This window comes from Pseudomonas sp. MBLB4123, assembly GCF_051904775.1.
In the GTDB taxonomy this organism is placed as follows: Bacteria; Pseudomonadota; Gammaproteobacteria; order Pseudomonadales; family Pseudomonadaceae; genus Aquipseudomonas; species Aquipseudomonas benzenivorans_B.
In genome coordinates, this window is record NZ_CP196711.1 from 1813924 (window position 1) to 2272773 (window position 458850).

The 458850-nt window shown below is 67.0% G+C and carries 399 protein-coding genes, 6 tRNA genes and 5 pseudogenes (2 of these 410 cut by a window edge); 183 read left to right on the forward strand and 227 right to left on the reverse strand.

Annotation, left to right across the window (positions count from 1 at the left end; genetic code table 11):
* Together cheR and ACSX1C_RS08400 are read right to left on the reverse strand one after the other, a co-directional pair.
* Positions 1 to 194 carry the beginning of a protein-glutamate O-methyltransferase CheR gene (gene cheR, locus ACSX1C_RS08395; protein WP_439889042.1) on the reverse strand. 634 nt of this gene lie to the left of the window's left edge, so 194 of the gene's 828 nt are visible here — the first part of the coding sequence; the start codon lies at positions 192 to 194; its stop codon lies beyond the left edge, outside the window.
* 43 nt (positions 195 to 237) lie between these two features.
* Complete coding sequence (locus ACSX1C_RS08400) at positions 238 to 1170, reverse strand: chemotaxis protein CheV (protein WP_439889043.1); 933 nt, start codon at positions 1168 to 1170, stop codon at positions 238 to 240.
* 77 nt (positions 1171 to 1247) lie between these two features.
* Between ACSX1C_RS08400 and flgA the strand changes: the two genes are divergently transcribed.
* From flgA to ACSX1C_RS08420, 4 genes are all read left to right on the forward strand, one after another.
* Complete coding sequence (flgA, locus tag ACSX1C_RS08405; RefSeq protein WP_439889044.1) at positions 1248 to 2003, forward strand: flagellar basal body P-ring formation chaperone FlgA; 756 nt, start codon at positions 1248 to 1250, stop codon at positions 2001 to 2003.
* 152 nt (positions 2004 to 2155) lie between these two features.
* Positions 2156 to 2485, forward strand: coding sequence for a flagellar biosynthesis anti-sigma factor FlgM (gene flgM / locus ACSX1C_RS08410; RefSeq protein ID WP_439889045.1), 330 nt, complete (start codon positions 2156 to 2158; stop codon positions 2483 to 2485).
* A 53-nt stretch (positions 2486 to 2538) separates the two neighbouring features.
* Positions 2539 to 3006, forward strand: coding sequence for a flagella synthesis protein FlgN (locus ACSX1C_RS08415; RefSeq protein WP_439889046.1), 468 nt, complete (start codon positions 2539 to 2541; stop codon positions 3004 to 3006).
* Positions 3007 to 3138: 132 nt separating this feature from the next.
* Positions 3139 to 3828 (forward strand): flagellar brake protein, encoded by a 690-nt coding sequence (locus ACSX1C_RS08420; RefSeq protein ID WP_439889390.1) that lies wholly within the window; start codon positions 3139 to 3141, stop codon positions 3826 to 3828.
* Between the two features lie 4 nt (positions 3829 to 3832).
* Here ACSX1C_RS08420 and ACSX1C_RS08425 read toward each other — a convergent pair whose 3' ends face one another.
* From ACSX1C_RS08425 to ACSX1C_RS08440, 4 genes are all read right to left on the reverse strand, one after another.
* Positions 3833 to 4444, reverse strand: coding sequence for a TIGR04282 family arsenosugar biosynthesis glycosyltransferase (locus ACSX1C_RS08425; RefSeq protein ID WP_439889047.1), 612 nt, complete (start codon positions 4442 to 4444; stop codon positions 3833 to 3835).
* Positions 4441 to 5124: a TIGR04283 family arsenosugar biosynthesis glycosyltransferase gene (locus ACSX1C_RS08430; protein ID WP_439889048.1), complete on the reverse strand. Its 684-nt coding sequence runs from the start codon at positions 5122 to 5124 to the stop codon at positions 4441 to 4443. The genes ACSX1C_RS08425 and ACSX1C_RS08430 overlap by 4 nt, the downstream gene beginning before the upstream one ends.
* A 5-nt stretch (positions 5125 to 5129) precedes the next feature.
* A complete protein-coding gene (locus ACSX1C_RS08435; protein WP_439889049.1) occupies positions 5130 to 6461 on the reverse strand; it encodes an MFS transporter in 1332 nt (443 codons plus the stop codon).
* A gap of 195 nt (positions 6462 to 6656) precedes the next feature.
* Positions 6657 to 7898 (reverse strand): glutamine synthetase family protein, encoded by a 1242-nt coding sequence (locus tag ACSX1C_RS08440; protein ID WP_439889391.1) that lies wholly within the window; start codon positions 7896 to 7898, stop codon positions 6657 to 6659.
* Between the two features lie 458 nt (positions 7899 to 8356).
* Between ACSX1C_RS08440 and ACSX1C_RS08445 the strand changes: the two genes are divergently transcribed.
* The gene (locus ACSX1C_RS08445; RefSeq protein ID WP_439889050.1) at positions 8357 to 8929 is read left to right on the forward strand and encodes a phage infection protein; all 573 of its coding nucleotides are present in this window, start codon (positions 8357 to 8359) and stop codon (positions 8927 to 8929) included.
* 87 nt (positions 8930 to 9016) lie between these two features.
* On the opposite strand, the gene ACSX1C_RS08450 is transcribed toward ACSX1C_RS08445, so the two are convergent.
* On the reverse strand, positions 9017 to 9664 hold the full coding sequence (locus ACSX1C_RS08450) for a YceH family protein (protein WP_439889051.1): 648 nt from the start codon (positions 9662 to 9664) through the stop codon (positions 9017 to 9019).
* Positions 9665 to 9951: 287 nt separating this feature from the next.
* Between ACSX1C_RS08450 and sstT the strand changes: the two genes are divergently transcribed.
* Positions 9952 to 11196 carry a serine/threonine transporter SstT gene (gene sstT / locus ACSX1C_RS08455; RefSeq protein WP_439889052.1) on the forward strand — a complete coding sequence of 415 codons (1245 nt, stop codon included), beginning with the start codon at positions 9952 to 9954 and terminating at the stop codon, positions 11194 to 11196.
* 99 nt (positions 11197 to 11295) lie between these two features.
* Here sstT and ACSX1C_RS08460 read toward each other — a convergent pair whose 3' ends face one another.
* From ACSX1C_RS08460 to pqqA, 8 genes are all read right to left on the reverse strand, one after another.
* Positions 11296 to 13041: a NahK/ErcS family hybrid sensor histidine kinase/response regulator gene (locus tag ACSX1C_RS08460; protein ID WP_439889053.1), complete on the reverse strand. Its 1746-nt coding sequence runs from the start codon at positions 13039 to 13041 to the stop codon at positions 11296 to 11298.
* On the reverse strand, positions 13025 to 14188 hold the full coding sequence (gene ercA / locus ACSX1C_RS08465) for an alcohol dehydrogenase-like regulatory protein ErcA (protein ID WP_439889054.1): 1164 nt from the start codon (positions 14186 to 14188) through the stop codon (positions 13025 to 13027). Before ercA ends, ACSX1C_RS08460 begins: the two co-directional genes overlap by 17 nt.
* Positions 14189 to 14290: 102 nt before the next feature.
* The gene (locus ACSX1C_RS08470; RefSeq protein WP_439889055.1) at positions 14291 to 16162 is read right to left on the reverse strand and encodes a prolyl oligopeptidase family serine peptidase; all 1872 of its coding nucleotides are present in this window, start codon (positions 16160 to 16162) and stop codon (positions 14291 to 14293) included.
* On the reverse strand, positions 16159 to 17379 hold the full coding sequence (gene pqqE, locus ACSX1C_RS08475; protein ID WP_439889056.1) for a pyrroloquinoline quinone biosynthesis protein PqqE: 1221 nt from the start codon (positions 17377 to 17379) through the stop codon (positions 16159 to 16161). The genes ACSX1C_RS08470 and pqqE overlap by 4 nt, the downstream gene beginning before the upstream one ends.
* A gap of 46 nt (positions 17380 to 17425) precedes the next feature.
* On the reverse strand, positions 17426 to 17704 hold the full coding sequence (pqqD, locus tag ACSX1C_RS08480) for a pyrroloquinoline quinone biosynthesis peptide chaperone PqqD (protein WP_439889057.1): 279 nt from the start codon (positions 17702 to 17704) through the stop codon (positions 17426 to 17428).
* Positions 17701 to 18453, reverse strand: a complete 753-nt coding sequence (pqqC, locus tag ACSX1C_RS08485; RefSeq protein WP_439889058.1) for a pyrroloquinoline-quinone synthase PqqC — start codon at positions 18451 to 18453, stop codon at positions 17701 to 17703. The genes pqqD and pqqC overlap by 4 nt, the downstream gene beginning before the upstream one ends.
* Before the next feature lie 11 nt (positions 18454 to 18464).
* On the reverse strand, positions 18465 to 19379 hold the full coding sequence (pqqB, locus tag ACSX1C_RS08490; protein ID WP_439889059.1) for a pyrroloquinoline quinone biosynthesis protein PqqB: 915 nt from the start codon (positions 19377 to 19379) through the stop codon (positions 18465 to 18467).
* A gap of 55 nt (positions 19380 to 19434) precedes the next feature.
* Positions 19435 to 19506, reverse strand: a complete 72-nt coding sequence (pqqA, locus tag ACSX1C_RS08495; protein WP_003253598.1) for a pyrroloquinoline quinone precursor peptide PqqA — start codon at positions 19504 to 19506, stop codon at positions 19435 to 19437.
* 212 nt (positions 19507 to 19718) lie between these two features.
* Between pqqA and ACSX1C_RS08500 the strand changes: the two genes are divergently transcribed.
* Positions 19719 to 20681, forward strand: a complete 963-nt coding sequence (locus tag ACSX1C_RS08500; protein WP_439889060.1) for an IS1595 family transposase — start codon at positions 19719 to 19721, stop codon at positions 20679 to 20681.
* A 34-nt stretch (positions 20682 to 20715) separates the two neighbouring features.
* Here the strand turns inward: ACSX1C_RS08500 and ACSX1C_RS08505 are convergent.
* Positions 20716 to 21174: pseudogene (locus tag ACSX1C_RS08505) on the reverse strand (glutamine synthetase family protein); the annotation flags it as partial.
* On the opposite strand from ACSX1C_RS08505, the pseudogene ACSX1C_RS08510 reads away from it, so the two are divergent.
* From ACSX1C_RS08510 to ACSX1C_RS08525, 4 genes and pseudogenes are all read left to right on the forward strand, one after another.
* A pseudogene (locus tag ACSX1C_RS08510) lies at positions 21167 to 21529 on the forward strand (cation:dicarboxylate symporter family transporter); the annotation flags it as partial. The pseudogenes ACSX1C_RS08505 and ACSX1C_RS08510 overlap by 8 nt on opposite strands.
* A 396-nt stretch (positions 21530 to 21925) precedes the next feature.
* Positions 21926 to 23854: an IucA/IucC family protein gene (locus ACSX1C_RS08515; RefSeq protein ID WP_439889061.1), complete on the forward strand. Its 1929-nt coding sequence runs from the start codon at positions 21926 to 21928 to the stop codon at positions 23852 to 23854.
* Positions 23844 to 25058: an MFS transporter gene (locus tag ACSX1C_RS08520; protein WP_439889062.1), complete on the forward strand. Its 1215-nt coding sequence runs from the start codon at positions 23844 to 23846 to the stop codon at positions 25056 to 25058. The genes ACSX1C_RS08515 and ACSX1C_RS08520 overlap by 11 nt, the downstream gene beginning before the upstream one ends.
* 65 nt (positions 25059 to 25123) lie before the next feature.
* The gene (locus tag ACSX1C_RS08525; RefSeq protein ID WP_439889392.1) at positions 25124 to 27181 is read left to right on the forward strand and encodes a TonB-dependent receptor; all 2058 of its coding nucleotides are present in this window, start codon (positions 25124 to 25126) and stop codon (positions 27179 to 27181) included.
* A 70-nt stretch (positions 27182 to 27251) separates the two neighbouring features.
* Here the strand turns inward: ACSX1C_RS08525 and exaC are convergent, their stop codons facing one another.
* Together exaC and ACSX1C_RS08535 are read right to left on the reverse strand one after the other, a co-directional pair.
* Positions 27252 to 28772 carry an acetaldehyde dehydrogenase ExaC gene (gene exaC, locus ACSX1C_RS08530; protein WP_439889063.1) on the reverse strand — a complete coding sequence of 507 codons (1521 nt, stop codon included), beginning with the start codon at positions 28770 to 28772 and terminating at the stop codon, positions 27252 to 27254.
* Between the two features lie 237 nt (positions 28773 to 29009).
* Positions 29010 to 30785 carry a PQQ-dependent methanol/ethanol family dehydrogenase gene (locus ACSX1C_RS08535; protein ID WP_439889064.1) on the reverse strand — a complete coding sequence of 592 codons (1776 nt, stop codon included), beginning with the start codon at positions 30783 to 30785 and terminating at the stop codon, positions 29010 to 29012.
* A 211-nt stretch (positions 30786 to 30996) separates the two neighbouring features.
* Here ACSX1C_RS08535 and ACSX1C_RS08540 point away from each other — a divergent pair, with 211 nt between their 5' ends.
* The gene (locus ACSX1C_RS08540) at positions 30997 to 31962 is read left to right on the forward strand and encodes a class I SAM-dependent methyltransferase (protein WP_439889065.1); all 966 of its coding nucleotides are present in this window, start codon (positions 30997 to 30999) and stop codon (positions 31960 to 31962) included.
* Positions 31963 to 31989: 27 nt separating this feature from the next.
* Here the strand turns inward: ACSX1C_RS08540 and ACSX1C_RS08545 are convergent, their stop codons facing one another.
* The 9 genes from ACSX1C_RS08545 to ACSX1C_RS08585 all read right to left on the reverse strand — a co-directional run bounded on the left by ACSX1C_RS08545 (position 31990) and on the right by ACSX1C_RS08585 (position 38480).
* Complete coding sequence (locus tag ACSX1C_RS08545; protein ID WP_439889066.1) at positions 31990 to 32934, reverse strand: quinoprotein relay system zinc metallohydrolase 1; 945 nt, start codon at positions 32932 to 32934, stop codon at positions 31990 to 31992.
* Between the two features lie 27 nt (positions 32935 to 32961).
* On the reverse strand, positions 32962 to 33288 hold the full coding sequence (locus ACSX1C_RS08550) for an EthD family reductase (protein WP_439889067.1): 327 nt from the start codon (positions 33286 to 33288) through the stop codon (positions 32962 to 32964).
* 77 nt (positions 33289 to 33365) lie between these two features.
* Positions 33366 to 34115 (reverse strand): quinoprotein dehydrogenase-associated SoxYZ-like carrier, encoded by a 750-nt coding sequence (locus tag ACSX1C_RS08555; protein WP_439889393.1) that lies wholly within the window; start codon positions 34113 to 34115, stop codon positions 33366 to 33368.
* Positions 34116 to 34158: 43 nt separating this feature from the next.
* Positions 34159 to 35058, reverse strand: a complete 900-nt coding sequence (locus ACSX1C_RS08560) for a substrate-binding periplasmic protein (RefSeq protein WP_439889068.1) — start codon at positions 35056 to 35058, stop codon at positions 34159 to 34161.
* 5 nt (positions 35059 to 35063) lie between these two features.
* Positions 35064 to 35483 carry a cytochrome c-550 PedF gene (gene pedF / locus ACSX1C_RS08565; RefSeq protein WP_439889069.1) on the reverse strand — a complete coding sequence of 140 codons (420 nt, stop codon included), beginning with the start codon at positions 35481 to 35483 and terminating at the stop codon, positions 35064 to 35066.
* 492 nt (positions 35484 to 35975) lie between these two features.
* Positions 35976 to 36779, reverse strand: coding sequence for a helix-turn-helix transcriptional regulator (locus ACSX1C_RS08570; RefSeq protein ID WP_439889070.1), 804 nt, complete (start codon positions 36777 to 36779; stop codon positions 35976 to 35978).
* Between the two features lie 111 nt (positions 36780 to 36890).
* A complete protein-coding gene (locus tag ACSX1C_RS08575) occupies positions 36891 to 37415 on the reverse strand; it encodes a YbhB/YbcL family Raf kinase inhibitor-like protein (protein WP_439889394.1) in 525 nt (174 codons plus the stop codon).
* Positions 37416 to 37532: 117 nt separating this feature from the next.
* Positions 37533 to 37835: a hypothetical protein gene (locus ACSX1C_RS08580; protein WP_439889071.1), complete on the reverse strand. Its 303-nt coding sequence runs from the start codon at positions 37833 to 37835 to the stop codon at positions 37533 to 37535.
* Between the two features lie 207 nt (positions 37836 to 38042).
* Positions 38043 to 38480, reverse strand: a complete 438-nt coding sequence (locus ACSX1C_RS08585) for a copper-binding protein (RefSeq protein ID WP_439889072.1) — start codon at positions 38478 to 38480, stop codon at positions 38043 to 38045.
* A 159-nt stretch (positions 38481 to 38639) separates the two neighbouring features.
* Between ACSX1C_RS08585 and ACSX1C_RS08590 the strand changes: the two genes are divergently transcribed.
* From ACSX1C_RS08590 to ACSX1C_RS08615, 6 genes are all read left to right on the forward strand, one after another.
* Entirely contained in the window at positions 38640 to 39848 is a 1209-nt protein-coding gene (locus ACSX1C_RS08590) for an ABC transporter substrate-binding protein (protein WP_439889073.1), read from the forward strand.
* Between the two features lie 36 nt (positions 39849 to 39884).
* Positions 39885 to 40850: a YVTN family beta-propeller repeat protein gene (locus ACSX1C_RS08595; protein WP_439889074.1), complete on the forward strand. Its 966-nt coding sequence runs from the start codon at positions 39885 to 39887 to the stop codon at positions 40848 to 40850.
* A complete protein-coding gene (locus ACSX1C_RS08600) occupies positions 40847 to 41575 on the forward strand; it encodes an ABC transporter ATP-binding protein (protein WP_439889075.1) in 729 nt (242 codons plus the stop codon). The genes ACSX1C_RS08595 and ACSX1C_RS08600 overlap by 4 nt, the downstream gene beginning before the upstream one ends.
* Positions 41572 to 42363, forward strand: a complete 792-nt coding sequence (locus tag ACSX1C_RS08605) for an ABC transporter permease (RefSeq protein WP_439889076.1) — start codon at positions 41572 to 41574, stop codon at positions 42361 to 42363. Before ACSX1C_RS08600 ends, ACSX1C_RS08605 begins: the two co-directional genes overlap by 4 nt.
* Before the next feature lie 119 nt (positions 42364 to 42482).
* On the forward strand, positions 42483 to 43043 hold the full coding sequence (locus ACSX1C_RS08610; protein ID WP_439889077.1) for a PQQ-dependent catabolism-associated CXXCW motif protein: 561 nt from the start codon (positions 42483 to 42485) through the stop codon (positions 43041 to 43043).
* 61 nt (positions 43044 to 43104) lie between these two features.
* Entirely contained in the window at positions 43105 to 43770 is a 666-nt protein-coding gene (locus ACSX1C_RS08615; protein WP_439889078.1) for a response regulator, read from the forward strand.
* 1216 nt (positions 43771 to 44986) lie between these two features.
* On the opposite strand, the gene nahK is transcribed toward ACSX1C_RS08615, so the two are convergent.
* The 8 genes from nahK to ACSX1C_RS08655 all read right to left on the reverse strand — a co-directional run bounded on the left by nahK (position 44987) and on the right by ACSX1C_RS08655 (position 59563).
* On the reverse strand, positions 44987 to 47632 hold the full coding sequence (gene nahK, locus ACSX1C_RS08620; protein WP_439889079.1) for a hybrid sensor histidine kinase/response regulator NahK/ErcS': 2646 nt from the start codon (positions 47630 to 47632) through the stop codon (positions 44987 to 44989).
* On the reverse strand, positions 47571 to 48725 hold the full coding sequence (gene nosP, locus ACSX1C_RS08625) for a nitric oxide-sensing protein NosP (RefSeq protein WP_439889395.1): 1155 nt from the start codon (positions 48723 to 48725) through the stop codon (positions 47571 to 47573). The genes nahK and nosP overlap by 62 nt, the downstream gene beginning before the upstream one ends.
* Before the next feature lie 261 nt (positions 48726 to 48986).
* On the reverse strand, positions 48987 to 50171 hold the full coding sequence (locus ACSX1C_RS08630; protein WP_439889080.1) for a porin: 1185 nt from the start codon (positions 50169 to 50171) through the stop codon (positions 48987 to 48989).
* Between the two features lie 378 nt (positions 50172 to 50549).
* Entirely contained in the window at positions 50550 to 53051 is a 2502-nt protein-coding gene (pqqF, locus tag ACSX1C_RS08635; RefSeq protein WP_439889081.1) for a pyrroloquinoline quinone biosynthesis protein PqqF, read from the reverse strand.
* A 207-nt stretch (positions 53052 to 53258) separates the two neighbouring features.
* Positions 53259 to 53333, reverse strand: a tRNA-Arg gene (locus tag ACSX1C_RS08640).
* A gap of 82 nt (positions 53334 to 53415) precedes the next feature.
* On the reverse strand, positions 53416 to 54813 hold the full coding sequence (locus tag ACSX1C_RS08645; protein WP_439889082.1) for a sodium-dependent transporter: 1398 nt from the start codon (positions 54811 to 54813) through the stop codon (positions 53416 to 53418).
* A gap of 139 nt (positions 54814 to 54952) precedes the next feature.
* A complete protein-coding gene (locus tag ACSX1C_RS08650) occupies positions 54953 to 56014 on the reverse strand; it encodes a Leu/Phe/Val dehydrogenase (protein ID WP_439889083.1) in 1062 nt (353 codons plus the stop codon).
* 81 nt (positions 56015 to 56095) lie between these two features.
* Positions 56096 to 59563 carry an indolepyruvate ferredoxin oxidoreductase family protein gene (locus ACSX1C_RS08655; protein WP_439889084.1) on the reverse strand — a complete coding sequence of 1156 codons (3468 nt, stop codon included), beginning with the start codon at positions 59561 to 59563 and terminating at the stop codon, positions 56096 to 56098.
* 200 nt (positions 59564 to 59763) lie between these two features.
* On the opposite strand from ACSX1C_RS08655, the gene ACSX1C_RS08660 reads away from it, so the two are divergent.
* Positions 59764 to 60231: an Lrp/AsnC family transcriptional regulator gene (locus tag ACSX1C_RS08660; protein ID WP_318645710.1), complete on the forward strand. Its 468-nt coding sequence runs from the start codon at positions 59764 to 59766 to the stop codon at positions 60229 to 60231.
* A 38-nt stretch (positions 60232 to 60269) separates the two neighbouring features.
* Here the strand turns inward: ACSX1C_RS08660 and phnN are convergent, their stop codons facing one another.
* Complete coding sequence (phnN, locus tag ACSX1C_RS08665; RefSeq protein WP_439889396.1) at positions 60270 to 60833, reverse strand: phosphonate metabolism protein/1,5-bisphosphokinase (PRPP-forming) PhnN; 564 nt, start codon at positions 60831 to 60833, stop codon at positions 60270 to 60272.
* A 374-nt stretch (positions 60834 to 61207) separates the two neighbouring features.
* Between phnN and ACSX1C_RS08670 the strand changes: the two genes are divergently transcribed.
* Positions 61208 to 61534 (forward strand): Arc family DNA-binding protein, encoded by a 327-nt coding sequence (locus tag ACSX1C_RS08670; RefSeq protein WP_439889085.1) that lies wholly within the window; start codon positions 61208 to 61210, stop codon positions 61532 to 61534.
* Between the two features lie 86 nt (positions 61535 to 61620).
* Here the strand turns inward: ACSX1C_RS08670 and ACSX1C_RS08675 are convergent, their stop codons facing one another.
* From ACSX1C_RS08675 to mgtE, 4 genes are all read right to left on the reverse strand, one after another.
* Positions 61621 to 62757 (reverse strand): sodium ion-translocating decarboxylase subunit beta, encoded by a 1137-nt coding sequence (locus tag ACSX1C_RS08675; RefSeq protein ID WP_318645707.1) that lies wholly within the window; start codon positions 62755 to 62757, stop codon positions 61621 to 61623.
* Positions 62758 to 62767: 10 nt separating this feature from the next.
* Positions 62768 to 64552 (reverse strand): sodium-extruding oxaloacetate decarboxylase subunit alpha, encoded by a 1785-nt coding sequence (oadA, locus tag ACSX1C_RS08680; RefSeq protein ID WP_439889086.1) that lies wholly within the window; start codon positions 64550 to 64552, stop codon positions 62768 to 62770.
* Between the two features lie 25 nt (positions 64553 to 64577).
* Positions 64578 to 64832: an OadG family protein gene (locus ACSX1C_RS08685; protein ID WP_439889087.1), complete on the reverse strand. Its 255-nt coding sequence runs from the start codon at positions 64830 to 64832 to the stop codon at positions 64578 to 64580.
* A gap of 190 nt (positions 64833 to 65022) precedes the next feature.
* Complete coding sequence (mgtE, locus tag ACSX1C_RS08690) at positions 65023 to 66465, reverse strand: magnesium transporter (protein WP_318645704.1); 1443 nt, start codon at positions 66463 to 66465, stop codon at positions 65023 to 65025.
* Positions 66466 to 66788: 323 nt separating this feature from the next.
* On the opposite strand from mgtE, the gene ACSX1C_RS08695 reads away from it, so the two are divergent.
* The gene (locus ACSX1C_RS08695; protein WP_439889088.1) at positions 66789 to 67280 is read left to right on the forward strand and encodes a DUF4124 domain-containing protein; all 492 of its coding nucleotides are present in this window, start codon (positions 66789 to 66791) and stop codon (positions 67278 to 67280) included.
* Positions 67281 to 67337: 57 nt separating this feature from the next.
* Here the strand turns inward: ACSX1C_RS08695 and ACSX1C_RS08700 are convergent.
* From ACSX1C_RS08700 to ACSX1C_RS08775, 16 genes are all read right to left on the reverse strand, one after another.
* A tRNA-Arg gene (locus ACSX1C_RS08700) sits at positions 67338 to 67414 on the reverse strand.
* A gap of 73 nt (positions 67415 to 67487) precedes the next feature.
* Positions 67488 to 67564 (reverse strand) — tRNA-Arg (locus ACSX1C_RS08705).
* A gap of 108 nt (positions 67565 to 67672) precedes the next feature.
* Positions 67673 to 67763, reverse strand: a tRNA-Ser gene (locus tag ACSX1C_RS08710).
* 62 nt (positions 67764 to 67825) lie between these two features.
* Positions 67826 to 68011, reverse strand: a complete 186-nt coding sequence (csrA, locus tag ACSX1C_RS08715) for a carbon storage regulator CsrA (protein ID WP_069517029.1) — start codon at positions 68009 to 68011, stop codon at positions 67826 to 67828.
* A gap of 184 nt (positions 68012 to 68195) precedes the next feature.
* Positions 68196 to 69434 carry an aspartate kinase gene (locus tag ACSX1C_RS08720; RefSeq protein ID WP_439889089.1) on the reverse strand — a complete coding sequence of 413 codons (1239 nt, stop codon included), beginning with the start codon at positions 69432 to 69434 and terminating at the stop codon, positions 68196 to 68198.
* 112 nt (positions 69435 to 69546) lie between these two features.
* A complete protein-coding gene (gene alaS / locus ACSX1C_RS08725) occupies positions 69547 to 72171 on the reverse strand; it encodes an alanine--tRNA ligase (RefSeq protein ID WP_439889090.1) in 2625 nt (874 codons plus the stop codon).
* 122 nt (positions 72172 to 72293) lie between these two features.
* On the reverse strand, positions 72294 to 73298 hold the full coding sequence (gene ltaE / locus ACSX1C_RS08730; RefSeq protein WP_439889091.1) for a low-specificity L-threonine aldolase: 1005 nt from the start codon (positions 73296 to 73298) through the stop codon (positions 72294 to 72296).
* A 163-nt stretch (positions 73299 to 73461) separates the two neighbouring features.
* Complete coding sequence (gene astE / locus ACSX1C_RS08735; protein ID WP_439889092.1) at positions 73462 to 74472, reverse strand: succinylglutamate desuccinylase; 1011 nt, start codon at positions 74470 to 74472, stop codon at positions 73462 to 73464.
* Between the two features lie 10 nt (positions 74473 to 74482).
* Positions 74483 to 74767: a topoisomerase II gene (locus tag ACSX1C_RS08740; protein WP_213640553.1), complete on the reverse strand. Its 285-nt coding sequence runs from the start codon at positions 74765 to 74767 to the stop codon at positions 74483 to 74485.
* Positions 74768 to 74865: 98 nt separating this feature from the next.
* Positions 74866 to 76215, reverse strand: a complete 1350-nt coding sequence (gene astB, locus ACSX1C_RS08745; protein WP_439889093.1) for an N-succinylarginine dihydrolase — start codon at positions 76213 to 76215, stop codon at positions 74866 to 74868.
* Entirely contained in the window at positions 76212 to 77675 is a 1464-nt protein-coding gene (gene astD, locus ACSX1C_RS08750) for a succinylglutamate-semialdehyde dehydrogenase (RefSeq protein ID WP_439889094.1), read from the reverse strand. Before astD ends, astB begins: the two co-directional genes overlap by 4 nt.
* Before the next feature lie 95 nt (positions 77676 to 77770).
* Positions 77771 to 78787, reverse strand: coding sequence for an arginine N-succinyltransferase (astA, locus tag ACSX1C_RS08755; RefSeq protein ID WP_439889095.1), 1017 nt, complete (start codon positions 78785 to 78787; stop codon positions 77771 to 77773).
* A 9-nt stretch (positions 78788 to 78796) separates the two neighbouring features.
* Positions 78797 to 79813 (reverse strand): arginine/ornithine succinyltransferase subunit alpha, encoded by a 1017-nt coding sequence (gene aruF / locus ACSX1C_RS08760; RefSeq protein ID WP_439889096.1) that lies wholly within the window; start codon positions 79811 to 79813, stop codon positions 78797 to 78799.
* Positions 79814 to 79987: 174 nt separating this feature from the next.
* Positions 79988 to 81208 (reverse strand): aspartate aminotransferase family protein, encoded by a 1221-nt coding sequence (locus tag ACSX1C_RS08765; protein ID WP_439889097.1) that lies wholly within the window; start codon positions 81206 to 81208, stop codon positions 79988 to 79990.
* Positions 81209 to 81499: 291 nt separating this feature from the next.
* Entirely contained in the window at positions 81500 to 82702 is a 1203-nt protein-coding gene (locus ACSX1C_RS08770) for a patatin-like phospholipase family protein (protein ID WP_439889098.1), read from the reverse strand.
* Positions 82703 to 82758: 56 nt separating this feature from the next.
* Positions 82759 to 83688, reverse strand: a complete 930-nt coding sequence (locus tag ACSX1C_RS08775) for a lipid A biosynthesis lauroyl acyltransferase (RefSeq protein WP_439889099.1) — start codon at positions 83686 to 83688, stop codon at positions 82759 to 82761.
* A gap of 151 nt (positions 83689 to 83839) precedes the next feature.
* On the opposite strand from ACSX1C_RS08775, the gene minC reads away from it, so the two are divergent.
* The 10 genes from minC (at position 83840) to fhuB (ending at position 91812) form a co-directional block, all read left to right on the forward strand.
* A complete protein-coding gene (gene minC / locus ACSX1C_RS08780; RefSeq protein WP_439889100.1) occupies positions 83840 to 84565 on the forward strand; it encodes a septum site-determining protein MinC in 726 nt (241 codons plus the stop codon).
* Positions 84566 to 84665: 100 nt separating this feature from the next.
* Positions 84666 to 85478, forward strand: a complete 813-nt coding sequence (minD, locus tag ACSX1C_RS08785; RefSeq protein WP_318645690.1) for a septum site-determining protein MinD — start codon at positions 84666 to 84668, stop codon at positions 85476 to 85478.
* A complete protein-coding gene (gene minE, locus ACSX1C_RS08790) occupies positions 85478 to 85732 on the forward strand; it encodes a cell division topological specificity factor MinE (protein WP_318645689.1) in 255 nt (84 codons plus the stop codon). The genes minD and minE overlap by 1 nt, the downstream gene beginning before the upstream one ends.
* Positions 85733 to 85801: 69 nt before the next feature.
* Positions 85802 to 86437, forward strand: coding sequence for an RluA family pseudouridine synthase (locus tag ACSX1C_RS08795; RefSeq protein WP_318645688.1), 636 nt, complete (start codon positions 85802 to 85804; stop codon positions 86435 to 86437).
* A 204-nt stretch (positions 86438 to 86641) separates the two neighbouring features.
* Positions 86642 to 87094, forward strand: coding sequence for an Hsp20/alpha crystallin family protein (locus ACSX1C_RS08800; RefSeq protein WP_318645687.1), 453 nt, complete (start codon positions 86642 to 86644; stop codon positions 87092 to 87094).
* A gap of 29 nt (positions 87095 to 87123) precedes the next feature.
* Positions 87124 to 87501 carry an Hsp20/alpha crystallin family protein gene (locus tag ACSX1C_RS08805; protein ID WP_318645686.1) on the forward strand — a complete coding sequence of 126 codons (378 nt, stop codon included), beginning with the start codon at positions 87124 to 87126 and terminating at the stop codon, positions 87499 to 87501.
* Between the two features lie 48 nt (positions 87502 to 87549).
* The gene (locus tag ACSX1C_RS08810; protein ID WP_439889101.1) at positions 87550 to 88068 is read left to right on the forward strand and encodes an Hsp20/alpha crystallin family protein; all 519 of its coding nucleotides are present in this window, start codon (positions 87550 to 87552) and stop codon (positions 88066 to 88068) included.
* Positions 88069 to 88220: 152 nt separating this feature from the next.
* On the forward strand, positions 88221 to 88988 hold the full coding sequence (locus ACSX1C_RS08815) for an ATP-binding cassette domain-containing protein (RefSeq protein WP_318645684.1): 768 nt from the start codon (positions 88221 to 88223) through the stop codon (positions 88986 to 88988).
* Between the two features lie 2 nt (positions 88989 to 88990).
* Complete coding sequence (locus ACSX1C_RS08820; protein WP_439889102.1) at positions 88991 to 89848, forward strand: ABC transporter substrate-binding protein; 858 nt, start codon at positions 88991 to 88993, stop codon at positions 89846 to 89848.
* Positions 89845 to 91812, forward strand: a complete 1968-nt coding sequence (gene fhuB, locus ACSX1C_RS08825; RefSeq protein WP_318645682.1) for a Fe(3+)-hydroxamate ABC transporter permease FhuB — start codon at positions 89845 to 89847, stop codon at positions 91810 to 91812. The genes ACSX1C_RS08820 and fhuB overlap by 4 nt, the downstream gene beginning before the upstream one ends.
* 157 nt (positions 91813 to 91969) lie before the next feature.
* On the opposite strand, the gene fhuF is transcribed toward fhuB, so the two are convergent.
* The 12 genes from fhuF to ACSX1C_RS08885 form a co-directional block, all read right to left on the reverse strand.
* Positions 91970 to 92749 carry a siderophore-iron reductase FhuF gene (fhuF, locus tag ACSX1C_RS08830; protein WP_369959639.1) on the reverse strand — a complete coding sequence of 260 codons (780 nt, stop codon included), beginning with the start codon at positions 92747 to 92749 and terminating at the stop codon, positions 91970 to 91972.
* 22 nt (positions 92750 to 92771) lie between these two features.
* Entirely contained in the window at positions 92772 to 94076 is a 1305-nt protein-coding gene (locus tag ACSX1C_RS08835; protein WP_439889103.1) for a lysine N(6)-hydroxylase/L-ornithine N(5)-oxygenase family protein, read from the reverse strand.
* A gap of 129 nt (positions 94077 to 94205) precedes the next feature.
* Positions 94206 to 95207 carry a GNAT family N-acetyltransferase gene (locus tag ACSX1C_RS08840; protein ID WP_439889104.1) on the reverse strand — a complete coding sequence of 334 codons (1002 nt, stop codon included), beginning with the start codon at positions 95205 to 95207 and terminating at the stop codon, positions 94206 to 94208.
* Positions 95197 to 97428, reverse strand: coding sequence for a TonB-dependent siderophore receptor (locus tag ACSX1C_RS08845; protein WP_369959642.1), 2232 nt, complete (start codon positions 97426 to 97428; stop codon positions 95197 to 95199). Before ACSX1C_RS08845 ends, ACSX1C_RS08840 begins: the two co-directional genes overlap by 11 nt.
* Positions 97429 to 97576: 148 nt before the next feature.
* Positions 97577 to 103057, reverse strand: a complete 5481-nt coding sequence (locus ACSX1C_RS08850) for an amino acid adenylation domain-containing protein (protein WP_439889105.1) — start codon at positions 103055 to 103057, stop codon at positions 97577 to 97579.
* Positions 103054 to 114009 carry an amino acid adenylation domain-containing protein gene (locus tag ACSX1C_RS08855; protein WP_439889106.1) on the reverse strand — a complete coding sequence of 3652 codons (10956 nt, stop codon included), beginning with the start codon at positions 114007 to 114009 and terminating at the stop codon, positions 103054 to 103056. Before ACSX1C_RS08855 ends, ACSX1C_RS08850 begins: the two co-directional genes overlap by 4 nt.
* 24 nt (positions 114010 to 114033) lie before the next feature.
* Positions 114034 to 114759, reverse strand: coding sequence for a thioesterase II family protein (locus ACSX1C_RS08860; RefSeq protein ID WP_439889107.1), 726 nt, complete (start codon positions 114757 to 114759; stop codon positions 114034 to 114036).
* Positions 114759 to 114962: an MbtH family protein gene (locus tag ACSX1C_RS08865; protein WP_318645674.1), complete on the reverse strand. Its 204-nt coding sequence runs from the start codon at positions 114960 to 114962 to the stop codon at positions 114759 to 114761. Before ACSX1C_RS08865 ends, ACSX1C_RS08860 begins: the two co-directional genes overlap by 1 nt.
* 128 nt (positions 114963 to 115090) lie before the next feature.
* Complete coding sequence (locus ACSX1C_RS08870) at positions 115091 to 116758, reverse strand: multidrug ABC transporter permease/ATP-binding protein (RefSeq protein WP_439889108.1); 1668 nt, start codon at positions 116756 to 116758, stop codon at positions 115091 to 115093.
* Positions 116759 to 116804: 46 nt separating this feature from the next.
* Positions 116805 to 117350, reverse strand: coding sequence for a sigma-70 family RNA polymerase sigma factor (locus ACSX1C_RS08875; protein ID WP_439889109.1), 546 nt, complete (start codon positions 117348 to 117350; stop codon positions 116805 to 116807).
* Between the two features lie 94 nt (positions 117351 to 117444).
* Positions 117445 to 119061: an ATP-binding protein gene (locus ACSX1C_RS08880; RefSeq protein WP_439889110.1), complete on the reverse strand. Its 1617-nt coding sequence runs from the start codon at positions 119059 to 119061 to the stop codon at positions 117445 to 117447.
* Positions 119058 to 119780, reverse strand: coding sequence for a winged helix-turn-helix domain-containing protein (locus ACSX1C_RS08885; protein WP_439889111.1), 723 nt, complete (start codon positions 119778 to 119780; stop codon positions 119058 to 119060). Before ACSX1C_RS08885 ends, ACSX1C_RS08880 begins: the two co-directional genes overlap by 4 nt.
* Before the next feature lie 803 nt (positions 119781 to 120583).
* On the opposite strand from ACSX1C_RS08885, the gene ACSX1C_RS08890 reads away from it, so the two are divergent.
* From ACSX1C_RS08890 to ACSX1C_RS08905, 4 genes are all read left to right on the forward strand, one after another.
* A complete protein-coding gene (locus tag ACSX1C_RS08890) occupies positions 120584 to 123487 on the forward strand; it encodes a ribonucleoside-diphosphate reductase subunit alpha (RefSeq protein ID WP_439889112.1) in 2904 nt (967 codons plus the stop codon).
* A gap of 290 nt (positions 123488 to 123777) precedes the next feature.
* Positions 123778 to 125031, forward strand: coding sequence for a ribonucleotide-diphosphate reductase subunit beta (locus ACSX1C_RS08895; RefSeq protein WP_369959650.1), 1254 nt, complete (start codon positions 123778 to 123780; stop codon positions 125029 to 125031).
* A complete protein-coding gene (locus ACSX1C_RS08900; RefSeq protein WP_439889113.1) occupies positions 125028 to 125516 on the forward strand; it encodes a hypothetical protein in 489 nt (162 codons plus the stop codon). The genes ACSX1C_RS08895 and ACSX1C_RS08900 overlap by 4 nt, the downstream gene beginning before the upstream one ends.
* A complete protein-coding gene (locus ACSX1C_RS08905) occupies positions 125513 to 128014 on the forward strand; it encodes an AAA family ATPase (protein WP_439889114.1) in 2502 nt (833 codons plus the stop codon). Before ACSX1C_RS08900 ends, ACSX1C_RS08905 begins: the two co-directional genes overlap by 4 nt.
* Positions 128015 to 128574: 560 nt before the next feature.
* Here ACSX1C_RS08905 and ACSX1C_RS08910 read toward each other — a convergent pair.
* On the reverse strand, positions 128575 to 128904 hold the full coding sequence (locus ACSX1C_RS08910; RefSeq protein WP_439889115.1) for a hypothetical protein: 330 nt from the start codon (positions 128902 to 128904) through the stop codon (positions 128575 to 128577).
* 258 nt (positions 128905 to 129162) lie between these two features.
* Here ACSX1C_RS08910 and ACSX1C_RS08915 point away from each other — a divergent pair, with 258 nt between their 5' ends.
* On the forward strand, positions 129163 to 129591 hold the full coding sequence (locus tag ACSX1C_RS08915) for an NUDIX hydrolase (RefSeq protein WP_439889116.1): 429 nt from the start codon (positions 129163 to 129165) through the stop codon (positions 129589 to 129591).
* Positions 129592 to 129674: 83 nt separating this feature from the next.
* Here ACSX1C_RS08915 and ACSX1C_RS08920 read toward each other — a convergent pair whose 3' ends face one another.
* The 3 genes from ACSX1C_RS08920 to ACSX1C_RS08930 form a co-directional block, all read right to left on the reverse strand.
* Entirely contained in the window at positions 129675 to 131873 is a 2199-nt protein-coding gene (locus ACSX1C_RS08920; RefSeq protein ID WP_439889117.1) for an OsmC domain/YcaO domain-containing protein, read from the reverse strand.
* Between the two features lie 173 nt (positions 131874 to 132046).
* Positions 132047 to 132790, reverse strand: coding sequence for a class I SAM-dependent DNA methyltransferase (locus tag ACSX1C_RS08925; RefSeq protein ID WP_318645658.1), 744 nt, complete (start codon positions 132788 to 132790; stop codon positions 132047 to 132049).
* Between the two features lie 164 nt (positions 132791 to 132954).
* On the reverse strand, positions 132955 to 133620 hold the full coding sequence (locus ACSX1C_RS08930) for a twin-arginine translocation pathway signal protein (RefSeq protein ID WP_439889118.1): 666 nt from the start codon (positions 133618 to 133620) through the stop codon (positions 132955 to 132957).
* 281 nt (positions 133621 to 133901) lie between these two features.
* Here ACSX1C_RS08930 and ACSX1C_RS08935 point away from each other — a divergent pair, with 281 nt between their 5' ends.
* Positions 133902 to 134207 carry a hypothetical protein gene (locus tag ACSX1C_RS08935; protein ID WP_318645656.1) on the forward strand — a complete coding sequence of 102 codons (306 nt, stop codon included), beginning with the start codon at positions 133902 to 133904 and terminating at the stop codon, positions 134205 to 134207.
* A 241-nt stretch (positions 134208 to 134448) separates the two neighbouring features.
* Here ACSX1C_RS08935 and ACSX1C_RS08940 read toward each other — a convergent pair whose 3' ends face one another.
* Positions 134449 to 135687 (reverse strand): nucleoside deaminase, encoded by a 1239-nt coding sequence (locus ACSX1C_RS08940; RefSeq protein WP_439889119.1) that lies wholly within the window; start codon positions 135685 to 135687, stop codon positions 134449 to 134451.
* A 317-nt stretch (positions 135688 to 136004) separates the two neighbouring features.
* The gene (locus ACSX1C_RS08945) at positions 136005 to 136856 is read right to left on the reverse strand and encodes a CAP domain-containing protein (protein WP_318645654.1); all 852 of its coding nucleotides are present in this window, start codon (positions 136854 to 136856) and stop codon (positions 136005 to 136007) included.
* 261 nt (positions 136857 to 137117) lie between these two features.
* Here ACSX1C_RS08945 and ACSX1C_RS08950 point away from each other — a divergent pair, with 261 nt between their 5' ends.
* The 3 genes from ACSX1C_RS08950 to ACSX1C_RS08960 all read left to right on the forward strand — a co-directional run bounded on the left by ACSX1C_RS08950 (position 137118) and on the right by ACSX1C_RS08960 (position 138570).
* Positions 137118 to 137417, forward strand: a complete 300-nt coding sequence (locus ACSX1C_RS08950) for a hypothetical protein (protein ID WP_318645653.1) — start codon at positions 137118 to 137120, stop codon at positions 137415 to 137417.
* A 158-nt stretch (positions 137418 to 137575) separates the two neighbouring features.
* Complete coding sequence (locus ACSX1C_RS08955; RefSeq protein ID WP_318645652.1) at positions 137576 to 138070, forward strand: PaaI family thioesterase; 495 nt, start codon at positions 137576 to 137578, stop codon at positions 138068 to 138070.
* A gap of 134 nt (positions 138071 to 138204) precedes the next feature.
* On the forward strand, positions 138205 to 138570 hold the full coding sequence (locus tag ACSX1C_RS08960; protein ID WP_439889120.1) for an STAS/SEC14 domain-containing protein: 366 nt from the start codon (positions 138205 to 138207) through the stop codon (positions 138568 to 138570).
* A 74-nt stretch (positions 138571 to 138644) separates the two neighbouring features.
* On the opposite strand, the gene ACSX1C_RS08965 is transcribed toward ACSX1C_RS08960, so the two are convergent.
* Positions 138645 to 138986, reverse strand: coding sequence for a hypothetical protein (locus tag ACSX1C_RS08965; RefSeq protein ID WP_318645650.1), 342 nt, complete (start codon positions 138984 to 138986; stop codon positions 138645 to 138647).
* Between the two features lie 367 nt (positions 138987 to 139353).
* On the opposite strand from ACSX1C_RS08965, the gene ACSX1C_RS08970 reads away from it, so the two are divergent.
* The 6 genes from ACSX1C_RS08970 (at position 139354) to ACSX1C_RS08995 (ending at position 145943) form a co-directional block, all read left to right on the forward strand.
* Positions 139354 to 141633: a sigma 54-interacting transcriptional regulator gene (locus tag ACSX1C_RS08970; protein WP_439889121.1), complete on the forward strand. Its 2280-nt coding sequence runs from the start codon at positions 139354 to 139356 to the stop codon at positions 141631 to 141633.
* A gap of 34 nt (positions 141634 to 141667) precedes the next feature.
* A complete protein-coding gene (locus tag ACSX1C_RS08975) occupies positions 141668 to 142894 on the forward strand; it encodes an S-methyl thiohydantoin desulfurase domain-containing protein (RefSeq protein ID WP_439889122.1) in 1227 nt (408 codons plus the stop codon).
* A complete protein-coding gene (locus ACSX1C_RS08980; RefSeq protein ID WP_439889123.1) occupies positions 142881 to 143606 on the forward strand; it encodes an aspartate/glutamate racemase family protein in 726 nt (241 codons plus the stop codon). The genes ACSX1C_RS08975 and ACSX1C_RS08980 overlap by 14 nt, the downstream gene beginning before the upstream one ends.
* Before the next feature lie 571 nt (positions 143607 to 144177).
* Positions 144178 to 144864 carry a hypothetical protein gene (locus tag ACSX1C_RS08985; protein WP_439889124.1) on the forward strand — a complete coding sequence of 229 codons (687 nt, stop codon included), beginning with the start codon at positions 144178 to 144180 and terminating at the stop codon, positions 144862 to 144864.
* Positions 144865 to 144961: 97 nt separating this feature from the next.
* Entirely contained in the window at positions 144962 to 145390 is a 429-nt protein-coding gene (locus tag ACSX1C_RS08990; protein WP_439889125.1) for a hypothetical protein, read from the forward strand.
* Between the two features lie 271 nt (positions 145391 to 145661).
* The gene (locus ACSX1C_RS08995; protein WP_213640584.1) at positions 145662 to 145943 is read left to right on the forward strand and encodes a peptidylprolyl isomerase; all 282 of its coding nucleotides are present in this window, start codon (positions 145662 to 145664) and stop codon (positions 145941 to 145943) included.
* 119 nt (positions 145944 to 146062) lie between these two features.
* On the opposite strand, the gene ACSX1C_RS09000 is transcribed toward ACSX1C_RS08995, so the two are convergent.
* The 3 genes from ACSX1C_RS09000 to ACSX1C_RS09010 form a co-directional block, all read right to left on the reverse strand.
* Entirely contained in the window at positions 146063 to 146986 is a 924-nt protein-coding gene (locus ACSX1C_RS09000; RefSeq protein WP_439889126.1) for an EamA family transporter, read from the reverse strand.
* Between the two features lie 124 nt (positions 146987 to 147110).
* The gene (locus ACSX1C_RS09005; protein WP_439889127.1) at positions 147111 to 147542 is read right to left on the reverse strand and encodes a universal stress protein; all 432 of its coding nucleotides are present in this window, start codon (positions 147540 to 147542) and stop codon (positions 147111 to 147113) included.
* Positions 147543 to 147750: 208 nt separating this feature from the next.
* Complete coding sequence (locus ACSX1C_RS09010; RefSeq protein WP_439889128.1) at positions 147751 to 148182, reverse strand: universal stress protein; 432 nt, start codon at positions 148180 to 148182, stop codon at positions 147751 to 147753.
* A gap of 113 nt (positions 148183 to 148295) precedes the next feature.
* Here ACSX1C_RS09010 and ACSX1C_RS09015 point away from each other — a divergent pair, with 113 nt between their 5' ends.
* On the forward strand, positions 148296 to 149600 hold the full coding sequence (locus ACSX1C_RS09015; protein ID WP_439889129.1) for an MFS transporter: 1305 nt from the start codon (positions 148296 to 148298) through the stop codon (positions 149598 to 149600).
* 167 nt (positions 149601 to 149767) lie between these two features.
* Entirely contained in the window at positions 149768 to 150469 is a 702-nt protein-coding gene (locus tag ACSX1C_RS09020) for a YebC/PmpR family DNA-binding transcriptional regulator (protein ID WP_318645643.1), read from the forward strand.
* Between the two features lie 20 nt (positions 150470 to 150489).
* Here ACSX1C_RS09020 and ACSX1C_RS09025 read toward each other — a convergent pair whose 3' ends face one another.
* A complete protein-coding gene (locus ACSX1C_RS09025; protein ID WP_318645642.1) occupies positions 150490 to 150822 on the reverse strand; it encodes a carboxymuconolactone decarboxylase family protein in 333 nt (110 codons plus the stop codon).
* A gap of 213 nt (positions 150823 to 151035) precedes the next feature.
* On the opposite strand from ACSX1C_RS09025, the gene ACSX1C_RS09030 reads away from it, so the two are divergent.
* Both ACSX1C_RS09030 and ACSX1C_RS09035 read left to right on the forward strand, forming a co-directional pair.
* Complete coding sequence (locus tag ACSX1C_RS09030) at positions 151036 to 151614, forward strand: hypothetical protein (RefSeq protein ID WP_439889130.1); 579 nt, start codon at positions 151036 to 151038, stop codon at positions 151612 to 151614.
* A gap of 97 nt (positions 151615 to 151711) precedes the next feature.
* Complete coding sequence (locus ACSX1C_RS09035; RefSeq protein ID WP_439889131.1) at positions 151712 to 151954, forward strand: lipoprotein; 243 nt, start codon at positions 151712 to 151714, stop codon at positions 151952 to 151954.
* Positions 151955 to 151956: 2 nt separating this feature from the next.
* Here the strand turns inward: ACSX1C_RS09035 and ACSX1C_RS09040 are convergent, their stop codons facing one another.
* The 7 genes from ACSX1C_RS09040 to ACSX1C_RS09070 all read right to left on the reverse strand — a co-directional run bounded on the left by ACSX1C_RS09040 (position 151957) and on the right by ACSX1C_RS09070 (position 159618).
* Positions 151957 to 153153 (reverse strand): ABC transporter permease, encoded by a 1197-nt coding sequence (locus ACSX1C_RS09040; RefSeq protein WP_439889132.1) that lies wholly within the window; start codon positions 153151 to 153153, stop codon positions 151957 to 151959.
* Positions 153153 to 154367 carry an ABC transporter permease gene (locus ACSX1C_RS09045; protein WP_439889133.1) on the reverse strand — a complete coding sequence of 405 codons (1215 nt, stop codon included), beginning with the start codon at positions 154365 to 154367 and terminating at the stop codon, positions 153153 to 153155. Before ACSX1C_RS09045 ends, ACSX1C_RS09040 begins: the two co-directional genes overlap by 1 nt.
* On the reverse strand, positions 154367 to 155050 hold the full coding sequence (locus tag ACSX1C_RS09050; protein WP_439889134.1) for an ABC transporter ATP-binding protein: 684 nt from the start codon (positions 155048 to 155050) through the stop codon (positions 154367 to 154369). The genes ACSX1C_RS09045 and ACSX1C_RS09050 overlap by 1 nt, the downstream gene beginning before the upstream one ends.
* Entirely contained in the window at positions 155047 to 156198 is a 1152-nt protein-coding gene (locus tag ACSX1C_RS09055) for an efflux RND transporter periplasmic adaptor subunit (protein WP_439889135.1), read from the reverse strand. Before ACSX1C_RS09055 ends, ACSX1C_RS09050 begins: the two co-directional genes overlap by 4 nt.
* Before the next feature lie 156 nt (positions 156199 to 156354).
* Positions 156355 to 157218, reverse strand: a complete 864-nt coding sequence (locus ACSX1C_RS09060) for an FHA domain-containing protein (RefSeq protein WP_439889136.1) — start codon at positions 157216 to 157218, stop codon at positions 156355 to 156357.
* A gap of 76 nt (positions 157219 to 157294) precedes the next feature.
* On the reverse strand, positions 157295 to 158809 hold the full coding sequence (locus ACSX1C_RS09065) for a protein kinase domain-containing protein (RefSeq protein WP_439889137.1): 1515 nt from the start codon (positions 158807 to 158809) through the stop codon (positions 157295 to 157297).
* Positions 158810 to 158817: 8 nt separating this feature from the next.
* Positions 158818 to 159618: a PP2C family protein-serine/threonine phosphatase gene (locus ACSX1C_RS09070; protein WP_439889138.1), complete on the reverse strand. Its 801-nt coding sequence runs from the start codon at positions 159616 to 159618 to the stop codon at positions 158818 to 158820.
* A 318-nt stretch (positions 159619 to 159936) separates the two neighbouring features.
* Here ACSX1C_RS09070 and ACSX1C_RS09075 point away from each other — a divergent pair, with 318 nt between their 5' ends.
* From ACSX1C_RS09075 to msrA, 6 genes are all read left to right on the forward strand, one after another.
* Complete coding sequence (locus ACSX1C_RS09075) at positions 159937 to 160068, forward strand: hypothetical protein (RefSeq protein WP_439889139.1); 132 nt, start codon at positions 159937 to 159939, stop codon at positions 160066 to 160068.
* 64 nt (positions 160069 to 160132) lie between these two features.
* The gene (locus ACSX1C_RS09080; protein WP_439889140.1) at positions 160133 to 160276 is read left to right on the forward strand and encodes a hypothetical protein; all 144 of its coding nucleotides are present in this window, start codon (positions 160133 to 160135) and stop codon (positions 160274 to 160276) included.
* Positions 160240 to 160452, forward strand: coding sequence for a hypothetical protein (locus ACSX1C_RS09085; protein WP_439889141.1), 213 nt, complete (start codon positions 160240 to 160242; stop codon positions 160450 to 160452). The genes ACSX1C_RS09080 and ACSX1C_RS09085 overlap by 37 nt, the downstream gene beginning before the upstream one ends.
* Positions 160453 to 160589: 137 nt before the next feature.
* The gene (locus tag ACSX1C_RS09090) at positions 160590 to 161621 is read left to right on the forward strand and encodes a GGDEF domain-containing protein (protein WP_439889142.1); all 1032 of its coding nucleotides are present in this window, start codon (positions 160590 to 160592) and stop codon (positions 161619 to 161621) included.
* 123 nt (positions 161622 to 161744) lie between these two features.
* On the forward strand, positions 161745 to 162269 hold the full coding sequence (gene msrB / locus ACSX1C_RS09095; protein WP_439889143.1) for a peptide-methionine (R)-S-oxide reductase MsrB: 525 nt from the start codon (positions 161745 to 161747) through the stop codon (positions 162267 to 162269).
* A 2-nt stretch (positions 162270 to 162271) separates the two neighbouring features.
* The gene (msrA, locus tag ACSX1C_RS09100; protein WP_439889144.1) at positions 162272 to 162943 is read left to right on the forward strand and encodes a peptide-methionine (S)-S-oxide reductase MsrA; all 672 of its coding nucleotides are present in this window, start codon (positions 162272 to 162274) and stop codon (positions 162941 to 162943) included.
* Positions 162944 to 162949: 6 nt separating this feature from the next.
* Here the strand turns inward: msrA and lhgO are convergent, their stop codons facing one another.
* Entirely contained in the window at positions 162950 to 164197 is a 1248-nt protein-coding gene (gene lhgO, locus ACSX1C_RS09105; protein ID WP_439889145.1) for an L-2-hydroxyglutarate oxidase, read from the reverse strand.
* A gap of 62 nt (positions 164198 to 164259) precedes the next feature.
* Positions 164260 to 165237 (reverse strand): glutarate dioxygenase GlaH, encoded by a 978-nt coding sequence (glaH, locus tag ACSX1C_RS09110; protein ID WP_439889146.1) that lies wholly within the window; start codon positions 165235 to 165237, stop codon positions 164260 to 164262.
* 188 nt (positions 165238 to 165425) lie between these two features.
* Here glaH and csiR point away from each other — a divergent pair, with 188 nt between their 5' ends.
* Positions 165426 to 166145: a DNA-binding transcriptional regulator CsiR gene (csiR, locus tag ACSX1C_RS09115; RefSeq protein WP_439889147.1), complete on the forward strand. Its 720-nt coding sequence runs from the start codon at positions 165426 to 165428 to the stop codon at positions 166143 to 166145.
* Positions 166146 to 166199: 54 nt separating this feature from the next.
* Here csiR and ACSX1C_RS09120 read toward each other — a convergent pair whose 3' ends face one another.
* Positions 166200 to 167585, reverse strand: a complete 1386-nt coding sequence (locus ACSX1C_RS09120; protein ID WP_439889148.1) for a heavy metal sensor histidine kinase — start codon at positions 167583 to 167585, stop codon at positions 166200 to 166202.
* Positions 167582 to 168265, reverse strand: coding sequence for a heavy metal response regulator transcription factor (locus ACSX1C_RS09125; protein ID WP_439889149.1), 684 nt, complete (start codon positions 168263 to 168265; stop codon positions 167582 to 167584). Before ACSX1C_RS09125 ends, ACSX1C_RS09120 begins: the two co-directional genes overlap by 4 nt.
* Positions 168266 to 168693: 428 nt before the next feature.
* Between ACSX1C_RS09125 and ACSX1C_RS09130 the strand changes: the two genes are divergently transcribed.
* The 5 genes from ACSX1C_RS09130 to ACSX1C_RS09150 all read left to right on the forward strand — a co-directional run bounded on the left by ACSX1C_RS09130 (position 168694) and on the right by ACSX1C_RS09150 (position 172719).
* On the forward strand, positions 168694 to 168885 hold the full coding sequence (locus tag ACSX1C_RS09130) for a DUF2933 domain-containing protein (RefSeq protein WP_439889150.1): 192 nt from the start codon (positions 168694 to 168696) through the stop codon (positions 168883 to 168885).
* A gap of 3 nt (positions 168886 to 168888) precedes the next feature.
* Entirely contained in the window at positions 168889 to 171204 is a 2316-nt protein-coding gene (locus ACSX1C_RS09135; protein ID WP_439889151.1) for a heavy metal translocating P-type ATPase, read from the forward strand.
* Between the two features lie 61 nt (positions 171205 to 171265).
* Positions 171266 to 171481 carry a hypothetical protein gene (locus tag ACSX1C_RS09140; protein WP_439889152.1) on the forward strand — a complete coding sequence of 72 codons (216 nt, stop codon included), beginning with the start codon at positions 171266 to 171268 and terminating at the stop codon, positions 171479 to 171481.
* A gap of 132 nt (positions 171482 to 171613) precedes the next feature.
* Positions 171614 to 172429, forward strand: coding sequence for a TlpA family protein disulfide reductase (locus ACSX1C_RS09145; protein ID WP_439889153.1), 816 nt, complete (start codon positions 171614 to 171616; stop codon positions 172427 to 172429).
* An 89-nt stretch (positions 172430 to 172518) separates the two neighbouring features.
* On the forward strand, positions 172519 to 172719 hold the full coding sequence (locus tag ACSX1C_RS09150; RefSeq protein WP_439889154.1) for a heavy-metal-associated domain-containing protein: 201 nt from the start codon (positions 172519 to 172521) through the stop codon (positions 172717 to 172719).
* A gap of 78 nt (positions 172720 to 172797) precedes the next feature.
* Here ACSX1C_RS09150 and bufA2 read toward each other — a convergent pair whose 3' ends face one another.
* Positions 172798 to 173058 (reverse strand): BufA2 family periplasmic bufferin-type metallophore, encoded by a 261-nt coding sequence (gene bufA2 / locus ACSX1C_RS09155; protein WP_439889155.1) that lies wholly within the window; start codon positions 173056 to 173058, stop codon positions 172798 to 172800.
* 289 nt (positions 173059 to 173347) lie between these two features.
* On the opposite strand from bufA2, the gene ACSX1C_RS09160 reads away from it, so the two are divergent.
* The 15 genes from ACSX1C_RS09160 to ACSX1C_RS09230 all read left to right on the forward strand — a co-directional run bounded on the left by ACSX1C_RS09160 (position 173348) and on the right by ACSX1C_RS09230 (position 182975).
* Complete coding sequence (locus ACSX1C_RS09160) at positions 173348 to 173545, forward strand: co-regulatory protein PtrA N-terminal domain-containing protein (RefSeq protein ID WP_439889156.1); 198 nt, start codon at positions 173348 to 173350, stop codon at positions 173543 to 173545.
* A 211-nt stretch (positions 173546 to 173756) separates the two neighbouring features.
* Entirely contained in the window at positions 173757 to 175520 is a 1764-nt protein-coding gene (locus ACSX1C_RS09165) for a copper resistance system multicopper oxidase (protein ID WP_439889157.1), read from the forward strand.
* 12 nt (positions 175521 to 175532) lie between these two features.
* Positions 175533 to 176546 (forward strand): copper resistance protein B, encoded by a 1014-nt coding sequence (locus tag ACSX1C_RS09170; protein ID WP_439889158.1) that lies wholly within the window; start codon positions 175533 to 175535, stop codon positions 176544 to 176546.
* A gap of 9 nt (positions 176547 to 176555) precedes the next feature.
* Positions 176556 to 177341, forward strand: coding sequence for a c-type cytochrome (locus ACSX1C_RS09175; protein WP_439889159.1), 786 nt, complete (start codon positions 176556 to 176558; stop codon positions 177339 to 177341).
* The gene (locus tag ACSX1C_RS09180) at positions 177331 to 177783 is read left to right on the forward strand and encodes a DUF411 domain-containing protein (RefSeq protein WP_439889160.1); all 453 of its coding nucleotides are present in this window, start codon (positions 177331 to 177333) and stop codon (positions 177781 to 177783) included. Before ACSX1C_RS09175 ends, ACSX1C_RS09180 begins: the two co-directional genes overlap by 11 nt.
* 254 nt (positions 177784 to 178037) lie before the next feature.
* Positions 178038 to 178652, forward strand: a complete 615-nt coding sequence (locus tag ACSX1C_RS09185) for a TlpA family protein disulfide reductase (protein ID WP_439889161.1) — start codon at positions 178038 to 178040, stop codon at positions 178650 to 178652.
* 3 nt (positions 178653 to 178655) lie between these two features.
* Positions 178656 to 179396: a cytochrome c biogenesis CcdA family protein gene (locus ACSX1C_RS09190; RefSeq protein WP_439889162.1), complete on the forward strand. Its 741-nt coding sequence runs from the start codon at positions 178656 to 178658 to the stop codon at positions 179394 to 179396.
* 65 nt (positions 179397 to 179461) lie between these two features.
* Positions 179462 to 179677: a GDCCVxC domain-containing (seleno)protein gene (locus ACSX1C_RS09195; RefSeq protein ID WP_439889163.1), complete on the forward strand. Its 216-nt coding sequence runs from the start codon at positions 179462 to 179464 to the stop codon at positions 179675 to 179677.
* 163 nt (positions 179678 to 179840) lie between these two features.
* A complete protein-coding gene (locus ACSX1C_RS09200) occupies positions 179841 to 180113 on the forward strand; it encodes a thioredoxin family protein (protein ID WP_439889164.1) in 273 nt (90 codons plus the stop codon).
* 10 nt (positions 180114 to 180123) lie between these two features.
* Entirely contained in the window at positions 180124 to 180552 is a 429-nt protein-coding gene (locus ACSX1C_RS09205) for a heavy metal-responsive transcriptional regulator (protein ID WP_439889165.1), read from the forward strand.
* Entirely contained in the window at positions 180549 to 180821 is a 273-nt protein-coding gene (locus tag ACSX1C_RS09210; RefSeq protein WP_439889166.1) for a thioredoxin family protein, read from the forward strand. Before ACSX1C_RS09205 ends, ACSX1C_RS09210 begins: the two co-directional genes overlap by 4 nt.
* Positions 180811 to 181506: a cytochrome c biogenesis CcdA family protein gene (locus ACSX1C_RS09215; protein ID WP_439889167.1), complete on the forward strand. Its 696-nt coding sequence runs from the start codon at positions 180811 to 180813 to the stop codon at positions 181504 to 181506. Before ACSX1C_RS09210 ends, ACSX1C_RS09215 begins: the two co-directional genes overlap by 11 nt.
* Before the next feature lie 12 nt (positions 181507 to 181518).
* Entirely contained in the window at positions 181519 to 181938 is a 420-nt protein-coding gene (locus ACSX1C_RS09220; RefSeq protein ID WP_439889168.1) for a hypothetical protein, read from the forward strand.
* A gap of 30 nt (positions 181939 to 181968) precedes the next feature.
* On the forward strand, positions 181969 to 182286 hold the full coding sequence (locus ACSX1C_RS09225) for a heavy-metal-associated domain-containing protein (protein ID WP_439889169.1): 318 nt from the start codon (positions 181969 to 181971) through the stop codon (positions 182284 to 182286).
* A complete protein-coding gene (locus ACSX1C_RS09230; RefSeq protein ID WP_439889170.1) occupies positions 182283 to 182975 on the forward strand; it encodes a hypothetical protein in 693 nt (230 codons plus the stop codon). Before ACSX1C_RS09225 ends, ACSX1C_RS09230 begins: the two co-directional genes overlap by 4 nt.
* Positions 182976 to 183035: 60 nt before the next feature.
* Here the strand turns inward: ACSX1C_RS09230 and ACSX1C_RS09235 are convergent.
* Both ACSX1C_RS09235 and ACSX1C_RS09240 read right to left on the reverse strand, forming a co-directional pair.
* Positions 183036 to 183111: transfer RNA gene (locus tag ACSX1C_RS09235), tRNA-Thr, on the reverse strand.
* 109 nt (positions 183112 to 183220) lie between these two features.
* A complete protein-coding gene (locus tag ACSX1C_RS09240) occupies positions 183221 to 184063 on the reverse strand; it encodes a CvfB family protein (protein ID WP_439889171.1) in 843 nt (280 codons plus the stop codon).
* 320 nt (positions 184064 to 184383) lie between these two features.
* Between ACSX1C_RS09240 and ACSX1C_RS09245 the strand changes: the two genes are divergently transcribed.
* The gene (locus ACSX1C_RS09245) at positions 184384 to 184572 is read left to right on the forward strand and encodes a hypothetical protein (protein ID WP_318645610.1); all 189 of its coding nucleotides are present in this window, start codon (positions 184384 to 184386) and stop codon (positions 184570 to 184572) included.
* A gap of 153 nt (positions 184573 to 184725) precedes the next feature.
* Here the strand turns inward: ACSX1C_RS09245 and ACSX1C_RS09250 are convergent, their stop codons facing one another.
* Complete coding sequence (locus ACSX1C_RS09250) at positions 184726 to 185871, reverse strand: PQQ-dependent sugar dehydrogenase (protein ID WP_439889172.1); 1146 nt, start codon at positions 185869 to 185871, stop codon at positions 184726 to 184728.
* Between the two features lie 209 nt (positions 185872 to 186080).
* On the opposite strand from ACSX1C_RS09250, the gene ACSX1C_RS09255 reads away from it, so the two are divergent.
* Positions 186081 to 187061 (forward strand): zinc-dependent alcohol dehydrogenase family protein, encoded by a 981-nt coding sequence (locus ACSX1C_RS09255; RefSeq protein ID WP_439889173.1) that lies wholly within the window; start codon positions 186081 to 186083, stop codon positions 187059 to 187061.
* A 44-nt stretch (positions 187062 to 187105) separates the two neighbouring features.
* Here ACSX1C_RS09255 and ACSX1C_RS09260 read toward each other — a convergent pair.
* Positions 187106 to 187387, reverse strand: a pseudogene (locus tag ACSX1C_RS09260) (DUF1294 domain-containing protein); the annotation flags it as partial.
* Positions 187388 to 187480: 93 nt separating this feature from the next.
* Entirely contained in the window at positions 187481 to 188833 is a 1353-nt protein-coding gene (locus tag ACSX1C_RS09265) for a DEAD/DEAH box helicase (protein ID WP_439889174.1), read from the reverse strand.
* 176 nt (positions 188834 to 189009) lie between these two features.
* Between ACSX1C_RS09265 and ACSX1C_RS09270 the strand changes: the two genes are divergently transcribed.
* Entirely contained in the window at positions 189010 to 189414 is a 405-nt protein-coding gene (locus tag ACSX1C_RS09270) for an anti-virulence regulator CigR family protein (protein WP_439889175.1), read from the forward strand.
* On the opposite strand, the gene ACSX1C_RS09275 is transcribed toward ACSX1C_RS09270, so the two are convergent.
* The 5 genes from ACSX1C_RS09275 to ACSX1C_RS09295 form a co-directional block, all read right to left on the reverse strand.
* Complete coding sequence (locus ACSX1C_RS09275; protein ID WP_439889176.1) at positions 189384 to 190082, reverse strand: cupin domain-containing protein; 699 nt, start codon at positions 190080 to 190082, stop codon at positions 189384 to 189386. The genes ACSX1C_RS09270 and ACSX1C_RS09275 overlap by 31 nt on opposite strands.
* A 50-nt stretch (positions 190083 to 190132) precedes the next feature.
* Positions 190133 to 191023 (reverse strand): EamA family transporter RarD, encoded by an 891-nt coding sequence (gene rarD / locus ACSX1C_RS09280; RefSeq protein ID WP_439889177.1) that lies wholly within the window; start codon positions 191021 to 191023, stop codon positions 190133 to 190135.
* Positions 191020 to 191889, reverse strand: coding sequence for a carboxylate/amino acid/amine transporter (locus ACSX1C_RS09285; protein ID WP_439889397.1), 870 nt, complete (start codon positions 191887 to 191889; stop codon positions 191020 to 191022). Before ACSX1C_RS09285 ends, rarD begins: the two co-directional genes overlap by 4 nt.
* A gap of 187 nt (positions 191890 to 192076) precedes the next feature.
* The gene (locus ACSX1C_RS09290) at positions 192077 to 192676 is read right to left on the reverse strand and encodes an FMN-dependent NADH-azoreductase (protein WP_318645603.1); all 600 of its coding nucleotides are present in this window, start codon (positions 192674 to 192676) and stop codon (positions 192077 to 192079) included.
* Between the two features lie 172 nt (positions 192677 to 192848).
* Positions 192849 to 193163, reverse strand: a complete 315-nt coding sequence (locus tag ACSX1C_RS09295; protein ID WP_439889178.1) for a 3-phosphoglycerate kinase — start codon at positions 193161 to 193163, stop codon at positions 192849 to 192851.
* A gap of 85 nt (positions 193164 to 193248) precedes the next feature.
* Here ACSX1C_RS09295 and ACSX1C_RS09300 point away from each other — a divergent pair, with 85 nt between their 5' ends.
* The 5 genes from ACSX1C_RS09300 (at position 193249) to ACSX1C_RS09320 (ending at position 198272) form a co-directional block, all read left to right on the forward strand.
* Positions 193249 to 194184, forward strand: a complete 936-nt coding sequence (locus ACSX1C_RS09300) for a LysR family transcriptional regulator (RefSeq protein WP_318645601.1) — start codon at positions 193249 to 193251, stop codon at positions 194182 to 194184.
* A gap of 3 nt (positions 194185 to 194187) precedes the next feature.
* Positions 194188 to 195003, forward strand: coding sequence for an alpha/beta fold hydrolase (locus ACSX1C_RS09305; RefSeq protein WP_439889179.1), 816 nt, complete (start codon positions 194188 to 194190; stop codon positions 195001 to 195003).
* A 2-nt stretch (positions 195004 to 195005) separates the two neighbouring features.
* On the forward strand, positions 195006 to 195560 hold the full coding sequence (locus ACSX1C_RS09310) for a peptidylprolyl isomerase (protein WP_439889180.1): 555 nt from the start codon (positions 195006 to 195008) through the stop codon (positions 195558 to 195560).
* A gap of 163 nt (positions 195561 to 195723) precedes the next feature.
* Positions 195724 to 196278 (forward strand): hypothetical protein, encoded by a 555-nt coding sequence (locus ACSX1C_RS09315; RefSeq protein WP_439889181.1) that lies wholly within the window; start codon positions 195724 to 195726, stop codon positions 196276 to 196278.
* Positions 196279 to 196439: 161 nt separating this feature from the next.
* Positions 196440 to 198272: an ABC transporter ATP-binding protein gene (locus ACSX1C_RS09320; RefSeq protein WP_439889182.1), complete on the forward strand. Its 1833-nt coding sequence runs from the start codon at positions 196440 to 196442 to the stop codon at positions 198270 to 198272.
* Between the two features lie 14 nt (positions 198273 to 198286).
* Here the strand turns inward: ACSX1C_RS09320 and ACSX1C_RS09325 are convergent, their stop codons facing one another.
* The 6 genes from ACSX1C_RS09325 to ACSX1C_RS09350 form a co-directional block, all read right to left on the reverse strand.
* On the reverse strand, positions 198287 to 199411 hold the full coding sequence (locus ACSX1C_RS09325; protein ID WP_439889183.1) for a GNAT family N-acetyltransferase: 1125 nt from the start codon (positions 199409 to 199411) through the stop codon (positions 198287 to 198289).
* A 96-nt stretch (positions 199412 to 199507) separates the two neighbouring features.
* Positions 199508 to 200821: an OprO/OprP family phosphate-selective porin gene (locus ACSX1C_RS09330; RefSeq protein ID WP_439889184.1), complete on the reverse strand. Its 1314-nt coding sequence runs from the start codon at positions 200819 to 200821 to the stop codon at positions 199508 to 199510.
* A 285-nt stretch (positions 200822 to 201106) separates the two neighbouring features.
* A complete protein-coding gene (locus ACSX1C_RS09335) occupies positions 201107 to 201556 on the reverse strand; it encodes a hypothetical protein (RefSeq protein ID WP_439889185.1) in 450 nt (149 codons plus the stop codon).
* A 115-nt stretch (positions 201557 to 201671) separates the two neighbouring features.
* Positions 201672 to 201905 carry an anti-sigma factor family protein gene (locus ACSX1C_RS09340; protein WP_318645592.1) on the reverse strand — a complete coding sequence of 78 codons (234 nt, stop codon included), beginning with the start codon at positions 201903 to 201905 and terminating at the stop codon, positions 201672 to 201674.
* A complete protein-coding gene (locus ACSX1C_RS09345; protein ID WP_318645591.1) occupies positions 201899 to 202510 on the reverse strand; it encodes an RNA polymerase sigma factor in 612 nt (203 codons plus the stop codon). Before ACSX1C_RS09345 ends, ACSX1C_RS09340 begins: the two co-directional genes overlap by 7 nt.
* Positions 202510 to 203631: a beta-ketoacyl-ACP synthase III gene (locus ACSX1C_RS09350; RefSeq protein ID WP_439889186.1), complete on the reverse strand. Its 1122-nt coding sequence runs from the start codon at positions 203629 to 203631 to the stop codon at positions 202510 to 202512. Before ACSX1C_RS09350 ends, ACSX1C_RS09345 begins: the two co-directional genes overlap by 1 nt.
* Before the next feature lie 409 nt (positions 203632 to 204040).
* Between ACSX1C_RS09350 and ACSX1C_RS09355 the strand changes: the two genes are divergently transcribed.
* The 3 genes from ACSX1C_RS09355 (at position 204041) to ACSX1C_RS09365 (ending at position 209608) form a co-directional block, all read left to right on the forward strand.
* Positions 204041 to 206680, forward strand: coding sequence for a CHASE domain-containing protein (locus ACSX1C_RS09355; RefSeq protein ID WP_439889187.1), 2640 nt, complete (start codon positions 204041 to 204043; stop codon positions 206678 to 206680).
* A 92-nt stretch (positions 206681 to 206772) separates the two neighbouring features.
* On the forward strand, positions 206773 to 207846 hold the full coding sequence (locus tag ACSX1C_RS09360) for a hypothetical protein (protein ID WP_439889188.1): 1074 nt from the start codon (positions 206773 to 206775) through the stop codon (positions 207844 to 207846).
* A 151-nt stretch (positions 207847 to 207997) separates the two neighbouring features.
* Complete coding sequence (locus ACSX1C_RS09365) at positions 207998 to 209608, forward strand: FMN-binding glutamate synthase family protein (protein ID WP_439889189.1); 1611 nt, start codon at positions 207998 to 208000, stop codon at positions 209606 to 209608.
* A 12-nt stretch (positions 209609 to 209620) separates the two neighbouring features.
* On the opposite strand, the gene ACSX1C_RS09370 is transcribed toward ACSX1C_RS09365, so the two are convergent.
* Positions 209621 to 211270, reverse strand: coding sequence for a phytoene desaturase family protein (locus ACSX1C_RS09370; protein WP_439889190.1), 1650 nt, complete (start codon positions 211268 to 211270; stop codon positions 209621 to 209623).
* Positions 211271 to 211389: 119 nt separating this feature from the next.
* On the opposite strand from ACSX1C_RS09370, the gene ACSX1C_RS09375 reads away from it, so the two are divergent.
* The 4 genes from ACSX1C_RS09375 (at position 211390) to ACSX1C_RS09390 (ending at position 215292) form a co-directional block, all read left to right on the forward strand.
* The gene (locus ACSX1C_RS09375) at positions 211390 to 211941 is read left to right on the forward strand and encodes a PadR family transcriptional regulator (protein ID WP_439889191.1); all 552 of its coding nucleotides are present in this window, start codon (positions 211390 to 211392) and stop codon (positions 211939 to 211941) included.
* A gap of 268 nt (positions 211942 to 212209) precedes the next feature.
* Positions 212210 to 213541 carry an OprD family porin gene (locus ACSX1C_RS09380; protein ID WP_439889192.1) on the forward strand — a complete coding sequence of 444 codons (1332 nt, stop codon included), beginning with the start codon at positions 212210 to 212212 and terminating at the stop codon, positions 213539 to 213541.
* Positions 213542 to 213759: 218 nt separating this feature from the next.
* The gene (locus tag ACSX1C_RS09385; protein ID WP_439889193.1) at positions 213760 to 214371 is read left to right on the forward strand and encodes a LysE family translocator; all 612 of its coding nucleotides are present in this window, start codon (positions 213760 to 213762) and stop codon (positions 214369 to 214371) included.
* Between the two features lie 132 nt (positions 214372 to 214503).
* Complete coding sequence (locus ACSX1C_RS09390; protein WP_439889194.1) at positions 214504 to 215292, forward strand: hypothetical protein; 789 nt, start codon at positions 214504 to 214506, stop codon at positions 215290 to 215292.
* On the opposite strand, the gene ACSX1C_RS09395 is transcribed toward ACSX1C_RS09390, so the two are convergent.
* On the reverse strand, positions 215293 to 215685 hold the full coding sequence (locus ACSX1C_RS09395; protein WP_439889195.1) for a DUF488 domain-containing protein: 393 nt from the start codon (positions 215683 to 215685) through the stop codon (positions 215293 to 215295).
* A 66-nt stretch (positions 215686 to 215751) separates the two neighbouring features.
* Between ACSX1C_RS09395 and ACSX1C_RS09400 the strand changes: the two genes are divergently transcribed.
* From ACSX1C_RS09400 to ACSX1C_RS09410, 3 genes are all read left to right on the forward strand, one after another.
* Positions 215752 to 216426 (forward strand): COG3650 family protein, encoded by a 675-nt coding sequence (locus ACSX1C_RS09400; protein WP_439889196.1) that lies wholly within the window; start codon positions 215752 to 215754, stop codon positions 216424 to 216426.
* A 59-nt stretch (positions 216427 to 216485) separates the two neighbouring features.
* Positions 216486 to 217484 carry a type I glyceraldehyde-3-phosphate dehydrogenase gene (gene gap, locus ACSX1C_RS09405; RefSeq protein ID WP_439889197.1) on the forward strand — a complete coding sequence of 333 codons (999 nt, stop codon included), beginning with the start codon at positions 216486 to 216488 and terminating at the stop codon, positions 217482 to 217484.
* Between the two features lie 105 nt (positions 217485 to 217589).
* Positions 217590 to 219197: an NAD(P)/FAD-dependent oxidoreductase gene (locus ACSX1C_RS09410; RefSeq protein WP_439889198.1), complete on the forward strand. Its 1608-nt coding sequence runs from the start codon at positions 217590 to 217592 to the stop codon at positions 219195 to 219197.
* A gap of 123 nt (positions 219198 to 219320) precedes the next feature.
* On the opposite strand, the gene ACSX1C_RS09415 is transcribed toward ACSX1C_RS09410, so the two are convergent.
* The 14 genes from ACSX1C_RS09415 to dinG form a co-directional block, all read right to left on the reverse strand.
* Positions 219321 to 219854, reverse strand: coding sequence for a GNAT family N-acetyltransferase (locus ACSX1C_RS09415; protein WP_439889199.1), 534 nt, complete (start codon positions 219852 to 219854; stop codon positions 219321 to 219323).
* A 2-nt stretch (positions 219855 to 219856) separates the two neighbouring features.
* The gene (locus ACSX1C_RS09420; protein WP_439889200.1) at positions 219857 to 220960 is read right to left on the reverse strand and encodes a PLP-dependent cysteine synthase family protein; all 1104 of its coding nucleotides are present in this window, start codon (positions 220958 to 220960) and stop codon (positions 219857 to 219859) included.
* A gap of 13 nt (positions 220961 to 220973) precedes the next feature.
* A complete protein-coding gene (locus tag ACSX1C_RS09425; RefSeq protein WP_439889201.1) occupies positions 220974 to 221879 on the reverse strand; it encodes a DMT family transporter in 906 nt (301 codons plus the stop codon).
* Positions 221880 to 221961: 82 nt separating this feature from the next.
* On the reverse strand, positions 221962 to 222294 hold the full coding sequence (locus ACSX1C_RS09430; RefSeq protein ID WP_318645575.1) for a Na+/H+ antiporter subunit G: 333 nt from the start codon (positions 222292 to 222294) through the stop codon (positions 221962 to 221964).
* A gap of 9 nt (positions 222295 to 222303) precedes the next feature.
* Positions 222304 to 222573, reverse strand: a complete 270-nt coding sequence (locus ACSX1C_RS09435) for a K+/H+ antiporter subunit F (protein ID WP_369959683.1) — start codon at positions 222571 to 222573, stop codon at positions 222304 to 222306.
* The gene (locus ACSX1C_RS09440) at positions 222558 to 223061 is read right to left on the reverse strand and encodes a Na+/H+ antiporter subunit E (protein ID WP_439889202.1); all 504 of its coding nucleotides are present in this window, start codon (positions 223059 to 223061) and stop codon (positions 222558 to 222560) included. The genes ACSX1C_RS09435 and ACSX1C_RS09440 overlap by 16 nt, the downstream gene beginning before the upstream one ends.
* Positions 223058 to 224563 (reverse strand): monovalent cation/H+ antiporter subunit D, encoded by a 1506-nt coding sequence (locus ACSX1C_RS09445; RefSeq protein ID WP_439889203.1) that lies wholly within the window; start codon positions 224561 to 224563, stop codon positions 223058 to 223060. The genes ACSX1C_RS09440 and ACSX1C_RS09445 overlap by 4 nt, the downstream gene beginning before the upstream one ends.
* A complete protein-coding gene (locus ACSX1C_RS09450; protein WP_213638747.1) occupies positions 224560 to 224889 on the reverse strand; it encodes a Na+/H+ antiporter subunit C in 330 nt (109 codons plus the stop codon). Before ACSX1C_RS09450 ends, ACSX1C_RS09445 begins: the two co-directional genes overlap by 4 nt.
* 1 nt (position 224890) lies before the next feature.
* A complete protein-coding gene (locus tag ACSX1C_RS09455) occupies positions 224891 to 227683 on the reverse strand; it encodes a monovalent cation/H+ antiporter subunit A (protein ID WP_439889204.1) in 2793 nt (930 codons plus the stop codon).
* A 304-nt stretch (positions 227684 to 227987) separates the two neighbouring features.
* Entirely contained in the window at positions 227988 to 228452 is a 465-nt protein-coding gene (locus ACSX1C_RS09460) for a hypothetical protein (protein WP_439889205.1), read from the reverse strand.
* A 187-nt stretch (positions 228453 to 228639) separates the two neighbouring features.
* Positions 228640 to 229287 carry a pyridoxamine 5'-phosphate oxidase gene (gene pdxH / locus ACSX1C_RS09465; RefSeq protein WP_439889206.1) on the reverse strand — a complete coding sequence of 216 codons (648 nt, stop codon included), beginning with the start codon at positions 229285 to 229287 and terminating at the stop codon, positions 228640 to 228642.
* Between the two features lie 47 nt (positions 229288 to 229334).
* Complete coding sequence (locus tag ACSX1C_RS09470) at positions 229335 to 230039, reverse strand: OmpA family protein (RefSeq protein ID WP_439889207.1); 705 nt, start codon at positions 230037 to 230039, stop codon at positions 229335 to 229337.
* A 93-nt stretch (positions 230040 to 230132) separates the two neighbouring features.
* On the reverse strand, positions 230133 to 231278 hold the full coding sequence (locus ACSX1C_RS09475; protein ID WP_439889208.1) for a serine hydrolase domain-containing protein: 1146 nt from the start codon (positions 231276 to 231278) through the stop codon (positions 230133 to 230135).
* Between the two features lie 95 nt (positions 231279 to 231373).
* Positions 231374 to 233518, reverse strand: a complete 2145-nt coding sequence (dinG, locus tag ACSX1C_RS09480; RefSeq protein WP_439889209.1) for an ATP-dependent DNA helicase DinG — start codon at positions 233516 to 233518, stop codon at positions 231374 to 231376.
* 111 nt (positions 233519 to 233629) lie between these two features.
* Here dinG and ACSX1C_RS09485 point away from each other — a divergent pair, with 111 nt between their 5' ends.
* Positions 233630 to 234094: a CopD family protein gene (locus tag ACSX1C_RS09485; protein WP_439889210.1), complete on the forward strand. Its 465-nt coding sequence runs from the start codon at positions 233630 to 233632 to the stop codon at positions 234092 to 234094.
* Positions 234095 to 234138: 44 nt separating this feature from the next.
* Here ACSX1C_RS09485 and ACSX1C_RS09490 read toward each other — a convergent pair whose 3' ends face one another.
* From ACSX1C_RS09490 to ACSX1C_RS09500, 3 genes and pseudogenes are all read right to left on the reverse strand, one after another.
* The gene (locus ACSX1C_RS09490) at positions 234139 to 234432 is read right to left on the reverse strand and encodes a DUF1145 domain-containing protein (protein ID WP_318645563.1); all 294 of its coding nucleotides are present in this window, start codon (positions 234430 to 234432) and stop codon (positions 234139 to 234141) included.
* 132 nt (positions 234433 to 234564) lie between these two features.
* The gene (locus ACSX1C_RS09495; protein WP_439889211.1) at positions 234565 to 235296 is read right to left on the reverse strand and encodes an OmpA family protein; all 732 of its coding nucleotides are present in this window, start codon (positions 235294 to 235296) and stop codon (positions 234565 to 234567) included.
* Positions 235297 to 235431: 135 nt separating this feature from the next.
* Positions 235432 to 235794, reverse strand: a pseudogene (locus ACSX1C_RS09500) (OmpA family protein); the annotation flags it as partial.
* A gap of 429 nt (positions 235795 to 236223) precedes the next feature.
* Here ACSX1C_RS09500 and ACSX1C_RS09505 point away from each other — a divergent pair.
* From ACSX1C_RS09505 to ACSX1C_RS09515, 3 genes are all read left to right on the forward strand, one after another.
* A complete protein-coding gene (locus tag ACSX1C_RS09505) occupies positions 236224 to 236721 on the forward strand; it encodes a DUF6231 family protein (protein ID WP_439889212.1) in 498 nt (165 codons plus the stop codon).
* 3 nt (positions 236722 to 236724) lie between these two features.
* Positions 236725 to 237225, forward strand: coding sequence for a YchJ family protein (locus ACSX1C_RS09510; RefSeq protein ID WP_439889213.1), 501 nt, complete (start codon positions 236725 to 236727; stop codon positions 237223 to 237225).
* Between the two features lie 73 nt (positions 237226 to 237298).
* Positions 237299 to 238426, forward strand: a complete 1128-nt coding sequence (locus tag ACSX1C_RS09515) for a hypothetical protein (RefSeq protein ID WP_439889214.1) — start codon at positions 237299 to 237301, stop codon at positions 238424 to 238426.
* 82 nt (positions 238427 to 238508) lie between these two features.
* Here ACSX1C_RS09515 and ACSX1C_RS09520 read toward each other — a convergent pair whose 3' ends face one another.
* Positions 238509 to 239066, reverse strand: a complete 558-nt coding sequence (locus tag ACSX1C_RS09520) for a hypothetical protein (RefSeq protein WP_439889215.1) — start codon at positions 239064 to 239066, stop codon at positions 238509 to 238511.
* Between the two features lie 112 nt (positions 239067 to 239178).
* Here ACSX1C_RS09520 and ACSX1C_RS09525 point away from each other — a divergent pair, with 112 nt between their 5' ends.
* From ACSX1C_RS09525 to ACSX1C_RS09540, 4 genes are all read left to right on the forward strand, one after another.
* Positions 239179 to 239676 carry an LEA type 2 family protein gene (locus ACSX1C_RS09525; protein ID WP_439889216.1) on the forward strand — a complete coding sequence of 166 codons (498 nt, stop codon included), beginning with the start codon at positions 239179 to 239181 and terminating at the stop codon, positions 239674 to 239676.
* 6 nt (positions 239677 to 239682) lie between these two features.
* A complete protein-coding gene (locus ACSX1C_RS09530) occupies positions 239683 to 239883 on the forward strand; it encodes an SEC-C metal-binding domain-containing protein (protein WP_439889217.1) in 201 nt (66 codons plus the stop codon).
* 7 nt (positions 239884 to 239890) lie between these two features.
* Positions 239891 to 240355, forward strand: a complete 465-nt coding sequence (locus tag ACSX1C_RS09535) for a DUF2489 domain-containing protein (RefSeq protein ID WP_439889218.1) — start codon at positions 239891 to 239893, stop codon at positions 240353 to 240355.
* A gap of 167 nt (positions 240356 to 240522) precedes the next feature.
* Positions 240523 to 243057 carry a penicillin acylase family protein gene (locus ACSX1C_RS09540; RefSeq protein WP_439889219.1) on the forward strand — a complete coding sequence of 845 codons (2535 nt, stop codon included), beginning with the start codon at positions 240523 to 240525 and terminating at the stop codon, positions 243055 to 243057.
* 153 nt (positions 243058 to 243210) lie between these two features.
* On the opposite strand, the gene ACSX1C_RS09545 is transcribed toward ACSX1C_RS09540, so the two are convergent.
* Both ACSX1C_RS09545 and dcd read right to left on the reverse strand, forming a co-directional pair.
* Entirely contained in the window at positions 243211 to 243438 is a 228-nt protein-coding gene (locus ACSX1C_RS09545) for a hypothetical protein (protein ID WP_318645553.1), read from the reverse strand.
* A gap of 187 nt (positions 243439 to 243625) precedes the next feature.
* Positions 243626 to 244192, reverse strand: a complete 567-nt coding sequence (dcd, locus tag ACSX1C_RS09550) for a dCTP deaminase (protein WP_213638766.1) — start codon at positions 244190 to 244192, stop codon at positions 243626 to 243628.
* A 323-nt stretch (positions 244193 to 244515) separates the two neighbouring features.
* On the opposite strand from dcd, the gene ACSX1C_RS09555 reads away from it, so the two are divergent.
* A complete protein-coding gene (locus tag ACSX1C_RS09555) occupies positions 244516 to 244725 on the forward strand; it encodes a cold-shock protein (RefSeq protein WP_013714598.1) in 210 nt (69 codons plus the stop codon).
* A 59-nt stretch (positions 244726 to 244784) separates the two neighbouring features.
* Here ACSX1C_RS09555 and apbC read toward each other — a convergent pair whose 3' ends face one another.
* Entirely contained in the window at positions 244785 to 245873 is a 1089-nt protein-coding gene (apbC, locus tag ACSX1C_RS09560) for an iron-sulfur cluster carrier protein ApbC (RefSeq protein ID WP_439889220.1), read from the reverse strand.
* Positions 245874 to 246089: 216 nt separating this feature from the next.
* Between apbC and metG the strand changes: the two genes are divergently transcribed.
* The 9 genes from metG (at position 246090) to ACSX1C_RS09605 (ending at position 255457) form a co-directional block, all read left to right on the forward strand.
* Entirely contained in the window at positions 246090 to 248126 is a 2037-nt protein-coding gene (gene metG, locus ACSX1C_RS09565) for a methionine--tRNA ligase (RefSeq protein WP_439889221.1), read from the forward strand.
* A 135-nt stretch (positions 248127 to 248261) separates the two neighbouring features.
* Complete coding sequence (rsxA, locus tag ACSX1C_RS09570) at positions 248262 to 248846, forward strand: electron transport complex subunit RsxA (RefSeq protein WP_318645550.1); 585 nt, start codon at positions 248262 to 248264, stop codon at positions 248844 to 248846.
* On the forward strand, positions 248843 to 249418 hold the full coding sequence (rsxB, locus tag ACSX1C_RS09575) for an electron transport complex subunit RsxB (RefSeq protein WP_439889222.1): 576 nt from the start codon (positions 248843 to 248845) through the stop codon (positions 249416 to 249418). Before rsxA ends, rsxB begins: the two co-directional genes overlap by 4 nt.
* On the forward strand, positions 249415 to 252099 hold the full coding sequence (gene rsxC, locus ACSX1C_RS09580) for an electron transport complex subunit RsxC (RefSeq protein ID WP_439889223.1): 2685 nt from the start codon (positions 249415 to 249417) through the stop codon (positions 252097 to 252099). The genes rsxB and rsxC overlap by 4 nt, the downstream gene beginning before the upstream one ends.
* A gap of 53 nt (positions 252100 to 252152) precedes the next feature.
* On the forward strand, positions 252153 to 253184 hold the full coding sequence (locus tag ACSX1C_RS09585) for an RnfABCDGE type electron transport complex subunit D (protein WP_439889224.1): 1032 nt from the start codon (positions 252153 to 252155) through the stop codon (positions 253182 to 253184).
* Positions 253185 to 253187: 3 nt separating this feature from the next.
* Positions 253188 to 253829, forward strand: a complete 642-nt coding sequence (rsxG, locus tag ACSX1C_RS09590; protein ID WP_439889225.1) for an electron transport complex subunit RsxG — start codon at positions 253188 to 253190, stop codon at positions 253827 to 253829.
* Positions 253822 to 254529 (forward strand): electron transport complex subunit E, encoded by a 708-nt coding sequence (locus ACSX1C_RS09595; protein ID WP_439889226.1) that lies wholly within the window; start codon positions 253822 to 253824, stop codon positions 254527 to 254529. Before rsxG ends, ACSX1C_RS09595 begins: the two co-directional genes overlap by 8 nt.
* Complete coding sequence (gene nth / locus ACSX1C_RS09600) at positions 254526 to 255164, forward strand: endonuclease III (protein ID WP_439889227.1); 639 nt, start codon at positions 254526 to 254528, stop codon at positions 255162 to 255164. Before ACSX1C_RS09595 ends, nth begins: the two co-directional genes overlap by 4 nt.
* Before the next feature lie 113 nt (positions 255165 to 255277).
* Positions 255278 to 255457: a PA3496 family putative envelope integrity protein gene (locus tag ACSX1C_RS09605; protein ID WP_318645543.1), complete on the forward strand. Its 180-nt coding sequence runs from the start codon at positions 255278 to 255280 to the stop codon at positions 255455 to 255457.
* 71 nt (positions 255458 to 255528) lie between these two features.
* On the opposite strand, the gene gloA is transcribed toward ACSX1C_RS09605, so the two are convergent.
* The 3 genes from gloA to ACSX1C_RS09620 all read right to left on the reverse strand — a co-directional run bounded on the left by gloA (position 255529) and on the right by ACSX1C_RS09620 (position 258283).
* Entirely contained in the window at positions 255529 to 255921 is a 393-nt protein-coding gene (gloA, locus tag ACSX1C_RS09610; RefSeq protein ID WP_318645542.1) for a lactoylglutathione lyase, read from the reverse strand.
* Between the two features lie 107 nt (positions 255922 to 256028).
* Positions 256029 to 257246, reverse strand: coding sequence for an argininosuccinate synthase (locus ACSX1C_RS09615; protein ID WP_318645541.1), 1218 nt, complete (start codon positions 257244 to 257246; stop codon positions 256029 to 256031).
* A 122-nt stretch (positions 257247 to 257368) separates the two neighbouring features.
* Complete coding sequence (locus ACSX1C_RS09620) at positions 257369 to 258283, reverse strand: flagellar protein MotY (RefSeq protein ID WP_439889228.1); 915 nt, start codon at positions 258281 to 258283, stop codon at positions 257369 to 257371.
* Positions 258284 to 258449: 166 nt separating this feature from the next.
* Between ACSX1C_RS09620 and pyrC the strand changes: the two genes are divergently transcribed.
* Both pyrC and rnt read left to right on the forward strand, forming a co-directional pair.
* Positions 258450 to 259496, forward strand: coding sequence for a dihydroorotase (pyrC, locus tag ACSX1C_RS09625; protein WP_439889229.1), 1047 nt, complete (start codon positions 258450 to 258452; stop codon positions 259494 to 259496).
* Positions 259493 to 260167, forward strand: a complete 675-nt coding sequence (gene rnt, locus ACSX1C_RS09630; protein WP_439889230.1) for a ribonuclease T — start codon at positions 259493 to 259495, stop codon at positions 260165 to 260167. Before pyrC ends, rnt begins: the two co-directional genes overlap by 4 nt.
* 68 nt (positions 260168 to 260235) lie before the next feature.
* Here the strand turns inward: rnt and ACSX1C_RS09635 are convergent, their stop codons facing one another.
* On the reverse strand, positions 260236 to 260838 hold the full coding sequence (locus tag ACSX1C_RS09635) for a peroxiredoxin (RefSeq protein ID WP_318645537.1): 603 nt from the start codon (positions 260836 to 260838) through the stop codon (positions 260236 to 260238).
* A gap of 292 nt (positions 260839 to 261130) precedes the next feature.
* Here ACSX1C_RS09635 and ACSX1C_RS09640 point away from each other — a divergent pair, with 292 nt between their 5' ends.
* The gene (locus ACSX1C_RS09640) at positions 261131 to 261349 is read left to right on the forward strand and encodes a bacterioferritin-associated ferredoxin (RefSeq protein ID WP_439889231.1); all 219 of its coding nucleotides are present in this window, start codon (positions 261131 to 261133) and stop codon (positions 261347 to 261349) included.
* A 197-nt stretch (positions 261350 to 261546) separates the two neighbouring features.
* Complete coding sequence (gene bfr, locus ACSX1C_RS09645; RefSeq protein ID WP_439889232.1) at positions 261547 to 262017, forward strand: bacterioferritin; 471 nt, start codon at positions 261547 to 261549, stop codon at positions 262015 to 262017.
* A gap of 66 nt (positions 262018 to 262083) precedes the next feature.
* Here the strand turns inward: bfr and grxD are convergent, their stop codons facing one another.
* The 3 genes from grxD to ACSX1C_RS09660 all read right to left on the reverse strand — a co-directional run bounded on the left by grxD (position 262084) and on the right by ACSX1C_RS09660 (position 265229).
* Positions 262084 to 262410 (reverse strand): Grx4 family monothiol glutaredoxin, encoded by a 327-nt coding sequence (gene grxD / locus ACSX1C_RS09650; protein ID WP_213638783.1) that lies wholly within the window; start codon positions 262408 to 262410, stop codon positions 262084 to 262086.
* A gap of 132 nt (positions 262411 to 262542) precedes the next feature.
* On the reverse strand, positions 262543 to 264651 hold the full coding sequence (locus ACSX1C_RS09655; RefSeq protein ID WP_439889233.1) for a molybdopterin-dependent oxidoreductase: 2109 nt from the start codon (positions 264649 to 264651) through the stop codon (positions 262543 to 262545).
* A gap of 146 nt (positions 264652 to 264797) precedes the next feature.
* The gene (locus ACSX1C_RS09660) at positions 264798 to 265229 is read right to left on the reverse strand and encodes a hypothetical protein (protein ID WP_439889234.1); all 432 of its coding nucleotides are present in this window, start codon (positions 265227 to 265229) and stop codon (positions 264798 to 264800) included.
* 327 nt (positions 265230 to 265556) lie between these two features.
* Between ACSX1C_RS09660 and argF the strand changes: the two genes are divergently transcribed.
* The gene (gene argF / locus ACSX1C_RS09665) at positions 265557 to 266477 is read left to right on the forward strand and encodes an ornithine carbamoyltransferase (protein WP_439889235.1); all 921 of its coding nucleotides are present in this window, start codon (positions 265557 to 265559) and stop codon (positions 266475 to 266477) included.
* Complete coding sequence (locus tag ACSX1C_RS09670; protein ID WP_439889236.1) at positions 266474 to 267583, forward strand: ABC transporter ATP-binding protein; 1110 nt, start codon at positions 266474 to 266476, stop codon at positions 267581 to 267583. Before argF ends, ACSX1C_RS09670 begins: the two co-directional genes overlap by 4 nt.
* Before the next feature lie 25 nt (positions 267584 to 267608).
* Here ACSX1C_RS09670 and ACSX1C_RS09675 read toward each other — a convergent pair whose 3' ends face one another.
* From ACSX1C_RS09675 to ybaK, 4 genes are all read right to left on the reverse strand, one after another.
* Positions 267609 to 268397, reverse strand: coding sequence for a PhzF family phenazine biosynthesis protein (locus ACSX1C_RS09675; RefSeq protein WP_439889237.1), 789 nt, complete (start codon positions 268395 to 268397; stop codon positions 267609 to 267611).
* Between the two features lie 111 nt (positions 268398 to 268508).
* Positions 268509 to 269267 (reverse strand): substrate-binding periplasmic protein, encoded by a 759-nt coding sequence (locus tag ACSX1C_RS09680; protein WP_369959696.1) that lies wholly within the window; start codon positions 269265 to 269267, stop codon positions 268509 to 268511.
* Between the two features lie 80 nt (positions 269268 to 269347).
* Entirely contained in the window at positions 269348 to 270835 is a 1488-nt protein-coding gene (gene glpK / locus ACSX1C_RS09685; protein ID WP_439889238.1) for a glycerol kinase GlpK, read from the reverse strand.
* 88 nt (positions 270836 to 270923) lie between these two features.
* Positions 270924 to 271394 carry a Cys-tRNA(Pro) deacylase gene (gene ybaK, locus ACSX1C_RS09690; protein WP_318645527.1) on the reverse strand — a complete coding sequence of 157 codons (471 nt, stop codon included), beginning with the start codon at positions 271392 to 271394 and terminating at the stop codon, positions 270924 to 270926.
* A 97-nt stretch (positions 271395 to 271491) separates the two neighbouring features.
* On the opposite strand from ybaK, the gene ACSX1C_RS09695 reads away from it, so the two are divergent.
* The 4 genes from ACSX1C_RS09695 to ACSX1C_RS09710 all read left to right on the forward strand — a co-directional run bounded on the left by ACSX1C_RS09695 (position 271492) and on the right by ACSX1C_RS09710 (position 277596).
* Entirely contained in the window at positions 271492 to 272250 is a 759-nt protein-coding gene (locus ACSX1C_RS09695; protein WP_439889239.1) for a DeoR/GlpR family DNA-binding transcription regulator, read from the forward strand.
* Positions 272251 to 272394: 144 nt separating this feature from the next.
* On the forward strand, positions 272395 to 273978 hold the full coding sequence (glpD, locus tag ACSX1C_RS09700) for a glycerol-3-phosphate dehydrogenase (protein ID WP_439889240.1): 1584 nt from the start codon (positions 272395 to 272397) through the stop codon (positions 273976 to 273978).
* Between the two features lie 85 nt (positions 273979 to 274063).
* Positions 274064 to 276715 (forward strand): autotransporter outer membrane beta-barrel domain-containing protein, encoded by a 2652-nt coding sequence (locus tag ACSX1C_RS09705; RefSeq protein WP_439889241.1) that lies wholly within the window; start codon positions 274064 to 274066, stop codon positions 276713 to 276715.
* Positions 276716 to 276822: 107 nt separating this feature from the next.
* Positions 276823 to 277596, forward strand: a complete 774-nt coding sequence (locus tag ACSX1C_RS09710; protein ID WP_439889242.1) for an alpha/beta hydrolase — start codon at positions 276823 to 276825, stop codon at positions 277594 to 277596.
* On the opposite strand, the gene ACSX1C_RS09715 is transcribed toward ACSX1C_RS09710, so the two are convergent.
* The 8 genes from ACSX1C_RS09715 to ACSX1C_RS09750 all read right to left on the reverse strand — a co-directional run bounded on the left by ACSX1C_RS09715 (position 277538) and on the right by ACSX1C_RS09750 (position 287947).
* The gene (locus tag ACSX1C_RS09715) at positions 277538 to 278560 is read right to left on the reverse strand and encodes an alpha/beta fold hydrolase (RefSeq protein ID WP_439889243.1); all 1023 of its coding nucleotides are present in this window, start codon (positions 278558 to 278560) and stop codon (positions 277538 to 277540) included. The two genes, ACSX1C_RS09710 and ACSX1C_RS09715, sit on opposite strands and share 59 nt — an antisense overlap.
* Positions 278561 to 278746: 186 nt before the next feature.
* On the reverse strand, positions 278747 to 280012 hold the full coding sequence (locus ACSX1C_RS09720; RefSeq protein ID WP_439889244.1) for an MFS transporter: 1266 nt from the start codon (positions 280010 to 280012) through the stop codon (positions 278747 to 278749).
* A gap of 25 nt (positions 280013 to 280037) precedes the next feature.
* Complete coding sequence (locus ACSX1C_RS09725) at positions 280038 to 281111, reverse strand: sugar phosphate isomerase/epimerase family protein (RefSeq protein ID WP_439889245.1); 1074 nt, start codon at positions 281109 to 281111, stop codon at positions 280038 to 280040.
* Positions 281112 to 281264: 153 nt separating this feature from the next.
* Entirely contained in the window at positions 281265 to 282761 is a 1497-nt protein-coding gene (locus ACSX1C_RS09730) for a PLP-dependent aminotransferase family protein (RefSeq protein WP_439889246.1), read from the reverse strand.
* A 247-nt stretch (positions 282762 to 283008) separates the two neighbouring features.
* Entirely contained in the window at positions 283009 to 284694 is a 1686-nt protein-coding gene (gene betA, locus ACSX1C_RS09735) for a choline dehydrogenase (protein ID WP_439889247.1), read from the reverse strand.
* Positions 284687 to 286168: a purine-cytosine permease family protein gene (locus ACSX1C_RS09740; RefSeq protein ID WP_439889248.1), complete on the reverse strand. Its 1482-nt coding sequence runs from the start codon at positions 286166 to 286168 to the stop codon at positions 284687 to 284689. The genes betA and ACSX1C_RS09740 overlap by 8 nt, the downstream gene beginning before the upstream one ends.
* 3 nt (positions 286169 to 286171) lie before the next feature.
* The gene (locus ACSX1C_RS09745) at positions 286172 to 286345 is read right to left on the reverse strand and encodes a hypothetical protein (RefSeq protein WP_439889249.1); all 174 of its coding nucleotides are present in this window, start codon (positions 286343 to 286345) and stop codon (positions 286172 to 286174) included.
* Positions 286346 to 286438: 93 nt separating this feature from the next.
* A complete protein-coding gene (locus ACSX1C_RS09750) occupies positions 286439 to 287947 on the reverse strand; it encodes an aldehyde dehydrogenase family protein (RefSeq protein WP_439889250.1) in 1509 nt (502 codons plus the stop codon).
* 360 nt (positions 287948 to 288307) lie between these two features.
* Between ACSX1C_RS09750 and ACSX1C_RS09755 the strand changes: the two genes are divergently transcribed.
* Positions 288308 to 289222: a LysR family transcriptional regulator gene (locus tag ACSX1C_RS09755; RefSeq protein WP_439889251.1), complete on the forward strand. Its 915-nt coding sequence runs from the start codon at positions 288308 to 288310 to the stop codon at positions 289220 to 289222.
* A 51-nt stretch (positions 289223 to 289273) separates the two neighbouring features.
* Here ACSX1C_RS09755 and metE read toward each other — a convergent pair whose 3' ends face one another.
* From metE to ACSX1C_RS09775, 4 genes are all read right to left on the reverse strand, one after another.
* Positions 289274 to 291577, reverse strand: a complete 2304-nt coding sequence (gene metE / locus ACSX1C_RS09760) for a 5-methyltetrahydropteroyltriglutamate--homocysteine S-methyltransferase (RefSeq protein WP_439889252.1) — start codon at positions 291575 to 291577, stop codon at positions 289274 to 289276.
* 135 nt (positions 291578 to 291712) lie between these two features.
* Positions 291713 to 292798: an extracellular solute-binding protein gene (locus ACSX1C_RS09765; RefSeq protein ID WP_439889253.1), complete on the reverse strand. Its 1086-nt coding sequence runs from the start codon at positions 292796 to 292798 to the stop codon at positions 291713 to 291715.
* Positions 292799 to 292808: 10 nt separating this feature from the next.
* Positions 292809 to 293918 (reverse strand): agmatine deiminase, encoded by a 1110-nt coding sequence (gene aguA / locus ACSX1C_RS09770; protein WP_439889254.1) that lies wholly within the window; start codon positions 293916 to 293918, stop codon positions 292809 to 292811.
* A gap of 95 nt (positions 293919 to 294013) precedes the next feature.
* The gene (locus ACSX1C_RS09775; protein ID WP_439889255.1) at positions 294014 to 294901 is read right to left on the reverse strand and encodes a LysR substrate-binding domain-containing protein; all 888 of its coding nucleotides are present in this window, start codon (positions 294899 to 294901) and stop codon (positions 294014 to 294016) included.
* A gap of 139 nt (positions 294902 to 295040) precedes the next feature.
* On the opposite strand from ACSX1C_RS09775, the gene metR reads away from it, so the two are divergent.
* From metR to ACSX1C_RS09815, 8 genes are all read left to right on the forward strand, one after another.
* Positions 295041 to 295961 (forward strand): transcriptional regulator MetR, encoded by a 921-nt coding sequence (metR, locus tag ACSX1C_RS09780; protein ID WP_439889256.1) that lies wholly within the window; start codon positions 295041 to 295043, stop codon positions 295959 to 295961.
* Positions 295962 to 296020: 59 nt separating this feature from the next.
* Positions 296021 to 296416 carry a VOC family protein gene (locus ACSX1C_RS09785; protein WP_439889257.1) on the forward strand — a complete coding sequence of 132 codons (396 nt, stop codon included), beginning with the start codon at positions 296021 to 296023 and terminating at the stop codon, positions 296414 to 296416.
* Positions 296417 to 296558: 142 nt separating this feature from the next.
* Positions 296559 to 297215, forward strand: a complete 657-nt coding sequence (locus ACSX1C_RS09790) for a TetR/AcrR family transcriptional regulator (protein WP_439889258.1) — start codon at positions 296559 to 296561, stop codon at positions 297213 to 297215.
* A 6-nt stretch (positions 297216 to 297221) separates the two neighbouring features.
* Positions 297222 to 298304 carry an efflux RND transporter periplasmic adaptor subunit gene (locus tag ACSX1C_RS09795; RefSeq protein ID WP_439889259.1) on the forward strand — a complete coding sequence of 361 codons (1083 nt, stop codon included), beginning with the start codon at positions 297222 to 297224 and terminating at the stop codon, positions 298302 to 298304.
* A gap of 1 nt (position 298305) precedes the next feature.
* A complete protein-coding gene (locus ACSX1C_RS09800; RefSeq protein WP_439889260.1) occupies positions 298306 to 301458 on the forward strand; it encodes an efflux RND transporter permease subunit in 3153 nt (1050 codons plus the stop codon).
* Positions 301459 to 301594: 136 nt separating this feature from the next.
* On the forward strand, positions 301595 to 302479 hold the full coding sequence (locus tag ACSX1C_RS09805) for a GNAT family N-acetyltransferase (RefSeq protein WP_439889261.1): 885 nt from the start codon (positions 301595 to 301597) through the stop codon (positions 302477 to 302479).
* A 23-nt stretch (positions 302480 to 302502) separates the two neighbouring features.
* Complete coding sequence (locus tag ACSX1C_RS09810; protein ID WP_439889262.1) at positions 302503 to 302910, forward strand: GFA family protein; 408 nt, start codon at positions 302503 to 302505, stop codon at positions 302908 to 302910.
* Positions 302911 to 303096: 186 nt separating this feature from the next.
* Positions 303097 to 303468 carry a hypothetical protein gene (locus tag ACSX1C_RS09815; RefSeq protein ID WP_318645505.1) on the forward strand — a complete coding sequence of 124 codons (372 nt, stop codon included), beginning with the start codon at positions 303097 to 303099 and terminating at the stop codon, positions 303466 to 303468.
* Between the two features lie 10 nt (positions 303469 to 303478).
* Here the strand turns inward: ACSX1C_RS09815 and ACSX1C_RS09820 are convergent, their stop codons facing one another.
* From ACSX1C_RS09820 to ACSX1C_RS09845, 6 genes are all read right to left on the reverse strand, one after another.
* Complete coding sequence (locus ACSX1C_RS09820; protein WP_439889263.1) at positions 303479 to 304831, reverse strand: GAF domain-containing protein; 1353 nt, start codon at positions 304829 to 304831, stop codon at positions 303479 to 303481.
* A complete protein-coding gene (locus ACSX1C_RS09825; RefSeq protein WP_439889264.1) occupies positions 304828 to 305316 on the reverse strand; it encodes a hypothetical protein in 489 nt (162 codons plus the stop codon). The genes ACSX1C_RS09820 and ACSX1C_RS09825 overlap by 4 nt, the downstream gene beginning before the upstream one ends.
* A 67-nt stretch (positions 305317 to 305383) precedes the next feature.
* Positions 305384 to 306013, reverse strand: a complete 630-nt coding sequence (locus ACSX1C_RS09830; RefSeq protein WP_439889265.1) for a hypothetical protein — start codon at positions 306011 to 306013, stop codon at positions 305384 to 305386.
* 47 nt (positions 306014 to 306060) lie between these two features.
* Entirely contained in the window at positions 306061 to 306891 is an 831-nt protein-coding gene (locus ACSX1C_RS09835; RefSeq protein ID WP_439889266.1) for an aldo/keto reductase, read from the reverse strand.
* A gap of 31 nt (positions 306892 to 306922) precedes the next feature.
* Entirely contained in the window at positions 306923 to 307465 is a 543-nt protein-coding gene (locus ACSX1C_RS09840) for a cysteine hydrolase family protein (RefSeq protein WP_439889267.1), read from the reverse strand.
* A gap of 120 nt (positions 307466 to 307585) precedes the next feature.
* A complete protein-coding gene (locus ACSX1C_RS09845) occupies positions 307586 to 308269 on the reverse strand; it encodes a class I SAM-dependent methyltransferase (RefSeq protein WP_369959705.1) in 684 nt (227 codons plus the stop codon).
* A 148-nt stretch (positions 308270 to 308417) separates the two neighbouring features.
* Between ACSX1C_RS09845 and ACSX1C_RS09850 the strand changes: the two genes are divergently transcribed.
* The gene (locus ACSX1C_RS09850; protein ID WP_439889268.1) at positions 308418 to 311525 is read left to right on the forward strand and encodes a transglycosylase domain-containing protein; all 3108 of its coding nucleotides are present in this window, start codon (positions 308418 to 308420) and stop codon (positions 311523 to 311525) included.
* A gap of 30 nt (positions 311526 to 311555) precedes the next feature.
* On the opposite strand, the gene ACSX1C_RS09855 is transcribed toward ACSX1C_RS09850, so the two are convergent.
* Complete coding sequence (locus ACSX1C_RS09855; protein WP_318645498.1) at positions 311556 to 311774, reverse strand: VF530 family protein; 219 nt, start codon at positions 311772 to 311774, stop codon at positions 311556 to 311558.
* Positions 311775 to 312028: 254 nt separating this feature from the next.
* Between ACSX1C_RS09855 and ACSX1C_RS09860 the strand changes: the two genes are divergently transcribed.
* A complete protein-coding gene (locus ACSX1C_RS09860) occupies positions 312029 to 312682 on the forward strand; it encodes a peroxiredoxin (RefSeq protein ID WP_318645497.1) in 654 nt (217 codons plus the stop codon).
* 60 nt (positions 312683 to 312742) lie between these two features.
* Here ACSX1C_RS09860 and ACSX1C_RS09865 read toward each other — a convergent pair whose 3' ends face one another.
* Positions 312743 to 313381, reverse strand: a complete 639-nt coding sequence (locus ACSX1C_RS09865; protein ID WP_439889269.1) for an FMN-dependent NADH-azoreductase — start codon at positions 313379 to 313381, stop codon at positions 312743 to 312745.
* 134 nt (positions 313382 to 313515) lie between these two features.
* Between ACSX1C_RS09865 and ACSX1C_RS09870 the strand changes: the two genes are divergently transcribed.
* Positions 313516 to 314397 carry a LysR substrate-binding domain-containing protein gene (locus ACSX1C_RS09870; RefSeq protein ID WP_439889270.1) on the forward strand — a complete coding sequence of 294 codons (882 nt, stop codon included), beginning with the start codon at positions 313516 to 313518 and terminating at the stop codon, positions 314395 to 314397.
* 80 nt (positions 314398 to 314477) lie between these two features.
* Here ACSX1C_RS09870 and ACSX1C_RS09875 read toward each other — a convergent pair whose 3' ends face one another.
* The 16 genes and pseudogenes from ACSX1C_RS09875 to ACSX1C_RS09950 form a co-directional block, all read right to left on the reverse strand.
* The gene (locus ACSX1C_RS09875; protein WP_439889271.1) at positions 314478 to 316112 is read right to left on the reverse strand and encodes a BCCT family transporter; all 1635 of its coding nucleotides are present in this window, start codon (positions 316110 to 316112) and stop codon (positions 314478 to 314480) included.
* Between the two features lie 591 nt (positions 316113 to 316703).
* Complete coding sequence (locus ACSX1C_RS09880; RefSeq protein ID WP_439889272.1) at positions 316704 to 317267, reverse strand: hypothetical protein; 564 nt, start codon at positions 317265 to 317267, stop codon at positions 316704 to 316706.
* A 57-nt stretch (positions 317268 to 317324) separates the two neighbouring features.
* Positions 317325 to 318878, reverse strand: coding sequence for a BCCT family transporter (locus ACSX1C_RS09885; RefSeq protein ID WP_439889273.1), 1554 nt, complete (start codon positions 318876 to 318878; stop codon positions 317325 to 317327).
* A 356-nt stretch (positions 318879 to 319234) separates the two neighbouring features.
* Positions 319235 to 320482, reverse strand: a complete 1248-nt coding sequence (locus tag ACSX1C_RS09890; RefSeq protein ID WP_439889274.1) for a M24 family metallopeptidase — start codon at positions 320480 to 320482, stop codon at positions 319235 to 319237.
* A gap of 49 nt (positions 320483 to 320531) precedes the next feature.
* Entirely contained in the window at positions 320532 to 321821 is a 1290-nt protein-coding gene (locus ACSX1C_RS09895) for an MFS transporter (RefSeq protein ID WP_439889275.1), read from the reverse strand.
* A gap of 84 nt (positions 321822 to 321905) precedes the next feature.
* The gene (locus ACSX1C_RS09900; RefSeq protein ID WP_439889276.1) at positions 321906 to 322277 is read right to left on the reverse strand and encodes an ethanolamine utilization protein EutQ; all 372 of its coding nucleotides are present in this window, start codon (positions 322275 to 322277) and stop codon (positions 321906 to 321908) included.
* Complete coding sequence (locus tag ACSX1C_RS09905) at positions 322274 to 323602, reverse strand: NAD(P)/FAD-dependent oxidoreductase (protein ID WP_439889277.1); 1329 nt, start codon at positions 323600 to 323602, stop codon at positions 322274 to 322276. The genes ACSX1C_RS09900 and ACSX1C_RS09905 overlap by 4 nt, the downstream gene beginning before the upstream one ends.
* 10 nt (positions 323603 to 323612) lie before the next feature.
* Positions 323613 to 324860: an FAD-dependent oxidoreductase gene (locus tag ACSX1C_RS09910; protein WP_439889398.1), complete on the reverse strand. Its 1248-nt coding sequence runs from the start codon at positions 324858 to 324860 to the stop codon at positions 323613 to 323615.
* Positions 324849 to 325013: pseudogene (locus tag ACSX1C_RS09915) on the reverse strand (rubredoxin); the annotation flags it as partial. The gene ACSX1C_RS09910 and the pseudogene ACSX1C_RS09915, both read right to left, overlap by 12 nt.
* Before the next feature lie 5 nt (positions 325014 to 325018).
* Positions 325019 to 326464 carry an aldehyde dehydrogenase family protein gene (locus ACSX1C_RS09920; RefSeq protein WP_439889278.1) on the reverse strand — a complete coding sequence of 482 codons (1446 nt, stop codon included), beginning with the start codon at positions 326462 to 326464 and terminating at the stop codon, positions 325019 to 325021.
* Between the two features lie 10 nt (positions 326465 to 326474).
* On the reverse strand, positions 326475 to 327665 hold the full coding sequence (locus ACSX1C_RS09925) for an aromatic ring-hydroxylating oxygenase subunit alpha (protein WP_439889279.1): 1191 nt from the start codon (positions 327663 to 327665) through the stop codon (positions 326475 to 326477).
* Between the two features lie 571 nt (positions 327666 to 328236).
* Positions 328237 to 329172: a LysR substrate-binding domain-containing protein gene (locus ACSX1C_RS09930; protein ID WP_439889280.1), complete on the reverse strand. Its 936-nt coding sequence runs from the start codon at positions 329170 to 329172 to the stop codon at positions 328237 to 328239.
* 84 nt (positions 329173 to 329256) lie between these two features.
* Entirely contained in the window at positions 329257 to 330381 is a 1125-nt protein-coding gene (locus ACSX1C_RS09935) for a 2OG-Fe(II) oxygenase (RefSeq protein ID WP_439889281.1), read from the reverse strand.
* A 265-nt stretch (positions 330382 to 330646) separates the two neighbouring features.
* Positions 330647 to 332131, reverse strand: a complete 1485-nt coding sequence (gene putP, locus ACSX1C_RS09940; RefSeq protein WP_439889282.1) for a sodium/proline symporter PutP — start codon at positions 332129 to 332131, stop codon at positions 330647 to 330649.
* A 155-nt stretch (positions 332132 to 332286) separates the two neighbouring features.
* Entirely contained in the window at positions 332287 to 335466 is a 3180-nt protein-coding gene (gene putA, locus ACSX1C_RS09945; protein WP_439889283.1) for a bifunctional proline dehydrogenase/L-glutamate gamma-semialdehyde dehydrogenase PutA, read from the reverse strand.
* 276 nt (positions 335467 to 335742) lie between these two features.
* Positions 335743 to 336531, reverse strand: a complete 789-nt coding sequence (locus ACSX1C_RS09950) for a helix-turn-helix domain-containing protein (RefSeq protein ID WP_439889284.1) — start codon at positions 336529 to 336531, stop codon at positions 335743 to 335745.
* Between the two features lie 127 nt (positions 336532 to 336658).
* Here ACSX1C_RS09950 and ACSX1C_RS09955 point away from each other — a divergent pair, with 127 nt between their 5' ends.
* From ACSX1C_RS09955 to ACSX1C_RS09965, 3 genes are all read left to right on the forward strand, one after another.
* Positions 336659 to 337615, forward strand: a complete 957-nt coding sequence (locus ACSX1C_RS09955) for an ornithine cyclodeaminase family protein (RefSeq protein WP_439889285.1) — start codon at positions 336659 to 336661, stop codon at positions 337613 to 337615.
* A gap of 106 nt (positions 337616 to 337721) precedes the next feature.
* Entirely contained in the window at positions 337722 to 339197 is a 1476-nt protein-coding gene (nhaC, locus tag ACSX1C_RS09960; RefSeq protein ID WP_439889286.1) for a Na+/H+ antiporter NhaC, read from the forward strand.
* Positions 339197 to 340471: an NAD(P)/FAD-dependent oxidoreductase gene (locus tag ACSX1C_RS09965; RefSeq protein WP_439889287.1), complete on the forward strand. Its 1275-nt coding sequence runs from the start codon at positions 339197 to 339199 to the stop codon at positions 340469 to 340471. The genes nhaC and ACSX1C_RS09965 overlap by 1 nt, the downstream gene beginning before the upstream one ends.
* 57 nt (positions 340472 to 340528) lie before the next feature.
* Here the strand turns inward: ACSX1C_RS09965 and ACSX1C_RS09970 are convergent, their stop codons facing one another.
* The 10 genes from ACSX1C_RS09970 to ACSX1C_RS10015 all read right to left on the reverse strand — a co-directional run bounded on the left by ACSX1C_RS09970 (position 340529) and on the right by ACSX1C_RS10015 (position 348271).
* The gene (locus ACSX1C_RS09970) at positions 340529 to 340735 is read right to left on the reverse strand and encodes a DUF2905 family protein (protein ID WP_439889288.1); all 207 of its coding nucleotides are present in this window, start codon (positions 340733 to 340735) and stop codon (positions 340529 to 340531) included.
* An 8-nt stretch (positions 340736 to 340743) separates the two neighbouring features.
* Positions 340744 to 341031 (reverse strand): hypothetical protein, encoded by a 288-nt coding sequence (locus ACSX1C_RS09975; RefSeq protein WP_439889289.1) that lies wholly within the window; start codon positions 341029 to 341031, stop codon positions 340744 to 340746.
* A 78-nt stretch (positions 341032 to 341109) separates the two neighbouring features.
* The gene (locus ACSX1C_RS09980; protein ID WP_439889290.1) at positions 341110 to 341361 is read right to left on the reverse strand and encodes a hypothetical protein; all 252 of its coding nucleotides are present in this window, start codon (positions 341359 to 341361) and stop codon (positions 341110 to 341112) included.
* A 196-nt stretch (positions 341362 to 341557) separates the two neighbouring features.
* Positions 341558 to 342730, reverse strand: coding sequence for a cell division protein ZapE (gene zapE, locus ACSX1C_RS09985; protein WP_439889291.1), 1173 nt, complete (start codon positions 342728 to 342730; stop codon positions 341558 to 341560).
* A 4-nt stretch (positions 342731 to 342734) separates the two neighbouring features.
* A complete protein-coding gene (locus tag ACSX1C_RS09990; RefSeq protein ID WP_439889292.1) occupies positions 342735 to 342938 on the reverse strand; it encodes a tautomerase family protein in 204 nt (67 codons plus the stop codon).
* Between the two features lie 105 nt (positions 342939 to 343043).
* Positions 343044 to 343463 (reverse strand): group I truncated hemoglobin, encoded by a 420-nt coding sequence (locus ACSX1C_RS09995; RefSeq protein WP_439889293.1) that lies wholly within the window; start codon positions 343461 to 343463, stop codon positions 343044 to 343046.
* A gap of 2 nt (positions 343464 to 343465) precedes the next feature.
* On the reverse strand, positions 343466 to 344323 hold the full coding sequence (locus ACSX1C_RS10000) for a DUF3034 family protein (RefSeq protein WP_439889294.1): 858 nt from the start codon (positions 344321 to 344323) through the stop codon (positions 343466 to 343468).
* A 7-nt stretch (positions 344324 to 344330) separates the two neighbouring features.
* Positions 344331 to 346673: a putative bifunctional diguanylate cyclase/phosphodiesterase gene (locus tag ACSX1C_RS10005; protein ID WP_439889295.1), complete on the reverse strand. Its 2343-nt coding sequence runs from the start codon at positions 346671 to 346673 to the stop codon at positions 344331 to 344333.
* Positions 346657 to 347292, reverse strand: coding sequence for a methylamine utilization protein (locus tag ACSX1C_RS10010; protein WP_439889296.1), 636 nt, complete (start codon positions 347290 to 347292; stop codon positions 346657 to 346659). The genes ACSX1C_RS10005 and ACSX1C_RS10010 overlap by 17 nt, the downstream gene beginning before the upstream one ends.
* Before the next feature lie 226 nt (positions 347293 to 347518).
* Complete coding sequence (locus ACSX1C_RS10015; protein ID WP_439889297.1) at positions 347519 to 348271, reverse strand: AraC family transcriptional regulator; 753 nt, start codon at positions 348269 to 348271, stop codon at positions 347519 to 347521.
* 268 nt (positions 348272 to 348539) lie between these two features.
* On the opposite strand from ACSX1C_RS10015, the gene ACSX1C_RS10020 reads away from it, so the two are divergent.
* The 4 genes from ACSX1C_RS10020 to ACSX1C_RS10035 all read left to right on the forward strand — a co-directional run bounded on the left by ACSX1C_RS10020 (position 348540) and on the right by ACSX1C_RS10035 (position 353057).
* Positions 348540 to 349232: a hypothetical protein gene (locus ACSX1C_RS10020; RefSeq protein WP_439889298.1), complete on the forward strand. Its 693-nt coding sequence runs from the start codon at positions 348540 to 348542 to the stop codon at positions 349230 to 349232.
* Between the two features lie 118 nt (positions 349233 to 349350).
* Entirely contained in the window at positions 349351 to 351750 is a 2400-nt protein-coding gene (gene lon / locus ACSX1C_RS10025) for an endopeptidase La (protein ID WP_439889299.1), read from the forward strand.
* A gap of 89 nt (positions 351751 to 351839) precedes the next feature.
* The gene (locus ACSX1C_RS10030) at positions 351840 to 352232 is read left to right on the forward strand and encodes a protease inhibitor I42 family protein (RefSeq protein ID WP_439889300.1); all 393 of its coding nucleotides are present in this window, start codon (positions 351840 to 351842) and stop codon (positions 352230 to 352232) included.
* 252 nt (positions 352233 to 352484) lie between these two features.
* The gene (locus tag ACSX1C_RS10035) at positions 352485 to 353057 is read left to right on the forward strand and encodes a hypothetical protein (RefSeq protein WP_439889301.1); all 573 of its coding nucleotides are present in this window, start codon (positions 352485 to 352487) and stop codon (positions 353055 to 353057) included.
* A gap of 60 nt (positions 353058 to 353117) precedes the next feature.
* Here ACSX1C_RS10035 and ACSX1C_RS10040 read toward each other — a convergent pair whose 3' ends face one another.
* Positions 353118 to 354380, reverse strand: coding sequence for an FAD-dependent oxidoreductase (locus ACSX1C_RS10040; RefSeq protein WP_439889302.1), 1263 nt, complete (start codon positions 354378 to 354380; stop codon positions 353118 to 353120).
* Positions 354381 to 354408: 28 nt separating this feature from the next.
* Positions 354409 to 354753, reverse strand: a complete 345-nt coding sequence (locus ACSX1C_RS10045) for a c-type cytochrome (protein ID WP_439889303.1) — start codon at positions 354751 to 354753, stop codon at positions 354409 to 354411.
* 326 nt (positions 354754 to 355079) lie between these two features.
* Between ACSX1C_RS10045 and cmoA the strand changes: the two genes are divergently transcribed.
* Both cmoA and cmoB read left to right on the forward strand, forming a co-directional pair.
* The gene (gene cmoA, locus ACSX1C_RS10050; RefSeq protein WP_439889304.1) at positions 355080 to 355823 is read left to right on the forward strand and encodes a carboxy-S-adenosyl-L-methionine synthase CmoA; all 744 of its coding nucleotides are present in this window, start codon (positions 355080 to 355082) and stop codon (positions 355821 to 355823) included.
* Positions 355820 to 356788, forward strand: coding sequence for a tRNA 5-methoxyuridine(34)/uridine 5-oxyacetic acid(34) synthase CmoB (cmoB, locus tag ACSX1C_RS10055; protein ID WP_439889305.1), 969 nt, complete (start codon positions 355820 to 355822; stop codon positions 356786 to 356788). Before cmoA ends, cmoB begins: the two co-directional genes overlap by 4 nt.
* A gap of 79 nt (positions 356789 to 356867) precedes the next feature.
* On the opposite strand, the gene pdxJ is transcribed toward cmoB, so the two are convergent.
* From pdxJ to rpoE, 12 genes are all read right to left on the reverse strand, one after another.
* On the reverse strand, positions 356868 to 357614 hold the full coding sequence (gene pdxJ / locus ACSX1C_RS10060) for a pyridoxine 5'-phosphate synthase (RefSeq protein WP_439889306.1): 747 nt from the start codon (positions 357612 to 357614) through the stop codon (positions 356868 to 356870).
* On the reverse strand, positions 357607 to 358305 hold the full coding sequence (gene recO, locus ACSX1C_RS10065; protein ID WP_439889307.1) for a DNA repair protein RecO: 699 nt from the start codon (positions 358303 to 358305) through the stop codon (positions 357607 to 357609). The genes pdxJ and recO overlap by 8 nt, the downstream gene beginning before the upstream one ends.
* 45 nt (positions 358306 to 358350) lie before the next feature.
* Positions 358351 to 359253 (reverse strand): GTPase Era, encoded by a 903-nt coding sequence (gene era / locus ACSX1C_RS10070; RefSeq protein WP_439889308.1) that lies wholly within the window; start codon positions 359251 to 359253, stop codon positions 358351 to 358353.
* Positions 359246 to 359935, reverse strand: a complete 690-nt coding sequence (rnc, locus tag ACSX1C_RS10075; protein ID WP_318645465.1) for a ribonuclease III — start codon at positions 359933 to 359935, stop codon at positions 359246 to 359248. The genes era and rnc overlap by 8 nt, the downstream gene beginning before the upstream one ends.
* On the reverse strand, positions 359932 to 360309 hold the full coding sequence (locus tag ACSX1C_RS10080; protein WP_439889309.1) for a DUF4845 domain-containing protein: 378 nt from the start codon (positions 360307 to 360309) through the stop codon (positions 359932 to 359934). The genes rnc and ACSX1C_RS10080 overlap by 4 nt, the downstream gene beginning before the upstream one ends.
* A gap of 103 nt (positions 360310 to 360412) precedes the next feature.
* A complete protein-coding gene (gene lepB / locus ACSX1C_RS10085) occupies positions 360413 to 361267 on the reverse strand; it encodes a signal peptidase I (RefSeq protein ID WP_439889310.1) in 855 nt (284 codons plus the stop codon).
* Positions 361268 to 361273: 6 nt separating this feature from the next.
* Positions 361274 to 363073, reverse strand: a complete 1800-nt coding sequence (gene lepA / locus ACSX1C_RS10090) for a translation elongation factor 4 (RefSeq protein WP_318645462.1) — start codon at positions 363071 to 363073, stop codon at positions 361274 to 361276.
* Positions 363074 to 363226: 153 nt separating this feature from the next.
* Positions 363227 to 364657 carry a DegQ family serine endoprotease gene (locus ACSX1C_RS10095; protein WP_439889311.1) on the reverse strand — a complete coding sequence of 477 codons (1431 nt, stop codon included), beginning with the start codon at positions 364655 to 364657 and terminating at the stop codon, positions 363227 to 363229.
* A 40-nt stretch (positions 364658 to 364697) separates the two neighbouring features.
* Positions 364698 to 365147 (reverse strand): SoxR reducing system RseC family protein, encoded by a 450-nt coding sequence (locus ACSX1C_RS10100; RefSeq protein ID WP_439889312.1) that lies wholly within the window; start codon positions 365145 to 365147, stop codon positions 364698 to 364700.
* A complete protein-coding gene (locus ACSX1C_RS10105; protein WP_439889313.1) occupies positions 365144 to 366097 on the reverse strand; it encodes a MucB/RseB C-terminal domain-containing protein in 954 nt (317 codons plus the stop codon). Before ACSX1C_RS10105 ends, ACSX1C_RS10100 begins: the two co-directional genes overlap by 4 nt.
* 8 nt (positions 366098 to 366105) lie before the next feature.
* Entirely contained in the window at positions 366106 to 366696 is a 591-nt protein-coding gene (locus tag ACSX1C_RS10110) for an RseA family anti-sigma factor (protein WP_439889314.1), read from the reverse strand.
* Positions 366697 to 366727: 31 nt separating this feature from the next.
* Positions 366728 to 367309, reverse strand: a complete 582-nt coding sequence (gene rpoE / locus ACSX1C_RS10115; RefSeq protein ID WP_439889315.1) for an RNA polymerase sigma factor RpoE — start codon at positions 367307 to 367309, stop codon at positions 366728 to 366730.
* A gap of 379 nt (positions 367310 to 367688) precedes the next feature.
* Between rpoE and nadB the strand changes: the two genes are divergently transcribed.
* Positions 367689 to 369305, forward strand: a complete 1617-nt coding sequence (nadB, locus tag ACSX1C_RS10120) for an L-aspartate oxidase (RefSeq protein WP_439889316.1) — start codon at positions 367689 to 367691, stop codon at positions 369303 to 369305.
* Here nadB and ACSX1C_RS10125 read toward each other — a convergent pair.
* Complete coding sequence (locus tag ACSX1C_RS10125) at positions 369274 to 369726, reverse strand: protein YgfX (RefSeq protein ID WP_439889317.1); 453 nt, start codon at positions 369724 to 369726, stop codon at positions 369274 to 369276. The genes nadB and ACSX1C_RS10125 overlap by 32 nt on opposite strands.
* Complete coding sequence (locus ACSX1C_RS10130) at positions 369710 to 369964, reverse strand: succinate dehydrogenase assembly factor 2 (protein ID WP_318645454.1); 255 nt, start codon at positions 369962 to 369964, stop codon at positions 369710 to 369712. Before ACSX1C_RS10130 ends, ACSX1C_RS10125 begins: the two co-directional genes overlap by 17 nt.
* 188 nt (positions 369965 to 370152) lie before the next feature.
* Here ACSX1C_RS10130 and ygfZ point away from each other — a divergent pair, with 188 nt between their 5' ends.
* From ygfZ to ACSX1C_RS10145, 3 genes are all read left to right on the forward strand, one after another.
* Positions 370153 to 371094 carry a CAF17-like 4Fe-4S cluster assembly/insertion protein YgfZ gene (gene ygfZ / locus ACSX1C_RS10135; RefSeq protein ID WP_439889318.1) on the forward strand — a complete coding sequence of 314 codons (942 nt, stop codon included), beginning with the start codon at positions 370153 to 370155 and terminating at the stop codon, positions 371092 to 371094.
* Positions 371095 to 371132: 38 nt separating this feature from the next.
* Entirely contained in the window at positions 371133 to 371969 is an 837-nt protein-coding gene (locus ACSX1C_RS10140) for an HDOD domain-containing protein (RefSeq protein WP_439889319.1), read from the forward strand.
* A 66-nt stretch (positions 371970 to 372035) separates the two neighbouring features.
* Entirely contained in the window at positions 372036 to 372863 is an 828-nt protein-coding gene (locus ACSX1C_RS10145; protein WP_439889320.1) for a substrate-binding periplasmic protein, read from the forward strand.
* Here the strand turns inward: ACSX1C_RS10145 and ACSX1C_RS10150 are convergent.
* Both ACSX1C_RS10150 and ACSX1C_RS10155 read right to left on the reverse strand, forming a co-directional pair.
* Positions 372796 to 374187, reverse strand: coding sequence for a sensor histidine kinase (locus ACSX1C_RS10150; protein WP_439889321.1), 1392 nt, complete (start codon positions 374185 to 374187; stop codon positions 372796 to 372798). The two genes, ACSX1C_RS10145 and ACSX1C_RS10150, sit on opposite strands and share 68 nt — an antisense overlap.
* A 16-nt stretch (positions 374188 to 374203) precedes the next feature.
* The gene (locus tag ACSX1C_RS10155) at positions 374204 to 374875 is read right to left on the reverse strand and encodes a response regulator (protein WP_439889322.1); all 672 of its coding nucleotides are present in this window, start codon (positions 374873 to 374875) and stop codon (positions 374204 to 374206) included.
* A 228-nt stretch (positions 374876 to 375103) separates the two neighbouring features.
* Between ACSX1C_RS10155 and ACSX1C_RS10160 the strand changes: the two genes are divergently transcribed.
* From ACSX1C_RS10160 to ACSX1C_RS10180, 5 genes are all read left to right on the forward strand, one after another.
* On the forward strand, positions 375104 to 376363 hold the full coding sequence (locus tag ACSX1C_RS10160) for an OprD family porin (protein WP_439889323.1): 1260 nt from the start codon (positions 375104 to 375106) through the stop codon (positions 376361 to 376363).
* Between the two features lie 29 nt (positions 376364 to 376392).
* Positions 376393 to 377370: a Bug family tripartite tricarboxylate transporter substrate binding protein gene (locus ACSX1C_RS10165; protein ID WP_439889324.1), complete on the forward strand. Its 978-nt coding sequence runs from the start codon at positions 376393 to 376395 to the stop codon at positions 377368 to 377370.
* 171 nt (positions 377371 to 377541) lie between these two features.
* Positions 377542 to 377985: a tripartite tricarboxylate transporter TctB family protein gene (locus ACSX1C_RS10170; protein ID WP_439889325.1), complete on the forward strand. Its 444-nt coding sequence runs from the start codon at positions 377542 to 377544 to the stop codon at positions 377983 to 377985.
* 1 nt (position 377986) lies between these two features.
* The gene (locus ACSX1C_RS10175) at positions 377987 to 379495 is read left to right on the forward strand and encodes a tripartite tricarboxylate transporter permease (protein WP_439889326.1); all 1509 of its coding nucleotides are present in this window, start codon (positions 377987 to 377989) and stop codon (positions 379493 to 379495) included.
* Positions 379488 to 380522, forward strand: a complete 1035-nt coding sequence (locus ACSX1C_RS10180) for an AbrB family transcriptional regulator (RefSeq protein WP_439889327.1) — start codon at positions 379488 to 379490, stop codon at positions 380520 to 380522. Before ACSX1C_RS10175 ends, ACSX1C_RS10180 begins: the two co-directional genes overlap by 8 nt.
* A gap of 74 nt (positions 380523 to 380596) precedes the next feature.
* On the opposite strand, the gene ung is transcribed toward ACSX1C_RS10180, so the two are convergent.
* Both ung and ACSX1C_RS10190 read right to left on the reverse strand, forming a co-directional pair.
* The gene (gene ung / locus ACSX1C_RS10185) at positions 380597 to 381289 is read right to left on the reverse strand and encodes a uracil-DNA glycosylase (protein WP_439889328.1); all 693 of its coding nucleotides are present in this window, start codon (positions 381287 to 381289) and stop codon (positions 380597 to 380599) included.
* A 74-nt stretch (positions 381290 to 381363) separates the two neighbouring features.
* Complete coding sequence (locus ACSX1C_RS10190) at positions 381364 to 382266, reverse strand: AraC family transcriptional regulator (protein WP_439889329.1); 903 nt, start codon at positions 382264 to 382266, stop codon at positions 381364 to 381366.
* Positions 382267 to 382455: 189 nt separating this feature from the next.
* Between ACSX1C_RS10190 and ACSX1C_RS10195 the strand changes: the two genes are divergently transcribed.
* The 5 genes from ACSX1C_RS10195 to mmsB all read left to right on the forward strand — a co-directional run bounded on the left by ACSX1C_RS10195 (position 382456) and on the right by mmsB (position 388103).
* A complete protein-coding gene (locus tag ACSX1C_RS10195) occupies positions 382456 to 383949 on the forward strand; it encodes a CoA-acylating methylmalonate-semialdehyde dehydrogenase (RefSeq protein WP_439889330.1) in 1494 nt (497 codons plus the stop codon).
* Positions 383950 to 384019: 70 nt separating this feature from the next.
* Entirely contained in the window at positions 384020 to 385183 is a 1164-nt protein-coding gene (locus ACSX1C_RS10200) for an acyl-CoA dehydrogenase family protein (protein WP_439889331.1), read from the forward strand.
* Positions 385184 to 385207: 24 nt separating this feature from the next.
* A complete protein-coding gene (locus tag ACSX1C_RS10205) occupies positions 385208 to 386026 on the forward strand; it encodes an enoyl-CoA hydratase (protein WP_439889332.1) in 819 nt (272 codons plus the stop codon).
* 41 nt (positions 386027 to 386067) lie between these two features.
* Positions 386068 to 387171, forward strand: coding sequence for an enoyl-CoA hydratase/isomerase family protein (locus tag ACSX1C_RS10210; RefSeq protein ID WP_439889333.1), 1104 nt, complete (start codon positions 386068 to 386070; stop codon positions 387169 to 387171).
* Positions 387172 to 387218: 47 nt separating this feature from the next.
* The gene (gene mmsB / locus ACSX1C_RS10215) at positions 387219 to 388103 is read left to right on the forward strand and encodes a 3-hydroxyisobutyrate dehydrogenase (RefSeq protein WP_439889334.1); all 885 of its coding nucleotides are present in this window, start codon (positions 387219 to 387221) and stop codon (positions 388101 to 388103) included.
* A gap of 58 nt (positions 388104 to 388161) precedes the next feature.
* On the opposite strand, the gene ACSX1C_RS10220 is transcribed toward mmsB, so the two are convergent.
* Genes ACSX1C_RS10220 through ACSX1C_RS10230 form a run of 3 tightly spaced genes read right to left on the reverse strand, consistent with a single transcriptional unit; the run spans position 388162 to position 393064 of the window.
* Entirely contained in the window at positions 388162 to 389496 is a 1335-nt protein-coding gene (locus ACSX1C_RS10220) for an HlyD family type I secretion periplasmic adaptor subunit (protein WP_439889399.1), read from the reverse strand.
* 28 nt (positions 389497 to 389524) lie between these two features.
* On the reverse strand, positions 389525 to 391681 hold the full coding sequence (locus ACSX1C_RS10225) for a type I secretion system permease/ATPase (protein ID WP_439889335.1): 2157 nt from the start codon (positions 391679 to 391681) through the stop codon (positions 389525 to 389527).
* 30 nt (positions 391682 to 391711) lie between these two features.
* Positions 391712 to 393064 (reverse strand): TolC family outer membrane protein, encoded by a 1353-nt coding sequence (locus ACSX1C_RS10230; RefSeq protein ID WP_439889336.1) that lies wholly within the window; start codon positions 393062 to 393064, stop codon positions 391712 to 391714.
* A 323-nt stretch (positions 393065 to 393387) separates the two neighbouring features.
* On the opposite strand from ACSX1C_RS10230, the gene ACSX1C_RS10235 reads away from it, so the two are divergent.
* Both ACSX1C_RS10235 and ACSX1C_RS10240 read left to right on the forward strand, forming a co-directional pair.
* Complete coding sequence (locus ACSX1C_RS10235; protein WP_439889337.1) at positions 393388 to 415062, forward strand: VCBS domain-containing protein; 21675 nt, start codon at positions 393388 to 393390, stop codon at positions 415060 to 415062.
* A 77-nt stretch (positions 415063 to 415139) separates the two neighbouring features.
* Positions 415140 to 415478, forward strand: a complete 339-nt coding sequence (locus tag ACSX1C_RS10240; protein WP_439889338.1) for a tryptophan synthase subunit beta — start codon at positions 415140 to 415142, stop codon at positions 415476 to 415478.
* A gap of 15 nt (positions 415479 to 415493) precedes the next feature.
* Here ACSX1C_RS10240 and lapD read toward each other — a convergent pair whose 3' ends face one another.
* From lapD to ACSX1C_RS10255, 3 genes are all read right to left on the reverse strand, one after another.
* Complete coding sequence (gene lapD, locus ACSX1C_RS10245; RefSeq protein WP_439889339.1) at positions 415494 to 417428, reverse strand: cyclic di-GMP receptor LapD; 1935 nt, start codon at positions 417426 to 417428, stop codon at positions 415494 to 415496.
* A 22-nt stretch (positions 417429 to 417450) separates the two neighbouring features.
* Positions 417451 to 418086: a cysteine protease LapG gene (gene lapG / locus ACSX1C_RS10250; RefSeq protein WP_369960348.1), complete on the reverse strand. Its 636-nt coding sequence runs from the start codon at positions 418084 to 418086 to the stop codon at positions 417451 to 417453.
* Between the two features lie 312 nt (positions 418087 to 418398).
* On the reverse strand, positions 418399 to 418839 hold the full coding sequence (locus ACSX1C_RS10255) for a hypothetical protein (RefSeq protein WP_439889340.1): 441 nt from the start codon (positions 418837 to 418839) through the stop codon (positions 418399 to 418401).
* 339 nt (positions 418840 to 419178) lie between these two features.
* Between ACSX1C_RS10255 and ACSX1C_RS10260 the strand changes: the two genes are divergently transcribed.
* The 6 genes from ACSX1C_RS10260 to ACSX1C_RS10285 all read left to right on the forward strand — a co-directional run bounded on the left by ACSX1C_RS10260 (position 419179) and on the right by ACSX1C_RS10285 (position 425252).
* A complete protein-coding gene (locus ACSX1C_RS10260; RefSeq protein ID WP_439889341.1) occupies positions 419179 to 420645 on the forward strand; it encodes a sensor domain-containing diguanylate cyclase in 1467 nt (488 codons plus the stop codon).
* On the forward strand, positions 420642 to 420869 hold the full coding sequence (locus ACSX1C_RS10265; protein WP_439889342.1) for a cysteine-rich CWC family protein: 228 nt from the start codon (positions 420642 to 420644) through the stop codon (positions 420867 to 420869). Before ACSX1C_RS10260 ends, ACSX1C_RS10265 begins: the two co-directional genes overlap by 4 nt.
* Before the next feature lie 2 nt (positions 420870 to 420871).
* Positions 420872 to 421576 carry a pseudouridine synthase gene (locus tag ACSX1C_RS10270; protein WP_439889343.1) on the forward strand — a complete coding sequence of 235 codons (705 nt, stop codon included), beginning with the start codon at positions 420872 to 420874 and terminating at the stop codon, positions 421574 to 421576.
* Between the two features lie 395 nt (positions 421577 to 421971).
* Entirely contained in the window at positions 421972 to 422856 is an 885-nt protein-coding gene (locus tag ACSX1C_RS10275; protein WP_439889344.1) for an alpha/beta fold hydrolase, read from the forward strand.
* Between the two features lie 99 nt (positions 422857 to 422955).
* Positions 422956 to 423029 (forward strand) — tRNA-Gly (locus ACSX1C_RS10280).
* Between the two features lie 510 nt (positions 423030 to 423539).
* Positions 423540 to 425252, forward strand: coding sequence for an amidase (locus ACSX1C_RS10285; protein WP_439889345.1), 1713 nt, complete (start codon positions 423540 to 423542; stop codon positions 425250 to 425252).
* 71 nt (positions 425253 to 425323) lie between these two features.
* On the opposite strand, the gene ACSX1C_RS10290 is transcribed toward ACSX1C_RS10285, so the two are convergent.
* Positions 425324 to 425479 carry a hypothetical protein gene (locus ACSX1C_RS10290; RefSeq protein ID WP_439889346.1) on the reverse strand — a complete coding sequence of 52 codons (156 nt, stop codon included), beginning with the start codon at positions 425477 to 425479 and terminating at the stop codon, positions 425324 to 425326.
* Positions 425480 to 425552: 73 nt separating this feature from the next.
* Between ACSX1C_RS10290 and ACSX1C_RS10295 the strand changes: the two genes are divergently transcribed.
* Positions 425553 to 426560, forward strand: a complete 1008-nt coding sequence (locus tag ACSX1C_RS10295) for a mechanosensitive ion channel family protein (protein WP_439889347.1) — start codon at positions 425553 to 425555, stop codon at positions 426558 to 426560.
* An 81-nt stretch (positions 426561 to 426641) separates the two neighbouring features.
* Here the strand turns inward: ACSX1C_RS10295 and ACSX1C_RS10300 are convergent, their stop codons facing one another.
* The 6 genes from ACSX1C_RS10300 to ACSX1C_RS10325 all read right to left on the reverse strand — a co-directional run bounded on the left by ACSX1C_RS10300 (position 426642) and on the right by ACSX1C_RS10325 (position 431502).
* The gene (locus ACSX1C_RS10300; protein ID WP_439889348.1) at positions 426642 to 426893 is read right to left on the reverse strand and encodes a hypothetical protein; all 252 of its coding nucleotides are present in this window, start codon (positions 426891 to 426893) and stop codon (positions 426642 to 426644) included.
* 63 nt (positions 426894 to 426956) lie between these two features.
* The gene (locus ACSX1C_RS10305; protein ID WP_439889349.1) at positions 426957 to 427262 is read right to left on the reverse strand and encodes a hypothetical protein; all 306 of its coding nucleotides are present in this window, start codon (positions 427260 to 427262) and stop codon (positions 426957 to 426959) included.
* Between the two features lie 149 nt (positions 427263 to 427411).
* Complete coding sequence (locus ACSX1C_RS10310; RefSeq protein ID WP_439889350.1) at positions 427412 to 428641, reverse strand: RNA polymerase sigma factor; 1230 nt, start codon at positions 428639 to 428641, stop codon at positions 427412 to 427414.
* Between the two features lie 105 nt (positions 428642 to 428746).
* Positions 428747 to 429508 (reverse strand): ABC transporter permease, encoded by a 762-nt coding sequence (locus ACSX1C_RS10315; protein ID WP_439889351.1) that lies wholly within the window; start codon positions 429506 to 429508, stop codon positions 428747 to 428749.
* Complete coding sequence (locus ACSX1C_RS10320) at positions 429505 to 430437, reverse strand: ABC transporter ATP-binding protein (protein WP_439889352.1); 933 nt, start codon at positions 430435 to 430437, stop codon at positions 429505 to 429507. Before ACSX1C_RS10320 ends, ACSX1C_RS10315 begins: the two co-directional genes overlap by 4 nt.
* 171 nt (positions 430438 to 430608) lie before the next feature.
* The gene (locus tag ACSX1C_RS10325; protein ID WP_318645315.1) at positions 430609 to 431502 is read right to left on the reverse strand and encodes a LysR family transcriptional regulator; all 894 of its coding nucleotides are present in this window, start codon (positions 431500 to 431502) and stop codon (positions 430609 to 430611) included.
* A gap of 98 nt (positions 431503 to 431600) precedes the next feature.
* Between ACSX1C_RS10325 and ACSX1C_RS10330 the strand changes: the two genes are divergently transcribed.
* The 6 genes from ACSX1C_RS10330 to trhA all read left to right on the forward strand — a co-directional run bounded on the left by ACSX1C_RS10330 (position 431601) and on the right by trhA (position 441304).
* Positions 431601 to 432467, forward strand: coding sequence for a pirin family protein (locus ACSX1C_RS10330; protein ID WP_439889353.1), 867 nt, complete (start codon positions 431601 to 431603; stop codon positions 432465 to 432467).
* A gap of 124 nt (positions 432468 to 432591) precedes the next feature.
* Complete coding sequence (locus ACSX1C_RS10335; protein WP_439889354.1) at positions 432592 to 433278, forward strand: hydrolase; 687 nt, start codon at positions 432592 to 432594, stop codon at positions 433276 to 433278.
* Positions 433279 to 433350: 72 nt separating this feature from the next.
* Positions 433351 to 433977: an isochorismate family cysteine hydrolase YcaC gene (ycaC, locus tag ACSX1C_RS10340; RefSeq protein ID WP_439889355.1), complete on the forward strand. Its 627-nt coding sequence runs from the start codon at positions 433351 to 433353 to the stop codon at positions 433975 to 433977.
* A 215-nt stretch (positions 433978 to 434192) separates the two neighbouring features.
* A complete protein-coding gene (locus ACSX1C_RS10345) occupies positions 434193 to 435995 on the forward strand; it encodes a monovalent cation:proton antiporter-2 (CPA2) family protein (protein ID WP_439889356.1) in 1803 nt (600 codons plus the stop codon).
* Positions 435996 to 436114: 119 nt separating this feature from the next.
* Positions 436115 to 440653 carry a DEAD/DEAH box helicase gene (locus ACSX1C_RS10350; RefSeq protein WP_439886060.1) on the forward strand — a complete coding sequence of 1513 codons (4539 nt, stop codon included), beginning with the start codon at positions 436115 to 436117 and terminating at the stop codon, positions 440651 to 440653.
* Positions 440654 to 440686: 33 nt separating this feature from the next.
* Complete coding sequence (gene trhA / locus ACSX1C_RS10355; RefSeq protein WP_439886061.1) at positions 440687 to 441304, forward strand: PAQR family membrane homeostasis protein TrhA; 618 nt, start codon at positions 440687 to 440689, stop codon at positions 441302 to 441304.
* Between the two features lie 51 nt (positions 441305 to 441355).
* On the opposite strand, the gene ACSX1C_RS10360 is transcribed toward trhA, so the two are convergent.
* Entirely contained in the window at positions 441356 to 442255 is a 900-nt protein-coding gene (locus ACSX1C_RS10360) for a LysR substrate-binding domain-containing protein (RefSeq protein ID WP_439886062.1), read from the reverse strand.
* Between the two features lie 116 nt (positions 442256 to 442371).
* On the opposite strand from ACSX1C_RS10360, the gene ACSX1C_RS10365 reads away from it, so the two are divergent.
* Both ACSX1C_RS10365 and ACSX1C_RS10370 read left to right on the forward strand, forming a co-directional pair.
* Positions 442372 to 443076 (forward strand): SDR family oxidoreductase, encoded by a 705-nt coding sequence (locus ACSX1C_RS10365; RefSeq protein ID WP_439886063.1) that lies wholly within the window; start codon positions 442372 to 442374, stop codon positions 443074 to 443076.
* 140 nt (positions 443077 to 443216) lie between these two features.
* A complete protein-coding gene (locus ACSX1C_RS10370; protein ID WP_439886064.1) occupies positions 443217 to 443618 on the forward strand; it encodes a hypothetical protein in 402 nt (133 codons plus the stop codon).
* 117 nt (positions 443619 to 443735) lie between these two features.
* Here the strand turns inward: ACSX1C_RS10370 and ACSX1C_RS10375 are convergent, their stop codons facing one another.
* The 3 genes from ACSX1C_RS10375 to ACSX1C_RS10385 are packed head-to-tail and all read right to left on the reverse strand — an operon-like array spanning position 443736 to position 446269.
* Positions 443736 to 444323 carry an isochorismatase family protein gene (locus tag ACSX1C_RS10375; protein WP_439886065.1) on the reverse strand — a complete coding sequence of 196 codons (588 nt, stop codon included), beginning with the start codon at positions 444321 to 444323 and terminating at the stop codon, positions 443736 to 443738.
* 12 nt (positions 444324 to 444335) lie between these two features.
* The gene (locus tag ACSX1C_RS10380; protein ID WP_439886066.1) at positions 444336 to 445076 is read right to left on the reverse strand and encodes a pirin family protein; all 741 of its coding nucleotides are present in this window, start codon (positions 445074 to 445076) and stop codon (positions 444336 to 444338) included.
* Between the two features lie 11 nt (positions 445077 to 445087).
* A complete protein-coding gene (locus ACSX1C_RS10385) occupies positions 445088 to 446269 on the reverse strand; it encodes an alkene reductase (RefSeq protein ID WP_439886067.1) in 1182 nt (393 codons plus the stop codon).
* A gap of 5 nt (positions 446270 to 446274) precedes the next feature.
* Here ACSX1C_RS10385 and ACSX1C_RS10390 point away from each other — a divergent pair, with 5 nt between their 5' ends.
* Both ACSX1C_RS10390 and ACSX1C_RS10395 read left to right on the forward strand, forming a co-directional pair.
* On the forward strand, positions 446275 to 447153 hold the full coding sequence (locus tag ACSX1C_RS10390; protein WP_439886068.1) for a LysR substrate-binding domain-containing protein: 879 nt from the start codon (positions 446275 to 446277) through the stop codon (positions 447151 to 447153).
* 371 nt (positions 447154 to 447524) lie between these two features.
* Positions 447525 to 448562 (forward strand): sterol desaturase family protein, encoded by a 1038-nt coding sequence (locus ACSX1C_RS10395; protein ID WP_439886069.1) that lies wholly within the window; start codon positions 447525 to 447527, stop codon positions 448560 to 448562.
* An 18-nt stretch (positions 448563 to 448580) separates the two neighbouring features.
* Here ACSX1C_RS10395 and ACSX1C_RS10400 read toward each other — a convergent pair whose 3' ends face one another.
* Together ACSX1C_RS10400 and ACSX1C_RS10405 are read right to left on the reverse strand one after the other, a co-directional pair.
* On the reverse strand, positions 448581 to 450587 hold the full coding sequence (locus ACSX1C_RS10400; RefSeq protein WP_439886070.1) for a peptidase U32 family protein: 2007 nt from the start codon (positions 450585 to 450587) through the stop codon (positions 448581 to 448583).
* 101 nt (positions 450588 to 450688) lie between these two features.
* Complete coding sequence (locus ACSX1C_RS10405) at positions 450689 to 453064, reverse strand: DNA polymerase II (RefSeq protein ID WP_439886071.1); 2376 nt, start codon at positions 453062 to 453064, stop codon at positions 450689 to 450691.
* Positions 453065 to 453263: 199 nt separating this feature from the next.
* Here ACSX1C_RS10405 and ACSX1C_RS10410 point away from each other — a divergent pair, with 199 nt between their 5' ends.
* Both ACSX1C_RS10410 and ACSX1C_RS10415 read left to right on the forward strand, forming a co-directional pair.
* Positions 453264 to 453902 (forward strand): eCIS core domain-containing protein, encoded by a 639-nt coding sequence (locus ACSX1C_RS10410; RefSeq protein ID WP_439886072.1) that lies wholly within the window; start codon positions 453264 to 453266, stop codon positions 453900 to 453902.
* A 51-nt stretch (positions 453903 to 453953) separates the two neighbouring features.
* Entirely contained in the window at positions 453954 to 454886 is a 933-nt protein-coding gene (locus tag ACSX1C_RS10415) for an SdiA-regulated domain-containing protein (RefSeq protein ID WP_439886073.1), read from the forward strand.
* Between the two features lie 51 nt (positions 454887 to 454937).
* Here the strand turns inward: ACSX1C_RS10415 and ACSX1C_RS10420 are convergent, their stop codons facing one another.
* Entirely contained in the window at positions 454938 to 455597 is a 660-nt protein-coding gene (locus ACSX1C_RS10420; RefSeq protein WP_439886074.1) for a hypothetical protein, read from the reverse strand.
* Positions 455598 to 455784: 187 nt separating this feature from the next.
* On the opposite strand from ACSX1C_RS10420, the gene arsN2 reads away from it, so the two are divergent.
* The 4 genes from arsN2 to ACSX1C_RS10440 form a co-directional block, all read left to right on the forward strand.
* The gene (gene arsN2, locus ACSX1C_RS10425) at positions 455785 to 456234 is read left to right on the forward strand and encodes an arsenic resistance N-acetyltransferase ArsN2 (RefSeq protein WP_439886075.1); all 450 of its coding nucleotides are present in this window, start codon (positions 455785 to 455787) and stop codon (positions 456232 to 456234) included.
* A gap of 79 nt (positions 456235 to 456313) precedes the next feature.
* Complete coding sequence (locus ACSX1C_RS10430) at positions 456314 to 457222, forward strand: EamA family transporter (protein ID WP_439886076.1); 909 nt, start codon at positions 456314 to 456316, stop codon at positions 457220 to 457222.
* 64 nt (positions 457223 to 457286) lie between these two features.
* Positions 457287 to 457598: an I78 family peptidase inhibitor gene (locus ACSX1C_RS10435; RefSeq protein ID WP_439886077.1), complete on the forward strand. Its 312-nt coding sequence runs from the start codon at positions 457287 to 457289 to the stop codon at positions 457596 to 457598.
* A 74-nt stretch (positions 457599 to 457672) separates the two neighbouring features.
* On the forward strand, positions 457673 to 458850 hold the 5' portion of the coding sequence (locus ACSX1C_RS10440; RefSeq protein ID WP_439886078.1) for a sigma-54-dependent transcriptional regulator. Its footprint extends 361 nt past the window's final position; 1178 of the gene's 1539 nt are visible here — the first part of the coding sequence; the start codon lies at positions 457673 to 457675; its stop codon lies beyond the right edge, outside the window.

Below are 458850 nucleotides of genomic sequence, written 5' to 3' on the forward strand. Positions count from 1 at the left end.
TGCTCGCGCAAACCGCTGCGCGGCTGGCTTTGCATGCGCTGCACCAACTCCCCCAGGCTCTTGATGGCATGCTGCTCCATCAGTTTGTTCAGCCGACTGGAAACCAGATACTGCTTGTTGCTGCCCAGCAGAATGCCGCAGGCTTTTTCCAGGAAGCCCCGGAACTGCTCGAAATCCAAATTACCTGAAGACACTCGCGAGGCCTCGCCGATCATAATGTTGTGCCGAAGACACGCCTCAGCCCTGATCTACCATATTGATGCGCTCAACCACCCGTGACGCCAGATCATCCGGCCGGAACTTGGCCAGGAAGTCATCGGCCCCCACCTTTTTCACCATGGCCTGGTTGAACACGCCAGAGAGCGAAGTATGCAGGATGATGTGCAGTTTCTGCATGCGCGGATCCGCACGAATCTCCGCCGTCAGGGTGTAGCCGTCCATTTCCGGCATCTCGATGTCGGATATCAACATCAAAAACTCCTCGGCCGGATTCCTGCCCTCCTCCACCATGGCCTTGAGGTGCTCCAGGGCCTGGCGCCCATCGTTCAGCGCCACCACCTCGACACCGACAGTCTGCAGGCAGCGAGTCACCTGCTTGCGCGCCACCGAGGAGTCATCGCAGGTCAGCACCCGCTTGGTCACTGCCTTGGCCTGAACCTGCTGATCCAGCACGCCCTCGGATATGACCTCGGACGTCGGTGCCACCTCGGCGAGGATTTTCTCCACGTCGATGATCTCCACCAACTGCTGATCCAGATGGGTCACCGCGGTGAGGTAATGATCGCGCCCCGTCCCCTTGGGTGGCGGATGGATGCCTTCCCAGTTCATGTTGACGATGCGCTCCACCGAATGCACCAGAAAGCCCTGAACCTTGGTGTTGTACTCGGTGATGATGACGAAGCTGTTGTCCAGGTTCTTCAGCGGCGCCTTGCCGGTCGCCATGGACAGGTCGAGAATCGGGATGGTGCCGCCGCGAATACTCGCCACCCCACGGACCACAGGGCTGGACTTCGGCATGATGGTGAGCTTGGGGCACTGCAGCACCTCCTTCACCTTGAACACGTTGATCCCGTACAACTGGCTGCCGTTCAGACGAAACAACAGCAGTTCCAAACGATTCTGCCCTACCAGCTGAGTTCGCTGATTTACCGAATCCAATACACCGGCCATGCCCCAACCTCTTCAGTTTGACTAGCGCGCAATGTGCTCAGCGTAGCAGGCGGCACGGGCCTTGCTTTTTACTCAGCATGAACGCAGAAACGACGACTTTTCGGCACGCACTGGTAAAGGGCTGCCACCTACTGGCAGTTTTACCTGCATTGCTCCTACTCGGCTATAGCCCCCAGGCAGCCGCGGCAACCTTGCCTGAGCAGCTTATCGGCACCGCCCAGGGCTTTCTTGAGCAGGCAGTAGAGCAGTATTTACAGCGCAGCGATATCCAGGGACGGCATGAGGTCCAGGTCAATCGGCTGGATCCGCGCCTGCGCCTGCCCGCGTGCGACAAAGAACTGGCTGCCACCCTGGAAAGCCCGGACGAGCCCATAGGCCGGGTAACCGTGCGAGTGCGCTGTTCAGGCAGTACCCCCTGGACCGTCTTCGTGCCGGGCCAGGTGCGCCTGTACCGCGAGGTCGTGATCGCCAGTCGCCCTCTCAAACGCAACGCCGTTCTGACGGAAATGGACATTGCCCTGGCCGAACGCGATCTCGGCTCACTCAGCCAGGGCTACCTGACCACCCCCAGGCAGGCAGTCGGCAAGAAATTGACGCGCCCCCTGCTGCCGGACCAAGTGGTGATGCCCATACACGTCGAGGCCGCCGAGGTCGTCCATCGGGGCGATCAGGTGGTCATCAGCGCACGCAGCGGCACGGTGAGCGTGCGCATGCCCGGCGAGGCCTTGTCCGACGGGGCTGCCGGCAAACAGATCCGGGTACGCAACCAGCGCTCGCAGCGCGTGATCAGGGCCCGGGTAGTGGGTCCTGGCCAGGTTGAAGTGGCCATGTAGGCATGATTCTTGTGTGATGTTCGGCTGACGACTGACGCACCGTGTTTTAGACTGTTGCCTGACGCAGAATTATTGCTCGGCAGCCCTAAAGTTTTCAGGTTTTGGGCCGACAAGCTAGGCAAGCGTCCAAATACTGCCCGAGGTTTTGCATCATGGTCATCGATTTCAACCGGCCCAATAGTGCCAGCACCCCTGCCAATACAGGGCGTACAGGCAACACCCAGTCTACTGGCCGCAACGACGCCATTGGCGCCAAGCCGAGCGACGCGCCTGCGCCAGCCGACAGCAATCCGAGTGGCGAATCGGTGCAACTCAGTCACGAAGCGCAGCAACTGCAGAAGATCGGCGAAAGCCTGCGCGACCTGCCTAGCGTCGACAAAGAGCGCGTTGCCCGGATCAAACAGGCGATTGCCGACGGCAGCTACCAGGTCGACAGCCAACGCATCGCCGGCAAACTGCTCAATTTCGAATCCCAGCGCTAGTCCCAAGGCTGCGCGCTGGGGGTATTGGACGCCTCCGCCCCCAAGAGCCCGCCATGCACGACACGACCCTGCTGAACCTGATCAACGACGATATCGGCACAGCCAAGCGACTGCTTGAGTTAATCGATGACGAGTTCCAAGCCCTTGGCGAACGCGATCTGCCCCGCCTGCAGAGCATACTCGCGGACAAGCAGCCACTGCTTGCCCTGCTCGATCGGCACGGCAAGAGCCGCAGCCAGCTCCTCCTCAGCCTGCAGCTGAGTGCCGACCGCGCCGGCCTACAGGCGCTGGCCGAGCACTCCGAGCTGGGCGCCGAACTGCTCGCCCGCGGCGACGAGCTCAATACCCTGCTCGAACGCTGCCAGACCGCCAACCTGCGCAACGGCCGTCTTATCCGCTCCAGTCAGGCCTCGACCAATAGCATGCTCGGCATTCTGCGCGGCGGCGAAACGCCGAACGTCTATGACAGCCGCGGCAGTACCGCTAGAATCGGCCAACAGCGCCCGCTCAGCCAGGCCTGACCACCTATAACAAGGCACCAGGACATACCCAGTATGCGAGTGCCCGAGTAATTGCCAGGAGAGTTCTGGACCGTGTCCAATCCCTTTACCGAGGACGATGGCCCGCAACCACCCAAAGTGCTCAAAGCGCCAATGGAGATCGTTGCCACCCTCCGCCTACTGCAACAGGCCCACGACCCCCTGATCATCACCTTTCACGAGCGCAGCCAGCGCTTTCAGAGCTACCTGGTCGAAGTGGACCGCGACAGCTCCCGGCTGACTCTCGATGAAATCATCCCCAACGACGGCGAGCGCTACCTGCTAAACGGCGAAAGCTTTCGCATCGAAGCCTTCCATGAGGGCGTTCGAGTGGCCTGGGAGTGTCCGCAGACGGTGCAGATCACCGAGCATCAGGGGGCACGCTGCTACCTGAGCCCGATGCCGGAAGAAGTGCACTACCATCAGCGGCGCAACGCCTTCAGGGCGCAGCTCAAGCTGACGGAACAGCTGAAGGTCGAGCTGGCCGGAAGTCGACTGAAGAGCCCCCTCAAGGGGCAGATGCTGGATATTTCCGCGACCGGCTGCAGGCTGCGCATGCCCGGTGACGTCACCCAGCGCCTGCAGACCGGCCAGGTCTACGAGCGCTTCACCACCGAACTGCCCTTCGGCGCCATGACCACCTCGGTGGAACTGCGCCATATGCAGTACGAGGAAAAGGTCGACGCGACCTTTATGGGCCTGCGCTTCCACCGCCTAAGCGGCCTGGAGCAACGCCAAGTCGAGCGTTTCGTCTACCAGGTGCAGCGTGAAGCCCGCCGCGTCGAGGGTGACGGCCTGTTCTAACGATCTAGACCTGGATACCCAATGCCGCCAGACGCGGCAGATCCTCGGGACGGTCCACATCCCACAGCACGGGCAGCAATTGATGCCCCCAATCCAGCTGCTGCAGGCGTTCGCGGGTCAGGCCTAACACCCGATCGGTCCCCCAGGGCATGGCTTCGAACAGCAAGGGATCGATACGCCGCAGGCCGAGCAGGACATACCCCCCATCCTCGGCCGGCCCGAGCACCACCGGCTGCGCATGCAATGCGATACAGGCACCGCTCAGGTACTCGCCATCCAGCGCCGGGCAGTCATTGCCGATCAACACCACCGCATCGCTTTCCGCCAACCCCAGCGCGGCGATACGGCGCATGCGCTCGCCCAGATCACCCGCGGGCTGCTCGACCAGCGTCCAGCCCAACCGATCGGCCAGCGCCTGCAGCTCCGCATCGGGACCGTCGTCCAACCAGAGGAAGCGTTCACTGAAACCGTCGGACGGTAGCTGCAGAGCCCGAGCGAGCAAGGCACGCTGCAGGTCGCACGCGCCCTCTTCGCCCAATGCGGGGATCAATCGGGTTTTCACCCGCCCCGGAACCGGCAGGCGAGCCAGCAGGTGCAAGGAAATCGACAGACTCATGGCCGTGGCCCTCTGTGGTAAGCGCGCGCCAACTGCTCGGGACTGGCGCCACAATAATAGGCCAGTCGCAAGCGCCACATGAGCAATACAGTACGCCAAATGCCGTGACGCTCCCAGCGCCTGCTGGAAGTGAGCAGTGCGGGGCGCAGGCAACGCGGCCGGGACAGGCGCTTCAATCGGCGACAGAGTTCGAGGTCTTCCATCAACGGGATGTCGGCATAGCCGCCCAATCGCTCGAACACCGCCCGAGCGACGAAGATGCCCTGATCACCACTGGCCACGCCGGTCAGCCGCGACCGCAGACTGATCATCGTGCCGATCAAGCGCAGCGCCAGTCCCCGCCCCGACAGGCGCACGTCGAAACGCCCCCACAGCGGGCGCCGGGCCAACGCGTCCAACAGGCTGCGAACGGCGGCGGCGTCGATCCGCGTATCGGCATGCACGAACCACAGGTAGTCGCCATGAGCCGAAGCGGCACCGGCATTCATCTGCCGCGCCCGACCGGCAACGCTCCTTATCAGCTGATCGACATGCCCCCGCGCCAGCGCGCAGGTCGCATCCCGGCTGCCGCCATCGACCAGAATCAGCTCCGCCCCGGCGGCACGCAGAGGCGCCAGATCAGCCAGCAGTTGCGGCAAGACCAGCGCCTCATCGCGCACCGGCACTATGACGCTGAGCATTGGCGTCACGGCCGCGGGGCCTGCTCCGCCGGAGTCTCGCCGCCCTCGCTGCCCTCGCCAGCCTGTGGTTGGGCGACCGCATCATGCATCTGCTCATGCACCACCTGCTCGTCGACGCGCGGATCGAGGGCCGCCACCAAGGGCGAGCTGGCCGTGCTGTCGGGCATCGGAATGTGATGCAGCGGTGCATCGTCGACCTGGTGCATGTGGGTGACCTTCTTCGGGCTCACCCGCAAGACCAGGATCAGCGCACAGGCACAGAAGAAGGCATAGAGCATGTTGGCGCCCCAGAGGCGCATGAGCACCCCGGCCAGCAGCGGCCCGACGCTGGCGCCGACGCCATAGGTGACCAGCAACATAGCGGTCAACGACACCCGTCGCTCGGCCTCGACGTGGTCATTGGCCAGGGCCACCGCCAAAGGATAGAGGCTGAACTGCAACAGACTCACGACAAAGCCGACCCCGAACAACAGCAACAGCGGTGCCTCGGCCAGCAGCGCCAGGGGCAGTGCGGCCAGTGCCATCAGCCCCGCGCAACCGCGAATCAACATGACCCGGTCGCGACGGTCCGACAGCCAGCCAAGCGGCCATTGCACCAGCAGACCGGCGAGAATGCAGAAACCCATGAACAGACCCACCTGCTCGGTGGGCATCCCCAAGCGCGTCGCATAGAGGGGCGCCAGACCATAGAACGCACCGATCACCAGGCCGGCCACCGCGATGGTGGTCAGCGACAGGGGCACGCGCTTGATGAAGAAACGCATCTCCAGCGGGGCCGGATGCAGGGGCGCGGGGTGCAGCTTGCGAGTCAGGGCAACCGGCACCAGACACAGGGCGAAGGACAGCGCCACCAACATCAACAGCTCGAGCCCCAGAGTCGGGTGCACCACCAGGACCAGCTGGCCGAGAATCAGGCCGAAATAGGACGCCGCCATATAGCCGGCGAATACCAGGCCACGCTGGCTGGTATCGGCCTGCTCGTTGAGCCAGCTCTCGATCACCATGTACTGGCACATCATGCCCAGGCCGACCACGAAGCGCAGCAGCAGCCACACCGGCAACCAGTCGGTCAGGCCGTGGACCAGCACCGCCGCGGTAATCACGCCGGCGCAGGCCACGTAGGCGCGAATGTGGCCGACCCGGGCGATCAGCCGGTGCCCCTTCTTGCCCCCCAACACCAGGCCCAGGTAATTGGCCGCCATCAAGGCGCCGACCCACAGCCCGTCGGCAGTCTCCGCCAGGCGCAAGCCCAGGTAGGTGCTGAGCAGGCCCGACCCCAGCAACATCAACAGAGTGGCGAAATACAGCGAACGAAACGACTTCCAGATCAGGCGCATGGGGCTTGGGGTACTTCCTTGACTGATGGCCGGCTGCTCGGTGCAAGCCTCCGACCGGAATGGATAATGGGGTCTGTAAACGGCTAGTGGCGGTACAAGACGCTATAAAGCACGACGGAGTTACAAGCAACAGCGTTTTGCCTTAAAGCCTAGCCAACTTGCCCAAGGGACAGGTCCCCAATGTCCCACCGGGCACTAGGCTTGAGCCGCGAGTACCCGGCGCTCCCAAGGCGTGATTTCATCGAAGAAGCTATCGAGCTCCAGGGTCTTGCTGGCGATGTAGCCTGCGATGAACTCCTGGCCGAACAGCTCCACCGCCAGCTGACTGCGCCGCAGACGCTCGAGCGCCGCGTGCAGGGTGCAGGGCAGCATCAGCTCGTCCGGCACCTCGAATTCGCCCTGCAGCGGCGCGCTCGCCTGCAACTGCTGCTCGATGCCATACAACCCCGCCGCCAGGCTGGCCGCCAGGGCCAGATAGGGGTTGGCATCGGCCCCCGGCAAACGGTTCTCCACCCGCCGCGCGGCCGGCGAGCTGGCTGGAATGCGCAGCCCCGCGGCGCGGTTGTCGGTCGACCAACAGGCATTGTTCGGCGACGCGTAGGGGTGACACAGCCGCTGGTAGGAGTTCACATGGGGGGCGAACAGCAGGGTGAAGTCGGCCAACGCCGCCTGCTGACCGCCGATGAACTGATAGAAGGCCGGCGTCGCCCGCCCCTGCTCATCGCTGAAGATAGTGCGCCCATTGCCCTGCTCGACCACGCTCTGGTGGATATGCATGGAGCTGCCCGGCGTCTGTGCCAGGGGCTTGGCCATGCATACCGCGATCAGTCCGTGCTTGAGCGCCACCTCCTTGAGCAGGTGCTTGAACAGGAAGGTCTGGTCGGCGAGCAGCAGGGGGTCGCCATGCAGCAGGTTGATCTCGAACTGGCTGAGGCCCATCTCATGCATGAAGGTGTCGCGCGGCAGGCCGAGGGCGGCCATGCACTGGTAGACCTCGTCGAAGAATGCACGCAAGCCGTTGTGGGAGCCGACGCCGAATGCGGAGCCACCGCTCTCGCGCCGACCATCGAGGCCCAGCGGCGGCTGGAACGGCTGCTGTGGGTCGGGGTTCGGCGCAAAGACGAAGAACTCCAGCTCGGTCGCCACCACCGGCTGCAGGCCATGGCTGGCGTAGCGCGCCAGCACCTGCTTGAGCAAGGTGCGCGTGGAGAGCCCCGAGCCGCGGCCGTCCAGCTCATCCGCATCACAGATCGCCAGGGCGCGTGGCGTACTGCTCCACGGCAACCGATGGATCTGCGTGGGCTCGGCATTCAGCACCAGGTCGCCGTCGTCGCTGCCGTAGAAACGCGCGGGCGGATAGCCCCCCATGATGCACTGCAGCAGCACGCCCCGGGCCAGTTGCAGTCGCCGTCCCTCGAGAAAGCCTTCGGCAGTCATCACCTTGCCCCGCGGCACGCCGTTCAGATCCGGAGTCACGCATTCGACTTCGGTAACGCCGTGAAGCAAATCGTTCAGAGCACTGCGACCTGGGGTATTCATTCGTTCTTCCTTAAATTGCGCGATAACCGTGGCGGGTTCGGAGCGGCGCCATCGGCCGTACAAAATACGCATCACACGTTCGACATTTCAAGCGCGCGAAGCCGCTCCCGCACGGCCTTTGCGAGACCCTAGACCACACAAACATCGAAAAATTAGATAAAGCAGACCTCAGCATCTCCCCCGCCATGGCTCTTCTGACATACCGCATAGAGGCGATGCAGCCCAGTTACCGCAAGGGCTGCGACTCACTATCAACGACGTCGATTATTACCATGCCGCGACTGCCCTTTTTCATCGAATTATCCTGAGTAACATGGGCCCCGTACTCACTTACCGCCCCCACGAGGAGCCCACAGATGAAAAAGCAACTTCTCGCCAGCCTGATCCTGGCCAGCCTGTCCGCGACTGCCTTCGCCTTGCCGCACCATGCAAAGCAGGCCCCGCAAGATGAGTTCAAAGCCACTCTGGCTGCCGATGGCAGCGAGCGTAGCGCTAGCAAACGTGTAGCCGAGGGGGGGGCCGAACGCCTGCAGGAGCGCATCCGAGTCGCCGAAGACGGCAGCGCGCGCACCGGCGTCAATCGCCTCGCCGAAGGCGGCGCAGAACGCCTGCAGAAGCGCTTCCGCGTCGCCGAGGACGGCAGTGCGCGCACCGGCGTCAACCGCCTCGTCGAAGGTGGTGCCGAACGCCTGCAAGAGCGCTTCCGCGTCGCCGAGGACGGCAGTGCGCGCACCGGCGTCAACCGCCTCGTCGAAGGTGGTGCCGAACGCCTGCAAGAGCGCTTCCGCGTCGCCGAGGACGGCAGCGCGCGCACCGGCGTCAATCGCCTCGCCGAAGGCGGCGCCGAAGGCGGCGCCGAACGCCTGCAACAGCGCATCCGCGTCGCCGAGGACGGCAGCGAGCGCACCGGCGTCAACCGCATCGGCTAAGGATGCGACCACGACAGCACAGGAAAAAGGCGCCGTAACTGGCGCCTTTAATCGTTTCGGGCCCGGAAAAGAAGCCCTGATGCCCGCTCACTCCAGACGTGACAGGCGTTCCTCCAGCTCGGCGAGTCGCGCCTCCAGCGCCTCCAGCCGCGCCTCATACTGCGATCCGCCGGACGGACGCTCGGGCTCGGAGACACGCGCAGCCAGCAGCGCCTGCATGTCCTCCGGCTCCCCCATCAGATGCATATAGCGGTCTTCACGCTGCCCGGGTTGACGCGTCAGCTGGATGGCCAGACCCCGGGTGATCAACCGGTCCAGGTGATGGCGCAACTGCTCCAGATCCTCGAACTCATGCAGGCGGCTACTGCGGGTGAACAGCTCGCTGAGGGTCTGCGGGCCGCGCAACAGCAACAGACCGACCAGCACGACCTGCTCCGCGACCAGCTCCAGGGCCTTGTCGGCACGGTGCTCCCAGCGGTCGGCACGGCTGCCCATCACCAGGCGCGCCAGGCCCCGGCCCTCCAGGCTGCGCAGGCCCTGGCCGACCTGGCCGGGATTGAGGTTCATCAGCGGCTCGCGGCTGGTCTTCTGGTTACAGGCCAGCACCAGGGCATTCAGGGTCAGCGGGTAGGCTTCGGGGGTGGTCGCCTGCTTCTCGATCAGGCAACCGAGGATACGTACTTCGACCGCGCTCAACGCCGCCTCGTCGGACTCGGTTAGGGGCTCGTCGTTCATCTCAGCTCTCTCTGGCTCGAACCAGCCGCTAGCCTAGCCTGACTGGCGGCAACTTGACACGTCCCCCGGCGTACGGACGGCGATCGGCTGCAGCCCATGGACCGGGCGGCTGTGCTAGAGTCGCGCGCTTGTTTTCCTGCCCGAGTGCCCAGGCCTCGTCGCACATCCGACCATTCGCTCGTCACCGCCCCTTCCCCCGCAAGACGCCGCCGGAGCCAGGCTCCAGGACAGGCTATATGGCTTGCACAGACCGGCCGGCGAGCCGCAACCCCTTTAGAGAAGTACCCATGACCGCTTCCCGACACCCGCTCATCCACCTGCTCGACCGCACCAGCCTGGTGGTACAGATTCTCATCGGCCTGATCGCCGGCGTGCTGCTCGCCCAGTTCCTGCCCCAGGCCGCCCTGTCCGTCAGCTTCCTCGGCGGCGTGTTCGTCTCGGCGCTGAAGGCCGTGGCGCCGGTGCTGGTGTTCGTCCTGGTGACGGCCTCGATCGCCAACCACCAGCGCGATCAGCAGACCCAGATGCGGCCGATCCTCGTGCTGTACCTGCTCGGTACCTTCAGCGCCGCCCTGATCGCGGTGATCGCCAGCTTCGCCTTCCCCTCGAGCCTGGCCCTGGTCAGCAACGGCGCCGAACTGTCGCCCCCGGGCGGCATCGGCGAGGTGCTCAAGACCCTGCTGCTGAACGTGGTCGACAACCCGATCAACGCCCTGCTGCGGGGCAACTTCATCGGCATCCTGGCCTGGGCCATCGGCCTGGGCCTGGCCCTGCGCCACGCCTCGCCCGCCAGCAAGCAGCTGCTCGCCGACCTGTCCGCCGGGGTGACCGCGATCGTCAAGCTGGTGATCCGTCTGGCGCCGCTGGGTATCTTCGGCCTGGTCGCCGCGACCCTGGCCGAGTCGGGCATGGGCGCCCTGCTCGACTACCTGCACCTGCTGCTGGTGCTGGTCGGCTGCATGCTGTTCGTCGCCCTGGTGGTCAACCCGCTGATCGTCTTCGGCAAGATTCGCCGCAACCCCTACCCCCTGGTGCTGACCTGCCTGCGCGAGAGCGGCCTGACCGCCTTCTTCACCCGCAGCTCGGCGGCCAACATCCCGGTCAACCTGCAGCTGTGCCAGCGCCTGGGGCTGCAGCAGGAGACCTATTCGGTGTCCATCCCCCTGGGCGCCACCATCAACATGGCCGGCGCGGCGATCACCATCAGCGTGCTGACCCTGGCCGCGGTGCACACCCTGGGCATCGCCGTCGACCTGCCCACCGCCCTGCTGCTCAGCCTGCTGGCATCGATCAGCGCCTGCGGCGCGTCCGGCGTGGCCGGCGGCTCGCTGCTGCTGATTCCGCTGGCCTGCAGCCTGTTCGGCATTCCCAACGAAGTGGCCATGCAGGTGGTCGCGGTGGGCTTCATCATCGGCATCGTCCAGGACTCGGCGGAAACCGCGCTGAACTCCTCCACCGACGTGCTGTTCACCGCCGCGGCCTGCCTGGCGCGGGACGAGGCCGCTGCCACGGTAGCCGTGCCCCAGCCCTGAGACCAAGGCACCCCGTGAAACGATAAAGGCTTGCGCGGCGCGCAAGCCTTTTTCTATGGAGCAAACCCTCGGCAACGCAGCGGCGGATAGCCGCCTGGCCTATGCTGCCGCCGACGCCCCCAGCAGCTGACTGAGCACCGCGCGCAGCTTGCCCGGCTTGACCGGCTTGTTCAGCAACGGCATGCCCAGGCCCTGCAGCTCGCGGCGACACTGATCGCTGCGGTCCGCGGTGATGATCACCGCGGGGATCGGCGCGGCGAAACGCTCGCGCAGCTGCCGCACCACCTGGCAGCCGGTCACCCCATGATCGAGGTGGAAGTCCGCCAGGATCAGGTCTGGAGCCTGCTCGCCGAGTACCTGCTGGGCCTCCTCCTGGTCGAGTGCGGTAAGCACCTCGCAGCCCCACTGCTGGAGCAGGGCCGACATGCTGTCGAGAATGCTCAGTTCGTTGTCCAGCACCAGCAGACGCCGCCCCGGCAGTGGATCACCGACCTGGGTGGGCAGCGCCGTCCGCGATGGCGCACTGGCAACCGGCTGCCGGGCGAGCGGCACCTGGATGGCGAACAGCGAGCCGCGGCCCAACTGCGAGCGCACCCGCACCCGATAGCCGAGCATCTGCGCGATACGGTCGACGATTGCCAGGCCCAGGCCGACGCCCTTGCGCTCGGCGGCGCGGCCGACCTGCAGTTGGTTGAACTCGAGGAAGATGCTGTCGAGCTGGTCCTCGGCAATGCCGCGGCCGCTGTCCCACACCTGCAGTTCGAGGAACTCGCCGCGCCTGCGCGCCCCCAGTAGCACCCCGCCTCGCTCGGTGTAGCGGCAGGCATTGCTGAGGAAGTTGCGCAGGATGCGCGTGAGCAGGCGGAAATCGCTGCTGATGCTGCAGTCGGTGATATGCACCCTGAGCGTCAGGCCCGCCGCCGCGGCCACCGGCTGGAACTCCGAGGCCAACGGCGCCAGCAGTTCCTCCAGCGGGTAGACCTCGATGTCCGGCTTGATCGCCGCCTGGTCCAGCTTGGAGATCTCCAGCAGGTCGGTGAGCAGGTCCTCGGCACCCTCCAGGGCCTGGTGGCTGCGCTCGACCAGGCTGTGCTCGGCGGCCGGCAGGCTGCGCTCGCGCAGGGTGGAGATCAGCAGGCGCGCCGCATTCAAGGGCTGCAGCAGGTCGTGGCTGGCCGCCGCCAGGTACTTGTCCTTGCTCTGGTTGGCCGCCTCGGCGGCGTCGCGGGCCTCGCGCAGGGCCTGCTCGACGCGCTTGCGCTCGACTATCTGCTGCAGCAGGTTGTGGTTGGCCTCCTGCAGCTCGGCGGTGCGCGCGTTGACCCGCTGCTCCAGCTCGTCGTTGAGCTGCTGCAGGCGCAACTGGGCCTGCTTGCGCTCGCTGATATCGGCGACGAAGCCCTCGAACAGGCCCTCCTCGTCCGGCTTGAGCAGCAGGTTCATCAACACGTCGATGACCCGGCCGTCACGCCGGCGCAACTGGGTCTCGTAGCCGAACAGACCGCCCTGGCGCTGCAGCGCGTCGCGGATATGCTGCAGCTCCTCGGCGCCGCCGACGAACAGGTATTCGGCCAGGTCGGTCAGCGACCACAGCACCTGCTGCGGGTCCTCGTAGCCGAGCATCCGCGCCAGGGCCGGGTTGGCCGCGCGCAGGCCCTCCTGCAGGCTGGCCTGGAAGATGCCGTGCACCGCGTGCTCGAACAGCCACTTGTAGCGGTTGCGCTCGGTCTCCAGTTCCTCCAGACGCGCCAGCAGTTCCGGGTAGTGGCTCTTGCGCACCGAGTGGCTGCCCAGCCCGAGCAGTTCGGTGAGGGCCTGGCGCTGCTGGTCAGAGGGCCTCGGCATAGACGACCTCGACATCCCGCTGGCTCGACTCGCGCGGATTGGTGAGGATGCACGGGTCTTCCATCGCATGCTGCGACAGGAAGGGGATATCGGCCGTGCTGACGCCGTGCAGGCCCAGGGTCTCGTGGAAGCCGACCGCCCGCTTGAAGCGGATCAGGTGTTCGATCAGGCGCTGGCGCACCTGCGGGTGGGTGAGGCCGCGGGTGTCGATGCCCAGGGTCTCGGCGACCATCCGGAAGCGCTCCGGCGCGGCGTTGTAGTTGAAGGCCACCACATGTTCGACCAGCACCGCGTTGCACAGCCCATGGGGCAGGTCGAGGAAACCGCCGAGGCTGTGGCTCATGGCGTGCACCGCGCCGAGGATGGCGTTGGAGAAGGCCAGGCCGGCCTGCATGCTGCCGAGCATGATCTTCTCGCGCAGGGCGATGTCGTTGGGGTTGGCGATCATCGCCACCAGGTGGCCGTTGATCAGCCGCATCGCCTCCAGGGCGTGGGAATCGGTCAGCGGCCCCGAGCCGGTGGAGACGAAGGCCTCGATGGCATGCACCAGGGCGTCGATGCCGGTGCAGGCGGAGAGGAAGGGGTCCATGCTCAGGGTGGTTTCCGGGTCGATCAGCGACACGTCGGGCACCGCGCCCTTGCTGACGATGGAGAACTTCATCCGTTCCTGCTGGTTGGAGATGATCACGAACTGCGACACGTCGGCCGAGGTGCCGGCGGTGGTGGGGATCAGGATCAGCGGCGGGCTGGGCACGCGCAGGGTGTCCACGCCCTCGAACTCGAGGATGTCGCGGCCATGGGCCACGGCGATGCCGATGCCCTTGGCGCAATCCATCGGGCTGCCGCCACCGACCGCCACTATCACGTTGCAGGACTCGCTGCGGTACAGCTCGGCGCCGAGCATCACCTCCTCGGCGCGCGGGTTGGGCGAGACCTGGGTGTAGAGACAATGCTCGATGCCCTGGCGCTGCAGGCTGGCCTGCACGTCGGCGACCCAGCCGGCGGCCACTACCCCGGGGTCCGACACCAGCAGCACCTTGCGCGCACCGTAGTTGCTGGCGTAGTTGCCCACGCTGTGACGGCAGCCGGCGCCGAAGATGATTTCCGGCGAGACGAACTTGCGGTGAAGACTGATATCGGGGCTCACACTGCGGCCTACCTGTTGTTGTTCTAACCCGCCCAGCCTACTGCATTGGCCTGCCAATGCAATGCGACCAGCGTCGAGCAGGCGGCCGCGCATGCACCGCCTTCAACCGAGCAGGCGCTGGTAGAAGCGCCACTCCTGCTCCAGGGCATGGGCCTGGTTGCACGCCTGGCGAAAGCCGTGGCCCTCCTCGGGGTAGAAGTGGTAGTCCACCGCCAGGCCGCGCCCACGCAACGCCTCGACCATGGCCTCGGTCTGGCTCGGCAGCACCACGGCATCCTGGCCGCCCTGGAAGAAGATCACGGGCGCCTCGATCTTGTCGGCATGCAACAAGGGGGTGCGCGCGGCATAGCGCTGCGCATCGCGCTGCGGGTCGCCGATCAGCCAGTCCAGGTAGTCGGCCTCAAACTTGTGCGTGACCCGGCGCAGGGCCAGGGGATCGCTGACCCCGTACAGGCTGGCGCCACCGCGAAACGTCAGGCCGCCGGCCAGGGCGCACAACGCGGTGTAGCCGCCGGCACTGGCGCCGCGGATAAAGGCCCGGGCCGGATCGATCAGGTCCAATCCAGCCAGGTGTTCGAGCAGCGCGCCGGCATCGACCACCTCGATCTCGCCCCAGCGCTCGTGCAGGGCCATGCGATAGGCGCGGCCATAGCCGCTGCTGCCGCGGTAGTTGAGGTCGGCGACGGCGAAGCCGCGCTGGGTCCAGAACTGGATGCGCGGGTCGAACGCCGGGTAGCAGGCCGAGGTCGGCCCGCCATGCAGGAACACCAGCAACGGCGGCTTCTCCCCGTCCGGTCCACGGCAGGCGCCATTGTGCGGTGGGTAGAAGAAGGCATGGCAGGCCTCACCACCACTGGTGAAGGACAGCGGCCGGGGACGGGAGACCTCGGTCTCCGCCAGGGGCACCGCACCGCCGGCCAGCACCCGGCACTGGCCGCTGGCCCGCTCGATCGCCAGCACAGCGCCGCCCCGCGTCGGCGCGGCGGCGATCAGGTAGAAGTGCGTGGTGTCGGCCGCCAGTTGGCGGAAGCGGCTGTAGTCCGGCGCCAGCCGGCGCTCGCCCCGGCCGTCGGCGCTACGCTCGGCCAGGCGGGCGCAGCCGTCCTCGAACCAGCTCAGCAGCAGGCCTTCGCCGGCCAGCGCCAGGTAATTGCAGGCGCCCAGCTGCCAGGGCGCGGCGGCGTGATCGGCGGCGGCGCAGGGCAGCGGCGCCAGGCGGCCCTCGGCCGTTTCGCGCCAGGGCTGCCAGTAGCCGTGGCGGTCGCCGAGCACCAGCAGCCGGCCCCGGTCGTCGAACGCCGGCTGCTGCAGGGACTCGTCGTCGCCCTGCCCGGCAACGACCCGGGCCGGCCGCCAGGTACCGTCCGCGGCCCGCTCGGCCAGGCACAGGCGAGTCGCCAGCCAGGGCTGCCGCGGCCGGTCCCACTCGATCCAGGCCAGGCGCCGACCATCGGCGCTGAGAGTCGGCGCGGCATAGAAGTCGCGGCCCTCGGCCAGCACCCGCCGCGCGCCGTCGGCCAGGGCGATGGCGACCAGCCGGTGCAGCACCTGCCCGGCTTCGCGCGCCTCCTCCACCGCCAGCAGGGCGCTGCCCCGGGCGTCGAAGCGCAGATCGCCGAAGCGGCAATGGGGACGATTGCTCAGCCGCTCGGGCGCGGCATTCAGCGGCTGGTGATAGAGCTGCTGATCGGCCTCGCCGACGAAGGCGACGCCCTGTTCGGTGAGGCAGAAGGCGCCGCCGCCATACTCGTAGACCCGGCTGCGCACCGACAGGTCGGCCGGGGTCAGGCAGCGCAGGGCTGCGGGCGTCCAGTACCAGAGGGTCGAACGGCCGTCGGCCGGGTCGTATTGCAGCCACACCAGGCCGCCCAGCCCCGCGCGCAGCTCGGCGAAGTCGCGGCCGGCCGCGGCCGCCTGGTCGCTGGACCAGGCGCTGTCCCAGAAGCCGAAGGGCGCGATGCGTTGACCACTCATGTCTTGCAGATTAGCCGGGACGCCTGCTCGTTGCGCGACTGCAGGTCCTGCAGCGCCCCGGGCGCCCGCTCGGCCTCCTCCCGCGCGGCGAGGATAATGCCGTGGTGCGCCGACTTGCTGCACACCGGGTCGGCGTTGCTGGCATCGCCCGTGAGCATGAAGGCCTGGCAGCGGCAGCCGCCGAAGTCCTTGGCCTTCTCGTCGCAGCTGCGGCAGGGCTCGGGCATCCAGGCGTCGCCGCGGAAGCGGTTGAAGCCGAACGAGTCGCGCCAGATGTGCTCGATGCGGTGCTCGCGCACGTTGGGGAACTGCACCGGCAACTGCCGCGCGCTGTGGCACGGCAGCGCGGTGCCGTCCGGGGTGATGTCGAGGAACAGGTTGCCCCAGCCGTTCATGCAGGCCTTGGGTCGTTCCTCGTAGTAGTCCGGGGTGACGAAGATCAGCTTGCAGGGGTGGTTTTCGGCCGCCAGTTTCGCTCGCCACTGGTTGGTGATGCCCTCGGCACGCTCCAGCTGGGCGCGGGTCGGCAGCAGCCCGGCACGATTGAGTTCGGCCCAGCCGTAGAACTGGCAGGTGGCCAGCTCGACGAAGTCCGCCTCCAGCTCCAGGCACAGCTCGATGATGCGCTCGATGTTGTCGATGTTGTGCCGGTGGGTGACGAAGTTCAGCACCATGGGATAACCGGCCGCCTTGACCGCCCGGGCCATGGCCAGCTTCTGGGCGAAGGCCTTTTTGGAGCCGGCCAGCAGGTTGTTGACCTCCTCGTCGGCGGCCTGGAAGCTGATCTGGATATGGTCCAGTCCGGCCTCGCTGAAACTGGCGATGCGCGCCTCGGTCAAGCCGATGCCCGAGGTAATCAGGTTGGTGTAGTAGCCCATCTCCCGCGCCGCCCGGATCAGCTCGGCCAGGTCCTGGCGCACCAAGGGTTCGCCACCGGAGAAACCCAGCTGCGCCGCACCCAGTTCGCGGGCCTGGCGGAACACCTCGATCCACTCGGCGGTGGAGAGCTCCGCGCCCTGCCGGCTGAAGTCCAGGGGGTTGGAGCAGTACGGGCACTGCAGCGGGCAGCGGTAGGTCAGCTCGGCCAGCAGCCAGAGCGGCGGGCCGACCGCGTCGGATCGCTGCAAGGCTACCTGCGTTGCCGATGCGTCGTTAAAAGCAGGCTCAGAATGCTCATGTACGCTGCGCTTCTTCGCCTGTTTTTGCGGGGCCGCCATCGGTATAGCCTCGGCTACCTCGCCTACGCCTTGCAGCGATCCGTTATCAGTGCAGCTCGATCCAGAACTGGGCATGGGCCACCTCCATAAAGGCGAGGATGTCTTCGTCGATCCCCGGCACGTCGGGGAAGCGCCCGCGCAGGTCGGCGATGATCTCGGCGACGCTGTGGCTGCCGTCGACCTGGCCGAGGATCGCCCCGGCGCTGTCGTTGAGCTTGATCATGCCCTCCGGGTAGAGCAGCACGTGGCAGCCCTGGGCGGGTTCGAACTGCAGGCGGAAGCCGCGGCGCAGGCGCGGCACCCGTTCGATGGTCAGCGGTTTCATGGGGCGACTCCTCGGTGCCAGACCCGTGCGGCGGTCACCGTGTGGTAGGGCGGGCGCTGCAGCTCGTAGGCCATGCTCATGGCATCGAGCATGCTCCACAGCACGTCCAGCTTGAACTGCAGGATCTCCAGCATGCGCTGCTGGGCCTCCAGGGTGCGGTAGTGGGCCAGGGTGATGCGCAGGCCGTGCTCGACGTCGCGGCGCGCCTGGCCCAGGCGCCGGCGGAAGTAGTCGTAGCCGGCCGCGTCGATCCAGGGGTAGTGCTGCGGCCAGGCGTCCAGGCGCGACTGGTGGATCTGCGGGGCGAACAGCTCGGTCAGCGAGCTGCTGGCCGCCTCCTGCCAGCAGGCGCGGCGGGCGAAGTTGACATAGGCGTCGACGGCGAAGCGCACCCCCGGCAGCACCAGTTCCTGGGACAGCACCTGCTCGCGCGCCAGGCCCACCGCCTCGGCCAGGCGCAGCCAGGCCTCGATGCCGCCCTCCTCGCCCGTGGCGCCGTCGTGGTCCTGGATGCGCTGCAACCACTCGCGGCGGGTGTCGCGGTCCGCGCAGTTGGCCAGGACGGCGGCGTCCTTGAGCGGGATGCACAGCTGGTAGTAGAAGCGGTTGGCCACCCAGCCCTGGATCTGCTCGCGGCTGGCGCGGCCCTCGTACATCGCCCGGTGGAAGGGGTGATGGATATGGTAGTAGGCGCCCTTGGCGCGCAGTGCCTGCTCGAACTCGGCAGGACTCATGGCGGACGGATTCATGGCCGGACTCCCTACAGCTGGATGCTCATGCCGTCCCAGGCCACCTCGATGCCGTGGGCGCGCAGCTCGGCGCGCTGCGGCGAATCGAGGTCGAGGATCGGGTTGGTGTTGTTGATGTGGATGAGGATCTTCTGCCTGGCCGGCAGGCCGTCGAGCACCTCGATCATGCCGCCGGGGCCGCTCTGACACAGATGGCCCATCTCGCTGCCGAGCTTGTCGCCGACCTCGCACTGGCGCATCTCGTCGTCGCGCCACAGCGTGCCGTCGACCAGCAGGCAGTCGGCGCGGCGCATCCAGGCCAGCAGCGCCTCGTCCACCTGGCCCAGGCCCGGGGCGTAGAACAGCGTGCCGCCGGTGCGGCGGTCCTCGACGAACAGGCCGATGTTGTCGCCGGGATGGGGGTTGCCGCGGTGCGGCGAGTAAGGCGGCGCGCTGCTGCGCAGGGGGATGGCGCTGATGGCCAGGTCCGGGCAGGCCGGGATGCCGAACGGCGCGCCGTCCAGCGCGATCGGCTGGTGCTGCAGGCCGCCGTTCCAATGCGCCAGCATGTTGAACAGGGGAAAGCCGCTGCTCAGGTCCTGGTGGACCATCTCGGTGCACCAGACCTGGTGCGGGCAGCCCTCGCGCAGGCTCAACAGGCCGGTGCAGTGGTCGATCTGGCTGTCGAGCAGGATGATCGCGCCGATGGCCGTGTCGCGCAGGGCGCGGGCCGGCTGCAGGGCCGGGAAGGCTTCGAGCTGGGCGCGGATGTCCGGCGAGGCGTTGCACAGTATCCAGTCCTGGCCGTTGTCGCTCAGGGCGATCGAGGACTGGCTGCGCGGCTGCGCGCGCAGGCTGCCGCTGCGCACCCCGCGGCAGTTGCGGCAGTTGCAGTTCCACTGGGGGAAGCCGCCGCCGGCGGCGGAACCGAGAACCTGGATATGCATGGCGGGTACCGGTGGGAATTCGGGGGATGCCCCGACAGCGCCGGGGCCGGGCGAATCAGCGATTGGCGAAGTACATCGTCACTTCGAAGCCAATGCGCAGGTCGGTGAAGGCGGGTTTGGTCCACATGGCGCGATCCTCTCTTGTTATCCAGCCGGGACATTCCGGCCCTGTCAGTTATGCCCCCGCTAGCGCCACGACAGAATGGTACTTTGGGAGGAGAACGGGCTGGCTTTGGTAGCGGGGCCGCGGGCGCCGGGCAATAAAAAAGGCTATGTCCCAATGATGTGTTGCAAGAACTAATCTGAAAGGCAGGCATCCGCTCGGGAGGTCTGCCCATCATGGACACTCAAGCCTTTCACCACTGGCTGGCTCAACTAGGCCAGCTCAGCCCCCAGCAGAAATCCACGCTTCATCAAGCCCTGCAGAGCCCGCCCACAACAGCGGTGCTTGATGACCTGCCGGCGCTGCAGAGTTGCCCGCATTGCCAGGCCGCCGCGAGATACCTCGCGCCCTGGGGATGGTCGCGTGGTCTGCGTCGCTATCGCTGCCGTAGCTGCCGACGGACGTGTACCGCGTTGTCGGCAACCGGCCTTGCCCGCCTGCGCTACCCCGAGCGCTGGAAAGACTATGCCCAGGCACTGATTAATGGGCTGAGCGTGCGCAAGGCTGCCAAGGTGTGCGGCATCAGTAAGAACACCGCGTTTCTCTGGAGGCACCGTTTCCTGGCGGCAGCCGCCGAGCATCACGCCACCCATGAGACCGGGATTGTCGAAGTGGATGAAACGTTCTTTCTGGAGTCATTCAAAGGTCAGCGACGCTTACCGCGGCCGCCGCGTAAACGGGGCGGGGTCAGCGTGACCCGCGGCACGGGGAAAGACCAAATCCCGGTGATGGTGGTGCGCGACCGGGAGGGGCATACCGCTGACTTCACACTGGCCAAGCTCGATGCTGTGCATGTACGCAAAGCGCTGGCGCCGCTGATCGATCAGGAGTCCGTGCTGTGCACTGACGGAGCGGCGGTCTATGCCAGTTTCGCCCGGGTGCAGGGCATCACCCATCAGGTCGTGCATGCCCGCCCCGGCCAGCGCGTGCGCCAGGGCGCCTTCCATATCCAGAACGTCAATGCCTACCACAGTCGACTGAAGAACTGGATGACCCGCTTTCATGGCGTGGCCACCCGCTACCTCCCGAACTATCTGGGCTGGCGCCGTATGCTGGAGCGCTATCAGCACGGCATTCGGCCGGTTCACTGCATCCAGGAGGCGGTAGGACGAACCATGCAACACGCTATTGGGACATAGCCATAAAAAACGCGGCCGAAGCCGCGTTGCGCTAGCGATTTGCCGGGGCCGCCCGCCCCTGTTCATCGCTGAAGATATTTCGCCCATTGTCCTGCTCGACCACGCTCTGGTGGATATGCATGGAGCTGCCCGGCGTCTGTGCCAGGGGCTTGGCCATGCATACCGCGATCAGTCCGTGCTTGAGCGCCACCTCCTTGAGCAGGTGCTTGAACAGGAAGGTCTGGTCGGCGAGCAGCAGGGGGTCGCCATGCAGCAGGTTGATCTCGAACTGGCTGAGGCCCATCTCATGCATGAAGGTGTCGCGCGGCAGGCCGAGGGCGGCCATGCACTGGTAGACCTCGTCGAAGAATGCACGCAAGCCGTTGTGGGAACCGACGCCGAATGCGGAGCCACCGCTCTCGCGCCGACCATCGAGGCCCAGCGGCGGCTGGAACGGCTGCTGTGGGTCGGGGTTCGGCGCAAAGACGAAGAACTCCAGCTCGGTCGCCACCATCAACATGGCCGGCGCGGCGATCACCATCAGCGTGCTGACCCTGGCCGCGGTGCACACCCCGGGCATCGCCGTCGACCTGCCCACCGCCCTGCTGCTCAGCCTGCTGGCATCGATCAGCGCCTGCGGCGCGTCCGGCGTGGCCGGCGGCTCGCTGCGGCTGATTCCCCTGGCCTGCAGCCTGTTCGGCATTCCCAACGAGGTGGCCATGCAGGTGGTCGCGGTGGGCTTCATCATCGGCATCGTCCGGGACTCGGCGGAGACCGCGCTGAACTCCTCCACCGACGTGCTGTTCACGGCGGCGGCCTGCCAGGCCCAAGAGCGGAGCGTCGGCCTGGAGCAAACGCAGCCGAGCTGACCGCCTGGCACCTCCCCCCCGAAAAGGCTTACGCGAAGCGTAAGCCTTTCTTGTCTGCCCCTAATCGCCGGCAGCGCTCGCCTCACAGCCGGCAGCGCCCCTGACGCCAGCCCCCACGCGCGGCTCCCAGCGCCCTTCCCGCAAGACCTGCACGCCCCCGCCCATCGCTCCCAGCCGACCGACGAGACACCCGACGCTCCGCCCCGCGTCAGGCGCCTGCCTGAGCCTGACCCGGTATCACCGCCCCCAAGCCTCGGAGAGAGTCAGGCAGGCCTGCAACGTCTCAATGTTATTGATAACGATTTGTATTTATACCTGCATATCTATATCCTGCCGCCGCGCGCAACTCCAATCATTACGACGGACATCGTAGGAACACTGCACAAGGCCCCTGATATGACAGTTGCCCTCCCTGAAACCATGCAACAATTGCTGTCGCGCTGGAGCGAGGCACTCACGACCCCTGCGTTCCGTGCACGCCAAGTGACCATCGACCACCTGATTCAGGCGCTGCCCGCCGCCCGCGAACGCAGCTTCCAGCGGTTGCTTCAGGCACTGCTCCGCGAGGACCTGCTGAATCCCCGGGACCTCCAGTCCGATACCCAGCAACGCTGCTCACTCCCCCTCGACGAGTCCGGCACACGGCTGCAGTTCGGCCATCTGATGCCCGGTCGCATGGGGAGTTGGGATCTGCGTGGCAGCGTGGTCCTGCACCGCGGCCAGGCCCTGCCCTACGAACTGCAGTACCCCTCCGAGCTGCTGTACCTGCTCAGCGCCAAACTCGACTGCGCGGCCTCGGCGCCGACCCTGGCGCGACTGGCGACTGAGCTGGATGACAGTCTCTACAATGACACCCTCTGCCTGGCCTACCACCAGTGCTGGAACCGCCAGCTACAGCACGGCCGCCCCCATGACACCACCGATAGCCTGCTGGCCAGGCTGCTGGCCGGCGCCGATCAGGGCAATCCGACCCTGCTGCTGGAACAATGGGGGACCCTGGGTCACCCCTGGCACCCGAACTACAAGACCAAGCTGGGTCTGGGCACCGAACGGGTGATCGCCCTGTCTCCGGAGTTCGAGGCGCGGGTTCCGGTGACCCTGTGCGCCGTACATCGCCGGTGCGTCCATGTCGAGGCCCTGCCGGACACCGGGGAGGCCATGCAGTGGTGGCGGCAGCGTTTCCCGGAAGCGGCACGCGACCTCGGCGCCGCGCTGCGCGAACAGGGGCTCGACCCGGAGGACTACCTGCCCCTGCCGGCCCACCCCTGGCAGGCGCAAGAGGTGCTGCCGGAACTCTTCGCCCGGGAAATCGCCGAACGCCAGCTGATCCTGACCGATATCCACGCCTTCCAGGGCCATCCGAGCATGTCCTTCCGCACACTGTTGCCGGAAGGGAGCCGCCTGGCGCCCATGGTCAAGCTGCCGGTCTCCCTGCGCCTGACCAGCGTGCAGCGCACCGTTTCTCCACGCTCGGCACGCATGGGCCCGCGGGTCAGCCAGCTTCTGCTACGGATCCTGCGCGACGAGCCGGAGATGGCCGAAGTGCTGAGCGTGGTTCCCGAGCGCCTGGGCATGCACTACAGCCCTCAGCCGGCGGACGACGAGCGCGCCCGCCACCTCTCGGTGCTCTACCGCGACAATCCCATGGACCTGGTCGGTTCCGGCGAAATGGCCGTTCCGGTGGGCAGCCTGTTCGCCGGCGATCTGGCCGACCAGCCGCTGCTGCGCCAGTGGGTGGCGCTGTCTCAGGGCAGCGAAGCGGGGGACGCCGCGCTGGCCTTCTTCCGCGACTACATCGCGGTCGTCCTGCCGGGGCTGCTGGGCATGTACCTGGTCTACGGCGTCGCCTTCGAGGCCCACCAACAGAACAGCTTCATGTTGATGGGCCGCGACGGGCGGCCGCGGCGCCTGCTGGTGCGGGACTTCGGCGACATCCGCATCCACCGCCCGAGCCTGCATGCCCACGGCCTCGACCTCGAACTGCACGACCCGAAGATGACCCTGCTCGACGATGCCGGCTTCGTCCGCGACAAGCTGCTGCACACCACCTTCATGTGCCACCTCGGCGAGCTGGCCCTGCTCTGCGCGCGCCATTGGCGGATGCCCGAGCAGCTGTTCTGGGCGGCGCTGGCCGAGCAGGTCGAGCAGTGCTTCCAGGCGCTGCGCCAGCGCGTGGAGCAGCGCCGCTGGGCGAGCGAATACCAGGCCCTGCTGGTGCAGGACTGGCCGGCCAAGGCCTTCATGCGCATGCGCCTGGAGGACAGCCATGCCGACATAGTCGGGCGCCTGCGCAACCCCTTGAGCCGGGCCGACCATGTGGCGTGATCGTGCGTCCCTGCCTTTGCTGATCGCCATCCAGTGCATCTCCATGGGCGCCATGGAGATGAGCGGGCCGTTCTGGCCGCTGCGCATCCAGGCGCTGCTCGGCCCGCAGCAGGCGCAGTACCTCGCCGCGCTGTCGGCCCTGGTGTATGCCGGGCCCATGCTCGCGGCCATGCTGCTGACGCCCTTGTGGGGCCGCCTGGGCGATCGTACCGGGCACAAACCCATGGTGCTGCGCGCCCTGCTGGCGCTGGCCCTGTGCCAGCTCCTGGCGGCGCTGGTGCTCGACCCCTGGCTGCTGGTGCTGATCAGGGTGCTGCAGGGTGCGCTCGCCGGCTTCATCGCCGCGGCGCAGGCCTACGCCATTGCCTGCTGCGCCACCGGCCAGCGCGGCCAGGTGCTGGCCCGCCTGCAGGCGGCGACGGCGGTCGGCTCGCTGGCCGGGCCGGTACTCGGCGGCTGGCTGATGGATGTCGCCGGGTTCGCCACGCTCTGCACCGCCGCCGCCGTCATCTGCCTGCTGTGCACCCTGACGGCATGCTGCCTGCCGGCGGACCGTCCGCATCCCAGGACCAGCCGCGCCCAGCCGCAGGCCCGGCTCCCCAGCGGCTGGCTCGGCGGGGTGCTGACGATCATCGTGCTGGTGCAGGCGGCGAAGATGATGCCGCAGCCCTTCTTCGCCCTGTACGTCGCCGAGATTCTCCAGGCCCCCGGCTGGCTGATCGGCGCCAGCTATGCCGCCAGCGCGGCCACCCTGGCCCTCTCCGCACCGCTGTGGGGCAAGCTGTTCGACCGCTGGGAGCCAGCCCGCACCCTGCGCGTCGTCGAAGGCGTCACCTGGCTCTGCGCCCTGACCCTGGCCCTGACCGCCCTGGCCGATGACTGGTTCGGCTTCATCGCCAGCCGCCTGCTCTGGGGCGTCTGGCAGGGGGCCCTGCTGCCGGTGGCCTATGCGCTGATCGTCAACACCGTGCCCGGCAGCCGCCAGGGCTTCGCCCTCGGCCTGGGCAACAGCGCGGCCAAGGGCGGCGCGCTGCTCGGGGCCCTGCTCGGGGCCGCCGGCATGGGCCTGGCCGGCCTGGCTTCCGGCTTCTGGCTGGTGGCCCTCACCTATGCCCTGGCGGCGCTGGGCATCCGCCTGATTCGCAACAGCTCGCAACTGCCGGACTCCCCGGCGCTCTATGCCAATACCAAGAAGATGATCTGATGAACAGAACCCCGCTTTCCTTTTTGATCCCCCTGATCGGCTCGCTGGGCGGCGTCGCCGCGCCCATGGCCCTGGCCGCCGAGGCCGCTGTGCCGGCTGCCGATACGGTAAAACTTGCCAGCACCGTGGTCACGGCGACCCGTAGCCAGGCCAACATCGCCTCGATTCCCGCCTCGGTGCAGGTGATCGACGAATCCCAGATTCGCCAGCAGAGCGGCGCAGGCCGCAAGGTCGCCGACATTCTCGGCACCCTGGTGCCCGGCCTCGCCCCGGCCACCGGCGGCATGAGCAACTTCAGCCAGACCCTGCGTGGGCGCAACATGCTGGTGCTGATCGACGGGGTCTCGCAGAACGCCAGCCGGGACAACTTCCGCCAGCTCAACAGCATTGCGCCGGCCAGCATCGAGCGCATCGAGGTGATTTCCGGCGCCAGCAGCATCTACGGCGCCGGCGCCTCGGGCGGCATCGTCAACATCATTACCAAGCGCAACCAGGGCGAGGACCTGGCCATGAGCAGCCGCCTGGGCATGAGCAGCGGCAACAACCTCAACCCCAAGGGCTTCGCCTACGAGGCCTTCCAGAGCGTCAGCGGCCGGCAGGGCCCCCTCGACTGGTACCTGTCGGCGGACTGGACCCAGCGCAACGACCAGTTCGACGGCAACGGCAAGCGCATCCCCCAGGACACCTCCCAGGGCAGCGCCATGGACACCGAGACCTATGACCTGCACGGACGCTTCGGCTATGCCCTGGACGCCGACAAGCGCCTGAGTCTGGCCCTGCAGGACTACAAGGACGAACAGGACACCGGCTTCGCCCCGCGCACCATCGATGGCGAATCCGTGGCGGTGAAGGGGCTCGACCTCGACGAGCAACCCTTCACCCACAACCAGGCGGTCAACCTCAACTACAGCGACAGCGACCTGCTCGGCCAACAGCTGTTGCTGGAGAGCTACTGGCGCCGCGCCGATGCGCTGTTCTTCCCCGACCGGCCGCGGGGCTTCGCCGGGGTCTCCGACAACAACAGCCAGCAGGAAGTCTACGGCCTGCGCGCCGCGGTGGAGAGCGACCTGCCGAGCATCGGCGCGGCCCGGGGCAGCCTGGTCTGGGGCGCCGACTACGAGAACGAAAGCACCCGCCAGCGGGGCGACCGCTACCAGGTCAACGGCCTGGTCTACCGCAAGAGCGGCGAAACCTTCGAGCTGGGGCCGGACGTCGACACCGCCACCAAGGCGCTGTTCGCCCAGATGTCCTGGGATATCGCCGACTGGACCCTGCGGGGTGGCATACGCCGCCAGTGGGTCGAGAGTGAGGTGCAGGACAGCATCGCCTACGGCGAGATCTGGCAGACCGGCAACCGTGCCACCCTGCCCGGCGGCACCCTGAAGTACGACGCCACGCTCTACAACCTGGGCGCCGTCTACCACCTCAGCGACAATCAGGACCTGTTCGTCAACTTCAGCCAGGGGTTCTCCCTGCCGGATATCCAGCGCTTCCTGCGCGACGTCGACAGCCGCTTCGACATCCAGACCCTCAACGCCCAGGCGATCGAGGTCGACAGCTACGAGCTCGGCTGGCGCGGCAACTGGAGCCGCTGGAAGGCCGATGTCACCCTCTACGAAAACCGCTCGGACGTCACCCAGTTCTACGACGCCAGCGCGCGGGTGCTGCGCCTGATCGACCAGAAGGAACGGGTTCGCGGCGTGGAAAGCAGCCTCAGCTACGACCTCAGCGAACGTTGGTCGGTCGGCGGCACCTATGCCTGGACCAAGGGCGAGACCCAGCAGAACGGCAAGTGGATCGACCTGCCGGCGACCCGTGTCTCGCCGGCCAAGACCACCCTGTTCCTCGGCTACAGCCAAGATCGCTACAACCTGCGCCTGCAGGCCCTGCAGCTGGCCGACTACGACGCCGCCGCCAAGGACGGCAACGGCCGGGAGATCGACGGCTACACCCTGGTCGACCTGCTCGGCGCGGTCGAGCTGCCCACCGGGCGCCTGGAGGGTGGCATCTTCAACCTGACCAACCGCACCTACCAGAACCTCTTCACCCAGGCCAATGCCCGCAAGCCCTTCCCGAACGCCGAGGGCCGCACCTTCAGCCTGGCCTACTCGGTCGACTGGTAGCCCGGTGATGGCGCGGATCGGCGGTCTCCACCTGGGAGGCCGTCGATCCGCCGCCGGGGGCATGCTGTGCTCAGAAGAAGCCCAGCGGGTTGATGTCGTAGCTGATCAACAGGTTCTTGGTCTGCTGGTAGTGGTCGAGCATCATCTTGTGGGTCTCGCGGCCGACCCCGGACTTCTTGTAGCCACCGAAGGCGGCGTGGGCCGGGTACAGGTGGTAGCAGTTGGTCCACACCCGGCCGGCCTTGATGCCGCGGCCCATGCGGTAGGCGCGGTTGATGTCGCGGGTCCACACGCCGGCGCCGAGGCCGAACTCGGTGTCGTTGGCGATCGCCAGGGCCTCGGCCTCGTCCTTGAAGGTGGTGACGCCGACCACCGGGCCGAAGATCTCCTCCTGGAACACGCGCATCTGGTTGCTGCCCTTGAGCAGGGTCGGCTGGATGTAGTAGCCGCTGGCCAGGTCGCCATCCAGGGCCTCGGCGGCGCCGCCGGTGAGCAGCTCGGCGCCCTCCTGCTGGGCGATCTCCAGGTAGCTGAGGATCTTGTCGTACTGCTGCTCGGAGGCCTGGGCGCCGACCATGGTCTCGGTGTCCAGCGGGTTGCCGCGCTTGATCTGCTTGATCTTCTTCATCACCTCGGCCATGAACGCCGGGTAGATGGATTCCTGCACCAGGGCGCGGGACGGGCAGGTGCACACCTCGCCCTGGTTGAAGAAGGCCAGCACCAGGCCCTCGGCGGCCTTCTCGATGAAGGCCGGCTCGGCCTGCATGATGTCCTCGAAGAAGATGTTCGGGCTCTTGCCGCCCAGCTCGACGGTGGACGGAATGATGTTCTCCGCGGCGCACTTGAGGATGTGCGAGCCCACCGGGGTGGAGCCGGTGAAGGCGATCTTGGCGATGCGCTTGCTGGTGGCCAGGGCCTCGCCGGCCTCGCGGCCGAAGCCCTGCACCACGTTGAGCACGCCCGGCGGCAGCAGGTCGCCGATCAGCTCCATCAGCACGGTGATCGACAGCGGGGTCTGCTCGGCCGGCTTGAGCACGATGGCGTTGCCGGCGGCCAGGGCCGGGGCCAGCTTCCAGGCGGCCATCAGCAGCGGGAAGTTCCACGGGATGACCTGGCCGACCACGCCCAGGGGCTCGTGGAAGTGATAGGCGGCGGTGTGCTCGTCGATCTCGGCGGCGCTGCCTTCCTGGGCGCGGATGCAGCCGGCGTAGTAGCGGAAGTGGTCGGCGGCCAACGGCACGTCGGCGTTGAGCGTCTCGCGCACGGCCTTGCCGTTGTCCCAGGTCTCGGCCACGGCCAGCAGCTCCAGGTTGGCCTCGATGCGGTCGGCGATCTTCAGCAGGATGTTCGCGCGGTTGGCCACCGAGGTCCTGCCCCAGGCTTCGGCGGCGGCGTGGGCGGCATCCAGGGCCAGCTCGATGTCGGCGGCGTCGGAGCGGGGGAATTCGCCGATCGGCGAACCGTCGACCGGGCTGGTGTTGCTGAAGTACTGGCCCTTGACCGGGGCGACGAACTCGCCGCCGATGTAGTTGCCGTAGCGCGACTTGAGGGAGACGACTGAGCCTGGGGTACCGGGTTTGGCGTAGATCATGATGCGGTCCTCTTGTTGTCGGAGCCTGCCCCCTGAGCGTGGAACAGGTCATGTTTCGATCTTAGGAAGCCCCCGCGCCGGCCGGTATGCATCCATGGCACAGGTCGCCTCCTCATTTGGTAGTAATGGCGCCGGCCGGGCGATTGCCGCGCCGGGCCGACGACCTGATCCAGCGTAGTCGCTACCGGAAACGACGAAGGCCGGTCAGAGACCGGCCTTCGTTTCATGCGCTGGCGATCAACGCCCCGCCACCAGTTCCTTGGGCAGCTTGAAGGTCCAGAGCATGCCGCCCTGGTTGAAGTGCTTGACCCGCTTGGCCACCTCGCCGCCCCACAGCGGCACCGCGCCGCCCCAGCCGGACAGCACCGAGACGTACTGCTCGCCGTCCATCTCCCAGGTCACCGGCGAGCCGAGCACGCCGGAGCCGGTCTGGAACTCCCAGACCTTCTCGCCGGTCTTGGCGTCGAACGCCTGCAGGAAGCCCTCGGGGTTGCCGGTGAACACCAGGTTGCCCTTGGTGGTCAGCACCCCGCCCCACAGCGGCGCGAAGTTCTTCTGCCGCCAGACTTCCTTGCCGGTCTTCGGGTCGATGGCGCGCAGCACGCCGATGTAGTCCTCGTTCAGCGGCTTGATGGTGAAGCCGGCGCCGAGGTAGGCCGCGCCCTTCTTGTAGGCGATGTCCTCGTTCCAGATGTCCATGCCCCACTCGTTGGACGGCACGTAGAACAGCCCGGTGTCCTGGCTGTAGGCCATGGGCATCCAGTTCTTCGCGCCGAGGAAGGCCGGCGCGGCGAACACGCTCTTGCCCTTCTCCGCGGCGGCCGGCGAGCCCGGACGGTTGTCGTCGACGTAGATCGGCCGGCCGTTCTGGTCCAGGCCCTTGGCCCAGGTGATGGTGTCGACGAAGGGGAAGCCGCGGATGAACTTGCCGTTGGTGCGGTCGAGCACGTAGAAGAAGCCGTTGCGGTCGGCGGTGGCCGCGGCCTTGATGGTCTTGCCGCCCTCCTGGTAGTTGAACGACACCAGCTCGTTGACGCCGTCGAAGTCCCAGCCGTCGTGCGGGGTGGTCTGGAAGTGCCACTGGATGCTGCCGTCGTCCGGGTTCAGGGCCAGGCGCGAGGAGGAGTAGAGGTTGTCGCCGGGACGCAGGTGCGAGTTCCACGGCGCCGGGTTGCCGGTGCCGAACAGCAGCAGGTTGGTCTCCGGGTCGTAGTAGCCGCCCAGCCAGGGCGCCGCGCCGCCGGTCTTCCACAGGTCGCCCGGCCAGCTCTTGCCGGCCTCGCCGCCGCTGATGCCGTTCTCGATCTTCTTGCCGTCCTTGTAGACGTAGCCCATGTGGCCTTCCACGGTCGGTCGGGTCCACAGCAGCTCGCCGTTCTTCGGGTCGTAGGCCTCGATCTTGCCGACCACGCCGAACTCGCCGCCGGACACCCCGGTGATCAGCTTGCCGTTGACCACCAGCGGCGCCGCGGTGATCGAGTAGCCGGCGCGGTGGTCGGCGACGCTCTTGCGCCACACCACCTTGCCGGTGTCCTTGTTCAGCGCCACCAGCTTGGCGTCCAGGGTGCCGAAGATCACCAGGTCGCCGTACAGCGCCACGCCGCGGTTGATCACGTCGCAGCACGGACGGATGTCGTCGGGCAGGCGCGCATCGTACTGCCAGAGTTCCTTGCCGGTGCGCGCATCCACCGCGAACACCCGCGAGTAGGAGGCGGTGACGTACATCACGCCGTCCTTGATCAGCGGCTGGGCCTGCTGGCCGCGCTGCTTCTCGCCGCCGAAGGACAGGGTCCAGACCGGGCGCAGGTCCTTGACGTTGTCGCTGTTGAGGATGCTCAGCGGGCTGTAGCGCTGGCCCTGCAGGCCCAGGCCGTTGGTGACGATCTGGTCGGTGGTTTTCACGTCGTCCAGGATCTCCTGGTCGGTGACCGCCCAGGCCGCGGCGCTGGGCATGAGCATGGCGGCACAGAGTGCACTGAGCAGGAAGGGCTGACGAAGACCGGTGTGTTTCATTGCGGCTACCTCTGCGGGTTAATTGTTATCACCGGGAACTTTTCCCGATCTAAGGCAGATTCTTCGGTGCCCCGCGCCCCGCAACAATTCGACCCAGTACCGAATTCCCTACTCCCTTGGTAGCAATACCCCGCGCCCCGGGCCGCAAGTCGCGGCAACGAGACCGCCCTCTGGCTTAGAATGGCCGGCCACGCCCCGCTGACTCCGCCCCATGAACGCCCACGCCATCGACACCCTGCACCAGCACCTGCTCGCCGCCCTGAGCGCCGCCCCGGACGAGGCCCGGCGCCTGTTCCATGGCCGCGGCCGGCTCTGGCCGGGACTCGAACAGGTCACCGTCGACTGGCTGCAAGGGATAGTGCTGGTGTGCCTGTTCCGCGACCCGGGCGAGGCCGAGCTGGGCGCCCTGAAACAGATGCTGCTGGGCCTGCCCCGGTCTCCGATCTGGCGGCAGTGCGAGGCCCAGGGCCTGCTGCTGCAGCACCGCTACCGCCCGGACTGCGCCGCCGAGTGGCTGCACGGCGCGGCCGTGGAGCAGTGCCTGGTCAGCGAGCACGGCCTGCGCTTCAAGCTGGATCTGGGCAGCAAGCAGAACTGCGGCCTGTTCCTAGACATGCGCTACGGACGCCGCTGGATACGCGAGCAGGCCCACGGCAAGCGGGTGCTGAACCTGTTCGCCTACACCTGCGGCTTCTCCGTGGCCGCCCTCGCCGGCGGAGCCGAGCAGGTGGTCAACCTGGACATGGCCAAGGCCGCCCTCAACCGCGGGCGGGACAACCACCGCCTCAACGGCCACGACCTGAACCGGGTGATCTTCCTCGGCCACGAGCTGTTCAAGTCCTGGGGCAAGGTGAGGAAGCTCGGCCCCTACGACCTGGTGATCATCGACCCGCCGTCCTTCCAGAAGGGCAGCTTCGTGCTGACCCAGGACTACCGCAAGATCCTCCGCCGCCTGCCCGAGCTGCTCGCTCCCGGCGGCAGCGTGCTGGCCTGCCTCAACGACCCGGCCATGGGCCCCGAGTTCCTGCTCCGGAGCATGGCCGAGGAGGCGCCGGGCCTGCGCTTCGAGCAGCGCCTGGACAACCCGCCGGAATTCGCCGACATCGACGCCGACAGCGGCCTCAAGGCCCTGGTGTTTCGCCAGTCGGACGACCGCGACGACGCGCCGCAGCCCTGAGCCCGGGCAAATGCGAGCAGCGGCGCCTCACTCGGCCGCGGCGCCGCTGTCCACCCGCGGCAGCCGCGCCCCCTCGTAGCGCGGGTAGAGGTGACTGACGCTGCGGATCAGCTCGTAGCGGGTCAGGCTGACCCCGGCGAAGCGCGCAGGGATCGCTGTGCGCATCAGCTCGTTCATCTCCGCGCCGCGCTCGGCGCCGCCCTGCATCACCCCGTGCAGCCAGCCGAGGTAGTCGCGCATCTGCACGAAGGGCGCGGCGTCGCTGGCCAGCGGGCCGTGGCCGGGCACCAGCAACTTCCAGGGCAAGGCTTGCAGCCGGTCCAGGTCGTCCAGCCAGACCTCCAGCCCCGGCGTGCCGGGGGTGGTCAGGGCGCGCTGGTAGAACAGCAGATCGCCGGCGAACAGCACGCCGCTGGTCTCGTCGAATACCGCCAGGTCGGCGCCGGTGTGGCCGCTCAGGGCCAGCAAGCGCAGGCGCCGCTCGCCCCAGTGCAGCACGCCGGCCTGCAGCGTCTCGTTGGACAGCACCAGCTCGGTGCCGCGCATCCAGTCGCCGACCAGGCGGTACATATTCTCCGCCATGGCCTCGCCCTGCTCGGCCAGCAGGGCGCGGGTGCCGGGCAGCGCGGCGATCGGCACGTCGGCGAAGGCCTGGTTGCCCAGGACATGGTCGGGGTGGTGGTGGGTCAGCAGCAGCCTGTCCACCGGCTTGTCGGTGACCGCCGCGATGGCCCGGCGCAGGGCCTCGCCGTAGCGCTTCGAGGGCCCGCTGTCGATCACCAGCACGCCGGCCTCGCCGACGATGAAGCCGCTGTTGTGGATATGGCCGCCGTTGTCCCGGTCGAAGTTGGCGGTGCTGCCCTCCACCAGCCAGACGCCCTCGGCGATTTGCCGGGGGTGCAGGGCGTAAGCAAGCTCGGCGCGCGCGCCCAGCGAACAGAGCAGCGCCACCCCTAACAGCATCCAGCGCATAGGCACCTCCTGGTCCGGTCGAAAGGTCTACAGCCCCTGGGGCGCCAGCTCGACTTCGCTGATCTGCACCAGCGGCTGGCTGTCGGTGAAGTTCGACAGGTCGGCCATGATCCGCTCGGCGTGGGGCGCGAAGCTCTGTTGAAAACGCTCCAGGCTGTCGAAGTACAGGTGTCCCATGGCGACGAAGGGCGCCCGGTTGTTGGCCTCGACGCTGGCCACGCCGCGGTCCACGGCGATGGCCTTGCAGGCCTCGCCCAGGCACTTGCGCACCAGGTCCATGTGCTGGGAGCAGTAGTAGGCGAAGTCGAACCGCACGCCGGGCGGGTTGGGATAGAGCACGCTGACCTTGATCATGGGGTTGTCCTCGTGATGGTTTCGGGTCTGGCGGAGAGGCCGCCACTGGAGCATGGCGCAGATGGCCGGCACGCGCCCTAGAGCGCCGCCTCGAACTCGTTGCCGTTGTTGTCGCGCAGCCACAGCCGGGCCTCCTCCTGGCCCTCCAGCTCCAGGCTGAGGGTCGGGTTCTCGCTGACTGCCGGGAACAGCTCGAGCCGGGCCAGCACCCGGCCGGCGGCGTCGCGCAGCTCGGCCTGGTCGAGGAAGAACTCGGGGATGCCGTCGACCAGGCCGTTGTCCATCGGGTGGGCCACCTGCAGGCGCAGACGGCTGGCATCGCCCAGGGCGAAGCGCCGGCCGTGCACCTGACCCAGGCGCTCCTGCCAGCCGGGCTGGGCGCGCACCACGCTGGGCGCAGTGCAACCGCCGCCGGCGGCGTCGACCTGGGCCGAGCCGACGTGCCAGAGGCCGGCGCGGGTCAGCACCGCGACGCGGATCGGCGTGGCCTGCTCGATGCGGATGCGGATGGCCAGGCGCGGCAGCACCCCCTCGCCCGGCTGGAAATCGAAGATGCGCGGGATGGGGTTGAGTTCGGCCCAGGCCAGCATCCGCACCACCTCGGCGTCGAGGGCGCTGGCATCGACCTGGATCGGCACCTGCCGGGCATCCTCGGCGAAGGGCGGTGCCAGCAGTTTGACCCGCTCATCGAAGACGAAGGGCGCGCCGTCGAGCAGACGCTGGTGGTGGTAGTCCCACATCACCGAGGTGACCGGATCGCCCTCGGCACCGCGGGCCTCCCAGGCCAGGGCGAACAGCCCCAGCCACAGCAACGCACGCCAATCCAGTCCCATGTGTCACCTCCTGTGCTGCCCGCCCTCGGGCACCGCGCTATTCGATGTCCTGGTACAGCCCCGGCAGCTCGTACTGCAGGCCGTAGCGCGCGTAGAGCGCTTTCATCCGGCCGTCCAGGATCAGCCCTTCGAGCTGCTCCTCCAGGGCATAGGCCAGCTGGCGATTGCTCTGGTGCACCGCCATGCCGATGTCCCACACCTGCTTGCCCATCTTCGGATAGGCGTTCTGCGCCAGGGCCAGGCGCGGGTCGGCCGCCTGCTGCAGCTGCCAGTCGATCTCGCCGCGCAGGGCCATCACCGCGTCCACCTCGCCCTGCTTCATCCCGGCGAAGGCCGCCCGGACATTGGGGTAGTGGTGCAGTTGGCGACTGAGCAGGCCGTCGAACACCGAGGACAGATAGAAGGACGGCACGCTGTCGACCTCGACGCCTATGGGGTGCTGCTGGAACACCGCCACGCTGGGCACCTCCTGCAGGCGGCGGCGATCATGGGCCAGCTGCCAGCGCTCGCGCTGGTAGGGGCCGAACATAACCACCAGGTCGTTGGCCAGCTCGCCGAACTCGTTGCTCATGTAGGCGAAGTCGCGGTCGTAGGGTACCCGCAGCATCACGTCGGCCAGCTCGTGGGGGCGCAAGTAGTGGCCGCGCCAGACGTAGTCGCGCAGGTCGTCGTCGAGCTTCTCGCCGGGCGGCGCCCAGATCAGCGCCAGCTCCAGGCCCAGACCCTCGGCCAGGGCCCGGGCCAGTTCGACGTCGACGCCGCGCCCCTGGCCGTCCTGCTGGAAGCTGTAGGGGGCGAAATCCTGATACACCGCCACCCGCAGCACGCCGGAGGCGACGATGCCGTCGTAGTCGCGCACCGGCGCCTGGGCATGGGCCGGCAGGGCCGCCAACCACAGCAGTGCCGTCAGCAGACGCGGCAGCAGACCGAGGCGCATGGCCGTCACTCCTCGATGGCCACGCTTTCCAGGTAGCTGCGCACCGCCCAGAGCGCCTCCTGGCTGAGGTAGTCGGCCATCTTCGGCATGTACACCCGGCCATCGCGCACCGCGCCGTTGATCACCCGCTCCTTGAACCACTCGTCGCCCATGGCGCCGACCTCCAGCAGGCGCAGGTCGGGGGCGATGCCGCCGGACTTGGCCTCCAGGCCGTGGCAGGCCGCGCAATTCTGGTTGTAGGCCGAGGCGCCGATCTCGATGGCCCGCGGGTTTTCGCGGTAGGGGTTCTCCTCCAGCCACTCCTCGCCCAGGGACTCCAGGCCCTGGGTATTGACCGCCTGGGGCACCACATCGCCATGGGCCCAGAGGGTGCCGGAGGCGGCGAGCAGGAGCAGGGCGAAAGCGGTTTTCTTTGTAGTTTTCATGTTCCAGACCTCATCAAAAGCACGCAGAACAAGCTGATAGGGAGCTTGGTTACGGTCATCTTAAGAAGCCTGCAGCAAGCACCGAATGCTGCTTTGGTGGCTCGCAACTAGTTCATTGGTAGTAGGGCTTGTGGTGGTGGCGCTGGGCTGCTTTGGCAACTTGCCCAAGTCATGCCCGGTTTGGGCGTTTTTCCGTAAGCGCTCCATAAACCCCACCTCCCGCTGGTGGGGGTTTACGTTTTACAGTGGCGTCGCTGGTTGGCAGTTCCACGGCAGCAGCGCTTCAATCTGAGAAAGCCACGCTGCGCGGCGCCAACCTCAGCAGTGCCCGCACCCGCTTCGGCAACTTTCAGGACGTCAATCGGCCCGGTTGCGTGGAGTGTCAGAAGGGTTGCGATTGAATCTTGGCAATGTTTCCCGGCCGCAACGGAGCGCCCCCGGCCGCGCCAGCAAGCGTGGCGCCGCGCAGAGGCGACCACCAGCAGAATCCTCTTAATCGGGTTCTCGTGTTTTTCTGAGTTCGCTGGGTGTGATGCCGAACTGTTGCTTGAATCTATCGGTAAATCGCGATTGCGAGTGGTAGCCACAACGCTCTGCGATGCGCCCGATCGGCTCCATGGTCGTCTGCAGCAGAAACAGACCCTGGCCCAATCTGGCTCTGTTCACAGCCGACTTAATGCTGGCACCTTCGGCTTTTAGTCGGCGGCGCAACGTCGACTCGCTGACCGCCAGCCTTTCAGCCAGCCGCCCGACACTCCAATCAGATGAAATATTGTCACTGACGATATCGTGCAGCCGATGACTGAGACTCGGGTGCCCGACGATGTTACTCACCTCGGTGTAGCCGGAAAGATAGATCAGCTGCAGAAGCTCCTCTCTGCGAAAATGCCACAACTCCTGAGGCGCATAGAGCGACCACTCGATATATTGTTTCAGCGTTTTCGCCATAGCCTCGTCAATGCCGCCCTGGACATATCGTTTATCAGCACTGCGTTTGTTCTTGAAACGATCGAAATCGCTGAACTCGAACTCGATCAGAACGGCAAAATACTCATCCCCTGGAATATTTCTCATATCGATATCCGAGGCATTGGACAGAAAGAGAAAACTGCCGGTCGGACAGACGATTTCATCCCGCCGGCCCAGCTGCTTGACGCCGGCCAGCACGAATATCAGCAGCGGTTTGGTGATAGGCGCATTCAGAATGCGCTGCTCCTTGTAGGAGGAATACACCGAAAATGGCAGCCCGCTATCGCCACGCTGCGCTGCTCTCGCCAGCTTTATGAGTTCCTGCATAGGTTCACCAGCAGCATTGAAAGTCCCCCAGTACGCCACTGATCGTGTTGGCTCGATAGAAACGACGAGCCCGTCCTTTCACAAGGACGGGCTAAGTGCAGGTTAAAAAATTCACTTCCGCTCGTACAGCGCCTCGATAGTGCTCGAGGCTATCGAGTTGGCGCGCACCATATAACCGGTCAGCGCGCCCGAAGCGTCCTCGGGCAATTCCAGCTTTTTCGACAGCGCGAACACGGTGAATTGATAGCGGTGCACACCGTGACCTTCAGGCGGGCAAGCGCCACCGAATCCGGAAACCCCGTAGTCGTTCTTGATGCTGGTGCTGCCAGCCGGCACCGTCGCTTCGCCCGTAGCCCCGGCACCAGCAGCCAGGGAGGTTACATCCTTGGGGATATTCACCAGTTGCCAATGCCACCAACCGCTTCCGGTCGGCGCATCCGGATCATAGGCGAACACCGCGAATGCCTCCGTGCCTTCCGGGACGCCGCTCCAGGAAAGTTGCGGCGACAGGTTCCCACCATTGCAGCCGAACCCTTGGAACTCCTGGGCATTGCTCATGGCTTTGCCCTGGGCAATATCAGTGCTGGTCAGTTTGAAAGCGTCTGCCTGGACGGCAGTGCAGAAGAGAACGGACATTGGCAGCGCCAATTTGCAGAATAGGTTGCGCACGGGAATGATCTCACTCTAATAAAACAAGGCGCGACGATCTTAGGGATTCCCGAGCGCCCCGGTTAGTCGGAAAACAATCAACTTTTAGCCCGAAACCTCCGCCTGCTCGGCGGTGGCGGCAGGCCGCGGGCGATCACGACGAATATCTCGAACTCGCGCTGGGTTAGTTCCAGCAGGCGCGGGCCGAGGCCGTTTTCGCGCACCATCAGGCGCACGCCGTTGCAGGCGAATGCGCACTTCACTGGCGTCGGCATGGCGGGCGACATGGGTCAGCGGGCAGACGGCGGCCACTAGCAGGGCCGGGTTCAGCAGCTGCCGGGCGACCCGCTGCAGCAGGCCACCGCCCTCCTGCGCGCCGATCTGCTCGTCGGGGCGCAGCCAGTCCACACGGATATGCCGCAGGTTGTCGGTCAGCTCTGGGCGCAGGCTGGTCGGATTGTTGCGCGTTACCTTACCCAGTTAGTCGACCACCACCTAGGTCGCCAGCAGATCTCAGCACACGTCGTGGCTGACCTGGCGCAGCAGCAGCGCGGCCAGGGTCACCAGCACGAACAGCAGGCTGGTGCCGAGGTTGATGCGGTCGAGCGCGGTCCTCTACTTGACCACGAAGTAGCCCTGCATGCCCTTGTGCTCCAGCCCCTTGGCGTAGAAGCGGAACTTGCCCGGCTTGATCGGCACGAAGAAGATCTCCGCCTCGCCGGCGTCCTCGAATTCCAGCTCGGTGAGGGTCACCGCCTTGATCTCCACGCCGCCGGCCTCGACCTTGCGCAGGTAGATGGCGGTGGCGAATTCCGGCGCCTGCACGGCGTACTCCTTCTGCCCGCTGGCGATGATCTTGAGCTGGTAGGCCTTGCCGGTCTCCAGCTGGTATTCGTGCTGCGACATGGCGTAGTCGCTGTCCGCGTCGCCCAGGCGCAGGTCGGGCAAGGCGGTGGTGCGGCGGGTCAGGTCGCCCTCGGCGCGGCTGCTGTCGACGCCGATCAGGCTGACGATCAACAGCAGCGGCAGCAGCAGGATCTTGGCGATATGCATGGGGTTCACCTCTTCTTGTCGTGGGTCCTGGGCTCCATGCTAGAACGCGACGCGGCGCGCCGATTTACTACCTTGGTACCGCCCGGCCGGTACTTTCTGCATATTTCCCCGTCCTACCGCAGTTCCTATGCTGGCAGCACCTGACCAGGAGTTGCCCCCATGCATCCGTTCAGACTGCCCCTGCTGTTGTGCCTGCTCGCCCTGTGCGGCGCCACCCCGCCCGCCCTGGCCGCCGGCCCGGCGGCCGAGCTGCAGGTGCGCATCGGCTACCTGGCCTACGTCCCGGAGCGCGGCCCGCTGCTGTCCAACGTCATTCCCGAACCGGTCGACGCCGGCCTGCGCGGCGCCGAGCTGGCGATCGCCGACAGCAACAGCACCGGGCGCTTCCTCAAGCACGGCTACGCCCTGGAGGTGGCCGAGCGCGACGACGGCGCCGCGCTGGTCGAGGCCGCCGCGGCGCTGCACGCCGAGGGCGTGCGCCTGTTCGTGGTCAACGCGCCGGCCGACACCCTCGCGCAGCTCGCCGCGCGCCTGGATGACAGCCTGCTGTTCAACGCCGGCAGCGCCGCCGACGAGCTGCGCCGCGAACAGTGCCTGGGCAACGTGCTGCACAGCCTGCCGAGCCGGGCCATGCTCGCCGACGCCCTGGCGCAGTTCCTCGCCGTGCGCAAGTGGAACCGCTGGCTGCTGGTCACCGGCACCACCGCGGACGATGCCGCCTACGCCGCGGCCCTCAGGCGTGCGGCCAAGCGCTTCGGCCTGCAAATAGTCGTCGAGAAGCCCTGGAGCTTCGACAACGACCAGCGCCGCAGCGCCCAGGCGGAGATGCCGCTGTTCACCCAGACCAGCGAGTACGACGTGGTGCTGGTGGCCGACGAGCGCGGCGACTTCGGCGAATACCTGCCCTACCAGACCTGGTACCCGCGCCCGGTGGCCGGCACCCAGGGCCTGACCCCGAGCGCCTGGCACAAGACGGTGGAGACCTTCGGCGCCGCCCAGCTGCAGAAGCGCTTCGAGGCCCTGGCCGGGCGCTGGATGAACGACCGCGACTACGCCGCCTGGATCGCCGTGCGCAGCATCGCCAGCGCGGTGACCAAGCTGCGCCGGGCCGACGCCGCGGCGATCCGCGACCTGGCCCTGAGCGAGCAGCTGCCGCTGGACGGCTTCAAGGGCCGCAAGCTGAGCTACCGCCCGTGGAACGGCCAGCTGCGCCAGCCCATTCCCCTGGTGCAGCCGCGCGCCCTGGTCAGCACCTCGCCCCAGGAAGGCTTCCTGCATCCACACAACGAAATGGACAGCCTCGGCTACGACCGCCCGGAAGTGAGCTGCGACCTGGCGGCCGGCGCCCTACAGCCCCAAGGTGGCTAGGCCGGCGGCCTGGCCCGACAACAAGAGGATCGCCCCATGCGCATCGCCCCGTTCGCCCTCGGCCTGAGCCTGGCCCTGGCCGGCACCGCCGGCCAGGCCGCCACCGCCTACGTATCCAACGAGAAGGACGACAGCATCAGCGTGATCGACCTGGACAGCCTGGAGGTCACCGACACCCTGGCCGTCGGCATGCGCCCGCGCGGCCTGCTGCTGTCGGCCGACCACAGGCTGCTGTACATCTGCGCCAGCGACTCGGACCGGGTGCAGGTGATGGACCTGGCCACGCGCCAGATCGTCAAGGAACTGCCCTCCGGCGCCGACCCCGAGCAGTTCGCCCTGCACCCCAACGACCGCTGGCTGTACATCTCCAACGAGGACGACGCCCTGGCCACGGTGGTCGATACCCAGACCGACGAGGTGCTGGCGCAGATCGACGTCGGCGTCGAGCCCGAGGGCATGGCGGTCAGCCCGAACGGCAAGTGGGCGGTCAATACCAGCGAGACCACCAACATGCTGCACTGGATCGACACCGCCACCCAGCAGCTGGTGGACAACACCCTGGTCGACCAGCGCCCGCGGCACGTCGAGTTCGACGACGACGGCACGCGCCTGTGGGCCTCGGCGGAGATCGGCGGCACGGTCACGGTGCTCGACGTGGCCACGCGCCAGGTGCTCAAGACCCTGAGCTTCCAGATCAAGGGCGTGCACCCGGACAAGGTGCAGCCGGTCGGGGTCAAGCTCAGCGCCGACGGCCGCTACGCCTTCGTCGCCCTGGGTCCGGCCAACCACGTGGCGGTGGTGGATGCCCAGAGCTATGCGATCCTCGACTACCTGCTGGTCGGCCGCCGCGTCTGGCACCTGGCCTTCACCCCGGACCAGAAGCGCCTGCTGACCACCAACGGGGTCAGCGGCGACGTCTCGGTGATCGACGTCGACAGCCTCAAGGTCACGAAATCGATCAAGGTCGGCCGCTACCCCTGGGGCGTGGTGGTGACCCCGTGAACGCCCTCGAGGTGGCCGCTTTGGGCTTCGCCTACGGCGCGCGCCAGGCCCTGCAGGGGGTGGATTTCAGCGTCGCACCCGGCCGCTTCGCCGCCCTGCTCGGCCCCAACGGCGCCGGCAAGTCGACCCTGATCGCCCTGCTCACCCGCCTCTTCGAGCTGCAGCAGGGCGAGATCCGCGTGCTCGGCAGCGACCTCGCCCGGCAGCCGCGCCAGGCCCTGCGCCAGCTCGGTGTGGTGTTCCAGCAGAGCACCCTGGACCTGGACCTGAGTGTCGAGCAGAACCTGCGCTACCACGCCGCCCTGCACGGCCTGGGCCGGCGCGAGGCGCAGACGCGGATCGACGCGGAACTGGCCCGTCAGCAACTGGCCGAACGTCGCCATGACAAGGTCCGCGCCCTCAACGGCGGCCACCGCCGCCGGGTGGAGATCGCCCGCGCCCTGCTGCATAGCCCGCGCCTGCTGCTGCTCGACGAGGCCAGCGCCGGCCTCGACCCGGCCAGCCGCCTGGCGCTCAACCGCCACGTGCGCCAGCTGTGCCGCGACCAGGGCCTGGCGGTGTTGTGGACCACCCACCTGCTCGACGAAGTGACGGACGACGACGAGCTGCTGATCCTCAATCGCGGCCGCCTGGTGGCCCAGGACCAGGCCCGCCGGCTCGCGGCGGGCGATTCCGACCTGGGCGCCGCCTTCGCCCGCCTCACCGCTGGCGAGGTGCCCGCATGAGCCCCTACTGGCATTGCCTGGCCGGCATAGTGCAGCGCGAGTGGCTGCGCTTCGTGCTGCAACGCAGCCGTTTCTTCAGCGCCCTGGTGCGCCCGCTGCTGTGGCTGCTGGTGTTCGCCGCCGGCTTCCGCGCAGCCTTAGGGATCGCCATCATCGCCCCCTACGACACCTACATCACCTACGAGACCTACATAGTGCCGGGGCTGGCCTGCATGATCCTGCTGTTCAACGGCATGCAGGGCTCGCTGTCGATGGTCTACGACCGCGAGATGGGCAGCATGCGCGTGCTGCTCACCAGCCCGCTGCCGCGGGCCTTCCTGCTGGCCGGCAAGCTGCTCGCCACGGCGCTGATCTCGCTGCTGCAGGTCTACGCCTTCCTCGCCATCGCCTGGCTCTATGGCGTGCAGCCGCCGGCCTGGGGCCTGCTCGCCGCCCTGCCGGCGCTGCTGCTGGTGGCGCTGCTGCTCAGCGCCCTGGGCCTGCTGCTGTCCAACGGCATCCGCCAGCTGGAGAACTTCGCCGGGGTGATGAACTTCGTGATCTTCCCGCTGTTCTTCCTGTCCTCGGCGCTCTACCCGCTGTGGAAGATGCGCGAGGCCAGCGAATGGCTGTACTGGCTGTGCGCGCTCAACCCCTTCAGCCATGCGGTGGAGCTGGTGCGCTTCGCCCTCTACCAGCGCCTGAACCCCGACGCCCTGCTGATCTGCCTGGGCCTGACCGGACTGTTCGCCGTGCTCGCAGTCTTCACCTTCAACCCCCAGCACGCCGCCCTGCGCCGCGCCGGCTGACCGGCGTCGCGCCCCACCCTTCTACTACTTTGGTACTGCTTTTGCTCTCCATCGTAGAATTTCCAAAGCAGGATCGATGCCTTGTAATGGGTCCATAAAAAGAACCGAGACCTAAGGCGATGAACACTTGCGTGCCCACGGGGCGACCTGCCCGACTCATCAGCGGACTGCTCGGCCTGCTGCTCATCCCCCTCGCCCAGGCCGAGCCGGCGCTGTTCTCCGCCGAGGGCTATCGCCTCGGCCAGTACCGCAGCCCGACCCCGGCCACTGCCGAACACGCCCGCACCCTGGATACCGTGGCGCTGCAGCGGCTGCTGGCCGAGCAACCGCACACCGCGCTGATCGACACCTACCGCCGCCAGTGGCTCAACGGCCAGTTCATCGAGGACGAGGTACACGCCAACCTGCCCGGCAGCCTGTGGCTGGCCAACACCGGCGACGGCCAACTCGATGACCGCTGGCAGGCCTACTTCAGCCACCACCTGCGCGAGGCCAGCCACGGCGACAAGGGCTGGCCCCTGGTGTTCTACTGCCGCTCGGACTGCTGGCTGAGCTGGAACGCGGTCAAGCGCGCCCATCGCCTGGGCTATGGCAACCTCTACTGGTACCGCGACGGCATCGACGCCTGGGAACAGGCCGGCCTGCCCCTGCTGCCGGCGCAACCGGCGGCGCTGCCCTGAGCCGCCGAACTTTCCCCATCTCCGTCGCCGCACCATAATCAAAACAATGAGGTGAAAGGCCATGTACAAGATCCTGATTGCCGACGACCACCCGCTGTTTCGCGAAGCCATCCACAACGTCGTCAGCGATGGCTTCCCCGGTAGCAGCATCCTGGAAACCGCCGACCTGGACAGCGCCCTGGCGCTGACCCTGGAAAACGACGACCTCGACCTGATCCTGCTCGACCTGAACATGCCCGGCATGCACGGTCTCAATGGCCTGATGCAATTGCGCAACGAGGCGCCGACCATCCCGGTGGTGATAGTCTCGGCCGAGCAGGACAAGCAGGTGGTGCTGCAGGCCATCACCTACGGCGCGGTGGGCTTCATCACCAAGTCCTCGCCGCGGGCGCAGATGACCGAGGCCATCGCGCAGATCCTCGACGGCAACGTCTACCTGCCGCCGGACATCATCCGCAGCCAGGGCAACAGCTCGCGGCGCAGCCACCCGGAGAACCCGAGCATCTCCGCCGAGCTGCTCAACGCCCTGACCCGCAAGCAGCTGCTGGTGCTCGAGCGCATGACCAAGGGCGAATCCAACAAGCAGATCGCCTACAGCCTGGATATCGCCGAGACCACAGTCAAAGCCCACGTCTCGGCCATCCTGCGCAAGCTCAATGTGCACAACCGGGTGCAGGCGATTCTCTCGGCCGGGGATATCGATTTCGCGGCCTATCTGCGCCGTTGAGAGCGCTACACGGCCCTTGCGGCCGCCGGTTCTCGCCCTACCCGTATGCCCCTTCCGCCCCGCCGGGCAAGCCTCACCGATCGCCGACGATTGAGCCGGCATCAAGGCGTGCCGCTCTTGATGGCGGACGGGCCCTTCGCCGTGTCGCTTGCCGGTTGCTTGGCCGGCCCCAATTGTCGCGTGTACCTGACGAGTGGGTTTCGCCCCCTCGGGCGAGTTACTTTCTCTTTGCTTGCGGACCACCGCCCGGTGCAAAGAGAAAGTAACCAAAGAGAAAGCACACCCGGCATCCGGGTCTCGCTGCGCTCGACTTCCCTCGTTCCGGTGCCGCTCCGGGGGCCGTGCCGAAGGGCCTTCCCTGGCCTCGGCGGCCCCGCCCATCGGCACTCTCGCCGCATCCATGCGGCTCGTCCCCCTGCGCAGCACCTCCACTCGGCCTACTGACGGGGCCCGATCGCGAGCTTGTACCTTCTCCTCAAAGCATTGCTTCGCAGAGTCTGTACCCTGCCTGACTGCGCAGGCCCAAGCGCCGCCCAAGTCCCCTCCAGGAGGCCGAGTGGAATCGTCGTGGAGTGGGTCGAGCGGCAGGGATGCCGCGAGAGCTGCGATGGGCCAGGGAGGGCCCTTCGCAGCGTGCCCACGGAGAGATGATGGAGCGAGGGTACCCCGGCGCAGCCGGGGCCGAATGATGGGGTGGCCTTCTTTTTGGTTACTTTTTCTTGGCCAGGCAAGAAAAAGTAACTCGCCCGTGAGGGGCGAAACCAAAACTCGAACGCAGCCCGGTAATGAGTCGAACACAGGCCGGCAATGCGACAGCCAGACCGATGCCATGGTGGGTTACGCCGCTACGCCGCTAACCCACCCTACGGGCTGTACCCTGCTTGACTACGCAGGCCCAGGCGCCGCCCAAGTCCCCTCCAGGAGGCCGAGTGGAATCGTCGTGGAGTGGGTTGAGCGGCATGGATGCCGCGAGAGCTGCGATGGGCCAGGAATGGCCCTTCGCAACGTGCCCACCGAACGATGATGGAACGAGGGAACCCCAGCGCAGCCGGGGCCGGATGATGGGGTGGCCTTCTTTTTGGTTACTTTTTCTTGGCCAGGCAAGAAAAAGTGACTCGCCCGTAAGGGGCGAAACCAGAATCTGGACTCAACCCGGTAATGAGCCGAGCGGCGAAACCTATGGAGTCGCGCTGCCACTTTGCAGCCAGGCTAGCTCTTATGCCCCCTGCCCGCCCCGCTCCAGCAGATGGCTGATCGCCGTCTTCAGCTTCATCGGCCGCACCGGCTTGTGCATCAACGTATGCCCCAGCTCGCGCATCTGCTGCTTGAGCTCGTTGCTGTAGTTGGCGGTGATCATCAACGCCGGCAGCGGCGTGCTGCGCCGCGCGTTGATCAGGGCGACGGCGTCGACGCCGTTGCGCTCGTCGTCCAGGTGATAGTCGGCGATCAGCAGATCGGCGTCGGCGTGGTAGTTGTCGACCTGACGCGCCAGGTCCTCCTCGCTCAGGGCGGTGACCACCTGGCAGCCCCAGGTCTCCAGCAGGGTGCGCATGCCGGCGCAGATGGCCGCGTCGTTGTCCAGCACCCAGATGCGCGAGCCGCGCAGGCGCTCGAGCAGCAGGTCCGGGGTGTCGTGGATCACCCGCGCCCGCGGCGCGCGGGTGGTCAGCGGCACCTCGATGGCGAACATCGAGCCCTTGCCCAGGCGCGAGGCCACGCGGATGCGATGACCTAGCATGCCGGCGATCTTCTCCACTATGGCCAGACCCAGGCCCAGGCCGCGGTCCTGCTTGCGCTGGCCGGCGTCACCGCGCTTGAACTCCTGGAAGATCTCGCCGAGCTTGTCCGCGGCGATGCCGATGCCGGTGTCCCACACCTCGATCGACAGGCTCTGCCGCCGGCGCCGGCAGCCGAGCAGGATGCGCCCGTGGCGGGTGTAGCGGATGGCGTTGCTCAGCAGGTTGCGCAGGATCCGCGCCAGCAGCAGGATGTCGCTGCGCACCAGCGCCGAGCTGGGCAGGTAGTCCAGGCGCAGGCCCTCGCTGCCGGCGATCTGGTGGTATTCGGCGGCGAGGTTCTCCAGCAGCTCGCTGACGGCGAAGGGGGCGATGTCCGCCTTGATCACCCCGGCGTCCAGCTTGGAGATGTCGACCAGGGTGCCGAGCAGGCTCTCAACGTCCTCCAGGGAGTTGCTGACGTTGCGCACCAGCGCCAGGCTGTCGTCCGCCTGCGGCTTCTCCAGCAGCGCGCCGGTGAACAGCCGCGCGGCGTTGAGCGGCTGCAGCAGGTCGTGGCTGACCGCGGCGAGGAACTTGGTCTTCGACAGGTTGGCCCGCTCGGCCTCGCCCTTGGCCTCACGCAGGCGCCCCTCCATCTGGGTGCGCTCGTCGATTTCGCGGCGCAGCTGGCCGTTCAGCCCGGTCAGCTCGGCGGTGCGCTCGCGCACCCGCTGCTCCAGGTGCTGGTAGGCCTGGTGCAGGGCCTCGGCGGTGCGCCGGCGCTCGGTGATGTCGCGGATCAGCACGAAGATCCCGGTGACCTCGCCGCTGGCCTGGCGATTGGGCACATAGGAGCGCAGCATGTAGCGCTCCTGGCCCAGGTGGTTGGTCTCGGCCACCTCGAAGGTCACGCTCTCGCCGGACAGCGCCCGCTCGATATAGGGCTCCAGGCGCCGGCAGTGCTCCTCGCTGTGCACCTGGCGCAGGCTCTGGCCGAGCATGGCGCCGCGGGGCCAGCAGTACCATTCCTCGTAGACCTTGTTGGTGAAGTCGTAGACCAGGTCGGCGTTGAGGTAGGCGATCAGCGCCGGCACGTGGTCGGTGATCAGGCGAATCCAGCGCTCGCTCTCGCTCAGCGCCTCGGCGTGGCGGTAGCGCTCGGTGATGTCGGTGAAGGTGTTGACGAAGCCGCCGGTGGGCAGCGCGTGGGTGCGCACCTCGAGCATGCGCCCGTCGAACAGGCGCAGCTCCAGTTCCTCGATCGGCTGGCCGGCGGCGTCGCGGCTGGCGGGGGTGAGCAGGGCCAGCTCGCTGTCGGCCATCACCTCGGCGAACGGCCGGTGCGCGCTGATCGGCGCCAGGCCGCAGAGGTCGAGGAAGCGGTGGTTCCACAGCTCAAGCGCGCCCTCGGCATTGACCATGGCCATGCCCTGGGACAGGTTGTCCACCGCGCGCTGCAGCAGGCGCGACTTCTGCGCCAGGGCCTGCTCGCGGCGCTGGGTCTCGCTCTGCTTGACCTCGGTGATGTCGGTGTAGAGGATCACCAACCCGCCCTCGCGGGTCGGCCGCTCGCTGACCTGCACCCAGCGGCCGTTGCGCAGGCGATAGAGCAGGTGCTCGTCGCGCTGGCCGCGCTGCTCCTCGACCACCAGGCCGGTGCTGCGGCTCAGGCGCTTGATCTCGGCCAGGCGCAGACCGCTGCCGATGCGCACCCGGCTGCCGGCCCAGAGCGCCTTGAAACGGCTGTTGAACAGCACGATGCGCTGCTCGCGGTCGAACAGCACGAAGGCGTCGGAGATGCTCTCGATGGCGTCGATCAGGTGCTGGTGGGCGGTCTCCGCCCGCAGCCGGGCGTCGCTGAGCAGCTGGTTGCTCGACTTGAGCTCGGCCATGGCCTGGTTCAGCGCGTCGGTGCGCTCGCGCACCTGCTCGGCCAGCACCACCGAGTGCTGGAAGGCGGCGTAGGCGTCGTCGCCGCGGGAATTGATCGACTCCACCCGCTCGATCAGCGCCTCGTTGATGCGCCTGAGCTTGCGGTTGTCCTCCTCCAGGGCGCGGCAGCGCTCGAGCAGCGCGGCGCCATCAGTCCCGGCCGGGGCGGCCGATGGCGACTCCGGTGAAGGTCTGGTTGATGTGCATGCCATTGAACTGCTCTCCGTAGGTGTTGAAGCCTATGACCCGCTGGCGCCGCAGCAAGGCGGCGACCGCCGGGGCACCGTCCTCGGCCTCGATCTCCAGGCGGCGCAGGAAGCAGTCGCAGCCGATGGTCAGCAGCAGCGGGCCGAGGCGCCGGCGCAGGCCGTCGAACAGCCCCTCGAGGTTGGCCAGCAGGGGCCCGGGACGCATGGCGGTGAGGACGATGCCGTTCTCCACCGCGCAGTAGAAGCTCAGGCTGAGGTCCTCGTTGACCCGCTGGATCGAGCGCACGTAGTACTGGCCGCCGATGCGCACGGCCAGCGGGTGGGCGGCGAACAGGCGCATGTCCAGGTCGGCCACCGCCACGCCGATCAGCCGCGCGTATTCCAGGGCGGCCGGCGCGGCGTTGAGCTCATGCACCCGGCGGCGGGCGCTGTCGGCCCGAGTGACCACCAGCTTGTCGGCGCGCGGCTCGATGTGGTGGGTGCTGAACACCTCGAAGTCCAGCCAGGTGTTGAACAGCACCACCACCGCCGCGCCGGTGTGGAACTGGCCGCCGTAGTAGACGTGGGTATGGGTCAGGTGGTTGTCGTCGCCGGCCGAGCCGCCGAAGTGCGGGATGCTGCCGAAGGCGGCGCTGAGCGCGCCGAGCACCACCTCCTCGCGGCTGGACAGGCCGTCGAGCAGGGTCAGGGCGAAGCTGTGGCCCTTGATCGGCGCCAGCTCGTTGTGCCGGCAGTCGCCGACCAGGCGCTCGACCAGCTGCTGGGCGTCGATCAGGCTGAAGCGTTCCATCTCGTCGATCAGCGCGCTGGCGACCGAGAAGCTGCGGTGGTCGAAGCCCACCGCGCTGACGCAACCGCGGCCGTAGCCCTGGAGGGTGATCTCGCCGGCGCTGGTGCAGCCGACCAGGCCGATGCCGCCGAAGTGCTGTTCCAGCGCCTCGCCGAGGCCCTGCAGGTCGTATTCGGCGGAGCAGAAGAACAGCACGAAACCCAGGTGCGGATGGATCAGCTGGCGCGCCAGCTCCTGGGCCACCTGCTCCACGTCCCTGGCCGCCGACATCGCGGTGACCACGCCTTCCGTCAGCTCCTGCCGCATAGCCATGCCCCATGAAAGAACCTACTCGTCATGGGGATTCTACGAAGCCCGGCCCGCGCCCCCCATGCTACTTGAGTGCCGCCGGACCTCCTCCCTAAGTAGCAGGGTCAGGAAAACCAGCGCATCAGGCACAACGGCAGGGCGCCGAACAGGGCGCTCATCGGCAGCAGGATCAGCCCGGCGAAACTCCAGAACTCCCACATGACCACCTCCCATGAAAAAGCCGGACGGGGCGGCCCCGTCCGGCTCCTGAGGCCTGGTTTACCAGCTCAGCACGGCACCCACGGCGAAGGTGTCGGTGTCTTCGCCCAGGCCGCTGCCGGCGGCGGCATCGATCTGGTACTGGTTGTACTCGGCGACCAGCTTGAGGTTGTCGTTGATGGTGCGGAAGTAGGCGATGCCGCGGGTCTCGTAGTCGGCGGCGCTGCCCAGGCCGTTGCCGTCGTCCTCGGTCTTGCCGTAGGACAGGGCCACGCGGTTCTTGCCGAAGGTGTAGGAGCCCTGCAGCAGGTAGCCGTCGCTGTCGATCTCGCGCAGGGTCGGCTCGCCGGCATTGTTGGTGAAGAAGGGGTTGATGCCCTCGGCCTGGAAGCCCGAGGCGGTCAGCGAGACGCCGCCCATCTTGGCCTGCACGCCGTAGCCGACGCCCTGGGAGGTCACCGAGTCGACGCTGCTGTCGGTGTTGTCCGAGGTCTGGTAGGCGCCGTTGAGCCAGGAGTAGAGGGTTGCCCCGCCCAGATCGAACTGGTAGCTGATCTCCGACTCGAAGCGCGGCTCTTCCTGGTAGGCGCGGCCGACGGCGCTGTCGTCGTTGGTGTCCACCGGGTCCATGATGCCGACCGCGAAACGCAGGCCCTCGGCCAGATTGTTGTTGCGATAGGTGATCTGCGAGGTCGGGAAGGGATAGGGGTAGCCGGTGCCGATGTTGCCGAAGGACACGCCGGTGCCGTCGACCAGGCCCAGGGTGTCGCTGACGTTGCCGTAGCCGGCGAGCATCTCGTCGAGGAAGATGTTGGAACGGGAGAACAGGCCGAAGTCCTTGCCCACCAGCACCTCGCCCCACTCCGGGCTGGCCACCGTGCCGTAGAACTGGCGCACGTCGATGGCGGTGGCGGTGCCGTTGGTCTCACTGTCGTTGATGGTCACCCAGAACGAGGAGCGGCCGCCGAGCTTGAGGCCGTCGATCTGCTTGCCGAAGTTGAAGCCGATCCAGTTGGGCAGAAAGCCCATCTTCACCCGCGCCTGGCGGCGGTCGTTGAGCTCGCCTTCGCGGTCGACGTCGCTGTTGACGTAGAAGGCGTTGACATAGCCGTCGGTGGAGAAGGTGGTGTCGTCCTGGTCGTACAGGACGATCTCGGCGGCGGCCTGCTGGGCGCCGGCCAGGGCGACGGCGGCGGTCAGGGCCAGGGGCAGGAACCGGGGGGTGGCGATCTTGTTGTTGTGCATAACGCTCTCCGCTAGGTGGGACGACCGCAGGACGGCCGGGTCGGAGGCGATTATCGAAAGCCGCAGGCGGTGGCCCCAGGCTGCCTTGGCAGCGGTTGGCCGCTGCTTTGGTCGGGCCCGCCGGCGCAGGCGCAAGGGCTTAGTCCGCCCGCTCCCACCGACCCTGGGCGAACGGCGGTCGGTCCAAGGTCGTAGGCGAAGCAAGGCGAAAGCAGCACGCAACCGCAGCGGCACCGGGCAGGCTGCGAGTAGCGTGGATGAATGGGGGTTGTCGGCCGTGGCAAGGTCACCGCCCCTGGAGGCAGCCCGGCAACGTCGGGAATGCCCCGGGCTCAAGGGTCGTGCGGCCCGCGGCAGCATGCGCCCAGGCCTGGGCGCTCAGGCCGGCGGCGCGCCGCCGGCCAGCACCCGCCAGCCGCCCCGGGCCTGGCACAGGGCGCGATGGCAGCGCTGCAGCTCGTCCGACTCGAAGCCGTTCAGCGCCTGCCGCACGGCCTCGCCATGGGCCTGCGGCAATCCGGCCAGATGCTGTTGCCAGCACAGCTCGGCCCGCCCCGGCACGCTCGCCGCCTGCTCGCCCAACTGGCGCGCCAGCTCGCCGCAGGCGACACGCAGTTCCTGCGCCGCCAGCCGCGCCAGGCGTTCGCCTTGCGCCGCCAGGAAGGCCTCGATATGCCCGAGCAGCTGCGTCGTCGAGGCCTTGGGCGACTGCACCGCGAACAGGACGCCGCGGCGCCCCTCGACCTGACGGAAGCCGCAGAACAGGGCGTAGCCCAGCTGCAGCTCGCCGCGCAGGCGGGCGAAGAAGGGTCCCTGGTAGAGCTGCGCCAGCAGGCGCCAGCCCGCTTCGCTGGCGGCATCGGCCGCAGGCTGCGGGCAGAACAGCAGCAGCGCCGCCTCCGGCGCGTCGATGGCCGCGTCGCGCCAGTAGCGTCCCGGCGCGGGCCGGGCCGGGGGCGCGACCGGCGGCAGACTGGCAGTCCGGGCGAACAGGCGGGCGATCGCCTGCCGCTCGCCCGCGGCCAGGCCCACTCCCAGGCCTTCGAGATGGGCCCGGCGGAACAGGCCCGGCCAGTCTGTGCAACCCGCACGCGTCGGCTCGGGGCCCGGCGCGGCGAAGAGTTCGGGCAGGCGCCCGAGCAGCTGGCGCAGCGGCATCTGCGTCGCATCGACCGCCCCAGGGGCAGGCCAGGCCGCCGCTGGGGCCGTGCCCAGGCGGGCCAGCACCTGCGCCAGCAGCCTGGGCAGCAGATCCGCCGCCCCCTCCAGGGACAGCTGCAGGCCGTCGCCCTCGCCCGCCAGGCGCAGCATGGCTCCGACCTCTTGCGCATCGACCTGCACCGTACGCAGCCTCGCCTGGCCGTAGGCCAGCAGCTGGGTCAGGGGTGGCGGCTCGGCGAAGCGCAACAGGCCATGGAAGGCGGCCCGGCCCGCGCCGCGGGGAGCGGCGAACCAGTCCAGGGCGACCGTCATCCCCAGCACAACCGGCGCCGCCGCCACTGGGCCGAGCAAGGGATTGGCGGCCGGCAGTCGCCAGTTCCAGGCGCGGGGCGGCACGGCGGCCACTGGCGCCGTCCGGCTCATATGCAGGGGGAACCCCGCGCCGGGCCAGGCCGGCGCCTCGGCCGGGCCGACGCACAGGCTGATCGCCCGCTCCGGGTTGCGCATCTGCAGCAGTAGCGTCCGGACCGCCTGAAGGCCCTCGGCACTAGCGCTTGCCCCGGGTTCCCGCCCCACGCTCAGGCATTCCTGCCAGTGGCGCGCCAACGCCAAGGGGCCGAGGGCCTGCAACTGGCGCGCCTCGAGCGCCCCTCGACTCGCGGCCAGCGCCCCCCAGTCGGCCGCCGACGCCAGAAACGCCAGCCAGTCCTGCAGGGCCGCGGCGATGCTCGCCTGGGCCGGGCCACCCGGATCGACGTCGGCAAAGTTCAGCAGCAGTAGGGCCTGGCCGAGATGGCGGTAGACCAGGCGCACCTCCAGGCCACGACACAACGCCGCCTCCTCCAGCTCGGCACCCAGCCCCCCCGCCGAGCGGGTCGACAGGCAGCTCTGCAGCAGCGCCAAGGCTTCGTTGAACGCCGCGATCGGGACCCGCGGCGGCAGCTCCAGGGCAAAAGCCAACTGCAGGCTCGGGTGGCTGCCGCGCAGGCTCATGCGCAGGTGTTGCTCGCGCAGGGGCAGCAGCGTGGGCGGCGTCGCCTGCACCTGGCGTGCCGCCGCCGGCAGGCCGTCGGCATGACGCTGGACCAGGGCGAGGAGTTCGGCGCAGGACTGCGGCCCGACCAGCATCAGGGACAGCTGTCCGGCCTGGTAGAAACGCCGATGGAAGGCCCGCAACGCCTGCTGGAAGGCGTCGCTGTCGAGCGTCAGGGTCGCGCGGTTGCCGGCGAGGAAGGCCGCGGCCCGATGCCCAGCCGGCAGCGCCTGGCCCAGCGCGGCGTCCAGCAGGGTCTCGGCATCCTGGCTCCGGGCCAGGAACTCCGCGTGCAGCACCTCGCGCTCGCGCCGTTGCGCGGCCGGCTCGAGCAGCGGCCTGGCCAGCATGTCGAGCATGCGTGCCAGGGCGCCGTCGAGCCGGTCGGCCGGGACCTCGCAGAAGTAGTCGGTGTGGCGTGCCTGGGTCGAGGCGTTGACCTGACCGCCACAGGCCTGCACATAGGCCATCAGCCCCTGCTCGGGGGCGAACCCCACGCTGCCGAGGAACACCAGGTGTTCGAGAAAGTGCGCCAAGCCGGGATAGACGGCGGGCTCGTCGTGGCTGCCGGCGGCGACCCGCAGGCTGATCGCCGCCCGGGGCGCATCCGCCCGGCTCAGCAGCAGCACTTCCAGGCCATTGGCCAGGCGCCGGCGCACGGGCCGTGGCGCAGGCATCTCAGGCATGGGGGAGCGGGCGGACATAAGCGTAACGGGCTCGGGCGCAGTTCGGCCCAGCCAGGGTCGCCCCCGCACCGCGGCGGCGCAATAGTACTTTGGCCGCAGCGGCCCGGGCCTAAAGTCGCAGGTGCGCGACGCCGGCCGGCATAGACAGAAAACCCCGCACGGGGCGGGGTTTCTGGAGGTCGGGCAACGGTTCGCTGCCCTGGTAGATGGCGTCCCCTACTGGAGTCGAACCAGTATCTAGCCCTTAGGAGGGGCTTATTCTATCCATTGAACTAAGGGGACGCGGTGGCGCGACATAGCATCGCAACGACCGGGGCGCATCTTAACGGCCGAATGCGCATTTGTCATGCCGCCAGCCACCTCCTCAGCCGAACAGGCCGAGGGTGTGCAGGAACACCACCAGAATGCCCAGCGGGGTGACCCAGCGCAGCACCTGCCACCACAGCTTGAACAGCTGCGGGTTGTCCAGCCCCAAGGCCTCCTGGACGCTCTCGCGGCTCAACACCCAGCCGGTGAACAGCACGGTGCCCAGGCCGCCGAGCGGCATCAGCAGGTTGGTGGTCAGGTAGTCCAGGCAGTCGAAGAAGGTCTTGCCGAACAGGGTGAACTCGCTCCAGGCGTTGAACGAGAACACCGTGCCCAGGCTCAGCAGCCACAGGGCCAGGCCGCTGAGCAGCACCGCCTTGAGACGGCCGATGCCGAACTTCTCGCTGAGCCAGGAGATGGTCGGCTCGCTCAGGGAGATCGCCGAGGTCAGCGCGGCGATCGCCAGCATGACGAAGAACAGCCCGCCGACCAGCTGGCCCAGCGGCATCTGGCCGAAGGCGATCGGCAGGGTGACGAAGATCAGCCCCGGCCCCGCGCCCGGCTCCAGGCCGTTGGCGAACACCAGCGGGAAGATCGCCAGGCCCGCCAGCAGCGCCACCCCGGTATCGGCCAGGGCGACCATGAGCGCGGTCCGGGCGATCGAGGTGCCGGCCGGCAGGTAGGAGCCGTACGCCATCATCGCGCCACTGGCCAGACTGAGGGTGAAGAAGGCATGCCCCAGGGCCACCAGCACGCTCTGGGCGCTGAGCTTGCTGAAATCGGCATCGAACAGGAAACTTACCGCCGCCATGAAATGCCCGGTGGTGGCGGCATAACCCACCAACACCAGCAGCAACAGGAACAACCCCGGCATCATGAAACGCAGCGAGCGCTCCAGACCCTCGCGCACGCCCAAGGCCACTATACCCAGGGTCACCAGCAGCACCAGGGTGCCGAAGCCAGCCAGTTTCCAGGGATCGCCGAGCATCGCGCCGAACAGCGCGCCGCTGCGCTCGCCGTCCAGCCCGGCGAACTCGCCCAGGGCGGCGGCCGGTGCATAGGCCACCGCCCAGCCGGCGACCACCGCATAGAAGCTGAGAATCAGGAAGCCGGTCAGCACCGCCACGCTGCCGAGGATGCGCCAATGGCGGCTGGCCCCGGCCTGCTTGGCCAGGGCGGCCATGGCGCCCTCCGGGTTGGCCCGACCGCGGCGGCCGATCATCACCTCGGCCATCAGCAGCGGAATGCCGATCACCAGGATGCAGGCCAGGTAGACCAGGACGAAGGCACCGCCGCCGTTCTCGCCGGTGATGTAGGGGAACTTCCAGATATTGCCCAGGCCCACGGCCGAGCCGGTGGCGGCCAGGAAGAAGGCCCAGCGCGACGACCACAGGCCACGGCCGGCGCTGCTGGAGGCGCCGGCGTAGCTGCCGGCGACGATGCTGTCTTGACTCATTGGGACTTGCCCTCTTGTTGTTGTGAAAAAAGTCAGTCGGAAAACTTGTGCAGGGTGGGTTAGCCGAAGGCGTAACCCGCCAATCGGCCAGCGGGCCGGCGATCCTCAGCCCTATCCATGCAGCGGCCGGCACATGGCGTTAGCGCCCGCCGCGCAGGCGTTCCTCGGCCAGGCGATCGGCGATGGCGGTGGTGGTGGCACCCTCGCGCTCGGCGCGCTGGAAGATCTCCGCCAGGGTCGGACCGATGCCCTCGATATGCGCCTTCAGTTCGGCCGCGCTGCCGCCGGTGCGCTCATAGCAGACGTCGATGATGCCGCCGGCGTTGATCGCGTAGTCCGGGGCGTACAGGCAGCCCTTGCGCTGCAGCTCCTCGGCCAGTTCGGCGCTGGCCAGCTGGTTGTTGGCCGCCCCGGCGATCACCGGCGCGCGCAGCGCCTCCAGGGTGTGCGGGTTGATGATCGCGCCCATGGCGCAGGGGGCGAACACGTCCACGTCCAGGCCGTAGATGTCGTTCTGGCCCACCGCGGTGGCGCCCAGCTGTTCCACCGCGCGGCGCACGTTGGCCTCGACTATGTCGGTCACCCAGAGCTCGGCGCCGGCTTCCTTGAGCTGGCGGGCCAGGCCGAAGCCGACCTGGCCGACGCCCTGGATGGCCACCTTCAGGCCCTTGAGGTCGTCGCGGCCGAGGCGGTGCTTGACCGCCGCCTGCAGGCCGATAAACACGCCATAGGCGGTGGACGGCGACGGATCGCCGTTACGCAGGCCGCCGCCGACCAGGGCCTCGCGCTGGCCGGCGCCGGCGACGTGGCGGGTGCGCTCGGCCATGATCTGCATCTCCGCCACACCGGTGCCGGAGTCGGCGGCGGTGATGTAGCGCCCGCCCAGGCTGTCGACGAAATCGCCCATGGCCTGGAACAGCGCCTCGCTCTTGCCGGTGTGCGGGTTGCCGATGATCACCGCCTTGCCGCCGCCCAGGGGCAGCTTGGCCAGGGCCGACTTGTAGCTCATGCCGCGGGACAGCCGCAGCACGTCGCGCAGGGCCTCGTCGTCGCTGGCGTAGGCCCACATGCGGCAACCGCCCAGGGCCGGACCGAGGGTGGTGTCGTGGATCGCGATGATGGCCTTGAGGCCCGACGCCTGGTCGTGGCCGTAGACCACCTGCTCGTGATGATCGAAATCGACGTGGGAAAACACGGACATGGAAAAACCTCGGGTTTCTTGTTGTAGGGGGTCGCCCCTCTCCCGGCCTGGGAGAGGGTTCTTGGTAGGGTTAGATGGTGATCAGGCGGCCGGTTCGAACAGCTGCACGGCCTGGATTTCGCTGGCCAGCAGGCGGGCCTTGAGCTGCCGGCCCTGCTCACGGACTCTGGCCACCGCCTGCTCCTTGACGTGGCCGTAGCCGCGGATCTGCTCCGGCAGTTCGGCCAGGGCCACCGCGGTGCGGTAGTTGCCGGGCTTGAGCTCGGCCAGCAGGTACTCGACGCTGCGCTCGTATTCCTCGATCAGCTCGCGCTCCAGCTGGCGCTCGGCGCCATAGCCGAAGGGGTCCAAAGCCGTGCCGCGCAGGAACTTGAACTTGGCCAGCAGGGCGAAGGCCTTGAGCATCCAGAGACCGAACTGGCGCTTGCGCGGCGCGCCGGTGACCGGATCGGCCTTGCTCAGCCAGGACGGTGCCAGGTGGAACTGCAGGCGATAGTCGCCGGCGAACTGTGCCTGCAGCTGCTGCAGGAAGCTGCCGTCGCTGTACAGCCGCGCCACCTCGTACTCGTCCTTGTAGGCCAACAGCTTGAAGTAGTAGCGCGCCACGGCCTTGCTCAGGGCCTGGTCGGCACCGCTGTCGGCGCGGGCCACGCGCTGCACCAGCTCGCGGTAGCGCTCGGCGTAGGCGGCGTTCTGGTAGGCGGTGAGGCGCGCCACACGGTCGTTGAGGAGTTCCTCCAGGGTCTGGCAGCGCGGCGCCTCGACCACCTTGGGGGCAGCCAGCTTCTCCACCGCCGCCAGGTCATGGGCGGCGCGCCGGCCCCAGAGGAAGGCCTGCTGATTCAGCGCCACGGCCACGCCGTTGAGTTCGATGGCCTTGGCGATGGCCTCGGCCGATACCGGAACCAGGCCCTTCTGATAGGCGAAGCCGAGCATGAACAGGTTGCTGGCGATGCTGTCGCCGAGCAGGCGGGTGGCCAGGCGGGTGGCGTCGACGAAGTGGGTCTTGCTGCTGCCCACCGCCTCGATCAGCGCCTCGCGCATGGCCGCGCCGGGCACCTGGGCGTCCGGGTTGCGGGTGAACTCGGCGGTGGCCGCCTCATGGCTGTTGATCACCGCATGGGCGATCTTGTCGTTGAGCTTGGCCAGGGCCTCCTCGCTGGCGGCCACCACCAGGTCGCAACCGAGCAGCAGGTCGGTCTCGCCGGCGGCGATGCGCACCGCATAGATGTCGTCCTGCTGGGCGGCGACGCGGATATGGGTCACCACCGGACCGAACTTCTGCGCCAATCCCGCCTGGTCCAGCACGCTGCAGCCCTTGCCTTCCAGGTGCGCGGCCATGCCCAGCAACGCGCCGACCGTGGTCACGCCGCTGCCGCCGACCCCCGGCAGGAGGATGTTCCAGGGCCGCTCGAGGCCTGGCTGCCTGGGCTCGGGCAGCGCCTCGAACAGCGCGTTCTGCCCCACCGCCTCGGGCTTGCGCAGGCTGCCGCCGTGCACGGTGACGAAGCTCGGGCAGAAGCCCTCGACGCAGGAGAAGTCCTTGTTGCAGGCGTTCTGGTCGATCTCGCGCTTGCGCCCCAGCTCGGTCTCCAGCGGCAGCACCGACAGGCAGTTGGACTTGACGCTGCAGTCGCCGCAGCCCTCGCACACCGCCGGGTTGATGAAGGCGCGCTTCTGCGGGTCGACCAGCTTGCCGCGCTTGCGCCGGCGGCGCTTCTCGGTGGCGCAGGTCTGGTCGTAGATGATCACCGAGACGCCCTTGAACTCGCGCAGCTCGCGCTGCACCGCGTCCAGCTCGCTGCGGTGGTGGAAGGTCACGATGGGCGCGAAGCTGTCGCGGCTCGGGTATTTTTCCGGCTCGTCGCTGACCAGGGCGATGCGCTTGACGCCCTCGGCGAACACCTGCTGGCTGAGCTGGTCGACGCGCAGCTCGCCGTCGATCGGCTGGCCGCCGGTCATGGCCACCGCGTCGTTGTAGAGGATCTTGTAGGTGATGTTGACCCCGGCGGCCACGGCCGCGCGCAGGGCCAGCTGGCCGGAGTGGAAATAGGTGCCGTCGCCCAGGTTCTGGAAGATGTGCGGGGTGTCGGTGAACGGCGCCTGGCCGATCCAGGTGGCGCCCTCGCCGCCCATCTGGGTGAAGGTGTCGGTGTTGCGGTCCATCCACTGGGTCATGTAGTGGCAGCCGATGCCGCCCTGGGCGCGGCTGCCTTCGGGCAGCTTGGTCGAGGTGTTGTGCGGGCAACCGGAACAGAAGTGCGGGGTGCGCAGCGTGCTGTGCTTGGGCGCAGCCAGGGAGGCCTCCTTGGCGGCGAGGAAGGCCAGGCGCTCCTCGATGCTGGCGCTGCTGTAGATAGGCGCCAGGCGCTTGGCGATGGCCCGGGCGATCATCGCCGGGGTCAGCTCGGAGAGGTTCGGCAGCAGGGAATTGCCGTCCTCGTCGAACTCGCCGACCACCCGTGGACGCTTGCCCACCGGCCAGTTGTACAGCTGGCCGGTCAGCTGGTCCTCGATGATGCTGCGCTTCTCCTCCACCACCAGGATCTCGTCCAGGCCCTCGGCGAACTCGTGCACCGAGACCGGCTCCAGCGGCCAGCTCATGCCGACCTTGAGCACGCGCAGGCCGACCTGGGCGCACAGCGCCTCGTCCAGACCGAGGTCCTCCAGGGCCTGGCGCACGTCCAGGTAGGACTTGCCGGTGGTGATGATGCCCAGGCGCGGATTCGGCGAATCGAGCATCACCCGGTTGAGGTTGTTGGCCCGGGCGAAGGCGCGGGCCGCGTAGATCTTGTAGGTGTTGAGGCGCTTCTCCTGGGCCAGGGGCGGGTCCGGCCAGCGGATGTAGACGCCGTCTTCGGGCAGCTCGAAGTCCTCGGGAATGCGGACCTCGACCCGCAGCGGGTCGACGTCCACCACCGCCGAGGAGTCGACGTTCTCGGCAATGGTCTTGAGCGCCACCCAGCAGCCGCTGTAGCGCGACAGTTCCCAGCCGATGATGCCGTAGTCGAGAATCTCCTGGACATTGGCCGGATTGAGCACCGGAATGGAGGCGGCGATAAAGGCGTGCTCGCTCTGGTTGGCGATGCTCGAGGACTTGCAGCCGTGGTCGTCGCCGGCCAGCAGCAGCACGCCGCCGTGCTCGGAGACGCCGGCCGAGTTGCCATGCTTGAACACGTCGCCGCAGCGGTCGACGCCCGGCCCCTTGCCGTACCACATGGAAAACACGCCGTCGTAACGGGCACCGGGGAACAGGCTGGTCTGCTGGCTGCCCCACACCGCGGTGGCGGCCAACTCCTCGTTGACCCCCGGCTGGAAGTGGATGTGGTTCTCCTGGAGGAAGGACTTGGCCTCCCACAGGCTCTTGTCCAGGTTGCCCAGGGGCGAGCCGCGGTAGCCGGAGATGAAGCAGGCGGTATTCAGGCCATGGGCCGTGTCGCGCTGCTTCTGCAGCATCGGCAGGCGGGTCAGCGCCTGGGTGCCGGTGAGGTACAGGTGACCAGTGGCAAGGCGGTACTTGTCATCCAGGCGGATCTCGGCCAGAGACATGCGGACGCTCCTTTTATTGTTATGGCGAGCTGCGCGGCAACAGTTAATGCCTGCGCGGTTCTGTCGCACGCAGGATCACCGCGGGCAACGACTACCCAAGAATATGACTGAGCGGTATCGCTTTTATCTTTCTTTTTCGGGCATCAGCCAGCAATATTTCGCATGATTAATCCAATAAAAACAAAATATGGGAATCATTCATGCAAAACCCGCTGAGCCCTATCGATCGCAAGATTCTTCGCCTGCTGCAACACAACGCCGAACTGTCGGCGGCGGAGGTGGCGGAGAAGGTGGAGCTGTCGCAATCGCCCTGTTGGCGGCGGATTCACCGCATGCAGGAAGAGGGCCTGATCGAACGCAAGGTCGCCCTGCTCAACCACAAGCTGCTCGGCTTCGGCATCACGGTATTCGTCGACATCAAACTGTCGGCCCACGGCCGCAGCAACCTGGAGGAGTTCGAGCAGGCGGTGGTCGGCTATCCCGAGGTGCTGGAGTGCTACACCATGGCTGGCGGCTCGGACTACCTGCTCAAGGTGGTGGCCAAGGACATCGCCGGCTACGAGCGTTTCCTGCGCGATCACCTGCTGCAGCGTCCCCACGTGCAGGAGGCGCACTCCAACATCGCCATGAGCGAGGTCAAGCGCACCACCGAGTTGCCGCTGGATTGAGCGGCCGGTCGCGCTCCGGCAAGCCTCTCGCAGCGGGCTCAGACGCCAGGTCGACTGGCCTCGATCAGGCTGAGCAACTGCTCCACCGTGCCGGCCAGCTCGCCGGAGTTGTCCAGCAACTGCAGCCGCTCGCCCTGCGCCGCACCGCCGGCGAACTGGGCGTTGCGCGCCAGACGGGCCTCGATTTCCAGCGGTGTCTCGCGCCCGCGGGCCAGCAGGCGCCGGCGCAGCACCGCCGGATCGACCGCGAGCAACACGGCGAGCAGATCCGGATAGCGTCGGCGCGCCTCGTCTAGGTAGGCCCGCGAGCCGTTGACCAGGACATCCGCACCGCCAGCCAACCATTCGTCGACCTGCCGGGGAATGCCGTAGGCCAGGCCATTGGCGCGCCAGCTTATGGCGAAGGCGCCGGCCCGCTCCTGCGTCTCGAACTGTTCCGGCGACAGCGACAACGCCTCTTCGCCGAGCGCCTCGGCGGAACGGGTGATCACCCGCCGGGCGATCCGACAGCCCCGCGCGGCCAGCGGCCCGCGCGCAGCCTGCAGCAAGCTGTCCTTGCCCGAGCCCGAAGGCCCCATCAGATAGATCAAACGCCCGCCCATCACTCCCCCTTTCGCCTGCCGCCAGGCCTGCCGAACCACGCTCATGGCCGCTGGCACATCATAATCGTTGTCATGCGTGACCAGGCGCGGACCACGCTCCGCGGGCTGGCCGGACAGACTCTCCGAAACCGCCGTACTAAATGACGGCGTTCTGTCTAATGGCACTCACTTCTGACGACCGGTGCTGGCAAAGAGCCTTTATCCAGACCAAAATACGACACGTAATTGGCGCCAAATATTTGTAAGAATGACTCGACAGTCATCTCGATACGAGCGGCTATGCTGGTGGAACAACGAGCGCAAAAATGGGTCTTAACCCTAACCATTTGTAGCCCTGTGCCAGCATCGCTTTCCTGAACGAACCGGTTTACTGTATGCCCCCTATGAAACAGGCCATCTATTCCAGTCGTACCGCTGACAAATTCGTTGTTCGCTTGCCCGACGGTATGCGCGAGCGCATCGCCGATGTGGCGCGCAACCATCACCGCAGCATGAACTCGGAGATCATCGCCCGCCTCGAGCAGAGCATGCTGCAGGAAGGCGCGCTGGACGATGATTCGGATCTGCGCATCGACAGCCCCGAACTGTCCCAGCACGAACGCGAGCTGCTGCAACGCTTCCGTCAGCTGTCGCGCCGCCAACAGAACGCCCTGATCGCCCTGATCGCCCACGACAGCGAACTCGCCTCAGCAGATTCGTAAGAATCACGCATACAAAAAAACCGGCCCCTGGCCGGTTTTTTTGTATCGAAGAGGCACCGGCACGGCGCCCCTTCGCTCGCCAAGCATCAGCCGGCGAAGTTGAGCAACACCCCCGCCGCCACTGCCGAGCCGATCACCCCGGCCACGTTCGGCCCCATGGCATGCATCAACAGGAAGTTCTGCGGATTGGCCTCCAGACCGACCCTGTTCGAGACCCGCGCCGCCATCGGTACGGCCGACACCCCGGCCGAGCCGATCAAGGGGTTGATCTTGTTCTTGCTGAGCAGGTTCATGCCCTTGGCCATCAACACCCCGGCGGCGGTGCCGCCGCAGAAGGCCACCATGCCCAGCACCAGAATCCCCAGGGTCTTGAGCTGCAGGAAGGCTTCGGCCGACAGCTTGGAGCCCACGGTCAGGCCCAGACAGATGGTGACTATGTTGATCAACGCATTACGCGAGGTGTCGGCCAGACGCTCGACCACCCCGGACTCGCGCAACAGGTTGCCGAAGGCGAACATGCCCACCAGCGGCGCGGCATCCGGCAGCAGCATGCCGACCAGCAGACACAGCACCAGTGGAAAGACGATCTTCTCGACCTGGCTGACATGCCGCAGCTGCTGCATGACGATGGCGCGCTCTTCCTTGGTGGTCAGCGCGCGCATGATCGGCGGCTGGATCAACGGCACCAGGGCCATATAGGAATAGGCCGCCACGGCGATCGGACCGAGCAGGTCCGGCGCCAGCTTGGAGGTGACGAAGATCGAGGTCGGACCGTCGGCCCCGCCGATGATGGCGATGGACGCCGCCTCCTTGAGACTGAACTCCATCCCCGGAATGCCCAGGGCGGTCAGCGCCAGGGCGCCGATCAGGGTGGCGAAGATGCCGAACTGCGCCGCCGCGCCGAGCAACAGCGTCTTGGGGTTGGCCAGCATCGGACCGAAGTCGGTCATGGCCCCCACCCCCATGAAGATCAGCAGCGGGAACACGCTGGTGGGCAGGCCGACCTCATAGATCATGTGCAGGAAACCTGCACCCTCGGCCATATTCGCCACCGGAATGTTGGCCAGCACGCCGCCGAAGCCGATGGGGATCAGCAGCAGCGGCTCGAAGCCCTTCCTGATCGCCAGGTAGATCAGCCCCATACAGACCAGGATCATCAGCGCCTGCCCCGGCTCCAGGTGATACAGGCCGGTGCTCTGCCACAGCTTGACGAGCTTCTCCATGGACCGCCCCTCAGGCGATGGCCAGCAGGCTGTCGCCCACCGCCACCGCATCGCCGACCTTGACGTTGACCGCACCGACGGTACCGGCCTTGAACGCGCGGATCTCGGTTTCCATCTTCATGGCCTCGAGAATAATCACCAGCTGCCCCTCCTCGACCGCCTGGCCCGGCTGCACCAGCACCTTGAAGATGTTGCCGGCCAACGGCGCGGCCTGCGGCTCGCCGCCGCCGACGGCAGTCGGAGCCGCCGCCGCAGCGGCCGGCGTAGAAGCGGCGCCCCCCAGGGGCTTGATGCCCTCGATATCGCCGCCCTCGCCCACCTGCACCACATAGGACTTGCCGCTCACCTCGACGGTGTAGACCTCGGGCTTGCCGGCCTCGCGCGCCGGCCGCTCGTCACCGCTCGGCACCGGCTCGAAGGCCGCCGGGTTGCCGCGGTTCTCCAGGAACTTCAGGCCGATCTGCGGGAACAGCGCATAGGTCAGCACGTCGTCGATTTCGTCCTTGGCCAGCTGGATGCCCTTGTCCCGGGCGATGCCCTTGAGTTCGGCGGTCAGCTTGTCCATTTCCGCCTCGAGCAGGTCGGCCGGGCGGCAGCTGATGGCTTCGCCGCCATCCAGCACCCGTGCCTGCAGCTCCTTATTGAAAGGCGCCGGCGCGGCGCCGTACTCGCCCTTGAGCACCCCGGCGGTTTCCTTGGTGATCGACTTGTAGCGCTCGCCGGTCAAGACGTTGATCACTGCCTGGGTCCCGACTATCTGCGAGGTCGGGGTCACCAGCGGGATGAAGCCCAGGTCCTCGCGCACCCGCGGGATTTCCGCCAGTACCTGGTCGAACTTGTCCTGGGCGCCCTGCTCCTTGAGCTGGCTCTCCATGTTGGTGAGCATGCCGCCCGGCACCTGGGCGACCAGGATGCGCGAGTCGACGCCCTTGAGGTTGCCCTCGAACTTGGCGTACTTCTTGCGAACCTCGCGGAAGTAGGCGGCGATCTCCTCCAGCAGCTCCAGGTTCAGACCGGTATCGCGCTCGGTACCCTGGAACATGGCCACCACCGACTCGGTCGGCGAATGGCCGTAGGTCATCGACAGCGAGGAGATGGCGGTGTCGACGTTGTCGATACCGGCTTCCACCGCCTTGAGGATGGCCACGGAAGACAACCCCGCCGTGGCGTGGCACTGCATGTGGATCGGGATCGACAGGCTGGCCTTGAGCTGCGACACCAGCTCGAAGGCGATATAGGGGGTGAGGATGCCGGCCATGTCCTTGATGGCGATGGAGTCGGCGCCCATGTCTTCGATCTGCTTGGCCAGGTCGACCCACATCTGCAGGCTGTGCACCGGGCTGGTGGTGTAGGAAATGGTGCCCTGGGCATGCTTGCCCTGGCGCTTGACCGCCTGCAGGGCGGTCTGCAGGTTGCGCGGATCGTTCATCGCATCGAACACGCGGAACACGTCGACGCCGTTGACCGCCGCCCGCTCGACGAACTTCTCCACCACGTCGTCGGCATAGTGCCGGTAGCCGAGCAGGTTCTGCCCGCGCAGCAGCATCTGCTGGCGAGTATTGGGCATGGCCTGCTTCAGGGCGCGGATGCGCTCCCAGGGATCTTCGCCCAGGTAGCGGATGCAGGCGTCGAAGGTCGCGCCGCCCCAGGATTCCACCGACCAGAAGCCGACCTGGTCGAGCTTGGCGGCGATCGGCAGCATGTCCTCCAGACGCACACGGGTGGCCAGGATGGATTGGTGGGCGTCGCGCAGCACCACGTCGGTGATACCGAGGGCCTTTTTCACAGCGGTCATACGAAAGCTCCCTGTCGAACCTGGATCAGCCGCGGCGCGCGCGGTGTTGATGAATGGCGGCCTGGATGGCGGCGAGCACCTCGGGCGCGGGGTCTTGCGCCGATGGCCTGGTCGGTGCTGGCGCAGCGACGGCGCGCTGCGGGACGGGCGCGGCGAAGCGCTCGAGCAGGCGCGCCATCAGGCGAATGGAGAGAATGAGCAGAGCCAGGAAGACGAACACGAAGCCCATGCCGAACAGCATGAGCTCGACGCCCTCGAGCAGGAGTTGGCTGGGGGTCATGATGACTCCTTTAAACTGCGGCTCCGGGCCGCATTGTCGTTATTAGCGGAGGCGCCCGGAAATGCGCCGGGCAAAGCTGGCGCACCTTAGCTTGAAACAAGCGTTTGAAGCAAACCCGAGGCCGTTAAAGTGACATTTTCGGACGTTATCGCGACAACCCGCGCAGCTCGCCCCACGGAAGAGCCCGGGGTCACAGCAAAAAGACCGAGGCCAAGCCGAGAAAGATAAAGAAACCGCCACTGTCGGTCACCGCGGTGATCATCACGCTGGCGCCCATCGCCGGGTCGCGCCCCATGCGTACCAGGGTCATGGGAATCAACACCCCCATCAGGGCGGCGAGCAGCAGGTTCAGGGTCATCGCGGCGGTCATCACCACCCCCAGCGACCAGCTGTCGTACAGCAGGAAGGCTACCGCCCCTATCACCCCGCCCCAGACCAGGCCGTTGATCAGCGATACCCCTAGCTCCTTGCGGATCAGTCGCGAGGTATTGCCGGTACTGACCTGATCCAGCGCCATGGCCCGAACGATCATGGTGATGGTCTGGTTGCCCGAGTTACCGCCGATACCGGCGACTATGGGCATCAGTGCCGCCAGGGCCACCAGCTTCTCGATCGAGCCCTCGAACAGGCCGATCACCCGCGAGGCGAGGAAAGCGGTGATCAGGTTGATCGCCAGCCAGGCCCAGCGGTTGCGCAAGGATTTCCATACCGAGGCGAAGATGTCCTCCTCCTCGCGCAGACCGGCCATATTGAGGACTTCGCTTTCGCTCTCCTCGCGGATCAGGTCGACCATCTCGTCGATGGTCAGACGCCCGATCAGCTTGCCGTTCTTGTCCACCACGGGTGCGGAGATCAGGTCGTAGCGCTCGAACGCCTGGGCTGCATCGTAGGCGTCCTCGTCCGGGTGAAAGCTCACCGGGTCGGTCGCCATCACCTCGCTGACCAGTCGCTCGGGGTCGTTGACCAGTAGCCGTTTGATCGGCAGCACACCCTTGAGCACGCCGTCGTAGTCGACCACGAACAGCTTGTCGGTATGCCCCGGCAGCTCCTTCAGGCGCCGCAAATAGCGCAACACCACCTCGAGGCCGACGTCTTCGCGGATGGTGACCATCTCGAAGTCCATCAGCGCGCCGACCTGCTCCTCCTCGTAGGACAGCGCCGAACGCACGCGCTCGCGCTGCTGCGCATCGAGGCTCTCCATCAGCTCGTGGACCACGTCGCGCGGCAGCTCGGACGCCAGATCGGCCAGCTCGTCGGCATCCATCTCCTTGGCCGCCGCGAGTATCTCGTGGTCATCCATGTCGGCGAGCAACGACTCGCGTACCGCGTCGGAGACTTCCAGGAGGATATCGCCGTCGCGCTCGGCCTTGACCAGCTGCCAGACCGTCAGGCGGTCGTCGAGGGGCAGGGCTTCGAGGATATGGGCGACGTCGGCGGGGTGCAGGTCGTCGAGCTTGCGCTGCAGCTCGGCCAGATTCTGCCGGTGCACCAGGTTTTCCACCAGGTCCTGGTGCTGGCCTTCCTGACGGTGGGTCAGGTCTTCGACCACCTTGTGGCGGTGCAACAGCTCGACCACCTGAGCCAGGCGGTCCTGCAGGCTTTCTTGCGGCTTCTTGGCGTCTACTTCAGTCATGGCGCGCTCCTCCCCCAGCGGCGGCGCACGCCAAAGAGGGTCAATCAATCAATACGCGATTGCACAATCGGGATGCAAAGTAACTACTGGGTAAGTCCATGGTGGTGTCCCACAGGCCCCGGCGGGGCCGACGGCGCAGATGATAACACCGCCCAAGGTCATTGCACGTGACAAAAGCCAGTCAAGAACAAGCGCTTGCACCACAAACCTGAGTGATTTTTCCGAATGCGCCACTGCGACGCCCGCACCAGGCCGCAAGGCACCCTGACAGCGACAAGGCCTTCGACTAGGCTGCTTCGGTGATCGTCAAGGAGGACGTCTCGATGCCTAAACTGCGCCGCGCAGCGCTCTGCGCCATCCTGCTGTGCCCTACCCCTCTGCTGGCCGCGACCGTGTTCCGCTGCGAAGACCCCAGCGGCCACATCACCTTCACCCTGCAAGGCTGCAGCGAATCGCAAGACCTGCAGCTGCACCGCGCCGACAACCCGACACCCGGCAGCGGCAAGCCGGTACCACTGGCGAAGACCGGAAAAGCCACGCGCACCAAACGACAGGCAAAACCCAGCACAACACTGGTGGTTGGTGAGCGAGGCGACGGCTGCGGCAACCGCGTCACCGGCAGCGCCCGGCGCACGGCCATGATCCAGCAACAGGTGCTCGCCGGCATGACCCGCAGCGATGTGGAAAGCGCCCTCGGCAAGCCGGACAAGGTCAGCCGCCAGAACGGCCGGACCCGCTATCTCTATCGCGACCGCGAAGGCAGCAGCCGCCAGGTCAGCTTCGACGAAGCCGGCTGCGTCAGAGGAAAACCCTAGCGAGCAGAAAGTCCGGACAAAGAAAAAGGGCCTGCATCGCTGCAGGCCCTTTCGGTATGGCGCACTCAGGAGGATTCGAACCTCCGACCGCCCGGTTCGTAGCCGGGTACTCTATCCAGCTGAGCTATGAGTGCGTATGGCGCTTTTAGACCAGATCACCGCTGGTTAAAACAAAATGGCTTACATCACTGCAAGCCATTTGCTGTATGGCGCACTCAGGAGGATTCGAACCTCCGACCGCCCGGTTCGTAGCCGGGTACTCTATCCAGCTGAGCTATGAGTGCACTGAGCGTGCGCATTATAGGGATAAAACTTCGTTAATCAAGCATTAATTCGATTAATTTCAACAACTTATCGATCTAACGCTGAAACACACCCTACACTGCAAAATATGGCGGAGAAGGGGGGATTCGAACCCCCGACACCCTTTTGAGGTGTACTCCCTTAGCAGGGGAGCGCCTTCGGCCACTCGGCCACCTCTCCGCAACACGGGGCGCATGATAACCATGTTTTCCCCGTTTGCAAAGCCAAAATTTCGAGAAAAATTAGTGGCTTGGTTCGTCGCCTTTCTCTTTCTGAATACGTTGGTAAATCTCCTCACGGTGCACGGCTACCTCCTTCGGCGCGTTGACGCCGATGCGCACCTGATTACCTTTCACGCCCAACACGGTGACAGTCACTTCATCACCGACCATCAGGGTCTCTCCGACCCGGCGAGTCAGAATCAGCATTCCTTTCTCCTCACGGCTTACATTTCAGGACAACAGTCTGCAAAAAAGAAAAATGGTGGCAGTCCCGAGCAGCTCAAGCGGAACCTTCACCCAAGTATTGACCAGAGTGGACAGAAAGAAAGTCCTGCCCCCACCAACCAAAAAGACGAAAGGCGCGGAACCTGCCGCGCCTTTCGGAAATGCCTCAGTCGCCCTGGCGGGCCGGAGCGTCCAGTTCGAACGCGGTATGCAGGGCGCGCACCGCGAGTTCCAGGTACTTCTCCTCGATCACCACCGACACCTTGATCTCCGAGGTGGAGATCATCTGGATGTTGATGTTTTCCTTGGCCAGGGCCTCGAACATGCGGCTGGCGACGCCGGCGTGGGAACGCATGCCGACGCCGACGATGGACACCTTGGCGATCTTGATGTCGCCGACCACTTCGCGGGCACCCAGCTCGCGGGAGGTGTTTTCCAGCACCTGCTGCGCACTCTGGTAGTCGTTGCGGTGCACGGTGAAGGTGAAGTCGGTGGTGTTATCGTGCGAGACGTTCTGCACGATCATGTCCACCTCGATGTTGGCGGCGCTGATCGGACCGAGGATCTTGAAGGCCACGCCCGGGATGTCGGGCACGCCACGGATAGTCAGCTTGGCTTCGTCGCGATTGAAGGCGATGCCGGAGATGATCGGCTGTTCCATGGTTTCCTCTTCATCAAGGGTAATGAGGGTGCCCGGGCCCTCTTGGAAGCTGTGCAGCACGCGCAGCGGGACGTTGTATTTGCCGGCGAACTCCACCGAACGAATCTGCAGCACCTTGGAGCCGAGGCTGGCCATTTCCAGCATTTCCTCGAAGGTGATCTTCTCCAGGCGCTGGGCCTGGGGCACCACGCGCGGATCGGTGGTGTAGACCCCATCGACGTCGGTGTAGATCTGGCACTCGTCGGCCTTCAGCGCCGCGGCCAGGGCCACCCCGGTGGTGTCGGAACCACCGCGGCCGAGGGTGGTGATGTTGCCGTGCTCGTCCACGCCCTGGAAGCCGGCGACCACCACCACGCGCCCGGCCTTGAGGTCGTTGCGCAGCTTCTGGTCGTCGATCTGCAAGATGCGCGCCTTGTTGTGTGCGCTGTCGGTGAGGATGCGCACCTGGTTGCCGGTGTAGGACACCGCCGGCACGCCGCGCTTGATCAGCGCCATGGCCAGCAGGGCGATGGTCACCTGCTCGCCGGTCGATACCATCACATCCAGTTCGCGCGGCACCGGCTGATCGTCGCTGACCTGCCTGGCCAGGTCGATCAGGCGGTTGGTCTCGCCACTCATGGCCGACACCACGACTACGATGTCGTCGCCGTTCTCGCGGAATTTCTTGACCTTCTCGGCCACCTGCTGAATACGCTCAACGGTGCCGACGGAGGTGCCCCCGAATTTCTGTACGATCAAAGCCATTTCAAAGCCGCCTCAGCCCGTGAAGGGCGCCCATTAGACATTCAACTCAGCGCAGTGCCAAGGCCCGCCGGGCGGGGCCTGACCTTGGCGGCGCCGGCGCACCGGCCGGCGCTTACAACCCTTGCTCGGCGAACCCCACGGCCAGCGCCAGGGCGCCGTCCAGCGCCGCAGCATCGCTGCCGCCGCCCTGGGCCATGTCCGGGCGACCGCCGCCCTTGCCGCCCACGGCCGCCGCCGCCTGCTTCATCAGCTCGCCAGCCTTGAGCCTGCCGGTCAGGTCCTGGGTCACCCCGGCCACCAGCACCACCTTGTCGTCCTGCACGCCGCCGAGCAGGATCACCGCGCTGCCCAGCTTGTTCTTCAGCTGGTCGACCATCGCCAGCAGCGCCTTGCCGTCCAGGCCGTCGAGACGCGCGGCCAGCACCTTGGCGCCCTTGACCTCCACCGCCGCGCCGGCCAGGTCGTTGCCGGCGGCGCTGGCGGCCTTGGCCTTGAGCTGCTCCAGCTCCTTCTCCAGTTGGCGGTTACGCTCCAGCACCCCGGCGAGCTTGTCCAGCAGGTTGTCGCGGCTGCCCTTGACCAGCGCCGCCGCCTCTTTCAGCTGCTCCTCGGCGCCGTTCAGATAGGCCAGCGCCGCGGCCCCGGTGACCGCCTCGATGCGCCGCACGCCGGCGGCCACGCCGCCCTCGCTGACGATCTTGAACAGGCCGATGTCGCCGGTACGGGAGACGTGGGTGCCGCCGCACAGTTCGACAGAGAAGCCGCCACCCATGGTCAGCATGCGCACGGTCTCGCCGTACTTCTCGCCGAACAGCGCCGCGGCGCCCTTGGCCTTGGCGGTGTCGATATCGGTCTCCTCGGTCTCCACCTCGCTGTTCTTGCGGATCTCGCCGTTGACCATATCCTCCAGCGCCTTGAGCTGGGCCGGGGTCACCGCCTCGAAGTGGCTGAAGTCGAAGCGCAGGCGCTGGCTGTCGACCAGCGAGCCCTTCTGCTGCACGTGCTCGCCGAGCACCAGGCGCAGGGCCGAGTGCAGCAGGTGGGTGGCCGAATGGTTGAGCGCCGTGGCTTGGCGCACCGTGGCGTCGACCTGGGCGGTGACCTGATCGCCCACGCGCAGGCTGCCATTGCCGATGATGCCGTGGTGCAGGAAGGCGCCGCCGGCCTTGGTGGTGTCGCGCACGTCGAAGCGCGCAGCGGCCGCGGCGAGGAAACCGCAGTCGCCGACCTGGCCGCCGGATTCGGCGTAGAACGGCGTCTGGCTGAGCACCACCACGCCCTCCTCGCCCTCGCCCAACTGCTCGACCGCCTCGCCGGCCTTGAACAGGGCGACCACCTGGCCCTGGTCGGCGGTGCAGACGTAACCGGTGAACTGGGTATCGGCGTCCACCTTGACCAGGCTGTTGTAGTCCATGCCGAAGGCGCTGGCGGAGCGGGCGCGCTCGCGCTGACCCTCCATCTCGCGCTCGAAGCCGGCCTCGTCGATGGTCAGGCCGCGCTCGCGGGCGATGTCGCCGGTCAGGTCGACCGGGAAACCGTAGGTGTCGTACAGCTTGAACAGGGTCTCGCCGGGGATCATCTTGCCCTTGAGGCCGACCAGGTCCTGCTCGAGGATCTTCAGGCCCTGCTCCAGGGTCTTGGCGAACTGCTCCTCCTCACCCTTGAGCACGCGCTCGATGTGCGCCTGCTGCTGCTTGAGCTCGGGGAAGGCCTCGCCCATCTCGGCCACCAGGGCGGCGACGATGCGATAGAAGAAGCTGCCCTTGGCGCCCAGCTTGTTGCCGTGACGGCAGGCGCGACGGATGATGCGGCGCAGCACGTAGCCGCGGCCCTCGTTGGACGGGGTGACGCCGTCGGCGATGAGGAAGCCGCAGGAGCGGATGTGGTCGGCCACCACCTTGAGCGAGGCCTGGCCGTCGTTGCTGCAGCCGATGGCCTGGGCCGCGGCGTCCAGCAGCTGCTGGAACAGGTCGATCTCGTAGTTCGAGTGCACGTGCTGCAGCACCGCACTGATGCGCTCCAGGCCCATGCCGGTGTCCACGCTCGGCGCCGGCAGCGGGTGCATCACACCGTCGGCGGTGCGATTGAACTGCATGAACACGTTGTTCCAGATCTCGATGTAGCGGTCACCGTCCTCGTCCGGGCTGCCGGGCGGGCCGCCGGCCACGTCCGGACCGTGGTCGAAGAAGATCTCGGTGCAAGGCCCGCAGGGGCCGGTGTCACCCATGGCCCAGAAGTTGTCGGAGGCGTAGGGCGCGCCCTTGTTGTCGCCGATACGCACCATGCGTTCGGCCGGCACGCCGACCTGCTGGGTCCAGATGTCGTAGGCCTCGTCGTCGCTGGCGTAGACGGTGACCCACAGTTTGTCCTTGGGCAGCTTCAGCCACTTGTCGCCGGTGAGGAACTCCCAGGCGAAATGGATGGCGTCACGCTTGAAGTAGTCGCCGAAGCTGAAGTTGCCGAGCATTTCGAAGAAGGTGTGGTGACGCGCCGTGTAGCCGACGTTCTCCAGGTCGTTGTGCTTGCCGCCGGCGCGCACGCACTTCTGGCTGGTGGTGGCGCGGGTGTAGGCGCGCTTTTCCAGGCCGAGGAAGCAGTCCTTGAACTGGTTCATCCCCGCGTTGGTGAACAGCAGGGTCGGGTCGTTGCCCGGGATCAGGGAGCTGGAGGCGACACGGGTGTGGCCTTTCTCTTCGAAGAAGCTCAGGAAGGCTTCACGGATTTCTGCGCTTTTCATAGGGTCATCCACGGAATCAGGCGGCCACGGCAAAGCCGGCAAAGGGCCGCATTATATCGGCCCTGGCATGCGAGGCTAGTGCCTTTCTCGATAGAGGGCGCCTATTCGGCGCCAGGGGTCGTTCAGGGGCGGCGGAATGCCGCGAACGCCTCGAGCACCCGCGCGATATCGGCGGCGGCGAAATCCAGATGGGTGACCAGGCGCAGGCGCGGCGCGGCGCTCAGGCGAATCTGCCGCTCGGCACAGAACGCCTTGAGCGCATCGGCCTGCTGATCGAGCTGCACATAGACCATGTTGGTCTGCACCGGCTCGACCGCATAGCCCAGCTCGCCCAAGCCTGCGGCCAGGCGCTCGGCATTGGCATGGTCCTCGGCCAGACGCGCCACCTGATGCTCCAGGGCATAGAGGCCGGCCGCCGCCAGCACCCCGGCCTGACGCATGCCGCCGCCGACCATCTTGCGCAGCCGCCGCGCCTTGCCGATCAGCTCGGCGCTGCCGCACAGCACCGAGCCCACGGGAGCGCCGAGGCCCTTGGACAGGCACACCGACACCGAGTCGAAATGGCGGGTGATCTCGATGGCCTCCACCCCCAGCCTGACCGCGGCATTGAACAGCCGCGCACCGTCCAGGTGCAGAGCCAGGCCATGGCGGCGGGTCAGTTCGCGGGCGGCCGCCAGGTAGGCCTGCGGCAGCACCTTGCCCTGCATGGTGTTCTCCAGCGCCAGCAGGCGGGTGCGGGCGAAGTGGAAGTCGTCCGCCTTGATCGCCGCCTCGACCCGGGCCAGGCCCAACGAGCCATCGGCCTCCATCTCCAGCGGTTGCGGCTGGATCGAACCGAGCACCGCGGCGCCGCCGCCTTCGTACTTGTAGGTATGGGCCTGCTGGCCGACCAGGTATTCGTCGCCCCGCTCGCAGTGGGCCATCAGGCCGAGCAGGTTGCTCATGGTGCCGGTGGGCACGAACAGCCCGGCGGCGAACCCCAGCCGCGCGGCCAGGGATGCTTCCAGGCGGTTGACCGTCGGATCCTCGCCATAGACGTCGTCGCCCAGCTCGGCGGCCAGCATGGTCTCGCGCATGCCGGGGGTGGGCTGGGTGACGGTGTCGCTGCGCAGGTCGATGACGGACATGAAAAGACTTCCCTGATGGTGACGAAAGCCTCGATGCTAAGGCGCCCGGGATGGACCGACAAGGTACAGATAGGCCCAGGTGGCACAGGACAGATGGCGCCGCGCGGGCCAAGCCGACACCATCGGGCCGCGCCGCACAGCCGCCATGGCAGCCGCACGCGAGTCAGGCGAGGTGCGGAGCCTCGGCGGGGACGATAAGAATGCCGGCACGCAGGCCGTTCTTCACCCGGGGGTTGGGGAAGATGATCCGCGCGCCCTGCTCCTCCACCACCCAGCGGGTGTCGCTGAGGTCCTCGGCGAGCAGGTAGCCAACCGGCAGCTCGCTGAAGTTCTCGACATCCGCCGGCAGGTGCAGGCGGAAGCCGTCGCTGTGCTTGATGACTTCCCGCGCCACGGCGAACAGCTGCAGGTCGCCGAACTCGCCGTCCTGGGTCTCGGGCTCGCGGCCCTCGATGATGCTGTGCAGGCGTGCCTCCAGGCGGTCCAGGTTGACCTCCTGGTTCTGGCCGAAGGCGCGGGCCTTACCCAGCTCCAGGGTGAAGGCCTCGGCGCCGAGCTGACTGTAGGTGTAGGCGCTGAAGGTGGTCGAGGGCTTGTTGTGCAGCAGCACCGCCTCGACCCCCGCCGCGCTCAGCCGGGCCAACTCGCGCTTGCTGCGCGCCCGCCCTTCCTGGAAGGGATAGAGGGCGAACTGCTCGATCTTCGAGCCACGAATAGCGGTGTGCAGGTCGTAGTGCAGGCGCGTGCGCCCGGGCTGACCGAAGAAGGTGGCGGCCAGGTGCTCCAGCTCGCAGGCGCGCATCGCCTCGAAGCCGGTGGTCATTTCATGGCGCCCGTTGAACAGGCGATTGATGTCCTGCTCGATATAGCGCTCGCCCTGGCGAATGGCGGCCGGATTGCCGAGCAGGAACAGCATGCGCGCCCGCGGCTTCAGCTCGCCACTGGCGATGCCGTGCAACAGACGGTCGAGCAGCTCGATCGGCGCGGTCTCGTTGCCGTGGATGCCGGCCGACAGCAGCAGGTCGAGGCCATTGTCGCTGGCCGCCGGCGGCGTGACTTCCAGGGCGCCCTCGGCCAGCCAGCGCAACCGCGCGCCCTCGTGGGTCAGCTGGAGCTTCGCTGCCGGCTCATGGCCGGCCAGGGTCAGTTCGAGCAGTTTGCCGAGGGCGAGCATAGGGATTACCTCAATCGTGGTTGCAGTCGGGACCGTGAACGTGCTCGTCGTCGCCGAGCTCGGCCGGTTCCATTTCCAGCTCGAGACTGACCAGGTTGGTGGCCAGCGGACGCAGCAGCAGGTTGGCGTACTCGCTATCGCCTTCGGCGACATCCACGCCGATCATCAGCTGGCCGTTGCCGACCTGCTGAATCCACACTTCCTTGCCCTGCCAGAGGACGGCGAAGCGGGTGCAGGAGGTCTCCAGCTGGGTGCCGTCGGTATCTTCGAGGATCAGTTGCAGGGCGTCGGACATGGTCATCAGTACTCAGTTAAGTTGGGCCGGGCGGAGGTCGCGTTATACATCCATAGGTGGATCGATGAAGCGCGATCCATCCTACGGGTTCGTCGCCGTCAATCCAGCTGGAAGGGATACACCGAGCCCAGTTTAAGGATCTGCGTCAGTTCATCCAATGCCGCGCGGCATTCGAGGAGCAACTGCGGGTCGGCCAGATCGCCTTCACGCAGCTGGTCGCGGTAGTGCTTGTCGACCCACAGGTTGAGCCTGTCGTACAGGCTCGGGGTCATGATCACCCCCGGGTTGACCGCCTCCAGCTCCTGCTCCTTGAGCGCCACGCGCAGACGCAGACAGGCCGGGCCACCGCCGTTCTGCATGCTCTGCTTGAGGTCGAACACCTTGACCTCGCGGATCGGCCCCTGGCCGGCGGTGAGCTGCTGCAGGTAGTCCCACACCCTGGCGTTGTTGCGGCACTCCTCCGGCACGACCAGCAGCATGCCGCCGTCGCCGCGACTGAGCAGCTGGCTGTTGAACAGGTAGGACTTGACCGCGTCCTCGACGCCGACCGCCTCGCGCGGCACGCACACCGCCTGGAAGTCGCCGCCACGGCGTGCCAGCTTGGTGCCCAGCTCGGCCAGCACCTTGTCGGTGTCGAGGAAGGCGTCCTGGTGATAGAACAGCACCTCGCCGTTGCCCACCGCGATCACATCGTTGTGGAACACGCCCTGGTCGATCACCGCCGGCGACTGCTGGGCATAGACCACGCCCTCCTCGGAGAGGCCATGCAGGCGGGCCACCGCCTGCGACGCCTCCAGGGTCTGGCGCGCCGGGTAACGCTGCGGGGCCGGGTAGCGCGCATCGAAGGCGCTGCGGCCGAACACGAAGAACTCCACCCCGGCCTCGCCGTAGCCCTTGCAGAAGCGCGTGTGGTTGGCCGCGCCCTCGTCACCGAACTGGCCGACCGCCGGCAGCGCCGCATGATGGGCGAAGTAGCGCTGGTCGGCGAACATGGCGCCGAGCACGCGGCTGGTGGTCGGGTGTTCGATGGAGCGGTGGTACTTGCAGTTGAGGTTCGCCGCGGTGAAGTGCACGCGGCCGTCCGCGGTGTCGGCGCTGGGGCTGACGGTGGCGGCGTTGGCGGTCCACATGCTGGAGGCCGAGCAGTTGGCGACCAACAGCGGCATGGCCTCCTTGGCCGCCTTCTCGATCACCTGGGCGTCGCTGCCGGTGAAGCCCAGGCTGCGCAGGCCGGCGACGTTGGGGCGCTCCTGCGGGGCCAGTACGCCCTGCTTGAAGCCCAGCTCCATCAGCGCCTTCATCTTCGCCAGGCCCTGCTTGGCGGCTTCCTTCGGATTGGACACCGCCTGGCTATTGCTCTGCGAGGCGACGTTGCCGTAGGACAGGCCACCGTAGTTGTGGGTCGGCCCCACCAGCCCGTCGAAATTCACTTCAAAGGCATTGTTCACAGGCTTACTCCAGGAGTCAGGGTGGCGGGCAGGCTCAGGCTCTCGCTTTCCAGCGAGGCCACCGGATAGGCGCAGTAGTCGGCCGCGTAGTAGGCGCTGGCGCGATGGTTGCCGGAGGCACCGATGCCACCGAAGGGGGCACTGCTGGCCGCGCCGGTCAACTGCTTGTTCCAGTTGACGATACCGGCGCGGCTGTGCAGCCAGAAGCGCTCGTAGCTGGCCTTGGAGTCCGACAGCAGGCCGGCGGCCAGGCCGTACTGGGTGTTGTTGGCCTCGGCGATGGCGGCATCGAAGTCGGCGTAGCGCACGACCTGCAGCAGCGGACCGAAGAACTCCTCGTCGGCGCGCTCGGCGACCGCCGTGACATCGAGGATACCCGGGGTCAACAGGGCCGCACTCGCCTCCGGCTGGGTCATCGCCAGCAGCGCCACGGCGCCCTTGGCGAGCAGCGCCTGCTGCGCCTGCATCAGCTGCTCGGCAGCCTGCAGCGAAATCACCGAGCCCATGAAGGGCGCCGGCTGCTCGTCGAAACGGCCGACCTTGAGCTGGCCGGCAACCTGTACCAGGCGCGCCAGCAGGGCGTCGCCCCAGGCCCCTTCGGGCACCAGCAGGCGGCGCGCGCAGGTGCAGCGCTGACCGGCGGAGATAAAGGCCGACTGGATGACGGTGTAGACGGCGGCGTCGACATCGGCCACCTCGTCGACGATCAGCGGGTTGTTGCCGCCCATCTCCAGGGCCAGGATCTTCTCCGGGCGGCCGGCGAACTGGCTGTGCAGCAGGTTGCCGGTGCGGCTCGAGCCGGTGAAGAACAGGCCGTCGATGCCGGGGTGGCCGGCCAGGGCCACGCCGGTCTCCCGCGCGCCCTGGACCAGGTTGAGCACACCATCCGGCAGCCCGGCCTCGATCCAGCACTTGACGGTCAGCTCGGCGACCTTCGGGGTCAGCTCGCTGGGTTTGAACACCACCGCGTTACCCGCCAGCAGCGCCGGCACTATGTGGCCGTTGGGCAGGTGGCCGGGAAAGTTGTAGGGGCCGAACACCGCCACCACGCCGTGGGGCTTGTGGCGCAGCACGGCGGTGGCGTCACCCAGGGGGCCGCTCTTCTCGCCGGTGCGCTCGCGGTAGCTCTGCACCGAGATGGCGACCTTGTTGACCATGCTGGTCACCTCGGTGGTCGCCTCCCACAGCGGCTTGCCGGTTTCCTCGCCGATCGCCCGGGCCAGCTCGTCGGCGTGACTCTTGAGGGCCACGGCGAAGCGCTCCAGCACAGCGATGCGGCCGTCCAGCGAGTGCGCGGCCCAGCCCGGGAAGGCGGCGCGGGCGGCCTGCACCGCGACCTCGACCTGCTGCGCGTCGGCGCCGCGGCCCTGCCACAGCACCTGCTGACTGACCGGATTCAAGGATTCCAGGGCCTCGCCCCGACCATCGCGCCAGCTACCGGCGATGAAATGAGTGCTCATGTTGTTCTATCACTCCCAGCATTTGCGGCAGCCACCCGTTCGGCGGCTGCGTTATTCCAGCGCACCGCCGGACCCGGTCAGGCGGCGCGCGACAATCAACCGCGTGCCGACAGCGGCACCGCGCGGACCTGGTCGCCGGCGGCCAGCTGCAGGCGCTTGGCGGTCAGCGGGTCGACCACCAGGGTGCCGGCGGCCAGGCGCGCCGGCGCGGCGGTGATGCGGCAGTCGGCGCACTTGCGGTTGTGAATCAGGTAGGGCGTGGCGTCTTCGCCCGGGGTGCCGACGGCCAGCACCAGCGCCTGGCTGTCGCGCACCGCGCGGATCTTCGCGGTCTCGGCCTCGATGGCCGGGCCGGCGTCGAAGATGTCGACATAGCCCTGGTAGTGGAAACCCTCGCTTTTGAGCATCGCCAGCGCCGGCTCGGTATCGGGGTGGACGCGGCCGATCACCGCCCGCGCCTCCTCCGAGAGGAAGCAGGTGTAGAGCGGGAACTTGGGCATCAGCTCGGCGATGAAGGCCTTGTTGCCCACGCCGGTGAGGTAGTCGGCCTGGCTGAACTCCATCTTGAAGAAGTGCCGACCGAGGCTTTCCCAGAACGGCGAACGACCGCTGTCGTCGGACATGCCGCGCATCTCGGCGATCACCTTGTCGCCGAACAGCTCGCGGAACTCGGCGATGAACAGGAAGCGCGCCTTGGACAGCAGGCGCCCGTTCAGGCCGCTGCGGTGCTCGGCATGGAGGAACAGCGAGCACAGCTCGGAATTGCCGGTCAGGTCGTTGGCCAGGAACAGGGTGGGAATCTGCCGATGGATGTTCAGCTCCTGGGAGGCGCTGACGGTCAGGCCGACCCGGTAGTTGTACCAGGGCTCGCGCAGGCCGACGGCGCCGGCCACCGCGGAGATGCCGACGACCCGGCCGGCATCGTCCTCGAGGACGAACAGGTAATCGGCATCACCGCGCTCGGCATCGCCACGGAAGGCCTTCTCCGCCCAGCCGACGCGGTGCGCCAGACGCTCCTCGTTGGCCGGCAGGGTGGTCAGGCCGGCGCCGGTGCTGCGCGCCAGGTCGATCAGGGCCGGAAGATCGGCGCTGCGGACGGGACGAACGATCATGCTGACTCCTTAAACCGCGACCAGGCGCACGCTGGCGCCATCGCCGACGCCCAGGGCTTCGGCGGCTTCAACACTGAGGGTGACCGGCTTGCCCGGCACCCAGTCGAGTTCCGCGACCAGGGCGCGGAAATCCTGCAACTGGCCGTTGCTCACCAGATAGGGACGGCGGTCCTTGCCCGGCTCGCCGAGTTTCACCGGGACCATGCGGCTCTGGGTGATGGAGCGAATCCCCGAGGTGCGCGCGTGCAGCGTCGGACCGCCGTCGAAGATGTCGATGTAATTGTCCGTCTCGAAGCCCTCGCGCATGAGGATGTCGAAGGTCACCTGGGCGCGCGGATGCACCTGGCCCATGGCCTCCTGGGCGGCATCGGGCAACAGTGGCACGTAGATCGGGTAGTTCGGCATCAGCTCGGCGAGGAAGGTCCGGCTCTTCAGGCCGCAGAGACGCTCGGCCTCGGTGTAGTTCATATCGAAGAAGTTGCGCCCCACCGCATCCCAGAATGGCGAGTCGCCGGCCTCGTCGCTGTGGCCGACGATCTCCACCACCATGGCGTCGGCGAAACGCTCCGGATGGCTGGCGACGAACAGCAGGCGTCCCCGGGAGTTGAGCTCCGACCAGAGGCTGCCGACCAGCGGCCGCTCGATGTAGAAGCTGGTCAGCAGGCTGTTGCCGGTCAGGTCGTGACACAGCGACAGCACATGGATCTTGTTGTGGATCTTCAGCTCGCGGGAGTTGTGCACGAAGGTTTCGTTGCGAAAGCTGTAGAACGGCTCGCTATAGCCCGCCGAGGCGACGATGCCGGAGCAGCCGACCAGCTTGCCGGTGTTACTGTCCTCGAGCACGAAGAAATAGCTTTCTTCGCCGTTGAAGCTGACTTCTGCGGAGAAAGACGCCTCGGAGGCGGCGATCTTGTCGCGCAGGCGCGCGGCATCGTCCGGTAACGAAGTCACACCCACCGGGCTGTCCGCGGCGAGACGCTGCACTTCAGTGAGGTCGGCCATTTGCGCGGGTCGCATCACCAGCATGGTGTCACTCCTTCTAAGAAAAGCTCCGAGCCGCTCGCGACGAGCGGCCCAGAGAAACCGCGGCACGGGCCGCGGCACACAAGAGACGGTCATCCTTGGTTTCGCTCCGCCCCCTCCATGGGGCGGTCAACAGCGCCGGCGCAGCCCTCGGCGAGGCCTGCGCCGAGCCGCCGGTCAGGCCTGGGTCAGCTTGGCCAGGGCGCGTTCGAAGCGCGCCAGGCCCTCGTCGATATCGGCATCGGTCACCACCAGGCTCGGGGCGAACCGCACCACGTCCGGGCCGGCCTGCAGGACCATCACGCCCTCCGCCGCCGCGGCATCGAGAATCGCCTTGGCCTTGCCCTTCCAGGCCTCGTTGAGCACGCAGCCGAGCAGCAGGCCGAGGCCGCGCACCTGGCCGAACACGCCGTACTGCTCGCCGAGCTGCTGCAGCTTGCGGGTGAAACGCTGCTGCTTGGCCTTGACGCCTTCGAGCACCTGGGGGGTATTGATCACGTCGATCACCGCCTCGGCCACCGCACAGGCCAGCGGGTTGCCGCCATAGGTGGTGCCGTGGGTACCGACCGCCAGGTGCTTGGCCAGTGCGCTGGTGGTGAGCATGGCGCCGATGGGGAAGCCGCCGCCCAGGCTCTTGGCACTGGAGAGGATGTCCGGGGTCACGCCATAGTGCTGGTAGGTGAACAGCGAGCCGCTGCGGCCCATGCCGCTCTGCACCTCGTCGAACACCAGCAGCGCGTTGTGCTGGTCGCACAGCTGACGCGCCCCTTCCAGGTAGGCCTGATCGGCCGGCAGCACGCCGCCCTCGCCCTGGATCGGCTCCAGCACCACGGCACAGGTCTTGTCGGAGATCGCCGCCTTCAGTGCCTCCAGATCGTTGTAGGGGACATGGGTGATGCCCTGGATCTTCGGCCCGAAGCCGTCGGAATACTTGGGCTGACCGCCGACGCTGACGGTGAACAGGGTACGGCCGTGGAAGCTGTTGGTCGCCGCGATGATCTCGTGCTTTTCCGGGCCGAAGCGGTCGTGGGCGACGCGGCGCGCCAGCTTGAAGGCGGCCTCGTTGGCCTCGGCACCGGAGTTGCAGAAGAACACCCGCTCGGCGAAGGTGGCGTCGATCAGCTTCTTCGCCAGGCGCAGGGCCGGCTCGTTGGTGAACACGTTGGAGATGTGCCACAGGGTATTGGCCTGCTCGGTCAGCGCGCCGACCAGGGCCGGGTGGCAGTGGCCCAGGGCATTGACGGCGATGCCGCCGGCGAAGTCGATCAGCTCGCGACCCGCTTGATCCCAGACTCGCGACCCCTCGCCGCGCACCGGAACGAAGGCGGCAGGCGCATAGTTGGGCACCATCACTTGGTCGAAATCGGCGCGTTGCACCGGGTCGTGCTGAACAGACATTGGCATTCTCCTGAATAAGGAACACCTGCATTGACCGCAGGCGATGGGGAGGATTGTAGGGATTGATCCGGGGGCGGCATTGTCGCCATGCGACAACTTCTTATAGCGCCACCCCGGGCAAATCCAACGCTTACGAAAATGCGACAGAAAGCGTCGGGAAGGCGCAGTTTAAACGCAGTTCGCCGCATTGGCGCACGCGCCGCGCAATTTCCCCACAAGGTGACCGACAGGTTTTCGCCAGGGTGCCGCGCAGCTCCCGAGCGGCCGCCCGGCGCTTCGCGGACGGCGCGGCTAGGCGGGGGTCGGCGCCGCCTGCAGCACCGGCGGAAGGCTGAGGTTGAGAAACTCGTTGAGCTCGAGCTTCTGCGCCATCGCATCCTGGTAACCCAGCTCGATCAGCTCGTTGCAGTAACCGGACTCGAACAACAGGTAGCTGAGCACCCCGGCGCCACTGGCCCGGGTCGCCCCCGGTCCGCGCAGGAACAGGCGCAGCGCGGCCGGCAGCTCGTGGCGGTGGCGCGCGGCGATCTCGTCCACCGGCTGGCTCGGCGAGATCACCAGCACCTCCACCGGCTTGAGTCCCCCGCCCCGCGGCCGTTCCTCGGGCGGCACCAGGCGACTGAGCTGGTTGATCCGCTCGAGCAACTCGATATCGCCCTCCAGGCTGTCGATAAAGGTGCTGTTGAGCATGTGGCCGCCGATCTGCGCCAGGGTCGGCGGCTTGACGTCGTGGGGGCGCACCACCGCGCTATTGACATCCTCGCCCTGGGGGTTGCCGCTGACCCCGATCACCAGCACCCGGCTGGCCCCCAGGTGCAGCGCCGGGCTGATCGGCGCCGACTGGCGCACCGCGCCGTCGCCGAAGTATTCGCGGTTGATCCGCACCGGCGGGAACACCAGGGGAATGGAGGCGCTGGCCAGCAGGTGCTGCAGCGCCAGGCGGGTCGGCACGCCGACCCGGCGATGGCGGAACCAGGGGTCGATGGTCGCGCGCCCCTGATAGAAGGTCACCGCCTGACCGGTCTCGTAGCCGAACGCCGTCACCGCCACGGCGCGCAAGCGGCGCCGACGCACCGCCGCGGCGATCCCGGAGAAATCCAGCTCCCGCTCGAGCAGCTTGCTCAAGGGCGAGCTGTCCAGCAGCGCCACCGGCACCTGCGTCCCCAGCCCGAGCAGGCTGTGGCCGATGAAGCGCGTGGCCTGATGCAGCACGCCCGACCAGTCGCTGCGGTACACCTGATGGGTGTGGAACCCCTGCCAGACCTCGGTCAGGCGGCGGATCGCCTCACCGAAATGCAGGGCGCCGCAGGCCAGGCTGACCGCGTTGATGGCCCCGGCGGAGGTACCGACTATGACCGGAAAAGGATTGTGCTCGGCATTGGGCAGCAGGTCGGCGATGGCCGCCAACACGCCCACCTGATAGGCCGCCCGCGCTCCACCACCGGAAAGAATCAGCCCGGTCACGGGCTGACTGGATGGAGCGGAGTGCGTCATAGGCCGGTTCCCGTATTTTCTAGCCAGTATAGAGAGCGACGCGGCCGGATCATGAACTAGGCGCGGCTTTTCCGGTAGAGCTTGGACTCGCCTGCCGGGCGCGTCTTGAAGCGTCGATGCGCCCACAGGTATTGCTCGGGACAGGCCCCCACCGCCCGCTCGATCCACTGGTTGATGCGCAGGCAGTCGGCCTCCTCGCTGTCCCCGGGGAAATCCGCCAGCGGCGGATGCACCACCACCTTGTAGCCCGAACCATCGGCCAGGCGTTCCTGAGTGAAGGGGATCACCCGCGCACGGCCCAGGCGGGCGAACTTGCTGGTGGCGGTGACCGTGGCGGCCGGCACGCCGAACAGCGGCACGAAGATGCTGCGCTGGGCGCCATAATCCTGATCCGGCGCATACCAGACCACGCCCCCGGCGCGCAGCAGCTTGAGCATGCCGCGCACATCGTCGCGCTCGATCACCCCGAGCAACCGCTGCTCGCGGCCACGGCGCTGGACATAGTCGAACAGTGGATTCTTGTGCGGCCGATACATGCCATACATGTCCTGCCGCATGCCGAGCAGGCCGCCGCCCATTTCCAGGGTGGTGAAATGCAGGGCCATGAGGATCACCCCCTGGCCCTCGGCCTGGGCCTGCTGCAGATGCTCCAGCCCCTCCAGGCGCCCCAGTTTGCGCAGGCGCGCGGGCGGCCACCACCAGCTGATCGCCATCTCGAAGAAGGTCATGCCGGTGGAGGCGAAGTTTTCCCGCAGCACCCGCTGGCGCTCGGCCGCCGACCACTGGGGAAAGCACAGTTCCAGATTGCGCGCGGCGATCTGCCGCCGCGACCGTGCCAGGCGGTACATCAAGGTACCCAACCAGCGCCCCAGGCGCATCAGCACCGGGTAAGGCAACAGCGAGACCAGCCACAACAGGCCGAGCCCCAGCCACAGCAGCCAGAAACGCGGGTGAAGAAAAGAACCCCGAAACACTGGACGATCCATGAACGATCCCGCACAACAGCCAAAGCCGGACATTCTACCAGCACTTGCCGCAGAGTCGCCGCGGCTTGCGACCCACCGACGATCTCGCTATAAGTCCCCGGCAACCTACGCGACCCGCTCCCTCCTTCTATACAGGCGCATCAGGCAGACCATGAGCCAAGCCGATCTACTCGACCAAGACCCCGTGTTCCAGCTCAAGGGCAGCATGCTCGCCATCACCGTGCTGGAGCTGGCGCACAACGACCTGGAGCGCCTCGATCAGCAGCTGACGGAAAAGGTCGCCCAGGCGCCGCAGTTCTTCAGCAACACGCCGCTGGTGCTGGCCCTGGACAAGCTGCCCACCGCAGAGAACAACCTCGATCTCGCCGCGCTGATGAGCCTGTGCCGCAAGCACGGCCTGCGCACCCTGGCGGTACGCGCCAACCGAGCCGACGACATCGCCGCCGCCGACGCCCTGGATCTGCCGGTGCTCCCCCCCTCCGGCGCCCGCGAGCGCCAGCTCGAACTGACGCCCAAACCGCCGGAAAAACCGGCCGAGCCGGAACTCAAGCCGACCAAGATCGTCACAACCCCGGTACGCGGCGGTCAGCAGGTCTATGCCCAGGGCGGCGACCTGATCGTCCTGGCGCCGGTCAGCGCCGGCGCCGAACTGCTCGCCGACGGCAATATCCACGTCTATGCCCCCATGCGCGGCCGCGCCCTGGCCGGGATCAAGGGCAACACCCAGGCGCGGATTTTCTGTCAACAAATGGGCGCCGAACTGCTGTCGATCGCCGGCCAATACAAGGTCGCCGAGGACCTGCGCCGCGACCCGCTGTGGGGCGATGCGGTGCATGTCAGCCTGTCGGGTGACGTGTTGAACATCACCCGCCTTTAACGGATACTGCGGCCAATTTTAAGGGACACAAAGGGCATCCGGACGCCTCGCGCGGCCGCCAGATTCCCGCTTTTATCTTCACATTTTGGGGTGAATCACCTTGGCCAAGATCCTCGTAGTCACGTCCGGCAAGGGTGGCGTGGGCAAAACCACCACCAGCGCCGCCATCGGTACCGGCCTCGCCCTGCGCGGGCACAAGACTGTCATCGTCGACTTCGACGTCGGCCTGCGTAACCTCGACCTGATCATGGGCTGCGAACGCCGCGTGGTGTACGACTTCGTCAACGTGGTCAACGGCGAAGCGACCCTGACCCAGGCGCTGATCAAGGACAAGCGCCTGGAGAACCTCTACGTGCTGGCCGCCAGCCAGACTCGCGACAAGGACGCCCTGACCCTGGAGGGTGTGGAGAAGGTCATCAACGAGCTGTCGCAGAACTTCGAGTACGTGGTCTGCGACTCGCCCGCCGGCATCGAGAAGGGCGCCCACCTGGCCATGTACTTCGCCGACGAGGCGATAGTCGTGACCAACCCGGAAGTCTCCTCGGTGCGCGACTCCGACCGCATGCTCGGCCTGCTGGCGAGCAAGTCGCGCCGCGCCGAGAAGGGCGAGGAGGCGATCAAGGAGCACCTGCTGCTGACCCGCTACAACCCCGAGCGCGTGACCAAGGGCGAAATGCTCGGCGTGGAAGACGTCGAGGAAATCCTCGCCATCCGCCTGCTCGGCGTGATCCCCGAATCGCAGGCGGTGCTCAAGGCCTCCAACCAGGGTGTACCGGTGATTCTCGACGACCAGAGCGACGCCGGCCAGGCGTACAGCGATGCCGTCGACCGCCTGCTCGGCAAGGAAGTGCCGCACCGCTTCCTCGACGTGCAGAAGAAAGGACTCATGCAACGCCTGTTCGGAGCCCGCTGATGAATATTTTCGACTTCTTTCGCGAACGCAAGAAGGAAACCCCCGCCTCCATCGCCAAAGAACGCCTACAGATCATCGTCGCCCACGAGCGTGGCCAACGCAGCCAGCCGGACTACCTGCCGGCCCTGCAGCAGGAGCTGGTCGAGGTGATCCGCAAATACGTCGCCATCGACTCGGATCAGGTCCAGGTCGCCCTGGAGAACCAGGGTAGCTGCTCGATCCTGGAGCTCAATATCACCCTGCCGGATCGCTGATCCGGCGCCCGGCCTTATGTTTCCCGGCATCGGCGACCTCGGTCGCCGATGTCGTTTGCGGACCCCACGATGCCCCTCAGCCAGATTGAAATCCTCCACCAGGACGCCGCCCTGCTGGTGATCAACAAACCCACCCTGCTGCTCTCGGTACCCGGTCGCGCCGAGGACAACCGCGACTGCCTGGTCACCCGCCTGCAGGAGAACGGCTACCCGGAGGCGCGCATCGTCCACCGCCTGGACTGGGAAACCTCGGGCATCATCGTCCTGGCCCGGGATGCCGATAGCCACCGCGAGCTGTCCCGGCAGTTCCACGACCGCGAGACGGAGAAGGCCTACACCGCGCTGTGCTGGGGCCAGCCCGAGCTGGACAGTGGCAGCATCGACCTGCCGCTGCGCTACGACCCGCCGACCAAGCCGCGCCATGTGGTCGACCATGAACTGGGCAAGCACGCCCTGACCTTCTGGCGGGTGCTGGAGCGCTGCGGCGACTATTGCCGCATCGAGCTGACGCCGATCACCGGCCGCTCGCACCAGCTGCGGGTGCACATGCTGTCGATCGGTCACCCGCTGCTCGGCGACCGCCTCTATGCCCACGCGCAGGCCCTGGCCGCCCATGAGCGCCTGTGCCTGCACGCCAGCATGCTGACCCTGAGCCACCCGCACAGCGGCGAACGCCTGCGCTTCGAGTGCCCCGCGCCGTTCTGAGCCCCCCAGGCGCGGCAGCAAGCCGCGCCGTCCCCTCCCCTGCGCCAGGCAAATGCCCGTCCGGCATAAGGCATTTCAGAATGTTCTAAGGCTCGGCCTTGAAGCCCCGCGTGCACGCCAACATATTTTCTAGCGACGGGGCTTGAGGCCTCGGCCTTGAGCACCGCAAACGAATCTCTGGTCAACCAGCCAAGGAGGTTTGCGATGTACGAGTCCCTTCTCAACTTTCCCAACGGCCTGCTCGCCGAGTTCGAACGCCTGCAGCGCGAGCTGCAGCAGGACTACGCCGGTCTCGGCCGGCCGGGCAGCATCCGTGCGGTCGCCAGCGGCGCCTTCCCGGCGCTCAACGTCGGCAGCACGACCTCGAGCATCGAGGTCTACGCCTTCGCCCCGGGGATCGACCCGGACAAGCTCGACGTGCAGATCGATCACGGCCTGCTGACCATAGTCGGCGAGCGCGAGGGCGATCGGCCGGGCGACAACGGCAGCCTGTCGGTCTATGCCAACGAGCGCTTCAGCGGTCGCTTCAAGCGCACGGTGAGCCTGTCCGACGACGCCGACCCGGACAAGGTCGAGGCGTCCTATCGCGACGGCGTGCTGCATATCAAAGTGGCGCGGCGCGAGTCGGCCCAACCCAAGCGCATCACCGTCCAGTAACAACCCAGGCATTGAAGGAGGAAGCCACGATGAGCGAGAAGAAAACCGTGAGCCGCCCCGAGCGTGCCGAAGAAACCCAGACCTTGCTGCCGCGGGTGGATGTGTTCGAGGACAAGGACGGCATCCTGCTGCTCGCCGACCTGCCCGGCGTGCCGAAGGACAAGCTCGACCTGAGGGTCGAGAACGATACCCTGACCCTCGAAGGCGAGATCGCCACGGCGACGCCAGAAGGCATGGAGGCGGTCTACGCAGAGGTCCGTCTGGCGCGTTACAAGCGCGCCTTCGCCCTGAGCAGCGAACTGGATAGCCAACGGATCGACGCACAGCTGCGCAATGGCGTGCTCAAGCTGCGCATTCCCAAGCATGCCCATGCGCAACCGCGCAAGATCGTCGTCAAGAGCGCCTGAACCGCCGCGGGCGGGCCCACACGCCCGCCCGCGGCCTGGAGGTGACCCATGGACAGACTCAACGAACTGAAACACGGCCTGGAGGAGACCTGGCACTCGCTCGGCGAGGGCTGGCGTCAGGTGCTCGACCGCGCCACCGGGGCCCTGACCCGCTTCACCCCCAGCGGCCGCGACAAACGCGAGGAGGCCGCGCCGCCGGCGGCCGGGTCCGCCAGCGCCGAATTCCCCTCGAGCAGTTGGGCGCTGCTGGCCGGCGACCTGTACGAGGACGCCGACAAGTTCGTCGTGCGCCTGGAGGTACCGGGGCTGGACAAGCAGGACCTGGACATCGAGGTGCGTGGCGACGTGCTGGTGGTGCGTGGCGAGAAACGCTACGAGCAGGAATCGAGCAGCGGCCACTACCGCATTCGCCAGTGCGCCTTCGGCCGCTTCCACCGCAGCATCCCCCTGCCGCTGCCGGTGCTCGCCGACAAGACCGCGGCCCACTACCGCAACGGCGTGCTGCGCATCGAGCTGCCCAAGGCCGAACACGCCCGCGGCCGCCGCATCGAGGTGCGCACCGGCTGATGCCCGGTGAACCGGTTGCCCCCATGTGCGGTCGGGGCAACCGGCCATTAGACATTGATAATTATTAGCACTTACTTTAGATTTCCTGTCTTTTCGCACCGGGCTCTCCGGTGCGCCTGTTCACCCGCCCTATCGGCCGATCTGGAGCGCGCATGTTCGAACTGGACGCCGTCACCTACCACTTGCCCGACCGCCCCCTGCTGCACCCCCTCGACCTGCGTCTGGCCGAAGGGCAGATGGTCGGCCTGATCGGCCACAATGGCTCCGGCAAATCCACCCTGCTCAAGCTGCTGGCGCGCCAGCAGCTGCCCAGCGGCGGGCGCATCCTGCTCGACGGCAAGCCGGTGCAGGACTGGGGCAACCGCGCCTTCGCCCGCCGGGTGGCCTACCTGCCGCAGCAATTGCCTGCCGCCGACGGCCTCAGCGTGCGCGAACTGGTCGGTTTCGGGCGCTACCCCTGGCACGGCCCCCTCGGCCGCCTCAAGGCCGAAGACCGGGCCAGGATCGAGCGGGCACTGCAGCTCACCGACACCCAGCGCTTCGCCGAACGCCTGGTGGACAGTCTCTCCGGCGGCGAGCGCCAGCGGGTCTGGCTGGCCATGCTGCTGGCCCAGGACAGCCGCTACCTGCTGCTCGACGAGCCCACCTCGGCCCTGGACATCGCCCATCAGGTGGAAGTCCTGGCCCTGGTGCGCAAGCTCTGTGCGGAACTGGGCCTGGGCGTGGTGGTGGTGCTGCACGACATCAACCTGGCGGCGCGCTACTGCGACCGCCTGGTGGCCCTGCACAGCGGGCGCCTGCTGGTCGAGGGCAGCCCGGCGCAACTGATGACCAGCGACACCCTGGCGTCCATCTACGGCATCGGCATGACCGTCATGCCCCACCCGCGCGCCCAGGCGCCCATCGCCGTGGTCCATTGAGCATGCGTCTGGCCGTACTCCTGGGCCTGTGCCTGGCCTTGCTCGGCCTGCCGGCCGCCGCCGCGCCGCAACGGGTCGCGGTGATCGACTGGGGCCTGACCGAGACCCTGCTGGCCCTGGGCGTGACGCCCCAGGCGGTGGCCGAGGTGGACGGCTACAGGCGCTGGGTCGCCGCGCCAGCGTTACCCGCCGAGGTCCAGGACCTGGGCCTGCGCACCGAGCCGAACCTGGAGCTGCTCAGTCAACTGGCGCCGGAGCTGATCCTCATCACCCCGCAGTTCGAGAATGCCCGCGCCGCCCTGGAGCGCATCGCCCCGGTACGCAGCCTGACCCTGTTCGCCCCGGACAGCGACCCCTACCTCAATGCCCAACGCGTCACCCGCGAGCTGGGCCAGCTGTTCGACCGCCAGGCCGAGGCCGAAGCGCTGATCCGGCGCGTCGACGAGGGCCTGGCCCGCACTCAGCGGCGCCTCGGCGATGCCCAGCGGCCGCTGTACCTGGTGCACTTCATGGATGACCGCCATGTCCGGGTGTATGGCCAGCACAGCCTCTACCAGTCGGTGCTCGCCCGCCTGGGCCTGAACAACGCCTGGACCACGCCGGGCAGCTACTGGGGCTTCTCCAATACCGGAATCGAACGCCTTATCGAGCAACCGGACGCCCGCCTGCTGTATTTCCGCCCGCTGCCGCTGGATGCCGAACGCCAGTTGGCCAATAGCGCCCTGTGGCAGAACCTGCCGATGGTGCGCGACGGCCGCGTGCATGCCCTGGCCGAAGTCTGGAGCTTCGGCGCCCTGCCCAGCGCCGAGCGCTTCGCCCGGCAGTTGCAACGGGCCCTGCCGAACGAGACCCCGCCATGACCGACACCCTCGCCAGCCGCAAACCGGCGCTGTTCTGTATGGCGCTGTTCGCCGCCTGCCTGGCACTGGCCCTCGGCGACCTCGGCCTGCGCCTGCCCAGCGCCCTGTGGGGCCAGGCGCTGTGGCAGCCGGACCTCGGCGACCTGCGCCAGGTGCTGGCCCACTACAGCTGGTTGCCACGCCTGTGCATGACCCTGCTGTGCGGCGCCAGCCTGGCCCTGGCCGGCCTGCTGATGCAGCAGGTGCTGCGCAACCCGCTGGCCTCGCCGACCACCCTCGGGGTCGCCGGCGGCGCACAGCTGGCCCTGACCCTGGCCACCCTGTTCGCGCCGCAGCTATTGCTGGCCCGCGAGTGGCTGGCGATGGGCGGTGGCGCCCTGGCCAGCCTGCTGGTGTTCGCCCTGGCCTGGCGCCGGGCGATGAGCCCGCTGGCGCTGATCCTCGCCGGCCTGGTGGTCAGCCTCTACCTGAGCGCGCTGAACATCGCCCTGATGATGCTGCAACCCCAGGGCCTGACCGCGCTGTTCATCTGGGGGGCGGGCTCGCTCAGCCAGCACAACTGGGACGCCGTGCTGTTCCTCGCCCCGCGCCTGGCCCTGGCCCTGGCGCTGTTGCCGCTGTTGCTGCGCCCGCTCAGCCTGCTGGACTTGCAGGACAGCGGCGCGCGCAGCCTCGGCGTCTCCCTGCCCGGCCTGCGCCTGGCCGGCCTGGGCCTGGGGGTGTTCCTCACCGCCTGCGTGGTCAGCAGCGTCGGCGTGATCGGCTTCATCGGTCTGGCCGCGCCCGCCATCGCCCGCCTGCTCGGCGCGCGCACCCTGGGCCAGCGCCTGCTCTGGTCGCCCCTGCTGGGCGCCGCCCTGCTCTGGCTCACCGACCTGCTGGTGCAGTGGATCGCCGGTCCCTTCCGCGAGTTGCTGCCCACCGGCGCGGTCGCCGGCCTGCTCGGCGCACCGCTGCTGCTCTGGCTGATCCCACGTCTGCGCCTGGCCGACCACCCAGCGCCGAGCGGCATGGCCATGCCGGTCGGCCGCCGCGCCGAGCGCGGCCTGGTTCCGCTGGTCGCGCTGCTGGGCCTGGCGCTGCTGCTGGCGTTGGCCCTGGGCCAGGGCCCGGACGGCTGGCGTTGGCACCTGGCCGAGTCCCTGCTCGAGCTGCGCGCGCCGCGGGTGATCGCCGCCGCGGCCGCCGGGCTGATGCTGGCCCTGGCCGGCACCCTGATCCAGCGCCTGACCGGCAACCCCATGGCCAGCCCGGAGCTGATGGGCATCAGCGCCGGCGCCGCCCTGGGCCTGCTGGCGGCGGTGTTCCTGCTGCCCGCCGCCGGCTTCCTGCCGCGCCTGGCGCTGGGCGCTCTGGGGGCGACACTGACACTGCTGGCCCTGCTCTGGCTCGGCCGGCGCTCCGGCTTCGCCCCGCAGCGTCTGCTGCTGGCGGGCATCGCCCTGAGCGCGCTGTTCGATGCGGTGCAGGTGCTGGTACTGGCCCTCGGCGATCCCCGCGGCCAGCAGCTGCTGGCCTGGCTGTCCGGCTCCACCTATTTCGTCGACGCCAGCATGGCCGCCTGGGCCCTGGGCCTGGCGCTGCTGTTGCTGCTGCTCTGCCTGCCCGCCACCCGCTGGCTGGAACTGCTGCCGTTGGGCGCCGGCACCGCCGGCAGCCTCGGTGTGCCCCTGGCGCGCAGTCGCCTGCTGCTGCTCGGCCTGGCCGCCCTGCTCAGCGCGGCGGCCACCCTGGTGCTCGGCCCGCTGAGCTTCGTCGGCCTGATGGCCCCGCACCTGGCGCGCCTGCTGGGCTTCGGTCGCGCCCGCAGCCAGTTGCTGGCCGGCGCCCTGCTCGGTGCGCTGGTGATGGTGCTGGCCGACTGGCTGGGGCGCAACCTGCTGTTCCCCGCCCAGCTCCCCGCCGGCCTGCTCGCCGCCCTGCTGGGCGGCGCCTATCTGATGTGGGGCCTGAGCCGGCGCTGAGGATCTGCATAGCCACGCGACCTCCGGCCCGAGCATCGGCCGGATGGGTATCGCTGCGCTCGGCCCATCCTGCGTCCGGCACAAGCGCTGGTAGCTGTATTTGCGGGATTGGGGGGAGCGCGCCGATGGCAAGGCTGCCGCGCCGCGCCCCCCGTGCTCAGGGTTCCTGGGGCAGCCCCGAGGCCAAGGCCAGCTCGCCGCGATAACCCGGTGGCGGGTTGTCGATATGCGGGCAGTTCTCGCACAGCGCATAGCCCGGCAGCAGGTAGCGGATGCAGCACTGCCGACGCTGGCGCAGGGGGTCCTCGGCGCCCTCGCGAGGCACATAACGGATCGGCTGATAGAGCGGATTGGCGCGGCCATCCGGGCGCAGGCGACTGTCCAGCAGGCGCTTGCCGTCGGCCAGCATAGCCTCCGGCAGCGGCAAGGCGGCGAGGCTGGAGAGAATCCATTCGAAGTAGTTGCCGGCATTGCTCCAGAGCACCCGCGGGGCGACCTTGGCGCAACCATTCAAGGCCTGGATAAAGGGCAACAGGTTAGCGTCCAGCAGCTCGGCGAAACGCTCGAAGGGATCGCCCGGCGGCGCCGGCCAGCGCTCGCCGGCATGGGGCAGCTTGAAGGCGGCCGGCAGACCATCGTTGCCGACGATCACCTGGATCCGCTGGAAATCCAGCGGCAAGCGCCAGCCCAGCACCAGGCTGGCGGCCACCACCGGCGGAATCAGGCGCAGGAAATAGTACTTGGACCACAGCGACACCCGCGCCCGCCGGTCGCCCCCGACCTGCTCGGGGGCGAAGCGCGCCAGCAGCGCCTCCAGCTGCTCCGGCGCCACCAGCTCCGGCCCGGACAGGGCCGGGCGCGGGTCGTCGGCGAGCACCAGCACCTCGCGGTAATGGCCGAAGGGACCCTGGAACAACGGCGCCAGGGCAGGGATCAACGACGGCCTCCCGGGACGCTGCTCAGGCGCATGCCACCGCCTGGGGCCGCAGACGACCGTCGATCAAGGCATCCACCACCTCCTGGGAACGCACCGAGAGCACCGACAACAGGGTATCGCTGAGGCCGTGGCTGGCCTCGCAACAGCCCTGCAGGAAGATGCCGGGGTGGAAACCCTCGCGACTCGGCAGACGGTAGCTGCGCGCCACCTCACCCTCGCCGAGGTAACCGGCCACGCCCTCCAGCAGGCGCTTGTAGCCGTCGCGGCGATAGCCGGTGGCGAGGATCACTCCGTCGAACTCGCGCACTTCGCGGGCATGGTGCTGGCGGTCCAGCAGGTTGAGGGAGATGCCCTCGACACCGGCCCGCACCTCCTGAATCTGCCGATTGGCCAGCAGGTGCTGGCGCACCTTGCCGGTGACCCGCTGCAGGTAGAGGTCCTGGTAGACGCGCTCGATCAGGTCGAGATTGACCACCGAGTAGTTGGTGTGGCTGAAGCTGCGGATCAGCTGCTGGCGCATGGCTTCGGGCTGCTGGTAGATCAGGTCGGTGTAGCCCGGGTCGAAGATCTCGTTGATGAACGGGCTGTCGTCGGCCGGGCGCAACGCCGGGCTGCGCATGATCAGGCTCAGTTCGGCGTTGGGGTAGCGCCCGCCGAGATCGGTGAAGATCTCCGCCGCACTCTGGCCGGCGCCGATCACCGCCAGACGGTACGGCGCCTCGCGCTCGGCGCACAGCGTCTCGATGCGCGCCAGATAGGCGGAGGAATGGATCACCCGCGGGTCGTTGCGCAAGGGCGCGAAGGCCTCGGGAATGCTCGGCTGGCCACCGATGCTCACCACCAGGTTACGGGCCAGGCGCGTACGGGTGCGGCCATCGGCCTGGCGCGTGGTGACCTTCAGGCGCTGCACCTCGCCGCGCTCCTCTTGCGCCTCGACGGCGATCACCTCCTCGCCATAGTGCACGCGCTCGGCGAAATGGCCGGCCGCCCAAGCCAGGTAGTCGTTGTACTCCAGGCGCGACGGGGTGAAGGTGCCGATATTGATGAAGGGTTCCAGGCGACGCTTCTGGTGCAGGTAGTTGAGGAAGGTGAAGCGGCTCGCCGGGTTGCGCAGGGTCGCCAGGTCCTTGAGAAAGGAAATCTGCATGCGGCTGTCTTCCAGCAGCATGCCGCCGTGCCACTCGAAGTCCGCCTTCTTCTCCAGGAAGCAATAGCGCAGGCCGCGCTCGCGCACCCGCGCATCCTCGTCCAGGGCCACCGCGATGGCCAGGTTGGCCGGGCCGAAGCCCAGGCCGATTACATCGTATTCCAGCGTTTCAATGCTCATGTCAGGCTCGATCCTCTGTGTGCATGGCTCGTCTTAGGGTGCGCGACGCGCACCCTGCCCAACCTCATCAGTAGCGGCCGCGTTCGGGCGCGGCTCCTTTTTGAAAGATCTCGGCCCCTGCGGCCCGGCTCAAGCCAGGGCGCAACGGTCGAAGAACACCTCGCGCGGCAGCACCATCAGCGCCGCACGCTTGTGCGGAAAGTCGAACTCCTTGGCCTTGTGGTAGCCCTGGGCCTGCAGGTGCTGGATCATCCGCGCATTGTCGGCGCGGGGTTCGGCGACAACGCGCTGGGTACGCGGTTCGTCGAGCAGCAGGTAGTGGCTGAGCGCGCCCAGCCAGGCCGCCACCTTGTGCGGTCCACGGTGATGCTCCTCGCCCACCAGCATATGGATGCCGCGGTCGTAGTCGCCCGCCTGGTAGAACGGGGCGATGCGATCCTCCTTGGCCCAGTAGGCCTCGTAGTAGGCGAAGGGCTCGTCATCCAGGCAGCCGATCAGGGTCAGCACCCGCGGATCGGCGGCCAGCGCCTCCAGGTAGCGGCGGTGCTGCTCCAGGTCGCCCTGCTCCTGCCAGAACGCCGCGACCCGCGCGCTGTTCTGCCAGCGATTGAAGCGCGGCAGGTCCGCCTCGATGTCCAGGGTGCGCAGGGACATCCAGGCGCCCAGGCGCGCATCGAAACGGCGGTAGACCTCGCCCGTAGGCTTCGGCGGACGGCGCGGGTGACGCCGGCCACTGGCATGCATCACCAGCTGCTGCGGGTAACCGGCACTGGCCGGAGCGCGCAGGAACGGCCCCGGCAGCTGCCAGAACAGCCCGCGCTCGATCCGCAGGTCCTCGCCCTCGCCCAGCAGCAGGCCGCTGGCGCGCAAGGCCGGGTCGACCTCGGCCAGCGCCAGGCGCAGCGCCTGCCGGGCCGGATCGCCGGCGAAGCAGCAGTAGGCCAGCAGCCAGAGCGCCTCGGCCTGCTCGGCCAGAGGCAGCTCCAGCGGCTGCAGGCGCCCGTCGGCCAGGCGCCGCACGCGCAGCAGGGGCTGCCCGTCCAGGCGCAGGGCCAGTTCCTGTTCGCCTTGGCTGACGGCCAGCCGCCGCCCATCGGGCAGCGGCAAAGCCGCGAGGGCATTACCAGGCATAGTTGACGGACGCGATGACATTGCGGCGGTTGCCGTACCAGCAGTAGTAGTCACAGGCGGTGATGTACTCCTTGTCGGTGAGGTTGTTGGCGTTGAGCTGGACGCGGAAGTTCTCCCAGTCGTAGCTGACCACCGCATCGAGCAGGGTGTAGGACGGCACCTCCAGGCTCTCGGTGTTGTCGCCGTAGGACGAGCTGGTATGACGGGCACCGGCGCCGAAGGCCAGGCCATCGAGGCTGCCGCCCTTGACCTTGTAGTGCGCCCAGATGGAGGCCAGCTCGTCGGCCACGTTGGCCGGGGTCTTGCCCACTTCGGTCGGACGCGTGCTCTTGGTGGTCTCCACATCCAGCTTGGTGTAGCTGGCCACCAGGCTCAGGGACTCGCTGAGGTCGGCCTGGGCCTCCAGCTCCAGGCCGCGGCTGCGCACCTGGCCCAGCTGGGTCTGGATGCCGCCCGGCAGGGTCTTGCGCACGTTGTCCTGGGTCAGCTCGAACAGGGCCATGGTGAACAGGCCGCTGAAGCCCTGCGGCTGGAACTTCAGGCCGATCTCCTTCTGCTCGCCCTCCTCCGGCATGAACGGCTTGCCGGTGCTGGTGTTGAGGCTGGTGACCGGGGTGAAGAACTCGGAGTAGCTGGCGTAGGGTGTCAGGCCGTTGTCGAACAGGTAGGCCACCCCGCCACTGGCGGTGAACTGCTGGTCGCTGACCTGGAAGCCGGCGCCGGTGGTGCGGTTGTCGAAGTCGTAGCGGGTCTCGTCGTAACGGCCGCCCAGCGTGAACACCCAATGGTCGTCGAGCTTGAGCTGCTCCTGCAGGTAGTAGCCGAACTGATCGGCGCGGGTGTCCTTGTCCTGCAGGGCGAACGCGCCGATGGGCTGGCCGTAGGTGGGGGTGATGGTACCCACCATCGGCAGGGTGACCGGAGCGGCACGCTTGGGGTTGTAGATATCCAGCAGCGGCACCACCGGGAAGCCGGGGTCCCTGGCCGGGCTCTTGGTGTCGATGTTCAGCAGCTGGTAGTCGAAGCCCAGCAGCAGGTTGTTCTCCCAGCCATTGCCGATCCAGTTGCCGAGCATGCGGTTGTCCACCGACAGGCTTTCCGCCTGACCGTCCTCGTAGGTCAGGCCACGGGCGATCAGGCGCCGGCTCGGGTCGAGCCCGGGGAAGGAATCGTTGACGAAGCCCAGGCTGTAGAGCTGGCGCAGCTCCAGGTCGAGGTGACCGTAACGCAGGTTCTGCTGGAACTCCCAGGCGTCGCTGAAGCGGTGGTTGAGCTCGTAGCCGAGGGTCAGCTGAGTGCGGTCGAACTTCTCGTAACCCGGATCGCCGACCGCGGTGTCGGTGTCGATCTTGCCGTTGGGGTTGGCGGCGATGGTGCCGCTGGCCGGCAGGAACTGCAGCTGCGGGTCGGAGTTGTCCTTCTGCACGCTGGCCAGCAGGGTCAGCGAGGTGTCCGGGTTGAAGTTGATCGTCAGCGAGGGCGCCAGCAACAGGCGTTCGGCGCCGACGTCGTCGACCTGGGTGCCGGTATCGCGGCTCAGCGCCACCACGCGATAGAGCAGGTCGCCGTCGTCGTCCAGCTTGCCGCCGACGTCCATGTGCATCTGCTTGCGATCGAAGCTGCCGTACTGCACGCCGATCTCGTTGCGCGCCGCCAGGGTCGGCCGCTTGCTCTGCAGGTTGATCAGCCCGCCCGGCGGGGTCTGGCCGTAGAGTACCGAGGAAGCGCCCTTGAGCACCTCGATGCGCTCGAGCATGTAGGGGTCGATCTGCCAGCTGAAGAAGCCGCTGGAGAACACCCGCGCACCATCCATGAACAGGCCGTTGTTGGCCTGCTTGAAGCCGCGGATGACGAACCAGTCCTGCTTGTTGTCCTCGCCGAAGTAACCCGCCTGGATGCCGGCGGAGTAACGCAGGGCGTCGCTGACGGTGAGGACGTTGCGGTCCTTCATCTGCTGCTCGGTGACCACCGAGACCGAGCGCGGGGTTTCACGCAGGGGCGTGTTGATCTTGGTGGCGCTGCGGCTGTTCTTCGCCACGTAGCCGCTGTCGTCGGTCACCGGGCTGCTCAGCTTGCCGACGACCTCCATCGACTCCAGTTCGGTCACCCCGTCGGCCGCCCGGGCCAGGCCAGCGGACAGCGCCAGCGCGCAGCCCAGGGCCAGGGACAGACGGCAGCGCGCGAACGGCGCACGCGACGGGTACTTCGACAGACCTTGCATGTGACTCCTCCCCATAAAATTCAAATCAGAAGTATTCGTATTTACTTGCCTAGTCCTAATAGACGAACCAGAGCGGCAAAAATTTAGGCGTCCTCGCACAAAGCCACTGCGCGAAGTGCTCAGCGGCCCGTTGGGCCGCTGCCTCCGGTCACCCCAGACGCGTCAGCTCGGCCTGCAACGCTTCGAGTACCCCTGGGTGACGCACGATGCCCAGGTGGTCGGCCTCCACCTGGCGATGGCTGGCGGCCTGCCCCAGCGCCTGCTGCAGGCCCTGTTCCAGCAAGGCCGCGCGCCCCGGCGGCTGGCTCGCCCACCAGCAATGCGGGCGCACCCGCACCTGGGGCAGGCGGTAACCCGCGCAGAGCCGGCGCATGTGCTGCTCCACCGCCCAGGCGAACAGCAGCTCCTCCAGGCTCTGCCGCGCAGCGGCGTCCAGGCCCTGGACGGCCAGCCAGGTGCGCGCAGCCTCCGGCCAGTCGAGCGGCTCGTGTTCGGCCAGACGCGCCAACAACTCATCCAGGGCCCCGGGCGCCAGCTCGGGCACCAGCATGCGCAGGGTCTCTCCCAGGCGGGCGCGGGCTTGGGGATGACGGGCGTCGTCCTCGGCGATCTCGGTACCGGGCACGTAGCAATCCAGCAGGCCGAGGAAGGCCACCCGCTCGCCCCGGGCCTCCAGCCGCGCCGCCAGCTCCAGGGCGAGGCTGCCGCCCAGCGACCAGCCGACCAGGTGGTAAGGCCCGCTGGGCTGCTGCCTGAGCAGCGCGGCCAGGTAAGCGTCGGCCATCTCGTGCAGCGAGGCGTCGCGCCAGGCCGGGTCGAGGAAACTGCGGCATTGCAGGCCGAACACCGGGCGCACCCCCTCCAGCCTGGCGGCCAGCGGCTGATAGCCGGTGACCCGGCCGGTGACCGGGTGCGGACAGAACAGCGGCGCCGCGGCGCCCGCCTGGCGGCTCAGCGGCAGCAGCGGCGATGGCCCGGGCGCCGCCTCATCGGCCAGCGCCACCAGGGCCAGCAGTTCGCGGCGGAAGTCCTCCGCCAGGCCCTGGATGGTCTCGGCGCGGTACTGGCTGGCGGCATACTCCCAGCCCAGTTGCAGCTGGCCGTCGAACACCTGGCCGTTGACCGCCAGGCGGCTGGCCAGCGGATTATCCGGCGCCACCGCGGCGCCGCCGCCAGCGCCGGCGACGGGGCGGAACCAGTCGCCGGCGGCGCCCGCCTGATACTGGCCGAGGTAATTGAAGGTGACCTCCGCCGCCGGCAGCTCCGCCAGGGCCGCCCGGGCCCGGGCCGGGCCGAGGTAGCGCAAGGCGCCATAGCTCAGCCCGCCGTGGGGCAACGCCTGCAATTCGCGCTGGATCGCCTGCAGCTGCTCGCGAGGGTCCGACACCTGGGGCAGGCGCAATGGATACAGGCTGGTGAACCAGCCCACCGTACGGCTCAGGTCCGGCACCTGGCCCAGCGGCTCGCGGCCGTGGCCTTCCAGGTTCACCCGCAGCTGGGGCTGGCCGCTCCAGCGGCACAGGCTGCGGGTCAGAGCGCCCAGCAACAGGGCATCGATGCGCACACCGAGACGCGCCGGCGCCTGCAACAGCCTGCGCGTGCTGGCTGCATCCAGACTCAGGGACAGGCTGCACCGCTCGGCGTAGCAGGCCTGTTCGCCCGCCAGCTCCCGGGGCAAAGGCGCCGGGGCGCCGGCCAGGCGGCTGCACCAGGCATCCAGTGCCGTGTCGGCCTCCGGCCCCCGGGCCCAGGCCTGCAGCTGTTCGGCCCAGGCCCGGTAGGAAGCGCTGCGCGCCGGCAGCCGTACCGGCTGCCAGGCCTGTACCTGACGATAGGCACTCAGCAGGTCCTCCAACAGGATGCGCCAGGACAGCCCATCCACCACCAGATGGTGGATCACCAGCAGCAAACGGGTCGGCCGATCCGCCTGGCGCAGGTGCACGGCCCGCAGCATGGGGCCCTCGGCGAGGTTCAGGCTGCGCTGGGCGGCTTCGCAGAGCGCCAGGGCCTCGGCCTCATCGGCGGCCTCGCGCTGCCAGAGCAGCGCCTGCTCCGGTTCGAGCTCCGCATAGCGCTGCTGCCAGGCGCCCTGCTGCCGCTGGAAACGCAGGCGCAGGGCGTCGTGGTGCCGCACCAGGGCCTGTAGGGCCTGCTCCAGCAGCTCCGGGTCCAGCTCGCGCAACAGCTCCAGCTGCAGCGCCTGGTTCCAGTGCGCCGGCTCGGCCTGATCGAGGGCGAAGAAATGCGCCTGGATCGGCAGCAGCGGCAGCTCGCCGCTGGCCGGCGCCTGTTCGGCCTGCGTCTGTGGCGCCCGGGCCACCCCGGCCAACTCGCTCAGGCGGGGGAACTGGAACAGGTCGCGCGGCGCCAGCTGCAGGCCCTGCTGCCGTGCCCGGCTGACCACCTGCAGGGCGACGATGGAGTCGCCGCCCAGCTCGAAGAAGTGCGCCTCGCGGCCGATCGGCTCGATGCCCAGCACCTCGCTCCAGATGCCGGCGAGGATGCGCTCGGCCTCGCTCTGCGGCGCCTCGTAGCCCTGGCTCTGCCACACCGGTTCCGGCAAAGCGGCACGGTCCAGCTTGCCCGCCGGGGTCAGCGGCAGCTTGGCCAGGCCGATGATCTGCGCGGGGACCATATAGTCCGGCAGGCTTTGCGCCAGCGCGGCCTTCAGGACCTGGCCGTCCAGGTCCTGGCGCGTCACCACATAGCCCACCAGCTGCTTGCCGCTCGGCGTATCCCGGGCGATCACCGCCGCCTCGGCCACCCCGTCCAGCGCCAGCAGCTGGCTCTCGATCTCCCCCAGCTCGATGCGGAAGCCGCGGATCTTCACCTGGTGGTCGACCCGTCCCAGGTAGTCGATCACCCCGTCCTCGCGCCAGCGCACCAGGTCGCCGGTGCGGTACATGCGCTCACCCGGCGCGCCGAAGGGGTCGGGCAGGAAGCGTTCGGCGGTCAGCTCCGGGCGCCGGTGGTAACCGCGGGCCAGGCCGATCTCGCCGCCGATGTAGAGCTCGCCGGCCACACCGATGGGCAGCGGGTTCAGCTCGCCGTCCAGCACGTAGAGGCGGCGCGGGCCGACTGCGGTGCCGATGGGGGCGTAGGCCGCCTCGAAGCGCTCGCCGGGGTAGGCGCTCCAGATCAGCGGGGTGACCACGGTCTCGGTCGGGCCGTAGCCATTGATGATGCGTTGCGGCTTGAGGATGGCCTGCAGACGCTGGTACAGCTCGCGGGTGAAGGCCTCGCCGCCCAGGGTCCAGCTGCGTACCTTCAGCACCGCCGAAGCGGACGCGGAGCGTCCTGGGCTGCGTTCCCACGCGGAGCGTGGGAACGATCCGGCGGACTCCGCATCCGCCACCAATGCCGGGTTCGCCTCCACCCAGTCCAGCAGCTGCTGGGCATAGCTCGGCGGCAGGCAGGCGATGGTCACGCCCTCCTCCACCAGCACCTGGCAGGTCTTTTCCGCACTCCACAGTTCCTGGTCGCGGATCACCAGGCGGCTGCCATGGGCCAGGGGCACTGTCCAGCGTTCCAGGGCGCCGTCGAAGCTGATGGAGGCGAAGTGCAGTTCCACGTCATCCGGCGTCATGCCGTAGCGCTGGCCGATCACCTGCACGTGCATGCTCAAACCGGCGTGGTTCACCGCCACGCCCTTGGGCTGGCCGGTGGAGCCGGAGGTGTAGATCAGGTAAGCCAGGTTGAGCGGGTGCAGCCTCACCGCCGGCGCACTCGCCGGATAGTCGGCCAGCGGCAAGCGATCCAGGCATAGCGCTTCGACGCCTTCCGGCAACGGCAGGCGCTCGACCAGCGAGGAATGGGTAATCAGCCAGCGCAGCCCGGAGTCCTCGGCCATATAGGCCAGGCGCTCGCGGGGGTAGTCCGGGTCCAGCGGCACGAAGGCGCCGCCGGCCTTGAGGATGCCGAGCATCGCCAGGATCATCCCGGTGCCGCGCTCCAGGGACACGCCGACCCGGCTCTCGGCCCCCACGCCGCGCTCGATCAGCAGCCGGGCCAGCTGGTTGCTGCGGGCCTCCAGCTCGGCGTAGCTCAACCGCTCGGCGCCGTGCACCAGGGCGATGGCCGCTGGGCGCTGGCGCGCCTGTTCGGCGAACAGCGCCGGGAACAGCCGCGCGCCGTCGTGCTGCTCGCGGGGCCGGTTCCACTGCGCCAGGCGTTGCCAGTCCTGCGTGTCGAGCAGCGGCAATTGCGTCAGGGCCCCATCCGGCTGGTCGCACAGCCGTTCCAATGACTGCCCGTAGTGCTCGGCGAGGCGCGTCATCAGGCCGTCGTCCAGGCGTTCGCCGGCCCAGGTCAGGGTCAGGCGCAGCGCGTCGCCGAGCTCCTCGCTGTCCAACGCCAGGTCGAAGATGGCATGGGGCACGTCCTGGGCCAGCGGCGTCAGACGCAGCCCCGGCAGCGCCTGCAGGGCTGCGAGGTCGCGGCGCTGGTGGTTGAACAGCGCCTGGAACAGCGGCGTCTGGCCCAGGCTGCGCTCCGGCGCCAGGGCCTCCACCAGCTGGTCGAACGGCAGGTCCTGATGTTCCTGGGCCTGCAAGGCCGCCTGGCGTACCTGGCCGAGCAACTCGCGAAAGCTCATGCCGGGTTCGAGCCGGGCGCGCAACACCTGGGTGTTGACGAAGAAGCCGATCAGCGGGGCGATTTCGGCGCGCTGGCGGTTGGCCACCGGCACGCCGACGCGGATGTCGCGCTGGCCGCTGTAGCGTGCCAGCAGCAGCTGGAATGCCGCCAGCAGCAGCATGAACAGCGTCGCGCCCTCGTCCTGGGCCAGGCCACGCAGCCGCTCGACCAACGCCGGCGCAACCTTCCACGCCACACGCCTGGCCTGACGGTCGCCGCTGGCGCCGGTGCGGTAGGGCAGCGCCAGCACCGGCTGCTGCTCGCCCAGTTGCTCGCGCCAGTAGGCCAGCTGCCGCTCGCGTTCGCCGGCCTCCAGCCAGGCCCGTTGCCACAGGCCGTAGTCGGCGTACTGGATCGGCAGCTCCGGCAGGGCCGGCGGCTGGCCGAGGCACAGCGCCGCGTAACCGCGAGCCAGCTCCTCGCCGAACACGCCGATGGACCAGCCATCGGAGACGATATGGTGGCAGACCAGCTGCAGCCGCCATTCGCCCTCGCCCAGGCGCAGCAACTGCACCCGCAGCAGCGGCCCCTCGGCCAGGTCGAAGGGCCGCGCCGCATGGGCATCGGCCAGCGCCCCGGCACGCTCGGGCTCGCCGCGCAGGTCGTGCTCTTCCAGCGCCAACTCGCCGGGCGGGTCGATCAGCTGGCAGAGTTGCCCGTCCCGCTCGGCGAAACGGGTGCGCAGTGCCTCGTGACGCTCGACGATCAGCCCCAGGGCGCCGAGCAGCGCCTCGCGTTTCAGCTCGCCCTCCAGGCGGAAGGCGCCGACCATGTGGTAGGCGCTGCTGTCCGGCTCCAGTTGGGCAACCAGCCACAGGCGCTGCTGCGCATAGGAGGCCGGCACCCGCTCGCCACGGGGCGCCGGCACCAGCGGCAGGCGCTCGAAGCGGATGCCCTTGGCGCCGAGCAGTTCGAGGAAGCGCTGCTGCTCGGCCGGGCCCAGGGCCAGGAAACGCCGCGCCAGGGCAGCCTTGTCGATCGGGGAATTGCTCACAACGCCTCCAGTTCATCCAGCAACGCGGCCATGGCGCGCAGCTCGTCATCCTCTTGCTCGGCGGCTTCCGGCGCCTGTTGCGCCAGGGTCTCGGCCAGCGCGGCGAGGTTGTCCAGTTCGAAGAAGGCGCGCAGCGGCACCTCCCGTTTCAGCCGCTCGCGCAGCAGCGCCACGGCCTGGGTGGCCAACAGCGAGTGACCGCCCAGCTCGAAGAAGTTGTCGTGCAGACCGACCCGGGGCACCTCCAGCACCTCCTGCCAGATGGCCGCCAGCGCCTGCTCCAGCTCGCTTTGCGGGGCGCGGTACTGGCGCGCCTGCCAGACCGGTTCGGGCAGCGCGCGGCGCTCCAGCTTGCCGTTGGGCGACAGCGGCATGCGCTCCAGGCGCACCAGCGCGGCCGGCACCATGTGCTCGGGCAATGCGGCCTTGAGCGCGCTCTTCAGCCCGGCCAGCCAGGCCGGCTCGTCGACGGGCGCCTGCTCGGCCACCAGGTAGCCGACCAGTTGCTTGCCGATCTGCGTATCGCGGGCCACCACCACCGCCTCGACGACGCCCGCCTGGGCGCACAGCTCGGCCTCGATCTCGCCCAGCTCGACGCGAAAACCGCGGATCTTCACCTGGTGGTCGATGCGGCCGAGGTAGTCGATGGCCCCGTCCTCGCGCCAGCGCACCAGATCGCCCGTGCGGTACATGCGCGCACCGGGCGGCCCGTAGGGGTCGGGCAGGAAGCGCTCGGCGGTCAGCTCCGGGCGCCGGTGGTAGCCGCGCGCCAGGCCCTGGCCTGCGATGAACAGCTCACCGGGCACGCCTACCGGCACGCGACCCAGCTGGCCGTCGAGGATGTGCAGGCGCAGGTTGGCGATCGGCCGGCCGATGGGCACCGCGTGGCGCCCTTCCGCCACGCAGGTCCAGTGGCTGACGTCGATGGCCGCCTCGGTCGGGCCGTACAGGTTGTACAGGCCGACGCCCGGCAGGCGCTGGAACACCTTGGCCTGCAACTCCGCCGGCAACGCCTCGCCGCTGCAGAGGATGCGTGCCAGGCTGGCGCAGCCCTGCAGCGCCGGGTGGGCCATGAAGGCCTGCAACATGGACGGCACGAAATGCAGGGTGGTGACCCGCTGGCGCTCGATCAGCTCCACCAGCTTCTGCGGGTCGCGGTGATCGCCCGGTGCGGCCAGCGCCAAGCAGGCGCCGGTCAGCAGCGGCCAGAAGAACTCCCACACCGAAACGTCGAAGCTGAACGGGGTCTTCTGCAGCACCACGTCGCCCGCGCCCAGCGGATAGGCCTCCTGCATCCACAGCACGCGGTTGGCCAGGGCCTCGTGGCTGTTGCCGGCGCCCTTGGGCTTGCCGGTGGAGCCGGAGGTGTAGATGACGTAGGCCAGGTCCTGCGGCTGCAGGGTCACGTCCGGGCAGACACTGCTCTCGCCGTCGCAGCACTCCCGGTCCAGGCTCAGCACCTGCAAACCTGGCGGCAGCGGCAGGCGCTCGACCAGGGCGCTGTGGGACAGCAGCAGCTCGACGCCCGAGTCCTCCAGCAGATAGGCCAGGCGCTCCAGCGGGTACTCCGGATCGAGCGGCACATAGGCGCCGCCGGCGCGGACGATGGCGTGCAGGCCGACCACCAGCTCCAGCGAGCGTTCCAGGCTGATGCCCACCAGCACGCCGGGGCCGACGCCGAGGCCGCGCAGGCGGTTGGCCAGGCGATTGACCGCCGCGTCCAGCTCGGCATAGCTCAGGCGCTGCTCGCCGAACACCAGCGCCGGCGCCTGGGGCGTACGCGTCGCCTGCTCGGCGAGGCGCCGGGTCAGCGGCACGAAGGCGCCGTAGTCGCGCGCCGTGTCGTTCCAGGCGGCGATGCGGGCCGCCTCCTCGGCATCCAGCAGCGGCAGGCGGCCGATGGCGCAGCCCGGGTCGGCGCACAGCCCTTCCAGCAGGTTCTGCAGGTGCCCGGCCATGCGGCGGATGCTGCGGCTTTCGAACAGTTCGCTGGCGTAGCTGATGAAGCCGCTCAGGCTGCCGTCCGGGCCCTCCTCGGTGTCCAGCGCCAGGTCGAACTGGGCGCCGGCGGCACCCGGGTCGAAGGGTTCGACGCGCAGCCCCGGCAGGCGCTGCAGGGCGGAGAAGTCCAGCTGCTGGTGGTTGAACGCCACCTGGAACAGCGGGTGATGGCTGAGGCTGCGCGCCGGCTGCAGGGCCTCCACCAGCTGGTCGAACGGCAACTCCTGATGGGCCAGGGCGTCGCGGCTGGTCTGCGCCAGTTCGCCGAGCAGCTGGCGGAACGGCTTGTCCGCCGCCGGCGCGCCGCGCAGCACCAGGGTGTTGATGAAGCAACCGAGCACGGCTTCTATCTGCGGCAGGCTGCGGCCGGCCACCGGCACACCGACGCGGATGTCGTCCTGGCCGCTGTAGCGGTGCAGCAGGCTCTGCCAGGCCGCCAGCAGCACGCCGAACAGGGTGCTGCCCTCGCGCTGGGCCAGAGCACGCAATTGCGCGGTCAGTTCGCTCGGCAGCTGGAAGCGCAGCCGCGCGCCCTGGCGCACGCCCTGGGCCGGGCGTGGATGGTCGCTGGGCAGCTCCAGCAGCGGTTGGTGCTCGCCCAGTTGCGCCTGCCAGTAGGCGAGCTGGCGCCGCGCCTCGCCGCTGGCCAGCCAGTCGCGCTGCCACTGGGCATAGTCGGCGTACTGCACCGGCAGCGGCGCGAAACTCGGCACGCCGCCTTCGGCCAGAGCGGCATAGGCCGCGCAGAACTCCTCGATGAAACGCTGCATGGACCAGCCATCGGAGACGATGTGGTGCTGCACCAGCAGCAGACGGTATTCCTGATCGGCCAGGCGCAGCACGGCGACCCGCAACAGCGGATCGCGGGCCAGATCGAAGGGCGTGGCCAGCAGCTCGGCGGCGATGGCCTGGGCCGTGGCCTTGCGCTGTGCACCGGGCCGCGGACGCAGGTCGTGCCAGTCGATGCGCTGGCCCTGGGCCGGCAGGATGCGCTGGCGCGGCTCGCCCTGATGCTCGACGAAGCGGGTGCGCAGCACCTCGTGGCGCGCCTCCAGGCAGTCGAAGGCGCCTTGCAGGGCCTGGCGCTCCAGACGACCGGAGAGGTCCAGGCCGGCCGGCATGTGGTAGGCGCCATTGGCCGGGTCGAGGCGGTTGAGGAACCACAGCCGGTGCTGGGCATGGGACAGCGGCAGGTCGTCGCCCCGCGGCAGCGCACGCAGCTGCGGCAGGTCCGCCTCGGCGGCGACCAGCTGCCCGGCGCAGTCGGCCAGGAGCGGCGCATCGAACAGCGCCTTCAGCGGCAACACGAAGCCCTGCTGCCGCGCCCGGCTGACCACCTGCAAAGCGACGATGGAGTCGCCGCCCAGCTCGAAGAAGTGCGCCTCGCGGCCGATCGGCGCGATGCCCAGCACCTCGCTCCAGATGCCGGCGAGGATGCGCTCGGCCTCGCTCTGCGGCGCCTCGTAGCCCTGGCTCTGCCACACCGGTTCCGGCAACGCGGCACGGTCCAGCTTGCCCGCCGGGGTCAGCGGCAACTTGGCCAGGCCGATGATCTGCGCGGGGACCATATAGTCCGGCAGGCTTTGTGCCAACGCGGCCTTCAGGACCTGGCCGTCCAGGGCCTGGCGCGTCACCACATAGCCCACCAGCTGCTTGCCACTCGGCGTATCCCGGGCGATCACCGCCGCCTCGGCCACCCCGTCCAGCGCCAGCAGCTGGCTCTCGATCTCCCCCAGCTCGATGCGGAAACCGCGGATCTTCACCTGGTGGTCGACCCGGCCCAGGTAGTCGATGACCCCGTCCTCGCGCCAGCGCACCAGGTCGCCGGTGCGGTACATGCGCTCGCCCGGCGCGCCGAAGGGGTCGGGCAGGAAGCGTTCGGCGGTCAGCTCCGGGCGCCGGTGGTAACCGCGCGCCAGGCCGATCTCGCCGCCGATGTACAGCTCGCCGGCCACGCCGATGGGCAGCGGGTTCAGCTCGCCGTCCAGCACGTAGAGGCGGCGTGGGCCGACCGCGGTGCCGATGGGCGCGTAGGCCGCCTCGAAGCGCTCGCCGGGGTAGGCCGACCAGATCAGCGGGGTGACCACGGTCTCGGTCGGGCCGTAGCCGTTGATGATGCGCTGCGGCTTGAGCGTGCTTTGCAGGCGTTGGTACAGCTCGCGGGTGAAGGCCTCGCCGCCGAGGGTCCAGCTGCGTACTTTCAACGCGGACGCGGAGTGGTGATCGTTCCCACGCTCCGCGTGGGAATGCAGCCCCGGACGCTCCGCGTCCATAACCAGAGCCGGATTCGCCTCCACCCAGTCCAGCAGCTGCTGGGCATAGCTCGGCGGCAGGCAGGCGATGGTCACGCCCTCCTCCGCCAGCACCTGGCAGGTCCTCTCCGCGCTCCACAGCTCCTGGTCGCGGATCACCAGGCGGCTGCCGTGGGCCAGGGGCACGGTCCAGCGTTCCAGGGCACCGTCGAAGCTGATGGAGGCGAAGTGCAGCTCCACGTCATCCGGCGTCATGCCGTAGCGCTGGCCGATCACCTGCACGTGCATGGACAGGCCGGCGTGGTTCACCGCCACGCCCTTGGGCTGGCCGGTGGAGCCGGAGGTGTAGATCAGGTAGGCCAGGTTCAGCGGGTGCAGCGTTACGTCCGGTGCATCAATGGCATGAGCCGCAAGGTCCAGTCGATCCAGGCATAGCGCTTCGACGCCTTCCGGCAACGGCAGGCGCTCGACCAGCGAGGAATGGGTAATCAGCCAGCGCAGGCCGGAATCCTCGGCCATATAGGCCAGGCGCTCGCGGGGGTAGTCCGGGTCCAGCGGCACGAAGGCGCCGCCGGCCTTGAGGATGCCGAGCATCGCCAGGATCATCCCGGTGCCGCGCTCCAGGGACACGCCGACCCGGCTTTCGGGCCGCACGCCGAGCTCGATCAACAGCCGGGCCAGCTGGCTGCTGCGCGCCTCCAGCTCGGCGTAGCTCAGCCGCTCGGCGCCGTGCACCAGGGCGATGGCCTCCGGGCGACGCGCCGCCTGCTCGGCGAACAGCGCGGGGAACAGGCGCGAGTCGTCGTGCTGTTCGTGGGATTGATTCCATTGCTCCAGCTGGTCACGCTCGCCGTCGGTGAGCAGCTCCAGGCTGGCCAGCGGGCGCTGCGCATCGCGACACAGCTCGGCGAGTATCTGCCGCAGCAGCGCGGCCAGCTGGGCGATGCCGTCCGCATCGAAGTGTGCGCTGTCGTAGGCCAGCAGCAGCTCCAGGCGTTCGCCCGGCAGCACCGCCAGGGTCAGCGGATAGTGGGTGAACTCGTGGCCCTGCGGCTGGCCCAGGCGCAGCTCGCCGCGTTCGGCCTGGCGCAGGGCATCGCCCAGCGGGTAGTTTTCGAACACCAGCAGGCTGTCGAACAGCCCCTCGCCGGCGCTGCCGGCCCAGCGTTGCAGCTCGTACAGCGGCGTGTGCTCGTGCTCGCGCAGGGACAGGTTGAGCGCCTGCACCGCCCTCAGCCATTCGCCCACCGCCTGCCCGGCCGGCAACTCTATGGGTACCGGCAGACTGTTGATGAACAGGCCGAGCAATTGCTCGCTACCCTCCAGTTCGGCCGGGCGCCCGGCCACCGTGGTGCCGAAGCACACCCGGCGCTTGCCGGTCAGACGCCCCAGCAACAGTGCCCAGGCGCCCTGGATCAGGCTGTTGAGGGTCACCCCCTGGCGCTGGGCGAAGCCCCGCAGTTCGGCCTCCTCCTGCGCCGCCAGCGGCAGCGTATGGCGCACATGCCCCGTGCCGGGCTGCCGACACGGCAGACAGCCGACGATGCGGCTGGGCCCTTCGAGGCGTTGCAGCAGCGGACGCCAGAAGGCTTCGCTGGCGGCAGGGTCCCGCCCGGCCAGCCAGGCGATGTAGTCGCGGAACTGCCCGCGCGGCGCCGGCAGCGCCTCGCCATGGTAGAGCGCCAGTACCTCGCCGAGCAGCAAGGCGGTGCTCCAGCCGTCCAGCAGCAGGTGATGCAGGGTCCAGACCAGCACATGCTCGCGCGCGCCTTGCTGCACCAGGGTCAGGCGTAGCAGGGGGGCCGCGGCCAGATCGAAACCGGCTTGCCGCTCGGCCGCGCAGAAGGCTTCCAGCGCCGCGTCGAAATCCGCCTCGCCACGCCAGTCGCGCACCTCCCAGGGCAGCTGCAGTGTGCCGCGCACCGCCTGCAGCGGACGCTCGCCGTCGAGGAAGGCGCTGCGCAGGATGGCGTGGCGCTGGAACACCTGGCGCCAGGCGCCGTGCAGGCGTTGCGGGTCCAGGCCGGCCAGCGGCAGCACCAGCTGGTTGACGTAGCTGGCCGCGCCCTGCAGGCGCGTATGGAACAGCAGGCCCTGCTGCAGCGGGGACAACGGATAGAGGTCCTCGACCCCGGCCAACGCGTCCAATCGGGCCTGGCCCAGGCCGGCCAGGGGCACGTCGCTGGGCGTCAGCACCCGCGGCGCCTGTCGGCAATGGGCATGAATGCTGTGCAATTCGGCGCTCAACCTCTGCAGCAGGCCCTCCAGGGTCGCCCGTTGCCACTGCTGCTCGCTGAAATCGACATGCAGCAGCAGCGCACCGCCGCGCTGCTCGGCGTTGATCACCAGGGCGGCATCGAGCGGCGCGCTCGCTTCACGCCAGAGCCCGCCCTCCAGCAGACGCAACGGGCCATCGGCCGCCTCGTCGAACTGGCCGAGGTAGTTGAACAGCAGCTGCGGCCGCACGTCCGCCACCTGTCCGCGCTGGGCCAGCAAGCCGTAGCCGAGGCCGCCGTTGGGCACCGCGCGCAGCTGCTCCTTGATCGCCTTGAGGCTGGCGGCCAGTTCGGCTCCTGGTTGCAGGCGCAGCGGATAGAGGCCGGTGAACCAGCCGACGGTGCGCGACAGGTCGAGGTCGTCGAACAGCGGCGCGCGGCCGTGACTCTCCAGGTGCAGGCGCAGCGCCGGTTGCTCGCTCCAGGCGCAGAGCACGCGGCTCAGGGCGGTCAGCAGCAGCTCGTCGGCGCGCAGGCGATAGGCCTGCTGGCCGGCCAGCAGCAGCTCGCGGGTGAACTCGGCCGGCAGTTGCCAGTCGATGCGCTGGCGCTGGCCTTCGCGGCCCGGCGCCTGCGCCAGCAACGGCAGGTCGCCGCCCTCGGCCAATTGGGCCTGCCAGAAGGGCAGTTCGGCGGCCACTGCAGACGCATCCGCCCAGCCCTGCAAACGCTCGGCCCAGGTCTTGAAGGCCGTGGTCTTGGCCGGCAATTGTGGCGGCAGGCCGGCGGCCAGCTGCCCGTAAAGACGCGGCAGGTCTTCCAGCAGCACCCGCCAGGACACCCCGTCCACCACCAGGTGGTGAATGCACAGCATCAGGCGGTCGTTTCGTCCCGCCTGGCGCAGATAGAGCCCACGCAGGGCCGGGCCCCGCTCCAGGTCGAGACTGCGCTGGGCCTGCTCGCACAGCGCCTGCAACTGGCTGTCGTCATCCAGATCGTGTGACTGGAGCAACCCGTCGTTCGCGTCGCCATGGCTCTGCCGCCAGCCGCCGGCTTCCCGCTGGAAGCGCAGGCGCAGCGCATCGTGATGGCGCACCAGGGCCTGCAGGGCCTGCTCCAACAGTTCCGTATCGAAGGGCGCGGCCAGTTCGCAGAGCAGGTACTGGTTACAGGGCACCAGGCCCTCGCGTTCGAGCAAGCGCGCCTGGATCGGCAGCAGCGGCGCCGGGCCTTCGACCGCACCCTGTTCGGCCTGCGGCGCCGCCACCGCGCGGGCGACGGCGGCCAGCTGGGCCAGGGTCTGCTGCTGGAACACATCCTTGGGGGTCAGCCCCAGGCCCTGCTGCCGTGCCCGGCTGACCACCTGCAGGGCGACGATGGAGTCGCCGCCCAGCTCGAAGAAGTGCGCCTCGCGGCCGATCGGCGCGATACCCAGCACCTCGCTCCAGATGCCGGCGAGGCTGCGCTCGGCCTCGCTCTGCGGCGCCTCGTAGCCCTGGCTCTGCCACACCGGCTGCGGCAACGCGGCACGGTCCAGCTTGCCCGCCGGGGTCAGCGGCAGTTTGGCCAGGCCGATGATCTGCGCGGGGACCATATAGTCCGGCAGGCGCTGTGCCAGCGCGGCCTTCAGGGCCTGGCCGTCCGGGGCCTGGCGCGTCACCACATAGCCCACCAGCTGCTTGCCGCTCGGCGTGTCGCGGGCGATCACCGCCGCCTCGGCCACCCCGTCCAGCGCCAGCAGTTGGCTCTCGATCTCGCCCAGCTCGATGCGGAAGCCGCGGATCTTCACCTGGTGGTCGACCCGTCCCAGGTAGTCGATCACCCCGTCCTCGCGCCAGCGCACCAGGTCGCCGGTGCGGTACATGCGCTCGCCCGGCGCGCCGAAGGGGTCGGGCAGGAAGCGTTCGGCGGTCAGCTCCGGGCGCCGGTGGTAACCGCGCGCCAGGCCGATCTCGCCGCCGATGTACAGCTCGCCGGCCACGCCAATCGGCAGCGGGTTGAGCTCGCCGTCCAGCACGTAGAGCCGGCGCGGGCCGACCGCGGTGCCGATGGGCGCGTAGGCCGCTTCGAAGCTGTCGCCGGGATAGGCCGACCAGATCAGCGGAGTGACCACGGTCTCGGTCGGGCCGTAGCCGTTGATGATGCGTTGCGGCTTGAGGATGGCTTGCAGGCGCTGGTACAGCTCGCGGGTGAAGGCTTCGCCGCCCAGGGTCCAGCTGCGTACCTTCAGGGTCGCCTGATCGTTCCCACGCTCCGCGTGGGAATGCAGCCCCGGACGCTCTGCGTCCGCAATCAAAGCGGGGTTCAGTTCCACCCAGTCCAGCAACTGCTGGGCATAGCTCGGCGGCAGGCAGGCGATGGTCACGCCCTCCTCCACCAGCACCTGGCAGGTCTTTTCCGCACTCCACAGTTCCTGGTCGCGGATCACCAGGCGGCAGCCGTGGGCCAGCGGCACTGTCCAGCGTTCCAGGGCGCCGTCGAAGCTGATGGAGGCGAAGTGCAGTTCCACGTCGTCGGCGGTCATGCCGTAGCGCTGGCCGATCACCTGCACGTGCATGCTCAAACCGGCGTGGTTCACCGCCACGCCCTTGGGCTGGCCGGTGGAGCCGGAGGTGTAGATCAAATAGGCCAGGTTCAGCGGGTGCAGCCTCACCGCCGGCGCACTCGCCGGATAGTCGGCCAGCGGCAAGCGATCCAGGCAGAGCGCTTCGACGCCTTCCGGCAACGGCAGGCGCTCGACCAGCGAGGAATGGGTAATCAGCCAGCGCAGTCCGGAATCCTCGGCCATATAGGCCAGGCGTTCGCGCGGGTAGTCCGGGTCCAGCGGCACGAAGGCGCCGCCGGCCTTGAGGATGCCGAGCATCACTAGGATCATCCCGGTGCCGCGCTCCAGGGACACGCCGACCCGGCTCTCGGCCCCCACGCCGCGCTCGATCAGCAGCCGCGCCAGCTGGTTGCTGCGCGCCTCCAGCTCGGCATAGCTCAACCGCTCGGCGCCGTGCACCAGGGCGATGGCCGCCGGGCGCTGGCGCGCCTGCTCGGCGAACAGGTCCGGGAACAGGCGTGAGCCGTCGTGTTGCTCGCGGGGCCGGTTCCACTGCGCCAGGCGCTGCTGCTCCTGCTCGGTCAGCATCTGCAGGGTCGCCAGGGGCGCCTCGGGCGCCTCGACGAACGCCTCCAGCAGTCGCTGAAACCCCTGGATCAGGCGCTCGATGCTGCGCTCGGCAAACAGGTCGGCGGCATAGGCGAAGGTGATGCTCAGCCTGTCGCCCTGGTCGCGCACCGCATCCAGCGCCAGGTCGAAGGGAATGCGGCTGGCCGGCAATTCTTCGATGCGCGCGCTGCAGCCCGGCAACCAGTCGACGGGCAACTGGTGCTGGTGGCGGTAGTTGAAGGCCACCTGGAACAACGGCTGCTGGCCGAGGCTGCGCTCCGGCGCCAGGGCCTCCACCAGTTGCTCCAGCGGCGTGCCCTGGTGGGCCAGGGCCTGGTCGAGGCTCGCCTTGGTCTGCGCCAACCAGTCGCCCACGCCGAGCTGCGGCTGCGGCCGTGCGGCCAGCACCAGGGTGTTGACGAAGAAGCCGATCAGCCGCTCGCGCGCCTTGCTGCGGCCGGCTACCGGCACGCCGATACGCACCTCGCGCTGACCGGACAATCGGCTCAGCTGCACCTGCAAGGCGGCCAGCAACACGCCGAACAGGGTGCAACCGGCCGAGCCGCCCAGCTCGCGCAAAGCGCTTACCAGCGCAGGCTGCAGCTGCAGGGTGCGGTAGGCCGCATCGCGGTCGGCCCGCGGCTGACGCGGGAAGTCGTCCGCCAGGCCCGGCGACGGCTGTTCGCGGCCCAGGGTACGGGTCCAGAAGTCCAGCTGGCGCCGACCTTCGTCGCCGGCCAGCCACTGTCGCTGGCTGGCGGCATAGTCGCCGTACGTCTGCGGCAGGGCCCTCAGGCCCGGCGCGCGGCCCTGCCGGTGAGCGGCATAGCACTCGGCCAGCTCCTTGAGCAGCACCCGCACCGACCAGGCGTCGGAGACGATATGGTGCATGCCGATCAGCAGCACCTGGCGCTCCGCCCCCAGGCGATAGAGCACGGCGCGAAACAAGGGCCCCACGCCCAGGTCATAGGGTCGCTCGACGCAGGCCCGGCCCTGCCGCCGCACCTCCTGCTCCTGCTGCTCGCCAGCCAGCGCGGTCAGGTCGCACTCCTCCAGCGCCAGCGCACAGGCCGGCAGCAGGGCCTGCATGGCCACCCCGTCGCGCTCGGCGAACACCGTGCGCAGCGCGCCGTGGCGCGCCAGCAGCTGGTCCAGCGCCGCCGCGAGGGCGATCCGGTCCAGCTCACCGTCAAGCCAGAGCAGCCCGCCGAGGTTGTAGGCGCTGCTCTGCGGCGCCAGCCGACTGAAGAACCACAGGCGTTGCTGGGCGTAGGACAGGGGCGCCCAGGCCAGCTCGGTGGCGGCCATGGGTGTGGAATGGGCGTTCATCGGTGACACCTCCGGAACAATCGGTCAGGCCCCCAGGGGCATGGGCAACGCCTCGGCGCGCCACAGCCGCAAGGCATGCAGTTCAATCAGTTGCAGCACCTCGGCTTGCTGCGGGCGCAGATAGAAGTGGTCGCCCTCGAGCCAGTGCAGGTGGATATCGGCGCGGGCTTCGCGGCGCCAGGGCCGCAGCTCTTCCTCGCCCAGGCTGTCCTGCCGCGCGCCGAGCACGTGCAGCTCGCAGGGCAAGGGGCCGCGCCGGCGATAGCGGTAGCTCTCGGCCAGGGCGAAATCGGCGCGCAGCACCGGCAGGTACTCCGCACAGACGGCCGGGTCGCCGAGCACCGCCCGGGGCAGCCCGACCAGTTCGTCCAGCGCGGCGATCAGCGCGCCGTCGCTGCCCTCGGCCAGGCGCGGGGCCAGCGCGCGGCGACTGGGCGCCCGGCAGGCGGAGACGAACAGCGCCAGCGGCGCCCGCTTGCGCTCGGCGTGCAGCCGGTGGGCCAGCTCGAAGGCCAGCAGGCCACCCAGGCTGTGCCCCCATAGCAGGCAGGGCCCCTGGCATTCGGCGCGCCAGGCGGCCTGCAGGTCATCGAGCCCCCGCTCGAAGTCGCGCAGCAGCGGCTCGCCCGCCCGTGCCCCACGCCCCGGCAGCTCCAGCGGACAGACCTCCAGCCAGCGCGGCAGCGAGGGCCGCCAGCGGGCATAGGGCATGGCGCTGGCGCCGGCGTGGGCCAGGCAGAACAGTTGCATCAGGCCCCCATGGCCTCGCGCAGGCTGCGCGGGCGCATGTCGCCCCAGACCTCGGCGATATGGGCCAGGCAGGCCTGGCGGTCGCCGCGCACACCCACCTCGCGCCAACCAGCCGGCACCGCCTGGTACTGCGGCCAGATGGCGTATTGCTCTTCGTCGTTGACCACCACCAGAAAGATGGTTTCCGGGCTGTCCAGACTCATGTCGACTCCTCTCGTTGCGCGAATGGCTCGCCACTAAAGACGCTTGGCGATGCAAATAATTTTCATTTAATCCCGTATTCGAGGAGCACCGAACCCTCGCCAAGCAGGCGATCGGGCCGGCTCGCCCGCTACGCCGGGCTGGCGATCTCCCGCAGCGCATCCTGACTGGCGCGGCTGCGGGCTTCTCCGGTCAGCTCCAGGAGCCGGCCGGTATCCATCTTCAACAGGCGGTCGGCCTGGTCGAAGTAATGATCGTCGTGGCTGATGGCCAATACCGTCTTGCCGGCTGCCTGCAGCTGCGGCAACAGCTCGCGGTAGAACAGCCGGCGGAACAGCGGGTCCTGATCCGCCGCCCACTCGTCGAGCACCAGGATGTCGCGTTCCTCGAGCATCGCCAGCAGCAGCGCCAGGCGCTTGCGCTGGCCCTGGGAATAGCGCGTATCGAGCAGGCGGCCCTGGCCGTGACGCACCTTGTGCGCCAGATGCAGGCTGTGCAGCCAACGGTCGGTGACGGCCGGCTCGGCCTCGGCCCCGTCGGAGCCGAGCAGCCGGGCGAACAGGTGGAAGTCGGTGAACACGCTGGAGAACAGCCGCCGATAGGCCGGCCAGTCGGCCTCGCCGAGGGCACGCCCATCGAGCAGAATCTCCCCCGCCACCGGCCGGTACAGCCCGGTGAGCAGGCGCGCCAGGGTCGACTTGCCGCTGCCGTTGCCGCCGACCAGGAACAACAGCTCGCCGCGGTTGAGCGTCAGGTCCAGCGGGCCGACGTCGAAGCCGGCCTCGTCGCCCTCTCCGGGATAGTGGTAGACCACGCCGCGCAGCTCCAGGCATTGCCAGTCGGCCGCCAGCGCCGGCGGTTGTTCGAACTCGCCGCGCAGCGGCGCCAGCTCCAGGGCATCGAGTTTGTCCAGGGCGACTCGGGCGGACAGCATGCTCGGCACGGAACCGACCGCCGCCACCATCGGCGTGCGCAGGAACAGCACGGTCAGGGCGAAGGTCGCCGCCACCGCCGCACTGGCCCAGCCCTGGCCGTTGGCGAAGAAGAACACCAGGCCGATGGTGCCGAGCACCATGATATTGGCCCAGTTGCCGGCCAGGCCGTTGTAGATGTCGGCACGGGTGACATGGGCGCGATAGGCCTCGGCGTTGGCGTCGAACTCCTCCTCGTACAGCCGCCGGGCGCGGTCGCGGTTCAGCGCCAGCTCCTTGCGCCCGTCGATCACCGCCTGGTAGTCCTGGTAGAGCCGGTCCTCGGCCTCGCGCAGCAGGCGAATATGGTGATTGACCCGACCGACGAAGACCCAGCCCACCGCCAGGGTGAAGCCCAGCCAGGCCAGGGTCACGCCGAACAGCGCGGGCGACAGCCAAGCCAGGTAGGCGAAGGCGGCCAGGCTCAGCACCAGGCCGTAGACCATCTCCGGCAGGTGCACGAAGGCGATGGTGATGTTGCGGATGTCGCTGGACAGACTGGCGAGGATGCGCGGCCCGCCGATCCGCTCCAGGCGCTGGATATCGGTGTCCAGCACCCGCTTCACCAGGCCCCGGCGCAGGCGGTAGACGAAGCGATGGCCGAGCCGGTGCAGCGACACCTGGGCCGCCCCGGCACACAGCAGCAACAGCAGCAACAGCCCGGCGAACTGCGCCAGCGTATCGATCAGCAGGCCGTCCACGGCGATCAGCCGCAGGTTGACGAAGGCGATCACGCCGATGCTCAGCAAGGCGCTGCACAGGCTCAGCAGCAGCACGCCGATCAGGGGCAGACGGTGATCGAGAAACAACAGGCGCAACAGCTTCATCGTTCGGTTTCCGGTCGGGGCGAAGCCGGGCTTCGCGGGATGAGAATCAGCATGGCCATTCGCCCAGGTGGGAACGGCAGTGGCCCAGGGCATCACGCACGAGAAAATGCACCAGGGTCGGCGAGGCGCGCAGGTGACTGGCCACCTCGCGCTGGCTATAGCCCTCCAGCTGGCTCATGGTGAAGGCCTCGCGGGTACGCGCCGGCAGTTCGCCCAGCGCCTCGACCAGGCGCTGCCAGCCGAGCCTTCCTAAGGCGCTGCGCTCCGGCGACGGCGTCGGCGCCGGCAGTTCGGCGAGCAGGGCATCCTCCGCCTGGTAGCGCCCCTCCAGGGCCAGGCGGCGCAGGCGGTCGATGCACAGGTTGCGCACCGTGCGGAACAGGTACTTCAGGGCATCGTCGATGGCCAGCTGCTCGCCGTTTTCCCAGAGCTTGAGAAAGGCATCCTGGACCACGTCCTCGGCACGCGCCGAGCAGCCGAGCAAGGCGCCGGCCGACTGCACCAACGCCGTGCGATGGCTAGCGTAGAGCCCTTCGAGCTCGGCCTGCAGAGGCCGCGCGGAGGCGCTGCGATGGCGGGGCGAAGCGCCCATGGTCGGCCTTCCTGGCAAGTATCAGGCCGCCCATCTTAATGATAATAATTATCAATACAACCCTCAAAGTGTCCGGGAACCCCTCAAGGGCGGCTCACTCTGCCTTGTCGCCCTGACGGCGCGGCCAGATCAGGCTGAAACGCGCACCGCCCAGAGCCTCGCTGCGGCTGATCTGCGCCCGGCCGCCATGCCAGTAAATGATCCGCCGCACGATCGACAGCCCCAGGCCGTGGCCGCCGGAGGCGCGGGTGCGGCTGTCGTCCAGGCGCAGGAAGGGTTTGAACAGGCGCTCCCAGGCCGACTCCGGCACTCCGGGGCCATCGTCCTCGACATCCAGCCGACAGCGCTGATGGCCGATCCGGTAGCTCAGGCGCACCCGCGACTCGGCGTGGCGCATGGCGTTGCTCACCAGGTTCTGCAAGGCCCGGTGCAGATAGCGCGGCTCGCCTTCGACCCGCGCGCCGGCGCCATCCGCCGCATCCACCACCGGGCCGCGCTCAACCCGCACCTCGGCGCGCAGCGGCGCCAGCTCGGCGATCACCTGGTCGATCAACTTGCCCAGGTCGACCACCTGGAAGTTCAGCGCCGGCGCGCCCTGCTCCAGACGCGCGTAGGTGAGCATCTCGTCGACCAGCTTGTCGAGATCCTGGATATCGCTGTCCATGCCGTCCATATACTTGCGCCGCGCCGCCTCGCTCTCGGCATCGCCGATCATCTCCAGGCCGAAGCGCAGACGCGCCACCGGCGTGCGCAGCTCGTGGGACACCGCCCGCACCAGCTCGCGCTGGGTGCTCAGCGAACGCTGCAGATGCTCGGCCATGGCATTGAAGGCATTGGCCAGGCGCCCCACCGCATCGCTGCCATGGGCCGGCACCCGTGCCTCCAGGCGGCCGCTGGCCAGCTGGGTGGCGGCCCCCTCCAACGCACGCAGACGCTGTTCCAGCGGCCGCACCAGCAGATAGACCATCAGGCCGATCAGGCTCAGGCCCAGGGCGCCGATCAGCACCAGCAGCTGCGACGGATAGGGGTCCATCTGATACAGCGGGCCGATCTCCAGCACCCAGTCGGTATCGACGATGCCGGCGAACACATGAATGCTGTCGCCGCCCTTGCCCAGGGCCATCACCGTGTCGCCCTCGTCGACCCGGCGGCGCTGGTCGACATCCAGATTGGCCCGCTCCAGGTGCACCAGGCGCAGATCGAAGCCGAACTGCTTGGCTTGCTTCAGCTCGGCCAGGCGTCGCGGTTGCTCCGCCTCGGGAAAGCGCACCAGCTCGTCGATCAGCAGGTAGACGGTCGCCCGCGCCAGCTGCTCGCTGACCTGCTGCACCTCGCCGGTCAGCAGCAGCTGCTCCTGCTCGCCGACCAGGCTGTGGACTTGCGCGGCATGGGGCCCGGTCTGGCGCACCAGCACCTGGCCGCGCAACAGGCGCTTGCGCGCGCCGCCGTCCAGCCCCGCCTCATCCAGCGCCTGGAGGCTCAGCGGAATGCCCAGCAGGCGCGCCCACATCGCGATCGCCCGACGCCGCTCGACTTCGGCCATGGGCGCCAGGTTATCGCTCATCAGGCGGAAGGTGCCGCTGGCCAGGCGCTCACGGTACTGGTCGGCGCGCACCTCGTTGAGCAGCTGCAGGGTGCCGACGCCGAGCAGCGCCACCAGCACCAGCACCGCCAGCATGCCGGCGTAGATGCGCAGGAAGATGGAGTTCATAGCAGCTCGGCGGCCGCCTCGGCGACAAACAGGTAACCCTTGCTGCGCACCGTCTTGATCAGCCGCGGGTGCATGGGGTCGTCACCGATCTTCGGCCGGATGCGCGAGATGCGCACGTCTATGGAGCGGTCCTGGCCGTCGTACTCGATACCGCGCAGGGCGGTGAAGATCTCCTCGCGCGAGAGAATCCGCCCGGCGTTGGCGGTGAGCAGCCAGAGCAGGTCGAACTCGGCGCTGGTCAGCTCGATGCCCTGCCCGCCCAGCCAGGCCTCGCGCATCGCGCTGTCGATCACCAGCGGGCCGAACTCCAGGCGCCGCGGCTCCTGGGCCGCGCTCGGCGCACTGCCCTCGTGGCGCCGCAACAGGGCGCGCACCCGGGCCAACAGCACCCGCGGGCGCACCGGCTTGCACACGTAGTCGTCGGCGCCCATCTCCAGGCCGAGCACCTGGTCCATGTCGTCGGTGCGCGCGGTGAGCATCAGGATCGGCCCCGGGTAACCGCCGCGCACCTTGCGGCAGATCGACAGGCCGTCCTCGCCGGGCAGCATCAGATCGAGGATCACCAGGTCCGGCTGCTCCTTGAGAATGCGCGACGCCGCCCGGGCGCCGTCGGCCTCGATGCTCACCGTCAGGCCGTTGCCCTCCAGATACTCACGGGTCAACTCGGCCAGCCGCTGATCGTCCTCGACGATCAGGATGTGCCACGACTCTTGCTCCACTGCTGCCTCCCAAGGACAGATCAACCGGGCTGAAACAGGCCGGCATTGTAACAACGCCGTGACCGCCAGCGGCGGCGAATCCCAACCGGCGAAACAGGCAGGCCGACCTCGGCAATCGCTCGCCCTCGCGAGCACCGCTCCCGCGCCGTGGCGCCGGCTGCACAGCGCGGGCCAATAATCAAGAAAAAAACCTACATATTGTGTTTGTGTGATGGAGGCAAAATACCCCGCCAGGGAAAGGAAAAAATCCGCGCCCAGCTCGACGAACGGTCTCCCGGGGGCAACCCCAGCTATCTCGGGCCCTGCCGAAAGTTACCCCAAGATAACCCACAGATTTATCCACAGGGGGCCATTCAGCCTCGGCTTGTCTTCACCCGAACACCGCACTATCTTGTATCTCCATCGCGCCAAACACCTACATGTTGGGTTTTGGCACAGCAGACGACACAAGCACATTTGCACCACAAAGGTCCAGACCGAGAACAACAACAGTGCAGGTGAATGCTGCCGCCGGCCCCAGCGCCGCAGCAAAGCCAACCGCCCTCCCGCGTCGCACTCGACGCCTGCAGGGTACGAAACAAGGCGCAGAGCCCTTGCGCACGAACCACTAGATATAGTAGTGCCGACCCTTGTCGACACTAGACTTTTGAGCCAGGAAGGCGCTTTAGTCGTGCCCTCCCAGCCCAGTTTGCAAGTCCCATGCGCCCGGCCCGGCCTGCGCATGGCGTTGTTGAAATGGAATGAACGGCGGGTACGCCAGGCATAGCGCCCAACTAACAGACTTTCACAGCACGGAGACCTTCATGCATACCGACACCACTCGCGAGAACCCGCAGGCCCCAGCGCCGCAGGCCGCCGATGCCAGCCAGGACCTGAGCGCCACCGCGCCCGGCCAGCTACGTGTGATCAAGCGTAACGGCACCGTGGTGCCCTACACCGACGACAAGATCACCGTCGCCATCACCAAGGCCTTTCTCGCCGTGGAGGGCGGCACCGCCGCCGCCTCGTCGCGCATCCATGACACCGTCGCGCGCCTGACCGAACAGGTCAGCGCCACCTTCAAGCGCCGCATGCCGTCGGGCGGCACCATCCACATCGAGGAGATCCAGGACCAGGTCGAACTGGCCCTGATGCGCGCCGGCGAGCAGAAGGTCGCCCGCGACTACGTGATCTACCGCGAGGCCCGCGCCAACGAGCGCAAGCGCGACGCCGCCGGCGAAATCGCCCAGCCACATCCGAGCATCCGCGTCACCGCCGCCGACGGCAGCGTCGCGCCGCTGGACATGGGCCGCCTGCAGACCATCATCCGCGAGGCCTGCGAAGGCCTGGCCGAGGTCGACGGCGCGCTGATCGAGCGCGAAACCCTGAAGAACCTCTACGACGGGGTCAACGAGAAGGACGTCAACACCGCCCTGGTGATGACCGCCCGTACCCTGGTCGAGCGCGAGCCGAACTACAGCTACGTCACTGCCCGCCTGCTGATGGACAACATCCGCGCCGAAGGCCTGGGCTTCCTCGGCGTGGCCAGCAGCGCCACCCACCACGAGATGGCCGAGCTGTACGCCAAGGCGCTTCCCGCCTATGTGGCCAAAGGTGTCGAGTTCGAGCTGATCGACCCCAAGCTCAAGGACTACGACCTGGCCAAGCTGGGCGCCGCCATCGATCACGAGCGCGACCAGCAGTTCACCTACCTGGGCCTGCAGACCCTGTACGACCGCTACTTCATCCACAAGGACGGCACCCGCTTCGAACTGCCGCAGATCTTCTTCATGCGCGTGGCCATGGGCCTGGCCATCGAGGAGCCGCAGAAGGAAGAGCGCGCCATCGAGTTCTACAACCTGCTGTCGTCGTTCGACTACATGTCGTCCACCCCGACCCTGTTCAACGCCGGCACCCTGCGCCCGCAGCTGTCCAGCTGCTACCTGACCACGGTGCCGGACGACCTCTCGGGCATCTACAGCGCCATCCACGACAACGCCATGCTGTCCAAGTTCGCCGGCGGCCTGGGCAACGACTGGACCCCGGTGCGCGCCCTGGGCTCCTACATCAAGGGCACCAACGGCAAGAGCCAGGGCGTCGTGCCCTTCCTCAAGGTGGTCAACGACACCGCCGTGGCGGTCAACCAGGGCGGCAAGCGCAAGGGCGCGGTGTGCGCCTACCTGGAAACCTGGCACATGGACATCGAGGAATTCCTCGAGCTGCGCAAGAACACCGGCGACGACCGTCGCCGCACCCACGACATGAACACCGCCAACTGGATTCCGGACCTGTTCATGAAGCGCGTGTTCGACGACGGCAAGTGGACCCTGTTCAGCCCGAGCGAAGTGCCGGACCTGCACGACCTGACCGGCAAGGCCTTCGAGGAGCGCTACGAGTACTACGAGGCCCTCACCGAGTACGGCAAGATCAAGCTGTTCAAGACCATCCAGGCCAAGGACCTGTGGCGCAAGATGCTCTCGATGCTGTTCGAGACCGGCCACCCCTGGCTGACCTTCAAGGACCCGTGCAACCTGCGCAGCCCGCAGCAGCACGTGGGCGTGGTGCACAGCTCCAACCTGTGCACCGAGATCACCCTGAACACCAACGCCGACGAGATCGCCGTGTGCAACCTGGGTTCGGTGAACCTGGTCAACCACATCGTCGACGGCAAGCTGGACCGCGAGAAGCTCGGCCGTACCGTGAAGACCGCGGTGCGCATGCTCGATAACGTCATCGACATCAACTACTACTCGGTGCCCCAGGCGAAGAACTCCAACCTCAAGCACCGTCCGGTGGGCCTGGGCATCATGGGCTTCCAGGACGCCCTGTACCTGCAGCACATCCCCTACGGCTCCGACGCCGCGGTGGAATTCGCCGACAAGTCCATGGAGGCGGTCAGCTACTACGCCATCCAGGCCTCCTGCGACCTGGCCGACGAGCGCGGCGCCTACGAGACCTTCGCCGGCTCGCTGTGGTCCAAGGGCATCCTGCCGCTGGACTCCCAGCAGATCCTCATCGAGGCGCGCGGGCAGAAGTACATCGACGTCGACCTCTCCGAGTCGCTGGACTGGGCCCCGCTGCGCGCCCGCGTGCAGAAGGGCATCCGCAACTCCAACATCATGGCCATCGCCCCGACCGCGACCATCGCCAACATCACCGGCGTGTCGCAGTCGATCGAGCCGACCTACCAGAACCTCTACGTGAAGTCGAACCTCTCCGGCGAGTTCACCGTGATCAACCCCTACCTGGTGCGCGACCTCAAGGCCCGCGGCCTGTGGGACTCGGTCATGGTCAACGACCTGAAGTACTACGACGGCTCCGTGCAGCAGATCGAGCGCATCCCCCAGGACCTCAAGGACCTGTACGCCACCGCCTTCGAGGTGGAGACCAAGTGGATAGTCGACGCCGCCAGCCGCCGCCAGAAGTGGATCGACCAGGCCCAGTCGCTGAACCTGTACATCGCCGGCGCCTCGGGCAAGAAGCTCGACGTGACCTACCGCATGGCCTGGTACCGCGGCCTGAAGACCACCTACTACCTCCGTGCCCTGGCCGCCACCAGCACCGAGAAGTCCACCATCAACACCGGCAAGCTCAACGCCGTGTCCAGCGGTGGTGGCGACGGCCTCAGCGCCGCACCGGCCAAGGCCCCGGAGCAGGCCGCACCGGCCCCGGCCCCCGTGCCGAAGGCGTGCGCCATCGACGAGCCGGACTGCGAGGCGTGCCAGTAAGCGCGCGAAGCTGAGCGGCGCCCGCGTCGTTGCCCGGCAGGTCGGCCCCCATCACGTACAGACGTACGCTCAGGGGTTCCAACCTGCCAGGCGCCTAGCGCTCACTCGCTCAGCTTCACGCCCGAATTGTTGAGGGTTCGCCGACAGGCGAATCCGGCCAGAGGCGCAGACCTCCGCCAGGCGACCGCCGGTCGCCGCTGTGCTTTGTGTGCACGACGCAACAGACTAGTATTTAACTGTATATCCATACAGGCCGGTCATTTCACCGGCCCTCAAGCAGGAGCCAAGCCATGCTGAGCTGGGATGAATTCGACAAGGAAGACGGCGCCGACGCCGCCGTCGCCACCACCGCTGCCGCCGCCCAGGCGGCCGACATGGGCCTGGACAAGCTCGACCAGGTCGGCGGCGCCGCCGCCGTCGAGGCCCGCGCCGTGGCCGCCGACGACAGCGCCGCGGTCGCCCGCGCCAAGGCCGCCCTCGACCAGCTGGACATCCAGGAAGGCCTGGACGAGCTGGAAGGCTCCGCCGCCCGCGTGCAGGTCGACCAGAAGCGCATGATCAACGCCCGCGCCGACCTCAACCAGCTGGTGCCCTTCAAGTACGACTGGGCCTGGCAGAAGTATCTGGATGGTTGCGCCAACCACTGGATGCCCCAGGAAGTGAACATGAACGCCGACATCGCCCTGTGGAAGAGCGCCGACGGCCTGACCGACGACGAGCGCCGCATCGTCATGCGCAACCTCGGCTTCTTCTCCACCGCCGACTCCCTGGTGGCCAACAACCTGGCCCTGGCCGTGTACCGCCTGATCACCAACCCCGAGTGCCGCCAGTACATCCTGCGCCAGGCCTTCGAGGAGGCGATCCACACCCACGCCTACCAGTACTGCATCGAGTCCCTGGGCATGGACGAAGGCGAGATCTTCAACATGTACCACGAGATCCCGAGCGTGGCGAAGAAGGCCAGCTGGGGCCTGAAGTACACCCGCGCCATCTCCGACCCGACCTTCAACACCGGCACCGTGGAGACCGACAAGGAACTGCTGCGCAACCTGATCGCCTACTACTGCGTGCTCGAAGGCGTGTTCTTCTACTGCGGCTTCACCCAGATCCTCTCCATGGGCCGGCGCAACAAGATGACCGGCGTCGCCGAGCAGTTCCAGTACATCCTGCGCGACGAGTCCATGCACCTGAACTTCGGCATCGACGTGATCAACCAGATCAAGATCGAGAACCCGCACCTGTGGGATGCGGCGATGAAGGACGAAGCCACCCAGATGATCCTCCAGGGCACCCAGCTGGAGATCGAATACGCCCGCGACACCATGCCCCGCGGCGTGCTGGGCATGAACGCGGCGATGATGGAGGACTACCTCAAGTTCATCGCCAACCGCCGCCTGACCCAGATCGGCCTGAAGGAAGAGTACCCGGGCACCTCCAACCCCTTCCCGTGGATGAGCGAGATCATGGACCTGAAGAAGGAGAAGAACTTCTTCGAGACGCGGGTGATCGAGTATCAGACGGGTGGGGCGTTGAGCTGGGATTGATAGACTTTAAACGGCCATCACTTGTGATGGCCGTTTTTCAGGGCGACCCGATGTTTAAATATAACGAAGCATCTTTTGACGAAATAATAAAATTACCAACAAAAAAAACAGAACCGCAGCTTCTCGCCATCACTTACTGCACTCTAATTACAGTAGAGTTAATTCTTAAGCGAATTATAAACCAAAGCGGCGGCCACGACATCCCAGGCATGCTAATAAACAGCTCTAGGATACATCCAAAATTCCAAAAAGAACTAACGACCCTCTCTCGCCAATTTAGAAATATACTTCAATCTATATACGTCCAAGGCAGAGACAACACTTCCCAGCCAGCACCTGGAGAGTCATACCCTTACATCCGCTATTTTAGACATACATCTGACTGGCTATCACCCTGCCACGAAGAAGATGAGCTATTTAGCCTGCTCAACAAAGCCAAGGAAATTCGTGTCTTCTTAAAAAAGAACATTAGGCAAGCCATATGATTACCACTCAAGAACTACTCTCCGGCTTATCAAAAAAACACATAGAATACACCGCAAAATATCTCCACCCCACGCTATATATAATCCATATAGACGAAGAATATAAAGAGTTTAACCCAGAGCAACGCGTCTCACTTCTAGCCAAAAAACTTGACATAGACGATCAAATCCTTAACTCGCTTCAATTCACCAGCAGCGTTGAACTCTGCCTACTAACAGCAGCAGAAAGAGAAACTGATTATTCATTCTTTGATGAAGAAAACACGCGACATCACTGGATTGAAGCACTAGCCGGCAGTCGACCGATTTCCAAGCCCCCCTATGAAGAGTTCAAAGCATTACATTTTTATGGCTACAAGGGGGGACAAGGGCGTTCTACTGTGCTTGGCACTCTTTCAAAATTCCTGGCCGATCAAGGGTACAGAATATTACTAATTGATGCCGACATCGAAGCCCCATCCCTTGACAAAATATTTCAAACAAAGACCACCCGACTTTCAGAAACCTTGCTTGGAATCTGTCACTTCGACACAGGAATTGATACCGCCAACGCTTATATCCATAGCGCCGGAAAAGTTGACTTAATACCATGTCGCCCTGAAAGTGATATCTATGATATCGATTTCGCCACATTTTCTTTAAATACAGTTTTAGACCCTATACTTTTAAGAAATGGCATTTTAAAAATTGCTCAGTTCGCCATCAGCGAAAAATATGACTTCGTATTCATAGATCATCGCACTGGGATTTCCAGCTCAGTTCTACCTATTGCGCTAACAATTCCAGGCCCCGTGATTTCTTTCGCTCGGCGTGACACCCAGTCAGCGGCCGGCACAAGAGCATTCCGAGAACTGCTTTCGATAAACGCGGAGGCCCCTGGAATATATGTTAGCTTCTCTCTAGACCCTGAATTCAAGCGTTCAGCCCTCAGCGAAGAGTCGCTAAAAATTCAAGAAGATCTTTTGATGCAGTTCCCTGAAAGCTTCCGACTAGAAGTTGAGGATGCAATCGACAACTACTGGATCGACTGGATATATAGCAAACCACTAATAAACAGCGTAATACCGGACACCAAGAAAATAAGCCCAGAGAATTTGTTTGCGCTACGAGATATCTGCTCCGTTCTCGGATTGCTTGATAAACACCCCATTTCTGAATCACAAGAGAAGCTCAAAACAGGACCAACGCTCACGAGCTCGGGCTCTACAGATGGCGGAATATACCTAGAGGCGAACTTCTTAAAACGCCTCCTCTCACCGAACTCACCAATTACTTATATCTTGGGTCGAAAAGGTACAGGCAAAACCAGGTTACTGAGAGAGCTTCATTCCAGAGGCCTTGGCCGCCCAATTCTGACCGCTGCCGATTACAGCCATGACGGTGGCATTGGGTCGGCAGCCGCTTGCTTTAAACAGCTAATCGACAAATATCGAGATAGACCAGAATCAATCTGGTGCACTCTACTCTATTGCGCTATCGAGTCTGAAAATTCGACTCAAAAGTCTGACGCACTGGAAAAACTCATAAACGACAATTACGAAAAAGACATTAGCTTCCATGACATAAAAGATTCTTTATCTAAAAATTCAGAAAAAATAGGCCACTACACCTTCCTCGTAGACGGGATCGAGACTGCCTTCCCTTCTTCAGAAATAAAGAGATACATTGAGTCGCTATTTAGCTTTCTACTGACAATTCAATCAGATTCGCATCTCTCTCAAAAGATAACAATACGCCTATTTATCAGAAGCGACCTAGCCAAAAATGCGATTGAAAATATTGAACAGCAAATAGATGGACGAGAGATTCAATTAGTTTGGGACGAGCAATCAATTTTCAACTTTGTCCTTTTACGCATCTGTCAAAACCCTTGGTTTAGAGAGAAGTTTCCAAACGCATGTGGTCAACTACAGCTTCAGGAAAACTTACTCAAGAATGGAGCGATGGCCGCTGAGGATTACGAACCATTTCTCATGGAGTTCTTCCCACTGAAGCTTAGGGCAAGCAACATTCAGACAATCACATTTCTGAAGACTTACTTTTCAGATACTGTTGACTCTACCTACTCTCCGAGGCTTTATGATCGTTTCCTGGACTCTGTAGCAGGAGATGAAAATAGTCGAGCTAAACGTGGCGAGGTAATTGAGGGCGGAAAGCTCAGCCAAAAGCTAATCATGCAGGCTCATAAAGATGCTTCTGATTACTACCTTGGCGAGGTTTCAGCAGAGCTTAAGCACATGCTAGCCCCATCGGTTGATGTAAAAAAATTTACTGAAGGCTTCAATGGACTTTCAACGCCATTCCTACTGGAAGACTGCATTACCGAGCTCTCAAAAAAAACTGGGCTAGATGTATCTTTGGTAAGATCGTCCATGAATATAATGAAGGACATAGGAATGTTCGAGGCCCGACTAGGATTCTCTGGTCAATGGCGTGTGGGGCGCCTATTCAAAAGCTCATTGGGAATGAAATACGTTAGAGGTACAAAACTGGCATAACGGCGAGTAGCCCGGATAGCCGCTGATGTTGGATGCAAAAAGCGTCATCCACCCTACGATCTGGCCGCCCGAAGTGCGAGGCTGCGGTCCCGTAGGGTGGACAACGTGAAGCTTGTCCACCGTGAAAACCAAACCAGCGACACCAGCAAATACCGCAACACACTATTGCTTTTCTATCCACGACCTCGCAGACGACACCAAACGCCCCATCAGGAGGCCGAGTGGAATCGTTGTGTAAGGGGTTGAGCGGCATGGATGCCGCGAGAGCCGCGATGGGCCAGGGATGGCCCTTCGCGGCGTGCCCCTGGAGCAATGATGGAGCGAGGGAACCCGACGCAGTCGGGCCGGATGCAAGGGGCAAGACCTTTTGCTTACTTTTGGGGCGTTTGCCAAAAGTGAGCCGCCGTAAGGGCGGAACCGTTACCCGAGAACGACACAGCAGCGGCGTATGTACGCAAAATCAGTGAGTACCCCGGACATCCATGGTGGAAAACGCTTCGCGGTTTTCCACCCTACGCGCTACCAGTGGCATGCTCTTCTTTGCCACCTGGACGGAGAGCTCAAGACGCGATCCGCGCCACAAACTCCGACGCTTCCTGGCGGGTAAAGAAACGCCCAAGACGGACGAAGCCGGAAATTATAGTGGCTTTGATCTCAACCACTTCTCCCGCCAGATCCCTGTTGGTGATCCATTCATCAGGCAATCCATCGATCAAATGGAAGGGTGCGGGACGACCGTCTCGATATCTGGATATTTCTACCTGTCCGGTATGAGAGTCCTTGAACGCAGGAACGAAGCGAGCCTGGGCATTATTTTCGCTCAAGCCTCCGGTTCCAGCATACTGCTGGTTCTCTTTTATCAAGAATGACGGACGTTGTTGGATTAACATCATGGCCACCTTTCTAAACAGCTCGGCTCCAGACTCCTTACCTGTGGATAAAACACTTGGTTCCGTTACGGCTTTAACTTACCGCACCTACGGCTTTTCCGAACTATTCAAATAGATGCAGCAAAACGTCTTTTCGGACTAATACCAAAGGAGTAGGCGCGCTCTTGCCCACTGTCCGGCCCGCCTGGCACCGGGACGAGTCGCCCCCCTGGCAACCCTCAACGAACCACCATCTACCCACGAAACCCCATGCACTCCATGACCGAACGACATCGAGCCGATACCCCCACCCTCCTCACCATCTCCGCCGCCTGCCTGTTCGACGAGGCCGGCCGTCTTTTGCTGGTGCGCAAGCGCGACACTCAGGCCTTTATGTTGCCGGGCGGCAAGGCCGAGCCGGGCGAGGACGCCTTGGCGGCGCTGACGCGAGAGCTGGCCGAGGAGCTGAACCTGAGTCTGGCCGCCGAAAGCCTTCGCCCCCTCGGTCGGTTCCGCGCACTGGCGGCCAACGAACCGGACACCTGGATCGAGGCGAGCCTATTTCGCGCCCCGCTGCCCCACGCCGTCGAGGCGGCCGCCGAACTGGAAGAGCTGCTTTGGCTGGCGCCCCAGGACACACCGCCCGAGAGCCTGGCGCCGCTGCTGCGCGAGCAGGTGCTGCCGCTGTTGTGGCCGCTTGAAGGCTGACGGCGAGCGCTTCCGCGGCGCGCATCTGATCTGATCGTTCCCACGCGGAGCGTGGGAACGATCAGGCCCCGGGGCGCGCCGGGTTAAAGCCCCGCCGCCCTGGCCCGCGCCGCATGCAGCTTCTTGTAGCTCTCCACCAGGCGCAGGTGCTTGTCGAGGCCTTCCAGCTTCGTGCTGGTCGGCGTCAGGCCATGGAAGCGCACGCTGCCGTCCACCGAGCCCAGTGCCGCATCCATGCGCGCGTCGCCGAACATGCGGCGGAAGTTGGGTTCAAAGTCGGCCATGTCCAGCTCGTCGTCCAGCTGCACCTCCAGCACCACGTTGAGCGCCTGGTAGAACAGGCCGCGCTCGACGGTGTTGTCGTTGTACTGCAGGAAGGCCTCCACCAGCTCCTTGGCATGCTCGAACTTCTTCAGCGCGAGGTAGATCAGCAGCTTCAGCTCCAGGATGGTCAGCTGGCCCCACACGGTGTTGTCGTCGAACTCGACGCCGATCAGGGTGGTGATGTCGGTGTAGTCGTCGACCTCGCACTGCTCCAGGCTCTTGAGCAACGACTTGAGGCGCAGCTCGCTCAGGCTGTGCAGGTTGAGGATGTCGGAGCGGAAGGTCAGCGCCTTGTTGGTGTTGTCCCAGATCAGGTCCTCCACCGGGTAGATCTCCGAGTAGCCCGGCACCAGGATGCGGCAGGCGTTGGCGCCGAGGTCGGCGTACACCGCCATGTACACCTCCTTGCCCATGTCTTCGAGGATGCCGAACAGGGTCGCGGCCTCCTGGGCGTTGGAGTCTTCGCCCTGGCCGGAGAAGTCCCACTCGACGAAGGCGTAGTCGGCCTTGGCGCTGAAGAAGCGCCAGGACACCACGCCGCTGGAGTCGATGAAGTGTTCGACGAAGTTGTTCGGCTCGGTCAGGGCCTGGCTCTCGAAGGTCGGCGGCGGCAGGTCGTTGAGGCCCTCGAAGCTGCGGCCCTGGAGCAGTTCGGTGAGGCTGCGCTCCAGCGCCACCTCGAAGCTGGGGTGGGCGCCGAAGGAGGCGAACACGCCGCCGGTGCGCGGGTTCATCAGGGTCACGCACATCACCGGGAATTCGCCGCCGAGCGACGCATCCTTGACCAGCACCGGGAAGCCCTGCTCTTCCAGGCCCCGGATGCCGGCGAGGATGGCCGGATACTTGGCCAGCACCTCTTGCGGCACGTCCGGCAGGGCCAGCTCGTTCTCCAGTATCTCGCGCTTGACCGCCCGCTCGAAGATTTCCGACAGGCACTGCACCTGGGCCTCGACCAGGGTGTTGCCGGCGCTCATGCCGTTGCTGAGGTAGAGGTTCTCGATCAGGTTGGAGGGGAAGTACACCACCTCACCGTCCGACTGGCGCACGAAGGGCAGCGAGCAGATGCCGCGCGCCTTGTTGCCCGAGTTGGTGTCGTACAGGTGCGAGCCGCGCAGCTCGCCGTCGGGGTTGTAGATGGCCAGGCAATGCGCGTCGAGGATCTCCTCGGGCAGCGCGTCGCGCGGCCCCGGCTTGAACCAGCGCTCGTCGGGGTAATGCACGAAGGGCGCATTGGCGATCTCCTCGCCCCAGAACTGGTCGTTGTAGAAGAAGTTGCAGTTCAGCCGCTCGATGAACTCGCCCAGGGCCGAGGCCAGCGCGCTTTCCTTGCTCGCGCCCTTGCCGTTGGTGAAGCACAGCGGCGACTGGGCGTCGCGGATATGCAGCGACCAGACGTTGGGCACGATGTTGCGCCAGGAGGCGATCTCGATCTTCATCCCCAGCTCGGCGAGGATGCCCGACATGTTGCGGATGGTTTCTTCCAGCGGCAGGTCCTTGCCGAGGATGCGCGTGCCCTCGCCCGCCCTCAGCGTCGGCATCAGCAGGGCCTGGGCATCGGCATCGAGGTTGGCCACTTGCTCGATGACGAAGTCGGGGCCGGTCTGCACCACCTTCTTCACCGTGCAGCGCTCGATGGAGCGCAGGATGCCAACGCGGTCCTTGTCGGCGATGTCCGCCGGCAGCTCGACCTGGATCTTGAAGATCTGCTTGTAGCGGTCTTCCGGGTCGACGATGTTGTTCTGCGACAGGCGGATGTTGTCGGTGGGGATGCCCCGCGTCTGGCAGTACAGCTTGACGAAGTAGGCCGCGCACAGCGCCGAGGACGCCAGGAAGTAGTCGAACGGCCCCGGCGCCGAGCCGTCGCCCTTGTAGCGAATCGGCTGGTCGGCGATCACCGTGAAGTCATCGAACTTGGCTTCGAGACGGAGGTTGTCGAGAAAGTTGACCTTGATTTCCATGGGGTTACCAAATAAAGCGGGCGAGACGAATTGGCGGCCATTATCCGGCTTTTCTGCAGGAAGCTAGTAGCCCGGATATCTACCCGGTGGAAAACGCTTCGCGGCTTTGCGCCCTGAGCGTCGTTGCCGGGTTCGTCGGTCGATCCGTATTGGAATGGTGGATGGGTAGCGTGTCAGATCTTTACGCAGGCAAAGATCGCGTTCCCGGAGGTTTGATTCCAGGGGATGATCTTCTGGTAATCATGCTCAAGCACATGCACCTCGAAGTATGGCTGCAACAGCTCCTGCAGCTCGGCGAAGCTCGCGGCCACCATGGGGTGTTCGTCGTGCCATACCTGGCTGGCGTCCGCCACCCTGCGTTCGATGCGCAGTTTCAGCGACTGCTGCTCGCCAGCGCCGCAATAGCTCCAGCCGGAGCTGAAGCTGAACAGGCCGTCGGCATGCCGGGCGGTATGGGTGACGAATAGATCGTTGTCGATCTGCTGCTTGTCGACGGCGTTGAAGCAGAACACCCCATTGGCGGCCAGCGCGCCATGCACGCTGGCGATACAGGCCTTCAACCGCTCGAATCCGCCGCTGTAGTGGAGCGAATAGAGGAAGCAGGTGATCAGGTCCACCGGCTCGGTCAGCGTGAAGCCGCACATGTCCTGCAGGGAAAACCGTGCCTCCGGGCAGCGCAGCGCCGCCCGGTCCAGCATCGGCTGGTTGATGTCGAGCCCGCTGCTTTCATAGCCGGCGTCGATGAAGTGGCGAACATGCGGCCCGGTGCCACAGGCCAGATCCAGGTGGCGCTTGCCGGCATTGCCGAATAGCTGCTGCAGCCGGTGAATGCAGTGACTTTGCGCCTGATAGTCGATATCGGCGCACATCAGGTCGTAATAACCGGACAGATCGGTATAGAGGGCATTGCCGGGCATGATGACCTGAGGGTTTAACCGGAGCATTGGAGGGCGCGCATCATAGCCCAACCCGGTCGCGGGAAGTATTGGCGCAGCGAGCTGCCCAACCTTTCAGGAGTGGCCGTTAACGGGGTCGCCCCCTACCCCGCAGATTGCCCGCAGCGTCCGCCAAGGCTCGCCGCCTAACTCTGGGTCCCTCTGGCCAGGACGATATCGAACCCGCCGCGCCGCCCCTCGCCGTCCGTCTCCAGGGCGATGACGTTGTCCGGGTGCGCGCTGGCCCAAGGGTCCTCGGCGATATAGGGGTCGCCCTCGAAATACAGCTGCAGGGTCACCGGTACGTGCAGCGACTCCATCACCCGGAAGTGGATATGCGCCGGCCGGGTGATCCCGGCGTACCGTTCCAGCCCCGGCAGGTTCGGCGGCACCGGGTAGCGTCCGGGCATTACCGTCTCGATGCGGTAACGCCCCTGGGCGTCGGTGTAGAGCATGCCGCGCAGGTGGAAGTGGCCCTTGTCGGTGAAGTTGCCGGGGGTCTGGGTGTCGTACAGGCCCGCACCGTTGGCCTGCCAGACCTCGACCAGGGCGTTGGGGAGGGGCGTGCGGCAGTCGGCGCTGAGCACGGTGCCGCTCACCACCAGGCGCTCGCCGGGCTCATCCGGCCCCGCCAGTTTGCTCAGGAAGGGCGCACCGAAGCGGTAGTAGGGGCCGAGGATATCGCCGGCCGTGCTCCGACAAAGCTGGCGTGCCAGCGCCGGCGCGGCCAGCAGGCCACCGCCGAGGATAGCGCCAGCATAGATAAAGTGACGCCGTGAAAGGCCGGCGCCTGCCCTGTGCAGCTTGTCCACCTCCCGCCTCCTGGCCGGGGGCCGGCCCCGGCACATCGGACACGGCCGCCCTCAAGCGGGCCCGGCCGTATGCAATAAGTCTAGCTCTGCGTTCCGACGGTGCCGGGGCCGCGCCCCGGTCGGCTGCCCCCAGGCCGGCACCTGGCCGCCATCAGACGGCGGCGGTCGCCCCCCTGCACTGGCTGCCCCGCACGACGCCCCGTGTAAGCTACATTTCTCCTACATCCCTGCCGCACTGGCACATGCCGGCGGCCCAGACTGCGCCCCCCACGGGAGTGACCATGCCAGTTGAACGCGCCTTCTACCGATGGCTGTGCCGTCATCCCGTGGTGAGCTTTCTGCTCATGACGGGGAGCTTCCTGGCGTTCGGCTACTTCACCCTCGACCTGGTGCAGCTGATCGGCAGCAATGCGGCCTTTATCGTCCGGCATGGCTGGCTGGCGCTGATGAGCGGCGGCTTGCTGCAGCTTGGCGAGCTGACGCTGATCGCGCTGCTGGCGATGGCCTGCTACCTGCTGTTCAGGCTGTGTGAGCAGGCCCTGCTGCAGCGGCTGACGAACCGCACCCGCGCCGGGGACGGTGAATAGCGGCCTCAGACCGGTAGAACAGGCCGCCGCATGCTCCCCTTACGCAGCGCCGCTCGACGGCCGAACGCAGCGACGCACCAGGCGTTGGTTTTCACAGAAAGCACACCCTGATGCCCGGCGCCGGCGTCGCAACTGGGGCCGGAGCATTTCGCGTGTGGCGACAAGGCTGCCGGCCACCGGCGCGGAGAGGATGCCGGCCCGCCGACGTCACGGCGGGCTGGCTGTAGGTTTGCGTCAGCCGTTAAACGCCTTTCTTGACCTCGTTGATCAAATCCTGGCTCAAGACCTGGTTCGGAGCCACTTGCACGCTCTGGGTGTAGAACGGCGGCAGATTCTGGGCCAGCGTCCCCAGCGCTTGTGCCGTGGCAGTGCCGGGCAACAGCACATATTGCAGGTTGGACGGGTAGCTCTGCGGTACCGGGCCCTCCATGGTCGAACCGTAGGCACCGAAGGTCATCACCGCTTGCGGGGTGTTCGGATCGGGGGCGTAGAGGAACACGAAGGTGCCGTACTTGGGATGGGTCAGGTAATGCTCGGCCTCGGCGCGTACCGCCGGGTCGGGGTCGTTCATCAGGGTCCAGCGCAGAACGGCGTAGCTGCGGGTCGTTTCCATGAAGGCCGTGCGTATCGGCGACCGATCCTCCCGGCCGCCCAGGCACAGCAACAGATTGCCGAACGGGTCGAGCAGGGCCACCGAGTTGAACACGGAGCCTTGCTGCGCGGCCTGCAAGAGCGGCGGGGCCAGCTCCGCGCCAGGGTCGCGAGGGTTCGCCGACTGCACGGACAGCGCGTAAGGGCTCAGCTCGGTCAAGGCTCGACGCACCTTGCTGTTGGCCGGGAGCCTAGCCGGGTTCTGCAACTGATCGGGCGGCAGGCCGCTGTTGTTAGAGGCATCGCGCACCGTGTTGACGCTGGCGGAGAAGATCGAGCCGGTGAGGAAGTACGCCGCCGAGTCGATGGCTTGGCCGGCGAACACCGGGGCGTTCGAGCCCTGGTAACCGCGGCTGACCGGCTCGGCGACCGCGTAATAGCCCCAGGTGGCCTGTGCCTGCTGGCGTATCTGCGGTGGCAGCGACGGGAAGCTGAACTGGCTGTTGTAGTTGATGCCCGCGTAATCGTCGATCGCGCTGACGGCCACGTTGAAGCCGGCGGTGAGCAGGGAGCCGGCGCACATGGCGCAGGGGTCCAGGGTGGTGACGATGGTCAGTTGGTTGGGCGGTGGCAGGTTCAGCGATGCGGCGTTCTCGTAATACCAGTCCACCAGCTGCCGCTCGCCATGCGCGGTGGGGTCGTGGGGGAGGAAGTAGGTGCTGCCGTTGCCGAACGGCATCAGCACATTGTTGTGCATGGCGACTATGACTTCGCCCGTGCCGTTGTCGATGATGGCGCCGCCTACGGCGAAGGTTTGTTGCAGGGCCGCATAGATGGCCTGATTGGCGACGGTATCCACTGCTCCTTGCGCACTATTCAATGTGCTCATGGGTTTCCGGCTCCTTGCTGTCCATATCGCCAGAGAATTCTGACGCCTTGCAAAAGTAGTTCAGGCCTTAGCAGCCGACTATATGCATTTGGCCTAGCTCTTCTGCGTCTCACACTGACTTCGCTATATGAGTGCCTCCCTTGCCCCTGCCCCACTCTGCCAGCCGGCGCCTACAGAGACGCGTCACCCAGCGGCGCACCGCGCCACCGGCCGCTATGCAGGCAGGCGCTCGAGCCGGATACGCTGCACTGGCCTGGCCAGTCGTGGGTGCCCGATGGCGAGCTGCCGCGCTCGACCGGCGGATAACCTGCGCAGGCTCAAGGCGTGCCGAACAGCGCCGTCCAGTAGATGCCCGCATCGCTCTTGGGGTCGACCGCGTAGGCCGCGCCCAGGTCGCGGAACTGCGGGTTCATCAGGGTGGCGCAGTGGCCCGGGCTGGCCAGCCAGCCATCGACCACCTTGGCGGGGGCGTCCACCCCGGCGGCGATGTTCTCGCCGATCTGCCGGGCGTTGTAGCCGGCCAGCTCTGCCCGGTCACCCGGGGTGCGACCGTCGCGACCGCGGTGGGCGAAGAAGTTGCCGTTGGCCATGGCCCGGCTGTGCTCCTCGGCGGCCGTTGCCAGTTCGCGGTTCCAGGCCAAGGGCGGTGCGGCGGCGAAGGTCTGGGCACCGCACTGGCGGGGCTGCGCGCGGGCGGCGTTGAGCCGCTCGAGCAGCTGCTGCCCTTCGGCCTGCCAGTCCCCCAGCTTGCCGCTGAGCAGCGGCCGTGCCAGCACGATGCGCCAGTCGCGCCCGGCGTGGCTCACGCCGATGTCGACGAACTGCGGGTCCAGCACGACCTGGCAGTAGCTTTGTCGCAGCACCGCCATGGCCGCCTGCGCGTCGCGCGGCCCGGACAGGCTGATGGCCTGGGCACTGACCAGCGGATAGGCCGTGCGGGTCAGGGCCTGCTGCAGGTCCTCGCCGCCGCTGGCCGAGAGGACCAGGCGCGGCTCGGCCAGCAATGGCGGCAGCACCGCGGAGGCTTGGCCCGCACAGCGCTGCGCCTCACCGCGATAGGCGTTGATCGACTCGACCAACCGCGCCTCCTCGCTCGCGCCGGCCGCGGCGGCTACCAGCAGCCCCAGCGCCAACAGAGTGAAACGCACAACGGATGACCTGACACGCATGGCAAACTCCCTGGACCTGGCGGCGCGCATGATGAACCCAATGAATCGGCGCCCTTTAATACACCGCCCCGCCTGGCAGCGCGAGCGACATTCTCTATATCACCCTAGCGGCATTGGCCCGTACAGCCAGTGGCCGGCAAATGCCCTACGCTTCTCCAGCCACTGCCCCCCGCGGCAGCGATTGGCCCGCGGGCCGGGGAACCTTCGCCGCATTCCCGGCACTAACCCCCACCCATTCCTCCATAGTCGGGATACCCTGCCATGCGCCTCTTCGTCCGCCTGCTTCTGCTGGCCACCGCCGCCCTGTCCCTGTCCGCCTGCTTCAACGATGCCCCCCCCATCGACCAGACCGGCCTGTGCACCTACAACACCGACCCCCAGGCGCAACGCTGCACGGCCGGGCAGATGGCCTGGTTCCGCCCGGAGAACGGCCAGCCGATCACCGAGCAGATGGCCCTGAGCGTGGCGGCGGCCTACTGCGACTTCAACCATCAGGTGATGCACAACAAGGCCGGAGTGCTCTGCGTGTTCACCGACCAGCGCCTGGATACGGTCAAGTAACGGCTCGCCCCTGGAGCGTCCGCTCGGTGCCTTTTGTGGCCAGGCGCAGCGCCTCGGCCACCGCTGGCCGGGGCATGCCCTGCTCCCCCTGAGCCTGGTTCAGTTCCGCGGCGAAAGCCGCTAGGCTGGAGGGCCACATTCCAGGACAAGGCTGCACCATGCACGATGCCCCCCTCCAAGATCTGGCCGCACCGGAAGGTGTCTGTTACGGCTGCGGCGGCCGCAACCCCCACGGCCTGCACGTCAAGAGTCATTGGCATGAGGACGGCGTGCACGTCATCGCCGAGCACCTGCCCGACGACAAGTACTGCGGCTGGCCCGGCCTGGTCTACGGCGGGCTGATCGCCATGCTGGTGGACTGCCACTCGAACTGGACGGCCATGGCCTACCACTACCGCGCGGAAAACCGCGAGGCCGGCAGCCTGCCGCGCATCGACTGCGTCACCGGCAACCTCGGCATCAAGTACATCAAGCCGACGCCGATGGGCGTGCCCCTGACCCTGCGCGCCCGGGTCGAGGGCGAGGTCGGACGCAAGTGTCGGGTGGTCTGCGAGGTGTATGCCGACGACGTGCTGACCGCCGTGGGCGACTCGACCTTCGTGCGCGTCGACACCGAGCAGCTGCGGGCCGCGGCCCATGGTCGCGAAGCCTGATCCGCAGCGCCCCGGCACCTGGCTGCTGATGGTCACGGCCCGTCGGGCTGTCGGACCCGCCCCCAGGTTGGCCATTAACCTGGGCCGGCAGTGGGCGTATCCTGAATGTCGCATCTCAACGTGGAGGAGTGGCTATGTTCCGGGTAATGCGCAATGGCGAGAACCGTGTCGACGTGGACCTTTCCGGCAAGCTCGACCGCGACGAAATGCGCGTCGCACTGGATGAGCTGACCCAGCAGTCAGACGGCATCGAGCATGGCCGGATGCTCTATCGAATCGGCGCATTCGAACTGCCGACCCTGGCGGCGATGGCCGTCGAGCTGTCGCGTATTCCGCAGCTGTTCCGCCTGGTCAGGCGCTTCGATCGCGTGGCGGTGGTGGCCGACCAGCAATGGCTGAGGAAGGCCAGCGAAGCCGAAGGCATCCTGATCCCCGGCCTGACGATCAAGGCATTCGACTCGACCCAGGAGGCCGAGGCCCAGGCGTGGCTGCAAGACTAGAGCGCGCAGCAGGGTAGCCGCGCCAACGGCTACCCTGCTGCGACGGGCGGAACCAGGCTCGCCGGGCCGCGGGCCTAGCCCAGCTGGTCGATCATCACCGCATTGGTGTACACCAGGCTGCCGTCACTCGCCCGGTGGCCGACCAGGTGGAACTGGCCGCGCTCGTCACCGGCGCTCAGGTAGACACGCAACTTGCAATCGGACAGCGGGCCGCACTCCTCGGGGGTGACCAGCTCCATGGTGCTCATGTCGACATCGAGCATGGCCTCGGGCTCATGGGTCTGCTGCAGACGTTCTTCGGCCTGCTCCAGACGCACATGGTCGGGTTCGTTGACGCGGAAGTGGAATTGCCCCATCGGCGTGGATTTCTTGGCGCCGCTGGCTTTGCACCAGCCTTCGATGGTCAGGGTATTCATTCGCAGACCTCCTGCTGTGGACACTCGGGCACCTCATGCCTTCATGCCCAATTTTAGACAACGCCCCGAGTTGTATTGCTCCACGGGAACGGCGTCAGGTCGGGCGGCCGCGGTAGCGCCGCCTGCCTCATAGCAGAGGCATCGGCAGACGGCCGGGCTCTTATCAGGTGGTGTATTTCTTTCACTCGGGGAGATCGCTGCTAGAGTTTGAAGTCTGTATTTTTCGACCGGTACGCACGTGCAGGAAGCGGGGAGCGACTCCCCGCCACGCAAGCACAGCGCAGTACAAGGAATGGGCTCGACATATTGGGGCCTGGACTGCGGCGCACCTCGAACTCGCTGGTCTTCATAACGGATTATCAAGACGATGCATGCGGCTCATTCAGCCTATACACGACTCTCCAGCCAAGCGGAGCCCGCCGAACCGCAGGTGATCGGTCGGTCGAGAGCATTTCAGGATCTGCAGCGCCTGATCCACCGGATAGCCCGCACGGATCACACTGTCCTGATCAGCGGTCCTACCGGGTCGGGCAAGGAGGTCGCGGCGCAGATGCTGCACCGCTTGGGCGCCGCCGGATTGCCCTTTATCGACTTGAACTGCGGTGCTATCCCCGAGTCGCTGCTCGAGTCGGAACTGTTCGGTTGTGCCAAGGGGGCGTTTACCGGCGCCAACAGCAACCGTCCCGGCCATTTACAGATGGTCGACCGCGGCACGCTGTTCCTGGATGAAATTGGCGAACTCCCGCTCTCACTGCAGCCTAAGTTGCTGCGGGTTCTCGAAACCCGGACATACCGCCCCCTGGGATCAAGCGAGAATCTGCGGTTCGAAGGACGCGTCATCGCCGCCACCCATCGGGATCTGCGGGCGCTGGTGAGGCAGGAACGATTCAGGGAAGATCTGTACTACCGCCTAGCGGTGGTTGAACTGGCGCTTCCAGGGCTTGAGCAGCGCCAGGAGGACATTCCCGACCTGATTGATTACTTTTGTCGCCACCAGCCCTGCCCCATCTCCTTCACTGCAGAGGCGAAGGCGCTCCTGTGCCAACGGCCATGGCCAGGTAATGTGCGCCAGCTGCGCAACCTTATCGATCGAATCGGCGTTCTGGCTGAAACCCCGCATATCGACGTGGCGCACCTGAAGCCCTTTCTTTCTCAAGAACAGCCGGCGCCGGAAAACCATTCCAGTCTGGCCGAGGCGCTGCTGCAACTGCACGGCGAGGATAAGCTGGCTGCCACGGAACAGTTGTTGATCGATCATGCACTGCATACCTGCTCAGGTAACAAGACCGCAGCCGCTCAACTGCTGGGCGTGAACAGAAAGGTGGTCGAGCGACGTCTGAAGCTGCGCCAGGACAAACACCTGGCCGTGGAGAAATGCTTGGAGAAAGGCCGTGCGCTGGTCGCCCGAGCCCATTTCCGCGAAGCACTACCGCACCTTCAAGAAGGTTTGGCGGTCGCCAATCAAGTCTATGAGCATCAGGACCTGGGACGCTTTCAGTTCGAGTTCCACCGTTTGCTCGGCGTCAGCTTTCGCAGCATCGAGGGCTGGCTGAGCAAGACCAGCACCGCCAGTTACGAAGCGGCCCTCGAAGTCGGACGTGATCTGTGCGACGCCGATGAGCTGGCCTCGATTCAGTTCGGCGTCTGGACCACTCAGTTGATGAGCCTGGATCTGGTCAACGCTCGGGCCACCGCTCAGGACATGCTGCAGCGTACCCACTCCTCTAGCAACGCCAGCAGCAAGGTGGAAGCCCACGTGGCAATGGCCAATACCCTTTTCTGGCTTGGCGATAAAGAAGAAACGCTGGCATGCCTCTCTCGTGCGGGGCTTTCGAGCAACTGTCATCCCGGCCGACACGAAAGCCAGGGCCTGGACCTGATCGGGCTGGCGATCACCCTCGAAGGCCTGGCAGCTTTCGAATTGGGCATGTTCCAACATGCTAGAAAGGTCCTCGAGCAGTTGGTCCAGCGCGCGTCGGGGCTGCAACACAACTCCGCCTATCGACTCGTTGCACTTCAAGGAGCCGCCTGGCTGAGCTGCCTGTTCGAAGACTACGTGCCCCTGAAACCCTTGGCCTTGAGGCTGGAAAGCCTGGCCGAGGAGCAGGATTCTTCCTTTTTCCAGGGCATCGGCCGCGTATTTCACGGCTGTTATCTAGGGGCCGAAGGTCTGCTCGATGAGGCCGAACGGACCATCGCCGACGGCTATGAAAACCATGTCCTACGCAACGGCGGACGACTGTTTCACTCATTCCAGGCCTGGAAGCGCGGGGAAATACTCCTGCACGCAGGCCGCCCCCAGGAGGCGATCAGCCTGGCCACCCACGCCCTGGACGTGGCGCTCGATCATCAGGAGCGCGCTTACCTCGGCGAGCTGATGACGCTCAAGGCCCGTGCCGTTCTGGCCGCGGGAGATGCCGAAGGCGCCGAAAGCAGCCTGCACAGCGCGCTGTCGACGGCCCGAACGCTGGGTGCAGTCCCCGCAAGCATCAGCGCCGCCACACAACTCGCAGTGTTGCTAAACCAGACTGGCCGCCGCGCACAGGCCATCGAGGTACTGCTGCGAACAGTACGCGGCATGGAGCCGAAGGTTATCTACACCGGCCTCGGCCGAGCGCTGGATCTGCTCGACCAGTTACGCAATTAGTCGAAAACCACGTTGTTTAAAAAGGAGTTTAGGCATGGCCTACGAGCTAGGACGCAACGATCTGGAACCCTTGCTAGTCGGGGGCTGCTTCTTCGGCAGCGGAGGCGGCGGCACGCTGATTTCGGCGCGCCATCTGGCTGCACACTTCCAGCAGGGGGACTACTACCCCAGCGACAGGGTCCGTGTAGTGACTGTTGCCGAGGCAGTGAACGGGGAGAGCGTCATGGTGGCCTACATGGGCGCGCCCGAGGCCATCGCCGACTGCATCTATCCTGAGGGTCCGGTACGTGCCGTGCAGGCGGTACAGGAACGCCTGGCGCGCGAGGGCCGTGAGCTCGCCTATGTGGTTCCCCCCGAAAGTGGCGCACTGGGTTTCGTGGTGGCCTGCCTGGTGGCGGCACGCCTCGGCCTGGCGGTGATCGATGCCGACGGCGCAGGCCGGGCGGTACCCTCTCTGCCAATGCTGACATTCGCCGTTGGCGTGACGCCTCGCCCGGCGTTTCTGGTCAGCCAGGCCGGCCTCTGCGTGGAAATGGATGTCACGCCACAAGAGGGCTTCGAACACCCGGTCGGCTACCAGAACAATGCGACCGTGATTACCGAACAAATGCTGCGACCGATCGTTGCCGCTCCCCAGTTTGGCGAGTTCGGCGGCCTGGCCATGTGGATCATGGAGCCGGACGCGCTAGCCGATGCCCTGCCGATTCGAGGGACGTTGACTCGCGCGCTGACGCTGGGAAGAGCGCTACAACACGGCCAGATCGAGTCAACCGAGGCCATGATCAGCTTTCTGCAGCAACGGTTTGGCCTGACCGCCTATGCCCTCACCGTACGCGGCCGTTTCGTCTCGGCCGATGTGACGACGACCGGCGGCTTCGATATCGGCAAGGTGCATCTACACGAAGGCGACACACGCATCAGCGTGATCTATGAGAATGAGTCGTTGCTGGTCTGGAGCAGCCAGTCGCCATATCCCTTGGCCATGGCGCCGGACAGTATCGCCTACTTCGTCGAGGGACCCGGCCCCGCAGTATTCTCCAACGGCGACGTGGTAGAAGCCGATGGGACTATCAGCCCCTCGCTGAAAAGACGTCCGGTCAGTCTTATAGCCTGGCAAGCCGAATCGCCGCTGCGCAAGCCGGGCGGCCTGAACCTCTGGAGTTTCATGCAGCTGCTGCAGACGATCGGCTACCTGGGCCCGTACAGGGCGGTCGGCGACATTAACGCGGCGTGCCCGGAGGTGAGCTATGACCAGGCTTAGAGTCTGCATCCTGGCGCCAGTCAACACCGACGCCTTTAACCAGCTGTTGCTTGCCGCCGTGCGGCCGGTGCTTCCGGGCGATGTAGAGGTGGAAGTGCGCAACCTTCACCGGGGCAGCCCCTGCATCCAGAACCGCCTCAATCTGACTGAAAACGCCCTGGCCGTCGTGCAGACGGCCAGGGCCATCGAACAGGAGGGGTTCGACGGCATCTGGCTCAGCGATTTCGACATGTGCGGCGTGGAAGCCGCCCGCGAAGCGATCGATATCCCCATAATCGGAGGGTTTCCGACCTCGGCCTTCAGCGCCATGAGCCTGTCTCAGCGCTTCTCCATCATCACCATCGAACAGAGCACGTTGGCCATGCAAAGGGGGCATGTGGCGGAGTACGGCCTATCGGAGTCATTCGCGTCCATTCGCTCGATCAACTGCCCGGTTGATCAACTGTCGAACCTCGATGTCGTGATACCCAAGACCTTCGACGCGGCGCTTCAGGCGGTCAGCTTGGATGGCGCCCAATCGATTCTGCTGGGCTGTACCGGCTTCGTCGGCGTCGCCGCTCGTGTCGCAGAACTGCTCGAAGAATCACTGGGCTGTTATGTACCGGTGCTCGACCCCAATCAGTGCGGCTTCAGTTTTCTGCTCTCGCTGGTAAGGATGAAGTTGCGCCCCAGTCGACTCTGCTATAGCAAGGCGACGCTGCCAGACGCTTAGGCACCTGGCGAATCTATGGCTGGATCAGTTCCGAGGGTGGAGGCGGCCTCTTTGGCTCCCCCCACCCGCGGGCCAATGCCGAGGCGACAGGCCCCTGCCCTTGTCGTGCCCGGAACCGGCGGGAGCCCGCCGTCGAACCGCATTGCGCAAATGCCGCCCGAGCACATCACCTGATCGGCTACTGCCCCCCAAGACGATTCATTGCAACTCCGACGACCTCTCGTAACGCACCAGCACGGCCGGAAGGACTCTGCCCTCCTGCCTCGCCCGCAGGCATGCGGCCGTTAAATCCTTCCAACTTAGGTGCTCATGTCGACAGTGGTTGTTCAATACCACAGCTATCGGACGAAGCCATCCACCCTGATTGGGCGAATCGGCCGAATCCGTCCACGACGATCAGCTTAATAGGATTTTTACCTTATAAATCAGATAATTAAGTAAATGGCACACACCTTGCTCCCTTACATCGTGCTAGCAGCTTACCAACGGTTCAGCGCGGTAAACGATTGCGCGTCCTACTGGTCCGCCGCTTGTACAAGCCTTCATCAACAACAGTCATGGAGCAACACCAATGAGCGCTTACTACATAGACTTCAACAACAACACCAACAGCACTTGGACGATGGGTGTCTATCAGGAGCTGCCCCACTCCATCGGTTTGGAAAGCGTTTCCTGGAAGCAGACTACCGTTCCGACCATGGGTTCGAGCGGTGTGGAGTGGGAGATCGATTACAACGTCGCCATCGCCAACTATCGGCAGATCGGTGGTATCGGTGTGTACAAGGCCAGTCAGACACTGGTAGCCGAACTGGGCACGGTGTGGGAGTGCGTATTCAAGGACAACGTGCAACAGCTCATCCAAATGTCCGGTACCGCGCCATCCGACTCGATCATCATCAGAAACAACTCCAACCAGTTGGCCAACCTCGGGATTGGCATGAGTGGTCAGGGTTCGGTGTTCAAGAAAAATGTTGTCGGCAGTGGTGCGGCCCAGTTTCAGGTGACCCCGACTTATTATGCGGGGCTGTTCAATAACCTGGTGCTCGGTGAGGTCATCTCCAGCAATGTTGTGGTCGGACCAGAGAAGATCGTCTTCCCGGACGGCATGAACTGCGCCACGGTGACCGCGAGCATGAGCGGCGACAATATCAGGATGTCGGTCAGCTACTCCCAGGTTTCTTCGGTCTCGCGTCAGGTGCTCGACCGCTTGCTGTCCATTCAACAAGAGCGCACCGGGGAACTGTTGGAGTACCAATAAACGACGGTCCCTGTCCTCCTGCTGTATCGAATCGCATAGGGGCGCCCGCTGATTCAGCGCCTCTCATAGCCTCATGTCTTAAAAAAGGAATGCCAGCATGAGTACACCTGTGATTGATGAAGTCATATCCACCACTGGCCGCTTGAGCTTCAAACAAGGAGCGAAAGTCGACACCGCGGACCTCAAGCGGTTTTGCACCGCCGTCAACAAGGATGCGAAAGAAGTCTGCCTTGGCATTGTCGGCCTCCTGAACAAACAAGGGGTGAAAGCACAAGCCAAACAAGTCACTTCTGACAACTGGGTCATTCTGGTTGGCACCGAACGCAGCGAAACCCGCGAGCTGCTCGAAGCAGACCCCAGCATAACCGCCAACATCACAATTGCGGCCAATACGAGCGATGTCCCGGCAACCATCAACGCCTTGAACACCTTTTTCGGTAACTGGCGGGCTGTCGGTGGGCTCATTGCAACGGGCGCCGCCTTCGTGGCTGGCAGCTGGTTGATGACTGTCATTCGGCGACCCTGAAAGGTTCTAGCCTGACAAGCCACACGGGGCGTTCCGCTATCCCAGCGGCGCCCCCTCTGCCTCGACAATAACTTCATCCTGCGTGATGCACCGGCAGATGCCAGCCGACTCCGCTCACTCCCTGAACCGCCTGGATGCACACTGGCATCGAGCACTCCACAACGAGATGCCCCCGTTAAGCAGGTTGCGGGATAGCCAAAACAAGCAGAATGCTTGAATAGCTGCCTGATTGCGGTAGGCTCAGCAGCTTCTTTGTTAGGAGTAACGCCCCATGGCCCGAGCCACTGCCCGTCACATCCTGGTTGCCAGCGAAGCCAAGTGCAACGAACTGAAAGCCGCCATCGAAGCCGGCGCCGACTTCGCCCAGGTCGCCAAAGACAACTCCACCTGCCCGTCCGGCCGCAACGGCGGCGACCTCGGCTCGTTCGGCCCGGGCCAGATGGTCAAGGAATTCGACACCGTGGTGTTCAGCGCGCCGCTGAATGTCGTACAGGGTCCGGTGAAGACCCAGTTCGGCTACCACCTGCTGGAAGTCACCAGCCGCCAGGACTGATGCCGCACCGGTCCCGGATTCCGCCCGGAACCCGGGGCCAGTGGAGCGCGCTGCACTGCCTGCTTCTCGCCCCACAGGGACGCCAGCCTGTGGCCCCGAGCAAGGGCCGAAGCGCCCGCTCAGGGCTTTCGATTCCCCTCATCGATCACCCGCGGCAGCCCCGCGCCAAGCAGGCGCAGCTTGCTAACCAGCCAGCCGCCCCAGACGTTGATCAACAGCCCGAACATCACCAGCAGCGCACCGAGCATCTGCTGCGAGCCGAGGCGCTCGCCCAGCAGCATGGCCGAGGAACTCAGCCCGACCACCGGCACCAACAGCGAGAAAGGCGCCACCTGGCTGGCCAGGTAGCGCGACAGCAGCCGGCTCCACAGGCCGTAGCCGAGCAGGGTCGCACCGAAGGCCAGGTAGACCAGCACCAGGATCGAGTCCAGGCCCATGCCACGCAGCGCCGTGGCCATCACCTGCGGGCCCTCCAACCACCAGGACAGCGCCAGGAACGGCAGCGGCGGCACCAGGCTGCCCCAGACCACCAGGCCCATCAGGTTCACCTTGCCGACCTTGCGCGTGACGATATTGCCCAGCGCCCACATCGAAGCGGCGCAGAGGGTCAGGACGAAGCCGGCGAGGGTCATGCTCAGGTCGTCCTGGGTGGCGATCAGCAGTAGGCCACCCGCTGCCACCAGCAGGCCCAGCAGATTGCTCGCGCGCAACCGCTCCCCAAGCAGCAGCACGGCGAAGAACAGGGTGAAGAAGGCCTGGGACTGCAGCACCACCGAGGCCAGCCCGGCCGGCATGCCCACCGCCATGGCGGAGAACAGGAAGGCGAACTGACCAAGCGAGATGGTCAGGCCGTAGGCCAGCAACCAACGCAACGGCATTTGCGGACGCCTGACCAACAGCACCGCCGGGAAGGCCGCCAGCATGAAGCGCAGCGCACCCAGCAGCATGGGTGGCATGTCGTGCAGGCCGACCTTGATCACCACGAAGTTCAGGCCCCAGACGATGATCACGACCAGCGCCAGCAGCAGATCCTTGGGTGACATCGCGGACTCCCCTGACGGATGAGCCGCCATTAGAACAGGCCGCGCCGACGCCTGCCCACTGACAGTCGCCCGGAAATACGGGCACACAGTCGATCCCCCGTAGGGCGACGCGCGCCGGAAACCTTTACTTCACCAGCAGCACCGGCACCGGCACCTCATGAATCACCCGGGTGGCCACCGAGCCGAGCAACAGGCCGGTGAAGGTACCCAGGCCGCGGGTGCCCATCACCACGGTGTCGCACTGCAACTGCTTGACGGCGATGCCCACCTGCTCGGCCACGTTGCCCAGGGCCGTATGCTGCTGGCAGGTCATGCCTGCAGCCTCGAGCTGTTCGGCCGGCCATGTCAGCAGTTCGCGGGCCTGTTCCTGCTGCGACCGACGCATGTTGGCGATCATCTCGTCATTGACGTACTCGCCGTACAGCACCGCCTCATGCTGGACATTGAGCAGGTGCACCTCGAGCTCCGCCTTATGCATCCGGGCGAAATCGATCACGTATTGCAGGGCCCGCTTGGAACTGTCCGAGCCGTCGAATGCCACCAATACCTTGCGCATGGCGAGTCTCCTCTGCCGACATACTGAAAGCCTAGATAGCCCTGCCCGGCGCGCAGCGACGTCATTCTCCTCGAGCCGCCTGGGGCTGCAACTGGGGCCCCGGCCTTTCAGGGCCGGCCAGCGCCGATGAGCGACCGGGCCAGACCACGCCTGCGCCTGGAGCAAGGCCGAGTGGATCGCCGTCCTGGGCCGGCGGCGGCCTGGCGCGCTACTTGACCAGCACCACCGGCACGTTCACCTCGTGAATCACCCGGGTGGCCACCGACCCCAGCAGCAGGCCGGTGAAGGTGCCCAGGCCACGGGTGCCCATCACCACGGTGTCGCACTGCAGCTGCTTGACCGCATCGCTGACCTGCTCGGCCACGTTGCCCAGGGCAGTGTGGCACTTGTGGGCGATACCCGCTTCCTGCAGCTGGTCGGCCGGCCACTCCAGGGCCTGGGCCGCGGCCGCCAACAGCGACTGCTGCAACTGTTCGACGAATTCGCTGGTCACGTACTCGCCGTACAGCAGGGGCTCGTGCTGCACATTGATCAGGTGCACCTGCAGCTTCGCCCCATGGAAACGGACGAATTCAACCACGTACTCCACCGCGCGCTTCGAGCTGTCCGAGCCATCGAATGCCAGCAATATGGTGCGCATCACGCCTCTCCTCTGCCGCTCCACGACAAGCATAGTCCAGGGCCCACGGTCGCCGCCGGCGTCCGTCTTGACCTAGGCTTGCGCAGGGCCATAGCGCAGGAGATCGCCCCCACATGCCCAGGCTCAGCGACGAGATCTACACCAAGCTGGTCAACGAGGAGGATGCGCGGGTCTGCACCGACATCCGCGAAGAGGCCTGCCGCGCGGTGCCCGGCAACTTCCTGTTGCTGATCCTCAGCCACTTCTTCAGCAAGCTGGGCGACGCCCTGGCCAACCCCAAGGTGGTGCTGCCCTGGGTCATGGAGACGCTGCAGGCGCCGCTCTATCTGATCGGCTTTCTGGTGCCGATCCGCGAATCCGGCTCGCTGATTCCCCAGCTGCTGATCGCCAGCTATATCCGCGCGGTGCCCGTACGCAAGTGGGTGTGGGTCATCGGCAGCCTGGTGCAGGCCCTGGCCATCGGCGCAATCGGCCTGGTGGCCTGGTCGCTGGAGGGTGCGGCGGCGGGCTGGGCGATCATCGGCCTGCTGGTGCTGTTCAGCCTGGCCCGCGGTCTGAGTTCGGTGGCGGCCAAGGACGTGCTCGGCAAGACCATCCCCAAGACCCGCCGCGGCCAGGTCAATGGCTGGTCGGCCAGCAGCGCCGGCCTGGTCACCGTCGGCCTGGCGCTGCTGTTGCTGCTGAGCGGCGCCGAGCGGCTGCCGCCCCAGGCCTATGGCCTGCTGCTGGCCGGTGCCGGACTGTTATGGCTGATCGCCGCGGCGATCTATGCGCGCATCCGCGAATTACCGGGAGAGACCGAGGGCGGCGGCAATGCGCTGGTCGAGGCCGTCAAGCGCCTGGATATCCTGCGCCGCGACGCCCCCTTCCGGCGCTTCGTCATCACCCGCGCGTTGCTGCTCTGCTCGGCCCTGACCGCCCCCTACTACGTGGTGCTGGCACAACAGAGGCTCGGCTCGGCCGCGGCGACGCTGGGGCTGTTCATGCTCGCCAGCGGCGCCGCGAGCCTGCTCTCGGCGCCGCTCTGGGGCCGCTTCGCCGACCTCTCCAGCCGTCGGGTGATGATGCTCGCCGCCGTGCTGACGGCAGCCCTGGGCCTGCTGGTCTACCTGCTCGATAGCCTGCGACCGGGCTGGCTGGCCCTCGGCTGGACGCTGCCGGCGCTGTACTTCGGCCTGAGCATCGCCCACCAGGGTGTGCGCATCGGCCGCAAGACCTATGTGGTGGACCTGGCCCAGGGCAATCGCCGCACGGACTATGTGGCCGTCAGCAACAGCCTGATCGGGGTGATCCTGCTGTTGCTGGGTTTCGCCGGCGCCCTCGGTGCGGTGCTGGCGGTCAGCCAGATCATCCTCCTGCTGTCGCTGCTCGGCGCCCTGGGCGCGCTGATGGCGCTGGGCCTGCCGGAAGTCGAGTGAAGCGGTGGATGGCGACTCAACGCCAGCGGGTGATCGTCGGCCACCTGAAACTTGAGGGGTGCCAGCGGCCGGCGGAGCGACTAAAATCCGCGCCTGACCTGCGCCTGCCTGTCCGCCATCGCCGCCGGCACGCGCGCCATTACGACCGCACAGACCGAGAGAACCGCATGGGCGCTCAGTGGAAAGCCAAACCTAAAGAAGCCGCCGCCAACGCCAGAGGCAAGATCTTCGGCCGGCTGGTGAAAGAAATCATGATCGCCGCGCGCAACGGCGCCGACCCGGACATGAACCCCAAGCTGCGCCTGGCCGTACACCAGGCCAAGAAAGCCTCGATGCCCAAGGAAACCCTGGAGCGGGCGATCAAGAAAGGCGCGGGCCTGACCGGCGAGACCGTCAACTTCGAGCGCACCACCTACGAAGGCTTCGCCCCGCACCAGGTTCCGGTGATCGTCGAGTGCCTGACCGACAACGTCAACCGCACCGTGGCCGAGATCCGCGTGCTGTTCCGCAAGGGCCAGCTCGGCGCCTCCGGCTCGGTGGCCTGGGATTTCGACCACGTCGGCCTGATCGAGGCCTCCAGCGACAGCGGCGCCGACCCGGAGCTGGCGGCGATCGAGGCCGGTGCCCAGGACTTCGATGTCGCCGATGACGACAACAGCCTGTTCATCACCGACCCGACCGACCTGGACGCCGTCAGCCGCGCCCTGCCGGAGCAGGGCTTCACCGTCAACTCGGCGCACCTGGGCTATCGCCCGAAGAACCCGGTGACCAACCTGACGCCGGAGCAGCGGGAAGAAGTCGAGGCCTTCCTCGAGGCCATCGACGGTCACGACGACGTGCAGAACGTCTACGTCGGCCTGGCCGGCTAAGGCCCTCCCTGCCCCGCGGCCTAAGGCTGCGGGGCTCGGCCGCCCATCACCTCCTCGGCCCAGCTCAGGGCTGCAATCACCGTCGGAAAACCGATGGTGCTGGTGAGCGCCAGCAGAGCGTGACGGACCTGCTCCGGACTCGCCCCCGCCTCCAGTGCCCGCCGGGCATGGCTGTGCACGGCGCCCTCGGAGCGGATCGCCGCCGCTGCGCCGAGCTGCACCAGCTGCACTTGGCGCTCGTCCAGCGGGCCGGCCTCGCGCACCGCCGCGCCGAGCGCCTCCACGGCGGCGAAGTAGTCCGGATGCTGCTGCTTGAAGCGGCCATAGGTCTCGAGTTTCTTGTGCCTCTCCATAGGGGTCTCCCGGTTGTGGGCGCACCGCGCGGCGCGAATGGGTCTCTTACAGGGTAGCCGCCCACCACGACGATGCCCCTGGCTCATCCCACAAATGGAGCGACACAAGGCCGCCGTCACATTAAGCGGCGGAGAAAACGGCTAGAATGGCCGGCTGACGTATCGCAAGACACGGCACGCTTACAAGGACGTTGTTCATACAGGAGATTCACCGTGCACAAGCTTTTCACCCTGGGCGCTTGCCTGTTGCTGGGCGCCTGCGCCGGCACCCAGCAGGCGCACCAGCCGCACTCGGCAGATGCGGACAAGGCCCCCCTCGTCACCAGTACCCTGGAGGCCATCCACAACGCCGAGGCGATTCCCCTGCCGGTCAGAACCGGCCAGCCGTCCATGGCCTACGGCAGCTCGCTGTCCAATTACCGGGTCTATGCCCTTCACCTGAACAAGGGCGAGCGCTATCGCCTCGGCGTCAGCTCGCCGTGCCAGGACAGCTGCCTGGGTATCGACAAGTTCGCCCTGAAGCCTCGGGCCCTGCTGCTGGACGCCAACGGCGCGGTGATCGCCAGCCAGGCCTCGGCCGGCGTCGGCCGGATGAACCTCGGCTGGGACGGCGAGGCGCCGGAAGACGCGACCTACTACCTGCTGGTGGCCGCGGACAGCGACGACATCGGCAAGACCATCGTGATCGACGATGTATGGGTCAACAACTCGCCCTTGATGGCCGTGGAAACCGGCCTGCCCAATGCGCCGTTCGGCCGCATCGGCACCCCGACCTCGCCATCGCTGGAGTGAGGCCGCCGATAGCCACTATCGGGGCGAATGATTTTTACCCGGTCCCATCGACCCCTAACCTGTGGGCATGCCGTTACCGCCGCCCATAGGTACCCCGATGAAACGCCCGATTGCCCTCGCCCTGCTCGCCCTCCCCCTGGCCGGCTGCGCCACACCGCGGGCAGCCGACGAACGCCCCTACAGCGACGCCGAGATCAGGCAATTCTCCCTCGAACTGCTCAGCCGCAGCGGCCTGCCCTACGAGGACTACGAGAAGATTCGCCGCGCCCTGCTCGAACCCAAGCCGCGAGCGGGCCGCGCCCTCGCTGCGCCGCCCCAGGCCCAACCGGAACGTGGCTGAACCTACTCGCAGTGCAGCGCCTCCACCGGCTGCAGGCGCGCCGCCCGCCGTGCCGGGGCGATGCCGGCGAGTACGCCGATCAGCCCGGCCAGCAGCAATGCCAGCAACAGGAACAGCGGCTGCAGGCTGAGCGGCAGGCCGGGCACCAGCAGATGCAAGGCCCCCAGCAGCATCCCCATCAGCAACAGCCCCAGCACACCGCCGAGCAGCGATAGCAGCAGCGCCTCGCCGAGGAACAGGCCCAGCACCTGGCGCGGCGTGGCGCCGATGGCGCGCAGCAGGCCGATCTCCGCGGCGCGCTCGCCCACCGTGGTGGTCATGATGGTGAGGATGCCCACCGCCCCGACCAGCAGCGAGACGCCGCCGAGGGCACCGATGGCCAGGCTGAGAATGGCGAGAATGCGGTCGAGGCTGCGCAGCATGTCGTCCTGGGTGGTGAGGCTGAAGTCCTCGCCCCCATGGCGCTCGATCAGCACCCGGCGCACCCGCTCGCCGAGCGTCACCGCACGGGTGCCGCCATTGAACACCAGGTTGATCTTGGCCAGGCCGTCGCGGTTGAACAGGCGTTGCGCCCAGTCCACCGGGATGTAGGCGATGTCGTCGATATCGAAACCGAGCAGACGGCCCTTCTCCTCCATCACCCCGATCACCCGAAAGCGCATGCCGCCGACCCGGACCCGCTGTCCCAGCGGATTGGCATCGCCGAACAACTCCTCGCGCAGGGTATGGCCGAGCACCACGTAGGGCGGCGAACGGCCGGCGCGCGGCTCCGGGAGGAATTCGCCCATGGCCAGCCGGAAGCGCCAGGCCTGGGCCATCTGGTGACCGCTGCCGAGGATGCCGATGCGCCGATCGAGGCGGCCGTACTGCACATCGCCATGCCCCTGGATGATCGGCACCACCGCCTCGACATGGGGCAGGCGGCGCAGCGCATCGGCATCGGCAATGCTTAGGGGACGCACGCTGCCGAGCAGGCCGCCGAGGCCGGCGGTCTGGCTCCGCCCCGGGCGAATGGTCAGGTTGCGCGTGCCGAACTGGGCGAAGTTCTCCTGTACATAACCGCGCAAGCCCTCGCCGATGGCGGTGAGCAACGCCACCGCGGCGATGCCGATGGCCACCCCCAGCAGGGTCAACAGGCTGCGCAGCGGCCGGCTGAGCAGGGCCGAGCCGGTCAGTTTGAGGCCATCGTGAAACTGCATCAGTGCCCCCCTGCCAACGGCTGCAGGGCCGCCACCGGGGCCATGGCGGCGCCGCGACTCGCCGGTAGCCAGGCGAACAGCAATGCACTGGCCAGCGCCAGGGCCAAGGCCCCGAGCCGCGCCCACCAGGGCGCGTAGAGCGGCAGCTGCAGCAGCAGGCGCGCACCCCACAGCAGCGCCTCGCCGAGCAGCAGGCCGGCCAGGGCCCCGCCCAGGGCCAGCAACGCCGCCTCGCCGAGAAACAGCAGGCGCACCTGCCCGGCCGTCGCCCCTATGGCCTTGAGCAGGCCGATCTCGGCGGTGCGCTGGCTGACCGAGATCCAGGTGACGTTCATGACCAGGATGCCGGCCACCAGCAGGCTGATGGCGGCGACCCCGGCGAGGGCCAGGGTCAGGGTCGCGAGGATGTCGTCGAAGGCGCCGAGCAGGCTGCCCTGGCTGACCAGGGTGACATCCTCTTCGCCGCCGTGACGGGCGCGCAGGGTGGCGAGGATCTGCGCGCGGCTGCTGGCCAGGAAGCGTGGCCCGCGAATTTCGACGAACGCGCGCAGCAGGCCCTCTCGGTTGAACAGCGCCTGGGCGTTGGCCAGCGGCATGATCAGCATCTCGTTGAAGTCCATGCCGAAGGACTCGCCGCGCGGCGCGAGGATACCGATCACCCGCAGGCGCCGGTCGCCGGCGCGCAGCCACTGGCCGAGGGCCGGCGCCGAACCGAACAGCTCGCGGCGCAGGCCGGCACCGATCACGCAGACCGCCTCGGGCTCGTCGTAGGCCAGCCGCGGCAGCGCCTGGCCCTGGGCCACCCGCAACTGGCGAATGGCGAAGAAGTCGCGGCTGGTGCCCAGGACCAGGACCTCGCGGCTGCGATTGCCGGCACTGACCTGCAGCTGGCCGGCCTGCTGCGGCGCGACCCGCCGCACCTGAGGCAGGCGAGCGATGGCGCGGGCGTCGCCGGCGGTCAGCTCACGCGGCGACAAGCCGGTGATCGGCGGCATGCCGCCGGTGGTCTCGTTGCGCCCGGGCAGGACGATCAGGGTATTGCGCCCCAGGCTGGCGAACTCCTGGACCACGAAGGCCCGCGCGCCCTCGCCCAGACCGGTGAGCAGGACCACCGCGAGCACGCCGATGCCCACCGCCAGCAGCAGCATCAGGCTGCGCGAGCGATGCCCGCGCAGGGCACCGAGCCACAGCTGCACGGCATCGACGGCGCGCATCAGGCCGTCTCCCGCTGAGCCTCGTGAACCCGGCGACCGTCGCACAGGCGCAGCTGGCGCCGCGCGCGGGCCGCGTGCCGGGCATCATGGGTCACCACGATCAGGGTCAGGCCCTCGGCGTTGAGCGCCTCGAGCAGGGCGAACACCTCTTCGCCGGCGTGGCTGTCGAGGTTGCCGGTGGGCTCATCGGCCAGCAGCAGCTGCGGCTGCATGGCCACGGCCCGGGCGATCGCCACCCGCTGGCGCTGGCCGCCGGACAGCTCGCCCGGGCGATGCCCCAGGCGCTCGCCCAGGCCCAGGCCCTCGGCCAGTTGGAGGCTGCGCTGACGGCGCGGCTTCGCCTCGATGCCGGCCAGGAGCATCGGCAACTCGATGTTCTCCAGCACGCTCAGGCGCGGAATCAGGTGGTAGGACTGGAACACGAAACCTATCCAGCGGCTGCGCAACTCGGCGCGGCGCGCCTCGCTGAGCGCCGCCGTGGCCTCGCCGTTGAGCCAGTATTCGCCGCCGTCCGGGGCATCCAGCAGGCCGAGGATGTTGAGCAGGGTCGACTTGCCCGAGCCGGACGGCCCCATCACCGCCAGGTAGTCGCCGGCGGCGACCTCCAGCTCCAGCCCGTCGAGGCCGACCACGCGTTGCTCGCCGACCTGGAAACGGCGGGTCAGACCGCTCAGGCGGATCATCGCCGCGGCTCCGGCTGATCCGCCGAGATCACCGCGATGCCGTCCTCGAGTCCTTCCTGGTCGAGGCTGGCGAGAATCCGCTCGCCCTCCTGCAGGCCGCCGAGCACCTCGGTCCAGCGCCAGTTGGCCAGACCGGTATTCAGGGCCACCTCGCGCAGCATTCCGGTAGCGGGGTCGTAGCGCAGTACCCGGCGCCCCTCCAACAGGGTCTCGGTGGGGATGCGCAGGCCGCCGGCACTCTGCTCCAGGAGGATTTCCACATCGGCGCTGTAGCCGGTCAGCAGGGTCACATCCACCGGCAGCTGGACGAAGCGCACCTCGACATCGACGGTACGCGCCTGCTTCTCCAGCTCGCGGACGAAGGGCGCGATGCGGCTCACCTGGCCGACGAAGGTGCGCCCGCGGAAAGCGTCCAGGCTGATGCGCACCGGCATGCCGATGCGCACGCGACCGGCGTCCACCTCGTCGATCGGCGCGTCCACATAGAGACAGCTGTCGTCGATCAGGTCCACCGCAGGCGGGGTCGGGATGCCCGGCGGCGAGGGCGTGACGTACTCGCCCAGCTCACCGTTGATCTGCGCCACCGTGCCGGAGAAAGGCGCCCGCAGGTTGGCCTGGTCGAGCAAGGAACGTTGCAGTGCCAGATTGGCATCGGCCTCGCGGATCGACGCGGCGCTGGAGGTGCAGGCCAGTTGCGCCAGGCGGGCGCGGGTCTCGGCCTGGTCGAGGCGATCGGCGGCCAGCAACTTGCGCGCGGCCAGGCGCTCCAGGCGCTGCAGGTCGCGCTGATCGAGCTTGGCCTGACGACAGGATTGCTCGCGGGCGTTGCGCTTGGCCTCCAGGCGCGCCTCGGCTTCCTGCACCCGGGCCAGGCGATCATCCTGGCGCAGGCGCATCAGCACCTGGCCCGCCTCGACCCGCTGCCCCTCGTCGACCAGCAGCTCGCTGACCTGGCCGCCGATATTGAACGACAGGTGCGAACGCCGGCAGGACTTCAGGGTGCCGGCGCGGGTATTGGCCACCAGGGTCTCCACCGGTCCGCGCTCCACCGCCACCAACTGCACGGGCATGGGCTGGGGACGCCCCCACCACCAGCCAACTGCCAAAAAACAGGCAACAACCACAAGACCTATCGATAGACTGCGCATGTGTGCCTCTATTTTGACACTGTCATCCTGAGCCTAGGACAGCCCTCCTCGGATTCAATGGCGCCTTTCTGCAGTTGGTCGCCTGATAATTGTTCTTAGTCTCGATAGGCCGCCGGGCAGCCGCCCACTGGGGGAGGGTTCGGCGCCCGGACAGGTCTAGAGCAGGGCCTTGGCGGCCAGGGCCGCGGCCACCCCGACCAGCAGGAGCACCAGCAACACCAGAGCGGCCGAGGACAGCCCGTGCTGTTTCGCCCCGAGCGGCTCGTCGGGCGTCTCGGCGGCCTTGGCCTGGGCCACCGCACGCAATGGGTTGAGGCTCGCGGCCCGAGGCGCGGCGGGCTTGCTCGTGAGCGGCTTGGGCAGATCGATGGCACGCACGAACTGGGTGGCATCCTCGTCCTCGGCCGGCGCCACCGTGACCCTGGGGCCGATCACCAGCAGGCTCACCGAGCCCATCTTCACCTGGTCGCCGGGCTGCAGCACCGCCGTCGACACCTTCTGCTGGTTGACCAGTACCCCGTTGGCCGAGGCCAGGTCCTTGACCTCCAGCACGTCGTCCTTGAGGAAGAATTCGCAGTGCCGGCGCGACAGCTCCGGGTCGCTGAAGCTCAGCTCGCACTTGACCGAGCGGCCGAAGGTCATGGAGCCGTGGACATGAAACTTCTTGCCCTGGTGCTCGCCCTTGATCACCTGGAGGAACCAGCGCGGCGCCGTTTCGACCCGGGGCCGTGCCTGCGCCGGGTCGAGCAGCACCAGCTCCAGGGTGCCCAGGCGCACCCGGTCGTTGGCCCGCAGCTGGTAGCGCGCGCCGATACGCTCGTCGTTGACGAAGGTGCCGGTCTGGCTGCCGTAGTCGGTGAGGTAGTAGTAGCCATGGTCCTGGCGCACTTCGGCATGGAAAGCGGCGATCTGGGCGTCGTCCAGCACCAGGTCGTTGCGGCTGTCCTGGCCGATGCTGAAGCGCTCATCCGTCAGCCAGATGGGCGCTTGGCGGTTGTCGCTGAAGTGGACTCTGAGCATGTTGCCTACTGCCTCGAGAATGAGACGGGGACGCCAGGCCGGACCGCCGCAGCTGCGGCAACCGGGCCCGACGTAGTCACGGGTTGAAGATGTTGTTCCACAGCCGCTTGATCGGGTTCTGCCCGTCCCGCCGGCCCGCGCCCGAGGTTGTCTGGCGGCGCGGAGCCTGGGCCAGGCGCACGCGTCGCTCATGGTTGTCATAGAGTTTTAGCAGGGTTTCGTTGGCCGGCTCCACTTCCAGTCCGTGCTTGATGTACTCCAGCGCCAAGGCATGTTCGCGCCGCTCATAGGCCCGCTCGCTCTGCTCGATGAAGCGCTGCACCACGCGGCTGAGGCCGGCCAGGGCGAGCAGGTTGTCCGGCTCCCAGGCGAGCACGCGGCGGAAGTAGAAGGTCGCGCTGTCATCTTCGGGCAGCAGCAGGCGGTTCTCCGCGATGCGCTCATCGGCCAGCGCCAGGTAGCCGGCGATGCGGGCCTGCAACACCCGCTGCAGGCCATCCAGGGCCTGGGCGTTGTCCTCATCCAGGGCCAGGGCCTGGCGGAACCAGTAGTCGGCGTTGTCCTGGGCCGGTTCCTGCAGGCGCCCCTCGCCCAGGCGTTGCTCGGCCCGGGCCAGGTAGTCGCCCAACTGCACCTGGCGGTAGCCGTAGTAGCCCGCCCCACTCGCCCCGGCGAGCAGCAGCATGCCGAGCACGGCCCAGGCCAGGTGCTTGCGCCAGGCGTCCATGGGCGCGCCGCGGCGGCCTCTGTCCGGCCGCACGAACGGGGCACTGAGGCTGCTGTCGCCAGACTCTTGGGCCACTTCCTCCAGGCTCGCCAGCAACACCCGGCAATCGGCGAAGCGTTCGTCCGGGTCCTTGGCCAGCATGCGCGCGAGCAGCCACTGATAGGGCTGCAGCGGAGACGGCAGCGACGGCGGCTCCATCTGCAGGTGGTTCATCACGGTCTGGGTGTAGTTGGCGCCGCGAAAAGGGTTATCGCCACCGAGCATCTCCAGCAGGATCACCCCGAGGCTGTAGATGTCGCTGCGCGCATCCAGGGGCTGGCATTGCGCCTGTTCCGGGCTGCTGTAGGCCGGGCTGCCGACGGCGATGCCGGCCTGGGTGAGGTCCTGATCGAGCGTGACCTGCTTGGCCACGCCGAAATCGCTGAGCACCACGGTGCCGTCGTCGCGAAAGAGGATGTTGGCCGGCTTGATGTCGCGGTGCACCAGGCCGCTGTCGTGGACCACGGCCAGGGCGCTGGCGATCTGCCGGACGATGCGCAGCGCCTGGGCGGGGGCGAAGCGCTGGCCCTTGTACTGGGCCAGGTCGCCGCCGGGGACGAACTCCATGGCCAGGTAGTGGCGCCCATCGGCGAGCCGGTCGATGTCATGGATGGTGATGATCGAGGGGTGATGCAGCGAGGCCAGCAGGTGGCCTTCCTTGATGAAGCGCTGGCCGAACGCCTGGTCCGCGCTGCTGAGCAACACCTTCACCGCGACCTTGCGCTGCAACGACAACTGGGTGGCCAGGTAGACCTCGGCCATGCCGCCCTTGCCGAGGCGGCCATGCACCCGGTAACCGGGTATCTCGAGCAGATCTTCTGTCATGTCGGCGATCAGCTTTTCATCGGTTTGAACAGCCGGCTGAGCAGACCGCGCGGCTCCGTGGTCGCAAGCGCTTGGCCCGGCTCGGTCGGCGCGCAGCCCAGCACGATGCAGGAAATATTGTCATGGCCCCCTTGGCCGTTGGCCTGAGCGATCAAGGTCGCCACCAGTTCGTCCAGGGTAGCCGCGGTGGCGCACTGCTGCTGGATCTTCCCGTCGTCCAGCTCACCGCTCAGGCCGTCGCTGCACAGCAGCAGCAGCTCGTGCGCACGCAGCCGCCCCCGCGCCAGGCCGATCTCAAGGCTCTGGTCCTCACGTCCCAGGCATTGGAAGATCACCCCGCGCTGGGGATGGCAGCGCGCCTCGGCCTCGCTCATCTGGCCGGCGTCGATCATCGCCTGGACCCAGCTGTGGTCGTGGCTCAGGCGCTCGATGGCGGTGGCGTCGACGCGATAGGCGCGACTGTCGCCGACCCAGGCGATCTGGAAATCGCTCCCGCTGAAACGCACGGCGACCAGCGTGGTGCCCATGCCACGGCATTCGGCATCGGCCTCGGCGGCGGCCAGCACGGCGGCATTGGCCGCATGCACCGCGGAGCTCAAATCCTCGCCCGCCGTACAGGCCGCAGCCAGCGCCTGCAGCGCCAGAGCGCTGGCCACCTCGCCCCGCCTATGCCCGCCCATGCCGTCGGCGACGGCCCACAGGCCCTGCTCCGGGCAACAGAGCAGGGCGTCCTCGTTGTGCCCGCGCACCAGGCCGACATCGGTGGCCGCGGCGTATACCAGAAGTTGTGGGTTGCTGGTTATCGACATGCGTACGGCCTTCACCTCTGAACCCTGCGCCCGATCCTCGACGGCTCGAGACCACTGTTCGCATGATGCGACTGCGCCGTGCGGCTGTCATCGCTTCGGGCGTTTTTTCCGGCGAAGTGTTAACCAGTCGAGCCGTACAACACCCGACGCCAGGCAGCGCCCTCGCCCATGCCGCCGCTCGGCCAAGGGACTATCATTAAACTGACGTTGATGACGATCAGCAGCTGCAGGCTGGTGCAGCCTGGGAGGTGGGAGTGCCCTGGAAATCACCGATTCGAGCGACCCTATCGACCACTTCTTGACCGCGGGATGACGACCATGAGCAAAGGTTTGGATGCGAAGAAACAAGCGAAGAAGAAACCCCTGAAAAGCGCTCAGGAAAAGCGCATGGCGAAGAAGGCAAAGCGCGCCGGCAAGACCCTGCTCGGCAGCCACTCCGCCAACTCCTGAGCCCATCGCCCAGCACGGACCGGGATCTGTGCGGGGCACCCTATATCCCCATCGACCCGAGCCCATGCCCGATCTGCAGTTGCGCCCCCTGCCCAGCCCACTCACGCCTCTGGCCGGCAAGTTCTACCGCGCCCATCGCTCGCCGATGCGCCCGCACCGTCAGGACCCGGTGTGGGTCGCCCAGCGCGGCGACATCCTCGCCGCCTGAGCTCCTGCTGCGGCCCGACCTGGCTGTTCTGTCACCCGCAGCTGGGCCCCTTCTACCGACGCCAGGGATTCGCGCCCTGCCTCAGCCTGCCGCCCGAGCTGAACGAGCGCCTGCTGCGTTACCAGCGTCACAAGGCTCTGGTGGCCCTCGTCCGCGAGGAAGGCGTCGAGTTCTAAGGCGGCGCCGAACTCACCGGCCCGTGGCGCCGGCACCGATAATGGCACTTCGCCAAGACATGTCCCTTGCCAGACTGGGGCAAAGCTCTGCATCCTTATCGAAGCCGCTCAGCCCACAACAACTACAAGCCCCGGCCATGTCCAAGCTCATCCCGCAGCTGCTCAAGCGCCTGCGCCAAGACTTCCAGCTGTCCATCATCACCCTGATGGCCCTGTTCGGCGTCCTGGCCATCTCGCCCTACGCCCTGTACCGGCTGGAAGAAGGCAACTACCTGGTCAGCCTCGCCGACACCGTCATCGTGCTGTCGACCATACTCGCCGTGCTCTACGCCTGGCGCAGCGGCGACACGGTGAAGCCGGGCCTCTTCCTCTCGGTGATCTTCTCCGCCGGTGCCACGCTGATCGCCATCAACCTCGGCGTCAACGGCCTGTTCTGGATCTATCCGCTGATCCTCTTCAACTTCTTCATGGTCTCCCCCGGCAAGGCCATGATCGCCATGTTACTGGTGCTGACAGCCCTGGTCGGCCATGCGTTGCTGGTGCCCGGCACGGTGTTCGAGAGCAACTACCAGATGGTCTCCTTCCTGGTCACCGGTCTGATGGCCAGCGTACTGACCTACATCTTCGCCTTTCGCACCCGCAGCCAGCGCGATCAGCTGCAGCTCCTGGCGAGTCAGGACCCGCTGACCGGCGCGCGCAATCGGCGGGAGATGAACAAGGAGCTGCGGATCGCCGTGTCCACCCACCGCCGCCACGGCAACAGCTACGGCGTGCTGGTGATGGACCTGGATCACTTCAAGCAGATCAACGACAGGTTCGGTCACCCCGCCGGCGACCAGGTGCTGGTGGACTTCGTCGAGCTGATCCAGCAGTCCTCACGCCAGGAGAATCGTCTGTTCCGCTTCGGCGGCGAAGAATTCCTCCTGCTGCTGCCCAATACCGACGAGGTGGGCCTGCGCGCCGCCGCCGCCCACCTGCAAGACCAGGTCAGGGCGCGGCTGCGCGGGCCGGGCGGGCCGGTGACCATGTCGGTGGGCGGGGCCATCCTGCGCGACGGCGAACCCTGGGACGGTTGGTTGCAACGGGCCGATCAGTACCTGTACCGGGCGAAAAACGCCGGGCGCAATCTCAGCATCATCGAGGCAGAAGCCAGCTTCCCGCTCGCCTAGGGCCGAGTCCCGTCACCCCCTTTGCCTCCACAGAGACCGATGCGGGAAAGCGGCAAGACAAGGCGCTGTAACAAGTCGTCCCGTGCCGGGTCTACAGATCGAATCCTCGTGTAGAGAACCACCATGAAACGACGCGCCCTACTCCAAGGCATGGTCCTCCTGCCGGCCTTGCCGTTACTGGCCAGCCAGGCCTCTTTCAGCCTGGCCGAAACGGAAGCGGCTGGCGCCACCGTAGTTCCTCTGGACAAAGCACACAGCGCCTGGCGCGAGCTGCTGACGCCGGCCGCCTATGCGGTGCTGTTCGAGGAGGACACCGAACGCCCCGGCAGCAGCCCGCTGAACCATGAGAAGCGCCCCGGCACCTATATCTGCGCCGCCTGCTACCTGCCGCTGTTTGACAGCCGACACAAGTACGAAAGCGGCACCGGCTGGCCGAGCTTCACCCAGGCCATCGAGGGGCACACGGGCTTCAAGCGCGACTTCAAGCTGATCTTCCCGCGCACCGAATACCACTGCGCCCGCTGCGGTGGCCACCAGGGCCATCTGTTCGACGACGGCCCGGCGCCGCGGGGCGAACGCTGGTGCAACAACGGCCTGGCCCTGCGCTTCATTCCTGAAGACGAAAGCCTGCCCGAGCTGAGGAGCTGAGCATGAGCGCGACATATCCTCACCGCGCCGCCTTCGGCGCCCTGGCCGCAACGCTGCTGGCCGCCTTGCTGCTGAGTGCCTGCAAGCCGGGCACCCCGGCGCTGCAACAGGCGCACGCCGGCCCGGCGGCCGAGCTCGCTCCGGCGGAACAGGGCGTCGCGGTGTTCGCCGGCGGCTGCTTCTGGTGCACCGAGGCGGACTTCGACAAGCTGCCCGGGGTGATCGCCACCACCTCCGGCTACACCGGCGGTCACGTGGCCAACCCCAGCTACCAGCAGGTCTCCGCCGGTGGCACCGGGCATACCGAGGCCGTGCGGGTCGAATACGACCCAAGCAAGACTAGCTATGCCGAACTGCTCGAGGCGTTCTGGCCGACCATCGACCCGCTGACGGCCAACGCCCAGTTCTGCGACCACGGCTCGCAGTACCGCAGCGCGATCTTCTACGCCACGCCCGAGGAGAAGGCCCTGGCCGAAGCCTCGAAGGCGGCCCTGCAGGCCTCGGGCCGCTTCGACCAACCGATCGTCACCGAGCTGCTGCCGGCCACGACCTTCTACCCGGCCGAGGACTACCACCAGGACTACTACCTGAAGAACCCCCTGCGCTACACCTACTACCGCCGCGGCTGCGGCCGTGACGCACGCCTGGAACAGCTCTGGGGCAAGCAGCCCTGAGCCCGGCTAGAGACTCACGGCCGCCCGCATCTGGCGCGCGGCCTTGGCAAAAGCGGGCAGGCCCTGCAGCTGGGCCTCGATCTGCTCGATGATGTAGGCGCCGATTGGGATGGCCGAGGTCGCCGCCGGCGACGGCGCGTTGCACACGTTGACGCTGCGCCGGGTGTTGCGGAACAGGAAGTCCTCGATCAGCTTGCCGTCCCTGGACACCGCCTGGGCGCGCACCCCGGCCGGATAGGGCTGCAGGTCCTGCACCCCGAGGCCGGGGCAGTACTTGCGCACCTGCTGCAGGTAGCCGCGCTTGAACAGCGAATTCTTCATCTCCACCAACCCCGGGCGCAGGTTGTCCCTGAGCACCCGGCGGATGCCCGCATCGCCGAGCATGGCCCAGGTGTCGGCCAGGGAGATGTCGCGCTTGCGGTAGCCCTCGCGCTTGAGCGCCAGCACCGCGTTCGGCCCGACCGTGACGCTGCCGTCGATCATCCGCGTCAGGTGCACGCCGAGAAACGGCATGGACGGATCGGGAATCGGGTAGATCAGGTGGTTGACGATGCGGTTGTGCCGCGCCGGCAGCCGGTAGTACTCGCCGCGGAACGGGCAGATGCTGAAGCCCGGATCGAGCCCGAGCATGCGCACCAGGCGATCGGCCATCAGCCCCGAGCAACTGACCATAAAGCGCGTGCAGAAGGTGCCCAGCCGGGTATGTACCCGCAGCTCGCTGGCCAACTCCTCGAGGCCGGTGACCTCGGCGCCGTAGCGGATCTCCCCGCCGTATTTCTGGAACTCGCGGGCCATGGCCGCGGTGACCTCGGCGTAGTTCACGATGCCGCTGGAGGGCACGAAGATCGCGCCGAGGCCGCGGATATTCGGCTCGCGCTCCTTGAGCTGCTCGGCGCTCAGCCACTCGCGCTGCAGGCCGTTGGCCGCGGTGCGCTGCCACAACGCGCCCATGCGCTGCACCTCCAACTCGTTGGTGGCGACCAGCAACTTGCCGCACTCGTCGTAGGCGATGCCCTGCTCGGCGCAGAACGCCTTGGTGGCGCGGTTGCCGGCCAGGCAGAACCTGGCCTTGAGGCTGCCGGGGCTGTAGTAGACCCCGGCGTGGATCACCCCGCTGTTGTGCCCGGTCTGGTGCCGGGCCGGCCCCGACTCTTTTTCGAGCAGCAGAATCCTAGCCTCTGGATAGGCCTTGATCAGCTGCATGGCGGTGGACATGCCGACGATGCCACCGCCGATAATCACGAAATCGTACACGGCGCAAACCTCTGGTGGGCCGGCGTTGCCGCACGGCCTGATGGTGGAAGTCCCGCGGACGGTTATTGACCCTGCTGGTGGCCCAGCTTGGGGTAGCTGAAGTAACCACGCTGGCGCATCAGCTCGCGGCGCAGGCCCGGATGCGGGGTGAAGCGGTCGCGCCCATGCAGCCAGTAGAGGTTGTTGATCAGCAGGAAATTGCCCACCGGCACCGGCACGGACAGCTTTTGCTTGCTGCCTTCCAGGGAGATCGACAGGTCGGTCAGCCAGTTGCCTTCCTCGAAGTCCTTGGGCTGCACGAACTGGTCGATGTAGCGCATGGTCGGCCGGCCCTCGGCATCGACATCGAACACCGCATGGAACACCTCCCTGTCGACCTTCTTGCTCGGCGGCGCCGTCCAGCGCATGACCCGGCGTGCCAGCGGATGATGGAAGAACGCATCACGCCCCTCCCAATCGTCCAGGTGCAGGATCAGCGAATTGCCGCCTTCGATGTTCTGCTCGTCGATCTTCATCATCAGCACGTAGTCGGTGATCTGGTCGACGAAGGTGCCGTCGTTGTGCAGCTCCATCACCCGATGCGGCTGGCGCAGATAGCTGTCGGAGCTGTCGACGTTCTCCACCACGAAGCGCGCATAGAACTGCCCGCTCATTGCATCGTGGTTCGAGCGCCCGAGCAGGTGCGCCACCGCCGTGGAGAACTTGACCATGTCCTCGGCCTGGGTCACGTCGCTCAGTCCCTCCGGCCTGACCAACAGACCGCCGGTGGCGCGGTCCATCAGGCTGTTGAGCAACACCGGACGCAGGCTGTGGCCGCACAGCTCGTCGAGGATCTTGGCAAAACGAAAGCGCAGGAACGACTTGTACTCCAGCGCCTGCACCGGCCACTCGGCCACCGCTGCGCAGAAGGCCTGCACCGTGGCCCGGGCGAAGGTCAGTTCCAGCAGACGCGGCGACTGCGTCGAAGGCGCAAGGCTGAATCCCTGAACGGCTGAGGGCTGTGGCATCACGGGGTCTTGGGGCTGGGTGAAGGCGTTCATGGCGGTGTCCTGAGCGAGATGATCCATGCGCCGCCCGGAGGCATGCGCGACTGACGGAAGGCAAATTATCGCCACACGACAAAAATGTCTACATTTTTATTTTATGTAGATTTACATGACCTCTATCCCTGCTTAGTGGTTCTCTCGGCACTTGGGTATCATGGGCAAAACCCTCGAGGACATGGTTTATGGATACCCTCGCCCCCCGGCAGAACTCGGCCGTCAGCGGCTACGAGTGGCTCAAGCGGGACATCATCCGGGGCCTGTACCGGCCCGGTGAGAAGCTGCTGATGAGTGCGCTCAAGGAGCGCTACGACCTGGGCGTCGGGCCGCTGCGCGAGGCGCTGTCGCAGCTGGTGGCGGAGAACCTGGTGGTGGCGATCAGCCAGCGCGGCTACCGCGTGGCGCCGATGTCGCCCGACGAGATGCAGGACGTCTACGACGCCCGGGCCAACCTCGAGGCCCTGGTGCTGAAGCTGGCCATCGAACGCGGCGACGACGCCTGGGAGGCCCAGGTGCTGGCCTGCGCCCACACCCTGGCCAAGGTGATGGAGGTCAACAGCGAGGAACAGATGCTGGAAGTCTGGGACGCGCGGCACAAGGCCTTCCACAGCGCGATCGCCGCCGGCTGCGGCTCCCGCCACCTGCTGCAGGCCCGCGCCTACCTGTTCGACCAGGCCGAACGCTACCGCCAGCTGTGGCTGCGCCGTACGGTGTTCTCCGAGGCGGCCCTGGCCCTCAAGCGCCAGGAACACGGCGAACTGGTCGAGGCGATCCTCGCCCGGGACGCCGCACGGGCCTGCGCCCTGATGCAGACGCACCTGATGACCCCGGTGCCGATCATCGCCGATATCATGCGGGGCGCCGCGCCGCACACTGTCGCCGCCGACCCCGAGCTCATGGAGTAGGCAAGACGCCGGGCACGGTTCCCCATGGTCTCCGCCCGGCCCCCGTCATAGGGTCTACGGCGTGGGCTCGGCGCGGGGAAACTCCATGTGGAACGCCGTGCGGCCATTGGCTGAGTCGCACCAGATCCGCCCCTGGTGGGCCTCGACTATCGAACGGGTGATCGCCAGGCCCAGGCCGGCATTGCCCGGGTCGCCCTCGCGACGGGCCGGATCGGCGCGGTAGAACCTGTCGAACAGGCGCTCCAGGTGCTCGGCCGGGATGCTCGCCCCCGGGTTCGCCACCGACAGCCGCGCCACGGCGCCGTCCTGGTCGAGGCTAACCGAGATGGACTGCCCTGGTGGGGTATAGCGCAGCGCATTGGACAGCAGGTTCGAGACGGCGCGGCGCAGCATCAGCCGATCGCCCCGGACACAGGCCACGCCCGTGAGCCGCAGCTCGATGCCGCGCTCCTCGGCCAGCAGCTGGTAATAATCGAACAGGCTGGTCACCAGCGTCTCCAGCACGACCGGCTGGCGTTCGGGAACGATCAGGCCGTTGTCGGACTTGGCCAGGAACAGCATGTCGTCGATCATCCGCGCCATGCGCTTGAGATCTTCCAGGTTCGAGTAGAGGTTGTCCTCGTAGGTGTCGACATCGCGCTTGCGGCCGAGGATGACCTCGGTGTGGGTCATCAGGCTGCTGAGCGGCGTACGCAGCTCATGGGCGATGTCGGCGGAGAAGTTGGACAGACGCACGAAGGCATCGTCTAGACGCCCTAGCATGGCGTTGAACGAGGACACCAGCTGCTGCAGCTCCAGCGGCACCGGCTCCAGCGGGATGCGCTCCTTGAGCGACTTGGCCGACATCGACGCGGCCGTCCGGGTGACCTGGCGCAGCGGGCGCAGGCCACTGCGCGCCACCACCCAGCCCAGCCCGGCGCTGACCAGGGCGCTGAGGGCCAGGCCTATCCAGAACCAGCGCTGCAGGGTGTCGAAGAAGGCCATGTGGTTGGTGACATCCAGCGCCAGCATCAGCGTCAGCGGCTCGGCCTGCCCCGCCGCCGTGACCGGCGCGCTGATGCCGCGGTACATGCGCCGCTCGCCCTGCCATTCCCAGACCGCGTCTTGCGGGTAGCTACGAAAGTGCGGCGGGATGTCGAGCACCCCGGGGGCGGCGAACAGCACGCTGCCGTCGGCCCCGAGGAGCACGGCCGTCAGGTCGTGGTGGGCATCGAGCAGGGCACTCAGCTGCGGCTGCAGCTGGCCGAGGCTCGCCCCCGCCGGGGCAACGCCCAGGATCGCCCGGGTCGAGGCCAGTTTCTCCTGCAGGGTCTGGTGATCGAGCAGGGCGAAGTGGTGCTGGCTGAGGCGATAGAAACTCAGCGCGGCGACGCTCAACACCGCCGCCACCGCCAGCATGAACATCAGGCTCATGCGGGCCGTCAGGGACAGCCGGCTCATCGCGACTCCGGCTCCTCGAGCATGTAGCCCATGCCGCGCACGGTATGGATCAGCTTCAGCGCGAACTCGTCGTCGATCTTCGCCCGCAGACGCCGGACCGCGACCTCGATCACGTTGGTGTCGCTGTCGAAGTTCATGTCCCAGACCTGCGAGGCGATCAGCGACTTCGACAACACCTCGCCGCGCCGGCGCAACAACAGTTCGAGCAGGGCGAACTCCTTGGCCGTCAGGTCGATGCGCTTGCCGCCGCGAATGGCCCGGCGCTTGAGCAGGTCGACCTGCAGATCGGCGATCTGCAGGCTGGTCACGCTCGGCACGCTGTTACCGCGGCGCAGCAGCGTGCGCACCCTGGCCAGCAGCTCGGAGAAGGCGAACGGCTTGATCAGGTAGTCATCGGCGCCCAGCTCGAGGCCCTTGACCCTATCCTCGACCCCGTCGCGGGCGGTGAGAAACAGCACCGGCATCGCCTTGCCGGCAGCGCGCACCAGGCGCAAGACCTCCCAGCCGTCTACCCCCGGCATCATCACGTCGAGGATCAGCAGGTCGTAGGGCTGTTCGAGGGCATGCTGCAGAGCGTCGGTGCCGGTCATCACCCGATCCACGCTGAAACCGGCCTCGCAGAGCCCCTGCTGCAAGTAGAGCCCCGTCTTGGGCTCGTCTTCGGCCACCAGAATTTTCATGCGCGACCTCCCAGGTTGCTGTGGCCCCGAGTGTGCCGCGAATCAGCCATACCAACCAGAGGCTTACAGAAATGTAATGCGGGGTTCAGCCGCGTGTCAGCAAGGCTCGCCTAGAGTGCGGGCATGGATAGGGGATGGATGCGCCGCACCCGTGCCCGCCGCAGTTTCAGGGCCTTGTTCCACTGCTCCTTGGGCCTGGTGGCGTCGTCTTGGCGCCGCGTTTTTTCTACAGCGGGCGCTTATCCGCCCCCGGTTATCCGGCCCCGTGGCGTAGGCGGGAACGGCCTCGACCTGCATCAAGCGGCTGGCCGCGGCGCTTGCCTATGCTGAGGTAATCACGCCAGGCCAACCGCAGGAGTCGCATCATGCACCATTCGCCCCCTCGCCCCGACTCACCCGCAGCGCCACTCTGGAAAAGCAGAAGCGCCGTGCTGGTGCTGATGCTGCTGGTCATCGGCCTGTTCTATCTGGCGCGGGAACACTACGCCCATGCCACCCAGCTGCTGCCCTACCTGATCCTGCTGCTATGCCCGCTACTGCACCTGTTCGGCCACCGTCATGGCGCTCATGCCCCGCAGCATCGCGCAGCCGCCAGCGCCAAGCACCAGCCGAGGGAATGACCCATGTCCAGTTCCTCACAGCACCATGCAGAGCAGCAGGACCCGGTGTGCGGCATGCGGGTCCAGGCCGGTGGCCCGTTCAGCGCGCAGTACCAGGGCGCGACCTATAGCTTTTGCAGCCAGAAGTGCCAGGCGAAATTCAACGACGACCCGGCCCGCTACCTTGCGCCCCAGCCGGGCCACGACCAGCAGCAACCAGCACCGTCCGCACCGGACGCGGCCGAGTACACCTGCCCGATGCACCCCGAAATCCGCCAGACCGGCCCAGGCACCTGCCCGATCTGCGGCATGGCCCTGGAACCGCTGATACCGGATGCGGAGGACGAGCAGAACCCGGAACTGGCGGACTTCTCCCGGCGCTTCTGGTGGACCCTGCCCCTGACCGTCGGCGTCACCGTCCTGGCCATGTCCGCACACGCGCTACCCTTGTTCCACGGCGCCACGCAGAACTGGGTCGAGCTGTTCCTGGCGACCCCGGTGACCCTCTGGGCCGGCTGGCCCTTCTTCGTCCGCGGCCTGGCCTCGGTGCGGCAGCGCAGCCCCAACATGTGGACCCTGATCGGCCTGGGCACGTCCGCCGCCTACCTGTACAGCGTCGCGGCCACCCTGGCGCCGCAGATCTTCCCGCAGAACTTCATGCAGGACGGGCGGATCGGCGTCTACTTCGAGGCGGCCGCGGTGATCATCTCCCTCACCCTGCTGGGCCAGATGCTCGAACTCAAGGCGCGCTCGCAGACCTCGGCGGCGATCAAATCGCTGCTGGGCCTGGCCCCCAAGACGGCGAGACGGATCGACGCCGACGGTCGGGAACAGGACATTCCCCTGACTCAGGTACGGCAGGGCGATCGGCTGCGCGTGCGTCCTGGGGAGAAGGTGCCGGTCGACGGCAAGGTGCTGCAAGGCGAGAGCGCCGTGGATGAGTCCATGCTCACCGGCGAGCCCGTGCCGGTCATGAAGGCCCCCGGCGATGGGCTGATCGGCGCCACCCTGAACGCCCACGGCAGCCTGGTGATGGAGGCGCAGAAGGTCGGCGCCGACACCACCCTGGCGCAGATCGTGCAAATGGTCGGCCGCGCTCAGCGCTCGAAGGCGCCGATGCAGCGCATGGCCGATACGGTCGCCGGCTACTTCGTGGTCGGGGTGATCGTCATCGCCCTGCTGACCTTCTTCGCCTGGGGGCTGCTGGGACCGGAGCCTGGCTGGGTGTTCGGCCTGATCAACGCCGTCGCCGTGCTGATCATCGCCTGCCCCTGCGCCCTGGGCCTGGCCACGCCGATGTCGATCATGGTGGCGACCGGCAAGGCCGCCGGCAGCGGGGTGCTGTTCCGGGATGCCAGGGCCATCGAGAACCTGTGCAAGATCGATACGCTGATCGTCGACAAGACCGGCACCCTGACCGAAGGCCGGCCGCTGTTCCACAGCGTCGCTGGCACGCCCTCGTTCGCCGCGCCCGAGGTGCTGCGCCTGGCCGCCAGCCTCGATCAGGGCAGCGAGCATCCCCTGGCCCACGCCATAGTCGAGCACGCCCGCGGCGAAGGGCTGGAGCTGGTCGACCCGCAAGCCTTCGAGTCCGGCTCGGGGATCGGCGTGCGCGGCCAGGTCGAAGGCCGGAAATTGCAGCTGGGCAATGGCGCACTGATGCAGGAGTCCGGCGTCGACATCGGCCCCTTGCAGGAGCACGCCGAACGCCTGCGCGCCGAGGGTGTCAGCATCATCTACCTGGCGGTGGATGGCGCCCTGGCCGGCTTGCTGGCCGTATCCGATCCGATCAAGGCCACCGCCAAGCGCGCCGTCGACAGGCTGCAGGAGGAGGACATCAAGGTGATCATGGCCACCGGCGACGGCCTGACCACGGCGCACGCGGTGGCCAGGCAACTGGGCATCGAGGAGGTACACGGCGAGGTCAAACCCCAGGACAAGGAAAACCTGGTGGCGGACCTGCAAAGCTACGGCCGGCGCGTGGCTATGGCCGGCGATGGCATCAACGACGCCCCGGCGCTGGCCCGTGCCGAGGTCGGTGTGGCCATGGGTACGGGCACCGACGTGGCGATGAACAGCGCTCAGGTGACCCTGGTCAAAGGCGATCTGATGGGCATTCTGCGCGCGCGCACCCTGTCCGTGGCCACGGTCAGGAACATGCGCCAGAACCTCGGCTTCGCGTTCCTCTATAACGCCATGGGCATCCCCCTGGCCGCCGGCCTGCTGTATCCCCTCACCGGCCTGCTGCTGTCGCCGATGATCGCCGCCCTGGCGATGAGCGTCAGCTCGGCCTCGGTGGTGTTCAACGCCCTGCGCCTGCGGCGGGTCGCCATCGACTGAGCACGGATACAGGTACCACGGCACGCTGCCGACGAATCTATCGACCAACAGGAGAGAAACGATGCATGACACCACCATGTGGCCATTCGGACCTCTGATGATGCTGCTCTTGACCGCCCTGGTTATCCTGCCGTTCTGTCTGATCTTCAAGAAGGCCGGTTACTCGCAGTGGCTGGGTCTGCTGATGATTGTGCCGCTGGTCAACCTGGTCCTGCTGTATTTCCTGGCCTTCTCTGCCTGGCCCCGGGGCAAGGCCGAGGGTAACCTGGGCGATTGAGCGTCCTCGCGGCCCGGCAGCAACCGCCGGCCGCTGTCGAAGCCGGGGGCATTCGCACCGCACGCGAGCGCACCCGGCGCAGGCGCTGGATCACGCGCACGATCATCAACCAGTTGGCCGGGAGGCTCTCGAGTGTTAACCGTCAACCTGGGCCCGCTGACCCTGGCCGTCCCCCACCTGCTGCTGCTCGGCAGCCTGCTGCTGGCAACGCTGAGCGGCTGGTGGGCCGGCCGCGCCAGCGGGCGCAATCCCGAGCAGCAGGTGTTCCGCCTGTTGCTGCTGGCCCTGCTGGTGGCCCGCCTGGCCTTCGTCGCGGGGTATTACCAGCACTATCAAGACGAGCCCTGGAAAGTCCTGGACATCCGTGACGGCGGCTTCATCGCCTGGCCCGGAATCCTCGCGGCGCTGCTGCTGGGCAGCTGGCAGGCCTGGCGCGACCGCGGCCTGCGCCGGCCCTTGGCCGTGGCGCTGGCCGTCGGGGTACTGAGCTGGGGCACCAGCACCCTCGCCTGGCAGGCCCTGGAGCGCGGCACCCGCCTGCCCGACCTGGAGCTGCGCGACAGCCATGGCGCGCCGGTCGCGCTGCGGGACTATCTGGGCCAGCCGCTGGTGATCAATCTCTGGGCGACCTGGTGCCCGCCCTGCCGGCGGGAAATGCCGGTGCTGGCCGAGGCCCAGGCCAGGGAGCCGGCACTGACCTTCCTGTTCGTCAACCAGGGCGAGGGGCCGGGCGAGATCCGCCGCTTCCTCGACGGTGCCGGACTGCAGATGCACAACGTACTGCTCGACGGCGACGGCCGCCTCGGCCAGCAGGTCGGCTCCATGGCCCTGCCTACCACGCTGTTCTACGACGCCGAGGGCCGCCAGGTCGGCAACCATCTCGGCGAACTGTCCCGCGCCAGCCTCGCCCGCGCCCTGGAAATCCTGAGAGAGAACGGCCAGCCCTGATGCGCGGTGAGACCGGGCTTGACCTTGCCATGATGTCAGGGTCGATGCTGCAGCCGTGGCAATGACGCCACACAGCACGAGGACAGACCATGTTCGCTCTAGACGTTTCCGGAATGGGTTGTGGCAGTTGCGTCAGCAAGATCACCAAGGCCATCCAGACACTGGATAGCCAGGCCAGGGTCGAGGTCGACCGCGCGGCCGGCAAGGTGAAGGTCGAGAGCGCCGAGAGCCCGGAGGACATTCGCGCGGTGATCGAAAACCTGGGCTATCCCAGCCAGCTCAGTGCCTGAGCAGGAGGCATCGCGGAGGCATGGCTGCTGTTCGTTCGGGCTTTGTAAAGGGAGTGGCATGCACTCCCCTGCCTGGCCTCACTCGCCAGCCTTGCCGCCGGCCTCATCGCACTTGGTCTGGGTCATCAGCTGAAAACCCTGGCCCTTGCAGGCGCCTTGGCCCTTGCAGGCATTGGTGGCGGTCATACAGTCATTCTGGCCTTTGCAGGCGTTAACGCCAAAGCACTGCACTTCGGCGGTTTGCGCCTCCTCGGCCGCTTGCGCCGGCAGGGTGCTGAAGAGGCTGGCCGCCGCCAGTGCCAGTGCCGCGCCGGTGGCGGCGGTGGATTTGCTCGACATATCGTTGTCTCTCTAGATCGTCAGAGGTGGAGGTCGGCAGCGGCCCGCGCCGCACCAACCCGGAAATCCAGGCATCGCTGCCTGACATGCCATGAGGCACGGACACGACAGTACAGAGACGAGCGGTGGCCCTTCAAGAATAAAAACGCATCCTGACAGAACTGTAATGTCTACCTCAGCGTACTGACAGGCGCCGCCGGATAAGGTTGGTTCGAGCCTGAAGCTCACCCCCCGCAGATCGAGCACACCGTGCTCGGCGGTCCGAAACGACGCTACCGAGGATACCCCCATGAATACGCTGAAAACCCTCTTCGCCATCGCGGCCCTGAGCCTTTCTTCCCTGGCCATGGCCGAAGGCGGCGGCGACCGCACCTTCGCCCGCATGCAAGCGGCGGAAACTGTCTCGACGCAGCTTGCCCAACAACAGAAGAACGCAACACCGGTGGCCGAAAGCAAGACGACAAAGGCCGCACACGCCAAGTGCTGATCGGCCCCCGTCGGCCAACCTTACAGAAATGTAATCACCCTCAAGGTTGGAATATGGCAATTTTTACCCTCGCCGACGCACGCCCGGGCGGCGGCGGCGAACAAATTTGCAGGGAGTCGGAAGCCCCCTGACCGACGCGGCACCAACCTCAAGCCACAAGGCGGTTGGTCGCCCAGCACTGGTTTCCTTCGATAGACTGGACATAAACGGCATGCACGCGAAAACCTCGAGGCGAACATTCGTCAAAGGCCTGACCGCCGGCGGCATCCTGGCCGGCCTGGGCCTGTGGCGCACACCGGTCTGGGCCGTCACCAGCCCCGGCCAGCCGACCATGCTGGCGGGCACCGACTTCGAACTGTTCATCGGCGAAACCCCGGTGAACATCACCGGCAAGGCCCGCACCGCGATGACCATCAACGGTGGCCTGCCGGGCCCCATCCTGCGCTGGCGCGAGGGCGACACCGTGACCCTGCGCGTGCGCAATCGCCTGAGCGAAGACACCTCGATCCATTGGCACGGCATCATCCTGCCGGCCAACATGGATGGCGTGCCGGGCCTGAGCTTCCACGGCATCGCGCCCAACGGCATGTACGAATACAAGTTCAAGGTGCAGCAGAACGGCACCTACTGGTACCACAGCCACTCGGGCTTGCAGGAGCAGGCCGGGGTCTACGGGCCGATCATCATCGACGCCAAGGAACCGGAACCCTTCCAGTACGACCGCGACTACGTGGTGATGCTCACCGACTGGACCGACGAAGACCCGAACCGGCTGATGGCCAAGCTGAAGAAGCAGTCGGACTACTACAACTTCAACAAGCGCACCGTCGGCGACTTCATCGACGACGTCAGCGAGAACGGCTGGTCCGAGGCCGTGGCCGACCGCAAGATGTGGGCCGAGATGAAGATGAGCCCCACCGACCTGGCCGATGTCAGCGGTTATACCTACACCTACCTGATGAACGGCCAGGCACCCAATGGCAACTGGACCGGCCTGTTCAAGCCGGGCGAGAAGCTGCGCCTGCGCTTCATCAACGGCTCGGCCATGAGCTATTTCGACGTGCGCATCCCCGGCCTGAAGATGACCGTGGTGGCCGCCGACGGACTCCACGTGGAGCCGGTCAGCGTCGACGAGTTCCGCATCGCCGTGGCGGAGACCTATGACGTGATAGTCGAGCCGGCCAGCGCCGAGGCCTACACCATCTTCGCCCAGTCCATGGACCGCACCGGCTATGCCCGCGGCACCCTGGCCGTGCGCGAGGGCCTGAGCGCCGCGGTGCCCGAGGTCGATCCGCGCCCGCTGATCGGCATGGACGACATGGGCATGGACCATGGCAGCATGGGCGGCATGGGCGGCATGGATCACGGCAGCATGGCCGGCATGGATCATAGCCAGATGGCCGGCATGGACCACGGACAGATGGGCGGCATGGCCGCAATGGGCGGGCAGATGCAAGCCCATCCGGCCTCCGAAGAGAACAACCCGCTGGTCGACATGCAGACCATGATGCCCACTTCGAAACTCGCTGACCCTGGCATGGGGCTGCGCGATAACGGCCGTCGGGTACTGACCTACGCCGATCTGAAGAGCACCTTCCCCGACCCGGACGGCCGCGAGCCGAGCCGCACCATCGAGCTGCACCTGACCGGGCACATGGAGAAGTTCGCCTGGTCGTTCGACGGCATCAAGTTCTCCGACTCCGAGCCGGTGCGCCTCAAGTACGGCGAACGCCTGCGCATCACCCTGGTCAACGACACCATGATGACCCACCCCATCCACCTGCACGGCATGTGGAGCGACCTGGAAGACGACAACGGCAACTTCATGGTGCGCAAGCACACCATCGACATGCCGCCGGGCTCCAAGCGCAGCTACCGGGTCACCGCCGACGCCCTGGGCCGCTGGGCCTACCATTGCCACCTGCTGCTGCACATGGAAATGGGCATGTTCCGTGAAGTGCGAGTGGACGAGTAAGGGAACCTAGAGATGAACAGCTCACTGAATACAGCAAGACGGGTCGGCGGCGCCCTGGCGCTCGCCCTGGGCGTGGCCGGCCTGGCCAATGCCGCCGGGCAGATGGACCACTCGAAAATGGACCACGCAGCGATGGGCCATGGCAGCGCTCAGCCGGCGCCCAAGCCCCAGGCCATGGACCACGGCGCGATGGATCACAGCCAGATGAACCACGGCGCCATGGACCACGGCCAGATGAACCATGGCCAGACGACACAGGACGCCATGGACCATAAGGCCATGGGCCACGGCGACGCCTACCAAGCGCCCACCACCAGCCGCACGCCGATCCCGGTGCTGACCGACGCCGACCGCGCCGCCGCGTTCCCGCCGCTGCCCGGCCATGCCGTGCACGACAAGATGCTCAGCTGGTTCCTGCTGTTCGACCAGCTGGAGTACCAGAACGCCGACGAAGGCAGCGTGCTCAGCTGGGATGCCTCGGCCTGGGTGGGCGGCGACATCGACCGCCTGTGGCTGCGCTCGGAAGGCGAGCGCACCAACGGCATGACCGAAGAAGCCGAGCTCCAGGTGCTCTGGGGCCACGCCATCGGCCCCTGGTGGGAACTGGTCGGCGGCCTGCGCCAGGACTTCGAGCCGGGCTCGCCGCAGACCTGGGGCGCCTTCGGTATCCAGGGCATGCCGCTGTACGGCCTGGAAGTGGAAGCCACCGGCTTCGTCGGCGAACAGGGACAGAGCGCCCTGCGCCTGGAAGGCGAATACGACATGCTGCTGACCAACCGGCTGATCCTGCAGCCCACCGCCGAGCTGAACTTCTACGGCAGGAACGACCATGAGCGCGGCGTCGGCTCCGGCCTGGCCAGCAGCGAGATCGGCCTGCGCCTGCGCTACGAAATCCGCCGCGAGTTCGCCCCCTATATCGGAGTGACCTGGAATCGCGCCTACGGCAATACCGCCGACATGGTGCGCGAAGAAGACGGCGATGTCAGCGAGGCGCGCCTGGTCGCCGGTATCCGGATGTGGTTCTGAGGAGCTGAGATGAAAAGAACAATCAAGACCCTGGTCGCCGCGAGCCTGGTCGGCGGGTCCGCGGCCACCGCCGGCGCCTACTTCGGCCTGGTCAACGTCGGCGCCGACGACCCGCACCTGCCGGCCGTGTACGCCTTCCTGAGCATGGCCCGCGACCGCTCCATCGAGGTGCGCTCGCGGGATATCGTCGTGCCCGACCTGGACAACCAGGAGCTGATCCGCGCCGGCGCCGGCAACTACAACGCGATGTGCATCGGCTGCCACCTGGCCCCCGGAGTCGCCGAGACCGAACTGAGCCAGGCGCTCTACCCGGCGCCGCCGAACCTGGCCGAGATAGGCGTCGACGGCAACCCGGCGGCCGCCTTCTGGACCATCAAGCACGGCATCAAGGCCACCGGCATGCCGGCCTGGGGCAAGAGCATGGCTGACCCCTATATCTGGGGCATGGTCGCCTTCCTGCAGCAGCTGCCGGAGCTCGATGCCCAGGAGTACCGGGCCCTGGTCGCCTCCAGCGGCGGCCACCAGCACGGCGGCGGCGAAACCGACATGCACAACCATGAGAATCAGCACGGCACGCCGGGCGATGATCACCATGCCGGCGAGATGGCCGGGGCGAGTCACCATGATGCCGCCGCAGCCGACCACCATGGCGGCGACCTGGCCAGCGCCGACCACCCTGCCGGCGAAACGCCCGGCGCCAGCCACCACGACGCCCAGCCGGCGGCCGCGGCGCCCAAGCCGGCAACCAAGACCCACACCCACGCCGACGGCAAGGAGCACGTGCATGCCCACTAGATCCCTCCTCCAGGCCACCAGCCTGGCCGCCCTGCTGTTCGGCGCCGCGGCCCAGGCCGCCGAGCCGCTGAGCATCGATGTGCACCGCGACGCCAACTGCGGCTGCTGCAAGAAGTGGGTCGCACACCTGCAAGACAACGGTTTCAAGGTCAATGACCATGTCGAGTCGGACATGGTCGCGGTCAAGCAGCGCCTGGGCGTGGCGCCCCGTCTTGGCGCCTGTCATACCGCGGTGATCGACGGCAAGTTCATCGAGGGCCATGTGCCGGCGGCACAGATCATCGAGCTGAGCAAGCGTTCCGACCTCGTCGGCATCGCCGTGCCGGGCATGCCGGCCGGCTCGCCCGGCATGGAAGTCGGCGGCAGGCAGCAGGCCTACCAGGTCATCGGCCTGACAGCGGCGGGCCGCGACCTGGTGGTCGCCGACTATCCGGCGAACTAGGCGTCGCTCTCGCCCAACGACACAACAACGCCCGGCCCAGGCTGACTACACTGGAGGCTGCAACTGTATAGCGCGCCGCTTCATCGCCCCGGCCTCCGGGAACCGGGGCGAATGCCTCCCCCTCGGCACCAAGCCTAGGCCGAAAAGGGAAGCAGTCGGACTGGGCCCGAGCGTTCTGCCTGCACATACCCGGGGCGCCTTCGCAGGCGGCGTTCAAGAACCCAGACCCCGGCATGTCGCAACGAGGGCATAGCATGAACCGGCAGACACGAACCCCACATACGCCGGCAGCGCCCAAATGCCCAGAGCTGGGCAAGCCCTGGCGGCTGCTGACGTGCGGCCTCCTGGCCCTCCTCCTTCAGGCCGCGGGCCCGGCCACGGCGCAGACCGCCGATGCCGACACCCGCGCCGGCTTGACCATCTGGCCCATGCCGAAGCCCGTAGCGCAAGTCGAGTTTAGCGATGGCGAGGGCAGGCGCCGCACACTGGGCGACTTCGAGGGCAAGATAGTGCTGCTCAATCTCTGGGCCACCTGGTGCGGCCCATGCCGTGAGGAAATGCCGACCCTGGACCGCCTGCAGGCGCAGCTCGGTGGTGAGGATTTTCAGGTACTGGCCCTCTCCGTCGATCCGGACGGAGTGCAGGTCGTGCAGGACTTCTACGCCGAAGTCGGTATTCAGCACCTCGAGCTCTACATCGATGAAAGCGCCCGGGCTATCAGCAGCCTCGGTGCCTTCGGTTTGCCGGCAACCCTACTGCTCGACCGCCATGGTAGGGAGTTGGGGCGCAAACTGGGTGCCGCCGAGTGGGACAGCCCCGAGGTCATCGAGTACCTGCAGGCTGTCATCGCCACCCCCCAGGGAGGCTAGCCGGTGCTGACGCCGAGCGATATCGGCATCCTGAGCGCCTTTGTCGCCGGGATGATCTCCTTTATCTCGCCCTGCGTGCTGCCACTGGTGCCCGGCTACCTGTCCTATATCGCCGGCCGCTCGATGGACGAACTGCAGTCGCTGCAGAACCGACGCGAGCGTATCGCCGTGTTGGCGATGAGCCTGACCTTCGTGCTCGGCTTCTCTAGCGTTTTCGTCGCACTGGGCGCCAGTGCCACGGCACTGAGTCAGCTGCTGCTGGCGTATCAGCGCGAAACGAACCTGATCGGCGGGACCCTAATCATCCTCTTCGGCCTGTTCATGACAGGCCTCATCAACCCGCGCTGGCTGCATCTGGATACGCGCCTGGTGCATCGCTTCAGTGCTCGACTGAGCCCCCTGGCCACCTTCGCCCTGGGCATGGCCTTCGCCTTCGGCTGGACACCCTGTATCGGCCCCATCCTGGGCAGCATCCTGACGCTCAGCGCCTCCAGCAGCAACGCCGACGGCATCGTTCTGCTGGCCATCTACTCCCTGGGCCTGGGCGTGCCTTTCCTGCTGACGGCGCTGTTCATCAATCACTTCCTGGCGCATCTGCAGCGGCTGCGCCGCTGGAGCCGGATCATCCATCTCGGCACTGGCGCCGTCATGATCCTCATGGGACTGGCCATGGTCACCGGCCAGCTGGCGGCCTTGGCCTACTGGTTTCTGCGGGTATTTCCGGCGCTGGGCCGTATCGGTTAGCGCACCCTCGCCCCGTATCCGAGGGCTGGGTGAACATGAGTCAGCGCAACGCAGGAGTAACGGCGATGAAGCCCGTGATTCTCGAGTCGATCCTGACCTGTCCCCAGTGCGGCTTCGCCAAACGGGAACCCATGCCCACCGACGCCTGCCAGTACTTCTACGAATGCAGCCAATGCCGGACACTGCTGCGCCCCAATCCGGGGGACTGTTGCGTGTTCTGCTCGTTCGGTTCGGTGAAGTGCCCACCCGCCCAACAACGGGCCAACAGGACGGAGCGGTGAACCAACCCCGCCGTGGGAATGCGCCGCTGCGGAGCCGACGCCCGCTTCTGCTTGACTCTGGAGTTAACTCCAAGGTTTATCCTCAAGCTGACAGGAGCTGTCCAGGCAGGAGGCTTCACCATCACTACAGCGGGGAACGCTGCGTCGAAAGAGGAACCCAGTCATGACCGTGAAACGTAAGATCGAGGTTTTCAGCGCGGGTTGCCCCGTCTGCGACGAGGCCGTCGAGCTCGTCAGGAATGCCGCCTGCCCATCCTGCGATATCTCCGTCCTGGACATGCGTCAGATCGACGTCGCGCAGCGCGCCAAGGCGCTGGGCGTGCGCTCGCTGCCCGCGGTGGCGATCGACGGCAGGCTCGCCGACTGCTGCAGCACGCGTGGCATCGATGAGGCCACCCTGCGCGCGGCAGGCCTGGGCCGCCCCCTCTCCAGCTAGGAGCGCGAGCATGCTTACCATAGGCCAGCTCGGCCGCCTGGCCGCGCTCACGCCGGACACCCTGCGTTACTACGAGGATGCGGGCCTGCTGCAGCCCGACGGCAAGAGCGACGCCGGCTATCGCCTGTACTCGCCGGCAGCCACGCAGCGCTTGCGCTTCATCAAGCACGCCCAGGCATGCGGTTTCTCCCTGGCCGAAATCCGCGAGCTATTGTCCCTGCGTCACAGCGAATCGGCCTGCTGCCGCGATGTCCGCCGCCTGGCGGTCGAGAAGAAACTGCTGCTCGAGCAGAAGATCCGCGCGATGCAGGCCATGTCGGCGGCACTCGACCGACTGATCGACGACTGCAACGACGAGACCGGCCCGGTGGACGATTGTCCGATCCTGGCGGCGCTGGAACAGGCCGGACCGGGGCCAGCCCCCGGAGGTCGCCGATGAAAGTCGAACTGCTCCAGCTCAGCGGCTGTTCGCGCTGCGGCGAGACCCGGGATGACTTACAGGAGGAAGCACGGCGCCTGCTAGGAGCCGAGCTGGAGTGGCGCGAGGTCGATGCGCTGGCCGAGTTGGACTATGCGGTAGAGCTGGGTGTGCTGTCCCTGCCGGCCCTGGCCATCGATGGCCAACTGGCATTCGCCTCGCTACCGACCCCCGCGCAACTGGCGGCCGAACTGCGCCGGCGCCTGGGAGCCCGCCGCCATGGAGCTTGAAGCGCTGCAGCAAGCGATCGCCCAAGGCACACTGCTCGCCGCCGGCTTGAGTCTGCTGGCCGGCCTGGTATTCAGCCTGAATCCATTGGCGTTGGCGGCGCTACCGATACCGCTCGCCTACCTCAGCCAAGTCCGCTCGCCACGGGACTCTGCCCGCTACAGCCTGATGTTCGTCGCCGGCATGCTCAGCGCTCATGCACTACTCGGCTTCTTGGCCGGTGCCGGCGGCCATTGGGTCCAGAGCGTACTGGGCCGCCACTGGGGATTGCTGCTCGGCCCCTGGCTGATCGTGCTCGGCCTGCTGTGGCTGGGCTGGCTCAAGTTGCCCTTGCCTGCAGTCGGGTACAAGGCCAGGCGGGCGGCTACGGCCTGGGGCGCATTCGCCCTCGGCATCCCCTTCTCGGTCGTGGTTTGTCCGTTCTGTAGCCCCGCCCTGGTCGTGCTGCTCGGTGCCGCCGCCGGTACGGGGTCGCCAGTCCTGGGCGCCATACTGTTGACCGGCTTTGCCCTGGGACGCGCACTGCCCCTGGCACTCATGGCGACCGCAGCCGGAGGACTGCAGCGCCTGAGTACGCTGGAGCCATTGCGTCGGGTACTGGAACGCAGCGGCGGAGCCGGACTGGTGCTGACTGGACTGTACTTGGTCAACGCTTACTTCATGCTTGTGCCCAGCCTGGCAGGATAGAGAGGACCTGGCATGCCTCATGTGCCTGACCACCAGCCAGCCCCATCACCACCTGGCCGGACACCGACACTGCCCTGGCTGGGGCTGCTGGCGTCTTCTGGCACCCTGATCTGTTGTGCGCTGCCGATCCTGCTGGTGTCCCTCGGCCTCGGCGCTACGGTCGCCGCACTGACCTCCAGCTTTCCGCTGCTCATCAGCCTGGTCGAGTACAAGGCCTGGCTGTTCGCCTGCTCGGCCGCGCTGCTGACGGCAGCCGCCTACAGCAGCCTTCGTCCCGCCCGCCTCTGCCCGGCCGATCCCGTCTTGGCGACCGCCTGCCGGCGCGCGCGGCGCCTGAGTATCCGCTTACTCTGGCTATCGCTGGGAATCTGGATCACGGAGTTCGGCATGGCGTATCTGGCCCTGCCGCTGCGCATCTGGCTGGGCGCATAAGGCCTGGTCTGCTACGAAACGGAGGTTTCCATGACAAAGCTCGAGACGAAAGCACTGCTTGCCTTGCTGCTGTTGCACCCACCCCTGCTGGTCTGGGGTGTCCAGCACCAGGTGGTGGACATCGAGGTGCGCGGCCTGACGTGCCCATTCTGCGTCTATGGCTTGGAGAAGAACCTCGGCCAGGCTCCCGGAGTAGACAAGGCCGAGGTCGACCTGGAGGCGAATCGTGCCCGTATCGAGCTGGTTCCTGGGCAAGTCGCCGAGATCGAACGCTACAAGGGGATCATTCGCGACGCCGGGTTCACCCCGGGCGAAGCCACCCTGCATGGCGGGGAGGTGAAGCCATGAAAGCCGCCGCCGCGGTCCTATTTTTAGCCGCCGGCTTGACCGTGCTACCCGCTTCGGCCATGGGCCTGCGCTCTTTCGTGGCCCTACCGCTGGAGAAAGGCGGCACCGTGGCGCGCGCGCTGCTGGAACACCAGCGACAAGCCGATACCACCCAGCTGACCACCGAGCTGGCCCACGGCCTCAGCGCGACCCAGACGCTGATGTTCGCCCTGCCATACCGCATCCAGGGTGGCGAAGGCTCGCGCACGGGGGACCTGTCCGCGCTCTACCGCCACCAGCTCTGGTCAGCCGACCGGGTATCGGGCACTACGCGCTGGTCGCTGCTTGGCGGCGCCCTGGTCGACGAAGACGGGCGGCTGCGACCACAGCTTGGCAGCGTGATCACCTGGTTCCAGGGACGCCACGAGGTCGACGCCGACCTGCTCGCGGCCCGCCAAGGCAACGGCCAGCCTGCCCGTGCGCGCTACGACCTGTCCTGGCAATACCGTCTGAATCCTGGCGAGCGCATATGGTGGATGTCGGTGCTGGAACTGGGCGGGCGCTGGGAGGAAGGAAGCAGTACGACCCAGCAGCTGACAGTCGGCCTGCAGCGGATTGCGGGGCGCTGGGTGATCGAAGGGGGAATGGTCAAAGACCTCAACAATGAGCACGACACTGCGGTCTTGCTCGGCGTCCGCCTGCATTTCTAAGCGCTTGGAGGTCCCACCCGAGCACAAAAAAGGCCTGCATCGCTGCAGGCCTTGAAACGCTGGTGCCGCTGAGAGGAATCGAACCCCCGACCCCATCATTACGAATGACGTGCTCTACCAACTGAGCTACAACGGCGCTCGCGCATTATTCAATGGGACCGGCAGGGGCTCAAGAGGGTTCTGCGTATTTATCTCTCGGTGCTGCATCGCCTGCCGGCCGCGATGGGCTCGACCAGACGTAGGGCTTAGCCCTCGAGCAATTCGATGCGATCATCGTGAATCCGGATCAGCCCCTGCTTGTACAACCCGCCGATGGCCTTCTTGAAATTGCCCTTGCTGGCGCGGAACTGCGCGCTGATGGCTTCCGGCGAGCTCCTGTCGCTGAGTTCCAGCACCCCTCCATGCTCACGCAGCTTGGCCAGGATCTGCTCGCTGAGGCTGCCCACGACGTCCTGCCCCACGGGCTGCAGACTCAGGCTGATCTTGCCGTCGGCGCGCACTTCCTTGATGAAACCCTTCTCGCGCATGCCGCTACGCAGGAACTTGAACAATTCGTTCTTGTGGATCAGCCCCCAGTGCTGGCCGTTGATGATGGCCTTGAAGCCCATATCGGTGGCCTCGACCACCAACAGGTCGACCTCCTGACCGGCCCGATAGTTGGCCGGCAACCTGTCCAGGTACCGATCCAGACGCGCCGTAGCGGTGATGCGCTTGCTGCGTTTGTCGAGAAAGACATGCACCACGCAATAGTCGCCGACCTGCAGCGGGCGTTTCTCTTCCGAGTGGGGCAGCAGCAAGTCTTTGGGCAGTCCCCAGTCGAGAAACAAACCCACGCGGTTGATATCCACGACTTTCAGGCTGGCGAATTCTCCGACCTGAACTTTGGGTTTTCCCGTGGTGGCAATTAACTTGTCGTCACTGTCCAAATAGATAAATACATTCAGCCAGTCGTCCACTGCACTCGGCGAATCCTTGGGGATGTAGCGCTTGGGCAATAATATTTCGCCATCCGCGCCACCATCCAGATACAAGCCGAAGTCGGTGTGCTTGACGACCTGCAAACAGTTCATGCGTCCAATTACCGCCATGGTGCCCTACCCTCGTTGCGAGGGCGGTATTCTACCCGAGTTGCCGGCGGCTTTGCGGCCCAAGGCGCGGCGGCAGCCTGGAGCTACGGAGCGCGCGGAGCCATCCGACCGGCGGCAATGCCCCGAATGTTCAACCGATACAAACAGCGACCGGGTAGGACGTCCCACTAAAAACAACGACTTAGTTACCCGAGTCGTTAATTGCGAACTTGCTTGAAAAACCGCCGCTCCGCCCGACATGCCCGCCCAACATTATTTACCAAGCAATTGTCAAGCAATTCGTGTACAATGTTCGGCCAAATTAATTTCCGTATAGGTTAATGGCTGCCATGCGAGTAAAAGCATCCCAGAGCAAACCCAAGCCGGCCCCGGCCGTTGAGACCAGCGCCTCCCTAGACGCCCAGGTCGCGGCCTTCCTGAAAGGCGGCGGCGAGATTCAGCAGATCGAGAAAGGCGTCAGCGGCCAGGTCCATGGCGCCAGCAAGCAGATCACCATCGGCAAGAAATAGCCGCGCCCCGGTCAGCCAAGCCGCGCTTTGCTCAGCCTCGACAAAGCGCCCGGCGCCCCTCTCCTCCTGCGCCTCACTCCGGCCCTTACTACGGGCTAAGCCAACCGCCCGGGCAGCCGAAGGCGACGCCAGAGCCCTGCCACCTAATAACGCCTATCGAGGCCGCAGCCCCAGGCGCAGCAGTCGGCCATTCTCCGAGTCGGTCAGCACGTAGAGGTATCCGTCGGGCCCCTGGCGCACGTCGCGAATGCGTGCATCCAGCGCCTCCAGCAGGCGCTCCTCGTGACTCACCCGGTCGCCGTCCAGCTCGAGACGCAGCAGTACCCGCCCGGCCAGCGCGCCGATGAACAGGCTGTGTCGCCATGCGGGAAAGCGCTGGCCGTCATAGAAGGCCATGCCGCTGATGGCCGGCGACTTCTCCCAGACATGATGCGGCGGCTCGGTGCCGGCCACCGTCTCGCCCTGGGCCTCGGGAATAGGCAGAAACGAATAGTTCACGCCATGGGTAGCGAGCGGCCAGCCATAGTTGCGCCCGGCCCGGGGGATGTTGATCTCATCGCCGCCGCGGGGGCCGTGCTCGTGCACCCACAGCTGGCCGCTCCAGGGGTTGAGGGCCGCGCCCTGGGGATTGCGATGGCCGTAGGACCAGATTTCCGGGCGGGCGCCGGCCCGGTCGACGAAGGGGTTGTCGTCCGGCACGCGGCCGTCGGGGCGCAGGCGCACCACCTTGCCCTGCAGCTTGTCGAGGTGCTGGGCGGTGGGACGCTGGTTGTTCTCGCCCAGGGCGATAAACAGGTAGCCCTGGCGATCGAACACCAGGCGCGCACCGAAATGCACCCCGGTCGACAGCTTCGGCAGCTGCCGAAAGATCACCTCGAAGTCCTCCAACCGGCGTCTGTCCGCCGACAAACGGCCGCGTCCGACTGCAGTGCCGGCACGGCGCTGGGCACCGGCTTCGGCATAGGCGAGGTAGACCCAGCGGTCTGTGGCGAAATCCGGCGACAGCGCCACATCCAGCAGGCCGCCCTGCCCCCTGGCATAGACCGTCGGCACCCCCTGGATGGGCGCCGACAGCCGGCCGTCTGCATCGAACAGGCGCAGCCGCCCGGGGCGCTCGGTCAACAGCAGGCCCTGGCGCTCCGGCAGGAACGCCAGGGCCCAGGGGTGCTCCAGGCCGGACAGCAGCTCCTCGACCTGCACGATGCCGCGCTCGCTCGGGTACTCGCGCCCCAGTGCGGCGGCCGGCAACAGCAACGCGGCAGCCAGAGCAAGAAGCACAAGCGCAGACCTGGCCGGCATGGAAAGACCTCCTGGGTTCAAGCGGCGGGTCACTGCCCCGGCTCTCGAGTCGAGCATAGCGCACCAGCATCCGCCGGCTTGCAGCCCTGGCAGTCGTCGCCTCGCGCCGACCATGATCAGCGAGATCGATGGTGAGGGATTCGTCCGGGCGCAGCCGTCGCGGTCTAGACTGGGGCGCTGATTCCATCGCCATCTTAGGGAGAACCCCGATGCTCAAAGCCCAGTACCAGGTGCGCGGCCCCGTACCGCAGGACGTGATCGAAGCCGTCGAACTGCAACTGCCGGCGCCCGCCGCCGGCGAAGTGCGGGTCAAGGTGCAGGCCGCGCCGATCAACCCCTCCGACGTGCTCACCCTGACCGGCGAGTACGGCATGCTGCCGCCGCTGCCGGCGATCGGCGGCAACGAGGGCGTCGGCCGGGTCGAGGAACTCGGCGCCGAGGTGAGCAACCTCAAGGTCGGCCAGCTGGTGCTGTTGCCGGTCGGCTGCGGCACCTGGGTCAGCCACCTCAACGCCCCGGCGAGCAAGCTGATCCCGCTGCCGGAGGCCGACCCGCAGCAGCTGGCGATGATGACGGTCAACCCGCCGACCGCCTCGCTGCTGCTCAGCCAGTTCGTCGATCTGCAGCCCGGCGACTGGGTGATCCAGAACGCCGCCAACTCGGGGGTCGGCGGCTATCTGATCCAGCTGGCCAAGCTGCGCGGCTTCAAAACCCTCAACGTGGTGCGCCGCGAGTCGGCGGTGGCCGGGGTCGAGGCCGAGGGCGGCGATGTGGTACTGGTCGACGGCCCGGACCTGGCCAAGCGCGTGCGCGCGGCCACCGGCGGCGTGGACGTGCGCCTGGGCATCGACGCGGTCGGCGGCGAGGCCACCGACCATATCGCCGCGAGCCTGTGCGAGGGCGGCGTGCTGGTCAATTACGGCATGATGAGCCGCCAGCCCTGCCAGGTGTCGCCGGCCTCCTTCGTGTTCCGCGACGTGACCCTCAAGGGCTTCTGGCTGGCCAAGTGGTTCCAGCAGGCGACACCGGCGGAGCAGATGCGGGTATTCGGCGAGCTGACCCAGCTGATCGCCAGCGGCAAGCTGCGCGCCCGCGTGGCCGCCACCTATGACATCAGTCAGATCAAGCAAGCCGTAGCCGCGGCGGCCAGCGGCGAACGCGACGGCAAGATCCTGATCGTGCCCAAGTAATACCGAGCAGCCGGGCGGCTAGGCCGAGTCGCCTTCCGCCTGGCTCAGAACAGGGTCCTCAGCGACTCGGACGAGACACTCAGCCATACCGCCAGGCCACCGAACACCAGGTGCAGCAGCACGATCAGCCAGAACTTCAGCTGATAGCCGAGCTTGCGGTTCTTGTGACGGATCAGCCGCTGCGCCAGCAGGCCGCCCGGCCAGCCACCCAACAGCTCGTACAGATGCAGGCGTGCCTCCGGCGTGCGCTGCGTGCCGCGAATGGCGCACTGCTTGTCGCGGTAGTAGGCGATAAAGCAGATCAGGCTCATCAGCCCGTAGCCCAGTGCCAGACACACCAGCACATCGACCCCGCCGAACAGCAGCTGGAGCTGCTCGTGCCAGAGGCGCACCATGCCCAGCAACTCACCCAAGCGGCCTTACTCGGCCGCCGGCTTGCGGCGCTTGAGCGGCGCCAGGCCGTCCTGGCTGACCAGCGCCGGCGCCTCGCCCTTCGGCTTGTTGATCGTGTTGCGCTTGCTCGGGGTCTTGGCCGCGGGCTTCTTCGCCGCCGCCTTCTTGCCGCCCTTGGCGTCGGTCTTTTTCTTCTTGGTGCCGGCCGCCTTGCCGGAGGCCTTGAGGTTCTTCGGCCCCTGGTAGCTGCCCTTGAGCTCCTTGATGCTGCGCCGCTCGAAGCGCTGCTTGAGGTAGCGCTCGATGCTCGACATCAGGTTCCAGTCGGTGTGGCAGATCAACGAGATCGCCAGGCCCTCGGCGCCGGCGCGGCCGGTACGGCCGATGCGGTGCACGTACTCGTCGCCGGAGCGCGGCATGGCGAAGTTGATCACCAGGTCCAGGCCCTCGACGTCCAGGCCGCGGGCCGCCACGTCGGTGGCCACCAGCACCTTCACCGCACCCTGCTTGAGGCGCTCGATGGCCAGCTTGCGGTCCTTCTGGTCCTTCTCGCCGTGCAGCACGAAGGTCTTGAACTCGCGGGCCACCAGCTTGCCGTAGAGGCGGTCGGCCTGGACCCGGGTGTTGGTGAAGACGATCGCCTTGTCGTAGGTTTCGTTGGCCAGCAGCCACTCGACCAGCTGTTCCTTGTGGTAGTTGTGGTCGGCGGTGATGATCTGCTGGCGGGTGCCCTCGCTGAGCTGGCTGACGGCGTTGAGCTGCAGGTGCTGGGGGTCCTTGAGTACCTTGGCGACCATCTCGCGCAGGCCCGAGCCGCCGCTGGTGGCAGAGAACAGCAGGGTCTGGTGCGGGCCGCTGCAGGCCTCGGCCAGGCGCTGCACGTCCTCGGCGAAGCCCATGTCGAGCATGCGGTCGGCCTCGTCCAGCACCAGCACCTCGACCTCCTCCAGCGGCAGGTTGCCGGCGTTGGCGTGCTCGATCAGCCGCCCCGGGGTGCCAATCAGGATGTCCACCCGGCGCAGCATGGCCGCCTGGGCCTTGAAATCCTCGCCGCCGGTGATCAGGCCGGCCTTGAGGAAGGTGAACTGGGCGAAGCGCTCGACCTCCTTGAGGGTCTGCTGGGCCAGTTCGCGGGTCGGCAGCAGGATCACCGCGCGCAGGCTCAGCCGCGGCTGGGACGCGCCGTCGCCGAGCAGGCGGTTGAGCAGCGGCAGGACGAAGGCGGCGGTCTTGCCACTGCCGGTCTGGGCGATCACCCGCAGGTCTCGGCCCTGCAGCGCCGGCGGAATGGCCGCCACCTGCACCGGGGTGGGCTCGACAAAGTTCAGCTCGGCCACGGCTTTCAGCAGGCGTTCGTGCAGGGCGAATTGGGAAAACACGGGGTCAACCTCGGCAAAATACGGGAATCAGCTGCATAGCCTAACGGTTTCCCGCGCCGCGGCCGAATTTCTTTGCGCCGGCCCGCACAACGCGTGTGCCCCGGCCCTTGAACCAAAGGCGCTTGAGGCGCTCAATTGCATCAGGAGAATCACCAACAACCCGTGCGGAGACCGCCATGCCCCGTCCCTCCCCCTTGCTCCTGTGCAGCATTCTGAGCCTGGCCCTGAGCGCTCAACTCGCCGTGGCCGCACCGAAACACGACAAGCATGGCGGCGGCCATGGCGGCGATGTCGGCGTCCAGCTCGACGGCCCCACCATCGACATCGGCCGGGTGCGCATCATCCTCGACGACAACCGCCACCTGCTGGCACCGGCGGGCGCGCTGCCGCCGGGCATCGCCAAGAACCTGGCCCGCGGCAAGCCGCTGCCGCCGGGTATCGCCAAGAACTTCGACGCCCGCCTGGCCGGCCAGCTGCCCCGCTACGAGGGCTACGAATGGCAGCAGATCGGCCGCGACGTGGTGCTGGTGGCGATCGCCACGGGCATCGTCTACGAGGTGCTGAGAAACGTGCTGGACTGATCGGAGCCGGCGCCTTCGCGCAGGTGACCGAGCTTGACGTATGTGAGGCAACCTGCGGTGGAAAACGGCGCGTGCCGCGAGCCTGGGGGGATGCGCAGCCAGGTACCGGCCGGGTAGGTGCCGAACTCGTCCTCCAACACCCCCTCCAGCACCAGGATTTCTGCACCGCCTAGGTGTGACTGGGCCTGCAAGCGGGTGTCCGGCGCCCAGCGCAGCAGCGCGGTGTGCACCGCGGCGTAGCTGTCCAGCGGCAGCACCTGCAGGCCGGGCACCCGACCGGGGCGCCACTGCGCCGCACGGCTGTCGATGCGCGCCGTGCGTTGATCCTCCGCGGCCTGGTAGCACAGCTTGACGAACAGCAGGCAGCCGCCCGGACTGGAGGGCGTGTGACCGCTGCCCGGCGGGTTCTTCAGCCAGTAGCCGGCCGGGTACTGGCCGTGCTCGTCGACGAACACGCCCTCGAGCACCAGGATCTCCTCGCCGCCCGGATGCAGGTGGCGGCTGAACGCCGAGCCCGGCGCATAGCGCACGATCGAGGTGGCACGGCCGCTTTCCGCGGCGAAGCGCTCCAGAGGGCGACGCTCGACGCCGGGCAGCGGCGAGGCCTGCCAGGCGAGCGCGTGGGTATCGAGCACCACCCGCCGGTCGAGGTCGGCATTGATTCGCATGGCGTCCACCTGCAAGCCCGTGATAACCCAGCCTACCCTATCCCGGTGCCTCAGATGCGCCGCTGCTTGATCAACAGGCGCACGCTGTCCCAGGCGACCAGCAGCACCGCCAGCCAGATCGGCAGGTAGGTCAGCCACTGCCCGGCGTCGAATTGCTCGCCGAGGTACAGCAGCGACACGGCGAACAGCAGCACCGGCTCGACGTAGCTGAGGATGCCGAACAGGCCCAGGGGCAGCAGCCGGCTGGAAGCCATCATCCCGGCGAAAGCCAGGGTGCCGAGCAACCCCAGCCCCGGCAGCCACCACCACAGCTGCGGAGCCCGCTCGAAGACATCGGCCGGTCCCCAGACGATGATCATCCAGATGGCGATGGGGGCCAGCATCAGCATCTCCAGGATGAAACCGGACAACGCATCCATGCGCATCCAGCGGCGCAGCATGAAGTAAGGCGGATAGCCCAGGGCGGTGACCAGGGTCACCCAGGAGAACGCCTGGGTACGCCACAGTTCGTGCAGCACCCCGAGCGTCGCACAGACCACCGCCACCTTGAGCAGCGGCCGCAGGCGCTCGCCGTAGAACAGGCGGCCGGCCAGCACCATCACCAGCGGCAGCAGGAAGTAGCCGAGGGAGACGTCGAGCATGTAGCCGGCCAGCGGCGCCCAGACGAACAGGCCCCATTGCACGCCGATCAGCAATGCCGCCACCGGGGCGGCCAGCAACAGCAGGGGCTCGCGGCGCAGGCGCCCGAGTACCGCGGCCAGGGTCGTCCACTGCCGAGTCAGCGCCACCAGCAGCAGTATCGCCGGGATCGACCAGAGCACGCGCTGGGCGAACACCTGCACGCCGTCCAGCGGCGCCAGTTGCTGCACGTATGCGGGAATCAGGGCGAACAGCACCGACGAACACACCGACAGCGCCACACCACGTCCAGACAGATTCATCGCCTCGCCTCGGCTCCTTGCACAGGACTCGTCCGAATAAACAACAGGGATGCGGCAATCACCGCCCCGCCCAGGCCCAGGCGCAGCAGGTCGGCATCGCGATTCCATAACAACAGGTTGACCAGCAGGCCGGCCGGCACCAGGGCGTTGTTCATCACCGCCAGGGTGCCGCCATCGACCAGGCTGGCGCCCTTGTTCCACCAGTAAAGCCCCAACCCGGAGGCCACCATACCGAGCCAGAGCAACACGCTCCACTGCAGGGCGCTGCTGGGTAAACGGGTGGCGTTTCCGAATGCCAGGAAGGCCGGCAAGGCCACCGCCAGCGCGCCCAGGTAGAAGTAGCCGAAGCGCCGGTACTGCGGCAGATCCGAGGGGTGGCGGGCCAACAGGTGCTTGTACAGCACCTGGCCGGCGGCGAAGGTGGCGTTGGCAACCTGCAGCAAACCGAACCCCAGGTAGAAATCCGTACCGATCCGGTCGTAGCGAATCAGCACCGCACCGGCCACGGCCATCAGCGCGGCGAGCAGGGCCATGGGGTTGAAACGCCGGCGCAGGGCATCCTCGATCAGGGTCACATACAGGGGCGTGAGCACGGTGAACAGCAGCACCTCCGGCACGCTCAGCAGGCCGAAACTCAGATACAGGCAGACGTAGGTGACGCCGAACTGCAGAGCCCCGATCAGCAGCATGCCGCGGATGAAGGCCGCCGGTACGCCGCGCCAGCGAGTCAGCGGCAGGAACACCAGGCCGGCGATGACGATGCGCGTCAGCACGGCGAAGTAACTGTCCACCTGGCCGGCCAGGTATTCGCCGATCAGGCTGAAGGAGAAGGCCCACAGCAGGGTCACGAACAGCAGATAACGCATGGTCACCTCGAGAAAACCGGCGACCTTATCCACTCCGTGCACTTGCGGCAATGCCCGGCAGCCAACGCGCCTGCGCGACTCACGCCGGGGCCGCAAAAAAAGGCCCAATCAACCAGTGGAGGAGATTGATCGGGCAGATCCGCGCCCAGGAGCGTGGGACGCGAAGGGTGTCACTGTTACTTAGAGATTAGGCCACTTGCGCCAGTTTCGCCTGGGCTTCGGCCAGCCCCTTCTCGGAAAACTCCCCGCCCATGTTGAGCCCCTCGGCATGGATGAAGCTGACATCGTGAATGCCGATGAAGCCCAGGGCCTGACGCAGATAGGGTTCCTGATGATCCAGGCTGCCGCCGGCATAGATGCCGCCGCGGGCGGTGAGGACGAAGGCGCGCTTGCCGCTGAGCAGGCCCTGGGGGCCGTTCTCGGTGTACTGGAAGGTCACCCCGGCACGCAGCACATGGTCGAGCCAGGCCTTCAGGGTGCTGGGAATCGCGAAGTTGTACATGGGTGCGGCCAGCACCAGCACATCGGCGGCCAGCAGCTCGTCGGTGAGCCGGTTGGACAGCGCCAGCGCGGCCTGCTCCGCCTCGCTCTGCTGCTCGGCCGGGGTCATCCAGCCGCCCAGCAGGTTGCCGTCCAGATGCGGCACCGGCTCCACGGCCAGGTCGCGCACGCTGACCCGGTCGGCCGGATGGCTGGCCTGCCAGCGCGCGATGAACTGCGCGGTGAGCTGGCGGGAGATCGAACCTTGTTGGCGGGCGCTGCTTTCGATTACCAGGACTTGGGACATGATCTTGGGCTCCATCTTGGGTTGCTGTGAGTCGATGGGCACAGACTATGGCCACAACAGCCGATTAAAAAGCGCAAAAAACAAGCCAAACCAATCAACAAAGTTGATTTATAAAACACGGCGCACTAGGCTCAGACCTGTCCACGGCCTTACGGGGTCGGTCCGCGCCGGGTCAGTTCAGGGTGCAGGTCAGTTTCACCCGCAGCTTGATGATGCTGCGGGCGAACTTCACCGTCATGTTGCCGCTTTCTCCCGCCGCCAGTACCACCTTGCGCGTGCGCGGCCGTTCGGGGCCGTTGCGGAACACCCCGCTGCAGTGCGCCTCGGTCAGGCCGTAGTTGTACAGCAGCACCGCGCCCATGTTGTGGTCGATCTCCTGGGTGGTGGCGGACACCTCGGTGCCGTTGAGCGTCTTGTCCAGCTCGATCGGATAGGCGAAAGCCGCCAATGGCAGCAGGGCGATCAGGGCGCAGCAGAGGTTTCTCATCGGGCAGTCTCCGGCATGGGACTGCCAGTTTAGGGCGATATCGCCGCGCCGTGCACCCGGCGACTCGCGTGAATAGGAGAGGATAATGAAAGCCCCGCGCGTGACCCTCGATCAATGGCGGACCCTGCAGGCGGTGGTCGACCAGGGCGGCTTCGCCCAGGCCGCCGAGGTTCTGCACCGCTCGCAGTCCTCGGTCAGCTACACCGTGGCGCGCATGCAGGAGCAGCTCGGCGTGCCGCTGCTGCGCATCGACGGACGCAAGGCGGTGCTCACCGAGGCCGGCGAGGTGCTGCTGCGCCGCTCGCGGCAGCTGGTCAAGCAGGCCAGCCAGCTGGAAGACCTGGCCCACAACATGGAGCAGGGCTGGGAAGCCGAGGTGCGCCTGGTGGTCGATGCCGCCTACCCCAACGCCCGCCTGGTACGCGCCCTCACCGCCTTCATGCCGCAGAGCCGCGGCTGCCGCGTGCGCCTGCGCGAGGAGGTGCTGTCGGGCGTGGAGGACGTGCTCAAGGAGGGCACCGCCGACCTGGCCATCAGCGGCCTGAACATCCCCGGCTACCTGTGCACCGAGATGAGCACCGTGGAGTTCGTCGCCGTCGCCCACCCCGACCACTCGCTGCACCGCCTGCAGCGGGAGCTGAGCTTCCAGGACCTGGAGGGCCAGATGCAGGTGGTGATCCGCGATTCGGGCCGACAGCAGCCACGGGACGTCGGCTGGCTCGGCGCCGAGCAGCGCTGGACGGTGGGCAGCCTGGCCACCGCCGCCAGCTTCGTCAGCAGCGGCCTGGGCTTCGCCTGGCTGCCACGCCACATGATCGAACGCGAGCTCAGGGACGGCCTGCTCAAGCCGCTGCCGCTGGACCAGGGCGGCAGCCGCAATACCCGCTACCTGTTGTACTCGAACAAGGACAAGCCCCTCGGGCCGGCCACGCAGATCCTCGCCGAGCTGATCCGCCGCTTCGACGCCGCGCCGCTCGATGCCCCCTTCGCCTCGCCCGTAACGTCCAGCGCGAAGCACTAGCCCATGGCCTACTTCGACTGCGACGGCTGCCAGCTGCACTACGAGGAATACGGCCAGGGCGCCCCACTGCTGCTGGTGCACGGCCTGGGCTCGAGCACCCGCGACTGGGAATACCAGATCCCCACGCTCGCCGCACGCTACCGGGTCGTCGCCCTCGACCTGCGCGGCCACGGCCGCTCCGACAAGCCGCGCGAGCGCTACAGCATCGCCGGCTTCGCCGAGGACGTGGCGGCGCTGATCGAACACCTGCAGCTGGACAAGGTGCACCTGGTCGGCATCTCCATGGGCGGCATGATCGGCTTCCAGCTCGGCGTCGATCGCCCCGAACTGCTCAGGAGCCTGTGCATCGTCAACAGCGCCCCGGAGGTCAAGGCCAGACGCCCCGGCGACTACCTGGAAATCGCCAAGCGCTGGAGCCTGTCGCGCCTGCTCAGCCTCGACACCATCGCCAAGGGCCTGGGCCGGCTGCTGTTCCCCCGCCCCGAGCAGGCCGAGCTGCGGCGCAAGATCGAAGAGCGCTGGCCACGGAACGACAAGCGCGCCTACCTGGCCAGCCTCGACGCCATCATCGGCTGGGGCGTGCGGGAACGCCTGGCGCGTATCACCTGTCCTACCCTGGTGATCAGCGCCGACCGCGACTACACGCCGGTGGCGCAGAAGCAGGCCTACGTCGACGAGATGCTCGACGCGCGCCTGCTGGTGATCGAAAACTCGCGCCACGCCACACCCCTGGACCAACCACAATGCTTCAATAGCAGCCTGCTGGCCTTCCTCGACGAAGTCGAAGGGGCCGCGCCACCCCACCACAAGGACCCATGAGAATGCTCAAACAACTCGCCCTCGCCGCCTGTTCCCTGCTGCTGTCCGCCAGCCTGCTGGCCGCGGAGAACCCCAAGGTGTTGCTGAGCACCAGCGCCGGCGAAATCGAAATCGAGCTGGAGGCCGAGAAGGCGCCGATCAGCGTGGAGAACTTCCTCGCCTACGTGGACAGCGGCCACTACGCCGGCACCCAGTTTCACCGGGTGATTCCCGGCTTCATGATCCAGGGCGGTGGCTTCGACGCCGACCTGCAGCAGAAGCAGACCCGGGCACCGATCAAGAACGAAGCCGACAACGGCCTGCACAACGTGCGCGGCACCCTGGCCATGGCCCGCACCCAGGTGCGCGACTCGGCCACCAGCCAGTTCTTCATCAACCACAAGGACAATGCCTTCCTCGACCACGGCAGCCGCGACTTCGGCTACGCGGTATTCGGCAAGGTGGTGCGCGGCATGGAGGTGGTCGACAAGATCGCCATGGTGCCCACCGGCAACCGCGGCGGCCACCAGAACGTGCCCCGCGAGCCGGTGCTGATCCTCGAGGCCAAGCGCCTGTAAGCCCAGGCGGTGCGGGCCCGCGACGGCCCGCACCGGCCCTCGGACACGGCCGGGAAGGTGCCGCCCGGAGGACTGAATAATGTCACCGCGCACACATCGTTTCGTCATCATTGCGTCATGACGCGGGCGCAGATTCTCCGCCACCCTTAGGAGGAGTCTCACCATGTCACCACGCTTGCCGATCAAACCCCTTGCCCTGGTTCTGCTGGCCGCCTCGCTCGGCGCCTGCAGCCTGCACAACCCCGCCCCGGCGAAGGCAGCCGCCGCCTTGAACAACGAGGACTGGTACCAGGTCCGCACCGACAACGAGCTGTTCGTCTTCGACGACTACCAGGTGTTCCGCGACTTCCTCGACACCGGCAAGGCGCCCTACCTCAAGGACCTGCAGCGCAAGGACAAGCACGGCCAGTCGATCATCCTCGCCCTGCGCGCCGAGGATCGGGGCAAGCAGCTCGAGCAGATCGCCGCCTACCAGTTCCTCAACGTCAGCCTGCCGCCGGCCAACCCCTTCTACGGGGAGATCCGCCAGCACGGCGTGATCTACGTGTTCCAGCGCTACGGCGACATGATGGACACCTTCAGCCTCGGCGAGCCGATCTTCCGCCACACCGAGATCGCCTCCGGCCCCCGGGGCGAGCGGGTGGTCTATGGCCTGACCAAGGAAGAGAGCAAGCCCCTGGCGCTGATCGACGCGTTCCAGGCCCGCTACAAGCGCTAGGCAGCAGGCACCGTGACTTCACGCCCGACGCCATCCCGGTGCCGGGCGTCTTCTTTCCGCGTCCCGGGCCGTAGCGGCCGCCTCCCCTTCCGTGCCCGTCGAGCGGCGCGCCGTTAGGCGATAGAATCGGTCTCTTCCCATCGCCAAGGCAGGACGCCCGGATGCTGTTTCGCCGCTTCGAATCACTGCTCGACGTATTCAGGCCCAGCCCGGACAGGGAGCCGCCCCCGGGCATCCTGGGCTTCTACGTCCACTATCTGGGCCAGGCCTGGCCGTTGCTGCTGGCCGTGCTGGTGGTCGGCTTCTTCGCCGCGCTGATCGAGGTGGCACTGTTCGACTTCCTCGGCCGCCTGATCGACATGGCCCAGGCCACGCCCAGCACCGAGTTCTTCCAGCGCTACCGCGGCGAGCTGCTGTGGATGCTGCTGGTGGTGCTGCTGATCCGTCCGCTGGTGTTCGGCCTGCACGACCTGCTGGCCAACCAGGCGATCACCCCCAACCTGACCAACCTGGTGCGCTGGCAGAACCATCGCTACGTGCTCGGGCAGAGCCTGAGCTTCTTCCAGAACGACTTCGCCGGGCGCATCGCCCAGCGCATCATGCAGACCGGCCCGGCCCTGCGCGATTCGGCCATGCAGGTGGTCGACGCCCTGTGGCACGTACTGGTCTATGCCGGCAGCGCGCTGTACCTGTTCGCCGCGGCCGACCCGCGCCTGATGCTGCCGCTAGGCCTGTGGATCCTCGGCTACGGCCTGCTGCTGGGCTACTTCGTGCCGCGCATCAAGGAGCGCTCGGCCCGCGCCTCGGCGGCGCGCTCCAGCCTGATGGGGCGGGTGGTCGACGGCTACAGCAACGTCACCACCCTCAAGCTGTTCGCCCACAGCCGGGAGGAAGAAGGCTACGCCCGCGAGGCCATGCAGCGCCTGCTCGACAAGGTGCGCCGGCAGACCCGGACCGTCACCGCCCTGGACTTCAGCGTCACCTGCCTCAACGGCCTGCTGATCGGCGCCACCGGCGCCCTGGCGCTGTGGCTGTGGAGCCAGGCGCTGATCAGCACCGGGGCCATCGCCCTGACCCTGGGCCTGGTGATCCGCATCAACAACATGGCCGAGTGGATCATGTGGGTGGTCAACGGCATCTTCGAGAACGTCGGCACCGTGCAGGACGGCATGCGCACCATCGTCCAGCCGCGCCAGGTGCTCGACCGCGCCGACGCCCAGCCGCTGCAGGTCAGCCAGGGGACGGTGCGCTTCGAGCAGATCCACTTCCATTACGGCAAGGCGGACGGGGTGATCGGCGGGCTCGATCTGCAGGTGGGCGCCGGCGAGAAGATCGGCCTGGTCGGCCCGTCCGGCGCCGGCAAGTCGACCCTGGTCAGCCTGCTGCTGCGCCTCTACGACCTGCAGGACGGGCGCATCCTCATCGACGGCCAGGACATCGCCGCGGTGAGCCAGGAGAGCCTGCGCGCGCAGATTGCCGTGGTCACCCAGGACACCGCGCTGCTGCACCGCTCGATCCGCGACAACCTGCGCTACGGCAAGCCCGAGGCCAGCGATGCCGAGTTGCTGGAAGCGGTGCGCAAGGCCCGCGCCGAAACCTTCATCGCCCAGCTCGACGATGGCCAGGGCGGCCGCGGCCTGGACGCCCAGGTCGGCGAGCGCGGGGTCAAGCTGTCCGGCGGCCAACGCCAGCGCATCGCCATTGCCCGGGTGCTGCTCAAGAACGCGCCGATTCTGGTGCTGGACGAGGCCACCTCGGCGCTGGATTCGGAGGTCGAGGCGGCGATCCAGGAGAGCCTCGACACCCTGATGCAGGGCAAGACGGTGATCGCCATCGCCCACCGCCTGTCGACCATCGCGCGCATGGATCGCCTGGTGGTGATCGATCGGGGGCAGATAGTCGAGAGCGGCAGCCACGCCCAGCTGCTCGAACGCGGCGGCCTCTACGCCCGGCTGTGGCAGCACCAGACCGGCGGCTTCGTCGGCGTGGAGTAGCCCGCGCGGCGGACTCAACCCTGCCGGTAGGGCAGCAGGCCGCGCGCCTGTTCGGCGTAGCCCTGCACCCCGAGCCGCTCCTGCTCGAGGAAATCCGCCACCGCCGCGCGCAGGCCGCCGTGGCAGAGGTAGTGCCAGGAGCGGGTGAGCACCGGCTCGAAACCGCGGATCAGCTTGTGCTCGCCCTGGGCGCCGGCGTCGAAGCGCTGCAGGCCCTGGGCGATGGCCTGCTCCATGCCCTGGTAGAAGCAGGTCTCGAAATGCAGGCGGTCGAACTCGTCCAGGCAGCCCCAGTAGCGGCCATAGAGGCTGTCGCCGCCGACCAGGCTGAAGGCCATGGCCACCGGCCGCCCGCCCTGGCGCGCCAGCACCACGCGGATCGCCTGCGGCATGCGCTCGGCCAGCAGGCCGAAGAATGCCCGCGTCAGGTAGGGCGACTGGCCACGCACCCGGTAGGTGTTGGCGTAACACCGGTAGACGAAGTCCCACTCCGCCTCGTCGAGTTGGCCGCCCTCGCGCCAGTCGAACACGATGCCGTGGCCGGCCACCTGCTCGCGCTCCTTGCGGATCTGCTTGCGCTTGCGCGAGCTGAGGCCGTCGAGGAAGTCCTGGAAGTCCCGGTAGCCGCGATTGCGCCAGTGGTACTGGCAACCGAGGCGCTCCAGCCAACCCTCGCGGCCGCGCAGCAGCTCGTCGGCGGCCGGGTCGGTGAAGTTGATATGCAGGCTGGACAAGCCCTGGCGCTCCAGGCTCTCGCTCAAGGCATCGAGCAAGTGGCCCGCCGCCAGCGGATCGCCGAGCAGGCGCGGCCCGCTGACCGGCGAGAAGGGCACGGCGCCCAGCAGTTTGGGGTAGTAGTCGATGCCGGCGCGGCGGCAGGCATCGGCCCAGCCGTGGTCGAACACGTACTCGCCGTAGGAGTGGCGTTTCACATAGGCGGGCATGGCCGCCAGCGGTCGCGCCTGTTCATCCAGCCACAGCTGGTGGGCGGCCTGCCAGCCGCTGCGGCCACCGACGCTGCCGCTGTCCTCCAGGGCGGACAGGAAGGCATGGCGCAGAAACGGCTGCCGCTCCGGCAACAGGGCGTCCCAGGTCGTGGCATCGAGTTCGCTGAGGTGGTGCAGGGTGGCGATCGGCATGGGCGCAGTCTGGCCTGTTGCGCGGACGAAAAAAAGCCCCGCACGGGGGCGGGGCTGGTACCGGAGCGATGTGCTTTCTAGTCGCTATGGCATCGCTTAGAACACGTACTGCAGGCGCATCACCACGGCATCGCCCTCGTCGTCGCCGACGCTGTTGGTGATCTTGTCGGTTTCGCTCATCACGTAGTTGGCCGCGACCTTGACCGACTCGTTGGCGTACCAGTTCACGCCGACCGTGTGCAGCTTGGCCTCGGCGTCGCCCACTTCGCGGGTGGCGGTCGCGGTGACGATGTTGTCGTCCTCGACGCTGATGTGGTCGTAGCGGTAGAACACTTCCCAGGCGCCGATCTGCTTGTTGCTCGGCTTGATGCTGTCGAACTTGGCGCCGTCCAGCTTGTAGCCGCGCGATTCGCCGGTCAGGGTGTAGGCGACCTGGCCGTAGTAACCGCTGGTCTCGATGTCCTCGAGGGTGGCGCGATCGGCCTTCAGCTTGCGGCTCAGGTACTCGCCCTGCACCGAGAACGGACCGGCGGCCCAGGCCAGCTCCGCGCCCCAGGCGGTGTCGTCCTCGAAGTCGCCGGCCACGCCCTTGAAGCCGCCGAAGACGGCGCGGTTGCCATTGTCACCGGCGTCGTTGCCGCCGGCGGTGGACACGCCGCGCACGGTCAGACGCGGACGCACGCGGCCGTCGGCAGCCACATCGTCCAGGTCGCGCTGGGCATAGTTCAGGCCCAGGTGCAGCACGTTGCCGGCTTCGCTCATCGGCGCGAACACGCCGCGGGCGTTGAACTGCTTGGTGCTGTCGCCGTCGCTGTCGTTGCTGTCCTTGGCGGTCAGGCCGGCGGAAACCCAGGCCATGCCCCCCACCACGGCGCTGGCTTGGGCGCCCAAGCCGTTCTCGTGGCCGTTGACCCAGTCGGCGACTTCGTACGCGGCGTTACGCTCGATGGCGGTGATCCACTTGGAGCTGGTGGCCTTTTCCAGGCCGAAGTCCGGGTCGAAGCGGCCGAACTTCAGGGTCAGCGGGGCGAAGCCGGTGTAGGCGATGGAGGCCTCGTCGAAGTAGCCGTCCTCGGCGCTGCCGGCGTTGTGGGCGAAGTCGTAGCTGATGACGTATTTCCAGTCCTGATAGGCCACGCCGCTCAGTTCGAGGAAGGCGCGGCGGAAGTAGGCGCCGTCACCGGTGTTGCCGTTCTTGGTGTGGAAACCGTCGAAGCGACCGTAGTCGGCCTGCAGGCGACCGCCCAGCTTGAAGCTGAAGGCCTTGTCGGTGGTGGCGACTTCCAGGCCGCCCTTGGTCTTGATCACGATATCGGCGCCGTCGGTGGTGACGGTACCGGCGAAAGCCTGGGCGGAAACGGCCAGAGCCAGGGCGCTGGCTGCAAGACCGGCGAAGTGCTTACGGATCATCGAAGATTCCCCTAATGGACTTAAGTGTCGAAAACACCGAGCACTGAGGCTCGTTTGTGCTGGGAGGGAATCTTCGCGGCGGATCGTTTCAGCGCCGTTGCCGATATATAAATGTTTGATGACAAAGGAACTTTTTACTTCGATTACGCATAAACAGCGGAGGACTGTGGCTTCCGCCGCTGGCGATCCGAGCGCGGCGACCCGGGCAAGGATGCCATCCGGTCCACTCAGACAATTGCCGGGGGCCATGCCGACGAGGCGACTGCAGGACCCACGACAGGCGGCTCAAGGCCCGGGATTCTTGGCCCGACTCTGCGCGGCGATCTGGGCATACCAGGACTCCAGCATTGCACTACGCTCGCCGGAGGCCACCCGCAACAACTCGCTGCGTGCCTGCGCCCGCTCGATACCATGGCGCTCCAGGTAACTCAGCAGCTCATCGAACAACCGCCGCCGACTCTGCCCGGCCGCCGAGTGATCGCGCCGCGAGGCGCAGTTCACCAGCAGGGTGGAGCCGCACACGCAGTTACGAAAGACCTCGACCTGGGGCCCTTCTTCTTCGTCCTCGACCGCCTTAAGGCCGGTGATATCGGGGCGGATCGCCTGGGTCTGGCGGAAGTAGTCGGCCTCGCTGGCAAACACCCGGCCGCAGGTGCGACAGCGCTTGGGGAAGTCGTCGAGGTACAGCGCCTTGAGTCCGGCGAACCAATCCTCAGGTGATGAAATGCCTGGCATCTGTAATCCCTCGCCCGGGGGCCGGGCCGATAGGCACGATCACAAACGAGGCCGATGCGGGAGTCCGCCGGGCTCGCAGATTCACAGGATAGGCGAACTCGGGGCGGAGGGTGCTCTACAGGCGCTCGCGCCGCTGCCTGGCCAGCTCCTGGGCCAACGCATCCAGCCCGGCGATCTGCCCCTCGGGCAGCTGGCGCAACACCGCCTGGCTGAGGCGCATCTGCCGGATGAAACGCCGGCACTTGCGGCACATGGCCAGGTGAGCCCGCACCGACAGACGCTGGCGCAGACTCAGCTGGCTGTCCAAAAAGTCGCTGGAATTCGCCACCAGTTCCTTGCATGTCAGCATTGGCCGGTCTCCTCGAAATGCTCCAGGGTAGCGAACACCTTCAAACGCGCTCGATGCAGCAACACCCGGACATTGGAGAGGGATATCTCCAAAAGATTACAGATCTGTTCCAACTCCAGGCCCTGGCGCTCGCGCAACAGCAGCACGCTACCTTGCAGCTCGGACAGGCTGGCCAGGGTCTTCTCCAGGCATTCGCGCAACTCGCCCTCGGTGAGCAGTGCCTCCGGGGTGTCCTGGTGCCAGGCGTGGGGCTCCAGCAGCCAGTGACCACTCTCGGAGAAGCGCTCGTCGCCGACCGAGCCGTGGGGCCCCGGCAGGTCGTCGAGCAGCACCTCCCGGCGATTGTGCTTCAGACGGGTCTTGGCGGCGTTGGCCGTGATGGTCAGCAGCCAGGTCTTCAGGCTGGAACGGCCCTGGAAGCCGTCCAGGCTGCGCACCACCGCCAGCCAGGCATCCTGCACCACCTCATCGGCATTGCGGCTGCCGACTATGGCGAAGGCCACCGCCCGCATCGCCCCCTGATAGGTGGCGACCAGCTCGCGGAAGGCTTTTTGCTCGCCCGCCAGCAGGCGAACGAGCAGCGCGTTATCGGCTGAATAGTCCATCAGCGCTTACGCAGGATCACGCTGCCGATCGAGTAGCCGGCGCCGAAGGAGCTGAGCACGCCCAGGGCGCCGCCGGGCAGGTCGTCCTGGTGCTTGTGCAGGGCGATCACCGAGCCGGCCGAGCTGGTGTTGGCATAGCTGTCGAGGATCACCGGCGCCTCGTGCGGCTCGGCATCGCGGCCGAGCAGCTTGCGGGCGATCAGCAGGTTCATGTTGAGGTTGGCCTGGTGCAGCCAGAAACGCTTGACCTGGCCGACGTCCAGGCCGTTCTCGGCGAGGTGCGCGGCGATCAGCTCGGCGACCATCGGGCAGACTTCCTTGAACACCTTGCGCCCTTCCTGGACGAACAGCTTGTCGCGGGCCCCCACGCCCTCCTCCGCGCAGCGGTTGAGGAAGCCGAAGTTGTTGCGGATGTTGTTGCTGAACTGGGTCAGCAGCTTGGTGCCGACTACATCGAACTGGTGCCGGGAAGTCGCCAGGTCGGCGCGCTCGACTATCACCGCGGTGCAGGCGTCGCCGAAGATGAAGTGGCTGTCGCGGTCGCGGAAATTCAGGTGGCCGGTGCAGATCTCCGGGTTGACCATCAGCACCGCCCGGGCCTGGCCGGTGGCCACGGCGTTGGTGGCGGCCTGGATGCCGAAGGTGGCCGAGGAGCAGGCCACGTTCATGTCGTAGCCCCAGCCGTCGATGCCCAGGGCCGCCTGCACTTCGACGGCCACCGCCGGGTAGGCGCGCTGCAGGTTGGAGCAGGCGACTATCACCCCGTCGATGTCGGCGACCGTGCGCCCGGCGCGTTCCAGCGCCTGCTTGGCGGCGGCCACGGCCATCTCGCAGAGGATGCCCCACTCGTCGTTGCTGCGCTCGGGAATGCGCGGCGCCATGCGCTGCGGATCGAGGATGCCGTCCTTGTCGACCACATAGCGGCTCTTGATGCCCGAGGCCTTCTCGATGAAGGCGCTGCTCGACTCGGCCAGCGCCTCGACCTCGCCGCGGGCGATGGCCTCGGCATGTTCGGCGTTGAACTGTTGCACATAGGCATTGAAGGAGGCCACCAGCTCGTCGTTGGTGATGCTGTTGGCCGGGGTGTACAGACCGGTACCGCTGATGACGACGTTATGCACGGTCATTCCTCTCGTTCTCTGCCGCATCTGGCGGCCGGTTATGCAGAAGCCCATGGCTGGGCCACGGGCATAAACTCTGGAGGGTGGCGGGACATCGGCGTCGGACAACACACGCCCCTCTTAACAAGGCGCAGAGTGTGCCACAGCCGGGCCGATTTCGTCCGCAGATCAAACAAGCGACTGAGCGGAACCTGCTGCACGCCACCGGCTGCCATGCCCTGGGCATGGTCTGCCGGGCACAACACCAGAGGGGACGCAGCGGATTTCACCTTGCGCAGAGTCCGGGTGCCGGGAATGATGCCAAAGCAGTGGCGTCAAACCTGCTTAAATGTAGGGGCAACGCCGGCTCGACCGAGTCGGAGGCCCAAGCAGCGCTGCGGCGAATCGTCGAACGGAGTTCCAATAATTCATGCAGCCCCCAGCCTTGTCCGCTGTGCCCCTAGCGCTGAAGATTCTCCTGCTGGCCCTGGCCTATGCCGTCGCCGGTCGCCTGGCGCTGCTGCTGGCCATTCCGCCCGGTTTCGCCAGCGCCGTCTTCCCGCCCGTGGGCATCGCCCTGGCGGCCGTGCTGATCTGGGGCTACCCGATGCTCGCCGGGGTCTTCCTCGGCTCGACCCTGCTCAATCTCAGCATCGGTCTCGGCAGCCTCGACCAGCTGAGCCTGAAAACCCTGATGATCGCCACGGGCATCGCCCTCGGCACCTCGCTCAATACCCTGGTGGCCAGCTGGCTGATCCGGCGCCTGGTCGGCTTCCCGACGCCGCTCACCAGCGAGCGCAGCATCTTCCTGCTGCTGTTCCTGGGGGGCCCCCTGGCCTGCCTGATCAGCGCCACCGCCGGTACCGGCGTGCTCTACCTCAACCGGGTCATCGGCGCCGCCGACTTCTCGTTCAGCTGGTGGACCTGGTGGGTGGGCGACAGCATCGGCGTGCTGATCGCCACGCCGCTGATGTTCATCCTGTTCGCCGAGCCGCGGCCCTTGTGGCGCAGCCGTGCCGGCAGCGTCGGCCTGCCGCTGCTGGTCAGCTGCGCCCTCATGGTGCTGGTGTTCATCCGCGCCAGCGAGGCCGAGCAGCACAATCTGCGCCAGCGCTTTCACGAGCAGGCGAAGCTGATGAGCGCCACGCTCAAGTTCCGCTTCGAGCTCTACAGCAAGGCGGCGAAATCCATCGAGCGTCTGTTCGTCGCCTCGGAGCGGGTGACGCGGGAGGAGTTCGCCCAGTTCGCCGCCAACCTGCCGAGCGCCTATCCGGGCATCACAGCGGTGAGCTGGGATCCGCTGATTCGCGCCGAGCAGCGCGCGACCTTCGAGGCGCAGGTGGCTGCCGAGGGTTTTACGGACTTTCGCATCTACGAACACAGTGACGCGGGCGAACTGATAGCGGCCCAGCAGCGGGATATCTATGTCCCGGTGACCTATGTCGAGCCGCTGGCCGGCAATGCCAAGGCACTGGGCTTCGACGTGGCTTCCAAGCCACTGCGCCGCCAGGCCCTGGAGGCCGCGCGCGACAGCGCCGAAACCGTGATGACCGCGCCCATCACCCTCGCCCAGGACAACGAGACGCCGCAACCCAGCGTGCTGCTTCTGCACGCGGTCTACGCCGACGGCCGGCCCCTCAGCCTCGAGCAGCGCCGCCGCCAGTTGCGCGGCTACGCCGTGGCGGTGATACGCCTGACCGACCTGGTCGAGAGTGCGCTCAAGGCCTACCCGAGCGACAGCTACAGGCTGCAGCTGGAGGACATCAGCGAGGCCGAGCCGCAGCCGCTCTACGGCCAGCCCGGGGAAGACCTGCCGCCCTATGCCGCGGAGCTGGTCTGGCAGGAGAGGCTCGAGATCGGCGGCCGCACGCTGCGGCTGGCCATCTCGCCGACCGCGGCCTTCCTGCAGCGCAACCACGGCCTGCAACCCTGGGCGGTACTGGCCGGCGGACTGCTGCTGTGCAGCCTGCTCGGCGGCTACCTGCTGACCATCACCGGCCGCGCCGACCAGGTCCGGCACCTGGTGCGCCAGCGCACCCTGGAACTCAGCGCCATCCTGGAGAACGCCGCCGAGGGCATCCTGATCTTCGATGACAGTGGCCGAATCGAGCGCGCCAACCCGGCCAGCAGCCAGCTGTTCGGCTACGCCAGAACCGAACTGGTCGGACGGCGGATCGGCAGCCTGATCCCCAGCCTGCATCCGTGCAGCAGTGCCGTGTTCGACAAGCAGCTACGCACCCCGCTGGAGGTCGGTGGCACCCACGCCCAGGGCCGTGGACTGGAGCTGGAGATCAGCCTGAGCGACTACGAGCTGCCAGGGCGGCGCCTGTACATCTGCATGCTCCGGGACATCGCGGCGCGCAAGCAGGTCGAACGCCTGAAGAGCGAGTTCGTGGCCACCATCAGCCACGAACTGCGCACCCCGCTCACCTCGATCAAGGGCTCTCTCGGCTTGCTCAGTGCCGGCGCGGTCGGCCCGCTCGGCGAACAGGCGCACGATCTGGTGAGCATCGCCCAGAGCAACTCCGAGCGCCTGGTCAACCTGGTCAACGACATCCTCGATATCGAGAAGCTGGAATTCGGCCACAGCCGCATCCAGCTCAGCCGCACCGACCTGCGCCCCGTGCTGCATGAGGCGCTGACCCACAACCAGGGCTACGCGGACGGCTACCAGGTCAGCCTCAGCCTCGACGACAGCGCCCTGCCCGAGCAGGTTCCGGTACGGATCGATAGCCAGCGCCTGCAGCAGGTACTGACCAACCTGATCGCCAATGCGGTGAAGTTCTCCGAGCCCCAGGGCCGGGTCGAAATCTCCGCACAGGTGCTCGACAAACAGGTCAGGGTCCAGGTGCTCGACCATGGCCCGGGCATCGCCGAGGAGTTCCGCGCGCGCATCTTCCAGAAGTTCGCCCAGGCCGACGGTTCCGACAGCCGTCGGCGCGGCGGCACCGGCCTGGGCCTGAGCATCTGCAAGACCCTGATCGAGCGCATGCACGGGCAGATCGGCTACGACAGCGTGGTGGGCCAGGGCAGCACCTTCTACTTCACCCTGCCACTGGCCGACGCCTGAGCCTCGGCCATCCCCCATCCGGGCGATGGTCGCCGGCGCGTGCACCGATAAGCTCTGCCGACCCCACACAACAACAAGATAGGGTCGGCTCCATGCGCAAGCTCATGCTGTTTTTCCTGTTGACGCTCACCTCCCTGGCCGAAGCCGCCACCGGCGTCTTCCCCGACACCACCTTCAACAACCTCGATTACGGCCTCTACTGGTTCGGCTACGGCGACAGCTGGCAGAAGGCCGTGCCGGGTCACAGCAACGCCTATTACAGCGCCAGCAAGCCGACCGTGATCTACGTCCACGGCTGGCAGAACGGCTCGACCGCCAAGAAGAACCGCGAGACCTTCAATCGCCTCGACGCCGGCGGCCCTGACCTGGACCTGGCCCACGCCTGGCTGGCGGCCGGCTACAACGTCGGCATCCTCTACTGGAACCAGTTCGCCGACGAAGGCGAAGTGAAGGACGCCGAGGCGAAGATCTGGACCGCCAGCGGCCCCCGCGCCATGCGCTGGCGCAACGCCAGCGGCGCCTACAGCAACGGCCCGGCGCAATCGGCCGGCGACCTGCTGTTCCAGAGCTACAAGGACAACCTGGCCGGCTACAACGGCAGCAACATCCGCCTGCTCGGCCATTCCCTGGGCAATCAGCTAGCCATCGTCCTGACCAAGAAGATCAGCGACGCGGTCGCCGCCGGCACGCTCAACAGCAAATTGTTGCCCAAGCGCGTCGCCCTGCTCGACCCCTTCTACTCCAACAACGCCAAGAGCTACCTGGGCAACAAGTGGGTCGGCGAGGTCTGCCGCAGCTATGTCAGCGAGCTGAAGGGCAAGGGGGTGATCTTCGAGGCCTACCGCACCTCGGCCGTCACCAGCACAGTGTTCGTCGGCGACAGCAACAGCGGTCTGATGAACATGACCGCCTTTACCGAGCTCAAACCCTGGTATTTCAACGCGGTGCAACAGACCGAGAAGCACAACGCGGCGGTCTGGCACTACCTGTGGTCGTTCGCCTTCAACCCGCCGCCGATCACCGGCAGCAGCAACCAGGCGGCCTCGGCCAGGACCTCCGACAGCCGCATCGCCGCCCTGATGAACGGCCCCCAGAAGCTGGTGCATGATCAAGGCGCCTACACCAAGGCGCCCTCGGACGACAACTTCAAGCAGAGCGCCCGCTGACCGCCTGCGGGCCCTGGAGAGCTGCCCCGCCCCCGCGGGGCGGCTCGCGCCGTTGCCATCGCCCCCTGTCCGGCCCCGGGTGCAGCCTCGACTAAGCACCGCCAAGACGTCTACATTGCCTGATCGAGCCTCTCCGCCATCGGGACACCGCATGAACCTGTCGTTGCTCAGCCGTTACGCCTTCTTCGTCAGCTGCGTACTGTTCACCCTGGCCAGCCTGGCCTTTCTCCAGCATCAATGGCTGTGGCCCTTCACCCTGCTCGGCGCCGCACTCAGCCTGATCGGCATCAACGACCTGCTGCAGACGCCCCAGGCGGTGCGGCGCAACTACCCGATCCTCGGCAACATCCGCTACCTGGTCGAGGGCATCCGCCCGGAGATCCGCCAGTACCTGCTGGAGGGCGACGGCGACAAGCTGCCCTTCTCCCGCGCCCAGCGCTCCCTGGTCTATGCCCGGGCGAAGAACCAGGGCGCCGACAAGGCCTTCGGCACCCTGCTGGATGTCTACCAGGACGGCTACGAGTTCATCGGCCACTCCATGCGCCCGGCAGCGCCGGCCGACCCCGAGAGCTTCCGGGTGACCATCGGCGGGCCGCAGTGCCGCCAGCCCTACAGCGCCTCGCTGTTCAATATCTCGGCCATGAGCTTCGGCTCGCTCAGCGCCAACGCCATCCGCGCCCTGAACCAGGGCGCCAAGCTGGGCAACTTTGCCCACGACACCGGCGAGGGCAGCATCAGCCCCTACCACCGCGAACACGGCGGCGACCTGATCTGGGAGATCGGCAGCGGCTACTTCGGCTGCCGCGACAGCGCCGGCCGCTTCGACCCCGAGCGCTTCGCCGAGCAGGCGGCCAGCCCCCAGGTGAAGATGATCGAGATCAAGCTGAGCCAGGGCGCCAAGCCCGGCCACGGCGGCATCCTGCCCAAGCACAAGGTCAGCGCCGAAATCGCCGCCACCCGCGGCGTGCCCATGGGCCAGGACTGCGTCTCGCCATCGCGCCACAGCGCCTTCTCCACCCCCATCGAGCTGCTGCAGTTCATCGCACAACTCCGTCAGTTAGCGGAAGGAAAGCCGGTGGGCTTCAAGCTGTGCCTGGGTCACCCCTGGGAGTTCATGGGCATCGCCAAGGCGATGCTGGAGACCGGCATCCTCCCCGACTTCATCGTGGTCGACGGCAAGGAGGGTGGCACCGGCGCCGCGCCCCTGGAGTTCACCGACCACCTCGGCGTACCGATGCGCGAGGGCCTGCTGTTCGTGCACAACACCCTGGTGGGCGTGAACCTGCGCGACAAGATCAGGCTCGGCGCCAGCGGCAAGATCGTCAGCGCCTTCGACATCGCCTGCGTGCTGGCCATCGGCGCCGACTGGGCCAACGCCGCCCGCGGCTTCATGTTCGCCATCGGCTGCATCCAGAGCCAAAGCTGCCACACCAATAAGTGCCCGACCGGGGTGGCCACCCAGGACCCGCTGCGCCAGCGCGCCCTGGTGGTCGAGGACAAGGCCCAGCGGGTGCACAACTTCCACCGCAACACCCTCAAGGCCCTGGCCGAGATGCTTGCCGCCGCCGGACTCGAACACCCGGCGCAACTGGACGCCAAGCACCTGGTGCGACGCATGTCCGTCACCGAGATCAAGCTGTTCGCCCAGCAGCATGTGTTTCTCAAGCCCGGCGAGTTGCTCGGCGAAGCCATCGCCGGCGAGTTCTACGCGCGCATGTGGCAGATGGCCCGCGCCGACAGCTTCGAGGCGGCGCAGGCCTGAGCCGGGGTCGCCTCAGCTCGGCGATTCCACCGGCGCCACCGCCTGCACCGCCGGCCGGTAGGCGCCCTCGAGCAGCTGTTTGACCTTGTAGGCGCGCCAGCCAAGCAGGCGCACGGCGGTCAGCACGCCGCCCATCAAGGCGCCACCGACCCCGGCGGTGACCACGTCCGAGCCGGTCAGGTAGAAGTTCTTGATCGGCGTCTGCGGATGGATCCAGTGCTGCTCGAAGCGCTGCACCGTGTGCTCGATGCCGTAGATCTCGCCGACCTGATTCCATTGGAACCACTCGGTGGACAGCGGCGTGGACAGCTCGCAGTAGTCCAGCGCCGCGCGCAACTGCGGTTGGTGCTTGTACAGGGCCTCGAGCAGCACCTCGCTGATCCGCGCCTTGAACGCCTCGTAGTCCTCGCCACGCTTGTTCCAGGTGCTGCCCTGCCACTGCTCGAACCACTGCGGGAAGCTCGGCGCGACGATCTCCACCGTCGACTTGCCGGGGTAGCGGCGATCCCAGTCCGGGTCCTTGGCCGAGGGGAAGGAGATGTAGATCATCGGGAAATCCAGCCCCGGCGAGTCCATGAAGCGCTTGACGCTCAGGTCGTGGTCGAACTCGGGATAGAGCCAGAAGTTGGTCTTGGGCAGGCCCAGGCTCGCGGCATCGCCCTTGAAGCCGGCATACAGGCACACATGGGAGGCCGAGGGCGCGACCCGTTCGAGCTGGTCCTGCAGGCCATGACGCTCGGCCAGCTCGGGCGGCAGCAGGCGCTGGTAGGTCGGCAGCAGGCCGGCGCAGCTGACGACCTTGTCGGCGGTGAGCTCGTGGCCGTCCTTGGCCAGGCGCACGCCATAGGCGCGGTTGTTCTCGATCAGCACCTGCTCGACGCCGGCATAGGTGAACACATGGCCACCGGCCGCCTCGATCACCGGGATGATGGTCTCGGCGATGCGCACCGAGCCGCCCACCGGGTAGTTGCCGCCGGTGATGTAATGCTTGGCGACCATGGCGTGCATCATGAACGCCGCCTGCGCCGGCGGCAGGCCGTAGTCGCCCCACTGGGCTGCGAGCACGCCGATCAGCTGCTGATTGTCGGTCAGTCCTTCCAGCACCTGGCGGGTGCTCTGGAAGAAGTAGGCGGGGAACAGCTGCCGGCGCAGGCGGTTGTACAGCATGCCGAGGCTGCGCGGCAGGGCCTGACCGGCGAAGAAGCGTGGAATCTTCTGGCTGACCTCGCTGATCAGCTCGACGTAGCGGTCGATGGCCGCGCCCTCCTCGGGGAAGTGCCGCTTGATCTCGGCCTTGAACTCATCGCGCCCGGCCAGGTAGCGGAAAGACCGGTCGCCGATGACGATATGGTCGTAATGGGCATCCATGGGCGCCCACTGCAGCTGGCCGTCGCTGATCACGTCGAACACCCGACGGATCACCGACCAGGGCTTGTGCACCTCGCCGATGTAGTGCACCCCCACATCCCACTCGTAGCCCTCGCGCTCGTAGACATGGGTGTAGCCGCCGGCGGTGTAGTGCTGCTCCAGCACGCAGACTTTCTGTCCGGCCTTGGCCAGCAAGGCCGCGGTGCACAGGCCGCCGACGCCGGAGCCGATGACGATGCAATCGTAGTGGGAAAGCGCCTTGTTCTTGCGGAAGCGGGTACCTGTGCGTTTCATGGGAGCTCCGGTCGTTATTGTTATGCAAGTATTTGCATAAATAAACCAGCAGAATGGCAAATGCAACTTTTTGCATATGTACTTAGAATGGCTCCACCCCCCCTCGCCTTGGTTGCCCCATGTCCTTGCGCCACGCCATCCTCACCCTGCTGGAAACCGAACCGGCCAGCGGGTACGACATCGTCCGCCACTTCAAGGAATCGCTCGGTTACTTCTGGAACGCCAAGCACCAGCAGGTCTACCAGGAGTTGCGCCGCCTCAGCGACGAGGGCTGGTTGCAGTGCAGCGAGCAGGCGCAGAGCGACAAGCCGGACAAGAAGGTCTACAGCATCAGCCCCGCCGGCCGTGACGAGCTCAGGCGCTGGCTGGCCGAACCGGCGGCGCCGAACAAGATCAACGATGCGCTGCTGGTCAAGCTGTTCGCCGGTGCCCTGGCCGAGCCGGATAACCTGCGCGCGGAGATGGCCCGTCACCGCGCGACCCACCAAGGCACGCTGGACAGCCTGCTGGACATCGAGCGCCAGTACCTGGCCCTGGAGCCGCAAGAGCAGAGGCGGCAACGCCTGCCCTACCTGACCCTGCGCCGCGGCATCCTCGGCGAACGGGCCTGGCTGGCCTGGGCCGACGAAGTCGAGGCCGAACTGGCGACGCGACGCCGAATCGAAGACTAGACAGACTCGATAAAGGAATGAGGCATTACGCCACCGTTGTAACTTCGACGTTAAAAGTATTACCACTGCCGCTAAATAACGGAGCAACTTTAGTGGCAACTAACTCGCTTTAAGCGCTGCCCGCACTGACTGCAGCCCAACCCGACCACTCCACTTATCCGGAAAACTTGTCCCTTGGTTTTCTAGCGCTACGCTCAAACAGTCAGCCTAGACCGCTGGCATTGGCACATCGAACAACAACCTCCGTGTCCATCAAGGGGAAGTACCAATGCGAACAATCACGCTCAGTATCGTGGCGCTGGCGGTATCGGCCGCTACCTTGCAAATGGCCTCTGCCAGCCAGCAAAGCGACTCGAACGGTTTTATCGAAGACAGCACTTTCAACATTCTTAACCGAACTTTCTACTTCAACCGCGACTTCCGTAATGGGGGGTTCAACGGCGCCGGCACCAATGCTGCCAAACCCGGTCGCGAGAACGGTTACCGGGAAGAGGCGGCGCACGGAATCATGGCGGTCTTCGAGTCCGGCTTCACCCAGGGCACGGTCGGCTTCGGCGTCGATGCCTACGGCCATCTAGGTATCAAGCTCGACAGCGGCGGCGGCCGCACCGGCACCGCCCTGTTGCCGGTGGGCAGCGATGGCAGACCCAGCGACGACTACAGCGAGGTGGGCGGCGTCGTCAAAGTCAGGCTGTCCAATACCGTGCTGAAAGTCGGTGAGAAACGGGTCGAGAACCCGATGATTGCGACCGGCGACGCGCGGCTGCTGCCCCAGACCGCCACCGGCGTATTCCTCACCAGCGATGAAATCGACAGCCTGAGCATCGACGCCGGCCATATCACCGCGATGAACGAGTTCGGCAGCACCAACTCCGACGGCGGGTTGCAAATCCAGTATGCCGGCAACGTGGGCAATACGGCGGACTGGGCGGGGGGGACCTATACCGCCAGCGACAACTTGAACCTGAGCCTGTTCGCGTCGGAAGTCGAAGACACCTGGCGGCGCTACTATGGCAATGCCAATTACACCCTGCCATTCGGCGATATGCACTCGCTGAACTTCGACTTCAATATCTATCGCACCCTCGATGAGGGCAAAGCCCTGGCCGGGGCCATCGAGAACACCACCTGGTCGTTGGCCTCCAAATACGCCTTGGGCGCCCATGCGCTGACCCTGGCCTTTCAGAAGGTCGACGGCAATGACGGCTTCGACTATATCGGCTTCAACGCCATCTACCTGGCCAACTCGGTGCAGTATTCCGACTTCAACGCGCCGAACGAGGAGTCCTGGCAACTGCGGTACGACCTGGATATGGCCGAGTTTGGCGTACCCGGGCTGACGCTGATGGCCCGCTACATCCGCGGCGACAATATCGACAGCACGGATGCCGACCCGCTCAGCGGCTTCTTCAATGCCGCGGCCACCAACGAGAAGCACTGGGAACGCGATCTGGAGGCCAAGTATGTGGTCCAGGGAGGGGCCGCCAAGGACCTGTCCTTCCGCGTCCGCCAGGCGACTCACCGCGGCTCGGCCAATCAGATCGATGGCGACGTCGACGAGGTGCGCGTTATCGTCGAGTACCCCCTGAGCGTGCTATGAAGTCTCCCGCTGCGCGCAAGCGTCAGCGCTTGCGCGAGCGCCGCTCAGCCTGCCGGGTTGCGTCGAGGCGGCCCGGCCTCTTTCAACCTCTATGCCGCCCTCGCCTTCCCTCCCAGGGCTGGATGAGTGTTATCGGGTGAACGCGTTACTCGCTTGACCAACCGCCGCCCCGGGCATAAAAAGGCGCGAACGCCCCTCTATCTCACGTGGACGCCCCCATGGCCCTGCACACCTGGCTGCTCTACCTCACCGCCGTCATCGGTCTGGTGCTGACCCCCGGTCCCAACAGCCTGCTGGTGCTGACCCACGGCACCCTCTACGGCTACAAGAAGGCCCTGTGGACCACCGCCGGCGGGGTGGTAGGTTTTGCCGCCTTGATGGCCCTGTCGATGTTCGGCATCGGCGCGCTGCTGCAGGCCTCGGCCAACGCCCTGGTGCTGCTCAAGTGGATCGGCGGCGCCTATCTGGTCTGGCTCGGCTTCCAGCTGTGGCGCGCCCCGCCGCTGCTGCTCGACGCCGCCGAGCGCGCCACCGCCAAGCCCGGCACCGCCCTGTTCCGCCAGGGCCTGCTGTCGGCGCTGTCCAACCCCAAGGTGATCCTGTTCTTCGGCGCCTTCCTGCCGCAGTTCCTCGATCCCCAGGCCGACCTGCTGCTGCAATTCGCGGTGATGGCCCTGACCTTCGCCGTGGTCGAGGCCCTGGCGGAATTTCTCCTGGCCCGCGCTGCGCACCAGGTGCGGCCCTGGCTGCAGCGCTGCGGTCGCGGCTTCAATCGCTGCTGCGGCGGACTGTTCGCAGCCATGGGGGCGGCCTTGCCGCTGACCCGCTAACCACGGCAACGCCCGGCAACCGGTCCGCGCCGGCCGGTGCCGGCGTACGGCACCCTCAGGGCCCGACCAGCGTCCGGGCTCGCCCCTCCCGTTTCCCCCCATCGTCATCGCCCGGCAAGGTGAGCGCCCGCCATGCACCAGCAAGAACTGCTCTACGGCTACAACAGCTTCATCATCACCGCCGTGCTGTTCGTCCTGATCATCCTGTTCAACGAGATCGGCTTCCAGGTCGGGCGCTTCGTGCAGAACCGTACCGACAGCGAGATCAAGGAACTGACCGGCGCGGTGCAGGCCAGCATCCTCGGCCTGCTGGCCCTGCTGCTGGGCTTCACCTTCAGCATGTCCATGCAGCGCTACGACGACCGCAACCAGGCGCTGATAGAGGAAGCCAACGCCATCGGCACGGCGGTGCTGCGCGTGCAGCTGCTACCCGAGCAGCATCAGGAACCCGTGGCGCAGTTGCTGCGCCAGTACATCGACCTGCGCGTCACCCTCGGGGAGGTCGACCTGACCAGGCATGCCGAACGCAGCCACTACAACCAGCAGGTCAAGCAGCTGCAGGGCCAGCTCTGGGACAGGGCGGTGCGAGCCACCAACGATGACCCACGCCCGGTGACCAGCGGCGCCTTCGTCGCCGCGCTCAACCAGATGATCGACAGCCAGGGCCAGCGCCATGCCCTGCTGCAGATGCACGTGCCCGAGGTGGTGTTGCTGCTGCTGTTCGTCGTCTTCATCGCCTCGGTCGGCATCCTCGGCTACTCCAGCGGCCTGAGCGGCAAACGCATCGTCGCGCCCACCGTGCTGGTGTCCCTGCTGATCGCCCTGATCGTGTTCATCATCATCGACCTCGACCGCCCCAAGCGCGGCCTGATTCAGGTGGACCAAGGCATCCTGCAGGACCTGCGCGACAGCGGCCGCTGATCAACGGTCGGCATAACACACCGGCGAGCTGGGATCTGCGCGGCGGTCCAGCTCCTGCTCGAGAAACTCCGCCAACACCCGGGCATTGTTGTATTCACTGTCGCGCGCGGCGAACAGCAGGGTCAGGGTGCCCTGCTCGGCGAGCGCCAGCAGGCCCTGCCAGTGCTCCGGGTGGCCGGCCAACTGCGCACGGTACTGACGCCGAAACTCGCCGAAGGCCGCAGGGTCATGGTCGAAGGCACGACGCAACTCGGTCGCTGGCGCCACCTCGGGCAACCAGGCATGCAGCTGCAGCGCCGCCTTGCTGCAGCCCCTCGGCCACAGGCGATCGACCAGCACACGCCGGCCGTCCTCCGCCTCGACGCCCTGATAGACTCGCTTGCACTGGATCATCCGCTCGCACCCTTGTGATCGTTCGGGGGGCTGGGTAACGTGGCCACCCTTGCCAGGAGAAGCCCGATGCCCACTAGTCGCCCCCTATTGTTTGCCCTACTGCCGTTGTTCGCCAGTTGCCAGGTGTTCGAGAGCCAGCCCGGCGACGCCGGCAGCGCCGAACAGACGCGCCTGCAGGGCGAGCTCAGCCAGGAGGACGGACAGCTGCTGCTGCGGCCCTGCCAGGAGCAGCGGCGCTTCGTCATCGAGGATGTCGGCGCCACCGACATCATGGCCGAAGCCACCGAGCTGCTCGCCGGCGGTTCCGGCCCGCTGTTCGCCGACGTGCGCGGCAGCCTGGCGGCAAGCCAGCAAAATGGCGTCGACGGCCAGCTGAACCTCGCGCGGATCTACCGCCTGCAGCACGAGGGCCGGGGCTGCGACGACCCCAACTTCAAGCGCAGCACCCTGCACGCCAGCGGCCAGGAGCCGGGCTGGAGCGTGACGGTCGGCGCCGGCGGCCTGATGCTCGAACGCCAGGGTCAAGCCGCCCAGGCCCTTCCCTTTCTCGAGGAGCGCCTACCCGAGGGACGCCTGAACCTGACCAGCGAGGCCAACGGCCAGCGCCTGGAACTCTGGGTCGCGCCACAACGCTGCGTCGATCCCATGAGCGGCGCGGTACAGCACCTCGCGGCCGAGCTGCGGCTGAACGGCGAAGTGCTGCGCGGCTGCGGCTACTACGGTGGCGCACGCAGCGACTGATGCTCCCTACCCCGCCCCCTCTCCTAAGCTGAAGGCTATACGGCAGACGGGAGGCGACTATGTTGCGAGTGGCGATCAATGGTTACGGGCGCATCGGGCGCGCCGTGCTGCGCGCCCTGTTCGAGCGCAAGCTGGAGCAGCGCATTCACCTGGTGGCGATCAACGACCTGGGTGACTACCCGACCCTGGTGCATCTGACCCGCTTCGACTCGACCTTCGGCCGCTTTCCCGGCCATGTCGGCCTGCATGACGACCTGATGCAGGTGAACGGCCAGGCCATTCACCTGCTGCGTGAGCCGGAGGCGGTGGAGCTGCCCTGGGACAAGCTCGGTGTCGACCTGGTGCTGGAGTGCTCCGGACACTTCAAGCGACGCGCCCAGGTCGAGCAGCACCTGACCGCCGGCGCGCCACGGGTGCTGCTCGCCCACCCGCTGGAGAGTGCCGACCTGAGCGTGGTCTACGGCGTCAACCAGCAGCTGCTGGGCAGCCAGCAGATCGTCTCCAACGCCTCCTGCACCACCAACTGCCTGGCCCCCCTGGCCCAGGTGCTGCACCAGGCCGTGGGCATCCGCCAGGGCCTGGTCAACACCGTGCATGCCTACACCAACGACCAGAACCTGCTCGACAAACCCCACCGCGACCTCTATCGCGCCCGCGCCGCGGCCCTGTCGATGATCCCCAGCAGCACCGGCGCGGCCAAGACCATCGGCCTGGTGCTGCCGGAGCTGGCCGGGCGCCTGGACGGCCTCTCCGTGCGGGTGCCGACGGCCACGGTCTCCCTGCTCGACCTGACCTTCAGCGCCGAGCGCCCGGCCAGCCGCGAGGCGATCAACGCCGCGCTGCAACAAGGCGCGGCGCAGCTGCCGGCCGGGGTGATGGAATGCAACGAGCTGCCCCTGGTGTCCAGCGACTTTCGCGGCTACCCGGTGTCCTGCGTGGTCGACCTCAACCACACCCGGGTCCAGGGCGAGCTGGTCAAGGTGCTGGCCTGGTACGACAACGAGTGGGCCTTCGCCAATCGCATGCTGGATGTGCTGCTGGCCTGGCTCAAACCCTGAACACCGACATGCGCCGCCACTTCGCCGGCTGCCGGGCAATCGCGGGTATAATCGCCGCCTTCCCCACGTTGCCGGGTTGCCTCCGGCCCCGATCCTGGATTGCCCATGCTGCGCATCACCGAACTGAAACTGCCCCTCGACCACCCCGAAGAGGCCCTGCGCCCGGCCCTGCTCCAGCGCCTGGGCATCGCCGACGACGAACTGCTCGACTTCACCCTGTTCAAGCGCAGCTACGACGCGCGCAAGAAATCCAGCGAGCTGCAGTTCATCTACACCCTCGATTTCAGCGTGCGTGACGAAGCCGCGCTGCTGGCCAGATTGCGTGACGACAAGCACATCGGCCCCGCCCCGGACACCGCCTACAAGCCGGTCGGGGTGGCCGCACAGCCGCTGGCCGAGCGCCCCATAGTGGTCGGCTTCGGCCCCTGCGGCATCTTCGCCGCGCTGATCCTGGCCCAGGCCGGCCTGCGGCCCATCGTGCTGGAGCGCGGCAAGGAGGTGCGCCAGCGCACCAAGGACACCTGGGGTCTGTGGCGCAAGAAGGTGCTCGATCCCGAGTCCAACGTGCAGTTCGGCGAGGGCGGCGCCGGCACCTTCTCCGACGGCAAGCTGTACAGCCAGATCAAGGACCCCAAGCACCTGGGGCGCAAGGTGCTGCAGGAGTTCGTCAAGGCCGGTGCGCCGGAGGAGATCCTCTACGTCAGCAAGCCGCACATCGGCACCTTCCGCCTCACCGGCGTGGTCGCCACCATGCGCGAGGAGATCAAGGCCCTGGGCGGCGAGGTGCGCTTCCAGCAGCGGGTCAGCGACCTGCTGATCGACAATGGCCAGCTTCAGGGCGTGGTGCTGGAAAGCGGCGAACAGATCGAAAGCCGCCATGTGATCCTCGCCCTCGGCCACAGCTCCCGCGACACCTTCCGCATGCTCCACGCCCGTGAGGTGTTCATGGAAGCCAAGCCGTTCTCCGTGGGTTTCCGCATCGAGCACCCGCAGTCGCTGATCGACCGCGCCCGCCTGGGCAAGTACGCCGGCCACCCCAAGCTCGGCGCCGCCGACTACAAGCTGGTGCACCACGCCCGCAACGGCCGCTCGGTGTACAGCTTCTGCATGTGCCCGGGCGGCACCGTGGTCGCCGCCACCTCCGAGCCGGAGCGGGTGGTGACCAACGGCATGAGCCAGTACTCGCGCAACGAGCGCAATGCCAACGCCGGCATAGTCGTCGGCATCACCCCGGAGCAGGACTACCCGGGCGGCCCGCTGGCCGGCGTCGAGTTGCAGGAGCGTCTGGAATCCCAGGCCTACATACTCGGCGGGCGCAGCTACGAGGCGCCGGGCCAACTGGTCGGCGACTTTATCGCCGGGCGCCCCTCCACCGAATGGGGCAGCGTCGAGCCGTCCTACAAGCCGGGGGTCAAGCTCGGCGACCTGGCGCCGTCGCTGCCGGACTTCGCCATCGAGGCCATCCGCGAGGCGATTCCGGCCTTCGCCAAGCAGATCAAGGGCTTCGACCTGCATGACGCGGTGCTCACCGGCATCGAGACCCGCACCTCCTCGCCCCTGCGCATCACCCGTGGCGATGACCTGCAGAGCCTCAACCTCAAGGGCCTGTACCCGGCCGGCGAGGGCGCCGGTTATGCCGGGGGGATTCTCTCGGCGGGGGTCGACGGCATCCGCGTGGCCGAGGCGGTGGTGCAAGAGATGCTGCTCTGCTGAGACGCCCGGCTGTTGACTGCAGCTTGCTCGCGACACCGGAACGAAAAGGCCCATCGATTGATGGGCCTTTTTGCTGGAGCGTACCGGCAAAGACTTCAACGACTCGGTCGGGGGTGACGCCGCTCACCCATTAGCGGTGCTGAGTCCCTGTCGAAGACAGCAGACCGTCGTGCGCCCCGAGCCATTGGGCCGCCGCGCCGGGTCGGCGAAGGTTTCCAGCTCGACGAAGCCGGCCTTGCGCATCATCCCGGCCGAGGCGGCGTTCTGCTCGTGGCGGTCGATATAGATATCCGCCACGCCCTGCCCCGCCAGGTGTTCGACGGCCTGCTTGAGCAGGCGCGCGCCCAGGCCCTGGCCGGCGGCGGCGCGGTGCACCACGGCCTCGCAGATGTAGGCGTGCAGTTGCTCGCGGCGGTCTTCGGGCTGGTAGCGGGCAAAATCCCGGGTCAGCCGGTAGCTGACGAAGCCCAGGGGCTCGCTGCCGCTGTCGCCTTCGGCCAGCACGGCCTGCACCGAGCCGTCTTCGATGGCCTGCAGGTGCGCGCGCACCTCGGCCTCGGGCAGGTGGTTCCAGGGGTTGGGGCCGTGTTCGAAGATCAGCGCGCACAGCGCGTCTATATCGCTCTCCCCGGCCTGACGAATCGCCAACTCGACCATGTTCATGCCTCCTGGAGCCCGACACTGGGCAGGTCGTCCGGCAGGGGCGCGCCCCGTTCGGCACAGGCGGCCACCGCCTCGATCAGCGGTTCCAGGACGAATCCCTGGGACTCGAGCCAGGCCTGGTCGTAGTAGGTGCCGGCGTAGCGCTCGCCACCGTCGCAGAGAATCGCCACCACCGAGCCGGACTCGCCCGCGGCGACCATCCGCCGAGCCGCCAGCAGCGCGCCGATCAGGTTGGTGCCGCTGGAGCCCCCCACACGCCGGCCCAGGCGCCGGGCCAGGTAGTGCATGGCGGCCAGCGACAGGGCGTCCGGTACCTTGCACATGGCGTCGATCACCGAGGGCAGGAAGGACGCCTCGACCCGGGGCCGGCCGATGCCCTCGATGCGCGAGCCGCAGTCCAGGCGCAGGCTGGCATCGCCGCTGCGGTAGTAGTCGAAGAACACCGAGCGCTCGGCGTCCGCGCAGAGCACCCGGGTGCCATGCTGGCGGTAGCGCACGTAGCGACCGAGGGTGGCCAGGGTGCCGCCGGTGCCGGGGCTGGAGACCAGCCAGCTCGGTTCGGGATGACGCTCGCTGCGCATCTGCTGGAAGATCGACTCGGCGATGTTGTTGTTGGCGCGCCAGTCGGTGGCGCGCTCGGCGTAGGTGAACTGATCCATGAAGTGGCCGCCGCTCTCGCGGGCCAGGCGCTCGGATTCGGCATAGATCTGCGTCGGATCGTCCACCAAGTGGCTCTGGCCACCGTAGAAGGCGATCTGGGCGATCTTCTGCTTGGAGGTGGTGGCCGGCATCACCGCGATAAAGGGCAGGCCCAAAAGGCGGGCGAAATACGCCTCGGAAATGGCCGTGGAACCGCTGGAGGCCTCGATCACCGGGGCGCCGGGCTTGAGCCAGCCGTTGCACAGGGCATAGAGGAACAGCGAGCGGGCCAGGCGGTGTTTGAGACTGCCGGTGGGGTGGCTGGATTCGTCCTTGAAGTACAGCTCGATGCCGGGCAGGCCGGGCAACTCCAGGGGGATCAGGTGGGTGTCGGCGCTGCGCTGGAAATCCGCCTCGATGATGCGAACCGCCTCGCGAGCCCAGTTTCTCGAATCGCTCATGGGTTGTATCTCCTCAATCCAGCACGCCGACCGGGACCGGCGGCGCGCTGCGCCATTGGCTCAGGGCCACACCGCCGAATACCAGGGTAGCCGCCAGCAGCTGCTCGGTGTTCAGCCGCTCGCCGAGCAGGAGCATGGCGAACACCAGGGTGAACACCGGGATCAGGTTGATGAAGCCGGACGCCTGGCTGGCCGGCAGGCGGCTGACCCCGTAGTTGTACAGGCCGTAGGCGCCGACGGTGACCACCACGCCCAGGTAGAGCAAGGCGCCGATGCCCAGGGGGCTGATGCTCTGGGGCACGGGTGCGTCCCAGGCTGCCAGCGGCAGGAAGAACAGCGCGCCGATAAAGGCCTGCATGGCGGTGAGGATAAAGGCCGAGTAGCGCGCCGACAGGTGCTTGAGCAGCAGCGTGTAGCCGGTGGCGCAGAGCATGGCGAGCAACTCGTAGAAGTTGCCCAAGAGCGGGTTCGGCGCATGGGCATCGGCACTGCCGGCCAGGCTCAGCCAGACCGCGCCGGCCAGGGCCAGGAGGAAGCCGGCCAGGGTGGTGCGGCTGATGCGCTCGCGCAGGAAGACGAAGGCACCCATGGCCACCAGCAGGGGCAGCAGCGCGGTGATCATGCCGGCCTGGGAGGCGCTGGTGTGCTGCAGTGCCAGGGCCTCGAAGATGAAGTACAGGCAGGGTTCGCAGGCGGCCAGGCCGAGCAGGTATTTCCAGTCGCCGGCGCGGTACAGCAGGCGCCCGCGCCAGCGCCAGGCGAGGAGGAACACCCCGCTGCCCAGGGCCATGCGGGCGAAGATCACCCACAGCGCCGGCAGCTCGGCGAAGGCCAGTTTCAGGGCGATGAAGGAACTGCCCCACAGGGCCATCGCCACCACCAGGCATGCCACTGCCGCCCCTCTACCCTGCCCGCGCATCGCCTACCTCGAAGCAAAACCCGAGTGTAGAGAGGCCGGCGCGACCTGCACAGGTACAGTCGACCGCACGAACTGTGCGCGCCTACTGCTCCCAGGGCTTGCCGTGGGTGCGCTCGCTCAGGCGCACCTTCTGCTGCAGCGCGGCCTTGGCCAGCATGTGGGCGCTGACCGGCGCGGTGATGAACAGGAACAGGGTGATCAACAGCTCATGCAGGCTGATGCCCTCGCCCTGGACGCCGAAGTAGATCAGCGAGGCGATGACCATGCCGCCGACCCCCAGGGTGGTGGACTTGGTCGGCCCGTGCAGGCGCATGAAGAAGTCCGGCAGGCGGTACAGGCCGATGGCGCCGATCAGGGCGAACAGGCTGCCGAGCAGCAGCGAGACGGCGACCAGGGCTTCGATCCAGAAATTCATGGGGGTTCCTTACTCGATGATGTCGCCGCGCAGCAGGTACTTGGCCACCGCCACGGTGCCGATGAAGCCCATTACCGCGATCAGCAGGGCGGCCTCGAAATACAGCTTGGAGCCCAGCCAGACGCCGAACAGCACCAGCAGGGCGATGGCGTTGATGTACAGGGTGTCCAGGGCGAGGATGCGATCGGGCATGTCCGGGCCCTTGATCAGGCGCGCCAGGGTCAGCATCAGGGCCAGGCCCATGATCGCCAGGCAGACCGGGATCACGTAGTCGAGCATGGGAATACCTCCAGCAGCGGCGCCTCGTAGCGGGTCTGGATCTCGCGCACCAGGGCCGCCTCGTCGGCGACATCCAGGCTGTGCACCAGCAGGGTCTTGCGGTCGTCGCTGAGGTCGGCCGATACCGTGCCCGGGGTCAGGGAGATGACGCTGGCGAGCATGGTCAGGGCCAGCTCGTCCTCCAGGCGCACCGGGATCTCGACGAAGGCCGGGCGCAGCTTGCCGCTCGGGCCGAGGATCATCACCGCCACCTGCAGGTTGGCGACCACGATGTCGCCCAGCACCCGCAGCAGGAACAGGCACAGTTTCAATGGCCGCTGCAGACGCGGCGGGTTGATCCAGAACACCTGGGTCACCAGGGGGATCAGCCAGCCGAGCAGCGCGCCGAACAGCCAGTGGCCCAGGCTCAGGTCATTGACCAGCAGCAACCAGACCACCAGCAGGCTCAGACTCAGCAGCGGATGGGGCAACCAGCGACTGGTCTTCATGGCGCACCTCCACCCAGTACGGCCTGACGATAGAGCGAGAGATCATGCAGCTGGCTGACCGTGGCCTGGCTGTATTCCAGCAGCGGCGCGGCCAGGCCGACCAGCAGCGGGCTGAGCGCCAGCAGCCCGGCGCAAGCCAGCAGGCGACCGTGATCCAGCTCGGCGCTGTCCAGCTGATGCAGGCCGATGCGCCAGAACAGGGTGCTGCCGGCACGACTCAGGCCGATCACCGTGGCCAGCCCGCCCACCAGCACCACCGACCACAGCAACAGGGCCTGGGCACCGGGCTCGACCGCCCGCAGCAACAGCAGCTTGCCGAAGAACCCGGAGAACGGCGGCAGACCGGCCACGGCGATGGCGCCGACGAAAAACAGGCCGCCGAGCAGGTGGGGGTTCTGCAGCTCCGGCCCCTGCACCAGGGTCGTGGCCTTCTCCCCGCGCTGACGGGCGATCAGGTCGGCGACCAGGAACAGGCCGCCGCTGATCCAGGTGCTGTGCACCAGGTAGAACAGCGCGGCCGCCAGCGATTCGGGCGTGCCCAGGGCGATGCCGGCCAGCAGGGTGCCGACCGAGACGATCACCAGGTAAGCCAGCAGGCCGTGCAGGCTGCCGGCCGCCAGCGCGCCGATCACCCCGCAGGCGAGCGTCAGCAGCGCCAGCGGCCAGAGCCAGCCCTCGGCCATGTTGGCCAGGCTACCGGCTTGGTCGCCGAAGACCAGCGTGAACACCCGCAGAATCGAGTACAGGCCGACCTTGGTCATGATGGCGAACAGCGCCGCCACCGGTGCCGAGGCCGAGGCGTAGGCCCGGGGCAGCCAGAAGTACAGCGGCAGGAAGGCCGCCTTGAGGCCGAACACCACCAGCAGCAGCAAACCGGCGGCGCCCAGCAGCGGCGCCTGGTCGGCATTGGCCGCGGCCACCCGCAGGGCCATGTCGGCCATGTTCAGGGTGCCGGTGACGCCGTACAGCACGCCGACGGCGATCAGGAAGAACGAGGAGCCCACCAGGTTGAGGATCACGTAGTGCAGCCCGGCCCGCACCCGCTCGGCCCCGCCGCCATGCAGCAGCAGCGAGTAGGAGGCGATCAGCAGGATCTCGAAGAACACGAACAGGTTGAACAGGTCGCCGGTGAGGAAGGCGCCGTTGATGCCCATCAACTGGAACTGGAACAGCGCGTGGAAGTTGCGCCCGCGCTCGTCGTCGCCGCGCAGCGCGTAGAGCAGCGCGAACAGCGCCAGCACGGCGGTGACCATGAGCAACAGCGCACTCAGGCGGTCGAGCAGCAGGACGATGCCGAACGGCGCCTGCCAGGCCCCCAGGGCGTAGACCTGCAGCTCCCCCTGGCTGGCCTGTTGCAGCAACAGGAAGCTCACCAGCAGCAGCACCGTCGCCGAGGACAGGGACAGCGAACGCTTGACCGACATGCTCAGGCGCGCGCCGAACAGCAGCAGGCTGCCGACGAACATCGGCAGCAGCACCGGCAGGATCAGGGCATGGTTCATCGACCCGCCTCCCGGCCGTCGACATGGTCGCTCTGCGATTCACCGACGCTGCGCAGCGCCAGCACCACCACGAAGGCGGTCATGGCGAAGCCGATGACGATGGCGGTGAGCACCAGCGCCTGGGGCAGCGGATCGACATACTGGCTCCCCTTGCCGATCACCGTGCTCGCGCCGCTCTGCAGCCGGCCCATGGCGAACAGGAACAGGTTGACCGCGTAGGAGATCAGCGTCAGGCCCATCACCACCGGAAAGCTGCGCGCCCGCAGCAGCAGGTAGACGCCGCTGGCGGTGAGGATGCCGAGGGTGCCGGCGAACAGTGCTTCCATCTCAGAGTACCTCTTGTCCGGCCTTTTCCTGGGTCAGCTTGCCCAGGTTGGCGAGAATCAACAGGGTCGCGCCGACTACCGTCAGGTACACGCCCAGGTCAAACAGCATGGCCGTGGCCAGTTCGATCTCGCCCACCAGCGGAATGTGGAAATGGCCGAAGGCCGAGGTCAGGAACGGCTTGCCGAACACCCAGCTGCCCAGGCCGGTCAGCCCGGCGATCGCCACCCCGGCCCCGGCGATGCGGTGGTAGTTCAGCGGCAGGCGCGACTGGGTCCACTGCACGCCGTTGGCGACGTACTGCAGGATCAGCGCCACGGCGGTGATCAGCCCGGCGATGAAGCCGCCGCCCGGCAGGTTGTGGCCGCGCAGGAAGATGAACACCGAAATCAGCAGGGCCATCGGCAGCAGCACCCGCGACAGGGTGGCGAGGATCAGCGGGTGGCGATCCCGCGCCCAGCTGCGCCCGGCGGCGTCGACCCGCGGCTGGATCAGGCGCAGGCCGTCGAGCATGGCGTAGATGCCCACGCCGGCGATCGCCAGCACGCTGATCTCGCCCAGGGTATCGAAGCCGCGGAAGTCCACCAGGATGACGTTGACCACGTTGCTGCCACCGCCACCGGACAGGCTGTTGGCCAGGAAGAAGCCGGCGATGCTGTCGTAGGGCCGGGTCAGCACGGCGAACACCAGCATGGCCACCATCACCCCGCTGCCCACCGCCAGGACGAAGTCGCGCAGGCCGCGGATACTGCTCGACTCGCCACGGGTCTGCTCCGGCAGGAAGTACAGCGCCAGCATCAGCAGGATGATGGTCACCACCTCCACCGACAACTGGGTCAGGGCCAGGTCCGGCGCCGAGTAGCGGGCGAACGACAGGGCCACCATCAGGCCGACCACACTGAGCATCAGCAGCGACACCAGGCGCTGGCGGTGGAAGATCACCGTGACCAGCGCCGCCACGGCGAGGATGCCCAGACCCAGGGCACTGAAGCCATCGATCGGGGTCATGGCCACCGAGCCGGTGACCTGCGGCAGCGGCCCGAGGCCGAGCGTCACCACAATCAGCGCGGCGCCCAGCAGCAGGGCCAGGTAGCGCTGCAGCGAACCGCTCTCCAGGCGTCCGGTGATGCTCACGCAGGCCTGCACCATCAGCTGCACGCCGCGCTCGAACAGCAGCCGCGCATCCAGGCTCGGCAGCCCGGCGTACCAGCGGAACAGCGGCTGGCGGAAGGCATAGACCAGGATGCCGCCGAACAGGGCGATAAAGCTCATCAGCAGCGGCAGGTTGAAGCCGTGCCAGATCGCCAGGCTGTACTCCGGCAGCTCGCCACCGAGGCTGGCCGAGGCGGCGGCGGCCAGCAGCGGCGCCACGGTGTAGGCCGGGACGATGCCGACCAACAGGCAGAGGAACACCAGGATCTCCACCGGCACCTTCATATAGCGCGGCGGCTCGTGGGGCGGGTACTTCGGCAGGTTGATCGGCTCGCCGTTGAAGAACACGTCATGGATGAAGCGCAGCGAGTAGGCCACCGAGAACACCCCGGCCAGGGTCGCCGCCGCCGGGATCACCCAGTTGAAGCTGCCGAGCAGGTGCTGGTTGAGGGTCTCGCTGAAGAACATCTCCTTGCTCAGGAAGCCGTTGAGCAGCGGCACCCCGGCCATCGCCGAGGCCGCCACCATGGCCAGCATCGCCGTGTGCGGCATGTACTTCCACATGCCGTTGATGCGGCGCATGTCGCGGCTGCCGGTCTCGTGGTCGATGATTCCCGCGGCCATGAACAGCGAGGCCTTGAAGGTGGCGTGGTTGATGATGTGGAACACCGCCGCCACCGCCGCCAGACGGGTATCCAGGCCGAACAGCAGGGTGATCAGGCCCAGGTGACTGATGGTCGAATAGGCCAGCAGGCCCTTGAGGTCATGCTGGAACAACGCCATGCCGGCGCCGACCAGCAGGGTCGCCAGGCCGGTGATACTGACCAGGTAGAACCACCACTCCGAACCGGCCAGCGCCGGGTACAGGCGCGCCAGCAGGAACACCCCGGCCTTAACCATGGTCGCCGAGTGCAGGTAGGCCGACACCGGGGTGGGCGCCGCCATCGCATGGGGCAGCCAGAAATGGAAAGGGAACTGTGCGGACTTGGTGAACACCCCGAGCAGCACCAGCACCAGGGCCAGCGGGTACAGCTCGTGGGCGCGGATCGCATAGCCGCTGGCCAACACCCGCGACAGCTCGAAGCTGCCGGCGATATGGCCGATCAGCAGGATCCCGGCGAGCAGCGCCAGGCCACCGCCGCCGGTGATCGCCAGGGCCATGCGCGCGCCCTTGCGCGCATCCGAGCGGGAACTCCAGAAGCCGATCAGGAGGAACGACGACAGGCTGGTCAGCTCCCAGAACATCAGCATCAGCAGCAGGTTTTCCGACATCACCACGCCGAGCATGGCGCCCATGAACAGCAGCAGGAAGGCGAAGAAGCGCCCCATCGGCTCGTCTTTCGACAGGTAATAACGGGCGTAGAGGATCACCAGCAGGCCGATGCCGAGGATCAGCAAGGCGAACAGGAATGCCAGGCCATCCAGGCGCAGGCTGAGGTTCACGCCGAGCTCCGGCAGCCACTCCAACCTGACCCGCAGCAGTTCGCCGGCGAATACCGCCGAGCGCTGGCTCAGCAACAGCCCCAGTGCCAGCACCGGCGCCACCCCGGTCGCCACCGCGCAGGCCGAACGGCCCAGGCGCTCGGCGAACAGAGGCAATAACACCCCCAGGAACGGCAAGGCCACAATCAGCGCAAGCGCCATACTCTAAAACCCCTTCTGCAAGCCCGCCGGCGCTGCACGGCCGACGGTCAGCGAGCCACGGGAAGCCATGGGTACGCGATCCCCCTGGCCTGCCCCCATTCCGATGAGCAGGAACGCGCCTGCTAAATGGCCTGAACCTTTGTCGGCGCAGGATTATCCATATCTATCGGCGCGCCGTCATGAATAGAATTATTACGAAAAGCTGAAACCTGAGCATTCTTGACTCTAGCTGCCGGCCGAGCGGCATCGACGAACACGCACAAAAAAGCCGGATCAGCTCAGGCTGATCCGGCTCGTTCGACACTCAGTGGGAAACGCGGCTGGTGCCGTTGACACTGAGGATCCGTACCCGCTCGCCTACCCGGAAGATCTGGTTCTCCTCGACTTCCTGAACATAGGCGCGCATGGTGCCGTCGTCCTCACGCACGGTGATCTCCACGCCCTGGGTGCGGGTCAGGCCCTCCTCGGCCGCGGCGCCGAGCAAGCCGCCGGCCACCGCGCCAACCACGGCCGCCACGGCGCTGCCGCGGCCACCGCCGACGCCGCTACCGGCCACACCGCCGACCACGGCACCGGCACCGGCGCCTATCGGCGTCTTGGTGCCCTCGATCTTCACCGGACGCAACGACTCGATGGTGCCCATGCGTACGGTCTGCACAGTACGCGCCTCATCACGGGAGTAGGTGTCGCCGGTCAGGCTGGACGCGCAACCGCCCAGCGCCAGAGCCATCGCGGTAAACGAGGCGATGAGCAGAGTGGGTTTACGCATGTCGATTCCTCCAATGGCTTTCAGTGCATTAGACCGCGTCCGCGGACGCCATCACTGCGATAAGGCAACAATAACCGAAACCACCCCATCAGCCTAAGCCCAAAGCTGTTGCACCCTATACCGGGAGCCGAGGGCTTTCGCCGAGCTCGCCGAGGGCGGGTCCGAGAACGGTCATTATCAGCGGGGCTCAGGGCGCCAGCCGCTCACGCTGCCAGCCCCCCTCCAGCAGGCGATAGTTGAGGCGGTCGTGCAGGCGGCTGGCCCGCCCCTGCCAGAACTCGACGCGCTCGGGCAGCAGGCGGTAGCCGCCCCAATGCGGCGGGCACTCGGGCGCCTGGTCGAGAAAGCGCTGTTCAGTCTGCGCCAGCAAGCCTTCCAGCTCGGCGCGATCGGCGATCACCCGGCTCTGCGGCGAGGCCCAGGCGCCCAGACGGCTGCCCAACGGGCGTACCTGGAAGTAGGCGTCGGACTCCTGCGCGCTAACCCGCTCGACCCGACCCTCGATGCGCACCTGACGCTCCAGGGTCGGCCAGAAGAAGGTCATGGCGGCGAACGGCCGGGCGGCCAGCTGCTGGCCCTTGGCGCTGTCGTAGTTGCTGAAGAAGGTGAAACCCCGTGCATCCAGCCCCTTGAGCAACAACACCCGGGAGTGCGGGCGGCCCTCGGCATCGACCGTGGCCAGGGTCATGACGTTGGGCTCGACCGGCAACTGCTCGGTCTTCACCGCATCGGCGAACCACTGCTGGAACAGGGCGAAGGGCTCGAGCGGCGCCTGCGCCTCGCTGAGCCCATCACGGGTGTAGTCGCGGCGCATGTCCGCCAGGGTCTGGATCATGGCATAGCCCTCTAGAACGAATAGCGCCTAGTTTATCGGGCCTTATGCTAGTTGGCTTGCTCGGCGGCCACTACCTGCTTGCCGGCCACCGGCTTGCTCTTAGGCGTCTTGGCCTTGGCCGAGCCGGCGGTTGGGCTGGCCTGGGCGACCGCCGGAATAGTGGCCGGCTGGCTGTAGTGGGCGATCAGCGCCTTGAGACTGTCCTGGCGGGTCAGCAGGATCTCCACCCGACGGTTGAGGGCGCGGCCCGTGGCGCTGCCGTTGTCGGCCCGCGGCATATCCGAACCCAGGCCCTTGACCAGCAGACGGTCCTGTTTCAGCCCGCTGAGACGGAAGATCGCGGTGAAGGCCCGGGCCCGCTCATGGCTCAGCTCGCGGTTCAGGGTCGCGGCGCCGCTGCTGTCGGCATGCCCGAGCACCAGCACGGCGACGTTCCTGTCGTGCTCCACCAGCTTGGCCACGCGGCTGATCGGTCCCAGCGTGATGGGCAACAGCATGTGCGGCCGGTCGGGGTTGAAGGAGCCCTGCACAGGTGCGGTCACCACCAGCAGGTTGTCCCGCCGCTCCAGCTCGAAGTGACTGCCCTTGATCGCCTCGCGCAGCCGCGGCTCATAGTCGTCCAGCCAGGCCTGGGTGGCTTTCGGGGCCGGGGCCGGCACGGCGGCGGCCTGGGCCTGCGGCTTCTTCTCCGAGCCGGCACAACCGGCCATCAGCAGACACAGGGCGAGCGCGAGGTTCTTCTTGGCAAACATCGGTAATCCACACAAGTCGGTCGAAAGGAAATGGCCACAGGCCAGTAATAACTGTCAGTAAAGTCTGGTCGTGCCGGGAGTCTAGCCAGACTCCTACAAACAATCCGCCAATACGCGCGCAAGTTTCTGCGCACGGGGGTCCATTAAGACGAACGGTCCTAGATTGCTGGTGACGAAGCCAAAGGCCAGCTCCCGCTCCGGATCGGCGAAGCCGATGGAGCCGCCGGCGCCCGGATGGCCGAAGGCGTAGGGCCCCAGGCCGTAGGTGGCGTTGGCCACCTCGCGCTGTTCGAGCATGCAGCCCAGGCCGAAGCGAGTGCGGGTCAGCAGGGTCCGGTCGTCGCCGCAGCTGTGCTCGCGGGTCAGCTCGGCGAGCAGCTCGCCCTCCAGCAACCGGCCGTCCAACAGGCCGCTGTAGAAGCCCGCCAGGCTGCGGGCATTGCCGTGGCCGTTGGCGGCCGGCTGCTGCATGCGCCGCCACTCCGGCTTGTTGGTGCTGGTCATGATCGACGGCGGGTTGGTGAAGGCCCGGGTGCTCAGGGCCGTCGGCTCGCTCATGGTCACCTTGAGCAGGCGCTGGGCGGCGGCGTCGCCCAGGTTGCCCTTGCCGCGGGAGATATGCGCGACACGGTGGAACTCGCTGTCGGCCAGGCCGACGTGGAAATCCAGGCCCAGCGGCCTGGCGGTGCGCGCCACTATGGACTCGCCGGGACCGCGTCCCTCGACGCGGCGCAGCAGCTCGCCGACCAGCCAGCCGTAGGTGATGGGCGCGTAGCCGTGGCCCTCGCCCAGCGGCCACCAGGGCTCCTCGGCGGCCAGGGCCGCGGTCATCGCCGGCCAGTCGTAGAGGGCCTCGGCCGGCAGCGGCTGGCGCAGCGCCGGCAGACCGGCCTGGTGGCTGAGCAGGTGGCGCAGGCTGATCCGCTCCTTGCCGGCGGCGGCGAACTCCGGCCAGTAGCGGGCCACCGGCGCGTCCAGCTCGAGCTTGCCCTCGCCGACCAGCTGCAGGGCGGTGACCGCGGTGAAGGGTTTGGTGCAGGAGAACAGATTGAGAATGGTGTCGCTGTGCCAGGCCTGCTGACCGTCCTTGTCGGCCACCCCGGCCCAGATATCCACCACGGTTTCGCCGGCGATCTGGATGCACAGCGCCGCGCCGCGCTCCTGAGGGTCCTCGAACAAGGCCGCGAACGCGTCCTTGACCGCCTCGAACTGCAGGTCGAAATAGCCCTGAATCTGCAAATGCGACTCCTAGGTCTTGGAAATCAACGAGATGCCGCGCATTGTTCCAGCCCCAGCGGCACTTGGGAACCGGTCGGGGACCCCGCCGGGCCTTTCTAGCCGATCTCCCGACGAAATGGCGGCAGGGCATTGAGAATCGCCTTGCCGTAGCGCTGGGTCACCACCCGCCGATCCAGCAGGGTGATGGTGCCGCGGTCGGCCTCGGTGCGCAGCAGGCGGCCGCAGGCCTGCACCAGGCGCAGCGAGGCATCCGGCACGGCGATCTCCATGAAGGGGTTGCCGCCGCGCGCCTCGATCCACTCGGCCAGCGCCGCCTCCACCGGATCGTCCGGCACGGCGAAGGGGATCTTGGCGATCACCACGTGCTCGCAATAGGCGCCGGGCAGATCGACGCCCTCGGCGAAGCTGGCCAGGCCGAACAGCACGCTCTCCTCGCCGGAGTCGACCCGGGCCTTGTGCTTGTTCAGGATCTCCTGCTTGGACAGGTTGCCCTGGATGAACACCCGCTTGCGCCAATCGCGCTCCAGGCCGTCGAAGACGTCCTGCATCTGCTTGCGCGAGGAAAACAACACCAGGGTGCCCCGCGAGCCGGCCACCAGACTCGGCAATTCACGGATGATGGCCGCGGTGTGCAGCGCCGCCTCGCGCGGGTCGGCCTTGAGGTCCGGCACCCGGAGCACGCCGGCGTCGGCATGGTGGAAGGGGCTCGGCACCACCGCGGTGACCGCCACCTTGGGCAGGCCGGCGCGCATGCGGTAGCGATCGAAGGTGCCCAGGGCGGTCAGGGTCGCCGAGGTGACCAGGGCGCCGTAGGCGACGTTCCACAGGTTGCGGCGCAGGGTCTCGGCGGCGAGGATCGGGCTGGCATTGACCTCGATGTCGAACAGCGCGCCGCTCTCGGCCAGGGTCAGCCAGCGCGCCATCGGCGGGCTCTCCTCGGGGTCCTCGGCGGTGAACGCCAGCCACAGCTCCCAGTTGCCCTTGGCCCGCGCCAGCAGGCTGCCGAACAGCGGGTACCACTCCTCGGCCTGGTGACTGGCGATGCCGATACCGGCCTCGCCATCCATGGCCTCCTTGAGCTGCTCGGCGACCCCGGTGAACAGGTCGCTGAGGCGGGAGAAACCCTTCTTCAACTCCAGGCCCAGCTCGCGCAGATGCTCGGGCACCTGGCCACCGACGAAGCGGTGACGCGGGCGCTCGCGGCCCTCCATGTCCTCGCCGGGGCGGAAGTCGGCCAGCTGCTCGCAGGCACTGAACATGAACTGTTGCTGGGTCTTGATCTCCCGCGCCAGCTCCGGCACCTGCTCGATCAGGCGGCCCAGGTCGCCCGGCAGCGGGTGCTGGGCCAGCAGCTTGGTCAGGTTCTTGGCCGTCTGCTCCAGCCAGTCGGCGGTCGAACGCAGGCGGGTGAAGTGGGCGAAGTGACCGATGGCCTTGTCCGGCAGGTGATGGCCCTCGTCGAACACATAGAGGGTCTCGCGCGGATCGGGCAGCACCGCACCGCCGCCCAGGGCCAGGTCGGCCAGCACCATGTCGTGGTTGGTGACGATGACATCGACCTTACCCATGCCCTCGCGCGCCTTGTAGAAGGCGCACTGCTGGAAGTTCGGGCAATGGCGGCTGGTGCACTGGCTGTGGTCGGTGGTCAGCCGCGACCAGGTGCCGTCTTCGAGCTCCTGGGGCCAGCTGTCGCGGTCGCCGTCCCACTTGTTGCCGGCGAGCTTCTCGATCATCGCGGTGAACAGTTTCTGGCTCTGCTCGTCGACATCGATCCTGAAGCCTTCCTCCTCGAACAGCTGGGCGGTGGCGCTCTGCGCCTGGCCCTCCTGCAGCAGCAGGTCCAGCTTGGACAAACACAGGTAACGCCCGCGCCCCTTGGCCAGGGCGAAACTGAAGTTGAGGCCGCTGTTGCGCATCAAGTCCGGCAGATCCTTGTGCACGATCTGTTCCTGCAGCGCCACGGTCGCGGTGGCGATCACCAGGCGCTTGCCGGCGGCCTTGGCGGTGGGGATCGCCGCCAGGCTGTAGGCCACGGTCTTGCCGGTACCTGTGCCGGCCTCGACCGCCACCACCGCCGGCTCGCCTTCGCGCTTGCCCTCGTCGTCGACCTTGACCGTGCCCAGCACCTTGGCGATCTCGGCGATCATCAGGCGCTGGCCGTAGCGTGGTTTGAGTCCCTTGGCCTCGAGGAAGCGAGAATAGGCGCCCTGAATCTGGGACTTGAGTTCGGTGCTGAGCATGCTGGTCTGGGCGCGAAAAGGCTGGATAAATTTTCAGTGTTTGTGATCGGCGGCTATCATAGCGCGCTAATCGATCCCGCGCAGAACCGCTTGCCCGACTGGAGTACTTGCATGACCCCTTACGCCGCGACTTATACCCTGCACCTGCTGGCCGCACTCATTTGGGTCGGCGGCATGTTCTTCGCCTGGATGGTGCTGCGCCCCTCAGCGGTCAGCGTGCTGGAAGCGCCGGCGCGGCTGAAGCTATGGCAGGAGGTATTCCGCCGTTTCTTTCACTGGGTGTGGGCCGCCGTGCTGATCCTGCCGATCACCGGCGTGGGCATGCTGCACCTGCGCTTCGCCGGCTTCGAGACGGCGCCGCGCTACGTGCACATCATGATGGGGCTGTACATCGCCATGCTCGCGCTATTCCTGCGCATACAGGCGCTCCAGCTACCGGAACTGCGCCGCGCCGTGGCGGCCGAGGACTGGCCGAGTGGCGGCGCCGTTCTGGGACGGATTCGCCGCCTGGTGGGCATCAACCTGATCCTCGGCCTGCTGCTGGTCAGTGTCGCCGCCGCCCGCCCCAGTCTTTAAGACTCCCCGGGCACGGCTACCAAAAACACCCGAGCCTCGCCCGTCTAGGCCTGCTCGGCCGCCACAGGCAGGGGGTCTGGCTCCTCCGCTTCGGGCAATGCCAGCAAGTGGAAAATACCGAACAGCATGACCTGCCCGCGCTCCAGCCATGGCCGCGGGCATTGGCTGAGCCGCGGCTGGAACAACAGCAATTCGGCTGCATGAATCAGCAGAACAGCGGCGCCGGCCAGGTTCAGCAACAGGGCGAACGGCTGCACGAACGGATCGAGCAGGTTGGCCAGCTCAGCCCCCCAGAACAACGCGGCCAGTATTTTCCCCAACCCCAGCAATGCTTTCATGACCGCCCCTTGCAGCTTCAGATCGTGCCGCACCTTAACTGCTTTGGGGCCATGCAGCCAACACCGCAGAAGGCGGTAATCCGCTGACTACCGCCAAGCTGACAGCCGGCATGATCCTGCTCAGGACCCGCATTACTGAGGCCGCGCCTCCACCTCGGCCTCCACCCGACGATTGATGGCCCGCCCGGATTCGGTCTCGTTGTCCGCAACCGGACGCGCCTCGCCGTAGCCCACAGTGGAAACTCGGCCGCTGTCGATGCCGTGCTGGTTAACCAGCACATCGCGCACGGCATTGGCCCGACGCTCGGACAAGCCCTGGTTATAGGCATCGGTGCCGATGGCATCGGTATGGCCTTCGACGGTCGTGGTGGTCTGCGGATACTGCTTCATGAAATCCGCCAGACTGCGGATGTCATTCTGGGCATCCTCCTTGACCACCGATTTGTCGAAATCGAATTTCACGTCCAACTCGACCCGTACCGCCTCCACGGGCGCAGGTTCGGGAAGCTCGGGAGTGCTCGGATAGACCTTGAGCGGGCAGCCGTTGTGCTGAACCGGCGTGCCGCTCGGGGTGCCAGGACAGCGGTCGCGGCGGTCAAATACCCCATCACCGTCTTCGTCGCCGTCCTGGGCATAGCAGATCAGGCCGCCAATCACGGCGCCAGCTGCGGCACCTCCGGCGGCCCAGGTGGAACTCTCGATTGCGCCGAGGCCACCGCCGGCCAAGCCGCCAATCGCACTGCACAGAGGCCAGTTTCCTTGGTTGAGCGGCGCATCCCCCGTACTGGAAGTCGTGACGCAACCGGAAAGAACACTGCTGGCCAGAAGAAAGGGAGCAATCGCCCTCGCGTGGCTAATCCTCATGATCTGAGTCTCCTGTGTAACCGGCCGCTGCCGGTACCCCGGAGTAAAGGCGCATCCCCCTAACTGCACAAGCCAGACCCCAGCAGACTTCACTTACTGCCGGGGTCAGCGCTTGCACTCGCCACGCGACAATGGCTAAGGACGAGCCTCGACCTCGGCCTCGACCCGACGGTTGATGGCACGCCCCGCATCGGTAGCGTTGTCCGCAACCGGACGCGACTCGCCATAGCCGACCGCATTGACGCGTCCACCCTCTACGCCATATTGGTTGACCAGCACATCACGCACGGCATTGGCGCGGCGCTCGGACAGCCCCTGGTTGTAAGCATCCGTGCCGATCGAGTCGGTGTGACCTTCGACCACCGTTGTGGTTTGCGGATACTGCTTCATGAAATCCGCCAGGTTCTTGATATCACCGTAGCTTTCTTCTTTGACCCGGGACTTGTCGAAGTCGAACTTGACGTCCAGTTCGACACGCACCACTTCTGCGGGCTCGGGCATGGCCGGTTCCTCGACCATCACCTCTTCGACCATCACCATTTTTTCCGCTTCGGCACCATGCACCCAGCAATAAGCCGCGGCCATACCGGCACCTACCGCAGCGCCACCAGCCGCCCATGACGAACTCTCGATCGCGCCCAAGGCAGCACCACCGACACCACCGACCGCCGCACAAGTAGGCCAGTCGCTCTTCTGCAGGCCGGCGCACCCCGTCAACAAGCTGGCCGCCAGAATCAGGGGTCCTGCTTTCCTGGTAATGCTCATATACAAGTCTCCTATAGAAATCGGCCCAAAACCGACACTTATGGATTAAAGACGGCAGTTCCACAATTCGCCAGACGATCGGGACATGTGCGCGAACTCAATCGGCTCTAGGCCATCACCCGGTAGCACGCTAGTCTTTCAGGTCTGATCGAGGAGCCCTAGATGATCGAACGCCTTTCCTCCCGTACGCCCCAACAGGCGCTGGCCGCACTCCTGGAGCGCTACGCGCCGAGCCGACTGTTGCTGGTCGGCGCAAGTGAGCTGCCGGCCCTGGATGCCTTTCGCAACGCCCACACGAACTGCCAGGTCACCCGCGCCGCAGCCGGCGCCTTGCCGAGCGAGCTGGCCAGCCAACGCTTCGACCTGGCCCTGATCGTCGACTGCCTGGAGCACTTGCCCAAACGCACCGGGCTGGAATTGCTCGGCGGCATCCGCAACCTCAACGCCAACCGCCTGGCCGTGCTGGTCGACCTGCATGCCTGCGCCTGGCAGGACACCGACTTCTTCGCCCTGGCGATGCAGGCCAGCGAGCGCTTCCAGCGGGGCGAGCAGACCCTCAGCCTGTTCACCTACGACCTGCTCGACTACAAACAGGTACCGGACTGGCTCAATGCCAAGTTCTGGGCCAACCCGGAAAACTTCGGCAAATACTGGTGGTAATGCATGCCAAGCACTGACTTCACGACCAGCTGCCCCTGCGGCAGCGGCGACCCGTTGAGCGAATGCTGCGGGCGCTATCACGCCGGCTCGCCGGCGCCCAGCGCGGAGTGCCTGATGCGCTCGCGCTACAGCGCCTATGTCCTGGGCCAGGTCGACTACCTGCTGGCGACCACCCTACCCGCCCAGCAGGCCGGCCTGGATCGCGAGGCGATCCGCGCCTGGAGCCTGCAGAGCACCTGGCTCGGCCTCGAGGTCGAAAGTGCCAAGGTGCTGGGCGGCCAACCCGAACATGCCTTCGTCACCTTTACCGCACGCTGGCACGATGAGGCCGGCGAGCATAGCCACCGCGAATGCTCCGCCTTCGTCCAACGCGGCAAGCAGTGGTTCTTTATCGATCCTACCGTGGGCCTGACCGCCGGGCGCAACGAACCCTGCCCCTGCGGCAGTGGGCAGAAGTTCAAAAAATGCTGCTCGACCTTCCTCAACCGCGCAGTAATCAGCTGACAGCCGCGACAGACTCTGCTTGATTTATTGATCCGGCCACCAGCCTCGCCGGGCACTCGACAAGGAGAGAACTATGCACAAGCACAATGGATGGGTGGTCGTACTGGCCGGCCTGCTGTTCGGCTGCGCCGGCCAGCCCTCGGGCGAGCGGGTCGACCTGGGCAGCGCGGAGCGGGTCAGCCGCCTGTTTGCCTACCCCAATAACTGCAGCGTGATCTGCTACCGCGACTGGACCCTGGAACAGACCGTAGAGCACTACCTCGACCAGAGCCTGGACCGCGACGGCTACGACGACGCCCGGGTCAGGGTCGAGCGTAGCGGCGACAGGGTCTACGCCCACTTCAACGGCGCGCCTGCCGGCTACGGCCAACCACTGCGCCAATTGCTCGACAGTGGCGACCTGGCGTACCGGGGCGCCAGCCAGCTCAACCGCGATGGCAAGTGGCAGTACGACTGGTACTTCTTCCTGCCCCTGGGCATGGCCCTGAACAACCGCAAGAGCGTCGAACTGTTGCACTTCCCGCCGGACTATTCACTGACCCAGGCCCAGGATTACCTGCGCTCCAGCACCACCGACCGCTGGGCCGAGCTGCTGACGGTCAACGGCGTGCCTGCCGCCCAGACGCCGGCCTTCCAGACCATAGTCGACATCGCCCCCATCGCCGCACCCTCCAATGCCGGCAGCTCCCTGGAGGGCACCTACGGCTATTTCAGCGACTACCAGCAGCGCATGGTCAGCGAGCTGAGCCTTGGCAGTGACGGCGCCTCCCTGCCCATGGTCGCCTTCGGCAGCCCGGTGCGCAGCTGGGTACAGCAGCGTTACGGCGTGCCCCTGGCCGTACTCGGCCTCGGCCAGATCACCCCGGTGCCGGGTCGGACGGTGGCGGTGCTGGGAGCCAACCACCCCAGCTATATCTGGTATGCGGCCGACCCGAGCAACTACGGCGGCAACCAGCAGAAGGCCGATCAGGCCGGGCTCAGGGTCATGGGCCAGGACCTCTCCGCCGCCTGCTGGCAAGCCGCAATGGGTCAGAACCCAGGGGGCGACAGCTCTGCCGCACTCAATAGCTGCAGCCAGAAGTGGCAGGTCAGCGACCAGCAACAGACCTGCGAGCTGTTCTACACCTCGATCCGCAGCCTGACGCCGGCACAGGCGCAAGCCAAGTGCCGCGCCGCGGACGATGCCGTCGCCAGCCATTGACCCGGCGAGAAGCGCCGCTCGACCCGAGCGGCCACCCCTGGAGCAGATACGGCGAGGCCCGCTTTTGGCGGGCCTCCTTCACTCACTCCTGCAGCTTCAGGTGCGAGGTGTCCGGTGGGGGCGCGGCCGGCTCGGCCGGTGCCTGGCCCATGTCGCTGCCGGGCGGCGCCAGACTCAACTGCGACAGATCGAGCGCCGGGGCTTGCGGCTGCGGTTTGTCGTCCTGCAGATCGTCGCCCAGGGGCGCGATGCCGAAATCCGGCGCATCCACTTCGGCGAAAGCGGCCATGTACTCATCCCGGGGCAGGACCTTCAGGCGCCCCGGAGCGGCCGGCGCCTGTTCGTCCGCAGCGCTCGCCTGGCTCTGCGGCGGCTCGACGACCGCCGGCGGAACCAGGTCGCTCGCGGCTGCGGGCAGGGCGGCAACCTCGACCACGGCGCCGGCACGCTCCAGGGTGGCCCGGTACTTTTCCGCCCCGGCGGCATCCAGATTGCTCTTGATCACGATGCGGCGGCCGGAGAACAACAGGGCGATGCGCTGGGCGTCGGCCTGAAACAGCTTGGCCAGATTGGCCTTGACCGACTCCAGCTGAGCCCCCGGCACCAACTGCCCGGCGAAGGCGATCTCGTAACTAGCCATGGTCACACTCCTGTCCTAATCGACGCTCAGTATGGCGCAGGTTTTTTTACCCCCACAACACGTTGCAGCCGAGCACTTGCTTGTTACACTGTGGCGTCCATCGGAGTACCCAATGTTGTATCAGGCAAAAACTATAAGAATTCTCAGCCTACTGATATTTTTCGGCCTGCTTTCAGGCCTCGGCGGATGCTCCACCTGGATGACCGGTGGCTTCAAGGATCCGGATATCCGCCTGGTCAAGGTCGAGGTCATACGGGCCAAGCTGCTGGAGCAGCGCTTCGTCCTGCGCTTTCGCATCGACAACCCCAACAGCGTCAGCCTGCCGGTGCGTGGCCTCGACTACCGCGTTCACCTCAACGAGGTGAAACTGGCCGAAGGCGAATCCGATGCCTGGTTCACCGTGCCCGCCTACGGCCATCACGTGTTCGACGTGCCGGTGCGCACCAACCTCTGGCGCCATGTGCGGCAGATCGTCAAGTTGCTCGAGCACCCCGACGAACCGATCCGCTACCGCCTCGACGGTGCGGTAAAAACCGGCTTCATGTTCGGCCGCAGCGTGCACATGTCGCGCAATGGCGAGATAATTCCCGGCGATTTCATCCCGGAGTAACCCCGCATGAACCAACACCCCCACGTCCACGGCCCGGATTGCGACCACGACCACGACCACGACCACCATGACCACGATCATGTGCACGGCCCGCATTGCAATCACGGCCACCAGGAGCCGGTGCGCAACGCCCTGAAGGACGTCGGCCGCAACGACCCCTGCCCATGCGGCAGCCAGAAGAAATTCAAGAAATGCCACGGCGCCTGATCCGCCCATGAGCAGCCTGAGCCTGCTTCTGCTGCTGGCCGGCGCGCTCTTGGTGCTGGGGCTCGCCTGTTACGCCCTGCTGCTGTGGCGACGCGTGTGGGCACGGCAGCGCGAGCAGGCGCATGCCGCGCAGGAGCGTCACCAACGCCTCGGCGGCGACCTGCAGGTTCTCGCCGGCAGTCTGCTCGAAGGGCAGCTGCCGCTGATCGAAGGCGCCATCCGCATCAAGGTGCTGCTCGACAACTACGACAGCACCCTGAGCCAGGACGCACGCTGCGAGGTGTTCCACCGACTGTTCGCCGCCACCGCCCACGTGCCGACCCATGCCGACTGGAAGGCGCTGGACAAGGCCGCCCGCCGGCAACACGAGAAACACTTCAACGAGCTGGAGTTGCAACACAAGGCCGCCGCCCGCACGGCGGCACGCTGGCTGCTCGACGAGGGCTTGCAGCAAAACCCGCGGCACGGCTGAGCGGGCGGCGCCCGGCCTCTTGCCAGGCGCCGCCACGCCCTCTACCTTACGCCACACCCTGCCCCGGCGCCGGGATATGGCCGCTCGCCTCGCCCAGGTTGCTAGGCTTTCCAGCGGCACCCACGCCACCACCACCCGATTCCCGCGTCCCGCAAGGAGCCCGTTGCATGTCATCGCGCGCGTTTCGTCCACTGCCCCTGCTAGGCCTGGCCACCCTCACCGTCGGCCTGCTGCTCAGCGGCTGCCAGTCCTTTCTGCAGAGTCGCTACAGCGACAGCCTGCACCCGACCCAGGGCATCGTCCGCGTCCAGGGCCTGGCGCAGAGCGTGGTGGTGCGACGCAATGCCCTGGGCATGCCGCTGATCGAGACCACCACCTTCCACGACGCGCTGTTCGCCCTGGGCTACGTGCATGCCAGCGACCGCCTCAGCCAGATGGTCGGCCTGCGCCTGATGGCCGAGGGCCGCCTGGCGGAAATGGCCGGCCCCGGCGTGCTGGAGATCGACCGTTTCATGCGCGCGGTGAACCTGCGCAAGAGCGCCGAGGTGCTGTACCAGAACGCCTCGCCGCGCCTTCAGCGCTTCTTCGAGGTCTACGCCCGCGGCGTCAACGCCTACCTGTTCCGCTACCGCGACAAGTTGCCGATGGACCTGGCCGAATCCGGCTACCGCCCGCCCTACTGGAAACCCGAAGACTCGGCGCTGGTGTTCTGCCTGCTGAACTTCGGCCTGTCGGTCAATCTGCAGGAAGAGCTCGCCGCCCTGGTGCTGGCGCAGAAGGTCGGCAGCGCACAACTGGCCTGGCTGCTGCCGACCTACCCGGACGAGCCGCTGCCGTTCGAGGAGGCCGCCAAGCTCGAAGGGTTGGCGCTGGACGGCCGGATCGCCGGCCTGGAGGCGATCAGCCAGGCCGCCGACCAGCTGGCCGACGCCCACATGCTCGGCGTCGCGGCCTCGAACAACTGGGCCATCGCCCCGCAGAACAGCCGCAGCGGCAAGAGCCTGCTGGCCAACGACACCCACCTGCCCCTGGCACTGCCCTCGGCCTGGAACTTCGTGCAGATCCGCTCGCCGAAATTCCAGGCCGCCGGCGTATCGATCGCCGGCGTCCCCGCCGTGGTCGCCGGGTTCAACGGCAAGCTGGGCTGGGGCATGACCATGGTCATGGGCGACAACCAGGACCTGTTCCTAGAGAAGCTCAAGCACGAAGGCGGCCGTCTCTACTACCAGGCCGACGGCCAGTGGCTGCCCGCCCGGGAGCGCCAGGAGACCTTCTTCATCAAGGGTGAGCGACCGATCCGCGAGACCCTCTACGAAACCCGCCACGGCCCGCTGCTGAACTCGGTGCTGGGCGAGCGCAAGCACCGCCTGCAGCCGCTGCAACTGAGCAGCGGTTACGGCCTGGCCCTGCAGACCGCGCAGTTCGAAGCGGACCAGAGCCTGGATGCCTTCTTCGACCTATCCCGCGCCCAGTCGGTGGAACAGGCCTTCGAGGCGACCCGGGATATCCGCGCCATGCCGCTGAACGTCGTCTTCGCCGATGCCGAGCACATCGGCTGGCAGGTCACCGGGCGCTTCCCCAACCGCCGCGAAGGCCTCGGCCTGCTGCCCTCGCCCGGCTGGGACAGCCGCTACGACTGGGACGGCTTCGCCGACCCGATTCTCCACCCCTACGACCAGGACCCGCCGCAGGGTTGGCTGGGCACCGCCAACCAGCGCAGCGTCAACCGCGGCTACGGCATGCAGCTGTCCAACTCCTGGTACTACCCGGAGCGCGCCGAGCGCATCGCCACCCTGGCCGGCAGCGGCAAGCACGACCGCGCCAGCATGATCGCCATGCAATACGACCAAACCTCGCCCTTCGTCGCCAAGCTCCAGGCCATGTTCGCCGCCCCTGGCATGGCCGAAGCCCTGCAGCAAGCCGTCGACGCCCTGCCACCGGGCCAGCGCGACAAGGCCCGCGAGGCGCTCAACCGCCTGCTGGCCTTCGACGGCAAGCTCGCCGCCGATTCGGCCGACGCCGCGCTATACGGCGCCTTCCTCCATGAAAGCGCGCGACAGATCTTCCTCGACGAATTGGGACCGGATACCAGTGCCGCCTGGAAGGCGCTGGTGCAGGCCGCCGACAGCTCCTACTCGGCCCAGGCCGACCACCTGCTGGGCCGCGAGGACAGCCCGTTCTGGGACGACCTCGCGACGCCGCAGAAGGAAGACAAACCGGCCATACTCGCCCGCAGCCTGGCCGCCGCCATGAGCCTCGGCCAGGCACGCCTGGGCCAGGACCCACGGACCTGGCAGTGGGGCCGGCTGCACAGCTACAACTGGCGCAGCGAAACCAGCCAACTGGCCCAATACATGGGCGCCAGCCAGCGTGCCAGCATCAACGCACTGAAGGACTACCTGGATCGCGGTCCCTACCCGGCCGGCGGCGACCACAGCACCCTCAACGTCTCGGCCTACCGCTGGGGCGAGGACTTCGACACCTGGCTGATCCCCGCCATGCGCATCGTCGTCGACTTCGCCAGCGAGGAACCGCTGCTCGGCCTGAACAGCTCGGGCCAGTCCGGCAACCCGGCCAGCGCGCATTACGCCGACGGCATCGAAGCCTGGCTCAAGGGGCGCTACATGGTGTTTCCGTTCCAGCCGCAGAACCTCGACAAGGTCTACGGCACGCGACGGTTGCTGCTGATGCCGGGCCAATAACTACCGTTCGTCGGCTATTTTGGAACTCATAACCGGAGCCTCCAGTCCGACTTAGCGGACTTACTCCATAGTTCATCGCTTAAGGGCGCCTATTGGCGTCCTTTCTTTTGCCTGCGATAAGGCCCCTGCGCCCCTGACAGCGCCGGGCATCCATCATTCCTCGCAGATGCTGGTCACGGTGATGCCGTAGCGCTCCAGCAGGCGCACGGCCGGCGTCTGCACCTCATAGGGGCGATCCTTCGGCTCCTCACGCTCATAGTCGCGCTCGGCCATTTCCAACAACCACTGCACGGCCTGCTCCATGCTCGGCTTGGTCGTCGACTCGACCTCCAACACCCCGGTCCCCTCGTCTTTGCTGTAGGTAATCATCCACTTAGCCATAAGCTGCGATTTCCCCTCGGGTTCTCTCGGTTACCCCGCCGCGGGCGGGCGCCCTGTGCTTTAGAGTCCGCCAGCCCCCCGGCAGTTCGACGGGAGGGGCGCCAGAGCCGGCTGCGGCTCGCCGAGCGCCGGGCACAAAAAAGCCGGGCAAGCCCGGCTTTGCTCTTACTCGTGGTCGCCAGGCCGCTCAGGCCTTGGGCAGGGTCACGCCCTGCTGGCCCTGGTACTTGCCACCACGGTCCTTGTAGGACACCTCGCAGGCCTCATCGGATTCGAGGAACAGCATCTGCGCCACGCCCTCGTTGGCATAGATTTTCGCCGGCAGGGTGGTGGTGTTGGAGAACTCCAGGGTCACATGGCCTTCCCACTCCGGCTCCAGCGGGGTGACGTTGACGATGATGCCGCAGCGCGCATAGGTGCTCTTGCCCAGGCAGATGGTCAGCACATTGCGTGGAATACGGAAGTACTCGACGGTGCGCGCCAGGGCGAAGGAGTTCGGCGGGATGATGCACACGTCGCTCTTCACATCGACGAAGCTCTTCTCGTCGAAGTTCTTCGGGTCGACGGTGGCCGAATTGATATTGGTGAACACCTTGAATTCATCGGCGCAACGCACGTCGTAGCCGTAACTGGAGACCCCGAAGGAGATCAGCGGCGCATTGCCTTCGGTGCGCACCTGGCGCTCGACGAAAGGCTCGATCATGCCGTGCTCTTGGGCCATGCGGCGAATCCACTTGTCCGATTTGATGCTCATGGCGGGCGTCCTGAATGGGCTGATGGTGAAAAAGTGAGCGCATCTTACCGGGGCGAGCGAGCGGGTTCAAAGGCTGTCGACCGACGCGTTCCGACGCCCCGCCGAACGCCCCCGAGCCATTAATTCGCGAAAAGGCGCACAGAGCATTCGCGCTTCGTGGCAAAAGCGGGTATGGTGGCCCCACTGTGCTGCATGTGTCACCGCGAATCGCTACTTGATGCCTAGATTTCGATCCAAACATCGTCCGACTCCTAGTACTCGTTGCACTCAGTCCCGGCCTGGGCTTTTCCAGGGCTGCTATTACTTTTGTTAGGAGATTTCACATGTCCAATCGTCAGACTGGCACCGTTAAGTGGTTCAACGATGAAAAAGGCTACGGCTTCATCACCCCGCAATCCGGTGACGACCTGTTCGTTCACTTCAAAGCTATCCAGAGCGATGGCTTCAAGACCCTGAAAGAAGGTCAGCAGGTCTCCTTCGTGGCCACCCGTGGTCAGAAAGGCATGCAAGCTGAGGAAGTTCAGGTTATCTAACCTGCACCGACTCGAAAAAAGCCCCGCCTAGGCGGGGCTTTTTTGTGCCTGGAGAACAGTCAGTCGTCGCTGACCTTGATGCTCGGCATCGCCGGCTGCGCGGCCTGGGCGATGCGCGCACCGACGCTGCGGGCCATGGCCTGGTAGAGCATGGCGATCTGGCTTTCCGGGTCGGCGATGGTGGTCGGCTTGCCGCCATCGGACTGCAGGCGGATGGCCATCGACAGCGGCATGGAGGCCAGCAGGTCGACCCCGAACTGTGCCGCCAGCCGCTCGCCGCCGCCCTCGCCGAACAGGTGCTCGGCATGGCCGCAGTTGGAGCAGATGTGCACCGCCATGTTCTCCACCACACCCAGCACCGGGATATGCACCTTGCGGAACATCTCCACGCCCTTCTTGGCGTCCAGCAGGGCCAGGTCCTGGGGCGTGGTGACGATCACCGCGCCGGCCACCGGCACCTTCTGCGCCAGAGTCAGCTGGATGTCGCCGGTGCCCGGCGGCATGTCCACCACCAGGTAATCCAGGTTGTCCCAGGCAGTCTGGGTGATCAGCTGGATCAGCGCACCGGAGACCATGGGCCCGCGCCACACCACCGGGGTGTTCTCGTCGGTGAGGAAGGCCATGGACATCACCTGCACGCCATGCGCCTGAAGCGGCACGAACCACTTCTGCTCCTTGACCTCGGGCCGGGTACCCTCGGCGACGCCGAACATGATGCCCTGGCTCGGCCCATAGATGTCCGCATCGAGGATGCCGACCCGCGCGCCTTCACGGGCCAGGGCCAGGGCCAGGTTGGCCGCGGTGGTCGACTTGCCCACCCCGCCCTTGCCCGAGGCCACGGCGATGATGTTCTTCACGTTGGCCAGGGCCGGCACCTGCTCCTGGCCCTTGTGCGCCTCGACCCGGCAGTCGACCTGCACCTGGGCCCTGGCCACGCCCTCCAGATTCTCCAGGGCCATCTGCAGCATCTGCGCCCAGCCGCCCCTGAACAGCTCGGCGGCATAGCCCAGCTCCAGACGCACGCGCACCTGGTCGCCCTGGATATCGACCTCGCGCAGGCAGCCGGCGCTGACCGGGTCCTGATTGAGGTGGGGATCGGTGTATTGACGCAGGGCGGCTTCCACCGCCTGACGGGTCACGACGCTCATGGCAACTCCAGAAAAGACCGAGTAAAACAGACGGCCATCCTAACCGAGCGCCGGCTCCAACGCATGCCCGCCGCCCCATGGCGAGCGCCGGCGTCGCCGCCACGCATGTCGAGGCCGCAGCTAGGCAGCGCACACCGGTGCACGGGCGGATGAAAAAAAACCGCTGCGCCTATATAGTTGCCGACTCCCTTCGTTTTACCAGTGCAGCCGATCCCCATGTCCGAAGCCCGCAAGATTCTCGTCACCAGCGCCCTGCCCTACGCCAACGGTTCGATCCATCTCGGCCATATGCTCGAGTACATCCAGACCGACATGTGGGTGCGCTATCAGAAACTGCGCGGCAACCAGTGCATCTACGTCTGCGCCGACGACGCCCACGGCTCGGCCATCATGCTGCGCGCCGAGAAGCAGGGCATCAGCGCCGAGCAGCTGATCGCCGAGGTGCAGGCCGAGCACAGCGCCGACTTCGCCGACTTCGGGGTCGACTTCGACAACTACCACTCGACCCATTCGGAGGAGAACCGCGAGCTGTCGGCGGCCATCTACCTGAAGCTGCGCGACGCCGGGCATATCGCCACCCGCTCGGTGACCCAGTATTTCGACCCGGAAAAGGGCATGTTCCTCGCCGACCGCTTCATCAAGGGCACCTGCCCCAAGTGCGCGGCCGAGGACCAATACGGCGACAACTGCGAGAAGTGCGGCGCCACCTACGCGCCGACCGAGCTGAAGAACCCACGCTCGGCCATCTCCGGCGCCGTGCCGGAGCTGCGCGACTCCAAGCACTTCTTCTTCAAGCTGCCGGACTTCCAGGCCATGCTCGAGCAGTGGACCCGCAGCGGCACCCTGCAGGACGCGGTGGCCAACAAGATCGCCGAATGGCTGGATGCCGGCCTGCAGGAATGGGACATCAGCCGCGACGCGCCCTATTTCGGTTTCGAGATCCCCGACGAGCCGGGCAAGTATTTCTACGTCTGGCTGGACGCGCCGATCGGCTATATGGCCAGCTTCAAGAATCTGTGCGCCAAGCGCCCGGAGCTGGACTTCGACGCCTTCTGGAACAAGGGCTCCGAGGCCGAGCTGTACCACTTCATCGGCAAGGACATCGTCAACTTCCACGCCCTGTTCTGGCCGGCCATGCTCGAAGGCGCCGGCCTGCGCACGCCCAGCGCCATCAACGTGCACGGCTACCTGACCGTCAACGGGCAGAAGATGTCCAAGTCCCGCGGCACCTTCATCAAGGCGCGCACCTACCTCGATCACCTCAACCCCGAGTACCTGCGCTACTACTACGCGGCCAAGCTGGGCCGCGGCGTCGACGACCTCGACCTGAACCTCGAGGACTTCGTGCAGAAGGTCAACTCCGACCTGGTGGGCAAGGTGGTGAACATCGCCAGCCGCTGCGCCGGCTTCATCCACAAGGGCAATGGCAGCGTGCTGGTAGCCGCCGACCCGGCGCCGGAACTGACCGAGGCCTTCAAGGGCGCCGCGCCGTCCATCGCCGAGGCCTACGAGGCCCGCGACTTCGCCCGGGCCATGCGCGAGATCATGGCCCTGGCCGACCGCGCCAACGCCTGGATCGCCGACAAGGCGCCCTGGGCCCTGAACAAGCAGGAAGGCAAGCAGGCCGAGGTCCAGGAAATCTGCGCCCTGGGCATCAACCTGTTCCGCCAGTTGGTGATCTTCCTCAAGCCGGTGCTGCCGAAGCTGGCCGCCGATGCCGAGGCCTTCCTCAATGTCGCGCCGCTGACCTGGGACGACCACCAGAGCCTGCTGGCCGACCATCGACTGAACCCGTTCAGCGCCCTGCTGACTCGCATCGAGCCGACGAAGATCGACGCCATGATCGAAGCCTCCAAGGAGGACCTGGTCGCCGAAGCCAGCCAGCCGGCCGGTAATGGCGAGCTGAGCAAGGAGCCGCTGGCCGCGGAGATCAATTTCGATGCCTTCGCCGCCGTCGACCTGCGCATCGCTCTGATCGAGAAGGCCGAGTTCGTCGAGGGCGCCGACAAGCTGCTGCGCCTGTCCCTGGACATCGGCGATGCCAAGCGCAACGTGTTCTCCGGCATCAAGAGCGCCTACCCGGAGCCGAGCGCGCTGGAGGGCCGCCTGACCCTGTACGTGGCCAACCTGGCCCCGCGCAAGATGAAGTTCGGCATCAGCGAGGGCATGGTGCTGGCCGCCGGCCCGGGCGGCGAGGAAATCTACCTGCTCGGCCCCGACAGCGGCGCCAAACCGGGCCAACGGGTCAAGTAAGGCTTAGCCCGGCGCACGCTACGCTGTTATGACGCGGCGACACGCCGGCCTATGCCGGCTTGTCTGCACCGGGCGCCTTCCCGATAATAGGCGCCCTTTTCCCACGGCCCTTGCCTGTCCACCACGGTACCCGCAATGACCGAACTCGCCCTGATCATGGTAAGCGCCATCCTGGTCAACAACTTCGTGCTGGTGCAGTTCCTCGGCCTCTGCCCGTTCATGGGCGTGTCGAAGAAGATCGAGACGGCCATCGGCCTGTCCCTGGCCACCACCTTCGTCCTGACCCTGGCCGCCATGTGCAGCTACCTGGTCCAGCAGTATGTGCTCAAGCCCCTGGACCTGGAGTTTCTGCGCACCATCAGCTTCATCCTGGTGATCGCCGTGACCGTGCAGTTCACCGAGATGGTGGTGAACAAGACCAGCCCACTGCTGTACCGCGTGCTGGGCATCTTCCTGCCGCTGATCACCACCAACTGCATCGTCCTGGGCGTGGCCCTGCTCAACGCCAACAAGGCCGAGTTCACCTTCGTCAGCGCCACCGCCAACGGCTTCGCCGCCGGCCTGGGCTTCTCCCTGGTGCTGGTGCTGTTCGCCGCCATGCGCGAGCGCATCGCCATTGCCGACGTGCCCAAGGCCTTCCAGGGCGCGGCCATCGGCATGGTCACCGCCGGGCTGATGTCCCTGGCGTTCATGGGCTTCACCGGGTTGATCAAGCTATGAGCCTGGTGATCAGCGCGGTACTCGCCCTGCTCGGCCTGTGCCTGGTGTGCGGTGCCATCCTCGGCTATGCCGCGGTGCGTTTTCGCGTCGAGGGCAACCCCATCGCCGAGCAGATCAACGCCCTGCTGCCGCAGACCCAGTGCGGCCAATGCGGCTACCCCGGCTGCAAGCCCTACGCCGAGGCGATCGCCGGCGGCGACAAGATCAACAAGTGCCCGCCCGGCGGCGAGGCCACCATCGCCGCCCTGGCCGACCTGCTGGACGTCGAACCCGAGCCGCTGGATGCGGTGGAAGGCGAGAAGCCGCAGATGGTCGCCTTTATCCGCGAGGCCGAGTGCATCGGCTGTACCAAGTGCATCCAGGCCTGTCCGGTGGACGCCATCGTCGGTGCGGCCAAGCAGATGCACACGGTGATCGCCAGCGAATGCACCGGCTGCGACCTGTGCGTCGAGCCCTGCCCGGTGGACTGCATCGACATGCTGGAAGTCGGCAGCACGGTGCAGAGCTGGAAGTGGCAGCTGCCCCTGCCGCCCGGACAACTGATCGCTACCGATCGGGGACAGGCCGCATGAGCGCACAGAACATGATCTGGGATATCCACGGCGGCATCCATCCGCCGGAGCGCAAGGAACTGTCCAACCGCTCGGCCGTGCAGCCGGCGCCGCTGCCCAAGCGCCTAATACTGCCGCTGAACCAGCACGTAGGCGCGACTGCCGAGCCCCTGGTGGTGGTCGGCGAGGCGGTGTTCAAGGGCCAGAAGATCGCCGAAGCCAGCGGTTTCGTCAGCGCCCCGCTGCATGCACCGACCTCCGGCATCGTCAGCTTCGTCGGCCCGCAGCCCTACCCCCATGTGTCCGGCATGCTCGCCCCGGCCATCGTCATCGACAGCGACGGCCAGGAGCAGTGGTGCGACCTGGAGCCCTGCCCCGATTATCGCCAGCTTGAGCCCGAGGCCCTGCTGGAGAAGATCCGCCAGGCCGGCATCAGCGGCCTGGGCGGCGCCGGCTTCCCCACCGCGGTGAAGCTCGCGGCGCGGCCGACCCAGAAGATTCACACGCTGATCATCAACGGCACCGAGTGCGAGCCCTACATCACCGCCGACGACCTGCTGATGCGCGAGAAGGCCGCCGAGCTGGTCGGCGGCATCGAGATCCTGGTCCAGCTGATCCAGCCCGAGCAGGTGCTGATCGGCATCGAGGACAACAAGCCCGAGGCCATCGCCGCGGTAAAGGCCGCGGTGGGCGAGCGGCCCTTCGGCGTGCGGGTGTTCCCGACCAAGTACCCCTCCGGCGGCGAGAAGCAGCTGATCCAGATCCTCACCGGCGTCGAGGTGCCCAGCGGCGGCCTGCCCGCCGATATCGGCATGCTCTGCCAGAACGTCGGCAGCGCCGTGGCCATCCACGAGGCGGTGGTGCACGGCAAGCCGCTGATCAGCCGCATCACCACCCTCACCGGCGAGGCCCTGGCCCAGCCGATGAACGTCGAGGCACTGCTCGGCACCCCGGTCGGCGAGCTGCTCGAGTTTGCCGGCCTGCAGGCCGACAAGCTGCACCGCCTGGTCATGGGCGGCCCGATGATGGGCTTCACCCTGCCCAACCTCGAAGTGCCGCTGATCAAGACCACCAACTGCCTGCTGGCCGCCAGCGCCGAGGAACTGCCGCCACCGCCGCCGGCGCTGCCGTGCATCCGCTGCGGCGAATGCGCCGAGGCCTGCCCGGCCACCCTGCTGCCGCAGCAGCTGCACTTCTTCGCCCTCGGCCAGGAACACGAGCAGCTGCGCGCGCATAACCTGTTCGACTGCATCGAATGCGGCGCCTGCGCCTACGTCTGCCCCTCGAGCATCCCCCTGGTGCAGTACTACCGCGCGGCCAAGGGCGAGATCCGCGAGCTGGAACAGAAGCAGATCAAGGCCGAACACTCCAAGCAGCGCTTCGAGTTGCGCCAGGAGCGCCTGCGCCGCGCCGAGGAGCAGAAGGAGGCCGAGCGCCAGGCCCGCGCCGAACGCGCCGCCCGGGCCAAGGCGATCCAGGCCGAGACCTCCGCCGGGCTGCTGGAGGAGGACGCCGTGGCCGCCGCCCCGGCGGCCAGGGTCAGCAGCCTGAGCGATGCGCAGAAGAAGCTGAAGATCGACGCCAGCATGGCCCAGGTCGCCCTGAAGAAGGCCGAGAAGCAGCTGGCCGCCCACGACACCCCGGAGCTGCAGGCCCAGGTCAGCGACCTGCGCGCCGCCGCCGAGGCGGCGCAGAAGGCCCTGGACGCCGCCCTGGCCAGCGCGCCCCCGGCCGCCCCGGCCGTGGACGACGGCGCCCTGAAGAAGGCCAAGATCGACGCCGCCATGCTCCGCGCCCAGCTGCGCAAGCTGGACAAGCTCGAGGCCCCGGACGACGATCAGCAGGCCGAGCTGGCGCGCCTGCGCCAGCAGCTCGAGGCCGCCGAGAAGCTGCTCGACAGCCTGCAGAACCAGGCACCCGCCGCGCCGGCCAAGGCCGTGGACGACGGCGCCCTGAAGAAGGCCAAGATCGATGCCGCCATGCTCCGTGCCCAGCTGCGCAAGCTGGACAAGCTGGAGGCCCCGGACGACGACCAGCAGGCCGAACTGACGCGCCTGCGCCAGCAACTCGAGGAAGCCGAGAAGCTGCTGGACGGCCTGCAGAACCAACCGCCCGCCGCGCCGGCCACGGTCGTGGACGACGGCGCCCTGAAGAAGGCCAAGATCGACGCCGCCATGCTCCGTGCCCAGGTGCGCAAGCTGGAGAAGCTGGAGGCCCCGGACGACGACCAGCAGGCCGAGCTGGCGCGCCTGCGCCAGCAGCTCGAAGAAGCCGAGAAACTGCTGGACGGCCTGCAGAACCAGGCACCCGCCGCGCCGGCCAGGGCGACGCCAAGCGATAAGGTCGATCCGCTGAAGAAGGCCAAGGTCGAGCTGGCGATGAAACGCGCCGAGCTGAAGAAGGCCGAGAAAGCCGAAGTCGCGGAGGTCGAGCTGGAGCCCCTGCGAGCGGCCGTCGCCGCGGCCGAGCAGGCCCTGCACGACGCCGAAGCCGCCTCCAGCAAGCCGGCGCCCGAGCTGGTACGCAGCGACAAGCGCCCGGTCGATGACGCCACTCGCGCCCTGAAGACCGAGGTGGCCTTCGCCCGCGCCGACCTGCGCAAGCTGGAGCGCGACGGCGGCGCCACGGCCGAGGCGTTGCAGGCTGCGCGCCGGCGTCTGGCCGAGGCCGAAGACAAACTGCAGCAGCACACCGAGTCGTAGGGCCGGTCGCCTGGCGATCTGCCCCCTCAACACTACCTGACACCGGAGCGCCAATGGCCCTGCCCCGCATCACTTCGCCCCACGCCAAGGGCGCCAACCGCACCCAGCAGGTGATGCTGCAGGTGCTGCTGGCCTGCGTGCCCGGCATCCTGGCCCTGACCTGGCTGTTCGGCGCCGGCACGCTGATCAACCTGCTCTGGGCCGGTGCCTGCGCCCTGGGCTTCGAGGCGGCCATCCTCGCCCTGCGCCAGCGCCCGCTGGGCTTCTTCCTCAAGGATTACAGCGCCCTGGTCACTGCGGTGCTGCTGGCCCTGGCCCTGCCGCCCTACTCGCCCTGGTGGCTGACCCTGATCGCCACGGGCTTCGCCATCGTCTTCGGCAAGCAGCTGTATGGCGGCCTCGGCCAGAACCCGTTCAACCCGGCGATGCTCGGCTACGTGGTGGTGCTGATCTCCTTCCCCAGCGAGATGACCAGCTGGCCCGCACCGCAGCGGGTCGGTCCGGTCGACGGCCTGCTGCATATCTTCGGCATCGCCGCCCTGCCCGACGGCTGGGCCCAGGCCACCGCCCTGGACGTGCTGAAGATCAACCAGAGCCTGACCGTCGACGAGCTGTGGACCCAGCATCCGGCCTTCGGCCGCTTCGGCGGCGCCGCAATCGAGGCGGTCAACCTGGCCTTCCTCGCCGGCGGCCTGTACCTGCTGCACAAGCGCCTGTTCAGCTGGCACGCGCCGGTCGGCATGCTCGCCGCCCTGGCGCTGATGAGCCTGGTGTTCTGGAACGGCAGCGGCTCCGACTCCCATGGTTCGCCGCTGTTTCATCTGCTCAGCGGCGCGACCATGCTCGGCGCCTTCTTCATCGTCACCGATCCGGTGTCCGGCGCCACCAGCAACCTCGGGCGCCTGCTGTTCGGCGTCGGCGTCGGCGTGCTGGTGTATGTCATCCGCGCCTGGGGCGGTTACCCGGACGGCGTGGCCTTCGCCGTGCTGCTGATGAACCTGGCGGCGCCGACCATCGACTACTACACCCGGCCACGCACCTACGGCCACCGCAAGCCGACCCGCGGCTTCAAGTTGGGGGAATAACCCGTGCTACCGGAAATCAGCCGCTCGATGCTGAAGAACAGCCTGGTGCTGGGCCTCTTCGCCGTGACCACGGTCGGCCTGGTGGCACTGCTGCAGCAGGCCACCGCCAGCCGCATCGCCGCCGCCGAGCGCGCGGCCCAGGTGCGCGCCCTCGCCGAGATCCTCCCCCAAGGCAGCTACGACAACCAGTTGCTGGACAGCAGCGTCGCGGTGCACGACCCCGAGCTGCTCGGCAGCAAGGGACCCCGCCCCGCCTATGTCGCCACCAAGGACGGCCAGCCCAGCGCGGTGATCCTGCGCGCCACCGCACCGGACGGCTACAGCGGGGCCATCGAGCTGCTGGTCGGCATCCGCGCCGACGGCCGCCTGGCCGGGGTGCGGGTGCTGGGCCACAAGGAAACCCCGGGCCTGGGCGACAAGGTCGAGTTGAGCAAGAGCCCGTGGATTCTCGGCTTCGACGGCAAGTCCCTGAGCGATCCGGACGAGGCCGGCTGGGCGGTGCGCAAGGACCGCGGCCAGTTCGACCAGTTCGCCGGCGCCACCATCACCCCGCGGGCGGTGGTCAAGGCCGTGCACCTGACCCTGCAATACTTCGACGCGCACAAGCAGGAGCTGTTCGCAGCCCAGGTGAAGCCCCATGGTTAGCTATCGCGAGATCACCCTCAACGGCCTGTGGAAGAACAACCCGGCCCTGGTGCAGCTGCTCGGCCTCTGCCCGTTACTGGGGGTCAGCAACTCGACGGTCAACGCCCTCGGCCTGGCCCTGGCCAGCGCCATGGTGCTGGTCTGCTCCAACACCGCGGTGTCGCTGGTGCGCGGCGTGGTCAACACCGCCGTGCGTCTGCCCGCCTTCGTCATGATCATCGCCGGCCTGACCACCTGCATCGAGCTGCTGATGCAGGCGTTCACCTACGAGCTGTACCAGATCCTCGGCATCTTCATCCCGCTGATCACCACCAACTGCGTGATCCTCGGCCGCGCCGACGGTTTCGCGGCGAAGAACGACCCCGCCCGCGCCGCCTACGACGGCCTGATCATGGGCCTGGGCTTCGGCGTGGTGCTGGTGATGATCGGCGCCCTGCGCGAGCTGTTCGGCACCGGCGCCCTGCTGGCCAACATGCACCTGCTGTTCGGCCCCCTGGCGGCCGACTGGCAGATCAGCGTCATTCCCGACTACCCGGGCTTCCTGCTGGCCATCCTGCCGCCCGGCGCCTTCATCGTCCTCGGCCTGCTGATCGCCGGCAAGAATCGCATCGACCAGGTGCTGGCCGAACGGGCCAAGGCGCGACAGCCGCAGGCGCCGGCGCAGAGTCGGCGGGTGCGGGTCACCGGGGTGATCGAGTGAACGCGGCCAAGCGCTACGAGATCTTCCGCCGGTTGCACGAGGACAACCCGGAGCCCAAGACCGAGCTGGCCTACGACTCGCCCTTCGAGCTGCTGATCGCGGTGATCCTCTCGGCCCAGGCCACCGATGTCGGGGTCAACAAGGCCACCGCCAGGCTGTTCCCGGTGGCCAATACGCCCGCTGCCATCCATGCCCTGGGCGTCGAAGGCCTGTCCGAATACATCAAGACCATCGGCCTGTACAACAGCAAGGCGAAGAACGTCATCGAGACCTGCCGCATCCTGGTCGAACAGCACGGCGGCCAGGTTCCGCAGAGTCGCGAGGCCTTGGAGGCCCTGCCGGGCGTCGGCCGCAAGACCGCCAACGTGGTGCTCAACACCGCCTTCCGGCAGTTGGCCATGGCGGTGGACACCCACATCTTCCGCGTCAGCAACCGCACCGGCATCGCCCCGGGCAAGACGGTGCTGGAGGTGGAAAAGAAGCTGCTCAAGTTCGTGCCCAAGGAGTTTTTGCTGGATGCCCACCACTGGCTGATCCTGCATGGCCGCTACGTCTGTCAGGCGCGCAAGCCGCGTTGCGGCAGCTGCCGCATCGAAGACCTGTGCGAGTACAAGCACAAGACTTCCGACGATTGATCTTTCGGTGAAAAATCCCGTCTTCTGATTGAAAAAATCTTTTTTACCCGCCCCGGTTTTGCGGCTATAAGGTGCGCAAATGGCCCCCCGTAGCCAAGCTGGAGTGAAAGCCCATGAGCACTGCCAAAGAAGACCTCGAGCTCGACGACGATTTCGTCGCAGACGATTCGGACGATGCCGAAGCCCCCGTCGAAGTCGCCAAGACCAACCTGACCAAGCGGCGCATCATCGACAACTTCCTCGAGGAGCGACGCCTGCACAAGCAGCTGGCCGAATACGATTTCGATCTGTAGCTGCCGCGCCGCCCAGACATGAAAAAGCCCCGCCGAAGCGGGGCTTTTGCATTTTTCGACCCGCGCGAGGCTCAGTCGTTGCGCGTCGGCGACAGCAGCTCGATGCGGTAGCCGTCCGGGTCCTCGACGAAGGCCAGGATGCTGCTGCCGTGCTTCATCGGCCCCGGCTCGCGGACGATAAGGCCGCCGCGGGCACGGATGTCCTCGCAGGCCTTATAGACATCCTCCACCTCCAGGGCGATATGGCCGTAGCCGCTGCCCAGCTCGTAGCTGTCCACCCCCCAGTTGTGGGTCAGCTCGATCACGCTGTTGTGCGCCTCGTCGCCATAGCCGACGAAGGCCAGGGTGAACTGCCCTTCCGGGTAATCCTTGCGGCGCAACAGGGTCATGCCCAGCACCTCGGTATAGAAGGCGATGGACTTGTCCAGGTCGCCGACGCGCAGCATGGTATGCAGCAATCTCATCGGTAATTCCTCCTTGCAGGCCGCTTGTGGCGGCGTAGAAAGCACGACCCCGGCCTGGGCCGGGGTCGTGTGACGTCTGGCCATGGCTGGCCGCAGGGCGACTGCCGTTACAGCAGGGTACGCCCCTTGTTCGCGGCGATGCGCATGCGCAGCGCGTTGAGCTTGATGAAGCCCGCCGCGTCCTGCTGATTGTAGGCGCCGGCATCGTCCTCGAAGGTGGCGATGTTGGCGTCGAACAGCGAGTCGTCGGACTTGCGGCCGACCACCACGACGTTGCCCTTGTACAGCTTCAGGCGCACCACGCCGTTCACGTTGGCCTGGGAGGCGTCGATCATCTGCTGCAGCATGACGCGCTCCGGGCTCCACCAGAAGCCGTTGTAGATCAGGCTGGCGTACTTGGGCATCAGCTCGTCTTTCAGGTGGGCCACTTCGCGGTCCAGGGTGATCGACTCGATGGCGCGGTGCGCCTTGAGCATGATGGTGCCGCCGGGGGTCTCGTAGCAGCCGCGCGACTTCATGCCGACGAAGCGGTTCTCGACTATGTCCAGGCGACCGATGCCGTTCTCGCCGCCGATGCGGTTCAGCTCGGCCAGCACGGTGGCCGGGGTCATGTCCTTGCCGTCGATGGCGACGATGTCGCCGGCGCGGTAGGTCAGCTCGATGTAGGTCGGGGTATCCGGCGCCGCTTCCGGCGACTTGGTCCAGCGCCACATGTCTTCTTCGTGCTCGGTCCAGGTGTCCTCCAGCACACCGCCCTCGTAGGAGATGTGCAGCAGGTTGGCGTCCATGGAGTACGGCGACTTCTTCTTGCCGTGGCGCTCGATCGGGATCTCGTGCTTCGCGGCGTAGTCCATCAGCTTCTCGCGGGACATCAGGTCCCACTCGCGCCACGGCGCGATCACCTTGACACCCGGCTTGAGGGCGTAGGCGCCCAGCTCGAAACGCACCTGGTCGTTGCCCTTGCCGGTGGCGCCGTGGGAGATGGCGTCGGCGCCGGTCTCGTTGGCGATCTCGATCAGGCGCTTGGCGATCAGCGGGCGGGCGATGGAAGTGCCCAGCAGGTATTCGCCTTCGTAGACGGTGTTGGCGCGGAACATCGGGTAGACGAAGTCACGCACGAACTCTTCGCGCAGGTCGTCGATGTAGATTTCCTTGACGCCCATGGCCTGGGCCTTGGCGCGCGCCGGCTCGACTTCTTCCCCCTGGCCGAGGTCCGCGGTGAAGGTCACCACTTCGCAGTTATAGGTATCTTGCAGCCACTTGAGGATCACCGAAGTGTCCAGGCCACCGGAATACGCCAGGACCACCTTGTTTACGTCGGCCATGCCAATCAACTCCACGGGGTTGTTCGGGAAAACCCGTGATTCTACTGACCCCGGCGACCAATTTACAGGGGCGCGACAGCTTGTGACGACGAGGCGACAGCGACTTGCCGCCGTGCGACGGCTCAGGATGCGGCTGGGGGCGTCGCCGCGGCGGCCTCCGGTGCGGCTTCCGCCGCCGGCGCCGGTGGCACCCGCTCCAGGCGAATGCCGACCCGTCGATTCTTCGCCCGGTTGGCCGTGTTGCTGTTGGGCACCAGCGGATAGCGTTCGCCATGAAAGCGAACGCTGATCTGTTCGCTCGGCACCCCGTTGGCCTCGAGGTAGGCCTGCACCGCCAGGGCCCGCCGACGCGACAGGTCACGGTTGGTCAGGCGGTTGCCGCTGTTGTCGGCATGGCCGTCGAGCTGGATGCGATTGACGCTGGGGTCGGCCTTGAGCAAGGTCAGGATGATGTCCAGCTTGGCCTGAGCCTGCGGCTCCAGGTCGACGCCGCCGCCGGGGAACCCGACCTGAGTCTGGCGCACCTGCTCGAAGTTGACCGGCAGCAGTTTGGCGGCGCAGGCCAGGTAGTCGTCGTAGGCCTGACGGAACCTGACCGGCAGCAGGCGCACCTCCAGGCGCTCGCCGCCCTGCAGGGTACGGTGGCGCACCAGCGGGCTGCGCCCCTCGAGCAGGCCGCTGAGCAGGCGCCCGGCCTGGTACTGCGAGCTGTTGAACGGCACCTCGCCGGCGGCGATGCTGACCGAACCCAGGTTGATATCGCCGCGCCCCGGCTGCCAGGGCGCCGCCGCCGCCAGCAGGGTGGCCGAACCGCTGCCCAGCCAGCGCTCGCGGACCTGCAGGCGGAAGATCGCCTGCTCGCCGGCGCGGCGGACGAACTGGCCGGCGCCGAAATCGGTGATGGGCTGCGACAGGCGGCACTCGAACCGGTCACCCTCGACTCGCCATTCGACCTGCTCCAGACGGGTCTGAAAGCTGATGCCGAACGCCGGCAAACTGGCGAGCAGGCTGAACAGGGCTAGGCAGGACTGGCGCACGGCGGGCTCCACGGGGAATTTCGGCGTTCAACCGGGGTATCGGTGGCCCGCGGGAAAACTTAAGCCGCGGCGTTGCCCAGCACCGCCCCAGGCATCGGCCCGACGTGCCCTGGCGGGGCTTTTCCGGTAGCATTCCAGGCACGTTCTGCCCGCCCGGAAGCCCTCCATGACCGACCGCCTCACCCTGCTGCGTCCCGACGACTGGCACATCCACCTGCGCGACGGCGCCGTGCTGCCGCACACCGTCGCCGATGTCGCGCGCACCTTCGCCCGCGCCATCATCATGCCGAACCTGGTACCGCCGGTGCGCAACACCGACGAAGCCGAGGCCTACCGCCAGCGCATCCTCGCGGCGCGCCCGGCCGCAAGCCGCTTCGAGCCGCTGATGGTGCTCTACCTCACCGACCTGACCTCGGCCTCCGACGTGCGCACGGCCAAGGCCTCGGGCTTCGTCCACGCGGCCAAGCTGTATCCGGCCGGCGCCACCACCAATTCCGACTCCGGCGTGACCAGCATCGACAAGATCTTCCCGGCTCTGGAAGCCATGGCCGAGGTCGGTCTGCCACTGCTGGTGCACGGCGAGGTGACCCGTAGCGAGATCGACGTGTTCGACCGCGAGAAGGCCTTCATCGACGAGCATTTGCGCCGGGTGGTCGAACGCTTCCCGAGCCTGAAGGTGGTGTTCGAACACATCACCACCCGCGATGCCGTGCAGTTCGTCGAGGCCGCCCCGGCCAACGTCGGCGCCACCATCACCGCCCACCACCTGCTGTACAACCGCAACCACATGCTGGTCGGCGGCATCCGCCCGCACTTCTATTGCCTGCCCATCCTCAAGCGCAATGTGCATCAGGAGGCCCTGCTCGACGCCGCCACCAGCGGCAGTCGCAAGTTCTTCCTCGGCACCGACTCGGCGCCCCACGCCAAGCATGCCAAGGAGGCCGCCTGCGGCTGCGCCGGCTGCTACACCGCCTATGCGGCCCTCGAGCTGTACGCCGAGGCCTTCGAGCAGCGCAATGCGCTGGACAAGCTGGAGGGCTTCGCCAGCCTGCATGGTCCCGACTTCTACGGCCTGCCGCGCAACCGCGAGACCATCACCCTGGTCCGTGAGGCGTGGAGCGCCCCGGCCAGCCTGCCCTTCGGCGACCAGACCGTGATTCCCCTGCGCGCCGGCGAGACCCTGCGCTGGCGCGTACTGGAGGAACAGGCGTGAGCGAAGACCTGTACGACGACGAAATCGAGAGCAGCACCCCGTCCGCCGCGCGCCACCCCATGGCGGCACGCTTTCGCGGCTACCTGCCGGTGGTCGTGGATGTCGAGACCGGCGGTTTCAACTGTGCCACCGACGCCCTGCTGGAGATCGCCGCGACCACCGTCGGCATGGACGAAGGCGGCTTCCTCTATCCGGACCACACCCACTTCTTCCGCATCGAGCCGTTCGAGGGCGCCAACATCGAGCAGGCGGCCCTGGAGTTCACCGGCATCAAGCTGGACCACCCGCTGCGTATGGCGGTCAGCGAGGAGCATGCGCTGAACGAGATCTTCCGCGGTCTGCGCAAGTCGCTGAAGGCCAACGGCTGCAAGCGGGCGATTCTGGTCGGCCACAACAGCAATTTCGACCTGGGCTTCCTCAACGCCGCCGTGGCCCGCACCGGCATCAAGCGCAACCCCTTCCACCCCTTCTCCAGCTTCGACACGGCCACCCTGGCCGGCCTGGCCTACGGCCAGACCGTGCTGGCCAAGGCCTGCCAGGCGGCCGGCATCGAGTTCGACGGCAAGGAAGCCCACTCGGCGCGCTACGACACCGAGAAGACCGCAGAACTGTTCTGCGGCATCGTCAACCGCTGGAAGGAAATGGGCGGCTGGATGGACTACGACGACTGACCCCGCGATGACACCCCCAACAGCAAAAAACCCGGCCTAGGCCGGGTTTTTCGTGCAACGAGCGCGCCTTACAGGTTGGCGGCGTTCTCGGCCAGGTACTTGGCCACGCCTTCCGGCGAGGCGGTCATGCCCTTGTCGCCCTTCTTCCAGTTGGCCGGGCAGACTTCGCCGTGCTCCTCGGTGAACTGCAGGGCATCGACCAGACGCAGCAGCTCGTCCATGTTGCGGCCCAACGGCAGGTCGTTGACGATCTGCGAACGGACCACGCCGTTCTTGTCGATCAGGAAGGCGCCACGGAAGGCCACGCCGCCTTCGGACTCGACGTCGTAGGCCTTGCAGATCTCGTGGTTGATGTCGGCCGCCAGGGTGTACTTGACCGGGCCGATGCCGCCCTTGTCGACCGGGGTGTTGCGCCAGGCGTTATGGGTGAAGTGGGAGTCGATGGACACACCGATCACTTCGACATTGCGTGCCTGGAACTCGGGGATGCGATGATCCAGGGCGATCAGCTCGGACGGGCAAACGAAGGTGAAGTCCAGCGGATAGAAGAACACCAGGCCGTATTTGCCCTTGATCGCCGAGGACAGGCTGAAGCTGTCGACGATTTCGCCGTTGCCCAGTACGGCAGCGACGTTGAAGTCCGGGGCTTGCTTGCCTACGAGTACGCTCATTCGATATCTCCTGAAGTGATGGGTCAGGTGCGAGCCTGCTTGATCCTGGGTCTGCTAGACGCCCGCCCGGTGACTCGGCTCGCACACCTGGGCCGCCCATGATACACCTCGGTTTTGAGCAGCGCCCACCGCTTTTTGCCCCCGCCATCGGCGCCCCGTCGCCGCCCCGACGCGACCGTTTATCCGCTTCCGGGAAAATCCGCCCCGAACGAACCAAGAGGTCTTTGACACGCATTCTCATTAACATTAGTATCTTTGCATATCGAACCACTGCCATGTGACGGACCCGACTATGTATGTCTGCCTCTGCGAAGGAGTCACCGACCACCAGATCCGCGACGCGATCTATGGCGGGTGTTGCAGCTACCGCGAGGTGCGCACGACCCTCGGCGTCGCCAGCCAGTGCGGCAAATGCGCCTGCCTGGCCAAGCAGGTGGTACGCGAGACCCTGAGCGACGTGCAGAACAGCCAGGCGGCCCTGGCCTACCCCGCGAGTTTCGCCGCGGCCTGACCGGGCACAGCGAATAACAAACCGGACCCCTGTCCGGTTTTTTTATGCCGGCAATTCAATGCTCGAGCGCTCAGATGCGGAGCTTAAGCGTTCGTATTCATATTTACTTTTATATATCTTTCAAACACTTAAGTTTGACAGTCGCTATTTGCCAGCCCAGAATTTTAAATTGACTTCCCTCAAAGGCAGGCTCGGACATGAAAGGCGACAAGAAGGTCATCCAACATCTGAACAAGATCCTCGGCAACGAGCTGGTTGCGATCAATCAGTACTTCCTGCATGCCCGCATGTACGAGGACTGGGGTCTGAAAAAACTCGGCGAGCACGAGTATCACGAGTCCATCGACGAGATGAAGCATGCGGACAAGCTGATCAAGCGCATCCTCTTTCTCGAAGGCCTGCCAAACCTGCAAGACCTGGGCAAGATCCTGATCGGCGAAAACACCAAGGAGATGCTCGAGTGCGATCTGAAGATCGAACACAAGGCGCATATCGATCTGAAGGAAGCGATCGCCTACTGCGAGAGTATCGGCGACTACGCCAGCCGTGAACTGCTCGAAGAGATCCTCTGCTCGGAAGAAGACCATATCGACTGGCTGGAGACCCAGCTCAGCCTGATCGACAAAGTCGGCATGGAGAACTACCTGCAATCGCAGATGGACGAATAAGCCGTATCGGCACGGCACCCACAAAAAAACCCGCCATGGCGGGTTTTTTTGTGCTGCAGAACCAACTTAAGCGTCGGCCTTCTGCACCGCGTTCTTGATCAGGGTCTGCAGCTCGCCCTTCTCGAACATCTCGGCCATGATATCGCTGCCGCCGACCAGCTCGCCATCGACCCACAGCTGCGGGAAAGTCGGCCAGTTGGCGTACTTGGGCAGGTTGGCGCGGATTTCCGGATTCTGCAGGATGTCGACATAGGCGAACTTCTCGCCACAGGCCATCACCACTTGCGCGGCGCGGGAAGAAAAGCCGCACTGCGGAGCATTCGGCGAGCCTTTCATGTACAGCAGAACGGTGTTGTTGGCGATCTGCTCTTTGATGGTTTCGATGATATCCATAGGGCACCTCAGGACTTGGCTTTGCGACTCGGGGTCGTCACGGTGGCGGCATTGTAACCAAAAGCCGAGCGCAATGCTCGGCCTTGCCGGCCCCGGCCCCAAGAGACGCCAAGCGCCCCTCGGAGCGGCTCATCAGGCGGCCGTGACCGCCACCGGCACGCCGTTGAGCGCCACATTACCGGACAAGGCATCGAGCAGGCGCTCGTCGGTCAGGTCGTTGACGCTGACGCCCGGCTGCTCGCAGGCAATGCCCAGTCGAACCCCGGGGCGGGCATGGCCCCAGCCATGGGGCAGGCTGACCACCCCGGGCATCATCTCCTCGCTGGCCGCCACCTCCACCTCGACGACCCCGACCCGCGAGCGCACGCGCACGCGCTGGCCGTCGGCGATACCACGCCGGTCCAGGTCCGCCGGATGCATCAGCAGCTGATGCCGCGGCTTGCCCTTCACCAGGCGGCGGTAGTTGTGCATCCAGGAGTTGTTGCTGCGCACATGGCGACGGCCGATCAGCAACAGCTCGTCGGCCCTGGCCGCCGGTTGCGCGGCAAAACGCGCGAGATCGTTCAAGAGCAAGGCTGGCGCCGCCTGGACCTGGTGTCCCGCCGTCTGCAGGCGACCGGTCAGATTGGGCTTGAGCGCGCCCAGATCGATGCCATGGGGATGCTCGCGCAAGCTGGCCAGACTCAGTTTCTGCGCTGCCTGGTCGCCATAGCGCCCGGCGCGCAGGCCGATGTCGATGATCTGCGCCGGCGCCAGGGTCGGCTTCAGCACCGCGCCGGTCCTGGCCGCGAAGGCCTGGGCCAGGCCGACGAAGATCTCCCAGTCGTGCAGCGCTCCGTCCGGCTTGGGCAGCACCGCTTCGTTGAAGCGACTGACGTTGCGTACGGCGAGGTTGTTGAAGGTCAGATCGTAATGGTCATGCTCCAGCGGCGCGGTCGGCGGCAGGATCAGGTCGGCATAGCGGGTGGTTTCGTTGATGTAGGGGTCGATGCTGAGCATGAACTCCAGCCCCTCCAGCGCCGTCTCCAGCTGACGGCCATTGGGGGTCGAGAGCACCGGGTTGCCGGCGACCGTGATCAGCGCGCGGACCTGCCCCGCACCCGGCGTCAACATTTCCTCGGCCAGGGCCGCCACCGGCAGCTCGCCGCCGTATTCCGGCAGAGCCGAAACGCGACTGCGCCAGCGATCGAAATGGGTACCGGAGCTCGCAGCGGTGAGGTCGATGGCCGCCTCGCTGCAGAGCGCTCCGCCCTCCCGGTCCAGATTGCCGGTGACCAGGTTGAGCAACTGGATCAACCACTGGCACAGCGTGCCGAAAGCCTGGGTGGACACGCCCATGCGCCCGTAGCACACGGCCCTGTCCGCGGCGGCAAAGTCGCGCGCCAACTGGCAGATGGTGGCGGCCGGCACCCCACAACGCCCGGCCATGGTCTCGGCGGTGAAGCCGGCGATCGCCTGGCGCACCTCGTCCAGGCCGGCGACAGGCAGATGGCTGTCGCGCGTCAGGCCCTCCTCGAACAATGTATTGAGCAGGGCCAGCAGCAGGGCCGCATCCTCGCCCGGACGGACGAACAGGTGCTGATCGGCTATGGCCGCGGTCTCGCTGCGGCGCGGGTCGAGCACCACCACTTTGCCGCCGCGCGCCTGGATGGCCTTGAGGCGTTTCTCGACATCCGGCACGGTCATGATGCTGCCGTTGGAGGCCAACGGATTGCCGCCGAGGATCAGCATGAACTCGGTGCGGTCGATGTCCGGGATCGGCAACAGCATGCCATGGCCGTACATCAGCAGGCTGACCAGGTGATGGGGCAGCTGGTCGACCGACGTGGCGGAGAAACGGCTGCGGGTCTTGAGCAGGCCGAGGAAATAGTTGCTATGGGTCATCAGCCCATAGTTGTGCACGCTGGGGTTGCCTTGATAGATCGCCACGGCACTGTTGCCATGAAGCCCCTGGATGGCGCTCAGGCGCTCGGCGACCAGGGCGAAGGCCTCGTCCCAGCCAATCGCCTGCCACTCCTTGCCGATTCGACGCATGGGTTGGCGCAGACGGTCGGGGTCGTTCTGGATGTCCTGCAGGGCCACCGCCTTGGGACAGATATGGCCACGACTGAAGCTATCCCGGGCATCGCCCTTGATCGACAGGATGCGGGTACTGCCGTCGGCCAGGGTCTCGGTCTCGATGGTCAGACCGCAGATGGCTTCACACAGATGGCACGCACGGTGATGGAGGGTCTTGGTCATGGCCTGGCCTCATGTTCTTGTTCGAGACGACCGTTGCGGTCGCATGACAAGACTATGGGGACTGTGAGGAGACCACGCCAGCAGGGTTCGTCTCATGAATCGGCCGGCATCATGCCAGCCGATTCAGCAGTGCGGACAACCCTTCCTTAACGGATGGCGGTCACGGTGCCTTTCTTACCTGTCACTTTGACGTTGACGGTCTTGTAGACGAAGTAATCTTCGACGTTCACTTCGTAACGCGGCGCGACGATCAGGTCGGCACCCGAAGTGGTAACAGCTTTGTAGGCTGCTGCGGACTTGGCGGAAGCCACCGGGTCCAGACCCAGGGCAAAACCACCTTCGCCACCACCATAGGTCACACCATCGGCGAACTGGCTGTCGCCACCCAGCTTGAACACGTTGAACAGGATGCTCACCGAGGACTCACCGGAGATGGGCTCACCCACTTTCACATCGGCCTTCAGGTCAGTCTTGACTTTACCGTTCAGGGGTGCGGTCGGCTGGCTGACGTTCTGGCTGGCACAGCCAGTCAACAGAGCGAGGGCGGTGAAAGCGGCGGCGTAGGCTACGTGCTTCATGCAAAACTCCTTTGCATAACATTCCATGGACGTCCCGTTGCGAGACAATGCATTGCCTGGAAAAGGCGCGGGCATCCTAGAAGCCCCATGGCGCCCGGGCAAGCACAGTTGTCAAAAATGTGACATCTCGCACGCCAAATGAGGAAAATGCTTACACGGCGCCGACTTATCCATGACCGACCGGACAATTTGCGCCTTCTCGTCATTTCCTTATAAGATCGCGCCTTCCCCGTTTCGTCGCCCCGTGCGGCTCCCAGCCGCAGGTTCTGCCCTTTCCTCGTTAAACCTGGCCGTTGAACCTGCGCTGTTGTCAAAAGGTAGTTAACGATGAGCGCAAGACACTTTCTCTCGCTGATGGACTGCACGCCGGAAGAACTGGTGAGCCTGATCCGCCGCGGCACAGAGCTGAAGAGCTTGCGCAATCGAGGCGTGCTGTTCGAACCGCTGAAAAATCGCGTACTGGGGATGATCTTCGAGAAGGCCTCGACCCGCACCCGACTGTCCTTCGAGGCGGGCATGATCCAGCTCGGCGGCCAGGCGATCTTCCTCTCGCCGCGCGACACCCAACTCGGCCGCGGCGAGCCGATCGCCGACGCCGCCCGCGTCATGTCACGCATGCTCGACGCGGTGATGATCCGCACCTTCGCCCACAGCAACCTGGTCGAATTCGCCGCCCATTCGCGGGTCCCGGTGATCAACGGCCTGTCGGACGACCTGCACCCCTGTCAGCTGCTGGCCGACATGCAGACCTACCTGGAGCACCGCGGCAGCATCACCGGCAAGACGGTGGCCTGGATCGGCGACGGCAACAACATGTGCAACTCCTATATAGAGGCCGCGCAGCAGTTCGACTTCCAGTTGCGCGTCGCCTGCCCGGAAGGCTACGAGCCCAACCCCGAATTTCTCGCCCGCGCCGGCGACCGCGTGCAGGTGCTGCGCGACCCGCGCGAGGCCGTGGCCGGCGCCCACCTGGTGACCACCGACGTGTGGGCTTCCATGGGCCAGGAAGACGAGATCGCCGAGCGCCACAAGCTGTTCAAGCCCTACCAGGTCGACCGTGCGCTGCTCGATGCCGCGGCCGCGGACGTGCTGTTCCTGCACTGCCTGCCGGCCCACCGCGGCGAGGAGATCAGCGAGGACCTGCTCGACGACCCGCGCGCAGTGGCCTGGGACCAGGCGGAGAACCGCCTGCATGCGCAGAAGGCGCTGCTGGAGTTCCTCGTCGAACCTGCCTACCACCACGCATGAGCCACTCCCTGCTGCTGAGCCTGCGCGACCTGAGCTGCGGCTACCACGAGCACCGCGTCGTGCAGGACCTCAATCTGCACCTGAACGCCGGCGACATCGGCTGCCTGCTCGGCCCCTCCGGTTGCGGCAAGACCACCACCCTGCGCGCCATCGCCGGCTTCGAGCCGGTGACCGAGGGCGAGATCCAGCTGGAAGACCAGGTCATCTCCCGCGCCGGCTTCACCCTGGCGCCGGAGAAGCGGCGCATCGGCATGGTGTTCCAGGACTATGCCCTGTTCCCGCATCTGACGGTGGCCGAGAACATCGGCTTCGGCATCCGCAAGCAGGCCAACTGCGAGCGCATCACCGCCGAACTGCTGGAACTGGTCAAGCTCAGCCACCTGGGCAAGCGCTACCCTCACGAGCTGTCCGGCGGCCAGCAGCAGCGCGTGGCGCTGGCCCGGGCGCTGGCACCGGAGCCACGCCTGCTGCTGCTCGACGAGCCCTTCTCCAATCTCGATGGCGAACTGCGCCGGCGCCTCAGCCACGAGGTCCGCGACATCCTCAAGGCCCGCGGCACCAGCGCCATCCTGGTCACCCACGACCAGGAGGAGGCCTTCGCCGTCAGCGACCATGTCGGGGTGTTCAAGGAAGGCAAGCTGGAGCAGTGGGACACACCCTACAACCTGTACCACGAGCCGCTGACCCCCTTCGTCGCCAGCTTCATCGGCCAGGGCTACTTCATCCGCGGCCAGCTGCTCAGCCCGGATGCGGTGCAGACCGAGCTCGGGGTGATTCGCGGCAACCGCGCCTATATCTGGCCGGTGGGCAGCGCGGTGGACGTGCTGCTGCGCCCGGACGATATCGTCTATGCGCCGGACAGCGAGCAGAAGGCGCTGATCGTCGGCAAGACCTTCCTCGGCGCCGCCACCCTGTATCGCCTGCAACTGCCCACCGGCAGCCAGCTGGAATCGATCTTCCCCAGCCACGCCGATCATCTGCCGGGGGAGGAAGTAGGGATTCGCGTGGCCGCCGATCATCTGGTGGCCTTCCCGGCCCTGGGCAGCATCGCCGCGCACCTGGAGCTCGGCGACTCCGGCGTGCGCCGCTACAGCAGCGCCAACTGAAGCGCCGGCCAGGTGCCGGCGCCTTTCACCCCTCGTTCAAGTAGAGCCGGCCGCTGGCGACCAGTATCGCCTCGCCGGCGATCTTCACCCGCTCGCCCTGCAGGCGGCAATGCAACTCCCCGCCCCGCGGCGAACACTGATAGGCGCTCAACTCCCGCTTGCCCAAACGCTGGGCCCAGTAGGGCGTCAGAGTGCAATGGGTCGAGCCGGTCACCGGGTCCTCGTCGATGCCGATGCCCGGGGCGAAGTAGCGGGAGACGAAGTCATGCCGCGCGCCGGGGGCGGTGAGGATCACCCCCAACCCCGGCAGCTTGGCCAGGGCCGGGAGGTCCGGACGGCAGGCCCGCACCGCCTGCTCCGACGCGACCACCGCCAGCAGTTCGTTGCCCTGCCAGGCGGCCTCCACCGGCAGCCCCAGGGCCTGCTCCAGTGCAGCCGTGACCGGCACCTCGCACGCCTGGACGATCGGAAAATCCAGCACCAGGCGCTCCCCCTCTCGCGTCACCCGCAGGGGGCCCGACTGGCTGCTGAAGTCGATGGCCTCGCCCGCCTCGGCGTACAGGTCGAACAACACCTTGGCGCTGGCCAGGGTGGCGTGGCCGCACAGCGGCACCTCGGTACTCGGGGTGAACCAGCGGATACGCCAGGCGTCCCCTTCCCTCACCAGAAAGGCGGTTTCCGCCAGGTTGTGTTCGCTGGCGATCCGCTGCATCAGGCTGTCGTCGAGCCAGTGCTCCAGGCGATAGACCATGGCGGGATTGCCGGCGAAGGGACGGCGGCTGAAGGCATCGACCTGGTGAAATTCAAGCTGCATGGCACGCTCCTGCAAGATAGGTCGCCCAGCATGCCCCGAGTCGGCCTCGAGCGCCCCATACAGCCGCCCACCAGCTGAACGCTACAGCTCGGCATTGCAGCTGGCCGTCGCTCAGGGCTCGCTGACTCCGTAACGCTCCAGCAGACGCTGCAGGCGGCCATCGGCCTGACGCCGCCGCAGCCCCGCCTCGAACAGCTCGACATGCCGCCGACTGCTCGCCAGCGCCGGCGAGAAGGCCAGGTAGATGGCCACGTCCGGCTGCCGGCACCCGGCATTACGCAGCGCCCCGACACGGCCCTGGCGCCGCAGCCAGTTCTGCATCACCCAGGTGTTCGCCACGGTGACGTCGATGCGCCCATTGAGCAGCTTGTCGATATTCGCCTCCAGGGCGCGGTCGCCATAGGCCTGCTGCACCCGCGCCGGATCGCCGCCATGGGCCTGCACGTAAGCATCCAGCTCGCGGCCATAGCTGTAGTCGTGGATCACCCCGAGGCGTTGACCGCCCAAGTCCTGCCAGTCCGTGAAGCGCCAGCCGCTGTCCGCCAGCACATAGAAACACATGCGCGACAGGCTCACCGGCGTCGGCGTGAAGAGAAAGTCCGGGGCATCCGCCTGACCGGCACCGATGACCGCGTTGATCCGCCCCCGCCGCGCCGCATGCAGCGCCCGCGCCCAGTTGATCAAGCGGTATTTCACCTCGATCCCCGCCTCGGCGAAGATGTCCTGCGCCAGCTCGACGAAGATCCCCGGCTGCGCCGAGCCCGGCTCGCAATTCACCGGGCACCAGGGATCGCCGGCTATCACCAGGGTTTCCGCCCGGGCAGCGGGACTGCCGACGAGCAACGCCAGTGCCAGCACGGCAGCCGGCAAGGAAGAACTCCACCAGGGTCGGGGGGGCATCAGGGGTACTCGCACAGGACGATGGCGCCTGTCTCCAGTTGTAGCAGCGCTCAAGCCTCGCTGCGCACCCGCTGCACCGCATTCAGCCAGCCACGGTAGAGTTCGGCCCGTGGCGCGTCCGCCATATGGGGCTCGAAACGCTGCTGGCGCCGCCAGTGGCCGGCAATTTCCTCCAGGTCGCGATAGAGACCCGCCTGCAGTCCCGCCAGATAGGCCACGCCGAGGGCCGTGGTCTCGGTGACCTCGGGTCGCTCCACCGGCACGCCGAGGATGTCGGCGAGAAACTGCATCAGCCAGTTGTTGACCACCATGCCGCCGTCCACCCGCAGCGCGCTGGGCGCCGCGGCGCCGTCCTGGGCCATGGCCTCGAGCAAGTCACGGGTCTGGTAGCACACCGACTGCAGACCGGCGGTGACGATTTCCTTGATCCCGGTGTCGCGGGTCAGGCCGAAGATGGCGCCGCGCGCCTTGGGGTCCCAATAGGGCGCGCCCAGGCCGGTGAAGGCCGGCACCAGATAGACGCCGCTGGCCTCGCCGGTCTGTTCGGCCAGGGCCTCGCAATCGCTGGCATGGTTGATCAGCTTGATGCCGTCGCGCAGCCACTGCACCGCCGCGCCGGCGACGAAGATGCTGCCCTCCACGGCATAGGTAACCTCGCCGCCCAGCCGGTAGCCGACCGTGGTCAGCAGACGGTTGCTCGAGGTCACCGGGGTGCTGCCGGTGTTCTGGATCATGAAGCAACCGGTGCCGTAGGTACTCTTGACCATGCCCGGCTGGAAACAGGCCTGGCCGATCAGCGCGGCCTGTTGGTCGCCGGCCATGCCCAGCACCGGGATAGGCGCGCCCAGCAGCTGCGCCTCACAGGTGCCGAAAGGCGCGGCGCAATCGAGCACGTCCGGCAACAGGCTGCGGGGAATCTCCAGCAGCTCGAGCAAGTCCTCGTCCCACTGCTGGGTATGGATATTGAACAGCAGGGTGCGCGAGGCATTGCTGGCGTCGGTCCGGTGCGCCGTGCCGCCGGTCAGGCGCCACAGCAGGAAACAGTCGACCGTGCCGAAACGCAGCTCGCCGCGTTCGGCGCGCTCGCGGGCGCCCGCCACGTTGTCGAGTATCCAGCGCAGCTTGGTACCGGAGAAATAGGGATCGATCAGCAGCCCGGTCTTGGCGCTGACCATGGCCTCGTGGCCGTCGGCCTTCAACTCGGCGCAGTAGTCGGCGGTGCGCCGATCCTGCCAGACGATGGCCCGGTAGATGGGCTCGCCGCTCGCCGCGTCCCACACCAGGGTGGTCTCGCGCTGGTTGGTGATGCCGATGGCGGTGATCGCCTCGGCGCTCAGGCCGCCCTGTTGCAAGGCCTGACGGCACACCTCCAGGGTGCTGCGCCAGAGCTCCTCGCCGTCGTGCTCGACCCAGCCGTCCTGGGGAAAGAACTGCTGGAACTCCTGTTGTGCCCGCGCCTGCACCACGCCCTCGCGGTCGAACACGATGGCCCGGCTGCTGGTGGTTCCCTGATCGATGGCTAACAGATAGTGGGACACGGGCAATTCCTTATTGTTGTGGATTGAGGGGCGAATCCCGGATCTCGCCGGATTCGCCGCCGAACTACTGGGCCGACGGGCCTCTGCCTCAACTGCGACCGATGGCGGCGAACCGCGCCTGGGTATGCAGGGCCAGCACCTCGGCCGTCAACTCGACCTCCAGGCCACGGCGCCCGGCGCTGACGAAGATGCTCGCGCAATGCTGCGCCGACTCGTCGATGAAGGTGCGCAGACGCTTCTTCTGCCCCAGCGGGCTGATACCGCCGAGCAGATAGCCGGTGGCGCGCTGCGCCGCCTGGGGATCGGCCATATCGGCCTTCTTCACCCCCGCGGCCTGGGCCAGGGCCTTGAGATCGAGGCTACCGGCCACCGGCACCACGGCCACCAGCAACTCGCCCTTCTCGCTGGCGGCCAGCAGCGTCTTGAACACCCGCGCCGGCTCCAGGGCGAGCTTCTCCGCCGCCTCCAGGCCATAGGAAGGGGCTTTGGGATCATGCGCGTAGCTGTGCACCCGGTGCTCGGCCTTGGCCTTTTTTAACAAATCGATAGCGGGCGTCATGTTCGAATGTGAAAACAGCCTGACGAAGTTTGCGTACCTTAGCCGAAAACCGGGTCCACGACAGCCTATAATGTCGCGCAAAACAAGGATTCGTCCCATGACCCTGGCGCCGCGCCAACACGACATTCTCAACCTCGCCCGCGAACGCGGCTATGTCAGCATCGACGAGTTGGCCCAGGCCTTCGCCGTCACGCCGCAGACCATCCGCCGCGACATCAACCAGCTGGCCGAGCAGGGCCTGCTGCGGCGCACCCATGGCGGCGCGGCGAGCGAGGCCTCGAGCACCCAGAACACCGCCTACGCCATGCGTGCCGGGCAGATGCGCGAGGAGAAGCAGCGCATCGCCGAGGCCGTCGCCGCCCACGTCCCCGACCACGCCTCGCTGTTCATCAGCATCGGCACCACCACCGAGGCAATCGCCCGGGAACTGCTCAAGCGCAAGGGTCTGAAGGTGATCACCAACAACCTGCACGTGGCCGCCCAGCTCAGCAGCAAGGCGGATTTCGAGGTGCTGGTGGCCGGCGGTACGGTGCGCAGCGACGGCGGCGTGGTCGGCCAGGCGACCGTGGACTTCATCCAGCAGTTCAAGGTCGACTACGCCCTGATCGGCATCAGCGGAATCGACGAAGACGGCAGCCTGCTCGACTTCGACTATCAGGAAGTGCGGGTCACCCAATCGATCATGGCCAACGCCCGCCAAGTGCTGCTCGCCGCCGACTCCAGCAAGTTCGGCCGCAATGCCGTGGTCCGCCTCGGCTCGATCACCCTGGTCGACCGCGTGTTCACCGACGCCCCGCCCTCGGCCGCGATCGGCCGGCTGCTCGCCGAACACCAGATCCGTCTCGAACTGGTCTGACGGCCCCCTCGACCGGGCTCCACTCCTGACCCGAGACCATTCGGCGCGAAATCGCGCGCAGAATTGGCGCTTTCATGACAACTAGACTAGGATATTTTCGAAAGTGAACATTTAGACATTCAATTTCGACCGCACGGTGCCGCCATGTCATCTCGCCCCAAGCACAACGCCCCCCTCGCCGAAGTCTATGACCTGGCCGTCGTCGGCGGCGGCATCAACGGCGTCGGCATAGCCGCCGACGCCGCGGGCCGCGGCCTCGCGGTCTTTCTCTGCGAAAAGGACGACCTGGCCCAGCACACCTCCTCGGCCAGCAGCAAGCTGATCCACGGCGGCCTGCGCTACCTGGAGCACTATGAATTCCGCCTGGTGCGTGAAGCCCTGGCCGAGCGCGAAGTGCTGCTGGCCAAGGCGCCCCATATCGTCAGGCCCATGCGCTTCATCCTGCCGCACCGCCCTCACCTGCGCCCGGCCTGGATGATTCGCGCCGGTCTGTTTCTCTACGACCACCTCGGCAAACGCGAACAACTGCCCGCCTCGCGCGGCCTGCGTTTCGGCGCCGACAGTCCGCTCAAGGCCGAGATCACCCGTGGTTTCGAATACTCCGACTGCTGGGTCGACGACGCCCGCCTGGTGGTACTCAACGCCATGGCCGCCCGCGAACACGGCGCCCATATCCACCCCCGCAGCCGCTGCGTCAGCGCGCGGCGCAGCAAGGGCCTATGGCATATCCACCTGGAACGCGCCGACGGCAGCCGCTATTCGATCCGCGCCCGCGCCCTGGTCAACGCCGCCGGCCCCTGGGTGGCGCGCTTCATCCGCGACGACCTCAAGCAGCCATCGCCCTATGGCATCCGCCTGATCCAGGGCAGCCACATCGTGGTGCCACGGCTGTTCGACGGCGAACAGGCCTATATCCTGCAAAACGAGGACAGGCGCATCGTCTTCGCCATCCCCTACCTGGAACGCTTCACCCTGATCGGCACCACCGACCGCGAATACCAGGGCGACCCGGCCGAGGTGGCGATCAGCGACGAGGAGGTCGACTACCTGCTGAATGTGGTCAACGCCCATTTCAAACGGCCGCTGCGCCGCGACGATATCCTGCATAGCTACGCCGGCGTGCGGCCGCTGTGCGACGACGAATCCGACGAGCCCTCGGCCATCACCCGCGACTACACCCTGGCCCTGTCCGCCCAACCGGGCGTGGCCCCGCTGCTTTCGGTGTTCGGCGGCAAGCTGACCACCTACCGCAAGCTGGCCGAGGCGGCGCTGGCACTGCTGGCGCCCTATTTCCCGCGGATGGGCCCGAACTGGACCGCCGGCAGCCCCCTACCGGGTGGCGAACAGCTGGAAAGCCCCGGCATCCTGGCCGAGGCCCTGTGCAGCCAACACCCCTGGCTGCCGATCGCCCTGGCCCGACGCTGGGCCAGCAGCTACGGCAGCCGCAGCAGATCGCTGCTGGAAGGCGCCCAGCGCCTGGAGGACCTCGGCGAGCACCTCGGCGGCGGCCTCTATGCGCGGGAAGTGGACTATCTGTGCCGGGAGGAATGGGCCATGGCCGCCGCGGATATCCTCTGGCGGCGGAGCAAACTGGGGCTGTTCATGAGCCCCGAGCAGAAGGTACGGCTGGAGGCCTATCTGCCGAGCTATCGGGCCGAGCAGACAAAGACAGGGACAAGCGAATCCAGCAGTGTTAATGGGCTAGAAATTAACCACCCAGCCCTTTAATCTTCGCGCCGCCTTCCCCCGATCACTGGCCGGAGGGGAAAAGCCGCACCGTTTCCAAGGAAGCCATTAGAGAAAGGAACCCTCAATGCACCCTAGCCGTGCCCGTAAGTCTTCGCTCGCCCTTGCCATTCTCTGCGCCTCGCTCGGCGCACATGCCCAAACGCAAGATGTCACCGGCCTCGCCCCACTGCACTTTCACAGCGATTTTTCCGAATCCCTGACCTTAACTGGGGCAGCCTCCACCGCGACATCCGACCTAATCGAGTTCGGCGGCATTGAAATCCTTGGAAACGTCACCAACAACGCCACGCTCGATGCGACTGGCAATTTCAACAGTGCCATCGATGTCGATGGCAGCCGCATCCACGGCACCTTCATCAACGCCAACAGCCTGCGCAGCCAGGGTAATCCAGCGACTGCCCTCAACTTCGGCATGAGCTCGGTGCAAGGCATCGTCAACAACGGCACGATTCACAGCGTTGGCGCCATGGACCCGGACGACGACGAAACCGTCAATGCCTTGCTGCTCTGGAATACACGGGTGGGTATTGAGGGGCTCCTCAACAACGGACAGATTACGGCCGAAGGCGATAACAGTTTTGCCATCAAGATCGAGAATGCCAGCAGTATGGAGGGTATGATCCTTAATGCCGGCCAGATTCGCTCCAGCGGGAAATCCAGCCATGCGATCAGCCTAGAAAGCGAGAGCCCGGTTGCACAGCTCGCCAATGCGGAATCCGGGCTGATCAGTGCCAGCGGTGACCTCAGCCGCGGACTATCCATATCCCAGGGCAGGCTCTTACCGGCCCCCGCCTTCTTGACCAACTACGGGATTATTCAGGTCGACGGCCGCGAGAGCATCGGCGTCCATATTGACCACCCGCAGAACATGGCCATCCTGGCCAACCTCGGCACAATCTCAGCCACGGGCGAGGACAGTCGCGCCATCAGCCTTGGCAGTGGCTATCTAGATAACCCCGTAAGCCCCTATGGACTGCATCTGATCAATACCGGCACGCTCCAAGCCGAGGGTATTGCCATTGAGGCGGCCCGCTCTGCGGCAAGCCATGACCCCCTTTATGCCTGGCTGTATGTCGATATCTGGGAAGGCCTGATTGCGGGAGAAGAGGCGGCCATCAAAGGCGACGGGAATGTCTCGCTGCATTTCGACGGAGGAGAGATTCGCGGCGATCTGTTAGGGCTGCAAAGAATGTTTGCCTCTGGCGATGCCTTGTTCAATGGCCGGCTGATCCAAAGCCCTAGCCTCGGGGTCAAATCGCTCGAGCTGGGTCAACCCCATACTCGCCTGGAGGGAGACTTGGAGTTGGGGGGTGATAGCACCCTCGATCTGAATCTGCATAACCAGACCGATCCCAATCGCGCCATTCTCGAAGTCAGCGGTGACGCACTGTTCAGCTACTTTGGTCCAAACCAAATACGCCTGAAGCCCGCCTCGGAAGACTTTCGCGGCCCGCCACTACGCGAATATCTATTGATCTCCGCCTCCCGCATCGAAGACCAGGGCAGCGCTTACGGTACAGGGCTTCAGGTCACCAGTCTCTCCGACCTGTTGCAGATCGAAAGCTACGAAGTCACCGACACTCAGGTCACCGCCGTAGTCAAAAGCCTGTCTACCGAACAAGTCGGCGACTACCTGCGCCAGCATGGCGCCCAAGCGCATCTATTGCCGGCCTTCAATGCCTTCTATGGCAACACCTTGGGCAGATTGGACAACGACGACCCGCTGTTCGAGGCCATGATCGGCAGCAACGACCAAGCACTGGTACGCCTGGCGCAGCAATTGGCGCCCGAGGTCAATGGCGCTGCTGGCCAGACCATTGCCAGCAACCACAACCTGCTCGGCAACGTCCTGCAAGGGCGCAGCGCCAGCTTGCGCCGGGGCCTGTCCTCCGGTGACGGGCTGAGCCAAACCGGCGCGTGGGTACAAGTACTCAACAGCGACGCCGACCAGGGCGAGCGTCGCGGTGTTCCCGGTTACGATGCCGATAGCCAGGGCATCGCCGTCGGTGCCGACGGCAAGCTGAATACGCAGACCACCCTCGGCCTGGCCTACAGCTACCTGACCAGCGACGTACGCAGCCAGAGCGGCAACAAGACCGACATCGAAGGCCACGCCCTGACCCTCTATGGCGGTTTCGAACAGGGCCCCTGGTTCGCCGATGCCAGCCTGACTTACGGCCGCAATGATAATGAGAGCAAGCGCTATATCGCCGGTACCCGCGCCAAAGGCGATTACGACAGCCAGTTGTGGGGCCTGAGCCTGCTCGGCGGCTATGGCATCGACCTGGGCCAAGGCCTGCTGCTGGAGCCACGCGTAGCGGGACGTTACAGCAACGTGCAGATCGACAGCTTCCGCGAAAAGGGCTCCTCTGCCGCACTTGCGACCGGCGAACAGCGTTTCGAGGTCGGCGAGATCGGCGCCGGCGTCCGTCTGGCCGGCGACTTCGCTGCCGGTCAGGGGCGCCTGGAACCGGAGGCCAAGCTGATGGCCTACCACGACTTCATCGCCGATCAGGCCAGCAGCACCAGCGCCTTCCTAGTCGGCGGCACGCCCTTCGTGACCAACGCCGCCAAACCGGCGCGCGACAGCTACGAAGCCGGCCTTGGGCTGACCTACCGCCGCGGGGCGGCCAGCCTCGGCCTCAGTTACGACTACCTGACCAAGGCCGATTACGCCGCCGACACCGTGCAGGCCCGGCTTCGTTACGACTTTTGACCCGAGTCGCTCCCCCCCACGGCCCGCTTATGCGGGCCGTACTAACCGTCCTAGGCGCGGCCGCTGTGCTCGCTGGCTGCACCAATCCCAATGTTCGGCTGCAAGAGTTGGCCCGGCAATACGATCACCAGCTGGTCATCCTACAGACAGACCCGTTCGACCTGCGCGCCGCCCTGCCCAAGGCACAGATAACCGACGCCCCCCTAAGGGTCTACCTGGAGGGGGACGGCCGGGCCTGGATCACCCCGACCCAACCCAGCCTGGATCCGACGCCACGCAACCCACTGCTGGCTCGGCTGGCTCTGAGCGATCCGCAACCCAGCGTCTACCTGGCCCGCCCCTGTCAGTACGTCGTATCGCCGGCCTGCACCCCAGATGACTGGACCGCCGCGCGCTTCGCGGAAACCATACTCGGGAGCCTGGACCAGGCGCTAGATCAGCTCAGGCGGCGCTATGGCAATCGTCAGTTCGAGTTGGTCGGCTATTCCGGTGGTGGCGCCCTGGCCCTGCTGCTGGCCGCCCGGCGCGGCGATATCGTCCAGGTTCAGACCCTGGCCGGCAACCTCAGCCCGCGACTCTGGACACAACGCCTGGCACTGGCGCCGCTGGGGGACTCGCTGGAACCATTGGACTTCGCCGAGCGTCTGAGAAAACTGCCGCAACGCCACCTGAGCGGCGTAGAAGATCGGGTGGTGCCGAGCAGTTTGCTGGATGAGTACGTCTCGCGACTGGGTCCTGCCGCTTGCATGGAAGTACGTCGGCTTGAACGCGTCGACCACCACGCGGGCTGGCTAGAGAGCTGGCCATATTGGCGCGATCGCCCTATCGAATGTGGGGCAGCACCGGCGGCCCCGCCATCTGCACAGGTGCCGAGGCCATGAGTTGCTGTCCCTTCAAATACGGCAACACCGCCGCCAGCAGGGGCTCCTTGAAGGCGTCCTGAAAGCGGTGGGCCAACCCGGGGATGAGCCTCAGCTCGCTGCCGCGGATATGCGCTGCCACATGCACGCCATGCATCGCCGGCAGCAGCGGGTCGGCCGTGCCATGCACCACCAGGGTCGGCACGCGCAGGCGGTTGAGCAGCCCGACCCGGCTCGGCTCGGCGAGTATCGCCAGCAGCTGGCGCTGCACCCCCTCGGGATTGAAGGCGCGGTCGTAGGCGACCTCGGCCTGCTGCAGCAGCAGTTCGCGATCGTCGCTGACCGCGGGGCTGCCGAGGGCGGCGAGCAGGTCGGCCTGCTGCTGCAGCGCCGCCTCGCGGCTCGGTGCCTCGCGCCGGACCAGCAGCGCCAGTAGTGCCGGGCTGGGCGACGGCAAGCCCTGGGCCCCGGAGCTGGTCATGATCAGGGTCAGGCTCTGCACCCGCGGCGGCGCCAGATCGGCCAGGTGCTGGGCGATCATCCCGCCCATGCTGGCGCCGAGCACATGGAAGCGCGCCACGCCCAGGGCATCCATCAGGCCCAGGGCATCGCCGGCCATGTCGCGCAGGCTGTAGGGCGCCGGCACCGACAGCCCCAGGCGATGACGCAGCGCCCCATAAGCCAGATTGACCGCCGGCGCCGTCCCCAGCCAGCCGCTCAGGCCGACGTCGCGATTGTCGAAGCGGATCACCCGAAAGCCCTGCGCGCACAGCCGCCGCATGACCTCGTCGGGCCAGTGGATCAGCTGGCCGCCCAGGCCCATGACCAGCAACAGGGCCGGGTCGCCGACGCGGCCGATGCTCTGGTAGGCCAGCCGCACCTCGCCCAGCTCCACCGTGGCGGTCGAGGCACGGACATCGCAACGCTCCAGAGCATAGGAGGACATGCCATACAGCAGCAGGGCGAGAAGAAACAACGAACGCATGAAAACACCAAAAACGCAGGACTCCATTGAGAGACGAGTCTGGTGGCATTCCATCGAGTGCGCTGCCACAAAAGCATGACAATTTGATGAATACTGCCGAGCGGCCGTTTAAAAGGTCAGCGCCGCCCCGCTCTGGCAGGCGACGCTCCTTATCGACCTGCCAAACAGGCTATCGGCCTGGGCCGCTTAGCTCTGCGGCAGTGCGCCGTCCGCTTGCAGGGTCGCGCGGCTGTGCACCCTGCGATACAGCGCACTGGAGACCATGAAACCGATCACCGCCAGCAGGCTCATCAGGGAAAAGACATAGTCGTAGCCCTGCTGCCCCGGGTAACTATCGAGGATGGCGCCATAGATGACATAGGCGAACATGCCCGGGGCATAACCAATCAAACAGCCGATGCCGAAGGCCGAACCGCTGATATGCGGCGCGATCCCCACCTCGCTCATCGGTGCCCAGAACACCCCACGCATGGTGAAGACGATCAGCGCGAAGGAGAGCGTCGCAGCCATGCCGGCGTAGATGAAACTCGGCCCCTTGGGGATCAGCATGATGATCGCCATGAGCGGCAGCAGCGCCACGAACGCCCACTTCAGGTAACGCGTCGAACTCTTCAAGCGCTTGTCCGCCAAGAAGCCACCTGCCGGCCCCCCCAGTACCTTGAGGAAATACTGGTTGATGATCCCGTAGGCGCCGACCAGGGCCACCGGCAGCTCGTACATGTCCTTCAGGTAGGGGATGAAATAGGTCAGGCCGCAATAGACGATGTAGACCATGAACACGTTGAAACTGACCAGCCAGACGCCCGGCAGTCGGACGGCCTGGAGCAGGCCATCGAGGCCGGTGCGCTGTGTCGTCACCGGGCGGCTCGCCCCTTCCGTGAGCAAGAACCAGGTGAGGATACCGGCGAGGATATCGATCGCCGCGTAGAACAGGATGGCCGACTTCAGCCCCGCCGCCCCCGAGCCCATGAGGACGAACACACCCAGGGCGGAAAAGGCGATGAGGGTGTCGACCACACCACGGCCGCCCTCCAGCAAGCCGAACATGCGTCCCTGCTCATTGTCATTGCCGAGGTTTCTGATGGCCTTGAGCAGGGAGGGCCAGAAGATGCAGTCGGCGCAGATGGCCAACAGACCGAACACGATCAGCAGCCTGTCGAACCCGGGAAAGCTCGCCAGGTAGAGCCCCAAACCGCCGGTGCCGAGCAAACCCAGGGGGATCAGCTTACGGGTGTCGAAACGATCGGCGAGCATGCCGCCGACCACGAAAAGCACGGTGGCGACAATGGCATTGACGCTCATGAGCGTGCCGATCTCGGTATGACTCAGCCCCATGAACTCCTGCATGGGGACGTAGAAGGCGTCCTTGAGACTGCCCAGCTTATAGATGGTCCCGCCACCGAGGACGAGGACCAAAAAACGAAACCACTTGGCTTTGGCCTGTGCTGTCATTGTTGTTCTCCACAGATAGTTTGAATTAAGACCGAGGGTCGCGGGCCTCGGTCAGGGTCAGTTCGGCTAGCAACCTGAGCTCGTCCATCAGGCTGCGCACATAGCGGATCTGGTTGGCTGCCCAGCGCGGCTCGTCGCGGGCCATGCGCTGCGCCGTGTAGCCGGAAGGCAACGCGGTCTCGCTCATCTCGCGGTAGGGGATAAAGGGGTCTGGCGCTTCATCGGCCTGGCGAAAGGACGGGGCGATGTAGTGGTTTTCCTGCTCCAGGATGAAGGCAACGACCTGGGGCGTCCGCTCGCCGAGCATGAGCAGCTCATAGAACATGCGCGGACCGGGCAGATCGTCGTCGGCGCTGCCCTGCAGCACCCCGTAGTGACCGAAGCCGTTTTGCTCGGGGACGATGCGCACCCCCTTCAGGTGCACCTGACGGATATGCGGCGCCAGCGCCTGCAGGGCCGCCAGGGGCTGCTCGCAGGCGTTGATCATGTTGCCGAAGTCGAACAGCGCATGCAGCCGCGGATGCCCGAGGCGCTCGAGCATCCGGGCAATTTCGAAGCTCTTGAGCTCTTCGTGCTGCTCGAAGTCGAAGAACAACTCGTAGCGATCCGCCTGCTCGGCCAGATAGCGCAGGTCGGACTCGATCAGCTCCAGCACCCGGGACAGATGCCCCTCGTAGCGTGAGTACACGCGAATGCTGCGCACGCCCAAGGCCCTGGCGATGGCCACGACCTGATCCACATCCTCTTGGCGCGTGCTGCTGATCTCCAGATGCAGCGCCAGGCCCAGAGCCTCGGCCTTGCTGGCGAACGCCAGGAGCTGCTCGGCACTCATGCGGCTGAGGCTGTTCTCCTCACCGTCGAGCAGGTGCAGGCTCAGGCCCTGGAGTTCATGGCGATAGGCGAAGTCGAGCAGGTCAGCGGGTTTCAGGCAGCCTTGGGTGAGGTTGCTCAGCAAGGGGTAGCCATGGGCGAACAGTCGCACCTGGCCCAGGCGCTCGAGCAGCTTACGGGCCACTGCCGGGGTGAGTAAGGGCGGGGGTCCGTCGCCGCCGGCCTTGTGGCTCAGCAGGGCGCAGAAGCGCGCTTGGATAGGGTTCATTGCGGTCACTCCTCATGTAAGACACCGGCCTGGCCGGCGGTGCCTTTATCACCCTGGAATGGACCTTCCCCTATAGCCATTACCGCCTATTTTTTATGACCACTTTTCAGCCTGGTGCAGTCTCTTGAGAGCAGAGCCAGCACAGCCAAGCGCTCAGAACCTGTGCCCCATCATGATCAGCGCCTGAGCCAGGCCCTCGACCTTTGCCTCGGCCTGTTCCTCGGGCGTGCCGGCAAAGCCGATCAGCAGCCCGGGCCGCAAGTAGCGCCGTATGCAGTAATCGCTCAAGGCATAGGTGTAGACCTGCTGGCTGGCCAGCCCCGAGGCGATCGCCGCATCGTCCAACTCGGGCGCCAACCAGCCGATCAGGTGCATACCGGCGTCCACCGCATCGACCTCGAGGAAACCGCCGAGGCGTCGGTGCAGCGCTGCCAACAGGCAGTGTTGGCGCCGTTGATAGAGCGCGCGCATCCGCCTGACATGACCGAGGAAGTGCCCTTCGCGCATGAAGTCGGCGGTCACCGCCTGCAGCAGGGAGGCGGGACTGCGATCCATCACCGCACGCACGGCGCAGAACGGCTCGACCAGGGCCTCCGGCAGGATCACATAGCCCAAGCGCAGGGACGGGAAGAGCACCTTGCTGAAGGTGCCGACGTAGATCACCCGCGCCCCCTGATCCAGGGCGTAGAGTGCCGGCTGCGGCCGCCCCTGGTAACGGAACTCGCTGTCGCAATCGTCTTCGATGATCCAGCTCTGCTCGCGGCCGGCCCACTCGATCAACTCCAGGCGTCGGGCATAGCTCATGGTGGTGCCGAGCGGGTGCTGGCGCGAGGGCGTGGTGAAGGCCAGGCGCGCCTTGGGGCATTCGCGCAGGCCTTGCTGCACGTCCAGGCCCTGTCCATCGATGCGCAAGGGCACGATGCGGCAGCCCTGAGACTGGAAGCTGATGCGCGCGGCGATATGACCGGGGTCCTCCATCCACACGCTATCCTGCGGATCGAGCAACAGCATGCTCAGCAGGTTGAAGGCCTGCTGCGCTCCGGAAACGATCACCACCTGCTGCGCCGTGCAGGCAATGCCACGCGCGTCATAGACGTACTCGACCAGGGCCTCACGCAGCGCCTGCTGCCCCTTCAGTTCGCCGTAGCTCAGCATCTGCTTGCTCGGCTGGCGCAGGTGACGATTCATCAGGCGCCGCCACACCGGCATGGGAAAGGCGTCGTAGGCGGCATGGCTGGGCAGGAAGGAGATCGGACAGCCCGGCTCCCAGGCCGCGTAGGAGACGCCGCCAAAATGGTCGCTGCGCAGCGACAGCACCGACTGGCTCAAATTCGACAAGCGTGGCGGCTTGCGCGGCTCTTCTCCAGCGGCACTGCGCCCTTCCCATTCGGCGCCGACAAAGGTACCGGCGCCCGTACGCGACTGCAGAAAACCTTCCGCTGTCAGTTGGTCGAAGGCATTGAGAATGGTGATCCGCGACAGCCCCAGCTCGGCGCACAGGGTACGGGTCGAAGGCAGGCGCATGCCGCCATGCAGCCGGCCCTGCAGGATCTGCTGACGAATCTGCAGGTACAACTGGCGATACAGCGGTACCGAGCTCGCTCGATCCAGTTCGATACTCGCCAGCAACATTCCACCCGGGGACTTCATGACTTTGCCGCCACCCCTGGGCTACTGGACTGAACTGGCCGTATTGTACGGCGCCCGCCGGCGAGACTCACCTGGTCGGTTGCCCCGTCCCGGTGTCCACGGACGCCATGGCGTGCCGAGCAGGGCAACAGAATGCAGCCTCCAAGGATTGCACTATGGCTCGCCGCCCCCACCACCGGCACGCGACTGTGTTTGCCGCTGCACCGTGGTGAGGGTCTGAGTGCCTGCAGACAGCCCCATGCTCCGGTTAGACACGGACCTCCCGCACTGGCGCCTTGCTGCGCTGCTGGGTCTGCCAGTGTTCGGCCAGGCCCACTTCGGCGTCCGAGGCCGGCAGCATGCCGCGCCCGCGCAGCAGGTCGGACGCGCGTTCGGCGAGCATGATGGTCGGCGCGTTGAGGTTGCCGTTGGGCTCGGTGGGGAACACCGAGGAGTCGATCACCCGCAGTCCCTCGAGGCCGCGCACGCGCAGCTCGGAGTCGACCACCGCCAGCTCGTCCTCGCCCATGCGGCAGGTGCCGCATGGGTGGTAGGTGCTCTCCAGGTTGGCACGCACGAAGGCGTCGATCTCGGCGTCGCTGTTGACCTGCGGCCCCGGGGCGATCTCGCCGTCGCGGAAGGCGTCCATCGCCGGCTGGCCGATGATCTCGCGGGTCAGGCGCACGCAGCGGCGGAAGCCCTCGCGGTCCTCCTCGCGCTCCAGGTAGTTGAACTGGATGCGCGGGTGCTCGTAGGGGTCGGCCGAGCGCAGCCGCACGAAGCCGCGGCTCTTGGGCTTGTTCGGCCCGGTGAGCACCATGAAACCGTGGCCTTTGACCGGCTTCTTGCCGTCGTAGCGCATCGCCGCGGGCAGGAAGTGGAACTGGATATCCGGCCAACGCAGGCCCTGCTCGGAGCGGATGAAGCCGCCGGCCTCGAAGTGGTTGGTGGCGCCCAGGCCGTCCCTGAACAGCAGCCAGCGCAGGCCGATCATCAGCTTGCTCAGCGGGTCCATCTTGCTGTTGAGGGTCAGCGGCTGCTTGCAGCCGTACTGGATGTAGATCTCGGCGTGGTCCTGCAGGTTCTCGCCGACCCCGGGCAGCTCGTGCTGCAGCGCCACCCCGGCCTGGTCGAGCACCTCGCGCGGGCCGATGCCGGAGCGCTGCAGCAGGTGCGGCGAGCCGATCGGCCCACCGGCCAGGAGGATCTCGCGCTTGCAGCGGACCTGCCGGGTGCGCCCGCCGTGATCGTACTCGATGGCCACCGCGCGCTTGCCGTCGAGGATGATGCGCCGGGTCATGGCCTGGGTCACCACGGTCAGGTTCGGCCGCTCCATGGCCGGACGCAGGTAGGCGTTGGCGGTGGAGCAGCGCACGCCGTCCTTGATGGTCATGTGCATGGCGCCGAAGCCTTCCTGCATATAGCCGTTGCAGTCGTCGGTCTTGATGTAGCCGGCCTCGGCGCCGGCCTCGACCCAGGCGCCGTACAGCGGATTGCGCATGTGGTTGCCGTTGCCGGTATGCAACGGCCCGCTAGCGCCGCGGTAGGCATCGCCACCGCCCTCGTAGTGTTCGGCCCGTTTGAAATAGGGCAGGCAGTTGCGGTAGCCCCAGCCGCGGGCGCCGAGCTCCTCCCATTCGTCGAAGTCGTAGGCGTGGCCGCGGATATACACCAGGCCGTTGATCGACGAGGAGCCGCCGAGCACCTTGCCCCGCGGGCAGTGGATGCGCCGCCCGTCCAGGTAGGGCTCCGGCTCGGTCTCGTAGCGCCAGTTGTACTTCTTGGTGTTCATCGGGATGGAGAAGGCGCTGGGCATCTGGATCAGCACGCTGCGGTCGCTGCCGCCGAACTCCAGCACCAGCACCGAGGTGCCGGGGTCTTCGCTCAGGCGGTTGGCCAGCACGCAGCCGGCCGAACCGGCGCCGATGATGATGTAGTCGTATTGCTTAGTCATGGCTCAGGCCCTGTGCTTCGAGATTCAGGGGGTTGTTGCGGCTGCCGTGGCCCGGCGCGTAGGCGCCCCAGCCCAACCGCGTGGCGAAGGTTCGGGTCAGCCCGTAGTGCACCAGGCCGGCCAGCACGCAGGACGGCAGCGAGGCGGAGACGAAGCTGAACAACGTGGTGTTGGCCAGGGTCTGCGGGTTGAACAGCAGCACGTAGGAAACGAAGCCGACCGCCAGCGCCAGCAGCGCGATGGGGTTGAAGCCGTGCCAGTAGTGGTAGGCCGACCGCGCCTCGGGGCCATAGAGGTGGCGCAGGTTCATCCGCTGCCGGCGCAGGCAGTAGTAATCGGCGATGCCGATCCCGGCCAGCGCGCTGTTCAGCGCCGAGGTCCACACCAGGAAGATGAAGAAGCCGTCGTAGATGCCCGGGGCGACGAACACGATGACCGCCGGCGCCACGCAGAACAGCACCACCAGCAGCGCCCAGCTCATCTCGCGGAACTTCTGCCCGGCCAGCTGGCGCAGGCCGACTATCGAGGTGTAGAGGATGTTGATCATGCTGGTGACGTTGGCGAAGGCGATGAAGCCCAGGGCGACGACGCCGAACACCAGGCCGCCGATATGGGTCATCCACACCGTCGGGTCGCTGTCGCCCAGGGCGGCGGACGCCAGCAGGCCGACCACCTCGCCGAGCACCGCGGCGCCGAAGATGCCGATGATGTTCGGCCAGAAGGCGGTGCGCTGATTCTTGCTCAGGCGCGCCAGGTTGCCGATATAGGGCCACCAGGACAGGCCGGCGGCCATGTTCACCTCTACCGCGATCATGAAGTTGACCCGCTTGTCGTCGAAGGGCGCATCCAGCGCCGGCAGCGCCAGCAGCTCGGCGACGCTGCGCTCGCTGAGGATCAGGTAGAGCATCGCGCCCATGATCAGCACCAGCGCCGGGGCCACCAGGGTGTTGAACCACTTGATCGAGGTGGGCCCCTTGGCCACCACGAAGCCGGCCAGGACGATGGCGAAGAAGCCCGACAGCAGCACCAGCAGGCCCGTGGGCTGCGCCTCGTGTTCGCCCAACAGGGCGCTCAGGCCGTCGATGGAGCGGCCGAACATCAGCCCCAGCACCGCCAGCCAGCCCATGGTCAGGAACACCACCGCCAGCACGTAGACCAGGCGGCTGCCGTTGCCGCCGAACATGCTGCGCAGGAAGGTGAACTGCTCGGTGCCGTACTTGCCGCAGGGCACGCAGGTGGCGAAGGTCGCCAGCAGCACGCCGATGATGTTGCCGATGACGATGGCGGCGATGCCCTCGCGGACGCCGACGAACAGCGCCGTGGCGCCGCCGATGAGGAAGGCCCAGGTGGCGATGGCCAGGGCCGAGTTGGCGTAGCTGAATTCCCAGAAGCCCCACATGCGTTCCGTGGGCAGCAGCGGGGTATCGCCGCGCTGGGCTTCGAGACCGATATCGACTGACTTGGACGTGGCCATGGCTCAATACCCCCAGAGGTAGAAGCCGGCCACCAGCACCAGCGTCATCAGGGTGATTGCCAGGTAGTCGGTGGCGTTCAGCGCCCCCGGCCAGTGCTGGGCTTGTTCCATCTCCTCGTAGACGCGGATGCGTCGTTCCAGGTCCTGCGCACGCAGGCTTTCGGCTTGACTGTTCATCTGGATATCACCTCGTATGGCTCTTGTTATTGGCTACCCGATGTTCCCGGCATGACGCCTGGCGTCATGCCGGTGGTCTGTTGCTTGCTCAGTTCATGGCAGGGTGATCCACACCGCCTTGGTCTCCAGCAGAAATTCGAGCTGCTCGGCGCCCAGGTCCTTGCCGAAACCGGACTGCTTGTAGCCGCCGAACGGCATGGCCGGGTCGATGGTGCTGTGGGCGTTGACGTACACCGAGCCGGCGCGCAGCCGCGGAATCAGGCCGTGCACGCGGCCCAGGTCGTTGGAGTAGAGCGCCGCGGCCAGGCCGAAGGGCGAATCGTTGGCCAGGCGCAACGCCTCCTCGTCGTCGTCGAACGGCGCGGTGACCAGCACCGGGCCGAAGATCTCCTCCTGGACGATACGCATGTCGTTGCGGCAGTGGGCGAAGATGGTCGGCTGCACGAAGTAGCCCGGTCCTGCGACGGGTTCGCCGCCGTATACCAGCTCGGCGCCCTCGCGCTTGCCGGCCGCGATGTAGTTCAACACCCGCGCCTGCTGCTGCTGGGATACCAATGGGCCGATAAAGCAATCCGGATCCAGCCCCGGGGCGATCTTCAGGGTGCGGGTGTAGGCGATCAGCTCGGCGAGGAACTGCTCGTAGATGCTGCGGTGGATATAGGCGCGGGTGCCGGCGTCGCAGACCTGGCCGGAGTTGAAGAACACGCCGTTGGCCACCGCCTGGGCGGCGGCCGGGATGTCGGCATCGTCCAGTACTATGACTGCAGATTTTCCGCCCAGCTCCAGGGTCAGGCGTTTCATCTGATCGATGGCCGACTTGCCGACCGTGCAGCCGACCGGCGTCGATCCGGTGAAGCTGAGCTTGTCGATGCCCGGATGACTGGCCATGGCCGCGCCGACCAGGCTGCCGCGGCCGCTGACGATGTTGACCACGCCGTCGGGGATACCCGCCTGCTGCACCAGCTCGGCGAAGCGCAGCGCCGACAGCGAAGTCAGCTCGGCCGGCTTGACCACCAGGGTGCAGCCGCTGGCCAGGGCCGCGCCGAGCTTCCAGGCCAGGGTCTGCAGCGGGAAGTTCCACGGCACTATGACACCGACCACGCCCACCGGCTCCTTGCGCGTATAGGCCAGGTAGTTGCCCGGCAACGAGGGTTCGACCGTGCGCCCGTGAATTTTCGTGGCCCAGCCGGCGAAATAACGGAAGCAGTCGATGGTGCCCTGGATATCCACGTCGCGGGCCTGGGCGGCGGACTTGCCCATGTCGATCGACTCGATCTCGGCCAGTTCGACGGCGTTCTGCTCGATCAGATCGGCCAGGCGGTGCAACAGGCGCTCGCGCTCCAGCGGTTTGAGCAGGCGCCAGGCGCCGCCGTCGAACTGCGCACGGGCGGCCGCCACGGCGCGGTCCAGATCCTCGCCGGTGCCCATGGGGATGCGGGTGAGCAGCCCCTCGGTGGAGGGCTCGATGACCTCGGCGCTGCCGCCATCGCTGGCCTCACACCATTGACCGCCGATGAACATCTTCTGCGCCTTGCCCAGGAAGGCCTGGGTGGCCTCGCAGATGCCGAACTGCTGCAGGTACTGCTTGACTGTACTGTCCATCGTCATTCTCGCTGTCAGGTTGGAATCGAGGGGGTGGGGAATGGCACAGGCGCGCGGCCTGGCGCCAGGCGCTCGGGATCGGAGCCTATGGCGATGCACTGGATCGACCGGGTGAACGAGCGCAGGGCTGCGCCTGACGCGGCGCAACTGGCTCCGCGCGCGGCGCAGCCGTGCGAGGGCGGGAGTTGGTGACCATACCAAGGCAGCATGAGGCGCCTCCAATTGTTGTTATGTGGTCGGCGGGATAGCCCGTGTGAGCGTCTCCCTTGAACCGACTATGGCCCCAGTTTCACATTGGTAAAATGCAAAATATCAGATACAAATATCGCAGCTAACGATGTATTAGGATGGGAGGTTGCGATGATTCAACTCCATGACGCCGACCTGAAATTGCTCAGGGTCTTTGCCGCCATTGTCAAGTGTGGAGGGTTCAGCGCCGCCCAGGCGGCGCTGAACATCGGCCAGTCGACCATCAGCGAGCAGATGACCCAGCTGGAAGCACGCCTCGGGGTCAAGCTGTGCCAGCGTGGGCGCAGCGGCTTTCGCCTGACCGAACAGGGGGCGGCCATCCATGACGCGACCCTGCGTCTGCTGTCGGCCGTGGATACCTTCTGCATGGATGCCGATGTGCTCAAGCAGAACATCAGCGGCACCCTGAATCTGGGCATCATCGACACCACCATCACCGATCCCGACTCGCCCTTGCCGGTCACGACTCAGCGTTTCGTGTCGCGCGGGCACGATGTCCACCTCAATGTCTATGTCGGCACGCCCGCAGAGCTGGAAGAGCGCGTACTCGACGGCCGCCTGCACCTGGCCATCGGCCACTTCCCGACCCAGGTGCCCGGCCTCTCGCATGCCCTGCTCTACCAGGAGGCCCTGGGCCTCTATTGTGGACGGCGCCATCCTCTCTATGGCAGCAAGGCCGGCCCCAAGGCCCTGCTCGAGGCAATAGGCTCCAGCCGCATAGTCGCCAGGGGCTTCATGCTGCAACATGACCTGGAACTGCTGGGCGCCAGCAAGGCGGCGGCCACGGTGGACAATATCGAGGCCCTGGCCATCCTGATCATCTCCGGGGCTTATCTCGGCTTCCTGCCCAGACACTATGCCGCCCACTGGGAAGAAAGTGGCGACATGCGACCACTGCTGCCCGAGCGCCTGTGTCCCACTGCGCCCTTCGACGTGATCACCCGGCGCGGCCTAGCGCCGCCACCTATCCTGCAAGCCTTCCTCGAAGACCTGGCCGCCTCCTCGCGCCAGGCCACTAGGAGCTGAGCGCCCGTCAGCGCGGGCGAACGAATTGGCTAGCGGCGCAGGCGGGCCGACTCAGGCCAACTCGCTGCGCAGCTGCCGCGCCGCGGCGACCATGTTGACCAAAGCCGCCTCGGTCTCCGCCCAGGCGCGGGTCTTCAGGCCGCAGTCCGGGTTGACCCACAGGCGCTCGACGGGAATGCGCCGGGCCGCCTTGCGCAGCAGCGCGGCCATCTGCGCCACCTCCGGCACCCGGGGCGAGTGGATGTCGTAGACCCCCGGGCCGATCTCGTTGGGGTAGGCGAATCCCTCGAACGCCTCGAGCAGCTCCATGTCCGAGCGCGAGGTCTCGATGGTGATGACATCGGCGTCCATGGCGGCGATGGCGCCGATCACGTCGTTGAACTCGCTGTAGCACATATGGGTGTGGATCTGCGTCTCGTCCCGCACGCCCGAGGCGCACAGGCGGAAGGCCTCGGTGGCCCACTCCAGGTACGCCGCCCACTGCGCCCGGCGCAACGGCAGGCCCTCGCGGAACGCCGCCTCGTCGATCTGCACTATCTTGATGCCCGCCGCCTCCAGGTCCTGCACCTCGTCGCGGATAGCCAGGGCCAGCTGGCGGGCCTGCTGCTCGCGGGAAATGTCCTCGCGCGCGAAGGACCACATCAGCATGGTCACCGGCCCGGTGAGCATGCCCTTCATCACCTTGTCGGTCAGGCCCTGGGCATAGGCGATCCAGTCCACCGTCATCGGCCGCGGGCGGCTGAGGTCACCGACGATCAGCGCCGGTTTGACGCAGCGCGAACCGTAACTCTGCACCCAGCCGAAACGGGTGAAGGCGTAGCCGTCGAGCTGCTCGGCGAAGTACTCGACCATGTCGTTGCGCTCGGCCTCGCCGTGCACCAGCACGTCCAGGCCGAGGTTCTCCTGCACCTCGACCGCATGGCGGATCTCGATGTGCATGGCCTCGGTGTACTCGGCGGCGGACAGCTTGCCGGCCTTGAAGGCCTGGCGCGCCAGGCGGATCGCCGCGGTCTGCGGGAAGGAGCCGATGGTGGTGGTCGGCAGAGCCGGCAGTTGCAGGCGCGCGCGCTGCCGCAGGATGCGCTCGGCGAAAGACGAGGCACGCTGGCTGTCGGCCGGGACTATGGCATCCAGGCGCGCCTGCACCGCCTCGTTGTGGATGCGCTTCGAGCCGGCGCGGCTGGCCTGCACCGCGCGGCTGTCGCTCAGGGCGGCCCGCACCCCGGCGTCCTCCGGCTGGTCCAGGCCGCGGGCGAGGATGGCGACCTCCTCGCACTTCTGCACGGCAAAGGCCAGCCAGCTCTGCAGTTCGGCGTCCAGACGGTCCTCCCGGGCCAGGTCCACCGGGCTGTGCAGCAGCGAGCAGGACGGTGCCACCCACAGGTTGTCGGCGAAGCGCTCCTCGGCCTGGCGCAGCTGGGTCAGCGCCCGCTCCAGGTCGCAACGCCAGACGTTGCGGCCGTTGACCACGCCGAGCGACAGCACCTTGTAGGCCGGCAGGCGATCGACCAGCAGCGGCAGCTGCTCCGGCGCACGCACCAGGTCCACGTGCAGGCCGTCCACCGGCAGGCCCACGGCCAGGCCGAGGTTGTCCTCCAGGCCGCCGAAATAGCAGGCCACCAGTTTCTTCAGCGGCGCATGCTGCAGCAGGTGATAACCCCGCTCGAAGGCGTTCTTCCAGTCCTGGGGCAGGTCCAGGCCGAGAATCGGCTCGTCGATCTGCACCCACTCCACGCCCAGGGCGGCCAGACGCCCGAGGATCTCGCCGTAGACCGGCAGCAGGCGCTCTAGCAGGTCGAGCTTGTCGAAGGCTGCCGTTTCGGCTGCAGCGCCCTTGATCTTGCCCAGCCACAGGTAGGTCAGCGGCCCGAGCAGCACCGGCTTGACCCTGTGGCCCAGGGCGTGGGCCTCCTCGACCTCCTCGAACAGCTGCTCCCAGCTCAGCTGGAAGCGTTGATCGACCGTGAACTCCGGGACCAGGTAGTGGTAGTTGGTGTCGAACCACTTGGTCAGTTCCTGGGCGTGGCCGCCGCAGCAGCCGTCGCGGCCGGCGCCGCGGGCCATGGCGAACAGGGTGTCCAGGGTCGGCTGCCCGGACTGCGGCCGGAAGCGCTGCGGGATGGCGCCGACCATCAGCGAGTGGCCGAGCACCTGGTCGTACCAGGCGAAATCGCCGACCGGCAGCAGGTCGAGGCCGGCGTCCTGCTGCAGCTGCCAATGGGCGGCACGCAGCTCGCGACCGACCGCGCGCAGCCCGGCTTCGTCCAGCTCGCCGCGCCAGTGGGCCTCCAGGGCCTTCTTCAGTTCGCGGTCACGACCGATGCGGGGAAAACCCAGGGAATGGGACAGGGCCATGTCGAAACGCTCCATAGATGCAAAAGATGGCGCGCATTGTCGACAGCCAGATGGCGTGAGACAAACTCATTTAATTATTGATTAACTCAAATATATTTCATGAACAAGGGAGCGCCCGCAGGCGCTCCCTGCTGCTCAGACGCCCGACTTGAAGCTACTGAAAGCCCGGGTCAGCGCCCGGTTGAACGCCTTGCCGTTGTCGTTCTTGGTGTAGAGCTTGGCGCGCACCTCGGCCGGCGGATAGGTGCCCGGGTCGGCGCGAATCGCCGGGTCGACCACCTGGTCGGCCGCCGGAACGGCGTTGGCATAGAACACCGCATTGGTGATGGCGCCGATCACCTCGGGGTTCATCAGGTGGTCCATCAGCGCCAGCGCGGCCTCGGGATGCGGCGCATCGGCCGGAATCACCATGGCGTCGAACCAGATCAACGCACCCTCCCGGGGAATGCTGTAGTGCAGTGAGTAGGGCTTGCCGGCCTGCTCGGCCTGGCCGGAGGCGATCGCCACGTTGCCGTTCCAGGACATCGCCAAGCAGGTGTCGCCATTGGCCAGGTCGGCGATGTTGCGGTCGTTGTCGAAGTAGCGGATGAACGGCCGGACCTTGGCCAGGTGTGCCTCGGCCTGTTTGAGGTCCTCCAGGCTCTGGCGGTTGATGTCCAGCCCGAGGTAGCGGAAGGCGGCGGCGAACACCTCGTTGGGATCGTTGAGAAAGCTCACCCCGCAATCGGCGAAGCGCGAGACCACTTGCGGGTCCAGCAGCATCGCCCAGCTATCGGTCGGCGCATCGGCCATGCGCTGGACGATGGCCTCGCGTTGGTAGCCAACGCCGGTGGTGCCCCACAGGTAGATGCCGGCGAAACGGTTGTCCGGGTCGAAGGCCGCCATGTGCTTGGCGAACTCCGCGCCGACGCCGGCGAAATGCGGCAGCGCGGCCTTGTCCAGCGGCTGCAGTGCGCCGCTCTTGATCGCCCGCTGCAGGTGCTGGCCGGCGGTCAGCACCAGGTCGTAGCCGCTGCGTCCGGTGAGCAGCTTGGTCTCCACCGTTTCCAGCGAATCGAAGTGGTCGACCACCACCCGGATGCCGGTCTCCTGCTCGAAGGACGACAGGGTGTCCGGGGCCAGGTACTCGTTCCAGATGTACAGGTTCACTTGCCGGGCGGGCTCGGCCGCCTGAATGGCGGTCGACAGGCCCAGGGCAAGACTGAGTGCACTCAGACGCATGGCTGACCTCCTAGCGCTGCGGCGCGGCGTACTGGGGCATGGTGATGCAGGCGACGTTGCCGCCGCCCAGCAGGATCTCCCGCGAGTTGTCGATGCCGAGGATGCGGTGTTGGGGGAACAGCTCGGCCAGGGTGGCCTGGGCGATGCGGTCGTTGGGGTCGCCGAACAGCGGCACGACGATGGCCGAGTTGCCGGCGTAGTAGTTGATGTAGGAGGCGCAGATCTGCGTGCCGGCCTGGCGCGTGTGGGTGGCGTCGTCCCGGTCCAGGCCCTCGGCCTCCGCCGCCGTCCACTCCAGCACCCGAGGTTGCGGCAGCTTGTGGATCTGCAGCTCGCGGCCCTGGGCATCGCGGGTGCTGCGCAGGATGTCGTAGGCCTCCTGATAGATCTCCCACTGCGGGTCGGAGCGGTCGTCGGTCCACTGCATCACCACCACGCCGGGGCGGACGAAGCAGGCCAGGTCGTCGATATGGCCATCAGTCTCGTCGAACTTGCAGCCGCGCGGCAGCCAGATCACCTGCTCGGCGCCCAGGTAATCCTGCAGGCGGCGGGTCATCTCGTCCTTGCCCAGGTGGGCGTTGCGGTTGCGGTTGAGCAGGCACTGCTCGGTCGTGAGGATGGTGCGCTGGCCATCGCTCTGGATGCCGCCCATCTCGGCGATGAAGGGCGCGCGGTAACGCTCGAAGCCCTCGATCTCGAGAATCTTCTGGGCGATCTGGTCGTCCTTGTCCCAGGGGTAGTAGAGGCCGCCGTCGAGGCCGCCATAGGCGTTGAACTCGAAGTCCACGCCGCGCACCTCGCCGCTCGCATCGTTGAGCAGGAAGGCCGGGCCGCTGTCGCGGAACCAGGTGTCGTTGCAGGTCATTTCCACCACCCGCACATGGGCCGGCAGCTGGCGACGGGCGTTGGCGTACTGCGCCGCCGAGGCGCACACGGTGACCGGCTCGCTGCTGGCGATGGCGCTGACGATCTCCACCCAGACTTTCTGCGCCGGCTTGCCGCCGTTGCGCCACACGTCCGGCCGCTCCGGCCAGCCGAGCCAGCAGCGGCTCTTGGGTTCGAATTCGCCGGGCAGGCGGAAGCCGTCGGCCTTGGGCTGGGAAGTCAGGGTGCGGGCCATGTGCGTGTCCTCGTCGGGGCTGGAAGTAGCCCGACAGTACCCGCGGCAGAAGGCTCGCGACCAATGACGATTGTTGCGGAACCCTTGAACTCAATTCACATATCAATCAGCTGATCGGTGAACCATTCGATGAACTGCGCCACCGCCGGCTTGTCCAGACGCAGGCGCTCGCAGACCAGCGCGTACTGCCCGAGCGCCGGCACCTGGGCGGCGAACGGACGCACCAGGCGGCCGCTGGCCAGGTCCTCGGCGCTGGTCAGGTTGTCGCCGATGGCCACGCCCTGGCCGCGCGCCGCCGCCTCCATGGTCAGCCCGGCATGGCCCAGATACAGATGCCGCACCGGTTGGATGTCGCCGGCATGAGTAGTCAGCCAGGCGGTCCAGGTCTTGCCGTCCTGATCGTCGTGCAGCAGGCAGTGACGAGCGAGGTCGCGCGGCTGCTTGAGCGGCAGCTGGTTGAACAGCCGCGGGCTGCACACCGGAAAGAACTGCAGGGTCGGCAGCGGCCGCACGAAGTAGGCGCTGGCGTCCTCCGGGCCGGTGCCGTAGGTGATCGCCAGGTCGATCTCGGCGCCCGGCAGCGGCGCCTCCAGCGGCTGCTCGTGCAGGTGCAGGGTGATCTGCGGGTGGCGCTCGGCGAAGTCGGCCAGCCGGCCGATCAGCCACTTCTGTGCCAGCTCGGCGGTGACCGCCACGCGCAGCTGCGCCTGCGAACCGGGGTCGCGCAGCTCGTCGCAGGCCTCACCGATCAGCTCGAAGGCCTGCTGCAGACGGCGCAACAGGCGCCGCGCCTGGGGCGTCGGGCGTACCTGACGGCCTTCGCGGTCGAACAGCGCCACACCGAGCTGCTCTTCCAGCTGGCGAATCTGGTGACTCACCGCGCTGTCGGTGACGCACAGCTCGGCGGCGGCCCGGCCGAAATGGGCATGGCGGGCGGCGGCCTCGAAGGTGCGCAGGGCGGTGAGCGAAGGCAGGCGGCGCATGGCAAGCGGCTCCGGAAAGGGGCAGGCGCGCATGCTGGCCCAGTCCGCCGCGGCGGGCAAGCGGCTCGACAGACCTGCCATCTTGAAGGAAACTCACCTTAATCAAGACACGCCATAAATTCCACTCACCGAGACCGCCATGCTTGAACTACGCCACCTCAAGACCCTGCACGCCCTGCGCGAGAGCGACAGCCTGGTAGACGCCGCCGACCGCCTGCACCTGACCCAGTCGGCACTGTCGCACCAGTTCAAGGAGTTGGAGGAGCGCCTGGGCATGCAGCTGTTCGTGCGCAAGACCAAGCCGGTGCGCTTCACCAGCGCCGGCCTGCGCCTGCTGCAGCTGTGCGATGCGGTACTGCCGCTGCTGCGCAGTGCCGAGCGCGACCTGGCGCGCCTGGCCGGCGGCACGGCGGGCAGGCTGCATATGGCCATCGAGTGCCACAGCTGCTTCCAGTGGCTGATGCCGACCATCGACCAGTTCCGCGACGCCTGGCCGGAGGTGGAGCTGGACCTGGCCTCGGGCTTCTCCTTCGCCCCGCTGCCGGCCCTGGCCCGCGGCGACCTGGACCTGGTGGTGACCTCCGACCCGCTGGAGCTGGCCGGCATCACCTATGTGCCGCTGTTCACCTACGAGGCCATGCTGGCGGTGGCCAACCAGCACCCCCTGGCCAGCAAGGCCTTTATCCAACCCGAGGACCTGGCCGGCGAGACCCTGATCACCTACCCGGTGGAGCGCGACCGCCTGGACATCTTCACCCGTTTCCTCGAACCGGCCGACATCGAGCCGGCCCAGGTGCGCACCTCGGAGCTGACGGTGATGATGATGCAGCTGGTGGCCAGCGGCCGCGGCGTCTGCGGCCTGCCCAACTGGGCGTTGCACGAGTACAGCTCGCGCGGCTATGTCACCGCCAAGCGCCTGGGCGCCAAGGGCCTGTTCGCCACCCTGTATGCCGGCATCCGCAGCGACATGCTCGACGCACCCTTCATGCGCGACTTCCTGCTGACCGCCAAGGACACCTCCTTCGCCAACCTGGAAGGGGTCAGCGTGGCGCGCAGTTGAGCAACCCGCGCTCGCCGAACGTGTCGGCCAGCGGATGACCACCCAGGCAAGGAGGCCCCATGCACGCACAACCGCTGCTCGCTGTCCGCGACGTCGAAGCCAGTAGCCGCTGGTACCAGAGTCTGCTCGACTGCCGGAGCGGTCACGGCGGCCCCGACTACGAACAGCTGGTCAGCGCGGGGCGAATGATCCTGCAGCTGCATCACTGGGACGCCCACCAGCATCCACACCTCGGCGACCCGCAGCGGCGCCCCTATGGCAATGGCGTAGTGCTGTGGTTCCAGACCGACCATTTCGATCGGGCGGTACAGCGCATCCAGGCACTCGCGGCGACCGTGCTGGAAGGCCCCCAGGTCAACCGCAATGCCAACCACCGGGAGATCTGGTTGCGCGATCCCGATGGCTACGTGGTGGTGATCGCCGGCGCCTATGGCGATCTGGGCGAGTCCCCCTGAGCAGCTGCCGGCCTGTTCGGCGGCTGCCTCCGCTCCACCTGGCAAGGTCCGACGCCGAACTCGGCTGTTACAACTTCCGGCTTGCCCATCGTGACCAGCAGTCATAGCATGACCATTGGTCACGAAGCATCCAAGATCCGTCATGCGCTACCAAGATCGCCTGTTCCAGCAACGCCACGACGCCATCCTCGAAGCCGCGCGCCAGCTGTTTCGCGAGCAGCCCTGGGACCGCGTAACCATCGCCGAGGTGGCACTCGGCGCCGGTATCGGCAAGGGCACGGTGTACAAGCACTTCCCCAGCAAGGAGGCGCTGTACGCCCAGTTGGTGCTGGAGCTGTCGCGGGCCAATCTCGACGAACTGCGCGCGCTGCATGCCGCCCAGCCGGCCCCCCAGGCCATGCGCCAGGTGATCCGCCGGGCCTTCGCGCAGATGCTCGCCGACCCGGTGCTGGTGCAGCTGTGCCTGCTGTGCGACCGCCCGGCCTTTCAGGAGCGCCTGGAGCTGCCCTACCGCGAGCAGTTCCTCGCCCTGGAGCATGACTACCAAGCGCTGTTCGGCCAGCTGCTGGCGGACTGCCTGGAGGCCCGCAGCCTGCCCCATGCCGACTGCCAGCACCTGTTGTGGGGCGTGGAGGCCTGCTTCAGCGGCGTGATGGCACGCATCGCCTCCGGCGGCTTCGCCCACTGGGCCGAGCCCATCGGCCTGCCCGACTACTTCGAACGCGTCACCGACTTCATCATCGCCGGCCTCAAGGGCCAGGCCGCCAGCCTGCGCGGCTATCGCCTCAACATCGAGTAATTGCCCATGTTCAGTCGCCTCAGCAAAAGCCCCTGGTTGATCGCCATCGCCATCAGCCTGCTGTTGCTTCTCTGGCTCTTCAGCGGGGCGACCTTCCGTGCCCAGGATGACGCCGGCCCCGACCGGCCACTGGCCGATGGCGGCCTGGCGAAAGTCGAGTTCCAGTGGCTGGAGGCCGAACCCATGCAGCGCCGCCAGGTGGTGCAGGGGCAGATCGAGCCCTGGCGCCGGGTCGAGCTGCGCGCCCAGGTCAACGCCAGCGTGCTGCGCCTGGACCGCGACAAGGGCGACCGGGTCGAGCAGGGCCAATTGCTGCTCAGCCTGTCGCCGGACGACCGCCCCACCCAGGTGGCCCGCGGCGAGGCCGAGGTGCGCCAGCGCCAGAGCGACGTCAAGGCCGCCACCCGCCTGCGCGAGCGTAACCTGATCTCGGCCAACGAGCTGCTGCGTCTGCAGAGCGAGCTGGCCAAGGCCAGCGCCGAGCTGGACAGCGCCCGTCTGCAGTTGCGCCACACCCGTATCACCGCGCCCTTCGCCGGGGTCTACGACCAGCGCCAGGTCGAACTGGGCGGCTTCGTCCAGCCCGGGCAGAGCCTCTTGACCCTGGTCGACATCGACCAGCTCAAGGTCAGCGCGCAGATCGCCCAGCAACAGGTGACCCAGCTGCAGCTGGGCCAGCCGGTGCGGGTCGAGCTGCTCGACGGCCGCAGCCTGAGCGGCGAGCTGCACTTCATCGCCGCCGCCGCCGACCCCGGCTCGCGCAGCTTCCGCATCGAGGTGCGGGTGGCCAATCCCGAGTCGCTGCGCCTGGCCGGGGCCAGCGCCACCCTGCACATCGACACCGGCCAGGCCCTGGCCCATCGCCTGTCCCCGGCCCTGCTCAGCCTGGACCAGGCCGGCCGCCACGGGGTCAAGTGGGTCAACCAGCAGCAACGGGTCGAGTTCACCCCGGTGGAGCTGCTCAGCGTCGACAACCAGGGCGCCTGGGTCGGCGGCCTGCCCCAGCGGGTCGCCCTGATCACCCTCGGCCAGGGGTTCGTCGAACCGGGCCAGCAGGTGCTCGCGCAACTGGCCAAAGAGGGCAGCTGAGATGCACAGCCTGATCGCCGCCGCGCTGGACCGCAGCCGCACCAGCCTGCTGTTGCTGCTGTTCCTCCTGGGCGGCGGCTTGGCCGCCTATGTGGCGATTCCCAAGGAGGCCAACCCGGACGTCACCATCCCCATCATCTATGTCTCGGTGACGCTCGAGGGCATCGCCCCGGAGGATGCCGAGCGCCTGCTGGCCCGCCCCCTGGAGCAGGAGCTGCGCAGCCTGGAGGGGATCAAGGAGATGCGCTCCATGGCCAGCGAGGGGCATGCCTCGGTGACCCTGGAGTTCGACGCCGGCTTCGACCCCCGCCGCGCCCTGGCCGACGTGCGCGAGAAGGTCGACAGCGCCCGCAGCAAGCTGCCGGACGAGGCCGAAGAGCCGACGGTCAACGAGGTCAACGTGGCGCTGTTCCCGGTGCTGTCGATCGGCCTCTCCGGACCGCTGTCGGAGGCGGAGCTGGTGTATGTGGCCAGGCGCCTGAAGGACAACATCGAGGGCATCGCCGAGGTGCTCTCGGTGAGCATCGGCGGCGACCGCGAGGATCTGCTGGAGATCGTCGTCGACCCGCAGGTGCTCGACAGCTACGGCATCGACTACAGCGAGCTGTTCAACCTGGTCAGCCGCAACAACCGCCTGGTCGCGGCCGGCAGTCTGGACACCGGCGCCGGGCGCATGAGCCTGAAGGTCCCCGGAGTGATCGAGAACCTCGAGGACGTGCTGTCCATGCCGATCAAGGTGGAGGGCGCCAGCGTGGTGACCTTCGCCGACGTGGCGACCATCCGCCGTACCTTCAAGGACCCCACCGGCTTCGCCCGGATCAACGGCCAGCCGGCCATCGTCCTGGAGGTGTCCAAGCGCGCCGGCGCCAACATCATCGCGACCATCGAACAGGTCAAGGTGCTGCTGGCCCAGGCCCAGCCGCTGCTGCCCGAGGGCCTGCAGGTCAGCTACATCATGGATCAGTCGCAGCAGGTCAAGAGCCTGCTCGACGACCTGCTCAACAACGTGCTGACCGCCGTGGTCCTGGTGCTGATCCTGGTGGTGGCGAGCATGGGCCCGCGCTCGGCGCTGCTGGTCGGGCTGACCATCCCCGGCGCCTTCCTCAGCGGCATCCTGCTGATCTGGGTACTCGGTTTCACCCTCAACATCGTGGTGCTGTTCAGCCTGATCCTGGTCGCCGGCATGCTGGTGGACGGCGCCATCGTCGTCTCCGAGTTGGCCGATCGCTACCTGCACCAGGGGCAGAGCCCCCGCCAGGCCTGGGTCAACGCGGCGACGCGGATGGCCTGGCCGGTGATCGCCTCCACCGCCACCACCCTGGTGGTGTTCCTGCCGCTGCTGTTCTGGCCCGGGGTGGTCGGCCAGTTCATGAAGTACCTGCCGGCCACGGTGATCCTCTGCCTGCTCGCCTCCCTGGCCATGGCCCTGGTGTTCCTGCCGGTGCTCGGCGCGGTCACCGGCGGTCAGCCGCAGCCGCTGCCGCAGCAGGCCAGCCGTGGCGGCCGCGCCTATCGCCGCCTGCTGCAGCGCCTGCTCAGGCGTCCCGGCCTGACCCTGCTCGGCATGCTCACACTGATCGCCCTGATCTATACCGGCTACGGCCGCTTCAACCATGGCGTGGAATTCTTCCCCGAAGTGGAACCGGAGAGCGCACAGATCTGGCTGCGCGCCCGCGGCGACCTGTCGGTGCAGGAGAAGGACGCCCTGCTGCAGCAGGTGGAGAAACGCCTGCTGGGCATGGCCGAGGTCGAGGCGCTGTACGCCCGCTCCCTGGCCCAGCCCGACGGCCAGCTCGGCGCCGACGTGATCGGCACCCTGCAGTTCCAGTTCGTCGACTGGCATGCCCGACGTCCGGCCAAGCACATCCTCGCCGACATGGCCGCGCGTACCGTCGACATTCCCGGCGTGGTGCTGGAGTTCCGCAAACAGGAAGAAGGCCCCAGCGGCGGCAAGCCGGTCAAGCTGCAGCTCAGCGCCCTGGACCAGGATCTGGCCGAGCACTGGGTCGAGCGCCTGCGCACCGAGATGCAGCGCCTCGGCGGCTTCAAGGACATCGAGGACGACCGCGCCCTGCCCGGCATCGAGTGGCGCCTGCAGGTCGACCGCGAGGCGGCGGCGCGCTTCGGCGCCGACGTGTTGAGCGTCGGCAACGCCGTGCAGATGGTCAGCAACGGTCTCAAGCTGGCGACCTACAGGCCCGAGGACGCCAACGACGAGGTGGACATCCGCGTGCGCCTGCCGGGCAGCTGGCGCTCCCTCGACCAACTCGGCCGCCTGACCCTCAATACCCCCAACGGCCAGGTGCCGCTGGGCAACTTCGTCAGCCTGCAGCCGGCGCCCAAGGTCGGCACCCTGCGCCGGGTCGACGGCGTCCGCACCATCACCCTGCAGGCCGAGCTGGCCGAGGGTGCGCGCCTGGACGAGCGCCTGCTGGCCCTGCGCCAGGCCATCGGCGAGCTGCCGGCCGAGGTCCGGCTCGCGTTCGCCGGCGAGGATGCCGACCAGCGCGAGGCGGCCAACTTCCTCATGACCGCCTTCGTCGTCGCGGTGTTCCTCATGGCGATCATCCTGGTCACCCAGTTCAACAGTATTTACCAGGCCGGCCTGGTGCTCTCGGCCATCGTGCTGTCCACCGCCGGGGTGCTGATCGGCCTGCTGGTCAACGGCCAGTCGTTCGGCATCGTCATGGTCGGCATGGGCCTGATCGCCCTGGCCGGCATCGTGGTGAACAACAACATCATCCTCATCGACACCTACAACCAGCTGCGCCGCCAGGGCCTGGCGCCGCGCGAGGCGGCCCTGGAGACCGGCAGCCTGCGCCTGCGCCCGGTGCTGCTGACCGCGGTGACCACCATTCTCGGCCTGATGCCCATGGTGCTGGCCGTCAACGTCGACCTGCTGGCGCCGAGCCTGGGCTTCGGCGCCCCCTCGACCCAGTGGTGGACCCAGCTGTCCAGCGCCATCGCCGGCGGCCTGGCCTTCGCCACCCTGCTGACCCTGCTGCTGACCCCCTGCCTGCTGGTGCTCGGCGCCCGCTTCGAGCGCCGCACGCCGCCGCTGGAGACCTACGCCACCGACCTGCTGGACCTGCCGGAGCAGCTGCCCGCCAGCCGCCCCAGCAAGCACAACCTGAGCAGTCCGGTCGACAAGTGAGCGCGCGGGCGTCGGACCTCGCGGCGCCGACGCTTAGGAAACTTTTAGGGATTGCCTAGGGGTTATTTCGCAACTCATCCGCCGGCCGACTCTTAGCATGGTTCTCCTCAGACCAACACCGAGGAGTCAGTCGATCATGGCGGCCATTGCAGAATCCCTAGATCCCCCTTTCATGCTTCGTCCCGGCACCCGCGACGATGCAGGGGCATGCGGTCGAATATGCTACGAGGCATTCGCAGCCGTTGCCGAGAAACACAGCTTCCCGCCCGACTTCCCGTCCGCCGAGGTGGCCACCGAGCTGCTGTCCGGGCTCCTGACCCATCCCGGCTTCTATTCGGTCATCGCCGAAGCCGAGGGGCGCATCGTCGGCAGCAACTTCCTGGATGAACGCAACGTCATCGCCGGCATCGGGCCGATCACGGTCGATCCCCGTACCCAGAACCAGGCGGTCGGCCGGCGCCTGATGGCGGATGTGCTCAGCCGCGTGGCCGACAAGGGCCTCCCAGGCGTCAGGCTGCTGCAGGCGACCTATCACAACCGTTCGCTTGCGCTGTACACCAGGCTCGGCTTCGTGGCGCGCGAGCCGCTGTCCACCCTGCAGGGCCCACCGCCCGGAGTCGAGCTGCCGGGCCACCGGGTCAGGCCCGCGACAAGGGCGGATCTGCCCCACTGCAACCGGCTCTGCATCCGGGTGCACGGGCATGACCGGGGCGGCGAGTTGAGCGAAGCGATCGACCGCGGCACCGCCAGGGTCGTCGAGCACGCGGGGCGGATCGTCGGTTACACCACCCTCGTCGCCTTCTTCGGCCACAGCGTGGGTGAAAGCAACGACGCCTTGAAGGCCCTGATTGCCGCGGCCGACGAGTACCCGGGGCCGGGTTTTCATGTGCCGACCCGCAATGCGGAGCTGTTTCGTTGGTGCCTGGAGAACGGCCTGCGCGTGGTCCAGCCGATGACGCTGATGAGTATCGGCCTGTACAACGAGCCGGCCGGCGCGTACCTGCCGTCGATCTTCTATTAAGCCGCGCTACAGGGGATCACTCCATGAGCCTACAAGGCAGCTGCCAGTGCGGCAGCGTTCGCTACGAGATCGCCGGTCAGTTCCAGCTGATCGGCAACTGCCATTGTTCCATCTGCAGAAAGTCCAACGGCGCCGCCTATGTGACCTGGGGCATCATCGACCCCGAGCAGTTCCGCTGGACGGCGGGGCAGGACTGCATCGAAAGCTACCCGTCCTCACCCGACAGATACCGCTGCTTCTGCCGCAAATGCGGCGCGTCGCTGGCGAGCGGCCATGCCGGCAGGGTGTCGGAAATCGTCCTGGCCAGCGTCGATGGTGACCCCGGCGCACGCCCCCGGGAGCACATCTTCGTAGGCTCCAAGGCCATCTGGCACGAGATCACCGACAACCTGCCGCAACACGGCGAATGGCCGCCAGGCATGGATGCTTGAGACGCCAGCTAAAGGCACCGTCGAAGGCCAGCGGGCTGCACCGCCAGCCCCTGGCCCCGGCGCGGTCACCGCGACAACCTGCCCATCTCGATGCCGCGCTGGGGCTGACCCGGCCGGTCGAGCCGGCGGACCTGTCGGCCTGAGCCGACACGCCGCCCAATACCAAGCCCAACGAGGAGCAATGCCATGAGTCCCCTTTCCCGTCGCTGGATCTATGTCGCCATCGTCTACTTCTGCCTGGCCGTCGGCCTGGGCGTGTTCATGGGCCTGAGCGGCGACCACCGCCTGATGGCCGTGCACGCCCACATGAACCTGCTCGGCTGGGTCACCCTGGCCTTGATCGGCATCATCTACCACTACTTTCCCAAGGCGGCGACCAGCCGCTTGGCCAGTCTGCAGTTCTGGCTGCACAACCTGACGCTGCCGGTGATGATGGGGGCCCTGGCCCTGGTGATCCTCGGCACGCCTCAGGCCGGCCCGGTGCTCGGCAGTTCCGCGGTGGTGATGCTGCTGGCGGTGTTGCTGTTCGCCGGCAACCTGCTCTGGCGGCGCACCTGAGCGCGATGCCTCAGCCGGCGGCGATCTCCTGGAGCAATACCGGGCGCCGGAGCAGCAGGCGCAGGCGCCCGCGGCCGCACTTCTCCAGCACGATGTCGCGGCTGCGCTCGGCCAGCCGGCGCTGCAACAGGATCAGCCGCGCCTCCAGGTTGTCGTCCAGTTCCGGCAATTTCAGCGCCGGATCGACCCGCAGCTCGCGGTTGCTGAACTCGCTGCGTCCCTCGCCGAGGTGCAGGTTCAACAGGCGCCAGAAGATGGCGCCCGCCACCCCCTTGATCAGATAGTCGTCGCCGAGGAACAGGCTGCTGTTGGCCGGATAGTAGCGCACCGCCAGAGGCGCCCCGCTCGGCGGCGTGGGCGCCAGCGGCGCCCCGGCGTCCTCGGGCGACACCTCGGGCGCCTGCTGCAGGGCCAGGATGGAGGCGCCGAGCAGGCCGGCCAGACTCAACAGGCAGTCCTCCTCGTCATAGCCGAACCGGTGGGGCTCGGCGCTTTCCACATGCAACACGCCGAGCAGGCGGCCGGCCGCAAGGATCGGCACCGACAGCTGGCTGTGGGGCTCGGCCAGGCCCGGAAAGGCGATTTCCGTCTCCAGGCGGTCCAGCGGGGCCGCTTCGGCCAAGTGTTCGCGAATGGCCCGGCCGTAGGCGTATTCCGAGGCCAGGTGGGCGATGCGGATCGGCGTGCGGAACTGCGCCGCCACGCCGATGATGCCGCGCCCGACGGGAAACTCCGAGCCCACCCCGGACTGGGCATAGCCGTGGCTGGCCACGGTGTAGAGCTTCTGCCCCTGGGGGTCGAGCAGCAGGATCATGGCCTGGGGCATCTCGAGGATGCCGGCCAGGCCGTCCAGGCACTGCTCCAGCAGGCCGGCCAGGTCGGTGCAGGCGGCCAGGCGCTGGTTCAGCTGGCGCAGGCGGGCGATATGGCAGGGCGCATCCTGGGGCGGCGGCACCTCCTCGCCCGGCACATACTCGACATCCAGCACCTGGTAGACGTCCGCGCCGAGCAGACGGAACACCCCGCTCATGCCGGAGTCGGAAGCGATGCCGGCGAGCTTGGCCTTCATGCTCTCGAACAGCGGCCCCTCGGTCTCGGTGCGCCGGTACAGCAGCGCCAGGCGGTAGCGCGCACTGCTCTGCGGATGCAGGAGAAACACGGTGGCCTGGGGATTGGTCAGGATGTTCTCGCGGGTCTTGTTGAAAAACTGGAAGGACAGCGCCACGTGCCTGGGGTCCACGTAATGCACTTGGGACACCAGGGTCACGTTCGGCGTGCCCTCGACGTCGCAGGTGGCGATCGCCGCCGGCACCGCGCCCTCCAGGCAGGGACGGATGGCATCCAGGCTCAGCCCGCTGCTCATGACGCCGGCTCCAGACGCATACCGGCATTGGGACCGGGGGTCTGCTCGTACAGGTCGCTCAGGGTGAAGCACAGGGCGCGCAGCCGCTCGCCCCGGAAGTCGTGGGTGGCGCGGGCGAACGGCAAGGCATAGCCCAGCGGCAACAGGTCCGCGGCGAAGGCCTCGCGATGGCGCGCCGCCAGTTCGGCATCGCCCGGCTCCAGCGGCACCTCGCGGGCATCGCTGCCCTTGAGCTGCAGGGTGCGATGGCTGCTGGGCAGGCAGAACGCCGCCGCCAGGGCACCGCTGGCGGCCACATCCTCGAGCAATTGGCCGGCCTGGGCGGCATCGACCAGCACGCGCACCTGACGCTTGTCCGCCGCCACCTTGCAACCCACGCCCTTGCTCACCGAGGGCACCCGGCGCACGTCACGCGAGGCCAGGCTGATCGACACGCCGCTCTCGATGAAACGGATCTGCTCGTCACTCAGGGTCATGCCGCTCATGGCTCAGGCTCGACAAAATCTGAGCAATATCCTGCGCCTTCGCCGGACACCTGTGAAGACGCTGGTATCAGGTATAGCCCTGCTTCCAGGGCACCGGCCGGAAACGGATAAGCGGCACGGGCGGCTGCCCAGGTACGCGCAGGGCGCCGGACAAATCCAGGCGGATGTCCTGTGTCGGGGCCGGCAGCGGCGCGGAGAAACGCAACCAGAATTGATGATGACGCCCTGGTCGGCTCAGCGCGTAGCGCACACCGGCCGGCGCTCGCTCCTCGGTCTCGCGCAGCGCCGTCAGCGGGTACTGACCCGGATCGAACACCGTGAGCTGCTGCACGCCACTGGGCCGGTAGGCCTGGCCGTCGATCCACAACAAGGCGTGCTCGGGGCTGAAATGCGCGGCCTCGGCCGCGCTGATCTCCAGCAGCAGGCGGGCCCCCTCGTCGGCCCGGTACAGCGGCCGGTCCCGCGGGTCGATCATCACCGGGACGATGAACAGCATCACCTGGTGCTCGCGCTGCTGAACCTCGTTGCCCAGCTCGACCCGCACCCGCGCCCCCGGTACCTGCAGCCAGTTCGGCGTGCCGCGGGCAATGGCAGCCGCCTGCGGCGGCGTCCCGATATAGGCCCGGCTGACCTCGCCGGAGCGATAGCCGGCGCAGCCGGCCAGCAGCACACAGAACAGCAGCAACAAGCGGGTCATCTCGGCACTCCTGGGTTCAACCTGGCCGAGGTCTCGGCCCAGGTCATTCAGATCATGGCCAATGGACGTTTACCGGTCGGCGCAGGGCACGCCGCATCGATCAGCGCCAGGTCCTCGGCCGTCAACTCCAGGCCGGCGGCCTCGGCGTTGAGGCGCACATGGGCCGGTTCCACGGCTTTGGGGATGACGATCAGCCCGTCCTGGCGCAACGCCCAGGCCAGGGCGACCTGGGCGACCGTCGCACCATGACGCTCGGCCACCGCCTGCAACTCCGGCTGGCGCAGTAGCGCACCGCCCTGGCCGAGCGGACAGTAGGCCATCAGCGGCATGCCCTGGCGCCGCTGCCAGGGCAGCAGGTCGAATTCGATGCCGCGCGCCTCGGGGTTGTACAGCACCTGGTTGGTCGCGCAGCCCGCCAGCCCCAGACCGGTCAGCTCCTGCAGGTCGTCCAGGTCGAAGTTGGACACGCCCCAGCGCCTGATCTTGCCCTGCGCGCGCAGACGCTCGAAAGCCTCGACGGTTTCCGCCAGGGGGTACTGGCCGCGCCAGTGCAGCAGGTAGAGATCGATCGTCTCGGTATCGAGCCGCTTCAGGCTGCGCTCGCAGGCCGCTGCCACCCCCGCCCGGCTGGCGTTGTGCGGATAGACCTTGCTGACCAGGAACACCTGCTCGCGGCGCCCGTCGATGGCCTCGCCGACCACCTGCTCGGCGCCGCCCTCGCCGTACATCTCCGCCGTATCGATCAACCGCAGGCCCAGCTCGATGCCCTGTTGCAGGGCCGCCACCTCGCGGCGCCGCTCGGCCGGATCCTCGCCCATGCGCCAGGTGCCCTGGCCGATCACCGGCACCTGCTCGCCCGCCAGACATACCTTACGCATTGCGCCCCCCGTCTATCGACGACGCGACCGCTCAACCGGAGAACTGCACCTGCTGCGCCGACAACACCTGTACCGGACGTTGCGGCTGGATCAGCTGGGCCAGCAGCCAATTGTGGTGCGCGATGATCTGCTCGGCCGACAACACCGGCCGATCCTTGGTGGTGTGGGCATCGCCGACCAGGCGCACGGCGAAGCCCTCGCTGGCCGCGCGGCGCACCAGGGTGTCGATGCAGAACTCGGTGGCATAGCCGCTGACGAACAACTCCTCCACCCCCAGCCGCCGCAGCAGGGGAGCCAGCTCGGTCCCCTGGAAGGCATCGCTGGCGGTCTTGTGCACCAGCCAGTCGCCCGCCCCGCGCTGCAGCCCCGGATGCAGTTGCCAACCGAGGCTATCAGGCTCGAGCAGCGAGCCGGGCTCGCCATCGTGCTGGATATACAACACCGGCACTGCCGCGGCTCGCGCCCGCCCGGCCAGGTCGTTGATCCGCTCCAGCACCGCCTCGGCCTGGTGCGGCGGCGGATCGGCGAGGAACAGTCCCGCCTGCACATCCACGATCAATAACGCCTGTTTCATATCGACCTCCCTGTCAGTGAGACGCCAGTCTAATCCGCCTCGACCCGGGGATCATAGCCATCGCGCCGTCCCCGGTGGACTGCTTGCCGCACAGGCCCCAAGGCCTGGCCGGCAGCGCCCCTAAGCCTCGGCACTGAGCAGCAGCAACAGCGACACCGGCTGCTCGCTCTGCGGGTGCAGGGGCTCCTGCAGCCACTGCAGGCGCCAGCCGGTCCCGCCGAGCAGGCCCAGCCAGGACTCCAGGGTGCGAAAGAACCAGGGCATCGGCGCCTGGAAACCCTCGCCGAAGCCGGCGAAGGTCTCCACCCGCCAGCCATCGCGATAGGCCGCATCCTGGCTGGCGCGCCAGGGATGCAGGGTCTGGATCAGCAGGTGGCCGCCCGGGGCCAGCAGCCGGTGCAAGGCCCGCAGGACCGGCGCCAGCGGCTCCTCGAGCAGGGCGAAGTTGCACACCAGCACATCGAAGCGGCCCAACTCCGCCGCCTGGCTGGCCAGCTCGGCGTATCCACAGACCCGGTAGCGGGCACCTGCGCCACCGGCGGCCCTGGCCAGACCGATAAGCGGCGCCGAGGCGTCCACGCCCACCGACTCGATGCCGCGCTCGGCCAGGCCGCGGCACAGCCAGCCCTCGCCACAGCCGACGTCCAGTACCCGCACCGGTGCCAGGGCCAGGATCGCCTGCAGGATCGCCGCGTCGGTGACCAGGCGACGGCTCTCGATACGCCCCTCACGCACCGCCGCCGCCCAGGCATCGGCATTGGCCTGCCAGCTGAGGCCGAGCTGTTCCCGGTGATCGTGCTGCATCCCCCGTCTCCGCCGCTGTTTCATCGAGAAGATCCAGGCCGTAGCCCAGGTTTTTTTCGCATCCGGCCCCTCACGCCGGCCTCTGCCCAGCAGCCACCGACTAAGCTTGTCTAAACCCTAGGGGGCATTGATCAGGGCCGAGCAGATTATGGGTGCATTATGGCAATCCGGCACACAGCAGGCTGCCCTTCCATCGAGCGGCCCACAGCGGATGAATCGCAAACCATCCGGGCCTAGACGCCTGGTGCGGGTGACCTGCTGGCTGCTGCTGGGGCTGCTGTTGCTCGGCGCCATCCTGCTGGTGCGCTTCGAGCTGCGTACCGCGCACTTCCAGGCCCGCTACCTGAGCGACTACGCCAGCGAACTGAAATACAGCGTGCAGCCGGGCCCGAGCCCGGCCATCCTCTACCCCCAGGACGGCCCCTTCGACAAACGCCTGGGATACGCCTACCTGCCCCTGATGCTCGAGCGCCTGGAGCAACGCGACTTCACCATCCTCGCCCAGGCGCGCTTCTCCCCGACGCTGCTGGACTACAGCCGGCGCGGCTTCTTCCCGCCCTACCCGGAGAAGCTCCAGGCCGGCCTGAGCATCAGCGACTGCCGCGGCACGCCGTTCTACCAGTTCCGCTACCCGCAGCAGCACTACCCGACCTTCGCCGCCATTCCCCCGCTGGTGGTGAACAGCCTGCTGTTCATCGAGAACCGCCACCTGCTCGACGGCGAGCAGCCGCTGGCCAATCCGGCGGTGGACTGGCCGCGCTTCGCCATGGCGGCGCTGTCGCAGGTCGGCAAGGTGCTGGACGTGCAGGACCAGTCGGCCGGCGGCAGCACCCTGGCCACCCAGCTGGAGAAGTACCGTCACTCGCCCTACGGCCTGACCCACTCGGCCGGGGAGAAACTGCGGCAGATGGTTTCCGCCAGCGTGCGCGCCTACCAGGGCGGCCCCCAGACCCGGGAGGCCCGGGAAAACATCGTGCGCGACTACCTCAACAGCGTGCCGCTGTCGGCCGCCCCGGGCCATGGCGAGGTCCACGGCCTGGCCGACGGCCTGCGCATCTGGTACGGCGCCGACTTCGCCGAGGTCAATCGCCTGCTCGATCCGGCACGCTCCCCCGAGGCCAGCAACGCCCAGCGGGGCATGGCCCTGCGCCAGGTGCTGGCCCTGATGATCGCGCAGCGCCGCCCCTCCTACTACCTGGCCCAGGGCCGACACCGGCTCGACGCGCTGATCGACAGCCATATCCGCCTGCTGGCCGGCGGCGGCCTGATCGACAGGTCCCTGCGCGATGCGGCCCTGGCCCAGGTGCTGCGCTACCGCGACTGGGAGCTGCAACCGAACTTGCAGACGGTGGATGGCAACAAGGGCATCAGCGTCGCCCGTTCGCGTCTGTCCGGTCTGCTCAACATGCCGCTGTACGACCTCGACCGCCTCGACCTGCACGCCAGCACCACCCTCCACGGCGATCTGCAGCAAGCCGCCAGCGCCTACCTGCAGCGGCTCGCCGAGCCGGACTTCGCCGAGCAGATCGGCCTGTTCGGCGAGCGCCTGCTATCGGCCGAGAAAACCGCCGAGGTGCGCTACAGCTTCACCCTGTTCGAACGCACCCCCAACGGCAGCCGGGTGCGGGTGCAGACTGACAGCACCAACCAGCCCTTCGACATCAACGAGGGCAGCAAGCTGGAACTCGGCTCCACCGCCAAGCTGCGGGTACTGGCCACCTACCTGGAAGTCATCGCCGAGCTGCACCGGCGCTACGCCGGCCTGGATGCCGGCGCCCTGCGCGCCGTGGAGGTCGCCGATCAGGACTACCTGACCCGCTGGGCCATCGACTACCTCGGCCGCACCCCGGATGCCCGCCTGCCGGACATGCTCGACGCCGCGCTGCAGCGCAAGTACTCGGCCAGCCCCTACGAGCGCTTCTTCACCGGAGGCGGCCTGCACAGCTTCGCCAACTTCCGCAAAGAGGACAACGGCCGCATCCCGACCCTGATCGAGGCGCTGCGCGAGTCGATCAACCTGCCGTTCATTCGCCTGATGCGCGACCTGGTGCGCTACAGCACCTACCAGGCGCCGGGCAACAGCGCCGAGCTGCTCAAGGACGACAAGGACCCGCGGCGCCAGACCTACCTCAGCCGCTTCGCCGACCGTGAAGGCAAGACCTTCCTCCTGCGCTTCTGGCGCAAGTACCAGGACCAACCGGCGCAGCAGCGCCTGGAGACCTTCCTAAGCGGCCTGCGCCACACCCCCGTACGCCTCGCCGCGGTGCACCGCTACCTGATGCCGGAGGCGGACATGGACAGCTTCGGCGCCTTCCTGCGTAACCACCTGCCGGACGACAAGCTGACCGACAAGCGCATCACCGAGCTCTACCTGAACTACGGGCCGGGCGCCTACAGCCTGCCCGACCAGGGCTACATCGCCCGCGTCCACCCGCTGGAGCTGTGGCTGCTCGGCTACCTGCTGGAACGGCCCCAGGCCAGCTTCAACGATGCCGTGCTGGCCAGCCACGACCAGCGCCAGGAGGTCTACGGTTGGCTGTTCCGCAGCCGCCACAAGAGCGCCCGCGACAGCCGCATCCGCATCATGCTGGAGGTCGAGGCCTTCCTCGACATCCACCGGCGTTGGCAGAAGCACGGTTACCCCTTCGAATACCTGGTGCCCTCCCTGGCCACCGCCATCGGCAGCTCCGGCGACCGCCCGGCGGCCCTGGCCGAACTAATGGGCATCATCCTCAACGACGGCGTCCGCCAGCCGACACTGCGCATCGACAGCCTGCACTTCGCCGCCGACACCCCCTACGACAGCCTGGTCGGCCGTGCGGAACTGGTGGGCAAGCGGGTGATGCCCTCGGAAGTCGCCGCGGCCCTGCGCAATGCCCTCTCCCAGGTGGTCGAAGGCGGCACCGCGCGGCGTCTGCAGGGCAGCTTCAGCCTGCTCGACGGGCGCCAGCTGACCCTCGGCGGCAAGACCGGCACCGGCGACAACCGGGTCGAGACCGTCAGTCGCGGCGGTCAGGTGCTCAGCTCGCGGGCGATGAACCGCACCGCCACCTTCGTCTTCTACCTCGGCCCGCGTCACTACGGCACCCTCACCGCCTTCGTGCCCGGCCGCGCCGCGGAGAAGTTCACCTTCACCTCGGCGCTGCCGGTGCAGGTGCTCAAGGGCATGGCGCCGATCCTCGCGCCCTATCTGGAGCCGGGGGCCAGCACCCAATGCCAGCCGCCGCTGGCGCCGCTGCGGGCCAGCTGGAAGTAGGCCGGCGGACGGCGACCGGCCTGCCGGGCATCAGCCCTTGCGCGACTGCAGGTACAGCGCCTCGACCTTCTGCCGCGCCCATGGGGTTCTGCGCAGGAAGGTCAGGCTCGACTTGATGCTCGGCTCGCTCTTGAAACAGCGAATATCGATGCGCTTGGCCAGGCCGTCCCAGCCCAGCCGCGCGACCAGCTCGGTCAGCATGGCCTCCAGGGTGACGCCGTGCAGCGGGTTGTTCGAAGAGGTGCTCATGAGGGGCCTGATCTGCGAGGGATGGGGAAACTCGCCGGCACCTTAACCGAGCGCCGTGCGCGAGGGAAGACAAGGCCGCCAGCGCCGGCCCTACGGGGCTTCCGCCGGCATCTCGGGGGGCAGCCAGGCGGTGTCATTCGGCTCTGCCAACGGGGACTATACTGCTTGCTGCCATCGGCCCGACACAGGAGTGCGGGACCGTCTGCAGTCGCCGTCGCAACGTCGACAACCCATTACCCGCAAGGAGGTTAGACATGAGTATTCGCATTGGAGACGAGGCACCGGACTTCACCGCCGCCAGCACCGAAGGCCCCCTGCATTTTCATGAATGGATCGGCGACAGCTGGGCCATTCTGTTCTCCCACCCCAAGGACTTCACCCCGGTGTGCACCACCGAGCTGGGCTACATGGCCAAGCTCAAGCCGGAGTTCGACAAGCGCAACACCAAGATCCTCGGCCTCAGCGTCGACCCGGTGAGCAACCACAAGGCCTGGGCCGCCGATATCCAGGAAACCCAGGGCCATGCGGTCAACTACCCGATGATCGGCGACGAAGACCTCAAGGTGGCCAAGCTCTACGACATGCTGCACCCCAACGCCAGCGGCGGCCAGCGTACCGCGGCGGACAACGCCACGGTGCGCTCGGTGTTCATCATCGGCCCGGACAAGAAGGTCAAGGCCATGCTGGTCTACCCCATGAGCGCCGGGCGCAACTTCGACGAGGTGCTGCGCCTGCTCGACTCGCTGCAACTGAACGCCAAGCACACCGTGGCCACCCCGGTGAACTGGCGGCCGGGCGAGGACGTGATCATCCCCACCTCGGTGTCCGACGAGGAGGCGCAACGCAAGTATCCGGACGGCTTCAAGACCCTCAAACCCTACCTGCGCGTGGTGGCCCAGCCGAAGTAACCGCTTGCAGCCGGGGGCCAGGACGCCCCCGGGTCCCTACCTGGCGAGGGGTCGCCCCCATCAGAACCTGACCGCCAGTTCGAGCAGCTCCCGCTCGGCCGCCGCGCAGGACGCCTGGAAGGCCCGGCTGTCGGACTCCTCCCCCTCCGCCGCCACCACGCGGATGTCCTCTATGCCGATAAAACCCAGCGCGCTGCGCAACAGGGTGTCGGCATGATTGAAGGCGGCATTGGCCCCACCGGGACCGAAGCCATGGCCGCCACGGCTGGTGACGATCAGCGCGCGCTTGCCGCGCAGCAGCGGCTGGTACTGGGCGACGCCATTATCCTCGGTGATCGCGAAGGTACGCCCGATGCGCACGACATGGTCGACCCAGGCCTTGAGCCCGCTGGGAATGCTGAAGTTGTACATGGGCGCGGAAATCACCAGCAGCTCGTGGTCCAGCAGTTCGTCCACCAGCACATCGCTCAAGGCCAGATCGGCCTGCATGAATAACGGCCGCGACGCCGGCTGCGGATGAAAGGCGGCGGCCACGAAGGGCTCGCCGACATGGGGAATGGGCGCCCTGCCCACTTCGCGCCGGGTCAATTCGCCCTCCGGGTGAGCGGCCGACCAGGCCTCGAGAAACACCTCTGTCAGGCGCCGCGAATGGGACCGCTCGCCCCGCGGACTGCCGTGCACTGCAAGAACTCTGCTCATCTATCGATAGCCTCCCGAGAGAACATCAGCTAGCCTTCATGGCTCTCTGTCACGGGTAAAACTATTAATTCAGCGAGCCCTGGACAAATGAGCAGTCGTCATTTGGCATAAGCTGAATTCATCCATGGAAGCCCATGTTCGCCTCTCTGCCCCTCAACGCCCTGCGCGCCTTCGAGTCCGCCGCCCGCCAGCAGAGCTTCAAGACCGCGGCCGCCGAGCTGGCGGTGACGCCCACGGCGATCTCCCACCAGATCCGCGCCCTGGAAACCTGGCTGGGCATGCCGCTGTTCGAGCGCCTGCCGCGCCGGGTGCGCCTGACCGAGGGCGGCGAGCGCCTGTTCCAGAGCCTGCATGGCGCCCTGCTGGAGGTGGCGCAGAGCGTCGACAGCCTGCGCCCGCAACGCAACGCCAGCCAGCTGACGGTGTCCACCACCCCGGCCTTCGCCGCGCTCTGGCTGGTGCCCAGGCTCGGCCGTTTCTATGCGGCGCAGCCGCACATCAGGCTGCGCCTGGACACCAACTGCGCGGTCGTCGACCTGCACCAGGATGCCAGCGTCGACCTGGCCATCCGCTACGGCTTCGCCCCCGCCGGCGAGCTCCACGGCATCCGCCTGTTCGAGGAGCACTTCGCCGTCTATGGCGCCCCGGCCCAGGTGGCACAAGCCCGCCACCGGACGCCCTCGCTGATCAGCGTGCTGTGGCACAACTCCGAGCTCTATGCCCGAGGCTGGGAGGCCTGGTGCACGCAAGCCGGCGAGGACTGGCTGAAGCAGGGGGCGACGATCCGCGAGTACGACGACGAACACTACGCGCTGCAGGCCGCCATCGCCGGACAGGGCCTGGTGCTGGCCAGCTCCATCCTGGTTTCGCAGAGCCTGGCCAGCGGCCTGCTGCAGCCCTATCGCGCCGAGATCGGCGTATCCGGCGCCGGCTACAGCGCATTGTGCGTGGCGGGACGCGAGCGCCACCCGCCGGTCAGGGCCTTCTTCGACTGGCTGGCCCAGGAAGCCGGCTGACGCCGAGGCGATACGCCGGCCCCATAAAACAAAAGCCCGTCACCTGGCGGTGACGGGCTTGCGCTTGGTCGCGAGGACGGTCATCCGACCGAGGCCTCGTAATCGTCGGCCACTTTCATCTGCAGGCTGCGCGCCGGCTCGACCAACAGGGTACGGTGCAGGGCCATGGCCATCAGCACCAGGATCACCCCGATCGGCAGGGCCGCGCAGATGGCCGCGGTCTGCACGCTCTTCAGACCGCCGGACCACAGCAGGCCGGCGGCGATGGCACCGACCATCAGCCCCCAGGCCACCCGGCTGGCCGCCGGCGGGTTGAGGCTGCCGCGGGCCGCCAGGGTACTCACCACCAGGGTGCCGGAGTCGGCCGAGGTGACGAAGTAGGTGACGATCAGCAGCGAGGCCAGGGCGCCGAGCAGGCCGCCGATGCTCACGCCGGAGGACTGCTCGATCTTGTCGAACAGGGTGAACAGCGAGTTGGTCGCATCGGCCTTGGTCGCCACCAGGATGGCGCCGCCCTGGAACTCGGCTTCGTCGCCGGTCAGTGCCTGACTCGCCACCTGCTCCTGATGGGCGACGCGGTCGTCCTTCTCATAGCTCAGGGCCGCGCCGCCGAAGGTGCCGATCCACACGAAGCTGAACAGCACCGGGATGACCAGCGAGCCCATCACCAGCTGACGGATGGTGCGGCCACGGGAAATGCGCGCGATGAAGGTGCCGACGAAGGGCGCCCAGGTCAGCCACCAGGCCCAGTAGAAGGCGGTCCACCAGTTCTGCCAGCCGGCGTCCTTCTGGGTGTCGCTCCACAGGCTCATGCCGATCACGCTCTGGGCGTAGCCGGAAGTACCCTCGAGGATGGTGTTGAGGATGTAGCGGGTCGGACCGAAGGCCATGACCGCGGCCAGGATGACCAGCGACAGGCCCATGTTCCACAGCGACAACAGCTTGATGCCGCGGTCCACGCCGGACACCACCGACATGATGGCGACCAGGGAGATGCCGAGGATCAGCGCCATCTTCATGCCGATGCCCATCTCGATGCCGGTGAGGGTCTTGATCCCGGTGGCCAGTTGCTCGACGCCCAGGCCGAAGGAGGTGGCGATGCCGAAGGCGGTGACCACCACGATGAGGATGTCGAAGAAGGCACCCAACCAGCCGTTCATCCGCTTCTCGCCGAACAGCGGCACGAGGGTCGCACGGATCGACAGCGGCTTGCCCTTGCGGAAGGAGAAGTAGGCCAGGCACAGCGCCGGCATCAGGTACAGCGCCCAGGCGTGCATGCCCCAGTGGAAATAGGTCACGCGCATCGCCGACTCGGCGGCTTCCGCACTCAGGGTGGTAGCGCTGAAGGGGTTGCCGGCGTAGTGCCACATGGGCTCGGCCACCGACCAGAACAGCAGGCCGATACCCATGCCGGCGCTGAACAGCATGGACAGCCAGGACACGGTGCTGAACTCGGGCTTCTCGCCATCCTTGCCGAGGGTGACATTGCCGAAACGGCTGACCATCAGGTACAGCAGGTAGACCAGGACGCCGGAGGCCATGGCCAGGTAGAACCACTTGAAGTTCAACAGGATACTGGTCGAAAGCTCGCCGAATATTGTGCCGGCCTGTTCGCCCATCACCGCACAGAAGGCGACGAAGGCGACGATTATTGCTGTCGATACGAGGGTAATCCGGGCATCGACGCCACGGAACATACCGCTGGAACTGCTCATATCAGCTTCTCCATTGTTATAGTTTGATATGCCTGATGTACGAGCGACTCGAGTTGAGTCGATAAGGAACTTTTCGCGCACGCCTCCACGCACTTTCGACCGGCCAAGAATTCGCCGGCATCCGGTTTTTTACAAATGATTTTTTCGCCGTGAATTAATGAGTTTTGATCACCAATTCACGACCACCCGGCCCCGCCCGATACCCGCCAGGGTCGCCAACCACGGGCCATTCGGCCTGTCTTCCCGAAGCCGAAGACGGCGTCTTCCGACACGCATGATCCCACGCACAGGCGGTCGAGCCGCCCCATTAAAAGGGCAACTAAACACAGCATCCGCGCAGAACTTATTACATCCTTAAAACAGCACAAGTTGACAGACCGGACAACTTCCAGAGAAATTGGAAGTGCCATTACGACAGCCCGCAAACTTTGACTTCAGAACAGAAGCGCCACAACTTCGCGGCTGACTATAGGGTCGGGTAAAGTCCACGACCGTTCTATCCGCGCCGCGCAGCGATCCAATCGCGCCATTCCCCGCATTGATTCCGACGCTACCGACCAGAGGCGCAGTGCCGCCTTCGCCAGCCCCCTGTCAACGAGGGCTGATCAGAAATGGCAGTTCGCGGTTGCCCTCCGGGTCGAACTGGCGCCGCCGGGTATGGTTGAGGTGGCGACCATAGACATGGAACGACAGGCTGGTGTGCGCCGATTCGTTGGTCACGCTGTGGATGCTGCCGCTGGGCATGAGCAGCACCTCGCCCGCGGCGATGTGCTGCCCGCCGGTGCATTCGAGCTCCGCGTGGCCGGGGCGGCTGGCGTCATCCAGGCGCCGCCAGAACCTGTTGTGCTCGACGCCCTCGACCCCCACCACCACGGCCCAGGTATCGTGGTCGTGGGGACGCACCCCGCGACCGGGCAGCCAGCTGTCGACCACCACGAACAGCGACTGGTCGGGCTCGACGTGCAGTTGGGTGGTGCCGAAGCCCAGCTCTGCATCGGCCTGGTACATCTCGGCCCTCAGCCAATCGCGGGCCTGCACGACGCGCTGGGCCAGCGGGCCGACTTCGTTCAGCAGGCTCGCCTCGTCCGGCGCCGCGGCGGCGATCCGCCGCAGGTCGGCGATGAAGTCTTGCAGGCCGTAACTGTCGGCAGTCATCTTTCATACCTCGGGCCCATGGGCCGTGAATACGCGCCGTAACCGGCAGGTTGAGGCTCAGGGCCGCGGCTCGCTGGCCAGGGCTTTGAGCAGTCCGACCATCAACAACAGCATCAACGCCATGAACGGCAGCCCCATGGCCACGGCACCGGCCTGGATGCCCTTGAGCGCGGTATCGCCGCCGATCACGAACAGGGTGATGGTGACCAGGGCAATCATCACCAGCCACAGCACCCGCTGCACCGGCGCGGTGTCCGGGTCGCCGCCGGCCGCCAAGTTGTCGACCACCAGGGCACCGGAGTCCATGGAGGTGACCATGAAGATGATCAGCAGGATCACCACCAGCACCGAGGTGATGGCCGCCATCGGCAGCTCTTCGAGGAACTGGAAGATGGCCATGTTGACATCCACCAGGCCGGCCGCCAGCGCGCCCGTGCCGTCGATGACCTGGGCGATGGCACCGCCACCGAAGGCGCTGAACCAGAAGATCGCCGCGATGGTCGGCACCACCATCACCACGCCCACCATCTGCCGCAGGGTACGACCGCGGGAGACCCGGGCGACGAACACCCCGACCAGCGGACCCCAGGTGCACCACCAGGCCCAGTAGAACACGGTCCAGCCCTGGAACCAGTCCTGGTCCGGACGATCGATCCAGTTGCTCAGGGGAATAAAGAACTCGACGAAGTCGACAGTGGTGTCGAGCACGCCGGAGAAGAAGCTCAGCACGCCCACCCCGACCACCACCAGCAGGAACAGGCCCAGGGCCAGCAGCATATTGATGTTGCTGAGCAGCTTGACCCCGGCATCCATCCCGCGCCACAGGGAGAAGCCGGCCAGGCCAGTCACCAGCAGGATGAACAGCAGTTGCAGAGCGAAGGAGTTGGCGATGCCCAGCACATGGGAGATGCCGGCCGTGGCCTGCATGGCGCCCAGGCCCAGGGAAGTGGCCAGGCCGAACACCGTCAGCACCACGGTGAAACTGTCCACCAGATGCCCGACCAGGCCCTTGTGCGCCTTGCCGATCAGCGGCTGCAGGCCGGAGCTGAGGGAGAACGGCAGGCCCTTGTTATAGGCGAAGAAGCCCACCACCAGCGCGCTGGTCAGGTAGATCGCCCAGGGATGGAAACCCCAGTGGAAGATGGTCGCGCCCATCCCCGCATGCAGCGCCTCGGGCGTCTGCTTGGGCACATTGAGCGGGGTCTTCCACCATTCGGTGTACTGCGCCACGGGCTCGGCCACCCCCCAGTAGAGCAGGCCGACACCCATGCCGGCGGCGAACAGCATGGAGAACCAGGACAGCAGGCCGAACTCGGGCCTGGCATCCTGGCCGCCCAGGCGAATCTTGCCGAAGGGCGACAGGGCCAGGCCGGCGCAGAACAGCACGGCCAGGTTGCCCATGATCATGATGAAGCCGTCGCAATTGCTCAGGATCCAGCCCTTGACCCCCTCCAGGGCCTGGCCGAAGGCCGCGGGATCGTTCAGCGCACCGAGCACCAGGGCCAGGACGACCAGCAGCGATGTGGGGAAGATGATGCGATGGAAGTTCAGTCCCATCAGGCGGATGTTGAAATCCTGGGTTGCCGAACCCTCGGCGACCATGTCTCTCATGCAAGGGGCCTCGCTTTTGTTTTTGTAGTCTCGAAAATCCACGCCTGTGTGCGCTGCGGACGAGCCGGCAGCAGCCACAGGTTGTGAGCGGGGACTCGATGGTCAGACAGCGGCGGCGCTGCGACAACCCATTTTATCTGTGCGATTGATGACTATAAGTCATCAAAAAGACCATAGGAAAAGAGCGCCTTCTACTCAGCCGCACGCGCCCTCTACGGCCTCGACATCGCCAGTAATCTCCAGAAAATTCCGGAGACCATGCATTGCTGAAGACGACCACCGGGTGCGCCTCAGCGACACCCGGACGACGCCTTGCGTGCATTACATTTGCTGATAGAAATCGAACTCGCCGACGGTTACAGCCAGTCGTCCTGCCAGGGGAAGCGCGACAGCGCCTGACAGCCGTCGGCGGTGATCAGCACCTGCTGTTCCAGCTTGATGCCCTCGGCACCGCCCTGCTCGCCGATATAGCTCTCCACGCAGAGCACCATGTTCTCTTCGAACACGCCGTCGTAGCCGCTGCTGGCCCAGTCGGCACCCTTGTGCGCCAGGGCCGGGTACTCGTCGGCCAGGCCGACGCCGTGCACCACGCAGCAGTAGCGGTTGTGCTGGTAGGCCGGCGGGATGTCCCAGGAGCGCTCGACGAACTCGCGGTGGCTCAGGCCCGGACGCAGCAGGCTCATGTTGTGCTGCACCTGTTCATGGGCCAGGCGATAGAGCTTGCGCTGCTCGGCCGTGGGCGCGACGTGGCCGACCGTCCAGGCCCGGGAGATGTCGGCGCAGTAGCCGTAGGGGCCGATCAGGTCGGTGTCGAAGCAGATAATCTCGCCTGCCTGCATCACCCGGTCGCTGGACTCCTGCATCCAGGGGTTGGTGCGCGGCCCGGAGGCCAGCAGGCGGGTCTCGATCCATTCGCCGCCGTGGCGGATGTTCTCGTAGTGCAGCCAGGCCCATAGCTCATTCTCGGTCATGCCGGGACGCAGCTCGTCGTGCATGCGCTGGATGCCGCGCTCGCACACGGCGATGGTCCAGCGCATCAGCTCCAGCTCCTCGGCCGACTTAACCTTGCGCGCCTCCTCCATCAGGCTGTGGCCCTCGACCAGGCACAGGCCGTGCTCGCGCAGCAGATCCAGCCCCTCCAGGTCGGCCTTGTCCACCGCCAGCCGCGCCTTGTCGCCGGCATGCCGGCGCAGCACCGCGCGGATGTCGTCGGCCCAGGCCACGGCCTTCTCGGAGATCCTCGAGCCGGCGCCGAAGTAACTCCAGTTGATCGCCGGGCGGATCTCGTCGAGCAGCTCGTTGCCCTCGTGCAGGTGTTCGCAGTTGTGGAACTCGAACAGCACCACCGGCCCCTCGGCGAATACCAGGGCGTAGCGGGCGAAGTTGTGCAGCGTCCACACCTGCATGTTCGAGGTGTCGGTGGCATAGCGGATGTTCACCGGGTCGTACAGCAGGACGGCCGCGCAGTCCTGCTTTAGCAGTTGCTGGCGGACCCGCTGCAGGCGGTAGCCGCGCGCCGCCTTGTGGGTCTCGATGCTCACCGGGTTGCGCAGCGGCTGGGCGGCGGCCTCATCGGCCAGGTACTTATTCTTGTTGTCGAACATGACTGGATTTCCACTTGGGTGAGTTCAGGCATAAGGAAACGGAACGCGCTCAACCGGTCCGTGGTTCGCACGGCACCAGCGGCTCGCCGGGGCTCGGGGTGTCGGCGGTCGGCTCGGCGGGCTCCACCGCGGCGGCCAGGGTGGCGCTGGCCAGGCCGACCGGGGTGGCCTGGTGGTGCAACGGCGCGTCCTCCTGCAGGTGCGCGCCGCTGACCTTGCCCTGGCCGACTGCCAGGGCCAGCAGCGCGGCGCAGGCGGCGGAGAAGTAGTACAGGCTGGCGGCACCGAAGCGCTCCATCAGCGCCCCGGCCAGCAGCGGACCGATACAGGCGCCGACGCCGTAGGTCACCAGCAGCAGGCCGGCCAGGGACACCCGCAGCTCGGGCTCGACGTTGTCGTTGGCCAGGGCCACGCCCAGCGGGTAGAGGCAGAACTGCAGGAAACCGATGCAGCCGCCGACCAGCAGCAGGACACCGAAGGGCGGCGTCTGATAGAGGCTCAGCGGCAGGAAAGCCAGGATCAGCAGCAGCGCCACGGCGCGGATCAGGCTGGCGCGCGGCAAGCGATCGGACAGCCAGCCCAGGGGCAGCTGGGCGAGCAGCCCGGCGCCTATGACCACCGCCATGAATTGACCGACCTCGGTAGTATCCAGACCCTGGCGGCTGGCATAGATGGCCGCCAGGCCGAAGAAGGCGCTGTAGATCATCCCGGCCATCAGCACGGTCACCAGCGACTGCGGCACCCGCCGGATGAACAGCCTGATATCCACCGGCGCCGGCTGCAGCGCCGCCGGGTGCATGCTGCGGGTCAGGGCCACCGGCACCAGGCACAGGGCGAAGGCCATGGCCACGCCGAGCAGGGCGTGGATGCCCAGATCGCCCTTCCAGCTCAGGGCCAGCTGACCGAGCACCATGCCGACGTAGATCGCCACCATGTAGATACCCAGCACCTTGCCGCGCTGGTCGCTGCGGGCGCGGTCGTTGAGCCAGCTCTCCAGCACCATCAGCTGGCCCATCATCGCCAGGCCGACCAGCGCCCGCAGCACTAGCCAGAACGGCAAGGAGCCGCTGAACTCGTGGGCCAGCACGGCGGCGGAGATCACCCCGCCGCAGGCGACGTAGGTGCGGATATGCCCGACCCGCTCGATCAGCACGCGCCCGACCTTGCCGCCGGCCACCATGCCCAGGGCGTTGGCGGCCATCAGCGCGCCGCCCCAGACCTCGGCCACCCCGTCGGCGGCCAGGCGCAGCGCCAGGTAGGTCATCAGCAGGGTCGAGCCCAGCTGCATCAACAGGCTGGCCAGGTACAGGGCACCGAAGGTCTTGGTCAGGCCGAGCATGGCATGACCTCCACGGGCAGCACACGCATGACGCGCACAGGCTCTACCGAGAAACACACACCCATGGCGCCGCTACTCCTTGGATCAGGCCAGACCGTGCCGCTGCTTCCAGTCCCCCGGATGCACCACGTAGCCGAACAGCGCGTGGCCGCCGTAGACCAGCTCGGTGCCTTCGGGAATCCACAGCAGCTGGCCCGGCTCGACCCGGTACAGCTGGCCGTTGGCCTTAAGCTCGAAGCAGCCCTGGATGACGAATATCACCTCGTCGTACAGCAGGGTCCAGGCCACCTCGGCGCCCTCCCAGCGGGCGAAGCCGATGCCGATATTGGGCGACACCTCGTTGCTGATCGCCCGGGCCACGAAGGCGGCGCCGGGCGGCCCGCCGCGGGGGACGAAATCCAGGTCATGATGATCGACCAGCAGCACCGGGCCCTTCCCGGAAACGACCTGACTCATAGCTCGCTCCGACTGTTCCAGGCCGCCAGGCGAATGCGCGAGCGCACGCCCAGGCCGAGGAAGGGTTCCGGCGGATTCAGCGACGGCATGCCGGTGACCGCCTGGATGTCGCGCAGCTGCGCCGAGTCGGCGCCCACCGCCAGGTCCGCCAGCAGGGTGCCGGAGATGGTGCCCCAGGCCGCGCCGACGCCGTTGTCGCAGGCCGAGGCGAACACCCCCGGCTCCAGCTCGCCGAAGAAGTTGGTGAAGTTGCGCGAGATGGCGTAGACGCCGCCCCAGGTGTGGCTGAACGGCACGTTGGCCAGCTGCGGGAAGCGCGCCAGGAAGGCCTTGCGATGATCGCTGCGCACCGACTCGCGCATCGCGTCGCTGGTGCTCCTGCCGTACTTGGGCACGTGCTTGTAGGTGTTGCGGATGATCAGGCGGCGGTCCTGGGTCATGCGCACCGTGGTGCCGGCGTGGTCGGCCGGGGTCAGGCCCCAGTCCAGCTGGCCGCCGTAGACCTGCAGCTCGCTGTCGGTCAGCGGCCGGGTCCAGCTGGCGAAGGTCATCACCGGCAGCAGGCGGTTGCGCAGGTAGCCGAACTCCTGGGTAAAGATGCTGGTGCCCAGCAGCAGGCGCGGGGTGCGGATGCGCCCGGCGCTGCCGTGGAGGATCCAGCCGCCCTGGCCGTCACGCTCCAGGCGCTGGATCGGCGACTCCTCGAGCAGCTCGACGTTGCCCGGCAGGCAGCGGCCCAGGCCGCTGACCAGGGCGGCCGGCTGCATCAGGTAGCAACCGGGGGTGTAGATCGCCCCGCTGTAGTGGCCGGTGCCCAGCACCTTGGCCAGCGCGCCGCGTTCGACCCAGTCGAAGGGCTCGCCGAGGTCCTTCATCAGCTTCTCGAAGTGCTCCAGGTAGGCCATGCCGCGCGGGCCCACGGCGCCCTGGTACTTGCCGGCGTGGGACCACTGGCAGTCGATGCCGTGGGCCTGGATCAGCCCCTGCAGCTGGGCGATGGCGGCGCGATTGAGGGCCAGCAGGCGCTGCTTGTGCGCCGGGTCCGGGTGCTCCAGGGCGAACTTGTGCGGCAGGTCGATGACGAAGCCGGAGTTGCGCCCCGAGGCGCCCTGGGCGACGCGCTGGGCATCGACCAGCAGGATGCGCGCCTCGGGGTGGTGCTCGGCCAGGCGGCGGGCGGCGGCCAGGCCGGCGAAGCCGGCGCCGATCACCGCGTAGTCGGCGCGCTGCTCGCCCTGCAGGCGAGTGGCGGGCTGGGCGGCGGGCAGCGCCGCGTACCAGCCGCAGCTGGCGTCGTCGTGGGGCAGATTGATGGATTTACGCATGGGACTGCCCTCAGGCCACGGCCGATTGAGCGTTCTGACAGGACTGCAGCCAGGCATTGCGCTGCACTTGGGCTTGCCGGCCGAGCAGGACGAAGCCGCGCAGCGCCCCCTCGGCATCGTAATAACCGGCGCTGAGGCCGTCGTCGGTGGCCGTGCAGCGCCATTCGCCGGCCACCCCGACGGCCGGCGGCAGCAGGCACAGCGGCGCGGCCGGGGTCTTCACCGTCACCGGCATCAGCGGGTAGCTGACCGCAGTCGGCGCACCGAGCAGGGTCTTGCTCAGGGCGGCGATGCCCTGGTTGATCGGCGCCAGGTACGGCAGCAGCTGGCCGTCGATCTCGATGCAGTCGCCGAGGGCGTAGATACCCGGCTGCGAACACTGCAGCTGGGCGTCCACCTGGATGCCACGGCCCACCGCGAGCCCGGCGCTTTCGGCGAGACTCAGGTTGGGCCGCAGGCCGACGGCGGACAGCAGCAGATCGGCTTGCAGGTTTTGGCCATCGGCAAGGGTCAGGCGATAGCCCTGCTCGGCCGAGTCGATACGCTGCACGGTGTTCTGCAGGTGCCAGTGCACACCCAGCTCGCCCAGGGCGGTCTGCAACTGGCGGCCGGCCTCGACCGGCAGCAGGCGCTCCATCGGCCACTGGCCGAGGCCGATAACGCTGACTTCAAACCCACTCGCGGCCAGGTCGTTGGCGAACTCGCAGCCGATCAGGCCGTCGCCGAGGATCGCCACCCGACGCACACCGACCAGACGCTCACGGAAGCTGCGGTAGTCGTGCAGGTTGTTGACGCTGAGCAGCGCCTGGCTGTCGCCCTCGATCGGCAGGCGGATCGGCGCCGCGCCGCTGGCCAGCACCAACTGGCCGTACTCCATCTCGCCGATGTTGGTGTGCAGGCGCCGTGCCACGGGGTCGATGCGCTCGACCTCGCAATGGGTATAGACGCGGATCTTCAGGCGCTGCTCGATGGCCAGGGCCGACTCGCCGGCCAGGGCCGCGGCGCTCTTGCCCTGGGCCAGGCCGATGGACAGCGCCGGCTTGGAATACAGGTGACCGGACTCGCGGGTCAGCACGCGGATCTCGACCTGGGGGTCGGCGCGGCGCAGGGCCTGGGCCAGGCCATAACCGGCATAACCGCTGCCGATGATGACGATCGGCTGGCGCGGCTCGGCCGCGGCCTGAACCGCTGCCTTAAGCGGCTGCGGCGCCAGCGGCAGCGGCGCGCTGGCGGCGACCACCGGGCTGATGTCGAGCATCTCGAAATCTTCCTTGCCGACTTTGCACTCGGGGCACTTCCAGTCCGCCGGCACGTCTTCCCAGCGGGTGCCGGCCTGGATGCCGTCATCCGGCCAGCCGAGGGCCTCGTCGTAGATCAGGCCGCAGACCACACAGAGCCAGGTCTTGAACATCTCGCTTACTCCCCCGCCACGCGAATGGCGACGTTCTTGGTGCGCACGTAGCTGTACAGCGCTTCCTGGCCCTTCTCGCGGCCGAAGCCGGACAGGCCGACGCCGCCGAACGGCGTCTCGATGCCGCCGGCATACCACTCGTTGACGAACACCTGGCCGGACTTCAGGCGCCGGGCGCAGCGCATGGCGCGGCTGATGTCCTGGGTGAAGACCCCGGCCACCAGGCCGAACTCGGTGCCGTTGGCAATCGCCAGGGCCTCTTCCTCGCTGTCGAAGGGGATGATCGCCAGGACCGGGCCGAACACCTCTTCCTGGGCGATGGCCATCTCGGGACGCACGTCGCGGAACACGGTCGGGCGCATGAAGTGCCCGGCACGGTCGCCGAAGCGCTCGCCGCCGGTGGCCAGCACCGATCCCTCATTCAGGGCGCGGCGGCACAGCTCCTCGATGCCGGCCAGCTGGCCGGCACTGATCACCGGGGTCAGGTCCGGGTTGTCCTGGCCGAGGCCGACGCTCAGACCCTCGGCCAACGCGACCACGTCCTGGACCACCTCCTCGTAGATCTCGCGCTGCACCAGCAGGCGCGACATGGCCGAGCAGACCTGGCCGGCGTTGAAGAAGATGCCGCCCTTGACGCTGGCCAGCAGCTGCTGGCGGTCGGCATCGGCGAAGGCGATGGCCGCCGACTTGCCGCCCAGCTCCATGACGCTGGGAATGGCATGGGCGGCGGCGTCGCGCAGGATGGTCTGGCCGGTCGGCACCGAGCCGGTGAAGACGATCTGGTCGACCTTGGCGCTGTTCACCAGGTGCGTGCCGACCTCGCGGCCGCGGCCGCAGATCAGGTTGACCGCGCCGTTGGGCAGGCCGGCCCGGGCGATGGCGCGCACCAGCACGCACATGCCCAGCGGCGACAGCTCCGGCGACTTGATCACCACCGCGTTGCCGGCGGCCAGGGCCGGGGCCAGGGAGCGGGCGCAGATCGACACCGGGAAGTTCCACGGCACGATCTGCGCCGAGACGCCCATGGGGTCGTAGAGGGTGAAGTCCATGTAGCCGTCGCCCAGGGGGATCGAGGTGCCCTCGATCTTGTCGGCCATGCCGGCGTAGTACTCGAAGTAGCGCGCCGCCTCGATGAACTCGTCGCGGGCGTCGTTGAGGCTCTTGCCGTTCTCCTGGCACAGCACCCAGGCGCCCTCCTCGGCCACCGCGCGGATCTCCTCGGCGATGCGCAGCAGCCAGGTCACCCGTTGCGCCGGGCGGGCGCGAGTCAGCTCGCAGCTGTCGGCGCAGCGCCGGGCGGCGACCAGGGCGCGCTCGGCGTCGGCGATCGAGGCCTGGGCGATGGTCGCCACCGGCTCGGCGGTGCCGGGATTGTTGACGGTCAGGCGCGACTCGCTGTCGCACCACTGGCCGTCGATATAGTTCAGCCAGTGCTCGGCAATCGGGTACATGGCGACCTCCTCAGGCGTTCTGGGCGACGGCCAGCAGCTTGCGCGCGGCCCACTGGTGGAAGTAGTGGGTGGGGATGTCCATCTCCGGGGAGAAGGCGCCGCCGCCGTAGCCGGGCGAGTGACGGCCCTTCTGCATGCCCTCGACCGAGGCGATGTCCTCGGCGAACACCACCTTCCAGGACTCCAGGATGGCGTTGCGGCAGGCGGCGTACTCGTCGCCCAGGGCCTCGTCGCCGACGTAGAACAGGCGCAGGTGCTCGATGGTGCGGCCCGGCGCGACCGGCTCCAGCTGCATGGCGAAGGCGTGGTCGGCCTGGATGCCCAGCAGCACGTTGGGGAAGAAGGCCACGTACTCGGCGTTGCGCAGGCGGTCCTGGGGCCAGCTGGGGAATTGCGGCAGGTGGGTGCCGGCGACGTCGGAGAGGTTGTAGGCGTAGCTGCCCTGGCCGGCGAACTGCTCGTCGAACAGGATGTTGTAGTGGTCTTCCAGGCGCGAGTAGGTGTTCAGGCTCGGGTGCACCCAGGGCAGGTGGTAGGCCTCGCAGTAGTTCTCCACCGCCAGCTTCCAGTTGCAGGCGATGTCCAGGGTGGTGGCGTCCATGTGCGGGCGGCGGCGCATCAGGCCCATGCCGTCCTCGCCGAGGAACTGGCTCCAGCGCGCGGTCAGCGGCGCCAGCATCTCCTCCAGCGGCTGGGCGTCGCCGGACAGGTTGACGAACACCATGTCCATCCAGATGGCGCTGCGGATCGCCTTCAGGCCGTGCTTCTCGCAGGCGAAGCGCTCGTCCTTGTGCTTGTCGATGCCGCCGACGTGGGGCGTGCCCTTGAGGCCACCGTTGAGGTCATAGGTCCAGGAGTGGTAGGGGCAGCGGATCACGCCCTGCACGGTGCCCTCTTCTTCCACCAGCTTCATGCCGCGGTGGCTGCAGACGTTGTGGAACACCTGCACCAGGCCCTCGCGGTTGCGCATCAGCAGCAGCGGCAGGCCCATGAAGTCGACCGGCTTGACCGAACCGTTCTGGCTCAGGTCGCTGGCGAAGCCGACGCAGGCCCAGGTCTTGCCCATGATCTGGTCGCGCTCCAGCTCGAACAGCTTCTGGTCGGTGTAGAAGGCGTTGGACAGGCCGGTGGCCTCGTGGATCGGCGCGAGTACGGTTTCCAGCTGATGCACTGGGATCTGCTGAGAAATGGCTTGGGTCATTGTTGTTCTCCCCTGCTGGGCACGGTTGCTGACAATCGGCAGGCGCATGGGCCTGGCTCTGTTGGCGGCGAGTTTCGGCAAACAGGGGATTGTCCGACAAACGATTTTTACAGGGCCATTGATGAGCTTTAATCACAAATAGCCGGAGCCGGCAGAAGACACTCTATCGCAGGCAGAGTCTGGCTCAGGACGGATCAAGTCATGCCTAAAAGTCATCAGTCCATGACCACAAATGGCTTGCTGGGAGGGGGGGCGAAAGCGCACCTTGTCGTCCTGAAGGATCGCAGGCACCTGCCTGCACTAGAGCCTGCACCGCGCCACGGGCGTCGGTCAGGCTCCGACGCCCTGCCCAACACCCGCGGCAGGACGCTCGCCCGCCAGAAGATTCCCGGGACAACCCAGGCCGCACCGCCTGGAGCCGTACCGGGCGGGGCCGAACGGCTCGCACCAGCGACACCCACGGCCTGCCCAGGCGCGAGCGCTGAACCGCTCGGAATACCGACGACAACGCCGCTCCATGCACCACTGCCGCAGGCCACAAGCCCGCGGCAGTGTCCGTTCCGGCTCGGCCTCAGGCGTCTGTCGAGGGGGCCACGACGCCGGGGGGCGACGGCAGTTGCGCCATCAGCCAGTCGCGAAAGCGCTTGACGCTCTGCCGGCTGGAGGCGCGCCCGTGAGGCTCCAGCAGGCAGAACTGCGCATCGGTGTTCAGGGCACTGGCGATGGGCCGCACCAGGGCGCCGGTCTGCAGGTGATCATCGATCAGGTTCGACCAGGCCAGGGCGATGCCCTGGCCGCTCAGGGCCGTCTGGATCAGCATCGAGTAGCTGTTGATATTGATCCGATGCCTGGGCTTGGGGGCCACCAGCCCCAGGCGCTGGAACCATTCGGGCCAGCCGATCCAGTCGCGCTGCGGGTCGTCCAGCCACAGCCAGGTGCAGCCGGCCAGCTCCTGGGGCTCCTGCAGATCCGGATGCTTGGCCAGGTAGCCCGGACTGCAGACCGGGAATACCTCCTCGGAAAACAGCGGGGTCACCAGCATGTCCTTGGGCGGGGTGCGGCAGTAGTACAGGGCCAGATCGCAGTCCAGCCGGTTGAAATCCCTGACATGGTCGTAGGCGACGATACGCAGGTCGATCCCCTCGTTGTCGCGCTGGAACTCGGCCACCTTGGGCAGCAGCCACAGCGAGGCCATCGCCGTGCTGGTGACCACGGTCACCTGCTGGGCGCCCTGCCAGTGGCGGATCTGCCCGGTGGCATGGGCCAGTTGCTGCAACGACTCGCGCACGGTCTCGTAGTACTGGCCGCCGGTCGGAGTCAGGTTGATCGCCCGGGTGGTGCGCTCGAACAGGGTCTTGCCCAGGTAGTCCTCGAGCAGGCGCACCTGGCGGCTGATGGCGCCCTGGGTGACATGCAGTTCTTGGGCGGCCAGGGTGAAGCTCAGGTGGCGGGCGGCCGCCTCGAACGCCACCAGGCTGTTGAGCGGAGGCAGGGGCTGGATTTTCATGCAGGCAAGGTCACGCTGATATTTTGGTTTTATCGCGCCAGTGTAGAGCCTGGCTCCGCCCAAGCCCAGGCCCGCGCGCCCCGCCTAGCCGCCCTGACCCGCCGCCTGCGGCGCGGCGACGGCCGGCTCGCTGGCGAGGTACACCTGGTTTTCCTCGCGGATGTGCCGCGCCTCCTCGTCGTAGAGAAACGGCAGGAACATGTAGCGCTGGCCGCGGGTGACCTGGGTGGCCTCGTGCAGCAGGCTGCAGGAAAACACCACCGCCCCGCCGGGCGGCGCCGCATACAGGGCCGGGCCGAACTCGGGAAAGCGCAACAGGCCGCCCTCGTACTCGCCGGTGTTGAGGAACAAGGACACCGCGAAGCGCCGATGGGCGGTGCCCCGGGTGGTGTTGTCGCGGTGCGGGCGGAAATGGCCCTGCTCGCCGGCGTCGTAGCAGCCCACCAGGTAGCGCTCCATGCGCGTCACCCGGAACTGGAAGGCCTTGTGGATCTCCGGCACCAGCCGCTCATGGATGCGCCGCTGGCAGGCCTGGCGCAACTCCTCGTCCTCCAGGGTGCAGTCGCGTCGGCTCTTGTGATCCTGACCGAGCACCAGCACGGTCTTGTCGCCCTGGTCCTGCATGAAGCCGGACGGCGCGCCACCCTGCTGGCGGTAGTAATCGATCAGCGCCCGGCACAGCTTGGGTTCGAACACCCGCGGCAGCACCAGCACCGGCGCCTGCATCGCCGCCGGACAGGCCGCACCGACCGCCGGCAGGCGCTCGAGCAGCGTCAGCAGCTCGGCCACATGGGCCTCGGCATCGTTGCCGAACGGCAGCACGGCGAGCACCCGCAGCAACGGGTCGAGCACGTAGCTGAGCCGACGGTAGCCGCCATCCGCCTGCACGGCGCCGTACAGGGCGCTGACCTGGCGCTCGAAATCCCAGAAGTAGCGGATGCCCGGCACCAGGCTGGCGACCCGCTGCCGACGCTCGTCCTCGGGGTCGATCGAGACGCCGAAGAAGCACAGGTTGTCGTCGTCGAAGCGCCGGCGCTGGGCCAGCAGCAGCTGCAGCACCCGGGCACTCAGGGGCTCGGCGGCCGAACCGAAGAAGCACAGCACCATATAGCGCCCGGCGACCGTATCGAAGACGAAACGCTCGCGGCTCTGGCTGCGGCAGGTGAACCAGGGGGCGGGCTGACCGAGACCCGGGGGTTGGACACTCATAGCCATCGACTCCTGCAGGCGCCCGAGAGCCGCCTGACGATACGCCACGGGATATTCAAGAGATTAGCTGCGCGCCGCCGGATTGCGCGCGGCCCGACCAATGGCGAACAGCGAGGAGCCCAAAAAAAACCGGCCCGACACCCGAGGGTGTGGGCCGGCGAAGCACTATCGGGTCGTCGTGGAACCCGAGGCGGGCATCAGCACTGCAATCCGCGCTCGAGCGCCCCGCCTGCAGACGACCGGCTGCAGGCGGGGATGAAACTCATCAGGCCATCTGGCCTTCGACCTTGTCGAACTGGCTCTGCAGGGCCGACTCCGGCTCTTCGGTGAGCAGGCTGACCACTACGATGCCGAGGGTGGCGAGGATGAAGCCGGGAATGATCTCGTACAGGTCGAAGATGCCGCCGGACAGCTGCTTCCACAGCACCACGGTGACGCCACCGAGGATGATGCCGGCCAAGGCGCCGTGGCGGTTCATGCGCTTCCAGTACAGCGACAGCAGGATGGCCGGGCCGAAGGCGGCGCCGAAGCCGGCCCAGGCGTAGGACACCAGGCCCAGTACGGTGGTATCGGGGTTCAGCGCCAGGACCAGGGCGATGACGGCGATCAGCACCACGGCACCACGGCCGACCCAGACCAGCTCGCTGTCGCTGGCATTCTTCTTCAGCAGGGCCTTGTAGAAGTCTTCGGCCAGGGCCGAGGAGCTCACCAGCAGCTGCGAGTCGGCGGTGGACATCACCGCGGCCAGCACGGCGGCCATCAGGATGCCGGCCACCACCGGGTGGAACAGGCTGTTGACCAGGACCATGAACACGGTCTCGGCGTCGGCCAGGTCGGTCTCCAGGTAGCCCACGGCAACCCAGCCGATGGCCAGGGCGGCGAACAGGGTCACGGCGGTCCAGCTCACGGCGATGCGCCGCGCGGTGGGCATGTCCTTCTCGTCGGAGATCGCCTTGAAGCGCGCCAGGATGTGCGGCTGACCGAAGTAACCCAGGCCCCAGCCCAGCAGGGAGAGGATGGCGATCCAACCCAGCGGTTCACCCTTGGTGTCGCTGAAGAAGGTCAGCATCTCCGGGTTCTTGGCCAGGATCGCGGCATGCGCGGCGTCCACGCCGCCCACGGCATTGAGGGCGAACACCGGCACCAGCACCAGCGCGGCGGCCATCAGCAGGCCCTGCACCACGTCGGTCCAGGCCACCGCGAGGAAGCCGCCGAACAGGGTGTAGGAGACCACGGCCAGGGTGCCGACCACGACGGCGATCTGGTAGTCGAAGCCGAACACGGTTTCGAACAGCTTGCCCGCCGCCACCAGGCCGGAGCTGGTGTAGAACAGGAAGAAGGTCAGGATGATCACCGCCGAAATCACACGCAGGGCGCGGGACTTGTCGTTGAAGCGGTTCTCGAAGTAGGCCGGCATGGTCACCGAGTCGTTCGCCGCGTGGGAGTACACGCGCAGGCGACGGGCGACGAACAGCCAGTTCAGCCAGGTGCCGGCCAGCAGGCCGATGGCGATCCAGCTGGCCTCGAAGCCGGCCACCAGGGCGTAGCCCGGCAGGCCCAGCAGCAGCCAGCCGCTCATGTCCGAGGCGCCGGCGGACAGCGCCGCGGTGCCCGGGCCGATGGAACGGCCGCCGAGGATATAGTCGGAAAGATTCTGGGTGCGACGGTAGGCGACGATGCCCAGCCCCAGCATCAGCACCAGGTAGACCACGAAGGTCACCCCTACAACAAAAACGTTCTGCTCGCTCATCTTGTTGTTCTCGTGTTGGCACGGCTCGGGCCGTGACACTCGTTATTAGCGAGCACGGTATGCGCTCGCTGCCTGGGAACCGCTGACCGGGTCGCCTGTAGGCGGCTCGGCCAGGGCCGGGCGGGGCCTTTTGGACCCCACCCTGGGTTTACCGCTTAAACCTCGTCGCCCAGCGACAGCAGCGAGGCGTTGCCGCCCACCGCCGTGGTGTTGACCGAGGTGGTGCGCTCGTTGACGAAGCGCAGCAGGTAGCTCGGGCCACCGGCCTTCGGGCCGGTGCCGGACAGACCGCAGCCGCCGAAGGGCTGCACGCCGACCACGGCGCCGATCTGGTTGCGATTGACGTAGAGGTTGCCGACCCGCGCCAGGGCCTCGATGCGCTGGGCGGTCTCCTCGTTGCGGCTGTGCACGCCGAGGGTCAGGCCGTAGCCGGTGCCGTTGATGGCCGCCACCACCTGGTCCAGATCGGCCGCCTGGTAGCGGACGATGTGCAGGATGGGGCCGAAGTTTTCCTTCTTCAGCTCGTCGATGCCAGCGATTTCGAACGCCACCGGGGCGACGAAGTGGCCGTCCAGGCCGGCCGGCAGGCTGGCCTCGGCGATCAGCTTGCCCTCGCCCTTGAGCTGGGCGATATGGGCCAGCAGGCCTTCGCGGGCTTCGGCGTCGATCACCGGGCCGACGTCGCTGACGCGCTTGTGGGTCGGGCCGACCTTGAGTTCGGCCATGGCGCCCTTGAGCAGGTCGATCACCCGCTCGGCGATATCGGCCTGCACGTACATCACGCGCAGCGCCGAGCAGCGCTGGCCGGCGCTGGTGAAGGCCGACTGCACGGCATCCTTGACCACCTGCTCGGGCAGCGCGGTGGAGTCGACGATCATCGCGTTCTGGCCGCCGGTCTCGGCGATCAGCGCGGCGATCGGGCCCGGCTTCTCGGCCAGCTGGCGGTTGATAAGGCGCGCCACCTCGGTAGAGCCGGTGAAGCACACCCCGGCGACGCGGGCATCGCGGCAGAACACGCCGCCGAGGGTGGCGCCGTCGCCCGGCAGGAAGGCGATCACGTCGGTCGGCAGGCCGGCCTCGAACATCAGCTCCAGGGCGCGGGCGGCGATCAGGCTGGTCTGCTCGGCCGGCTTGGCCAGCACGCAGTTACCGGCCACCAGGGCGGCGGTGATCTGGCCCAGGTAAATGGCCAGGGGGAAGTTCCACGGGCTGACGCAGACGAAGATGCCACGGCCCTCGTGGAACAGCTCGTTGCGCTCGCCGGTCGGCCCCTGCAGCTCTTCGCGGCCCAGACGCAGGCGTGCCTGCTGGGCGTAGTAGCGGCAGAAATCCACCGCCTCGCGCACCTCGTCGATGCCGTCCTGCAGGCTCTTGCCGGCCTCCAGGGTGCACAGGGCCATCAGCTCGGCGCGGTTGGCCTCGAGCAGGTCGGCCAGGCGCTCGAGCACGCTGGCGCGGGCATCGATCGGCGTGGCGTTCCAGCGCGGCCAGGCGGCCTGCAGCCCGTCCAGGGCCTGGGCGGCCTGTTCGGCCGTGGCGAACTGGGCGCTGCCGACCACACGGCCGAGCTCGTAGGGACAACGGACTTCCTGGACGCTGCCGGCCAGCTTCTGCCCGTTGATCACCGGGGCGGCTTGCCATTGACGGTCGAGGTGCGGCTGGTAGGCGGACTCGAGTTCGGCCCAGGAGTGCTGAATGTTCATGTTGATGCCTTGGGAGTTTTTCCGCGCGGCGCCGAACAGCGCGGGCGAAAGGGGAATTTTCTCATTGCTGAGCGACTTGAACTTGCGCAGTTGCGTCACCGGGTGATCGAGAAGGGACTCGACCGGGGTGCTCGGGTCGACCAGCTGGTGCACGAAAGAGGAGTTCGCGCCGTTCTCCAGCAGGCGCCGCACCAGGTAGGGCAGCAGGTCCTTGTGGGCGCCGACCGGGGCATAGATGCGCACGGTCTTGCCGTGCTTTTCCAGCACCGTGTCGTACAGCGCGTCGCCCATGCCGTGCAGGCGCTGGAACTCGAACTCGCGCGGCTGCTGGTGCTCGGCGGCCATGGACAGGATGGAGCTGACGGTGTGGGCGTTGTGGCTGGCGAACTGCGGGTAGATCACCCCGCGGGTGAAGTCCGACAGCAGGAAGCGCGCGCAGGCCAGGTAGGAGGTGTCGGTGGCTTCCTTGCGGGTGAACACCGGGAAACCGTCCAGCCCCTGCACGTGGCACTGCTTGATCTCGCTGTCCCAGTAGGCGCCCTTGACCAGGCGCAGCGGCATCTTGGCACCGAGCTCCTTGCCCAGCAGGGTCAGCCACACCAGCACCGGCAGGCAGCGCTTGGAATAGGCCTGCACCACCAGGCCGAACTCGCCCCAGCCCTTGATGGCCGGGTCGCGCATCAGCTTCTCGTACAGCTCCAGGGACAGCTCCAGGCGATCGGCTTCCTCGGCGTCCACCGAGATACCGACGCCCAGCTCGCGGGCCCGGATCGCCAGCTCGCGCACGTTGGCGAACAGCTCGGTGAGCACGCGCTCGCGCTGCGCCACTTCATAGCGCGGGTGCAGCGCCGACAGCTTGATCGACACCGAGGGCTTGGGCCCCGGGCCGACCTGGGGCTCGGCGCCGACGGTGTCGATGGCCTTGCGGTAGTCGGCCATGTACTTCTCGGCGTCGGCCTGGGTCAGCGCCGCCTCGCCGAGCATGTCGAAGGAGTAGGTGTAGCCCTTCTCGCGTTCCGGGCGGCCGTTCTTCAGGGCCTCGGAAATGCTGCGGCCGAGCACGAACTGCTTGCCCATCAGCTTCATCGCCTGGTTCATCGCGGCGCGAATCACCGGCTCGCCGGAGCGCTGGATGAGCTTGCCGAGGATGCTCTTCGGCCGGCCGTCGGCGGTTTCCGAATCGACCACCTTGCCGGTCATCACCAGGCCCCAGGCGGCGAAGTTGACCAGCACGCTGTCGCTCTTGCCGAGGTGGCGTTCCCACTCGGCGGCATTGAGCTTGTCGCGGATCAGCGCGTCGGCGGTGGCGGCGTCCGGCACGCGCAGCAGAGCCTCGGCCAGGCACATGAGCATCAGCCCTTCCTGGGTATCGAGGCTGTACTGACGAAGCAGTGCGTCGAGGGTATCGACGGCATTGTCCCGGCTGCGCACGTCTTGGATCAACGTGCGGGCATTGCGGCGGATAGCCTCGATGCCGTCCTGACCGGGATCGGCGAGCTGCAAGAGCTCAGTGAGATAGGCTGCCTCGTCAACGCTGTAGTTCGCGCTGATGACAGGGAAGAAATCGGCGGCCTTGGCGGCAGAGATCCGGTTAAGGAACTCGTCCTGCAAGACGTGACTGGCTTTGAACATCACGCCCATCCTCTTGTGGAGACTGTTGTTGTGAGACCACCGCGCGGTATCGGCCGGGTAGCTCTGGTCCGACCACGGACCCAAAGCCAGGCGCACGCCACGCGTGGAGGACGGAATTTAGTGGCAGAACCATGACGGCTTCTTGCGCAAAGCTCTGTATTTTTTGCAGAAACCTATGGGCGGGGAACTATTGGCAAACAGCCGTTTAAGCGGCAGAGGGCAGGGAAAACGGGCATGCGCGCTGCGCTAGAGCCATCGCGGGGTCAGCCCGCTCGGCTAACGGGCGCGGCGCAGAGACCCGGGAGTCGTCTGAAAACGGCGCTTGTAGGCGCGGGAGAAACTCGAGGCATCGGCGAAGCCGACCTCATCGGCCACCGCCGCCAGCGGCAGGGCGCTGTTGAGCAGCAGGTATTGGGCCCGCTGCAGGCGCCGGTTCATCACGTACTGCTGTGGCGTCACGCCGAGCTGACGCTGGAACAGGCAGATGAAATGGCTCTCGCTGAGATTGATCGCCGCGGCCAGCTCGCCGTTGCTGGGTGGCTCGGCCAGACGCCGGTCGATCAGCCGATCGAGCTCGGCCAGGGCCAGGCGTGCATGGCGCGGCGGCAACGACGCGGTGGCTGAATAACGCTGGCACAGCTGGGTCATGAACAGCGACACCAGCTGACAGCCGACCAGGCTATCGGCCTGCTCCCGCCCCCGTTGCAGCTGGCCGACGGCGAAGTCCAGCAGCGGCAGCGTGGCGAAATCCAGGGAGACGAACTCCGGACGCTGGAACAGCGTCTGGCTGAACCGCATGCCGCAGGCCTCTTCCAGGGCACGGATATAGGGGTCGTGCAGCGCCACGTCGAGCACCAGCAGTTCGCTGTCTTCGCTGAGGCCGGCATACAGATGGCCGGCCGCCGCCGGTACCAATGCGGCGGTGCCGCTGGCCAGGCGGCCCGTCGCGTCGCTGAACTCGCAGTCCATGCGCCCGCGCCAGCCGATCAATACCTGGGCGTAATCGTGGCTGTGCTCGCCGCGCTGCAGGGCGATCAGGTTGCGCCGCACCTGGCTGCGATTCATCGCGGCGGGACCGCGACAGGAAGGGATCGATTCATAGCCTGGGTCTACAACTCCAGCGGCTGGGTCAATGCCAACAGGCTCGGCGTGACTACCATGGCCAAACACCTTAACAACGGGAAAAGCCGCCATGCAACTGAATGCCGACCAGGTACAGCACGCCTTGCCGTGGGCCAGTCTGATCGAGGCGCTGAGCGCGATCTTCGCCCGCGAAGACGTCTGCTCGCCAGTCCGTCACCACCACGGCATCGAGGTACCCGGCGAGCCGACGGCCACCCTGCTGCTGATGCCCGCCTGGATCGAAGGCGAGTATGTCGGCGTCAAGCAGGTCAACGTGTTCCCCGGCAACAACGCCCGCCACCTGCCCGGCCTGAGCAGCCACTACATGCTCAGCTGCGGCCAGAGCGGCCAGCCGCTGGCATTGCTCGACGGCAACGAGCTGACCGCCCGGCGCACCGCCGCGGCCTCGGCGCTGGCCTCGCGCTTTCTCTCCCGCGAAGACGCCAGCAGCCTGCTGATGATCGGCGCCGGACGCATGGGCCGCCGCCTGATTCCGGCGCACATGAGCGTGCGGCCGATCCAGACCGTACGGGTGTGGGACCGCAACGCGGCCGCCTCGACGGCGCTGGTGGCCGAGCTGCGCAGCAGCGGCATCGACGCCCAGGTCTGCCACGAAGCGCAACTGCAAGAGGCGGCCGGCGAGGCCGACATCATCAGCTGCGCCACCCTGGCGACCGAGCCGGTGGTCCTCGGCGACTGGCTCAAGCCCGGCGCCCACCTCGACCTGGTCGGCAGCTTCACCCCCAGCATGCGCGAGACCGACAACGTCGCCATGCAGCGCTGCGCGCTGTTCGTCGACACCAAGGCCGGCGCACTGAGCGAGACCGGCGACCTGATCATGCCGATCCGCGAGGGCGCCATCGGCGCCGACAAGATCCTCGCCGAACTCGCCGAGCTGTGCCGCGGCCAGCACGGAGGCCGCGCCGCCCTGGCGAACGCCGACCAGGCGGTGACCCTGTTCAAGTCGGTGGGCGACTCGCGCGAGGACCTCGCCGCGGCGATTCTCGCCTACCGCAATCGAGGCTGACGCCTACGCCTGTTCGGGCACCCACAAGCGGGTGCCCTTTCTCATCTCCGCCCGACAAAAACAACAGGATGACGACGACCGTCGCTCATCTGCTGGAGTACCGACAATGACGGATAACAAGCCGCCAGCGATCGCCCTGCCCAACCTCTGGGTGGCGCTGATCCCGATCGTCACGACCATCGGCCTGCTGGGCCTGCAGATCTTCTACTACAACGACTTCACCCCGCACATCGCCCTGGCCATCGGCTTCGCCATCACCGGCCTGGTCGGCTGGACCCAGGGCTATCGCTGGAAGGACATCGAGGCCGGCGCCTTCCATGTGCTGCACGTGGCGATGCCCTCGATCGCCACCCTGATCCTGGTCGGCATGCTGGTCAGCCTGTGGATCGCCAGCGGCACCGTGCCGCTGCTGATCTACTACGGCCTGGAACTGATCGACCCGGCCTGGTTCCTCGCCGCCTCCATGCTGCTCTGCTCGGTGGTGTCGCTGGCGATCGGCTCGAGCTGGACCACGGTCGGCACCATCGGCCTGGCACTGGTGGGCATCGGCACCGCCTTCGGCATTCCGCTGTACTGGATCGCCGGCGCCGTGGTCTCCGGCGCGTTCTTCGGCGACAAGGTCTCGCCGCTGTCGGACACCACCAACCTGGCGGCGGCGGTCACCGAGACCAACGTGTTCGCGCACATCCGCAACATGATGCCGACCACCATCCCGGCGATGCTCATCGCCTTCGCCCTCTACCTGCTGGTCGGCGGCCAGACCGGCGTCGACGCCTCTCAGCTCGAGCAGATCGACCTGCTCAAGGAAGGCCTGCGCAGCCAGTTCGACCTCGGCCTACTGGCGCTGCTGCCGTTGCTGCTGGTCATGGCGCTGGCATTCTTCAAGGTCGCACCGATACCTGCGCTGTTCACCGGCTTCGCCCTCGGCGGCCTGGTCGCCTTCATCAACTACGACTACAACCTCAACCAGTTGCTGACCTTCGCCCACAGCGGCTTCAAGGCCAGCAGCGGCAGCGCGTCGCTCGACAGCCTGCTCAACCGCGGCGGAGTGACCTCGATGACCTGGGTGGTGACCCTGATGATGTTCGCCCTGGCCTTCGGCGGCGCCCTGGAGCGCACCCGCTGCCTGGAGTCGGTGGTCGCCGCGATCATGCGCCTGAGCAAGGGCTTCCGCGGCCTGCAGAGCAACGCCATCCTGACCTCGGTGGCGACCAACGCGGTGTCCGGCGACGTCTACCTGTCGATCGCCCTGCCGGGGCGCATGTACGGCCCCGAGTACGACCGCCTGGGCTACAGCCGCCTCAACCTGTCGCGGGCCATCGAGGAAGGCGGCACCCTGGTCTCGCCGCTGATTCCCTGGAACGCCGGCGGCGCCTTCGTCATCGGCACCCTGGGCCTGAGCATGACCTCCGGCGACTACAGCAACCTGCTCTATGCGCCGCTGGCCTTCGCCTGCTGGCTGTCGCCGGCCATCGGCATCCTCTATGCCCAGACCGGCTGGTTCTCCAAGCGCGCCGAAGCCGCCCCGACGACGGCCGCTGCACCCACCTCATTGCTAGCCGACGCAGAAGGAGCGGTCTGATGCCGGCCCCCGCCAAGACCGTCGCGGTGATAGGCGCCGGGGTGGTCGGCCTGTGCACCGCCCTGCAGGCCCAGCGCAAGGGCTACCGGGTGACCCTGATCGACCGGGAAGCGCCGGGTCGCGGCGCCTCCTTCGGCAACGCCGGCTACCTGGCCACCGAGCTGATCGACCCGCTGTCCAGCGCCAAGACCCTGCGCGGCGCACTGGCCATGCTGCTCGACCCGCACGGCCCACTGGCCCTGCCGCTGGGCTACCTGCACCGCAGCCTGCCCTGGCTGGCGCGCTTCGTCGCCGCCGCCCGTCCTGCCCAGGTCGCCCGCTCGCGAGAGGGCCTGCGCCAGCTCAACCGGGCGGCGATTGGCGCCTGGCAGCGCTGCCTGAACGACATAGGTGCGAGCGAGCAGCTGTGCCAATCCGGCTACCTGCTGGTCTGGGAGTCGCCCGAGCGGCTCGCGGAAGCCCGGGCCCATGGCCGGTATCTACGGCAGTGGAACGTCCCCTGCGAACTGCTCGACGCCGCCCGGGTCGCCCAGCTGGAACCGGCCCTGGCCGGCACCGTCAGCCATGCACTGTACTTTCCCGAGGCCTGCCGGGTGCGCGAGCCCTACCAGCTCTGCCGCCTGCTGTTCGCCGCCTTCGAAGCCCGCGGTGGACGCTTCGTGCAACAGGCCGTCGAATCCCTGGCTGCCGACACCCGGCAGGTTGAAGTAAGCCTCGTGGGTCGCACGCTAAGCGCCGACAAGGCGGTGATCTGCGCCGGCGCCTGGAGCAAACGATTGCTGCGGAGTACGGGCATCGAGGTGCCGCTGGAGGCGGAACGGGGTTACCACCTGAGCCTGCAGGGCGTGGCGACGGGACTGACGCGGCCGATCGGCTCGGCGGAGCGGCGCTTCGTCATCAGCCCGCTGGACTCCGGTCTGCGCGCCGTGGGCTTCACCGAATTCGGCGGGCTAACGCTCAAACCGATTCGCCGGCGCTTTAAGACCCTGCGCCGGCACAGCCAGGCGCTGATCTCGGCCCTGGCGGAGCCCTCCTTGCAGACCAGCGAATGGATGGGGCATCGCCCCACCCTGCCCGACTCGCTGCCGGTGATCGACCGCCACCCGCAGTTGCCGCGCCTGCTGTTCGCCTTCGGCAACCAGCATCTGGGCCTGACCCAGGCGGCGATCAGCGCCGAATTGGTGGTCGACCTGATGAACGACGAGGCACCGGCGCTCGACCCGCGCCCCTACCGGGTCGAACGCTTTCGCGATGCACACCGGCCACACGGCTAGGGCGCGGCGCTGCCCACGCAGCAGACCGCCCGAAGCCCCGCGCCGATGGTGCCGAGGTCAGCGCCGGAACAGATTGATCAGCAGGGTCAGCGCCAGGCTGACGAGCAGCATCGAGGTCAGCGGGATGAACACGCGGCCGCGCGCCGACTCGATGCGGATGTCGCCGGGCAGGCGGCCGAACCACTGCAGCAGCCAGGGGGCGAAATGCAGCGTGGCGCCCAGCAGCAACAGCGCCAGTCCGGCCAGCATCACCCAGCGCGCCACCGGCCGTCCTACTCCGCTCGGCCGAACTTCTGGTCGTAGCCGGAGGGGGTCATGCCGGCATTGGCCAGGCATTCGCGCAGGTGCTTGATCTCCTGCTTGCTGCACTCGTTGCCCTGGTGCGGATGGTGCAGCACGAACTCATAGTCGTTGAGCGTCACGCGAAAGCGCGCGCCGAGGATCGGCTCGACCTTGGCCTCGAGGTGATGCAGCAGCGACTCGACCTCGCGCCAGTGGATATTGCTGCGCAGCGGGTCCTCGAAGATCGAGTACAGGAGACTCTGGTGTTTGTGAGCCATGACACGCCCTCCTCTCGACTGCTCTACTTCAAGGATAGCGGGGCGCGCCGGCTCGGCCCCGGCCAGGCCGCTCACGGCCTAGTGGAACAGTGGTTTGCCGTGATCCAGGGCCTGGTCTACGAGCCACTTGCCATGGGCGATCGAGGCTCGCTGGGCGCTCTCCAGCTCGGCGAGATAGAGGCTATCCACCGGCAGGGGCAGGCGCTTGGTGGTGCGGCCGTCCGGGGTGGTGATGTGACAGCCTCCGGCCCAGGGCGTGGGGATGCCCGGGTGTTCCACGACATCCGCGATGATGGTGTGGTCGCGATGGACGCATTGCATGGTGCTCATGAGACCTACCTCTCTGTTGAAATGCCGCCGCCGGATCGCTACGACCACCGCCCGCGCGTCTGGACCCAGCGGCCGGCATGGGTTCCACCTACAGAGCCGCACGGTGCGCAGTGTGCTGACCGTGCATTGCCAAGGATATAGCACAGGATAGCTGACCCGACGCCGACACCGACGAAGGACGGCGGCCGGCACCGCCTCAGCCGGCGGGGGCGAAACGTTGCAGCTGCATTTCCTGCAGGCGGCTCAGGGTGCGGCGGAACGCAAACTCCAGGTAACCCTGGGTGTAGAGCTGCGCCAAAGGCACCTGCGCCTCCAGGTAAAGCGGGACACGGCGGTCGTAGCACTCATCGACCAGGGCGATGAAACGGCGCACGCCGTCGTCATGCCGGGACAGCTCCGGCAGTCGCCGCTCGCCGGCCTGCACCTGCACTGCCCCATCCTCGGTGCCGCGGGCGATGTAGCCCGGTCGCTGCCCGGCGCTGAGATTCGGCACCTCGCCGAGCAGGATGCTGGAGAAGCGGTCGCACAGGGCGATGAAATCGAGGGCGGCCAGTGGCTGCTCGCACAGGTCGGCGTAGCGACACCAGAGCACGCGCTCGCCATGGCGCACCGCGGAAATACGGCGATGCCCCAGGCTTATGGGTTCGCCGCAGGGCGCCTGCCCCCCGTTCAGGCGCTGGAATACCGCGGTCAGGGCACTCGGCTGGCCTGGCCGGGCGATCCAGTAACGCTGCAGCTCAATGCCCGGATGCAGGCGATGGTCCTGGCCGCCGTCGACCCCGACGACCTGCATATGCCGCTCGATCGCCGCCACCGCCGGAACGAAGCGCTGCCGGTTGAATCCCTCGGCGTACAACTGCTGCGGCGCCTGGTTGGAGGTGGCGACCAGCACCACGCCCTGCTCGAACATCGCCTGCAGCAGCCGGCCGAGGATGATCGCATCGCCGATGTCGTTGACGAACAGCTCGTCGAAGCACAGCACCCTGAGCTCCGCGCCCAGCTCGCGGGCCAGCGCCAGCAGCGGGTCGGCGGTGCCGCTCAGCTGGAACAGACGCCGATGCACCCAGGCCATGAAATGGTGGAAATGCTGACGACGCGCCGGTACTCGCAGGCTGCGGTAGAAGCTGTCCATCAGCCAGGTCTTGCCGCGCCCCACCGGCCCCCAGAGGTAGACCCCGCGTGGCGCACCCGCGCCCTCGGCAGCTCCATGCAAGGCCTGATGGCAGTTCTGCAGGCATTGCACGGCCTGCCACTGGGCCTGATCGAACTCGAACCCCCGTTCGACGGCCTGCCGGTAAGCCGCCAGGGGCGACGGCTCGCCCCCCGCCTCAACGGCCCCGGGGACAGCCGCCCCGTCGAAACCACTCATAGGTTCATTGTGCCTGCCGCCGCTTCCACTCGTCGGTGAGCAGGCCGGAGAAGCCCCAGTCCTCCTCGAGGATGTCCTGAATCACCACATGGGTGTGTTCCGGCCGTTTACCGAGCACGCGCACCAGGGAGTCGGTCACTTCCTTGACCAGCTGCGCCTTCTGCTCCCGACTCGCCCCCTTGGTGATCTGGATATTGACGTATGGCATCACGCTCTCCTGCGGTATCGTCGAAAAGTCGGCAAAGGATAGGCGGCTAACGCCCCAAGTGGCCGACCGCGGCCTTCCTGGTCTGCGCCAGGAACTATGCGGCGCTCAGCGCTCAATAACCTGCCCGCGCATGGGCGCCAGGCGCGCCAGCAGGCGATTCTGCGCCGGCACCGGGGTGCCTTCGGCATCCATGGCATCCTGCAGGTTTTCCACCAGGGCATTGAAATCGCTGGGGGTCAGCTGCTGCCCCTTGTGGCTCTCTTCCATGCTGTCGCCGGTGTAGGCGCAGGGGCCGCCGGCCTCGGCACAGATCTGCTCCACCAGCTTGTCGCGCAGGCGCACGATATCGATGTCTTCGAAATGACGGACGATGCGCCGGTCGCCGGCGATGTTCAGCAGCATGCCTTCGACGATCCGGGTGATGCCCGCCTGCCCTCCCAAGGCCTGGTAGAGGCTGTCGTCCCGCGGCGGCTGCTGGGCGCAGGCCGTCAGGCTGAGGATCAGGGCCAACGGCAGAATACGCATCCTCAGAAGCTCCCTTGTACGGACAGATAAGCGCCGTTCTGCTGGTCCAGGGTGGCGATCTCGCCGAGCCGGGCATAGGCCAGCACCACCGCCAGGCGCTTGTTGGGGAAATAGCCGACGAACAGATCGGCCCAATCGCTTTCCCCGGCGAAGCCGAGATTGTCAGGCTTCTCGCGGTATTCCACCCCCAGGGCCCAGTGACGATCGAGCAACACGGCGATCGAGCCCTCCTTGAGCAGCGAGTGCTTGTCGCGCCGGTCGCCGCCGAAACCCAGCAGGCCTAGTTCGTTGGCCCGGCTGTAACGCACGCCGCCGTTGACCAGCAGGTTGTAGCCGAAGGCACCGCCGAGGAACAAGCGGCTGGCGGCGAGGTAGCCTTCGGTGTCCTCGCTGCGCTGGGCACCGACCAGGCTGGGGATGAGGAAGTCCTTCTGACGCTTGTGCTGGATGCCGAGGGAGACCTGCGGCAAGAGGTCGTAGATCAGGTCGCCGAACAGCCGCACCTTCAGCCCGAAGATGTCCTGGCTCAGGCTGTTTTCCGGAAGGCTGAGATCGCGCGCCAGGTTGCCCAGGTCGAAACGCTGGCGGGCATAGGACAGCTCCAGGCGATTATCGAATGAGGCGGCGACGCCGGCCACATCCAGGCGGTAGTCGCCGGTCTCGACGCGAGTGGCGAACAGGTCGCCCCCCCACTCGCCACGCTCGCCATAGCCGGCCAGCACCGCCCAGGGGGTGATGCCGCCACCGGCGGCGCCCTCCAGGCTGGACGCCCCACCGGTGGCCAGCAGGCGCCCCTGATCGGCGCCGGCCAGGGTAGAACACAGACAGAGCACAACGCCGAGAAACTGCGAATTGATCATGGAATGCCTACACCAATGACTGGGTGGAATTGAGTGGCTGCGCGACCCAGGCCTCGAAGTCCTTCCCGCTCAGGGGCTTGCTGATCAGGTAGCCCTGGACGGTATCGCAGCGCCAGTGCCGCAGCAGCTGCAGGCTGCGCGCCAGCTCGACGCCCTCGGCCACCACCTTGAGGCCCAGGCTATGGCTCATCTCGATGGTCGAGCGGACGATCACCGCATCCTCGCTGGTGTCGTCCAGCTCGCGGATGAAGGACTGGTCGATCTTCAACTCCTGCACCGGCATGCGCTTGAGCTGGGCCAGGGAGGAATAGCCGGTGCCGAAGTCGTCCACCGACAGACGGATGCCGCAACCGCGCAGGCCGTGCAGCACCCGCAACGCCGCGGCCGGGTCGAGCATCACGCCGCTCTCGGTGATCTCGAAAGTCAGCTGCTGCGCCGGCACCCGGTAGTAGGCCAGCAAACGGCCGACCCGGTCCGGCAGCTCGGGATCGAGCAGATCCTCGGTGGAGATATTCAACGACAGCTGCACCTGCAGGCCTCGGGCATTCCACTCCTGCAGCTGACGCATGGCCTCCTCGATCACCCAGGCGGTGAGCAGGCGGATGCTGCCGGTACGCTCGGCCAGGGGGATGAACTCGCCTGGTGAAACCATGCCCAGCTGCGGGTGCTGCCAACGCAGCAAGGCTTCGGCCTGGCGCCCCCCGCCGGGGCACAGATCCAGCTTGGGCTGGTAGTGCAGGAGCAACTCGCCCTGCTCCGGGGCCCGCGGCAGGTCGCGGATCAGGCGGATCTGGCGCTGATGTGCGGCATCGCGCCCCTGCTGGTAAACCTGCAGGCGCCCCGGCAACTGCGCGGCATCCTGCATGGCGATGCGCGCACGACGCAGGAGGCTCTGTGCATCGTCGCCATCGGCCGGACAGGCGGCAATGCCGATGGCGCACTCCAGAGCGACTCGCACGCTGCCGACCGACAGTGGCGCGAGCATGACCTGTTGCAGGCGGTCGCCGGCGGCCACCGCGCTGTCGCTGTCGGCATTCTCCAGCAACAGCAACAGCTCGTCGGCCGTGACCCGGGCGAGGCTGTCGCCCGGGCGCAGGGTGGCCTGCAGGCGCCGGCTCAGCTGCTGCATGGCCAGGTCGCCGGAGCCCGGTCCGCAGCTGTCGCTCACCGCACTGAGGTTGCCGACCCCCAGGTACAGCAGCGCCATGGGCCGGCCGGCAGCCACCGCGCTGCCGATACGCTCGACGATCAGGGTGCGGTTGGGCAGGCCGGTCAATGCGTCGTGCAAGGCGTTGTGCGCCAGCTGCCGTTCACGCTCGGCGATCCCCTGCTGCATGGCCTGAAACGACTTGGCCAGGCGCCCCAGCTCGTCGCTGCGCTCCAGACGCAGCGGCACCTGGTAGTCGCCCTGGCCCACCCGCTCGGCGACCTCGGCCAGCTGCCGCACCGGCTTCGACACGTTGCGCGCCAGCACCAGCGCGCCCCCCAGCGAAGCCAGCAGCGCCGCCAGGGCGATCAGCAGAATATGCCGATAGAGGGGCGCGAACGCCTGCTGGGCCTGCCTCAGGGACTTGTGCAGCAAGGCCTGCACCTGGAAATCATCGCCCTGGACGAGCACCAGCCGCTCGCCGAGATAACGTTCTGGCCCGACCCGCAGCAAGGCGTCCGGTGTCTGCGGGTCACTCTGCAGACCACTGCGCAACCGAGCCCCGACTGCGTCCGGCAGGGTGCTGATCCAGATATCCGGCAAGCCGTCCTGAGCGGCAACCAGGCTCAGGTCCAGATGGGTCAGTTCGCGCAGCTCGGCGGCGAAGGCCTGATCCACCCGAAAGCCCATCATGACCCGGGCGATCGGCACCGGCGCGCGCACTGAGGCCTGCACCAGCAGGTAGAGCGTGTCGCCGACCGGCATCAGGAAACTTCTCGACCCCTTGCCTTGCTGCTGCCTGAGCTGGGTGCTCAAGCGCGCTGCGGTCTGCTCGTCGAGGCGCCCGCCGCTGCTCACCTGGAGGCGACCCTCGAGATCGAACATCATCACCAGGCCGGCGTTGATCCGCGCGCCATGATTGGCCAGCGCCGAGCGAATGGTTTCGGTGTCGCCACTGGCGACCGCGGCCTTGAAGCCGAAATCGGCCGAGAGCACCTGCACCGCCTCATGCAGCAGCTGCCCGCGCCCCTGCAGGACTTGCTCGAAGACCCGGGTGCCGACTTCCAGCTGTTCACGGGCCTGGTTGCGCACGGCCACGCCGGTGGCGGCTTGCACGGCCAGATAGAGGGCCCCGACCACCACCGACAGCAGCAGGATCAGGACTGCGGCGGTGCGCGCCTGAAAGCTACTGCGCAGTATCACGGAGTGCCTTCCTGAAGGCGTCGCCGAAGGCACTCGCTGGTGGTCCCTCCGGGCCCCCATCGTGCGGCGCCTCGACAGCCAGGCTCAGGCGCAGGTGCTTGCCCGAGTCATCCACCTGCACCTCGCCACCCTCTCGTGGGCTTTGCAGCGCAATCTGCGGGTGCCACAACGTCACCGCATAACGTCCCGCCGGCAGGTCTGCGAACCGCACCTGACCCTGCTCATCGCTGACCGCGAACCAGGGGTCGTCGGTGACATAGACGTAACCGACCATCCAGTCGTGAATATTGCAACCGAGCACCACCACCCCGGGCTTGTCGAAGCGCACCGGTTCGCTGGGCGTGCCTTGATACAGGCGCAACTCGAAGCGCTTGGCCGGCGAGAAGGAATAGACGTGATGACGGATGTTGTCGCTGTTGGGGAAGCTCACCGAGGTGCCGGTGCGCACCGCCAACACGTTCGGCACGAACTGCTTGGCCTGCTGATCCATCACCGCCTGGGTCGGCACGCCTTCACCGCCCAGCGGCCCGCGCAAGGTCAGTACCGCATTGGCCAGCGGCTGGCCCGTGGCATCCAGCAGTGCGGCGTCCAGGCCGGCCGCCTGCAGCCTCGGACTCAAGGCCGCGGCCAGCCCAAGCAGCAACCACGACAGCGGACTATGCCAGCGCTTGGATAGCTCGGTAACTCGAATATGGCGCAAGCCCCACCCCCCGAAGGAATGCATGCCGTCCCGGCAACCTTGATCGCAATGACAAGGAGGTTAGCCGTCGACGCGCAGAAGTTCACCTGTTTATCCGCCGTAGCAGCCTGTCGCGGCACCTGCGGCTGCATGCGCCGTCGAGCCGCTAGCTCGCACCACGCAGGCGCTTGGGGGTCAGGCCAAGGTAGCGCCGCATGGCGGTGGTCAGGGCGCTCTGGCTGGAGAAACCGCACTCCTCGGCGATGCGGATCAGCGGCAGGGGACTCTCGCGCAGCAACCGCGCGGCACGGTCCAGGCGGGTCTTGAGCAGGTACTGGTGCGGCGTCAGGCCGACGCTGTCCTTGAACTGGGCATGGAAGTGGCTGGGGCTGAGGCAGGCCACCTGGGCCAACTCGGCGACGCTGATGCGCCGCACCAGATGCTCGCCGATGTAGGCATCCAGGCGCTCCAGGTCCAGCGGCCCCTGGACCCGGGCCTGGCGTTCACCGAACAGGCGCAGGTGCAGGGCGCGCAACAGCACGCCACCGAGGGCCCTGGCCAGCATGGGATCGCTGCCGTAGCGCTCCAGCTCGGCGCCGGCGTAGCTCAGCAGGTTCTGGAAATCGGCATCCAGCTGCGGGTAGCGCGGCGTCTCGAACAGGTGAGTGAGCAATTCGAGATCCTCGCTGGGGGTGTCCTGCTCGTCCAAATCGAGGATCAGCATGCGGTTGTCGCCCATGCCGGCGAACTGGTGATCGGCATCGCCGGGCACCAGGCAAGCCCGCATCCGGCATACCTCGCCACCACGACCGTTGACCTCGAACTCGGCACGCCCAGACAGCGACAGCACCAACTGGTGGTGGTCGTGGGTGTGTTCGTGGGCTTGATCATCCAGGCGGATCAGGCGGGCTTTGAGCATTGCGGCGGCAATTCCGGAGGGTAAATGCGGAACTTTACCCAGTTGTGCGCCTCGCCGTCAGCCCCGCACGACCAGTGGCCCCCTGCCATCTCGGCGAATTGCACCAAAACAGCCGAAGCCGGCGCCGCCCGCACAACAATGGCGCACGCTCTCCCCCTCGCACCGGGCCGCCCCCCCTGGATTCGGGCTTGTCGGCGAGTGGCAGGGAAGTTGCTGCGGGCATAGCCGTTCTGCTCCGCTCCCCTGCCCTGCCCCGAGAAGCCGCCCTATGGAACTCAGCATCGCCCTGGCCTTGGCACTGGCCCTCGTTCTCATCGGCCAATGGCTGAGCCGCCACGCCGCCCGACATCACCGGCAGCATCTGCACCAGCTGCAAAGCACCACCCTGCAACGCAGCCTGGAGCTGCTGCAGACCCTGCAGCAGCATCGCGGCCTCGGCGCCCAACAGGACATCGCCAGCACCAGCCAGCGCAACGCCCTGGCTCGTCGTCTCGACCGACTATGGCTGAACTGGCCCGGGCCGAGCCTACAGCTGGCGCCCTTGCAGCAGGACTGGCCGCAACTGCGCCGCAAGCCCGCCGACTTCGCCGCCCACTGCCGGGTGATCGAGGCGTTGCTAGGCGTCATCGAACAGCTCGAAGACCGCCTGTGCCTGGAGACTGACCCGCCGCTGCGTGGCCTCGGCCAGGCCTGCCGCATGCTGGAGGACCTCGCCCGCCTGCGGGGTCTGGCCATGCGCGCCGCCAACTACCAACGCTGCCCCAGCGACCTGCAGGTGCAGCTGCGCCACCTGTGCCAGCGCCTCGCCGAACCGGGCCACGGCGAACCGCTGCACGGCCTGCTGCGACGCCTGGAACAGGAGCTGATCGAGGCGCCCCAGGCACGGCTGAGCCCGAGCGACTGCTTCGCCCTGCTGACGCCATTGATCGACGCGGGCTGGCGAGGCCTGCCCGGCCGCTGATGCGCCGTGGGCGACACGCCCGCCCCATCGCGTTCGATGCCCCCCGCGACCTGCCAAGCGATTGAAATACGCCGCGCACCGCCCCATGTAGCAGTCAACGTGCTACAGCAGGTGCCGCATGAACGAACCCGAAGACATCGAAATCGTCGCCGAGCCGGAGCAGGCGACTGGAACCAGCCACAGCCTGGCGCTGCCCGACCAGCAGCTGCCGGACAAGCTGTATGTGATCCCCATCCACAACCGGCCGCTGTTCCCGGCCCAGGTGCTGCCGGTGATCGTCAACCCGCAACCCTGGGCCAAGACCCTGGAGCGGGTGTCGAACACCGCGCACAAGTGCCTGGCGCTGTTCTACCTGGACAGCCCGCCGGGCGACGCCGCGGCCTTCGATCCGGACAAGCTGCCCGAACACGGCACCCTGGTGCGCGTACACCATGCCACCGAGGAAGGCGGCAAGCTGCAGTTCGTCGCCCAGGGCCTGACCCGCGTGCGCATCCGCGGCTGGCTCAGCCGCAAGCCGCCCTACCTGGTGGAGGTCGATTACCCCAAGAGCCCGCTCGACCCGCGTGACGAGGTCAAGGCCTACGGCATGGCCCTGATCAACGCGATCAAGGAACTGCTGCCGCTCAATCCGCTGTACAGCGAGGAACTGAAGAACTACCTGAACCGCTTCAGCCCCAACGACCCGTCGCCGTTGACCGACTTCGCCGCGGCCCTGACCAGCGCCCCCGGCGCCGAGCTGCAGGAGGTGCTGGACACCGTGCCCATGCTCAAGCGCATGGAGAAGGTGCTGCCGCTGCTGCGCAAGGAGGTGGAGGTCGGCCGCCTGCAGAAGGAGCTGTCTGCCGAGGTCAATCGCAAGATCGGCGAGCGCCAGCGCGAGTTCTTCCTCAAGGAACAGCTGAAGATCATCCAGCAGGAGCTGGGCCTGAGCAAAGACGACCGCAGCGCCGACCTCGAGCAGTTCCGGCAGCGTCTGGAGGGCAAGACCCTGCCCGAACAAGCGCGCAGGCGCATCGACGAGGAGCTGAACAAGCTGTCGATCCTCGAGACCGGCTCGCCGGAATATGCGGTGACCCGCAACTACCTGGACTGGGCCACCGCCCTGCCCTGGGGCGTCTACGGCCAGGACAAGCTCGACCTCGAACACGCCCGCAAGGTGCTCGACGCCCATCACGCCGGCATGGACGACATCAAGGCGCGGATCACCGAGTTCCTCGCGGTCGGCGCCTTCAAGGGCGAGATCGCCGGCAGCATCGTGCTGCTGGTCGGCCCGCCGGGCGTGGGCAAGACCAGCATAGGCCGCTCCATCGCCGAGAGCCTCGGCCGGCCCTTCTACCGCTTTTCCGTCGGCGGCATGCGCGACGAGGCGGAGATCAAGGGCCACCGGCGCACCTACATCGGCGCCCTGCCCGGCAAGCTGGTACAGGCGCTCAAGGAGGTCGAGGTGATGAACCCGGTGATCATGCTCGACGAGATCGACAAGCTCGGCGCCAGCTACCAGGGCGACCCGGCCTCGGCCCTGCTGGAGACCCTGGACCCGGAGCAGAACGTCGAATTCCTCGACCACTACCTGGACCTGCGCCTGGACCTGTCCAAGGTGCTGTTCGTCTGTACCGCCAACACCCTGGACGCGATCCCCGGGCCGCTGCTCGACCGCATGGAGGTGATCCGCCTGTCCGGCTACATCACCGAGGAGAAGCTGGCCATCGCCAAGCGCCACCTGTGGCCCAAGCAGCTGGCCAAGGCCGGCGTGGCGAAGAAGAACCTGTCGATCAGCGACGCCGCCCTGCGCGCCCTGATCGAGGGCTACGCCCGCGAGGCCGGCGTGCGCCAGCTGGAGAAGCAGCTCGGCAAACTGGTGCGCAAGGCGGTGGTCCAGCTGCTGGAGGCGCCCGAACGGGCGGTGAAGATCGGCGCCAAGGACCTGGAGGCCTACCTGGGCATGCCGGTGTTCCGCAGCGAGCAGCTGCTGTCGGGCATCGGCGTGATCACCGGCCTGGCCTGGACCAGCATGGGCGGCGCGACCCTGCCGATCGAGGCGACGCGCATCCACAGCTTGGGCCGCGGCTTCAAGCTCACCGGCCAGCTCGGCGAGGTGATGAAGGAGTCGGCGGAGATCGCCTACAGCTACATCAGCGCGCAGCTGAAGCATTACGGCGGCGAGGCGGGCTTCTTCGACCAGGCCTTCGTCCACCTGCACGTGCCCGAGGGCGCCACGCCCAAGGACGGCCCCAGCGCCGGCATCAGCATGGCCAGCGCGCTGCTGTCGCTGGCGCGCAACCAGGCGCCGAAGAAGGGCGTGGCGATGACCGGCGAGCTGACGCTCACCGGCCAGGTCCTGGCCATCGGCGGAGTGCGCGAGAAGGTCATCGCCGCGCGGCGGCAGAAGCTCTTCGAGCTGATCCTGCCGGAGGCCAACCGCGGCAGCTACGAGGAGCTGCCGGACTACCTCAAGGCCGGCCTGACCGTGCACTTCGCCAGGCGTTTCGCCGACGTGGCCAAGGCACTGTTCCCCTGACGCTGGCTCAGGCAAGCGCGGTGCCGGGTTCCGCCCGGCGCCGCTCAGCGGCTATGCTGGCAGGCGTTCGTCGATCACTGGAGCCCGTCATGTTCAACGCCCACCGCCTGCTGCTGCCCCTCGGCCTCGCCCTGCTGAGCGCCTGCGCCCACCAGCCCGGCAGCCTGACCGTGCAGCAGCAGAGCCAGTGCCCGCTGCGCCTGCACAGCGGCCAGCAGCTGGTGCTGATCCTGCCGAGCAACCCGAGCACGGGGTTCCGCTGGGTGATCCGCGACGCCGCCGCAGCGGTGCTCGCCAGCCAGGGCCCCGAGGTCTACAGCAACCCCGAGGATGCCGGCCTGGTCGGCAGCGCCGGGCAATCGACCTGGCTGTTCAACGCCAAGCACGCCGGCGAGGGCCGCCTGCTGCTGACCTACCAGCGCCCCTGGGAGGTCGAGGTGGCGCCGGCGAAGAGCTTCGACTGCCCGATCCGGGTCAAATAACTTCCCCTCGCCCGTGCTCGCTTGCACAGAGGCCTGCGAAACACCTCTCACCTCCCTTCCCCCACCGACCATAACGCCTGTGTTAGAGCATTCCATCGGCATTGGCGCTTCGCCCAGCGCCGCACGAGAACCGTGTCGAAAACTTGCGCACGCCTCATCGGCGGGCCTTTTCGCCCTGGACAAAAAAAGGGCGGACCGCGGCCAGATCAACTATACGGTTAGAGCACAGATCTAACTTCTGGGAGAGACGACATGAAGGTCGACTGGCGTGAAGTTGCAGTGATCGTGGGTCTGGTTTTCCTGCACGGTTGCAGCAGCCTGCTGCCGAGCGAACGTGCCGAGGTGCGCTCGCCATTCGGCGACTACCTGGATGCGGAAATACGCTATTCCCAGGCCATTCCCGGCCGGACCAGCCGCTCCGAACTGTTCTCTTTGGGGTTCGACCCACTGGCCGAGGGCAACGGCAAGATGCTCTCGTTCATCGACGTGCGGCTGATGTTCGTGCAACCGAATGTGCCCATCAATTATTTACCCGATGGCCTGATGCAATGCCTGGAGGCCAAGGACCGTTGCGTAGGCTACGCCTTCGAGTTCAACAAGACCGACACCCAGCGGGTCGGCAGTTTCTGGGCCGACGTGTTCAACTTCCGCAAGCAGCGCGAACTGCAAGGCTGGACCTTCCGCGCGGTGTTCGTGCTGGTCGACGACCAGTTGGTGCACAAGGTCAGCAATGGCGAGCCGAACATTCGCCACCTCGAGGTCAAGCGCAACCCGCTGGGTCCCCTGCAGGGCGCCGGCGAATTCTTCTCCGACCAATTGAAGTGACCCCCGGGGCCGCGACACAGGGCCGACGCTCGGCGCCGGCCCTGCCTGCCGACCTGGCGCCTAGGCGAAGCTGTCACTCTGCAGGTTTTTCAACCAACCCGGCCCCTCCTCCTCGCGCACGTCCCTGGTAGGCTCCGGCGCCTCGGCCGATGAGGTCGAGACCATGGTCATGGTCACCGGATCGTAGGAGAAGGTCGCGGTGGTCCAGCTCGCGGTCCGGCGGGTGATGGGCGGGAACGCCGCGGCGGTGGTCTTCGGTGCCGGGTCCGGCTCCAGGCCGACGAGGGCCCGCAGGATCGCATCGACGCAGACCTTGGCCTGGGAATTGGCCATGTGCCCGGACTTGGCCTGGCCGGTGGCCTGGGAGTCTCCCAGCACGTGCACGTTGGCGGCCGGGACCTGGGTGCTGGCGTAGTTGAGCGGGTTGACCGGGGCGAACCGGCTGCCCTCCGGCACCAGCCCGCTGGCGAAGGCCAGCTGCCCGGCCTTCTGCGCCGGAATCAGGTTGATCACCTCGGCCGTCACCGAATCGGCGATGCCGTCACGGCTGATGTCCAGGCGCATGTTCAGCGCGTCGGCGGCGTTCACCGTGACGTTCGGCACGTACTCGACGATATCCCGGTAGATCCCCTCGAATGCCGTGCTGAAGGTGCGACGCATCCCCGCGATGGCCGGGTTGGCATCGAGGATGAGAATCTTCGAGCCCGGTCTCTTGCGACGGAAGAAGTCGGCGACCACGGTGGCCCGTTCATAGGGCGCGGTATGGGCGCGGAATGGCGTTCTGGGAATGGCGATGACGAAGGTGCCGCCAGCCGGCATGGCCAGCAGTTGATCGCGCAGCAGTGTCGTCTGCTCACCGGCGATCCAGGCATGGGGCATGGCCTGGAAGTCATGGCCCGCCACCGGCTCGAAATCGATGCCTGGCGCCAGGATCACATGGTCGTAGCCCAGGGTCGCCCCGCTGGCCAGGTGCACGCTATTGGTCGACGGGTCGACCCGTTCGGCGCTGTCGCCCAGCAGCTCTACGCCATAACGGTCGCGCAGGGCCGCCAAGGGGTTGGTCAGCTCGGCCAGCGCGGTCTCCCCGGTGAGCACCAGGTTGCTGCCGACACAGGACACGTGGGCCGCCGCCGGGTCGACCAGGGTCACGTGCAGGTCCCTACCGAACAGGCGCAGGTACTTGGCGGCGGTCGCGCCGGCGAAGCCGCCGCCGAGCACCACCACGCGGGCGCCGCTGGCCGCATGCAATGAGAACGGCAGCGCCGCCAGAGCCACGCCGCTGCCGCAGACCTGAATGAATCTACGACGATTCAAGTTGTTCATGACTTATCCTCCAGTTGCGGACGCTGCCTCAATCATCATCGTCGCGGTCGCCGTCGATGCGGCCGATGTAGTCGGCGATAAGCCGCAGCTCTTCGTCGCTGTAGGCCTTGGCCTGCTGGTTCATCACGGTGACCTCGTCCGACGCCTTCATTTCCAGCAGGTCTTCGAAAAGATCGTCTGCATCCTCGCCATCGATGCTGTCGATCTCGCTCTGCGAGCGCCCATTGGTGCCGTGACACTGGAAGCATTGCGTCGCCAGCAACCTTCCAGCGGGCGGCTCTGCCGTGGGATCGGCATGTTCGGCGGCCACGCCGGCACCGCTGCCCGCGGCCAACAGAGTGATAGCGAAGAGGTGAGTGGCTAAGTGTTTCACCGTCTGACCCTCCTAAGAGTTGATCTGCTTGAACTACGGTGAACCTTGGCGCTGGCGCAATCCGCACATCGGCATCTGTGCGCCACGGACTGGCTGCGCCTTTCCTTGGTGGGAATACTGCACGCCTTTAGACCGGAGGAATTGGCCAGTTACTTAGCCTTTGGTCAGATAGGCGTGCGCCATTGGTCTTAAGAATAATCAGACTAAAGTCTCAGCCTGCTCGTCATGGCCTGCAGGCTGGCCGTTCCCCCGCTGCGCGGGCCGGGCTTTGGTCATTGCCGCGTCTTGGGTAAAATGCCGCCCCGCCCTCCCGCCTTGGAATCGTCGTGCGCCAGCCCCCCGACCGCCTCTTCGCCCAGCCCCTGACCCAGGTGCCGGACTTCGTCTTCAACGAGGACGTGGTACGGGTCTTCCCCGACATGATCAAGCGCTCGGTGCCCGGCTACCCGACCATAGTCGAGAACATCGGCGTGCTCGCCGGGCGCTTCGCCCAACCGCACAGCGCACTGTACGACCTGGGCGCCTCCCTGGGCGCGGTGACCCAGGCCCTGCGCCGCCATGTACAGGTCGAAGGTTGCCGGGTGATCGCGGTGGACAACTCCGCCGCCATGGTCGAGCGCTGCCGCGAATACCTGCATGCCCAGGACGCCATGTTCCAGGAGCTGCTGCCGGTGGAGGTGATCGAGGCCGATATCCTCACCCTCGAGTTGCAGCCGGCCTCGCTGGTGGCTTTGAACTTCACCCTGCAGTTCATCCGCCCCGAACAGCGTCTGGCCCTGCTCGGGCGCATCCGCCAGGCCCTGCTGCCCGGTGGCGCGCTGATCCTCTCGGAAAAACTGCGCTTCGAGGATGCCGAGCAGCATGACCTGCTGAGCGATTTGCACATCGCCTTCAAGCGCGCCAACGGCTACAGCGAACTGGAAATCGCCCAGAAGCGCAGCGCCATCGAGAAGGTGATGCTGCCCGACAGCCTCGAGCTACACCGCGAGCGCCTGCGGGCCGCCGGCTTCAGCAAGGTCGTGCCCTGGTTCCAGTGCCTGAACTTCGCCTCGCTGGTCGCCCTGCCATGATCCGCGACCTCGATCTCGACGCCCTGCAGCAGCAGCTGGCCGGCACCCCGCTGCAGGACTGGGCCGCCGACCTGCCCGGCCAGCTCGACGCCAAGCTGGCGATCGGTCACGGCGACCTGCAGCGCTGGTACGGCGCAGTACAGGCACTGCCCGAGCTGTCGGTGGAGCAGCACGAACTGCAGCCAGGCTTCAGCTTCGACGGCCCCTGCGACGAGCGCAGCCGCGCCGCCTTGAAAAACGCCCTGCAGGGGCTGATCCCCTGGCGCAAGGGGCCTTTCGAGCTGTTCGGCGTGCATATCGACACGGAATGGCGCTCGGACTGGAAGTGGCAACGAGTCGCCCCCCATCTCGACCTGACCGGCAAGCGGGTGCTGGATGTCGGCTGCGGCAACGGCTATTACATGTGGCGCATGCTCGGCGCCGGCGCCGACAGCGTGGTGGGCATCGATCCCAACTGGCTGTTCCTCTGCCAGTTCCTGGCGATCAAGCACTACCTGCCGGAACTGCCCGTGTGGCACCTGCCACTGGCCTTCGAGGAGCTGCCGGCCAAGCTGCAAGGCTTCAACACGGTGTTCTCCATGGGCGTGCTGTACCACCGCCGCTCGCCCATCGACCACCTGCTGGACCTCAAGGATTGCCTGGTCAAGGACGGCGAGCTGGTGCTCGAGACCCTGGTGGTGGAAGGCGACGCCCAGCAGGTGCTGGTGCCGCAAGACCGCTACGCGCAGATGCGCAACGTCTGGTTCCTGCCCTCGGTGCCGGCGCTGGAGCTGTGGCTGCGCCGCGCCGGCTTCGTCGACGTCCGCTGCGTCGACGTCAACATGACCTCCATCGAGGAGCAGCGCGCCACCGAGTGGATGCGTTTCCAGTCGCTGCCGGAGTTCCTCGACCCGGCCGACCACAGCCGCACCGTCGAGGGCCTGCCGGCACCGACCCGCGCCGTGCTGGTGGCGCGCAAACCGTAGCCTGGGTTAGCCGCACAGCGGCGTAACCCATAGCCAAAGGCAGGCTGAGGGGTCTCGCGGGCTCAGCCCATCCCGCGTATCAGCCGCGCTTGGCCGCCGCGACGATCAGCTGCTTCATCTCCGCCACCGCCTGCTTGAAGCCGACGAACAGGGCGTGGGCCACCAGGGCATGGCCGATGTTCAGCTCGTTGATCCCGGCAATCGCCGCCACCGCCTCGACGTTGTGGTAATGCAGGCCGTGGCCGGCGTTGACGATCAGGCCATGGGCCAGGCCGCAGGCCACGCCGTCGCGAATCCGTGCCAGCTCCCTGGCCGCCTCGGCCGGTGTTTGCGCGTCGGCATAGCGGCCGGTGTGCAGCTCGATGGCCGGCGCGCCGACCCGCTTGGACGCCTCGATCTGCCGCTCCTCCGGGTCGATGAACAGCGACACCTCGCAGCCGATCCGGCTCAGCCGCTCGACCGCCGCGCGAATCCGCGCCTCCTGTCCGGCCACGTCCAGGCCGCCCTCCGTGGTCAGCTCCTGGCGGGTCTCCGGCACCAGGCAAACGTGCGCGGGGCGGATGCTCTCGGCGAAGGCGAGCATCTCCTCGGTGACGCCCATCTCGAAGTTCATCCGCGTCTGCAGCACTTCCTTGAGCAACCGCACGTCGCGCTCCTGGATATGCCGGCGGTCCTCGCGCAGGTGCACGGTGATGCCGTCGGCGCCAGCCTCCTCGGCGTCCAGCGCCGCCTTCACCGGGTCCGGGTAGCGAGTGCCCCGGGCCTGGCGCAGGGTCGCCACATGGTCGATGTTCACACCCAGCAGAATTCGATTGGCATCAGTCACGCGGTGGTTCCTTGAAGGTCATGAAGAGTTCGCGGCTGACCAGGGGTCGACCGCCCAAATGGGGCGCCAGGGCCTGGCGCATCAGGCGCTTGGCCGCCGCCAAGGCGCCAGGGACGGCCCAGTCCGCCCCGGCCAAGGCCAGCAGCTCGGCCCCCTGAAACACGCCAGGCTGCAGTTGCGCTACGGGCTCCAGCCCGGCATCGGGCTGCAGACGATAGAGACGCCCGGCGGCGATAGGCTGGCCGAGGCGATCCCGATCCAGGGCGAAACCATAGCCCAGTTCATCCAGCAGGCGCCATTCGAAGGCGCGCAGCAACGGCTCCAGCGCGCGGCCCTGGGCCAGGGCCTGCAGGGTCAGGGCATAGTGCTCGAAGATCTCCGGGTGCGGGACCTCCGCCGGCAGCAGGCGAATCAGCAGTTCGTTGAGGTACAGGCCGCTGAACAGCGCCTCGCCCGTGAGCAGGTTGGGAATGCCGGCGGCCTCAAGACGGCCGACGTTCTTCAGCTCGCCGCGGCCGCGCAGCTCCGCCTCCAGCGGCACGAAGGGTCGCGCCAAGGTGCCGGCCTTGCCCCGGGCCCCGCGCAGCACGGCCCGCAGGCGGCCCTGGGGGGTGAGCAAATCCACCAGCGCGCTGCTCTCGCGATAGGCACGGCTGTGCAGGACATAGGCGGGTTGACTGAATGCAAGCATGGGGCTACTCGCAATGGCGGGCGCCGGAGTGCGCCCGGGCGCGGCTCAGATGTCGTCGTAGCCCAGCGAGCGCAGGGCACGCTCGTCGTCCGACCAGCCGCCTTTGACCTTGACCCAGAGGTTGAGCATGACCTTGGAGTCGAACATCACCTCCATGTCCTTGCGCGCCTCCTGGCCGATGCGTTTGATCCGCTCGCCCTTGTCGCCGATGATGATCTTCTTCTGCCCGTCGCGCTCGACCAGGATCAGCGCATGGATATGCAGGATGCGCCCTTCGCGCTTGAACTCCTCGATCTCCACGGTGATCTGGTAGGGCAGCTCGGCGCCGAGCTGACGCATGATCTTCTCGCGCACCAGCTCGGCGGCGAAGAAACGGCTGGAGCGGTCGGTGACCTGGTCCTCGGGGAAGAAGTGCACGCCCTCGGGCAGGCGCTCGCCGACCAGCTTCTCCAGGGTGTCGAGGTTGTGCCCGTGCTGCGCCGAGATCGGCACGATCTCGGCGTTCGGCAGCTGCTGCGCCAGCCACTCCAGGTGCGGCATCAGCTCGGCCTTCTCCTCGAGGCGGTCGGTCTTGTTCACCGCCAGGATCACCGGCCCCTGCACGTACTGCACCCGCTCCAGGACCATCTGGTCCTCGTCGGTCCAGCGGGTGCGGTCGACCACGAAGATCACCACATCGACGTCCTTCAGAGCCGACGAGGCGTTCTTGTTCATGTAGCGGTTGAGCGCCTTGTCGCTGTTCTTGTGCAGGCCGGGGGTGTCGACGTAGATAGCCTGCACCTGGCCCTCGGTCTTGATCCCCAGCATGTTGTGCCGGGTGGTCTGCGGCTTGCGCGAGGTGATCGCCAGCTTCTGCCCGAGTATGTGGTTGAGCAGCGTCGACTTGCCCACGTTGGGCCGGCCGACGATGGCGACATAGCCACAGCGTGTTGCGGGTAAATCAGTCATTGCCGTTCTCCACCCCCAGGGCGATCAAAGCGGCGGCCGCGGCAACCTGTTCGGCGATGCGGCGGCTGGCGCCCTGACCCAGGGTCTTGTCATTCAATAGGGTGACCTGACACTCGACCACGAAGGTCCGGCAGTGCGGCTCGCCCTGCACGTCCACCACCTCGTAGCGCGGCAGCTCGCAGGCGCGCGACTGCAGGAACTCCTGCAGGCGGGTCTTCGGGTCCTTGTTGGTGTCGACCAGGGTCAGGCCGTCCAGTTCGTTGCTCAGCCAGGCCAGCACCCGCTCGCGGGCCACCGCCATGCCGGCATCCAGATAGATGGCACCGATCAACGCCTCCAGGGCATCGGCGAGGATCGACTCACGACGGAAGCCGCCGCTCTTCAGCTCACCCGAGCCCAGACGCAGGTAGTCGCCCAGGTCGAAACCGCGGGCCAGCACGGCCAGGGTCTCGCCCTTCACCAACCGCGCGCGCAGGCGCGACAGCTGGCCTTCGCGCGCCTGGGGGAAGCGCTCGAACAGCGCCTCGCCGGCGACGAAGTTGAGAATGGCATCGCCGAGAAACTCCAGGCGCTCGTTATTGCGCCCGGCGTAGCTGCGATGGGTGAGGGCCAGGACCATCAGGTCCTGGTCCTTGAACTGGTGACCGAGCTTGCGCTCGAGGCGGTCTAGCGAAACACTCACGGCATGCGCACGCGGTATTCTTTGTCGAATCGCGCCACCAGGTCGAGGTTCTCGATCAGCGGCTCGCGCTTCTCGTATTTCAGGTGGGCGATGAACTCGTTGTTCTCGACCTTGACCTTGAGCACCTCGCGCAGCTCCAGATCGCGGATGTTGTTGACCTGCATGCCCTTGCCGACATGGGAATAGAAGTCACCCACTGTCCTGACCTCCTGGACCTGCTCGGTGCCCACCGAAGTGATCATTTTTTCCATCGACATGTAATCGAGGTAGTGCGGCAACATCTTGAATGCGGTGCTGGCGAAGAATGCCACCACCGCCAGCACGACCAGCCAGCTAAGAACCGACAACCCCTTCTGCGAACGTGCAAATACCATGTTTGCCCCCAAATTCTGAGTAGAAATGAGCCATGCGGCTCCACTACAAGACTATAGATAGACTGCGGCGGCGCCTTGAACGGCGCCGCAAAATTTCAGCGCGTCAATGAATCAGGCCGACGCGGGAAAAATTCGGCAGATTGCGCAACTTCGGATCCGGCCAGCTCATCCACACGGCGAAGGCCTTACCGACGATATTCCGGTCCGGCACCATGCCCAGCAACGGCTTGGGAATGTCCGGGTCGTTCCAGTAGCGGCTGTCGTTCGAGTTGTCGCGGTTGTCGCCCATCATGAAGTAATGCCCTTGCGGCACCACCCATTCGCGCCCGGGCTCGACGCGATAACGGTGCATTTCCTTGCGGATCAGGTGCTCCATCTCGCCCAGACGCTCCTGGTAGAGCACCACGCTGCCGAGGCTGCCCGGCTCTTCGCCGAGCAATTGCTCCGCCACCGGCTTGCCGTTGACGAACAGGCGCTTGTCGCTGCTGTAGCGGACATGATCGCCGGCCAGGCCGACCACGCGCTTGATGTAGTTGATGTTCGGGTCGCTCGGGTAACGGAAGACCATCACATCGCCACGCTGCGGATCGTCGACCTCGATGATCTTGGTGTCCAACACCGGCAGTCGGATGCCGTAGGCGAATTTGTTGACCAGGATGAAATCGCCGACCTCCAGGGTCGGTTTCATCGAACCGGAGGGAATCTGGAACGGCTCGACCAGGAACGAGCGCAGCACCAGCACGATGGCCAACACCGGGAAGAACGACTTGCCGTACTCCACCAGCAAGGGTTCCTTGCTCAGGCGCTCGACCACCGCCTCGTCGGGCTCGCCGACCTGGCCCTGGTACTGGGCGATCGCCGCACGCCGGCGCGGCGCCAGGAAGATCAGATCGAATAGCGCCAGGGCGCCGCAAAGCGCGACGGCGATGACCAGCAACAGCGGAAAATTGATCGACATAGGCCCTTAACTATCCACCTTGAGCACGGCAAGGAAGGCTTCCTGGGGAATCTCCACGCTGCCGACCTGCTTCATCCTTTTCTTACCGGCCTTCTGCTTCTCCAGCAACTTGCGTTTACGGCTGACGTCACCGCCGTAACACTTGGCCAGCACGTTCTTCCTGAGTGCCTTGACGGTGGTCCGTGCGACGATCTGCCCGCCGATGGCCGCCTGGATCGCCACGTCGAACATCTGCCGCGGGATCAGCTCTTTCATCTTCTCGGTCAGGGCACGGCCTTTGTAGTGGGCCTTGTCGCGGTGCACGATCAGCGCCAGGGCGTCGACTTTCTCGCCGTTGATCAACACGTCCAGCTTGACCAGGTTGGCCGACTCGAAGCGATCGAAACTGTAGTCCAGCGAGGCGTAACCGCGGCTGACCGACTTCAGGCGGTCGAAGAAATCCAGCACCACCTCGTTCATCGGCAGGTCATAGGACACCTGCACCTGGCTGCTGAGGAACTGCATGTCGCGCTGCACGCCGCGCTTCTCGATGCACAGGGTGATGACGTTGCCCAGGTGCTCCTGGGGCACCAGGATATTGGCGCGCACGATCGGCTCGCGCATGTCCTCGACCGAGGAAATATCCGGCAGCTTCGACGGGTTGTCGACGTAGAGCGTCTCGCCGTTCTTCATCACCACCTCGAACACCACGGTCGGGGCGGTGGTGATCAGGTCCAGGTCGTACTCGCGCTCCAGGCGCTCCTGGATGATCTCCATGTGCAGCATGCCGAGGAAGCCGATGCGGAAGCCGAAGCCCAGGGCGTCGGAGCTTTCCGGCTCGTACTGCAGCGCGGCGTCGTTGAGGGTCAGTTTCTGCAGGGCTTCGCGGAAGTCCTCGAAGTCGTCGGAGCTGACCGGGAACAGGCCGGCGTAGACCTGCGGCTTGACCCGCTTGAAACCCGGCAGCATGGCCACGTCGGGGGTGCTGGACAGGGTCAGGGTGTCGCCCACCGGGGCGCCGTGAATGTCCTTGATGCCGGCGATGATGAAGCCCACCTCGCCCGCCTTCAAGTCCGCCGTGGCGGTGTGCTTGGGGGTGAACACGCCGACGCTGTCGACCTGGTGGATCTTGCCGGTGGACTTCACCAGCACCTTGTCGCCCTTCTTGATGCGGCCGTGACGCACCCGCACCAGGGACACCACGCCCAGGTAGTTGTCGAACCAGGAATCGATGATCAGCGCCTGCAGGGGCGCCTCGATATCGCCGGTCGGCGCCGGGATGGTGGCGACCAGGCGCTCCAGCACCTCGTCCACGCCCATGCCGCTCTTGGCGCTGCAGGCCACGGCGTCGGTGGCATCGATGCCGATGATGTGTTCGATCTCTTCCTTGACCCGCTCCGGCTCGGCCTGGGGCAGGTCCATCTTGTTCAGCACCGGCATGACCTCCAGGCCCTGCTCGATGGCGGTGTAGCAGTTGGCCACCGACTGCGCCTCGACGCCCTGGCCCGCGTCGACCACCAGCAAGGCGCCCTCGCAGGCGGCCAGCGAGCGGCTGACCTCGTAGGTGAAGTCGACGTGGCCGGGGGTGTCGATGAAGTTCAGCTGGTAGGTCTTACCGTCCCGCGCCTTGTAGTGCAGGGTCACGCTGTGCGCCTTGATGGTGATGCCGCGCTCGCGCTCCAGGTCCATGGAGTCCAGCACCTGGGCCTCCATTTCACGCTCGCTCAGGCCGCCGCATATCTGAATGAAGCGGTCGGCCAGGGTGGACTTGCCATGATCGATATGGGCGATGATGGAGAAATTGCGGATATGACTCAGGTCACTCACAGAACAACACTCGAAAAGGCCGCAGGCGAATGCCCGCCGAAAATAGCCGGGGAGTGTACCCGATACGGGCCCGACACGTCACGCCCAGGCGCCAGCCGGCAGGCAGGCACGAAAAGGGCGACCGCAGTCGCCCTTGCTCATCCCGCCGGGTTCTTACTCGGCCAACTTGAAAGTGATGAAGCTGGCGCGACCCTGGCGCAACACGCGCATCGACACCGAACGGTTCTTCGGCAACGACTGCGCCACCTGGGTGAAGGTGCGGGCAGAATCGATCGCCTGATTGTTCAGGTGGGTGATCACATCGCCCGGGCGCAAGCCGATCATCGCCGCCGGCCCTTCCTGCACCTCGGTGATCACCACCCCCCCTTGCAGGTCGAGGTTCTTGCGCTGCTCGGCCGTCAACTCGACCACCTTGACGCCCAGACGGTTGCTGCTGCGCTCACCACCCGGTGTCGCGCTGCCCGCCAACACCTCGCCCTCCTCCGGCAAGGCGCCGATGGTGAGCTTGAGCTTCTTGCGCGAACCCTCGCGCACCACATCCATCTCGGCCTGACTGCCGGGCTTGAGACCACCGACCAGATGCGGCAGGTCGGCCGACATGATGATCGGCTTGTCGTTCAGGCTGAGAATCACATCGCCGACCTGCAGACCGCCCTTGGCGGCCGGTCCGTTGTCCAGCACCTGAGCAACCAGGGCCCCGGCCGGCTTGTCCAGACCGAAGGACTCGGCCAGGTCCTTGTTGACCTCCTGAATCACCACCCCCAGCCAGCCGCGACTGACCTTGCCGTCGGTCTTGAGCTGGTCGGCGACGTCCATGGCCACGCTCATGGGAATGGCGAAGGACAGCCCCATGAAGCCGCCGGAACGGGTGAAAATCTGCGAATTGATGCCGACGACCTCGCCGTCCAGGTTGAACAGCGGACCGCCGGAATTGCCCGGATTGATGGCCACGTCGGTCTGAATGAACGGCACATAGCTTTCGTTCGGCAGGCTGCGACCCTTGGCGCTGACGATGCCGGCGGTGACCGAGTGATCGAAACCGAACGGCGAACCGATGGCCAACACCCACTCGCCCACCTTGAGATCCTCGGACTTGCCCAGGCGCACAGTGGGCAGGTCATCGCCCTCGACCTTGAGCAGCGCCACGTCGCTGCGTGGATCGGCCCCTACCAGCTTGGCCTCCAGCTCGCTGCGATCCGACAGGCGCACGATGATCTCGTCGGCATCGGCGATCACATGGTTGTTGGTCAGCACATAGCCGTCGGCCGAGATGATGAACCCCGACCCCAGCGACTGCGCCTCACGCTGCCGACCACCGCCCGGCGAACGCGGCACCTGGGGAATGTTGCGCTCGAAGAACTCGCGGAATATCGGTGGCAACCCCTCCAGATCGGGCATCGGCAGCTGGCCTCCGCCCGTCGCCGCCCGCGCCGGTATCTTCTGCCGGGTACTGATGTTCACCACCGCCGGCGAAGCCTCCTCGACCAACTCGGTGAAGTCCGGCAGTTGCGCATGCGCGGCAACCGCCTGCCCCAACAGCAAAACCGCCAGGACCGCAGAAAAACATAGCTTAAGGCTAGGCATCGACATCCAGCTCCCCCTCCAGACCGTACAAGACTTATAACTAAGACACATTACCCGCGATTGATGCGCGCAGCACCACCGGCTGCAACGCCGGATCGCCGGCGGCACGGGCACTGCGCCAGCGCACGCCGAGCGCAGCCAGCGCCAACCCGGCAAAGGCACACAGCACCACCAGAGGCTCGCTCAAGGCCATTCGCTCGGCGAGCAACGCTGCGGCAAACAAGCCCATAAGCGGCACTAGATAGACCAACAATGAACCACGCACCAGCAAATCCTCGCGAATGCCGATCACCACGGCATCCCCCACACTCAAGGATAAATCGGATAGCGCACGCACATGACCCCGGCGGCCGCCGACGCCGAGCCGCTCGAGTACCCCCTGGCCGCAACCGGCACTCACCGAACAACTGGAGCAGGTACTCTTGCGCAGCGTCTCGACCCAGACGGCGCCGGCCTCGACCGCGACGACCCTCCCGGACTCCTCGATCACGGCGCAGCCTGCGCTTCGCCAGCCCGCATCGACAACGCCACCCGCTCCGCCGTACCCAGAGGAATCTCGCCGACCACCGTGACCATCACATCGCCGTCGCTGGTCGTCATGCGCCGGGAGACCGCGACGGTCGGGCCGAGCTGACTGCGCGCATCAGCGACCACGGCGCCCTGCAAAGGCTCCAGGAACACACTGAAGCGGGCCACACCATCGTCATACACCAGGCATGCGACAGTTTCATCCGAAGCCGGACTACGGCGCTGACTGACGGTATTCAGGCTAAAGCCCGGGGGCAGCCAGTCAGCCCGCCAGGCGGCGCCATCGGCAGTGCTCGCCTCGGCCACGGGCACAGAGCGACAATCTGCACTCGGCCGTAGCGCCGCATCGCCAGGGGGGGACGAGAGATCCAGACGGGTGAACTGGAAGCGCTCGAGCAGCTGGCCCTTATCGTTGAGCAGCAGGGTTTTCAACGGCAGGCCACTCTCTCGATCCAAATGCAGCTCTACCGCATAGCGATGCTGATCACGCGGCACCAGCGCCAGCACCACCGCCGCGCGCCCCGCCACGCGGGACTCACCGGTCTTCTTCAGCTCGTACCAGCGCGCCAACTGCTCGACATCGAGCTCACGAGCAGGCCAGGCCTGATCACCCACGACCTGATCGGCCAGGGTACCGCTCACGCACTCGGCCCGCCCGTTCACCCGCACTATTTCCTGAGCGGGCCCGTCCAGTTGCAGGAGACGCTCGCGCACGGCCCCGTCCTCCTCGACCCTGTGCCAGATGCCGTGGGTGGAGAAACTGCCATTGCGCTCGTAAACGAAAGTGCCCTGAAAGCTCTGACTGCGGTCGGCCTCAGCCAGGCGCTGCAACCAGTCTTGCGCGCCCTCTGCAGCGAAGGCCGACATCGCCCATCCGCCATACAGGAGAATGGTGAGAGGAATAAAGCGCATGCGCCTCCTTAACGGCCTTCCAGACTTGCAGCGCGCGCATAGGGCAACGCCCCCTCGCCGCCACTCATCGCGGCTTGCTGGGCATGCTGACGCAGATAAGCCGGCAAACGCTGCTCATGCCAGCCCGCCTCGGCATCGGCGGCGGCCTGCGCCGCTCCCGGCTGCTCGGCGGCCGAACTGAAGCCCGCCAGCATGGCTGGCCCCTGGGCCTGCGGACTGGCCAGAGCCGGCTGAGCAGCCTGCTGCGCCAGCTGCGCAGCGCCGATTTCATCCTGATTGTATAGACGCACTCCCGCCAGAACGGCAACGGTCACCGAGGCCGCCACGGCCAGGCGACCCACTGCCCGCCAGGGCCCACGAGACGTCTTCTCGGCCACCGGCAGCGCCTCGTCGGCCAAGGCCGCGGAAACCGCCGCCGCGATATCCAGCTTCGGCTCCAGCAATTCCTTGTGCATCACGGCACGGGCGATCTGATAGCGCGACCAGGTCGCACGCAGCTCGGCATCGTCGCTCGCTCCAAGCACTCGGCGCAATTCCAGTTCGTCCGCTTCGTTATCCATCACCGCGGACAGCGATTCCTGCAGGGCTTCTCGACTCATGGCGGTTCCTCTCTTGGCTGTCGCCGCTGTCTTAGGCTTCCTGCAACAAGGGTTGCAGGGACTTGTCTATGGCCTCGCGCGCTCGAAATATCCGCGAGCGCACGGTGCCCACCGGACATTGCATGACGCTGGCAATGTCCTCGTAACTGAGACCATCGAATTCACGCAAGGTTAGGGCCGTACGTAAATCATCTGGCAACTGCTGGATGCTGCGATGCACGGTGGCCTCGATCTCATCCCGCAGCATGAGCCGTTCCGGCGACTCGATGTCCTTCAGGGCATGGTCGCCGTCGTAGAACTCCGCATCCTCAGCACTTACATCACTGTCTGGCGGTCGCCGTCCCCGCGACACCAGATGATTCTTCGCCGTGTTGATGGCGATACGATACAGCCAGGTATAGAACGCACTCTCGCCACGGAAATTTCCTAATGCCCGATAGGCTTTGACGAAAGCTTCCTGCGCCACATCCTGAGCCTCATGACTGTCGTGCACGAAACGCACGATCAACCCGAGAATCTTGTGCTGATACTTCAGCACCAGTAGATCGAATGCTCGCTTGTCTCCGCGCTGCACGCGCTCGACCAGTTGCTGGTCCTCTTCCTGGGTTAGCATGAACACTCCTCGCCCCGTCCGAAGGAGTGCAGCGCCTGCCGATGACTCGGCTTGCCAAAATAGACTCGGGCGTTGCGCAAAAGTTCTCCCCCTTACAAACAAGCTTCCGACAAAGACCTTTTCGGCGTTGCACGGAATAACGCGACAGGGAACTGCACCCTGCCGCGTGAATAATCTTAGGTCACCCGCACGCTCGACCGGCGAGCCTGCCACTGGAGTCACAGGGCGACATCTCGAGTGGACAAAACCCACCCCAAGCGACCGTTAATGGAACTCGGAACGACAAGAAAGTTCCCAAGCGCCACAGCCAGCCACAAGCGCGCTATTGTGCCGACCACCCCCTCTATATACTAGGGGCGCTTTCTCGCGGGATCTGTACATGAGCGAACACTATCAGCACGACGTTCTCGTCATCGGCAGCGGCGCGGCCGGCCTGACCCTAGCCCTGACCCTGCCCGAGCACCTGCGCATCGCCGTGCTGAGCAAGGGCAGCCTGTCCAATGGCTCCACCTACTGGGCCCAGGGCGGCGTAGCGGCAGTGCTGGACGACAGCGACACGGTCGAGTCCCATGTCGAGGACACCCTCAACGCCGGTGCCGGCCTGTGCCGCATCGATGCCGTGCGCTTCACCGTCGAACACAGCCGAGCCGCGATCCAGTGGCTGATCGACCAGGGCGTGCCCTTCACCCGCGACGAGCAGACCGCCAGCGACGACGGCGGTTTCGAGTTCCACCTGACCCGCGAGGGTGGCCACAGCCACAGGCGCATCATCCATGCCGCCGACGCCACCGGCGCGGCGATCTTCAACACCCTGCTGGAGCAGGCCAGGCAGCGGAGCAATATCGAGCTGCTGGAACAGCGGGTGGCCGTCGACCTGATCACCGAACGCAAGCTCGACCTCGACGGCCAGCGCTGCCTGGGCGCCTACGTGCTCAACCGCAACAGCGGCCAGGTCGACACCTTCAGTGCCCGCTTCGTCGTGCTCGCCACCGGCGGCGCGGCCAAGGTCTACCTGTACACCAGCAATCCGGACGGTGCCTGCGGCGACGGCATCGCCATGGCCTGGCGCGCCGGCTGCCGGGTCGGCAACCTGGAATTCAACCAATTCCACCCCACCTGCCTGTACCACCCCCAGGCCAAGAGTTTCCTGGTGACCGAGGCCCTGCGCGGCGAGGGCGCCCTGCTCAAGCTACCCAACGGCCAGCGCTTCATGCCGCGCTTCGACAAGCGCGGCGAACTGGCGCCGCGCGACATCGTCGCCCGCGCCATCGACCACGAGATGAAGCGCCTGGGCGCCGACTGCGTGTACCTGGACATCAGCCACAAGCCGGCGGAGTTCATCAAGGCGCACTTCCCGACCGTCTATGAGCGCTGCCTGGACTTCGGCATCGACATCACCCGCGAACCCATCCCCGTGGTGCCGGCGGCGCACTACACCTGCGGCGGCGTGGTCGTCGACCACCATGGCCAGACCGACGTGCCGGGACTCTACGCCATAGGCGAGACCAGTTTCACCGGCCTGCACGGCGCCAACCGCATGGCCAGCAACTCGCTGCTCGAATGCTTCGTCTATGCCCGCGCCGCCGCCGCCGACATCGCCCAGGCACTCGACAGGGTGCCCATGCCCAGCGGGCTGCCGTGCTGGGACGCCAGCCAGGTGACCGACTCGGACGAGGACGTGATCATCGCGCACAACTGGGACGAGCTGCGGCGTTTCATGTGGGACTACGTGGGCATCGTGCGCACCAACAAGCGCCTGCAGCGCGCCCAGCACCGGGTACGCCTGCTGCTCGACGAGATCGACGAGTTCTACAGCAACTACAAGGTCAGCCGCGACCTGATCGAGCTGCGCAACCTGGCCCAGGTCGCCGAGCTGATGATCCGTTCGGCCATGCAGCGCCACGAGAGCCGCGGCCTGCACTACACCCTGGACTACCCCGAGCAACTGGCCGAGGCCAGGGACACTATTCTGGCGCCGCCCACCTACGGCGACTGAACTTCAGCCGCACCCGCAGGCGCCGATGGATATCGTGCGCCAGCGCATCCCGGGGGATGCACAGGCCGCGCACGCGCCGCTCGTTCGCCAGGCGAAAACGCAGCACCACGATCGGCGGCAAGGCCAGGCTGTCGGGGCGCAGCTGGATCACCTGCCAGCCCCGCGCGCGGCTCCACAGCTGCCAGCCATCGACATCATGACGCAAGGCGCCGAATGCCTGGGCCGAGTTCAGCAGGATGTGCCGCGGCAGTACCCAGGCCGCATGCCCCAGGCACAGGGCGACTGCCAGCCCATACCCCCAGGGCGGCAACTCGACCCAGAGCAGGCTGAGCAGCGCCAGCGCCTGGATCAGCCCATAGCACAGCAACAGCAGCCGCGAGGGCCGCCAGCGGCACTCGAACACCTCACTTGGGCTGGACACGGTCCAGGATCATGCGAACCATGCGCTTGAGGTCGGCATCCTCGGGCTCGCCGCGCTGCATGAACCAGCCGAACATGTCCTGATCCTCGCACGCGAGCAGCTTGCGGTAGCGCGCCTGGTCCTCGGCATCGAGGCTCGGGTAGACCTCCTTGACGAAGGGCACCAGCAGGACGTCCAGCTCCAGCATGCCGCGACGGCTGTGCCAGAACAGGCGGTTGAGTTCGGTGGAGTCGACCATGTATGGGTTCCTTGAGATAGCCCGGCGTTGATTCAGCCCGGCAGTATAACGGCGAAAACCCGGACTGTTGACCTGGGCGGACGAGTACCCGCCCCCATGCCGCGGCTGTGCGCTCAGCCGCTGACAAGCCTCCGGTGGCGCTCTATGATGTCGCCCCTGACCCATTATCCGGCGACCTCCTCCTCCCCATGGCCGAAACCGCATTTTTCTGCACCCTCAGCCACGAAGGCATCCTTGCCGTTCGCGGTCCCGATGCCAGCAAGTTCCTCCAGGGCCAGCTGACCTGTAACCTCAATTACCTGAACGATAGCCGCAGCAGCCTCGGCGCCCGCTGCACCCCCAAGGGCCGCATGCTGTCGAGCTTCCGCATCCTCAGCCTGGCCGACGGCTACCTCCTGGCGATGGCCGGCGAGCTGGTCGCGCCGCAGCTGGCCGACCTGCAGAAATATGCGGTGTTCTCCAAGTCCAAGCTCGCCGACGAAGGCGACGCCTGGGTACGCTTCGGCCTGAGCGGCGGCGACGGTGCGCTGGTCAACCTGGGGCTGGACCTGCCCCAGGAGGCCGATTGCGTGGCCCGCGCCCACAACCTGCTGGCCCTGCGCCTGAGCGATGGCCGCAGCGAACTCTGGGCCCCCGCCGAAGAGGCGCCGACCCTGCGTGCCCGCCTGGCCGCACAGTTGCAGGAGGCGCCGCTGAATGACTGGCTGCTGGCCCAGGTCCGCGCCGGCATCGGCCAGGTGCTGGGCAGCACCCGCGAACTGTTCATCCCGCAGATGCTCAACCTGCAGGCCCTCGGCGCGGTCAGCTTCAAAAAGGGCTGCTATACCGGCCAGGAGATCGTCGCGCGCATGCAGTACCTGGGCAAGCTCAAGCGCCGCCTGTATCGCCTGGCCCTGGATGACCGGCAACTGCCGCAACCGGCCGTAGAGCTATTCTCCCCCGTGCATAACTCGGGGGTCGGCGAGGTGGTCCTGGCCGCCCACAGCGACAACGGCACCGAACTGCTCGCCGTGCTGCAGGAGGACGCCATGAAGGACGGGCGCATTTGCCTGGGCGCCCCCGAAGGCCCGCCGCTGCGCCTGCTCGACCTGCCCTACAGCCTGGACGCCGATCGCGAAATCCAGCGCTGAACCCCTTCCACGCCGCCCGACTCCGAAGAGAACCGCGCATGAGCAAGCTCGCCGAGAAAGTCCAAGAAGAACTGCTGCAGGCCATCGACAACGATGAACTGGTGCTGCCCACCCTGCCGGAGGTCGCCCTGAAGGTGCGCGAGGCCGCCGAAGACCCGAACATCGGCATCCCCCAGCTGAGCAAGGTGATCGGCAACGATGCGGCCCTGACCGCGCGCATCATCAAGGTGGTCAACAGCCCGCTGCTGCGGACCAACAAGGAGATCACCGACCTGCAGATGGCGGTGGGCCGCCTGGGCATCAACTACACCAGCAACCTGGCCACCGGCCTGGCCATGGAGCAGATGTTCCAGGCCACCTCCGACGTGGTCGACCGCAAGATGCGCGAGGTGTGGAACAAGAGCACGGAGATCGCCGGCATCTGTCACGTGCTATGCCGCCACTACACCCGCCTGATGCCGGACCAGGCCACCCTCGCCGGCCTGGTGCACCAGATCGGCGTGCTGCCGATCCTCACCTATGCCGAGGAGCACAGCGAGCTGCTGGCCGACTCGATCAGCCTCAACCACGTGATCGAGAAGATCCATCCGATCATCGGCGACAAGATCCTGCGCACCTGGGAATTCCCCGAGCCGATCGCCCAGGTGCCCAGCCAGCACCTGGACTTCGGCCGCGACAGCGCCAAGGCCGACTACGTCGACATCGTCCAGGTCGCCACCCTGCAGAGCTACCTGGGCAGCCAGCACCCCTATACCCAGCTGGATTGGAGCAAGATTCCGGCCTTCGCCAAGCTCGGCCTCGACCCGCACGTCGACATGCAGGAAGACGAGGACCTCTCCGCCGCCATGGACGCCGCCATGGGCATGCTGCAGTGAGTTGAATGCGTCGTGGCGCGCAATCGGCCACTAGACTTGGAGTCATTCGGTTAAGGGACCTGCCATATGCGCGTTGTGATGCTGCTGTTCTCCTTGCTCCTGGGCAGCGGCGTGGAGGCGGCACAACAGCTGCGTTTGACCAGCGGCGAATGGCCGCCTTTCCACGGCGCGGAGCTGCCAAAGCAAGGTGTAGCCTCACAGATCGTCACGGAAGCCTTCGCCCTCGAAGGCATCGAGGTGCGGTGGGAGTTCCTGCCCTGGGCGCGCGCCATGCAGCTGGCCACCCAAGGCCAGCGCGCCGGCACCGCACTGTGGCGACGCAACGCCGAACGCGAGCGCCTGTTTTTCATCAGCGACCCGGTGCTTGAAACCCAGACCCATCTACTCCACCGCAAGTCCGTGGAGTTCGCCTGGCAGACCCTCGACGATCTCCGGGGCCTGCGAATCGGTGCCACCCGTGGCTACTATTACGGCAAGGCCTTCGAGCGGGCCGAGTCGACCGGCCGGCTGAATGTCCAGCGTATCAACAGCGATGAAGTCGCCCTGCGCCAATTGCTGGCGGGACGGATCGACCTGTTCCCGCTTTCCCGCCTAGCCGCCTCGAGCCTGCTGGCCCAGCGCTTCACCAGCGCCGAGCGGGCGCAATTGAGCTTTCATCCCCTGCCGCTGAGCAGTCACAGCCTGCATCTCTTGCTGTCGCGCAGGATCGCCGCTAACGCCGAGCTGATGGCGCGCTTCAATAACGGCCTGGCACGCCTGCACGAGAACGGCAAGATCGCTCGGTGGCTGCTGGAAGCACGGCAGCCACTGAGCATGATTCCCCAGGTCAGCCCGCCTCCTGAGCAAACTCCACCCGCACCAGCAGACCGCACGGCTGCGCCTGATGCAGGCTGATGCGCGCCCGGTGCGCGCGGCAGACCTCCCCGACTATGGCCAGCCCCAGTCCGACCCCATCCCCCCCGCGGCCGCCACGATAGAAGCGCTGGAACACCTTCTCGCGCTCTTCGGCGGGAATCCCCGGCCCATCGTCCTGCACCTCCAGCACGGCCGGCGGCAGCACCCGCACCACGACGTTGCCGCCCGCCGGGGTATGGGCCAGGGCATTGTCGACCAGATTGCACAGCAACTCGTTGAGTAGCGTCGGCTCGCCCCGCAGCCACACCGACTGCTCGGCCTCCAGGGCCAGGGCGATGCCGCGGGCATGGGCCAGGGGCGCCAGGGCCAGGCCCAGCTCGCGGGCCAACTGGCTGAGGTCCAGGCGCTGCGCGCCGCCCTCGGCAATGGCCCGGGCCCCGCTCTCGATGCGCGCCAGGGACAGCAGCTGGTTGGCCAGCTGAGTCAGGCGTTCGGTGTTCTGCGCGGCCTCCTCCAGGGTGCCGCGCCACTCCTGCGGCTGCTGCGCGCGCAGGCCCAGTTCGACCCGCGCCTTGAGCGCCGCCAGGGGCGTGCGCAGCTCGTGGGCGGCCTCGGCGATGAACTGCGACTGGCGCTCGAACAGGCCGCGCAGACGCTCATTGAACTGGTTGAGGGCCTGCACCAGCGGCCGTAGCTCCCGCGGCAACTCATCGTCGGGCAATGGCCGCAGGTCATCGCTGCCGCGCTCGGCCACGGCCCGGCGCAGGCTCTCCAGCGGCCGTAGCGCGGCGCTGACCGCCAGCCACACCAGCAGCAGCGCGCTGAGCGACAACGCACCCATGCGCCACAGGGTGCCGAGCAGCAGCTCGCGGGCCATGCGCTCGCGGGCACCCTGGGTCTCGGCCACACGGATCTCGGCGATGCCGTTGAGCTGCGGCTCGCTGACCGGCTGCAACAGGCTGACCAGGCGCACGCCCTGACCGCGGAACTGGCCGTCGTAGAAACGCGCCAAAGCCGGGTAGTCATCGGTACGCCGGGTGCCAGACGGGGGTTCAGGCAGCCCCTGGTAACCGGAGACCAGGGCTCCGTTCGGGTCCAGCACCTGGTAATAGATGCGCCCGGCGCTGTCGTAGGCGAAGGTGTCCAGGGCCACGTAGGGCACGTTGGCCTTGAGCCGGCCGTCGTCGCTGTACAGGCCGTCGGCGATGGCCCGTGCCGAGGCCAGCAGGGTACGGTCGTAGGCGGTATCGGCGGCGCGCCGTGCGCTCCAGTAGGCGCTCAGGCTGCTGAGCAGCAGGATCAGCGCCAGCAGCAGCGCCAGGCGCCGCAGCAGCCGCCCGCGCAGGCTGCCCGGCCTGTTCACCGCCGGCCTCCGGCCCTCAGTCATCGACGGCTTCCAACAGATAACCCAGGCCGCGGAAGGTGACGATGCGCACGCCGCTGCCCTCGAGCTTCTTGCGCAGGCGATGCACGTAGATCTCCATGGCATCGCTGCTGGCCTCCTCGTCCAGGCCGAATACCTGGGCGGCCAGCTGTTCCTTGCTCATCACCCGCCCCGGCCGGGCGATCATCGCCTCCAGCACCGCCTGCTCGCGGGAGGTCAGGCTAAGGGGCTCGCCGCGCAGGCTGAAGCGCCGGGTGCCCAGGTCATAGAGCAACGCGCCACAACGCTGCTGCTGCTCGCCGCCGAGCAGGCTGCGCCGCAGCAGGGCCTTGACCCGCGCCTCCAGCTCGCTCAGTTCGAAGGGCTTGGCCAGGTAGTCGTCGGCGCCCAGGTTGAGCCCGTGCACCCGGTCACTGACCTCGCCGCGGGCGGTCAACATCAGCACCGGCAGGGTCTTGCCACGGTCGCGCAGGCGGGCCAGCACCGCGAAGCCGTCCAGCCGCGGCAAGCCGATGTCGAGGATCGCCAGGGCGTAGTCCTCGCTGCTCAGGGCCAGGTCGGCGGCGACCCCATCGTGCAGCACGTCCACCGTCCAGCCGGCCCCTTTCAAGGCCTGAGCCACGCTCGCCGCCAGTTGCGGATGGTCTTCGACCAGCAGGATTCGCACCCTCACCTCCAGCGCCAATGCTCGTTCAGGTGCGCAGTGTAGCGCCGCGCTCGGCGCTGTGAATCATCCAAGTGCGCGGCATTAAGCGGCATGGGAAAACTTTCCGCGGTGAAAGCTTGGCGAAAGCTTGCCCGCCTAGCATCGGCTGCAGGTGGCTCGATCCACCGACCAGAACGGCTCGCGCAGTGGTGCACGACCGTGACAAAAACAACAACTGGAGACCACAGGATGCTATTCGCATCGACCAAGGCCATTGCGCCAGTCCATCTGCTCAGCCTCGCCATAGCCGCAACCCTGCTCAGCCCTGCTGCTCAGGCCGACTTCATCGCTGACAGTTCTGCCAACCTGAAGACCACCAACATCTACCTGAACCGTGACTATCGCGAAGGCGATGGCCAGAACAAGCGCGAGGAGTGGGGCCAGAGCTTCTGGCTCAACGTACAGTCCGGCTACACCGAAGGCCCAGTCGGCTTCGGCCTCGACGCCCAGGGCCTGCTGGGCATCAAACTGGACTCCAGCGCCGACCGCACCAGAACCGGCCTACTGCCAAAGCATGACGACGGCAAGGCACCGGACGAATTTGGTCGGCTGGGCCTGACCGCCAAGGTCAAGGTCTCCGCCACCGAGCTGCGCTACGGTTCGCACAGCCCCGTCCTGCCGGTGGTAGTGGCCAACGACAGCCGCTTGCTGCCCCAGGTATTCGAGGGTGGCCTGCTGACGTCCTCCGAAGTGGAGGGCCTGACCTTCACCGGCGGGCGCCTGGACAAGGCCATCGACCGCGCCTCGACCGACGCCGAGGATCTGCAGCTCGAAAGCAAGAATGGCCGCTACGCCGGGGTGACCGCCGACCACCTCGACTTGCTCGGTCTCGACTACCAGTTCAACCAGAACCTAAAAGGCCGCTACTTCCATGCCGAGCTCGAGGACGTCTACCGGCAGAACTTCTTCAACCTGCTGGCCAGCTACCCCCTGGCCGGCGGCACCCTGGCCGCCGACCTGCGCCTGATGCTCAGCGACGACAGCGGTGCGGCCAAGGCCGGCGAGGTCGACAACCGCGCGCTGAACGGCGTGCTCAGCTACGCCCACAGCGGCCACAAGCTGAGCCTGGCCTATCAGGACATGAGCGGCGACACCGGCTATGCCTACATCGCCGGCAGCGACCCCTACCTGGTCAATGACTCCGCCAACGACTACGCCAACCCTGACGAAAAATCCTGGTCGGTGCGCTACGACTACGACTTCACCGCCCTGGGCGTGCCCGGCCTGACGGCCTTCGCTCGCTACATCAAGGGCAGCGACGCGCGAATCATCGGCAGCAACGAGCGTGGCGACGAAAGGGAGAGCAACTTCGAGGTCAAGTACGTGGTGCAGAGCGGCCCGGTCAAGAATCTCTTCGTGCGCCTGCGTAACGCAAACTTCCGCTCCGACTTCGCCCGCGACTCGGACGAATACCGAGTAGTCATCGGCTACACCCTGCCGATTCTCTGATCCACAATAACAATCGAGAGGACTCCACCATGAAAACTGCCTTCACCCGCCTCGCCCTGGCCGCCGCCTGCCTGACCTTCGCCGGCCAGCTGCTGGCCGGCGAACCCAAGCGCCCCGAGTGCATCGCCCCGGCCAAGCCCGGCGGCGGCTTCGACCTGACCTGCAAGCTGGCCCAGAGCGGCCTCAAGGACGGCGGTCTGCTCAAGGCGCCGATGCGCGTCACCTACATGCCCGGCGGCGTCGGCGCGGTGGCCTACAACGCGGTGGTCGCCCAGCGCGCCGACGACCCGGGCACCATAGTCGCCTTCTCCAGCGGATCCTTGCTCAACCTGGCCCAGGGCAAGTTCGGCCGCTACGACGAGAACGCCGTGCGCTGGCTGGCCGCGGTCGGCACCGACTACGGCGCCATCACCGTGCGCGCCGACTCGCCCTACCAGAGCCTGGACGACCTGGTCGAGGCGCTGAAGAAGGACCCGTCGAGCATCGTCTTCGGCGCCGGCGCCACCATCGGCGGCCAGGACTGGATGCAGACCGCACTGATCGCCCGCGCCGCCGGCATCGACCCGAAGAACCTGCGCTACGTGGCCTTCGAGGGCGGCGGCGAGACCCTCACCGCCATGCTCGGCGGCCATGTCCAGGTGACCAGCAGCGGCCTGGGCGAAGTCACCCCGCAGCTGGCGGCGAACAAGGTGCGCATCCTCGCGGTGCTGGCCGACGAGCGCCTGCCGGGCAAGCTGGCCGACATTCCCACCGCCAAGGAGCAGGGCTACGACATCAGCTGGCCGGTGATCCGCGGCTTCTACGTCGGCCCCGAGGTCAGCGACGAGCAGTACGGCTGGTGGAAGCAGCAGTTCGATGCCCTGCTGGCCAGCGAGGACTTCGCCCAACTGCGCGAGCAGCGTGACCTGCTGCCCCTGGCCCTGACCGGCGACGAGCTGAACGCCTTCGTGCTCAAGCAGGTCGAGGAGTACAAGGCCCTGGCCGGCGAGTTCGGCCTGGTGCAGTAACGCGTCCGCCACTTCGTAGGATGGGTCGGGCCGCGTAGGTTAGCCGCACAACGGTGCACCCCATGCGAGCGGCCCAGGGCGGCATATGCCCGCCCTCGGACCAGCTGCGCGGGTATCGCTGCGCTCGACCTGTGCGGTCCGACCCATCCTACAGTTCTCAGGTATCCCGCTATGTACGTCCGTCTATTTGCCGCGACCTGGCTGCTGCTGTGCGCCGGGCTCGCCGTTCTCGCCTGGGGCTTCCAGGCGCCCTTCGCCTACGACCCGGTCGGCCCGCGCGCCTACCCCCTGCTGCTGCTCGGCCTGATGGCCGCCGGCAGCCTGTGGCTGCTGTTCAAGCCCGGCGCCACGCAGCTCCAGCTGCACCTGCCCAGCGTCAAACGCACGCTGCTATGCGTGCTGGCCCTGCTGGCCTACGCCCTGCTGTTCGAGGCCCTGGGCTTCGTCCTCAGCACGGCCCTGGCGACCTTCGCCCTCGGCCTGCTGTTCACCGGCCGCCTGCTGCCCTGCGCCCTCAGCGGCGTGCTGATGGGCGTGCTGCTCTATGGCCTGTTCGACCTCGCGCTGGACGTGCCGCTGCCGCTCGGCCTGTTAGAAGTTTTCGTGGAGAGCTGAGATGGAAACCCTACACTTTCTGAGCCAAGGCTTCGACGTCGCCACCCGCCCGGACAACCTGCTGGTGGCGCTGTTCGGCGCCTTCGTCGGCACCGTGGTCGGCCTGCTGCCGGGCCTCGGCCCGATCAACGGAGTGGCCCTGCTGCTGCCCCTGGCCTTCGCCTTCGGCCTGCCGCCGGAGACCGCGCTGATCCTGCTGGCCGCGGTGTACCTGGGCTGCGAGTACGGCGGGCGCATCTCCGCCATCCTGCTCAACGTGCCGGGCGACGCCGCGGCGGTGATGACCACCCTCGACGGCTACCCCCTGGCGCGCCAGGGCAAGGCCGGCATCGCCCTGTCGCTGTCGGCGGTCAGCTCCTTCGTCGGCAGCATCGTCGCCACCTGCGGCGTGGTGCTGTTCGCCCCGCTGCTGGCCAAGTGGGCGGTGGCCTTCGGCCCTGCCGAGTATTTCGTGCTGATGATCTTCGCCATCGCCTGCCTCGGCGGCATGGTCGGCGACAAGCCGGTCAAGACCCTGATGGCGGCTCTGATCGGCCTGGCCCTGGCCACGGTCGGCGTCGACTCCACCACCGGGGTGTACCGCTTCACCTTCGGCAGCGTCAGCCTGTCCGACGGCATCCAGTTCATCATCGTGGTGATCGGCTTCTTCAGCGTCAGCGAGATCCTGGTGATGCTGGAGAACACCCATGCCGGGCAGAAGGCGGTGAAGACCAGCGGACGCCTGCTGTTCAACCTCAAGGAGTTCTGCGCCACGGTCTGGACCATGCTGCGCAGCGCCCTGGCCGGCTTCGTCATCGGCACCCTGCCCGGCGCCGGCGCGACCATCGCCAGCGCCATGACCTACATGACCGAGAAGCGCCTGGCCGGCAGCGGCGGCAAGTTCGGCGACGGCGACCTGCGCGGCCTGGCTGCCCCGGAGGCGGCCAACAACGCCTCGGCCTGCGGCTCGCTGATCCCCATGCTGACCCTCGGCGTGCCGGGCTCGGGCACCACCGCGGTGATGATCGGCGCCCTGGCGCTGTACAACATCACCCCCGGGCCGATGCTGTTCGAGCAGCAGCCGGACGTGGTCTGGGGCCTGATCGCCTCGCTGTTCATCGGCAACGTCATCCTGCTGGTGATGAACATCCCGCTGATCGGCCTGTTCTCGCGCATGCTCAGCGTGCCCAACTGGATTCTGGTGCCGGGCATCACGGTGATCAGCATGGTCGGCGTGTACGCCGTGCACAGCACCACCTTCGACCTGCTGCTGATGATCGGCCTCGGGGTGTTCGGCTACATCCTGCGCAAGCTGGACTTCCCGCTGTCGGCGGTGATCTTAGGCTTCGTCCTCGGCGAGCTGATGGAGGACAACCTGCGCCGCGCCCTGTCGATTTCCGCAGGCGAGCTGGGCATCCTCTGGTCCAGCCCGATCGCCCTGTGCCTGTGGGCGCTGGCCGCGCTGATGCTGGCCATGCCGGGCCTGCGCTGGATGCGCGGACGCACCAAGGCGCGCCTGGCCAATGCCTGATCGGACCGCCTCACCGCCGGGCTGGCGCCGCTGGTGGGCCACGCCGCTGGTCGGCCTGGCCGGCGGCACCCTGGCCAGCCTGATCGGCTGGCCGCTGCCGTGGATCATCGGCTCGCTGCTGGCGGTGATCGCGGCGCGCTGCGGCGGCTGGCTGATCGGCGAACTGCCGGGCGGCCGACAGACCGGCCAATGGCTGGTGGCCAGCGGCATCGGCCTGCACTTCACCGGCGCGGTGATGACGCAACTGCTCGGCCACTTCGCCCTGATCCTCGCCGGCGCGGTCGGCACCCTGCTACTGAGCCTGATCGGCATCGCCCTGCTGCGCCAGGCCGGGATCGACCGCGCCACGGCGTTCTTCGCCAGCATGCCCGGCGGTGCCAGCGAGATGGTCAACCTGGCCCAGCGCCACGACGCGCAGATCGCCCGGGTCGCCGCGGCGCACAGCCTGCGCCTGCTGCTGGTGGTGCTGCTGGTGCCGGCGCTGTTCGCCTGGAGCCTGCCGGCGGTGGAGGCACCCGCACCGGCGCCGGTGGACTGGCCCTGGCTGGTCGCCCTGTTGCCGGCCGGCGCCCTGCTGGCGCTGCTGTGGAGAAAGCTCAAGCAGCCCAATCCCTGGATGCTCGGCCCCTTGAGCGTCTGCGCCATCGCCAGCGTCGCCTTCGACCTGCAGTTGGGCCTGCCGCAAGGTCTCGGCCAGGCGGGCCAGTGGCTGATCGGCTGCGCCCTGGGCTGCCACTTCGATCGCGCCTTCTTCCGCAGCGCCCCGGCCTTCCTCGGCCGCATCCTGCTGTTCTGCCTGCTGGCCATGCTCGGCGCCGTCCTGCTGGCCAGCGGCCTCGGCCTGCTGGCCGGGCAGAATGGCAGCTCGCTGATGCTGGGCATGATGCCCGGCGGCATCACCGAGCTGTGCCTGACCGCCGAGGCCCTGCAGCTGTCGGTGGCGCTGGTCACCGCGCTGCAGGTGCTGCGCCTGTTTCTGGTGATGTTCCTGGCCGAGCCGCTGTTCCGCCTGTGGCAACGCAGCTGAGGGCTGCCGCCGCGAGAATCGTGACCACGCTTAGCCCGCCTCGTGCGGGCTCTTTTTTCGATGCCGGCGGCCCCTCAGGACTCGGGCAGCCGCCAGTCGATCGGCGCCAGGCCGTGCTGTTCGAGGAACTTGTTGGTGCGGCCGAAGTGGCCGTTGCCGAGGAAGCCACGGTGGGCGGACAGCGGCGAGGGGTGCGGCGAGCGCAGGACCAGGTGCCGGGTCGGGTCGATCAGGCGCTGCTTGCTCTGGGCATGGGCGCCCCACAGCAGGAACACCAGGTGCTCGCACTGCTGGCTGACGGTCTCGATCACCCTGTCGGTGAAGGCGTGCCAGCCCTTGCCGGCGTGGGAACCGGCGATGCCGCGCTCGACGGTGAGCGAGGTGTTGAGCAGCAGCACGCCCTGCTCGGCCCAGTGCTGCAGGCAGCCGTGGCCCGGGATGTCGATGTTCAGGTCGCGCTTGAGCTCCTTGTAGATGTTCAGCAAGGAGGGCGGCGTCGGCACCCCCGGCTGCACCGAGAAGCACAGGCCATGGGCCTGGCCCGGGCCGTGGTAGGGGTCCTGGCCGATGATCACCACCCTGACCCGGTCCAGCGGCGTGGAGTTCAGCGCGTTGAAGATCAGCGGCCCCGGCGGGTAGATCTCCTTGCCGGCGGCCTTCTCCTGGCGCAGGAAGTCGCCGAGGCTCTTCATGTAAGGTTTGTCGAATTCCTCGCGCAGGGCCTGTTTCCAGCCGGCTTCGAGCTTGATGTTGTCGACAGCGGTCATGCCTGATTCCTGGACTCGCGGGCAAAGGGAGACGGCACGCTAGAGAAGCCCTCGACGCAAGTCAAGGCAGGGCCTCAGCCCTGGTGCAGCGCCCGGTAGTGGCTGGGCGCCATGCCCACCACCTTGCGGAACAGCCGCGAGAAGTAATAGACGTCCTCGTAGCCCAGCTGCTCGGCGACCTGGCGGATGCCCTGCTCGCCCTCGTCGAGCAGGCGGCAGGCGTGGGCCATCTTCAGCTGGATGAAGTCCTGGATCGGCGCATGGCCGGTCAGGGCGCGGTAGGTCTTGGCGAAGTGGAAGCGCGACAGCTTGAACTGCGCCGCCAGCTCGTCGAGGTTGAGCGAACCGTGCAGGTGGGCGCGCATCACCGCCTGCACCGCGTCGACGTCCAGCACCCGCCCGGACTTGAGCTGGGCCCGCGCCGGCAGCACCGCCAGGGAAGCCAGCAGCGCCTGCAACTGGTGCGCGGCGTAGATGAAGTGCGGCAGGCTCAGGCCCTGCTTGCGCAGGCCCAGCAGTGCATCGAACTCGGCCAGCAGGCGCGGCTGCACGCCGATACGCCACAGCGGCCCCTTGCCCAGGGGGCGCAGGAAGTCCACCGCCAGCTCGCCGTCGAAGTGCACCCAGTACAGCGTCCAGGGCCGCTCGGGGTCGGCGCCGTAGACATGGGCCTGGCCCTTGGGCAGCAGCAGCAGGTCGCCGCCGCCGACCGCCTGGCGGCCTTCCGCGGTTTCCAACCAGCCCTGGCCGGCGCGGCAGTAGACCAACAGGTGATCGCTCGGCGCCGGCCGGCTCATGCGGTGCCCCAGGGCCTCCGGGTAGAAACCCAGGGCCAGCGGATAGCAGCCCTGGGCCAGGGGATGACGAGCCAATAGCCGGCGCAGGCGCGGCGGGGTGATGAAACGCACGCCATTGGCCGGCAACGGCCAGTTGGAGGTGTCGACCCGAGGGCTCGTGCTGTTTTTATCCATCGCCATGGCTGCCAACCCCCTTAGGCCCTATAGACGCTACGTACACCAGGGCGGCGACCGCCCCCTGCACAGATCCAATCCCAAGATCGTCCATCTAATGGCCAAGATCGTCAATCCACAAGCGTGGCTCCGGCGGCTATAACAGTTAAGGAACGACACCCGGCTGCCCAGCGCAGCCGCCACCAGGAGAGAGCAATGGCCAAGGCAATTCCGCAGTTGATCGAAGGACAGTGGCGCGAAAGCCGCGCCCGCGAGTTCATCGAAGTCACCGACCCGGCGACCCAGGAGGTGCTGGCCCTGGCGCCCAAGGCCACCGCCGAGGAGATCGAGGCCGCCGTGGCCAGCGCCAAGGCCGCCTTCCTGACCTGGCGCGAGGTGCCGGTACCGGAGCGCGCGCGCCTGATGCTGCGCTACCAGCACCTGCTCAAGGAGCACCACGACGAGTTGGCCGAGATCCTCGCCGGGGAAACCGGCAAGACCATCGCCGACGCCAAGGGCGACGTCTGGCGCGGCATCGAGGTGGTCGAGCAGGCGGCCAACATCGCCAGCCTGATGATGGGCGAGACCGCCGAGAACGTGGCCCGCGATATCGACACCGCCAGCTGGATCCAGCCCCTGGGCGTGTGCACCGGGATCACCCCGTTCAACTTCCCGGCGATGATCCCGCTGTGGATGTTTCCCCTGGCCATCGCCGCCGGCAACACCTTCATCCTCAAGCCCTCGGAGCAGGACCCGCTGACCCCCAACCGCCTGGCCGAGCTGTTCATCGAGGCCGGCGCCCCCGCCGGCGTGCTGCAGGTGCTGCACGGCGGCCGCGAGGTGGTCGACAGTCTGCTCACCCACCCGGACATCCGCGCCATCTCCTTCGTCGGCTCGGTGCCGGTGGGCCAGCACATCTACCGCACCGGCACCGCCCACCTCAAGCGCGTGCAGGCCTTCGCCGGGGCCAAGAACCACATGGTGATTCTGCCCGACGCCAACAAGGACCAGGTGCTCAGCAACCTGGTCGGCGCCAGTTGCGGCGCCGCCGGCCAGCGCTGCATGGCCATCAGCGTGGCGGTGTTCGTCGGCGAATCGAAGCAGTGGATCGAGGAGCTGGGCGCGCAGATGGCCGAGCTGCGCCCCGGCCCCTGGACCGATCCCCATGCCGCCTTCGGCCCGCTGATCAGCCAGCAGGCCAGGCAGCGCGTGCTGCGCCTGATCGCCGAGGGCAAGGCCGAGGGCGCCGAGTGCCTGCTGGACGGCTCGCACTGCACGGTGGAAGGCTACCCCGACGGCAACTGGCTCGGCCCCACCCTGTTCCGCGGGGTGACCGCCAAGATGGGCCTGTACCGCGAGGAGATCTTCGGCCCGGTGCTGGTGTGCATGGAAGTCGACACCCTGGACGAGGCCATCGCCCTGGTCAACGCCAGCCCCTACGGCAACGGCACCTCGATCTTCACCCGCTCCGGCGGCGCCGCCCGCCACTACCAGCACGCGGTGGAGGTCGGCCAGGTCGGCATCAACGTGGCGATTCCGGTGCCGCTGCCGTTCTTCTCCTTCACCGGCTGGAAGGGCTCGTTCTACGGCGACCTGCACGCCTACGGCAAGCAGGGCGTGCGCTTCTACACCGAGACCAAGACGGTCACCACCCGCTGGTTCGACGAGTCGCCGGTCACGGGACCGAACATGACCATCCACCTGAAATGATGCGCGCCGGGCCGGCCAGCCGCCGGCCTGGTTCGAGCCTCTGCGCCACCGAATCTCACAAGGATCCGCAATGGACTTCGAACTCAGCGATGAACAACGCCTGCTGGTCGACAGCGCCCGCGCCTTCGCCCGTCACGAGCTGGCGCCCCATGCCGGCGACTGGGACCGCGAGCACCACTTCCCGCTCGAGGTGATCAAGCGCGCCGGCGAACAGGGCTACCTGGCCCTGTACCTGAACGAGGAAGACGGCGGCCTGGGCCTGTCGCGCCTGTCCGCCGCGCTGATCTTCGAGCAGCTGGCGGCCGGCTGCGTGGCCACCACCGCCTATATGACCATCCACAACATGGCCATCTGGATGCTCGCTAGCTTCGCCGACGCCGAGCTCAAGGCCCGCTGGCTGCCGCGCCTGATCGGCGGCGAGCTGCTCGCCTCCTACTGCCTGACCGAGCCGGACGCCGGCTCCGACGCGGCGCGCCTGACCACCCGGGCCCGCCGCGAAGGCGAGCACTACGTGCTCGACGGCAGCAAGTGCTTCATCTCCGGCGCCGGTGCCACCGACGTGCTGATCGTGATGGCGCGCACCGGCCAGGAGGGGGCCAAGGGCATCTCCTGCTTCCTGGTGCCGGCCGACGCCGCGGGCGTGAAGTACGGCCGCAACGAGCTGAAGATGGGCTGGTGCGCCCAGCCGACCCGCACCATCACCTTCGAGGGCGTACGCATTCCCGCCGGCAACCGCATCGGCCCCGAGGGCCAGGGCTTCGTCTACGCCATGCAGGGCCTGGACGGCGGCCGCCTGAACATCGCCAGCTGCTCCCTGGGCGCGGCCCAGGCGGCGCTGGAGCAGGCGCTGCGCTACGTCGAGGAACGCAAGCAGTTCGGCAAGCCCCTCAGCGAATTCCAGGCCCTGCAGTTCAAGCTGGCCGACATGCTCACCGCCCTCACCGCCAGCCGGCAGATGGTGCGCCTGGCCGCGCACAAGCTCGACCACCGCCACGGCGAAGCCAGCCTGTACTGCGCCATGGCCAAGCGCTTCGCCACCGACCAGTGCTTCGACCTGTGCAACGAGGCCCTGCAATTGCACGGCGGCTATGGTTATCTGAACGACTATCCGCTGGAGCGCTGGGTACGCGACAGCCGCGTGCACCAGATACTCGAAGGCACCAACGAGATCATGCGGGTGATCATCGCCCGCCGCCTGCTCGAGCAAGGCGGCATGCTCGATCGCCTGCTCTAGCCCCATACCGACACGAGGACGCCCATGACCACCGCCCTGGAACCCTACAGCCCCGGCCTGTTCGACCTGACCCACAAGATCACCGTGGAGAAGCACGGCCACACGGCGCTGATCACCCTCAACCACCCGCCGGCCAACACCTGGGACCGCGACTCGCTGATCGGCCTCAAGCAGCTGATCGAGCACCTCAACCGCGACGACGACATCTATGCCCTGGTGGTGACCGGCCAGGGCGGCAAGTTCTTCAGCGCCGGCGCCGACCTCAATCTGTTCGCCGACGGCGACAAGGCCCGCGCCCGCGAGATGGCGCGGCGCTTCGGCGAGGCCTTCGAGGCGCTGCGCGACTTCCGCGGCGTGTCGATCGCCGCGATCAACGGCTACGCCATGGGCGGCGGCCTGGAATGCGCCCTGGCCTGCGACCTGCGCATCGCCGAGCGCCAGGCGCAGATGGCCCTGCCGGAGGCCACGGTGGGCCTGCTGCCCTGCGCCGGCGGCACCCAGGCACTGCCCTGGCTGGTCGGCGAGGGCTGGGCCAAGCGCATGATCCTCTGCGGCGAACGCATCGACGCCGAGACCGCGCTGCGCATCGGCCTGGTCGAGCAACTGGTCGACAACGGCGAGGCGCGCAACCATGCCCTGCTGCTGGCGGCCAAGGTGGCGCGGCAGAGCCCGGTGGCGGTACGCACCATCAAACCGTTGATCCAGGGCGCCCGCGAACGCAATCCGAACCAGTGGCTACCGGAGGAGCGCGAGCGCTTCGTCGACCTGTTCGACGCCGACGACACCCGCGAGGGGGTCAATGCCTTCCTGGAGAAGCGCGAGCCACAGTGGCGCAACAAGTAACCCTGGGAGCGGCAGACAACGGCCGCCCGACGAGAACGACCATGAACGTGAGTTTCGAACTACACCACAGCCTGCACGGCTACCAGGTCGGCATCGCCAGCCTGGATGCTTCGAGCAGCCTCAATGCCCTGACCCTGCCGATGATCGAGGCCCTGGACGCCCAGCTCGCGGCCTGGGCCGAGGACCCCAGGATCGCCTGCGTGCTGCTGCGCGGCAACGGTCCCAAGGCCTTCTGTGCCGGCGGCGACGTGGTCCAGCTGGTCCAGCAGTGCCGCGCCCACCCCGGCGAGGTGCCGCCCCTGGCGCGGCGCTTCTTCGCCGACGAATACCGCCTCGACCACCGTATCCACCGCTATCCCAAGCCGCTGATCTGCTGGGCCCACGGCCATGTGCTGGGCGGCGGCATGGGCCTGATGCAGGGCGCCGGCCTGCGCATCGTCACCCCGTCCAGCCGCCTGGGCATGCCGGAGATCAATATCGGCCTGTACCCGGATGTCGGCGGCAGCTGGTTCCTCGCCCGCCTGCCCGGCCGGCTCGGCCTGTTCCTCGGCCTGACCGCCAGCGGTATCAACGCCCGCGACGCCCTGGACCTGGACCTGGCCGACCGCTTCCTGCTCGACAACCAACAGGATGCGCTGATCGAGGGCCTGGTCCAGCTCAACTGGCAGGAACAACCGCAACTGCAGCTGCACAGCCTGCTCAAGGCCCTGGAGCATGAGGCCCGCGCCGAACTGCCGGAAGCCCAATGGCTGCCGCGCCGCGAGCGCATCGACCAGCTGCTCGACCACCCCGACCTGCCGGCCGCCTGGCACGCCCTGGCCGCCCTGCTGGACGACGGCGACCCGTTGCTGGCCCGCGCCGCCAAGACCCTGGCCGCCGGCTGCCCGCTGACCGCCCACCTGGTCTGGCAGCAGATCGCTCGGGCCCGGCGCATGTCCCTGGAGCAGGTGTTCCAGATGGAGTACGCCATGAGCCTGAACTGCTGCCGCCACCCGGACTTCCCCGAAGGCGTGCGCGCCCGCCTGATCGACAAGGATCAGGCACCCCACTGGCACTGGGCGGATGTCGCGAGCATCCCCGAGGAGGTGATTGCGGCGCACTTCGTCGACGTCTGGGAAGGCCCACACCCCCTGGCCGATCTCTAGGCACGCTCATCCGGCGGCACAGCTACCCATCCACAAGGAGAACAACAATGACCCAGATCGCCTTTATCGGCCTCGGCCACATGGGCCTGCCCATGGCCCGCAACCTGCTCAAGGCCGGCTTCGGCCTACGGGTCTTCGACCTGGTGCCGGCCGCCGTCGAGGAGCTGGAACAGGAAGGCGCCCAGGCGGCCCGCAGCGCCGCCGATGCGGTACGGGGCATGGAGGTGGTGATCAGCATGCTGCCGGCCAGCCGCCACGTGGAGGGCCTGTACCTGGGCGACAATGGTCTGCTCACGGCCCTCGAGCCCGGCACCCTGGTGCTGGAGTGCTCGACCATCGCCCCGGAGTCCGCGCGCAGAGTGCACCAGGCCGTCGCCGAGCGCGGCCTGCAGATGCTCGATGCGCCGGTCTCCGGCGGCACCGCCGGGGCGGCGGCGGGCACCCTGACCTTCATGGTCGGCGGCGAGGCCGCGGTGCTGGAGAAGGCCCAGCCGATCTTCCAGGCCATGGGCAAGAATATCTTCCACGCCGGCCCCGACGGCGCCGGCCAGGTGGCCAAGGTGTGCAATAACCAGGTGCTGGCGGTGCAGATGATCGCCACCGCCGAGGCCATGGCCCTGGGCGTGGCCAACGGCCTCGACCCGGCGGTGCTGGCCGAGATCATGCGCCAGAGCTCGGGTGGCAACTGGACCCTGGAGAAGTACAACCCCTGGCCCGGGGTGATGGCGAACGCCCCGGCCTCCAAGGGCTACTCCGGCGGTTTCATGGCCGAGCTGATGGCCAAGGACCTGGGCCTGGCCCAGGAGGCGGCCCAGGTCAGCGGCAGCAGCACGCCCATGGGCGCCCTGGCCCTGCAGCTCTATCGCCTGCTGCTCAAGCAGGGCAAGGGCCAGCGGGACTTCTCGGTGGTGCAGCAGCTGTTCGTCGAGTAGCCGCGGGGCAGAAAAAAGCCGCAGATCACTGCGGCTTTTTCATTAGCTCACAATCCCATCAGCGCTCGCGCAGCGCCTCGGCCCGGGCGCGGATGATCGGCTTGAGCAGGTAGCTGAGGATGCTCTTCTCGCCGGTGATGATGTCTACCGAGGCGACCATGCCGGGAATGATCAGCAGTGGCTGCTGTTCGCTACCCAGGTGGCTCTTCTCCGTGCGCAGTTGGATCACGTAGAAGCTGTTGCCTTCATCGTCGGTGACGGTGTCGGCGCCGATCTGCACCAGTTCGGCCTTGAGCCCGCCGTAGATGGTGTAATCGTAGGCGGTGAACTTGACCATGGCCTCCTGGCCCGGATGCAGGAAGGCGATGTCCTGGGGGCGGATTCGCGCCTCGACCAGCAGCTTGTCGTCCAGCGGCACGATCTCCACCAGGTCGCTGCCCGGCTGGATCACCCCGCCTATGGTGTTGACCAGCAGCTGCTTGACGATGCCGCGCACCGGCGAGGTGACCAGGGTACGGTTGACCCGGTCCTCCAGGGCCTTGCCGGTGGACTGGATCTTGCTCAGCTCGGTGCGCGCCTCGTTCAACTCGGCCAGGGCGTCGCTGCGAAAACGCCCGCGGGTCTCGTCGATCTTGCGCTCGACCTCCTTGATCGCCGCCTCGGCCCGGGGAATGGCCAGGGTGGTGGCCTCCAGCTGGCCACGGCTCTCCACCTCCGCGCGCTTGAGGCGCAATACCTCGACCCGGGAGATCGCCCCCTCGGCCACCAGCGGCTCGGACATGCGGATTTCCTGGCGCAACAGGTTGAGACTGTTGCGGAACTGGCCCTGCTTGGAGACGAACTCGCGCAGCTCCTGACGCCGCTGAACCAGCTGCTCCTCCAGGCCGGCCACCTCGTCCAGCAACTGCTGGCGGCGGCTGTTGAACAGCTGCGCCTCGTTCTCGGCCAGCCGCGGCGCCTTCTCCCGCACCTCCTCGGCCACCTCCAGCTCGCGCCCCTGCACCTCGGCGCTGAGGCGCTCCACGCGCAACAGCAACGCCAGGCGGTCGGCCTCGGTTTCCCCGACGTTGGAGGCAAAGCGCGTATCGTCCAGGCGCAGCAGCGGGTCGCCGACATCCACTACCTGCCCTTCGCGCACGAACAGTTCGGCGACGATGCCGCCCTCGAGGTTCTGGATCTTCTGCAGCCGCGAGGAGGGAATCGCCTTGCCATCGCCCCGCGTGACCTCGTCGACCACGGCGAAATGGGCCCACAGCAGGCAGAACGCGACGAAGGCGATCAACCCCCAGATGGTCAGTCGCACCACCTTGGGCGCATCCTCGATCAGCGCCTTGCTGACCTCCGGCAAGGGTTCGTCGCCCACTCCGGTGCGGCTGCCGAAGTAGGAAGACACCGCCCCGGACGGCTGACTCGCGGATTGTTTAGCTGACACTGATTTGCCCCTTCTTCAGCGCTTCCATCACGCTGCCCTTGGGCCCGTCGGCGATGATCTGCCCACGGTCGACGATCACCAGGCGATCGACCAGGCTGAGCAGCGAGGCGCGGTGCGTTACCAGCAGCAAGGTCTTGTTGCCGATCACCCCGGCCAAGCGCTGCTTGAGACGCTCCTCGCCGGTGTTGTCCATGGCGCTGGTCGGCTCATCGAACAGCAGTATCTGCGGATCGAGCAGCAAAGCGCGGGCCAGGGCGACATTCTGCCGCTGACCGCCGGACAGGTTCTGCCCGCGCTCGCCGACCTGCAGCTCGTAGCCTTTCGGGTGCAGCCGGGCGAATTCGTGGACCCCGGCCAGCTCGGCGGCCTGCAGCACCAACTCGTCCTCGACGTAGCGCGCCCCGGCCACCAGGTTGTCGCGCAGGGTGCCGGAAAACAGCTGGATGTCCTGGGGCACGTAGCCGATGTTGTGGCGCAGGTCGCTGACATCCAGCTGGCGCACATCGGTGCCATCGACCAGCAGGCTGCCGCCATCGGGTTGATAGAGGCCGACGATCAGCTTGGCCAGGGAGCTCTTGCCCGAGCCGCTACGACCGATGATGCCGATTTTCTCGCCGGGACGGACCACCAGGTTGATGTTCTGCAGTGCGGCCTGCTGCTGATCCGGATAATGGAAGTCCAACTGACGGAACTCCACGGCCCCCTGCAGCGCCTGGCGCTTGAGCGGACGCTCTTCTTCCTGGCGCTCCTGCGGCAGGTCCATCATCTGGTTGACCGAATCGAGCGTCACCCGTGCCTGCTGATAGCGAGTGAGCAGGCCGGACAACTGGGTCAAGGGCCCCAGGGCCCGGCCACTGAGCATGTAGCAGGCGATCAGCCCCCCCATGCTCAGGTTGCCCTCGATGATCTGGTAGACGCCCAGCACGATGATCACCACGCCTGCCAGCTGCTGCAGCAGCAGGGTCGAGTTCATCGCCAGGCTCGACAGCATGCGGGCTCGCAACTCCAGGCGACTGAGCGCGCCGATGGTCTGCTCCCACAGGTACTGGCGCTCGCTCTCGGCATTGTTGACCTTGACCGCGTCCAGGCCGGACAGGCTCTCGATCAGGCTGGACTGGCGCTCGGCGGCCAGCGCCATGGTGCGCTCCATGGTTTGCGCCAGGGGCCGCTGCAGCGCCCAGCCGATGAGGGCCACCAAGGGAAACGCCAGCAACGGAATCCACACCAGGTGGCCGCCGATCATCGCGATGACCGCCAGAATCAGCAGGGTAAAGGGCAGGTCGATCACACTGGCCAGGGTCAGCGAGGCAAGGAAGTCGCGCAGGCTCTGAAACTCATGGATGTTCTGGGCGAAGCTGCCGACCCGTGCCGGGCGGAACTTCATGGCCATGCCGACGATGCGCTCGAACAGCGTCGCCGAAATGATCAGGTCGGTCTTCTTGCCCGCCAGGTCCAGGCACAGGCCACGCAGGGTCTTGAGCAACAGGTCGAACAGGAAGGCACCGGAGATGCCGATAGCCAGCACCCAGAGCGTCGCCACGGCCTGGTTGGGTACCACCCGGTCGTAGACGTTCATCACGAACAGGGGGGTCGCCAGGCCGATCAGGTTGATCAACAGGCTGGCCGCGACGGCATCCAGATAGAGCCAGCGCGAGCGCTTGAGGGTGTCGCGAAACCAGGAGCCGGCCCGGGGAATGAGCTGTTCGCGATTGAAGTCGAACTTGTGTTGCGGCTGGGCGAAAAACACCTGGCCACTGTAGTCCTCGGCCAATATCTCGGCACTCACCCGCACCTCGCCGCCCTCGCTCTCGCTCGGCATGATGCGCGCCTGGCCCTGCTCGTCCCAGCCGAGCAGCAACGCACTACGTCCCTCGCGGAGCAGGAGCAGAGCCGGCATGGCCAACGCCGGAATCTGCCGCAAGCCGCGACGCAACCAGCGACCCTGCAAACCGGCCCGTGCCGCCGCACGCGGCAACAAGTCGACCGTCAGGCGCTGCTCCGGCAGTGGCAGGCCGGCGGTGAGCATGGCCCGACTGACCGACTTCTGATGAAAACCGCAAAGCGACAACAGGCTGTCAAGCAACGGGTCATCGTAGCGATCCCGTGGATCGCTACGGGTCTGGGCCTGGCTGAGGTCTACTGCCACTAAGCTTCACTCTTTCAAGGGGTATTACGCTCAATTGAGGGAGGGCAACGCCACCTTGGCCTTGACCACATCCAGCGGCGCGGCCGCCATCGGCGCCACCACGCCCTGGCTCTTGAGCAGGGAGCCCATGGTGGCCTTGATCCGGTATTGAGTAAACAGTTCGATGAAGCGCACGTCCTCCAGTCGACGCGAGGCGGTGAACAGCTCGTTCTCGCTGTCGAGCAGGTCGAGCAGGCTGCGCTCGCCCAGGGTGAACTGCTTCTGGTAGGACTCGCGCACCCGGCTGCTGTGGTCGACATACTGCTGGGCGATCGGCAGCTGCTGGCGGGCATTGTCCAGGGCGTTCCAGGCCAGACCCAGCTCCTCGATCAGTACCCGCAGGGCATTGTTGCGGATATCCATGGCCTGATTGATCTGGTGCGCCTTGGACTGCAGGTCGGCCTTGTTGCTGCCGCCGGCGAACAGGTTGTAGCGCATGCGCAGCATCGCCTGCCATTCATTGCTGTGACCCGAAGTGCCATCTATGTTGTTGTCCGCCCCCCGCGACAGTTCTGCGTCGAAACGCGGATAGAACGCCGACTTGGCCGCCTCGTACTGCTGCTCGCTGGCCTGCACGTCGGCCTCGGCAGAACTGAGGAAGGGGTTGTTCGCCAGCATCTCCTCGCGCGCCGCCTGCAGACTTTCCGGCAAGCCGCCTGGCAACCCCTGCGGCAGGCTCAGCTCGCTGGCCCTGCGACCGACCACGCTGAAGTAGTTGACCTGGGCATCGGCCAGATTGGTCTGTTCGGTGATCAGGTTGTTGCGTGCCTGAGCCAGGCGGGCCTCGGCCTGATCCAGATCCGCCATACGCCCCACGCCGCTCTGGCTGCGCAGCGAGATTTGATCGTAGATACGCTCGTGGCTGTGCAGGTTGTCCTCGGCCAGGCGCACCAGGTTCTGACGCTTGAGCACTTCCAAGTAAACTTGTGCCACATCCAGCGCGGTGCGCTCGGAGGTACCCAGCACCTCATAGGCACGCGCATTGACGGTAGCGCGCTGGCGGCCGACCTCGCTACTGGTGGCGAAGCCATCGAAGAGCATCTGCTGTAGCCGCAGGGTCGATTCGCCACGGGTCAGAGTTCTGTAGCCGTGATCACCGGCAGCACGGCTAGTGGGGCTGTCGGTGCCTTCCCGACCGTATCCGGCGAGCAGATCGACCTGCGGCAAATAGCCGCCCCTGGCCGCCTTCATCTGCTCCTCCACGGACAGGCGTGCATTGATACCCGCCTGGATCTCAGGATGCACATCGAGCGCGCTCTGCATCGCTTCACTGAGGGTTTGCCCCTGAGCCGACAAGGACACTGCAAGAGACAGGGAAATAGGGAACAAGGTTGATAAACGCATAAACTTTAGGATTCCTTTCAGGCAGAGACTGGCTGCATGCCAACCAGTGGGAGGCTAATTCACCGCCCGGCACGCTCACGCGCAAAGCAGCCCAAAGCCACCGTTAGTATGATGTGCGTCACACAAACAGAGAAACCGATATCAAAGTGACATTAGCGACAGAGATTGTTTATGATCGCGACTACACGGTCAATAGTCTGACATGGCGTCATTCAGAAAAACAGAATAAGACATTTTATTGACGCCAATTTTGCTTTCAAAAGAGAGCCCTAGCGACTTTAATCGAAGGATCACGTCGCGCGTACGCGCGCATGGAGCTGTATATGTCTAATTTCGTCGCCATCATCAAATCTATCGTCGGCCAGGTATTCGCAACCTCCCTGGACGGCCTGAAGCGCCAGGTTTTCGAGGGAGAGCGTCTGTTCCAGGGCGAGCAGCTCATCACCGCACTGGGCAGCTCGGTCACCGTGCAACTGGCCAATGGCGACCAGGTAGATATCGGCGAGAGCAGCCAGTGGCAGGCCGGGCACTCCGCAGCCGCCGAACAAGAACAAGCGGATAATGAGCCGACCTCCGAGCTGGAGCAGGCCATTGCGGCAGGCTTCGACCCGACTACCGAATTAGACCCCACCGCTGCCGGCCCAGGCAGCGCCACCGGTGGCGCTGGCGGCGCCCCGGGCGGCGGCCACAGCTTTGTGATGCTGGATGAAACGGCCGAACGACTGGATCCGACTGTAGGCTTCGAGACACAAGGTTTGGGGTTCTCATCCGAGAGAACTGATGAAGAAACTGGCACCAACCTAGAGCAGAACGGATTCTCCATTTCCGCGCCGCCCAGCGTGACCATCCCGGACACCGACGGCGCCCTGAACGCCACCGACAGCACCCTGCCGGAAACCGCCGCGGCCACCGCCGGCAGCTTCACCGTCAGCGCCGAGGCCGGCATCGCCTCGCTCAGCGTCGGCGGCACCCCCCTGACCCTGGCCCAGCTCAACGCCCTGGCCACCAGCAATGTCACCGTCGACACCGGCGAAGGCAGCCTGGTGCTCACCGGCTACGACGCCGCCAGCGGCGTGGTCAGCTACACCTATGATCCGCGCGTGCTGAGCCACACCGCCGGCGCGGCGATCGTCGACAGCATCGCCATCAGCGTCACCGACGCCAACGGCGTGGTCCGCGGCGACAGCCTCGACATCGCCATCACCGACAGCACCCCGACCGCGGCCGACGACGTCAACGCCATCGGCGAAGACGCCAGCCCGAACAGCGTCAGCGGCAACGTGCTGAGCAACGACAGCGTCGGCGCCGATGCCAACGCCACCCCGGTCACCGCCGGCGTGTTCGCCAGCGCCAACGGCTACGGCACCCTGACCCTCAACAGCGACGGCAGCTACAGCTACGTCCTGAACAACGCCAATGCCGCGGTCAACGCCCTCAACGACGGCCAGTCGCTGAGCGACAGCTTCACCTACAGCCTCACCGACGCTGACGGCAGCACCGCCACCGCGACCCTGACCATCACCATCAACGGCCGCACCGATGGCCCGCCCAGCGTGACCATCCCGGACACCGACGGCGCCCTGAACACCACCGACAGCACCCTGCCGGAAACCGCCGCGGCCACCGCCGGCAGCTTCACCGTCAGCGCCGAGGCCGGCATCGCCTCGCTCAGCGTCGGCGGCACCCCCCTGACCCTGGCCCAGCTCAACGCCCTGGCCACCAGCAATGTCACCGTCGACACCGGCGAAGGCAGCCTGGTGCTCACCGGCTACGACGCCGCCAGCGGCGTGGTCAGCTACACCTATGATCCGCGCGTGCTGAGCCACACCGCCGGCGCGGCGATCGTCGACAGCATCGCCATCAGCGTCACCGACGCCAACGGCGTGGTCCGCGGCGACAGCCTCGACATCGCCATCACCGACAGCACCCCGACCGCGGCCGACGACGTCAACGCCATCGGCGAAGACGCCAGCCCGAACAGCGTCAGCGGCAACGTGCTGAGCAACGACAGCGTCGGCGCCGATGCCAACGCCACCCCGGTCACCGCCGGCGTGTTCGCCAGCGCCAACGGCTACGGCACCCTGACCCTCAACAGCGACGGCAGCTACAGCTACGTCCTGAACAACGCCAATGCCGCGGTCAACGCCCTCAACGACGGCCAATCGCTGAGCGACAGCTTCACCTACAGCCTCACCGACGCTGACGGCAGCAGCGCCACCGCGACCCTGACCATCACCATCAACGGCCGCACCGATGGCCCGCCCAGCGTGACCATCCCGGACACCGACGGCGCCGCCAACGCCACCGACAGCACCCTGCCGGAAACCGCCGCGGCCACCGCCGGCAGCTTCACCGTCAGCGCCGAGGCCGGCATCGCCTCGCTCAGCGTCGGCGGCACCCCCCTGACCCTGGCCCAGCTCAACGCCCTGGCCACCAGCAATGTCACCGTCGACACCGGCGAAGGCAGCCTGGTGCTCACCGGCTACGACGCCGCCAGCGGCGTGGTCAGCTACACCTATGATCCGCGCGTGCTGAGCCACACCGCCGGCGCGGCGATCGTCGACAGCATCGCCATCAGCGTCACCGACGCCAACGGCGTGGTCCGCGGCGACAGCCTCGACATCGCCATCACCGACAGCACCCCGACCGCGGCCGACGACGTCAACGCCATCGGCGAAGACGCCAGCCCGAACAGCGTCAGCGGCAACGTGCTGAGCAACGACAGCGTCGGCGCCGATGCCAACGCCACCCCGGTCACCGCCGGCGTGTTCGCCAGCGCCAACGGCTACGGCACCCTGACCCTCAACAGCGACGGCAGCTACAGCTACGTCCTGAACAACGCCAACGCCGCGGTCAACGCCCTCAACGACGGCCAGTCGCTGAGCGACAGCTTCACCTACAGCCTCACCGACGCTGACGGCAGCACCGCCACCGCGACCCTGACCATCACCATCAACGGCCGCACCGATGGCCCGCCCAGCGTGACCATCCCGGACACCGACGGCGCCGCCAACGCCACCGACAGCACCCTGCCGGAAACCGCCGCGGCCACCGCCGGCAGCTTCACCGTCAGCGCCGAGGCCGGCATCGCCTCGCTCAGCGTCGGCGGCACCCCCCTGACCCTGGCCCAGCTCAACGCCCTGGCCACCAGCAATGTCACCGTCGACACCGGCGAAGGCAGCCTGGTGCTCACCGGCTACGACGCCGCCAGCGGCGTGGTCAGCTACACCTATGATCCGCGCGTGCTGAGCCACACCGCCGGCGCGGCGATCGTCGACAGCATCGCCATCAGCGTCACCGACGCCAACGGCGTGGTCCGCGGCGACAGCCTCGACATCGCCATCACCGACAGCACCCCGACCGCGGCCGACGACGTCAACGCCATCGGCGAAGACGCCAGCCCGAACAGCGTCAGCGGCAACGTGCTGAGCAACGACAGCGTCGGCGCCGATGCCAACGCCACCCCGGTCACCGCCGGCGTGTTCGCCAGCGCCAACGGCTACGGCACCCTGACCCTCAACAGCGACGGCAGCTACAGCTACGTCCTGAACAACGCCAATGCCGCGGTCAACGCCCTCAACGACGGCCAGTCGCTGAGCGACAGCTTCACCTACAGCCTCACCGACGCTGACGGCAGCACCGCCACCGCGACCCTGACCATCACCATCAACGGCCGCACCGATGGCCCGCCCAGCGTGACCATCCCGGACACCGACGGCGCCCTGAACACCACCGACAGCACCCTGCCGGAAACCGCCGCGGCCACCGCCGGCAGCTTCACCGTCAGCGCCGAGGCCGGCATCGCCTCGCTCAGCGTCGGCGGCACCCCCCTGACCCTGGCCCAGCTCAACGCCCTGGCCACCAGCAATGTCACCGTCGACACCGGCGAAGGCAGCCTGGTGCTCACCGGCTACGACGCCGCCAGCGGCGTGGTCAGCTACACCTATGATCCGCGCGTGCTGAGCCACACCGCCGGCGCGGCGATCGTCGACAGCATCGCCATCAGCGTCACCGACGCCAACGGCGTGGTCCGCGGCGACAGCCTCGACATCGCCATCACCGACAGCACCCCGACCGCGGCCGACGACGTCAACGCCATCGGCGAAGACGCCAGCCCGAACAGCGTCAGCGGCAACGTGCTGAGCAACGACAGCGTCGGCGCCGATGCCAACGCCACCCCGGTCACCGCCGGCGTGTTCGCCAGCGCCAACGGCTACGGCACCCTGACCCTCAACAGCGACGGCAGCTACAGCTACGTCCTGAACAACGCCAACGCCGCGGTCAACGCCCTCAACGACGGCCAGTCGCTGAGCGACAGCTTCACCTACAGCCTCACCGACGCTGACGGCAGCACCGCCACCGCGACCCTGACCATCACCATCAACGGCCGCACCGATGGCCCGCCCAGCGTGACCATCCCGGACACCGACGGCGCCGCCAACGCCACCGACAGCACCCTGCCGGAAACCGCCGCGGCCACCGCCGGCAGCTTCACCGTCAGCGCCGAGGCCGGCATCGCCTCGCTCAGCGTCGGCGGCACCCCCCTGACCCTGGCCCAGCTCAACGCCCTGGCCACCAGCAATGTCACCGTCGACACCGGCGAAGGCAGCCTGGTGCTCACCGGCTACGACGCCGCCAGCGGCGTGGTCAGCTACACCTATGATCCGCGCGTGCTGAGCCACACCGCCGGCGCGGCGATCGTCGACAGCATCGCCATCAGCGTCACCGACGCCAACGGCGTGGTCCGCGGCGACAGCCTCGACATCGCCATCACCGACAGCACCCCGACCGCGGCCGACGACGTCAACGCCATCGGCGAAGACGCCAGCCCGAACAGCGTCAGCGGCAACGTGCTGAGCAACGACAGCGTCGGCGCCGATGCCAACGCCACCCCGGTCACCGCCGGCGTGTTCGCCAGCGCCAACGGCTACGGCACCCTGACCCTCAACAGCGACGGCAGCTACAGCTACGTCCTGAACAACGCCAACGCCGCGGTCAACGCCCTCAACGACGGCCAGTCGCTGAGCGACAGCTTCACCTACAGCCTCACCGACGCTGACGGCAGCACCGCCACCGCGACCCTGACCATCACCATCAACGGCCGCACCGATGGCCCGCCCAGCGTGACCATCCCGGACACCGACGGCGCCGCCAACGCCACCGACAGCACCCTGCCGGAAACCGCCGCGGCCACCGCCGGCAGCTTCACCGTCAGCGCCGAGGCCGGCATCGCCTCGCTCAGCGTCGGCGGCACCCCCCTGACCCTGGCCCAGCTCAACGCCCTGGCCACCAGCAATGTCACCGTCGACACCGGCGAAGGCAGCCTGGTGCTCACCGGCTACGACGCCGCCAGCGGCGTGGTCAGCTACACCTATGATCCGCGCGTGCTGAGCCACACCGCCGGCGCGGCGATCGTCGACAGCATCGCCATCAGCGTCACCGACGCCAACGGCGTGGTCCGCGGCGACAGCCTCGACATCGCCATCACCGACAGCACCCCGACCGCGGCCGACGACGTCAACGCCATCGGCGAAGACGCCAGCCCGAACAGCGTCAGCGGCAACGTGCTGAGCAACGACAGCGTCGGCGCCGATGCCAACGCCACCCCGGTCACCGCCGGCGTGTTCGCCAGCGCCAACGGCTACGGCACCCTGACCCTCAACAGCGACGGCAGCTACAGCTACGTCCTGAACAACGCCAATGCCGCGGTCAACGCCCTCAACGACGGCCAATCGCTGAGCGACAGCTTCACCTACAGCCTCACCGACGCTGACGGCAGCAGCGCCACCGCGACCCTGACCATCACCATCAACGGCCGCACCGATGGCCCGCCCAGCGTGACCATCCCGGACACCGACGGCGCCGCCAACGCCACCGACAGCACCCTGCCGGAAACCGCCGCGGCCACCGCCGGCAGCTTCACCGTCAGCGCCGAGGCCGGCATCGCCTCGCTCAGCGTCGGCGGCACCCCCCTGACCCTGGCCCAGCTCAACGCCCTGGCCACCAGCAATGTCACCGTCGACACCGGCGAAGGCAGCCTGGTGCTCACCGGCTACGACGCCGCCAGCGGCGTGGTCAGCTACACCTATGATCCGCGCGTGCTGAGCCACACCGCCGGCGCGGCGATCGTCGACAGCATCGCCATCAGCGTCACCGACGCCAACGGCGTGGTCCGCGGCGACAGCCTCGACATCGCCATCACCGACAGCACCCCGACCGCGGCCGACGACGTCAACGCCATCGGCGAAGACGCCAGCCCGAACAGCGTCAGCGGCAACGTGCTGAGCAACGACAGCGTCGGCGCCGATGCCAACGCCACCCCGGTCACCGCCGGCGTGTTCGCCAGCGCCAACGGCTACGGCACCCTGACCCTCAACAGCGACGGCAGCTACAGCTACGTCCTGAACAACGCCAACGCCGCGGTCAACGCCCTCAACGACGGCCAGTCGCTGAGCGACAGCTTCACCTACAGCCTCACCGACGCTGACGGCAGCACCGCCACCGCGACCCTGACCATCACCATCAACGGCCGCACCGATGGCCCGCCCAGCGTGACCATCCCGGACACCGACGGCGCCGCCAACGCCACCGACAGCACCCTGCCGGAAACCGCCGCGGCCACCGCCGGCAGCTTCACCGTCAGCGCCGAGGCCGGCATCGCCTCGCTCAGCGTCGGCGGCACCCCCCTGACCCTGGCCCAGCTCAACGCCCTGGCCACCAGCAATGTCACCGTCGACACCGGCGAAGGCAGCCTGGTGCTCACCGGCTACGACGCCGCCAGCGGCGTGGTCAGCTACACCTATGATCCGCGCGTGCTGAGCCACACCGCCGGCGCGGCGATCGTCGACAGCATCGCCATCAGCGTCACCGACGCCAACGGCGTGGTCCGCGGCGACAGCCTCGACATCGCCATCACCGACAGCACCCCGACCGCGGCCGACGACGTCAACGCCATCGGCGAAGACGCCAGCCCGAACAGCGTCAGCGGCAACGTGCTGAGCAACGACAGCGTCGGCGCCGATGCCAACGCCACCCCGGTCACCGCCGGCGTGTTCGCCAGCGCCAACGGCTACGGCACCCTGACCCTCAACAGCGACGGCAGCTACAGCTACGTCCTGAACAACGCCAACGCCGCGGTCAACGCCCTCAACGACGGCCAATCGCTGAGCGACAGCTTCACCTACAGCCTCACCGACGCTGACGGCAGCACCGCCACCGCGACCCTGACCATCACCATCAACGGCCGCACCGATGGCCCGCCCAGCGTGACCATCCCGGACACCGACGGCGCCGCCAACGCCACCGACAGCACCCTGCCGGAAACCGCCGCGGCCACCGCCGGCAGCTTCACCGTCAGCGCCGAGGCCGGCATCGCCTCGCTCAGCGTCGGCGGCACCCCCCTGACCCTGGCCCAGCTCAACGCCCTGGCCACCAGCAATGTCACCGTCGACACCGGCGAAGGCAGCCTGGTGCTCACCGGCTACGACGCCGCCAGCGGCGTGGTCAGCTACACCTATGATCCGCGCGTGCTGAGCCACACCGCCGGCGCGGCGATCGTCGACAGCATCGCCATCAGCGTCACCGACGCCAACGGCGTGGTCCGCGGCGACAGCCTCGACATCGCCATCACCGACAGCACCCCGACCGCGGCCGACGACGTCAACGCCATCGGCGAAGACGCCAGCCCGAACAGCGTCAGCGGCAACGTGCTGAGCAACGACAGCGTCGGCGCCGATGCCAACGCCACCCCGGTCACCGCCGGCGTGTTCGCCAGCGCCAACGGCTACGGCACCCTGACCCTCAACAGCGACGGCAGCTACAGCTACGTCCTGAACAACGCCAACGCCGCGGTCAACGCCCTCAACGACGGCCAGTCGCTGAGCGACAGCTTCACCTACAGCCTCACCGACGCTGACGGCAGCACCGCCACCGCGACCCTGACCATCACCATCAACGGCCGCACCGATGGCCCGCCCAGCGTGACCATCCCGGACACCGACGGCGCCGCCAACGCCACCGACAGCACCCTGCCGGAAACCGCCGCGGCCACCGCCGGCAGCTTCACCGTCAGCGCCGAGGCCGGCATCGCCTCGCTCAGCGTCGGCGGCACCCCCCTGACCCTGGCCCAGCTCAACGCCCTGGCCACCAGCAATGTCACCGTCGACACCGGCGAAGGCAGCCTGGTGCTCACCGGCTACGACGCCGCCAGCGGCGTGGTCAGCTACACCTATGATCCGCGCGTGCTGAGCCACACCGCCGGCGCGGCGATCGTCGACAGCATCGCCATCAGCGTCACCGACGCCAACGGCGTGGTCCGCGGCGACAGCCTCGACATCGCCATCACCGACAGCACCCCGACCGCGGCCGACGACGTCAACGCCATCGGCGAAGACGCCAGCCCGAACAGCGTCAGCGGCAACGTGCTGAGCAACGACAGCGTCGGCGCCGATGCCAACGCCACCCCGGTCACCGCCGGCGTGTTCGCCAGCGCCAACGGCTACGGCACCCTGACCCTCAACAGCGACGGCAGCTACAGCTACGTCCTGAACAACGCCAATGCCGCGGTCAACGCCCTCAACGACGGCCAGTCGCTGAGCGACAGCTTCACCTACAGCCTCACCGACGCTGACGGCAGCACCGCCACCGCGACCCTGACCATCACCATCAACGGCCGCACCGATGGCCCGCCCAGCGTGACCATCCCGGACACCGACGGCGCCCTGAACACCACCGACAGCACCCTGCCGGAAACCGCCGCGGCCACCGCCGGCAGCTTCACCGTCAGCGCCGAGGCCGGCATCGCCTCGCTCAGCGTCGGCGGCACCCCCCTGACCCTGGCCCAGCTCAACGCCCTGGCCACCAGCAATGTCACCGTCGACACCGGCGAAGGCAGCCTGGTGCTCACCGGCTACGACGCCGCCAGCGGCGTGGTCAGCTACACCTATGATCCGCGCGTGCTGAGCCACACCGCCGGCGCGGCGATCGTCGACAGCATCGCCATCAGCGTCACCGACGCCAACGGCGTGGTCCGCGGCGACAGCCTCGACATCGCCATCACCGACAGCACCCCGACCGCGGCCGACGACGTCAACGCCATCGGCGAAGACGCCAGCCCGAACAGCGTCAGCGGCAACGTGCTGAGCAACGACAGCGTCGGCGCCGATGCCAACGCCACCCCGGTCACCGCCGGCGTGTTCGCCAGCGCCAACGGCTACGGCACCCTGACCCTCAACAGCGACGGCAGCTACAGCTACGTCCTGAACAACGCCAATGCCGCGGTCAACGCCCTCAACGACGGCCAATCGCTGAGCGACAGCTTCACCTACAGCCTCACCGACGCTGACGGCAGCAGCGCCACCGCGACCCTGACCATCACCATCAACGGCCGCACCGATGGCCCGCCCAGCGTGACCATCCCGGACACCGACGGCGCCGCCAACGCCACCGACAGCACCCTGCCGGAAACCGCCGCGGCCACCGCCGGCAGCTTCACCGTCAGCGCCGAGGCCGGCATCGCCTCGCTCAGCGTCGGCGGCACCCCCCTGACCCTGGCCCAGCTCAACGCCCTGGCCACCAGCAATGTCACCGTCGACACCGGCGAAGGCAGCCTGGTGCTCACCGGCTACGACGCCGCCAGCGGCGTGGTCAGCTACACCTATGATCCGCGCGTGCTGAGCCACACCGCCGGCGCGGCGATCGTCGACAGCATCGCCATCAGCGTCACCGACGCCAACGGCGTGGTCCGCGGCGACAGCCTCGACATCGCCATCACCGACAGCACCCCGACCGCGGCCGACGACGTCAACGCCATCGGCGAAGACGCCAGCCCGAACAGCGTCAGCGGCAACGTGCTGAGCAACGACAGCGTCGGCGCCGATGCCAACGCCACCCCGGTCACCGCCGGCGTGTTCGCCAGCGCCAACGGCTACGGCACCCTGACCCTCAACAGCGACGGCAGCTACAGCTACGTCCTGAACAACGCCAACGCCGCGGTCAACGCCCTCAACGACGGCCAGTCGCTGAGCGACAGCTTCACCTACAGCCTCACCGACGCTGACGGCAGCACCGCCACCGCGACCCTGACCATCACCATCAACGGCCGCACCGATGGCCCGCCCAGCGTGACCATCCCGGACACCGACGGCGCCGCCAACGCCACCGACAGCACCCTGCCGGAAACCGCCGCGGCCACCGCCGGCAGCTTCACCGTCAGCGCCGAGGCCGGCATCGCCTCGCTCAGCGTCGGCGGCACCCCCCTGACCCTGGCCCAGCTCAACGCCCTGGCCACCAGCAATGTCACCGTCGACACCGGCGAAGGCAGCCTGGTGCTCACCGGCTACGACGCCGCCAGCGGCGTGGTCAGCTACACCTATGATCCGCGCGTGCTGAGCCACACCGCCGGCGCGGCGATCGTCGACAGCATCGCCATCAGCGTCACCGACGCCAACGGCGTGGTCCGCGGCGACAGCCTCGACATCGCCATCACCGACAGCACCCCGACCGCGGCCGACGACGTCAACGCCATCGGCGAAGACGCCAGCCCGAACAGCGTCAGCGGCAACGTGCTGAGCAACGACAGCGTCGGCGCCGATGCCAACGCCACCCCGGTCACCGCCGGCGTGTTCGCCAGCGCCAACGGCTACGGCACCCTGACCCTCAACAGCGACGGCAGCTACAGCTACGTCCTGAACAACGCCAATGCCGCGGTCAACGCCCTCAACGACGGCCAATCGCTGAGCGACAGCTTCACCTACAGCCTCACCGACGCTGACGGCAGCAGCGCCACCGCGACCCTGACCATCACCATCAACGGCCGCACCGATGGCCCGCCCAGCGTGACCATCCCGGACACCGACGGCGCCGCCAACGCCACCGACAGCACCCTGCCGGAAACCGCCGCGGCCACCGCCGGCAGCTTCACCGTCAGCGCCGAGGCCGGCATCGCCTCGCTCAGCGTCGGCGGCACCCCCCTGACCCTGGCCCAGCTCAACGCCCTGGCCACCAGCAATGTCACCGTCGACACCGGCGAAGGCAGCCTGGTGCTCACCGGCTACGACGCCGCCAGCGGCGTGGTCAGCTACACCTATGATCCGCGCGTGCTGAGCCACACCGCCGGCGCGGCGATCGTCGACAGCATCGCCATCAGCGTCACCGACGCCAACGGCGTGGTCCGCGGCGACAGCCTCGACATCGCCATCACCGACAGCACCCCGACCGCGGCCGACGACGTCAACGCCATCGGCGAAGACGCCAGCCCGAACAGCGTCAGCGGCAACGTGCTGAGCAACGACAGCGTCGGCGCCGATGCCAACGCCACCCCGGTCACCGCCGGCGTGTTCGCCAGCGCCAACGGCTACGGCACCCTGACCCTCAACAGCGACGGCAGCTACAGCTACGTCCTGAACAACGCCAACGCCGCGGTCAACGCCCTCAACGACGGCCAGTCGCTGAGCGACAGCTTCACCTACAGCCTCACCGACGCTGACGGCAGCACCGCCACCGCGACCCTGACCATCACCATCAACGGCCGCACCGATGGCCCGCCCAGCGTGACCATCCCGGACACCGACGGCGCCGCCAACGCCACCGACAGCACCCTGCCGGAAACCGCCGCGGCCACCGCCGGCAGCTTCACCGTCAGCGCCGAGGCCGGCATCGCCTCGCTCAGCGTCGGCGGCACCCCCCTGACCCTGGCCCAGCTCAACGCCCTGGCCACCAGCAATGTCACCGTCGACACCGGCGAAGGCAGCCTGGTGCTCACCGGCTACGACGCCGCCAGCGGCGTGGTCAGCTACACCTATGATCCGCGCGTGCTGAGCCACACCGCCGGCGCGGCGATCGTCGACAGCATCGCCATCAGCGTCACCGACGCCAACGGCGTGGTCCGCGGCGACAGCCTCGACATCGCCATCACCGACAGCACCCCGACCGCGGCCGACGACGTCAACGCCATCGGCGAAGACGCCAGCCCGAACAGCGTCAGCGGCAACGTGCTGAGCAACGACAGCGTCGGCGCCGATGCCAACGCCACCCCGGTCACCGCCGGCGTGTTCGCCAGCGCCAACGGCTACGGCACCCTGACCCTCAACAGCGACGGCAGCTACAGCTACGTCCTGAACAACGCCAACGCCGCGGTCAACGCCCTCAACGACGGCCAATCGCTGAGCGACAGCTTCACCTACAGCCTCACCGACGCTGACGGCAGCACCGCCACCGCGACCCTGACCATCACCATCAACGGCCGCACCGATGGCCCGCCCAGCGTGACCATCCCGGACACCGACGGCGCCGCCAACGCCACCGACAGCACCCTGCCGGAAACCGCCGCGGCCACCGCCGGCAGCTTCACCGTCAGCGCCGAGGCCGGCATCGCCTCGCTCAGCGTCGGCGGCACCCCCCTGACCCTGGCCCAGCTCAACGCCCTGGCCACCAGCAATGTCACCGTCGACACCGGCGAAGGCAGCCTGGTGCTCACCGGCTACGACGCCGCCAGCGGCGTGGTCAGCTACACCTATGATCCGCGCGTGCTGAGCCACACCGCCGGCGCGGCGATCGTCGACAGCATCGCCATCAGCGTCACCGACGCCAACGGCGTGGTCCGCGGCGACAGCCTCGACATCGCCATCACCGACAGCACCCCGACCGCGGCCGACGACGTCAACGCCATCGGCGAAGACGCCAGCCCGAACAGCGTCAGCGGCAACGTGCTGAGCAACGACAGCGTCGGCGCCGATGCCAACGCCACCCCGGTCACCGCCGGCGTGTTCGCCAGCGCCAACGGCTACGGCACCCTGACCCTCAACAGCGACGGCAGCTACAGCTACGTCCTGAACAACGCCAATGCCGCGGTCAACGCCCTCAACGACGGCCAATCGCTGAGCGACAGCTTCACCTACAGCCTCACCGACGCTGACGGCAGCAGCGCCACCGCGACCCTGACCATCACCATCAACGGCCGCACCGATGGCCCGCCCAGCGTGACCATCCCGGACACCGACGGCGCCGCCAACGCCACCGACAGCACCCTGCCGGAAACCGCCGCGGCCACCGCCGGCAGCTTCACCGTCAGCGCCGAGGCCGGCATCGCCTCGCTCAGCGTCGGCGGCACCCCCCTGACCCTGGCCCAGCTCAACGCCCTGGCCACCAGCAATGTCACCGTCGACACCGGCGAAGGCAGCCTGGTGCTCACCGGCTACGACGCCGCCAGCGGCGTGGTCAGCTACACCTATGATCCGCGCGTGCTGAGCCACACCGCCGGCGCGGCGATCGTCGACAGCATCGCCATCAGCGTCACCGACGCCAACGGCGTGGTCCGCGGCGACAGCCTCGACATCGCCATCACCGACAGCACCCCGACCGCGGCCGACGACGTCAACGCCATCGGCGAAGACGCCAGCCCGAACAGCGTCAGCGGCAACGTGCTGAGCAACGACAGCGTCGGCGCCGATGCCAACGCCACCCCGGTCACCGCCGGCGTGTTCGCCAGCGCCAACGGCTACGGCACCCTGACCCTCAACAGCGACGGCAGCTACAGCTACGTCCTGAACAACGCCAACGCCGCGGTCAACGCCCTCAACGACGGCCAGTCGCTGAGCGACAGCTTCACCTACAGCCTCACCGACGCTGACGGCAGCACCGCCACCGCGACCCTGACCATCACCATCAACGGCCGCACCGATGGCCCGCCCAGCGTGACCATCCCGGACACCGACGGCGCCGCCAACGCCACCGACAGCACCCTGCCGGAAACCGCCGCGGCCACCGCCGGCAGCTTCACCGTCAGCGCCGAGGCCGGCATCGCCTCGCTCAGCGTCGGCGGCACCCCCCTGACCCTGGCCCAGCTCAACGCCCTGGCCACCAGCAATGTCACCGTCGACACCGGCGAAGGCAGCCTGGTGCTCACCGGCTACGACGCCGCCAGCGGCGTGGTCAGCTACACCTATGATCCGCGCGTGCTGAGCCACACCGCCGGCGCGGCGATCGTCGACAGCATCGCCATCAGCGTCACCGACGCCAACGGCGTGGTCCGCGGCGACAGCCTCGACATCGCCATCACCGACAGCACCCCGACCGCGGCCGACGACGTCAACGCCATCGGCGAAGACGCCAGCCCGAACAGCGTCAGCGGCAACGTGCTGAGCAACGACAGCGTCGGCGCCGATGCCAACGCCACCCCGGTCACCGCCGGCGTGTTCGCCAGCGCCAACGGCTACGGCACCCTGACCCTCAACAGCGACGGCAGCTACAGCTACGTCCTGAACAACGCCAACGCCGCGGTCAACGCCCTCAACGACGGCCAATCGCTGAGCGACAGCTTCACCTACAGCCTCACCGACGCTGACGGCAGCACCGCCACCGCGACCCTGACCATCACCATCAACGGCCGCACCGATGGCCCGCCCAGCGTGACCATCCCGGACACCGACGGCGCCGCCAACGCCACCGACAGCACCCTGCCGGAAACCGCCGCGGCCACCGCCGGCAGCTTCACCGTCAGCGCCGAGGCCGGCATCGCCTCGCTCAGCGTCGGCGGCACCCCCCTGACCCTGGCCCAGCTCAACGCCCTGGCCACCAGCAATGTCACCGTCGACACCGGCGAAGGCAGCCTGGTGCTCACCGGCTACGACGCCGCCAGCGGCGTGGTCAGCTACACCTATGATCCGCGCGTGCTGAGCCACACCGCCGGCGCGGCGATCGTCGACAGCATCGCCATCAGCGTCACCGACGCCAACGGCGTGGTCCGCGGCGACAGCCTCGACATCGCCATCACCGACAGCACCCCGACCGCGGCCGACGACGTCAACGCCATCGGCGAAGACGCCAGCCCGAACAGCGTCAGCGGCAACGTGCTGAGCAACGACAGCGTCGGCGCCGATGCCAACGCCACCCCGGTCACCGCCGGCGTGTTCGCCAGCGCCAACGGCTACGGCACCCTGACCCTCAACAGCGACGGCAGCTACAGCTACGTCCTGAACAACGCCAACGCCGCGGTCAACGCCCTCAACGACGGCCAGTCGCTGAGCGACAGCTTCACCTACAGCCTCACCGACGCTGACGGCAGCACCGCCACCGCGACCCTGACCATCACCATCAACGGCCGCACCGATGGCCCGCCCAGCGTGACCATCCCGGACACCGACGGCGCCGCCAACGCCACCGACAGCACCCTGCCGGAAACCGCCGCGGCCACCGCCGGCAGCTTCACCGTCAGCGCCGAGGCCGGCATCGCCTCGCTCAGCGTCGGCGGCACCCCCCTGACCCTGGCCCAGCTCAACGCCCTGGCCACCAGCAATGTCACCGTCGACACCGGCGAAGGCAGCCTGGTGCTCACCGGCTACGACGCCGCCAGCGGCGTGGTCAGCTACACCTATGATCCGCGCGTGCTGAGCCACACCGCCGGCGCGGCGATCGTCGACAGCATCGCCATCAGCGTCACCGACGCCAACGGCGTGGTCCGCGGCGACAGCCTCGACATCGCCATCACCGACAGCACCCCGACCGCGGCCGACGACGTCAACGCCATCGGCGAAGACGCCAGCCCGAACAGCGTCAGCGGCAACGTGCTGAGCAACGACAGCGTCGGCGCCGATGCCAACGCCACCCCGGTCACCGCCGGCGTGTTCGCCAGCGCCAACGGCTACGGCACCCTGACCCTCAACAGCGACGGCAGCTACAGCTACGTCCTGAACAACGCCAATGCCGCGGTCAACGCCCTCAACGACGGCCAGTCGCTGAGCGACAGCTTCACCTACAGCCTCACCGACGCTGACGGCAGCACCGCCACCGCGACCCTGACCATCACCATCAACGGCCGCACCGATGGCCCGCCCAGCGTGACCATCCCGGACACCGACGGCGCCCTGAACACCACCGACAGCACCCTGCCGGAAACCGCCGCGGCCACCGCCGGCAGCTTCACCGTCAGCGCCGAGGCCGGCATCGCCTCGCTCAGCGTCGGCGGCACCCCCCTGACCCTGGCCCAGCTCAACGCCCTGGCCACCAGCAATGTCACCGTCGACACCGGCGAAGGCAGCCTGGTGCTCACCGGCTACGACGCCGCCAGCGGCGTGGTCAGCTACACCTATGATCCGCGCGTGCTGAGCCACACCGCCGGCGCGGCGATCGTCGACAGCATCGCCATCAGCGTCACCGACGCCAACGGCGTGGTCCGCGGCGACAGCCTCGACATCGCCATCACCGACAGCACCCCGACCGCGGCCGACGACGTCAACGCCATCGGCGAAGACGCCAGCCCGAACAGCGTCAGCGGCAACGTGCTGAGCAACGACAGCGTCGGCGCCGATGCCAACGCCACCCCGGTCACCGCCGGCGTGTTCGCCAGCGCCAACGGCTACGGCACCCTGACCCTCAACAGCGACGGCAGCTACAGCTACGTCCTGAACAACGCCAATGCCGCGGTCAACGCCCTCAACGACGGCCAATCGCTGAGCGACAGCTTCACCTACAGCCTCACCGACGCTGACGGCAGCAGCGCCACCGCGACCCTGACCATCACCATCAACGGCCGCACCGATGGCCCGCCCAGCGTGACCATCCCGGACACCGACGGCGCCGCCAACGCCACCGACAGCACCCTGCCGGAAACCGCCGCGGCCACCGCCGGCAGCTTCACCGTCAGCGCCGAGGCCGGCATCGCCTCGCTCAGCGTCGGCGGCACCCCCCTGACCCTGGCCCAGCTCAACGCCCTGGCCACCAGCAATGTCACCGTCGACACCGGCGAAGGCAGCCTGGTGCTCACCGGCTACGACGCCGCCAGCGGCGTGGTCAGCTACACCTATGATCCGCGCGTGCTGAGCCACACCGCCGGCGCGGCGATCGTCGACAGCATCGCCATCAGCGTCACCGACGCCAACGGCGTGGTCCGCGGCGACAGCCTCGACATCGCCATCACCGACAGCACCCCGACCGCGGCCGACGACGTCAACGCCATCGGCGAAGACGCCAGCCCGAACAGCGTCAGCGGCAACGTGCTGAGCAACGACAGCGTCGGCGCCGATGCCAACGCCACCCCGGTCACCGCCGGCGTGTTCGCCAGCGCCAACGGCTACGGCACCCTGACCCTCAACAGCGACGGCAGCTACAGCTACGTCCTGAACAACGCCAACGCCGCGGTCAACGCCCTCAACGACGGCCAATCGCTGAGCGACAGCTTCACCTACAGCCTCACCGACGCTGACGGCAGCACCGCCACCGCGACCCTGACCATCACCATCAACGGCCGCACCGATGGCCCGCCCAGCGTGACCATCCCGGACACCGACGGCGCCGCCAACGCCACCGACAGCACCCTGCCGGAAACCGCCGCGGCCACCGCCGGCAGCTTCACCGTCAGCGCCGAGGCCGGCATCGCCTCGCTCAGCGTCGGCGGCACCCCCCTGACCCTGGCCCAGCTCAACGCCCTGGCCACCAGCAATGTCACCGTCGACACCGGCGAAGGCAGCCTGGTGCTCACCGGCTACGACGCCGCCAGCGGCGTGGTCAGCTACACCTATGATCCGCGCGTGCTGAGCCACACCGCCGGCGCGGCGATCGTCGACAGCATCGCCATCAGCGTCACCGACGCCAACGGCGTGGTCCGCGGCGACAGCCTCGACATCGCCATCACCGACAGCACCCCGACCGCGGCCGACGACGTCAACGCCATCGGCGAAGACGCCAGCCCGAACAGCGTCAGCGGCAACGTGCTGAGCAACGACAGCGTCGGCGCCGATGCCAACGCCACCCCGGTCACCGCCGGCGTGTTCGCCAGCGCCAACGGCTACGGCACCCTGACCCTCAACAGCGACGGCAGCTACAGCTACGTCCTGAACAACGCCAACGCCGCGGTCAACGCCCTCAACGACGGCCAGTCGCTGAGCGACAGCTTCACCTACAGCCTCACCGACGCTGACGGCAGCACCGCCACCGCGACCCTGACCATCACCATCAACGGCCGCACCGATGGCCCGCCCAGCGTGACCATCCCGGACACCGACGGCGCCGCCAACGCCACCGACAGCACCCTGCCGGAAACCGCCGCGGCCACCGCCGGCAGCTTCACCGTCAGCGCCGAGGCCGGCATCGCCTCGCTCAGCGTCGGCGGCACCCCCCTGACCCTGGCCCAGCTCAACGCCCTGGCCACCAGCAATGTCACCGTCGACACCGGCGAAGGCAGCCTGGTGCTCACCGGCTACGACGCCGCCAGCGGCGTGGTCAGCTACACCTATGATCCGCGCGTGCTGAGCCACACCGCCGGCGCGGCGATCGTCGACAGCATCGCCATCAGCGTCACCGACGCCAACGGCGTGGTCCGCGGCGACAGCCTCGACATCGCCATCACCGACAGCACCCCGACCGCGGCCGACGACGTCAACGCCATCGGCGAAGACGCCAGCCCGAACAGCGTCAGCGGCAACGTGCTGAGCAACGACAGCGTCGGCGCCGATGCCAACGCCACCCCGGTCACCGCCGGCGTGTTCGCCAGCGCCAACGGCTACGGCACCCTGACCCTCAACAGCGACGGCAGCTACAGCTACGTCCTGAACAACGCCAATGCCGCGGTCAACGCCCTCAACGACGGCCAATCGCTGAGCGACAGCTTCACCTACAGCCTCACCGACGCTGACGGCAGCACCGCCACCGCGACCCTGACCATCACCATCAACGGCACCAACGACGCCCCGGTTGCTAATTCCTCCACCGCAACCGGCCAGGAAGACCAACCACTGACCCTCCAGTGGAGTAACTTCGGCATCAGCGATAGCGACTCCGCCGCAGGCGATCTAGGCGTGATCATCAGCCAGCTGCCAGCCAATGGCACCCTGCAGTACCAGCAAGCTGGGGGCAACTGGGTGGCAGTAACCGCGAACCAACTGATCAGCAAGGCAGACATCGACAGCAGCAAGTTGCGCCTACTGCCCGAAGCAAACCAGTCGGGTAGCGATGACTACTCAGCTAGTGGTGTGGGCGATCAGCAGGCGGATTACGCGCAAATCAAGTTCATCCCTACCGATGGCCTCAACCAAGGCTCGGAAGCAACGCTAACGGTCGATATCAGCCCAGTGGTCGATGCACCGACACTTAGCCTCGATGGCAACAGCCCAGCCCCCAACGCGACCGGCCTGATTATCGAGAATTGGTCTGGCCTGAACCTGGGCACCAACGGTAATGGTGCGAATCCAGCAACACTGCAATCGACCATCGATCAGGCCGGCACAGCCGACGGCAGCGACACGCTGACGAACGTGCAGAACAGCAATGTGACTGCAGGTATCGCCACCAAGATTTCCGGCCTGATCTATCTGGAAGCGAACCAGTCATACACGTTCAGCGGCGCTGGCGATGACAGTATTCGTGTTGTTGTCGGTGGCAACGTCGTCGCACAAGCCACCTGGGGCGGTAGTAGCGGAATCTTTAGCGGCAGTTTTACGCCCAGCAGTAGCGGCTACTACACCCTGGACATCTACCACCATAATCAGAGTGGGCCTGGTAATTACGACGTTAATCTATCGGTCAATAGCGGCCCAGTCCTAGACCTCAGCAGCGCCAATGCGCAGTTGTTCCGCAACACTACAGATTTGCAGTCTGAAGGAGTTCGTCTGTCGGATTTGCAAGGCAGCAATGGCAAAGGCTTCTATACGGACTACGGTCTGAATGAAGGCAATGAGGACAGCGTCATTCCCCTGTCGGGCATCGATGCCGCCCTGGTGGATACCGATGGCTCGGAAACGCTCGCGGTGGCTATCGGCAATATCCCGGTGGGCGCCATTCTCACGGATGGAAGCAACAGCTTTACCGCATCGGTCGGACTAACCAGTGTCGACGTCAGCACCTGGAATCTGAAATCCCTAAGCATCAAACCGCCACAGGACTTCAATGGCAGCTTCGAGCTCAGCATCACCGCTACCGCGACAGAGCGCGCTACCGGCGACCAGGACTCAAGCACTACGAATCTGCCGGTAACTGTGTATTCGGTCAACGATGCCCCGATCAACTCCGTACCCGCCGCACAAAGCACCCTGGAAGATACCTCTCGCGTATTTAGCAGTGCCAATGGCAACGCGCTTACGGTGGCCGATGTTGATGCCGGCAGCCTGACCACTACGATTACAGTCAGCCACGGAGTACTCACTGCCGTGGCCTTTAGTGGCGCCACTATCAGCAGCAACGGTTCAGCGAGCGTCACCATCAGCGGGACCTCTGAGGCCATCAATGGCGCCCTCAATGGCTTAACCTACAAGCCGACTGGCGACTACAGCGGCAGTGCACAGCTCTCCATGAGCACAAGCGACGGCAGGGCTAGCGACATCGATACGGTCACCATCAATGTGGCGCCGGTCGCCGATACGCCAACTGTCCTAGCCCATGTCAGCAGCCAGGGCATGTTCACATCGGGTAACAGTTTGTTAGCTGACAATTTCAACTCGGGTACTACCAACCTCGTCAGCAGAGGCTGGACCGCCACGGCCCTGCGTGGCAACACCTTTGCCGAAGTGCCCGGTGGCACCGGCAAGGGACAATCCGAAGCCGATTTGTTCAATAGCATTGCCTGGAACGGACAAACCGGTAACAACTCAAACGAAGAGACCAACTTTGCCAATAGATGGACGCTGAACAACGGCACCGGTGCGGATAACAGCCGCTCGCTGACCTATAACCAAAATGGCAGCAGCGGCTCTGACGATGCACAAGGCTTCATGCAGTACACCGGTGGCGAATTGACCGCGGCGGAAAAGGCGATGACCAGCTATGTCATCTCCACCGAACTCTATGCCGATGCCAGTTCACCTCAAGCCAACGGTATCGGCGTGGTGTTCGGCTACGTCAACAACAGCAACTACTTCATCGCCCGCTGGGAAAACCCGAGTGCGGACTACGCTCCGGGCGCCAGCCTCTTCAACTCTTATCCGGGCCAGTACCAGCAACTGTCCCTGGTGCAGATAGTCAATGGCACGGCAATCGACTTGGCTGCCGCCAACTTCAATGGCGACGACTGGTTCAATCTGAACATCGCAGTGAGCAATACCGGCATCCGAGTCACAGCCAGGGACCTGACCGATAACACGACGACCGCGCTTAACTATGCCTATGGCACTGTCGCCGGTGGCGCCACGACCGCGCCAGCGCTGAACAATGTGGGGGTCTATTCCTTCGATAACGATACGGCGGTGCGTTTCGACAACCTGTCGGTCAACAGCGGCGAATATCGCTACAGTTTGAGCACCGAGGCGTATCTGAGTGATACCGACGGCAGCGAATCCCTCTCGGCGATCAGTCTGACGGGTATTCCCAATGGCGTAACCCTCAGCTATGCCAGCGGAGGGGCGATCAGCGTTTCGGGCGGTACGGCGACCATCACTGCCGGCCAAGCCATCAGCATGGTTTCGCAGACCGCCCTGAGCGATGCCCAGATCAATGCCATCACCGCTCGCCTAACTGCAACCGAATCGGCGGGCGGCAGCAGTGCGACCGCCTCAAGCAGCGTGAAGGTCGACAAGACCGCCGGCACTGCCGGCGATGACTGGTTGGAGGGTACCGCCAGCAACGACAGCTTGAACGGTGGCGCTGGCAACGATGTGCTAATCGGCAAGGCGGGCAACGACACGCTACTGGGCGGCGGTGGCAACGACCTGATCTTCGGTGGTTCCGGCAATGACACCCTCACCGGAGGGAGCGGGGCCGATAAGTTCGTCTGGAAAGCAGGCGACACGGGTAACGACAGGATCACCGACTTCAACGTCAGCCAGGGCGACCGTATCGACCTACGCGATCTGTTGGTCGGCGAAACCGATGCCACCATCGATAACTTCCTGCAGGTGGTAACCAATGCCGGGACCTCGACCCTGCTGATCAGCACCACAGGTCAGCTGAACGCTGCCGGCGGTGCCGCGGCCAATGCCAATACCAGCATCGAACTGACAGGCGTGGACCTGTCCGGTAGCAGCATCAACTCGCTGATTGCCGGTGCCGACCCGACCATCAAGGTCGACCATAGCTGACATGCATAACCCCCGCCGCCACTCTCTGGTAGCGGGGGTTACGTTGGGCAAGCACCGAAACGAGTAAGGAGTGGTCGATGCTGTATGTAAAACGTGATGCCTGGGGCAACCTGGAGCGGGTCGAGGCGGCGCCATTCGAGGGTATGGACGGAGAGATCGCTGCGAACAGCCAGGAGGCTCAGGCCTGGTATGCCAACCAGGCCATGGAAAGCAATCTGCTCAAGTTGCAGCAGAGTGACCTCGACATGATCCGGGTATTGGAAGATCTGATCACTGTACTGATTCGCAAGGGCGTGGTGCGCATCACCGATCTGCCCGAGGCTGCGCAGAGCAAGCTGGTTGGCCGTAGCAAGGCCCGTGATGCCCTGGGCGGGTTGCAGCGTTTGATCAACGACGACGAATCCGGGCTGATCTAATCAGCCCTTTCCCGCCTACTGCCAGGGCGCTGGTTCACCGAACAGGCGACCCTGTACCGCACTGATGCCCATCTCGCGCAACACTTGCCACTCGCCCTCGGTCTCGACTCGTTCGGCGATCAACGGCAGGTCGATGCTGTTGGCCGCCCGCTGCATCGCCTCGATGAACAGGCGCTTGTCGTTCTCCTGATCGATGGCGCGGATATAGCTGCCGTCCACCTTGAGGTAGCCGAGCCCCAGCTTGGCCAGGTTGCCGATCATGCTGAAACGGCCACCGAAGTGCTGCAACCCCAGGCCGAAGCCCACCCCCCGCAGACGCTGGGTCAGGGCCTCGAGCGCGCCCTGCTCGGGTAGCTGGTCTTCGTCCAGCTCCAGCGTCAGACGCGGCCCCAGCTGACTATGCTGACGCAACATCTCGTAGAGCGAAGCCAGCGCTTGCGGCTCGCGCACCGTGGTCCCGGACAGACTCAGTGCCAGGTGCGACTCATGCCCCGCCATCTGCTCCAGCACCCGGCCGAGCATTGCCAGGTCCAGGCGAGCCGTCCAACCGAAGCGCTCCAGCCAGGGCAGGAAACGCCCGGCAGGCACCAGCTCCCCCTGGTCGTCGAGCAGGCGAGCCAGGACCTTATGGTGCAATACGCGGCCCGGTTCGACGGCATCGACCACCGGTTGGAAATACAGCTGAAAGCGCCCCTGCTGAAGTGCTTGATCGAGCAGGCGATACCAACTCTGACGCTCATCGGCCGCCGGGCTTTGCGCGCCGTCTTCGCTGCAGGCCCAGTGCTGCTGGGTCTGGCTGGCCGCCAGAGCCAAGGCTTCATCCAGGCAACGGTAGAGACTGGCCGAGTCGGCGCCCGGGGCGAAGGCCGTCATGCCGATGTGAGCCAGTGGCAGACGATCGCTGACGCCGGTCTGCTGCAGGCTGGCCAAGGCCGCATCGAGGCTCTCGGCCAGCTGTTCCGCTTCATCACGAGCCACACCGGGGGCGAGGATGGCGAACTCGCCACCCCGGTTGCGCGCCAGCAGGTAGCGGCCCTGGCAGAACTGCTGCAGCAGCTCGGCCACGCTCTTGATCAGTTGATCGGTACGCTGGCCACCCAGGCGCTGATTGAGGCCGGCCAGGTCGTCGATCCGCAGCAGCATGAGGAAACCACTGCAGGCCTCTTCCTCGACACTCAACCGGGCATGCAATTGCAGATCGAAGTAGCGTCTATTGGCCAGGCCGGTGAGGCTGTCCTGATAGGCCTCGGCGCGCAGCTGCTCGCTACGCGCGGCCTGCTCGGCAAACAGCGCCTTGAGCTTCTCCACCATCTGGTTCATGGCCTTGACCACGCGCCGGAACTCAGGAGTCCTGGGCAGCTCCGGCAGGCTGAGAAACTCGCGGCGGGCGATGGCGTTGGACTGCTCGACCAGGTAATCCAGGGGACGCAACTGACGCTTGAGCAGCAATACGCCCAAGGCGACACACAGCAGACCGCTGAGGGCCAGCCACAGCAGGATGCCGAGGGCGCTCTGCCACAGCTTGCCGATGGCGAACAGGGGATGACTGACCACCTCGACCCGTGCCGCCTGGCGCCAGCCATCGCTGACGATGGCATCGCCGCTGGCCGGGGCCAGATTGACCAAATCGGCGAACCACTGTGGCGCCGCAACGCTGACCGGAACCCCGCTGCGCTCGACCAGCACGTCCCCGCTGGCGGAGTCGACCACCCGGATACTCTCGAAATAGCCGCTGTCGAAGATCGAGCTGACCATCAACTCGACCATCGCCGCATCATTGATATGTGGACTCAGCGATAGGCCCAGAGCCGTGGCCGCATCCTGGGCATGGGCACGCAACTGGTTGACCTGTTGCTCGCGGGAGCTCTCCACGCTGACCAGAAAACTGCCGGTGAAACTCACCAGCATCAGCACGCAGATAGCGATGAACAGCTGCTTGAACAGTGACATGAACGACTCCTTCCGGCCCGTCTCAGGGAAATCCCTCGGCCTGCATCTTTTTCAACAGATTCTGCCAACGCGACAAGCGCTTGCTGTCTCCGACCTTCTTGCCGCCCCCGCTGCCGGGCAGCCACAGCCCTTCGGCATTGAAGGCATAGACCGGTACCAGGTCGGTACGGCGGTTGGCCGGCTCGATGGCATCGATCAGGTTGTCCAGCACCAGGGGCGTAGCGCTAGGGTGCGGGTAATAGGTAAGCACCATATGGGCCTGGTTCAGGCGTACGGCTTTGACGTAGGTGATACGCAGTTTCTCGCTCGGCACGCCGAGCTGGCGCAGGCTGAAGTACTTGGCAATGGCGAAATCCTCGCAATCACCCGCCCCCAGGTGCAAGGCCTCGACCGGCGTCGCCCAATAGTCGCTGACGCGCCACAGTTCGATATCGTCGCGAAAACGCAGGCGCAGATTGAAGAACCGGTTGACCGCCTCGAGCTGCTCCGCCTCGGTCGCACCGACCTGCTCCTGCAATAGACGTTGCCAGCTGCCGAGCCGCTCGCGGCCGTCCCGCGAAGTACCGTACAGCTGCTCGGCCAGTCGGCCGATACGGGCGAAGTCCCAGTCGGCCGACACGGCATAGGTGCCGAGCAGCATCGCCAGCGGCCAGGCCATCGCCCACCCCCAACGCCAGGCAGGCTGCGTCACGCTCCGTCCTATCTGCAAACTGAGGCTTCCCTAGGTCCACTCGGCAGCCATGGTGCGTCGCACGGGGCAAAAACACAATCGTCTAGTCGCGCAGCCGCGGGCAGGCCAGCGTCTGGGGCCGGAGGATAGGCTCGGGGCGCACGGCAGGGACAGGCTCACAACGCCTGGGTCACTGCGAAAACCTGGGTTTCAACTGCGCAACATCGCTGGAATAGGAGGCAGTCGCAGCCCCTCTGACCCGAGCCGCCGCGCCTCAGGGGAGAGTGGCGGCTTCAGGCGCTAGTGGTGGCGGCGCTGTTGCCGGCCACGATGCCCGTCACCGCGCGAGCCGCTATGCCGCCGTTGCAATCTGGGCGTGCGCTCGTCCGGCTTGAAGTGCTGGCCACGCCATCCGGGGCGCGGTTGCGCCGAGCGGTAGTCGCGGCGCCCCTCCAAACGGTGCACTGAGCGGCTCTCGACGCCATAGTGACGCGCTGCGGGTGCCGGCAGGTAGCGACGCTGATCGTGCCGCCGGTGATCGAAGTGGCGCCGGTCATAGCGGCGCACCTCATGACTGTAATAACGCGGCGCCACATGCACCGGATAGCGCTGTACCTGGTAATAGTGACTGGAATAATGAGGGTCATAACCCCGGTAGCCATGGTCATAGCCACCGCCGTACACCGCACAACCGGTCAACGACAGCCCGAACAGCGCAGCGAGTATGAACTTGTAGAACATGGGGCTCTCCTCCGGTCGCTGGAGCCTCGCCGACCGAGGCCGGCACCTGGGATCGCTCCCATTTCATCTGACCACTTTTGACCGTATCCAGTGCGATGCCAGTGGCGCACAGATGGGTGACAAGGTGTTTCGGAACCTCAGCCCCGAGCCGTCCAGACGGCCGAACTGCCGGCTGGGCTACTCGATAGTCCACGTCTGCCCAGGCATCACAGCGTCCGCGGCGACGCTCCCGAAGGCTCCAGGGATAGCCGCCAGCAGCAGGCGGCTCGAAGCACGAGCAATGACGCTATGGCCGCGGCAGGCTAGCATGGCGCCCTTCCTCTCTATTCAGAACAGCGCATGCCCCTCGCGACCTCGAAAACCGGCCAACGCACCTTGATCCTGCTTCTGCTGGTCCTGCTCGGCAGCGGCTTTCTCGCCACCTCGCTGGTCAGCTACCACGCCGCCCTCGCCTCGATCCGCGACGGCATCGTCAACACCGAGCTGCCGTTGACCTCTGACAACGTCTATTCGGAGATCCAGAAGGACCTGGTGCGCCCGGTGCTGATCGCCTCGATGATGGCCCGCGACACCTTCGTGCGCGATTGGGTGATGGCCGGCGAGCAGGACGTGGAGCAGATGACCCGCTACCTGCGCGAGGTGCAGGAACACTATGGCGCCGTCACCAGCTTCTTCGTCTCCGAACAGAGCCACACCTACTACCAGGCCAAAGGCGTGCTCAAGCGGGTCAGCCCGACTGAGCCGCGCGATGCCTGGTACTTCCGCGTCCGCGACCTGCAGGCACCCTACGAGATCAATGTGGACGTCGACCTGGCCAACAAGGACCGCCTGACCGTCTTCATCAACTATCGGGTATTCGACTATCAACAGCGTTTCATCGGCGCCACCGGCGTGGGCCTGACCGTGGACGCGGTGGTGCAGCTGATCGATGCCTATCAGCAGCGCTACGGCCGCAGCGTGTACTTCGTCGACGGCAACGGCCGCATCGCCCTCACCGGCGCCAGCGGCGGCCCCCAGGGCGCCAGCGTCGGCCAGACGCTCGGGGAGCTACCGGGGCTGCAGGACTTGCCGGCCCAGCTGCCGCACAACGGCAATTTCACCTACGAAGAGCGGGGCCGCGACCATTTCCTCAATGTGCGCTTCATCCCCGAACTGAACTGGTACCTGTTCGTCGACAAGCAGGAGGACGGCGCCGTGGCCGGCATCCGCATGTCGCTGTACCTGAACCTGCTGATTTGCCTGCTGGTCACCGCCCTGGTGCTGGGCATGGTCAGCATCGCCCTGCGCCGTCACCGGGCACGCATCGCCGCCCTGGCCACCACCGACACCCTCACCACCCTGACTAACCGCCGCGGCTTCGAACTGCTGGCCAATCAGGCGATCCAAGAGGCGCGGCGCAACCAGAGCCCGCTGTGCGCATTGCTGCTCGATCTCGACCAGTTCAAACAGCTCAACGACAACCATGGCCACCTAGCCGGCGACGAGGTGCTGCGCGGGTTTGCTGCCCTGCTGCAAGGCGACCTGCGCCAGTCCGACATCATCTGCCGCTGGGGCGGTGAGGAGTTCATCCTGCTGCTCAAGGACAGCGCACCCGAGCAGGCACGCCAACTGGCGGAGAAAGTCCGCCGGCATACCGAGCGGACGCGTTTCGAGCACGCCGGCACCGAACTGCGGGTCACCGTCAGCATCGGCCTGGCCGAGCTGCATGCGGGCGACGCCCTCGACCAGCTGATCGGCCGCGCCGACCGCGCCCTGTATCGGGCCAAGCAGTCCGGGCGCAACCGTCTTTGCGAAGAAAACACATGAGCCCATCCACCAGCATCTGCCCGCTTTGCGGCCAGCGTAACCAGTGCGCCCAGGCCGGCTCGCCAACCCCGGTTCAGCAGTGCTGGTGTTTCGATACCGCCGTCCGACGCGACGTGCTCGAACGCCTGCCGGCCGCACAGCGCAACCTGGCCTGCCTCTGTCCACGCTGCGCCCAGGGCCTGCCGCCGGTCACGCCTACCCCGGCATCGGCCGACCCCGACTGACCATGCGCCTGGACCGTTTCCTCAGCAACCTGCCGCGCTTCAACCGCCAGGACGCGCGCCATCTGCTCGCCAGCGGCGGCGTGCGCCTGGACGGCCGGGTCAACCGCGACGGACGCAGCGAAGTGACCCTCTTCAGCCGGGTCGAGTTGGGTGACGGCGAAATACTGCAGGCCGGCAAGCCTGCACGCTATTTCATGCTGCACAAACCCGGCGGTGTGGTCAGCGCCACCGTCCATCCGGAGCACCGCACCGTGCTCGACCTGCTGGACGAACCCGACAAGGACGAGCTGCACCTGGCCGGCCGTCTCGACCTCAACACCAGTGGTCTGCTGCTGATCACCAACGATGGCCAATGGTCGCGCCGGGTGACCCTGCCGAAACGCAAGCAGCCCAAGGTCTACCTGGTCGAAACCGAAGACCCGATCGAGCCGGCCTGCATCGAAGTATTCGCCCGAGGCCTGTACTTTCGCTTCGAGGACCTCACCACCCTTCCCGCCGAGCTGGAGATCCTCGCCCCCCGCCAGGCCCGCCTGACCCTCTACGAAGGGCGCTACCACCAGGTCAAGCGCATGTTCGGCCATTTCCAGAACAAGGTAATCGGCCTGCACCGCATCAGCATGGGCGCTATCCGCCTCGATGCGGGCCTGGCCCCGGGCGAGTACCGCGCCCTGACGAGTGCAGAGATCGACAGTTTCTCCCGCGACTGATAGCCATACTGAAATCAATCTTGCGCCCGCCTCAGCGACTGCCGAATAAAAACGAATTGGGGCTTGCCAGCGCCACGATGCTGCTGTTTAAATCGAACCATAAGGTCTTGATGTGACCAATGGGTCGCAAAAGCCATCTAAGCGCTCTTTCGGTTGTTTGCGCACTGCGCAAAATGGGTTCCTGCCTGGTTACACGACGCCTCTCCGGCCCCCTGAAAAAGGCTGGAGCGGATGCTCTATTTCGACCCTAACCGATTGAAAATAAATAACTTATAAAACCCTCCAGCCTGACATGCCCCTGTCATGTCCAGGCGCTTTCCTAACTGTCCTACTTTGCTCGGTAAACGGCGCCGCCCTGCCGCTTGCCATGCCAACTTGCGCCAGGAGGAAACAACATGAAGCCCGCTATCGCTGTCGTCGATGTTCACCGGAGTTTCAAGGTTCACACCGAGTTCTACGTCAGCCCCAGCGCCCGCAAGACCATCATTCTGGTCAACGGCTCGCTGGCCACCACCGCCGCCTTCGCCCAGACGCTCAAATACCTGCACCCGCAGTTCAACGTGGTGCTCTACGATCAGCCCTACGCGGGGCAGTCCAAGGCCCACAACAGCAACATCAGACCGATCACCAAGGAAGATGAGGCCTATATCCTCCTCGACCTGATCGAGCACTTCAAAGTCGACTACCTGCAGTCCTTCTCCTGGGGCGGCGTACCCGCCTTGCTGGCCTTGGGGCAACGCCCGGCGCGCATCGAGAAGGCGGTGATCACCTCCTTCTCGCCACTGCTCAACGAACCCATGCTCGACTACCTGGAAAAGGGCCTGGTGAGCCTGCTGGCCGTAGACCGAGCAGGCCTCGGTCACCTGGTCAACAACACCATCGGCAAGCACCTGCCCTCGCTGTTCAAACGCTTCAACCACCGCCACATCAGCAGCCTGGACGAACACGAGTACCGGCAGATGTTTGCCCACGTCAACCAGGTGGTGCACCTGGAGAGTCACTGCCAGATGGAGTGCCTGGCCGGGATCGACATCCCGCTGCTGTTCGTCAATGGCGAACACGACGAGTACACCTCGCCGCAGGACGTACGCCTGTTCGCCGAGCACCTGCGCGATTGCCAGTTCGCCACCATCGACAATGCCGGGCACTTCCTCGACATGGAGCACAAAGCCGCGTGGCTGCAAACGCGGGACGTGCTGCTGCGCTTCCTGCAGGGCCCCGCCCTGCGTGAAACCGCCTACCGTTCGCACGCCGAAATGCCACACGCAATCGCCGTATGAAGCACGCCATTCAGCCGCTGTCGCACCGAGATGCAGCGCATTATGCTCGGTGCGGGCTTCATTTCACCCGCGAACTCTGGTACAAAGTCACCCGCTCGAGCGGGCGTCGTATAATGGCATTACCTGAGCTTCCCAAGCTCATGACGAGGGTTCGATTCCCTTCGCCCGCTCCAGAACTCTTCAGCTAAGGCCCTGTTTCTACAGGGCCTTAGCGTTTCTGGGTTTTGCTGGTGTCGCGCATGGCGCAAGCCACAGTCGACCCGCCTCTTTCAGACGCCCTTGCGCAGGCTGCGAACGCCCACTTCCATGCGCGAAGTTGCCTGTCCTGGCGTTGCCCTCGGCGCCACCATGCCCCCGCTCCCAAGACGACAATGCGCCGCAAAGCCTGGCCGCCGGGCTGATCGTGCCTGCATCGGGGCGCCCCGCCTGGTGCATGCACTTTCCCTCATAAGCCGCTAACGGCGGGGGAACCGTTACACTGATACCCCTACTCCTGGTCTGGTGCCAGATAGATGGCTCTGGCGCTTCGCCAGCCCAGATGCAAGTCCAGCCCCTGTCGCGTCATGCCGCGCAACGAGGACCGATATGAGAAGCCACCTTGAGCAAAGCGATGTCCCCGAGTCCAAGAGCCACTGTGAAGGAATCTTTCACCACGCCCCCCATCGGCAGCCGGCGGTGACGGCATGATCGAGGTCACCGAGGTTTCCATTGCCGAACTGCGCGCTGCGCTCGAATCGGGCCAGACGACAGCGGTCGAGCTGGTCCAGGCCTATCTCGCCCGGACCGACGCCTACGACGGCCCGGACACGCCCACCGCCCTCAACGCGGTCGTGGTGCGCAACCCCGATGCCCTCAAGGAGGCCCAGGCTTCCGATGCCCGTCGGGCCAGAGGCGCCACCCTGGGCCCGCTCGATGGCATCCCCTATACGGCCAAGGACAGCTACCTGGTCAAGGGGCTCACGGCCGCCTCCGGCAGTCCGGCATTCGCCAAGCTGATCGCCTACCGCGATGCCTTCACCGTCGAACGGCTGCGCGCGGCCGGGGCGATCTGCCTAGGCAAGACCAATATGCCGCCCATGGCCAACGGCGGCATGCAGCGCGGGGTATACGGCCGGGCGGAGAGCCCGTACAACGCCGACTACCTCACCGCCCCCTTCGCCTCGGGCTCCTCCAACGGCGCCGGTACCGCCACCGCCGCCAGTTTCGCGGCATTCGGCCTCGCCGAGGAAACCTGGTCGAGCGGACGGGGCCCGGCCTCGAACAACGGCCTGTGTGCCTATACGCCGTCGCGCGGGGTGATCTCGGTGCGCGGCAACTGGCCCTTGACCCCGACGATGGACGTGGTCGTGCCGTTCGCCAGGACCATGGCGGACCTGCTCGAGGTGCTCGACGTGGTGGTGGCGGAGGACCCCGACACCCGCGGCGACCTGTGGCGGATGCAGCCCTGGGTGCCCATTCCCAGCGTGGCCTCGGTGCGTCCCGCCGCCTATGCCGGGCTTACCGCGACCGCCGAGGCACTCAAGGGCAAGCGCTTCGGCGTGCCGCGCATGTACATCAACGCCGACCCCGAAGCCGGCACGGCCGAGGCGCCGGGTATCGGCGGCCCGACGGGGCAGCGAATCCACACCCGCCCCTCGGTGATCGAGCTATGGCAAGCGGCTCGCCGGGCACTCGAAGGCGCCGGCGCCGAGGTGGTCGAGGTCGACTTCCCGCTGGTGTCCAACTGCGAGGGCGATCGCCCGGGCGCGCCGACCGTGTTCAACCGCGGCCTGGTATCCAAGGAGTTCCTGCATCACGAGCTGTGGGACCTGACGGCCTGGGCCTTCGATGATTTCCTGCAGGCCAACGGCGATCCCAACCTGAATCGCCTGATCGACGTGGACGGACCGCAGATATTCCCCCACGACCCGGGCACCCTGCCGAACCGCGAGGGGGACCTCGCCGCCGGCATGGACGAATACGTGCGCATGGCCGAGCGCGGCATCACCCCCTGGGACCGGATCGCCACGCTTCCCGACGGCCTGCGCGGGCTGGAGCAGACCCGTCGCATCGACCTGGAGGACTGGATGGCGCGGCTGAGGCTCGATGCGGTGATCTTCCCCACCGTCGCCGACGTCGGGCCGGCGAACGCCGACGTCGACCCACAGTCCGCGGACATCGCCTGGAGCAACGGCGTCTGGGTCGCCAACGGCAACCTCGCCATCCGTCACCTGGGCGTTCCGACGGTGACCGTGCCCATGGGCGTCATGGCGGACATCGGCATGCCCGTCGGGCTGACCTTCGCCGGTCGGGCCTATGACGACTCGGCGCTGCTGCGCTTTGCCTCGGCGTTCGAGTCGATCGGCAGCAAGCGCTTGATCCCGCCTCGTACCCCGCCGCTGGCCAGCGGCAGCTAGCGGGCCCCGGTGGGATTGGCGCCCCGTGCGGGCCAACCCCACCCGCAGGCCATAGCCCTGGCGCAGTCGACTCAGGTGTCGCTTTCTGGTTCGGCCGACGCGTGCCGCGCCTGCGCCTCGGGCGGTTGCGCCTCGCTGGCCTTGCTGACGGATTCCTGAGCCTTGTCGAGCAGCCGCAGGCCCGACTGTTCGGCAGCGTCCGTCGCATAGGGTCTTGTATAGGGCATCTACTAGTCTTGCTGGAAACGCCGTTCGGCCAGAGCGGCGAGCCGTCACCGACGACGGCAGAGGGGCCCAACCGTGGACAGTATTCAGTTCGATATCGATGCGGTGATCCAGCGTCTGCTGAACGAAGCTTACGGCCTGCTCGGCGCCCTGCCGTTGCTGGCCCTGGCGCTGCTGGTGGTGTGGCTGGCCTGGATGGTCGGCCGCTGGCTGTCGCGACGGACCCTGCTGGAGCGCCTGGCCAGGCGCAATCCCTTCCTGCGTGAGCTGGCCCGCACCACGGCGCACTGGGCGGCGACCCTGATCGGTGTGCTGGTGGCCCTGGAGATCATGGATGCCACCTCCCTGGTCGGCGCCGTGCTGGGCACCGCCGGGGTGCTCGGCGTGGCCCTGGGCTTCGCCTTCAAGGAAACCCTGGAGAACTACCTGGCCGGCATCCTGATGAGCATCCGCCAGCCGTTCTCGCCGCGCGACCACGTGGTGATCGACGGCAACGAGGGCCTGGTGATCGCCCTGACCTCGCGGGCGACCATCCTGATGACGCCGGACGGCAACCACCTGCGCCTGCCCAACGCCCTGGTGTTTCGCAGCGTCACCCTCAACTACACCCGCAACCCCAGCCGGCGCTTCGAGTTCGACGTCGGTCTCGGCGGTGGCGAAGACCTGTTGCAGGCCCAGCAGATCGGCATCGAACGGCTCGAACAGCTGGACGGGGTGCTGCAGGCACCGCCGCCGCGCGCCTTTATCAGCGCCCTAGGGGACTCCAATGTGCAGCTGCGCTATCACGGCTGGGTAGATCAGCGCAGCCACGACTTCCTGTTGGTCAGGAGCGAGGCCATGCGCCAGGTCATTGCGGCTCTGGATGAGGCCGGCATGGACATGCCCGAACCAATCTATCGGCTACACCTTCACGAGCGGGCCCAACCGCTGCCCGGAGCGCCCATATCGAGCGGAGAACGGCGCCCTGCCCCTGCGGCCGGCGTGGATACCCGGGTGACTGCCGACCTGGCCGAGCAGATCGAGCAGGAGCAGCGCGTCCGCGACGAGGAAGACCTGCTCGACCCGAACGCCCCGAAAGAATGAACGGGAGCCTGGACCATGGCTCGGCCCCTGAGACGCGGGCACTCACCCTGCGTGCCTGGCTCACCGAGGCGATTCTTCCCGTTAGCGCGGCACGGCCAGCTTCCTGACCTCGCGCTGCACCATGCTGGCGTATTCCGGCGGCGACAGCTCGCCCAGTTGGCCGCGCAACCACTCCTCCCACTTGCCCTTGCGCTTGCTCTTCTCGGCGAACAGACGTGCCGCATCGGCCTTGGCGCGCTGCAGGTTGTTCTGCCACAGCTCGAACAGGCGGGCTTTTTCCGCCTCCGCCACATCGCGCTCTGCCGCGGGTTTGTCTGCCAGGTTGTAACTCATCGGGCACTCCAGCCGGTGGAAAAAAGCCGCGCATTCTACGCACTTTTCCCCACTCGACCAGCGTTAGCTACCGGAGCCGGAGGACCAGTCGTCGGCAGGCCCGGCCTGCATCTGCACCTCGACCACCAGGTCGGTCTTCTCCTCGGACGCGGGCTGGCCGGTCAGCGCACCGATCATCGCCCATTGCTGGTCGAGCTCGCCGCTGATCTGCGCCAGATGGTCGATCATGCGCTGCCCTGCGCGCTGGCTGGAGGGGTCGCCGCTACGCATCAGCTCGAACGACATCTGTGCCAAGGCGGCCGTCAGGTGGGTCATGCTGCGTGCGGTGAGGCTGAGTAACTCGGCGAGTTGGCTGTCTTTCGTATCCATACGATTTCTCCTTGGCCTGGGCCATGCGCATCTAGGCTAGCCGGAAAACGGAACGAACGTCACAGATCTCCAGAGGAACCTCGTTTATTTCGCCGCGCCGATGCCAGGTGTCGGCGCATGCAGTCGGGCTGTTGTCACCTCTACCATAGCTAGTCGCCGCTCAACTCGCGTAGACGCCGCTCGAGAAACCTGCGGTCCGGGGCCTGTTGGGACAGCGCCAGGGCCTGCCGATAGGCCTCGCGCGCCTGCGCTCTCTGTCCCAGGCGCCGATGCAGGTCGGCCAGGGCGGCATGGGCCAGATGATAGTCGGTCAGCTCGCCGCGCTGCAGTATCGCCTCGATCTGCGCCAGACCGGCCCGGGGACCGTCGCGCATGGCCAGGGCCACCGCCCGGTTGAGCTCGACCACCGGCGAGGGCGTGGCCTGCAACAGCGCGTCATACAGCCCGACTATCTGCGCCCAGTCGGTGGCCGCCATGCTCGGCGCCTCGGCATGCACCGCGGCGATGGCGGCCTGCAGGCTGTAGGGGCCGAAGCGCCGCGAGCGCAAGGCCTGCAGCACCAGCGCATCGCCCTCGGCGATCAGTGCGGCGTCCCACAGCGAACGATCCTGCTCCTCCAGCAGCACCGGCTCGCCACCGGCCGAGAGGCGCGCCGGGCAACGCGCCTCGTGCAGCAGCATCAGCGCCAGCAGGCCCATGACCTCGGGCTCGGGCAGCAACTCGAGCAGCAATCGCCCCAGGCGGATGGCCTCGGCCGACAGCTGACTGCGGGTCAGCGAGTCGCCGGAGCTGGCGAAGTAGCCCTCGTTGAACACCAGATAGATCACCCGCAGCACCGCCTCCAGGCGCGCCGCCAGCTCGCCGCGGCCCGGCACCTCGTAAGGGATGCGCGCGTCGCGGATCTTCGCCTTGGCGCGGACGATACGCTGGGCCACCGTGCTCGGCGTGCTGAGGTAGGCGTGGGCGATCTGCTCGGTGCTCAGGTCGCAGACCTCGCGCAGGCACAGGGCCACCTGGGCATCGGCCGAGAGGGCCGGGTGGCAGCAGGTGAAGATCAGCCGCAGACGGTCGTCCTCGACGCTCTCGGCCTCGTCGGCCGCCACGGCGGCCATCGCCTCGTGCTGCTCGTCGAGGGCCTGGAAACGCCGCTGCCGGCGCAGGTTGTCGATCGCCTTGAAGCGCCCGGCCGAAACCAGCCAGGCCCGCGGATTGGCCGGCACGCCGTCGCGCGGCCATTGCTCCATGGCGGCGCGGAAGGCCTCGTGCAGGGCCTCTTCGGCCAGGTCGAAGTCGCCCAGCAGGCGGATCAGGGTGGCCAGCACCCGTCGCGACTCGGCGCGATAGGTGTCATCGAGCAGAACACGTAGAGCCTCGTCCATTGCAGTCTCCGTTGCATCCGGGGCGCCTGCCGTCTGGGCAGCGCCCCTTGATTCGACCCTGTTCCAACAGGCTCGTTTGCCCTGCGCCGAGCGCGGCGACGGGCGTCAGTTCTTCAGCCGGTAACCGCTCTTGAAGATCCAGCCGACGGTCAGCACGCACAGCAGCAGAAAGCCCAGGATCATCGCCAGGCTCAGGCCCACGCCGACGTCCGACACGCCGTAGAAGCTCCAGCGGAAGGCGCTGATCAGGTAGACCACCGGGTTGAACAGGGTCACCGTCTGCCACAGCGGCGGCAGCATGCCGATCGAGTAGAAGCTACCGCCGAGGAAGGTCAGCGGCGTGACGATCAGCGCCGGGACTATCTGCAGCTTCTCCCAGCCGTCGGCCCACACGCCGATGATGAAGCCGAACAGGCTGAAGGTCACCGCGGTGAGCACCAGGAAGGCCAGCATCCACAGAGGATGGAGGATCTGGTAATCGACGAACAGCCGCGCCGTGGCCAGGATCACCAGGCCGAGGATGATCGACTTGGTGGCCGCCGCGCCGACGTAGCCGACGAGTATCTCCAGGTAGGACACCGGCGCCGACAGCAGCTCGTAGATGCTGCCGGAGTACTTGGGCATGTAGATGCCGAAGGAGGCGTTGGAAATGCTCTCGGTGAGCAGCGCCAGCATGATCAGCCCAGGCACGATGAAGGCGCCGTAGCTGACCCCATGGACCTCGGTCATGCTGCTGCCGATGGCCGAGCCGAACACCACGAAGTACAGCGAAGTGCTGATCACCGGGGTGGCGATGCTCTGCAGCAGGGTGCGCCAGGTGCGCGCCAGCTCGAACAGGTAGATGGCCTTGATGGCATACAGATTCATGGGCGCGACTCCCGGTGCACCAGGTTGACGAAGATCTCCTCCAGGGAGCTCTGGCTGGACTGCAGGTCCTTGAAGTCGATGCCGTGCTGGGCCAGGTCCTTGAGCAGCTCGGCGATGCCGGTGTGCTCGCGCTGGGCGTCGAAGGTGAACACCAGGGCATGGCCCTCGTCCGCCAGCTCCAGCGGATGGCTGTCCAGTTCCGCCGGAATGTTCGCCAGCGGCTGCTGCAGCTGCAGGGTCAGCTGCTTCTTGCCGAGCTTGTGCATCAGCACCTGCTTGTCTTCCACCAGGATGATCCGCCCGCGGCTGATCACCCCGATGCGGTCGGCCATCTCCTCGGCCTCCTCGATGTAGTGGGTGGTGAGGATGATGGTCACCCCCCGCGCGCGCAGGCCGCGGACCATGTTCCACATGTCGCGGCGCAGTTCCACGTCGACCCCGGCGGTGGGCTCGTCGAGAAACAGGATTTGCGGCTCGTGGGACAGCGCCTTGGCGATCATCACCCGGCGCTTCATGCCGCCGGACAGCTCCATAATCTTGGCGTCGCGCTTGTCCCACAGCGACAGGTCGCGCAACAGGCGCTCCAGATAGGCCGCATCGGGCTTCTTGCCGAACAGCCCGCGGCTGAACTTGACCGTGGCCCAGACCGTCTCGAACACGTCGCTGACCAGCTCCTGGGGCACCAGGCCGATCTGCGCACGGGCCGCGCGATAGTCCTCGATGATGTCGAACCCGCCGACCCGCACCGAGCCGCCACCCGGGTTGACGATGCCGCAGATGATGCTGATCAGGGTGGTCTTGCCGGCGCCGTTGGGCCCGAGCAGGGCGAAGATCTCGCCCCGGCGGATGTCCAGGTCGATGTTCTGCAACGCCGGATGGCCGGAGGCGTAGGTCTTGTTCAGCTGCTGGATGGAGATAACCGGTTGCACGGCAGGTCCTTGGTGCGATGAGTCAGGGGCAGAGTGTAGGGAAACAGGGGTGGGGTCAGGCAAGTGCCATGCTCATCGAGCAGGCGGTGCGCAATCCATAGGATGGGTTAGCCGCACAGCGGCGTAACCCCTCTATCGATGGCTATCGCTGCGCCCAATCCATCCTACGCGCTAGGCCTGCTGCAGGTGCTCGGCCAAGAAATCGATCAGGCCACGTACCGCAGGCAGCAGGCCGCGGCGCGACGGGAACAGCGCATGCACCACCCCGCTACGCGGCGCCCATTGCGGCATGATGTCGAGCAGGCGGCCGGCCTGCAGGTCGCGCTCCACCACCATGCACGGCAGCTGTACCACGCCGACGCCGCGCAGCGCCGCGCGCCGCAGGATGGTCATGTCGTCGCTGATCAGCCGCGGCCGGTGGCGCACCTCGGCCGTGGCGCCATCCGGCCCCTCCAGGCACCAGCGATGATCCCGCGGCGGGCCCCAGTCCAGGCTGGGCAGGCCGCTGAGGTCGGCCGGTCGCAGGGGCAGTTCGAGCCCGCGCAGGAACGCGGGACTGGCGACCAGCCGCTGCGGGCTGTCGCCCAGCACGCGCATCACCAGGTCGCTGCTGTCCAGCGGCGGGAAACGCACCCGCAGCGCCAGGTCGAGGCCTTCGCCGATCACGTCGACGCGCCTGTTGGTGGCCTCCAGCTGCACCTGGACCTTGGGATGCTCGACCATGAAGCGGCTGACCAGGTCGCCGACCCGGTACTGCAACAGGGTGGTGGGACAGCTCATGCGCACCAGCCCCTGGGGTTCCGAGCGGGTGCGCTCGATGGCCTCGCGCGCGGCCTGCGCCTCGACCAGCATGGCCAGGCAGTGGCGGTGATACTCCTGGCCGATCTCGGTGACCGAGAAGTGCCGGGTGGAGCGCTGCAGCAGGCGCACGCCGAGACGCTCCTCGAGCAGGGCGATGCGCCGGCTGAGCTTGGATTTCGGTGTGTTCAGCGCCCGGCCCGCCGGGGCGAAACCGCCGTGCTCGACCACCTGGGCGAAGTAGTAGAGGTCGTTGAGATCGTCCATCGGTGTTCTCCAAATAGAACACTGAGACTAATTTATCCGGTCTACCGCACCAAGCGTTGCACTCCTATGGTGTCTCCATGCACCAGAGGAGGCACCGCATGAAAAAGGTTCTCGGTCTCTACGGCAGCCCCAGGCCGCACTGGGTCGGCGACGGCTTTCCGGTTCGCTCGCTGTTTTCCTACGACAGCCTGGGCCAGCACATCAGCCCCTTCCTCCTGCTCGACTATGCCGGCCCCCACGACTTCGTCCCCGCGCAGCACCCACGCGGCGTCGGCCAGCACCCGCATCGCGGCTTCGAGACGGTGACCATCGTCTACCAGGGCGAGCTGGAACACCGCGACTCGACCGGCAGCGGCGGCCTGATCGGCCCCGGCGACGTGCAGTGGATGACCGCGGCCTCGGGCATCCTGCACGAGGAGTTCCACTCCGCCGCCTTCACCCGGCAGGGCGGCACCCTGGAGATGGTGCAGCTGTGGGTCAACCTGCCGGCCCGGGACAAGCGCGCCGCCCCCGGCTACCAGACGCTCCTGAACCAGGACATTCCGCTGATTCCGCTCGCCGGCGGCGCCGGTTCCCTGCGCCTGATCGCCGGGCGGTTCGCCGGCCGACAGGGGCCCGCGCGCACCTTCACGCCGATGGATGTCTGGGATCTGCGCCTGAATGCCGACAAGCCGCTGAGCCTGCCGCTGGTCGAGGGCCGCAACGGCGCCCTGATCGTGCTGCGCGGCAGCGTGCGGGTGAACGGCGACCAGCGGGTCGGCGAGGCGCAGATGGCGCTGCTCGATGCGGCCGGCGACGAACTGCACCTGGAGGCCGACAGCCAGGCGCTGGTGCTGCTGCTCAGCGGCGAGCCCATCGACGAGCCGGTGGTCGGCTACGGCCCCTTCGTGATGAACAGCGAGGCCGAGATCGCCCAGGCGGTCGAGGACTTGCGCAACGGCTCGTTCGGCCAGCTACCCGCCTAACGGTCCTGCGCCAGCGGTCCCAACGCCTAGTCTGAATAGTCCGGCTCACAGGGACCCGTGACCCTCTCCTAGACCCCGAGCGCCGGAAACGGCCAGGGTCCCCACCTCGCAAGGGAGCCTGAACATGCACAGTTTCGCGAATATCGCCAACTTCAACGGCCAGAAGCCGACCATCGACCCCAGCGACACGGCGATGTTGCTGATCGACCACCAGAGCGGGCTGTTCCAGACGGTCAAGGACATGCCCATGCCCGAGCTGCGCGCCAACGCCATCACCCTGGCGAAGGTCGCCAGCCTGGCGAACATCCCGCTGATCACTACCGCTTCGGTGCCCCAGGGCCCCAACGGCCCGCTGATTCCGGAGATCCACGAGGCCGCTCCGCACGCCCGGTACGTGGCGCGCAAAGGCGAGATCAACGCCTGGGACAACCCGGATTTCGTGGCGGCAGTGGAGGCCACCGGCAAGCAGACCCTGATCATCGCCGGCACCATCACCAGCGTGTGCATGGCCTTCCCCAGCATCAGTGCGGTGGCCGCCGGCTACAGGGTGTTCGCGGTGATCGACGCCTCCGGCACCTACTCGAAGATGGCCCAGGAAATCACCCTGGCCCGGGTGGTCCAGGCCGGTGTGGTGCCGATGGACACCGCGGCGGTCTGCTCGGAAATCCAGCAAACCTGGAACCGCCCGGACGCGGCGCAGTGGGCCGAGGCCTACAGCCGGGTTTTCCCCAACTACCAACTGCTGATCGAGAGCCACCTCAAGGCACAGGCCGTGGTGAGCAACCAGGAAGCCCTGGACTCGCAGCGCTGAGCGCTTTCACCCGTGATCCCCCGCCGCGCGTCGCCGTGCGCCCGGCTTTCACCCATGCACGAGGACATCACCATGAGCACCCCCTACACACGTCTCGACAAGAACCAGGCCGCCGTCCTGCTGGTCGACCACCAGACCGGCCTGCTCTCGCTGGTACGGGATATCGAACCGGATCGGTTCAAGAACAACGTGCTGGCCCTGGCCGACCTGGCCAAATACTTCGAGCTGCCGACCATCCTCACCACCAGCTTCGAGAGCGGCCCCAACGGCCCACTGGTGCCCGAACTCAAGGAGCAGTTCCCGGACGCGCCCTATATCGCCCGCCCCGGCCAAATCAACGCCTGGGACAACGAGGACTTCCTCGCGGCGGTCAAGACCACCGGGCGCAAGCAACTGATCATCGCCGGGGTGGTCACCGAGGTCTGCGTGGCCTTCCCGGCCCTCTCGGCCATCGAGGCCGGCTTCGAGGTGTTCGTGGTCACCGACGCCTCCGGCACCTTCAACGAAGTCACCCGCCATTCGGCCTGGGACCGCATGTCCTCCGCCGGCGCACAGCTGATGACCTGGTTCGGCGTGGCCTGCGAGCTGCACCGCGACTGGCGCAACGACATCGAGGGGCTGGGCGCGCTGTTCTCCAACCATATCCCCGACTACCGCAACCTGATCAACAGCTACACCACCCTCACCGCCGGCAAATAGGCCAGGCGACCGGGACTGCGTGCCGGCGCAGTCCCCTCTCAGGCAACGCACTGCCCGCAGGTGGTGTCCATAAGCGCCATCTGCGGCCCCTCTCCCCCCGCCCCAGCCGCATGGCCACCGGGCAGCCCCGCGCAGTGCCGAGGCCTGGCGCTGAAATGACAAAGGCTCTAGGCTGCCCGGCGCCATCCCATTGCCCATCCGCCAAGGAGTGATCCATGCCCCACGAAGCCAGCCTGCTGCAGACCGCCGTGGTGTTCCTACTGGCGGCGGTGCTGGTGGTGCCCCTGGCCAAACGCCTGCAACTGGGGGCGGTGCTGGGTTACTTGCTGGCAGGCGTGCTGATCGGCCCGGCGGTGCTGCGCCTGGTGGACGACCCCGCGGGGGTCAGCCATATCTCCGAACTGGGCGTGGTGCTGCTGCTGTTCATCATCGGCCTGGAGCTGTCGCCCCGGCGTCTGTGGGTGATGCGCCAGGCGGTGTTCGGCGTGGGCCTGGCCCAGGTCCTGCTGACCGCCCTGGTGATCGGCACGGTGGCCATGCTCGGCTTCGCCCAACCACTGAACAGCGCCCTGGTGCTGGGCCTGGGCCTGGCGCTGTCGTCCACCGCCTTCGGCCTGCAGAGCCTGGCCGAGCGCAAGGAACTGGCCAGCCCCCACGGCCGCCTGGCCTTCGCCATCCTGCTGTTCCAGGACATCGCCGCCATCCCGCTGATCGCCCTGGTGCCGCTGCTCGGCGTCGCCGAGACGACGAGCGACGGCGACGGGCTGGCCCAGTTGCTCAAGGTGCTGGCCAGCATCGGCCTGGTGGTCATAGGCGGGCGCTACCTGCTGCGCCCGGTGTTTCGCATCGTCGCCAAGACCGGCCTGCAGGAGGTGTCCACCGCCACCGCGCTGCTGGTGGTGATCGGCACCGCCTGGCTGATGGAACTGGCGGGCATCTCCATGGCCCTGGGCGCCTTCCTCGCCGGGCTGCTGCTGGCCGACTCGGAATACCGCCACGAACTCGAATCGCAGATCGAGCCGTTCAAGGGGCTGCTGCTCGGGCTGTTCTTCATCAGCGTCGGCATGACCGCGGACCTCGGCCTGCTGCTGGCCGAGCCGATGCGGGTGCTGGCCCTCGCCGCCCTGCTGATCCTGATCAAACTGCCGCTGCTGTTCGCCATCGGCCGCCTGGCCGGCGGGCTCGGTGCCCGCAGTGCACTGCAGCTGGGCATCGTCCTGGCCGCCGGGGGCGAGTTCGCCTTCGTGGTGTTCCAGATAGCCCGCGACCACGGCCTGTTCGAGCCGCGTCTGCACAGCGAGCTGGTGCTGGCCATCACCCTGTCGATGGCCGTCACGCCCCTGTTGATGCTGCTGGTGGCGCGGCTGCTCAAGGCCAAGCCGGAGCCCCGCGAGGTGCCGCCGCACTACAAGCAGATCGACAGCGACGCGCCGCGGGTGGTGATCGCCGGCATGGGCCGCATGGGCCAGGTCGTCGCGCGCTTTCTGCGCGCCCAGCGGCTGCCCTTCGTGGCCCTGGATATCGAGGTCGACACCATCGAACTGTCGCGCAGCCTGGACAACATGCCGATCTTCTACGGCGACCCGCTGCGCCCGGAGATCCTGCGGGCGGCCAAGGCCGACCAGGCCGAGTTCTTCATCGTCGCCACCGACGACCCGGACATCAGCCTGAGGCTCACCGAACTGGTGCGTCGCCTCTATCCGCAGATGAAGATCGTCGCCCGCGCGCGCAACCGCCAGCATGTCCATCGCCTGCTGGATGCCGGCGCGCTGCCGGTGCGCGAGACCTTCCACTCGAGCCTGGAGATGAGCCGCCAGATCCTGATCGGCCTGGGCCTCGACGACGAGCAGGCGACGCGCAGAATCAAGCGCTTCCAGCACCACGACGAGCAGGTGCTGGAGGCCCAGCACCGCGTCTACAACGACAAGGCCGCGGTGCTGCAGACGGCCCGGGAGGCACGCGCGGAACTGGAGACGCTGTTCGACGCCGACGCCAGCGAACAGCAGCGCCCCCTATAGCCCGCAGGATGGGTTAGCCGCACGGCGGCGCCATTTATCGATGGGTATCGCCGCGCTCCCCCCATCCTGCCCGGCTGTCCGGCGCCCGGCCGTTGAGCTGGCCTGGCGGCGCGAGCATTATGGAGGTCATGAGCCAGCCCCCCCGATCAGCGCAACCCGACGCCGTGCTGGCGGCCTTCCATCCGGCGGTCGCCGCCTGGTTCCGCAACCAGTTCGCCGCGCCCACCGCGGCCCAGGCCGGCGCCTGGCCGGCGCTCGGCGCCGGGCGCTCGACCCTGGTGGCCGCCCCCACCGGCTCGGGCAAGACCCTCACCGCCTTCCTCGCCGCCATCGACGCCCTGGTGCGCGAGGGCCTGGCCGCCGGCGGCGCCCTCGCCGAACGCTGCGCCGTGGTCTACGTGTCGCCGCTCAAGGCGCTGTCCAACGACATCCGCCTGAATCTGGAGCAGCCGCTGGCCGGCATCCGCGCCGAACTCAAGCGCCAGCACCTGGCCGATGTCGAGATCCGCACTGCGGTGCGCACCGGCGATACCAGCCCCGGCGAGCGCGAAGCCATGCGCAAACGCCCGCCGCATATCCTGGTGACCACCCCGGAATCGCTCTACGTGCTGCTCGGCTCCGAGTCCGGGCGGGCCATGCTGGCCGGCTGCCGCAGCCTGATCATCGACGAGATTCACGCCATCGCCGGCAGCAAGCGCGGCAGCCACCTGATGCTCAGCGTCGAGCGCCTGGAGGCCCTGTGCCGCCGCCCCCTGCAGCGCATCGGCCTGTCCGCCACGCAGAAGCCGCTGGAGGCGGTGGCGCGCCTGCTGCTGGGCAGCCAGGCGCCGCTGCCCCCCCTCGACCCGGAGGTCGATCGAGCGGAACTGGCGCCATGGCCCGAAGACGAAGGCGCGAGATCGTCACCGGGCGACTGCGCCATCGTCGATATCGGCTACCAGCGCGCGCGCGACCTGGCCCTGGAGCTGCCGCCGGTACCGCTGCAGGCGGTGATGAGCAACGAGGTGTGGGACAGGGTCTATGACCGCCTGGCCGAACTGGCCCGGCAGCACCGCACCACCCTGGTGTTCGTCAACACCCGGCGCCTGGCCGAGCGCGCCTGCCGGCACCTGGGCGAACGCCTGGGCGAGGCGGCAGTCGCCGCCCACCACGGCAGCCTGGCCAAGGCGCTGCGCCTGGACGCCGAGCAGCGCCTCAAGCGCGGCGAGCTCAGGGTGCTGGTGGCCACCGCCTCGCTGGAGCTGGGCATCGACATCGGCGAGGTGGAACTGGTCTGCCAGCTCGGCTCGCCGCGCAGCATCGCCGCCCTGCTGCAGCGGGTCGGCCGCTCCGGCCACAGCGTCGGCGGCACGCCCAAGGGCCGGCTGTTCCCGCAGTCGCGCGACGAGCTGGTCGAATGCGCCGCCCTGCTCGACTGCGTGCGCCGTGGCGAGCTGGACGCCCTGGCCATCCCCAAGGCGCCGCTGGACGTGCTGGCCCAGCAGATCGTCGCCGAGGTGGCCTGCCGCGAGTGGGGCGAAGACGCGCTGTTCCAGCTGCTGACCCGCGCCGCGCCCTATGCCGAGCTGCCCCGCGCAACCTTCGACGCCCTGCTGAAGATGCTCGCCGAGGGCTACAGCGGACGGCGCGGGGTGCGCGCCGCCTATATCCACCGCGACGCGGTCAACCGTCGCCTGCGCGGCCGCCGTGCCGCGCGCCTGACCGCGATCACCAGCGGCGGCACCATCCCCGACACCGGCGACTACGCCGTGCTGCTGGAGCCCCAGGGCCTGACGGTCGGCAGCCTCAACGAGGACTTCGCCATCGAGAGCATGGCCGGCGACATCTTCCAGCTGGGCAACCAGTCCTACCGCATCCTGCGTATCGAACCGGGCAAGGTACGGGTCGAGGATGCCCAGGGCCTGCCGCCGAGCATCCCCTTCTGGCTGGGCGAGGCGCCGGGGCGCACGGACGAGCTGTCGGCGTCGGTGGCACGCCTGCGCGAGGAGGTGGAGCGGCAGCTGCAATCCTGTAGGGTGAAAAACCGCGCAGCGTGCTCCACCAGGGCCCCTTCAAACCACGCGGTGGACAAGCCGAGCCGTGCCCAGCCCGGAGATAACTCGGCGGGGCTGGCCCGCGCCATCACCTGGCTCACCGACGAACTCGGCCTGAACGAGTCGGCCGCCGCGCAAATCGTCGAGTACCTGGCCCAGGCCCGCCAGGCCCTCGGCGCCCTGCCGACCCAGCAGCGCCTGGTGATGGAGCGCTTCTTCGACGAGTCCGGCGGCATGCAGCTGATCATCCACTCGCCGTTCGGCAGCCGCCTCAACCGCGCCTGGGGCCTGGCGTTGCGCAAGCGCTTCTGCCGCAGCTTCAACTTCGAGCTGCAGGCCGCCGCCACCGAGGACGCGCTGATCCTCTCGCTGGCCACCAGCCACAGCTTCCCGCTGGAGGAGGTGTGGCGCTACCTGCACTCCAACAGCGCCGAACAGCTGCTGATCCAGGCGCTGCTGGATGCCCCGCTGTTCGCCGTGCGCTGGCGCTGGAACGCCGCCGTGGCCCTGGCCCTGCCGCGTTTCTCCGGCGGGCGCAAGGTAGCCCCGCAACTGCAGCGCATGCGCAGCGAGGACCTGCTGGCCACGGTGTTTCCCGACCAGGTCGCCTGCCTGGAGAACATAGTCGGCGAACGCGAGATTCCCGACCACCCGCTGGTGGCCCAGACGCTCGACGACTGCCTGCACCAGGCCATGGACTGCGAGGCCTGGCTGGCCCTGCTGCGGCGCATGGAAAGCGGCGAGGTCGAACTGCTGGCCCGCGACCTGCCGGCGCCCTCGGCCCTGGCCGCGGAGATCCTGGGCGCCCGGCCCTACGCCTTCCTCGACGACGCGCCGCTGGAGGAGCGCCGCACCCAGGCGGTGCACAGCCGGCGTTGGTCCGCCCCCGAATCGACCGACGATCTCGGCGCCCTGGACCCCGAGGCCATCGCCGCGGTGCGCCAGGAGGCCTGGCCCGAGGTCCGCGACGCCGACGAGATGCACGAGGCGTTGCTGAGCCTGGGCGCCGTCACCCAGGCCGAGGCCCAGGCCAACGGCGGCTGGCCGACCTGGCTGGCGCAGCTGGCCAAGGGCAAACGGGCCAGCTGCCTGCACCTGGACGGCCAACCGGCGCTGTGGCTGGCGGCCGAACGCCTGAGCCAATGGCAGGCGCTGCATCCCGACGGCGCATTCAAACCGGCGATCCAGGCGCCCCAGGGGTTCGACGAGGCCTGGTCCGCCGAGGCGGCCCTGGTCGAACTGCTGCGCGCCCGCCTGGGTGGCTTCGGCCCCCTGCCGCTGCCGCGCCTGGCCGCCGACCTGCACCAGGCGGACTCGGCGGTGCGGCTGGCCCTGCTCGCCCTGGAGCGCGAGGGCCATGTGCTGCGCGGCCGCTTCACCCCAGGCGCCGCCGAAGAAGAGTGGTGCGAGCGCCACCTGCTGGCACGCATCCACCGCTACACGGTCGGGCGCCTGCGCCGGGAGATCGAGCCGGTGTCGCGCGCCGACTTCATGCGCTTCTTGTTCGACTGGCAGCGCGTGGCGCCGGACGGCCGGGTCCGCGGCGCCGAGGCCCTGGCCGGGGTGCTCGGCCAGCTGGAAGGCTTTCAGGCGGCGGCCGGGGCCTGGGAGAGCGAAATCCTGCCGAGCCGGGTGGCCGACTACGGCATCAACTGGCTGGACGACCTGTGCCGCTCCGGGCGCTGGCTCTGGTGCCGCCTGGCCGGCCGCAGCCGCGCCGCCGGCGGCCCGCTGCGCAGCACGCCCATCGTCCTGCTGCCGCGCAAGAACCTGGGCCTGTGGCGCGCCTGTCAGGGGGACACGCCGGCCGCCGAACCCTCGCCGCGGGCCGAGCGCGTGCGCCAGGTGCTGGCCAGCCAGGGCGCGCTGTTCTTCGACGAACTGCAGGACGAGGCGCACCTGTTGCGCAGCGAACTGGAGGATGCCCTGGGCGAGCTGGTCAGCCTCGGCCTGGCCCACGCCGACAGCTTCGCCGGCCTGCGTTCGCTGCTGCTGCCGGCGGCCAAGCGCAGCCAACAACAGCGTCGCGCCCGTCGGGCCCTGGCCAATATGCAGGACGCCGGACGCTGGGCCCTGCTGCGCGGCAGCGGCGAGCCGCAGGTCGACAATGCGCGCCACGGCGAGGCCGTGGAACAGGTGGCGCGGACCCTGCTGCGCCGCTACGGCGTGGTCTGCTGGCGCCTGCTGGCGCGCGAGGCCGATTGGCTGCCGGCCTGGCGCGAGCTGCTGCGGGTCTACCAGCGCCTCGAGGCGCGCGGCGAGATCCGCGGCGGACGCTTCATCGCCGGAGTGGTCGGCGAGCAGTTCGCCCTGCCCGAGGCCGTGGCCCTGCTGCGCGAAGTGCGCAGGCGCCCGCTCGACGGCCGCCTGGTCAGCCTGTCGGCCTGCGACCCACTCAACCTGCTCGGCACCCTGCTGCCGGGGAGCAAGGTGCCGGCCCTGGCCGGCAACCGCCTGCTGTACCGCGACGGCGTGCCGGTGGCCAGCTTGGTCGCCGGCAGGAGCCAGCTGCTAGCCGAGGCCGACACCTTCACCGCCGGCCAGTGGCAGGCGGCGCTGATCCGCCCGCCGGGCCTGGGCGCACCGCTGCTGGCGGATGCTCAGCGCGTCGGCGCGCGGCGCTGAGCTGGAAGACGGGAATCGCGTCAGGGACATCGCATGTACCACGGAGAACGCCTCAATGCCTGGACCCATCTGGTCGGCGCCCTGCTCGCCGGCCTGGGCGCGGTCTGGCTGCTGGTGCGGGCCGGCCTGCAGGGCGACCCCTGGAAGATAGTGGCGGTGGCCGTCTACGGCCTCAGCCTGGTGCTGCTCTACAGCATCTCCACCCTCTACCACAGCCTGCGCGGGCGGACGAAGGCGCTGATGCGCAAGCTCGATCACCTGTCGATCTACCTGCTGATCGCCGGCAGCTACACGCCCTTCTGCCTGGTGACCCTGCGCGGCCCCTGGGGCTGGTCGCTGTTTGGCGTGGTCTGGGGGCTGGCACTGGTCGGCATGCTGCAGGAGCTCAAGCCGCGTTCCGAGGCGCGGGTGCTGTCCATCGTCATCTATGCGCTGATGGGCTGGATCGTCCTGGTGGCAATCGAGCCGCTGCTCGCCGCCCTGGGCGGCGTCGGCTTCGTCTGGCTGGCCGCCGGCGGCCTGTGCTACACCCTGGGCATCCTCTTCTTCGCCTTCGACGAACGCTTCCGCCACTGGCACGGCATCTGGCACCTGTGGGTGATGGCCGGCAGTGTCCTGCACTTCGTGGCGATCTGGCGCCATGTGCTGTAACGCGGGCGCGCCTCGGCGGCCATCCGGACAACTCGCAACAGCCTGCCAGGCCTACGGGGCTTGCCGCCCCGCCGCGATCAGCCAGGCGCGCACGGCCTGAGTGGGCTCGGGGTGGCGCTGCTTGCGCGGGACCACCAGGTAGAAGTCCTGAGCGCCGCGTAACTCGGCGGCAAACGGCTGGACCAGGCGGCCGGCGGCCAGTTCCGCCTGCAACAGAAAGCGGCTGGCCAAGGCGATCCCCTGGCCGGCGATCGCCGCGTCTATTGCCAGGCTGGTCTGGTTGAAGCGCATGCGCTTGCTCCCGGCCACATCCGGCTGCCCCAGCGCCTGCTCGAGAAACTCGGGCCAGAGGTTATGGCTGTCCTCGAGCAACACCTGGTCGCGCAGCCTGGTCGGGGCTGGGTTCGGCCCCAGAGCAGCGAGCAAGCCTGGACTGCAGACCGCGATCAGCGTCTGGGGAAACAGGAAATCCACCACCAGCCCCGGCCCGAACGGCGGCTGACCCTGACGAATGGCGATGTCGACGCCATCGGCATAGAAACTCGAGCGCTGCTCGGTCGCGAGAATGCGCAGGTCGATCAATGGGTTGGCGGCGACGAACGCGGGCAGCCTGGGCAGCAGCCACTTGGCCGCGAAAGTCGGCGTGACGCTGATCGTCAGGCGGGTCGGCGTGGCGCGTACCGCCGCCGTGGCATCGGCGATCAGCTCGAAGGCCCGGCGGATATTCGGCAGAAATGCGCGGCCTTCCTCCGTCAACGCAACGCCGTGCGGCTCGCGGACAAACAGGCGGATGCCCAGGTCGTCCTCGAGCTTGCGAATCTGCTGCGCCACCGCCCCCTGGGTCACGTTGAGCTGCTCGGCCGCCAGGCGGAAGTTCAGCTGCTGCGCCACCGCAGCGAAGACGCGCAGGGCATTGAGGGGCGGCAACCGCATCGAGTCATTTATAGGCATTAGTTTTTCTACAGTCACAAGACAACCGATCTGGTTCGAGACTAGCCGCCAATCCCCCTATTGTTCAAGGAACACAAGCGGGTATCCAGCAGCGATATCGGCCCATAGGAGGCAACATGTCTATAGAAAAAGTAGCAATCATCACGGCCGCCGGCAGCGGCATGGGCGCCGCGGCGGCCAAGCGTCTGGCGGCCGATGGTTTCAGCGTGGCGATCCTCTCCGCCTCGGGCAAGAGCGAGGCGCTGGCCGAGCAACTGGGCGGGCTGGGCGTCACCGGCTCCAACCAGTCCAACGACGACCTGCAGCGCCTGGTCGACCTGACGCTCGCGCGCTGGGGACGCATCGACGTGCTGGTCAACAGCGCCGGCCACGGGCCGCGGGCGCCGGTGCTCGAATTGAGCGACGAGCAGTGGCACCAGGGCCTCGACGTCTACCTGCTGAACGCCATCCGCGCGACGCGCCTGGTGACCCCGACCATGCTCCAGCAGCAGTCGGGCAGCATCATCAACATCTCGACCTTCGCGGCCTTCGAGCCCGACCCGGTATTCCCCACCTCCGGGGTGTTCCGCGCCGGTCTGGCGGCCTTCACCAAGCTGTTCGCCGATCGCTATGCCGCCGACAACGTGCGCATGAACAACGTCCTGCCGGGCTTCATCGACAGCCTGCCCGAGCAGGAGCAGTTCCGCGCGCGCATTCCCATGGGCCGCTATGGCCGGGCCGAGGAAATCGCCGCGACCATCGCCTTCCTCGCCTCCGAGGGCGCGGGCTACATCACCGGGCAGAACCTGCGGGTCGATGGCGGCATCACCCGCTCGGTCTGACCCGGAGGCCTGCGCGGCGAGAATTGTCATAGCGCCGTCCCCACGGCGCGTCACGGCTGCGCCTTCCCCCGGATGGCGACATCGGCGCCGCCGGGCGGAGGCTGGGCAAGGGCGCCCTCGGCTGGCTATGATCGGAGCCCATGAACCTCTCCGCCCCGATCCGCCAACCCTGCCCGCCCGGCGCCTGCGACTGCGGGCGCGAGCGCCTGCTGGACAGCCCCGGCGGCGATGCACGCATCCTGCTGCTGACCCGCACCGAGGAGAAGCGCCTGCTCGAACGCCTGGAAAGCATCCAGAGCCTGGCCGACCTCGAGCGCCTGCAACGGCGGATGCACGAGCAACTGGGTATTCGCCTGGAAATCGCCCCGGGGCATAACGAAGTGCGCAGCATGCGCGGCATCGCCATCCACATCGACGAACTGCCCGGCCTGTGCCGCAAGACCCGCCAGTCGATCCCGGCGGCGATCCGCCGCGGCCTGGAGAAGCACCCGGAGATCGCCTACCGGCTGCTGGACGCCCACGACCTGTTTCGCGATCTCTGAGCAGTGGGTTGGAAGGTAGAGGAGGCTATGGCGGGAGTCGGCCCAACACAGACATTGCAGTGGTTTATCAAGAGGGAGGATATCAACTTACCTCCCTCTCGAAATGAACTGCTGTGGCTAGCTTTGCAGGGCCGGCATCATCACCTGCTGCACGATTACGCCGCCCTCGGGCGTTCCCCAACTGCCGACCAGTTCGGCGATCACCTGATTGGTGCTGGATAGGGTGACGCCTGCCTTCTCCATACGGCGCAGCGCCATGTCGTCGCCAACCGCGCTAGGCGAGCCACCGGCATCGGCGATGACTTGAACCTCATAGCCGTCGCTGACGAGACTGAGCGCCGGGAAGACCGTGCAGACGTCGTTGGTAACCCCCGCGATGATGATTTTCCGCCGTCCGGTGGCTCGAACGGCTGCGGCGAAGTTTTCATCGTCCATCGCATTGACGATGCCGACCCGTTTGATTCGGGCCGCGAACTCATTCGGCAGTATCGTAGCCAGCTCGGCCAACAATGGGCCTTGGGCGTATTCCTCCATGCTGGAGGTCAGCACGACCGGCAGTTTGAGAATGCGGGCGGTATTCGCCAGCATCAGGGCGTTGCGCTTCATCTCCTCAAACGGAATGGATTTGACCCAGCCCATGGTGCCGACCTGGTGGTCGATAAGCAGCAGGGCAGCACTGGCGGCATCGAAACGTTCAAAAGCCATGATCGTGACCTCTCACTGGGGTGTGGTTGGAGGGATTGGAACGCCGGCGAAGACCATCGCCTTGGCCGTGCCTCGCGGAGCCCTCAGCAGGGCGACTCGCTCGGAGTCTTGGGAAAGAAGTAATGGCAGCTTCAGGCCCTCCTGCTCGAACACCTGGCCGTCAACCATGAGCGTGCCGCTGATGGGCATGACAATAGTGGGTTGGCCAGGCAGAACTGGAATCTCCAGGGTGGCGCCGTCGTCCAGCAATATGTCGAGCAGCGTTACCTCGACAGGTGGAAGCAACGGGGAGACTACTTGCCCGTACCTTCCGGCGACTACGCGTACCTTGGCACCTGGGAGATGTGCGACGGGCACGTCTTGCGGTTCCAGGCTCAAGGCGAACGGTAGGCTGTCCCTCCGCTCGGGGGCGCATGCGACGAAGATCTGCAACGAATGCACGGTCTTCCCCGCTTCGGCTGGAATTTCCTCGTGCACTATCCCGCTGCCCGCCGCTGCCCAATGCAGCCCACCTGGCTGGATCAGGTTGTGATTGCCAAGCGAGTCGCGGTTCTCGATGGCAGTCTCCGAGTCAAGGAACACATAGGAGACTGCCGAGAACCCGGCGTGGGGGTGCGGTGCAAAAGTAGGCGCACTCATCCAGGCATGGTCGATACCGAGAAACGGGCTGGTCTGCTGCTCCTGCCCGCGTAGCACTTGGGCTCGGAAGTAATCGCCTTTGGCGACTTGTTGCAAGGTTGTGAGCGTCATCATTGCTTCCGACCTCAGCTCGCCTGCGTAGCAGTCAGCGTAGGGTAGTCAGTGTAGCCTTGCGCTCCGCCACCGAAGTAGCTGGCCCGGTCGGCTTCATTCATCGGCGCAGCGTTACGCAGCCGTTCAACGAAGTCAGGGGTGGCCAGGACCATCTGACCATAGGCTTCCAGGTCGGCCAGCCCAGACGCCAAGTCGGCTCCAATCTCTTCGCGCGCGCGCCCTGGACGGTTGAGGATCAATGGGTGGCGCCACAGCTTGCGGATATCGGCCAGCAGCGGCTCGTTACCCTGATGCATGACATGCAGGTACGCGAGGCCCAGCTTGTCGAGTTCGACAACCAGATAGCGGTAGAGCTCTGGCCCCTCTGCGCCTTCGTCTATGCCCCACAGCGTGGTGCCCGGCGATAGCCGGATGGCGGAGCGATCCGCGCCAATTTCCTCGGCGATTGCGGCTGCCACTTCGATGGCGAAGCGCGCGCGATTTTCTATGGAACCGCCGTATTCATCGGTGCGCACATTGGCACTCGGCGCAAAGAACTGCTGGATCAGATAGGCGTTGGCGCCGTGGATCTCGACACCGTCGGCACCGGCCTCGATTGCGCGGCGTGCAGCAAAGCGAAAGTCAGCAATGGTCTGGCGTACTTCTGCAGTGCTCAGCGCGCGTGGCGTCGGGATGTCCTGCATGCCCTTGGCGGTGAACATCTGGGTATTCGGTGCGATGGCCGACGGCGCAACCCCTTGGCGGTGGTGCGGCGTGTTGTCAGGGTGGGACATGCGCCCGGCATGCATCAGTTGAATGAACAGATGGCCGCCCTTGGCATGCACTGCTGCGGAGGTTTCCTTCCATCCCAGGACATGGGCATCGGTGTAGATGCCCGGCGTGGTCAGGTAACCCTGGCCGTCCTCAGAGGGTTGGGCGCCTTCACTCACAATCAGGCCGAGACTGGCGCGCTGGGCGTAATACTCGGCAGCCAGCTCGCCTGGGGTGCCGTCCCACAAGGCGCGGCTGCGGGTCATAGGTGCCATCACCAGGCGATTCTGCAGAGTGTAGCGACCGATACGAATGGGGGTGAATGGGAGATGCATGCTGGAGCCCTCGAAGCGAGTGGTAAGTTCGTGCGGCAACATCATCCACTCGTATCTTTTTGGGATAAATACATGTAAATGGAGATCATTGATCCATTTATGGAGCACTGAGCATGGAACTCCTGAACGACATGGCCCTCTTCGTGGAGGTGGTCAAAGCCAAGGGCTTTCGGGGCGCATCCGACGCCACAGGCGTACCCAACTCGACTGTGTCGCGTCGAATCAGCGCCCTGGAAAAAGCCATAGGGCTGCGCCTGCTGCATCGAACGACACGCAAGGTCGAGCTGACGGAGGCCGGCCAGCTCTACTTCGAGCGCTGCAAACGCATCGTCGACGAGGCGCGCCTGGCGCATGAACAGTTGGGGGACATGCTGGCCCAGCCAAGCGGAGTCCTGCGGGCCTCATTGCCGGTGGACTTCGCCGTTACCTACCTGGCACCGCTGATTGCCGAATTCGCGAGCCTGTATCCAGGCATCAGCTTCGATCTCGACCTCACCCCGAGGCGGGTCGACCTGGTGAGCGAACCTTTCGACGTGGCCATTCGCATTGGCGAGTCCGAAAACTCGCAACTCATCGCGAGGCCATTGGCGTCGCTGACGCCTCACCTATATGCATCGCCGGGGTACTTGGCGCAAGTCGGGGAGCCCGCCCAGCCAATCGACCTGGAAAAACATCAGTGCCTGGGAATCCTGAAAACGACGAGTTGGACGCTACTGGATGGGGCGCAGACTTTTAGTGTTTCAGTGGGTGGGCGCTTTGCACTGAACAGTGTCGGGCTGATTAGGCGCTTGGCGACACTCGATCAAGGCATCGTGCTGATGCCGGAAGAGATCGTGGCCGATGAGCTGGAAAGTGGCAGGTTACGGCGGATTCTGCCCGAGTGGCGGGGGATACCAATGCCGGTATATGCCATCACCGAAACTCGCCTGCTACCCGCTAAGACTCAACGTTTTATCGAGTTTCTGAGAGAGCGGCTGTCTTCAAGTGCTTAACGCACTATCCGCTTCTGGCCCTGGCTGTGTAAAAACGTTTTGAGTACCGATCAGTGATCGCTTGACGATCAGTTTCGGCGTCTCCTAGCGAACTCTGAGCACTCCAGTTCGGCCAAAACCCAACGATTTCGCGTAGCAACGCGCACGTCGATTTTTGGCGGGAGTTTTTACACAGCCTCGGCCGTTTGCAGGCATCGGCCAACGCCGGCGATCACAGCCACCAGACTCGCCCCTGAGCCGCCCGTGACGCGCACCTGAAGCAGTCCACGCAACGACAGTGACGTGATCTGGCCCGGCCAAAGCGCATAGGCAATACAGTTAATTCGAATTCTTATTTACAATGGCCGCCTTTTGCCCGAGGCCGGCCCGCCGTGGATCTGCTTGCCCTTGCCCATGACCTGCTGAACGAGCTGGTGATCGCCCCGGTCACAGCGCAGTTTTCCGGGATTTTCGACCTGAACGGCCGCTTCGGCCTGCTGTTTCTCGGCATTTCCGCCTGCGTGGCCTACGGCCTGTTCCGTCTCAGGAAACGTTGCGGAGAGACCGAGGCGCCCTCGTTCTGGCAGTTCATCGGCGGCCGCCGGGTCCACTGCCACCCCTCGGCGCTGCTCGACTACCGCTACTACTTCGTGCGGGCCATCCTCAAGGTCGCCCTGGTCGTGCCCATAGTCGGCCTGATCGACCCCTATATCCTGCGCTCGGCCGACTACGTCGCCTTCTTCACCAAGCTGTGGGGCGCACGCCCGCAGTTGGGCGAGAACCTCTCGCTGTCGCTGCTCTACGGGCTAGGGCTGTTCCTGGTGCTGGACTTCACCCATTACTGGGTCCACCGGGCCTTCCATTCGCGCTGGCTGTGGCCGTTCCACAAGGTCCACCACTCGGCGCCGGTACTGGTGCCCGCCACCGCCAGCCGGGTGCACTTCGTCGAGAAGATCGTCGGCAAGCTGGCCAAGGGCGTCACTGTCGGCGCCTACGCCGGCGCCTTCTGGTACGCCTGCGGCGGCCAGGTGAGCAGCTACACCCTGTTCGGCGTGACCTATCTGATGTTCGTCTTCAATGCCCTGGCGGCCAACCTGCGCCACAGCCATGTCTGGCTGTCGTTCGGGCCGCTGCTCGAGCATGTGTTCAACAGCCCGGCCCAGCACCAGATCCACCACAGCGACGCGCCCCGGCACTTCCACAAGAACTTCGCCACCAACCTGTCGCTCTGGGACTGGATGTTCGGCACGCTCTACGTCACCCGCCCGACGCCGGAAATCCTCGAATACGGCACCGAGGACCGCGACGCCCACCGTTACCTGAGCATCTACAGCCTGATCGTCACGCCCTTCGTCGATATCGCCCGCCTGCTCGGCCTGGGCAGGCGCCGGCGGCCGGCGGCGCCAGGCTCGGAGCGGTCCTATTCCTAGCCGCCGCGCCGGGGCGGCTCAGGCACGCCCCGCGGGCTTGCGCTTGATGGTCTTCACCAGGTCGTCCGGGCTGATATAGCCGACCGTGGCGGCGGCGCTGCCGGGCTGCGGCAGGTCGAGGATGTGGCCCTTCATCTTGCCGATGATGTGCATCTCGCAGGGCTTGCAGTCGAACTTCAGGGTCAGCACCTCGTCCTGGTGGATCAGCTGCATGTCGGCGACCTTGGTGCGCACGCCGGTGACACCCTTGGCCTGCTTGGGGCAGAGGTTGAAGGAGAAGCGCAGGCAGTGCTTGGTGATCATCACCGGCACCTCGCCGGCCTCCTCGTGGGCCTCGTAGGCCGCATCGATCAGCTGCACGCCGTAGCGCTGGTAGAAGGCCCGGGCCTTGGCGTTGTAGACGTTGGCGAGGAAGGTCAGGTGCGACTCGGGGTAGACCGGCGGCGGCACGCTGACGGCCTTGCGCCCGCCGCGCGGGTGGGCGGCCAGGCGCGCGGCGCTCAACGCCTCGATGGCCTCGCGGCGCAGGGCCTTGAGTTGCGAGCCGGGGATGAAGGGCACGGCCGCGCAGTCGATCTGCGCGCCCGCGCTGTAATAGAGGGTGGTGCCCAGCTTGCTCAGGCCATCGACCAGTTGCTCGCGGGCCTGTTCGGCGTCCTTGGCGGCGGCGAATGGCCCGGGCAGGCTGGCCGCGGCCTGCACGCCCTCCTCGCTGGTGACGGTCAGGCTCAGCTGCGCCGCATCGACACGGACCTGCCAGCGCACCGCCACGCGGCGCTCGGCCGAGGTCTTGAGCAGGGCCTGCTGCCAGTTGTGGTCGAGGTTGCGGCTCAGCGGGTGCAGCGGCCGCAGGCGCGCCAGGGCCGCCGGCATCTCGTTGGGCTCGACGCGGTAACGGTAGCGCTTCTCGCCGTCCTCCTCGAACGCCTCCTTGAGCTCGGCGACGTTGGCGCGAAAGCCCACCACCTCGCGCTTGATCAGCACATTGAGGCCATCGCCGTTGGACAGCGGGGTGTCGGTCACGGCGATCAGGTCGCGCTTGTTCACCTTCTCCACCTGCCCAACCGAGAGCCCGGTGAAGGTCGGCGAATCGAAGGCGCCGATGTCGATCTTGCGTTCGCTGACGAAGTAGTCGGTGCTGCCGCGGTGGAAGGTCTTGTCCGGGTCGGGGGTGAAGAAGTGCTCGGTCAGGCCGCTGGAGGCCCGCGCCAGCTGCGGACGCTGTTCGAGTATGGCGTCGAGCTCGCGGCGGTAGTGCGCGGTGATGTTCTTCACGTAGCTCATGTCCTTGTAGCGCCCCTCGATCTTGAACGAGCGCACGCCGGCATCCACCAGGTGGATCAGGTTGGCGGTCTGGTTGTTGTCCTTCATCGACAGCAGGTGCTTGTCGTAGGCCACCACCCGGCCCTGGTCGTCCTTCAGGGTGTAGGGCAGGCGGCAGGCCTGGGAGCAGTCGCCGCGGTTGGCGCTGCGCCCGGTCTGCGCGTGGGAGATGTTGCACTGCCCGGAGAAGGCCACGCACAACGCGCCGTGGATGAAGAACTCGATGGCCGAGTCGACGCTCTGGCTGATGCGGCGGATCTCCTCCAGGTTCAGCTCGCGGGCCAGCACCAGCTGGGAGAAGCCGGCCTGGGACAGGAACTTGGCCTTGTCCAGGGTACGGATGTCGCACTGGGTGCTGGCATGCAGCTCGATGGGCGGGATGTCCAGTTCCAGCACGCCCATGTCCTGCACGATCAGCGCGTCGACCCCGGCGTCATGGAGCTGGTGGATCAACCGGCGAGCCGGCTCCAGCTCGTCGTCGTGCAGGATGGTGTTGATGGTGACGAATACCCGGGCATGGAACAGGTGGGCGAAGCGCACCAGCTCGGCGATGTCCGCCACCTCGTTGCTGGCGTTGTGCCGCGCACCGAAACTGGGGCCGCCGATGTACACGGCATCGGCGCCATGCAAGATGGCTTGCTTGGCGATGGCGGTATCGCGCGCCGGGCTCAGGAGTTCCAGATGGTGCTTGGGCAGGGACATGGCATCGATTCGAGGCTTGGACGGGGCGCGCATTTTAGCGTGAAAGCGCCGGGGCTCGGACACCGGATGGCGGAAAAGCCGGCGCGACCGCTCGCCCGGGCTCAGAACAGGTCGAGCTGACGGTCGACCAGGCTGGCGAAATCGTCGCCGACGAACGGCAGGATGGCGTCGGCGATCGGCTGCAGCTGGCGGCTCAGGTAGTGGTCGTAGTCGATGGCCGAGCCCTGGTTCGCCAGCCGCTGGGTCTCCAGCGGCTCCGGCCCCACCACCGTCATCCGGTAGCTGATCCAGCCGCCGTTCTGGTACTGCAGGGGCCGGCCCTGGCGATCGTTGTAGGCGTCGGCCAGGCGTGCGGCGCGCACATGGGGCGGCACGTTGCGCCGGTAGTCGTGTAGCGGCCGGCGCAGACGCTTGCGGTAAATCAGCAATTCGTCCAGTTCGCCCGCCAGGGTGCGGCGCACGTAGTCGCGTACATAGTCGCGGTAGGGGCGGCGGTCGAAGATCAGCCGATAGAGCTCCTGCTGGAAGCGCTGGGCCAGCGGCGACCAGTCGCTGCGCACCGTCTCCAGGCCCTTGAAGACCATCTCGCGGCTGCCGTCCGCGCGCGTCACCAGGCCGGCGTAGCGCTTCTTGCTGCCCTCCTCGGCGCCGCGGATGGTGGGCATCAGGAAGCGGCAGTAGTGGGTCTCGAACTGCAGCTCCAGGGCGCTGTCCAGGTCGAACTCGGCGCGCAGGTGCGCGCGCCACCACTGGTTGACCTTCTGCACCAGGGCGCGGCCGATGCGCGCGGCGTCGGCCTCGGCGTGGGCGCCCTTGATCCAGACGAAGGTGGAGTCGGTGTCGCCGTAGATCACCGCATAGCCCTCGGCCTCGATCAGCTCGCGGGTCTGGCGCATGATCTGGTGCCCACGCAGGGTGATCGAGGAAGCCAGGCGCGGGTCGAAGAAGCGGCAGCCGCTGGAGCCGAGCACGCCGTAGAAGGCGTTCATGATGATCTTCAGCGCCTGGGACAGCGGCTGGTTGCCCGCGCGCTTGGCCGCCTCGCGGCCCTGCCAGACCCGCTCGACTATGGCCGGCAGGCAATGCGTGCGGCGCGAGAAGCGCGCGCCGCGAAAACCCGCCACCGAATGGCCGTCGTCGGGTTGGCGCAGGCCCTCGACCAAGCCCACCGGGTCGATCAGGAAGCTGCGGATGATCGAGGGGTACAGGCTCTTGTAGTCCAGCACCAGCACCGACTCGTACAGCCCGGGTCGCGAGTCCATGACGAAGCCGCCGGGGCTGCTGTCGCCCTGCACGTCGCCCAGGTTGGGCGCGACGAAGCCCTGGCGGTGCATCGCCGGCAGGTACAGGTGGGTGAAGGCCGCCACCGAGCCGCCGCTGCGGTCGGCGGACAGGCCGGTGACGGCGGCGCGCTCCAGGAGGAAGTCGAGCAGCTCGGTCTTGGCGAATATCCGCGTGACCAGCTCGCAGTCCTTGAGGTTGTAGCGCGCCAGCGCCGGCTTGTCCTCGGCGAACATGCGGTTGATCTCGGCCATGCGCTGGTAGGGCGTGTCGATCGCCTTGCCCTCGCCGAGCAGGCTCTGGGCGACACTCTCCAGGCTGAACGAAGGGAAGCTCCAGGTCGCCGAGCGCAGTGCCTCGATGCCGTCGATGATCAGCCGGCCGGCGGCCGAGGCGAAGTAATGCTTGCCGCTGCCATGCGCGCGCCAGCCCATCGCCTCGCCGCCGCGGCCGAGCAGCAGCGGCACCTGGAGTTGCTCGGCATGGGCCTGCAACACGCGCAGGTCGAACTGCACCAGATTCCAGCCGATGATGGCGTCCGGGTCGTGCTCGGCCAGCCACTGATTGAGGCGCTGCAGCAGCTCGGCGCGGCTGGCGCAATAGTCGAGGCGAAAGTCCGGCTCGGCGTCTGCATCGCTCGCCGGGCCGAGCATATACACCTGGCGCTGGCCGCAGCCTTCCAGGGCGATGGAATACAGCTCGCCATGCTCGCTGGTCTCGATGTCGAGGGACACCAGTTTCAGGCTCGGTCGATAGTCCGACGCGGGTTTGAGCTGGGCGTCGCAGAGCACGCCCTGGCCATCGGCCACACCGCCGAAGTACACCGGTGCGGTGATGAAGCGCTCCATCAGGTAGCGCTCCGGCGGACGAATATCGGCCTCGTAGACATCCACGCCTCCCTTGCGCAGGCGCCTGTCCAGGTCGATCAGGCGTCGGTGCTGGCGACAGTACAGGCCGAGCACCGGACGCTGGTGGAAGTCGCGCAGCGCCAGCGGGCGCAGTTCGGCGTCGTCCTGGCCGCGCAGCAGGGCCTCGGCCCGGGCGCGCTGCTCGGCGGGGACGAAGGCCACCGAGGGCTGGCACGCCACGCGCAGCCGACGCGGGCCCTGATCGCTCGCCAGCCAGAATTCGACCTGGGTACCGGCGGGCGTGTCGTGCCAATGCCGGGTCAGGACAAAGCCCTGCTGTAGATCCACCGCTGCCACCTCGAAACCCTGTTCACCCGGCGATTCTACGTGCCATCGGCCAGGATTGCGCGGCCGGCCCAGGGCCCGATAATTCGCCGGCCGCGACGCAACGAACGCCCGCCGCCGCGGTCCAACTCGCGGCTGGACAGTCGCGACCGTCCAGCCCAACCTAGCGTCCGCCAATCCCCCCTGCCTGCGGGAGCCTGCATTGCCACCTGTCATCCTCTCTGGACCGCTGCGCTGGGCGGCGCTGCTCACCGCCCTGCTCGCGCCCCTGCCCGCCCTCGCCTGCCCGGCCGGGCAGCACCGGGTCTGCGTGGTCGCCTGCTTCTGCGCCCCGGGCTCCCGGGAAGAAATGGGGGGCCTGTTCGACGACCTGGGCCAGATGGCCGCCTCCGGCCTGGAGCAATGGCTGGTGCGCTCGCGCGACAGCGCCGCGACCGGGGACGCTCGGCCGATCCCCCTGCATATTCGTGCCCAGCTGGAGCCCTACTACGACCTGCAGGTGCTCGATTCGGTGCGCTACAAGGTCGGCGACGATGCGCAGTTCACCGCGGCGAACACCATGCTGCAGAACCCCGACGTCAGGGCCGTGACCCTCATCGACATCGTCGTCTTCCGCCGGGCCGACGACGCCCTCGACGACGTGGCGCTCTGGGCCCATGAGCTGCACCACGTGCAGCAGTACCTGCAGTGGGGCGTCGGCGAGTTCGCCCGGCGCTACACCCGCGACGCCCAGGCCGTCGAGGCGCCGGCCTACGAGATCCAGCGCCGGGTGAGCCAGGGCCTGCCGCCCAGCACCGCCTCAGGGGTGAGCGGTGCTGGGCGGGACGTCGCAACGCACTGAACCTTCGAGTAGGATCGATGTCACTCTCATTCACATCTGAGAGTAATTCCCATGTTCACACTCAACCCTCCCTGGACCAGGCCCTGGCTGAAACCGCTGGCCCTGACCGGCCTGATCCTGCTCGCCGTGCAACAGCTGTTGCTGTGGACGGACCTCGACGACCGCCTGTACCTCGTCTGGCTCAAGCTCAGCGCCCCCGCCGAACAGCAGGCCCATGCCATAGGCCTGGACGGCTATCGCGTCGATATCGAGGCGCGGCCGTTGCCCGGCGTCGAGGACAATGCCTCCGGCCTGACCTGGAACCGCGAACGCCAGAGCCTGTTCCTGGTGCTCAACGGCCCCAATCGGCTGCTGGAGTTGAGCCCCCAGGGCGAACTGCTGCGCCGCATCGAGCTGCTGGGCTTCGATGACGTCGAAAGCGTCGACTGGGTGGGCGGCAACCGCTATGTGCTGGCCGACGAGCGCAAGCAGAGCCTGATCCTGATCGAGCTGGCGGACACCGCCACCCAGGTCGAGCGCCGCCAGGCGCGCAGCTTCACCCTCGGCCTGGAAGGCGGTAACAACAAGGGCTTCGAGGGCGTGGCCTGGGACCCTGCGGACGACGGCCTGTTCGTCGTCAAGGAACGCGATCCGATGCGCCTGTACAAGCTCCAGGGCCTGCTCGAACAGCCCACCCCGGGCCAGCTCGAGTTGCAGAGCGATCTGCCCCAGGCCCAGGGCGCGCTGGCCTTCAACGACGACCTGGCCGGCCTGCACTACGACCCGGCCAGCGGCAGCCTGCTGGTGCTGAGCGACGAATCGCGACTGCTGAGCGAGGTCAGCCCCCAGGGGCGCCTCCTCGGCTTCCTCGAGTTGAGCCGCAACTGGCACGGCCTCAAGCAACCGGTGCCCCAGGCCGAAGGCGTGGCCATGGACGAACGCGGCACGCTCTATCTGGTCAGCGAGCCCAATCTGCTCTACGTATTCCGCCGCCACGAGGACTGAGGATCAGCCCTCGGCAGGCGGCGCTGGCGCACCGAGCCGCGACCTGCGGCCTCAGTCCTGCGCGAAGCAGTACAACAGCCCCGCGCCACCGGTACTGGCCAGGGCCTCGTCGCTGCAACCGCGGCTGGTGTGGGAGGCGTTCCACGAGCGCGACGGCGCATCGTCGCGCAGGCCCATGCGGTCGTGGTGGCCGACCTGGGCGGCGCCCTCGCCGCTGCTGGTCCAGTTGCCGCAGGTGCGGTCCTCGCCGGGGGCGAACGCGGTGCCGTCGGCCTGGGAGCCGGTGAGGATGTCGTGCTGGTTCGGCGAGTCGCCCCGCCCCTTGACCGGCATACCCCGCTCATCCAGCGCCGTGGCCTTGGTCAGCTGGTTGTCGCCGTGCAGCTGTGCCACGTCCTGGGCGATGACCACGCCCTCGGCATTCTGCCAGGGACCGGCGCCGATACGGTCGCGGGCATCGATCGCCGGCGCACCATCGGCAGCCGTGCTGCTCAGATAGGCTCGCCAGGTGCGCTGCCCGGCCCCGGCCGCGTCGGCCAGGCGTTGGCAGTGCGCATCGGCCCCGCTCAGGCCGCCGAAGTCGGCGCCCTTGCCCGTCCCCTGACTGGTGACGAAGAAGCTCATGTCGGCCGGCCCCGCCTGGCTGGCCAGGCTGCAACTGAGGGCGAGCAACGCCGCGGGCAGGCTGCGGCTCAGAGACATCTTGAACATATGCGATCCTCCTGTGCTGTGGAAATGCGCCCCCCAGCGCCAGTGACAAGCCTTCAGCTTAGATGACGACAACGACCACCGCCGCCCCCCACGTCGGCCCACGGGGCGGCTGCCAGACGCCAGGAAAATTGCCACACTACGGCGCACAGGCCGCACAGGCGGCATGCCGACTGAGGAGAGAAGCGCGATGCAGCCATCCATCACCCCGATGACCGAAGCCGACGAGCTCCTGCCGCTGCTGCGGGCCTGCGACCTGCCGGTGGCCGATGTCGCGCCCGGCCCGCTCCAGCAGTTCTTCAGCCTGCGCGACGAGAGCGGACTGCTCGGCGTGGTCGGCCTCGAGCTCCTGGACACGGAGGGCCTGCTGCGCTCCCTGGCCATTGCTCCCGCCCATCGCGGCAAAGGGCTTGCCGCGCACCTGGTGGCCTTCGCCGAAGCGCGCGCCTGCGCCCAGGGCATCGGGCGTCTGTTCCTGCTGACCACCACCGCCGCGGACTATTTCACCCGGCTCGGCTACCAGCCCACGGAAAAGGCCGCCGCACCACCCGCCATCCAGGCTACAGCGCAGTTCGCCGGCCTGTGCCCGGCCGCCTCGAGCCTGCTGTGCAAATCCCTCGACGGCAGGCTCCGGAGCTGACCGAACAGCCCCGGGCGCGCTACTCTGCGCCGGCGGCTGGAGCGCCGCCGCACCTCAGCCAAGGATATGCCCGCGTTTTATGCCTGCCCCCACGCCCTTTCCCCGTCACCTCGCCGTCCCGATGCTGGCGGCGCTTGCCTGCACCTTCGCCGGCAACCACATCGCCGCGCGCATCGCCTTCGACCACGACGCCGGCGTGCTGCTGGCCATCCTCTGTCGCTCCGGGGTGGCCCTGTTGCTGCTCGGCACCCTGGTGGCCTGGCAACGCCAACCGCTGCGCCTGCCCCCCGGCGCCTGGCCCTGGCAGCTGCTGGCCGGCCTGCTGATCGCCGCCCAGAGCATCTGCCTGTACTCGGCGGTGGCGCGCATCCCGGTAGCCCTGGCACTGCTGGCTGCCAACACCTTCCCGATCATCCTGGCGCTGCTCACCTGGGGGCTCGGCGGTCCGCCGCCGACCCGGCGCAGCGCCTGGCTGATGGGCCTGATCCTGTTCGGCCTGCTGTTCGCCCTCGACGTGCCGGCCCGCCTGGGCGGCCAGGGCGGCGGCGCCGACTGGCTGCCGGGCATCGGCCTGGCCCTGTGTGCGGCCTGCGCCTTCGCCGGCGCGCTGTGGGTCACCGAACACAGGCTTTCGCCCTTGCGCGGCTCGCTGCGCAGCATGCTGACCATGCTGGTGGTGTTCGCCGGCGCCTTGCTGGCCGGGGCCGTTGAACTGCTGCCCGGCGGCCTGGCGCCGCCCTCGGCCAGCGCCGGCTGGATCGGCCTGGCTGTGCTGGCGCTGCTCTACGGCCTGGGCTTTACCCTGCTGTTCGTCTGCATGCCGCGCCTGGACATGACCCGCAACGCACCGGTGATGAACATGGAGCCGGTGGCCACCCTGCTGCTCGGCTGGTTGATCCTCGGCCAGACCCTGAGCCCCATGCAGATCGGCGGCGGGGTGATAGTGGTCGGCGGCATCGTCCTGCTGTCCTATCGTAAACAGGCATAAACAGGCCGCTGCCCGCCCCGGCGGAGCGGCGCAACCCACACGCGTCCACAAGGAGGACCCGCGCATGTCGTTCAAGCCCACCCACACCCTCGCCTGCCTGGCCGCTCTCGTTCTGCTCGGTGCCTGCAGCTCGACCGGCACGCCGGGCACCGCCGCTCGCAACGACGGCCCGACCACCTGCAGAGCCGAGGCGGTGCCGGGCATGCTCGGCAAACCGGCGACCGCCGAACGGGTCGAGCGCGCCCGCGACCAGACCGGGGCGCGGCGCGTGCGGGTGCTGGCACCCGGCGATGCGGTGACCCTGGACCATGACCCGCAGCGCCTGAACATCGAGATCGACGAGGCCGAGACGATCCAGCGCATCCACTGCGGTTGAGCGCCGCGGTTAACTAAGGCGCACGGACCGGGCATACTGCTTCACCTGCATTACGAGCCGCCCAGCCCTCCCCTATGCGCATTCACGTCACCTTTATCGACCGCGTCGGCATCACCCAGGAAGTCCTGGCCCTGCTCGGCGGGCGCAACCTCAACCTGGATGCGGTGGAGATGGTGCCGCCGAACGTCTATATCGACGCGCCGACCCTCAGCGCCGCGGTGCTCGATGAGCTGCGCGAAGCGCTGTTCAAGGTCCATGGCGTGCAGGCGGTGACCGTGGTCGACATCCTGCCCGGCCAGCGCCGGCGCCTGCAGCTCGATGCCCTGCTGGCGGCAATGAGCGACCCGGTGCTGGCGGTCGACGGCGAGGGTCGCGTGCTGCTGGCCAACCCGGCCCTGGCCGACCTGTGCGGATGCGAGCCGGAGGGCCTGCCGCTGAGCGAGCTGTTCGCCGATCCGGGCCTGCAGTCCGCCCTGCTGGAGCAGCGCTTCCGCCTGCCGCTACGCGAGGTCACCCTCAACGGCCAGGCCTTGCTGCTCGATGCCACGCCGATCAGCGAGACCGGCGACACCGGCCTGCACCAGTTGGCCGGCGGCCTGCTCACCCTGTACGCGCCGAACCGCATCGGCGAACGCCTGGCGGCGCTGCACCACGACCATGTCGAGGGCTTCGATTCGTTGCTCGGCGAGTCGGTGCCGATCCGCACCCTGAAGACCCGCGCCCTGCGCGTCGCCAGCCTCGACGCGCCGCTGCTGATCCACGGCGAGACCGGCACCGGCAAGGAACTGGTGGCACGCGGTTGCCATGCCATCAGCGCCCGGCGCAGCGCCCCCTTCCTGGCGCTGAACTGCGCGGCCCTGCCGGAGAACCTGGCCGAGAGCGAGCTGTTCGGCTATGCCCCCGGCGCCTTCACCGGCGCCCAGCGCGGCGGCAAGCCGGGGCTGCTGGAGCTGGCCAACCACGGCACGGTGTTCCTCGACGAGATCGGCGAGATGTCGCCCTACCTGCAGGCCAAGCTGCTGCGCTTTCTCAGCGACGGCAGCTTCCGCCGGGTCGGCGGCGAGCGCGAGGTCAAGGTGAACGTGCGCATCCTCAGCGCCACCCACCGCGACCTGGAGAAGATGGTCAGCGACGGCGGCTTCCGCGAGGACCTGTTCTACCGCCTCAACGTGCTCAACCTGGAGGTGCCGCCGTTGCGCGAGCGCGGCCAGGACATCCTGCTGCTGGCGCGGCACTTCATGCGCCAGGCCTG

Coding starts and splice junctions, on each gene's coding strand:
- ACSX1C_RS08400 (WP_439889043.1), bottom strand. CDS start 1,170: ATGGCCGGTGTATTGGATTCGGTAAATCAGCGAACTCAGCTGGTAGGG.
- flgA (WP_439889044.1), top strand. CDS start 1,248: ATGAACGCAGAAACGACGACTTTTCGGCACGCACTGGTAAAGGGCTGC.
- flgM (WP_439889045.1), top strand. CDS start 2,156: ATGGTCATCGATTTCAACCGGCCCAATAGTGCCAGCACCCCTGCCAAT.
- ACSX1C_RS08415 (WP_439889046.1), top strand. CDS start 2,539: ATGCACGACACGACCCTGCTGAACCTGATCAACGACGATATCGGCACA.
- ACSX1C_RS08420 (WP_439889390.1), top strand. CDS start 3,139: ATGGAGATCGTTGCCACCCTCCGCCTACTGCAACAGGCCCACGACCCC.
- ACSX1C_RS08425 (WP_439889047.1), bottom strand. CDS start 4,444: ATGAGTCTGTCGATTTCCTTGCACCTGCTGGCTCGCCTGCCGGTTCCG.
- ACSX1C_RS08430 (WP_439889048.1), bottom strand. CDS start 5,124: ATGCTCAGCGTCATAGTGCCGGTGCGCGATGAGGCGCTGGTCTTGCCG.
- ACSX1C_RS08435 (WP_439889049.1), bottom strand. CDS start 6,461: ATGCGCCTGATCTGGAAGTCGTTTCGTTCGCTGTATTTCGCCACTCTG.
- ACSX1C_RS08440 (WP_439889391.1), bottom strand. CDS start 7,898: ATGACTGCCGAAGGCTTTCTCGAGGGACGGCGACTGCAACTGGCCCGG.
- ACSX1C_RS08445 (WP_439889050.1), top strand. CDS start 8,357: ATGAAAAAGCAACTTCTCGCCAGCCTGATCCTGGCCAGCCTGTCCGCG.
- ACSX1C_RS08450 (WP_439889051.1), bottom strand. CDS start 9,664: ATGAACGACGAGCCCCTAACCGAGTCCGACGAGGCGGCGTTGAGCGCG.
- sstT (WP_439889052.1), top strand. CDS start 9,952: ATGACCGCTTCCCGACACCCGCTCATCCACCTGCTCGACCGCACCAGC.
- ACSX1C_RS08460 (WP_439889053.1), bottom strand. CDS start 13,041: ATGCCGAGGCCCTCTGACCAGCAGCGCCAGGCCCTCACCGAACTGCTC.
- ACSX1C_RS08470 (WP_439889055.1), bottom strand. CDS start 16,162: ATGAGTGGTCAACGCATCGCGCCCTTCGGCTTCTGGGACAGCGCCTGG.
- pqqE (WP_439889056.1), bottom strand. CDS start 17,379: ATGGCGGCCCCGCAAAAACAGGCGAAGAAGCGCAGCGTACATGAGCAT.
- pqqD (WP_439889057.1), bottom strand. CDS start 17,704: ATGAAACCGCTGACCATCGAACGGGTGCCGCGCCTGCGCCGCGGCTTC.
- pqqC (WP_439889058.1), bottom strand. CDS start 18,453: ATGAATCCGTCCGCCATGAGTCCTGCCGAGTTCGAGCAGGCACTGCGC.
- pqqB (WP_439889059.1), bottom strand. CDS start 19,379: ATGCATATCCAGGTTCTCGGTTCCGCCGCCGGCGGCGGCTTCCCCCAG.
- ACSX1C_RS08500 (WP_439889060.1), top strand. CDS start 19,719: ATGGACACTCAAGCCTTTCACCACTGGCTGGCTCAACTAGGCCAGCTC.
- ACSX1C_RS08515 (WP_439889061.1), top strand. CDS start 21,926: ATGACAGTTGCCCTCCCTGAAACCATGCAACAATTGCTGTCGCGCTGG.
- ACSX1C_RS08520 (WP_439889062.1), top strand. CDS start 23,844: ATGTGGCGTGATCGTGCGTCCCTGCCTTTGCTGATCGCCATCCAGTGC.
- ACSX1C_RS08525 (WP_439889392.1), top strand. CDS start 25,124: ATGGCCCTGGCCGCCGAGGCCGCTGTGCCGGCTGCCGATACGGTAAAA.
- exaC (WP_439889063.1), bottom strand. CDS start 28,772: ATGATCTACGCCAAACCCGGTACCCCAGGCTCAGTCGTCTCCCTCAAG.
- ACSX1C_RS08535 (WP_439889064.1), bottom strand. CDS start 30,785: ATGAAACACACCGGTCTTCGTCAGCCCTTCCTGCTCAGTGCACTCTGT.
- ACSX1C_RS08540 (WP_439889065.1), top strand. CDS start 30,997: ATGAACGCCCACGCCATCGACACCCTGCACCAGCACCTGCTCGCCGCC.
- ACSX1C_RS08545 (WP_439889066.1), bottom strand. CDS start 32,934: ATGCGCTGGATGCTGTTAGGGGTGGCGCTGCTCTGTTCGCTGGGCGCG.
- ACSX1C_RS08550 (WP_439889067.1), bottom strand. CDS start 33,288: ATGATCAAGGTCAGCGTGCTCTATCCCAACCCGCCCGGCGTGCGGTTC.
- ACSX1C_RS08560 (WP_439889068.1), bottom strand. CDS start 35,058: ATGCGCCTCGGTCTGCTGCCGCGTCTGCTGACGGCACTGCTGTGGTTG.
- pedF (WP_439889069.1), bottom strand. CDS start 35,483: ATGAAAACTACAAAGAAAACCGCTTTCGCCCTGCTCCTGCTCGCCGCC.
- ACSX1C_RS08570 (WP_439889070.1), bottom strand. CDS start 36,779: ATGCAGGAACTCATAAAGCTGGCGAGAGCAGCGCAGCGTGGCGATAGC.
- ACSX1C_RS08575 (WP_439889394.1), bottom strand. CDS start 37,415: ATGTCCGTTCTCTTCTGCACTGCCGTCCAGGCAGACGCTTTCAAACTG.
- ACSX1C_RS08585 (WP_439889072.1), bottom strand. CDS start 38,480: ATGCATATCGCCAAGATCCTGCTGCTGCCGCTGCTGTTGATCGTCAGC.
- ACSX1C_RS08590 (WP_439889073.1), top strand. CDS start 38,640: ATGCATCCGTTCAGACTGCCCCTGCTGTTGTGCCTGCTCGCCCTGTGC.
- ACSX1C_RS08595 (WP_439889074.1), top strand. CDS start 39,885: ATGCGCATCGCCCCGTTCGCCCTCGGCCTGAGCCTGGCCCTGGCCGGC.
- ACSX1C_RS08605 (WP_439889076.1), top strand. CDS start 41,572: ATGAGCCCCTACTGGCATTGCCTGGCCGGCATAGTGCAGCGCGAGTGG.
- ACSX1C_RS08610 (WP_439889077.1), top strand. CDS start 42,483: ATGAACACTTGCGTGCCCACGGGGCGACCTGCCCGACTCATCAGCGGA.
- ACSX1C_RS08615 (WP_439889078.1), top strand. CDS start 43,105: ATGTACAAGATCCTGATTGCCGACGACCACCCGCTGTTTCGCGAAGCC.
- nahK (WP_439889079.1), bottom strand. CDS start 47,632: ATGGCATGCACATCAACCAGACCTTCACCGGAGTCGCCATCGGCCGCC.
- nosP (WP_439889395.1), bottom strand. CDS start 48,725: ATGCGGCAGGAGCTGACGGAAGGCGTGGTCACCGCGATGTCGGCGGCC.
- ACSX1C_RS08630 (WP_439889080.1), bottom strand. CDS start 50,171: ATGCACAACAACAAGATCGCCACCCCCCGGTTCCTGCCCCTGGCCCTG.
- pqqF (WP_439889081.1), bottom strand. CDS start 53,051: ATGCCTGAGATGCCTGCGCCACGGCCCGTGCGCCGGCGCCTGGCCAAT.
- ACSX1C_RS08645 (WP_439889082.1), bottom strand. CDS start 54,813: ATGAGTCAAGACAGCATCGTCGCCGGCAGCTACGCCGGCGCCTCCAGC.
- ACSX1C_RS08650 (WP_439889083.1), bottom strand. CDS start 56,014: ATGTCCGTGTTTTCCCACGTCGATTTCGATCATCACGAGCAGGTGGTC.
- ACSX1C_RS08655 (WP_439889084.1), bottom strand. CDS start 59,563: ATGTCTCTGGCCGAGATCCGCCTGGATGACAAGTACCGCCTTGCCACT.
- ACSX1C_RS08660 (WP_318645710.1), top strand. CDS start 59,764: ATGCAAAACCCGCTGAGCCCTATCGATCGCAAGATTCTTCGCCTGCTG.
- phnN (WP_439889396.1), bottom strand. CDS start 60,833: ATGGGCGGGCGTTTGATCTATCTGATGGGGCCTTCGGGCTCGGGCAAG.
- ACSX1C_RS08670 (WP_439889085.1), top strand. CDS start 61,208: ATGCCCCCTATGAAACAGGCCATCTATTCCAGTCGTACCGCTGACAAA.
- ACSX1C_RS08675 (WP_318645707.1), bottom strand. CDS start 62,757: ATGGAGAAGCTCGTCAAGCTGTGGCAGAGCACCGGCCTGTATCACCTG.
- oadA (WP_439889086.1), bottom strand. CDS start 64,552: ATGACCGCTGTGAAAAAGGCCCTCGGTATCACCGACGTGGTGCTGCGC.
- ACSX1C_RS08685 (WP_439889087.1), bottom strand. CDS start 64,832: ATGACCCCCAGCCAACTCCTGCTCGAGGGCGTCGAGCTCATGCTGTTC.
- mgtE (WP_318645704.1), bottom strand. CDS start 66,465: ATGACTGAAGTAGACGCCAAGAAGCCGCAAGAAAGCCTGCAGGACCGC.
- ACSX1C_RS08695 (WP_439889088.1), top strand. CDS start 66,789: ATGCCTAAACTGCGCCGCGCAGCGCTCTGCGCCATCCTGCTGTGCCCT.
- csrA (WP_069517029.1), bottom strand. CDS start 68,011: ATGCTGATTCTGACTCGCCGGGTCGGAGAGACCCTGATGGTCGGTGAT.
- ACSX1C_RS08720 (WP_439889089.1), bottom strand. CDS start 69,434: ATGGCTTTGATCGTACAGAAATTCGGGGGCACCTCCGTCGGCACCGTT.
- alaS (WP_439889090.1), bottom strand. CDS start 72,171: ATGAAAAGCGCAGAAATCCGTGAAGCCTTCCTGAGCTTCTTCGAAGAG.
- ltaE (WP_439889091.1), bottom strand. CDS start 73,298: ATGTCCGTCATCGACCTGCGCAGCGACACCGTCACCCAGCCCACCCCC.
- astE (WP_439889092.1), bottom strand. CDS start 74,472: ATGCTCGCCCTCGGCAAACTGCTCGAACTGACCCTGGCCGGCCATGAG.
- ACSX1C_RS08740 (WP_213640553.1), bottom strand. CDS start 74,767: ATGTCCGACGCCCTGCAACTGATCCTCGAAGATACCGACGGCACCCAG.
- astD (WP_439889094.1), bottom strand. CDS start 77,675: ATGAGCACTCATTTCATCGCCGGTAGCTGGCGCGATGGTCGGGGCGAG.
- astA (WP_439889095.1), bottom strand. CDS start 78,787: ATGATCGTTCGTCCCGTCCGCAGCGCCGATCTTCCGGCCCTGATCGAC.
- aruF (WP_439889096.1), bottom strand. CDS start 79,813: ATGCTGGTGATGCGACCCGCGCAAATGGCCGACCTCACTGAAGTGCAG.
- ACSX1C_RS08765 (WP_439889097.1), bottom strand. CDS start 81,208: ATGTCTGTTCAGCACGACCCGGTGCAACGCGCCGATTTCGACCAAGTG.
- ACSX1C_RS08770 (WP_439889098.1), bottom strand. CDS start 82,702: ATGACGCACTCCGCTCCATCCAGTCAGCCCGTGACCGGGCTGATTCTT.
- ACSX1C_RS08775 (WP_439889099.1), bottom strand. CDS start 83,688: ATGGATCGTCCAGTGTTTCGGGGTTCTTTTCTTCACCCGCGTTTCTGG.
- minC (WP_439889100.1), top strand. CDS start 83,840: ATGAGCCAAGCCGATCTACTCGACCAAGACCCCGTGTTCCAGCTCAAG.
- minE (WP_318645689.1), top strand. CDS start 85,478: ATGAATATTTTCGACTTCTTTCGCGAACGCAAGAAGGAAACCCCCGCC.
- ACSX1C_RS08795 (WP_318645688.1), top strand. CDS start 85,802: ATGCCCCTCAGCCAGATTGAAATCCTCCACCAGGACGCCGCCCTGCTG.
- ACSX1C_RS08800 (WP_318645687.1), top strand. CDS start 86,642: ATGTACGAGTCCCTTCTCAACTTTCCCAACGGCCTGCTCGCCGAGTTC.
- ACSX1C_RS08805 (WP_318645686.1), top strand. CDS start 87,124: ATGAGCGAGAAGAAAACCGTGAGCCGCCCCGAGCGTGCCGAAGAAACC.
- ACSX1C_RS08810 (WP_439889101.1), top strand. CDS start 87,550: ATGGACAGACTCAACGAACTGAAACACGGCCTGGAGGAGACCTGGCAC.
- ACSX1C_RS08815 (WP_318645684.1), top strand. CDS start 88,221: ATGTTCGAACTGGACGCCGTCACCTACCACTTGCCCGACCGCCCCCTG.
- ACSX1C_RS08820 (WP_439889102.1), top strand. CDS start 88,991: ATGCGTCTGGCCGTACTCCTGGGCCTGTGCCTGGCCTTGCTCGGCCTG.
- fhuB (WP_318645682.1), top strand. CDS start 89,845: ATGACCGACACCCTCGCCAGCCGCAAACCGGCGCTGTTCTGTATGGCG.
- ACSX1C_RS08835 (WP_439889103.1), bottom strand. CDS start 94,076: ATGAGCATTGAAACGCTGGAATACGATGTAATCGGCCTGGGCTTCGGC.
- ACSX1C_RS08840 (WP_439889104.1), bottom strand. CDS start 95,207: ATGCCTGGTAATGCCCTCGCGGCTTTGCCGCTGCCCGATGGGCGGCGG.
- ACSX1C_RS08845 (WP_369959642.1), bottom strand. CDS start 97,428: ATGCAAGGTCTGTCGAAGTACCCGTCGCGTGCGCCGTTCGCGCGCTGC.
- ACSX1C_RS08855 (WP_439889106.1), bottom strand. CDS start 114,009: ATGAACGCCCATTCCACACCCATGGCCGCCACCGAGCTGGCCTGGGCG.
- ACSX1C_RS08860 (WP_439889107.1), bottom strand. CDS start 114,759: ATGCAACTGTTCTGCCTGGCCCACGCCGGCGCCAGCGCCATGCCCTAT.
- ACSX1C_RS08865 (WP_318645674.1), bottom strand. CDS start 114,962: ATGAGTCTGGACAGCCCGGAAACCATCTTTCTGGTGGTGGTCAACGAC.
- ACSX1C_RS08870 (WP_439889108.1), bottom strand. CDS start 116,758: ATGAAGCTGTTGCGCCTGTTGTTTCTCGATCACCGTCTGCCCCTGATC.
- ACSX1C_RS08875 (WP_439889109.1), bottom strand. CDS start 117,350: ATGGGCGCTTCGCCCCGCCATCGCAGCGCCTCCGCGCGGCCTCTGCAG.
- ACSX1C_RS08880 (WP_439889110.1), bottom strand. CDS start 119,061: ATGAACTCCATCTTCCTGCGCATCTACGCCGGCATGCTGGCGGTGCTG.
- ACSX1C_RS08890 (WP_439889112.1), top strand. CDS start 120,584: ATGCATACCGACACCACTCGCGAGAACCCGCAGGCCCCAGCGCCGCAG.
- ACSX1C_RS08895 (WP_369959650.1), top strand. CDS start 123,778: ATGCTGAGCTGGGATGAATTCGACAAGGAAGACGGCGCCGACGCCGCC.
- ACSX1C_RS08905 (WP_439889114.1), top strand. CDS start 125,513: ATGATTACCACTCAAGAACTACTCTCCGGCTTATCAAAAAAACACATA.
- ACSX1C_RS08910 (WP_439889115.1), bottom strand. CDS start 128,904: ATGTTAATCCAACAACGTCCGTCATTCTTGATAAAAGAGAACCAGCAG.
- ACSX1C_RS08915 (WP_439889116.1), top strand. CDS start 129,163: ATGACCGAACGACATCGAGCCGATACCCCCACCCTCCTCACCATCTCC.
- ACSX1C_RS08920 (WP_439889117.1), bottom strand. CDS start 131,873: ATGGAAATCAAGGTCAACTTTCTCGACAACCTCCGTCTCGAAGCCAAG.
- ACSX1C_RS08925 (WP_318645658.1), bottom strand. CDS start 132,790: ATGCCCGGCAATGCCCTCTATACCGATCTGTCCGGTTATTACGACCTG.
- ACSX1C_RS08935 (WP_318645656.1), top strand. CDS start 133,902: ATGCCAGTTGAACGCGCCTTCTACCGATGGCTGTGCCGTCATCCCGTG.
- ACSX1C_RS08940 (WP_439889119.1), bottom strand. CDS start 135,687: ATGAGCACATTGAATAGTGCGCAAGGAGCAGTGGATACCGTCGCCAAT.
- ACSX1C_RS08945 (WP_318645654.1), bottom strand. CDS start 136,856: ATGCGTGTCAGGTCATCCGTTGTGCGTTTCACTCTGTTGGCGCTGGGG.
- ACSX1C_RS08950 (WP_318645653.1), top strand. CDS start 137,118: ATGCGCCTCTTCGTCCGCCTGCTTCTGCTGGCCACCGCCGCCCTGTCC.
- ACSX1C_RS08955 (WP_318645652.1), top strand. CDS start 137,576: ATGCACGATGCCCCCCTCCAAGATCTGGCCGCACCGGAAGGTGTCTGT.
- ACSX1C_RS08960 (WP_439889120.1), top strand. CDS start 138,205: ATGTTCCGGGTAATGCGCAATGGCGAGAACCGTGTCGACGTGGACCTT.
- ACSX1C_RS08965 (WP_318645650.1), bottom strand. CDS start 138,986: ATGAATACCCTGACCATCGAAGGCTGGTGCAAAGCCAGCGGCGCCAAG.
- ACSX1C_RS08970 (WP_439889121.1), top strand. CDS start 139,354: ATGCATGCGGCTCATTCAGCCTATACACGACTCTCCAGCCAAGCGGAG.
- ACSX1C_RS08975 (WP_439889122.1), top strand. CDS start 141,668: ATGGCCTACGAGCTAGGACGCAACGATCTGGAACCCTTGCTAGTCGGG.
- ACSX1C_RS08980 (WP_439889123.1), top strand. CDS start 142,881: ATGACCAGGCTTAGAGTCTGCATCCTGGCGCCAGTCAACACCGACGCC.
- ACSX1C_RS08985 (WP_439889124.1), top strand. CDS start 144,178: ATGAGCGCTTACTACATAGACTTCAACAACAACACCAACAGCACTTGG.
- ACSX1C_RS08990 (WP_439889125.1), top strand. CDS start 144,962: ATGAGTACACCTGTGATTGATGAAGTCATATCCACCACTGGCCGCTTG.
- ACSX1C_RS08995 (WP_213640584.1), top strand. CDS start 145,662: ATGGCCCGAGCCACTGCCCGTCACATCCTGGTTGCCAGCGAAGCCAAG.
- ACSX1C_RS09000 (WP_439889126.1), bottom strand. CDS start 146,986: ATGTCACCCAAGGATCTGCTGCTGGCGCTGGTCGTGATCATCGTCTGG.
- ACSX1C_RS09005 (WP_439889127.1), bottom strand. CDS start 147,542: ATGCGCAAGGTATTGGTGGCATTCGACGGCTCGGACAGTTCCAAGCGG.
- ACSX1C_RS09010 (WP_439889128.1), bottom strand. CDS start 148,182: ATGCGCACCATATTGCTGGCATTCGATGGCTCGGACAGCTCGAAGCGC.
- ACSX1C_RS09015 (WP_439889129.1), top strand. CDS start 148,296: ATGCCCAGGCTCAGCGACGAGATCTACACCAAGCTGGTCAACGAGGAG.
- ACSX1C_RS09020 (WP_318645643.1), top strand. CDS start 149,768: ATGGGCGCTCAGTGGAAAGCCAAACCTAAAGAAGCCGCCGCCAACGCC.
- ACSX1C_RS09025 (WP_318645642.1), bottom strand. CDS start 150,822: ATGGAGAGGCACAAGAAACTCGAGACCTATGGCCGCTTCAAGCAGCAG.
- ACSX1C_RS09035 (WP_439889131.1), top strand. CDS start 151,712: ATGAAACGCCCGATTGCCCTCGCCCTGCTCGCCCTCCCCCTGGCCGGC.
- ACSX1C_RS09040 (WP_439889132.1), bottom strand. CDS start 153,153: ATGCAGTTTCACGATGGCCTCAAACTGACCGGCTCGGCCCTGCTCAGC.
- ACSX1C_RS09045 (WP_439889133.1), bottom strand. CDS start 154,367: ATGCGCGCCGTCGATGCCGTGCAGCTGTGGCTCGGTGCCCTGCGCGGG.
- ACSX1C_RS09050 (WP_439889134.1), bottom strand. CDS start 155,050: ATGATCCGCCTGAGCGGTCTGACCCGCCGTTTCCAGGTCGGCGAGCAA.
- ACSX1C_RS09055 (WP_439889135.1), bottom strand. CDS start 156,198: ATGCGCAGTCTATCGATAGGTCTTGTGGTTGTTGCCTGTTTTTTGGCA.
- ACSX1C_RS09060 (WP_439889136.1), bottom strand. CDS start 157,218: ATGCTCAGAGTCCACTTCAGCGACAACCGCCAAGCGCCCATCTGGCTG.
- ACSX1C_RS09065 (WP_439889137.1), bottom strand. CDS start 158,809: ATGACAGAAGATCTGCTCGAGATACCCGGTTACCGGGTGCATGGCCGC.
- ACSX1C_RS09070 (WP_439889138.1), bottom strand. CDS start 159,618: ATGTCGATAACCAGCAACCCACAACTTCTGGTATACGCCGCGGCCACC.
- ACSX1C_RS09075 (WP_439889139.1), top strand. CDS start 159,937: ATGAGCAAAGGTTTGGATGCGAAGAAACAAGCGAAGAAGAAACCCCTG.
- ACSX1C_RS09080 (WP_439889140.1), top strand. CDS start 160,133: ATGCCCGATCTGCAGTTGCGCCCCCTGCCCAGCCCACTCACGCCTCTG.
- ACSX1C_RS09090 (WP_439889142.1), top strand. CDS start 160,590: ATGTCCAAGCTCATCCCGCAGCTGCTCAAGCGCCTGCGCCAAGACTTC.
- msrB (WP_439889143.1), top strand. CDS start 161,745: ATGAAACGACGCGCCCTACTCCAAGGCATGGTCCTCCTGCCGGCCTTG.
- msrA (WP_439889144.1), top strand. CDS start 162,272: ATGAGCGCGACATATCCTCACCGCGCCGCCTTCGGCGCCCTGGCCGCA.
- glaH (WP_439889146.1), bottom strand. CDS start 165,237: ATGAACGCCTTCACCCAGCCCCAAGACCCCGTGATGCCACAGCCCTCA.
- csiR (WP_439889147.1), top strand. CDS start 165,426: ATGGATACCCTCGCCCCCCGGCAGAACTCGGCCGTCAGCGGCTACGAG.
- ACSX1C_RS09120 (WP_439889148.1), bottom strand. CDS start 167,585: ATGAGCCGGCTGTCCCTGACGGCCCGCATGAGCCTGATGTTCATGCTG.
- ACSX1C_RS09125 (WP_439889149.1), bottom strand. CDS start 168,265: ATGAAAATTCTGGTGGCCGAAGACGAGCCCAAGACGGGGCTCTACTTG.
- ACSX1C_RS09135 (WP_439889151.1), top strand. CDS start 168,889: ATGTCCAGTTCCTCACAGCACCATGCAGAGCAGCAGGACCCGGTGTGC.
- ACSX1C_RS09140 (WP_439889152.1), top strand. CDS start 171,266: ATGCATGACACCACCATGTGGCCATTCGGACCTCTGATGATGCTGCTC.
- ACSX1C_RS09150 (WP_439889154.1), top strand. CDS start 172,519: ATGTTCGCTCTAGACGTTTCCGGAATGGGTTGTGGCAGTTGCGTCAGC.
- bufA2 (WP_439889155.1), bottom strand. CDS start 173,058: ATGTCGAGCAAATCCACCGCCGCCACCGGCGCGGCACTGGCACTGGCG.
- ACSX1C_RS09160 (WP_439889156.1), top strand. CDS start 173,348: ATGAATACGCTGAAAACCCTCTTCGCCATCGCGGCCCTGAGCCTTTCT.
- ACSX1C_RS09165 (WP_439889157.1), top strand. CDS start 173,757: ATGCACGCGAAAACCTCGAGGCGAACATTCGTCAAAGGCCTGACCGCC.
- ACSX1C_RS09170 (WP_439889158.1), top strand. CDS start 175,533: ATGAACAGCTCACTGAATACAGCAAGACGGGTCGGCGGCGCCCTGGCG.
- ACSX1C_RS09175 (WP_439889159.1), top strand. CDS start 176,556: ATGAAAAGAACAATCAAGACCCTGGTCGCCGCGAGCCTGGTCGGCGGG.
- ACSX1C_RS09180 (WP_439889160.1), top strand. CDS start 177,331: ATGCCCACTAGATCCCTCCTCCAGGCCACCAGCCTGGCCGCCCTGCTG.
- ACSX1C_RS09185 (WP_439889161.1), top strand. CDS start 178,038: ATGAACCGGCAGACACGAACCCCACATACGCCGGCAGCGCCCAAATGC.
- ACSX1C_RS09195 (WP_439889163.1), top strand. CDS start 179,462: ATGAAGCCCGTGATTCTCGAGTCGATCCTGACCTGTCCCCAGTGCGGC.
- ACSX1C_RS09200 (WP_439889164.1), top strand. CDS start 179,841: ATGACCGTGAAACGTAAGATCGAGGTTTTCAGCGCGGGTTGCCCCGTC.
- ACSX1C_RS09205 (WP_439889165.1), top strand. CDS start 180,124: ATGCTTACCATAGGCCAGCTCGGCCGCCTGGCCGCGCTCACGCCGGAC.
- ACSX1C_RS09210 (WP_439889166.1), top strand. CDS start 180,549: ATGAAAGTCGAACTGCTCCAGCTCAGCGGCTGTTCGCGCTGCGGCGAG.
- ACSX1C_RS09215 (WP_439889167.1), top strand. CDS start 180,811: ATGGAGCTTGAAGCGCTGCAGCAAGCGATCGCCCAAGGCACACTGCTC.
- ACSX1C_RS09220 (WP_439889168.1), top strand. CDS start 181,519: ATGCCTCATGTGCCTGACCACCAGCCAGCCCCATCACCACCTGGCCGG.
- ACSX1C_RS09225 (WP_439889169.1), top strand. CDS start 181,969: ATGACAAAGCTCGAGACGAAAGCACTGCTTGCCTTGCTGCTGTTGCAC.
- ACSX1C_RS09230 (WP_439889170.1), top strand. CDS start 182,283: ATGAAAGCCGCCGCCGCGGTCCTATTTTTAGCCGCCGGCTTGACCGTG.
- ACSX1C_RS09240 (WP_439889171.1), bottom strand. CDS start 184,063: ATGGCGGTAATTGGACGCATGAACTGTTTGCAGGTCGTCAAGCACACC.
- ACSX1C_RS09245 (WP_318645610.1), top strand. CDS start 184,384: ATGGCTGCCATGCGAGTAAAAGCATCCCAGAGCAAACCCAAGCCGGCC.
- ACSX1C_RS09250 (WP_439889172.1), bottom strand. CDS start 185,871: ATGCCGGCCAGGTCTGCGCTTGTGCTTCTTGCTCTGGCTGCCGCGTTG.
- ACSX1C_RS09255 (WP_439889173.1), top strand. CDS start 186,081: ATGCTCAAAGCCCAGTACCAGGTGCGCGGCCCCGTACCGCAGGACGTG.
- ACSX1C_RS09270 (WP_439889175.1), top strand. CDS start 189,010: ATGCCCCGTCCCTCCCCCTTGCTCCTGTGCAGCATTCTGAGCCTGGCC.
- ACSX1C_RS09275 (WP_439889176.1), bottom strand. CDS start 190,082: ATGCGAATCAATGCCGACCTCGACCGGCGGGTGGTGCTCGATACCCAC.
- rarD (WP_439889177.1), bottom strand. CDS start 191,023: ATGAATCTGTCTGGACGTGGTGTGGCGCTGTCGGTGTGTTCGTCGGTG.
- ACSX1C_RS09285 (WP_439889397.1), bottom strand. CDS start 191,889: ATGCGTTATCTGCTGTTCGTGACCCTGCTGTGGGCCTTCTCCTTCAGC.
- ACSX1C_RS09290 (WP_318645603.1), bottom strand. CDS start 192,676: ATGTCCCAAGTCCTGGTAATCGAAAGCAGCGCCCGCCAACAAGGTTCG.
- ACSX1C_RS09295 (WP_439889178.1), bottom strand. CDS start 193,163: ATGAGAAACCTCTGCTGCGCCCTGATCGCCCTGCTGCCATTGGCGGCT.
- ACSX1C_RS09300 (WP_318645601.1), top strand. CDS start 193,249: ATGAAAGCCCCGCGCGTGACCCTCGATCAATGGCGGACCCTGCAGGCG.
- ACSX1C_RS09305 (WP_439889179.1), top strand. CDS start 194,188: ATGGCCTACTTCGACTGCGACGGCTGCCAGCTGCACTACGAGGAATAC.
- ACSX1C_RS09310 (WP_439889180.1), top strand. CDS start 195,006: ATGCTCAAACAACTCGCCCTCGCCGCCTGTTCCCTGCTGCTGTCCGCC.
- ACSX1C_RS09315 (WP_439889181.1), top strand. CDS start 195,724: ATGTCACCACGCTTGCCGATCAAACCCCTTGCCCTGGTTCTGCTGGCC.
- ACSX1C_RS09320 (WP_439889182.1), top strand. CDS start 196,440: ATGCTGTTTCGCCGCTTCGAATCACTGCTCGACGTATTCAGGCCCAGC.
- ACSX1C_RS09325 (WP_439889183.1), bottom strand. CDS start 199,411: ATGCCGATCGCCACCCTGCACCACCTCAGCGAACTCGATGCCACGACC.
- ACSX1C_RS09330 (WP_439889184.1), bottom strand. CDS start 200,821: ATGATCCGTAAGCACTTCGCCGGTCTTGCAGCCAGCGCCCTGGCTCTG.
- ACSX1C_RS09335 (WP_439889185.1), bottom strand. CDS start 201,556: ATGCCAGGCATTTCATCACCTGAGGATTGGTTCGCCGGACTCAAGGCG.
- ACSX1C_RS09340 (WP_318645592.1), bottom strand. CDS start 201,905: ATGCTGACATGCAAGGAACTGGTGGCGAATTCCAGCGACTTTTTGGAC.
- ACSX1C_RS09345 (WP_318645591.1), bottom strand. CDS start 202,510: ATGGACTATTCAGCCGATAACGCGCTGCTCGTTCGCCTGCTGGCGGGC.
- ACSX1C_RS09355 (WP_439889187.1), top strand. CDS start 204,041: ATGCAGCCCCCAGCCTTGTCCGCTGTGCCCCTAGCGCTGAAGATTCTC.
- ACSX1C_RS09360 (WP_439889188.1), top strand. CDS start 206,773: ATGCGCAAGCTCATGCTGTTTTTCCTGTTGACGCTCACCTCCCTGGCC.
- ACSX1C_RS09365 (WP_439889189.1), top strand. CDS start 207,998: ATGAACCTGTCGTTGCTCAGCCGTTACGCCTTCTTCGTCAGCTGCGTA.
- ACSX1C_RS09370 (WP_439889190.1), bottom strand. CDS start 211,270: ATGAAACGCACAGGTACCCGCTTCCGCAAGAACAAGGCGCTTTCCCAC.
- ACSX1C_RS09375 (WP_439889191.1), top strand. CDS start 211,390: ATGTCCTTGCGCCACGCCATCCTCACCCTGCTGGAAACCGAACCGGCC.
- ACSX1C_RS09380 (WP_439889192.1), top strand. CDS start 212,210: ATGCGAACAATCACGCTCAGTATCGTGGCGCTGGCGGTATCGGCCGCT.
- ACSX1C_RS09385 (WP_439889193.1), top strand. CDS start 213,760: ATGGCCCTGCACACCTGGCTGCTCTACCTCACCGCCGTCATCGGTCTG.
- ACSX1C_RS09390 (WP_439889194.1), top strand. CDS start 214,504: ATGCACCAGCAAGAACTGCTCTACGGCTACAACAGCTTCATCATCACC.
- ACSX1C_RS09395 (WP_439889195.1), bottom strand. CDS start 215,685: ATGATCCAGTGCAAGCGAGTCTATCAGGGCGTCGAGGCGGAGGACGGC.
- ACSX1C_RS09400 (WP_439889196.1), top strand. CDS start 215,752: ATGCCCACTAGTCGCCCCCTATTGTTTGCCCTACTGCCGTTGTTCGCC.
- gap (WP_439889197.1), top strand. CDS start 216,486: ATGTTGCGAGTGGCGATCAATGGTTACGGGCGCATCGGGCGCGCCGTG.
- ACSX1C_RS09410 (WP_439889198.1), top strand. CDS start 217,590: ATGCTGCGCATCACCGAACTGAAACTGCCCCTCGACCACCCCGAAGAG.
- ACSX1C_RS09415 (WP_439889199.1), bottom strand. CDS start 219,854: ATGGTCGAGTTGGCGATTCGTCAGGCCGGGGAGAGCGATATAGACGCG.
- ACSX1C_RS09420 (WP_439889200.1), bottom strand. CDS start 220,960: ATGAGCGATTCGAGAAACTGGGCTCGCGAGGCGGTTCGCATCATCGAG.
- ACSX1C_RS09425 (WP_439889201.1), bottom strand. CDS start 221,879: ATGCGCGGGCAGGGTAGAGGGGCGGCAGTGGCATGCCTGGTGGTGGCG.
- ACSX1C_RS09430 (WP_318645575.1), bottom strand. CDS start 222,294: ATGAATTTCTGGATCGAAGCCCTGGTCGCCGTCTCGCTGCTGCTCGGC.
- ACSX1C_RS09435 (WP_369959683.1), bottom strand. CDS start 222,573: ATGCTCGACTACGTGATCCCGGTCTGCCTGGCGATCATGGGCCTGGCC.
- ACSX1C_RS09440 (WP_439889202.1), bottom strand. CDS start 223,061: ATGAAGACCAGTCGCTGGTTGCCCCATCCGCTGCTGAGTCTGAGCCTG.
- ACSX1C_RS09445 (WP_439889203.1), bottom strand. CDS start 224,563: ATGAACCATGCCCTGATCCTGCCGGTGCTGCTGCCGATGTTCGTCGGC.
- ACSX1C_RS09450 (WP_213638747.1), bottom strand. CDS start 224,889: ATGGAAGCACTGTTCGCCGGCACCCTCGGCATCCTCACCGCCAGCGGC.
- ACSX1C_RS09455 (WP_439889204.1), bottom strand. CDS start 227,683: ATGGCGCTTGCGCTGATTGTGGCCTTGCCGTTCCTGGGGGTGTTATTG.
- ACSX1C_RS09460 (WP_439889205.1), bottom strand. CDS start 228,452: ATGCGTAAACCCACTCTGCTCATCGCCTCGTTTACCGCGATGGCTCTG.
- pdxH (WP_439889206.1), bottom strand. CDS start 229,287: ATGATCCAGACCCTGGCGGACATGCGCCGCGACTACACCCGTGATGGG.
- ACSX1C_RS09470 (WP_439889207.1), bottom strand. CDS start 230,039: ATGTTTGCCAAGAAGAACCTCGCGCTCGCCCTGTGTCTGCTGATGGCC.
- dinG (WP_439889209.1), bottom strand. CDS start 233,518: ATGCTCAGCACCGAACTCAAGTCCCAGATTCAGGGCGCCTATTCTCGC.
- ACSX1C_RS09485 (WP_439889210.1), top strand. CDS start 233,630: ATGACCCCTTACGCCGCGACTTATACCCTGCACCTGCTGGCCGCACTC.
- ACSX1C_RS09490 (WP_318645563.1), bottom strand. CDS start 234,432: ATGAAAGCATTGCTGGGGTTGGGGAAAATACTGGCCGCGTTGTTCTGG.
- ACSX1C_RS09495 (WP_439889211.1), bottom strand. CDS start 235,296: ATGAGGATTAGCCACGCGAGGGCGATTGCTCCCTTTCTTCTGGCCAGC.
- ACSX1C_RS09505 (WP_439889212.1), top strand. CDS start 236,224: ATGATCGAACGCCTTTCCTCCCGTACGCCCCAACAGGCGCTGGCCGCA.
- ACSX1C_RS09510 (WP_439889213.1), top strand. CDS start 236,725: ATGCCAAGCACTGACTTCACGACCAGCTGCCCCTGCGGCAGCGGCGAC.
- ACSX1C_RS09515 (WP_439889214.1), top strand. CDS start 237,299: ATGCACAAGCACAATGGATGGGTGGTCGTACTGGCCGGCCTGCTGTTC.
- ACSX1C_RS09520 (WP_439889215.1), bottom strand. CDS start 239,066: ATGGCTAGTTACGAGATCGCCTTCGCCGGGCAGTTGGTGCCGGGGGCT.
- ACSX1C_RS09525 (WP_439889216.1), top strand. CDS start 239,179: ATGTTGTATCAGGCAAAAACTATAAGAATTCTCAGCCTACTGATATTT.
- ACSX1C_RS09530 (WP_439889217.1), top strand. CDS start 239,683: ATGAACCAACACCCCCACGTCCACGGCCCGGATTGCGACCACGACCAC.
- ACSX1C_RS09535 (WP_439889218.1), top strand. CDS start 239,891: ATGAGCAGCCTGAGCCTGCTTCTGCTGCTGGCCGGCGCGCTCTTGGTG.
- ACSX1C_RS09540 (WP_439889219.1), top strand. CDS start 240,523: ATGTCATCGCGCGCGTTTCGTCCACTGCCCCTGCTAGGCCTGGCCACC.
- ACSX1C_RS09545 (WP_318645553.1), bottom strand. CDS start 243,438: ATGGCTAAGTGGATGATTACCTACAGCAAAGACGAGGGGACCGGGGTG.
- dcd (WP_213638766.1), bottom strand. CDS start 244,192: ATGAGCATCAAATCGGACAAGTGGATTCGCCGCATGGCCCAAGAGCAC.
- ACSX1C_RS09555 (WP_013714598.1), top strand. CDS start 244,516: ATGTCCAATCGTCAGACTGGCACCGTTAAGTGGTTCAACGATGAAAAA.
- apbC (WP_439889220.1), bottom strand. CDS start 245,873: ATGAGCGTCGTGACCCGTCAGGCGGTGGAAGCCGCCCTGCGTCAATAC.
- metG (WP_439889221.1), top strand. CDS start 246,090: ATGTCCGAAGCCCGCAAGATTCTCGTCACCAGCGCCCTGCCCTACGCC.
- rsxA (WP_318645550.1), top strand. CDS start 248,262: ATGACCGAACTCGCCCTGATCATGGTAAGCGCCATCCTGGTCAACAAC.
- rsxB (WP_439889222.1), top strand. CDS start 248,843: ATGAGCCTGGTGATCAGCGCGGTACTCGCCCTGCTCGGCCTGTGCCTG.
- rsxC (WP_439889223.1), top strand. CDS start 249,415: ATGAGCGCACAGAACATGATCTGGGATATCCACGGCGGCATCCATCCG.
- ACSX1C_RS09585 (WP_439889224.1), top strand. CDS start 252,153: ATGGCCCTGCCCCGCATCACTTCGCCCCACGCCAAGGGCGCCAACCGC.
- ACSX1C_RS09595 (WP_439889226.1), top strand. CDS start 253,822: ATGGTTAGCTATCGCGAGATCACCCTCAACGGCCTGTGGAAGAACAAC.
- ACSX1C_RS09605 (WP_318645543.1), top strand. CDS start 255,278: ATGAGCACTGCCAAAGAAGACCTCGAGCTCGACGACGATTTCGTCGCA.
- gloA (WP_318645542.1), bottom strand. CDS start 255,921: ATGAGATTGCTGCATACCATGCTGCGCGTCGGCGACCTGGACAAGTCC.
- ACSX1C_RS09615 (WP_318645541.1), bottom strand. CDS start 257,246: ATGGCCGACGTAAACAAGGTGGTCCTGGCGTATTCCGGTGGCCTGGAC.
- pyrC (WP_439889229.1), top strand. CDS start 258,450: ATGACCGACCGCCTCACCCTGCTGCGTCCCGACGACTGGCACATCCAC.
- ACSX1C_RS09635 (WP_318645537.1), bottom strand. CDS start 260,838: ATGAGCGTACTCGTAGGCAAGCAAGCCCCGGACTTCAACGTCGCTGCC.
- ACSX1C_RS09640 (WP_439889231.1), top strand. CDS start 261,131: ATGTATGTCTGCCTCTGCGAAGGAGTCACCGACCACCAGATCCGCGAC.
- bfr (WP_439889232.1), top strand. CDS start 261,547: ATGAAAGGCGACAAGAAGGTCATCCAACATCTGAACAAGATCCTCGGC.
- grxD (WP_213638783.1), bottom strand. CDS start 262,410: ATGGATATCATCGAAACCATCAAAGAGCAGATCGCCAACAACACCGTT.
- ACSX1C_RS09655 (WP_439889233.1), bottom strand. CDS start 264,651: ATGACCAAGACCCTCCATCACCGTGCGTGCCATCTGTGTGAAGCCATC.
- ACSX1C_RS09660 (WP_439889234.1), bottom strand. CDS start 265,229: ATGAAGCACGTAGCCTACGCCGCCGCTTTCACCGCCCTCGCTCTGTTG.
- argF (WP_439889235.1), top strand. CDS start 265,557: ATGAGCGCAAGACACTTTCTCTCGCTGATGGACTGCACGCCGGAAGAA.
- ACSX1C_RS09670 (WP_439889236.1), top strand. CDS start 266,474: ATGAGCCACTCCCTGCTGCTGAGCCTGCGCGACCTGAGCTGCGGCTAC.
- ACSX1C_RS09675 (WP_439889237.1), bottom strand. CDS start 268,397: ATGCAGCTTGAATTTCACCAGGTCGATGCCTTCAGCCGCCGTCCCTTC.
- ybaK (WP_318645527.1), bottom strand. CDS start 271,394: ATGACGCCCGCTATCGATTTGTTAAAAAAGGCCAAGGCCGAGCACCGG.
- ACSX1C_RS09695 (WP_439889239.1), top strand. CDS start 271,492: ATGACCCTGGCGCCGCGCCAACACGACATTCTCAACCTCGCCCGCGAA.
- glpD (WP_439889240.1), top strand. CDS start 272,395: ATGTCATCTCGCCCCAAGCACAACGCCCCCCTCGCCGAAGTCTATGAC.
- ACSX1C_RS09705 (WP_439889241.1), top strand. CDS start 274,064: ATGCACCCTAGCCGTGCCCGTAAGTCTTCGCTCGCCCTTGCCATTCTC.
- ACSX1C_RS09715 (WP_439889243.1), bottom strand. CDS start 278,560: ATGCGTTCGTTGTTTCTTCTCGCCCTGCTGCTGTATGGCATGTCCTCC.
- ACSX1C_RS09720 (WP_439889244.1), bottom strand. CDS start 280,012: ATGACAGCACAGGCCAAAGCCAAGTGGTTTCGTTTTTTGGTCCTCGTC.
- ACSX1C_RS09725 (WP_439889245.1), bottom strand. CDS start 281,111: ATGAACCCTATCCAAGCGCGCTTCTGCGCCCTGCTGAGCCACAAGGCC.
- ACSX1C_RS09730 (WP_439889246.1), bottom strand. CDS start 282,761: ATGAAGTCCCCGGGTGGAATGTTGCTGGCGAGTATCGAACTGGATCGA.
- betA (WP_439889247.1), bottom strand. CDS start 284,694: ATGACTAAGCAATACGACTACATCATCATCGGCGCCGGTTCGGCCGGC.
- ACSX1C_RS09740 (WP_439889248.1), bottom strand. CDS start 286,168: ATGGCCACGTCCAAGTCAGTCGATATCGGTCTCGAAGCCCAGCGCGGC.
- ACSX1C_RS09745 (WP_439889249.1), bottom strand. CDS start 286,345: ATGAACAGTCAAGCCGAAAGCCTGCGTGCGCAGGACCTGGAACGACGC.
- ACSX1C_RS09750 (WP_439889250.1), bottom strand. CDS start 287,947: ATGGACAGTACAGTCAAGCAGTACCTGCAGCAGTTCGGCATCTGCGAG.
- ACSX1C_RS09755 (WP_439889251.1), top strand. CDS start 288,308: ATGATTCAACTCCATGACGCCGACCTGAAATTGCTCAGGGTCTTTGCC.
- metE (WP_439889252.1), bottom strand. CDS start 291,577: ATGGCCCTGTCCCATTCCCTGGGTTTTCCCCGCATCGGTCGTGACCGC.
- ACSX1C_RS09765 (WP_439889253.1), bottom strand. CDS start 292,798: ATGCGTCTGAGTGCACTCAGTCTTGCCCTGGGCCTGTCGACCGCCATT.
- aguA (WP_439889254.1), bottom strand. CDS start 293,918: ATGGCCCGCACCCTGACTTCCCAGCCCAAGGCCGACGGCTTCCGCCTG.
- ACSX1C_RS09775 (WP_439889255.1), bottom strand. CDS start 294,901: ATGCGCCGCCTGCCTTCGCTCACCGCCCTGCGCACCTTCGAGGCCGCC.
- metR (WP_439889256.1), top strand. CDS start 295,041: ATGCTTGAACTACGCCACCTCAAGACCCTGCACGCCCTGCGCGAGAGC.
- ACSX1C_RS09785 (WP_439889257.1), top strand. CDS start 296,021: ATGCACGCACAACCGCTGCTCGCTGTCCGCGACGTCGAAGCCAGTAGC.
- ACSX1C_RS09790 (WP_439889258.1), top strand. CDS start 296,559: ATGCGCTACCAAGATCGCCTGTTCCAGCAACGCCACGACGCCATCCTC.
- ACSX1C_RS09795 (WP_439889259.1), top strand. CDS start 297,222: ATGTTCAGTCGCCTCAGCAAAAGCCCCTGGTTGATCGCCATCGCCATC.
- ACSX1C_RS09800 (WP_439889260.1), top strand. CDS start 298,306: ATGCACAGCCTGATCGCCGCCGCGCTGGACCGCAGCCGCACCAGCCTG.
- ACSX1C_RS09805 (WP_439889261.1), top strand. CDS start 301,595: ATGGCGGCCATTGCAGAATCCCTAGATCCCCCTTTCATGCTTCGTCCC.
- ACSX1C_RS09810 (WP_439889262.1), top strand. CDS start 302,503: ATGAGCCTACAAGGCAGCTGCCAGTGCGGCAGCGTTCGCTACGAGATC.
- ACSX1C_RS09815 (WP_318645505.1), top strand. CDS start 303,097: ATGAGTCCCCTTTCCCGTCGCTGGATCTATGTCGCCATCGTCTACTTC.
- ACSX1C_RS09820 (WP_439889263.1), bottom strand. CDS start 304,831: ATGAGCAGCGGGCTGAGCCTGGATGCCATCCGTCCCTGCCTGGAGGGC.
- ACSX1C_RS09825 (WP_439889264.1), bottom strand. CDS start 305,316: ATGAGCGGCATGACCCTGAGTGACGAGCAGATCCGTTTCATCGAGAGC.
- ACSX1C_RS09830 (WP_439889265.1), bottom strand. CDS start 306,013: ATGACCCGCTTGTTGCTGCTGTTCTGTGTGCTGCTGGCCGGCTGCGCC.
- ACSX1C_RS09835 (WP_439889266.1), bottom strand. CDS start 306,891: ATGCGTAAGGTATGTCTGGCGGGCGAGCAGGTGCCGGTGATCGGCCAG.
- ACSX1C_RS09840 (WP_439889267.1), bottom strand. CDS start 307,465: ATGAAACAGGCGTTATTGATCGTGGATGTGCAGGCGGGACTGTTCCTC.
- ACSX1C_RS09845 (WP_369959705.1), bottom strand. CDS start 308,269: ATGCAGCACGATCACCGGGAACAGCTCGGCCTCAGCTGGCAGGCCAAT.
- ACSX1C_RS09850 (WP_439889268.1), top strand. CDS start 308,418: ATGGGTGCATTATGGCAATCCGGCACACAGCAGGCTGCCCTTCCATCG.
- ACSX1C_RS09855 (WP_318645498.1), bottom strand. CDS start 311,774: ATGAGCACCTCTTCGAACAACCCGCTGCACGGCGTCACCCTGGAGGCC.
- ACSX1C_RS09860 (WP_318645497.1), top strand. CDS start 312,029: ATGAGTATTCGCATTGGAGACGAGGCACCGGACTTCACCGCCGCCAGC.
- ACSX1C_RS09865 (WP_439889269.1), bottom strand. CDS start 313,381: ATGAGCAGAGTTCTTGCAGTGCACGGCAGTCCGCGGGGCGAGCGGTCC.
- ACSX1C_RS09870 (WP_439889270.1), top strand. CDS start 313,516: ATGTTCGCCTCTCTGCCCCTCAACGCCCTGCGCGCCTTCGAGTCCGCC.
- ACSX1C_RS09875 (WP_439889271.1), bottom strand. CDS start 316,112: ATGAGCAGTTCCAGCGGTATGTTCCGTGGCGTCGATGCCCGGATTACC.
- ACSX1C_RS09880 (WP_439889272.1), bottom strand. CDS start 317,267: ATGACTGCCGACAGTTACGGCCTGCAAGACTTCATCGCCGACCTGCGG.
- ACSX1C_RS09885 (WP_439889273.1), bottom strand. CDS start 318,878: ATGAGAGACATGGTCGCCGAGGGTTCGGCAACCCAGGATTTCAACATC.
- ACSX1C_RS09890 (WP_439889274.1), bottom strand. CDS start 320,482: ATGTTCGACAACAAGAATAAGTACCTGGCCGATGAGGCCGCCGCCCAG.
- ACSX1C_RS09895 (WP_439889275.1), bottom strand. CDS start 321,821: ATGCTCGGCCTGACCAAGACCTTCGGTGCCCTGTACCTGGCCAGCCTG.
- ACSX1C_RS09900 (WP_439889276.1), bottom strand. CDS start 322,277: ATGAGTCAGGTCGTTTCCGGGAAGGGCCCGGTGCTGCTGGTCGATCAT.
- ACSX1C_RS09905 (WP_439889277.1), bottom strand. CDS start 323,602: ATGCGTAAATCCATCAATCTGCCCCACGACGACGCCAGCTGCGGCTGG.
- ACSX1C_RS09910 (WP_439889398.1), bottom strand. CDS start 324,860: ATGCTCGACATCAGCCCGGTGGTCGCCGCCAGCGCGCCGCTGCCGCTG.
- ACSX1C_RS09920 (WP_439889278.1), bottom strand. CDS start 326,464: ATGTACCCGATTGCCGAGCACTGGCTGAACTATATCGACGGCCAGTGG.
- ACSX1C_RS09925 (WP_439889279.1), bottom strand. CDS start 327,665: ATGACCCAAGCCATTTCTCAGCAGATCCCAGTGCATCAGCTGGAAACC.
- ACSX1C_RS09930 (WP_439889280.1), bottom strand. CDS start 329,172: ATGAAAATCCAGCCCCTGCCTCCGCTCAACAGCCTGGTGGCGTTCGAG.
- ACSX1C_RS09935 (WP_439889281.1), bottom strand. CDS start 330,381: ATGAGTGTCCAACCCCCGGGTCTCGGTCAGCCCGCCCCCTGGTTCACC.
- putP (WP_439889282.1), bottom strand. CDS start 332,131: ATGAGCGAGCAGAACGTTTTTGTTGTAGGGGTGACCTTCGTGGTCTAC.
- putA (WP_439889283.1), bottom strand. CDS start 335,466: ATGTTCAAAGCCAGTCACGTCTTGCAGGACGAGTTCCTTAACCGGATC.
- ACSX1C_RS09950 (WP_439889284.1), bottom strand. CDS start 336,531: ATGAATCGCAGCCAGGTGCGGCGCAACCTGATCGCCCTGCAGCGCGGC.
- ACSX1C_RS09955 (WP_439889285.1), top strand. CDS start 336,659: ATGCAACTGAATGCCGACCAGGTACAGCACGCCTTGCCGTGGGCCAGT.
- nhaC (WP_439889286.1), top strand. CDS start 337,722: ATGACGGATAACAAGCCGCCAGCGATCGCCCTGCCCAACCTCTGGGTG.
- ACSX1C_RS09965 (WP_439889287.1), top strand. CDS start 339,197: ATGCCGGCCCCCGCCAAGACCGTCGCGGTGATAGGCGCCGGGGTGGTC.
- ACSX1C_RS09975 (WP_439889289.1), bottom strand. CDS start 341,031: ATGGCTCACAAACACCAGAGTCTCCTGTACTCGATCTTCGAGGACCCG.
- ACSX1C_RS09980 (WP_439889290.1), bottom strand. CDS start 341,361: ATGAGCACCATGCAATGCGTCCATCGCGACCACACCATCATCGCGGAT.
- zapE (WP_439889291.1), bottom strand. CDS start 342,730: ATGAGTGGTTTCGACGGGGCGGCTGTCCCCGGGGCCGTTGAGGCGGGG.
- ACSX1C_RS09990 (WP_439889292.1), bottom strand. CDS start 342,938: ATGCCATACGTCAATATCCAGATCACCAAGGGGGCGAGTCGGGAGCAG.
- ACSX1C_RS09995 (WP_439889293.1), bottom strand. CDS start 343,463: ATGCGTATTCTGCCGTTGGCCCTGATCCTCAGCCTGACGGCCTGCGCC.
- ACSX1C_RS10000 (WP_439889294.1), bottom strand. CDS start 344,323: ATGATCAATTCGCAGTTTCTCGGCGTTGTGCTCTGTCTGTGTTCTACC.
- ACSX1C_RS10015 (WP_439889297.1), bottom strand. CDS start 348,271: ATGCTCAAAGCCCGCCTGATCCGCCTGGATGATCAAGCCCACGAACAC.
- ACSX1C_RS10020 (WP_439889298.1), top strand. CDS start 348,540: ATGGAACTCAGCATCGCCCTGGCCTTGGCACTGGCCCTCGTTCTCATC.
- lon (WP_439889299.1), top strand. CDS start 349,351: ATGAACGAACCCGAAGACATCGAAATCGTCGCCGAGCCGGAGCAGGCG.
- ACSX1C_RS10030 (WP_439889300.1), top strand. CDS start 351,840: ATGTTCAACGCCCACCGCCTGCTGCTGCCCCTCGGCCTCGCCCTGCTG.
- ACSX1C_RS10035 (WP_439889301.1), top strand. CDS start 352,485: ATGAAGGTCGACTGGCGTGAAGTTGCAGTGATCGTGGGTCTGGTTTTC.
- ACSX1C_RS10040 (WP_439889302.1), bottom strand. CDS start 354,380: ATGAACAACTTGAATCGTCGTAGATTCATTCAGGTCTGCGGCAGCGGC.
- cmoB (WP_439889305.1), top strand. CDS start 355,820: ATGATCCGCGACCTCGATCTCGACGCCCTGCAGCAGCAGCTGGCCGGC.
- recO (WP_439889307.1), bottom strand. CDS start 358,305: ATGCTTGCATTCAGTCAACCCGCCTATGTCCTGCACAGCCGTGCCTAT.
- era (WP_439889308.1), bottom strand. CDS start 359,253: ATGACTGATTTACCCGCAACACGCTGTGGCTATGTCGCCATCGTCGGC.
- ACSX1C_RS10080 (WP_439889309.1), bottom strand. CDS start 360,309: ATGGTATTTGCACGTTCGCAGAAGGGGTTGTCGGTTCTTAGCTGGCTG.
- lepB (WP_439889310.1), bottom strand. CDS start 361,267: ATGTCGATCAATTTTCCGCTGTTGCTGGTCATCGCCGTCGCGCTTTGC.
- ACSX1C_RS10095 (WP_439889311.1), bottom strand. CDS start 364,657: ATGCCTAGCCTTAAGCTATGTTTTTCTGCGGTCCTGGCGGTTTTGCTG.
- ACSX1C_RS10105 (WP_439889313.1), bottom strand. CDS start 366,097: ATGCGCTTTATTCCTCTCACCATTCTCCTGTATGGCGGATGGGCGATG.
- ACSX1C_RS10110 (WP_439889314.1), bottom strand. CDS start 366,696: ATGAGTCGAGAAGCCCTGCAGGAATCGCTGTCCGCGGTGATGGATAAC.
- rpoE (WP_439889315.1), bottom strand. CDS start 367,309: ATGCTAACCCAGGAAGAGGACCAGCAACTGGTCGAGCGCGTGCAGCGC.
- nadB (WP_439889316.1), top strand. CDS start 367,689: ATGAGCGAACACTATCAGCACGACGTTCTCGTCATCGGCAGCGGCGCG.
- ACSX1C_RS10130 (WP_318645454.1), bottom strand. CDS start 369,964: ATGGTCGACTCCACCGAACTCAACCGCCTGTTCTGGCACAGCCGTCGC.
- ygfZ (WP_439889318.1), top strand. CDS start 370,153: ATGGCCGAAACCGCATTTTTCTGCACCCTCAGCCACGAAGGCATCCTT.
- ACSX1C_RS10140 (WP_439889319.1), top strand. CDS start 371,133: ATGAGCAAGCTCGCCGAGAAAGTCCAAGAAGAACTGCTGCAGGCCATC.
- ACSX1C_RS10145 (WP_439889320.1), top strand. CDS start 372,036: ATGCGCGTTGTGATGCTGCTGTTCTCCTTGCTCCTGGGCAGCGGCGTG.
- ACSX1C_RS10160 (WP_439889323.1), top strand. CDS start 375,104: ATGCTATTCGCATCGACCAAGGCCATTGCGCCAGTCCATCTGCTCAGC.
- ACSX1C_RS10165 (WP_439889324.1), top strand. CDS start 376,393: ATGAAAACTGCCTTCACCCGCCTCGCCCTGGCCGCCGCCTGCCTGACC.
- ACSX1C_RS10170 (WP_439889325.1), top strand. CDS start 377,542: ATGTACGTCCGTCTATTTGCCGCGACCTGGCTGCTGCTGTGCGCCGGG.
- ACSX1C_RS10175 (WP_439889326.1), top strand. CDS start 377,987: ATGGAAACCCTACACTTTCTGAGCCAAGGCTTCGACGTCGCCACCCGC.
- ACSX1C_RS10180 (WP_439889327.1), top strand. CDS start 379,488: ATGCCTGATCGGACCGCCTCACCGCCGGGCTGGCGCCGCTGGTGGGCC.
- ung (WP_439889328.1), bottom strand. CDS start 381,289: ATGACCGCTGTCGACAACATCAAGCTCGAAGCCGGCTGGAAACAGGCC.
- ACSX1C_RS10190 (WP_439889329.1), bottom strand. CDS start 382,266: ATGGCGATGGATAAAAACAGCACGAGCCCTCGGGTCGACACCTCCAAC.
- ACSX1C_RS10195 (WP_439889330.1), top strand. CDS start 382,456: ATGGCCAAGGCAATTCCGCAGTTGATCGAAGGACAGTGGCGCGAAAGC.
- ACSX1C_RS10200 (WP_439889331.1), top strand. CDS start 384,020: ATGGACTTCGAACTCAGCGATGAACAACGCCTGCTGGTCGACAGCGCC.
- ACSX1C_RS10205 (WP_439889332.1), top strand. CDS start 385,208: ATGACCACCGCCCTGGAACCCTACAGCCCCGGCCTGTTCGACCTGACC.
- ACSX1C_RS10210 (WP_439889333.1), top strand. CDS start 386,068: ATGAACGTGAGTTTCGAACTACACCACAGCCTGCACGGCTACCAGGTC.
- mmsB (WP_439889334.1), top strand. CDS start 387,219: ATGACCCAGATCGCCTTTATCGGCCTCGGCCACATGGGCCTGCCCATG.
- ACSX1C_RS10230 (WP_439889336.1), bottom strand. CDS start 393,064: ATGCGTTTATCAACCTTGTTCCCTATTTCCCTGTCTCTTGCAGTGTCC.
- ACSX1C_RS10235 (WP_439889337.1), top strand. CDS start 393,388: ATGTCTAATTTCGTCGCCATCATCAAATCTATCGTCGGCCAGGTATTC.
- ACSX1C_RS10240 (WP_439889338.1), top strand. CDS start 415,140: ATGCTGTATGTAAAACGTGATGCCTGGGGCAACCTGGAGCGGGTCGAG.
- lapD (WP_439889339.1), bottom strand. CDS start 417,428: ATGTCACTGTTCAAGCAGCTGTTCATCGCTATCTGCGTGCTGATGCTG.
- lapG (WP_369960348.1), bottom strand. CDS start 418,086: ATGGCCTGGCCGCTGGCGATGCTGCTCGGCACCTATGCCGTGTCGGCC.
- ACSX1C_RS10255 (WP_439889340.1), bottom strand. CDS start 418,839: ATGTTCTACAAGTTCATACTCGCTGCGCTGTTCGGGCTGTCGTTGACC.
- ACSX1C_RS10260 (WP_439889341.1), top strand. CDS start 419,179: ATGCCCCTCGCGACCTCGAAAACCGGCCAACGCACCTTGATCCTGCTT.
- ACSX1C_RS10265 (WP_439889342.1), top strand. CDS start 420,642: ATGAGCCCATCCACCAGCATCTGCCCGCTTTGCGGCCAGCGTAACCAG.
- ACSX1C_RS10270 (WP_439889343.1), top strand. CDS start 420,872: ATGCGCCTGGACCGTTTCCTCAGCAACCTGCCGCGCTTCAACCGCCAG.
- ACSX1C_RS10275 (WP_439889344.1), top strand. CDS start 421,972: ATGAAGCCCGCTATCGCTGTCGTCGATGTTCACCGGAGTTTCAAGGTT.
- ACSX1C_RS10285 (WP_439889345.1), top strand. CDS start 423,540: ATGATCGAGGTCACCGAGGTTTCCATTGCCGAACTGCGCGCTGCGCTC.
- ACSX1C_RS10290 (WP_439889346.1), bottom strand. CDS start 425,479: ATGCCCTATACAAGACCCTATGCGACGGACGCTGCCGAACAGTCGGGC.
- ACSX1C_RS10300 (WP_439889348.1), bottom strand. CDS start 426,893: ATGAGTTACAACCTGGCAGACAAACCCGCGGCAGAGCGCGATGTGGCG.
- ACSX1C_RS10305 (WP_439889349.1), bottom strand. CDS start 427,262: ATGGATACGAAAGACAGCCAACTCGCCGAGTTACTCAGCCTCACCGCA.
- ACSX1C_RS10310 (WP_439889350.1), bottom strand. CDS start 428,641: ATGGACGAGGCTCTACGTGTTCTGCTCGATGACACCTATCGCGCCGAG.
- ACSX1C_RS10315 (WP_439889351.1), bottom strand. CDS start 429,508: ATGAATCTGTATGCCATCAAGGCCATCTACCTGTTCGAGCTGGCGCGC.
- ACSX1C_RS10325 (WP_318645315.1), bottom strand. CDS start 431,502: ATGGACGATCTCAACGACCTCTACTACTTCGCCCAGGTGGTCGAGCAC.
- ACSX1C_RS10330 (WP_439889353.1), top strand. CDS start 431,601: ATGAAAAAGGTTCTCGGTCTCTACGGCAGCCCCAGGCCGCACTGGGTC.
- ACSX1C_RS10335 (WP_439889354.1), top strand. CDS start 432,592: ATGCACAGTTTCGCGAATATCGCCAACTTCAACGGCCAGAAGCCGACC.
- ycaC (WP_439889355.1), top strand. CDS start 433,351: ATGAGCACCCCCTACACACGTCTCGACAAGAACCAGGCCGCCGTCCTG.
- ACSX1C_RS10345 (WP_439889356.1), top strand. CDS start 434,193: ATGCCCCACGAAGCCAGCCTGCTGCAGACCGCCGTGGTGTTCCTACTG.
- ACSX1C_RS10350 (WP_439886060.1), top strand. CDS start 436,115: ATGGAGGTCATGAGCCAGCCCCCCCGATCAGCGCAACCCGACGCCGTG.
- trhA (WP_439886061.1), top strand. CDS start 440,687: ATGTACCACGGAGAACGCCTCAATGCCTGGACCCATCTGGTCGGCGCC.
- ACSX1C_RS10360 (WP_439886062.1), bottom strand. CDS start 442,255: ATGCCTATAAATGACTCGATGCGGTTGCCGCCCCTCAATGCCCTGCGC.
- ACSX1C_RS10365 (WP_439886063.1), top strand. CDS start 442,372: ATGTCTATAGAAAAAGTAGCAATCATCACGGCCGCCGGCAGCGGCATG.
- ACSX1C_RS10370 (WP_439886064.1), top strand. CDS start 443,217: ATGAACCTCTCCGCCCCGATCCGCCAACCCTGCCCGCCCGGCGCCTGC.
- ACSX1C_RS10375 (WP_439886065.1), bottom strand. CDS start 444,323: ATGGCTTTTGAACGTTTCGATGCCGCCAGTGCTGCCCTGCTGCTTATC.
- ACSX1C_RS10380 (WP_439886066.1), bottom strand. CDS start 445,076: ATGATGACGCTCACAACCTTGCAACAAGTCGCCAAAGGCGATTACTTC.
- ACSX1C_RS10390 (WP_439886068.1), top strand. CDS start 446,275: ATGGAACTCCTGAACGACATGGCCCTCTTCGTGGAGGTGGTCAAAGCC.
- ACSX1C_RS10400 (WP_439886070.1), bottom strand. CDS start 450,587: ATGTCCCTGCCCAAGCACCATCTGGAACTCCTGAGCCCGGCGCGCGAT.
- ACSX1C_RS10415 (WP_439886073.1), top strand. CDS start 453,954: ATGTTCACACTCAACCCTCCCTGGACCAGGCCCTGGCTGAAACCGCTG.
- ACSX1C_RS10420 (WP_439886074.1), bottom strand. CDS start 455,597: ATGTTCAAGATGTCTCTGAGCCGCAGCCTGCCCGCGGCGTTGCTCGCC.
- arsN2 (WP_439886075.1), top strand. CDS start 455,785: ATGCAGCCATCCATCACCCCGATGACCGAAGCCGACGAGCTCCTGCCG.
- ACSX1C_RS10430 (WP_439886076.1), top strand. CDS start 456,314: ATGCCTGCCCCCACGCCCTTTCCCCGTCACCTCGCCGTCCCGATGCTG.
- ACSX1C_RS10435 (WP_439886077.1), top strand. CDS start 457,287: ATGTCGTTCAAGCCCACCCACACCCTCGCCTGCCTGGCCGCTCTCGTT.